This window comes from Zhongshania antarctica (genome assembly GCF_014202945.1).
GTDB lineage: Bacteria > Pseudomonadota > Gammaproteobacteria > Pseudomonadales > Spongiibacteraceae > Spongiibacter > Spongiibacter antarcticus.
This window is the reverse complement of the sequence record NZ_JACHHW010000003.1, coordinates 57,672-459,852: the sequence shown is the minus strand read 5'-3', so window position 1 is coordinate 459,852 and position 402,181 is coordinate 57,672. Positions and strand designations below refer to the sequence as shown.

The following is a 402,181-nucleotide window of genomic DNA, read 5'->3' as shown; positions in this document are numbered from 1 at the left end:
GACCTGATGGCTCTCTTAAGGGGAGACCCATCTAATGACAGGCTACCCGATATCAATCAGTTAAAGCTCATATGAAAGTTAACGGGACAGCAGTGTATTGGAATTTATAATGACAGGCAGAATAAAAGGTCACCATGAAAATGTCTAGTGCCAATAATACACTGCTAGCGGTTCACTCTTTGCTGCGACTTAGCCCGCTATGGCCACACGCTGGCAATCAACCCAAATATCAGACTAATATTAACCGTTCCCACAAGAGGTCAGAAAGCTATGCCCGCCCCCTCACCAGACGTCAATACCCGTAGGCTGTCACTAGAAGGCGCTCCCAACGTACGCGACCTAGGTGGCTACCGAACCCGTGATGGCAGAACAACACGCTGGCGAAAGCTGTTTCGGGGAGGCCGACTCTCAAACTTAAGCGACCTCGATCAACGCTTATTAAATGACTTTGAAATCAAAGTTATCTGCGACTTTCGCAATGCCCATGAATACCAGCTGGACATGACCAAGCTCAGCGCACAGTCAGCAGCAGTAATCCACAATCTCAGCATCAGCCCTGGCAACCAGCACGACATTATCGAAATCAGTAACATTCGCGCCAGTGAAATGGCGACATGGATGATACAGATAAATCGAGAGCTAGCGCTAAATCACTGCCAAATCTATCGCAAAATGTTTGAGCTACTACTCAACATCGATGACGGCGCCTTTATGTTTCACTGCTCCGCAGGCAAAGACCGCACGGGGTTTGCTGCCGCACTCATTCTGTCTGCCTTAGATGTTCCCCGTGATGTCGTTATGGAAGACTATCTTCTCACGAGTCAATACTACCCCCCAGCAGGTGAACTTGAGTACCTCTCCAACAAATACGCCGCTGACAAGCCCAATGTAGACCCAGACCTTTTCGCAACGCTTACCTCCACGCGGCCCGAATTTCTCGAGGCCGCGTTCGCCGCCATTGATGAAAACTACGATTCAATAGATGAATACTTAGAGCAAGCAATTGGCTTAAGCGCCGAGCTACGTGAACGTTTAAAGCGGCAATATGTAGAATAGACCCCCACAGCGAATATTCACCCACCGCAAAACTAGCCAAATGGCGCGCCACACCGTCCACGGCGGGCTCAAACCCTACGGCACCAGCCCTAGAGCGCAGCCGCGCAAGCGCTGGTAATGCGCCATATTGATTATGCACTCACTCAGCTGTAAAGAGTAAAATGCGTCAATTTGAAGACAGCCCCCTAGCATGCTATAGGTATTTTAAATGTCATTTCGCTTTTGTCATTTCAATATATAGACTGTATGGGCTATGTCGGTCACACTTTCCCCTATACTTTAAACGGAAAATATAAGGATGAATCAAATGAGCTCCTCTGTTGTCATTAGCGGGGTCGGCCTATGGACTCCAACACATAGCATTAGCAATGAGGAGCTCGTAAGCAGTTACAACGCCTGGGCGGAACACTTCAATCTGGAAAATCAGACCGCTATTGAATCAGGAGATCTAGAAGCAAAGCCGCTTTCTAGCGCCGACTTTATTGAAAAAGTGTCTGGTATTAAAAGTCGCTACATATATTCAAAAGAAGGGACTTTAGATATATCACGCATGCGCCCGATACTTGAGGCACGCAGTGACGAGCAAGTCTCCCACCAAGCAGAAATGGCCATCGCTGCAGCTACAGCAGCACTGAAGGCCGCAAATAAAACCGCCGCCGACATTGACATGGTTATAGTGTCTTGCGCCTATACACAGCGTTCCTACCCCGCTATCGCGATTGAAGTGCAAGCGGCCTTAGGCATCCAAGGCTTTGGATTCGATATGCTAGTCGCTTGCTCGGCGGCGACCTTTGGCTTAGAACGCGCCGCTGATGCAATAAAAGCAGGCAGCTCTAAAGGTGTTCTGGTAATCAACCCTGAACTCACCTCTCCCCAAGTCAACTATATGGACAGGGACTCCCACTTTATCTTTGGCGATGTAGCGACCGCTGTCGTAGTAGAAAGCAGTGCAACTTGTCAGTCTGCGCACGCCTTTGACGTGCTCGGGACCAAAAGTGTCACGTCATACTCAAATAATATTCGCTCTAACTTCGGCTATGTTACCCGCACGACAGATGAAGACCCTTATTCAGCGGACAAGCTGTTTCATCAAAACGGCCGCAAAGTGTTTAAAGAAGTTTGCCCCATGGCCGCTGAACACATTGAAAGCCATTTGCAGAGTCACGGCATTCAGGTTTCGGAGTTGAAACGTTGGTGGCTGCACCAAGCCAATATCAACATGAACCTACTGATCAGCAGGCGCTTACTCGGCCGCGACGCCACACTTGAAGAAGCGCCGATTGTCCTTGATGAATATGCGAATACCGCCTCGGCAGGGTCTATTATTGCGTTTGCCAAGCATCACGAAGATTTAACCGCGGGTGATATTGGCGTGATTTGCTCCTTTGGCGCCGGTTACTCTATTGGTAGCTTAATTCTTCGTAAACGTTAAGCCCCTTTACCGCCCGACTAAGGCAGTTGCACTGCCTTAGTCGATGTCATTAATTCAATTGCGAAAACGACTAACATTAAGTTCAAGACTTAAGAGCGCTCAATAATAACTCGACCTCCTCCACCACCTCGCCCTGCACATTGTGAATTTGAAATTGTAAAACCGCATCGTCACCATCGCGCTCTATTTGGATGCTACCAAAATTATCACTCAACACATTTTTCGCTGAGGTGCGCAACGCATTAGGCTCTTTGGCCGCCGGGCTATTGGCCCCAAGAGCAGAATTCAAACCACTGGCAGTAATTTCATAGAGCGGGTAGCCCAGCGCGCCCTCTAATTTTGATATTTCCGCCAAATGTCGGTCGCCACTGATGATCACCACACCGCTAACCGCACTGCCTTTTATCAGATCGAAAAGCCGCTGCCGCTCATTGGGAAAATTAGCCCATTTCTCAAAACAATGCTCAGTAGGCAAGACCTGAATACTACTGGCTATAATGCGCAGATCTGCAGGCTTTTTGAACTGGCCAGCCAACCACCGCCATTGCTCGTCACCTAAAATCGTAGAGCCGTCATCAGTGTTCGATATGATTCCGGTCGGGCTACAAGCGGATTCCAGATCGCCTTTCTTCAAAGGACTACGGTAACTGCGGGTATCGAGCATTAAAAATTGAACGCTAAGCCCACCAATATCACGATACCGAGAGTGGTAAACACCGCGCTGATCCAAATCGCCAATGCCATCTAGCTCCATGCCAAAGAAATCGGCAAAATACGCCCGAGACTCTGTTTGATAAGTAAATTCAGCGCCGCCATCGTTAAGCCCGTAATCATGGTCATCCCATGTTGCGAACACATCAATGTTCTTTTCTATACCAAACCGGCGCAGCTCCTCGACCTTAGCTAAGTCCTTATAAGCTTGATTGATACGGTCTGGTAGCGGCTCATTAAGATAAGCGCCAACATCGCTATACACATTGTCACCAAGAAACACAAAAGCTTGCGGCTTAAGGGCAATCACTGACTGCCAAACAGGCTGGGGTTGCCATTGTTGAAGACAGGAGCCAAAGGCAATGCTGCCTTGTTTAAGAGTATTTGTCAGTGAGTAAGCCAACACCTGAGACGGAGCGGCAAGCACCACAACCAGAAGAATAAACTTTCGTAAAAACACCGTCATATCGGCTCCCGAAACAATTAACGTTAACAACAAAAAAATAGAACCAAGGAATGATGAAAACTCACTTAGCACTTAATGAGATTATTCTGATGGCTATGTTAAAAGCATTTGCCGTCATACAAATAAAGTATGCATAAATTGCACCGACTACGACGCAATCTAGACCTTTTCGGTAAAGCGGCAATAATGTTTGGGCAAGCTAGCCTATTAAGGTAGCACCAAGATATTGCGTGACGATGAAACACGATTTAGCGTCGATGTTACTGCGAGGTTTTGCGCTTATTTAAGGAGGGTTTCATGACTGCCAATAAAAAAGGCCACTCGCTTGAGTGGCCTTTTTTATTAAATTGGTCGGAACGGCAGGATTCGAACCTGCGACCCCCACACCCCCAGTGTGGTGCGCTACCAGACTGCGCTACGCCCCGATTTGAGGGGTGGCATGATACCCCAACATATTGATTTAGTGAACTATCTTTTCAGAAGTTTTGCGACTTCTTCCAATTCACCGAGCATTTGCCGAATAACTTGCCGAGCTTGAGAGGATTCTTCTTTCGCAACTTCACCAGACATGCGCTGTCGTGCGCCACCAATGGTGTAGCCTTCTTCGTATAAAAAGCTACGAATCTGCCGAATCATCAACACGTCTTGATGCTGATAATAGCGGCGGTTGCCGCGCCGTTTTACCGGTGTTAGCTGGGGAAATTCTTGTTCCCAATACCGAAGAACATGAGGCTTTACGCAGCACAGCTCGCTGACTTCACCAATAGTGAAATAGCGTTTACCCGGTATGGGCGGTAATTCGTCGTTATGACTTGGTTCCAGCATAGTCCTCTACCCTGGATTTTAATTTTTGGCCGGGCCTAAATGTCACCACGCGACGAGCAGAGATTGGAATCTCCTCTCCCGTTTTGGGGTTACGCCCGGGGCGCTGACTTTTGTCACGGAGGTCAAAATTACCGAAACCGGAAATCTTCACCTGCTCGTTATTCTCCAAACAGAGGCGAATCTGCTCAAAAAACAACTCCACGAGCTCCTTCGCCTCACGCTTATTAAAGCCTAGCTCTTCGTATAACCGTTCGGCCATTTCTGCTTTAGTGAGGGACGTCATCACACTAGTTCCTTAAACTTGCGCCAAATGCCTCCTGCAAGGTTTGCACAACTGCCGCAACAGATTGATTAACCTCTTCCTCATTCAGAGTGCGTGATGAATGCCTGAACGTCAAGCCCACAGCCAAACTTTTTCTTTCAGGATCAATGCCTTTACCTTGATAGAGGTCAAACAGCTTCAAGTCACTGAGGCAATCCCCTGCCGCGCCTCGAATTGCCTGCAACACGTCGGCTGCGGGTAATTCGCGAGCAACGATCAAGGCCAGATCACGTCGCACCTCAGGGAATTTAGACAATTCACTGAATTTAGGTACGTCGCGAGCCAATACTGGCTTCTGATCAATTTCAAACAAATACACCGGATTAACCATATCCCACTGGGCTTGCAAGCTGGGATGCAAAGCGCCAATACGGCCAATTAGCACTTTATCGCAAAACACATCGGCGCACTGGCCTGGGTGCAAGGCCGCATAGCTGCCTGGAGCAAAAGTGATTTCACCTGCAGCAACTGACAGCAAGCTCTCCAGATCACCCTTAAGATCATAAAAATCGACTAATTCGCCGCTTTCATTCCAGCTTTCAGCAGTGCGCCGACCAGTAATGAGTGCCGCTAGCGTTGGAATTTGCTGCAAACCGCCATCGCCCTTAACAAAGCGCTGACCTGCTTCAAAGATGCGAATACGCGGCTGCTGGCGTTTGGCATTGTGCATGGCGGTTTTTATCAAACCGGGTAACAAGCTGGTACGCATGACCGACATATCGGCGGAGATCGGGTTGAGTAACTCAACGCCTTCTATGCCTTCCGCCATCGCCTTGTGCATTGCGGGATCAATAAAACTGTAAGTCACCGCCTCTTGGTAGCCACGGGCAACCAATTGCTGGCGAAGCGCGCTCAGGCTGCGCTTGCTTTCCGTCGCTGGGCGAATAGTCAGCGCGTCTTGAATCGGCCGCACCGGTAGGCGGTTATAGCCGTATATACGCGCCAGCTCTTCGAGTAAATCGACTTCAATGCTGATATCAAAACGCCAGCTCGGCGCAATCACTTCCCAGCCACCCTCAACACGCGTTACCGTCAAACCTAAGCCCGCGAGAATAGATTCTACGTCGCTGGCAGCCATGTCCATGCCCAGCACTTTGGCAATGCGCCTTTCACGTAGCAGAATCGCCTTGCGCTCAGGCATGGGCGCTGAGTCGACAACCGATACCGGCCCTGGCTCACCGCCACATATCGCAACTATCAGCGCCGTGGCGCGCTCTATGGCCCGTGCAGGCAGCTCAAAGTCGACGCCGCGCTCAAAGCGATGCGAGGAATCGGTATGTAAGCCGTAAGACCGCGCTCTTCCCGCCAATAAATCAGGGGTAAAGAAGGCCGCTTCTAAAAATAAATTCTGAGTTGCAGAGCACACGGAAGACGCTTCGCCACCCATAATACCCGCCAGTGCAAGGGGCTGCTGTTCATCGGCAATCAACAAGCTGCCTTCACGCAGGGTCAGCGTTTGGCCGTCGAGCAATTCCAAAGACTCATCAGCCTTTGAGTGCCGCACTACTAGGCCGCCACTGAGCTTATCTAAGTCAAAGGCGTGCATGGGCTGGCCCAATTCCACCAGAATAAAGTTGGTGACATCGACCACCGCGTCAATACTGCGCAAACCGCAGCGGCGAAGCTTTTCTTGCAGCCACAGTGGGCTGGGTTTCGACACATCGACATTGCGGATAACACGGCCCGCATAGCGTGGGCAATCTGCGCCCGCCTCAACCCGAATGGGTAATTTGCTGTCGTTGACGGCTGCAACGACTGCGACATCTAAATCAGTGAACGCCATGTCATTGAGCACTGCCGCTTCCCGAGCGATACCGCGCACACTCAAACAATCAGCGCGGTTTGGCGTTAAACCCAATTCGATAATCGAATCGTCTAAGCCAAGAAATACGCGAATATCCTCGCCAACGGGCGCGTCTAGAGGCAACTCCATCAGGCCATCGGACTTCTCCGCCAAACCCAGCTCCTCTTCAGCACAGAGCATGCCGAAGGACTCTACGCCCCGTAGCTTGGCTTTTTTGATTTTGAAATCACCGGGCAATACCGCGCCCAAGGTCGCCAGCGGCACTTTTATGCCGGGTCGAGCGTTGGCAGCGCCGCAGACTATCTGCACTTCTTCGCTGCCGGCATTCACGCGGCAAATCTGTAATTTTTCGGCGTCAGGGTGCGGCGCGGTTGCCACAATCTCAGCCACCACAACGCCAGAGAACACACCGGCTACTGGATCAATGGCGTCCACTTCTAGACCGGCCATGGTAATTTGCGCTGCTAACTCGTCGGTGCCAACGGTGGGGTTAACCCACTCGCGCAACCACTGTTCACTAAATTTCATATGCTATCCGTTTTGAATATTGTCGCTGGGGCCGAATTATCTGAATTGACCAAGGAAACGTAGGTCATTCTCAAAAAACAGACGCAAATCGTTAACGCCGTAACGCAACATCGCTAAGCGCTCAACGCCCATACCAAAGGCAAAACCGGTAAAGCGCTCAGTGTCGATATTTACATGCTCGAACACCTGAGGGTGGACCATGCCGCAGCCCATAATTTCCAGCCAGCCGGTTTGACTGCACACTCGGCAGCCCTCGCCGTTACACATCACGCACTCAATATCCACTTCCGCCGACGGCTCGGTAAAAGGGAAGTAAGACGGACGGAAACGCACATTCAATTCTTTTTCAAAGAAGCTACGTAAAAAGGCTTCGACCAAGCCTTTAAGATCGGCAAAGCTGGACTCTTCGCTGATCAACAGTCCTTCGACTTGGTGAAACATTGGGGTGTGGGTCAAATCAGAGTCGCAGCGGTATACGCGACCTGGGCAGATGACTTTTAACGGCGGCTCGCTACTTTCCATTACCCGCACCTGTACCGGCGAGGTGTGGGTACGCAAAACGGTGGATTCGTCGACGTAGAAGGTATCGTGCATCGCCCGCGCAGGATGGTGGGCAGGGATATTTAAGGCTTCAAAATTGTGATAGTCGTCTTCAATCTCGGGGCCTTCAACCACCTCAAAGCCGATGCTTTCGAAAAAGGCACTGATGCGCTCAATAGTGCGAGTTACCGGGTGCAATCCACCGGCTTGCTGACCGCGCCCAGAGAGGGTCACGTCAATTTTTTCAGCTTCAAGCCGTGCATTCACCGCCGCCAGATCCAGCAGCTGTTTGGCATCGGCAATCTGCGTTGACAGCGCTTCTTTCACGCGGTTGATCTCAGCGCCCGCAGCTGGACGCTCTTCAGCAGACAGCTTGCCAAGGCCCTTTAGCAGGGCCGTGATATGGCCTTTCTTGCCAAGATACTCAACCCGCACCTGATCTAAGGTTGGCGCGTCTGTGGCGGCACTAATTTTTGCCGCAGCTTCAGCCGCCAGCCCTTCTAGATTATCCATGCTGCGCTCCCAATCTCCGCGCTAACGCCCCGCCGCATTGCAGCGTGGCTAAATTTACTGTGTCAGAAACAAAATAGGGAAAGGGCACAAGCCCTTTCCCTATAGTAAAACAAAGCTATATGGCCGCTACGCAACGGCCTATCGCTTTTTAAGCTAAGGCTGTTTTCGCGCGTTCTACGATGACAGCAAAGGCTTCTTTGTCATGTACGGCCAAATCGGCCAATACGCGACGGTCTAAAGCGATATCTGCTTTCTTCAAACCAGCGATCAAACGGCTATAGCTCAGGCCATTAGCACGTGATCCAGCGTTAATACGCGTGATCCACAAAGCGCGGAAAACACGTTTCTTGGCACGACGGTCACGGTAAGCGTATTGACCCGCTTTAATTACCGCTTGTTTTGCAACACGGTAAATACGTGAACGGGCACCATAGTAACCCTTGGCTTGTTTCAGAATCTTTTTATGACGACGGTGTGCGGTCACACCACGTTTTACGCGGGGCATAGAATATTCCTCTTAATCTTGATGACGTTAATCAGATGGCGCGCAACATGCGGTCAACCAGAACTTTGTCCGACTTATGGACTGCACTGGTGCCACGTAGCTGACGCTTACGTTTGGTGGTCATCTTGGTCAAGATGTGGCTTTTATGAGCGCTTTTGCGCTTATAACCGCTACCGGTTTTCTTGAAGCGTTTTGCCGCCCCGCTGTGTACTTTCTGTTTTGGCATCGTTAGATACTCCGCATTCTTAATGTAAATTAAATCAAGTAGGCCCTAAGAGCTCACTACTTTTTCTTTTTCGGAGCAATGACCATGGTCAATTGACGACCTTCCATTTTCGGAAATTGTTCTACAGAACCGAATTCAGCAAGGTCTTCTTCAACCCGCTTCAACAGCTGCATACCCAATTCCTGGTGGGCCATCTCACGACCGCGGTAACGCAGGGTTACCTTGGCTTTATCTCCGTGTTCCAAGAAACGTGTCAGGTTGCGCAGTTTTACCTGATAGTCCCCATCTTCCGTACCCGGGCGGAATTTTACTTCCTTAACCTGAGTTCGAACTTGGTTTTTCCGAGCCGCAGCTTGCTGCTTTTTGGCCTCGAAAACATGCTTGCCGTAGTCCATGATCTTACAGACAATTGGGTCTGAATCAGTGATCTGAACTAAGTCCAATGTCGCTTCTTGCGCGGCTTTCAATGCTTCTGAAAGCGGGACAACGCCAACCTGGTTGCCCTCAGCGTCGATTAAGCGAACTTCATTGGCTTCAATTTCTTCGTTTATCGGCGCTCTTTTGCTGCGCCCTTTTGCGTTATCGCGTTTAATTGCTAGTTCTCCGAATTTGCGCGGCTGCGTTTAGCTACGCTGTCTGCGAGGAGTTTACTGAGGTCATTAATGGACACTGACCCCAAATCTTCGCCACTACGTGCACGTACCGAAACAGTCTGGGTTTCTACCTCTTTGTCACCAACGACAAAAAGGAAGGGGACCTTCTGAATTGTGTGCTCGCGGATTTTAAAGCCGATCTTCTCATTTCTCAAGTCCGCATCGACTCTAAAGCCACAATCTCTCAATAAATCTTGCACATTTGTCACATATTCGGCCTGATTGTCCGTAATATTACAAACCACAGCCTGAACTGGTGCCAGCCAGACCGGAAATGCGCCTTCGTAGTGTTCGATCAAAATACCAATAAATCGTTCAAAAGAACCCAAAATCGCTCGGTGTAACATCACGGGCGTTTGGCGCTGACCCGCCTCATCAACATATTGCGCGCCGAGACGGCCGGGCATCGAGAAATCGACCTGAATCGTACCCAACTGCCAAACCCGACCAATGCAATCTTTTAATGAAAATTCAATTTTAGGACCATAAAAAGCGCCTTCACCAGGCAACAGCTCCCAAGGCAGACCTTTACTGTCGAGCGCTAAAGCCAAGGCCTTTTCGGCGCGATCCCAATCCTCTTCACTACCAACCCGCTGCTCAGGACGCGTTGACAGGCGGTAAATCACCTCGGTAAAGCCAAAGTCCGCATAAACTTCGTGAAGAAAATCGATGAACGAGGCAACTTCCGGCTGAATTTGATTTTCAGTACAGAAAATATGCGCATCATCTTGGGTAAAGCCCCGCACCCGCATAATACCGTGCAACGAACCCGATGGTTCGTTGCGATGGCAGGAACCAAACTCAGCCAAGCGCAATGGCAAATCGCGGTAGCTGCGCAAGCCCTGATTAAACACTTGTACATGGCAGGGGCAGTTCATGGGCTTGACCGCAAACGTGCGCTCATCGGCACTCAAGGTGAACATACCATCGCTAAATTTATCAGCGTGACCCGACTTCTCCCACAGCGAGATATCCACCACTTGCGGTGTACGAATTTCCTGGTAATCATTTTTGCGCTGTTTGTCGCGCATATACTGCTCGATCGCCTGATATACGCTCCAGCCCTTAGGGTGCCAAAACACCATGCCCGGCGCCTCTTCCTGCATATGGAAGAGGTCGAGCTTTTTCGCCACTTTACGGTGATCACGCTTTTCCGCTTCAGCAATGCGGTTTAAATAGGCTTTCAGCGCTTTCTTATTGCCCCAGGCGGTGCCGTAAATACGCTGCAACATGGCATTGGCCTGATCACCACGCCAGTAGGCGCCAGCAACCTTGGTCAATTTAAAGGCATTTAATTTGCCAGTACTGGGTACGTGAGGACCACGACACAAGTCCATCCAGTCACCCTGCTGGTAAACAGAGATATCTTCATTGCCCGGCAGGTCTTTAATGATTTCGACTTTGTACTCTTCACCCAAATCGCTAAACGCCTTGACCGCCTCTTCGCGACTCATCACCTTGCGCGACACGGCCAAATCTGCAGAGGACAGCTCGGTCATCCGCGCTTCAATTTTCTCTAGGTCTTCTGGGGTGAAAGCGCGCTCGTAGGCAAAATCGTAATAGAAACCGTCTTCAATCACAGGACCAATAGTGACCTGCGCACCGGGAAACAGATCCTGTACCGCCATCGCCAGCAAATGCGCGGTGGAGTGGCGGATAATATCAACACCCTCTTCATCCCGCTCAGTAATAATACCCAGTTCGGCGTCGTCAGAAATCAAATAACTGGTGTCGACCAAGGTGCCGTTCACCCGACCAGCAAGCGCCGCCTTGGCGAGACCCGCGCCAATATCCATAGCAACATCGGCAACAGAAACAGGGTGTTCGAAAACGCGTTGACTCGCGTCGGGAAGGGTAATAACAGGCATAAGACTATCCTTTCAGTGGTGGCCCCTACCAAAGGTCACGTGACGTAAAAATACAGCGTAAAACTGCAGAGGGTTTAAGGCCGCTATTATGGCCATAGCGCCACCGCTTCGCAAGCCAAAAACCGCCGCAAATCAAGGACTCCCGAGTGCCGCCATTGAACTTAACAGGCCAACAGCTGACTTACAGTCGCTGCAGTGAGTGGCGAGACGCTGAACATGCATCTAAGCTAACTATCAATCTAAGCAGACCCACTTCGATTCAAGCGAGAACGATCAATGAAAAAAACACTATGTATCGCCGTATTTTGCGCATTTAGCCTGCAAGCCAACGCTGGCTTCTGGGACAGCCTAACAAGTATCTTTAGCCCACCAGAGCCAGCACCAACAGAAGAAAGTAAGCCAGCTAAGGCATCGCCCGCCGAGAAAACCGGCAGCATTACTACAACCACCACAAGCACAACGACAAGCAACGCATCGAGCAGCGAAGTAAGTATAAGCAGCAGCGTATCCCTTGACGCCAACACCGCCGCAGCGGCCAATCAAACCGCTACCAGCAGCATGATTCAAACAGGCATTCAACTACTGCCATTACTAAGCCAAACACTCGGCGTAAGCACATCACAAGCTACCGGCGGTATGGGCGCCTTGCTGCAGACCGCACAAAGCTTATTATCTGGAAATGACTTTAACGTAATCGCCAACGCCATTCCCGGTGCGAACGACCTTCTCAGCGCGGCCCCTGCGGTGAATGCCGTTATAAATGGCGGTATGCTTGATGGCGCAATGAAAATGGTCACCGACTCGAACCCATCCTTAAAAGCAGGCGCACAGCTCGTGTCCCAGTTTAAATCGCTAGGCATGGGCGCCGAGATGATTCCTAAGTTTTCTGATGTGGGCAGCAATTACCTGAAACAGAATGGCAATGCCGAGGCGAGTATTTTATTGGATGCGGCGATTTCTGGGGCGTTGTGATCGAGAGAGACTTGACGAGAGATGGGAGACGCTAAGGGCGAAAAAAACGTAAGCTCCATGATTCGTCGCTTTTGCGTTTTCCGTCTCCCGTCTAGCGTTTTGCTGTATCAGCTTGGCAGGGGCTAAAAAGAAATGTGCTTCGCCGGAAAGCTGGATTACTTTAAAAAAGCCTAAGGGCTTTTTTAAACCCCTACGGGGCTGCGCCGTTGGCTTGGTGTAAATCGCTCTCGCAATGAGTGATCAAAACTGGCTAGGGCCACTTTTGACCCTGCGGGCGACCTAAAGGTCGTCCAAATTGCTGGCGCAATTTGTCGAAGGGGTTCCTTCCGCACATAACCTACCAAACACAAAAAAGGCCCACTATTTAGCGGGCCTTTTTTATGTTTGGTAGGACTACCCAGATTCGAACTGGGGACCTCTACCATGTCAAGGTAGCGCTCTAACCAACTGAGCTATAGTCCTATAAAGGACGCGCATTATAGTCACGGTGTTTGTGTAGTTCAATAGTTAATACGGATTTCCTAGGTGGTAAAAAACCGTTGTTTAATTTCTGATAATTTATCGCGCACATTGGCTGCCGCTTCAAACTCGAGATTTTTAGCATGTTTTTGCATATCTTGCTCGAGCTTTTTAAGAAGCTTAGCCAACTCTGCTGTCGACATCACCGCTGCATCCTGCAAGTAATCTCCCGAGGGTTCAGCTACTTTACGATTGTCTTGGCGGTTGTGCTTCTTGCCTTTTGAACCAGGTATCGCGCCAGCGTCGAGAATATCCTCTACTGACTTTTTAACACCAACAGGGGTGATACCGTGCTTTAAGTTGTGGGCGATCTGTTTCTCGCGGCGACGATCGGTTTCGCCGATGGCCCGCTCCATTGAGCCGGTAATGCGGTCGCCATAGAGAATCGCCTTGCCATTAAGATTACGCGCTGCGCGACCAATGGTCTGGATTAGCGAGCGCTCGGAGCGCAAAAAGCCTTCTTTGTCAGCATCCAAAATCGCCACCAACGAGACCTCAGGCATATCCAAACCTTCACGCAACAGGTTAATACCTACCAGCACATCGAACTTACCCAAGCGCAGATCACGAATAATCTCCACCCGTTCCACGGTATCTATATCAGAATGCAAATAACGCACTCGAATACCGTGCTCATCTAAATACTCCGCCAAATCCTCTGCCATACGCTTGGTGAGCGTAGTTACCAATACCCGTTCACCGACGTCGGTGCGCTTAGTGATTTCAGAGAGCAAGTCATCGACCTGCGTTGTGGCAGGTCGCACTTCAATTTGCGGATCGATCAAACCGGTTGGCCGCACCACCTGCTCGACTGTACGCGCAGAGTGCTCTGCTTCGTAATTGCCCGGCGTGGCCGACACCATAATCATTTGCGGCACCAAGCGCTCCCACTCCTCAAAGCGCATGGGGCGATTATCCAGTGCCGATGGCAGGCGAAAACCGTATTGCACCAAGGTCTCTTTGCGTGAGCGGTCGCCCTTGTACATGGCCCCGATCTGAGGAATAGTCACATGAGACTCATCCACCACAACCAAGGCATCTTTAGGCAAGTAGTCAAACAAGGTCGGCGGCGCTGCGCCAGGCTCACGACCAGAAAGATAGCGCGAGTAGTTTTCTATACCATTGCAATAGCCCAGCTCGCGAATCATTTCAATATCATAGCGAGTGCGCTGCTCAAGACGCTGAGCTTCTACCAACAAATCATTCTCGCGAAGATGCTTCAGTCGCTCAAGCATTTCCTCTTCTATAAAATCCACCGCTTTAAGCAGAGTATCCCGAGGGGTCACATAATGGCTTTTGGGGTAAATCGTGACGCGTGGAAATTTCCCAAAAGACTCCCCTGTTAAGGGATCGAAACCAGTGATGGAATCAATTTCGTCATCAAACAACTCCACCCGCACCGCGTCTTTTTCGCTGTCGGCGGGAAAAATATCGATCACGTCGCCACGAACACGGTAGGTACCACGCTGAAAGGCAATATCATTGCGCGTGTATTGCAGCTCAGCCAAACGACGCAGCAACTGACGCTGGTCGATTCGCTCGCCCCGCACCAAATGCAAAATCATTTTGAAATACAGCTCGGGGTCACCCAAACCGTATATCGCCGACACCGAGGCAACAATAATCGCATCAGAGCGCTCCATCAGCGCCTTAGTCGCCGATAAGCGCATTTGCTCAATATGGTCGTTAATCGAAGCATCTTTTTCGATAAACGTGTCTGAAGCCGCAACATAGGCCTCCGGCTGATAGTAATCGTAATAAGACACGAAGTACTCAACCGCGTTATTGGGGAAGAATTCTTTAAACTCACCGTAGAGCTGGGCCGCCAAGGTCTTATTCGGCGCCATAACGATAGTCGGCCGCTGCAGCGACTCAATCACATTGGCAATGGTGAAGGTTTTACCTGAGCCCGTCACCCCGAGTAGGGTCTGGGCATGGAGCCCCGCGTTCACGCCCTCTATCAAGCCGGCAATCGCCGCAGGCTGATCGCCCGCTGGGGCGAATTTAGACACTACTTGAAAAGGTTTAGACATCCACCGGGCACTCGCTGCAGAAAACCACCCATAGTACCCCTCTACCTCCCCGCCCGCAAAGATGCTGCAAACTAGTCGTCACTTCGCGCTAAGCGGCGGAATTTGTTCAGAAAACCACCAATACAACTTTTTCTTCGACAAAGGGTTGACGCACTTAGGAAACCTCCTTAATATGCGCGTCCTCAGCTGTTGAAGCTGATCCGCCTTAGCTCAGTTGGTAGAGCAAATGACTGTTAATCATTGGGTCGCTGGTTCGAGCCCAGCAGGCGGAGCCAAACAAATAAAGGGCTTACCGAAAGGTAGGCCCTTTTTTGCTTCTGGATTGCCCACTATTAATATCCTCGTATCATCAACAATAAATACCTCACAGCCCCGCCCTATAAAAATGTCGCCGCGATAGAGCACACTCCGTAATTGCTACTTGTGAGCAAAATCAGCTCGGTGCACACTGAGTGATTAGTGACAAAGGAGAATGCCGTGGACGCCATTCTTACATGGATAAGTGACAACCCCAGCTACAGCCACTATTTGGTGCTTAGCCTCGCCTGCTTTGAGGCCGCGGTTGGGATAGGTCTATTTATACCCGGCGCAGTGCTACTAAGCGTCGCAGTGTTTCTTTACACACAGCAGCTTATTCGCATCGAAGAGTTACTCCCGCTCGCGTTTGCCGGTGCGGCTTTTGGCGACCAAAGTGGCTATTGGACTGGGCGCTGGATCGGCCCAGCATTCCACACAACCGCTTTTGCAGGACGAAATCGACAACACATTAATCGCACTGAAGCCTTAATTCGTCGTTACGGCTGGGGCGCTATTTTAATTGGGCGAATAATTCCCGCAATCCGGAGCATTGTTCCACTCATAACCGGCATCAGTGGCTACAGCGCTCTAAAATACATTCTTTTTGACTTGCTGGCCGTTGGCATCTGGACCTTATTACTGGGCTTGGCCGTGGTCGGCACTAGCGGCTTGTTTGCTAGCTGAACATTGCTAGCAGGCGACGAGATATATCGCGGGGCGCAAGCATAAATCATCAATACGGCGCCCGTGAATTTAAATCCTTATCTCCAGCATGTAGACACCGACCGAACCGGCCTACCCTTTCCCTACCAGTGGTAATTTGCTTGCAAGGCAATGCTCCGTGGCGCCTCTAAAAAGGCATAATGCCCTTTTGAGCCGAAGATCGTGTAGGAGGTAGGCGTGTCATTCGCGTAGGTGATAATGGTTTCGTTTGTCAGATTCTTACCGACTAAGGCAACATCCCAACGCTTATCCAAAGCGCCAATGCCAATACGGCCGTTCCACTTCACATAGCCATCTTGATCAACCACTGGGTCAAGGTTCTGCGAGGGATTGTAATCATCAGTAAAAATGGCATCCAGGCTAATACCTATACCAAGTGTATCGGTGAGCGGCGCTCGCCACGCCAACAACACATTTCCCGCCCAGTCAGCAACATACTGATTGGTTTTTCCAGAGTAATCACAATTGACGCCATCGGCCGCAGTCGGCGGCTGACCCGCAAGACACTGGCCATTTTGGTAGTCTTCGAACTCGAAATCCAACAAAGCCAGCGCACCCGCTAACATCAGCGACTCAGTGATTTGCCAGCGGCCATCCAACTCCACGCCCTGGGTAATAGCGCTTGCCGCATTACCCACATTAAACCCCAAGGTTCCATCAAAAACGCTAACCTGAAGGTTATCGTAACGCGTATTGAATAGCGCAACGTTCAGTTCAGCCGCGCCGTCGAACAGTGACATTTTTGCGCCCAGCTCTATACTTTCAGCCTCCTCTTCCTCGTATTCGAAAGTACCAATCAACACCGGCCTAGGATTCATATCAGCCGGCGCATTGGGATTTTGCGGCACCGGATCAGCACTCGGCGAGGCGTTGGAGCGCGCATCAAAACCACCGGACTTAAACCCCCTACTCCAAGTTAAATAAGTCATAATATCCGGGCTAAAGTCGAACTGCAGATTGATCGACGGTGAAAACTGCGACTCTTGCCGTTCGCCCTTAAGATCGTGACGCTCGGCCGCAAAACTGATAGCTGAAACGGTATCGGTCTCGCCAAAGGGACGCTCGCTGTAGTCTAGGTAGCCAAAACGGAATTTGCGGCTGCCCGTCTTTTTCTCGTAGGAATAGCGACCACCAAACGTCAAGCGCAAATCTTCACGCATATTCCACGTAGCTTGCATAAAGCCCGAGCCCAACATTGAATCGCTGTTAAAATTGCGCGGCGACGTCAAATTGGCGATCGCATTCCCCGCGTCACCAATACCAACGATCTCTTCTGGCGAGGTTGCCAGCGGATTAGGGTCACGATCGCCTCGCGCGCCACCTTCCGTTGCATCAGCCGCATTTAATAACTGCACGATAAGGTCTGAATCAACAATAATGCTATCGAAAAAATACAGCTCATTTTTCTGAAAATAAAGGCCGGCAATGTATTCCCAATCCCGACCAAGCGGCGACATCCAGCGAAACTCCTGGCTGATCTGCTCGTACTCTTCCTTCAGTACCAGCTTAAAGCCTTCCGCCGCGGTAAAATCACAATCACAAAGGTCATCATACTCATAGGCCACGTAGGCCGTGGTCGTCGTAAACAGGTGCTCATCACGTACCCAATCTGCGCTCAGGGTGAAGTTTAAAGTGTCATTGAAACTATAGTCGCCATTGGAGGAACGCTTGAAATCTTGATAGTTATTGCGCACGGAATCATGGCTATCAATAGCCAATACACCGGGCACTTGAGTGTCATCAGTGATCTCGGCATAAGTCCGTCCAGCAAATAGGGGGTTAGAGCTGTTCGACGCGCCGTCATCAATTATTTCTACCTGGCGGCCCAGAACGTCGAATGCCCCGACTTCTCCTTTCACCGTCACTGTTAAATCGTCAGCGGCGTCCCACACCAGCTTCAGGCGCAAGGTTTCTTCTTCGCTATGAGGCTCATTGCGGCCGAGGGTGAGATTCTCAACATAACCGCCAAATTCACGTTTGCGCGCCGAAAAACGTAAACCCACCGTATCGGAAACTGGGCCCGACAACATAAGATCAAAAACCTGTTCATCGTATTCCGGTTCGTATACGGCCGACACCATGCCTTCAAACTCATCACTGGGTCTAGCGGTAATAATACTAATAGCGCCAGCGATGCTGTTCTTACCATAGAGTATATTCTGCGGCCCGCGGAGTACTTCAACACGAGCAAGATCAAGAAAGGGCGCGCGAGCAAGTTGAGCCCGACCGTAGTAGACACCGTCAACATACATGCCAACCGACTGTTCAAAGCCCTGATTAATACCTGAACCAATACCACGAATATAAATAGCTGTACCAATGCCGTTCTCGGACATGGTTAGATTAGGCACATAAGCCTGAAGATCCTGAATCTTATTAAGCCCTGCCTCCATCATCTTCTCGCCCGACATAGCGCTGACCGACACCGGCACATCTTGGAGACTTTGCTCACGCAATTGCGCCGTAACAATAACCTCTTCTAGTACGGCGCCATGTAACGTCGACGGCAGAAAGAGCATAAAGCTACAACAGGCACTACTAAGAAATTTAGAGGTACAGCGCTTAAGCATAAGGACTCGGGATGCACATTTATTTTTATTGTATAGCAAGCAAAGCCAGTATAACGACACAATGCGGCAAATCAATGTATTAGTAGTGATTGTACTGAACCCCGCCCCAGCCAGTGCAGCCAAGTGACACAGTAATTCCATCGCCCGCATGCAGACTGAATCGAAGCCGCTTTATTTGAACAACACCCGACTTACCCACTTTTGGGGAGACTGGGCTATACTCACCGCTGACCACCCTTGTTATTATTGCGAATAAACCAATGCTGAATATACCCATATGGAAACCCAGAAGTGCCAATTTCAGTACAACTATAGGTATTGTGCTACTCAGCAGTGGTCTGACAATTCTACCAGCGCAGGCGGGTTCTGAATTTAGCAATGCCCACAAAAAAATCGAGCGAGCCATTGAAACTGCGGCGAGTAAAAGCCCAGTAGATGCAATGTGGCTTCGACACGACGCCTTATTGATTGCAGTCAACAAAGACAAAACTAAGGCCAAAAGCTACGCTAAAGGCGTTTGTGAATTCTTAGCGGAAAATGGCTTTGGGGCGCAGCACACAACCGTCGTCATTGCCGACCAAGCCATGCTACGTAAGCGCAATCAAGTCATAAAATTAAGCGAGCGACGCTGCGACTAAACCAAGGTTTGAAGTTTCAGCGCCTAAAGACCCCGCCTCAAAATGGCCAGACCAAGGGTACAATCAGAATAGTCGTCACCCCCACCAAAACAGTGAGCGGCACCCCAATTTTGAAGAAATCGCTAAAGCGGTAGTCGCCTGGGCCGTAGACCATAAGATTGGTCTGATAGCCAATAGGCGTCGCAAAGCTCGCTGAGGCCGCCATCATCAAGGTAACCGCAAAAGGCAACATGCTAACCTCAAGCTGCTGACTCGCCGCCAAGGCGATGGGAAATACAATCACCGCCGCAGCCAAATTTGAGATCACTGCTGAAAATAATGTAGTCACGACAAAGATGGCAATCAAGGTGGCCATTGGCGAACCCGCCGCCAGACCAACGATTTGACCTGCAATAACGGATGCCGCCCCGGTAGACTCTAGTGAGCCGCCGAGTGCTATCGACGCCGCAATCACCAGCAATATCTGCCAATCCACACTGCGCGTAGCATCAGCTGCGCGTATACAGCGCGTGGCGATCATCAGGCCCGCAGCAAGAAACGCGGCCTTGAGCATCGACAACCAACCAACTGCAACGACAACAACCATCACAGCCATGATAATACCCGCACGGAAACGATGCTCATGACGCACTGGCCGCGAGTTCTCTATTTCACTAACCAGCAGAAAATCCCGTGAATAGCGCTGGTTTGGCACAAAATCTTCATAGGCCTCCAGTAAGAGAGTATCACCTGGCTCAAGCTCGACGTCGCCGATACGGCCCTTGAGTTGCTCACCATTGCGGGAAATCGCGATAATCGCCGCACCGTAATTGTTCCGAAATTTCATATCCCGAACCATACGTCCCAAGTGAGGAAAGTTCGGTGAGATCACGACTTCGGCTAGGCAGCGCGATAAATTATTTTCCCCCAATTTAAAGGCCTGATCTTCAGCTAAACGCAGTCCGTGGAAATTTTTCAAATCCACCACTGAACGCACATCACCCGCAAAGATCAAGCGATCCCCCGCCATCAGGATTTCTTTGGGCGAGACCACCGTCATTAAGCGCTCGTCACGCACAATCTCAATGAGGAACATGGCGGGCAATTGCCGCAAACCAGCTTCCTCAATCGACTGGCCAATCATAGGGCTACTGTCGTCCACCATCATCTCGACAATATACTGACGGGTATCGCCAAAACGCTCAGCTTTTCCTTTGCTCGAAGGGAGCAAGCGACGGCTTGTTAAAATTGTAAAGCCAATAACCAAAAGAACACAGGGCAAGCCGACCCACGCCAGATCGAACATGCCTAGCGCTTGTTCTGGAAGCGAATGCAGCAACATACCGTTAACGACTAAATTGGTACTGGTGCCAATCAAGGTGCAGGTACCGCCGACAATAGCGGCGTAGCTAAGGGGAATCATCAGCTGAGAAACAGGCAAATTATTGCGCTTAGCCCAGTCCCGCACCGCAGGAATCATCATCGCCACAACGGGAGTGTTATTGAGAATCGTACTAAAGGCCGCCACTGGCGCCATTAGGCGAAGCTGGGCTACCCGCGCCGACTTTGGCCGGCCCAACATGCTGTGCGAAATCCAGCTGACCACACCGGTTTCAGAGAGCGCTTGAGCGACAATAAACAGCACGCCAACCGTGACCATCCCCTCATTCGACATCCCCGCTAAAGCCTCTTTTGGGGATAGCACCCCAAGCAAAAGCAAGACCACAACGCCACCGCATAAGATCATATCCGGCGGGCGACGACTAAATATTAAGGCCACTAAGCAGGCAGAAATCACCCCCAAAACAATCCATGCATCAACGCTGAACATCATTAAATTACATGTTCCCGTAGAAAGACTGGAAGCGATCAATAAAATTAGTGAGACTGGTCATTGGCAAGTCGTTAATACCCGCCGCTGCCGCTCGGCCGCCACCAGTGGCAAATTGCCGACAAAACTCATCAGCGTCGCGCTTATTATTTAAGGGTGCGCGAATACTGACTAGATAATTGCCATTTTGTTTTTCAGTGAGCACGGCGTGAGCACGATCAGGACTATCGTTGGCGAGGTCATTGCTATACACGCCACTCACCCTGCGCGCCCAGCGCTCGTCCGGCAGTATAAATACCGCCGTCGCCCTATCGCTGTGGGCCGCTGGCAATTCGCTAGCAGCGCGCATATCGTTTTTATAGCCTTCTTCAAGCTGAGAAAAAGTCTCCTTCGCCTCTAGAATAAAAGCACGCGGACTCGCGAAGGGAGCAATGCTGCGGTAGAGCGCTTCAGGATCAAAGTGCAAATCTTCAATGCTCGCGCCATAGCCATTATAATTAAGGTAGATTCCCAAATTCTCGAGCAGCTCTAATTCAGCAGCGCTGAGGTCAAGGGGCTTAGCCACTGCCACGGCGCTATTGCGCAAATTATCGCCAAAGGCGCCAACAACGGCCCACTCTGCAAATTGGCCCTTTAACATGCCATTTACCAATAAACTGGTACACACGTCAGACGCGGTATTGATGTGCGCAGTTAACTTAGGGTGCTGAGGAATATCGCCGGCAAAATGGTGATCAACGTAGGTTACCTCGGCGCCCGCCTCCAGCGCCGCCTTTAAACCCACGCGGTTTTTATCAAGCGACACGTCCAGTACCGTGAGCTGATCGCCCTCGCTAACCGTTACCCGATCTAATAAATCGATATCGCGTTTTACGCCGGTTACAAGACGACTCACCACCGGATTTGCATTGCGCAATTGCACCAGCGAACACAAACCGTCGGCATCGCCGTTAAACACATCTATATAGGCCACATTAACTTCCTTATTTTTAACAAGCCATTTAGCCGAATGCACTCTAGCTCAATAGCCCAATGATTGATTAATAGCCTTGAGGGCCGCTAAAGGGTTCGCGCTACGCGTAACCGGCCGCCCAATAACTAAATGACTACTGCCCATCGCCATCGCATCGGCTGGTGTCGCGACCCGTGTCTGGTCACCGAGTTCGCTACCGGCGGGACGTATCCCTGGCGTCACTAGCAGGAACTGATCTGAACTTTGAGCCCGCAATATTGGCGTCTCCTGCGCAGAGCAAACCACACCATCTAAACCACATTCAGCAGTCAGCGCCGCGAGCCGCGACACCTGGGCTGGCGCATCACCCGCCACGCCAATCGCCGCCAATTCATCACTATGCATCGACGTTAACACGGTGACAGCAATCAGCAAGGGCGCGTCTTTACCGTAGGGCAGCAAGGCCGTTTTGGCAGCTGACATCATTTTTGCGCCGCCACTGGCATGCACATTCACCATCCACACGCCGAGTTCGGCGGCAGCGGCCACTGCCGCGGCTGTGGTATTGGGAATATCGTGAAATTTTAAATCGAGAAATACTTCGAAGCCGCGCTGCTGTAGGCTTCTTACTATCTCTGGACCAAATAAGGTAAAAAGCTCTTTACCGACTTTTAGACGACACTGACTTGGATCCAACTGATCGACCAGCGCATCTAGTTCGGCACGCCTTGCAAAATCCAAGGCAATAATGACTGGGGAAAGTGGTGTTTTTGAACTCATAATATTTACTTAATCACCCTGGGTTCCGCGAATGGGCGTTATGGTACCCCACTGCTCACAACTGGGACACAACCAGTGCAACTTTTGACCGGAAAAGCCGCACTGTCGGCAGCGATAGGCCGGGCGCTCTGCCCGCAATTTCAGCAAAACCTCCTGCACCAGCTCCAGTGTTTGACCGCTTCCCGCCGTGGGCTGCTCAAGCACCTTTGTCAATAAGCCAAGGGTAGGACGCTGACGAGCTGCATCCAATAAATATTGAAGCGTTAACTCGCTGCCATCCTTGGCCGCCATCAAGTCAGCCGCCTCAATAATAAAGGCTGAGCTCTCGGTATTTTTAGCAATACCAAGCAAGGCATCTAAATAAGCGTCTCGCCCGCCAAAACGAGCAAAGGCCTCGCGAAACAAAGGCAACATTTCCGAGCTAAACGCCGCCTGCCTATCGATTGCGGTATGCAGTAAGTCCAGCGCCAGCTCGGGCTTGTGTTGTTTGAGTGCAATATTGGCCGACAGCATATAGGCGCGAACATTATCCCGGTCAAACTGCCGGGCGCTTTGCAGGGCCACTATCGCCTCTTTGTAATTGTGCTCGGCCAATAGCAACTGGGCTTTTTCGCAATAAAAATGACTTAAGGCGCGCTCAACTCGGCGATCCGCAGGCCCAGCAACCGGGGCCTTTTTCAACCAACTGCGGGGCGGCAAGCGGCGCAGCGCGACGGCTATAGCGTGATCCCACTCGCGTTCAGTCTGATAAATATGCTGCAAATGCTCTAAGGCATCAGCGCGAAACACCTCTGACTCATCGACCACATCTTTCAATAAGCGCTCAGCGCGATCTAACACACCCGCAGAAATATAATCTCGAGCCAGCTCTAGATGGACTTGGTGAAGTTTTTCTCGGGGTAGACTTGGTCGCGACAACAAATTTTGATGGACACGGATCGCGCCATCAACCTCACCTTTACTGCGCAGTAAATTACCGAGCGCTAAATGGGTAGGAAGTGTTTCAAGATTGACTGGCAAATCATTAATTACCGTCATCACCGCAGCATCGGGCTGTTCGCTGAGCAAGTAATTAAGACCTTTATAATACGAGCTACTGGTATCAGTGTCTTTTTTTTCAAACCGTGGCCGATAGCAATAACCCGCTAACCACCCCGCTGACACCGCGACCACAAAAAACCCAAACTGCAGTAACTCATTGCTCATTTAAACTCAGACACCCGCACCACGACTCTCCACGACCGCTTTACCGGGCTTGGCAGCCAACTGGCGGCGCAGGCTTAACCGGGACGCCTGAAGGCGCAATATGGCAATTGACGCAGCCAATAGACCGCATACGCCCCCAAAGAAGAACGCGAGTATTATCCATGTTGACAGACGTTGTGCAGGAAGCTCCGCAATCAGAACATTCAGCGGCACAAGCGCGTCGTTTTCTAGTGTAAAAAGCAAGCCAATGCCCAGCACCGCAAGCAGTAATACAATCACTAATATCGAACCTATGAGGCGCATCCAGTTTCATCCACACAAAAAAAAACGATATAGCCAAAGACCATACCGTTTCTTAAAAAATAACGCCAGCAGATACCGCAACTAAGCGCCCGATTGAATACTCAGGTTTACCCGCTCTCGCAATTCTTTACCAGGTTTGAAATGAGGAACATATTTACCAGGCAGCTCAACTGTATCACCGGTTTTTGGATTTCGCCCCATGCGAGGCTCCCGATAATGCAGCGAAAAACTGCCAAAGCCGCGTATTTCTATACGATCGCCAGTCGCCAAGACCTGAGACATATGCTCAATCATGGTTTTCACTGCCAACTCAATGTCCTTGTGAGACAGCTGAGGCTGGTGCTCTGCGATTAGTTCTATTAACTCGGATTTGGTCATTGCTTGTTCCCGTTGTCGCCAACATTCAAGCCTAGCTTAGCATTTTTTTGCATATAAGCCAGATAGTTACGCGCACTTATCACAATAAGTGCGCGTCACGCAGACCTTAGTCTTTGTTTTCCATCTGAGCTTTGATCAAGTCACCGATAGTGGTTGCAGGTGCAACGGTCTCAGTGTCCTTCTCACGCAGTGACTTAACTGCTTCTTTCTCGTCGTCAACGTCCTTGGCTTTAATAGACAAGGTCATTGCGCGGTTCTTGCGATCAACACTGATAATCTTAACTTCAACGGTCTCGCCCACTTTAAGGACGTTGCGCGCATCTTCAACTTTATCACGGCTGATTTCTGAGGCTTTCAGTACGCCTTCCACTTCTTCGCTCAACACGATGATAGCGGCTTTAGCGTCAACTTCTTTAACAACACCATTTACAATGGCGCCTTTGTCGTTTTCAGCAACGTAGTTAGAGAACGGGTCGTCTTCAAGCTGCTTAATGCCCAAAGAAATACGCTCGCGCTCAGGATCGATAGACAGGATTACCGTCTCGATCTCGTCGCCTTTCTTGAACTTACGCACGGCTTCTTCGCCAGTTTCGTTCCAAGAAATGTCTGACAAGTGAACCAGACCGTCGATGTTGCCGTCTAGACCGATGAAGATACCGAAGTCAGTGATCGACTTGATAGCGCCCTTGATCTTGTCGCCTTTAGTGAACTGGCCACCGAAAGCATCCCATGGGTTCTGCTGGCACTGTTTGATACCAAGAGAAATACGACGACGCTCTTCGTCGATATCCAGGATCATCACTTCTACTTCGTCGCCAACATTAACCACTTTAGAGGGGTGAATGTTTTTGTTGGTCCAATCCATTTCTGAAACGTGAACCAAACCTTCAACGCCTTCTTCGATTTCAGCGAAGCAGCCGTAGTCAGTCAGATTAGTAACCTTGGCTTTAACGCGTGAATTCTCTGGGTAACGGCCTTTGATAGCCACCCATGGATCTTCGCCAAGCTGTTTCAGACCCAATGATACGCGATTGCGCTCACGGTCGAACTTAAGAATACGAACGTCAATTTCGTCGCCAACATTCACGATCTCGCTTGGGTGCTTAATACGCTTCCAAGCCATATCGGTGATGTGCAACAGGCCGTCAATACCGCCCAGATCTACGAATGCGCCGTAGTCAGTCAGGTTCTTAACAATACCTTTAACAATCATGCCTTCTTGCAGAGATTCGAGTAGCGCTTCGCGCTCTTCGCTGTTTACGCTCTCAAGAACGGCGCGACGAGAAACAACAACGTTGTTGCGCTTCTGGTCCAGCTTAATGACTTTGAATTCGAGTTCTTTGCCTTCGAGGTGCGCAGTATCGCGAACCGGACGAACGTCAACCAATGAACCGGGCAGAAACGCGCGGATGCTGTTGATGTCGACAGTAAAACCACCTTTAACCTTGCCATTGATGATACCGATAACGGTTTCTTCAGCTTCATAGGCAGCTTCAAGAGTAGTCCATGCTTCAGCACGCTTGGCTTTTTCACGTGACAGTTTAGTTTCGCCGAAGCCGTCTTCTACCGACTCTAGAGCAACTTGAACTTCGTCACCAATTGCCAGAATGAACTCACCGCTTTCGCTAAGGAACTGCTCGCGAGGAATAACACCCTCAGATTTCAGTCCGGCGTGAACGGTAACCCAATCACTGTCAATATCGATAACAACACCGGTCACGATTGAACCGGGTTTCATATCAATGGTTTTTAAACTTTCTTCAAATAGATCAGCAAAGCTCTCGCTCATTAGTCATTACCTGAGTATTAATAGTGGCATCGCCACCGTATCGCCGCGTATCCAGCTTACACGGGTCAATTCATATTGCCCCAAAACAACGCCAGCTGGTATTTGCGCTGTCTGTGACGGTTTTTTGCCCGCTTTTACAAACTAGGCAGTCGAATCTTGGCTTCTGCCAACACCCGTTCGAACACTTCTTCTATTCCCAAACCACTGCTATCAAGCTGTATCGCGTCAGCAGCGGGCTTTAATGGAGCCAGTTCGCGCTCAGAATCTCGCTTATCTCGAGCCTGAATCTCCATTAAAAGGGTCGCGAGATTAACATTATCACCCTTTGATTTCAACTGCTTATAGCGGCGCTCGGCGCGTTCCTCGGCGCTGGCGGTTAAAAATATCTTGAGCGGCGCATCGGTAAACACCACTGTACCCATGTCGCGGCCGTCAGCCACAAGGCCAGGTAACTGCGCAAAATCGCGCTGGCGCTGCAACAAGGCATCCCGCACCGCTCCCAGAACAGCGACTTTTGAGGCGAGCAAACCCGTTTTCTCAGTGCGCAACTCACCACTCACGTCATCGCCTTCCAGCAACACCAAAGTCGGCTCGCCATCAGCGCCGGGCACAAACTGCACATCTAAATTTTTGGCCAGCTCTGCAACGGCCAGCTCGTCGTTTAGTGCTATACCGTGACGATCAGCTGCCATACCCGTTAAACGGTATAAAGCGCCACTGTCTAATAAGTGCCAGCCAAAATGACGCGCCAAGGTCTGACACAAAGTACCTTTGCCGGAACCGCTGGGGCCGTCGATGGCAATAATGGGAACATTACTCATGAGGCACTCTCAGCATCTACTTGCTCGATCTGCATCCCCAAGCTCGCCGCCAATTCAACGAAGTTCGGGAAGGAGGTCGCGACATTATCACAATCCTGTATCCGAATTGTTTTAGTCGCGCGCAGCGAGGCCACCGCAAAGGACATGGCAATACGGTGATCGTGATGGCTATTAACTGTTGCGCCGGTAATTTGACCGCCCTCGATGACAATACCATCTTCAGTCGGTACAGCCGAAATACCCATGGCCTGCAGACCATCGGCCATGACTTGAATACGGTCGCTCTCTTTAACACGTAACTCTTCGGCGCCGGTCAATACCGTGCGGCCTTCGGCGCAGGCTGCTGCGACGAAAAGTACTGGGAATTCATCTATCGCCAAAGGCACCTGATCTTCCGGGATATTAATACCCTTAAGCTTGGCATGGCGAATACGAATATCTGCCACTGGCTCGCCACCCACTTCGCGTTCGTTAAAGACAGTGATATCACCACCCATAGCGCGAAGAATATTGATGACGCCAACGCGGGTGGGGTTAATACCAACGTGCTCAAGGGTTAAATCGGCATTGGGGCAAATACTCGCCGCCACCATAAAGAAAGCTGCAGAGGAGATATCTGCAGGCACATCGATATGCACCGCTGACAAACGGCCGCCGCCCTGCAATGTGGCCACAGGGCCAGCGACGTGAACATCGTAGCCGAAACCGCGCAGCATGCGCTCGCTGTGATCTCGAGTGGGCGCTGGCTCCGTGGTGCGGGTTTGACCTTCCGCGTATAAGCCCGCCAGTAGCACACAGGATTTCACCTGGGCACTAGCCATGGGTAGCACGTAATCAATACCCTGTAATTTACTACCACCGCGCAGGGTTAACGGTGGACGTCCACCCTCACCCGTTTCGACCACCGCGCCCATTGCGCGCAACGGCGCAGCCACGCGCTCCATGGGTCGTTTACTCAGCGATACGTCACCAGTCATAGTGACATCAAAATTTTGACCAGCCAGTAAACCCGCCAGCAGGCGCATTGAGGTGCCGGAATTACCCACATACAAATCGCCAGCAGGCGCCTTTAAACCATCGCGTCCGACACCGTGAATCACCACGCGACCGTTTTCTGGCCCCTCAATTTGCACGCCCATGGCCTGAAACGCTTTAAGCGTAGACAGCGCATCTTCACCTTCAAGAAAACCGTCTACGGTGGTGATGCCGTCTGCAATAGCACCAAGCATAATAGAGCGGTGGGAAATAGATTTATCGCCGGGAACACGGGCTGTACCGCGCATCTGACCACCGGGCTGCAATAGGAATTCCACGATTAGAGTCTCTTTAATAAGCGAATTAAGATGAGGGCGATTTCTTTTGCCGACTGAGATACTGCCCTAGAAAGTGTTCGTCGCGAGCGCGCTTGGCGCGGTCAAAGGTCGCGTAAAGGGTGTCGCCATCGCCGCTGGCAATCGCCGCGCGGACCTTGTCTAAATGGGCACTAAAATCGTCTATGCCTTGCAATATCGCCTCTTTATTTGCTAAAGCAATATCGTGCCACATGGTCGGGTCACTGGAGGCAATACGGGTGAAATCGCGAAAACCACCTGCGGCAAAACGAAAAATATCCGCCGCCGAACCATTTTGAGCAAGCGCGTCCACAAGGGTATAGGCCAGCACATGAGGCAAATGACTGGTCGCCGCCAGCACCGCGTCGTGCTCGGCCACGTCCATGCACACTACTTCGGCGCCGCAAGCCTCCCACATCGCCTGTATCAGTGCGATGGCTGGCTCAGCGGTCGTCGACAAAGGCGTTAGAATTACACGGTGGTCTAAAAATAAATCGACGGTGGCCGCCTCCACGCCGCTCTGCTCAGACCCAGCAATGGGGTGCCCCATCACAAAATTAGCGGGCACCTCGCCAAATACGCGCTCAGCGGCGCGCTGCATATTGCCCTTAACACTGGCAACATCGGTGACGATCATCGACGGCGTCATTAACGGTGCCAGCTCAGCCAGTACTTTTTCAGCAATCAAAGTCGGCGTGGCAATAACCACCACATCGGCATTGGCGACGGCCTCTTTCATATCAAGAGTCCATGCGTCGATCACCCCAAGCGCCAAACCTTTTTCTAAGGAGGCTGCGCGGCGTCCCGTCGCGACCACCTCACCCACCGAGCCCTGCGCTTTCAGCGCACGGGCCAGTGAACCGCCCATCAGTCCAAGACCGACAATGGCGAGTTTATTGATATAAAACTTAGACACTCAACACCTTTTTCAGCGCAGCAAGAAAGCGCTGATTCTCGTGTTCAAGACCAATCGACACCCGCAAGTGTTTGGGCATTTGATACACACCAACAGGCCGTACAATGACGCCCTCGCGCAATAGCGCCTGATAAACCGGCATGGCGTCACCCGCCAACTCAATAGCGACAAAATTACCCAACGAGGGAATATACGCTAAACCTAGCGAATCCAAACCCTGACATAGCTGCTGCATACCATCCCGATTGACCTGCTGACTACGCTGCAAATAATCGTCGTCGTCGAGCACCGCTACCGCGGCAGCTAAGGCGGGAACACTGACATTAAAAGGCGCTCGCACACGATTCAGTAAATCGGCGGTTTCAGCGCTGCTTATGCCATAGCCAATGCGCAAACCCGCTAGGCCATAGGCTTTAGAAAAGGTACGAGTGACAATAATATTGGCATAAGTTTTTAAAAAATCGAGGCCATCAGGAAAGTCATCAGCACCGGCAAATTCAATATAGGCCTCATCAAGCACCACCATCACATGGTCTGGCACTTTGGCGAGAAACGCCGACAGTTCTTCGCGATTTAAGTAATTGCCAGTGGGGTTATTAGGGTTGGCAATAAACACCACACGAGTATCAGCTTCAATTGCCGCCGCCATGGCATCAAGGTCGTGACCCCAGTTTTTAGCAGGGGTAACAATCGCGCGAGCGCCCACGGCCTGCACGGCAATGGGGTAAACAATAAAGGCGTGCTGGGAAAAGACGGCTGAGCGGCCTGGCCCAAGAAAGGTCCTGGCAATGAGATCAAGTACATCATTAGAGCCATTACCAAGGGTGAACTGCTGCTCGCTCACACCCAATTTTGCCGCTAACTTTTTCTTGAGTTCAAAGCCACTCGCGTCAGGGTATAAATGCAACTGCTTTAACGCGTGCTGAGCCGCGGCCAAGGCCAGTGGCGACGGGCCTAGCGGATTTTCATTACTCGCTAGTTTGACCACATCACTCAGGCCTAGCTCGCGCTGCAATTCCTCAATCGGCTTGCCCGGCTGGTAGGGCTGTAAACCACGCACACCGGCATTCGCCAGCGCAAATACATCGCAACTCACTATTCAGTTACCTTCCGCATTAGGGCTAGGGGCAAACACATAACTAAAGCGCCGCCTTGGGGTAAGAACCCAAGACTTTAAACATAATGGAATGCTGCTCAATGGTATTGAGAATATCGATAATTTTCGGGTCTTCACGGTGACCTTCAAACTCAATAAAGAACACATAGGTCCAAGTTTCGCTGCGCGAGGGCCGCGTATCAATACGAGTCAGCATAACATCGGCTTTTTGAAAGGGCTCAAGTAACTTAAACAAGGCACCGGGCCGATTGCGAGCAGAGACCACCAAAGAGGTTTTGTCACGACCACTGGGCGACACATTCTCGCGGCCAATAATAAGAAAGCGGGTGGTATTGTCGGGCTGATCTTCGATGTTGCCTGCCAAGCGCTGCAAGCCGTATTGGCTTTCCGCTAAATCCCCCGCTATCGCAGCGACGCCCTCCTCCTCTGCCGCCATTCTCGCGGCTTCGCCATTACTGCTTACTGCAGCGCGCTCAATACCGGGGAAATTCGCATCCAACCAACGGCGGCTTTGCGCCAAAGCCTGTTGGTGAGCACAGATACGCTTTATTTCTTTGCCAGAGGTTTGACTGCTTACCAAGAGGTGCAGGCGAATTCGCAGTTCAACTTCACCGCAAATCTTTAGTGGCGAATTAATAAAGGCATCCAAGGTATGGGAAACCATACCCTCGGTAGAGTTCTCTACTGGCACCACACCGTAGTGACACTGCCCAGATTCTACCTTAGCAAACACGCCATCAATGGACGCCTGAGGCAAACTGATCACCGCGTGCCCAAAGTGCTTTAGTGCGGCCGCTTGGGTAAAGGTGCCGCCGGGGCCGAGGTAAGCTACTTCCATCGGCTTTTCCAGTGCCAAACATGCCGACATAATTTCGCGAAAGATAAACGCCACGGTATCGTCAGCCAGCGGGCCATTATTCGCCGCCTTTACTCGCTCTAAAACCTGGGCCTCGCGCTCGGGCCGATAAAATAATAACTGTTGCGAGCTATTACTGTCGCCACTGGACTCAAACTGCTGGGCCGCCGTGAATTCTGCCAATTTAACCTCAGCCACTTGCTGGGCACAGCGGGCGCGTCTATTCAATAATTCGTGTATCTGGGTATCGATGCTATCGATATCCTGACGCAGGGTATTGAGATCTACTGGCGACGTTTTGCTTTCACTCATAGTAATTAGCTATTCTGTTCGGCGAAGGTTTTCATGTAGGCGATTAAGGCATCTACGGCTTCTTCTGGTACCGCATTGTAAACACTGGCGCGCATGCCACCCACAGAACGGTGACCTTTCAAATTTAGCAGCCCCGCTTCTTCAGCGCCGGCAAGGAAAGCTTTGTCCAAGCTTGCGTCAGCCAAAACAAAGGGAATATTCATCAGCGAGCGGCTCGCCACTTCAACAGGGTTGCTGTAAAAACCACTGGCATCAATATAAGCGTAGAGTTTTTCCGCTTTACGGCGGTTAATCACTTCCATCGCTTCCAGACCACCCTGGGCCTTCAGCCATTTAAATACCAAGCCCGCCAAGTACCACGCCAAGGTTGGTGGCGTGTTGTACATAGAGTCATTATCGGCAGCCGTTTTGTAATCCATCATCGTTGGCGTAATCGCGTTAGCTTTACCCAGCAGGTCTTTACGCACAATAACGATGGTTAAACCGGCAGGGCCGATGTTTTTCTGGGCGCCGGCGTAGATCAAGCCAAATTTATTCACATCTACCGGACGCGACAAAATAGTCGACGACATATCGGCGACTAAGGGCACCTTACTTTCTGGTGTCCAGAAAAACTCCAAACCACCAATCGTCTCATTCGGTGTGTAATGCAAATACGCCGCATCTTCGCTCAGCTTCCAGCTATCAAAAGCAGGAATTGTAGTGAAGTTAGTGTCTTCCGAGCTGGCAACCACATTCACTTTGGCATAGCGTTTGGCTTCTTTAATGGCTTTTTTAGACCACTCACCGGTATTCACATAATCAACAACCTTGCCTTCACCCATCAGATTTAAGGGCACGGCAGAGAATTGACTGCTGGCGCCGCCCTGCAAGAACAGCACGGCGTAGTCGTCGGAAATACCCATCAACTCGCGCAGATCAGCCTCAGCCTCATTGGCGATACCAACCATTTCATCGGAGCGGTGGCTCATCTCCATTACTGACAAACCGCGTCCCTGCCAATCCAGCATTTGCTCGGCGGCTTCAGTTAATACGGCTTCAGGAATAGAAGCAGGGCCTGCACAAAAATTAAAACGACGCGCCATTTACGTTGCCACTCCAAAGATTAAAATTTAACAGTGGCGGAGACTAGCTCCACCACCCTTACTTAGTTTAAAGCGTTCTCCCTAGCGGAGACTTATTCGTCAACCGCAGGCGCATCGTCACCGGCGCTATCGTCTGGCTCAGCGGCAATCACATCCGCTTCGCTTGCGACAATGGGCTCGCCGTCTTCATCCAATGGCAACGCTTCGTCTTCTTCGTCTACCCGCTGCACGCCAACCAAATGCTCGTCTTCTTTAAGACGAATAACCCGAACACCTTGGGTATTACGACTCAGAATCGACACTTCATCGGTGCGGGTACGCACCAATGTGCCCTGATCACTGATCAGCATTAGATCGTCGCCTTCAAACACCTGTACGGCACCAACCAGTGGGCCGTTACGCTCGCTCATGGCCATGGCGATAACACCGCGGTTACCACGCCCTTTAGCAGGAAAATCTTCAACCAAGGTACGTTTGCCGTAGCCATTTTCAGACACGGTCAACACGCAACCGGCCTCTTGGGGAATAATCATCGCGATAGCGCGCTGACCTTCATCCATACGGATACCACGTACACCACGTGCAGTACGCCCCATAGCGCGCACGTCTTTTTCAGCAAAACGCGCCGCTTTACCCGCACTGGTCAGCAGCAGGATATCGTTTTCACCGTTAGTGATTGCGGTGCCAATGAGCACGTCGCCTTCATCAAGCTCGATCGCCCGCAAACCCACACTGCGCTGGCGCGAAAAGGCCTCTAGCGGGGTCTTTTTCACGGTACCCAGACCGGTGGCCATAAAGATGAAATAGCCTTCGGTGTACTCATTAACCGGCAATATTGACGTAATACGTTCGTCTTCACCCAGTGGCAATAAATTCACCATTGGTCGGCCCCGCGAGTTGCGGCCTGCGACTGGAATTTGGTAAACCTTCAGCCAGTAAACCTTACCAATATTACTGAAACACAAAATGGTAGTATGGGTGTTCACCACCAGCAAATGCTCTACAAAATCTTCATCTTTAACCGAAGTCGCCGACTTGCCCATGCCACCGCGACGCTGAGCTTGGTAGGTGTCTAAGGGCTGAGACTTGGCGTAACCGCCATTGGAGATAGTCACAACGCGGTCTTCTTCAGGAATCAGGTCTTCGTGGTTCAAGTCCAGATGCGAGGCAACGATCTCACTGCGACGCTCGTCACCGTAGTCAGCCACAACCTGCTCAAGCTCACCGCGAATCACCGCAATCAATACATCGGGGTTCGCCAGAATATTCAGGTATTCGGCAATTTCCAGCAAGCGCTCCTGATACTCGGCCAGTAGTTTCTCGTGCTCAAGACCAGTCAGTTTTTGCAGACGCAGATCCAGAATCGCCTGCACCTGCACTGGCGACAAGTAATACTGGCCGTCGCGCATGCCGTACATGTCTTCCAAATCGTCTGGGCGGCAGGCATTTTCGCCAGCGCGCTCCAGCATGCCAGCCACATCACCCAATTTCCACGGACGAGAAATTAAGGCATCTTTCGCCTCTTGAGTGGTTGCCGAGGCTTTAATAGTGGTAATAATTTCATCAATATTGGAAATCGCAATCGCGAGACCTTCCAACACATGACCACGCTCCCGCGCCTTGCGCAGCAAGTACACAGTACGACGAGTAACGACTTCGCGGCGGTGACGAATAAAGTATTCAATGAGCTGCTTTAAATTCAGAATGCGCGGCTGCTTGTCGACCAAGGCGACAATATTAATACCAAATACATTCTGCAGCTGGGTCTGGGCATAAAGGTTGTTTAAGACAACTTCGCCGCTTTCGCCGCGTTTCATTTCAATAACCACGCGCAAACCGTCTTTATCAGACTCATCGCGCAGCTCAGAAATGCCCTCTATTTTCTTCTCTTTAACCAGTTCGGCGATTTTTTCAATCAAACGCGCTTTGTTTACCTGGTAAGGCAGCTCGTGGACGATAATCGTTTCGCGGTGGGTTTTTTCATCAATAATCACTTCGGCGCGGGCGCGGATGTAAATACGACCACGGCCGGTTTTATACGCCTCGACGATGCCAGCGCGGCCGTTGATGATTGCCGCCGTTGGAAAATCGGGGCCTGGAATGTGCTCCATCAATTCTTCAACGGTGATATCGGGGTTATCGAGGGTTGCCAAGCAACCGTTAATCACTTCGGTGAGGTTATGGGGCGGAATATTGGTCGCCATACCTACCGCGATACCTGAGGAGCCGTTAATTAGCAGCGCAGGAATCTTTGTTGGCATGACTTCTGGAATTTGCTCAGTGCCGTCGTAGTTAGGCACCCAATCCACGGTCTCTTTATCAAGATCGGCAAGGATTTCATGGGCAATTTTGCGCATCCGAATTTCGGTATAACGCATGGCCGCCGCGTTATCACCGTCGATAGAACCAAAGTTACCTTGGCCGTCAACCAGCATATAGCGCAGCGAAAACGGCTGCGCCATGCGAACGATGGTGTCATACACCGCGGAATCGCCGTGGGGATGGTATTTACCAATAACATCACCAACAACACGGGCCGACTTTTTATAGCCCTTATTCCAGTCGTTATTGAGTTCGCTCATGGCGAACAACACCCGGCGGTGAACCGGTTTCAAACCATCCCGGACGTCGGGCAATGCCCGACCCACAATAACGCTCATTGCATAATCGAGGTAGGACTGCTTTAGCTCATCCTCAATATTGACCGGCAAAATCTCTTTAGCTATATCAGCCATGAACGGGGTAATTCCTTATTATGGATACGCGCTTCGCAGCATTGTCGCTGAGAAATCGGCCGCATCCGGTATTTAAGCCAGTACTGACACCATCACCGCAAACGACGCAACAGCTCGAAGCAGAAAATAAAGGGGCGATGATAGCATATTTTCAACGGCCTAAGACAGTTCAAAATCGCCGCAAATCAATGTGCTATCGCGACAAATCAGCCCACAGCAGCTCTGTTTGCGGGTATACTTGCGACTTTGCTCAACAGGATCCGGACAGCCCTATGCCCGCCCCAACAATCAATAGCGCCGACACCCTGATTTTTGCCCGCTGGATAATACCGGTCACCCCAGCTAGCGCGCCGCTTAGCCATTACGCCATCGCCATTAATGACGGCGTAATCAGCGCCATATTACCGGCTACCGAAGCCCAAGCCATCACCGCCAAGGAGATCCTTCACCTCGACCACCATGCCGTGATGCCAGGCCTAATCAACGCCCACGGCCATGCCGCCATGAGCCTGTTTCGCGGCATGGCCGACGACAAATCTCTACATACGTGGCTTAACGACCATATCTGGCCCGCCGAAGGGCAATGGGTAAATGCTGATTTTGTGCGCGATGGCAGCGAACTCGCCATTGCCGAAATGCTGCGCAGTGGTACCACCACGTTTAGTGACATGTACTTTTTCCCCGAAGTTACCGCCCAAGTCGCGCGCAAAGCCGGTATTCGCGCTCAGCTCAGCTTTCCTATATTCGATTTCCCAAGCGCCTGGGGCAGCGGCCCTAACGATTACTTCCGCAAAGGCCTCGCCCTGCTCGACGAGCACAAATACAGCGAGCTTATTAATATTGCCTTTGGCCCCCACGCCCCCTATACCGTGGGCGACGAGGCCATGCAGCGCATTGTGACCTTTGCCGCCGAACTAGACGTGCCGATTCAAATCCACCTGCATGAAACCCAACAGGAAGTGGATGACGCCGTGGCGCAATCGGGCAAGCGACCGATCGCACGTCTCGCCGAGCTGGGTTTGCTCGGCCCCAAAACCCAGTGCGTGCACTTAACCGCCCTCAACGACGAGGATATTGCCACACTCGCCAGCCATGGCTGCCACGCGGTGCACTGCCCAGAATCTAATTTAAAGCTGGCCAGTGGTTTTTCACCCATCGAGAAAATGCGCAAGGCGGGTATTAATGTCGCTATTGGCACCGACGGCGCTGCCAGCAACAACGACCTCGATCTATTTGGCGAAATGCGCACCGCCGCCCTGCTGGGCAAAGCCGTGGCAGAAGACGCCAGCGCCCTGCCTGACAGTTACGCCCTAGAAATGGCCACAATCAACGGCGCTAAAGCGCTAAACATCGATCACTTGGTGGGCAGCCTTGAAGTCGGCAAACAGGCAGACATCATTGCCATAGACCTCTCGGCACTGGAACAACAGCCCATTTACAACCCTGTTTCCCAAATTGCGTACACCAATATCAGCCACCGGGTTCGCTATAGCTGGATCATGGGCCGCAAGGTACTGGATAATGGCGAACTGACCACGTTAGACAGCAGGGACATCATTGCCCGTGCCGAGCTCTGGCGCAAAAAAATTAGCGGAGAATAAAATGCAACAGCCTCATTCAAGCAGCGCAACTAGCAATGTCGACCCCGCAGAAATCGCCAAGTTTGAAGAACTCGCCCACCGCTGGTGGGATCGCAACAGCGAATTCAAACCCCTGCACGACATCAACCCGCTGCGGGTTAACTATATTGACGAGCGCTCGCCCTTAGCCGAGCGCAAGGTTGTCGATATCGGCTGCGGCGGCGGCATACTGTCTGAATCCATGGCCCAGCGCGGCGCCACGGTCAAAGGCATCGACATGGGCGAAACCCCACTCAGCGTCGCCCGCATGCATCAGCTAGAGTCCGGCACCAAGGTTGAGTATGTACAAATTACCGCCGAAGAACTCGCCGAAGCAGAGGCGGGCAGCTACGACGTGGTCACCTGTCTAGAAATGCTCGAACACGTCCCCGACCCATCGTCAGTCATTCGCGCCTGCGCCAAACTCTGCAAACCCGGTGGCGATATTTATTTTTCAACCATCAACCGCAACCCCAAGGCCTTTATGTTCGCCATTGTTGGCGCCGAGTATTTATTAAAAATGCTGCCCCGCGGCACCCACGACTTCAGCCGCTTTATTCGCCCTGCCGAGCTGGCCAACTGGGTCCGTCAAGCCGACTTACAACTGCAGCATATGACGGGCTTGACCTACAACCCCATACTGCGCACTTATCGTCTTAACGATAAAGATGTCGACGTTAATTACATGATTCACGTCAAGAAGCCACTGCAATGTTAAAAGCCGTATTATTTGATTTGGATGGCACCCTGCTTGATACCGCAGTGGATTTCACCGCGGTCTTGAACGCCATGCTCGGCGAGCGCCAACTGCCCCCACAGAGCTATGATGAGGTGCGCAAACGGGTGTCCGATGGCGCCCGCGCGGTAGTCAGTCTCGGCTTTCAACAGCAAGAAGGCGAGGCCGGCTTCCAAGCCCTGCTTGATGAGTTTCTCGAGCGCTACCTGGCCCAGCTCGCGGTCAGCACTACACTATTTCCCGGCATGAGCGAGGTCTTAGCACATATCGAGGCACTCGACTTGAAGTGGGGCATTGTCACCAATAAGCCCGCCCGCTTCACTGAGCCACTGCTCGCGGCAATGGGCCTAGACCAGCGCTGCGCCACCGCCATTTGCCCAGACCATGTAACAAACCGCAAGCCACACCCAGAACCCATTTATTTGGCCTGCAAGGAAATCGATTGCCTGCCCGCTCACACCATTTACGTGGGTGACCACCGTCGCGATATCGACGCCGGCCGCAATGCCAGCATGCGCACGGTAGCCTGCGCTTACGGCTATGTTTCAGCCGGAGACAGCGCCGAAAGCTGGGCAGCCGATTACCTCGTCGCCCAAGCGCTAGATTTAATTCCCTTAATTAACCAACTGCATACGTCTTAAGCCGAGGATAATCCGTGCCCCTAAGCCTCCCCAGTGATTTCAGTGCCGCCCCCGAATGCTTGGCGGGTAAAATTATTTTAGTCACCGGTGCCGGCGACGGTATTGGCCGCGCTGCCGCGCTGAGTTTTGCCAAGCACGGCGCCACCGTTATTTTACTGGGCCGCACCGTTGAAAAACTGGAAGCGGTCTACGATGAGATAGAAGCTGCGGGCTACCCCCAAGCTGCCATCTACCCCGTGCATTTACGCGGCGCAGTAATGAAAGATTACGAAGAACTGGCCAATACCATTGAGCGAGAGTTTGGTCGCCTCGACGGCCTGCTTCACAATGCAGGCATACTCGGCCAGCGCCGTACCTTGACGCAAACCACGGTCGACAGCTGGGACGACGTATTGCACGTCAATATCACCGCCGCCTTTATGATGACCCAAGCACTGCTTCCAATGTTAGCCGCCGCCAACTCAGCCTCTATTGTGTTGACCTCGTCCAGTGTCGGCCGCAAAGGTCGGGCGTTTTGGGGCGCCTATGCGGTGTCTAAATTCGCCACCGAAGGTTTTATGCAGGTCTTGGCCGACGAAGAGTTTGAGCTAAACAACACGCGGGTTAACACCATCAACCCCGGCGCCACCCAAACCGTTATGCGCCGCACCGCCTACCCAGGCGAAAACCCGCAGGACAATCCGCTACCCGACGTCATTATGCCGCTGTATTTGTATTTAATGAGTGACGCTAGCGCGAAGGTAAACGGCCAGCAATTTGACGCCCAGCCAAAAGACTAAACTTATCAAGAAGCAATTATTGAACGACGCCTTTCGGAAAGAAATACAGCAGCGTGAGACGCGCTGCTCATCAAATTAATGAGTACGCACCGCAATGAGATCACCTCAATCGCGGAGCATTCCCTGCATCAATTCAATTTGCTGCTGATAGGCCTCATCGCCCTCACCCGGTGTTACCGGCAAACCGAGTCGCGCAAATGCGGTCACGTCAGCCCAATCAACTTCCGCCAAGAGGTGCTGCGTACCGACATACGTTTGCAATCTTGCTACGGTGACAATATCGGCATAATCCGCTTTTTCAATATCACGACTAAAATCGGCGCAGCCTTCAGGAACAACAATTAACTCCTGGGCAAAACCCCAAACCTCTAGAATTCGGCGCCCCACTTCTGGACTCAGTTCTAGCAAAGTCTGGTCTAGCAACTCGGGATGGTCCCGTAAAAAACCTCGACCAACCGCATAAGACAATATTGGCAAAGCGCCAATCTGGTGAATAATTCCCGCGAGTGTGGCCAGCTCTGGTTTGAGATGAAGCTGAGATTTCGCCAAGGTATAAGAAATCGCCGCAACGTCGGTACTCTGCACCCAAATGCTGCGCATGCGCTGATTTAAAGACTCTTTGGTCGACAGAAAGATTTGCTGCATCGCCAAGGTCGTCACCAAGGTACTGGTATAACCCAGACCGATACGACCGATAGCACCTTTTACGTCGTTAATCGGTTGTAAACCACGCAGTAGAGAGCTATTGGCAACCCGTAAAATTCTCGCCGCTATTGAGCTGTCGTTTTCAATAATGGTGGCCAGCATTGCAATATTGACGTCTGGGTCGCTGGCTGCCTCGCGGATCTCCAAGGCCACTTCTGGCAAGGTCGGCAGTACAACGGCATCATTTTCAATCGCCTGCAGCAAATCCGCGCGGATTTGCTCAATCAAAGGGGTACTTGAACTCACGTCGACACACTCATCATTTAAGGTAGCGGGAACTGCGATACCTAAAGATTAGCAGATAAATTGCCGCTGCAATGATTTCTGCAGCGACTAAATTTACGCTAATACGGCATCGGCAGCGGCAAGTGCGACGCTCGCGTCACACTCGTAGCCTTGCGCCAACATCGCAGCGGCCAATGCCGACAACAGCAAACGAATATTTTCAGGCTTGGCGCTATAGCCCATCAAACCAATACGCCAGACTTTACCGGCAAGATCGCCCAGACCAGCGCCAATTTCTAAATCGTGCTTGGCCAACAAGTATTGGCGGGTCGTTGCATCGTCTACGCCAGCAGGAATATAAACACTATTAAGCTGGGGCAGACGCTGCTCCGCTGCCACGACAAACTCCACACCCAGGCATTCTAAGCCCGCAGCTAAGGCGCTATGCATGGTGGCGTGACGCTGCCACGCATTCTCTAAACCCTCTTCTTGCAGCATAACCAACGACTCATGTAAGCCGTACAAGGCGTTGACCGGCGCTGTGTGGTGGTAGGCCCGTTTACCGCCTTCCCCCCAATAGCCCAAGATCAGATTCATATCTAAAAACCAGCTCTGCACTGGATGCTTACGGGCTTTAATGGCTGCCACTGCCGCGGGGCTAAACGTCACCGGCGACAAGCCCGGTGTGCACGACAGACACTTCTGGCTACCCGAGTAAACGGCATCAGCCTGCCACTTATCAACCAATAGCGGCACGCCGCCCATTGAGGTCACCGCATCAACAATGCTCAAACAACCGTATTGCTTAGCCAAACCGCACAGGGCTTCAGCGTCGCTCAAGGCGCCGGTAGACGTTTCAGCGTGAACAAAAGCCAACACCTTAATATCGCCATGTTCTTTCAAAGCTGCCTCAACAGCGGCGGGCTCAACAGCCGTACCCCAAGCAAAATCGAGGCGAATCGCAGTGGCGCCACAGCGCGTCACATTCTCAATCATCCGATTGCCGAATACGCCGTTCACGCACACCAGCGCTTTATCACCCGGCTCGAGCAAATTAACAAAACAGGCTTCCATGCCGGCTGAACCCGGCGCAGAAATGGGTAAGGTCAATTCATTGCTGGTTTGAAACGCATATTTCAACAGCTCTTTGGTTTCATCCATCATGCCCACAAACAAGGGGTCGAGATGGCCCAGTGTTGGCCGACCCAGCGCTTCAAGAATACGCGGATGCACATCAGAAGGACCGGGACCCATCAAAGTGCGAAGAGGAGGATGAAACGAAGAAATGGCCATAAGAAAATCTCACTGATCTGCTGCCGCGCAACGAGTGCAAGCAGCTGTATTAAATAGAACGACTATGTTGGCGGCGATTATACCTGATTAGCGCGCAAGGGTAGAGACCGAGTTTACGCCGTGTATTCATCACCTATGGTCGCAGTAAATTGTGACAATGGCTGCCACTTTAAATTATGCTGAAAGGCACGCAATAAGCGGTAATGCTCATAGCGAAACTCTTGGGTTTGCTCACATATACGCCGCGCCGCAGCCAAGTCTAGCGGTTCAGCTGAGCCGCTTAATTCAAGTAACTGCCCACGTTCAGCGTTCCAGCGAAAACTGCCGAAATGCCGCCAGTCATACACTAAATGGCATTCGCTAAAGCCTGCGCCATTATCCTCATGAATCAACACTGGCTCGGCAAAAGGCCACGGCGTATACAAATATCCGGCAAACGCCGCTTTCACTCGTGCAGCAAAGTCAGCCGCCGACGCTACTGCTGACTCACCTGCCCCCTCAGCAGTTAAAGCGCAAGCACCACACTCACATAACTCCCCCTCAACAAGCACCGCCAAACGTCGCAGACAAAGCTGATGTTCTTTCGCCAACTCTCTAATACGGGTTTTCGCGTGTTTACGTTCGCGAAATAGCCCAACCAACTCACCGGTCTGCGCTATGTTGGCGGGTAAACCAGAACGTAATCGCAGTTGTAGCTCGCCACTGTCTTCAGTGATAAAGCGCACGCAACAGGGCTTACCCAAGGCTTTAGCACGACGCTGTAGCAAGGGCTTTTCGTGACGAAGGGCGGCACTTAAATGCAGGCCAGCAGATAACTCACCTGCCAGTATCTGCCACTGAACGGCATCTACTCGGCGCGCCAGTTTTGCCGCTTTACTGTCGCCAGTGGCGTTTTCAAAATGAGAGAGCACCTGCTCCTGCAGAGACCGAGCGCCGCCCAGATACAGCAACTCCCCCGCCTCGCCCAATAGGCGATAAATACCTGGCTCACAGGGAATCGCATCAATATCAGCCTGACGAATAGACGGCGGCAGCACCGGCAAGTCCAACAGCAAACCGACTTCAAAATTAAAAACGGCTTCGCCTTTATCGGCGCGGGCGTAGTCGAGAAAAGCTTTCATCGCATCTACGTCGGCCATCGCTCGGTGATGTACCTCTGAGTAAAAACCAATCCGCGCACAGATTGCCTCCAAACCGTGCTTTGGCCAATCGGGGTACAAGGTACGCGCCAATTTCAGCGTACATAAAACACGAGGCCGGTAGTCGCGGCCATAACGCGCAAAATTAGCGCGCAAAAACCCCGCATCAAAGCGGGCATTGTGGGCAACTAAAATGGCGCCATCTAAATACGACCACAGGGTTTCCTGCACGTCAGAAAATCGTGGTTTGCCCCGCAACATACTATTACTGATGCCGGTAAGACCTTGAATAAAGGAAGGCACCGAACAAAGAGGATCAATTAAAGACTGCCACTCCAGATCCACATCGCCGCCAATAACGCGAACCGCCGCTTCCATGATGTGATCTTGACTGGCTTGCCCACCCGTGGTCTCAAGATCGACTAAGGCAAAGCGGTGATGGCCTAACACTGACCACCCCTGAGTGGCATCGCGATGAATCTAGGCGCGGAGCAAAAAGACAATCTCATGTAAACCAACCTAAAACGAAAACGTATCCTGCATGATAAACCACCCAAAGGTGATCGACATAAAATAGATACCTCATCACCAACAAATACAAGAAGCACCAAAACTATAGAGCTGCCAATTTTCACCATCTTATCCAGCATTGACATTTCCACCACATAATATACTGTATATACATACAGCAAATGTCTGCTAATGTATTTTGTGCGGCGCTATGAAAAATCACTCTCTCAATCAATTACTCGATGAGCGCAAACTCTGGCGAGGCCAACAACTCCGCAGTTCGGTGGCAGTTAGCGATCGCCGTTGCACTGGCTTTAGCGCACTAGATAGTGCCCTGTACATCGGCGGCTGGCCCCGCAGCGGCTCCACTGAGTTACTGGGCGAGTATGGTATTGGTGAGTTGTGGCTTTTGCTTCCAGCCCTCCGCGAACATCTCACAGATCGACCAATGGCGTGGTTAAACCCACCTTATTTACCCTATACCCCGGCCTTGGCCACGCAAGGCTTGGCGGTGGACAAGCAACTGTTGGTCAGACCAAAAACCTTAGCCGATCAGCTTTGGGCAGCAGAAGAGTTGCTGCGCAGCGGCGCGTATAGCGCAGTATTAAGCTGGTTTAGTGAACCGAACCTGAATGATAGGCAGCTACGTCGCCTGCACATTGCCGCCCTAGAGGGCCAGTGCTGGCATCTGCATTTTCGCCCCGCGAGCTTGGCCCAGCAGATATCCCCCGCCCCCCTGCGCTTAAATTTGCGCGCCGCACAGCAAGCCCTACAGATTAATATCATTAAGCAGCAAGGCGGCCATGCCGGGCAGCAACTGCAATTAGCCCGGCCCGCCGCCCTGTATTTACAGCAAAGTGCCGCAGTGACATGGCCGGTCTATAACAGCCTACCTGTCGCAAAAACACAGACTCAGCTCCAAGGCCTGCGCAAAATCAATTTACTCGCCAATACCGCTATATTCGCAAAGGCAACGCAGCAAGACAGCGCTGTTAGAATCAGCAAGACTGGCAGCAACGAGCCGTCTCACTAATGCTGTGGTTATGCCTGCGGCTGCCTGCGCTGCCACTCGACGCCCTCGGCGCCAAGTCCTCAGCTGGCATGCTGGCACTACGCCATAACAATATTATCGTTATGGCGAATGATGCAGCTCAACAAGCGGGAATCGCTGCTGGCATGTCGGCGTCGAGCGCAATGAGTTTATGTAGCGCCCTCGAACTTCGTCCTCGCGACTTACAGGCCGAGCAACAGTGTTTAGAGAATATTGCGCTCTGGGCTTACCGCTTCAGTGGCGATGTCTGCCTTTGCCCGCCCAATGCCGTGTTGCTAGAGTTGAGTGCATCTTTGCGTTTGTTTAAAAACCTGGCGCGACTCTATCGCAAATTCATTAGCGCCTTTCGGCGGCGTGGTCTTCGCGTACAACTAGGGATTGCCCACACCCCACTGGCGGCAGAATTGCTCAGCCACCAAAATATCAGCCCCGCCAAGTTAGTGAATGCCGCAGGCCTGCTTCATCAAGACGAATTAAATAAAGCTCTACAAGCACTATCCATCAGCCTTTTACCGCTCGCGCCCAAGACCCTGAATACTTTGCGAGAAATGGGCATGCGCACGCTCGGCAATATCCAAGACCTACCCCGCGCCGAACTTGAGCGCCGCTTTGGTAAAGACATCGCCACTGCGCTGGCTAAATTACAGGGCGAGCAGACTGACATTCGGCCCAAGTTTGCGCCCCCCGACACGTTTAATGGCCAGCGCCATTTTGATGGCGGCCTGCACAGCAAGCAGCAGCTGCGTTTTCCTATTTCGGCTCTACTCAGTGAGCTGGAACACTATCTGCGTCTGCGCCAGTGTCTAAATCGCGATTTGCAATGGGAGTTCCACTATTTAGACGGGAGCAAAGAGGCCTGGTCTTTGAACCTGAGTCAGCGCCATTTTGATCGTCGCAGCCTCATTGAACTGGTCATGCTACGCTTAGAACCCCTCAGTTTGCAGGGCGCGGTAGAAACGCTAAGCCTGCGCTGCGAGCAATTTATTGGTAACGAGCAACACAGCGAGCAATTATTCGATACCGCAAATAGCAGCAAACAACAGGAAAAAACGGCGCAAGTATTAGACAAACTACGACTGAGACTAGGCTCCCAGCGCTGCCATCAATTTTCCTTACAGGACGCCCACCTCCCGGAATTAAACTGGATACTTCACGACGCTCACACGGCAAGCCAAACACCTAGCAAGCACAAACTAAAGCCTCCAGCGATGCAAGCGACAGCGCCTAACTCCGCGGATTTACTTCGACCAAATTGGCTCTGCCATCCCCCAGAGGCCATCAGCGAAACTGCCGACGGCTTATTTTGGCAAGGCAAGCTGCATTTATTACAAGGTCCAGAACGTTTCGACGGCCAGTGGTGGCAGCAGCGTCAAACCCGCGACTACTATATTGCCCGCCACCAACACGGCGCGCTGTGCTGGGTGTTTAAAGACTGCCTGAACCGGCGCTGGTTTTTACACGGTTTTTTCGGCTAGTCATATGCCTAATATAACGCCTGCACCCGCGTCTTACGCCGAGCTTCACTGTCTGAGCAATTTCAGTTTTTTGCGGGGCGCCTCCCATCCTCAAGAGCTAGTCGCTACCGCCGCTGAACTGGGCTATAGCGCGATTGCGATTACCGACGAATGCTCACTGTCTGGCATAGTGCGGGCTTACCGCGCCAGTAAAGAACACAATATTAAATTAATTTGTGGCGCCGAATTCATTCTCGATGAAGGTATTCATCTGGTCATGCTCGCACCAACACGGCAGGCCTATACCGAGCTGTGTTCCCTGATCAGCCGTGCCCGCCTGCACAGCAGCAAAGGCAACTACCAATTAAACTTAGGCGATGTACGCCGCTATAGTCAGCACTGTTTAGCGATTTGGATTAATCCCGATGAAACGGAGAGCCACGCTAGCGAGTTGAAAAAATATTTCAAAGATCGGCTCTGGCTCGGCGTTAGCTTTCACGGCCAGCAGCAATCTGAACCCTACTATTTTAAACGCTACCAAATTGCTCGCCACCACGACATTAATATGGTCGCCTGTGGCAATGTGCATATGCACTGCCGCCAGCGTAAGCCCTTACAAGACATACTCAGTGCGATTCGCCTTAATACCTCGGTGCAAGCCCTTGGTAGCCAAGTACAGGCCAATAGCGAACGCTACCTTAAACCACTGCCACTGCTGCAGCGCGACTACCCCGCCGACTTACTCAAAGAAAGCGTCGCCGTTGCCGAGCGCTGCACATTTAGCCTGGCAGAGCTGCGCTATCAGTATCCTAATGAAGTGGTGCCCATGCACAAAAACGCAGGTGAATTTCTGCGGGAAATCACCTTGCACGGCGCCCAGCGGCGCTGGCCAACAGGCATACCGGAACTGGTTAAAAGCCTACTCGAAAAGGAGCTAGGCTTAATTGCCGAGCTAAAGTACGAGCATTATTTTTTAACGGTTTACGACATTGTCCAGTTTGCCCGCAACCAAGGTATTCTCTGCCAGGGCCGAGGTTCCGCCGCCAATTCAGCGGTGTGTTACTGCCTGTTTATTACCGAGGTAGACCCCTCGCGAGGACAATTATTATTTGAGCGATTTATTTCCCGAGAACGCGATGAGCCGCCCGATATTGATGTCGATTTTGAACACGAGCGCCGCGAAGAAGTTATTCAATACATTTATAAAAAATACGGTCGCCAGCACGCCGCCCTCGCCGCCACCATTATCAGCTACCGGCGGCGCAGTGCTGTGCGAGATGTGGGCAAAGCCATGGGTTTAGACGACTACCTGCTGCAGAAGCTGTCTGGCAACATGGCGTGGTGGGACGATAAAAACACGTTTATTCAGCGCTTAGAAGAAAGTCAATTCGACACTGCCAGCCTGCCAGTCCAGCAATTTATGAGTTTACTCAATGAGATCTTGGGCTTCCCTCGGCATTTATCCCAGCACGTTGGCGGCTTTGTCATTACCCGCGACCCCATCGCCAGTTTGGTACCCATTGAAAATGCGGCCATGCCCGAGCGCACCATTATTCAGTGGGATAAAGAAGACTTAGAAGCGCTAGGTATGATGAAAATTGATGTGCTCGCGCTTGGTATGCTCAGCGCCCTGCGTAAAAGCCTTAGCTATATCAGCTCCGCTGGCGGCAGTGTTCACCAACTCAGCGATATACCCGCTGAAGACCCCGCCACCTATCAAATGCTCTGCATCGCCGACAGCGTCGGGGTCTTTCAAATTGAATCCCGCGCGCAGATGACCATGCTACCAAGACTACAACCCCGCACCTTTTACGATCTCGTCATTCAGATTGCCATTGTCAGGCCCGGCCCTATTCAAGGCGGTATGGTGCATCCGTTTTTACAGCGACGGCAGGGCTTAGAAAAAGCCGAATATGAAAATGACGCCATCGCACGGGTATTAAAACGCACCCTCGGCGTACCGGTTTTTCAAGAACAGGTTATTCAACTGGCGATGGTCGCCGCCGGTTTCAGTGGTGGTGAAGCCGACCAGCTACGCAGGGCTATGGCGAGCTGGGGCAAAAACGGCGATTTAGGAAAATTCCGCAGCAAGCTAGTCAACGGTATGCGCGAGCGCGGCTATAGCGAAGACTTCGCCGAGCGACTATTCAGTCAAATGAAAGGCTTTGGCGCCTACGGTTTCCCCGAATCCCACTCCGCCAGTTTTGCTCTGCTCGCCTACGCCTCTGCTTGGCTTAAATGCCACTACCCAGCAGCGTTCTATTGCGGTCTATTGAATAGTCAGCCCATGGGCTTTTATTCGCCCTCGCAATTAATACAAGACGCCAGCCGTCACGGCATTGAAGTAAGGCCTATTTGCATTAACCACAGCGACTGGGACCATCGTCTCGAAGACGAGCCTTCTGCCCCAGCCCTACGCCTCGGCTTACGCCTCATTAAAGGCTTACCCAAACGCAGCGCTGAGCACCTTTGCCAGGTACGCCGTGCAGCCTTATTCCACAGTATTGACGATTTTTGCACCCGGTTTACTATCGCCAAGCAATACTGGCAACAACTGGTGCAGGCCGACGCCTTCCACTGTTTTAATTTGCACCGCTATCAAAGCCTGTGGGAAATCAGTGCATGGCAGGCCGCTGCGCCCCTAGGCAATTTACACCCCGCGCAAAATGACACTATTCAACTTAGCGCCCCCGTGGAAACCGAGGAAGTGCTCAGCGACTATCGCCATACCGGCCTCAGCCTGCGACGGCATCCACTGGCCTTGCTACGCAGCCACAAACTGTTTGCAAATTGCGCCCGTGCGGAAGATTTAAAACATATCGATAACGGCCGGTTTATTCGTATTGGCGGGCTAGTTAATTGTCGACAGCGACCGAGCAGCGCTTCAGGGGTGATGTTTGTAACGCTAGAAGATGAAACCGGCAACAGCAATATTATTGTGTGGCCAGCGGTACAAGAACACTATCAAAAAGCCCTATTGCAAGGCCAAGTGCTCATTGTGAAAGGCTGCGTACAAAAAGCCGCAGTGGGTCATGCAACACCCGTAATTCATGTCGTGGCGTTCAGTATTGAACGCCACGATCATCTTATGCGGGTTGACGCTGCGTCACATGATTTTCATTAACACAGCGCCAAGAACAGCCCTCAGATCTAGACGACTTCAAATAAACCTGCTGCACCCATACCACCACCAACACACATGCTGACGACAACGTACTTCACACCGCGACGCTTGCCTTCAATCAGGGCGTGCATGACCATACGCGCACCGCTCATACCATAAGGGTGACCGATAGAGATCGCGCCGCCATTCACGTTCAAGCGGTCGTTAGGAATCCCCAATTTGTCGCGGCAATAGATAACCTGCACAGCAAATGCTTCGTTGAGTTCCCACAGACCGATGTCGTCCATTTTCAAACCCGCGCGCTTTAACAGCTTGGGAATAGCGAATACGGGGCCAATCCCCATTTCATCGGGTTCGCAGCCTGCAACCGCCATGCCGCGGTATATACCCATGGGCTCAATATTACGCTGGGATGCCAAGGTGCCGTCCATCATCACTACCGCGGCAGCACCGTCAGATAGCTGTGAGGCATTACCGCCAGTAATGAAACCACCCTCACGTACCGTCTTTAAGCCAGACAAACCTTCTAAGTTGGTCGACGGACGATTGCCCTCGTCTTTATTCAGGGTCACGCTCTCTTCAGAGGTTTCGCCGGTTTCCTTATTCATCACTAACTTAGAAGCAGTAACAGGCACAATCTCATCGTCAAACTTGCCCGCCTGCTGCGCCGCTGCCGTGCGCTGCTGCGATTGCAGCGCGTACTCGTCTTGGGCCTCGCGCGAAATATTGTAACGCTTGGCGACAATCTCGGCGGTATCGAGCATGGGCATATAAATATTTGGCGAGTGCGCAATGGCCGCAGGGTCAACCAGCTTGTGCATATTCATATGTTCATTTTGGACTAGCGATATAGACTCGCAACCGCCCGCAATCAGCATGGGCGCACCATCCATCACAATCTGCTTAGCACCCGTAGCAATCGCGACTAAGCCGGATGCGCACTGACGGTCGATTGTCATGCCCGACACTGACGCAGGCAAGCCTGCAGCCATCGCGGCGATACGACCAAAATTCATGGTCTGGGTGCCCTGCTGCATTGCCGCGCCCATAATACAGTCATCGATCTCATTGGGATCTATACCTGCGCGCTGAACCGCCGCCTTAATGGCGAAGGCCGTTAACGACGGCGACTCTAAGTTATTAAACGCGCCTCGATAAGCTTTACCTATCGGCGTACGTGCTGCTGAAACGATTACTGCATCTTTCATGACAATTCCTCAATTAGAAATATTATTTAGCACCTTGCACAAAAGCTTGGGCCTTGAGAAGAAATTTTTCAGATTGCTTGAAGCCCGACTCTAACTCAGCCTGATTACTGGTATTACAAATATCATCCCACTGGCCAGCAACCGCTTCTGGGCTACGCTCCTCAGGACTAAGGTAAATACCATCAGTTTCGAAGATACTTGATTTTGCATAACCACCGCCACCTGCGCAGAGAATGAAGCGGCTTGGCGCGTTATCATGGCAAAGTGTTAAAGCACCCGCGGTTACCGCTTCCGGCACCAGCATGCCCAGTATTTCGGCGGGCATAATGTCTTCGGTCATCCGAGTTGCCGCTGTCGGCGCCAAAGAATTCACATGAATATTGTATTTTGCGCCTTCGATGGCAAGGGTATTCATCAGGCCCACTACTGCCATTTTAGCCGCGCCGTAATTGGCTTGCCCAAAGTTGCCGTACAAACCACTAGAGGACGTAGTCATAACAATACGACCATAACCCTGCTGCTTCATGATTTCCCAAACGGCCTTGGTGCAATTTACCGATCCCATAACGTGAACATCCATCACCAATTTAAAATCATCGATGGACATTTTGGAGAAAGACTTATCGCGCAAAATACCGGCATTATTAATTAGAATATCAACCCGGCCCCATTTCGCCATGGCCTGCGCCACCATGTCTTCGACTTCGCTAAAAATCGCGACATTGGCACCGTGCGCAAATGCTTCACCGCCAGCAGCCTGGATTTCAGCGACTACGCCATCCGCTGCAGCGGAGGAAGCGCCAACGCCATCGCGGGCGCCGCCCAAATCATTGATTACGACTTTGGCGCCACGGGCAGCCAGCTCTAAGGCGTGACTGCGGCCAAGGCCATTGCCTGCACCAGTAACAATGGCAACTTTACCGTCAAAACGAATACTCATTTACTTCTCCAAATACACAGAGGCTTAAAGCCCAATACTGTCAATTTACCAAATAGTGGAACCCAAAATTCAGGCCACCATTTGAATGCTGATCCATTCCGCGACCAAGGCGGGCTTCTCTTCACCTTCGATCTCTAAAGTGACTTCTGTACTCACCCGAAAACTTCCCGGCTTGGTTTCGTCAATACTTAAAACCTTTGCCTTGGCGCGAATACGGCTATTCACTTTTACCGGCGCTAAAAAGCGTACCTTATCAAAGCCGGAATTAATTCCCATGTAGAAACCCTTGATAATCACACTGTACTGCTCAGCAAAGTGAGACAACAAGGACAAGCTAAGAAAGCCATGGGCAATCGTCGTACCAAAAGGCGTCTCTTTCGCGCGCTCTGGATCAACATGGATAAACTGTTGATCCAGCGTGCAATCGGCAAACTGATTAATACGCTCTTGGCTAATGCTCAGCCACTCGGTTGGCTCTGTTTCAAAACCAACATAGTCTTGAACTTCTTGCTTATCAATAAGTGTAGTCACAACATTCTCTCCCGTTAAAACCAGTTATTATTCATTTCGTAAAACGTTGCATCGAGGTCGAGTAGGTTTTTCGACCAAACCTCAATCAGCGGCAATTCAAAATTAAAGAAATATTTCATTGCCTGTAACTTACCCGCGTAAAACTGCTGGTCTGTTTCGTGGGGTTTTGCCGCCATTCCCTTTTGCGCGACGAGTCCCTGACGCAACCACAACCAAGCAATAACAACATGACCGAAGACCTCGAGGTATTTCACCGAGTTCGCCATCACCAAATCGATCGGCTTCGCCATCATTGCACCTAATAGATGCTCAGTGGTCGTCTCTAAGGTGGCAACCGCAGCCGCAAGGCGCTCAGCGGTTGCTGACAATTCACCTGTTTTTGCCTCGTCAATCGTGCCTCGCACAAGTGCCAAGAAGGCGCGATAGCCCGCCATATTGTTCATTGGCAATTTACGACCAAGTAAATCCAATGACTGAATACCCGTGGTGCCCTCATGAATAGGGTTCAAACGGTTGTCACGATAAAACATTTCAACCGGATGCTCATTGATATAGCCGTGGCCACCCAACACCTGAATAGCGAGATCATTGGCTTTTGGGCCATATTCCGAGGGCCAGGTTTTAATAATGGGGGTAAGGAAATCAAGCAAAGTATGCGCAGTGTGGCGCGCTTCTTCGGTCTGCTCGGTGTCCTTATCATCGGCCAATTGTGCGCCAAACATACACAGCGCAAAAGCGCCCTCGGCATAGGCTTTCTGGGCCAACAACATGCGCCTCACATCGGCGTGTTCGATAATACTCACCGGCGCCGAGCTAGGGTCTTTGCAAGAAGGTAAACGCCCCTGAGGCCGCTCGCGAGCATAATCCAGCGAATACTGGTAGCCGGTCAGGGCTAAGCAAGCCGCCCCAGTTCCCACCATGACTCGCGCCTCATTCATCATGTGGAACATATACGTTAAACCACAATTTTCTTCACCGACCAAATAACCCACTGCGCCGTCATTCTCGCCGAAGCTCAAGGCAGTCGAGGTTTGGCCGCGGCCACCCATTTTGTGAAACAGGCCCGCCAGCGCAACATCATTGAGTTCGCCAAGAGAGCCGTCGGCATTCACTAGGATCTTAGGCACAATAAATAGAGATATTCCCTTCACCCCCGCTGGCGCGCCTTTAATACGGGCCAACACCAAATGCACGATATTCTCATTCAGCTCATGCTCACCGCCGGATATAAATATTTTACTGCCGCGAATTCGATAAGTGCCATCTTCAGCGGGGGCCGCCGTTGTCGTTAAATCGGCAAGACCCGAACCCGAGCCCGGCTCGGTCATTGCCATGGTACCGGCAAAACGACCAACGCGAATCGGCTTTACCCAGGTTTCAATTTGCTCAGCACTGCCGTGGTTTGCAATTAAGTTAGCATTGGCATTACTCAAAGCCAGATAACCCGTAGTAGTACTCGCCGCAGCGGTCAAATAGGCATTGGCGACACTGGCAACCATCGGCGGCAATTGCATGCCACCCAGTTCAAAGTCTGCGGTCGACGACACAAATCCCGCCTTAGTAGCGGCATCCACTGCGACTTTAATCTCCGGTATCATGTATACGTTCTTGCCATCAAATGTCGGCGGCTGCTCGTCCACTTTCTTGCGTATCGGCACAAAATACTTCTCAGCAATCGACTGCGCAGTATCTATTGCGGCATTAAAGGTCTCTACTGAGTGATCCGCGTAGCGGGGGCGCTGGATTAAAGATTCTGCGTCGAATAGCTCATAGAGCATAAACTGAAGATCGCGTGCGCAAAGAATGGGAGCAGCCATATCGCCTTACCTTGTTTATTAAACAAAACACTATTGTGGTGCCAAGCCGACGCAATGACCATGACATGGGATGTCTACATGATATAGCCCCTAAATAAACACCGTACAGCACATCAGATAGGGCTTAAGTGATAATACTCAAATTATAAAATGTGATTTAATGCCGCTAAGCATGCGAATACACGCGACTCAACAAAATAACAGCCACAAGGTACGTAAATTCAATGAAACAAACAATCAAACCCTTTAGCGTTGCCATACCGCAAACACAGCTCGACGACCTCAACGCAAGACTGGCCAACACGCGATGGCCTAACGCAGAAACCGTCGATGACTGGAGCCAAGGTGCGCCTTTAGCCGCGGTAAAATCACTGTGTGAATACTGGCAGCACAGCTACGACTGGCGCCGCTGCGAACGCGAATTAAACCAATACCCACAATTCACCACTGAAATCGACGGTTTGGACATCCACTTTTTGCACATTCGCTCACCTCACGAAAATGCGTTACCCATGATCATGACTCACGGCTGGCCAGGTTCAATACTTGAATTCATGAAGGTCATTGGGCCCCTCACCAACCCCACTGCTCACGGCGGCAGCGCCGACGATGCCTTCCATTTAGTTATTCCCTCACTACCCGGCTACGGTTTCTCGGGCAAGCCAACAGGCACCGGCTGGGGGCTTGAACGCATCGCCAAGGCGTGGATCAACCTCATGGCCCGCCTTGAGTATTCAGAATTTGTCGCCCAAGGAGGTGACTGGGGCTCGTTTGTCACCAGCGCGATTGGCCAAATACACCCACCGCAATGCCGTGCTATCCACATCAATATGGCCCTAGCACAGCCAACTGAAGAAGATATGGCGTCACTCAGTGAACGCGATCAAAAAGCATTAGCCGACATGAAATATTATTTTGACTCCGATTCGGGCTACGCCATGATTCAAAAATCGCGGCCACAGTCAATCGGCTATGGCTTGGCCGACTCCCCCGCCGCGCAAGCGGCGTGGATATACGAAAAATTCCATCGCTGGACCGACAATAATGGCCACCCAGAAGACGCCCTAAGCGTCGAGCAAATGTTAGACGACATCAGTATTTACTGGCTAACGAACAGTGCCGCTTCGTCAGCACGCTTATACTGGGAGAGCTTCGAAAGTATTTTTTCAGAACCAGTGAGCATGCCCTGCGGCGTATCGATTTTCCCCAAAGAACTCTTCAGACCTGCGCGAAAATGGGCAGAACGCATTTACCAAAACCTAATTCACTGGAACGAACTGGATAAAGGCGGTCACTTTGCCGCGTTTGAACAGCCGGAAATTTTTGTAAATGAAGTGCGAAGCTGCTTTGCTAAAGTTCGATAGTGCCACAGCAAGATTGAGTTTCACTGTTGCCTTGGCGATATTGAAGGGCCCTCACCACTGTATTATTCAGATTAGCCTAGGCATAGCACTATTCACCATCAGCGCCTGCGCTGACAACAATCAGCTTAGCTCGCAATGGCAAGACTACCAAAGCCGCCTAGAGCGAGTGCTTCAACGCCAAGCTGCGCCGCATGACAATATAGCCTTTCCCCACTTACCCAAGCCCAGAGAGCTCAGTCTTGAGTTTAGCGACAGCGGTATCGATTTGCTGGATTTTTTAAGGATGCGGCGCTGCGCCCTGCGCGACACGATTGCCCAGCGCAATAGTATTCTTGGTCGCCATGGCGACGCCGCCGCCCGCCTGATTTTTGATTTACGTTTTATCAATCAGGCCACTGTTTGCCAAAAAATATTGGTGGAAGACGGCTTAATGGCGCTTGCCGCGCAATTACAGGCAGCAACCCGCGTTAAACAACGGGAGTTACCGGCGCGTATATTTGCTGCCAGTTTAATTGGCCCAGAGTTTCGCCAGTTTTGGCAAATCCCAGTTGATCTCAGCGCTTACCCACTCAGCGGCAAAGACCCCAGCCTCGCTGCGCTCGCCCGCTGGCAGCAATGGCAAACCGAGTGGCTTAGTCAGCCGGGCAGCATGGCAGACTGGTCATCGCTGGCATGGCAACAATTTAGTGAAGACGTACTCAATACCCTTGGCCAGATTCGCTTGGGCGCAGGCGGCAGTATGCTTGCCGCGCAGCGGGTGAATTTGGCGGGGCTAACAACCGCTAGCAGCATTATTACCCAGCGCGTTAATGGTCGGCCATTGTGCCTCAAGCCTCAGCCAACACCGGCTGCAACGCACTTCCAGGGGACTTTACGCAGCGTGTTCATTCAGCAGTTGCAAAAGCAGGCCAGCGCAATCAACCAACATCAATTTAATGTTATGGCCATTATGGCTGAGATCGAAAATGAGCTGCTCGCGCTCATGGCTGCCAATCAATTAACGATCCCTAGCGCCTATATTAATTGGCAAAAGCAGCGCGATGATTTACTGCTCGCAACCGACCAGGCCCAGCGCCAGCACGTTGCGCTGGCCGGTGAGCTGCTCAAACAGTGCGGCTTGCAGTCTGGCAATTAACGTCGACGTTTTTCCATACGGCGCAGAAACACGTCCATAACTGAGTCGTATAAGCCATCGCCTAAGAACAAATCTTCAACCCCAGCGTCGATACTCGGGTTGTCGTTGACTTCAATCACCACCACCCGATTGTCGGATTGTTTTACGTCTACGCCATAGAAGCCATCGCCAATTAATTTACAGGCTTTCACCGCGACATCGATCACTTTTTTAGGTGCTTCATAGGTGGGCATGGTGTCGAAGCCGCCAGACTGACTTTTGCTACTACTGTGCTTATAGATTTGCCAGTGGTTGCGCACCATATAATAACGGCAGGCAAACAGGGGCTTGCCGTCTAATACACCAATGCGCCAGTCGTAATCGGTATACATAAACTCTTGGGCTAATAACAAGGCCGATTTATCAAGTAAACGCTTGCTCTCACTTTCCAACGTCTCCCAGTCCTCCACCTTGACCACGCCGCGCGAAAAAGCGCCATCGGGTACTTTTAATACAATGGGGTAGCCTAGGGTATCGGCAATACGGCGCAACTCTTCGGTATTGTCCCGTCGTAAAATTTCAGTGCGCGGGGTGGGCACTTTGTGGCTAGTGAGTAAGTCAGCCAAGTAAATTTTATTGGTGCAGCGCAAAATGGAGGTTGGGTCGTCCATCACCACCAAGCCCTCTGCTGCAGCCTTTTTGGCAAAGCGGTAAGTGTGGTGGTCTACCGAGGTCGTCTCGCGAATAAACAGACCGTCGTATTCCGGTAAGCGTAAATAATCCTTCTTGGTAATTAGCTCAGCAGAAATACCTAAATTAGCGGCGGCCTTGGTAAATTTGCGCAGCGCCCCCTTATCGCTGGGCGGCAGCTTTTCTTCCGGATCAACCAGAATTGCCAAATCGTAGCGGAAGGTTTTTCTGGCCTTGGGCTTACGCCACATTTTGCTGCTGAAACGCTCAAATGTTGAGGCAAAGGCCTCTTGCTCACCACCCGCTTTTAATGATTTTAAGGCGACCAGTTGCAACTTTTTAATCTGCCAGCGGGTCTTGCCAAATTCAAGCGTAACCTCAATTAAGGGCGACGGAAATCGCTCAAACACCGCTTTGGCAATTGCGCTATATTCCGGCGCTAGGCACTCACCAAACCAGCTGCGAAAACTAATACTATCGCCTGTCTTGGCTGTCGGTAATTTAGCGAGTAAAGGCTCCACCCCTTCAAGCAAGATATCTGAAAGGGATTTACGCGCCAGCTCACTGAGCGTGTTCACCGAGGGTAAAACATTGTGGCTGCGCGCCTCCGCCAGCAAGGAGCAATAATATCCGGTGCCGAGATAGCGATAACTTCTCGCCAAATTAATGACCCTTACCCGTTCGCCACTGCTTTGCCCAATACGCTCTAGGTAGTCATCAAAAGTGATGACATCTTGGCTAGGGTAATAGGGCGACCAATCCTTTAGGTCATCGACAACGACAAAAAAGCGTGACATCAGTTATCTCTCATTAGGGCAAACAATTAGCCGCATTCTGCGACCAATTTCTCGCATTAACAATCATCGCAACAAGTAAATATTGCGCTATTGGCATCGCCGTTAGGTGTAGACCATTTATCGGCCAAATGACGCCACTAAGTGTCGGCAACAACAGCGATTTCTATTGGCTTTTCCCGCGCGAGCAGCCCACAATTCACTATGGCAACTCCGCCGTTAACAGGTTTATACGATGAGTCTTATCCGCCCCGCCACCGAGAGCGACTTGGACACCTTAGTAGCATTGGAAAATCGTTGTTTTGACGGTGACAAACTGTCGCGCCGCAGCTTTAAAAGCTTGATCAAACCCGGCGCGCACTTGGCCTCGGTCATACTCGTCAACAACGTTATTGCCGGGTACAGTATAGTGCTGTTTCGCACCGGCACCAGCTTGGCCAGACTCTACTCAATTGCACTTGACCCAAACTATCGCGGCCAGGGTCTCGCCCAGGCCCTACTCGCCGACGCCGAAAGCGAGGCATTGGCCCGCCACTGCCTGTTTATCCGGCTGGAAGTACGTAACGACAACCCCAACGCTATTGCCTTATACCAAAAGCTGGATTACCACGTTTTTGACGATATCGAGGATTACTACGAAGACGGCTGTACTGCACTGCGCTTTGAGAAGCGCCTGCACCCAGAAACCAGCCAAGTTATCCAGAAGGCCCCCGCATATTACCGGCAAACCACCGAGTTCAGCTGTGGCCCCGCGGCATTAATGATGGCCATGACGAATATTCAGCCCGAGTACGTTATGAGTCGCCGCGAAGAGCTGCAATTGTGGCGAGAGGCAACCACCATTTTCATGACCACCGGCCACGGCGGCTGCTCTCCCCACGGTTTAGCCTTGGCGGCACTACGTCGAAATTTCGGTGTGAGTCTGTATATCAATAGCAGTGGCGTACCGTTTATAGACAGTGTTCGCAGCAGTGAAAAACGCGATGTTATTGAGCTTGTGCATGAGGATTTTATTGAGCAACTCACGCACTTCCCCGCTACTATTGAAATTAACCCTTTAGGACGTGGTCAATTCCGTGAGATTCTGGAACGCCACGACAATGTGCTGGCGCTGATTAGTACCTGGGCACTCAATCGCAATCGCGCGCCCCACTGGGTCTATGTGAGCAAGACAGATGAACACTTTGTGTATATTAGCGATCCCGACACCAACGACAGTCGCTGGCAGAGTGAAACCGACTTTATGCACGTGCCAATTAGCATTGATGCCTTCACCGCCATGGCGAGCTTTGGCCGCAGTCGACTGCGCTGCCTAATCGCGATTCACCCATCAAGTAAGGAGCAGCCACCAGCGCATGTCTAGCCAATCACTGAGTACAGCCGACCGCCACTACTGCGAATCGCTTAAACGGCTATCAGAGTCGCTTATCGCCATCCAGAAACCCATATTGATTCTCGACGCAATTAAATGGCCCCAGAGCATTGAAACCCAATTCTTTGCCGATAAGGCCAGTAAACTGCCTAAGGTTGATCGCGATTACTATTTACGCAATGCCCTGAATTTTGACTCTGAAAGTAAAATCAGCGAGCTAAAAAACCTACGCAGCCAAGTACACAAAGAGCTGGGCAAAGCGGACCCACTGGGTAAAATTTTAGGCGAGACCATAGAACAGTATTTAATCGTAATTGATATGGTTGAAAGTCGTGGCACACCACGATTCATGGCGGCCAGTCGCGAGCTCTATGGCTCTGCGCGCGATCACCTGCGAGGCGACAAACTCAGCTTAATTGAGATGGGGCAGCGGCTCTGCCATATTTTTTCGCTGCCCGCCGCCAAACACCTCGCGGCCGCCTACCCTAAAAACCTCAATGCAGAGGAAGCGGTACGCCAATTAGCGCAACGCCTTACACCCTATTTCTCCGACAGTATTTTTTCCGTAAAAGAAACCGACGGCATCGTCTCTGACGCCTCTGCGGGGGGAGACTGCATTAAGGTCAACACCCACTCGTCCTTCTCCAGCCTCGACATCCAGGTACTTGAGGTACATGAGGGCTGGGTACATGTTGGCACCACGCTCAACGGCCGCAACCAACCCTGGGCAACGTGGCTAAGCGTTGGCTCGCCGCGTATTACTGCGCTGCAAGAAGGTTTGGCGGTCTTGATTGAAACGCTGACCTTTAGCTCGTTTCCGGCACGCGCCCGCCGTATTAGCGACCGCGTTGTCGCCATTGATATGGCTGAAAATGGTGCCGACTTCCTTGAGGTCTACCGCCACTTTGTCAGCCAAGGCCTTAGCCAACACGACAGTTATAAAATTGCTCAGCGGGTGTTTCGCGGCGGCATGGTCGAAGGCGGCAGCTGCTTTACCAAAGACTTGTCGTACGTGAAGGGCTTCGTGGAAACCGTAAACTTTATACGCAGCGCCATTTTGTCGGATAAGCCAGAAATGCTCCCTATGCTGTTTGTGGGTAAAGTTGCTTTAGATGATGTGCCTGTTCTGCATCATTATCAGCAGGCGGGCTTTATCGAGGCGCCACGCTATTTGCCACCCATGTTCAGGGATCTCAATGGTCTGTATGTGTGGTTTGGCTTTTCCAGCGGTATGTCGCTATTGGATTTGGCGCGTATTCAGGAGCACTTCAAAACCTTGTTTGAACAAACTATTGATGTGCACTCGCATTTAAAATAGTCGGAATCCTTCAGCCCATCATTTTCGAGCAGGATGAGTTGAACAGCGTATTTTGCTTTAAAAAAAAGCACAAATACTGAGCTTAGTTGCTCAGTATTTGTGCAATTTAAGACTGCTCGCTTAGCAAAAATGGCCTTAAATCAGTGCATCGCCGTCTTGTAAACCTGCCTAAACACCAATCCTCAGAGCCGAAAAATCGATTAACCGCCGTAGGGTACCCGCGTTTGGGTGGCCTTATACGACGAGGTCGTTTGGCCGCCATAGGCGGGCGACTCGGTAGTGACATACTCCGTCACCGACGGCTTAACCACAATTTTACCGTTAACATCTTTATGAACACTGCAGCGGTAATTATAGGTGCCGGCCTGGTCAAATTTCAGGCTGTAAGAATTGCCTAACCATGGGCTCGTCCAGATACGCGAACCCATCACCCCATCAAAGCTAATATCGTGAGAGATTTCGTCGTAGTTTACCCAGGTCACCTCAGTGCCAACCGGCACTTCCAATTGCTGAGGTTTGGCGTGGAAGGTCGAGATATAAACCTTCGTCGGTTTGGCTGGGGCCAAGACCAAGGTACCCACCAATTCAAGCTCTACTCGGCGATTTAAGGCCCGGCCATCAGCGGTAGCGTTATCGGCAATAGGCTGTGTAAAACCATAGCCTTTAGGCTCTAATTGATCTGGGTTAACACCAACCGACACCAGATAAAATCTGGCAGCGTTAGCGCGATTCTGTGACAGGTTCATATTGTAATCATAGGAGGCATTATTATCGGTATGCCCCTCAATCGCGACTTTTATGGTTGGGTTTTGTTTTAACTCCCTTGCGACTTGATCTAAAAATATTTTTGACTCCGGCCGCAATTTGGCCGAGTCGTTGTCAAAATGAACCTCTCTTAATATGAGGGAATCCCCGGCTTTACAGCCATCTAACTCCAGCGGCATACCTGGCGCAGGAGATTTACAAGCGCCCTCTTCAGCGCTAACCAATGGCGACATCGCCAATATCGCTAATGTTAAAGCTATCCCTATTCGTGCATTTTTCATGTAACCCCCGTTACGTGATTGCTACAAACCTTGCTGATGATGTATCTCAGTTCGGTCACTCTAATCGGTTAAACAACCCTTATGGGTCGCTGATAAATTGGCGTTCCGTGCCAGCACCGCTAGCCGGTCTGCGGATATTACGAAGCAAAATATGCGCCTACTTTCACAATATATAAATTTTGTGTCACGGCGGCGCCTGCAAGGGGGCGAGATCAAAGAATTAGGGTGTAACAGTCAATTTTTGAGCATAAAAAAAGGGTGTTCAAAAACACCCTTTTCAAATCAGTCGCGAGCGAAAGATATTAGCCGTATATACACAGATAGGCAGTATTAACCGCTACCTTCAAGTCGAAGTGGTTATTGCCAGGTACATCGAAACCCTGACCGTCGGCGAAGGTTTGCCATTCAGTCTGACCTGGCAGCAATACCGTCAACGCCCCGCTGATCACTTCCATACGTTCAGCCGCTTCGGTACCAAAACGATATTCACCGGGCGCCATAACACCCACTGAAGCAGGCTTGTCTGCTGTATCAAAGCCCAGCGACTGAACATTATTGTCGAAATAGCTATTGTGCTTAATCATGGTGATCCCCAGATGCGTAAAAAACCGCGCAATCATACGCGGCTAATCCCTCATACGCCAGAGTGAAGCTCATCGGCTATCATCCGGTTAGACTTCCCAAGCACCTGATGATCTCGGCCTATGTACATATACATGGCGGGCACCACAAACAAGGTAAACAATGTGCCAATGGTCATACCTGAGCTAATCACCATACCCAGTGAGAAGCGCGATGCAGCGCCGGGGCCAGTTGCCAATAACAAAGGCACCATGGCCACAACTAATGCCGCAGTCGTCATTAATATTGGCCTCAAGCGAATAGAACTGGCCTCTTCAATTGCTTCGCGCTTGGACATGCCCTGCTCCTGAAGGCGATTGGCAAAGTCCACAATGAGAATACCGTGCTTTGAAATAACGCCAATCAAGGTCACCATACCGACCTGAGTATATATATTCAGACTCATCCCAGAAAAATTAGTTAATTGCATACCATTGGTCATGGCAAAAATGTTCAGGGTTAATAATGCCCCACAAATCGACATTGGCACCGTGACCAAAATTATCAATGGATCCCGGTAGGACTCAAACTGTGCGGCCAACACTAGGTAAATAATAATTAAGGCAAAGCCAAACGTCGCAAGCAAAGCAGATCCTTCTTGCTTAAACTGACGCGAAGAACCCGCATAATCAATTTGGAATCCAGCTGGCATCTCTTCCTTGGCGATGGTCTCAAGTAAAGCCAAGGCATCACCTTGCGAAATATCAGGCCGTGGCACGGCAACAATGGTGTTCGACAAGAGCTGCTGCGCATGGGGAATAAAACGCGGTACAACGCGATCACGCAACGTAACAATGGTCGACAACGGAATTAATTCACCACTCCCTGTTCTCGTATAAAACCCTGCTAATTGAGCAGGATTTAACCGTGACTCACGCTCTACTTGGACCATAACTTTGTAGGCTCGCCCCTGATAGGCGAATTTATTCACCTCACCACCTGCCATCATTGCCGCCAAGTCAGCGCTCAGCGCGCTCATATCAACACCTAACAGCGCAGCTTTTTCGCGGTTAACATCCAATACCGTTTCCGGTCGATCAATATTTAATTCAGCAGCCACATAAAAGAAGCGATTACTCTTAATCGCTCTCGCCACAACCGCATCACCGACATCCGCCATGGTTTGCGGATCGGCAATAGACTTGAGCACAAATTCAACGGGATAGCCCTGCCCTGGCGTAGGTAAAGCTGGGGGTTGAAATATGGCGGTACGTACCCCCGCCGAAGCGCCAACTTTGACATTCACATCATTTGCAATCTGGGTCATCGTCTGGTCACGCTCGTCCCAAGGCGTTGCAATCATACCGAAAAATGCAGAATTAGTGCCGCCGCCATTATTGGTGCTAAAGGCAAACAAATGCCCAACATGTTCATTCGCCAGCGCAATTTTTTGGTTTTCCATAAAGTATTTTTCTAAATACTCTTTTGATGCATAGCCATCCGCCTCATTTAGCGCACCGGCAAAACCAAAATCCTCGGCAGGCGCAAGTTCAGCAGGGCTTGATGCATATAAAAAATAACATGACACCAAGACAATCAGCCCAAAAATACCAATAACGTGACGCTGATCCAAGGCGCTGTGTAAGCGGGCTCGATAAGCGATTTGCCATAAATTAAATTTTTCATCCAAATATTTTACAAGACGACTGCCGCTTTCAGCGCCGCTGTGTGAGGGCTTTAAAAGCTTCGCACACATCATAGGCGTCAAAGTCAGGGCTATTACTCCAGAGATCAACACGGCACCGGCTAAAGTAAAGGCAAACTCAGTAAATAGTTTGCCAGTGATTCCCGTCAAGAAACCGATGGGGGCGTACACCGCAACGAGGGTAATCGTCATTGAAATAACCGGCCCCACCAGCTCTCGGGCGCCAATAATTGACGCCTTGCGGGGTTCTAGGCCTTCTTCAATATGTCGATGAATGTTTTCTAATACAATAATCGCATCATCAACCACCATACCAATGGCTAAGACCATTGCCAGCAGGGTTAAAAGGTTGATTGAAAAGCCCATCAAAAACATCAAAAATAGGGCCCCCACAAGTGACAGGGGAACCGTCACAGCGGGTATCAGTGAACTGCGCATTGAGCCTAAGAACAAGAAAATAACCACAACCACAATCAAAACGGCTTCCACCAAAGTAGCGCGGACGTCCTTAATTGCGCTATTTACGTAGATGGTAGAGTCAAATGCCATCACACCGTTCAAGCCTTCAGGTAAGGCTTTAAAAATATCAGGTAAATGATCATGTACCTTCGCAATTACGTCGAGCAAATTGGCATCAGGCCGCACGGTCATACTCACAAAAATACCAGGTTCGCCATCCCAAAAGGCGCTTTGATCGTAGTCGTCAGCGCCCAGCACAACGTTGGCAACGTCCTCCAATCGCACCAAGGTATTGTCGTCAGAGCGCAATACCATTTTGCGAAACTCTTCAACTTGATGTAAATCCGTCCCCGCCGAAAGCCCTACTTTCACATAGTTGCCGTTAGTCTGGCCCACCGCTGAAAGTACATTTTGCTTACGGATCTCTGCCACCACCTCACTGGCGCTAAAGTTAAATGCCACTAATTTCTCAGGGTTTAGCCATACACGCATCGCGTAGTTTTTGGCGCCCATCACATTCACTTTTTCAATGCCGGCAATAGCGGAAAGTTCTGGCTCAATTACCCGGGAAATATAATCGGTGATTTGACTGTCAGTGAGCACGTCAGAGGAAAAGGCGAGATACATAGCGTCAGTGCCACTGCCTTCCGCTAACTGGATAATTGGGTCCTCTGAGCCCTCTGGCAACTGATTTCGGAGTTTCGAAATTTTTGCTGAAATTTCCGTTAGCGCCTCATTAGGGTCTTTGTCTAAACGTAAATTAGCGGTAATTCTAGCGCTTCCCTGCACCGAACTGGAGGTCAGGAAATCAATCCCATCGGCTGAGGCTATCTCGCGCTCCAGCGGAGTTGTTACAAACCCTTCGACCAAGGCGGGTTCCGCGCCGGGATACACAACCATGATAGAAATTTGCGCATTCTGCAGCTCTGGATATTCACGCACGGTTAAATCAAGACCAGCGCGCATCCCTAGCAACAAAATGATTAAGCTAACTACTACCGCCAATACTGGGCGTTTTATAAATATATCGGTGAAATTCATCGCTACTCTCAGCTTATCGCCAGTAATCCTTTACACCAGCAGCGCTGGCGCCCAAAACAGCTTAGCCAGCTGGTGGCGCTGGATCCAATTCCGGCATTGGCGCATTACTGTTGTCAATAATGACGGGTTGTTTATTGCGTAATTTAAGCAGGCCCGTACTAGCGACTTCAGTCCCGACCTCCAATCCTGTCGTTACCGCAATATAATCACCCCGTGCTTCACCCAGTGTAATAAAGCGCTGAACCACTTCTAAACCGGCCTCGGCCATGCCCTCTTGCTCATCGACAGGTACTGTATCGCCACTTTTCTGAACAACGAAAACTGAGTCGCCATAAGAGGTGTAATTTACCGCCGAGCGAGGAATCACCGTCAGCACATTCTCGCCAGGTAAGGTAATCGTCACGGTAGCAAACAAGCCTGGCTTAAGCTGTAAGTCTGTATTGGCCAAGCGTGCGCGCACATCAAAATTGCGCGTATTAGGATTTACTTTGGGCTCAATCGCTAAGATTTTGCCTTGGAATATTTCGTCTGGGTACGCGTCAACGCCTACCGACACCGCCAAGCCTGTCGTTAAATTGCCAAGATAGTGCTCAGGCAGTGAAAAATCGACGTTAATAGGATCTAATTTTTGTAGGGTAACGATTGGTGCGCCCATACCAAGATATTGGCCGACATTAACTCGACGAATACCTAATTTTCCGTCGAAAGGCGCTGTGACAATTTTTTGTGCCAAACGGCCTTTCTGCGCTTCGACTGCGGCAAGCGCAACATTCGTTTCAGCGATAGCAGTATCCAGCTCGGCCTTAGAGATTGATTTACCGTTATACAATTGCGCTTTACGCGCTCGGTTCAACTCGGCTAATTCCGCTTGCGCTTGCAGGCGTTTAAGCTCGCCCTGCTCACTTGCCGCCGACAAGGTCAGTAGCAAATCACCGCGTTTAACTATATCGCCAGATTCAAAATGAATGGCCGATACAACGCCATCAACCTCAGCAGTCAAATCAGCACCATTTACCGCGACTAAACTTCCCACTGCGGCGAGACGATTCGGCCAAGACATGCTCTCTGCCTTGCTACTTGCCACCGTCACCGCTGGGGTAGGCATATTGTTCATATAATCATTCATGGCTTTATTGCCAAACCACTTCATACCAAACACGCCGCCGAATACCACGGTGCTCAGTACTAGCATGATTATCATCCGCCTAGTCATATCACTTCCCTATTAATTGAACGCTGAATTTGAACAATGCCTAAATTCCATTGAACACTTCCATAAGCAACATAGCAGCGTGGAAGCAAAGGCGAAAAAGTAGCACTGTCTACCGTAAAGGTCGAGTTACGACGTGCAACATTACACGAGCGTAATCGTTATAGCTCAGTACCTTAGCAACCCGAACCTAGTCTTGGGTGCGCTTTCAACGTTGAACATGAAATTGATTAGCGGCGGCAATTTTTTGGTACACAGATGGCACACTAAAACATTCAGACGAAAAAAAACCTGCTAAATCAGCAGGTTCTTTTCAATAATGGCGGAGAGGGAGGGGTTCGAACCCTCGATGAGGCTATAAACCCCATACTCCCTTAGCAGGGGAGCGCCTTCAGCCACTCGGCCACCTCTCCGGAAATTTCCCACTTAAACAAGCTAGGCTTGAAAAAGTAGAGCGTTAATCAGCACATAGCGCTGTTCAACGAATCGGGCGGCATAATACCACACTCAGGAAATAAGCAAAGGCCTAAACGGCTTTTTTCGCTTTATTCCTTGTTTCCATTGCTCTCATTTTGAATACGATCGTAAATTTCTTCACGGTGTACCGCAATGTCTTTAGGCGCATTAACACCTAAGCGAACCTGATTTCCCTTTACACCTAAAACAGTCACTGTGACTTCATCACCAACCATCAAGGTCTCACCAATACGACGAGTTAAAATTAACATTATGGCATCTCCTTGTAAGAGCCCAACGCAAACCCCCTGGTGCGAATCCTTGTGCAACACAGCGAAAATAGCGTAAATAAATTAAATACTGGGCTCCGAATCCAGTTCGAAAGCTGCATGTAGCGACCGAACGGCTAGCTCCAAATATTTCTCATCAATAACCACTGAAATTTTTATTTCCGAGGTTGTGATCAGCTGAATATTAATTGACTCTTCTGCCAAAGTTTTAAACATCTTGCTCGCAATACCGGCGTGAGAACGCATTCCCACACCAACCAGCGACACTTTGGCAATTTTGTCATCCGTTTTGACCTCTCGCGCACCTGTTTGTTTCACCAGCTTGCGCACAATGGCTTCGGCCTTTGCCATATCTCCACGACTAACCGTAAAAGTCAGATCGGTCGTATTATCTTCGGCGACGTTTTGAACTATAACGTCGACTTCAATATTCGCATCGCTTACCGGGCCCAAGATTTGGTACGCCAATCCTGGGGTATCCGGTACGCCTAATACAGTAATCTTTGCTTCATCACGGGTGAACGCAATGCCCGAAATTGCCGGGTTTTCCATATCCGAGTCTTCCTCTAAGCTAATCAGTGTCCCAGGTCCATCTTGGAAAGCATGCAATACCCGTAAAGGCACATTGTACTTACCAGCAAACTCAACTGAGCGGATCTGTAGTACTTTAGAACCCAAGCTGGCCATTTCCAGCATTTCTTCAAAAGTAATACGATTCAAGCGGCGGGCATTACTCACCACCCTCGGGTCCGTGGTATAGACCCCATCCACATCAGTATAAATTTGGCATTCATCGGCTTTTAGCGCCGCAGCTAAGGCCACCCCCGTGGTATCTGAACCGCCGCGGCCTAGAGTGGTTATATTGCCGTTTTCATCAACGCCCTGAAAACCAGCGACAACAACCACATTACCCTCAGCAAGATCTGCGCGGATCTTAGCATCATCGATGTCCCGAATGCGCGCCTTGGTATGCGCTTCATCCGTTAATATCCGCACCTGGGTACCCGTATAGGATTTCGCACCCTGCCCCAGCTCATGCAGCGCCATGCACAATAGCGAGATAGTCACCTGTTCGCCGGTGGACACTAATACATCTAGCTCACGCGGCGTGGGCTCCGCTTGCATCGCTTTTGCCAACTCGATTAAGCGGTTAGTTTCACCACTCATCGCCGACACAACAACGATAATGTCGTGGCCCCGCTCACGAAAACCAGCAACCTTTTGGGCTACCGCTTTAATCCGCTCAACAGTGCCTACCGAAGTACCACCAAATTTTTGAACTATTAGACTCATGATTCGCTTCTGCTAATAAACGCCCATACCAAAGGGCGCTCATTAAACACCAGATCAAATTTAAAGGAAATGACCCACTGGCCGCTATACGTGATTTACGTAGTTTTTGCGCCCAGCGGAGTCAGCCGAGGGCCTATTTTGCCGCGCAGTAGTCCCGCACTACTTGCAATGCTGCGGGAATGGCAGCGACATCGACACCACCACCCTGGGCCATATCGGGTCGACCACCGCCTTTACCGCCAACTGCCTCTGCCGCCAGTTTCATAATTTCACCGGCCTTAAAGCGAGCCGTTAGGTCTTTGGTCACCCCCGCCGCCAATGCCACTTTGCCGCCATCGTCCGCCGCGAGCAGTATCACACCAGAACCTAGCTTGTTTTTAAGCTGATCGAGGGTGTCTCTTAGGGTTTTTGCGTCAGCGCCGTCTAATTTGGTCGCCAACACCTTAATACCCGCAATGTCTTCTAGCTGGTTAAGTAAATCGTCACCCGTGGAACTCGCTAATTTACCCTTCAGTGCCGACAATTCTTTTTCGAGCTGCTTTTGCTGAACAAGCAACTGCTGAATCTTATCGCCGAGTTTGTCACGGCCGGTCTTAAGCAAACCTGCCAATTGACCCAATTCACTTTCGGCTTGCTCAAAAGCGGCGAGCGCCGTGGCGCCAGTCACCGCCTCTATGCGGCGCACACCGGCCGCAATGCCCGACTCAGCAACAATACGCATCAGACCAATATCGCCAGTACGCTGCACATGCGTGCCGCCACAGAGTTCGACAGAGAAATCGCCGCCCATGCTAAGCACCCGAACTTCGTCGCCGTATTTCTCGCCAAACAGCATCATGGCGCCGCGCTTAGCCGCGCCATCCATATCCATAATTTCGGTCTGCACAGCGCTGTTTTCACGAATTTGCTGATTCACCAAGGCCTCAATGTCAGCGAGCTGTTCTTTGCTCACGCCTTCAAAATGCGAGAAGTCAAAACGCAGACGCTGGGCATCCACCAACGAGCCTTTCTGGCCAACGTGCTCACCCAAAACTTGGCGCAATGCCGCGTGCAGCAAATGCGTTGCTGAGTGATTCAATGCCGTGGCTTGGCGAATATTATTGTCGACTTCGGCGTGTAAACGGTCGCCTTCGTTAATTGCGCCGCTAACAACCACACCGTGATGTAAGTGATGACCAGCCGACTTATGGGTGTCACGCACTTCAAAGCGCACGCCATTGGCGCTAAGCACACCGGCATCGCCGGCCTGTCCGCCAGATTCCCCGTAAAACGGGGTTTGATCCAGAATGATGACGCCAGCGTCACCCTCTTTTAAGGACGTTACCCGCTGACCATTTTGCAGTAAGGCAACAACTGCGCCCTCGTCAACTAGGCTCTGATAGCCACAGAATGCCGTTTCGCCGTCAATATTAAGCTCTGAACTCAAGTCGACTTTAAAATTAGAGGCTGAACGCGCGCGCTCGCGCTGGGCATTCATCGCTTGCTCGAAACCGTCCATATCCAGACTCAAACCCTGCTCGCGAGCGATGTCTGCCGTGAGGTCAACGGGGAAGCCATAGGTGTCGTAGAGCCGGAATACGGTGTCACCGGGAATCTGCTTGCCGCTTAAATCCTGCAAATCTTGCTCAAGAATTTTCATCCCCTGATCGAGGGTTTTGGCAAACTGTTCTTCTTCCTGCAGCAAAACTTTTTCAATTTGCGCCTGACGAGTCACAAGCTCTGGATAGGCTTCGCCCATCTCCAGCGCCAAGGGTGCCACCAACTTATGGAAGAAGGCTTTCTCGGCGCCCAGTTTATTACCGTGACGGGCAGCGCGGCGAATAATCCGCCGCAATACATAGCCACGACCTTCGTTTGAAGGAATAACGCCATCAGAAACCAAAAAGGCGCAAGAGCGAATATGATCGGCAATCACGCGCAGTGAAGTGTGTTCGATATCACTCACATTAAGCACGGCGGCGGTGGCTTTGATTAAGTTCTGGAACAGGTCAATTTCGTAATTGCTGTGCACGCCCTGCATTACCGCAGAGATACGTTCCAAGCCCATGCCGGTATCCACCGAGGGCGCTGGCAATGGCGTCATAGTGCCATCGGCGTCGCGGTTAAACTGCATGAACACGTTGTTCCAAATTTCGATATAGCGGTCGCCGTCTTCATCCGGACTGCCCGGCGGGCCACCCGCGACGTCGGCGCCGTGATCGTAAAAAATCTCGGTGCAGGGGCCGCAGGGACCGGTATCGCCCATCGACCAAAAGTTATCAGAGGCGTATTTACCGCCTTTATTGTCGCCGATGCGCACCATGCGCTCGGCGGGCACACCCATCTGTTCATTCCAGATTTGGTAGGCTTCGTTGTCGTCCGCGTAAACGGTAACCCAGAGCTTTTCGGCGGGAATTCCCATCCACTCGGGCGAGGTCAAAAACTCCCAAGCAAACTTAATGGCATCGTGTTTAAAGTAATCGCCAAAGCTAAAATTGCCCAACATCTCAAAAAAGGTGTGGTGGCGAGCGGTGTAGCCGACGTTTTCCAAATCGTTGTGCTTGCCGCCCGCGCGCACACAGCGCTGCGAGCTCACCGCGCGAACATAGCCGCGTTTTTCTCTGCCCAGAAAGGCGTCTTTAAACTGCACCATACCGGCATTGGTAAACAGCAGCGTTGGGTCATTACCCGGCACCAGCGAACTGCTGGCCACGTGGGTGTGAGCCTTGTTTTCAAAATAACGAATAAAGGCTTCGCGAATGGCGGCGCTTTTCATGGGAACTCTCTCACTCCGTGGGCAACAACGGCTTTTACCGCCACACCCACTGCTTATGTAAGCACGGCGTAAACGGCGGTAAAAAAACGGCAAGTATAACGAAATTAGTGGGGCGTGTATTCAGACTTACAAGCCCGAAAATGACACCGCATTTCAACCTACAGGCTTGTTTAGCCTAGTTTCTCATCGGTAGTCAAAGCCCGCGCTTCTGATTCCAGCATTACCGGAATACCATCGCGAATGGGGTAGGCTAAACCACTGGCCTTGCAGACTAGCTCATTGCGTTTCTGGTCATACTCCAGCGGCGCCTTACTGACTGGGCACACCAATATTTCTAGCAATTTCTTATCAATCATCTTCTACCGCTCTCAATGTATGTCTGTCTTTTGTTTGCCCACTAATGGTGGTGTTTACTATTTAGCTGGGGGGCATCGGCCCCATAAGCAGCGCCGGATCTAAGCGCTGCCCAGCCCAATTCATTCGCCAATCGAGATGAGGACCCGTGGCTCGCCCTGTGGCGCCAACTTCGGCAATAGCATCGCCCTGTTTCACCTGCTGTCCGACCTCAACCAATACCCGACTTAAATGGATAAAGGTCGATGAAACCCCCATACCATGATCGATAATTAAGGTACCGCCCGAATAAAACATATCGGGATGAGCCAAGGTGACGACACCATCAATAGGCGCGGATACCTTGCTACCCGTGGGCGCGGCGATGTCCAAGCCATAGTGCGGGCGACCGGGGCTGCCATTATAGACACGCTGGGAGCCGAATACACCCGTGATGGGGCCAAGCACTGGCCATTTAAAGGTTTGAGTGAAATCTTGGCGGGCAAAATCCTGCTGCCGAGCCCTAACAACCAAAGCGGTTTCTTTGCGAATGCGTTCAAGCACTGATGCTGGCGGCGTGACCGTTTCTTGAGGCACCCCGGTGATACGCTGAATATCATATTGACGCTGAGCAATGTTCAAGGTCTGCTTTTCGCACATGGCCTCAGCACGGCAAACCTCCAAGTGGGATACGGGCTTGGCGTCGCGGTCAAAACCAAAGACGAAAATACCGTTGTCTGCAATTTTCAAGGATTTACCATCGAGCTTTACTGAGCTGGCCCCAGCCACCTCGCCCCACAACAAACCACCTTGGCTTAATTGGCCGTGCAGCGCCACGTCTGCCTGTGCACTGAGACTCGTCGTCACCATCATCGCTAGGGCAAATTGCACCATCGCCACACATTTATTCATTACCCGCTATCCTCTGTCAGTGTTCGCTGCGCTACCATAGCGCGTTATTATTCGCTAAAACAGCAGGCAAGTACCCCCTATGTCACGTTACCGCCCTCCTCGCGCCAAAGGCTCGTGCTACATTACCCCGGAAGGAGAGCGCCGCTTGCGCGATGAAGTTCGTCAATTGTGGAAAATTGAACGCCCCCAGGTCACGGCCAGTGTTCATGAGGCTGCGAAAAATGGCGATCGTTCCGAGAACGGCGACTATATTTACGGTAAACGACGCCTGCGGGAAATCGACAGCCGCGTGCGGTTTTTAACGAAGCGCCTAGAAGAACTGACTGTCGTCGCTGAAATGCCCAGCAATCGAGATAAAGTGTATTTTGGTGCCTGGGTAAGCTTAGAGGACGACGACGGCAAGGAATTTGAATATCGCATTGTTGGCCCCGATGAATTCGACCTCAGCCAAAACACCCTATCCATGGACTCGCCGCTCGCCAAAGCCATGCTAGGCAAATCACTGGACGACGAAGTAAAAGTAGTCACACCAAAAGGCGAAACGCTGTACTACATCACCGCCATTCGCTATCAAAAGTAGCCATGCTTAAACGGGCTTATTTTGCCACCCGCTAGAGATCATCATACGCATAGCCTATGATGGCGACGACTTTCACGGAGAGCTTTAATCATGTTTTTACTATCCTTAATATGGGCTTGGACGGCATGGAACATCTATCGCCCCTACCGACGCAACCCTGAGCTATTGGGCGTAATCAGTTTTATTTTTGGCGTCATTGTTGGCGAGTTCGGCCTTCACGTCATTGCCGTAGAAGTCGCATTAACCGTGCTCATTATACTATTTGGCGAACTCAGCGGCCTCGGTGATGCCTTCGGACTAACCATTGCACTCGGCAGCTGGCTGGCGATTGGTGTATTCTATTTCCGTGCCCAGCGCGCCGAGCCCATCATGGCGCAAGCCGTGCGAGATGCCCTCGGTCTAAACCCAGATCAGCCACTCAACACCTCAGATTCACTGCAAATCAGCCCCGACTTCAAGCGTTTACTCAAGCCTTTCGCCTACCGCTTACCCGGCGTAACCCGACACAAAAACATTGAATACTGCACGGTAAATGGTCGCTCGCTAAAACTCGACATTTACCATCGCGACGACCTACCAGAGAATGCCCCCGTGCTCTACCAAATGCATGGTGGCGCGTGGTTAGAAAACTGCGGCAGTAAAAATGAGCAAGCCCTACCCCTAATGAACCAATTGGCCGCCAATGGCTGGGTATGCGTTGCAATTGAATACCGCCTCAGTCCGGGCTCAACGTTTCCAGAACATATTATTGACTGCAAGCGCGGACTTAGCTGGGTAAAAGACTATATTGCCGACTACGGCGGCAACCCAGATTTCGTTATTGCCACCGGCGGCTCTGCTGGCGGCCACCTGTCTACTTTGCTCGCACTCAGCGCCAATGCCCCTGAGTTTCAGCCCGGTTTTGAAGACGCCAATACCGAGGTACAAGGCTGCGTACCGTTCTATGGTGTATACGACTTTTTAAATAGCCAAAACCAGCGCAGTGCCGGTGAATCCTTAAGCCAATGGATTTCAGCCAAAGTGTTAAAACAAACTCGCGCGGAAAAGCCCGAACTCTGGCGTCAGGCCTCCCCGTTATATTGGGTACACAAAGACGCGCCGCCCTTTTTAATTATTCATGGCGAGGCCGACACGCTCGTACCGGTCGCGGAATCTCAGGAACTCTATAAAGCCTTGCAGGCGATCTCGGAGCAGGCTGTTGCCTATGCGGAACTGCCCGACGCCCAGCACGCCTTTGAAATTGGTATTTCGCTGCGCACGCAAATTGTGGTTAATCAATTGTGCGTGTATTTAGACGAGCTTTATCGTCGCCATCTGCAGGCATTATCGGTGCAGGCAACAGCGGATGGAGCTGACGTTGATAAGGCCATAATTGATGACGTCGCGGAACGTAACGCAGACGTAGAAGCCCAGACCTAAAAACCCTGTCGTAGGCAAAAATCCGAAGGCGCGTGAAATTTCAGCGCCTTCGGTTCATCTCCTTAAAACGGCAGCCACGACTTTTTACGGGTGTAATGCACATAACCGACACTGGCACCGGCACGCAAACCAACACCGGTCCTGATCGGCGCCAAAATCATCTCGCCACTCTGCTGGTAGTTAACGCCCACCCCCGCCACCACGTAAAAACTGCCGTCCACACCGGGGAAGCGCTGCATAAGATCCTCTGTCGATTTCAAATGGTAAACAAGGGTAAAGACCTTGGCCGCATTAGCCCCCATATCAAACCCCAGCGATGGCCCCTGCCAAAATATTGGTTCTGGCGCACGGCCCGCCAATTCGACCTCACCCTGACCATAGCGAACGCCAATACCGATGGCCGCCGACACTTCTTCACCATAAATAACCGCATTGGGACTACCCTGTTCGGCAAACAGCTTTTCTATGGCTTTGGCCAAGCCCGCAGTAGTTTCGCCAAAAAAGCCATCGGCCTTGGCCAAAACCTGCTCCTTAGTGAAACCAACGCTCGCGCTCGCGCTGGCATCCGCAGACGCAGCCAATGCAGCCGGCGCGCTAAGCAGTAGTGCGAGACCAGCACCGAGAAAAACCCGGTAGGCATTACTCAATAAATGATTATTCTTCATTGCAAACTCCCTTGATTAACATCCCCTGCTCGTCGATTCACCCGCCAGCGCATTCGCCATTGCGAATTAGGAGACAGTAGGCATCGACGCAAAAAAATCCTTGGTAACACCGTTAAATTGACTGAGTAATATATGTGTTTTTAGCAGTGCAGCAACACTAATAGCATCTGTTATACGCCCATCTAGGGCCATTGCAACAGCCTCAGTGAGCGGTAGCCGCGCCACTTGAATATCTTCTGTCGCCTCTAGGCACTGCTCACCCTGACTCAAACCCGCCGCAATAAAAACCTCAGCGCATTCGTCGGTAACCGAGTTTGAGGTGTGCAAATTTTGCAGCGCAAACCACTGCACCGCCGACAAACCAGTTTCTTCCCGCAGTTCGCGGCGCGCCGCGTCAAGGGGGTTACCGGCCAATGGGCAACCGCCCTCTGGAATTTCCCAGCTGTCTTGCGCTAGCGGGTAGCGGTATTGTTTCACTAAATAGGTATAGCCCTCGTCATCAATAGCCACGATTCCAACAGCAATATTTTTAAAGCATATCTTGCCGTAAATCCCGGCTGTATTGGCTGGTGTTTTCACCTCGTGATGTTCGAGGCGCAACCAGGGGTTCTCATACACTTGCTGACAATTAAGCTGCTGCCAAGGGCCCAAGACTTTACTCATTTGTTCTCCAGAATACGGTGTACTCGCGCCCGTAATCGCGGCACGACCTCGCCATCAAACCATGGATTGCGCTTTAACCACAGCTGATTGCGCGGCGAGGGATGGGGTAGCGGGAAAAAACGATGGTTTGGCGGATGTTGAGCAACCCGCTCAGTCAATGTGGAGAAGTTATCACGCAAATAATAGGCTTGAGCATATTGGCCAATAAGCAGCACCAGCTCCACCTTGGGCATGTGGGCCAATAGACGCTCATGCCACAGCGGCGCGCACTCTTTGCGCGGCGCTAAATCACCCGACTTAGCTTTGCCGGGATAACAAAAGCCCATGGGCATAATGGCAAGACGCGGATCAGCATAAAATTGTTCGCGGTCCATTCCCAGCCATTGCCGCAGACGGTCACCAGAGGGGTCATTCCAAGGAATGCCAGTTTGATGCACCCGAGTACCAGGCGCTTGACCAATAAGCAAAATTTTTGCAGCAAAATCGGCGACAACCACAGGCCGTGGACCGAGTGGCAAATACTCAGCGCACGCTGTGCACGCGCGAATATCGGCGAGCAAATCACATAGAGATTCCATGCCCCATTGTGCGCCGCATAAAATCAACTGGGCAAGTATCACCGGCCAATTTTATTCGGCGGTGCATTTTAATAGTACTCTACTGGGCCGCCAACCATGATATTCCTAGGGCATCGATCACTTCTACCGATAAACGACCGGTCGCTAAACCCTGGGACTTTTGGTAATCATGAATTGCTGCCAAGGTATATTTACCCAACACCCCGTCGAGTCCACCCGTGTCGTAACCCTTAGCGCGCAGCGCACGCTGAAGGCTATAGACCAAATCTTTGCTCACCTCGCGCTCACAGGGAATCATCCGCCAATCCAAGCGCGCATCAGCAACTTTCTCGCGATAACTAAAGCTTTTATAGATTGGCGCAATGGGGTGGCGCACTTCTTTTTCTGGCGCTATTTCACGCTGCACGGTAACCGTCTTGTACTTGGCAGGCACCACTTCCTCAATGGTGTGCTCGGGAACATCAACCACGCGCTTGCGTAAAGTCTCATACACCGGCGGCGTCACTTCCTTGCGATACTGGGCTGGCGCAACTAAAACCTGCTTACTTATTTTCTTGTATGTTGCCGGAATTCGCCGCTGATGAACTATTTCACCGGTCTCTTCGTCAATTTTTTCAAGCTCGCCCCGGCCTCGCTGCCAAACCAACTCCTCCGGAGAGACGATCACGTCTTCCAGTACGGTTTTGTACTCCGCCGCGTTAACCAGCACTTGCTCACTCCGCGCCGGCAGCACCTCAGTGTGCTCTTCTAGCCATTTATACGTCGCTGGCACTACCGTTAAACGTATATGCTCTTCGCTGACTAACACCTGCTCATTAAACATGGCATACGTCGCCGGCACGGTCTCAATGCGTTCACTGGCCTCCTTCACTACCCGTTGTTCAACGCGACTCACATAAGCCGGTGGCAGCAGCATACGAGCATAGCAGCGCCCCGTTTCCGCATTTGGCGGAATGGCCGGCAACTCATCGCCACTGCTCACAGTGCGAGCCTTCATTTTTTCAATTTGGATCATTGCGTCGGCTAACGCTGACTCTAACGAGGAAATTCGGCCTTCTTCGGGGCTGTATTCTGGCGGCACTTGGCCACCCATAGGGACCGCTACCGGCATGCAGGCACTGAGCAGTATCGTCACTCCCAATGCACTGAGCCTTGCCTTAACGCCACACCTTTCTTCAAAGCCCACTACCACAGCACCGCCCTCGCCCCAAACACCGATAAGCGACTATCTTATAACGCCTACACTCAGGGATTCGAGGCTATCACCACGCCAAAACACGGTAAATTGCGTTAAATAAGGCGCCTGCGACACACCCCTGCCAGATGATGTAACTAAAATTGCGAACACACTCAATTTACGTCGAGCCAATGGATAAAAACCAAACAACCGGTTCCTCAGAAAAATGCCGTAATTCGCGCAATGAATAAACGACGATCTTCGCGTATAAAGCCTGCCGAACAGGGAAAATTGCCAAGGAAACCCACGCCCCTTTATGGTTTAATGACCGCCGCAAATTAGACGACGCAGGCAGCCCTTCGCATGACCCACAATCTTAACGCCCTCTCCCAAAGCAGTGACTTCTTGAGACGTCATATTGGTCCAGACGACGAGCAAACCAATGCGATGCTGAGCGCGCTTGGCGTAAGTTCTTTAGACGAGTTAATTAAGCAAACGGTTCCTGCCGCCATCCTGCGCGGCGACATGCCGCTACCTGCGCCGCAAAGCGAAACTGCGACACTGAATCGTCTGCGCGAGATCGCCAGCAAAAACCAAATTGCCCGATCTTTTATTGGCATGGGCTACTACGACACCATTACCCCGCCGGTCATTCTGCGCAATGTATTAGAAAATCCAGGCTGGTATACCGCCTACACGCCCTATCAGCCAGAAATTGCCCAGGGCCGCCTTGAAGCCCTGCTCAATTTCCAGCAAATGATTATCGACCTCACCGGCCTCGAACTCGCCAATGCCTCGCTGCTTGATGAAGCCACCGCTGCCGCCGAAGCCATGGCAATGAGCAAACGCGCCGTGCGCAAGAACAAGAGCAATGTGTTTTTTGTGGATCGCAGCTGCCATCCTCAAACCCTCGCTGTACTGCAAACCCGCGCCCTGCCACTGGGTTTAGAAATACATATTGGCGATGCTGAAAGCGAGCTAGCCAGCACCTCCTGTTTTGGCGTGTTGATTCAAAATCCCGCCAGCAATGGCGAGATCCGCGATCTACGTCCCATTACCGCTGCGGCCAAAGCCCAAGACGCATTAACGGTAGTCGCCACCGACATTATGAGCCTGCTACTGGTCACACCACCCGGCGAGCAAGGCGCCGACATTGTGGTCGGCAATACTCAGCGCTTTGGTGTACCCATGGGCTTTGGCGGCCCCCACGCCGCGTTCTTTGCCACCAGCGACAGCTATAAGCGCTCTATTCCCGGCCGCATCATTGGCGTTTCGGTAGACAGCCGTGGCAACCAAGCCCTGCGCATGGCCATGCAAACTCGGGAACAACATATTCGTCGAGAAAAAGCGACATCCAATATTTGTACATCCCAAGCCCTGCTCGCGATCATGGCGGTGTTCTACGCTATTTATCACGGCCCCGATGGCCTTAAAACCATCGCGCTGCGCATCAACCGCATGGCCGGTATTTTTGCCGAGGGCCTCAAGCAATTAGGCTTTGCCAGCAATACCAACTTCTTCGACACCCTCACCGTGCAGTGCGGTGATAAAGCTGCCCAGCTAGCAAACAAGGCTGAAAGCGAACTGCTTAATTTGCGCCGCGGCGCAACCGAACTCGGCATTAGCTTTGACGAGACCACCACCGCTGCCGACATTGAAAAACTGTGGGCGGTCTTCGCCGGCGACAAAGCGCTACCATCGGTAGCCGCAATCGACGAAGGCCTCTCAGCATTACCGGGCATCCCAAGTGAGCTTCAGCGCCACAGCAGCTATTTAACGCACCCGGTGTTTAATCAGTACCACTCCGAAACCGAAATGCTGCGCTACATGAATCGCCTTGAGCGCAAAGACATCGCCCTCAATCATTCCATGATTGCACTGGGCTCGTGCACCATGAAGCTCAATGCCACCACCGAAATGCTGCCCGTAACGTGGCCGGAGTTCGGCCGCATCCACCCCTTTGCACCCAGCAGCCAAGTTGCCGGTTATTTGCAACTGGTCGACGAACTCGAGCAGCAGCTGATTGCCTGCACCGGCTACGACAAATTTTCCATGCAGCCCAATGCGGGCTCGCAAGGTGAATACGCCGGCCTGCTCGCCATTAAGCGCTACCACGAAAGCCGCGGCGACTTTAATCGCGACATCTGCTTAATTCCCAGCTCAGCCCACGGCACCAACCCTGCCTCTGCCGCCATGGCGGGTATGCGCGTGGTGATTGTTGGCTGCGACGCGCTAGGCAATGTCGATATCGATGACCTGCGTGCCAAAGCCGAACGCCACAGCGAACAACTGTCGGCACTAATGGTGACCTACCCCTCAACCCACGGGGTATTTGAAGAAGGCATTCGCGAAATTTGCGACATCACCCACCAGCACGGCGGTCAGGTCTATGTCGATGGCGCCAATATGAACGCCCTTGTCGGCTTGGCTGCGCCAGGTGAATTCGGCGCCGATGTTTCGCACCTAAACCTGCACAAAACCTTCTGTATTCCCCACGGCGGCGGCGGCCCCGGCATGGGCCCGATTGGCGTTAAAGCGCATCTTGCGCCGTTCCTGCCAAGCCACCCGGTATTTCCGGTAGAAGGCCTAGCAATCACCAACGACACAGTTTCTGCCGCCACCTACGGCAGCGCGGGCATACTGCCAATATCGTGGACATACATTGCCTTAATGGGCGCCGAGGGCCTAAAGAAAGCAACGCAAGTGGCGATAATGAGCGCCAACTACGTGGCCACTCGCCTCAATGACCACTACCCCGTGCTTTACACCGGCCGCAATGGCCGTGTCGCCCACGAGTGCATTATTGACCTGCGCCCCTTAAAGGAAAGCACTGGCATTAGCGAAGAAGACATTGCCAAGCGCCTAATGGATTACGGCTTCCACGCGCCAACCATGTCCTTCCCTGTACCGGGCACATTGATGATTGAGCCAACAGAAAGCGAATCCAAACGCGAGCTCGATCGCTTCTGCGACGCCATGATTCATATCCGTCGCGAAGTAGGCCGTGTCGAAAGCGGACAACTCCCCACTGACAACAATCCGCTGGTCAATGCCCCCCACACCTTAGCGGATATCATTGCCGCAGACTGGGATCGTCCTTACTCAAGAGAAGAGGCTGGATTTCCGGTTGCGAGCCTACGTGACAATAAGTACTGGCCAACCGTAAACCGTATCGACAATGTGTTCGGTGATCGCAATTTAATCTGCTCCTGCCCACCAATTGAAAGCTATCTTTAGCTTCAAATCCCTCCCGTTGTCTCCATGGATTAAAGATTGTATAAATTGGAATAAGTTTGTATAAATTGAGCGTCTTAATTGGATTAAAGATTGTAGTTTTTACGACTGCAACTCTTTGATTCAATTAAGAATCTGCACTAAACCTCAAGGTTTATGATTGCGGAGCACTTTGCGATATACCTGTTAATCGCTAAGCCGGGCACCTCAGGAACACGGTTGAACGCGAAATGTGTCTAATCTACCTCGCCCAAAGCGGGTCGCTGCGCGACCTTTTTAGCGACTTCCTCTAGATCAAAGCATTTTAGTGACCAAGAACTAATACTGAGTCCGCACCCATATAATTTTGCCTGCGGTTGGTAGGTACGAACTTCCTCTATTAGCTTCAAGGCCTTTTCAGGGTTTTAAAACTCTGAACGAACACCGATGTATATCTAACAATCGACGTGGCTCTAGCGACTTCATCGCCGATTCTGTCGAGCATCATGCGTTCGACACCGGGCATGGGCGAATCGCCCCAGCGGTAGTCTCCTGGAGGACAATACGCTGTTTGAAATCAGCGTGAATGTAAGCGGTCATGGACAAGCCTCACAGAAACAAAAAGATCATTAAAGATGTGTCGCTGGGTATCAGACACCCACGATATCCAGTAACAAATGTGTACGCCGTCATGCCGTCAGACTTAATCGTTCGCTACAAAACTGGCGAAATCATTGCCATCGCTGTCAAGCCAGAGAATCAATTAAGCAAAAAGCGGGTTAAGGAGAAGCTCGCCATTGAGAAAGCATTTTGGGAGGTAAATAACACTAAATGGTCTGTATTAACCGATACAAAGTTGCGTATACAGCCTGTAAAGACACTACATAAGCTTCACTCGTTCTGGAAGCTAGACGAAGCATTAATTCCGATTGCGCATCTTTGGGTACGCGCCTTCTGCGCTCTTCTTATTGAGAATCCACAAGTTCGTGCGTCATCACTAATACGCGAAGCCGCGAAAATGACCGGAATTGAGGAGAATCAGGGAGATCGCATATTCCGCTACTCGCTTTGGCATAAACATTTATTGATGGATTGGAATCAGCCCCTGCTGCTGAACAAGTCTGCTGCTACGCTTGGATTGAAATCAAATGTTGTCGGTTAATTCTGTGCTTGTCCCGGCGGAAGCCAATGTCGAAGTAACTTTCACAAGTAATATGCTCGTCGTGTACATCGACCGTCATAGCAAACAAGTCTGCTTACTCCCCTTAGATGAAAAACGGCAACGAAAGCCAAAGCCGTATCCTTTTAAGGTGATTGCTGGGTTAGTGGAGGCGGAAGCAGTCATTAAGGCGCAACTCGACATTCCAACGTACCACCTGCTTGAAGACAGCAGCTTTACAACATCAAGAATAGTGAAGCGTAATGAACGCTACCAGATTATTTCGCCAATAATTAGTGAGATTCATAGGTATATGTTCCCGCGCTACGGCCGGAGCATCGTTGCGCAGGTAGCACAAAAAACAGGCATGCAACCCACCGCTATCGTAAGACTCATGAATATGTGGTTTTACGGCGGCCAAACAATCAATGCTCTTTTGGGTGACTATAGCCAAGTAGGTATTACCTCTCCTGGCAAGAATGCACGTAAAGTCGGTGCCAAACGTAAAAACAGCCCATTCGTCGGGCGCGCAATAACTGAACAGGACATAGCAAAAATTCGACGATTTCTTAATAAATATGTACTTACCAGGAAAATCGAGGAGCAAATGACCTTACAAGGAGCATACGATGAAATGCTCGATTTGGAATACTCTACATTATTAGTTGCGGCGAATGGACGAAAAAAAGTGGTCGCCTGGTCAGATGATGATATTCCTAGTTACAGCCAGTTTTACTATCACGCACGGAAATATTTCGACGAACAAAAGAAGTATCCGAGACAATTCCAAGTAACAGCAGCTGCTTACCAAAAAGACCACGCTGGCCGCACTGCCACCATAGAAAGAATCAACCGACCTGGTGAACTATTCCAAATTGACGAAACCCCATTCGATGTAGTGCTTGTCGCTAACCGCTTTTCAATAACCGGCCTCTGCGTGGGAAGTCCTACGCTGTACTTGGTTTACGACGTACATTCCAATTTAGTTGTAGGTATCCACTTAACACTAAATCCACCTAGTTGGGAAGGTATGAGACAGGCACTGCTGAACGCCTTCTTGCCTAAGGTGAGTTTTGTCAGCGGTATGGAATAAACATCAATGAAGAAGACTGGCCATATGGCGTACCCGATGAACTACTAGGTGATAACGCTGAACTGAGGGCAGAAATGTCGGAACTCCTAGAACAACAGTTTAACTGCAGTGTTCGATTCACTCGTGCGCGGCGTGGCGACGACAAAGGCCTCGTGGAAGGTGGATTTCCAGCCTTCCACAGAGCCTTGAAAGGTAAACTTCCTGGTTTTCAGCATTCGAAGCAAAATGACAAGGGGCTCACGGAATCGCGGTTTCGTGCAATCCTAACTATTGATGATCTTTATAAAATACTAATTAATCTAGCGCTCTTCCGAAATAAAAACATTGAGTTATCGTATGACAAACTTGACCGTGACATGCGCGAAGATGGTGTGATTCCGAAACCTCTCGCACTTTGGCGCTGGGGCTGTCGTGAACGCGGGGGGCCTAAAACATATCCACGAGACTATATCGAATCACGTCTAAAGAGTAAGGGCATGGCAACTATCAAGAAAGAAGGCGTAAAGTTCAAAGGCCTTTGGTACAACTGTGACTGGACGTTACAAAATGGACTTCAGGATCGCAAGCCCGCTGGAAATAAATCGCCTAAAGTCGTTTGCCTCTTCGATAAGAACACTACCGATACCATAACACTAGTCATAGACAAAAAATTCTATACTGCATATTTACAAGAGAGGTCACGTCGTTTTATCGGAGTAACTTTCGACGAAGTGGAGCTAGAATTTAAAGCAGAAACATACGCGATAAAAAAACGAGCGCAAGAGCTTCGAAGCGCGAAAGCTACATTGAATACTGAGATCAGGGATATCGTCACGTCAGCTAAGGAAAAGATACCGAAAATAGTTAAAGCCGAACGTCGCGGCCAAAACATACGCAAAAACCGGAAAACGGAAGCCTCGATAGAAACGGCTATCCTAGGCAAAGCTGCCAACAAATCCAACAAAAAACCAGGCCCAACCGAACAAATCACCGCTAAAAATCGCTCGGCGGCGCATGACGTCGCGCCGAACAAATCTCAGAAAAACATCAGCCAAGCACTGGATTCGCTAATTAGCGGGGACGACGATGATTAAAATTGCAAATGCACTATATACACCCTCGGTTTTAGCCGAGCTAAGCAACAACCCTGTAGCAGAAGCGCTGCCAAGATTACTCGAGTCAGAAGAGTTTACAAGAGGTGTCTCGCACCTCCCACTAATTAAATCAAAAGAGCGAGAACTGCCTGACCACGAAAGGATGATCGCGAGTAGCCGCTTAGGTCGATGCGTTGTCGCCACCGCCGAGTTCTATACTGTCTATCAGCGAGTCTATACATTGATTAAATCTGGCTATATTGACAAAAACCCCTTAACGCCAAAAACAACGAAATGGACGTACGACATTGCGAAGAACAGCGCTGTTTCGGAAAAAACGACCGCAGACACATTGATGATCACGGGAATATCCGGCGGCGGAAAAACCACTATTCGTAATGGATTTCTAAAAGGATTTCCGCAGGTCATCGACCATACCGAGTATCAGGGTAAACCCTTTATCTTTAGGCAGCTCGTTTATATCTGTGTTGATATGCCACACGACGCATTAAGGTCTGCGCTGTGCTTAGAAATATTTCGCCAATTTGATGACCTGCTCGAAACCAACTACGCCCAGCAATATGGCAGAAAAGGCGTGAAGATTGACGATATGCAGCAAGCAATCGCGACGATATCCGCGAACCATATGCTAGGCGCAATCATTATTGATGAGTTCCAGAACCTAAATATTGGCAAGTCAGGCGGTAAAGAAGCCATCCTCAATTTTTTTGATTACCTCGCGAATATCGTAAAGGTACCCATCATTAAAATAGGAACTCCAGCGGCATTGCGTATATTCAGTGGTCAATTCCGATCCAGCCGACGCGCGGGCACTTCAGGACTCATCGAAATCCAACAGCACAGCCAAGATTCTGAAGCTTGGGAATACCTTATGAAAGCCGCTTGGCGCTACCAGTGGGTAAAAGATCCACTTAAGTTATCGGCATCATTACAAAATACGCTGTACCAGCTTTCACTTGGTATTCCATTTTGTTTGTTTCGGCTAATGGAGCTGGCTAACCAACATGCCATTACCACTGGGCATGAGGTGATCGACGAAGCTTTGCTAAAGCGCGTTTATAAACAAGAGTTCGGTCTGATCCGACAAGCACTTTCAGCACTAAGAACGGGAGACACGGCTGGCTACGAAGACTTAATGCGGTGCGATGAGCTACTGAGGGATAAGAACTCAAGCAGAAATATTGAAGAACTGTTATCTGTGGTACGCAGCCAAAAATTCAAAGGTGCTGCAGCTACGCATCTCAGTAATCATATCGAAAATGGGATCGCTGAAACGGAATTGAGTGACCGCGACCGGAAAATGGTTCTAGAACTGAAGGACAAGCTCCAGTCTGGCGCCGAGGACTGGCTAGGCAGTGTATTGATCGAGGGCGAACAGATTCCATGACTCACTTCCGCCAGGTCACATTTTTACCGAACGAACACCTATACAGCCGTATTGCTCGCTATCACCGGCTTTCCGCTAATCTCAATCCGCAGAATACGCGATCTATACTCGGCATTCCTTTGGGCACCTTCAAGGCACAGGATATATTCAATGAAACATTTGAGCTCAGCATTGCCGCTGCCATACAGCACGGTGACGACGCATTGTCACGACTGCTATCTGAGCATTCCCTATTTGGCTATTACCGCTTAGCAACCCCAAAAACGCTGATAGAGTCGAGGCTGGCGCGATGGTCAGCAGGCCGCTCCACTAGCGAAATTCAAAAACACGTTCAGAATGACCGTATCGTTGTACTCGATAAAGCATGGCAGAGCTGCCCTGATTGCGTTGTGAGCGATATCAAACAATTTGGCACCGCCTACTGGCATACCGAGCATCAGATTCCGGCCCTAGCGTTTTGCTCCACCCACCGCATACCACTATGGAGTGGATGCGAAGCCTGCGGGACAGTCTATTCCACACTAAATGATTTGCCGTTGCCGGCTGCTCCATGCGAGTGCGTGAAGGGGATTACTGCCACCACCTCTCCCACGGCTTTTCAAAGCTGGCTGTTAAGCAACGTACCAAAGCTTTTACACACTGAACACAGCCATCTAGAAACAACGATTGCGGATTTGCGCAGTGCTTTAAGTATTCCGATGAAGCAAACACCGCACTCAGTCGCGGAGATTAATAAGCTCCTTCAATCTGTTGAACACTTAGTGGGGGAAGCAACCTTAGCCCGTACATTTCTATACTACCGCGGCGGTGACACCCAGTTTCGGGGCTCTCCTAGGCCCAATTTCATCAAGGCCATTTTTTACGGCAGTTCTAGCCGTGTTCGCCATCCCATTTACTACCTGTTGCTGATGTTCGCCGCAGAGTCTTTTTCTGATTCCGCCTTATGCGAAAAAACCGCATAAACATCCCGCAGCTCTTACCAAACGAGTCCGTTGCAGGCTTCGTAGAGCGGTACCATTGGCTTAGCTGCAATACGTCCAAGCGCGCGACCCTGAGAACCCTATTTGACGCCCCTATTCGCACAGTTCACCCATTCACGCCGTTTAGAATCGCTCAATTTGGCCGCTATATCGGCGTTTCTAAGGCGGAGCTACTTCATAACCACACTGCCTATCCATTGTTCGCTTACTTTACCGATGGGGATACAAGAAAACGCATGGAACAAAGGCTACTGAATTCACCCAGAGCTAACTCGACTGCAGTGGGTGGTTTAATCCATACCCCTGAGATCGCTGCCAAACCGTTTTATTGCGGCCAATGTATAAGCAACGACATTTCAAAGTACGGTATTAACCGGCGCTTGGTAATCCACCAATTGCCCGGATTTACGGCTTGCGCCGAGCACGCATTACAACTTCAGCATTTAGATGACAAGCAGGAACACCCAAGCCCAGGACTTACGAGCGATATTACAATTTCAAAATTAGCAGAAGACCTTATTCGCATAACGCGAGCCCGTGGCTGGTTGGATGATGTACAGCAACGATACTGGTGGAAGCTTCAGACGATGCAAATGGCAACGTCTGGCCAACATATCAGGTACCACGCGATTGAAGAGGCTTTCTATCACTACTGGAGGCAGGAGAAATCCTCGGAACTAGTAGGCCTGCTGTCTGAAACATTACGATTACTGCCGCAGATTTTACATGGATCAACGTCACGCCTTCGCCACCCGATAAAACACCTGTTGATTAGCGGCTGGCTGTTTGACGGAGACTTAGAGGCTATTTACGAGATTTCGCCACCAGCGGCTAGAAAACGGCCTAAGCGGTCAAAGTCCGACAACCTAGACTCAACTGCAACGGCGCTTAGAATGCTGAGTAGTGGCTTATCTCGGCGCCGTATAGCGCATGCTACTCAGCTATCGCCCGCAATGATTATTAAAATTGCCAATGAGCACGGACTCCCCGTATCGAGAAGGCCAAAATTCCTCACCGCCACCGATCGCAAGAACATACTCAGCCTTGCCCAAAAAAATGACTCACTAGAGGAGATAAGCGCAAAGCTTGGGCTTCACGAAGCAACGATCTGCAAAATCATCGAGGAGACACCGCAACTCGTTGCCAACAGAAAGGCTGCGAGATTCGCGGCTAGGCAGCTACACCACCGCACAGCGCTTTCAAACTATTTTGGCGTATACCCGCAGGGCACTAAAACCGAGGTACGGGCGGCGTGCTATCGTTCATGGATGTGGCTTTATCGCCACGATAAGAAATGGCTAGAAAGCACATTACCTAAGTCCAAGAAAAAAGGACGAACGCGCAGAGACCGCAGTAATCGAGATGAACAGCTGACCCTCACCATCGACGCAATCCTCGCCAAAGTGAAACGTCCTCTCACATTGACGGATCTCCGGCGCCAAGCCGAATTACACGACCGTATTTACGACGAACTCAACGAGCTCCCTCAAACCCGAGCGAGGCTTAAAAAGGCAATAGACGATGGCGAGATTGATATGACCCGCTTAAAGGCACCCTCAAAATGGCTGAAAAACATTCAGACCCGGTAACTAAGAAAGCTATGCGAACGTAAAACTGCCGACCCAAGGGGCTAGTAACATGACAAAAGTACACGTACGTAGTGATGATCACCACGAATTTTACAGAGGTAAACGCGGTTGGCACCCTATCCCAGAAAACGCGGAAATGATCATTTTAGCGGGTGACATCGACATAGGTCTTGCAGGTATTACATGGGCAGCAACACTGGGAAAGCCAGTGCTGTACGTACCTGGTAATCACGAGTACTACACCCACAACATAAGCACGCTTGAGCACGAAATGCGTACCCTCGCAAAGGAAACCCGCAATGTGGTTTTTCTACAAAACGACGTATACATAATCGATGATACGCGCTTTCTGGGCACCACACTCTGGACTGACTACAACGTTTTTGGCCAACCCAAAATCGCAAAGGGTTATGCAGAGTATGGCTTGTCCGATCATCGCCTGATTACGCATGGCTATCAGTCGCCGTATAAATTTTTCGCACCTGAGGATGCTCAGAAGGTACACAATCGTTCCAAGTACTGGCTCGTGAGCGAACTTTCAAAACCATGGAGTGGTAAGACCGTTGTGATAACGCACCACGCGCCACACAGGAACTCAATTCACCCCAAATTTGCCAGAGACCACTTAACGCCGGCATTTGCATCCGATCTAACTGACATCATATCCAACTTCGATATTGAGCTTTGGATACACGGCCATATGCACGATGCTGCCGATTATTCTGTTTATGGCACGCGAGTGCTATGCAATCCTATGGGCTACCCGGGGACATCGGAGCCAGATGACTTCAACCCAGACTTGATCGTGGAAATCTGAATAGCATGACTTCTGTACCCCATAAATCATGCAAAGAGGCAGCAGCTGTATACAGCGGGTTGAGCTATTCACTGTGGGATTGGGTAGGAGCGGATTAGTAGCGATCGTCGAAAGAGCACAGGCAAGTAGATTAAGACCGGCATCCAACTTTTCAGATCCAAATATTCTTGTCCATAACCCAGTGATCATCGAAATCGCCTTTTTCGACATAATTAAATATCCATTAGGAATTCGCAGCAATTATCTTTACTTTTTGATAAAAAAATTGTATTTACAATTTTCACAAATCTTAATATCAGATAATATAGTGATGCATCTTGAATGAAATACATGGAAGTTATTTATGGAAATTATTTTTTTCCCACTGGTAGCGATATTTTTGACCTATATCCTAATAACTCGTAGTCGCATTAACTCTAAATGGAAAAAAGCGCCCATTCTCAGCGACTATATGCTCAAGCACCCGGACTGCAAGACCAGCAATGGATTGAAATGTGCGCAATGCGGATCAATAAGCATTAAAAACTGGGGTCTACTCGCCCACAACGACAAAAGACGCATTCTCTCTTTCAACCACTGCGGAACAGAGCTTTACAGAAGCCAATAGTTGATTAGCAGCATAGAAATCAGTATCTCTGCAACATGAAAAACTGGTGCAGAGTATTCTGAATACCATTTCAGATCGTACCTCTATTAAAACCAATCGCTAACGGGCGTTTCATTGGCCTCATAAACACCAATAAATTTCAAATTCATTAACTGTTGGCAGGAATAATTGCCCGTAGCCTTTACTGCTAAAACACGCTCAAATGCTTGATCAATCACGCCTACAGAGAGCCCGAGGAAGTCCACGCATCACTTAAAACCAAGTATAAGCCACCGAAGAAATTGTTAAGACAATGCCGCCGAGAAGCCCTTAAATTGTTTAAAAAATAATCATATTAAGAAAATAATCTATAAAAAAGCGATATAACATGCAGAAATACTTTTGATTATATCTAAATACTTTACAATCCAGCGCGATGCCAAATTCACCTCCGTGGCGCCAGTCAGGCGGCATTGGAAACGGTCTCAAAATCAGTGTGCTAGGTGTCTATAGTAGCCAAGGAAGTCCAACACAGCTTGCAAATATTAGGAACAGCTAAAAACATGAAAAAAACACTATTATTTTTGGGGGTATTAACCTCTCTTACTACATCAGCTGGTGATTTCATCAGTGCTGAATCACTTGCAAAAACGCATTCTATCGATCAGGTCTCGCTGGTTGCAGATCGCCTTGGTGTGCAAATTTATGATGGGCCTTATGACGGAGAAATTCCTACGAAGTCCTGCGAGGTTTCAAATGTCATGGGATGCGTCTCATATAATGCGTTGATTCCTGGTGTGAGCCTGTATGAAATCCCTGCATACGATGCGAGCCAAGATGTCGAAGATTATATTTACTATAGTGCATACAGAAATGTGATGGCTGGCTATTACACCGCCAAACCTCGCCAGGTTTATAAGACGCTGGTGTCGACACTTGGTCTGTCTCGAATGATTGAAGCGGAGATCTTCTTAATGAAATCAGGCCAGAAAGCTTATGGGCTGTTTACTGGATCAGAAAGATACAAAGACCTAGTCAACTCCGTGAAAGAGGTATATTAATCATGATTCGTATTTTATCTAAACTGTTAACCGGATCAGCATTATTTCTGCTTGTTGCTTGCGGGGGTGACGATTCAGGTCGTAAACTTTGGGATCCTGATCCAACTTGGGACAATGTCGGCGATGCTGTACGTGCAACTGACATTAGCATGACAACTAATTATGCGAAAGTTAAATCAGAAACGTTTGGAGCAGTAACCGACAGGGTGAAGCGATGGGATGTAGACCCTGCATCAAATAAATTTATCCCGGTGCAAATAAATGGTGTCTCTTTTGTAGAGGAGGCTCTCGATATTATTGAGGAGAAGTTAGGTCGCCAGCTTTTCGATAGAGAAAGCTTAGTTGGGGTAGATCCTGCAAGCATTAATTACGGTCTAATTTTCCGTGAGGGTACTGCACGAGGGCCTGGTGATGAAGCGGACGGGATCAACTGCGGGCATGTTGGAGCAAAAGATAGCAGTGTAAGCTATGAGCCTGACTGGTATGATGAAACAGGTGCGCCTCAGGTTGCTCTTAGCGTTAATATTGGCTCTCCAACTGTGGAAGGGCGTAGCTGTACAGTCAGTCTTGGTTTGGTTATCCATGAAATTTTTCATGCACTTGGAAAGAACCTACACTATGAAGGGTTTGGTGAATCACCAAGAGGGGTACCTTTGAACCACCAAAATCGGATTGCATATACAACGCTCTACAATATTTATTTCCATGACCTATTGACCCATAAAGACGATATTGTCTTACAGTTCCCCTTTGGACAGGAAGCGGCTGACGCTGAAATTGAAGGGAGAGTGGGTATTGGCTACAATCCATAAATAAACGAAGGCAAATGTATGGCTACCAATTGATAGCCATACATTTATTTAGCAGCACAACTAGTAACGATAGAGCCGCTTATACAGTATAAGCGGTGCCCGGCACTTTGAGTGCAATCCGGACACCTACCACTCACTGCCCTCCTAATAAATCGCGTTTTATACGTTGGTACTCCCCCATTCCCGTATGGCTAAATGACAGATCAAAGTGATCCGTGGTCTTATTATTTGCACCCATACCGGTCGCAACCACACAAATTGACAAGCTTTTATTTTCAACAACCAGGTAAGGAATATGATTTGACGACAAATATATTTCGCCTTCAGTAGTCTTTGCATACGTGCCATCTGGCAGCAGCTCAGTCCAAACCACATCTTCTGACAATTCAATTTTGATAAACACCATGATATAGCCTCCTATTTACATGCCGTTGGGACACGACACGCGCATTCGCTCGGAGCATGGCATGCATGATCATCACCACAGCGCATCGGATTTTTCTCCGCTGGATATGGCCCGAAATGGCTTTCATAGAGAGCCACCGTTTCATTAAAGGCAGTGTTTAAGGCGCGAGAGTCGTCGTCACCGTAAATTCCAAAATAGGGATAATGATCAATGAAACGCCCGAAAACAGCATTACAGTCATCACGATATGCACGGGTATCGAGAATATGCGCATGCCAAATTTGATCCACCTGCTTGCTCGGCACTAACGAAACGCCTGGGTAGAGCTGTTTTAACGTCAAAAAACGACGGTACTCTTTTTCCGCCAAGTCCCACGCCTCCTCCGAAATTTCACTTTCAGCGGTTTGCGTCATTTTGTGCTTTAGGCGTTCAAAATTCAGGCACTGAACCTCGAAACTTAGCAATGTATTTTCGCCAAGCATCACGGCATTAGCGGGTAGTACTTCTACACGATTTAAAGTCATCATTTCGATATTCCCTATAGGTTGGATTTAAATGCACTCTGTAATAGAGTGCTCACCTTCGCTTGATGACATGCTCAAAGTTCTGGCGAGATACTAGACAATACGGCTGCAGCAATGCGCCATATTTCCGGTAAAGGAGTCGCCAGTCACGACCGATTTTGAACCGAATAATATCGGGGGTCTGTTTAACTCGGCAGCCACCTAAGTTAGCAGCAGGAGTTCCATCCATAAGCTGACGATGCAGCTTTTGAGCGCGTTCAAGATGCCGCGTTGGCACCTCATGAGGGCAGTTTTTGAGTATATGGTGTATTGACGGCATTCTTTTATCTCCATTTCGTGGCGTTGGAGACAGTCTGCCGAGGTGCATTGCACTAAAAAGCGCTTATTCTAAAAAATCCAATAAATTCTCAAACTCGCAAGCATTACGGTACTCCCGCTGGATATGGTTAGTTAGTTGCTGCAAATACGGGTTTGAACTACTAATTTTCGCAGACGCATCGACAGCCTCTTGCAGATCGCCATTCAGGTAATGGGCCATCATGGCATCGCCGCTCTCTTGACTTACATTTTGCGCGAGCACTGTTTGAAGTAGGTCGACGGAAGTACCAAATATTATCTGCGGCAAAGTTTCGAAGGGGTTGGCCAGTTTCTCTTCACGGAGGTTACAATCGCTAGATAAAGCATCTAAAAAACGCAGCACCTCAGGCTTTATCAAGGATATGCCAACTATTGAACGACGCTCCAAGAGCAGGCCATTAAATACCCCTGCAATCTCATGGCGGTATTTATCGTCGTCAAATACTTGTTTAACTTTTTTGGGGTCAGTTAATAAAGCTTGGATAAGCACCGCATTATGTAAGGTAGTGTATTGATCGTGATACACGCGGTTAGAGCTTCGATCAACCACTAATTGGGCCTTATAATCGACTAACCCGTTTCGCATAAGGGAACTAACTTTATCTTTTAGCCCTCGGTGCTTTGACAGCTTGATACCAAAGAGCATGTCGATCGCTTGGCCCGCGGTGATTCCTCGGTCAAGATCGATCATAACAAGCGTCATCTAGCAGTCGTTCGCTACTTACAGCAACGTCATCCGCATTTTGATTTACAATAAAAGTGGCTTGCTCATACCACTGTTCATCACAGAGGCTGCGGCCACCGAAACGACGGCTATGTCCTGCATGCTCTTCCAGCATCCCTCTGCAAAGGCCAGCCCTCATAGCCTCCGCAGTCGATGTAGCTATCCCAGCCAAAAAACGTCGCTCCCCCCGTCGGTCATAAATTGCGACGTACTCTTTGCAAGCCGCAATCAATGTCGCGCCATCAACGGCGGCTGACGCACTATTCATGAGCGGTACGACTAACAACAACACAATGATACTTTTCCGAATCACGACGTCTTTTCCTCTGGTTCCAAGGGTATAGTGCCCTGATCGGATGCTAATCGCGGCGTCGCAGTATAGATATTAAACAATATTAACCCGAAACCAAAAAGCTGCCCCATAACCGCTTCAGCATTAACTTCACGCCTTCCCATAAAAATGATCCAAAATGGCAACAGGTATCCGCAGTTACTCAGTGGCAAATATAAGATACGGTGCCATTTGAGACCCACGATCATCGAGTTTTTGCAGTGGCGATATACAAAAAAGCACAGGACTGCACTGAAAAGCAGCTCTAAAATGGATAACTCAGTGATACTTGCCGTGCCTTCGAACATACCTACAAGCATGAAAGACAATATGCACGCACCAGATACGGCCAGCAGACTTTTACCTAAGAACAGGAGTGATAATCGCAAAACTTTCAAATAATCCATTTAATGTCGCTTCAATATCCATTTGGCGTATTTCATCAGGCAGGGAATCTGAATCAGACTAATTAATATATTACATCGCACCTTTAAAATCCTAATAAAATTACGTTTCAGAACCTAATTTCATACGGTTCCAACCACTCCAGCTTGCTTGACCTGCTTGACCGAAACCGACTACCTCTGCTCCATAAAGTGACCTTGCAAAAGTGATTAACCGAACTATTGCACGCCGCTATGCACCCGCGTTGAACTACAACTCTAACGTTCCGATTATTACGGCGCAGCTAAGTGAGTATATTTAATTTTCGAAATAATAAGTATTTTTGCTTTAAAATCAATAAGTTAGTTTATTTAAAATCCAATTTAAGCTAAGGTTATTTCATCTCAAATTGCATATAAAGAGAGATTACTATGCGGGATGAAGCCTCACACGAGCCAAAAATCGTTTACGTTGATATGGATGACGTGCTCTGCAACTTCGCTCAGATGTACAACGAGTCAAAAGAGAGACATCCGGAGATTGAATACCCTCATAGCGTCCCAGAGACATTTCTAAATCTAGCGCCAATGGATGGCGCAATCGAAGGGTTCCATACACTGTCGGCAAACCCCAAGCTCGATGTTTACATTCTTTCGGCTCCCTCGGTATTTAACCCGCACAGCTACACTGAAAAACGACTTTGGGTCGAGCGGCATTTAGGGCTCGACGCCGCCCATCGACTGATACTTAGTCCTCACAAGCATTTAAGCCATGGTGACTTTTTAGTAGATGACCAACTGGATGGCAGAGGACAGGAGAGGTTTTCCGGTGAACTACTGCACTTTGGAAGCCAGCAATTTCCAAATTGGCCCTCAATCGTCGATCACATTGAAATGCGCACCATCGATTTAGAGGACTACATTATTGATGTTGGCCCCGGCTGGGAGAATTCAGTAACTCAGCTTGCACATGACCTGATTGAAATGGGCTTCTCTCCATCAAGCATACGATCTCGAGATGGCGAATTAGAAATAGCTGGCAAGGGAAACATAACTTCAAAGATCGCTAATGCTATCTCAGAAAGAGCCGCAAAGCTTTCGAAGATGTGTGAGTTTTGCTTGCTTAGCGGCACCTCAATATCGGCACCTGGACGGTGTAAAAAGCACGAAAAATGACGTTATGAACACCCAGAAAATTTGTCACACAGCCAACACCAACCTTCGACCTCAGAAACAACCTAACCAATTGAAATAAAAGGACTTTATGAAAATATACATTCTTTAATCCAATTGATCATTTTTCGACCACCGTAAAATCAAAAACTTAGCGCTCACAAAACTACAATCTTTAATCCACGGAGACACCCGTAAGGGAGGGATTTTCCAGTCTTTTTCATTAAAACCCCTCCTTGCACCACACTTGATCACCTCATTTACGACTGATTCACAGAAATTTTCACATTTTTCGCGCTAACATCAAAACCTAGCTGCGCATAGTGTTGTTTTTAACAATCACATCCGTGACACTACGTAGATCTAAAATTTGATCGTTCGCAATCGTGTATTAAGCAGGGTTCTCCCGGAGGGGAATAAATGAATACGAAACTACTAAGCATATCGTTAGCACTTGTAACGAGCGTGCTCGTTGCCTGTGGTGGTGGCGGTGACGCCCGCAGCCCGGATCGTCCTAGCCCATCGCTTGATCCAGTCTCGCTGCGTGTCGATTTACCCTTTGGTGATGAATTAGCCGGTTTAGGCACAAACAAAGTGGCCGACGGTATTTCCGCTCGCATGGTTGGCCTGCAAACCGACGGTGTAGAGAGTGATCTCGGTCCCGAGCTCAACGTTACCGAAGGCACTACCTGGACAATTACCGGTCCTATTGGCAACCCTGCCATTGCAGGCTTAGCCGCCTCCGTGCGCAACATCAACGGCTTGGGCAACGTAAAAGACATCCTCAGCACCGAGTTTCTTGCCGAACCGGCAGGTAAAAAAACCCTCAGACTAACAGGCACTTACCGTTATAAAGGCGTCACTTATAGTCGCTTCGCTGACTTTATCGTAGTGCCACCAACACGTGTCGGCCCTCCGTTTATAGATGGCCCCGAGATCATTCCTTTTGACCCACTGCAAGACTCAAATGCAACCGAAGAAGCAAGCTATGAGCTTTCGCAGAAACTAAAAGATATCGTTAAGCCCGAAAACCGTACCGGCGAAGCGAAATTTTGTGCAAACAAGGCATTCTTTACATTTGCAGACTACGCTGAGGGCCAGACATCGGCTTTGGCGACCATTAGCAACCCTTTTAATAGCAGCAATAGCCAAGAATCCATTACCGTTATCATTAGTGCGATATCACCTAACGATGAATGCGAAACACTTTACGATGACGTCACTGACAATAACGCCCCAACATTTGCAGTTAAAACCGTAAAAATAGTGCCCGCAACAGTTAAAAGCGTTGATGTGTGCGTAATCACCAACCCTCCTGCTTTAACATGTAAAAGCAATGGTGAATTGGACCAAGACATCGTGGCGACAACCAGCTGCAATGGCTTAGATAGCGCCACTACCGTCGTAACCGAAGCAACCGTACCGGCTGGTGAAATGCTGCAAATGGTTGCGAAAATACAGTATAAAACAGAAAGTGTTAACGCGAATTTTAGTCGCTACCAGTGCAGTGGCGCTGGCGTTTTGAGCTGGTCAGCGAATCCGGCCGCAATCTATAGCAACAGCAGCTTTAGTACTACCGCTGGCACCGCCACCCTAATCGGACAAGCCGCATACAACCAGCTGCGCAATGACACAAGCAACAACAATAGCTTGGTGACCGGCAGCTATAAAAATAGCAGTACCGGCACCGTCACCGGCAACCTAAGGTTGATGCTGAGCGACGCAGAAGTGGAGTCCATCACCATTAGACCGGTAGATAACAATGGCACTGTCGGCATCCCAAGCGCCGATAAAAAATATCAAATCAATTACAGCCTACTTCAAAAGGACCAGAGCTTCGTTGCCTTTTGTAAATACGCTGACCCTGCCATCCCTGAAGCCCGCTGCGGCGACAGCACCATAAAATGGACGGTAGGCTCACCGACCATCCTGAAAGTAGCCCCCGTACAAGACGTCATGACCAAGGCTAGCCCCGCCACACCGAACGCTATCGTCAATGGAGAGTCGACCTTAACCGCAACCTATAAAAACTCAACGCTGAAATCTGACCAAGTCACGGTAAAAGTCATTGATGACAGCCTGGTTGCCCTGTACCTGCTGCAGCAACAAGACGACCCTGCTCAGCCGGCGGTTGTCGACCAGTTCTCTTGCCTGGGTAGCGGCAACTACAGCATTAGCGCAAGCCAAGAAAACGGTTTTGACTTTAGCATGGTACCCGGCAGTCGCCAGTTCAAAGCCCACGCCCTGCTGAAAAGCGCGGTGGATGCCGGCACAAACCCTGACACCGTCAACCCCGCGGACCTCAGCATCCTGAAAGACGTGACGGATTTGCCCTCCGTTATTTTCACCGCCGATGTTGGCTACTATGACAGCGCCAACAAAACCTGCGTGGTTGCGCCGATTACTGAGCCACTGCCAATACCCTCAAGCAAGCCAGCTGAATTCAGTGGCGAAACAAACGGCTTGCTGGTTACCCAAGGTGATGCGCGCTTGGGAACAATGTGTATTCGGGTTTATGTCGACGCAGATGACAACCAGGCCTATACACCAGCTAAACCCGCCGAAGGTGGTGCCCCCGCAGTTGAGGCTGACCCACTGTCTAAAAACGGCGCAAGTGTACTAATTCAGCCCGCTGGCACTATTGCACTGCAAGGTCAGGCCGGCTCTGCCTGCCAGATTTTTGATCCACTGCTGTCGGCTAATGATGACCTGTCTAACCAGCTGTTGCTGCCAGCCTTGTTTAATCTCGGCTACTTAGGCGACCCAGCAATATCTGCGCTACCGGTTGGTGACTTAGTCAACCAGATCCCTGTTGATGCATTGCTTGATGCAATTCTGACCGGCGATTTCAGTGCCATTCCTGGCGCCGATCAACTGCCAGTGCCAATTCCAAGCGACTTGGATGGTGTTCAGGCAATCGTCGAGGGTCTGATTGCAACCCTGACCGGCGGTGGTGGCGAAGGCTTGCCGACAGATGACGCGATTGCCGCAATTACCAGTATTGTTAGCGGGCTACCCGGTGGCGATCAGCTTGACCCTGCTGCACTACAAGAAGCCTTAGCGGGTCTTGACCCGCAAGCGCTAGCAACTGTACTCGCAGATTCCATTGCTGCCGCCGCTGAGGGAATAATTGCAGACCCAGCTACGACCCCTACCGCACTTGAGAACTTGCTCAGTGGTCTAGGCGGCTTGCTCGGCCTCTAACTAAAACGAAGATAAAAAACGCGACCAACTGGTCGCGTTTTTATAACATGAAGCTATGGAGAAATTATCAATGAGTAAACTGCGTAATATAACGCTTGCTCTTGCTGTGGGGTGCAGTGCATTTTCAGCTTACGCCGCAGACGAGGAGGAAAAATCCTTCGATAATCGCTGGCGCGTGCACGGTTTAATCGGTACTTCGGTAGCCGATCAGGCCGATTTCGACAATGGCGGTGAATTTAAGCTTGGTCTCGGTAAGCCAATCAGCCCCTATGTGATGCTTGATTCTCACATTAACTACGGCGAACTAAAAACCAGTAAAAATGATACCTATGAGCGCACTGCAGCGGGTTTTGATTTCATGTATTTCCCGTTTGGCGCCTTCCATCTCGACGCCGCGTCGCTGCAGCCATTTATGGGTGCCGGCCTGACTTACCACGAAATTAACTTTATCGGTGAAAATCAGTCTGACTACGGCACCGATGTTTTTGCCGGTTTCACCTACGAGCTTGAAAAAGTCTCCTTGCGCGGAGAAATTCGCTACCAAGTAGACAAAATCAAAGAGCAAAACGTACTCGTTGATGACAACTTCTACACTTACGCGGCATTAATCGGTATTTCCGTACCCTTTGGCGAAAAACCCCTGCCCTACAACTACGACTCCGACGGCGACGGCGTACCAGACCGCTTGGACAAATGCCCCAACACCCCCCGTGGCACCCCAGTTGACGCGACTGGCTGCCCACTGGATAGCGACGGTGACGGTATTCCTAACTTCCGTGATCAGTGCCCCAACACGCCTCCTGGCGCTATGGTAAACGTGCACGGCTGTTCAATTGATGACGACCGCGACGGCGTGCCCAATGACATCGACCAGTGTCCAAACACACCCTATGGCGTACCGGTTAATGCCCAAGGCTGCCCACTGGATAGCGATGGCGACGGCGTACCCGACAAAATTGACCAATGCCCAGGCACCCTGCCCGGCCTGAAAGTCAACTCTCGTGGCTGTGTACTCTCTCAAACAGTTGCCTTAAGTGGTGTGCATTTTGAGTTTAACAAAGCCCGACTGATGCTTGACTCCCAGACCGTGCTCGATAAGGTCGCAGAGTCACTGAGCAATGAGCCAGATGTTAATATCATCATCATGGGCCACACCGACTCAGTTGGCAGCGATGCTTACAACCTGAAGCTGTCTCAATCACGCGCTGAGTCTGTGGTGCGTTACTTGACCGGCAAAGGCATTAGCGAGTCTCGTCAAAAAGCCACCGGTTATGGCGAAAGCAAACCGGTTGCCGACAACAATACTGACGAAGGCCGTGAGCGCAATCGTCGTGTTGAGCTGCAGGTTATTAGCCCGAACAAATAAAGGCTAATAATGCAAAAAGGGAGGCCGCGTAAGCGTCCTCCCTTTTTTATTGCCTGTTAAAACGCTTAACGGGAGACCGGAGACGCGATATCGCAAGCTTACGCTTTCGACGAAAGGTCATACTAGACAAATAGCCATGCCTGCGGACACGAGCAATCGGGAAGCCGCAGTTTTTAGAACTGCGTTATATGCCGGGATCAAACAATTCGAGCTGATATTCAGCGCGGCGCTCTGCCACGCCCTCGTTTTGTTTGCGGCCAAAACGAACGCCGACCCCAATTAACCGCAAAGACGATTCCATTCGCAGCCACGCTTCACTCAGTAAGGTTTCAAACAAATCCAATTCAAGAAAACCGTCACAGCGACGCTCAATAGTCGTTTGTCTGAAGTCAGCCGCTTTTAATTTAACAAATACGCCAGTAAACGTTTCGCCGCTATGCTTGGCTAGTCGCCGCTTGAGCTCTTCAAGCAAAGCGGGCAACGCCGCAAGCGCAAGCTCCACGCCGTCAATGTCTTCGGCGTAGGTATTCTCGACACTTAAAGATTTACGCTGACGATGGGTTTTGACATCACGATGATCAATACCCCGCGCGTAATCGTAGAGTTGCTGGCCAAATTTGCCAAAATGGCGCTGCAACTCCGCCATGCTGCGCTGGCGCAGATCCGCGCAGGTATAAATATCCAACGCCGCCATGCGCTGCGCCATTACCTTACCTACCCCATGAATTTTCCCCACGGGCAAGCTTAAGACGAAGTCGTCAACCTGAGCGGGTGTTATCACGGTAAGGCCATCAGGCTTATTCCAGTCGCTGGCCACCTTCGCCAAAAATTTATTCGGGGCCACGCCCGCAGAAATGGTAATACCAAGTTCAGAACTCACCTGTTGCCGTATAGCTTGCGCAATTCGCGTTGCACTACCTTGGAATGCCGTGCTACCACTCACATCTAAGTAGGCTTCATCCAAAGACAGTGGCTCTATTATTTCAGAAAACTGGGCAAATATGCTGCGAATATGCAGTGCAACTTCGCGGTATTTATCCATATTCGGCGCGACTACCACTAAATCTGGGCAACGCCGCAATGCCGTCGCCGTCGCCATAGCTGAATGAACACCAAAGGCCCGCGCCTCATAATTGCAGGTCGCGATGACGCCGCGCCGCGCCGCGTCGCCACCGACCGCTAGCGGGCGCCCGCGCAAAGCGGGATTGTCACGCGCTTCTACCGACGCGTAAAAACAATCACAATCGCAATGTATTATTTTGCGCAAACGCTGCTTCTCACCGCACGCCACTCACAACTGGATAAATAGCCAGTAAAATAGCAAATCACTAGGCACAAGTCACCCGTGATTGTGCGTTATACTAGGGCCTTAGCCCCATAATCGGTAAGTAGGTATAGGTAAACATGGCGATTGGCAGCTGGACCCCGGAAAAAGAGAAAGACACCCTCAGTATTGACACGCAGTGGCTGCAGCAATGCATTGCTCTGAGCCGCAGTGATAAACTCGAATTACTTCCCGCCCCCTTTAGTGAGCAGGAGCAGCAGAAATACGCGGTCTTTATGCGCGTTGCGCCGGAGCAATGGCAAGCCGCCGTCGCCGACTTCAGTAACGACGAGCTTGTCGACTTAATCCGCTTTTTTACCCGCGCCGAAAAACTCATCAGCGGTTGGGATGCGGGCAAAGAGTCCCCCGCCATTTGGATAAATAAAGCCCTGCGCAAACGCGGTGAAAAATTGTCCCGCGACATGCTGCTGTGGATCCGCGCTAATACTGACAATCGCTTTATCCCTAACGGCGGGCTTTAACGCGGCGTCTAGTCACTTTTTTTAGCAAAGCCAGCCAGTTGTTCGGGGCTGGCTTCAGCCTGAAACTCAGCTTTCCACTGCGCGTAGGGCATGCCGTACACCCGCTCCCGCGCCGCCTCATAATCAATACTCTCGCCTTCTTGTTCCGCCGCGGCAACATACCACTTAGACAAACAGTTACGACAGAAGCCAGCTAAATTCATTAAATCGATATTTTGCACATCTTTGCGACTGTCGAGATGGACCAATAAGCGCCTAAATGCAGCCGCCTCAATAGCATCAGATTTCATTTTATCCATTTTTTTCACCTAGTATTTCAAGATTCACTGTCCATTATCGCAAAGTTTGCTATGTTAGTGCTGTTACAGATTTTTATTTAACAAGAAAAATCGACCCCAGAGGCTCACTGACATGGCAAATAAGAAAATGGACCCCGTCGCATTAATCCGCAAAGAGATCGAATCTTTAGAACACAAAGTTGAACAGCTGCGAGACCGCTTAATGGCTGATGCCCACAAAGCGATGGACAAAGCAAAAGCGCAAACTGAGCGTGCGCGTAAAAAACTAAAAGAAGAACAGACCAGGCTGGGCGAACTACAGAAAAAAGCCAAAGCCAGCATGGACGCTAAAGTCCACAAGCAGCTAGACCGCGCTCACGGCGCAGTAGATGCGGCAAAGGAATTAGAGCTAGATGCCAAAGCCTTAATGATTATGGCCAAAGACCAAATTACTGAGCTAAAGGGTGATTATCAGCGCGCTAAGGCACTGGCAAAAGCGGCCCAAGACGCCGCCAAGAACTTTGACAAAACAGCTAAGCCAGCCGCAAAAAAAGCACCTGTAAAAAAGGCAGCGGTAAAGAAAGCACCGGCGAAAAAGGCGCCAGCTAAAGCGGCTACAGCAAAAAAAGCGCCGGCCAAAAAAGCGGCCGCTAAAAAGGCCCCTGCTAAAGCCAAAGCGGCAAGCAAAACCCCACCAGCCAGCTAATTCCATTTAGCTAAAGTACTGGGCTGACTATTTAGCCCAGTACATTTTAAACAGGCCCGCGCCACAATTAATGCGGCAAATACTCCCCGCCATTTACATCTAATGCAGCGCCAGTAATCGCGCAGGCATAATCACAACCGAGAAAGATTGCCGCTTTGGCACAATCCGCATCATCAGGAATATCACCCAGCGGAATATTCTTTGCTACCGCCGCGCGCTGATCTGCCACACTCGGGCCGCCAGCGTCGGTGTTCATTTGCAAATAGCCTTCAACCGACGGCCCCCACATCCAACCCATATAAGCTGAGTTAACGCGGATATTGTACTGCCCCAACTCCAGCGCCAAATGGGAGGTCGCGCTGGCCAACGCGGCCTTCGATGCACCGTAGCCACCCTGGGTCTGCAAAGGTTTACGGGTAACCATGGTATTGATCATGACAATCGCTCCACCACCTTGGGCCTTCATGTGTGGCACAACCTCAAGGGTCAAAGCCATGGTGCCAAACAAGTTTACGTCCATTGCCGCACGCCAACTATCCAGATTGGCGACTTCAATCGGTTCAAAGCTACCGGGGTTATAGGCGCTATTAAACAGCACATCAATGCGCCCGAAGCGCGCGATGGTTTGCGCAACCAGCGCCTTGCACTGCTCGCGGTCACTAATATCCGTTGCCACCTTCAATATCGGTGTATCCAAACCTAGAGCGAGAATTTCTCGCTCTGCCTCGTCGAGTTTTGCCGGGGTGCGGGCGCACATTGCTACCGCCGCACCCTGCCTAGCCGCTTCTACTGCAAGCTCCTGCCCTAAACCTGGGCCAATGCCCGACACAATCACTACCTTGCCCTGTAAAAGCATATATTCGTCCTGTTATTTGTTTTATGACAATCGTAGCTCAGCTTAGCGGAGCACCCATAAGCGCACATCATCCATACAGAGGGGATTAACGCCTGTCTATTGACATTAGCGAAGGTCGAGGCCAATATTAAACACCTGTTTAATATTGGCCTTCTCGATGAGCATAGCAACACCAACACGGCGACGTGGACGCCCGCGCAACGATGAGGCTGCGACACCTTCTATTGATCATCTACTGGAGGCATCTGCCGCCATCTTTGCCCGCGACGGCTACGACGGCGTATCACTGCGTAAACTGCAAAGCGAGCTCAAGGTTAGCTATACATTTTTCCACCACTATTTCGACTCTAAAGAAGCGCTGTGGAAAGCAGTGGTCGACAAGCTGGCCGGTACGACTACCGCCAAAGTGGTCAATGCCTTAAACCACATTAACGACAATCACACTGAGCTAGACGCTCTCAAAGCCGCCATTGCAGTCTACATTCGCAGTGCCTTTGAACATCCCGCGATTTATCTGATTTACCAGCAAGAATCTCAATGCCAAGGCCCGCGCTTGGATTATATTTATCAGTCTTATTTTGAATCCCCATGGCAATACATTCGCGAACTTGTCAATAAAGTGAATCAACATGGCGGGCTAAAATCGATACCAATTGAAACCTTGTTTTTTGTCGTGCAATCGGCAACCGCACCGGTCGTGCAATACCCCTTTTTTCAAAAACTCACGGGCAGCCCCCAGCTAAGCCCGGAACAAATTGAAAATCACATTCAACAATCTATCGATCTACTGTTTAACGGCTGGCATCTTTAAATAAGGAAATAAACATGAAAACGTCTACTGATTATCCCGAATTGCCGCGTAAAGCTAACCGCCAAATAGACCATATTCCCGGCGACAATGGCGCACTGCCTATCCTTGGTGACACCGTTGAGTTTTTAAAGGACTACCACGGCTTAACTAACCGAAAATACAAGCTTTATGGGCCGGTATTTCGTAACAATGCGCTATTGCAGCGTAATATCGCCCTGCTTGGGCCAGAAGCCAATGAGATAGTGCTCAAAGACAGCGACAAGATCTTTTCGAGCAAGAAAGCCTGGGACCCACTACTCGACAAGCTCTTCCCCAACGGCCTCATGCTGCGCGATTTTGAGATACATCGCTTCCACAGAAAAGTATTGCAGGCAGCCTTTAAAAAGGAATCTTTGCAAGCCTATTTAGAAACCATGAACCCGAGAATGCACCAAGGTGTTATCGACTTCCCAAAAGACATCGAATTTGGTTTTAAAGACAGCATAAAAAGTTTGCTACTGAATGTGGCTGCGCAAGTCTTTATGGGCGTAGAAATGGGCAAAGAGGCCGACAAAATCAACAAGGGCTTCCTCCATGCCATGGAAGCCTCATTGGCGGTAGTAAAACTGCCGATACCCGGCACAACCTGGTACAAGGGAATCAAAGGCCGACAAGCCCTAGAGCAGTTTATTCAAAAACATATCACCGCCAAACGCGCCACGGAAAGCAGCGACTTCTTCTCTCAGTTTTGCCATGCCAAGGACGAAGACGGCAATGAGCTCAGTGACGAAGCCGTGCGCGACCACATTATTTTCTTATTATTTGCCGCCCACGACACCACCACAAGCACGCTGTGTTCCATTATCTACGCAATCGCCAAAAACCCAGAATGGCAAGACATACTACACAGCGAATATCAGCAAATCACGAGTGATGACTTGCAGTACGACGACTTACCAAAGCTAGAGAAAACTGGTCTGGTAATGAAAGAGGCCTTGCGGATGTACCCCCCCGTCCCCGTAATCCCGCGTCGCACCATTAAAGAAACCGAAATTATGGGCTACCGTATTCCGGCCAATACCGGCATCGGCGTCTCTCCCCTCTTCACCCACTACATGGAAGAGTGGTGGACTGAACCCCATAAATTTGACCCCGAACGTTTTTCCGCTGAACGCGCCGAGCATAAAAGACACTTCTACCAGTGGATTCCGTTTGGCGGCGGTCACCACAAATGCATTGGTCTCAATTTTGCTGAAATGCAGGTAAAACTTTTTCTGTTCCACTTGCTTCGCAACCACACCATTAGCGTAAAGCCTGGCTATAACATGCAATTTAATGTTGTGCCAATCGTATTCCCAACGGACGGGCTGCCGATACAGATCAATAAACGCAAAGCGTAAATTCAAACAGACGATAGCGTGACGATAAGTCATCGAGTATATAATTGTGCTGGCGCATCCTTTTCATGCAACATTGCGCCGGTGCTTTACTGCGCCACCCAAATAGACTTGGGGCGCGGAAAACGATTATTGTTATCAGGACAGCAATAACAATTATATACAACATAGAGGTATGATTTTGTCTCCGCCTATCCGTCGCCTAGCACTCATGCTCGTGGTGCCAATCCTGCTATTTAGCGCCGCCAGTGCATACTATTACGCCAACTTGGGCGTTACCTCCACCGACAATGCCTATATCAGGCAGGACAAAATTTCGATTAGCGCGGAAGTCGGCGGCATTATTGTTGACGTCGCCGTGCGCGAAAACCAACGGGTAGAAGCCGGTGACTTATTATTCCGCATTGATCCAAAACCCTTTGAGCTCGCGGTATTAGAGGCCAAAGCGGCAATGGCAAGTGCCGTCGCACGGTATGAGCAACTGCAAACCAGCTATTCAATCTCACATATCGACATTGAAAGTGCACAGGAGGAAGTCGCCTATTTCGAACGCGAATACCAACGCCAGCGAGACCTCGACAAAACCAGCGTCACAAGCCAATCAGCACTTCGCGCAGCTGAGCACGCTTTATTCCAAGCAAGGTCACGCCTAGCGTCCGCAAAAGCTGACGCCGAAGAAGCAAGAGTCGCCCTCTCCAGCGGCAATTCAGATTCAGGGGAATACCCAGCGCTACAGTCCGCAAAAGTCCAATTGGAAAAAGCTCAGTTAAACCTCTCCCGCACCGAGGTTCGATCTCCCGTCAGCGGCATTATCAGCCAAATGGATCGCCTCCAAATCGGCCAGCTTATGATGCAAAGCCTGCCTTCAGTCAGTATCGTTAATACCGATCACAGCTGGGTAGAGGCTAATTTCAAAGAAACCGATCTCAATCAACTTCGTGTTGGCCAAGCCGCCATCATGGAACTGGACACCTACCCAGACATGAAACTGCGCGGCAAAATAGAAAGCATCGGCGCGGGCACTGGATCAGAGTTTTCAATATTACCTGCACAAAACGCCAACGGTAATTGGGTTAAGGTTACCCAGCGTGTGCCGGTGCGTATTAGCATTGAAAGCAAGCCTGCGCGGCCATTGATTGCGGGGCTATCGGTCGATGTCCGAATTAGCACTGGGGATTAGCACACTCCGCGACGAGCCAGCGCTAGCAAGTCGTCATCAGGGCCTATTAATGGCGGCCGTGATGATGGTGACCCTCATGCAGATCCTCGACATGACGATTGCCAATGTCGCTCTGCCCCACATGCAATCCAGCCTCGGCGCCACGATGGACACCGTGAGTTGGATACTAACCAGTTATATCATTGCCACCGTCATGACAATACCGCTGGTTGGTTGGGTCTCCGACAAATTCGGCTCACGACGCACTTTTCTCTACGCCGTTGCTGGCTTTTTAATCGCTTCTGCGCTCTGTGGCGCGGCGACGTCGTTGACACAAATGGTGCTTTTCCGCGTACTACAGGGCGTCTGTGCAGCCTTTATTGGGCCGATGTCACAAACCATTCTGTTCGACATTAATCGGCCTAGCAAACAAGCCTCCGCGATGTCGATGATGGGCATGGTCGTCATGATTGCGCCAATTACAGGGCCAATGCTCGGCGGCATACTCACCGACACCCTAAGCTGGCGCTGGGTGTTTTATGTGAATTTACCAATAGGTATACCAACGCTCATTATATTGGCTTGGCTATTACCATCACGCCCAATTGTCCCACGTAGACTCGACCGCTTTGGCTTTCTTATTTTGGCAATTGCCCTTGTGTCTTTGCAGCTTATGTTAGATCGCGGGCAGCATAAAGATTGGTTCGACTCATGGGAAATCATTATCGAATTAATCATTGCCCTGTCCGCCGTGTGGATATTTTTTATCCATTCACGCTCAACAACAACACCGTTATTTCCCGCCGGCCTGCTAAAAGATAAGAATTTTCTTGGCGGCTTAGCCATCATGTTAATTTTGGGTTTAGCAAATGTTGCTATTGCCGCAGTCTTGCCAACCATGTTTCAAAATTTATTTGGCTACAGCGCTATCGACACCGGCTTACTCCTCATGCCACGGGGTCTCGGTGTAATGATTAGCATGTTCCTTACCCGACGATTAATGCAACGTATGGACTTGCGCTACTTAATGAGTGCCGGCTACCTAATTTGCGCAGCCGCGCTAGGTATGATGGCAACATGGTCCTTAGAAATGAATTCTGGGCCAATATTATCGTCCGGTTTCATACAGGGCCTGGGCTTAGGTATGCTGTTTACCCCGGCAACCATGGCGGCGTTTTCGACCCTGCCGCAGCAATTGCGCCCGGACGGTGCCAGTCTGCTAAATTTAGTGCGCAATATCGGGGGCAGCTTTGGCATCTCCGCTATCTTCACTTTAATTTCCCGCAATAGCCAAATAAGCCACGCCGACTTGAGTGGCCACATCACCCAGTTTAGCCTGCCAGGAATCGATCCCCTGGCCGCCGCATACCGCCTTGGCGACACCGGGCTTGCCGCCTTACAACTACTGGATATGGAAATTCAGCGGCAAGCGGCAATGATCGCCTATTTAGATAATTTCTACGCCATGACTATTTTCATCTTCGGCGTTGCATTACTGCCGCTATTACTTAAACCCATATTCCTCAATAATGGCGATTTAGAAGGCCAAGATGACAACTAACGCGCTTTACACCGATCTGTCTGGCTATTACGACTTAATGTGCGCAGATATCGATTACCAAGCCCAAAGCAACTGTGTGCGCAGACTACATCAGATCTTCGGCAACAATGGCAAAAAACATCTAGACCTAGCCTGCGGCACCGGCCCTCACGTTCAGCATTTCATCGACTTTGGCTATCTGAGCAGTGGTCTAGATATTAATCAGCCGATGATCGATCTCGCCCAGCAGCGCTGCCCAACTGGCCACTTCAGCTTGCAGGACATGTGCAATTTTCAGGTAGATGACCCCCTTGATTTAATTACCTGCTTTTTATACTCCATACACTACAGCAGCGATATTACTCAGCTGAAATCCTGTATTGCTAGCACCCATCGCGCGCTAGCATCTGGCGGTGTCTTTTGTTTTAACACGGTCGATAAAAACAAAATTGATTCCAGCGCCTTTGTTCGCCATACCGCCGAGCACCATGGCAGCCACTTTGCTTTCAGCTCGGGTTGGCGATACGGCGGTCACGGCAATCAGCAGTCCCTGCGCCTTAAAATTGAAAAAACCACGGGCCTGCATACCGAAACATGGCAGGACGAACATCCCATGGTGGCCGTAACATTTGACGAATTACAACAGCTACTGCAGCCCTATTTTGAAGTGCATGTCTTCGAACATGACTATGAAAAAATCACCCCTGGTGATGGCGCTTCCGGCAATGCTATTTTTTGCTGCGTTAAAATATAAACCATTGCCAGCGCTAGTGCGCACATCCTAACCGAGCCATTCCCGCTAAACGGGATTTCTGCTATTATCCCTCGGCAAAACCTAAGGGGTGGCTACGGCCTGAGATGCTATTGGAACCAGCAATGCAAACCCTTGAACCTGATCCGGTTAATACCGGCGTAGGAATAGGTCAGTCATCCTCTTCACGTCGCACACCGGGTCTCTTTCAAACCAGTTTCACCCGAGAGAGAACCATGAACCCCCTATTTGCAAAAATACCCCTACGTTACGCTATTGGCCTTGTGGCCTGCCTTAGTAGCGGACTCACTAGCGCGGCAGACGCATCAAAATTAGAAGAAGTGATTGTTAGCAGTCAGTTTCGCGACACCAGTTTGCTAGACCTTGCCAGTAGCGTCAGCGTATTTGACCAAAGCACTATCGAAGCACGCGGTGCGAGCAATATCGAACAGCTGCTAAATATGGCGCCAAATGTGAATTACTCGGCGGGGGCATCTAGGGGGCGTTACTTTCAAATTCGCGGCATTGGTGAACGCAGCCAGTTCATCGACCCAGTAAGCCCCTCGGTCGGGCTTATTATCGATGGTATCGATTTTAGCGGCCTAGGCCTGGCAGCCAGCACCTTAGACATTGGCCAAATAGAGATACTGCGCGGCCCTCAAGGGACTGAATATGGTGCGAGTGCCCTGGCCGGGCTCATTAGCATGCATAGCAGCGCACCCTCGGCAGCGCCGATGGCAAAAATTTCAGTAGAAGCCGCCCAATACAATAGCCACAAGCTCGGCCTCGTCACCAGCGGTCCCGTAAACGAAAAAGTAAGTTATCGCATTGCCGCTCAAAACCAGCAGTCTGATGGCTACATTAAAAACCGATACCTAGATCGCGACGACGTCAACAACATCAATGAATCAATCTTGCGCGGCAAATTGCGCTACCAAGCAAGCGACGATTTACAGCTGGATTTCTCGCTGCTCTACCTCGATGCCGACAATGGCTACGACGCCTTTTCGCTGAGTAATACTCGCAACACTTTGTCTGACCAACCCGGTCACGACCGCCAAGAAACCGTGGCTGGCTCGGTTGTCGCCCACTGGTCCGCAAACCCCCTGTTTAGCCTTGAGTCCACACTGAGTGCCGCCAACTCAAATACCGAATACGGCTACGACGAAGACTGGACCTATATTGGTTACCACCCTGCCGAATACAGCTCCACTGACAACTACCAGCGCAACAAAGACAATATTAGTGCAGATTTTCGCTTTATCTCGACCGAGCACGCCAAACTACTGAACGACAGCAGTAGCTGGGTGCTTGGCGCCTATCTGCGTAAAGATAGCGAAGACCTAAGTCGCAACGGCAGTTTCACCAGCGAGTTCAACACGGAAAACTTCGCACTCTACGGCCAACTTCGCAGTAGCCTCAGCGACACCCTTGAACTCGTCAGCGGACTTAGGATTGAGCAGCGCAATGCCGACTATGACGACTCACTCGCCGTTACATCGAGTAACGATGAAGAGTTGTGGGGGGGCAACCTCACCCTTGAATACCACTACCATAACGACAGCCTGCTCTACGGCACGATCTCCCGAGGCTATAAAGCGGGGGGCATTAATGGCCGAATCATTTCCGCATCGACGGCAAATTCAGAAATCACAGCCGATATGTATGAATTTGACACCGAGCACATGCTGAATTACGAATTGGGTTTCAAGGGCAGCTGGCTCGACAATCGCCTGCAGGCCCAAGTCGCGGCATTTTACCAAGATCGCAGTGACGTGCAGGCCAAGCAATCGATATTTGACCCCAATAACTTTTCCTTTGACGACTATCTGAGCAATGCTGCCAAAGGCAAAACGACGGGACTAGAGGTAGAGATGAATTATCTCGCCAATGACGCCGTTCGCTTTTTTGCAGCAGCTGGCTGGTTAAACGCCGAGTTTAAAGATTTCATCAGCATCACCCACGTTGACGCTAAAGATGATAATACTGGTGCAGCGTTACCGCCTGTCAATATGGATGGCCGTGAAGTTGCCCACGCCCCCCATTATCAATTCTTTATTGGCACCGAAATCACCCTTATCAGTAATCTAAGTTTACGCATAGAAATTGAGGGCAAGGACGAATTCTATTTTTCTAATAGTCACAATGAGAAATCGATACGCTATGAAATGCTCAATGCGCGCCTAAGCTACCAAGGCAGCAACTGGGACGTGTCTCTATGGGGACGCAACCTAAGCGACGAAGACGTCCAGACTCGTGGCTTTTACTTCAGTAATGCCTATGGTAACGACCCGGCCAAAGGCTACGCACCAGAGACCTACTACCAGTTAGGTGAACCACGGATTGCAGGTATCTCGGCTAACTACCGCTTTTAAATCTTCTCGGGCGACAGACCGTCGCCCTGTTCACCGTATACGAACATGAGAAAATAGTATGAAACTCTCTGTTGAAATCAGCATGTACCCACTGAAAGACACCTACATTCCGGCGATTCAAGACTTTATCGACCGCCTAAACAGCCACGCCAATTTACAGGTACTCACCAATACCATGAGCACCCAAATATTTGGTGACTACGAAGTGGTGATGGATGTCATAAAGCAAGAAATGCGCAAGTCTTACGAACAATTTGGTCGCGCAATTTTTGTCTGTAAATTTATTGACGGTGACTTAAGCCCGGCCGCACATCATGCTTAATGCTGAGACAATTACAGCCATTAAGGACGCAGCCCATAGTATGTCGCCATGGGAGATAGTCGCGGTTATATTAGCGCTGGCGTATTTAGTGCTCGCCATGAAAGAAAAGAATAGCTGCTGGTATGCGGCCTTTATTAGCACAGCAATATACCTATTTTTATTCTGGGACGTAAGTTTACTAATGGAGTCAGCATTACAGGTATTTTACCTCGTTATGGCGGTGTATGGCTGGTGGCAGTGGCGACATCACGCCGACAAACAACAAAACCTCACCATCCATTGCTGGCCACTCAAAACTCATCTACTGGTGATTGCTTCGGTTGGACTATTAACATTAATTTTTGGCTACGGACTTGCGCAAAAAACCCACGCGGCGCTGCCCTACCTAGACTCCTTTACCACGTGGGGCGCAGTCATTACCACCTATATGGTGACCCGCAAAGTATTAGAGAATTGGATTTACTGGATTGTAATCGACGCGGCCTCAGTCTATTTATATATCGACCGAGGCCTCTACCTCACCGCGCTGCTATTCATGCTCTATGTGGTACTCGTGATCATCGGCTTCTATCAGTGGAATACGCTCTATAAACAAGAGCGGCATGAACATGTCAACCACTAATATTATTCCCAGCGATTGGTGGCGCTGGAGTGACAGCCAGCCGGTCATTATTAAGCCCTTGCTCGGCGGCTTAACCAACCTAAACTATTTAATCAGCGTAAATCATGAGCTGTTCGTTCTACGTAAAAACTCAGCTATAAGTGAAGCGCTCAACTTAAATCGCAGCGCTGAAGCCAAAGCACTGAGCCGCGCCGATGAAGCCGGGCTCTGCGCGCCATTAATATATTACGATGACCAACACCAGTATATGGTCAGCCGCTATCTGGGCGATAAAACCTGGTCAGTCAGTATTGATCATAATTTATCTTTACTCGCCGAATTACTTCGCGGCATTCACCAATTACCTGGTATCGATGCAGACTTAAATGTAGAAAATAAAATAAGCTGCTACTGGCAAGCAATAGACGCCCAAGCCGCATTTACTCGCGAATTAAAATCACTCGACTCGGCTGTTCGCACTCATATCACCAGTGCAAAAGCGCTGAATAGCGGCCTGGTGCTCTGCCACAACGACTTGTTAGCCTCTAACCTTATCATTAACAATAAAGACAAGTTATACGCCATAGACTGGGAATACGCCGCCATGAGCGACCCTTTTTATGAGCTTGCCGTAATTATTGAAGGCAATGCACTCAATGCCAAACAACAACAATCGCTACTAACACGCTATCTGAGGCAGCCTATCAGCGCCTTAGATTGGCAACGCTTGTACCACTGGCAGATTATTTACGGCTATTTATGTGTGCTTTGGTATGCAGTTCAGTATTCCAATGGCACCATGCCCAACATCGTCAGCGAGATACACAGACAAATTTTGGCGATTAAGGCCCTCGCAGCAAAAGACGCATAAGATCGAAGACCGCACTAAGCCTCTATCTCCTCATATATTACTAGCGGCAAACCATCTGGATCACAAAAAAAAGTAAAGGCTCGGCCAGTGTACTCATCCACCCTGATTGGCTCTACCACTACGCCCAGGGAATTCAAATAGGCCGCCGTCGTTGCCACAGAATCTACGCTAAAAGCCAAATGCCGCAAGCCCTGTGCCTCAGGGTAACTTGGTCTGACTGGCGCACCAGGAAGGAAAAACAACTCGATCTGCGCACCGCTGGGCAAACGCAGATCTAATTTATAGGATGCTCGCTCGGCACGATAATTCTCAGCGACAATCTCCAAGCCTAATATAGACGTATAAAAATGCTTAGACACCGCGTAATCAGAGCAGATGATCGCAACATGATGAATCGACTTAAACATATAAACGCCCTCGTATCTAAGGGGTCTATATAAGCAAAAATCAACACTGAAGGCGACACTCCGCTAACGACTCTTCGTCGAGATACGTAATAGTCGCGCTATTAAAATTGAGATCAACAAACAAATGACAGTAAAACTCACCGTGGCGCCACGCCATGGCCACACTGGAATCATTAGAGTAGCCAAGTTCAAAATGGCCATCAAAGGCAGGGTAATTACTCCTAAAACGCATTAACGCCAAGAGCCGTTTAACCACCGGCTGCGCCACCGCCTCATCAATCTCAGGCATACTGTAGAAATGCCGATTAATGTCACGCAACTCGCCAGTTTCTTCCATTAGTTCATTGTCATTGCAGCCGGCCAGCAAGCCTACGTAGTACACTTGAGGAATCCCCGGCGTAAAGAATTGAATTGCCCTCGCCGCCAAATACGCGTCGTCATTGCGCATTAAGGCATCGTAAAAAGTACAGGTTAACTGGTAGATAGCGCCAACGCTGTGAATATTGGCAGCAGAACGGCGCAGTATAGGGTCAGCACTGCGACTGGAGATATTGTCAATTAAGGCGCGAATTTTATCATCAGGCAAAACGCCTTCAACATCGGGAATACAGATACCGTCGTGAGTATCGAGCACCGTAACCATATTGCGCGGGCACATTCGCAGCCAGTTTTTTAAGTACACGCTATTTGCATCCAGCAAGGAAAATAGCAGCAGTGGCGGTAAGGCAAAGCCATAGGGATGCATATTGCGGCGGCTTATGGCGTATTGATAGCTACTGTGGTCATGTACTTCAGGCAAGACCTCAGCACCGTGTAACTGGGCAACACCATTAATCCAGTCGAGGTTACGATAGACATCGGGCTCAACCAAAAAGCAACTGGTACCAATGCGCTTGGTGGTATAACCAAAGGCATCGAGGCGAAACAACTTCACGCCACGCTGGGCCAAAAAGCCAATATAGTTTTCCATTAACTGGTAGGTAAGCTCAGAGTCGTAGTTTAAATCGACCTGATGCTCGGTAAAAGTACACCACACGCGACCAGTACCACCGTCGGCGAAGTCTACGCGGCGGAAGGGTTCCTTCTCTTTACGAATATGGATTTTTGCTAAATCATCGGGGCTAATTTCACCTAATTTATCAACGTGTACAAAGAGGTCGGCGTATTCCGAGTCATAGCCATTGGCGATAAAATCCTTGAACTCAACCGATTCGTCGGAAATATGGTTTACGGTCACGTCGCAACAGAGATCGTATTTTGCCGATATTCGTTCAATATCTTCCCAATCGCCGTAGTCAGGATCGACTTCCTTATGGGTTAATGGCGAGAATCCAGCGTCTGCGTTTGAGGGAAAAAACGGCAGAATATGCACGCCGCCAATAGCATTGGAAAAATGACGTTCAATGACGGTGTATAAATCACTTAGATTATTGCCCAGACGATTCGGATAGCAAATCATCTGCACTGCATTGCGTAATGCCATACTAGGGCTCCAGCCTGGAATTAAGATCAATAAGCAGCGCGTGCCCACTGCAAAACTGCTCTCGGTGACAACACCAAAGTTTTAAATAATAATATTTAACGCTAAATAACATCGGCCACCAGCGCCCTTAGGGCGGTGTCGCCGGCAGGCTTACGACAGGCGTTCACTGAGGTCATAAACTCATTCCCCCAAATCTTTATGTCATTGTGGCGAACAATGTCGTAGGCCTCGCGCATTCTACTGCGAGCTTCGTCGCGGTTAAGATTTAGCGCAAAGTAGCAGGTTTGCACGAGTTCATTACGGTCATGGGGGTTAGCCAAAATTGGGCCGCGCAACTCTGCCGCCGCCCCCGCAAATTCAGATAAAACCACGACCCCGGCACCGTCGGTCATGCCTTGGGTGGCAATATATTCTTTGGCAACTAGATTAAGACCATCGCGCAAAGGCGTAATCCACATCACATCGGCCATACTGTAATAGGCCACCAACTCGGCAAAGGGCAGGCTGCGAAAGAAAAATTGCAGCGGCGTCCAGCCCACTTTGGCAAAGCGACCATTTATACGGCCTACCGCCTGCTCTATTTGTTGCTGCAAATCCCGATAAATTGTCATTTCACTGGCGGCGGGCACACACACCATCATCAAAGTCACTTTATCGTGGAGATCTGGATGTTCTTCCAGCAAGCCTTCGTAAGCCTCAAGCTGCTCTAATATGCCCTTGGTGTAATCGAGTCGGCCTACCGACAAAATCATGCGGGTACCGTGCAACTCCTCCCTGAGTTCAACCATTCGTCGTTGTACCTTTGCATTGCTTAGCGCGTCTTCCACCCGTTTTAGATCCAAGCCGACTGGATGCGCCCCCAAACAAATACGACGATCATTGACTTGAATCTCAGTACTCATTTCATCTAAACCCACCGCACAGCCATAGCTCAAAAAGCGCGGCGCGCAGCTCATTCTCTCCGTTACTATCAAAGGCGTTACACCACGGGCGACATCAACAAAGTTCTCACTCTGACGAGGAATATGAAAGCCGATATAATCGCACTGCAATAAGCTGCCAATAATATCTCGGCGCCAAGGAATAACATTGAACACGTCCGCTGACGGAAAATAGGTGTGGTGAAAAAAAGCGATAATCACATCTGGGCGAATCTCGCGTAAAAATGCCGGAACCATCCATAAATTGTAATCGTGTATCCACACCGTTGCGCCTTCAGCGGCCTCGCTGGCGGCCACCTCAGCAAAGCGTTTATTCACATTAAGGAAAACCTGCCAATGATCCTCTCTAAAGGTCGCGCGTTCCCAGAAGGTATGCAGGGTTGGCCAGAAAGCTTCTTTAGAGAACTTTTTATAAAAAATATCCATTTCGTGTGTTGTTAAGGCCACTCGTGCGGCAAGTAAATTGGGGTAGCGCGCGGCATCTACTTCGGTGTGAGTTTCAAAATTAGCGTCACCTTCTTCATGAATTGACCAAGCAACCCAAGAACCCGCGCGACCGTCGGCAAAAAAGCTCATCAAGGTCGGAATAATGCCATTGGGTGAGCTTGGCCTGCGCCGGATAGTCTCACCATTTTCGCGAGATTCTTCGTAGGGAAGCCGGTGATAAACAATCACCAAGTCAGACTTTCCCGGCACCAAGACATCGCGCTGTTCTGCGGCCATACCCGCCGCACCTAAAAAGCCAAAATGTTCTATCGCTTGTAAAATACCGCCACAACCGGCCTCCTCGGCGTGGTAGACCCGCGCCTGATTTTCGGTCGCGCGTAATAAGGCGGGTTCAGACTCGCCAACACAAACACCAATAAAGCCGTGCTCGTACATCGACAAATCATTCAGGGTGTCACCCGCAACCAAGACATCTTCATCGTCTATGCCCAGTTGCTCGACCAGGCCCCGCAAAGTAGAACCCTTATTCACGCCCTTGGGCAAAATATCCAAATACAAGCCAGCCGAATACAGGAGATCACAGTCTAGGTCACTAACGGCTTCCTCAAGCTCGCTGCTAATCGCTTCTGCATTGCAAAAGAAGGAGTAACGCCGCTCCTGAGGAACATCCTGACGCTGTAAATTGGCAATATGGCTTACCGCTGATTCAACCACATGGTCACCGGGCCAACGTATATCAATATCACCCTGCAACGGTTGAATGGCTTGCTGAGTGTGGCCATCAACCACCGTACAGCCCACGTCACAAATAATATAATCCGGCTCGGGGATCATCGGATCAGAGAGCAGTGGCAATACCGACTCCAGCCCGCGACCAGTCACAAAGGCCAGTTTAATCTCCGGGTGCGCCGCTATTAACCAATAAAGTTTAAGACGCTGGTCGTTATCGCCAGCCAGAAAAGTACCGTCTAAATCCGTAGCTAAAAGCATTAAAATTACCTGCGTTTGAACGCAGAGCCCAGCTCCCACCAGACTCCGGGTGCTGTTATAAAATTTCATAACACCAACAGACGGCACTAGCGCTGCACTGAATGTTTGCTAGTGCCGTTTACTTTGCAGTTCAGTAAGTATGCAGATTCTGTGCCGCCAAAAAGCAAGCTCATTTAACCAAAATCGCCAATAACGCCGATACACAGGCTTGTTAAGGGATTTCTTAAATTTCATGGAAAAATTATTTTTTTCAAAACCTTATACCATCCAGCACCACAAACTGCGCAGCTGCACCAATGTGGCCCACCCCAACGCCATTAAAAAATTTCAAATGAAGATTTGCCCCAACGCAAAAGCTATGCCACAGTAAAAACGTGATGTCTAAATACTGGTTGAACACAATCGCCGCCGCACAGACCTTGCGCCGCGACTTACACGCCCACCCCGAGCCGAGCTGGCAAGAGGTTCGCACTGCTGAAACAGTGCAAAACACCCTTAGTCAACTTGGCATTGCATGGCGAAAATGTGCAGGAACCGGCACCATCGCCACGCTACAAGCCAACAGCAAACTGGCTAAACCCAACAGCAAACATATCGCCCTGCGCGGCGACATCGACGCCCTACCAATTGTTGAGCAAACCGGTCGCGACTGGTCGTCGACCCAATCTGGTTGTATGCACGCCTGTGGCCACGACGGCCACACTGCCACACTACTCGCCACCGCGCGCTGGTTAAAACACAATGAACAAAGCTTAACTGGCCCTGTCACATTACTATTCCAACCAGCAGAAGAAGGCGGACACGGCGCAAGAGAAATGATTAATGAAGGCGCACTAGACGGCATTGACGAAATATACGGCTGGCACAACTGGCCGGCAATTCCCTTTGGGAAACTAGTGTGTCCCGACGATATTGTTATGTGTGGCAACGGCACCTTTACCATAACGGTAACAGGCAAGGGCGGCCATGCCAGTCAACCGGAACTATGCCGAGACCCAGTGCTCGCCGCCAGCGCTATTACTCTAGCGCTGCAGCAAATTGTCAGTCGCCGCCTAGCCCCGCAGCAGGCAGCCGTCGTTAGCGTAACCTCCTTCATGGCCGACAGTGGGGCAACCATTATTCCCCAGCAGGCGATCCTAGGCGGCAGTATTCGCATGCCAGATCAAGCGAGTCGCGATCAAATCAATGCCCTAATCACCGAGATTAGCCAGCACACAGCGCACAGCTACGGTGTGGCGTGCGAGGTTGAAATAACACCGCGCTACAACGCCACCATCAATCATCCAAAACAGGCGCAGCATGTTCGTCAGCTATGGCAAGAGAGCAACGGCGGCGACTCACTGCACTTAAATATCCGCACGCCGATCATGGCGTCGGAAGATTTTAGTTATTATCTGCGGGAAATTCCCGGCGCCTTTGCACTCATTGGTGCCGACGACGGCGACGCGCATCATCAAGTGCCCTGCCATAGCCCCCACTACGATTTTAATGACCGATTAATTCCTCTGGTTACCAATTTGTTTTCTCGCCTCTGCGGCGTGACAACGCCCGAAAAACCTGCACAAACCATCTGAAAATATAGCACCCCGTCAGCGTCACGACGGACATTATTTACAAGAAGGAGTACGCATGAGTATTTTTGAGCAACGTGAATCAAACATCCGCGCCTATTGCCGAGTGTACCCGGTGGTATTCGACAAGGCCGTGAACGCCCGCCAAACCGACGAGAGCGGTAAACAGTACATCGACTTTTTTGCCGGTGCTGGGGTCTTGAACTTCGGCCACAATAATCCGCGTATGAAAAAGGCCATGATTAATTACCTTGAATCCGACGGTGTTACCCACAGTCTGGACATGCACACCACTGCCAAGCGGGCATTTATGGAGCGCTTTGTTAAAACCATACTCGAACCCCGGAATATGGACCATAAAATGCAGTTTATGGGGCCAACCGGCACCAACTCGGTTGAGGCGGCCCTAAAAATTGCTCGGCGCGCCACTGGCCGCCAAGAAATAGCGGCCTTTACCCACGGTTTTCACGGCATGACTTTAGGCGCCTTAGCCTGCACCGCCAATGCCTATTTTCGCGGCGCGGCAGGTGTACCACTGAATCATGTATCGCATCACAAATTTGGCTGTACGGAGCACCTTAAACAGTTAGCGACTTACTATGCCGACGCCTCTAGCGGCTTCTCGCCACCTGCCGCATTTTTAGTTGAAACCATACAGGCGGAAGGCGGTGTAAACGTTGCCAGTAAAGAATGGTTACAAGCGCTGGCCAAGCTCGCCAAAGACGTCGGCGCCCTATTAATTATTGACGACATTCAGGTCGGTTGTGGCCGCACTGGCAGTTACTTTAGCTTTGACGATATGGGTCTCGACCCCGATATTGTCTGCCTCGCCAAAGGTGTTGGCGGTATGGGCACGCCCATGGCCCTCAACCTCGTGAAACCAGAGATCGACAAGCACTGGTCCCCCGGCGAACACACCGGCACGTTTCGCGGCCAGTCTCTGTCGTTTGTCGCAGGCAGCGAGGCACTCGGCTATTTTGAAGACAGTGAACTCATGACTGAGGTCGCCCATAAAGCCGCACTTATGGCTGGCGCACTAACACCACTCGAAAAGAACTTTAAGGCGGTTGCGGTGCGTGGCAAAGGCATGATTCTCGGCTTAGATGTTGGCAGCGGTGAACAAGCCAAAGCGATTGTAGACACGTGCTTTGCCGACGGCCTACTCATTGCCAGCTGCGGCACCGGCGGCCGTGTGGTTAAATTGATCCCGCCGCTCACCATTCCCCACGACGACCTCCAACAAGGACTCGACATCCTGGTGCGCAATACCAGCAAAGTGATGGAGGCCACCGCATGATCCAACGCGACGATATGACCTTTCCCTTTGAGGAATACCAGAGCCGACTCGCGGCGCTGCGGCTGCGCATTGCCGACCGGCGCCTAGATGCCGTGGTGATTTCTGATCCAGAAAACATCATGTACCTCACCGACTACCAAACCACGGGTTACTCCTTCTTCCAGGCCTTAGTCGTGCCGCTAGAAGACGAGCCCTTCATGATTACTCGCGCCATGGAGGAGTCGAATATTATCGCTCGCACCTGGGTCGAGCGCACTCGACCCTACCCGGACACAGGCGATGCGATACAAATGTTGGTAGATGCCCTGCGCGAATTTGGCCTCGCCAAAAAACGCATCGGCTACGAGCGCAATAGCTATTTTTTTCCGGCTTATCAACAAGATCGAATTCACACCACGCTGACCGAGGCCAAATTGCTAGACTGTTTCGGCATTGTTGAGCAGGGCCGTATCTGCAAATCGCCCGCAGAAATTCAGCTCATGCGCAAAGCCGCGGCGGCCACTGAAGCTGGGATGCAAGCAGGTATCGACGCCTGCCAAGCGGGTGTCACTGAAAATGAAATTGGCGCAGCCATCAGTTCTGCCATGTTTAGGGCCGGCGGCGAACCACCAGCGGTAATGCCCTACGTGACGTCTGGGCCCCGCACCATGATTGGCCATGCCACCTGGGAGGGCCGCACCGTGCTGCCCAATGAGCATGTCTTTTTAGAGGTCGGCGGCTGCTATCGCCGCTATCACACCGCCATGATGCGCACCGTGATTCTGGGCAAGCTCAGCGACTCGATGCACCACGCCCAAGAGCGCATGAAACTGGCACTGCACGCAGTGCACGACAAAGTGCAACCGGGCATGACCGTCTCTGACGCCGACAACTTAGTGCGCAATATTATTTCAGAAAATGACTGTGGCGCCAGGCTTATCACCCGCTCCGGCTATTCCATTGGTATCGCGTTTCCGCCCAGCTGGGATGAAGGCTATATCGTCAGCCTCAAACAGGGTGAATCAACCGTGTTACAGCCCGGTATGACCTTTCACATCATTCCTTGGATGTGGGGCGTAGACGGCGACAAAACCTGCGGAATTTCGGATTCAATTTACATTACCGACACCGGTTGCGAATCCTTTTTCACTATGGACCGCGATTTCACCGTAAAACCCGAGCAGCCTGAACCCGCTCTGCTAGAATTTGATGAAGCACGTAAAAACAAACGGGAAAAAGCCGAAGCCAGCTCCAGCGGCGACAAGGCTAAAGCGAAAAGCGGCGAGTAATCATTCACAACGAGGTAGCCATGCTAACAGCGACAAACCCCTGCACCGGACAAGTCATAGCCGAATACCCCACCCTAAACAGCAGCGAGCTCCACGAAAAAATTGGCGACGCCTACCGCGCCGCCGACCAATGGCAGGCCACCAGTATTGAAGAGCGCGGCAAAGTATTACGTGCGGTAGCGGCTGAGCTCCGGGTGCAAAAAGACGCCCTAGCAAAGCTCATGGCCTTAGAAATGGGTAAACCAATTCGCGAAGGCGGCCCAGAGGTCGAAAAAGCGGCGGGCTGCGCCGAATACTACGCCGAGCACGCCGCCGAGTACTTGGCGCCGCAAACCCTGCCCTCAGACGCCAGCATCAGCTATATATGCCATCCCCCACTGGGCACCCTACTCGGCATACTGCCGTGGAATGCACCGCTATGGTTGGCCTTTCGCTACCTTGCGCCCGCGCTCATGGCAGGCAATACCTGCGTCATGAAGCACGACCCCAATGTGCCCGCCTGCGCCGCCGCCATCGCAAAAGTCTTTACGGATGCCGGTGCCCCAGAAAATATTGTGGTTAACGTCGCTATCGACAATAGCACCATAGAAACCGCCATCCGCGACCCCCGCATCGCCGCCGTGTCGTTTACGGGCTCAGGCAATGCCGGTCGCATTGTTGCCGCCATCGCTGGCTCCGAAATCAAACCAACCGTGCTTGAACTCGGCGGTTCCGACCCCTGTATTGTTCTTGCCAACGCCGATTTAGATGCCGCGGCAGACGTTGCCACCCTGTCGCGCATGATTAATGCGGGGCAATCTTGCATTGCGGCTAAGCGCATTATTGTCGAAGACACCGTATACGATACCTTTGTCGAAAAACTGCACACCCGAATGGCGAAATTCAAAACCGGCGACCCGCTGCTAGCAGATACCCAAGTCGGCCCTATTGCCAGAGAAGACCTGCGCCAAAACCTGCATCGCCAAGTAACCGACACCATTAGCGCTGGCGCCAAATGTCTACTCGGCGGGGAACTCAGCGACGGCCCGGGTTTCTTTTACCCGCCGACGCTCTTAGTCGATGTAACAGAGGGTATGTGCGCGTTTAAAGAAGAAACCTTCGGCCCCATCATGGTCGTGATCCGCGCCGCAGATGTTGAAGAAGCCGTGCAACTCGCCAACGAAACCCCCTACGGCCTTGGCGCGGCGGTATGGACCAACGACGCCAAACTCGCCACCAACATAGCCAACCGCCTAGAAGCCGGCCAAGTCGCAATAAACGGTATTGTTAAAACCGACTCCCGACTGCCTAGCGGCGGGATAAAAGGCTCTGGCTATGGCCGCGAATTAGGCCCCCACGGTATTCGGGAGTTTGTGAATACGAAGCAAATTTGGGTGAAGTAAACCTAGGACATCGCCCCCTATGAGGTAAATGGGGGCGAATCGATTTCCACAGTAAAAAACCAAGGCAGTCTTGAAACTCATTTACATTATTTCCGCGACATAAATTGCATTAAAATACAGAATGCCACGCTTAACAAAAATATTAACATCACGCCCGGCACTGCAGCTTGAAACACTTGATATTAAGTAACTTCCTGAGCTTGTTTTAATTGTGGCATGTGAATAAGCTTCGGCGCTTTTCCCACCAAGAACAGCACATTTTTCAATAACGCCTGTCATTACTTTTAAGGTTTCTCCGTTACCTGTGATGCACATAGCAACATAGGCGCCAAGAATTACCATTGTAGCGAATACAATCTTGGCTAAACTCCTAATATTATTTTTCATCATCTCTACTTTCATTAATTATGGCGCCGCTAGGCCCGTAAAATATTGCACTTAGGCGCGTATTTATACAGTTCAACACGACATTCTCACCAAATACGAGTAACGCTAGGGCGTCAGTGTGACTTATAAAATGATTTCGCCAGCGCCTTGGTCAACAACTGCGCCGAAATTTCTTTGCAGCCACTCACATTCTGTCCAGCCCACAAGGGCGAGAAATCGCCACTGCCCAAACTTTCTGCCCCAGCCCGCAAAGACGCAATGGCTGTTGCCGCCAGCGGAAATTTTGGAGCGAGGCCATTTATCGGCCCAAGCTCGCGGATTAAGCGGTTTACAATGCCACGCGCCGCACCACCGCTGAACAAATTAGTGAGCGCGGTAATTTTAGCGGCGTCACTTTGCAGGGCTGCGCGATGAATTGGGCTGGTGTTAGCCTCGGGACAAAGTAAATAGGCGGTGCCAATTTGAGCCGCTATCGCGCCGAATTTAACAGCCGCATCAACGCCGGCACTGTCGGCGATTCCGCCCGCCGCAATCACAGGAATATTTACCGCGCTGGCAATTTGCGGCAGCAGGGCAAAGGTGCCAACTTGGGTATTGAGATCCGTCGACAAAAAGAATCCGCGATGCCCGCCCGCCTCTAATCCTTGGGCGATGACCGCATCTGCACCGCGCGCCTCGAGCCAGCGCGCTTCATCGACGGTGGTGGCGCTTGAAATTATCTTTCCGCCCCAAGCGCGTATTTTCGCCATTAATTCCGGTGCTGGCAGGCCAAAATGAAAACTCACTACTGGCGGTTTAAATTCCCCCAAGACCTCTGCTGTTTCAGCGCTAAAAGGCCTGCGCCCTGCTCCCTCGGGTATGGCATTTACATCTATACCCAGCTCAGCAAAATACGGCGCCAGCGCCTGGCGCCAGTTTCGCTCTCGCTCCGCGTCCGGTTCTGGTGGCACATGGCAGAAAAAATTAAGATTATACGGTTCACTCGTCTTCGTCGTCAGTGCGCTTAATTCCGTATGCAAGGCATCTGAACTGAGCATGGCACAGGGCAGCGAACCCAAGCCGCCGGCATTGGATACAGCAACAGCAAGTTCGTGGTTTTGCACCCCCGCCATCGGCGCTTGAATAATAGGTAGCTCGACGCCGAGAAGTTCTTTTATATTCATTGCGTATCCCATTCAAAAGTAAACACGGCTATTTGAGTCGCGAGAATGAAGCTTTACCCCTGCCCTCGCGTATTAAGCCTAACGCGGCCGGTGAAACCCAGTTAACTCCTGCACAATAGCAGTACCTAGATTTACGCCAAACTGGCCCACCGCCCAATCCCCGGTTTTATCGCCATAATAACGCAAGTTTTGGGAGGCATTGGGCGTGTGCAGCCAAGCAAGCAGGCCAATGTTTAATAAAAACGTCACGGCAAACACCACACGGAAGCGGACTTTTTGGGTTTTATGCCTAAGTCGTTGCTGAGCGATAAGTGCGCCCGGCCACCCACCCAGTAAAGCAGTCAAATGCAGAGTATTCTCCTGCACTCGCCAAGCGCCACGTTTTGCCGCCTTTTTGTCTTTGGCATAGAGCGCATATGAAACGACACTGCTCATAAAATAAAGCAAGCCCACCAATGCGGGCGTATAGCCAAACCAATAGGAGTACAGAAGGCCTGCAATTAATAAAATAATTGGGTAGTAATAAATTTTCATCAGGTGCTCGCTTATTGCGGCTTACGGCGCAGCGGCGCTAAGGCGCTTTGCAAACGCTGACAGAACTGTTCTGGATAAACTTTTGTCAACGACACTGCATCACAGTTTTGGAACTGACAGAATTGGCTCACGGCGGCTACAAAAGCGGAAATGAGCATTTCCTCGTCGTTATTGTGCACATCAAAGTGCAGAAATTTAATTTCCAAATGGCGTTCCTTGCGATGAGCTTTGCAATCCATACGCCCAATAAATTCATCGCCGTAAAGTAGTGGCAGACTAAAGTAGCCGTACTTGCGCTTGGCTTCGGGGACATAGCATTCTATTTGATAATCAAACTGAAACAAGGCTTTAAGGCGGTCACGCTGAATAACACTATTATCAAATGGCGAGAGAATCATGAGACGTTTGTTCAGCCTCGGTAGCGGCCGCGCTAGCGCACCCGCGTGTACAATAAACACTTCGCCATTGCTCGCCTGCACTTGCTCCAAATTACCCATCGCCAAGCGCTCAGCCACTTGTGCCTTTACTGCTTTGCGCAGCTCAGTGTCGCGCCGCAGGTAGGTGAAGCCCTTTAATGCGACTAATCCGTGGCAGCGCAGCTGCTGATCTATTATATGCGCAGCGAATTCATCCACACTGGGCATGAATGTGTTTATATTGCCCAGCAGCACCCGCTCGGTGAGATCATAGGTTTTTTGGAAGCCCTCGCGCTTGCTCACCATGAGGTCACCCTGCATATACAACTGTTCCAAAGCTTTTTTGGCGGGTTTCCAATCCCACCAACCCGCGCGCTGCTTAGTATTGGCTTCGAGGTCACGAGATCGCAGCGGGCCATCGATACGAATACGGGCTAACAATTCCCTCATCAACTTTTTATCTGGCGTTTTAAACCAGTGGGTACGGCCGCACTTAATTGCATGCTTATACGGTAAAGAGAAACGAAAATCTTCAATGGGAATAAGCGCCGCAGCGTGCGTCCAATACTCAAAAATGTCGCCATTCAACAACATCTGATTCGTCATCGTCGGTTGGAAATTAGGCACCCGCGAATACAAAACATGATGATGCGCCCGCTCTACCACCGAGATGGTATCGATTTGCACATAAGCCAAGTGCCGAATTGCCTTACGCGCACCCTCTATTCCGCGCCCATAAGGCTGCGCTTGCAATAGGCCCTGTGCAGATAGCGCCATACGCCGCAAACGCGCCAGCATTTCCGGCTGGCCAGCATCAACGACTGTCATCATGGTATACGCGTCATGTTAAAAGTAGCTTATGCTCTGGCAGCCAGACAACGACACTGTCTTGAGCATGCCCTGCGCCCAGATAAAAAACGTCTATGTGCGCCTTTACCGGCCAAAAATTATTTGTATTGAAGGTGTTTGCCGCTAGGGGTTTGCCAGCATTCTGCAATATTTTATTGTTTCGAGCTGGGGTGTAAGTGGCTATGGCCTTGGCATTAAGGTATTCAATACCCGCCGTGCGGTCTTCATGGAAATGCGTTGAAACCACGCCTTTCAGTGTAAATCCCTGGGGTTTAACCCACTGCGGCACTGTTTCGGTATCTTGCGCCGACCATGGTGTGTCGACAATATAGGCCTCGCTGCCAATAAGGACGACGTGACCATTTGAATCAACCAGGCCAAAGCCATCAACGACTTTATGGGAGATGTGCAGATAAACACTGTAGGTGAGTTGCTTATTTTTTGAGGTGGGCAGTTCTTCACTCGCCCAGATTTGGGATGGACTCATCACGGCGAGGGCCAGTAACAGCGCGACGAATATATGCCTCATCGAACATACTTATCAATAGACCTTAGGCTGCGCCTGTGGCGCCCTATGGCGAGGTTTAAACCTCGCCAGCGAACACCGACCACACTAAAGCCAAACGTAAACCGGGGCAACATCCGTGTATAAATGCCCCGATTCTACTGGCTACTGAGCATCACCTCAAAGGCTATTTGAGGTCACGGTAATAGGTGCTCATTACACCGCTGGATACTTCTCTGCCATCATTACCCGAATATCTTTTTTCAACACCTTGCCCGTAGGATTACGGGGCAAGGCAGCAATGTATTCCAGCTTGCGCGGAATCTTGTAACCGGCCAGTTTTTCGCGACAGAATTCAGTCAGTTCCTCCGCGCTCAACTCTGGCTGACCACCCGAAACCAGCACAGCTAGAGGCACTTCACCCCACTTGGCATCGGGCACACCGATAACCGAGGCGTCTTGAATTTGCGGGTGCGACACAAGATGGTTTTCAATTTCTGCAGGGTAGATATTCTCACCGCCAGAAATAATCATGTCTTTGACACGGTCTTGAATGTAGATATAGCCATCTTCATCCATACGACCGGCATCGCCGGTATGCAGCCAACCATCGATCACTGTCTTGGCAGTAGCCTCAGGGTTTTTCCAGTAGCCCTGCATAATCTGCGGGCCCTTGGCGACGATTTCACCGATTTCGCCCACGGCGAGTTCTTGGCCGTCGTTGCCAACAATTTTAATCTCTGAGCCAAACACCGCGCGACCACATGAGCGCAGCAATTCTGGCTGACCAGCCAGGGCCTTGCGATGGTCCGAGGCGGTGAGGAAGGTCAGCGCCATGGTCGCTTCGGTTTGGCCGTAGCCCTGTACAAAATCGCAACCAAAGGCGTCAATGCATTCTTTTAACAAGGTTTCTGAAATCGGTGAGGCACCATAATTAATGGTGTGCAGCTCCGAGAAATCGTAGTCCTTAATATTCGGCACCATCGCCAATGAGAATTGCAGCATCACTGGAATAACGGCAACTGAATTAATGTGCTCTTTGGCCAAGGTTTCAACCATGCCCACCGGATCGTAGTCGCGATGAATAATAAGGGAACAACCGTAGATCACCCCAAGCAAAGCACCAACCAAACCAACAGCGTGAAATGAAGGTGCGATCACAAGCGCGCGATCCCCTTCTCTAAAGCCAATACCGGTGCTCAGCGGCGCCTGGTAAGAGTTAGCCAGCACATTGCCGTGGCTGATCAATACACCCTTTGGCAAACCGGTCGTACCACTGGTGTACATTTGAAACAGAATATCGTCGCCATTGACCTCGACCTCAGTCAAGCTCGCTGGCGTTGCCAGCCACTCGGCTAAAATCGGCGCATTTTCGTCGCTATCAAGGCATACGCTATTAATACTATTGAGGTAATCGCCACGCAGGCTATTAAACTCTTGGTCCATAAACAGGAATTTTGCCCCAGCATTGCTGGAAATAAAATCAAGTTCAGAGAGCGTCAGGCGATAATTAAGCCCGACTGCAACTGCGCCAATGCGCGCGCATGCAAGGAAGATGCAGATATTGTCGACGGAGTTTTTAGCCAGAATTGCGACTCTGTCGCCCTTGCTAATGCCCTCTGCCTGTATATGGGCGGCGATCGCATTGATATGATCCCACGCCTCTGCGTAACTCAAAGTCTTAATATTATCGCTGACCATCATCACCTCACCACGCCGCTTGGCGTGGTAGGACGTGTGGTCATTGATGTTGTTAAACATCTTCATGACGCTCTCCAAATTATTGTTATTGTTGCCCGCACTGCATTCGCATCAAGCGTAGCTTAATTCGCAAAAGTTGCGACGCTGCGTTGCTGCATTTCCAAAATAGCTGTCGATCATCATCAATCGTTTCAGATAATGACCAATGGGCATTTCATTACTCACGCCCATACCGCCATGCAACTGTACAGCTTCTTCGGCCACCTTACGACCGTATTTCCCGACCATTGATTTAAGCGCCGCGATGTCTTTCTGACGATCACTGCTGTCGTCCAATACCGAGCACTGCGCGCGAATTAGCAGCGACCGGCACAGTTCGGTGGCCATAAACATATCGACCATACGGTGCTGAAGCGCCTGAAACTTACCAATTGCCGTACCAAATTGCTTACGGGTATTGGCGTATTCCGCGGTGGCCTTATACAAGTATTCCATCGCGCCCACTGCCTCGGCGCAAAGTGCGATCAGCGCTTCTTCGACGACATCGGCAATCAGCGAATAGGCCTCGCCTTCTGCTGTTAACATGTCGCTGGCAGGCACGCGCAGATCATTAAAGCGGATATTTACCGCGCGCTGGCCATCCATCAAGGCCACTTCTTCACGCACTAGCGCTGGATGCCGCGCATCAATCTTAAACAAACTAATACCTTGTTCGCTATTTACACTACCGCTGCTGCGAGCGGGCAATAGAATAAAATCAGCGGCGGCGTTTAATACCAGCTGTTTTTCACCATTCAGAATGAAGTCGTCACCGTCTTGTTGGGCAGTGGAACTCACGTGGCTTAAATTGAACTCGCCCTGGGCTTCTAACCACGCAAAGCTAGCTTGGGATTCACCCGCCATTATTGCAGGCAATAAGGCTTGGCTCAGTTCAGCATTGCTGCTCCGGGCCAGTAACTGCCCCGCCAATACAATACTCGACCAGTAGGGTTCTACCACCAATACCTTGCCAAATTCTTCCATCAACACACAGGTATCAACAATATTGCCGCCAAAGCCGCCCGCCGCTTCGGAAAACGGCACCGTGAGCCAACCGAGTTCAGCAAAGCTCGCCCAATGGCCAGCACCATCTGCCTTTTTGATAATCTCGCCGCGCTGTTCAGGGCTGTAATTAGCGGCCATAAATTTTGTCACGCTGTCTTTAAGCATGAGCTGTTCTTCACTTAACGAAAAATCCATTACTTACTCTCCTGCGTGAGCTTATAAACCCAATGCGAATTTGGCGATAATATTGCGCTGCACTTCATTGCTGCCGCCGTATATAGTGCTCGCGCGGCCGAACATATAGCTGCGTCGCGCCATATTGCCGCTGCTTTGCCAAAGGGCTTCAGCGCCGTGTTCAGCGGGTAGCACACCGCCAAAACTCGCGGCCACGTCCCATTGCAGACTCTGCACAGCTTGCTGCATTTCCGTGCCCTTCAGTTTTAAGAGCGACGATTCCATACCCGGTGCCGAGCCGCTATCTATCGCGCTCAGTACTCGCAGCTCTAAGAATTCCAGCGCCATAACGTCCATTTCAACATCGGCTAAGCGCGCCTGAAAATCCGGCGAACTAAGCAGCGAAGGCGCTTGATTATGACTCTGCGCCGCCATTTCGCGAATGGTGGCCAGCGTGCGTTTACAGTAGCCAACACCAGACAGTGCGGTGCGTTCATAGGTCAGCAAAGCCTTGGCGTAGGTCCAACCTTGATTCTCTTCGCCAATGCGATTGCTCACAGGAACACGCACATTGTCGAAACTCACCTCGTTGAGGTGATGCTCGTCATCAATTGAGATAATAGGCGACACTGTCACCCCGGGGCTTTTCATGTCGATCAACAGGAAGCTAATACCCTGCTGCGGCTTGCCTTCATTGCTGGTGCGTACCAAGCAGAATATCCAGTCGGCATACTGGGCATAGGTTGTCCAAATTTTGGTACCGGTCACCAAATAGTCATCACCGTCGCGCACGGCCTTAGTTTGCAAGGCGGCCAAATCTGAACCGGCACCGGGTTCTGAATAGCCCTGACACCACCAAATATCAGACGCCTTAGTAGGCGGCAAAAAACGTTGTTTTTGTTCGTCTGAGGCATAGCTGTAAAGCACGGGCGCCACCATTTTTATGCCCATAGGCACAACATCTGGGGCACCAGCAGCAGCCAGTTCAGTGCTATAAATATACTTCTGCGTTGCGGTCCAAGCCTGGCCGCCGTGCTCTACTGGCCAGCCGTGTGCAGCCCAACCTTGGCGATCTAAGCATTTTTGCCATTCAATACTGGCTTCTTTAAACGTGTCTGGGTGATTAATGCGCGCATCGAGTTCCGGGGTGTAGTTGTCCCGCATAAAGCTGCGCACTTCACTTTGAAAGGCCAGTTCGGCGTCACTAAATTTAGCGTACATAGTGTGTGTGTCTCTTAGCAGTTATTAATATTGTTGGGCGGTAAAACCAAACAATTACTCAAAAAACGACGTAAATTTATCAGAGTACAAATCACGACCAATAATCAGTTTCATGATCTCTGAACTACCAGCAAAGATGCGGGTGATACGCGCATCGGTGTACATGCGGCTAATAGGGTATTCATCCATATAGCCGGCGCCGCCGTGCAGTTGAACGCCTTCATCAACCATTTTGCACAAAAGTTCACTGGTAAATAGCTTGGCCTTCGCCGCGTCTTCAGACGTTAAGGCGCCCTGATTATGGGCCGCTACGCACTGATCAACATAAGCCTGCGCCACATCAAGTTCAGTACGCAGATCGGCCATTTTAAATTCGGTGTTTTGCATTTTAGACAGCGGCTTGCCAAACACTTTGCGCTGCTGAGTAAATTCTCTGGTCACTTCAAACGCTTTATGCGCACCCGACAAAAATCCGCAAGCGCCAATCAAACGCTCTTCAGCAAGGCCCTGCATAAGATAAATAAAACCGTGGCCTGGATCTCCCAGCACGTTTTCTTTAGGCACGCGCACATCGGTGAAAAATAGCTCCGCGGTGTCCTGAGCCTTCATGCCCATTTTTTTCAAATTACGTCCGCGCTCAAAACCTTCCATGCCCCGCTCTACCAAGAACAAACCAACGGCGTGGGGATTGTTCTCTGGATCAGTTTTAGCAGCGACAATCACCACATCAGAATTGATACCGTTGGTAATATAAGTTTTGGTACCGTTGAGCAACCAATGATCGCCCTTATCTTTGGCACTGGCGCGCATTCCCGCCAAGTCAGAACCTGCATCAGGCTCGGTCATGGCAATGGCCAGTATGGTCTCGCCACTCACGCACTTCGGCAAAAACCGTGCTTTCTGCTCGTCGTTGCCAAAGCGGTCGATATACGGACCAACCAAACGGCTATGCAAGGTATTAGCCCAATCCCCCGCATAGATGCGACTGGTCTCTTCAATAATAATTTGCTCAAAACGAAAATCACGATCGCCCATACCGCCGTATTGTTCATCGGGCCAAATCATCAAAAAGCCTTGTTTACCGGCGCGTTGAAACGCTTCGCGATCGACAATACCTTGCTCCCGCCAGTCCTCGATATGAGGTGCAATTTCCTGCTCAAGAAATTTGCGGTAAGCGGTGCGAAACATGACCTGCTCTTCAGTAAAATTACGCGGCAACATGATTTTGAACTCCATTTAAATAGCGTGTTATTTTTGCTGGCAAATATCACTGTCCGCGTCAAAAATAATGACGGCGATTGGTAACAAAGCCCTCTAGCGCACCGGTTTTATATTAACGTTTGGTGCAAACTGAATTCATAGGATTCAGGACTGGCAAATTTTGAGTGTAGAGAGTCGCTTTAATTGCCGGGGTAGGCAATGACAAGCAATGACATCTAATAGACATTATGTTACAAACTGAATCTAATCTCGGCGAACCGCCTGTCAGCCTCAAAATTGCACGTGTATACCGCCCAAGCCAAACTAAATAGCGAAAACCCATGGAAAACCGGACCATCTCCATCGCCTTCATCCGTAATATGCTAACGGGCTGCGGCCTCTCGAGCAGTTATTGCGAAAACCTGCTGCGCCGTGCCGGTGTGGACCCCAAAGCCATCAACAGCACCCAAGCACGGGTGAGCCCTACCCAGCTTTCGCAGCTCAACAAATGGATAACTGAGGCCACCGGCGACGAGGCCATGGGGCATTATCTGCGCCCGCAAAAGTACGGCACCTTCAACATTCTTGCGCGCTATATGCAAACCGCAAGCAATGTACAGGAAGCGCTGGAGCGCAATGTCAGCTTTTATAATTTATTCGACTACGGCTTTAGACTCACCCTGTTGCGCCGAGGCGACAGCGTTCACTATCGGATAGAAGCCGAGTACGGCGTGGTGCTTAACAACTGGGTATATGAGCAACTGCTAATGGTGAATCACCGATTTTTATGCTGGCTAACCGGTAGCCCAATCCCGCTAACACGCGTGAACTTAAACTACCAAACCCCCGCACATAGCGGCGAGTACCACTATCTTTTCTTTAGCGATACGCGTTTTGAGCAAGCCCACTGCGAAATAATTTTTGATGAGAAACTGCTGAAACTGCCCGTGCTACGTTCCAACCAAGAGCTTGAAGAATACCTAGCAAAAGTGCCCTATGAGTTTTTGCGCAGCAACACCCGCGCGAGCAGCTACACCGAACAGATACGGCTCATTATCAAGAAGTCACTCCCCCTATTGCCCAGCTACGAGGAACTGGCTGACACTTTGGGCCTTGCCCCACAAACCCTGCGCCGCCGACTCCGGCAAGAGGGTTGCGACTACCGTTTGATTAAAAATGAACTGATTCGCGACACCGCAATTGGCTATTTATTACACGACAACAAAGAAGTTAAGACCATTTCCTATGTACTGGGATTTTCGGAACCGAGTGCATTTATTCGCTCATTTAAAAAGTGGACGGGAATGACACCTAAGCAATATCGCGACAAACACAGCGATGAAGTAACTGAAGTTACTTCATAAAACCGGCTATTGCCCTAAGCACCAAACCAATTAGGTCTTAGTTTTTTACCCGCTTTACATAATTTGAATAACGCGGGTTATCAATTGCCATTTTGCCAAGCGTGATACCTTCCAACATATCCAGCAAGCCCGCCGACTCGGCGGCAATATCAGCATTCGCGATATGCTCGCTCAGTCGGGTATTTAAACTTTCGGCACTGCCGCCCTCGGCTGCTCCAACCCCAAGGTAGGCCGACAATGAACACTGCTCAAGCGTCGCCAAAGCCGCCCCTTGCTGGGATTCTCTGGCAATAATACTGAGCATATTGAGCGCAATTTTTAATTTGTATTGCAGTTCACTGCTGGCGATCTGCGGTTTAATTTCATCGGTAAGAAACTCACCTAGGGTTTGGCACATTTCCGCCACGTCGGGACTGCTTAACGGCATGATGAACCCTCACTTTGTAAAAGATCTAAGATGTCTAATTCACACTCAGAAACACGTCGCCCAATTGCCGCGCGCTCCAGAGAGCGCTCGCGCCCACTAAGGTGAATTTCGCATTGATACAGGCAAATTACTCCCCATTTCAACACGCCAAATACCTCCCAGAATTTAACAGCAGACTCATCAACTTGACGACCACTCGCATCAGCATAGGCCGCGTACAAGTCCTTCCGCTCACCAAAGCCGCCTACTGGTTTATCGATATTGCCAAAGCGCCAAGAGTTCACGCACAGCCACGCAAGATCCTCCATAGGATCGCCGATGTGGGCCAGTTCCCAATCCAACACGGCGCGCACACCCTCTTCGCCAATCATTAAATTGCCATTGCGAAAATCGCCGTGCACCAGTCGCTCGCCCACGGTTTGCGGGCAGTGCTCAGCTAGCCAGCGAAAGGCGTAGTCAAACACGGGCAAGACTTGCTGATAGGATTTATAGGTGTGGCGATAGAATTTGATTTGCTCAGTGGCAGATTCCCGGCGCAGGCCTGCAACAGATTCTACTGGCACCGCATGGATGGTGGCCAAAATCTCGCCGCACTGCGCTGCCATTCGCGCTCTGGCATCTGCATAACGCGGGTCTCTAAGTATTTTAGTGGGCAGCGTTTCGCCGTGAATACGCTGCATAATAAAGCCTTCCCCGAGCCCATCCGCTTTTGCCAGTTCTACCACCACCGCTGGCGCGGGCACGCCCGCCGCAACCGCCGCGCGAATTACCGCGGCCTCTGCGGTTTTACTTAGCGCACCGCCAAATTGATTAGCATCTTGGCCGCGCCGTAGTATTAACTCGGTATTACCGCGCTCAGATGACGCCTCAAGTGCCCAGGTCTGCGCCGCTGCGCCAGCCGTTATTCGCCGCAAGCTATGCACGACTACCTGCTCGCCGTAGGTTTTGGTCATTAGGGTTTGCAGCGGGGCAATAAGCGTTTCTGCACTATTTATTGCGAATAGCGAGTCTGCTGATGCACTCATTACTTACCCGCCCACTCGGCATCGCGCTCGCCGAAATCCCAACCGGGACCGTCATTGCGATAGCGTTTTAAAACCTGGCGCGCCACAGATTGAATGTGAACTTCGTCTGGGCCGTCGTAAATTCGCGCTTCACGCGCATGGCGATACATGCGGCTTAATGGGGTATCGTCGGTAAGTCCCTCCGCACCATAAACCTGAATGGCGCGATCAACCACATTGTGAAGCATGCGTGCACCCACCACTTTAATCGCGCCAATTTCCACCCGCGCAGTGTCGCCGCTGTCGATGCAGCGCGCGGCATGCAGGGTGAGCTGGCGGCAAGCTTGAATTTCAGCGAGACTGTCAAACACATGTTGTTGCAGCAGCTGCTTATCCGCCAGCGACGAGCCAAACGCGCTGCGCGCATGCAAACGATCACACATTAAATCAAAGGCGCGCTGGGCTTGACCCAGCCAACGCATGCAGTGAAAAATACGCCCCGGCCCCAATCGCCGCTGGGCAATTAAAAAACCCTCGCCGCGGCCACCTAGAATATTGCTTTCGGGCACCCGAATATCATTGTATTTAACTTCAAAATGCCCGCTATTTATGCCAAGTAATGGCGTGTCCCGCAGAATATCGTAGCCCTCGGTATCCGTTGGCACCAAAATCATACTAAACGCGCTGTGGTCGGGGGCATCAAATTCTGTGCGACACATAATCGTAGTATAGGTTGCGATATCGGCGCCCGTGGTAAACCATTTATGGCCGTTAATTCGCCAGTGGTTACCCTCGAGTACCGCACTGGTCTGCAGCTGAGTGGGATCTGAACTAGACAGTGCAGGCTCTGTCATCGCAAAGCTCGGCAATACATCACCCGCCACGAGCGGCTTTAAATACTGTTCACGCTGCTGCACTGACGCGTACTTATTCAACATAATTGAATCTTGCAGCGAGTAGGTACCAAACACGCGCTGGGCGTATTCAGAGCGGCCAATTACCTCGTTAATATAAACATACTCAAGGAATGGCATGCCATGCCCGCCGATTTCAACAGGATGGCCCAGCGCCCACAAGCCCTCAGCTTTGGCTTCGTCGATCAAACGCGTCAGTTGACGCTCAGCGGCGGATTTATCTTCACCTTGCAGCACCGCCTCAGCGGGATAAATACGCTCTTCCAGAAACGCTTTAAGGCGTTGCCGCACTTCAAACCAATCTCTACCTGCACTCACAACACTCTCCTTTAATTATTATTTTTATCACTATGGGCAATACAAACAAGATCGCTTTTTATTGTCAAGTTAATTGACTTTATATATGATGCAAAGTATCGCTATCCCAGCATCCCACTGCTGTGATCATAAAGACAATAAAATAAGGTAGCCCAACCATCATGAAACCGTCACTGAAAGCATTGCAAAATATTCATCACGCCGCCTACCGTTGTCGCGATGCTGAGCAAACTCGTTGGTTTTACGAAGATATTCTCGGATTAAAACTCGCCGCCGCCTTTGAAGAAGACATCGACTTTGGCGAAGGGCTTGGCCGCAATCGCAATTTTTTGCATATATTTTTCGAAATGGGCGACGGCAACTATCTCGCCTTCTTTGATGAACCAGGCATATCCAAGGCAGAGGACTTCAAACGCAAAGACAGCTTCGATATGCACATCGCCCTAGAAACAGACACCATGGAAGATTTATTGGCGTGGCATAAGCACATCAATGACGCGGGCAAGACCTGCCTCGGCCCCATCGACCACGGTTTTGTTCACTCAATGTATATGTATGACCCCAATGGCATTCAAGTAGAAATTACTTGCCGCGCCAGCGATCCAAAGCTAATGGAACATCAAAACGACACGGCGCGCAGCTCACTGGCCACATGGACGAAAAAGACAAGAGAGATAAAAGAGAAAACCTTTGGCGCGGATACGCTAGACAAACGCGCGCGTTAATTTACTACGCCAGCGCTTTACGCTGGCGGAACCACAACAACCGGCCCCCAACCTTTATGTAAGGTTTGCTTAAGCTGTTTTAATTGCGGCCTGCCAATTCGACTGGCCAGTTCCGTTTCAATTCCGATAATCGCTTTTTCCGCATCCTCACGAATCTTATCGGCGCTGGCACTAAATTGAACAATCTTAGCGCGGCGATCAGCTGGATCAGGCACAAGCTCCAATAAGCCATCGTCGCGCATACCCTGCAATAACTGATGAATCGCCTGGCGACTCACGCCAAGATTCCGCGCTAAATGCGCTGGACGATTAATACCTACCGTGACACTAATCATAATCATCGACTTGGTTCGGTTCATGCGCTCCCAACCGGCGGCTTCCAAGCTTGCTTGCAAACTCTCGTCCATCCAAAACAAGGCATACGCTAAGGTACCGATCAGGAAATCTTGGTGTTCTGCTATTTTTTTCATTCAATCGCCCATGTAAATACTCAGTATCACCGAGGGTGTAATGTCATTTCATAAACCGAACACCGCGCGGCAAGTGATCGTTTAAACCCTAGTAACAACCGCCGGCCAACAGAGTGTATTGTAGGTGCAATTAGCAGAAATCACCTGCCTAACAGCCCATAAAATAGTAAAGATAATTGACATATTATAAGCGAATTGCTCTACTAGTCCTAGTTTTCATTATCGTAAAATAGTGAGTATTGCCATGACCAATAAAAATAAAGCTTACGAGCGCATTCCGTACCTTATCTTTTACCAAGACAAAAGCCCGTTTAAAGAAACCTACGGCGGGCCAATGGATTTCGGTGCGCTAAAATCGCATTTACTGCGCCCAGCAGAGCCAAAAACCAATAATGTCATTGTGTTTATGCACCCGGTTGGCGGCGGCGAATACCTGCCAATGATTACGACGCTGGCCAAGGCCGGTTACCCAGTAATTTATTGCCAGAGCCGCTACCCCGGCAACGACACCGCCCTGATCATGGAAAAAGTCGCCATTGATCTTGGCAATTGCATACGTCACGCCAAAGAAAAATTTGGCTTCGAAAAAGTCATTCTAGCGGGCTGGAGCGGCGGTGGTTCGCTGTCGATGTTTTACCAAAGCCAAGCAGAAAAGCCGACCATTACCCACACCCCCGCGGGTGACGTGGTCGACTTAACAGTGCAAGACTTAATCCCCGCTGACGGTATTATGCTATTGGCCGCGCACATTAGCCGCAGCCACACCCTCACTGAGTGGATTGACGCGTCAATACTCGACGAACAAAACCCAAACCTGCGCGACCCAGAACTAGATTTATATAATCCAAGCAATCCCAACCAAGCACCGTATAGCGAAGATTTTTTAACACGTTACCGCGCAGCGCAAATTGCCCGCAACCGTAAAATCACCCAATGGGTCAAAAACAAGCTTGCCGAGCTAAAAACCGGCGGCCGCCCCAATGACGAATTTGCCTTTGTGGTACACGGCACCATGGCCGACCCGCGCTGGCTAGACCCCGCCATTGACGCCAACGACCGTAAACCGCGGTGGTGCTATTTAGGCGACCCCGAGGTTGTGAACAACGGCCCTGTGGGCCTCGCCCGCTTCTGCACGCTGCGAAGCTGGCTGTCTCAGTGGAGCTACGACGACACCAATGCCGACGGCCTAAAGTGCGCTGAAACGATCACCGTACCAGCCCTTGTCATTGGCAATAGCGCAGATGACGCCTGCACCCCAAGTCATACTTGGCGTTTATTTAATGCTATTGGCCATCAAGATAAAGAGATTCACGAAATAAAAGGCGCAACCCACTATTACTTTGGTCAAGCGGAACAGCTCGATGAAGCGATAAACCTCTGTGCCGACTGGCTTAAACGCAAGGGTCTAGTGTAAGCAGCCCACACTCCTGAACGCTCACCGCAAATAGCATTGCGGTGAGCGCCTTCCTCCTGCCTACCAAGCCAGTGACAAAGCCCCAAAGACCTTACGCCCAGACTTCTGCCGCGCATTGTAAGTACCGGGAAAAAACACGGTATCCAAAACCTGATTTAACACCCGCTCATCCGTTAAGTTACTCACCCCCAAGCTTAGCGCCCAACTTTGATCCGGCGCACCAAGGCTAATCCGCGCCGACACCTGAGTGAACCCCGGCAGGTAACTGTTGGGGTCAAGATCACCGTCGGTATATTGATCACCCTGGTATAGCAAATCGACGCTGGTCTGCACGGCCAAACCAAATACCGGAAAAATTAGCGTTGGCGTAATACTGGCGCTTTGCTCTGGCGCAAAGGCAATACGTTTACCACTGAGATCCTGGTTGCTGTTTACACCAGCAGAAACCGGCGCTGGTGCATTAGGGTAGCTGTCGTATCGCGCGTCAAGTAGACCTAAAGAACCCATCACACTGAGCGGCTCAAACGGTGTCAGCCAGACAAAGTCCATTTCAAGCCCACGGGAAATGGCCGACGCTGCGTTGGTCACATCAAAAAATGCGCCATTAAAGGCGAGCACCTGCAAATTGTCGAACTGGGTTTGATATACAGCCGCATTCAAACGCAGCGTATTGTCAAAAAACTCGCCCTTGAAACCCGCCTCAAGGGTGGCCGCTTCCTCTGGTTCGAATGCCAGGTCTTCCCCACCAAACGACGAGGCATTAAAGCCACCGCTTTTAAATCCGCGTGCATAGGTTAAGAAAACATTGCTGTCGGTATTAAGGTAATACTGTAGAGATAGTTTGGGGGACACATCATCTTCGCTGCGTTTTAAACCCCGCTCCTCGTAATCTTCGGCGCTTAGCGCTGATTCCATAAGACAAGGCGTACCCAGCGCCGCGGTTTGGCACACACCGGCGCCGCTGGCATCCGCCACTTTATTCTCTCGGTTAAAACGTATTCCCGGCGTTACCACAAATTTTTCACTTAGCGACCAGCTCATTTGCGCAAAAATCGCCTGGGCATCAACATTCAGTAGATAGTCTAAACGCACGTAGTCGTCGCCTATGGCCGCCGCAGTAAGATCACTAATTAAACCGATACCCGCTAAATTCAAACCACCTAAAACACCGCTGCCCGGCGGCGCGCTGCCGGCAATCAATTGAAAGGCATCTTCAGTAGTGAGATAGGCGCCAAAATCCTCACCCACCGCGATCTCTACATTCTGGCGAAAGCGGGAGTCAAACACATAGGCACCTACCACAAATTCAACGCCAGTGCCGATGCCAAATAAACTATCTGCCATGCCGGTAAAGCGCCACTCTAAAGATTGCTGCTCATAGTCTGACACCACGTTTAAAATAGCGAGGTCGGCTGGCGAGGCATCGAGATCGACCATGCTATCGATGGTCAGCTCGGTATCCCCTATGACGACGGCCATGCTTAAATTAGAGAGAGACCCAACAGGGCCAATATTCCATTCAGTTTTTAAACCAAGGGTATCGGAAGTTTTCCCAATAAATCCGGGCTGGTTATAAGAACTCGTGAAATTATAAGGATCGTCTTCGATATTGGCATCGTAGTTTTCGAGAAAAGACCGCGTGCCATCATCTAACTTGGCAAGCTGTAATCCCCAGTAATTCGCCGTGGTTTCAGAGCGCACGCCCATTAGCTCAATCGACAACTGTTCAATCGGCGTGAACAAAAGCTTTATTCGCTGGCCGTTTTGATCATGTTTGTCGTCTTGGCGATTTAAGAATTGGTTTTCTAACTGACCATCGCGACTGACATCTGAGGCAGCAATACGTATTCCCAGCCAATCGGTGATTGGCCCCCCTACTCCTAGCTCGACACTTTCCTCTGTCGGGTCTGTGCGTTTAAAACGAACATCACCCGAGAACTCCTCGCTCGGCCCCTTGGTTGTTACGTTAAAAACGCCAGCAATAGTGTTTTTGCCAAACAATGTTCCCTGCGGGCCACGAAGCACTTCAACTCGAGCAATATCAAACATCGCCTCGTTGTAATACGACGGCCGATTAAAAAATATATCGTCCTGAACAAAACCCACCGAACTATCAAAGGCAGAGTTAAGGGGATTAGAACCAAAGCCACGAATATTAATCTGGGCAAGCGCCGGATCGGTGTCAGATGAAAAACGCACATTGGGGATATACGGCGCAATATCTTGCAAGCCCGTCGCGCCAATCTCTCGCATAAAGTCGCCACTGACGGTGGTTAAGGAAATAGGCACATCTTGCGACGACTGATCGACTTTTTGAGCGCTAACCACCACCTCCTCCAAGATGCGGCGTTCGACCTTCAGCTCTTGGTATTCGGTAACATCTTCTGCCAAGGCTAAATTTGGCGAGGCCAAAACTATGACCGAACTCAAACCAAACCCCAAACCCACTACCCGCGAGCTTTTCCGTCTAAGCATGATATGCACCTAACTTATTATTATGTTGAAATAACGCACTTATATATGCGATCGCTTACAGCATCACATTGTCAATATAGTTTACATTAATACCCGCTCAATTCGCCGTCGTCAAGTGCTCATTAATTTCTGATAAAAATCCACGTACTATAAATTTCACTGGACAGATCAACAACACAAATGTCAATATAATTGACATATAATAAGAAGGATCTCCACATGATAGACCTGCATACCGTACCAACCCCCAATGGCCACAAGATCTCTATTGCCTTAGAAGAGCTCGGTCTAGAATACCGTGTGATTCCTTACGACATTAGTGTCGGCGATCAATTCAAACCAGAGCTGCTTGCCTTAAATCCCAACAATAAATTACCGGTGCTGGTCGACCATGACGTTCTCGACAGCAACAATCAAGCTATCAGCATTTTTGAAACCGGCGCCATTCTAATTTACCTAGCTGAAAAATGCGGTCAATTACTCGCCAAGGAACCCGTGCTGCGCTACCAGCAATTGCAATGGCTTATGTTCCAAGTTGCCGGTGTCGGCCCTATGCAAGGTCAGGCACACCATTTTGTTCGCTATGCCCGAGTTCAGCAGGACTACGCCCGCGAACGCTATCTCAACGAAAGCCTGCGCCAGTGTCGCGTCTTAGAGGGGCATTTGCAGAACCGAGAGTATCTCGCGGGGGATTACTCCATAGCCGATATCGCTTGCTGGCCATGGATACGTTGTTTACCACTGATTGATATCCATCTAGAAAATAATTATCCGAATTTATTCAATTGGTTTAAGCGCATCGAACAGCGCCCCGCCGTCGAGCGCGGCAAAGACCTTATTCACGGCTGGGTATACAAACTGCCGCCGAATTACAAAATGGAATTAGACGAAAAAACCTGGTCTTACTCTTTTGGCGAAGAACAATTTCGACCACGTTAAACCAATCTCACCACGTCACGCACAGGGGTAACACTATGCAGGACCTATTTTCTATTGCAGGCAAAGTCGCCTTAGTTACAGGCGGCTCCCGCGGAATCGGTGCAATGATTGCGGAAGGATTTTTACGCGCTGGCGCCAAAGTTTACATCACAGCCCGCAAACAGCAGGAGCTGGACGCCACCTGCGCTCGCTTGTCTGAATTTGGCAAGTGTATAGCCATCGTCGCAGACCTCGCCGAACTTGACGGTGTTAAGCAATGCGCCGCCGAGATCGCCAAACATGAAACCAGCCTCGACATTCTCGTTAATAATGCCGGTGCTACATGGGGTGCACCCATTGATGAATTCCCCGAGCATGGCTGGGACAAAGTAATGGATCTGAACGTTAAATCAGTATTTTTCCTCAGCCAGCAATTATTGCCATTACTACGCGCAGCAGCAAGCTCCGGCGACCCTGCCCGCATTATTAACTTGTCTTCGGTTTACGCCCTACGGTACTCCCATCAAGACACCTTTTCATACTCGGCAAGCAAAGCCGCCGTGCTTCAGCTAACCCAACAATTAGCGGCGAGCCTGGTTAAAGACAATATAAACGTCAACGCCATTGCCCCCGGCTTCTTCCCCAGCAATATGACCGCCTTCCTAATGGAAGACGAAGAAGCACTCAATAGCAGCATTCCCATGGGGCGCGTCGGTGCACTTGAAGATGCCGCAGGCACCGCTATTTATTTATGCTCCCGAGCGGCAGCGTATATGACCGGCGGGCTATTAGTGATCGACGGTGGCTCAGTCATCAGTGCCGGTTAATCGCGGTCACTCTATAAGCGCAGCCCCCTTGTTTTAATCATATGGAGCAACTTATGAACAAGCCGCTCGCAGGCATACGTATCCTCGATTTAACGCATATGCTGTCAGGCCCCTTTTGCACTATGACACTAGCGGATCTTGGTGCCGATATGATTAAGGTCGAACCGTTGACCGGCGAAGCGACTCGACAACTTTTGGCAAATGACCCCAAGCACGCCATAGACGGCATGGGCGCGTATTTCATCACTCTAAATCGAAATAAGCGCAGTATGGCCATCAACCTAAAGAGTGATGAGGGACTAAAAATATTCTACGAACTCGTCACCACCGCTGACGTTGTTATCAATAATTTTGCCGCCGGTGTGCCCGCAAAATTAAAAATTGACTACGCCCATTTGTCCGCAGTTAACCCACAAATTATTACCTGCTCTATTACCGGCTTTGGCGAACATGGACCCGGCGCTATGCGCCCCGCTTTCGACCAAGTCGCGCAAGCTTACGGCGGCGGCATGTCAATCACAGGCACTGATGCAAGTCAGCCTATGCGCGCGGGGATTCCCATTGGCGATTTGGGCGGCGGCATGTTCGGCGTAATGGGGGTGCTTTCTGCCATTATCGAGCGTCACCAATCTGGGCGAGGTCAGCATATCGACATTTCAATGCTCGACGTGCAAATTTCTCTATTAAATTATATGGCCACGATGCACTGCATGTCGGGCGAAAACCCAGAGCCGATTGGCAACAGTCATTTTGTCCATGTACCGTATAATTGCTACCCAACCGCTGACGGCCATATCGTCATTTGTGTGCTCACCGACGCTTTCTGGCAAAGCTTAAAGGCCCTGCTGCAACACCCCGAATTTGAAAATTCAGAATTCGATAGGCAAGGTGGGCGATTAAATAATAAAGAAATAATCGATACCCACCTAAGTGACATATTTCGGCAGAATACGACCGCCCACTGGCTGGCTGCACTCAATGCCGCCCGTATCCCTGTGGCACCAGTAAACAACTTTTCCAGCGCGCTCAGTGACCCCCAAGTCAAACATCGAAACATGGTGGTTGAGCTTAAGCATCCCTCGGGAAAAAGTACCCGAGGCCCCGGCTGCCCTATTAAATTATCGCGAAGTAATGAAGAAAGTTTTTCGGCCGCGCCGCTGCTAGGACAAAATACCGATCAGCTAATGGCAGAGCTCAACAATTACACTGCCAGCGATACCGCTAAACTGAAGGCAGCCAACATCATTGCTTAACGCACTTAGTGGCTTAGGAGAACGGACTATGACCATAGCCGAAAAAATTATTATTAATGATGTCGGCCCCCGCGACGGCCTGCAAAATCAAGCGAAAACTCTTGAGCCGCAACAGCGTTTAGCCTTAATTCAAGCGCTTCTCAACGCGGGGGTAAAGCACATTGAAGTCGGCTCTTTCGTTTCCCCCATAGCGGTACCGGCCATGCGCGGTACCGCAGACATTGTTGCCCAGCTACCGACTGGCGACTTTCATTTCTCAGCCTTAATCCCAAATTTTAAAGGTTACGAATTGGCAAAAGTGGCAGGGATGAACACGGTAAGTTTGGTCATAGCCGCCAGTAATTCAATGAATAAAAAAAATATTAATATGAGCAATGCAGAGGTTTTGAGTTTTGCCACTGAAGTGCTCGGGAGAAGTCGATCAGATAGCATGAACACCCTCGCGTGCATCGCCACGGCGTGGGAATGTCCATTTGAAGGCCTAGTAGCAGAACAAACAGTTATCGACTTGTGTACGACACTTTTTGCAGCTGGCGCACCTGAGGTGGTGCTTGCTGATACGATTGGCGCGGCGTCGCCGGCACAAGTTAAATCCTTAATGTCGAAACTAGTCGCCCAGTTCGGGGCCAAGCGACTGTCCTGCCACTTTCACGACACCCGAGGTATGGGCTTGGCCAATGTCTATGCTGCCGTTGAGTGCGGGATTCGCAAATTCGACGCTGCCATTGGCGGTTTAGGTGGCTGCCCCTTCGCACCCGGCGCATCCGGCAACGTCGCCACCGAAGATGTGGTGCTGATGCTAAATCAGATGGGCTATGACACCGGCATCAATCTCGCAAATTTAATTCAAGCAGCCGATTTAGTGGCCGCTCAAACAGGCAGCCTCACTAACGCAGGCTCGACAAAGTGGATAAAACGCCAAATTGAAAAGGGTGTTTTTAAATTAAACGCATCTTCTTAGCGAATTAATCAGTGGTCGTGTAATAACTCACTGTCGTGATCTTTGAAGTAAATACGAAACGGCCAGTCTTTGTTCTTGCCGATATAAATATACAGACCATAGCGGTCGGCACTGTAATCATTAACAAATTCGTAGCGGGTCGGCGCCGGTTTATCTTCTAAGTCAGGCGCAATGCTTGGCGCACTAACCAGCACTTCTTCGATCTCCATGGCCGCTGATTCGCCCTTGCCAGGAATAGAAATTAAAACCCGATATTCACCCGATTGCTCACCGCGCTCAATGGCCTCCACTTTAGCGCCGGTACTTTCGTCGATAAAACCGACACGGTTTTCAATGTCACCACTCTCAATAGCATACGAACTTGTTATAAAGCCCATTAATACAGCAAACAGCCCAGCTTTTTTACGCACGGTAGTGCACTTCATTATTATTGCCTCGTTATTTTAGCGTATACGTCGATGCTAACACTGTGATTAATGAATAACATCTTCGATTCTAGACCATAAGATTACGCTGCGTAGCCCAGCTGGGCACTTTACTAAGGCAGAATGCAAAAACCGCCACAAAAGCGGCGGTTTTTATAGGGTTCAAGCAGCGCAGGACAAGCCTAGCGACAAAAAGCCTCACCAGCGGCGATACGCTTACCAAGACTGGCCAAATTCTTGGCGGAGCTGCCCAAACTTATTTCGTTGTAACGCAACCACGTGCAATAACGCCACAGCGGGTAGTCACGATCAATACCGGTGCCACCATGTAAATGCTGCGCGGCATAACTAACCCGATGACCAACATCACCCGCCCAAATCTTGGCGATTTGGACTTCATTGCTGGCATCCAGACCACCATCTAAGCGGCTGACTGCTTGGTAGGTGTTCAAACGCAAGCATTCCACATCAATAAAGCAATTGGCAGCGCGGTGGCCAACGGCTTGAAACGTGGAAATTAACACGCCGAACTGTTTGCGCTCAGCAGTGTACGAGGCGGTCATGCGCATGGCTTTGTCGCTGGCTCCCAATTGATGGGCACACAGTGCGACGGAAGTTCGCTCTGTTAGCCACTGCATTACTTCACGGCCGCGGTCTGCGCTGGCCAAAATATCTTCTGCAGCGATGCTGACATTGTCCAAGCTCAGGGCAAACTGAGGCTCATAGGTGGTCACCTGCATTGGCGTCATGCTCAGGCCCGCTGCCTTTGGGTCGAGCAATACCACAACAACACCGTCACCCATTTTGGCCGACAGCACGATTCGGTCGGCAAGGTGGGCAAACGGCACTGCCGTTTTATCACCGCTAATCCGAAGGCCAGTGCCGTCAGCAGTGGCGGTCGTTAGAATTGGCTGGGCGGGGTCTTCGTTATAGGGCTCAGTAAGTGCGGCGCTCAACATTATTTGGCCGCTGGCCACGCCCGGCAAATAGCGCTGTTTCTGCGCTGCGCTGCCAAATTGCTGAATAGGCAGCGCCGCCGACACCAAATGTGCGCTTAGTGGCACTGGCGCAATGCTGCGGCCCGCTTCTTCAATAAGAAGAGCCAGCTCAAAAAAGCCAAAACCCATACCGCCGTACTCTTCGGCAACGGCTAAACCGAGTAACCCAGCCTCGGCCAGTTTGTCCCACAAGGCCTTGTCAAAGCGATCTGCTTTATAGCCGTCGTACTGCGCCAAACTTTCTGGGCTCACATTGTCACCCAGAATCTGGCGCGCTAGGTTTTGTACGTCGCGCTGCTGTTCAGAAAATCCAAAATCCATGATTAACTCCTATTATTGGGCTAGCGCGTCGCGCGGGGCATCCACAAACCGGCGGCAGAAATAATGTCGCGCTGAATTTCGTTGGTGCCACCGCCAAAGGTGATGATGGAGGCGGTGCGGTACAAACGCTCAATTCGCGAAGCCATTGCATTGGCGCCCTCGGTCTTGCGGTTAATCAAACTTGCTTGACCTATAATTTCGCCCAATAGGCGATAAACTTCGATAAAAAATTCTGAGCCATAGACCTTGGCCGCTGAAGCATCGGCCATTTCCAACGTACCTTCGCTCATTGCCCAAGCCTGCTTGTAGCACACCAGTTTTAGCGCTTCGACACCGGCACGCACCTTGGCTAAGTTAATCTGCACCCAGGGCTCGTCAATCAGTTTGCCGCCCGCGGGCATTTCCATTTGCTGTGCCCAGCGCACCACGTTATTGAACATTTCCGCAGTGGGGCCAAAATTCACAAGACTGAGACGTTCGCGGTTAAGCTGACTCGTGATTAACTTCCAGCCGCCGTTGAGCTCGCCCACCATGGCATCGGCCGGCACTCTAATATTGTCGTAAAAAGTTGCGTTAGTGCGCACCCCACCCAAGGTTACCACTGGGCTGCAACTCCAACCGGGATCACTGGTAGGCACCATGAACATAGAAATGCCCTTATGGGGCTTGGCCGCATCGGGGTCAGTGCGACAGGCCAGCCACACGTAGTCGCAGAAATGGGCCAGACTCGTCCACATTTTTTGGCCGTTAATCACCCACTCATCGCCGTCTTTAACCGCGCTTGTTTTCAAACTGGCCAAGTCGGTACCCGCACCTGGCTCGGAGTAACCAATAGCGATAAGGCACTCACCGGCCAGTATTTTGGGGACGATATCGCGCTTTTGGCTTTCGTTGCCAAACTCAGCCAGTTGCGGCCCCACCGACTCCGTGGTTAAAAACGGAAAGGGGTAGCCCGCGCGCATTACCTCTTCAACAAAGATAAACTGCTCAATAGGACTCATTCCCCGCCCGCCCAGCTCTTTAGGCCAACCCACGCCAATCCAGCCGTCTTTACCCATTTGGCGCAGGGCTTCTCGCCACAGCGGGCCGCCGCCCTCGCCCATTGCCTCGTCGCACTCGGCACTTAACTCTGGGGTCATTAATTGCTCAAAATAGCTGCGCAACTCTTTGCGCAGGGCATCCTGCGCTGCGGTAAATTCAACTTTCATTACTGGCCCCTTAATTCGCCGCTTGTGGTTTTCATTGTTATTCTTCAATCATAAGCTTTAGCAAGACCCCGACAATTGCAAAACCACTCACCGCAGTGACAATTGCAGTCATAAGCTTTTAGTCCTGCACCACATTGCAACGCCCTACTCTCAGCCATTTAGACGATAGCCCCAGCAGAGTGAACTTGCGATGATTCCAGCGTTAAATTGAGATCGCTTTACACGGGAATCTATTAAGGCCCCTCTGAACAGCTCAGAGATCCCCTAACCGTGTCATTAATTGTCCACCCAGTGGAGACAAACCATGAGTAACAAACCGGTGCAGGCCGCTATTGACGGCTGGTTTACCCTTAACACGGACACCCCCCATTTAATTGGCGCCTGCTGTGACCATTGCGGCACCTACTACTTCCCTAAGACCCTGAATTTTTGCAAGAACCCAGCCTGCGACAGCACAGAGTTTAGCGAGGTTGAATTGAGCCGCACCGGCAAAATTTGGTCTTACACCAATGCCTGCTACAAGCCGCCAGAGCCATTTGTGGCCGAAGACCCCTATGTACCGTATGCCATTGCCGCCGTGGAGCTCGAAAAAGAGAAAATGATTATTCTCGGCCAAGTAATAAAAGGCGTTGATGTGGATCAGTTAAAAGTGGGCCAGTCTGCAGAGCTGGTACTCGAAACCCTGCACGAAGACGACGACGCCATTAAAGTCACCTGGAAATGGCAGCCAGTGCGCTAAGCGCGCCCAAGGAGAAGCACAGAATGAATCAAGATATTGCAGTATTGGGCGTTGGTATGCACCCCTGGGGTAAATGGGGCAAGAATTTTAGCGAATACGGTGTATACGCCGCTCGCGCCGCCCTTAAAGATGCCGGTATTCCCTGGCAAGATGTGGGCTTTGTGTCCGGCGCAGCAACTATGCGCTGCGGCTACCCCGGCTATGTTGCCGGCGCCACCATCGCTCAGGCCCTAGGCTGGCAAGGCGCCCAAGTAAACACCTCTTACGCGGCCTGCGCCTCAGGCTCCCAGGCCCTCGCCGCCGCCCGCGCCAAGATACTGGCCGGTGAATGTGAAGTTGCCCTGGTGGTTGGCGCCGACACCACCCCCAAAGGCTTTTTGGCCCCCGCCAAAGGCTACCGCCCAGAAGACCCAGATTGGCTGCGCTTTTACCTAGGCATTACTAATCCTACCTATTTTGCCCTGTACGCCCGTCGTCGCATGGATTTATACGGCGACACCGAAGAAGATTTTGGTTTAGTCAAAATCAAAAACAGCGAGCATGGCTTTACCAACCCCAATGCCCGCTACAAGAAAAAATTTACCATGGAAGAAATACTCAATTCTGCCATGGTCGCCGACCCACTGCGGCTATTGCAGATCTGCGCCACCTCTGACGGCGGCGCGGCCATGATTGTAACCAGCATGGATTACGCAAAACGCATGGGCAAAGCCGACGCGGTGAAAGTAGCTGCGGTATCTACCGTTACCCCGACCTTCGCCAGCGCAGTGGTAGAGATGCCCGATATTGCCACCGACTCTGCGGCCGCCGCCGGTGTTGAAGCCCACAGTTTTCGTGCAGCCCTGCCCAAACAGGCCTACGAACAGGCAGGTATCGGCCCAGAAGACATCAGCTTGGCTGAAGTCTACGACCTGTCCTCGGCGCTGGAATTAGATTGGTATGAAGACTTGCTGCTTTGCCCCCGAGGCGAAGCCGCGCAAATGGTGCGCGAAGGTGTTACCAAAATCGGTGGTCGTCTGCCGGTAAACGCCTCTGGCGGTCTAGCCTGTTTCGGCGAGGCAGTGCCAGCGCAAGCCCTAGCGCAAGTGTGTGAGTTAACCTGGCAGCTGCGCGGTCAGGCTGGTGAACGCCAAGTCGCCAATGCCAAAGTCGGCATTACCGCAAACCAAGGTTTGTTTGGCCACGGTTCCTCCGTCATACTGAAAAAATAAAGCCCGACGGGCGCCGCAGCGGCGCCCGCTATCAACTGATGGCGCGCGGCTCAAAACCAACGACGGAGCCCTATGACTACTTTGCTCAGCATACTCGCGATTTTGGCTTTTGCCCTGATCGTTCTCATTCCACTAATTGAACGCTTTGCCCCCAAGGCCAACCCAGAGCAGCAGGCAAAGCTCAGCCGCTGGATTTTACCCTTAGTCGGTATTTCGCTGGCACTGGCGCTGTTTAAATCATTTACATCCTAAGCGAGCTTCACCACTCAGCTTAATTGGCACGTTATAAGCGTAAATAAAAAATCTACCCAGGCTCGCCCTGGGCTAACGTAAAAAGTTGATAACAAGCAACAATACTATCAGCCACTGAATTTTGGAGATTTCTGCGTGAAATACACTTTCCCCTCGTATTTGCTTGCCAGCGTACTTTGCTCAATGCTCGCGTCTTGCGGTAATAGCGGCTCCTCCTCGGCCCCCGCAGGGTCTGGCGGCAATACCACGCCACCGCCGCCAAGCGAGCTAAGTGGTTATTTCATCGACGGCCCCATTGGCGGTGCCCACTACAGCATCCAGGGCAAAAGCAGTACTTTACTCACCGGCGGCAATGGCGAGTTTAAGTACTTTAGCGGTGATATTGTTAAATTTGCCATCGGTGGTATTAACCTAGGCCAAGCCACCGCCGCTGAATTCATTACCCCCAGACAAATTCAAGCCAACGAGCAAGCGGCGATCAATCTGTCGCGCTTCCTGCTCACCTTAGATGAAGACAAAAACGCAGACAACGGCATTCAAATCTCGGCAACCGTGCGCGACGCGGCAGCCAACCTGACCGTCCCGGCCAGCGCCTTCGACCTTAACGACGGCGAGTTTGACGCCTCGCAACTGGCCGATTTTGCCCGCACCGCCAACGGCGACACCCGCGCCCTTATTCCACGCCGCATCGCTGAAATTGAACTGGCCTGCAGCAGCCAAGACATTAGCGACGGCCGCTATGATGGCGACTGCGATATTTGGTATATCGCCGACAACAACAACCCTGCCCCAGCGCCAAACGAAGATCAAACCCAAGAGCAGGTCGATACCCTCACGGCCTTATTTGCCGCAAAAGCCGGCGACACCATCGAATTTAGCGACGGAGTTTTTGAGTTCACCACCACCTTAGACATGGCGCATAAACAAGGAATTACCATTAAAGGCCAGGGCATGGCCAAAACCATTTTTGACTTTGCCCAGTCAAAATCCCCCGAAGGCATCTCCATGAGCCACATGACGGGGATCACCATAGAAGACCTTACCGTGCTCGACACGCCGGGCTTCTCGGTAAAGGTTTCTCATTCTGACTTTGTTACCTTGCGTAATTTACGCGCCATGTGGTCTAGCGGCGGCGACAATCGCGGCGGCATGGACCCCAAGGTGCCCGCAAGCTTAGAAGTGACCTGTGAACACCCTTGGCCAGACAGCTTTGCGCGCCCAGCCAATGTGCCCGCTCCGCGCCTGAATGGCTTACCCATCGCCTTCCCGCTTGCCACCGGCCTGTACACCGACGCCAGCGGCCAAACCCGCAACTACACCATAGACAGTTCCAATGGCGGCTACGCCATTTACCCGGTGCTGTCGAATAATGTCTTGCTCGACAATGTGGTGTCGCTGGGCGCCTCCGACGCCGGTATCTATGTTGGACAATCCAACGACATCATCGTCAAAAACAGCGAAGCCCTGTTTAACGTAGCCGGTTACGAGATTGAAAACAGCGACCGCGCCGATATGCACGACAACGTTGCCCACTGTAATACCGCCGGTTTCTTGGTTTTTGATTTACCCGGTCTCAACCAATACGGCGAACAGACTCGAATTTTTAATAACTACGCGGGCTACAACAACCTCGCCAACTTTGCCCCCGGTGGCGTGGTCAGCGCCGTGCCCCAGGGCACAGGCTTGCTGCAGCTGGGTTATGACAAAGTTGAATTCTTTAATAATGTCGTCGAATTCAACCGCACCTTGGGCTATGTCGGCGCCAGCCATGAGCTGTTAGACGGCAACACCAATAACTCAGACAAACGTATGGACCTCTACCCTGAAGGCATCCATATCCACAGCAATATTTTCACCACCAACGGTACCCTGCCGCAATTACCCGAAGAAGGTGTGCTCATTTGCCAAGACGGCACCGGCGGCAACACCGGCCTGCCCTGTATTCCCGTGGGCATAGATGACGGTCACGACTCCCTGCTGCCAGTACTCGTGCAGCTTCGCAGTTTGCAAGCGCAAGACCCCTACGTCGCCCAGGGCGCCCATATTGTTTGGGATGGCTACTACGACAAAACCGTCAACAGCAAAGATGGCGTGCAGTGCAACGACGTCGACGGCGCGCCACTCGATGCCGATGGCAAACCCGATTACAACGGCCAGAGCCAGCCCAGCTGCCGTTACAATCGCTACAAATTTGCCGAGCCAGACAATGCCAGCGACCCCAAGCGTAAACATCCCGATTACTGGCTGTGTATTGACCAAAGTGACGAGTTCGGCAACACCTTTTCCCAAGACAGCCGCACCTTCATGAACTTTGACGGCATGGAGCTGGACACCGCGCCCAAAACCGATTTGGCCGACCACGACTGCCCAACAAAGTTTGGCAGGCAATTAGCGCGCTTAAACCCCGCTGTTGTGCAGCCCTATATTCCCGGCAGCAGCGCCGAACAACCGCCCTCAGCCGCAGAAATTGCCGCCATTTGTGAAAGCGCATCCGGCAGCGAGATTAACCGCGAGGCACTGGCTTACAACTGCAGTAAATTGTCGCACTACAATCTATTCGCCGATCAAACGGATCCCCGCAGCGGCTTTAACGAAGACGGTGTACTTTACGACTTGGTCACGCCCTTGTTCTCAGACTACGCGGTGAAATACCGGGTACTATTTTTGCCACCGGGCGAATCCGTCTCATGGGTAGAAGGTAATATCAGCTCGCCAAACGCGACGCTAGACTTCCCCGTGGGCACCGTTATCGCCAAAACCTTTGCCTTTCGCGACCGCAACGCCGCTGACGAAAACGTGGTAGAAACACGCCTACTCATTCACCGTGCCGGTCAAGGCGGCAGTTCATTCTGGGAAGGCATGGCCTATGTTTGGCGGGCAGATGGCAGTGACGCTGACATTGCCCTAGCCGGTGGCTCCAAAGCCGTAAGCTGGGACTTCGACGACGCCGACCCCGATGTGAGCGCCACCTACAAGGGCAGCACCAATCGCTATGCCATTCCCACCCCAAACCAATGTGGCAACTGCCACAACAATGAAGACCGCCAAGCCGGTGATGCGCCAATCGGCCCCAAAGTCCGCAATATGAACCGCGCCTTTGACTACGGCAACGGCCCAGAAAACCAATTGCAGCACCTCATTGATATGGGCAAGCTCAGCGGCGCCCCAAATCTAACGCTAGACAATAAACAGGTCGCGACCAATGTCAGTCGTCTGCCCCGCTTTAACGTGCCCGGCGACAGTTACAAAATCACCACCGCTGAGCCTGATCGCGTTGCCGCCAGCAGCGACGCCAATCTTGAGTATCGCGCCCGCGCTTGGCTAGAAACCAACTGCGCCCACTGCCACAACCGCAAAGGTTTAGCTCAAAGCACCGGCTTGTATTTTGACGTGTTCCGTAAGGTCAACCTCAGCCACGGTGTATGTAAGGAACCAATCACCGCAGGTAGCTCCGGCGGCGGACGCGACTACGACATACTGCCCGGCCTCGCCGGTGGCGCGAACGGCTCTGAGGGCTCAATTCTCTCTTACCGCCTGCACTCGGTAGACACCTCAGTGCAAATGCCACCCATCGCCCGCAGCGTAAAACACGGAGAGGCCGTAGATGTCATCGATGCCTGGATAAATACGGTGATTGATAGCCGTTATGAAAACGCCAATTGTGCCGACGGTGGGGGTGGCAGCCCGCTGCCATTCTAGGAGAAATACCGTCAATCCATAAGAAAAACGCCCCTTGAGCAAGGGCTTAGATGGCAGCGGGTAAATATGTTCTACGCCCGCTGTAGCAAGTCTGGAATAGCAGTCCTGCCTACATCGCAGGGTCGCCATCGGGTAAACGTGATCGCGCTGAACCAACGTAGATATCAGCTCGCCTCTTGACGGCACGGCGACTTAAATACCCCGTCATGCAGAGCTTAATCCTACACCTGCGGGGATGATCGTGAACTCTTGTCTGTGATATTGGGTGCTGAACCATATTCCGAACCACACCCGAAGGCACGGTCAAAACAGCGGTGACTATTGATCCACACTAGCGATAGCCCCTGCTTTTTTAAGCTCTCAGTAGAACAAGAGCCTTTTTCATTCAAACACGTCGTATTTACGCCTCTTTATCCAGCTTCCACGTACACGCGGAAGCGTGACTGTAGGCCTCCTTCGGAACGGCCCCCTCTTGCGCCACCTCTAATTTCCGACGAACATTTTCTGCAGTGCGAAATACCCCTACTGTAAAACAGATGCCACCCAATACCAGCAAGTGCCCTAGCCATACGTAGTGAAAATAGAATATGGACAAGAAACTCAGTGAAAACACCATGCTCCACATCCAAGCGAGAACCTGCATTGCATAGTGTTGTGACGCGAGATCGAGATGGCGAAGTGGGTTTTTACTGCTATCCATCACCAACTCGTAACTTTCAACAATAAATTTTTTCATACCAGCACTCCTAGGATTTCAAGATGTATCAGTTCTTACGAACAATCCTAGAGCCTAGATCAGGCAACTGCGGCCAAATACTGGCGCGGCTAATATGGGAGCCCACTTTCACTCCCAGAGTAACAAGCCTAAGCAAATGTGAGGGTTTGCGCTTATCCCTTACAGCGTTGAATCAGGCCTGCGGCCAAATACCAACAGTAGCAATACCATTAGCAAAAACAGCGGTGAAAATGAGCCGCCACCAGAACTGGATTTTGCGACCGGCTTCGGCGTTGCGGCGGGCGCATCCGCCGTTGCAGGCGCAGCAACCCGAAAGCCCGTAAAGCTAAACTCACCTGATGCCGCCCACTGATCTCGCCATGACGACGCGAGTGAGTCTGGCCCAGTAACATCGTAGCCTCCGCCCCGCATAACAGGAAGCACGCCAGCGACCAGTCCGACACTCCACTCCCAGACATTACCACCTTGATCAAACGTGCCGTAGGGGCCAATGGATTCAGGGTAACTACCTTTGTCCGCGACATCGCCTACCGCCTGAGCGCAATTGGCGTGATTTTCACCACCCGGCGGTGGACTGCAACTTGAGACTTCATCGCTACGAAATGGGTATAGAAAATAATCTGTTTCTTTCAGGCCTTTGGCGTTGTGGTAGGCCGATTTATACCACTCATCTTCTGTTGGCAAAAACACCCGTGCGTCGGCATTGCGCTGAACGGTTTCAGCATTAAATGGAACCGCCAAACCGCCCTCTAAGGTATAGGCACCGGTTTCGGTATCGCCTTCGCCTTGGCCATTGTGCATCCAATTTGTAAAGCGAAGCACGTCATAGTACGACACCCAGTTGACCGGCTTATTTTCGCGGCCAGGCATAGCGCTATAGCTATAACTGCCAGGTACGCCTGAACGTGTTATTCCGCCTACTCCCGCACTCATAGTGACACTGTACAAATTGAGCGTGTCAGACACCGCTTTGGCGTTTAAGAACTGTGCATATTGGGCGTTGGTCACTTCATATTTAGCAATTAGAAATGTGTGGTCAACGGCGCCATAACCACTGGAAATATCGGCCGCATTACCGGGGTTGCCAACCAATAACCATTCAAACTCAACGCGCCCAGAAGATGTTACTGAAGCGGCCCTTGGATTGGCAGCCATAAAGTCTAATGACTGGGTATTCAAGGGCTCATCGTAATGGCTGGTCGATGCCGCGCGGCTCAAAACAAGGGGGGTAGCCGTTGCGCCCTCTTCCACAGCGCCAACGGGGTCTAGACAATGCCCATAGTCCCCTACCGAATCAGACTCGGAAAATGTCATTGCCGCAAAGATATCGGCAGCGTCGCAGGCCAGACGCGCGATCATAGCGCCACCACCGACGTATGCTGCGCTATATATTCGGCGTTTATCAATACAGTGATTAGACTCGACATCGGCAACCACGGCTCTGATGTAGTCGACGTCGGCTGTATTATCTCCGGTATCCCAAGCCTCATGACGTTGCGGATACGCAATAATATACTTTCGCGCCTCTGCTGCATTTTCAAGATGCACTGCATCTGAAGCACTTAGCGCAGAGACGCCATCATCGACAATTACAAGCAAGGGAGCTGCCCCAGACGGAAGCTCGGTGGGAATATAGAGCTGGTAATAGCCATTCTTAGGCTGCGCGTCAGCACCCTCAGTGACGGTGAGTGAGCGCGCTTCAAAGCCCTGGGTTGGGCTAGTATTACATGGTGAATCCAAAGCGACAGATAACTGACTGACACTTGCAAACATAAAGAACATTGCGGTGAGCCAAATACGAGAAAGCATGGTAGTTCTCCAATCATCGTTAATGACAGAACAATATCTGTCGATTTCTTATTATTACTATGTGCTCGAAACGATCTATTTAGTAAACATGGTGTAGCGCACACGCACTAAGCTAGAATTTTATTCGTAGGGCCACATCCAGTTGTCGCGAGGCAATCGCCCGACCAAAATGCGCACCCGACAAGGTTGGGATATCGCCACCGCCGTCTAAGGCAAACTCGTCTGTGGCATTGCGGACAAATGCCTGCAATGACCAGCGTTCATTGTCGTCCTCTAATCGTAAACGCAGGTTCAGGGTTGCAAACTCACCCTGCACATCAATCGGGTCTTGATCCGATTGCAGCAGTTTGTCGTCTTCGTATAACACGTCAAAACCAAACAAGAGATTAACCGGTGCAGACCACAAGTCGTGGAAGTAATTCATACTGAAGGTGGCTTTCCACAGCGGTGCGAAAGCCAGTGGTTTACCGGTTAAATCACAGGGGGTATCTTCACCCGCGGGACAAGGGCCGTTGGCGTAGTCGGTAAAGGTGGCGTCCAAATACGCCATCGAAAAATTACCCGATACGTCCCAGGGGGTTACAAATGCGGCATCAAGTTCCGCGCCTTTAGAGATTGCACCCGCAGCATTTGAGATACGGCTGACATTGCCCTCAAAGATGGTTAACTGCAAATCTTCAAACTCGGTGTAAAAGGTCGCGGCATTGAGCGTTGCAGCGCCGCCAAACAAGCGTGTTTTGGCTCCCGCCTCGTAGGTCGTTGACGACTCAGGCTCGACCTCGGCAATTTCTGCACGTACAGCAGAACCACTATAGCCACCGCTTTTAAAGCCTTGCGCAGCGCTCAGGTAAAACGTTAGATCGTCATCAGGCAGCCAATTTAACGACAGCTTAGGACTGACATCGCGGTCTACCCGTTTGTCGAGCAGGCGATATTCTTGCGCAGTCACCAGCTGGGTAAATACTGGGCCATCGACATCCGTACCCGCTGTAAATAATTGCAGGGTTTGATCCACTTCCTTGGTTTCGGTAGAGACACGCACACCGCCGGTTAAGCTTAATTCGTCGTTAAAGTGCCAACTTGCTTGTGCGTAAACAGCCGAGCTAACACTCTCTTGATAGCCATCAATTAATAAGCGCTCGCCCGGTTCATTGCCAGTGGCAGCGCCCAACAAGCCATCCAGCACACCTAGACCGCCACCGGTCACAGCCAGACCCGAGGCTAAGGTTGAAGGCGTTGGCGCGGCATCGATAATGACCTTAATGGTGGTTTCACTCAGCGCGACATAGCCGCCAGCAACGTAATCTAATTTTCCACCGAACATGCCTAATGGCGAAACAATACGCAATTCACTACTGAGCTGTTCGTAGTCTTCACCATTAAGAAAAAACAAAAGCGGAATAGGTGAAAAATCTAAGTCTGTTAACGACTCCTCGGTGATTGAACTCAACGCGTTAATCCAGCTGAACTCATGCCCCCACAGCGACGCGTTAAAACGAACATCAAATTTATTGCCATTTTGGTAGGTCATCGCCGGATAATCTTGGGCGCTTTGATTATTACTGGTGTCTTTTTCAACTTGCGGATCATAAAACTGCATCAGTGCAAACTGGTCGTCAGTAGTCGTGCGGACCTGAAAACTACCAAGCCTGAACTCCTGATTGGTATCTGCCGCCGCCACCGTGACATCTAGCCAGTCGGCAATATCCCAGCGCAATTGCACCCGCCCTACCCGCGAGTCAACACCGCCCTCGTCGCGATCTAGCGTAGTGTTGTAAACGGTGCCGTCGCGCTTATTTACCAGCGCAGACGCGCGCAATGCCACGGTATCACTCAAGGGCACATTGCCGGTGAGGGTATATTTAGCAAGGTCTTCATCACCGGTCACCCCTTCTGCTAATAACTCGGGTTCTTGAGAGGGTTGCACCGAACGAATACTAATGGCGCCGGAGATGGTGTTTTTGCCAAACAGTGTTCCCTGCGGACCACGAAGCACCTCTACCGAGGCAACATCTAAAAAGGCCGCGTCTAAAAAGGCCAAGCGGCCAAGATACACGCCGTCTAAAAACAGGCCCGCAGACTGTTCAAAGCCCTTATCAAAAGGTGAACCTAAGCCGCGAATGCGCAAGCTGGTCAGCGGTGGATGACTAAACACACTCAAATTGGGCGTAAAATTGGCAATATCAGCCATATCGTCAATATTGGCGTCCTGCATCGCCTGGGCGCTAATTGCCACCAATGAAATCGGCACATCTTGCAGACTTTCTTCGCGCTTTTGCGCGGTAATAATGACCTCTTCTAGCACTGGCGTGCCCCGCGCAAATACATCTTGCGCCGCCAACATCAGGGCAAAAATACCTAGTCGCTTTATCATAAAAACCTCATTGTACTTATTTTAGTATGGGCTAGCGCTACATGCCGCGCGGCTTAAACACCGCGCTTTGGGGGTAGCGGAATCAAAACAGAGGTCTCAGTTTTATAACGCTCATAATCTGCATTACCACCCCATTTTTCATCAGAACGTTTTTCCAGCAAGGGCACGCCACTCACGCGGGTAAGCAAGAAAATCACAAACACGGGAGAGATCAAACTCAGCCACTGCCAGCCCTGTAATACCGGTACGGCAATGAGGGCAATGCCGCACCACAACACAATTTCACCAAAATAATTGGGGTGCCGAGACCAGCGCCACAAACCAATATTAATAAATTTACCGGCATTTTCTGGCTGTTTGTTGAAGGCCGACTTCTGGGCATCGGCAACAACTTCAAGGGCAAAGCCGAGCAACCAAACAAGTGCGCCGAAAACAGCGACTATTCCCAATGGTTCCCGGTGTTGGCTTGTCATGGCCGTAAGCGCCGCCACCAGCGTCACAAACACCCATAGGCCCTGTAGTGTCCAGGTTAGTAAAAACCGCGGAATCGACACTTTAATCAAATCGAAACGACCGTCTTTACCGGCTTGTTTTACTCGTCTGAACAAAAATGGCCCAAGACGTGCGGCCCAAATCACCACAAGCGCAGTAAGCAATAGGGCGCGATCATCAAGCCCCTGCCCTAAACCCGAGCTAAGATACAGCGCCAACAAGACAATAATCACATAGGTGCTACTGCCAATGAGGTCGTAATAATGCTCGGTTTGAAAAACGTAGGCAGGTATGAACGCCAGCCACTGAACACTAAAGGCAATAACAGCGCAAACCAGCAATGCCGGATAAGGCCCATAATTTAAACCGCCCTGCCCCCCCGCATAGGCTAAGCCGGTGGCAATTGCTATACAGAGCACAATTAGCGCTGTGCAAATCATGACTTTTTTCATTTGCTTCCCCTCTCGTTTCGGCTGCCTATACGCATATTTATAAGGCATAGTTCATTTTTATTTGTCGTGCTACTCAAGCCTAAGCAAATTGCTTTGCGTATAGCTGTTTATACTCGCCAGTACTGCCTTTTATTTTTCATTATCACGCGGTGGGACATATTCAATATCCTGACGACCCACGATCTCACCGCAACCGCCACATTTAACCTTGATGCTGAGCAACGCGTCGCAGCCACTGTGCACAAGACCAGCCACCGCATTTGCGTCGGCCTCCCACTCTACCGCCCATTGCCGCATGGCAATGACGATAGGAAAAAGCGACAAACCCTTGGCGGTAAGCTTGTACTCATCGCGCGGCGGAGATTCTTGGTAGCTGTGACGCTGCAAAACCGCGTTGTCTACCAGCAAATTTAAACGGGAACTCAGAATATTTGATGCAATATTCAGTTGTTTGGCAAAGGCCTCATAACGCTTGGCACCGAAAAATGCCGAGATCAAGATGAGCAAGGTCCAGCGATCACCGATCAAATCACTTATACCGGCCAAACGTAAATCTGCGTGTTCAGAAATGTGTGGCGACCTCACGCGGCGCTGGCCGCTTAAGGATTTAATTTCTTCAATGTGCTGAATACTCTGCACGGCCACCGCCGAAAGCCGAATCTCGTCAAGCGAAAAAGCCTGCTCACACTCACCACACACCGCCTGTGGCGCGATTGGTAACTGGCAGCAGCGATGAATAAGTTCATTGGGTAAACTGTTTGAAACGTCACCCAACCATTCATGCTCCCAGCGCCACGCCAGCAGGGAAACCGGAAACAAACCCGCGCCCTTCGCACTTAAACAATACTCTTGCCGCGTTGACGATGGCGAGGTACTGCGCTTTACCATAAGCCCCTGTTCAATCAAGGCCGATAAACGTCGTGTCAGGGTTGCTTTGCTGGCGCCGGTATAGCGCCGGAACTCTTCAAACCGGCGGCGTCCCATAAAGGCATCGCGCAAAATCAATAGCGACCAGCGATCACCAATCACGTCTAAGCCCTGGGCAATGGCGCTATTTACGACCAGATGATTGCTACTCATATCCCTCTACCGACATTTCAATATTGACAAAATATATATTAGTCTCATAATGCAAGCAACTAATAATTACTGACGATCAATATCTTTCTAGGACACGATCATGCCAATTACCTACAAAAAAATCGTTAAATCCAGCCTTAAGCCCAACCACCACCCCTATCTAAATGGCGCCTGGACACCAAATTTCACTGAGTACACCGCTACCGAAATGGAAGTTATTGGCCAAATTCCCGATGACATCGACGGCGTTTACATCCGCAATACCGAAAACCCCGTGCAAGAACCCATTGGCCACTACCACCCCTTTGATGGTGACGGCATGATTCACAGCATGTCCTTTAAAGATGGCAAAGCGGAGTACCGCAATCGGTTTGTGCGCACCAAGGGCTTTAATGCTGAACAAGAGGCCGGCGAAGCGCTGTGGGCAGGTATTGCCAACAAACCCAGCATGTCGCTTAGACCCGGCTGGGGTGCACAAGGCGGCGTGAAGGACGCATCCTCTACCGACGTGGTCGTTCATGCAGGTGAAGTTGTCTCCACTTTTTGGCAATGCGGCGATGGCTACCGCCTCGATCCTTATACCCTTGAGCAATTAGGAACGGAGAGCTGGACGCCCATCGACGGCATCTCAGCACACCCGAAAGTCGATGAACGCACCGGCGAAATGCTGTTCTTTAATTATTCAACTCACCCCCCCTACCAGCACTACGGGGTAGTAGACAGTAATAATAAACTCGTGCATTACACGCCCGTACCGTTGCCGGGGCCAAGATTACCCCACGACATGGCGTTCTCAGAAAACTATTCCATACTCGCCGATTTGCCGATGTTCTGGGATCCAGAGCAATTAAAAGAAGGGCGCTATCACGCAGGCTACCACCCCGAAATGCCAACGCGATTTGCCATTCTTCCACGTTACGGCAACACCGAAGACATACAATGGTTTGAAGCCTCAGCCACCTTTGTATTGCACTGGATGAACGCCTACGAGGAAGGTGATGAGATCGTCTTAGATGGCTACTTTCAAGACGATCCGGATCCAGAGCCACTGGCCGGCCTACCCAAAGCCGCAGGCAAAATGATGGCGAATATCGACATTCATTCCTTTCAGTCTAAGCTGCATCGCTGGCGTTTTAACTTAAAAACCGGCGCAGTAGAAGAGCAGCGCCTAGATGACCGCGCGCTGGAATTTGGCACCATTAATCAGCAATACGCCGGCCGCAAACACCGCTATATATACTCAGTGTGGGGCGAACCTAATTGGTTTCTGTTTTCCGGCATGGTCAAGCACGATTTGGACACCGGCGAGTCGTGGAGCCTCGCCTTTGGTGAGCAGCGCTTTGGCAGCGAAGCGCCCTTTGCCCCGCGTATTAATGCCAAAGACGAAGACGACGGCTACTTGGTGAGTTTCATTACTGACATGAAGGAAAATCGCTCGGAGTGCGTACTCATCGATGCCAAGAATATTGAAGCAGGCCCGGTGTGCCGCATTATTCTTCCGCATCGGATTTGCAGTGGTACACATGCGACTTGGGCGAGTGGCGAGAGTATCCGCCGCTACCAGAAATAATTATAAAAAGGAAAACCCATGACCAGTGCCATGATAGTCGATGCCGTCAGAATACCCCGCGCCAGCATCCGCGGCGACGCGGCTTACGCCGCTCTCAAACCGGTTGACTTGTTGCGGCCGTTGTTCACAGCCATTGCTGAGCGCAATCAGCTCGACAGTGCCGAGGTTGAAGATGTGCTGCTAGGCTGTTCTACGCAGAGTGGCGACCAAGGTGCGAACATCGCCAAAATCGCCGCACTCTACGCGGGCTGGTCTGACCGCGTTTCCGGCGTAACCTTGAATCGTTTCTGCTGCTCTGGACTAGATGCCATTAATCTAGCCGCCAGCAAAATTATGTCGGGGATGGAATCCGTATTAGTTGCTGGCGGTATTGAGCAACTCAGTGCGGTGCCAATGTTTGCCGATCGCGGCCCTTGGTATAGCGATCCAAAGGTAATGAAAGCCACGCGTTTTATGCACATGGGTTTGTCCGCAGACTTGATTGCCAGCCAACAGGGCTTTAGCCGCGAACAACTCGACGCCTGTGCGCTGCAATCCCATCAGCGCGCCGCTAAGGCCGCAGAAAATGCTTTTTTTACGCGTTCACTGATTCCCGTCCTCGATCAAAATAATCTCCCTCTGCTGGCTGGCGACAATGCCCTACGCCCGCAATTAAGTCACGATCAGTTAACTGCTCTCCCCAGCAGCTTCACCGACTTTGTTGAACAAGGTCAGCGTCTTGTCGATAGGGTTTACCCAGATACCCGCCTAGTACCGCTGCACACTGCGGGCAATTCGCCCGCTCTGGTTGACGGCGCATCACTGCTGTTACTGGCCAGCGAAGACGCCTGTAAACGTCTGTCGCTGACACCCCGCGCGCGCATCAGCCATTACGCCAATGCCAGCGATGAACCCGTTAGAATGCTTACCGGCCACTTGCGCGCTACCGAAAAACTCTTCGCGGCAACGGGGCTAAAGACTGACGACATTGATCTGTGGGAGGTCAATGAATCCTTCGCCGCCAGCGTTTTGTATTTTCAACAACATTTCAATATTGCCAATGAGCAATTCAATGTGAATGGCGGCGCCATTGCACTTGGCCACCCGTTAGGCGCGACCGGCGGCAACCTTATGGGAACTCTGCTTGACGAAATGGAAAGGCAAAACCTAAAACGCGGCATTGTGGCAATTTGCGGCGGCGCCGGAGTGGGTGTCGCCACCCTGATTGAACGCCTATAAAGGCGTTACTGTTATTGCTGACTAAAAATAAAACCAGGAAAAATCATGAGCCCACAAAAAATTTATATACTCGGCGGCCATCAAAGCGACTTCGCCCAAAATGCCGCCCGCGCGGATCAAAGTGTTGCCGAGTTGTTTATCGACACCGTGCGCTCAGGTCTAACGGCGTGCAAACTCGACGCCGCCGAAATTGAGGTCGGCCACGTTGGCAATTTCGTTTCGTCGCTCTTCTCTGGTCAGGCGCAGCTAGGCGGTTTTTTCGGTCACGTCGATCCGGCCATGCGCTATATGCCCGCCTCTTCCCACGAGGCGGCCTGCGCCTCGGGCTCAATGGCTATTCTTGCCGCCATGGCCGACCTTGAGGCCGGTCGCTACGAAACAGCCTGCGTGCTCGGTATTGAAATTATGCGCAATGTCAGTGGCGATAAGGCCGCCGCCAATCTGCGCCCCGCCGCTTGGGCGAGCCAAGAGTGGACCGAAACTGATTTTGTTTGGCCCTGCGCATTCAACAATATGCTCTCACTGTATGAAGAACGCTATTCACTCAACAAAGACCACCTCTACGCAATTTCTCAGCAAAACTTTGCCAGCGCGCGTCGCAATCCCAATGCGCAAACTCGGCAGTGGCAATTCAATGAACACAGCTTTAGCAACGACGACAGCGCCAACCCTGTCGTCAGCGGCAATATCCGCAAACAAGATTGCGGCCAGATTACCGACGGCGCAGCGGTCGTCTTTCTGGCAACAGAGAGCAAAGCCGTCGAGTACGCTGCCCGTCACAACATCAGTTTAAACTCAATTCCCACCATTAAAGGCTGGGGCCATATTAACGCGCCGATCTCCTTCAAAGAAAAGTTGCAACTGAGCGAGCCCGAAGGCTATCTCTTTCCCCATATAAACACCCTGTTTCAACAGACATTAAAGCGCGCGGGTATGAATGGTCTAAGCGCCATTGACGGTTTAGAAGTTCACGACTGTTTCAACATTACCGAGTACATGATTTTGGATCACAGCGGTCTCTACGCCCCCGGCGACGCATGGAAGGCCATTGAAAATGGTGACATTAGCAAGACGGGGAAACTCCCCATTAATATGAGTGGCGGCCTTATAGGATTAGGGCATCCGGTTGGCGCTACTGGCGTGAGAATGCTGCTCGACAGCTACAAGCAAATTGCTGGCGCCGCCGGAAATTATCAAATCGACAACGCTAAAAATGTGATGACATTTAATTTGGGGGGCAGCGCGACCACCTGTGCGAGTTTTATTGTTGGCAAGACAAACGCCTAAGCTTGCTAGGCATTGGCGACCATGCTTCCCGCATCATCCAGTAATCGCCGTGGCGGCTGGTCCCATTTCCCCCAGGCCTTGTCGTGAAAGTAAAATACCACGGTGTTTATCGCGGGCTCGACAAGCGCCATCGCGCCGCCGACCAAGACGCTACCGGTAAACGCGTACGCCACCGAAAAGGCCACACCAAAGTGTATAGCAGCAAAACTTAGTGTCTTTCTCATTGCAGCCTCCCAAGCTACCGAATCACCAACACAGCTTCTTCACTGCGCACTCTATTACCAATAGCGTCATCATAGCCGCAGCCACATCATAATCAAAACAAATTAATATCATTAACATGATAGCTAAATACTATGTGTGCGCAAGCACCATATACACGCATCACGGCGCACCATATACATGCCACAGTGCATGCTTCGCACCAAAATTACGCCACAGCGCATCGTTATAACCATCCCGTCTCAGCGCAGCCCCGCTATTCAGTAAAAAATCGGAACGACACTCCGCCGAAATAAAATGGCATAGCTGTTGCAATAACGCTTACGACGGGCTGTGCCAACTCTGTGCGCTGCCACCTTAAAAAATAAGGCTACCCATGAAAAAAATGCACTATCTTTTTGCATTAATCATGCTCGTGTTCTCTTCTTTCTGTTTTGCCGATGAGGCTAGCCCAGCAAGCAATATGGTGTGGTTGGTCACCGCCAGCGCCCTGGTATTTTTAATGCAAGCGGGCTTTGCCTTGCTGGAGTGCGGCATGTCGCGCAGCAAAAACGCGCTCAACGTCGTTATGAAAAATTACATGGATGTCTGCTTTGGCACATTAATTTTCTGGGCTATTGGCTATGGTCTAATGTTCGGCAACAACCCCAGTGGTTTTATGGGGACTGATTTATTTTTTATGAATGACAGCGACCCAGCCAGCTATGGTGTGTTGTTATTTCAAACCATGTTTGCCGCCACGGCGGTCACCATAGCCAGTGGCGCGATGGCTGAACGCACACGTTTTGACGGCTATTTAGTGGGCGCCTTATTCATCACCGCCGTGATCTACCCCATTTTTGGTAGCTGGGTATGGAACGCCGACGGCTGGTTAGCGCAAATGGGCTTTATTGATTTTGCCGGGTCAACGGTTGTTCACTCAGTTGGGGCGTGGACAGCCTTGGCGGGCATTATTATTTTGGGCCCTCGTTTAGGCCGTTTCGACAAACACGGCAAGGCACGAGAATTGCGCGGCCACAATCTTAGCTATGTGGCATTGGGCGGCTTTATTTTGTGGTTTGGCTGGTTCGGCTTTAATGGCGGATCAACCCTTAGCGCCACGGTGGATATTGGCCTGATTAATTTAAACACCCAGCTCGCCGCTGCGGCTGGCGCCGCGGCGAGCATGTTGCTTGCTGTGGCAATGCGCCGCCCCATACTGCTCACTGAAACCGTCAACGGCAGTATTGCCGGGCTGGTTGCGATTACCGCAGGCTGCGCCACAATGCTTCCGGCCTACGCTGTACTAACGGGCGCCATTGGCGGAATTGTCTGTGTGTTAGGCAGTCAACTTTTATTGCGTATGCAACTCGACGACGTTGTTGGCGCAGTGTCTGCCCACGGTTTTGCCGGCGCATGGGGAACCTTGGCAGCAGGTATGTTTTACAATGGCAATCTCTTCGACACCCATCTTATTACAGTGCAATTGATTGGCATTGCCGCCTGCTTCATCTGGACCTTTTGCTGCGCCTTAATCATGTACTTCGCCATTGATCTTGTGATGGGTTTGCGCGCACCGAGCCAACACGAGCAGCGCGGTTTAGATTTAAGCGAGCACGCTGAAATAGGCTATCCAGAATTCAATTCTGGCAACATCGCCTATACCGCCGACCGCGCCACAAATATGGAGCTGCGCTCATGAATAAGCGCAGCCTCAGTGATCGCCGCCGCGCTATTTACACTGGTCTAAAACCGTTTTTTGACGATGCGAGTTTAATGCAAGCCGTGACCCACTGGGAAAATCGCTACGCCGACCAACCCAGTCTGGCCCTGCAGCGTTATGTAGCCGACATATGCCAAAATACCGCGTTAAAAGACAAGCGCGCCACTATCCTGCGCAGTTTATTACACGCCATGGCACAAGATAGCAGCGAGTTGCTCGCCGATCCTCGCGGCCCTGAGGCGGGCACCCCAAACACCGCAGAAACCGCATCGGCGAGCAGCGCTTATGGCGTGTTAATGTTAGCGATGATGAGTCAAATTGATGAATCACTGCAGCACAAACTGCGTATAGAACTGTTTGCGGCGCTGCGTCAGCGTCAACTGCCATTAGCTATTCTTGAAGCACTCCAAAATTGGCTGGGAACACGGCAGCCTTTAAAACTCAATAATGCGCCGCCGGCGCTTCTGCAAAAACTACTCAACCAGTATTATGTCTTGCTGTGCGAAAACTTAGGGCCTGTGCGTGCCGATAATATTTTGGCCCGTGGCGTTGCCCAAGTGCAGCACCAACATCCGGAGTTAGATCCATTTATCGATAGGCTGCTCTAATTCGCCGAAACCACTGGCGATAAGTGCCAGCCAAAATCGGAGAGCGTCTTTGCAACAATCAATTTTTTATTGGCGCGTCGTTTTGCCAAAGCTCGCATCAGCACTGACGGTAGCTGCTGTATTCTTCGCAACTGGCTGCAGCGACGACAGCACCAGTAAAACAGTATTAACCACACCCCAACAACAGGGCCTTGATGCCGCCAAGCAAATGGAGCATCAACTCCAACAAGATCTTGAGCGCCGAGAGCAGAATATGCGCAGCGAGGGGATTTAAGCATGGCAACATTTTGCTGGCTGTTACTATTTAGCAGCACACTGATTTGGTCTGGCATCAACCCCAAAGATACCTTTACTTGGTCCTTAGAAGTTGCCCCCGCCGTTATCGCCCTCATTATATTGGCACTTAGCCGCCGGCGTTTCCCATTAACGCCGCTGCTCTACGGCTTAATTCTGGCGCACAGCGTTATTCTTATGATTGGCGGCCATTACACTTACGCCGAAGTGCCGGCCTTTGATTGGTTGGCAGAACAGTTTGACTGGCAGCGCAATCACTACGACAAACTCGGCCACTTTGCCCAGGGATTTATCCCGGCGATGCTGGCACGCGAATTACTGCTCCGACACCAGGTCATCAACAAAACCTCCTGGCTAAGCAGTATTATTGTGCTTATTTGTCTTGGTATTAGTGCGCTCTACGAGCTCATTGAATGGTGGGTGGCAGAACTCAGCGGCGAGGATGCTGAGGCGTTCTTGGGCACCCAAGGCTATGTATGGGACACCCAATCCGATATGGCCATGGCCATGATAGGGGCAGTCGTGGCGCTCATGAGCTTAGGGCGGCTCCACCAGCGCCAACTTAAATTAATTCATCCAGGGGATTCACAGCCCACGGCGACTTAAACATAGCATCTACCTCCAGCTCTGGCACCTCGTCAATGCTGCGGTAACACCAATGGGGATCGCGATCGCGGTCGATTAATCGCGCCCGAACCCCTTCTGCAAACTCTGGGTCGCGCACCCGGTTTGCCGACATCACCAACTCCATGCGAAATATCTCCAGCAAGCCCAAATTACGCCCGGTTTCTAATTGCCTAAATATGAGCTTAGCGGTGCTCGCCGCGCCGCGCGCATGGCCTTGCGCGGCATTGCATAACCAGCGATTTGCGCCACGATACTGACGTAGTTTATTACTAATACTGCCAATCCCCGCCTGACTGCACACATCATCAATCCAGCCACGACAATCTTTTAACGAGGCCGCGCCAAGCTCGGCGCCCTGCTCAGCCTCGATATCGGTTAAACACTCGGTCAAGCACTGGGCGTTCCATTGAGGATCATCGCACCATTCTAATAAGAGTAATTTACGCAGTACCTGATTTTTACTGCTGTCAGTAAGACAGTAATCGGCCAGTCCGGCATAAAGCGCATCGGCGGCTGACAACTCCACCCCTGTTAAGGCCGAAAATAAACCACAGCGCCCCGGCATCTGCCCTAAAAACCAGCTCGCGCCAACATTGGGGAATAATCCAATGCTAATTTCTGGCATTGCCAGACGACTTGCGTCAGTCACAATACGATGACTCGCCCCCACCATTAAGCCCAAACCCGCGCCCATCACAATGCCGCTGCCCCAACAAATTACCGGCTTTGGAAAGGTGTGAATAAGGTAGGCCACCGCGTACTCATGGGCAAAAAATGCCTCGGCTTCTACTGCGGCACCGCCGGGATTAGCCAGCGCCGAGGCGCGCATGCGCAAAGCATCGGCACCCACACAAAAACCGCGACTGCCAGCACCGTCAAGAAAGACCGCCACCGCCTCGGTATCGTCACGTAACTCCACCAGCAGACGACGAAGCAGAGTCACAATTTCTAAGGTTAAGGCGTTCATTCGCGCAGGCGCGTTAAGAGTGAGTTGAGCCAGATAGCCCCCCGCCGGTAATGGGTGGCGCTCAAGACAAACAGCGTATTCAACTTGCATTATTACGTCTCCACACAAACCTTGGGGCTTACGCCAAGGGCCAGAGTATGTAATGTAGCAGTATCCCCCTAGACTTGCGCAGGCTCAAGACCTTGGCCACCCTGCCAACCCCATAAGGCCAAACACTGCCCTATACGGGTAATTACCTAGACAAGTCCCTAGCCACCGCGCGCTAGCCCGCAAGCCGCCAAATTGACCGCAGCGTCACTCACCCTGCTGAAAGCGGCCAATTGCCCGCCTGCTCGCTTCCGTTATGCTCCTTCGCGTTGACATACCCCCCGTATCCTGGGAATAAGTACAGAGGCTCCATATGACCACATTTAAAGCGCCAGTTAGAGACATCGACTTCGTCCTTAATGAAGTCTTAGACTACCAGGCCCACTACAAAACGATTGCCGCTGGCGCAGAAGCTACGCCGGACATGGTTGAAGCTATCACTGCAGAAGCGGCAAAATTCGCTGAAGAAGTGCTCTCGCCACTGAATAAAGTAGGCGATGAAGAAGGCTGCACCTGGAATGACAGCGAAGTAACCACCCCCACCGGTTTCAAAGAAGCCTACCAAATGTGGATTGACGGCGGCTGGCAGGGTTTGTCTCACCCCACAGAATACGGCGGCCAAGGCCTGCCAATGTCTTTGGGACTGATTAAATCAGAACTCATTGGCACCGCTAACTGGTCTTGGGGCATGTACCCCGGCCTGAGTTTAGGTGCAATGAACACGCTTATCGTTCACGGTACCGAAGAGCAAAAAGCCCAATATATGCCCAAGCTCTGCGAAGGCACTTGGACTGGTACCATGTGCTTAACCGAAGCCCACTGCGGTTCTGACCTTGGCCAAATGAAAAGCAAGGCCGAGCTACAGGAAGACGGCAGCTACAAACTCACTGGCAGCAAAATCTTTATCTCTGCCGGCGAGCACGACCTGACCGAAAATATTATCCACATTGTATTGGCCCGTACCCCAGGCGCCCCAGAAGGCACCAAAGGTATTTCCTTATTTATTGTGCCTAAAGTGAAGGTTAACGACGACGGTAGTTTAGGCGAGCGCAATAGCGTTAAGTGCGGCAGTATTGAGCACAAAATGGGTATTCACGGTAACTCTACTTGCGTCATCAATTTTGACGACGCGACCGGCTATTTGCTGGGCAAGGAAAATGAAGGTCTGAACGCAATGTTCACCTTTATGAACACCGCCCGTATCGGTACCGCAATACAAGGTTTGGCTGCCTCAGAATTGGCTTACCAAAACGCTCTGCCCTACGCTATGGATCGCTACTCCATGCGTTCATTGTCTGGCACTAAAAACCCAGACAAACCAGGTGATGCGATTATTCATCACCCAGACGTGCGCCGTATGCTGCTCACCGCCAAAGCCTTTGCTGAAGGTGGCCGCGCAATGATTTATGACGCCGCCAAATATTCAGACCACATGGTGCAGGCTGAAACTCAAGCTGAGCGCGATGCGGCTGAGAACGAACTGGGCTTTTTAACGCCAATTTTGAAAGCGTTCTTGACTGAAACCGGTCTTGAATCTGCCAGCAATGCCATGCAGGTCTTTGGTGGTCACGGCTATATTAAAGAACACGGTATGGAACAGATTTATCGCGATGCCCGTATTGCCACTTTGTACGAAGGCACTACCGGTATTCAAGCCATGGACCTGATCGGCCGTAAAGTCGTACTGGACGGTTTCAAGCTCTACGGTGGTTTCTGTAAGAAGCTGTATAAATTTGGCTTTAAAAGCCTGATTGGTGGCAAGCGCCGTGGCTACTCCGCCAAATTGATCGGCTACACCTTAGCGTGGAACTGGCACACCGTTAAGATGGTTGCCCGCGCCTCTAAAAACCGCGATGCGGTTGGTGCGGCATCTTACGACTTCCTGATGTACAGCGGCTATTTGTCAATGGCTTACTACTGGGCAAGAATGGCCGAAGTAGCTGCCACTAAACTGGCTAGCGGCGAAGGCGATACGGCTTTCTACCAAGCTAAACTAGAAACTGCCGAATTCTACTTCTCTCGTTTACTGCCGCGCGCCAAAGCACACGGTGGCTCAATGGGTAGCAGTACTGAAAGTGTCATGGGTATGGATTTAGAGCGCTTTACCGTTCGCTAATCTGACTCACGTCAAATACGCAGTAAGCATAAAAAAATCCCCGCAGCTCACACTGCGGGGATTTTGCGTTTTAGCACTGCTCACACGCAGTTCAGTCGCCTAAATCAGTTAAAAACTGACCTGTGAAACTTGATAAGCACTATTACTATGAATGTCACAGGGGTTTGCCACTTCTTCGCTCTGGCCCGGGTCAACGCTAAATGACTGCACGCTCATCACCGACTTTTTAGCGATATCATCTTTGTAGTAGCTGAATACGCCACTGATTTTAGTACTGCAACTATTTCTAACCACAAAGCGCGTAGATACCTTATCGTGATTAAAATAGGCGCAGCTCGATTGTTCTGAACTTGCAGGGAAGCTCTGCACATCCCAATCTAAGCAATTTTCCGGCTCGGCATTTACCGCCAACACCGTGGTAGATAAAAAACAGGATAAAAGGCTAGGAAGTAAAATTTTATTCATGATTTGCTCGCTTCTATGTTTACCTTACTACCGTTTGGCTATGTGCTCCCTACAACAGTAGTAGTGATCCTAAGATGTACAATAGTTAATAATTGCGGCAATTGGCAGTGCGTATTTCCGCTTAGGATCGCCAAATAACAATTAGAATACCTTGTGAAATCATCGCCTTAGTGAAATTTCAAAGACTGCTAGGGCCACTATAAATGCGCCAGATTTGTGACTTACATCGCAAATAAACTTACTCGTTAGATGACTAAAGTGTGGATTCACGCTTTACAACGGCTGAAATAAGCCGCTGCAACAGCCTATCCTTTAGCCCCGAAACCGTATTCAAGCCCAAACTGAGCAATACGTTACGCGCCGCGGCACTGCGGTGCTCTGGTTTAAGTGTCAGCAGTACAGTTTGCCACCATGGTAGGCTTGCGAGGGTTTTCAGTGCCTTTGCTGCACGTAATTCATCGTCACTAAAATCACAGCCGAATGGGTAACTTGGCATCATCTTGCGACTTTGCGCCCACGCGACATCACGGCGAATCCGCGCAGCTGAGTTTTCGCGATAAGCAGCCGGTATTTGGTAATCGGCAGCAAGCTTGCCCGCCGCCTTTGCACTGCGCAGTAGGTCCGACTGAAATCGCGAGTCGGCAATATTAATCAGCGCTTTAACCACCTCTTCGTCGGTTTTAGAACGCAAATCAGCAATGCCGTATTCCGTAATAACAATGTCCCGCAAATGGCGGGGAATAGTGCAGCTGGCAAAATTGTCGACGATATTCGAGCGCGCCTTGCCCTTCTCCATTCGCGTCGAACGAATCATCAATATTGAACGGCCATCGCTCAGTTGATGGGCCATCGCTACAAAATTGTATTGACCACCCACGCCAGATACGACCTGACCAGACTCAAGGGTATCGGAGGCGACAGCGCCCTGCAGACTGACATTTAAACCGGTATTAATAAAACGCGCGCGGCGACGCTGCGCCTGATATAAACGTGGATTAAAATCCAGCTGATTGATTTTTTCGACGCCGCACATCGCCAGCTTGCCACGCGCCTCGGCCTTGAGTTCGCGCAAACCTCGATAAAACGCCTCACTGCCCAGAAAAAAGCCGCCATGAAGAACCTTGCCATTGCGCAGCGACGTGCCCAAACATTTTTCAGCCATAAAGCGCTGACTAACAGGGTTGGCCATATTCGCCGCGACCGACTCACCGTCGGCGGCAATAATATAGCCATCGCAATACTGGCATCGCTCGTTAAAATAACCGTGGTATTGCAACACCGCAAAGTCTTTGCCACGCAACTCCCGAACACCGAGATCGGCCATCGCTGTAATCGTATCGGCACTAATTGCCTGTGGCTGGCAAACTCCTTCATTTACCAATAGCTGCAATGCCCAAAAATCATAGACCTCGCGTTTTAAAATGCCGCTGCCAAAAAGTTGCCAAAAGCCCTCTACAAACATTTCGGTAGCGCCGTACAAGCCCTCAACAAAGGGATCACAACCGCCGTACGCCGCAATTAAGTCACGCCAGCGACTATCGATCTTAAAGCGGCTCAGCAAGGCCTGATAGTCGTCATTCCGGCTGTGACGGAGCTGGACACCATGTACGATGGCATCGCTCATTGCGCCAATGCCGAGTTGCAGTGTGCCGCCATCGGCAATTAGGCAGCTGGCGTGCAAGCCAATGGCATAGTCGCTAGGCGATACCGGCGGCAATTTAGGCATCACAAATAAGCCGTGTTCACTCGCATTGGTGTCCAGCACGAAGTCGTATTGATCGGCACTGACTTCCGCATCGCCAACCATATACGGCAAATCCGGATGCACCACCGCCACACTCACAAAGTCTCGACCAAGCGCAACGAGACGCTGTACAACGTCGGCAGAGGTATCTGGGTTACAGCTCATACTCAGACGCTGAGCGTCTTGTGGGTCTTGTGACACCAGCTGCATCACCACATTGCAACCCTGGGCCACGACATCTCGCGCAGCATGGGTGTAATTAGAGCTAATATAATTCTGCTGGGCACCGGCATTACCCAGTCGGCTGCCCGGTTTAAAATAAAATTCGCGAACCGCAATATTGGCCGGCAAGGTATTTTCTCTAACCGCTTGTGCGTAGCTCGGTTCGGTATAATTGGCATAGAGGCGATCAAATACCGGATTTAACAACCGCCCTCTAATGGGGTGCGTTTCGCGCGGCCGCTCCAAGGTGAGCGCCGTTAAAATCGTTAACGTAATACTCGTGTCTTGGCAGGCACGCGCATAAATAGCGTTAACCAGTTCGATGGGTTTACCCAAGCCCAGTGGCAAAGCGAGCACAAGGTTTTTTCCTACGCGCGCAATAATGGCGTCTATACAAGCCGCGTAGCGCGCTTGAAGTAATTCGACATCGCTGCCTTCAGGCCTTTGCATAAATCTCCACGTCAAAACCGTTTAATTTCACCTTACCAAAGCATAGTTTAGGCGCCCAACCGCCGGTGCGGGCCACCGACCAGAGAAAATAGAATACGCTAATTCAATGCCACCTAGCTTAAATGTAAAAATAGCGGCGCCATGAATAAATAATGGCGCAGTAAGTCAATAATAGTGCCCAGACCCTATGTAGGGTATCGCGATAATACGACAAAGAATAGCGCGTCAGTAGCGCGAAATTGAACCCAAAACGACCGTAGGATCAACCCAAACTATGCCGGCACTCAACGACCCGCTCGAATTACCCTGTGGAGTGATACTCCCAAATCGCTTATTAAAATCGGCCATGACCGAGGGCCTGGCGAATAGTAAAGATCAAGCTACACCGCGGCTCGCAGCCTTGTACAAACGGTGGGCTGAAGGCGGTACCGGCACACTTATCACCGGTAATGTCATGGTTGACCATCGCTTTCTTGAGCGCCCGGGCAATGTGGTTATCGACGGCAACGGTGGCGAGACTGCCCTGCAGGACTGGGCTGTAGCCGGGACGTCGGCAAACAATCAGCTGTGGATGCAAATCAATCATCCGGGACGCCAATGTCAACGCCAAGTGTCCGCTCAGCCGCTCGCGCCGTCGGACGTTGGCATCGATCTCATTGGTATGTTTGGCCGCCCCAAACCCATGACCGAAACCGATATTCGCGACACCATTCAGCGCTACGCGAATGTAGCCGCTAGCGCAAAAACCGCTGGCTTTACCGGGGTTCAAATACACGCAGCGCACGGCTACCTAATCAGTCAATTCCTATCGCCTCTCGCCAATACCCGAGACGACCAGTGGGGTGGTTCACTTGAAAACCGCGCCCGTTTTCTCCTTGAAACCGTTGCTGCGGTGCGCGCGGCAGTTGGTCCGCGCTTTGCCATTTCCGTTAAACTGAACTCCGCCGATTTTTCCAAAGGCGGATTTAGCCACGAAGACAGCTTACGCGTCGCCCAATGGCTATCAGAGGCGCGCATTGATTTATTAGAGGTATCCGGTGGGACTTACGAGAAGCTAGCGCTAATGGGAGATCAAGGCGATGAAGACACACCAGACACCAGCCGTCATCGCGAGGCCTATTTTTTAAAGTATGCCCAGGGAATTCGCAATGTTACCAAGATTCCCCTCGCCATTACGGGTGGCTTTCGTAGCAGAGATGCCATGCAACAAGCACTAGACAGCGGCTCACTCGACGTTATCGGCGTAGGTCGGCCACTGTGTTCCCAAGCAGACATCAAGCCACTGCTGGCGGGCGAACAAAGCAGTCTGCCAAACTGGGAGGCTGTACTGCAGCTTGGCGCCGGTTGGCTTGGCCCTAAAAGTAGTAACCAGAAAATTCGCACGCTCAACTTTGGCGCCGCCACCCAATGGTACTACCGTCAAATTATTGATTTAGCGGAGGGTCGCGAGCCTACAACCCACAAGGGTTTGCTGCGAGTCATGATGAAACACATGTATTCAGAAAGAAGAATGGCCACGAGACGGGCAAAATTACTGCGGGAATAATGGTAAACGGCTGCGACTCTTCAAATCTATATTGAAAAGTCGCAGCCGTGCCTGACCTTAGGGTTTGCTCAATGGAGTTTAAGCCGAGGCCGCAATAAGCGATTAAATCGACCGGCCAATAATAACATCAAGGTGCGCACCCAACCGTATATTGCCGCTTGGTGCAGGCGATACAAACTGATATACATCATCCGCGCCAACCAACCCTCAATAAAGAAGTTACCACCGCGCACGCCCCCCATTAAATTTCCCAGCGCAGAATATTTCGACAGCGACACCAGCGAACCGTGATCGCGATACTTAAATGCCTGCAAGGGCTGGCCGGCCAATGTGCGTTTTAGGTTCGCGGCCATGTGCATTGCCATTTGTTGCGCTGACTGTGCTCGCGGTGGAATATTTTTCCCTTCCACCAGCTCGCAGGCGCAGCAGTCCCCTATCGCAAATATCGATGGGTCAGCGGTTTGCAATTCACCGTTGACCTCTAGTTGATTTATACGATTAGTGGCAAGACCTAAACTGCTAAGCACATCCGGCGCTTTAATGCCCGCAGCCCACACCAAAATTTCGGCATCGATACGGCTGTCATCACTGGTAATAAATCCGCTGGCATCTGCCGCCTTCACCTTGGTATTGGTATGAACTTTCACCCCCATTTTTTCCAGCTCAGATTGCGCGGCTATGGCAATCTCTTCTTTGAGTGCGGGCAATATCCGCGGCCCTGCTTCAATAACGTGCACTTGTAAGCGACTGCGATCCAATTGTTCATGACCGTAAAGCTTCAACAACGCCACTGCATGGTGAATTTCGGCTGCCAGTTCAACGCCAGTCGCCCCGCCACCGACAATGGCGATAGACAAAGCACTATTATTAAAATTTGCGGTCATGCAATGATTTAAAAACCGCTCGTGAAAACGATCGGCTTGAACGCGAGTATCTAAGAACAAACAATGTTCTCGCACCCCAAGAGTATTAAAGTCGTTCCCTAGGCTCCCTACCGCGATCACCAAGTAATCGTAGCTTATGCGCCGTTCAGGCAGCACCTCACGACCACTCGGCCCGACTATTTCATCCAAAATCAACTCTTTGTGCTCTCGATCAAGACCAATAACCCGCCCCATCGCGAAGTGATAATGGTTTTGATAGGCGTGGGCGCGATAATCCACCGCATCGAGATCAGAGTCTATTGCACCGGTGGCAACCTCATGAAAGCGCGGCTTCCATATATGACTCGCGCCGCTGTCGACCAGGGTAATTTCGGCTTTGCCACGTTTACCCAAACTGCGGCCTAATTTTGTGACCAGCGGCAAGCCGCCTGCACCACCGCCAACAACCACTATTTTTGCTACCACGTTTACCTCCAAAAGATATTTTAAAACCCTGTCGACTGGCCGCCATTTAGCTAGGTTGCGGGCCAATCAAATTCCATCTGTTTTGCGGTTTGCCGCGCCAGGTCGAGGCTGCGCAATCGCGCCACCAGGTGTAAGCTCATGTCGATTCCCGCAGAAATGCCCGCCGAACTTACCACCGCGCCACAATCTACCCAGCGCACACCTTCACACACCTGCAAGGCGGGAAACTGCATTCTTAAATCGGCAATATCTTGCCAGTGAGTAGTCACTCGTTGGTCAGTGACCACCCCCGCACCCGCCAATAAAAATACCCCAGTGCAAACCGAGGCTGTAATTTTGCTACTCGCCGACTGGGCAGCAATCCACGCCAACACCGGCGCCTTGCTCATCTCCTCATCGTGAACACCACCCACAACAAGCAAAACATCAATAACGGGATGATCGGCAAAACTGTAATGGGGAGTAATCTGCAAGCCACCTCTTGCAAGTAATGGGCCCGGCTTTTCACTGACCAAAAAGACATTAACCGCGTCTTTGCGTTCAGCCAGTCGATTGGCCGTTGAAAACACTTCAAAGGGACCGGCAAAATCCAATACTTCGGCATTCGGGTATACATAGATACCGATATTCATCAGATTGCTCGCACACATTTAGATCAAAGATGGGGCTTTAAAACCGAGCTTACAAAAGCGATTACGCCGCAGCACCATAATAGTGCTGGGCCAAGTTGTCGCAGTAGCGCTGCAAATTAGGGTAACCACGCGCGATGGTATTAAAGCGGTTATCGACATCAGCCAAAATAAACTGCGCGAGCATCCCGAATACAGTGGCGTCGAGCTCACAGACTTGCTCGCCCATTATATAACGCTTATTGCCTAAGAGGGTCGATAAGCTTGCAAGTGAACGATTAAAAATATGTTCAATTTCTGCCGCGCTGTGCCTACCCATACCCTGCTTATAAAGCGCTGAACGCGTTGCCCTGCGCACCGCAAATGGCACAAGCGAGCTGAGTGGAAAGGGCAAATCGCCAAAAAACACTTGCCGTGTCTTCGGCCAATTGTCATCACAGATCCAGCGGGAATACAGCAAGCACCAATAGAGGTTTTCGTCTAGTGATTTGCCAATGAAGTAGGCTTGTGCGCGCTGCTCAGCACTAAGCCAGTCATTCAGTGTCACTTCGGGCTTTTGATTTAAGTAGTCGAAGATAAAACTCGAATCCCCAACTTTTGCATCACCGTCTTCAATAAAGGGCAACTTACCTTTGGGCGATTTGCGCAGATACGCCACTGATGATGTCAGCTTATAGGGCAATTGCGCCATTCTTAAAAAGGCGTCTACCTTAAGCACAAAAGGGCTCGCATCGACTAGGCCAAACGCCTGCTTAAATCCATATAATGTAATCACCGCGATTGTCCTCGCTAAAACACGATGGCGTATTGCGCCTTACGGCCCGTTTAGCATAATTCGTGTTGCCAACTGAATTTCGCGCAAAAATCCGGTTAACGCGAATATCAAAAATACCATGGCAAACACAAATAGCGCCGCAACAACCAAGCTGCTATTCCACTCCATTACCGCGCTAATAAATAACATTGCAATGACCACACAAACCAACAAAGCACTGGTGGTACTAAAGCCAATAGAGCGATGTACCACACGGGCGCGCCGTGTCAGCATGGCCAATTCTTCCTTCACCGCCACACCGCGCTCAGCGCTAAGTGACTCTAAGCGATGATGCAAAGAACGGCTGCGATCAATAATCCGCGCCAAACGATTAGTGAGTACATTGAGTATACCGCCGATACCCGCGAGTAAAAAAACCGGGGCAACCGATTGTTGAATCGCATGGGCGATGGTGACAACTTCAATTTCTACTGCCATGAAGGACCTTAATTACACGCTTAAAGAAATTCACACATTCACAAAAACTTGCTCGCCTTCGCACTCTACTTTAAAGGTATTGAGGGCTTTCGGGGCTTTACCCAGGGCGATTAACTTATGCGTCCAGCCGGGCATAGGCACGCCGATAAAGGCATTTGTCCAGTCGATATTGTCGCCGGTCAATAAATTAAAGCTGGAGCCATGAAACGGACAGGTTACCGCGCCATCGCAAATTTTACCTTTGCCCAGTGGCAAGCCAAGGTGTGGACAGCGATTTTCGACCGCACAGATCTGACCATTCACTTTGGTCAACAATACTTTGGCGCCACCTAGGGTTTTGTTTAAAAAGGCACCCTCTTCGATTTCATCAAGATTTGCTGCAAAAATTCGTTCCATTTCTGTGCTCCTTAGAATCAATCAAACAGTATGTTCAACCCCAGTGCCGCCTTATATAGCCAGCAAACGGGCCCCAGGCGGAGTTAATCGCCATTACAGCAAGGGTAAGGCAGTATTACTCACTGGCGACTTCATAACAAAACTGGAGTGTACGCCGGTGACACCATCAATTCGAGTAATCTTATTTAATAGCAAGGCCTGAAAGCCATCCATATCGGCCACAATGACTTTGAGCAGGTAATCGGCCGCTTGGCCGGTGATTAAATGGCACTCTAAAACCTCGGCACACGCGGCCACATGGCGCTCAAAATTTTCAAACCGTTCAGGGGTGTGCCTATCCATGCTGATGTGAATAAACGCCATGAGATTCAGACCGAGCGCACGCGCATTGAGCAGTGCTCGATAGCCAGCCAGCACGCCGCTCTCTTCTAGCCTACGCACCCGTCGCAAACAGGGCGATGGCGACAAGCCAATGCGATCTGCTAGCTCTTGATTACTGAGTCGGCCATCGGCCTGTAGGGCTTCTAAAATCCGCTTATCATACGCATCTAACTTCACAATAAATTCACCACATCCGTATTTATAAGCATAATATGCCAATAAAAATAAAAACTCAGCAATTATTAAAACATTAAACGTCTTTTTAACACTAAGTTCGCAATCCCCTGCTGCGCCGCTATCTCTATACTGGGAACCGTGGAGTTACCCCTTCACAGTCATCGCCAGCCAGCTTGCAACACCCCGCAAACTGAACACGCGACCAAGCTCTTACACCACAAGAGTGAATGAAAACGCCCGGCCTCGCCGGGCTTCAATACCAAAACATTCGCAGCCAAATCTTCGCACTCGCTTACTCAAAGGAATAGAGATCCATCATGGCCGACTTTAACCACCGCAAATACCGCGCGACACCGGCAATTGTCATGACTGACCGCCAGTGGCCCAACAACACCATCAGCCAAGCGCCCCAGTGGTGTTCTGTGGACCTTCGTGACGGTAACCAGGCCTTGGTTGAGCCCATGACGGTACAGCAAAAATTGCGGATGTGGGATTTGCTGGTCAAGCTCGGCTTCACCCAAATTGAAGTGGGCTTTCCCGCTGCCTCTCAGCCCGATTTTGACTTTGTTCGCGCCCTAATCGACGGTGATCGCATTCCGGACAATGTCACGGTTCAAGTGCTAACCCAGGCAAGGGAAGAATTAATCGCCCGCAGCTACGAGGCTCTCAAAGGTGCAAAGCAAGCCATTATCCACGTTTACAATTCCACCAGCCCGGTGCAGCGCGAGCGCGTATTTGGCTTAGAACGCGACGGGATAACGGCGATTGCCGTACAAGGCGCGCGCTGGGTAAAAGAATATGCGGCGCGCAATCCAGAAACAAAGTGGTCGTTTCAATATTCGCCAGAAAGCTTCAGCAGCACCGAAGTCGATTTTGCGGTTGAAATCAGTGACGCTGTTATTGCCGAATGGCGAGACACCGGCGCGCCGATCATTATCAATCTGCCCGCCACTGTCGAGTGCGCCAGCCCCAACGTATTTGCCGACCAAGTGGAATGGTTTTGCCGCCACACGCAGTATCGCAAAGACATTACCGTGTCGGTTCACACCCACAATGATCGCGGCTGTGGCGTTGCTGCCGGCGAGCTTGCGGTCATGGCCGGTGCCGACCGAGTTGAAGGCACCCTACTGGGTAATGGCGAGCGCACCGGCAATATGGATATTGTCACCATGGCCATGAACCTTTACAGCCAAGGCGTAGACCCAAAACTGAACTTAGCCGACATGGACGAGATCATTGCCGTTGTTGAGCACTGTACAACGATTCCCCTGCACCCTCGCCACCCCTATGCCGGTGAGCTGGTATTTACTGCGTTTTCAGGTAGCCATCAAGATGCCATTCGCAAGTGCCTAGGCAAGCAGAGCGAGAACGAACACTGGCAAGTCGCGTATTTACCAATAGACCCCGCTGACCTTGGGCGCAGCTACGAAGCCGTGATTCGCATTAACAGTCAATCAGGTAAAGGCGGCGTGAGCTGGGTACTGGAAAACGACTATGGATTACAACTGCCACGTTGGCTGCAAATCGACGCCAGTCGTGCGGTACAGGCTAAGGCCGAGGAAATTGCCGGTGAAGTTAGCGCCAAGCAAATATGGGAACTGTTTGACGAACATTATCTGCAAACAGCACGTGACACCGAATTAAGTCATTTCGCCATAAGCCAAAACAATGCCGAAAATCACGGCCAAGATCAATTGAGCCTGAGTTTTCAATACCAAGGCCAAGAAATCGCACTGCAAGGTTACGGCGACGGCGCCATCAGCGCGCTGGTCAACGCCTGGCAGCAGGAATTTGGCGACAAAGTAGAAGTGCTCGACTACCGCGAACACGCACTGGACACCGGCACCGCCTCTCAGGCAGTAGCCTATGTGCATCTGTCGATTAATAATCAGCGCTACATTGGCGTTGCCATGCACCGCGATGTGGTTACCGCGTCATTGCAGGCAGTGCTAAGTGCAGCGAGTCAGGCAGTGGAGCAAGCAAAAGCCGCTTAAAAGCGGGTCGGATGTCCGGCGTCTGACGTCGGACGAAAGTCAACAAATTGAAGGATGATGAAAGTGAATTGCCTTTTTAGCGTCAGACTTCCGACGCCAGACGTCCGACTCACAAACTCAATGCGCCGTCTGATACAGCATCGTAATCAAATCCGCTTCTGACGCAGAAATACCGCAGCGCTGAGCAAGTTCTTGGGCGCTAAGGCCTTTATCCGCAAGGCCAATGGCCTGCTGGTAAAAGCGCACATCCTTTTTGTCAGCATCTTGGCGCTGCTGACGAGAACCGATCATTTCCAGGTATTCCTCTAGCGCGGTAACGCGCTCACCCAATAGGCTCATAGCTGAGTTCTGAAACTCAATTTTTTTCTCAAGCTGGGCAATTTTATCATCGGCCGTCGGCGCTTGCGGGCCGTCTTGGACGCTTGGCCGCCGAGCTTTCAGTGCGAATAACAATAAGCCCACACCGACGACACTCAGCAGCAAACCAAGCAGCGACGCCTCGCCCAAACTATTAAACCAATTACCAATTAAGGCGGAAAACTGATGATTCGTGTCCATAATATTTACTCCGCAAGGCTAGCTTGCCGTCCAATCGGTAAGCCGACTTTTTAAGCGCACTATCGCTTGGCTATGAATCTGGCATACCCGTGACTCGCTAACGTCCATGACCTCACCGACTTCTTTGAGGTTTAAACCGCTGTCGTAATACAGTGCCATGACCAACTTTTCTCGCTCGGGCAGGCTATTAATATGGGTCGCTAGCGCCTGTTGAAAATCATCTTCCAGCACATTTTCTAGCGGGGCGTAGCGATCGTCACCGCCGCCGATGTCGGCTGGCTCCTGCTCGCCCTCACCCACTTGCTCCAAACTGAATAGGCGTACGGAGCTGGTATCGCGTAATAGCTCATGGTATTCATTGAGGGAAACCCCCATTTCTGCAGCAATATCTACGCTGCCCGCTTCGCGCCCTAGACGAGCCTCGGTACGGCGCACCGCCTCGGTCATCTCGCGCAACTGGCGAGTTACCGAGCGCGGCGCCCAGCCGCTCTGGCGCATTTGGTCAATCATGGCACCGCGAATACGAATACTGGCGTAGGTTTCAAAACTCGCGCCTTTATCAGCCTGATAGTGGCTACCCGCCTCAAGTAAACCGATCATGCCAGCCTGAATTAAATCGTCTACCTCGACACTGGCGGGCAGGCGACTAACCAAATGATAGGCAATCCGCTTTACCAAAGGCGCATGTCGGCTGACGAGTTCTTCCCGACTGCCATTTTGAACATCGAGGTAAGCGGCGTGACCGTTCACATTGGCACTCCCGCAGTAGCGTCTGCAACACTCTCGGCATCAAACATACGGTCGACAAAAAATTCAATATTGCCACTCGGTCCAGCTGGCCCGTCCCACTTATCAACGGTCTCGGCTAACTTGCGAAAAGCGAGCGAAGATTCCGCACCAGGATACAAGTCACTCACGGCCTGTTGCCGTGAATCGGCCTTAATTAAATAGGGGTCGCGAGGGATAAACCCGGCAAACTCTAGACTAACGTCCAAAAAACGCCGCGCCACTTCGTTAAGGCGTTCAAAGCCATCGCGGGCCTGATCGTGGCTGTCCACCATATTGCGCAATACTTTAAAACGCCGAATACCCGCGTCACGATTCATGACTTTAATTAGCGCGTAGGCGTCGGCCATGGACGTTAGCTCATCAGTGACGACCACCATGACATATTGGCTGGCGCGACAAAAAGTCACTACGCTATCGGAAATGCCAGCGGCGGTATCGACGATCAACACGTCGTAGTCGTCCTTCAATTCACTGAGTGAGCGGACAATGGCGGCGTGTTGATCTGTGCCTAAATCTGCCATTTTCTTGACTCCCGACGCGGCCGGAATAATCGTAATACCCACCGGCCCTGGAAGGAGAATATCTTGAATCACGCACTTGCCATCCAGGACATGGGACAAATTCCATTTCGGCCGCAAACCCAGCATGATGTCGACGTTAGCCAAACCTAGATCAGCGTCCATCAGCAGTACACGGCGGCCACGACGCGCTAATTGACAGGCCAGATTAACCGAAACATTGGTTTTCCCCACCCCACCCTTACCACTGCTTACCGCTATTACTTTTACTGCGCTCATCTAATTATCATTCCCCCGTAAACAACATCGCAGCTTATTTTAGGCCCACACCGGCAAAAATACTCTACGCATAAGTCCGCACTAAACCTGAATCCCTAAGCATTTCCATCTGGCGGTTTTACACCCGTAAACTCAAACCACCCCCCGCAACCCTTGGCGCGACATTAACGCTGTGCGGAGCAGCCTCTGCAAACGCAGGCTGTTGTTCAATTTCTGGCCCGCGCTTTAGCTCAAAAGCTCGCGCCATACGCACCGCCATGTTCACCAGTTTAGCGCCATCTGCCGCAGACAAGTTTTGTGGAACTTTGGGGCCATTGGCACACCACGCCACCGGCAGGCGATGTTGGATCAAATTAGAAATCACGCCACCCAAGCGCATCGCCTCGTCGATGCGTGTCACAATTGCGCCCAGTGGCGCCAATGGCGCATAGGCATCAATTATCTCGCTTTGCACATAGGCCTCCGCGTCGGCGGGCACGGTGACAAACACCTGCACATCTTGCATAGCCGCCGTCAATTGCTGCAATTCATTTATACCTCGGCTGTCGCGAAAGGACATGCCGGCGGTATCGATCAAAACCAGTTTTTTCTTGCGCAGAATGCGATAGGTCTTTACCGCTTCCTCTAGATCAACCGCCGTGTGCACTGGAATTTGCAAAATACGACCATAGGCTCGAAGTTGCTCCTGAGCACCCACTCTAGCGACATCCGTCGTCAATATCGCAATGCCGTCACGACCGTGAGTTAACACGTACTGGGCGGCGATTTTAGCTATGGTGGTGGTTTTACCTGCGCCTTGCGGGCCGACAAGGCACACCGCACCGGCCCTAGGTGGCGCCATAGTTGGGAGCTGTTTGATTAACAACATTTTGAGAATTTCACGCTGTAGCGCATCGCTCTCGTCCCCCGGTATCTCTGCGCACAGGCGGCGCCCTAAGCTGGGGTCTAAATCCAAACTGGCCAAATAAGTGTTCAACTCACGCTGCTCTGGCGCCTTATAACTGGCTTGCTGCCAATTGTGGCCTTTGAGCTGATCCATAAGCATGGATTTCATCGACGACAGTTCTTGTTTAAGGGTAAGTAATTCATCTTTTTGCGACCACGCCAGCTGTGGACTTTGACTCGCTGCCGGGGCAGCGGTCTCACGCTGTACATGTTGCGCTGCACTTGCGCCAAGATTTTGGCGTTCAGCCATGGGCAGCTCTGACGTCGCTGCCGCCTTCTTTTGACGATCAACTAAGGCGTCAAGCGCCGTGCGCTCGCGGCGTGGCGCTGGGGCCTGTGCCGGTGCAAACTGCTGGGTAATTTGTCTGGCCATCTGCTGCGCGGCGGTTTCAGTTAGCGCATTTTGCGACGGCGCCGCCATAGAATCGCTGCTGTCATCAAGGCTTACAACCACCTCAACCCCGCCATCTATAGTATGAAAATCCAGAATAACCGCATCTGGGCCGTGGGCAGCTCGCACTAAGCGCATGGCTTGCTGGCTGTCGGCAGCACGATATTTCTTTACTTGCATACTCATTCTCCTACAACCCGCGCTTTACGCTAATCGCGCCTGTTGTCCAATGGTAGATAACAAACGCACCTGCTTGCTATCTGGTACCTCGTTATACGACAACACCGATAGGCCAGGAACACTGCGCCGGGTAAAGCGCGACAACCAAGCTCTTATCGACGGTGACACCAGCACTACCGCAGGCTGGCCTGATAACTCCTGACGATGACTGAAATCGGCCAATTCATTTTGTAATCGTTCCGCAATGCCGGGCTCCAAACCAACCGCCCCGGAACTGCCTCTGAGCATATCTTGCAACAACTGTTCCAGATCAGCATCTAACGCAGAAACCGGCAATTCATCATCTAAGCCGTTGATTTCTTGAACAATCATTCGCCCCAAAGCCACTCGAACACCTTCCAATAATTCGTCAGGATTCTTGCTGCGCGGCGCCTGCTCCGCCAAACTTTCGGCGATCATTCGAATACTGCGTATCGAAACCCCTTCTTTAAGCAAGTTCTGCAGAACCCTAACTACAATACTGAGCGGCAATTGTTTGGGCACTACATTCTCTACCAAACGCGGATCAGTTTTGGCTAATCTATCTAAAAGCTGCTGAACTTCCTCATGCCCTAATAACTCATGTGCGTGCTGTTTAATCACTTGGCTGAGGTGAGTAGCGATGACCGTACAGGGATCAACCACTGTATAACCCATGGTTTGCGCCTGATCTCGCTGGCTAGAGTCAATCCAAATTGCCTCCATACCAAAGGCCGGGTCTTTCGTGGTCGCACCCCGTAAGCCGGGCTGGGCGCCGCCTGGATTAATCGCCAAATCTTTGCCAACCTGAATATCGCCCTGGGCAATGGTGTCGCCCAATAATTGAATACGGTAACTTCCTGGTGACAGTTCCAAATTATCGCGGATATGGACCGGCTGAATTAGAAAGCCCAAATCCTTAGAGAGCTTCTTGCGTACCCCAGTAATGCGACCGATTAGCTCCCCGCCTTGATTACGGTCTACCAAGGGGATTAGGCGATAGCCCACTTCTAAGCTCACCACGTCCATGTGCGTCACTTCATCCCAGCTCAATTCACTGGGTTCGCGGGGCGCCGTTGCTAAGTCTTCACTCGACGCCTCTTCGGCAACAAATTCCTGGGCATTTTTTTTCTTATTCTGTAGCCACCAGCCGCTGCCACCACAAGCCGCAGCGAGCATTAAAAACACCAAATTGGGCATGCCGGGAATAACGCCAATTAAACCCATTAGGGTCGCCGACAAATACAAGACATTGGGATTGGCAAACATCTGGCTAGCCATCTGCTCGCCCATATTCTGGGGACGCGAAATACGAGTAACAATAATTGCCACCGCGGTCGACAGCAGCAAGGACGGTAGCTGCGCCACCAAACCGTCACCAATCGTCAGCAAGGTATAATTGTGCATGGCCTGATCAAAGCTCAGGCCATGCTGGCTCATGCCCACACCCAGGCCACCAATAACATTAATGAACAGAATCATAATGCCAGCAACAGCGTCGCCGCGCACAAACTTGCTGGCACCGTCCATAGAGCCGTAGAAATCTGCTTCAGTGCGCACTTCTTCACGGCGTCGACTGGCCTCTTCCTGATTTAACAGCCCCGCATTTAAATCGGAGTCGATTGCCATTTGCTTACCCGGCATCGCGTCTAGGGTAAATCTGGCGGTGACTTCCGACACACGGCCCGCGCCCTTGGTGACCACCACAAAATTAATAACAACCAAGATAATGAACACAACAATACCGACAACATAATTGCCGCCAATAACAAATTCACCAAAGGACTCAATCACTTTACCCGCCGCGCCGGGACCAGTGTGCCCTTCGAGCAATACCACCCGGGTTGAGGCGACATTCAGTGACAAACGCAATAAGGTCGCAAGCAGCAATACCGTAGGGAAAACTGAGAAATCGATAGGCCGCTCAACGTATATAACGGCCAGTATAATGATCAGCGACAGGGCAATATTGAAGGTAAACAATAAATCGAGCAGAAACGGAGGCATCGGAATAACCAGCATTCCCAGGCACGCAATAAGCATGACCAGCACGCCAACGCCACTACCGGCAACTTTCTCCAGCCAGCCATTGCTTGCAATAGTTTGTGTTACTGCTGCCATACCCACTCTCTTTTAAGATAGATTTTTCAGCGCGCACAAGCGCCAAAATTTCGTCGTTATTCAGAGTGTTTGCAACAACAAGGCCAACTTACGATATAGGAGGAAAAGCGTTACTAAGCAGTATATTCAAGCAACAGCGTGAAAGCCGCGCCCACACAGCCACAACGAAACACGTCACCCTGCAAAAGCTGGGGCCCAGCCAAGTAACAGAGTGAAGGTCACGCCCATTGCGACGAATTCTCGCCTAGGCAGCCACAACGAAACCGGTCACCCCTGCGAAGGCAGGGATCCATGTGAGCAGGGGCAGACCTGTCACTTACGCATTAATGCTAGCGAACGCAGATGTAAGTTCAAAAGCAGTATTGCGCCAGATCCTGCTTAGCGTCACCCATCAAACAGCTCGGGCATAGATGCTGACCGTTAGCCTTTACAGGTAATTAAACAAGGACAAGCCCTGAACCTTACTAAAAGCTTGCTGGGCGGCCTGCAATGCCGCTTGCTGCTGGCTGAAGCGTGAAATAGCTTCGGCATAGTCCAAGTCATTCACTAAGCTTAGATTCTCGGCGATTTGCAGGCTGGCGCCAGCATTAATATCGGTTTGCCGCTCGAGTGACTGCAGGCGCGAGCCGATGCCGGTTTGCTTGTTAATCAAGTGATCCATCGCCTGATCGATATTGCTAATCGCAGTATTAATTTCACTGTTTTGCAAGGCGCGGCCACTATTGCTATTGCGCGGTGTTTCTAGGGAAACTGCCAGCGCCTCGACCATGGAAAACAAATCTTGGCGCTGGGCGGGCGCGATGATGAATTCGTCACCGGCAGCCGCAGGTCCTTTAATTTTAACCGACATCCCGCCTACGCTAATATCGCCACCATCTTGGTAGGCCGCACTGCTGACCAGGGCGCCGCCAGCATTAAGCACCTCGTATTGACTTGAGCTGGTAAAACGAACGGTAAAGGTTTCGCGATTAAACTGCCCCAGGTCGGTGACGCTACCAGCGTCAATCACTGCGCTCCCTGTATTGGCAGGATTACTTCCGGTTTGAAATTTGCCATTGCCATTAAGGATATTCATAAACACTTCTGAGCCGGGGTCGCCATCTGGCAGACTGCGCGCGGGGCCAACTTGCAATTGACGCTGGCCATCGTCGCCGTTATACACATAACCTCCCGCCGTTTTGGAAAAGGGTGAACTACCCTCTTGGTAGCCGGCGAAGATAAAATGACCGCTGCTGTCTTTAGTGTTGGCATAGCTGAGTAAATTATCGAGCTGTTGACGCAGTTCAAAGGCAATAGACTGGCGCGACTCATTGCTCTGAGTGGCGTTATTGGCTTGCACCGACAACTCCCGCACCCGCTGCAAAACGTCGACGCTATTGCTCACAATACTCTCTTCTAAACGCAGCCGACTGTCGAGTAGGTTACCATTACGCTCGTATTGTTCGGTTTTTTCTTTGGCGCGGGTCAGCTCAAGACTGCGCACGCTACCAACGGGGTCGTCTGAGGGCGTGAGAATTTTTTGGCCGGTGGCAACTTGCAACTGGGTTTTAGACAGTTTGGCCTGCTGGCTCAACATGCTATTAACCCCATTGGCGTAAAGCTGACTGGTGGAAATTCTCATACGTCTACTCTCTGTGTCATATCCGCTGTACTGCGTCTGGCCGCATTTAGTAAGGCATTAGCACCTTATTAACGAAACGCACTCATCAGGTTCTGAAATAAATCATTGGCAATGCTGGTGGCCTGAGCTGCGGCTTGATAGGCCTGCTGAAATTTAAGGAGGTTGGCGGCCTCTTCGTCTAAATTCACCCCAGACACACTCTCGTAGCGCGCACGGGTTTGGCTTAGCAAGTTTTCTTGGGATTGCTTATTAATCTGCGCACTACGCGTAGCCACTGCGATATCGCCAACCAAGCCATTAACCGCATCTTGCACACTTACCGTGCCGCCATTAAGGAGTTTAAGGTTTTCAGCACCCGCCAGTTTTAGAATATTGCGGTTGTCACCCACGGCATTGGTATTGGCACCGATAAAAAATTGGTCGCCCGCAACGGGGCTGCCGTTAAGCACAAATTGATTGCCATTAATATTCAACTCAGCGCCCGGCGTATAACTAAAGCTACCGCTGCCATTGATTTGATACGTGGTGGCCGTCAAAAATTCAATATCAACATTATCCAATAAATTGGGATTGCCACTGTCAACGACATTGGTCTGGCTAATACTGCCTGAACCAATATTATTGCTGCTGCTTAAACTGCGGGTGGCAGCCGCCGCCGCGATGGCAGCAGGGTCTGTTAGCGCCAGTTTTAATCCGGCAGCAGCGCCCTCAGTTGGCCGCAATACAAATTGGTCACCGGCCGCCGCGGGGCCATTTAAACTAAATTGCACGCCATTGTATTCAAATGGGTCGGCGACACTGCCAGTGCCCGTTACGCCGCTAAGCTGCGCGCCATTGGCCTCATCAAAAAACGACCAGTTTGTGCCGTTAAAACGCATTAATACATTGTTGCCAGTCACCTGCGACAAATCGGAGATTTGCGCCGTCATTTGCGTGGCGCTGGTATTGTTTAGGCTGCGATGTACGACCGGATCCGGCACCGAGAACAGATCGCCGCCCTGATTACCCCGTAAATCAATACCGGCGCGGTTTTGCTCGTTCATGGAGCTGGCTACTGCCAAGCTAATACGACCCAGTTCATTGCGAGTTTCATTCAGCAGGCCGTCACGGAAGTTCAAACTGCCTCCCAAGCTGCCGCCACTGAGACTGCTGCTAATCACCGCCTGACCACCGCCCATGTCCATGGCGACTTCAATTCGGCCGGGTTCAAAGACATTCGACACCGCATTCATTTTTATGGTGCGCTCACCTAGTACCAGTGCTTCGCCATTGCCAACAAACACACTTACCGTGCCGTCGTTTTGCTCAACCGATTTAATGCCAATTAATTCATTGAGTGACAACAGCGCCTGATCCCGCTGGTCTAACAAATCATTTGGGGTAGTGCCGAACTTGCCTCTGGATTCGCTGATGAGCAAATTAATATCGGCAATTTGAGTGGCCAAATCATTGATATCGCTTACCGAGGTACTAATACGCACATTCACTTCGCGACCAAGACTGTCGAGCTGGGCCGACAAATCGGCGAAGCGGTCGCCGAGGCCCTGGGCCTCGGCCAACATCAGTTGCCGAGACGAGATCGAGGATGGGTCGTCGGCCACACCTTGAATACTGTTGTAGTAGCGCGACAAGGACGCGCCCAATCCCAAATTGGGATCGGCCAAGGCGTTATCTAATTGCGAGGCCAGCTGATAGCTATTATTCACCGCCGAGAACGCCGCCTGCGCACTGCGTAACTGGCCTGCGGTGAAATTATCGTATACCCGGCTTACCGAGGACACTTTTACCCCAGAACCAATCGTGGTGTTGCCCAGCTGCTGGGGTACCCGCGTGGCAAAATCGACCCGCTGACGGCTATAACCCTCAGTGTCGGCATTGGCAATATTGTGACTGGTGGTGGCCAGCGCGCGCTGATACGACACCAGTGCCGACAGGGCATTACCTAGCATGTCACCCATGTGTTACCCCTTAATTCATTTACAGTTTATCGGCAGACAAACTAAAATCTTGAATACTGCTGTTGTGGCTTTGCTTGCTAAGCTGTTGCAGCTTGCTGCGCAAGGCTGCGCCCTCGCCACTCATACCCGCCGCGCCACTATCTGCGCTCGTAGCGTTAGTAGCGGCAGTCGGCCCCCGTAACTGCGCCGAAATTGAGTCGGCCATGCCAATCCCGCCCTGCTCAGCAAGGGTGACCGACAACTGGCTGTCGAGCATTTCTTCATACATTTTAGTGCTTTCATCAGAGAACAAGCCGCCCTCGGGCACACCAGCGCGCATGCTCTTTAACATCATTTGCAAAAACAGCGCTTCAAATTGCTTGGCAACAGGGGCAATCGCCTCTTCGGCATTTTCGTTGGCGTCTTTACGCAAGGAGGCCAAACCTGAAAAGTCGTGGTAATTGCTACTGGCTTTAACGTCCACTGCCGCGCTTCCTTTAGATCACTAACAGCTCGGCGCGCAAGGCACCGGCTTGGTCTAGGGCTTCAAGAATGGCCACCAAGTCACTGGGCGCCGCACCCACTTTATTAATGGCTTTAACAATTTCTTCTAGGGTCACCCCAGCATCCAGTAAAAACATCCGCGATCCGGTTTCCTGCACGTCGATACTCGACTCTTGCGCCGCTACGGTTTGACCGCCACTAAAGGCGCCGGGCTGGCTAATATCAACCCGCTCGGTAATCGACACGGTTAACGATCCGTGAGTAACAGCTGCAGGCATAACCCGCACATTGCCGCCAATAACAATGGTGCCCGTGCGGGAGTTAACCACCACCCTCGCAATCGCCTCCGCGGGCGTAATTTCCAAAGTCTCCAACATCGAAATAAAGGTAACACTGCGGTCGGCATTGCTTGGGCCGAGTACTTTAACGGTGGCGGAATCCATGGCACTGGCGGTGCCGGCGCCAAATTTAGCGTTAATCTCTTCGACCAAGCGGTGAGCAGTGGTGAAATCAGCTTTCTTTAAATTCAGCATAATCTCACCGTTAGATGACATCGCACTCGGCGCCGCGCGCTCTATAATTGCACCGTTCGGTATGCGGCCTGCACTGGGAATATTCACCGTGACTCTAGAGCCATCGCTGCCCGACACACCTAAACCGCCAACCAGTAAACTGCCTTGTGCCACTGCGTACACTTGGCCGTCTGCGCCCATCATCGGCGCCATCAACAAGCTACCACCGCGCAGACTGGCGGAGTTACCAATGGATGAAACGGTAACATCCAAAGTTTGGCCCGGTTTGGCAAATGCCGGCAAGCTGGCGTGCACGGTAACCGCCGCCACGTTCTTAAGCTGGGGATTAACATTATCGGGAATACGCACGCCAAAACCGGTGAGCATATTGCGAATGCTTTGAATGGTGAATTGCGCCTGACTGGTTTGGTCACCCGTGCCACTCAGGCCAACCACCAAGCCATAGCCTACTAATTGGTTTTCGCGCACGCCAGCGACATTAACAAGGTCCTTTACACGCTCAGCTTGGGCCAGCGGTGCGATAGCGCACAGCGCAATACTGCAAACAGCGGCGATTTTGCGCAAGTATGAAACTGATATAAACACTGACATTGCAGCCGTCCTCAAAAGGGTGACAACACAGACTGAAATAAACGTCCCAGCCAACCCATGGAATTGGCGTCGGCCAACGCACCTTTGCCGCTATAGGTAATGCGCGCATCGGCGACCTTGTAAGACGGTATGGCATTGTCTGCGCCGATGTCTTCGGGACGGATAATGCCTTTTATGCGAATAAACTCTTCACCTTGATTGATGGTGACCCACTTCTCGCCCCGCACCCGCAAACTGCCGTTGCGCAGTACTTCTGACACGGTGACGGTAATACTGCCGGTTAAGCTATTGCTCTGAGTACTACTGCCCTTGCCTGAAAAGTCCTGATCCGACGACACCCCGGTGGTTAATATCGGCACGCCATCACTCGTTACGCCACGACCAAACAAGGTCACGGTTGGCACTGAGATATTGCTCTCTTTGCCGGTGGCAGTGCTGGATGACTTACTGGCGTCGGTTTTCTCTTCTAAGGTGACGGTAATAATATCGCCAACCTGGCGCGCGCGACGGTCGACAAATAACGTCATGCCGTAACCTGAGCGGTAAATAGAACCCAAATTTTGGTCATCGTCTGGCGCCACCGAGGGCGCTGCCGATTCGTAATCAGCAGAGGTGTCTTTGGCAGGCGCCGATGAACACGCCGACAGCAATGCCACCATCAATACCGCAATGGCAGTACCCAAACGATGACGACCTTGTGTCTGTTGAATATTCATAAGCACTATCCTGCTCTAAATCGTGAATTAAAGATTATTATTCACGTACTGCATCATTTGATCGCTGGTGGCGATGGCCTTGGAGTTCATCTCGTAGGCGCGCTGGGTTTCGATCATATTCACCAGTTCTTCCACTACGTTGACGTTTGAACCTTCAAGGGCGCCTTGCTGAATACTGCCCAGACCACTCAAGCCTGGTGTACCGGTTTGTGGTGAGCCGCTAGAGGCAGATTCCATATACAAGTTTTCGCCGCGCGCTTGTAAACCCGACGGGTTCACAAAGTCAGCGAGCTGAAAACTACCCACCTGCACTGGCGCCGCGCCACCGGCCAATACCGCACTCACCACCCCGTCGGAGCCAATGGTAATACTCAAAGTGCCCTGGGGTACGGTCATACCCGGATCAACCACGTTACCGGTATTGGTCACAATCTGACCTTGATCGTCGAGCTGAAAAGAACCGTCGCGGGTGTAGGCAATACTGCCGTCAGGCATTTGTACTTGGAAAAACCCCTTACCTTCAATGGCAACATCCAATGAGTTATTGGTCTGATTCAACGTGCCCTGCTGGTGAATTTTTTCGGTAGACACCACCCGCACCCCAGTACCAATATGCATACCGCTTGGTGAGCGAGTTTGCTGAGAAGTCTGGCCGCCCACTTGACGCATATTTTGGTAGAGCAAGTCTTCAAAAGACGCTCGATCCCGCTTAAATCCGGTAGTATTGGCGTTCGCCAAGTTGTTACTGGTTACTTGCATCCGGGTTTGTTGGGCATCGAGACCCGTTTTAGCGACCCATAATGATGAATTCATAAATAACCCCTTGTTTATTCCATACGCATTAAGCGGCTGCCGGTTTCAGCAACCGTTTCTGCGGTGCTCATGGCCTTGACCTGCATTTCAAATTGCCGCGCCAGTGAAATCATATTCACCATGGCGTCGACGCTATTCACGTTTGATGCTTCTAAATTGCCCGAACTGATGCGGATATCTGCCGAGGTTGGCGCGCTGCCACCATCGCGCATGCGCATCAAACCGTCCTCGCCTTTCTGCAACTGATTTGGCGCTGCATCGACGAGGCGAATTCGGTCTACCGTCGACAGCGATTCCGAGCCTTGACCCAACGGTACAATCGATACCGTGCCGTCTTCGCCAATCATCAAGCTTTCATGTTCGGGAATCGCCACCGGACCGCCGTCACCCATAACAGGTTGACCTGCGCCGTTCAGTAGCATGCCGTCGCTGGTAATATGAAAATCACCACGGCGGCTATAGGCTTCGCTGCCGTCGGGGGCCGTAACCACAAACCAGCCCTTGTCGCCGCGAATAGCAACATCCAGCTGACGGCCAGTAGCCATAATGGAGCCCACTGAAAAGTCTGAGGTTTCGCCCTGATACACCGAATTAAAGCGGGTGGCCATACCCGGGCCGTCAACCTGCTGAGACAGAACATTCTGAAAATCGCCACGAAAACCCGCCGTGCTCACGTTCGCCAAATTATTGGCGTTAGTGGTTTGGGCCAGCTGCGTATTCTTTGCCGCTGTCATGCCGATATACAGTAATCTGTCCATATAAACTCCCGATTAATGGCGGCCAAGGCCGCCCTCAATTAACGGATATTAATGATCGCTTGGGTTACCGCATCGGCGGTAGAGATCATCTGGGTGTTGGCTTGGAAGTTACGCTGCGCAGTAATCATCTCAACCAATTGCTCGGTCAAATCTACGTTCGAGCTCTCTAGGGCGCCGGATTGCAGCAAACCAAAGTTGGAGGTGCCCGCTTCGCCAACCCGTGGGCTGCCCGAGGAAAACGTCTCTGCCCAAGAGGTGTCGCCCTGCTGCTGTAAGCCATTGGGGTTGGTGAAACTGGCCATGGCAATTTTACCTAGCTGGGTAGACTGACCGTTGGTGTAACGGGCCGATACAACGCCGGTAGAAGCCACTTCAATACCGGTTAAGCGACCAGTGGTGAAACCGTCTTGCTGAAGATTGTTAACGCCAAACTCTTGGCCGTACTGGGTACTGGCATTAAAGTTAAACGACAAGTTCATGTCGGCCGAGCCCGTGCCGGGATCGTAAGCTGGGTAAGTCACCAAGCCATTGGCGGGCACCTGTAAAACGCCAGCATTACTAAATGTTAGGGTATTAGCGCCGCCCACCGGATTATTGTCGACATAGAGTTGCTGGTTCCACGAATTAGCCGCCGCATCGCGCACAAAATACAGGGTCGCGGTGTGCTGTGTACCCAGTGAGTCATACACGGTCATGGATGTTGCGTGGTTGTAGCTACCGGGCAGGGTCGGGTCAAAGGGCGTAACCGAAGGCACTGGCGCGTTAGCGGGCAGGTTTACGCCAATGTCACCGCGAGCGGTTTGCTTAGGTGCATTTTCATTCACCTCTAATTGCAGGTCGCTTAGAGAACCCGTTGAGAAACCACCGTTGCCTGTAGGTGGAAACACCTGCAAGCGCTCAAGATTATTGTTCACCACGAAACCGTCGCGATCAACGCTAAAGGCGCCCGCGCGGGTGTAGGTCACCCCGCCGGAACCCTTCATGGTAAAGAAGCCTTCGCCACTCACCGCAAGGTCTAAGTTATTGTCGGTAAAGTCGACATTACCCTGGGAGAACTGCTGGGTAATGGTGGCCAAACGCGCACCGGCGCCAGGCGTAGTTTTGGTCACGTCATTATTGGCCGTGGCGTACACGTCGGCAAAGGCCGCTCGCGAACCCTTAAAGCCGGTTGTATTAACGTTAGCAATATTGTGCGCGGTCACATCCAAATGCGATTGCGCTGCGTTTAAACCACTGAGTGCGATACGAAAGCTCATTTTGTAACTCCTGCTAAGGATGTAGTGTTGTCATTGTCTGAATAGCGCAATCGCAACTCAGCTAATCTCTTTTATTTGTGACAGGCTGACCGTACCCAGTCCTTGGATTTGCACCTGGGGACTGCCACCGCCTGCGGGCACACTGACGCTAATGACCGCACTGCGCATTTCGGTGGTCAGTGCTTCAACTTTGTTGCCGTTTAAATAATTGGCCCGAATTTGGTAATTTCCCGGCGGCATACGCTCGCCATTTAAGCCAATGCCGTTCCATTCAAAGCGGCTGGTACCGGCCGCTTGCGGGCCCATTGGCACCTTGCCAATAACCTCGCCACTGGGCGCCAAAATTTCGATATCTAAAGCCGTGGTGCTGGTAGGTAATTCAACTTGACCACGCACACTGCCGCCGCTGGGTAACGCGGCAACGCCCGACTCAACCAATACGTCTTTACCAATCAATGACGAAGAATCGAGGAGCTGAGCGGAATAGAGCGAGCCGGTCAGTGCGCTGAGATTTTCGTTCATTTCACTGATGCCACTCACCGAGGTCAGCTGGGCCATTTGGCTAATAAATTCGGTATTGTCGGTGGGTTTAAAGGGGTCCTGACTTTTTAACTGCTGCAGCATTAATTTCATAAAATCGTTCTGGTCCAAGGACGACGCATCTTTCTTGGCCTTACTTGTGGCGTTCTGCATTTGCAGCTGTTCTAGGGTACGCACTTCCATTACTCAGACTCCTACTGCTGGCCAAGCTGCAAGGTGCGCAGCATCAGGGTTTTAGTGGTAGAAAAAACTTCGGCGTTATTTTGAAAAGAGCGCGACGCCGACATCATATTGGCCATCTCTTCCATGGTATTAACGTTGGAGGCGTACACATAACCATCGACGTCTGCCTGTGGATGACCTGGCTCATAACGTTTCATTACTGGCGCACTACTTTCAACGACGCCAGTCACGGCCACCCCCGCCACTTCCCGCTGTTGATCTAGCACTGTGGCAAATACCGTTTGCCGTGAACGATAGGCATCAGCCTCGCTGCCCGCCACTGAATCGGCATTGGCCATATTGCTGGCCACGGTATTGAGGCGCATCATTTGCGCATTCATTGCTGACGCGGCAATATCAAGTGGATTAGCCATGGTTTATCGGCCTCCCTGAAGTATGGATTTAAGCCCGCTAAGACGGTTGCCCAGAAACTGTAAGGTGGCCTGATAGCGCATGGCGTTATCAGCAAATTCGGCTTGTTCAATATGGGTCTCGACGGTATTACCATCGAGCGACGGCTGATAAGGCTGGCGATACTTCAACGACGCTGCCAACGCATCGGCACTGCCATCAGCGCGATGCTGGTGAGCTGCATTAGTCACCTTAAGCGACAGCATTGGCTGATCCCCAGCAGCGGCGGAATTCGATAAGGCCGTGCGAAAATCAATATCTTGAGCCTTGTAGCCAGGAGTATCGGCATTGGCAATATTCGCGGCCAAGACTTCATTGCGTTTATTCCGCAATAACAGGGCTTGTTCGTGAATGCCTAAGGCTTTGTCAAAATTAATCGCCATTTTCTTACCATTTCGCTAAAGTTATGCGGCGTGTTGCCGTTAATCGGTTAACGCCATAATTTTTGCTGTGTACCGTGTTTGCAATGGATCAAGGCAAAGGCCGTGCCATATAATTTAGCCTTTATTTTTCAATAGCTTAAAAACCCTCCCCCGCACAATCGCCAAAATAACGGCAAAGCTTTGCCGCTAATCGGCAAAAATCCGGCACGGGCTATTCGCCTTTATCTTGGCATTGCGCCCTACTACATTTTAGAAATTTACGCTGGCAGACTGGCACAAGCATTGCAGTCATTACGCTACCGACAAATCTTTGACGTGAGTGATGGCTATGCGCGGATCGACAGCCTTAAGCAAAATTCTGCTACTGAGCACGGCACTGTGCCTGTTCAGCGGCACCAGCACTGCCGCGTCTGCCGAAAGCCACAGCCGCATTGCGGCCACCGCCAAAGCCTATATCGCCGCCCGCCACCCATGGCAGCAACTCAGTACGACGATTACTGTTCAAAAACTCGACCCCCGCACGAAGCTCAGCAGCTGCCCGGGTAAGCTCGAGGCTTTTTTATCTAACGGCGCCAAAATAAAACGCCGAACAACTGTTGGCGTTCGTTGTGCCGCAGGCGCCAAACCCTGGAAGATTTATCTGCCCGTCACGGTAGAGGCCTATGCCAAGGTGATGGTGGCGCGCCACCCCATTGCCCCGGGCAGCATTATTAGCGCTGGCGATGTAAGCTGGGGGAAGCGCGACATCACCAGTCTCGGCTATGGCTATTTGCAGTCTTTAGGCGATAACGGCGGTTATCAAAGCCGCCAAAGTATTGCCCAGGGCGCAGTGCTCACGCCCAATATGGTCACCGCCAGCAGTATTATTAGTAAGGGCCAGCGCGTTCAGCTTAATAGCAATGATGGCCCCGTTAGCGTGAGCATGATGGGCATCGCCCTGCAAAATGGCGCCTTGGGCAAGCGAATTCTGGTTAAAAACCTTAATTCCGGCAAACAGCTAGAGGGGGTCGTCGCGTCCGAAAACAGTGTTGTGCTCAATTGAGCGCCGGCGCGACCAGCATGAGATAAGCCCCTATGCTCAGCACAGTAAAATTCGTGCTAAAGTTTTAGTTAATAGTGTCGATATATCAGGCGAAAGCTATTTAAAGAGGATTTAACAATGGTTGACCGTATCGATGGCTCATCGCTGAGTCAGGCGCGCAAGCTAGACAGCGGCCGTACCGGTGCCAGCAAATCAGACAGCACGGTCACGAGCCCAGCTGCTGCCGACACGACAAAAACAGCGCAGGTAGAAACCCCGCTATTGGAGCGCACCCGTGCCCAGGTAAATAGTAGCGATGGCATTGACCGGCAAAAGGTTGAAGCAATCAAAACCGCTATTCGCAATGGCGAGTTTACTATCGACGCCAATAAAGTGGCGGCTGCACTGGTTAATATGGAAGCCCTAAGCGGCAGCTAAATATGAGCGATGAACTAAGTGAAGTACTGCACACGATCCACATCCAAGCTCAACGCTTAGAAGCGCTGCTGGGCGAAGAGGCGCTGATTTTAAAATCAGCGAGGGATGCTGATCAATTGGAGGCGGTGGTTCAACAGAAAATGGACTTGGTTCAGCATCTCGAGCTCCTCGAAATACGCCGTCGCCAATTGACCAGCGCGACGAATAAGGACGACGACGCTCTGTGGCAGGCAAGCCTCACTATTCTCAGTCGCTGCCAAGCCCTGAATGCTCAAGCGGGCGCCGACATTAGCACCCAGGCGCGCTACGGCAAACGCGCATTAGAAATTCTTGGTGCAAGTAATAATGACACACCGATTTACAGCGCCGGTGGCGAAACCCTAGGCCCGCTAGGTGGTCAGCAGTTGGGCAAAGCTTAAGCTACCCTCTACCCCCCCTCCACCGTCTATTACTGCGCAGCCGCTGGTAACGTCATTTCCATATAGAGGTGGTGATCTAAAACACCGTTATAGCTTTTATTGCGTTTGACGACCTTAAAGCCCAGCTGCTGATACAAGCGCAAGGCGCCAATATTTAATTCTGCTACATCTAAACTCAAGATTGAATAGCCAAGTTCCTGGGCGCGAGCTGCCATAAAATTGATGAGCTGCGCCGCAATACCCTTGCCTCGCCACTCGGGGGCAACCGCAATATGACAGAGGTAATAGCAGCCTTTGCGCGGTGGCTTCACTAGGCGCAACTCAAAGAACAAGCCTTTTACAATTCCCCGCCAACCGTACTGAGTGAAAATGGCCTTGGCATTGCCCATAAACGTCGCGTCGTGGCTGGTTTTGTCAAAACCACCTATGGTGGCAATAAGCTGGCCATCTTGCTCGCAAACAAAATGATGGCGGTGGCTAAACATGGTCCCCGATTCAGCAAACTCAAGCGCTAAAAAGTCACGTATATCGGGCCCGTGAGCGGAATTAAAAATATACTCAAAGGCCACCGGCCCCGACAAAAACACTAAGCCTGCGGCAAGCCGACTGTCTTCACTTTGTGCGGGTCTAATCACCGTCGATTCCCTCTATAAATACACAATACTGTACCCCATTCGTTTTTTTATACCATACTTCAACTGTGTACAGCGGTATGTATGCATAGGCATTGAAAAGTTCTATGCTAAAAACCGGCGAGCCACCAACAATGTAATAGCTGATGAGTGTAGCGATGACCCAAAGCCAGACCACACAACTTGTTATCTTCGGCGGTACCGGCGACCTTGCCCTGCGCAAGCTGCAACCCGCTCTTTACAAATTGCAGCGCGAAGGCTTTTTAGAAAATGTGTGCGCCATCATTGCCCTAGGCCGCGCCCACAGCAGCGATGAAGATTATCGACAGATTGTTAAAACCAAAATGCAGGAGTTTTTACCTGCGCATTTTTGGGACGAACAACACTGGCAGGCCTTTGCACAAAAGCTCCACTTTGTCAGTTTAGACGTCAATTCACTCAAGGATTACCACCGCCTCAGCGATGCTGTGCATCATCACAGTTCAGCCACAACCGTCTTTTATCTGGCCACCCACTCCACGCTGTACACCAGTATTTGCCGAAACTTAAACAGTATTGGCGTCGTCAATGCCCAGTCGCGGGTAGTCCTTGAGAAACCCCTTGGCCATGACTTAGCTAGTTGCACCGAGATAAACCACGAAGTGTTACAGGTGTTCCCCGAAAAAAACATCTTTCGCATTGACCACTACCTCGGCAAAGAAACCGTTCAGAATTTATTGGTATTACGTTTTGGCAACGCCCTGTTCGGCCCGCTGTGGAATAGTCAGTATATTGATAATATTCAGATCACCGTGGCCGAAGATATTGGCGTCGAAGGTCGCGGTGACTTCTACGCCAAAACCGGCGCCCTGCGCGACATGGTGCAGAACCACCTTTTACAGCTGTTGTGCTTGGTCGCAATGGAGCCCCCCGCCAACCTCCGCGCCGATACCATTCGCGACGAAAAGGTAAAGGTCCTGCAGGCCCTACGGCCAATTACCGCCACCAATGTCAAAGCCAAAACGGTGCGCGGCCAATATATTGCTGGCGCCGTCAAATCGGCAGCCGTTGCCGCATTTCTTGACGAAACCGGCTTTGAAGACAGCGAAAACACCGAAACCTTTGTCGCCCTGCAAGCCGATGTACACAATTGGCGCTGGGAGGGCACACCCTTTTACTTGCGCACCGGAAAACGCCTGAGCAGACGCTTTTCAGAAATTATTGTTGAGCTAAAAAAACACCCCTTCAGTCTATTTGAAGGCGACCCCAATGATCTACCCAACAAACTGGTGATTCGGCTGCAGCCCGAGGAAAACATTACCCTGTATAAGGTCAATAAAAAACCCGGCCTGAGTAGGCAGCTAAAATTAGAGCAAGTCGAATTAAATCTTGATGCCGATTTACACGACGAATTACAGGCCCATGAAGCCTACGAGCGACTATTATTAGATGTACTGGAAGGTGACCAAACCCTATTTATGCGCCGCGACGAAGTCGAGGCCTGCTGGGCGTGGGTAGACGGCATTATCAGTGCCTGGCAGGAAGCGGGCATTAAGCCCAAAACCTATGCGGCCGGCTCCATGGGGCCAAACGCCGCCCTGGCCCTGCCAGAAAAAACCGGGAGAAGCTGGCATGAATAACAAACCAACGCTTATATTATTACCCAACCGCGACGAGTTAAACGCGGTATTGAGCGAGGATATTGCCAAATATTTAAATACCGCACTAAATAAATACCGCGCGGCAAGTCTGGCGGTGTCTGGCGGGGCAACCCCCGCCGATATGCTGACCCTCCTCGGCAAGAAGAAACTGGACTGGCCCAGCATTCAAACCCTGCTGGTTGATGATCGCTGGGTGGCGGCAGATCATCAGGACAGCAATCAAGCCATGCTCAATAAAACCCTATTCAGTGGCCTTGCCGCCAACAGCCGCTACCTGCCCTTAAAAAATGACGCCAGCAATGTCAATGATGGCCAACACGCCTGCGAAGAACAGTTGGCGGAGTTAACTTGGCCGCTGAGTGTTGTTCATCTGGGCATGGGGAATGACGGCCACACCGCGTCGTGGTTTCACGACGCGCCGGAATACCCCATGCTAATGGCAGCTCACGAACAGCACTGCACTGCCGTGCACCCTAGCGCTGCGCCCTACTCACGCATATCACTCACCCCCACCGCAGTGTTAAATAGCGAGCGAATTGTGATCCAGGTATTCGGCAAAGCCAAGCGCGATGTACTGGAGCGCGCGCTGGCCAAAGACGCCGACTATCCAATTTCGCTGGTACTGCACCAACAGCGCGTAGCCGTCGATATTTATTGGGCGCCTTAGTTAGCCGCCTATAGAAGAGGTCTTGTGTTTAGCATTTAAGGAATGGATTCAAGCAGCTCACTGGTATAGGTCTTTTAACATGGTTACATAGCCTTCCCGATCTTTCGCCAAAGCTTCTTCACTGGGCACAATCCAGCTACCACCGACGCAATGCACATTGGGCAGCGCCAAATAGTCGTGGTAATTCGCCTGGCTTATGCCACCCGTCGGACAAAACACAGCGTCGGCAAAGGGCCCCGACATTGCTTTTAACAGCGCAACACCACCGATAGCCGTGGCCGGATACATTTTAAATACGCTGTGCTCTTCTGCCATTGCGGCCATTATTTCCGTGGCCGTTGCCACGCCGGGAATATAGGTAGAGAGGGTTTTGTGCGCCAGCATCGAGAGCTCCCGTGAAAAGCCCGGACTAACTGCAAAGTCCGCCTCGTCAACAGCCCGCAACATTTGCCGGCGATTGAGCACGGTGCCAACACCGATTAAGGCATTGGGCACGAGATCTTTAAACATTTTAACCATTTGCCATGCATCGGCGTGACGCAGCGTAATTTCCACCGCGGGCACGCCAGCTTCAGCGAATAATTCAGCACAAGCTCGGGCGTGATCTAAGGATTTGAACTGTGCGACCGGCATCACCGGCGCAGTTTTCTTGACTAGCGTTAGTGCGTCATTCATTTCTCGCATCCTCTTTTAACTGCGTAACACCTACTCTACACGCCAGCAACACGAGGGTCGATACGCCAAGATCGTACTCAATGTCGAACCCGTGAGTATTATGCCCCGCACCACAGGTACACAGAATACGAGGAAACGTAGCTTAGATCGGCACTAATCGGCCGGAATTAAACAATAGTAAGAAAACAGTTCATATTAAATTCAGCGTGGCTATATGTGCTAGTCAGCGTAAAATTGCGATCTTCAGCATGAGCTAAGAGACATCGGAAACAATGGCGCAAAAACCCGACCCAAGACTACTTCAGGCAGAAACCTATCCCTTTACCCTGAATATTGACACTCAATTTGGCGATATGGACGCCTATGCACATCTTAACAATTTAGCCATCGCTGGCTTTTACGAGAGTGCCCGCGCCAGAATGCAACTCCACATTAGCGGGCGCAATGATTTTTTTAAAGCCGACTCCGCAGACAAAATACTCTTAATAGAAGTCCGCCTCCAGTACCTCGCCGAGGGCCACTATCCTGAACCAGTGGAAGTCCGCACCGGCATCGGCCATATCGGCAATAGCTCATACCGACTGCATCAAGCACTGTTTCAGCAAGACCGCTGCATTGGTCTATGCGAAGCAGTGATGATTTACACCTTACATGGCAAGCCCACCACCATTCCACACGATATACGCCAACAGCTGGAAAGCCAGCGTATTGTTAATTTTGAAAGCAATCCCATGGTCAGCGATTAAGCCGCGATGACTAAACGACAACATTGCCCACACTGCGATCGCCCTCAACGCACCTGCCTCTGCGATGTGACGGTTCTGCGCGACTGTGCGTACCGCCTGATTATTTTGCAAGACCCCAAAGAAGCAAAACATGCGCTGTCTTCTGCCCCGCTACTCGCCAAGTCGATTCGCGGCAGTCAGCTCCTTGTTGGCGAGATTTTTTCTCCCGAAGAAATTCTTGGCGACCACTGGCAACGCGACAGCGTGTTAATTTTCCCCGGCGACAACAGCGTCAGCGCGGCCGATATACAACACCGCGCCATTAAAAATCTTATATTGCTCGATGGCACCTGGCGCAAAGTTGCCCGGATAATGCATTTAAACCCATGGCTAAACACACTAACGCACTTCACTATTGCCGCGAACAATAATAGTCAATACCGGATAAGGCGCTCGCCCCGCGCTGACGGCCTGTCAACGATAGAAGCGGGAGTCTGCGCACTTAACGAACTCCATGCGCCACAAGATTTCTCAAACGTTTTATTGGCCTTTAATAAAATGATCGATATGCAAATTGCCGCGATGGGCCCAGAAACCTTCGACAAAAACTATATAAAACGCTAACAAGCCGACCCAACACAGATAACAAGCACATACTGAAAATAATCTAACTACTGTATTAATTTGCGCTAATCTCACCTATATTGCCCGCCCTAGCGCACCACTAAATGTCGGTGCACAGTTTATATAAGGGCTTTTTGTGCTTAGAGTTACTCTTGTTATACTGCTATTTGCTTGCCACTTCCCCAGCTTCGCCACTACTAACACCCCACCTAAGAGCTTCTCTTCGGCAAAAAAAAGTTTAATCCAGCTCTACTATAACGAGGACGCTGAACAGAGTTTTTACTGTAATTGCAGCTATTCTAAACAAACGTTAAACGGCAAGAAAAAGCTGCTCGTCAACCACCAAAGCTGCGCCTACACCCCCAGAAAAAGCCCCACGCGTGCCGCAAGAATTGAATGGGAGCATGTGGTTTCGGCGTGGGAATTCGGCCATCAGCTGCAATGCTGGCAAACTGGCGGGCGCAAGTCTTGCAGAAAAGACCTCACTTTTAAGGCGATGGAGGCCGATGTCTTTAACTTGGTACCCGCTATTGGTGAAGTTAACGGTGACCGTTCCAATTTTCGCTTCGGGATGATTAGCGGCGAAGCGCGTGCCTATGGCGCCTGCGATATTGAAATCGCCTTTAAAGAACGCCGCGCTGAACCCCGGCCAGATATCCGCGGCGACATTGCCCGCAGCTATTTTTATATGGAAAAACAATACGGTTTAAAAATTAGCAAAAAGAATCGTCAGCTTTATGACGTCTGGGCAAGACAAGACCCCGTTTCAGAGCAGGAGCTACGCCTAGCGCGAGCCAAAGCTAAGCTCATGGGCTGGAGCAATCCGTTTATTGAGCTGCCGACCACCGTAGCCAGAAACCCGCCGCTAAAATGAAGAGCCTTGTTGACCGCGGGTGGTAGCACCAAATTTCAAACGGTATGCCCGAGGGCTTAAGCCCGTTTTACGCTGAAATAGTCGGTTAAAGGAGCTGGTGTCGGCGTAGCCGATCCGCAACATCACCGCGTCGGTAGGCAGGCTGGTGGCCTCAAAGAGCTTCTTAGCGGCCTCTATACGCAGGTTTTGCAGATAACTATTCGGGGTATCGCCAACAGCCTCTTTAAAACGCCGCATGAGGGTTCGCGAACTAATATGAAAACTTGCCGCCAAACGCGCCAAGGAAAACGCTTCGCTCAGGTTTTTTTCCAAGTAATCTTGAATTTCCAGAATAAGTGAATCGCTATGCTGCTTTTGCCGAGGCAGAATGAGGTACGGTGCCTGCTGCGTTAAATTGGTATCTACCAATAGGGTGCGCTCACACTGTGAAGCAACTACCCTACCCATATAGCGCTCGACCATAATAAGCGCAGCCAACATTTCCGCCCCATTGGCGCCACCTGTCAGCAGTCGACCGCCATCAACCACAAGCTGGTCCGCCTTTAAGCTTATATCGGGATAGCGCTGACGAAACTGCTCGGCTAGCCACCAACTGGTGGTCGCGCTGAGACCATTTAGCAAACCCGTTTCAGCGAGAATAAAACTGCCAGTACAGTGGCTACAGATAATGCAATTATTCTCGTACTGCCTAACCAGCCAGTGGATAAGCTCACGTAGCGATTTAAGCTTTTTATTAAACTCCTTACCGCCGGGGTAAGCCATTGCTGGCACCACGATAATACTACCGGCCTCAAGGTCAATAAACGGGCTGTCGACAACGATCCGAAGACGAGATGCCGTGGTAACGGGTGCACCGTCTTGCGACAGCGTTTGCCATTCAAACTCGCCCTCCCGTCCCTGATACTGATCGCGCCAGTGAGCGTTGGCGACCATATACAAGTCCTGAGGGTTAGACAGACTACCGGCATAACAGCCCTCATAGGCAATGACGTAAACTTTGACCACCGTACCCCCACCGTCACAAAAGCTGCAAGTGTCACTATCAACACTTTTAATGTCAATACTGACACTACCCCCACACGTAAATAAACCCTACAGTAGATGCTCGATTTTGCTGATAAGAGTGTTTAGCACTATGAGTCTTCCCAAGCTACTGGAAAACCGCCTTCGTCTACCCGCCGTAGTCGCACCCATGTTTTTGGCCTCTGGGCCGGAGTTAGTCATAGAAACCTGCAAGGCTGGTATGGTTGGCTCGTTTCCCGCACTGAACCAGCGCAGCAGCGAAGGCTTTGAAGAGTGGTTAGTTAGCATTAATACTGCCCTGCAAGCCCATGAGCAAGAGACTGGCGAAAAGCCCGCGCCCTTCGCAGTGAATCTGATTGTGCACAAAACCAACCCCCGTCTCAGCGCCGATTTAGCGCTGTGCGTTAAACATCAAGTACCCATTGTTATCACCTCCTTAGGCGCGGCTAAGGAAGTCATTGAATCCATTCACAGCTACGGCGGACTAGTGTTCCACGACGTAATCAATGCCCGTCACGCCCGCAAAGCAGCTGGTGCTGGTGTCGATGGTTTAATCGCCGTTAGCGCCGGTGCGGGTGGCCATGCAGGCAGCACCAACCCCTTCGCCTTAGTCGCAGAAATTCGGGAATTTTTTGATAAGACTCTATTACTGGCCGGTGCCATTTCGCGGGGTAATGATATCGCCGCCGCCAAAGCCATGGGCGCCGACCTCGCTTATATGGGCACCCGTTTCATTAATACCAAAGAGAGCTTGGTACAGCCGGAATACAAGCAGATGATTGTCGACAGCGGCTCTAGCGACATTGTTTACACACCAAATATATCAGGTGTTTTCGCCAACTTTTTGATGCCCAGTATCGTCAAGGCAGGACTCGATCCGAATAAGCTAGAAGCGCCAAGCCACATCGATTTTGGTGAAGAGTTAACCACTGATGCCGACAATAAAAGCGGTGAAAAAACCGGTGGAGCGTGGAAAGATATTTGGTCTGCGGGCCAGGGCGTGGGTGCCATTCACGACATCCCGTCAACCAAAGACCTAATTCAAAAACTGGAAGAGGAATACCGCGCCGCTACCGCGCAGTTCCGCTAAGCAAGTAAAAGCTAAGAATCGCCGCCGCGCTAAATCAGGCGGCGGCGATTTTTACTGGCGCAAGAAATCGCTCTTCGGCAAGTAATTCTGCCACCCGCGCAGTCGTCTCGCCAGTGTGTTCGGCACGGCGAAAAATTCGCTGTAAGGTGTCGGCAATCGTTTCAACGTGTGCCGCCGACTTTTCAGACGAGCCTTCTGCCCGCTGGTAGTAAACATCAATAATGCCACCCGCGTTAATCACAAAGTCTGGCGCATACAAAATACCCCGCTGACGCAACTGTTCGCCCTGTATTACTTGAGCCAACTGGTTATTGGCAGCACCAGCAACAATACCCGCCTTAATCACGCCCACGGTTTGCTCGTCGATCACTGCTCCCATTGCACAAGGTGCCAACACATCGGCATCCATACTCAGCACATCAGCAACGGCAACTGTTTTTGCACCTAATGCCTGTGCCAATGCTAAATTTGCGGCGTTAATATCGGCAATAAACACCTCAGCGCCCGCCGCGACTAACAGCGCCGTTAAGTGACGACCCACCGAGCCCGCACCTTGAATAGCCACTCGCACCCCCTTTAAGGAATTCGCTTTATGGCGAAACGCGCAGGCTGCCTTAATACCGCAAAACACACCCTGCGCCGTATAGGGTGAGGGGTCACCGCCAAAGCGGCTGCCGTCCATTACGCCCGAGACATAAGTCGTGCGCTCACCAATGACTTTCATATCCGCTACGCCGGTGCCGGAATCTTCCGCAGTGATGTATTGACCGTTCAGGCCCTCAATAAACTCGCCCATCGCCAATAATAGCTGCCGACTCTTTTGGCTGGCGGGGTCACCAATGATTACCGCCTTGCCACCGCCCAAAGGCAGGCCCGCCAAGGCCGATTTATAGCTCATGCCCCGTGACAGACGCAGGACGTCTTCTAGCGCTTGTTCATCACTGCCGTAGGGATAGAACCGGCAACCACCTAAGGCTGGCCCCAAAGCGGTATTGTGCACCGCAATAATCGCGCGCAAGCCGCTGCGGGCATCCTCTTTAAACGCCACCAGTTCGTGGCTGTCAAAGGACGGCGAATTAAACACTGTCATTGCATTCTCCTTGTACTACTAAAGTCATTAGGCGGCATTGCCCACATCGACTAATTGCACAACATCGCCCCGCAGCCGCCCCAGCAATTGCTGGCGGCGCACGCGGTATTGCGCAATGGCTTGATCTTTGACGTGACCGAAACCGCGAACCTCGTCAACCAAGCTGATAATTTCAGTAATGAGCGCCAGATTATCGGCATTGAGCTGGCTAATAAGTTCGCCTAGGTCTTGCTGAAACTCAGCGAGCAAAGCCCGTTCCGCCTTGCGCTCAGCGCTGTAGCCAAAAATATCCCAAGCACTGCCGCGCAAGCCTTTCAGCTTTGCCAAGTAGCTAAACGCCGTGAACATCCACGCTGAAAAAACCCGTTTTTTGGGCAGGCCATCGCTGCCTCGCTTAGAAAAAATGGGCGGTGCCAAATGGAATTGCAGCTTAAAATCACCATCAAAACTGGCTTTGAGTTTTTTCATAAACTCACCGTCGCTATATAGACGCGCCACTTCGTATTCGTCTTTATAACTCATCAGCTTATGCAGCGCGCGCGCGACCGCCTCTGTTAAGTCGCCGGCTGCGCCACTTATTTCAACTTCTTTCGCGCGCACTTGCTCGACCCTACCGCGATAGTCTTGAGCGTAGGCGAGATCTTGGTATTTTATTAAATGCTGATAGCGAAATTCGATAATGTCATCGAGAGTTTCGAGGGGCTGCCATTGCTCTACCGCGACACCCGCGGCGGCCATTACTGCGGCCATATTGTCGACCGCGCGACGCCCCCACAAAAAGGCTTGCTGATTAAACTCTACCGCGACGCCATTGAGCTTTATGGCGTGTTCAATCGCTTCGGAGCTGATGGGCACATAGCCTTTCTGAAAGGCGTAACCCAGCATGAAAAAGTTAGTCGCCAAACTGTCGCCCAATAAATGGCTGGCGATTTCTGAGGCCTGAATAAAATCGACCTTGCCCTCACCCACTTCGGTGACGATGAGCTGCTTCATGGCATCGGCTGGAAATTGCGCATCGCGGTGATAGACAAAATCGGCGGTGGTCATCTCGGTATCGTTAATCACGGCAAAACTGCGCTCAACATTGACCTTGGCGATAGCCTCGTCGGAACTCGACACCACCAAATCGCAGCCTAGCAACAGATCGGCATCACCCGCCGGTATGCGCACTGCATTGATGTCTTCCTGATTATTGGCAACCCGTAAATGGCTCACCACTGGGCCGAATTTTTGCGCGAGGCCGGTTTGATTCATGGTCGCGCAGCCCTTGCCTTCAACATGGGCGGCCATCGCCAACACGGCGGTAATGGTAAGCACACCGGTGCCGCCAACACCCGTTACCACTAAATTCCACGGGGTATTTAAGCTGGGCAAGGTCGGCTCGCCCAATACCGCAAAACCATCGGCACTGGCGGTATTCGCACTTTGCTTTTTAAGCCCGCCGCCAATCACCGACACAAAGCTCGGGCAAAAGCCGTTAACGCAGGAGTAGTCTTTATTGCAGGCGCTTTGGTCTATTTGGCGTTTACGGCCCAGCTCGGTTTCTTTTGGCAATACCGACAAACAATTGGATTTTTTACCGCAGTCGCCACAGCCTTCGCACACCGCGTCGTTGATAAAAATACGGCGATCGGGATCAACCATAGTGCCTTTTTTGCGGCGCCGACGTTTTTCTGCGGCGCAGGTTTGCTCGTAAATTAGCACCGACACGCCTTCGATCTCGCGCAGCTCTTCTTCAATACTGAGCAAATCGTCGCGATGATTAACGGTTAATCCCGCTTCGCTGGGCGTGTCGTATTGTTCTGGGTGGTCAGACACCAGCGCAATGCGTTTTATGCCCTCGCCGCGCAATTGCAAAATGAGTTGAGCCACCGACAGGCTGCCATCAATAGGTTGGCCGCCGGTCATGGCAACAGCGTCGTTATACAAAATTTTGTAGGTGATATTGACCCCAGCGGCAACGGACTGGCGAATCGCCAAGCTGCCGGAGTGAAAGTAAGTGCCGTCGCCGAGATTTTGAAAAACGTGTTTATTCTCGGTAAAAGCCGCCTGCCCTACCCAGGTCACCCCTTCGCCGCCCATTTGAGTAAAGGTGATTGCTGGCCGCGAGGGCATCCACGTACTCATATAATGGCAGCCAATGCCGCCAAGGGCGATGCTGCCCTCGGGCACTTGGGTCGAGGTATTGTGAGGACACCCCGAACAGTAATGAGGCGTGCGATTAATAACGCCCTGCTTATTGGCAATCGACTGCTCTTTTTGATTGTAAAAATTAAGGCGCTTTTCGATCTCTTCGCTTTTGTAAAAACGGCGAATTCGCGAGGCAATCGCGCGCGCCACCATCGCTGGGGTTAGCTCGCTGAGGTTGGGCAGCAAGTCGGCGCCGTGCTCGTCAAACTCGCCAATCACACGGGGGCGATCTTCCACTGGCCAGTTATACAGCTGGCCGGTAATTTGGTCTTCAATAATCGAGCGTTTTTCCTCAACCACCAGAATTTCTTCCAGCCCCCGCGCAAACTCGTGGGTGGTTTCTGGCTCCAGCGGCCAGGGCATAGCCACTTTATACACCCGCAGACCGATGGCGACGGCCTGTTGCTGGTCGATACCCAAATCTTCAAGCGCCTGTAAAACATCGAGGTAGGCCTTGCCACTAGTCACGATCCCGAGGCGCGCTTTGGGGCTGTCGATCACGATACGATTAAGATTATTAGCCCGCGCGAAGGCCCGCGCCGCATAGATCTTGTATTTATTAAGGCGTTTTTCCTGCGCCAGTGGTGAATCTGGCCAGCGCGCGTGTACGCCGTCATCTGGCATCACAAAGTCTTCAGGTAAAACTATGTTCACCCTATGGGCATCTATCACCGCCGATATCGCCGAATCCATATTCTCGGTGATGGCCTTAAAGCCCACCCAGCAGCCCGCATAGCGCGACAGCTCCCAGCCGAAAATACCGAGGTCTAACACCTCCTGCACATTGGCGGGCGCCAAGACTGGAATAGAGGCCCCCATAAACATATGTTCTGACTGGTGCGGTAATGTCGATGACTTAGCGGCGTGGTCGTCCCCCGCCACCGCCAATACCCCGCCATAGCGCGAGGTGCCCACTGCATTGGCGTGTTTGATCACATCCATACTGCGGTCTACGCCTGGGCCCTTGCCGTACCACATGCCAAATACACCATCGTATTTGGCGCCGGGGAATAAGCCCACCTCCTGACTTCCGCGCACTGCCGTCGCCGCCATGTCTTCATTGACGCCGGGCACAAACTGAATATGGTGTTTATCGAGATAGGGCTTGGCCTGCCACAGCGCCTGATCGAGATTGCCCAGTGGCGAGCCGCGATAGCCAGAGATAAAGCCCGCCGTATTTAAACCGCGCTCTAAGTCCCGCTGATGCTGCAGCATGGGCAGCCTAACCAAGGCCTCGATACCCGTCATATAGGCGCGGGTGCTATCGAGGCGGTATTTATCTTCTAAAGAAATACGTAATGCAGATTTAGACAGGGCCATGGTCGATGCATCCTATTATTGACAGCGTAATGTCTTTAATAAGAGTCTAGACGCAAGATAAGGAAGAATTTATCTTAAACACAGCTCACGACAAAATATATGGACTAAATAATTCGAAAAATTAGAAGTATTGGTCTAAATAATGACTATCGAGACCAGTAAAACCCCAACTTAGACACTTAGCGGTATGACACCGCGTTTATTAGCCAGAAAACACAGAAGGGATTTAGTGAGCGCAAATCAAAACACCCGCAACGAGCTAATCGACGCGGGTGTGGTTTACACAATGATGTCTAACGTCGCGGAAGGCCAGCCTTACGGCTAGCCCCGAACCTGCTGACGAGGAAAATTAGGCTCGCGCTTTTCAATAAAGGCCTTAAGCGCTTCACGGTGTTCGTCACTATTACGGCAGCGCTGGAAATTCTTAATTTCTTCCGCAATATAGTTTTCACAGCTCATTTCTTGCGCATTCTTAAGATTAGCCTTAATACAGGCCAAGGCATTGGTAGGACCTTCTGCTAAGCGCGTTGCCAACCTTTCCACGTCAGCCTCTAATTCTGAGTCCTCGCACACCTTACTGAGCAAACCGCTGGCGAAGGCTTCTTGCGCACCATAAACAGGGTTTAATAGGCAAAACTCGCGAGCTTTACCGGCTCCCATCCATTTACTTAAGAAATAGGCCGCCGCAAAATCCCCTGAAAGGGCAATTTTGGTATGCGCATAGCTTAAGCTGGCGGTGCTATCGGCAACGCGAAAATCGCAGGCTAGCGCCAGCGACAAGCCACCGCCCATTGCCGGACCGCGAATCATCGCTATGGTTGGTTTGGGCATTTCATGCAGCAACATCGCCGCTTCGGCGCCAACACGCAATAACACCTCAGTGGAGTATTTACGGGTATGTTCCGCCCCCAAGGCTAAATTTTTAATATCAGCGCCCGCACAAAAGGCGTCGCCAGAACCTTCTAGCACAACCGCTCCAACACTATCATCTTGGGCGGCTTCGCGAAGATTACGATAAAGTGTCGTAACCATGTCCTCATTTATCGCATTTTTTAGCGCAGGCCGACTCAGGGTTATGTATAAAACCCGTCCGAGCCTACGAACACCGACAGGAGCACTTTCCTTACTCATTATTTTTATCCCGTAATTTGGCGATTAAACGAACTATAACGCGGAAGTAATACTACCACTATCAGCCTTTTAACGTCCCTCTTCAACACCCCGCAGCAGAAAGCGTTAATAAGCCTAAGCGCTTAACCGCATTAGGTAAACCCAGCATCATAAACGGCTGCCATTCCGAGTGGCGATTACCGCAGCGGTACCACGAAATAGCATAAGCCAGCACTACGCCCACGTGCAGCAGTATTAATACGCATGGGCGCTGACAAACACCGAGGCTCAATCACCGTATAGCTACCGGCCAAACTCAACACCCAATGTTCAGACGCCACCCATTTTATATCTGTGTCTGCGCCCTCAACAATCGCAAGCTCCCCGGTGTGAAACTGCACTACCCCGCGGGAGAGCAGTGATACGAATTGTGATTACATGTCCTCGCTTTCGGTTCCAAATATTGCGGCGTTCACTTGCACCCGACGGTCCAGCACCGATATTTTAATGCCGCGTTCAGCTGATGCGACGATTTCCGGGCGTATAAATGCAGGCGATTGACAATATTGTAACTGCGCTGTTAAACGCCTTTTGCCAAGACGCGTAGATCATGATGTCATCGCCCCATGGTCGTAGGGCAATATTTAACCTGAATGAAAAATTGTCCTATTTAAATCCTTCACTGGGGTAAGAGAACAATGTGCTATTTATCGACTGCCCAGGCATGACGAAATTCTCGGGCGTGATGGGATACGACTAAATCGTCACCCCTGCGAAGGCAGGGGTCCATCGGAGCAACGGAGTGACCGTCTGAAGCAATTATTGATAAACGACAGTTTGGCGTCAGCTCTCATGGATAACTACCTACGCAGGTATGACGAGTTTGCGAATACTACCAGCACAGATATGACGACTTTATGGATATAGGCCTGCGTAGTGATGGCAAATTTAAAGCGTGGGCAATACACATTACATGTTTGGGTATCACACGCTTATGTGTAGCCAGCACAAATTGAATGTGCGGGCATCTAAAAAAATAAAACGCCGCAACGAGATGATCACACGCAAAAAAATAAACCGTAATTATTTGGCAAACGCCTTGAGCGGATAAATATCGAAACGCACCGCTTTGCCCGTCACCGAGAGCTGGGGTTTGCGCTCAGCTAAATACGGCGCCTTGGGTGGGCGCTTAACAACGACTCTGTGCCGCGCTCTTTGCAGTGCAATATCCAGCAAGGCAGCACTGTCTTCATCTAAACCTACCAGCGAGTGGAAGAGACGCATTTCTTTTTTAACCAATGCTGATTTGCCGGACACTGGGAACATGGGATCGAGGTAGACCACGTCCGGGCAATCTATCGCACTAAGCTGTTCCAAATAGTCTGCGGCGCCTGACTTCACTAAGCTCATTCTGGCCGCGATATCCATAGTGTCGATGCTGATATTGGCGCGCATTAAGCCGTCTTCTAGTAGTGCGGCAACCACTGGCATGCGCTCGCACATGGTCACAGTGCAGCCGTTAGTGGCCATCACAAAGCTGTCGCGACCGAGACCGGCAGTCGCGTCAACTACCGTTGGCCGCTTGCCACCTAACGCTTTGATTAATAATTCTTTGCCGGGGTGGCGGTGCTGCAGAGCGTGAACAAAATCCACGGCGACGGGATTCTCGCGCTGCGTAGGCGCTAAGCCAATGCCGAGACGGCCTTGTTCAAAAAAAACATAAAGTTGTTCTGAGTTTGGCAGCCATTTTTTTACAAGGTCCAAACCCAAGCGCGCCGCCATGGCATCGCAGGCGGCGCTGGTTTTATAAAATACCGGTGCTGGTGAGCTACTCAAGACTTGGGCTTGGCCGCGGCAAAGTCCAGCATCCGGGTGAGCGGCTTCATGGCTTGCACCCCGAGAGCGGGGTCGACGTGTACTTCGTTGCCGCCGTGTTCTAACACATAGGCGAGATTATCCAAGGCGTTCATGGCCATCCACGGGCAATTTGCACAGCTACGGCACGTCGCGCCACTACCAGCGGTCGGCGCTATGATGAACTCTTTATCTGGCACCAACTGCTGCAGCTTGTAGAAAATACCTTGATCAGTGGCGATGATCATTTGCTTATTCGGTAGGTCACGCGCCGCGTTAATGATTTGGGTGGTTGAACCGACCATGTCCGCAATTGCCACGACGCTCGCTGGCGATTCTGGATGCACCAGTACCGCGGCGTCTGGGTAGACCTTTTTAAGATCGAGAATGCCTTGGGCTTTAAACTCTTCGTGAACAATACAGGCGCCATCCCACAGCAATACATCGGCACCGGTTTCGCGGCGGACATAATCGCCGAGGTGTTTGTCTGGCGCCCACAGAATTTTTTGGCCTTCGCTGTCGAGATGGTCAACAACGTCTAGCGCAATACTTGAGGTCACTACCCAGTCGGCTCGCGCCTTTACAGCAGCAGACGTATTCGCATACACCACCACGGTGCGATCAGGATGCTGGTCGCAAAATGCCGAAAACTCTTCAATCGGGCAGCCGATGTCTAAAGAGCAGGTTGCCTCCAAGGTCGGCATAAACACCTGCTTCTCTGGCGACAAAATTTTTGCGGTTTCGCCCATAAACTTCACCCCGGCCACGACCAAGGTCGACGCGGGGTGGTCACGGCCAAAACGGGCCATTTCCAGCGAGTCAGAAACGCAGCCGCCAGTTTCTTCGGCCAAGGCCTGAATTTCTGGGTCGGTGTAGTAATGGGCAACCAGCACCGCATTGCGCTCTTTCAGCAAGCGTTTGATTTTATCTCGCAGTTCAACGCGTTCGGCGGCGGGCACCTGAGGCTGCTCGTGAATCTTGGCCAAATGATCGCGAACCACCTGCTGGGCAGAAGCTTGTTCCGTCATATTCAATCTCGTTCTAGGCGGATACTGGGGGGCGAAGTTTAACAGAATAGTTATTGCCAATCCCAGCCGCACGCGTTGATGGCCGGCAAAGCGTCGCGATTGTGGCTGCAAAGCTATTGGTAAAAATCAGCAAAATTAAAAACTTTACAGGTGTAAATATCAATAAAATCAGATGACAACTTAATAATTTCAATGACTTAGAACAAAAATACTCCAGAAAGGCAAATGGAAATACATGTAAATTTTTTGTAAACACCCGTTGACTTAAGGCTTTTGCGCGCATAAAGTGCACACATGTTCACAAACACATTTAATTATCACTATCCACTACACGGAGAAAGCAATGAAGCTCAGCACGAATCCATCGCGTAGTACCTGGCGTCGAATTGCCGACTCTCGGCTGATTAATGCCCTCGCGGCCCCAAACGGAATGGGCCGCTATTTAGAAGTGCTGAATCCGATGTGGTCGCTGGATCAGAATCGAATTCCGGCCTATATCACGGCAATTCACCGGGAAACCGACGAGTCGGTGACCTTGGTGTTAGCGCCAAATGGCGAGTGGCCCGGCTTTCGCCCCGGTCAGTTTTGCCAGGTGTATATCGAAATTGATGGTCGCCTACACAGCCGCAGTTACTCCTTAAACCGTCGCGCCGGACGCATTGCAATTACCGTAAAGGCGCAGGCAGACGGCCTTGTTTCCACGCAAATTAATCGTCAGTTAAAGGTTGGCGATTTAATTCGCCTTTCACCGCCAATGGGCGAATTTGTGCTGCCGCCACAATTGCCCGGCGCATTGTTGATGGTCGCAGCAGGTAGCGGCATCACACCGATCATGGCCATGCTGGAATCCGTCTTAAAGCAAGGCTACAAGGGTGGTATTACCCTGTTGTATTACAACCGCGATGAAGCGAATACCCTTTTCCATTCGCGCTTGCAGGCACTTGCTAGTACCCACGCCAACTTCTCGCTATTACCGGTGTTCAGCGATGGAACTGGTGAATTGAGCGGGCATTTTAGCCAACGGCATTTACTCGCCGCCCTGAGCTTTAAAAATACGCTTAGCGGCCACACCGGTGCGCTGAGCTTGCCCGAGTGCTTTGTTTGCGGCCCCGAAGCCTTAATTCAGGCCGTTAGCGAGGAGTACCAGCTGCTCGGACACGGCGAGAAATTTCACGCTGAGCGTTTCAAAGCGGTCAGCAGTGTCTCCGGCAATACCGAGGTCGTTGGCACACTGGCCTTTAAACATAGCCACTGTGAAGTCAGCAGCGACAGCCGAAATCTGCTGGAGCAAGCTGAAGCCGCCGGTCTGCAGCCTCAAGCAGGTTGCCGCATGGGGATATGCCATAGCTGTAGCTGCCTTAAAACCGAAGGCAGCGTGCGCAATATGAACAGCGGTGAAATCAGTCACGGTGAAGAATATATTCGCCTGTGTATTTCCCAGCCACTTGGCGATGTCAGCCTCGCCCTATAGCGATCGACATTACTGGAGAAGAAATAAAATGAATACCAACACCACCGCGATGAACCCAGCGCTACTCGACGCTTTCGGCGCTGAAATCGAAGCAGTAAAGCAGCGCGCCCTCGCCGATCGCGGCGAGCGGGACGCCCGCTACATCAAAAAATTGGTTAAGATTCACCATCTGCTCACCATTGGCGCGCGTCTGAGTATTTTTGCATCGCTGTTGTTTTTACCAGCCTCACTCTTCGGTTTCAGCATAGCCTTAAGCATTGCCAGCTGGCCGCTGTTTTGGCTGCTATTCAGTGCTGGCAGTATTGGCCTGGGTATCGCCAAAATTCTCGATAATATGGAGATTGGCCACAATATTATTCACGGCCAATACGACTGGATGGGCGACCCGCGCTTTCACTCCCGTCATTACGATTGGGACACCAACTGCCCCGGCGACCAATGGGCTTACTCCCACAATTACGAGCACCACACCTACACCAATATTCTCGATAAAGACCGCGACATCGGCTATGGCATATTGCGTATGGACCCCGCGCAAAAATGGCACCCTGCCTATCTCGCTAACCCGATATTTGCCACCCTGCTCATGCTGTTTTTCGATATGGGCGTCGCCCTGCACGGTGTAGAGATCGACAGTCTTCGTTCCGGTCGAAAAACCTTTAAAGACGTTTGGCCAGAGCTCAAATTGTCACTGCGTAAAACCGCACAAATCTGGGGTAAGGACTTCATCCTTTATCCACTACTCGCTGGCCCCTTATTTCCGGTCGTTCTCGCCGCCAATGTCAGCGCCAGCGTCATTCGCAATATATGGAGTTTTTCGATTATATTTTGCGGACATTTCCCCGATGGCGTACACAGCTTTACCGAAGCGTCCTGCGAAAACGAAAGCCGTGGCCGCTGGTATTACCGCCAACTGCTTGGCTCTGCCAACCTTACTGGCGGCAAGCTCTTCCATGTAATGAGTGGCAACCTCTCTCACCAAATTGAGCACCACTTGTTTCCCGATGTGCCCGCCCACCGCTACGCTGAAATGTCGGTTGAGGTTCGCCAAATCTGTGAGAAATACGGTCTGCCTTACAATACTGGACCGCTGTACAGCCAGTACGCCACGGTGTGGGTAAAAATATTCAAGCTCGCGTTACCACCACGTAACACCCCCGCACCACAGGCCGCTTAATCGACTGGGCGCAGTACAAGTCGTAGCCTCGACCGGCTGGGGCTTGTACACTTAACGGTATTGCCCTAGCAAAAATGAGTAGCCAGCCCCAATGAGTCGCCCGCAAAAACGCCACCGCAGCCACAGTGACACTGTAATCAATACCCGACAGGCCTTGCTGGAAGCAGTACTGGAACTCATTAGTCGCGATAAAAGTTTCGACGCTATCAGCCTTCGCGAAGTTACCCGCGAAGTTGGTATTACTCCTGGCGCCTTTTACCGGCATTTTCCCGACATGAACACCCTCGGCCTTGAGCTGGTAACCACCTCGTTCAGCACCCTGCGCGCCATGCTCATCACGGTGCGCGCTAACCCGATACCGGAAGAACTGATTATTCGCCGCTCGGTCGAGACGTTTATTACCTATGTTCGCGCCCATCGCCGTCAGTTTCAGTTTATTGCCAGAGAGAGTTTTGGAGGCGTTGCCTGCATCCGCGAGGCAATCAACGATGAATTCAAGCAATTAGAAAGTGAGCTGGCCCGCGATTTAAGTCGCTTGGTGACTCACGATAATTGGAGTGAGTCGGACTTGCGGATGCTCGCCAACCTAATGATCCGTTCCATGATACAAATCGTGAACCAACAATTGATGGCCAGACCCCGAGGCGAAGACGATGACGAACTCATCGTCCTCGCAGAAAAGCAGCTTCGCCTCATCGCACTTGGCGCAAACTCATGGCAGAGCAATCAAAATAAAGCACTGAGCGACGATACCAGCAAGACTGGGAAGCCGTAATGGATCTCGAGCAAAACCCGCAACAGCTGATCGATGCAGTCAACCAAGTCATGCCCTTTGGTAAATACAAGGGCCGAAAATTACTAGAACTGCCGGAGCCCTATTTAGTGTGGTTTCACAAACAGGGTTTTCCGGCAGGTAAACTTGGCGAGCAATTGGGCTTGATGTATGAAATCAAACTCAATGGTTTAGAGGGCATGTTGCGGCCTTTGCTGCGTTAATTGCCCTTTTCAGTTACTGACAATATGCCCAGCTTGCGGCCGCAGTACAATATCTTCTACCACCACATTGCGGTCGAGTTTATATATCGCTAAGAATGCGCGCGCCACATCTTCGGCGGGCATCAACTGCTCTTTGGCCACACCACTGTCCTGCCACGAAGGAGAATGAGTCGGCCCTGGTGACACGCAACACACCCGCACGCCTTTACCCCGCACTTCTTCGCGCAGCGCCTTAGTAAACCCACTCACCCCGTGTTTGGCAGCGCAATAAGCCGAGACCCCAGCGTAGCCCTCGAAACCCGCCGTTGAAGACATATTAAAAATATCCCCAGCCCCCTTTGCAATCATTGCAGGTAAAACCATTTTCGAAAGCAAAAACGTACTGCGCAAATTAGCGGCGACAATCCGGTCAAAATCGGCTACCGCCATATCCACAATACTGCTGCCCAGCCAACTTCCGGCGTTATTGATGAGCACGTCAACCTCGCCCATCTCTGACTTGAGTGTCTGGGCGAAATCAGCCACCTGCTCCGCGTCGCTCACATCAACGGTGTATATCTTTACCGAGTTCGCCTTGGCGCACTCCGCCGCGACGTCCATCAGCCCGCTGCGGGTGCGAGCAAGCAGTGCAAGGCGCACCGGAAAATCGGCGTTGGCAAAGCACTTTGCGATCGCCGCGCCAATGCCCTGCGAGGCCCCAGTGATAAGCACCAATGGTGCGTAATGTTGAACTGACATAGAAACTCGCTTCGCTCTAATCATCTAGTGTGCATAAATCGCTTTACCGCACAAAACTGTCGACCAAGGTCGATTAATGTAAAATGCCTTGATCCGCCATATTACCGCATTTCGGCGTCAGTATTCCCGCTCCGCAATTTCGCCATTAGGATACGCCCATGATTAGCAATACCCTTAATAATAAGGCCACCCGCTTATTTATTCTTCTGGGCGGCTTTTTTGTGGCCAATGCCTTAATCGCGGAATTGATTGGCGTAAAAATATTTTCCCTCGAGCATACCCTCGGTATACCGCCACTTGACCTCAATATTTTTGGTATTGAACACCTTTCTTTCAATCTCACGGTCGGGGTTTTACTGTGGCCCTTTGTTTTTGTACTTACCGACATTATTAACGAATACTACGGCAAGCGCGGTGTGCAGTTATTGTCTTACCTCACCGCGGGCTTAATTGTGTACGCCTTTGCCATGTTTTTTATTGGCATTCATTTAGTGCCAGCGGATTTTTGGCCGCAATCCCATATTAGCCCAGCACTCCCACAGAGTGAGCAGGATAATTTACGGACGCTGGTCAGCGATTACGATGCGGCATTTAAATTGGTGTTTGGTCAGGGTTTGTGGATTATTCTTGGCTCCCTAGTCGCCTTTTTACTTGGTCAGATTATTGATGTAAAAGTGTTTCACCGAGTGAAAGAAATCACTGGGGAGCGCTGGATATGGCTGCGCGCCACCGGCTCTACATTGGTCAGCCAGTTTATCGACAGTTTTGTTGTGCTGTTCATCGCCTTTTATATTGGCGCCGACTGGAGTTTACAATTGGTTTTTGCGATTGGCGTAGTGAACTATATCTACAAGTTTATGATGGCCGTGGTCATGACGCCGGTGCTGTATGGCGTGCACTATATAATTGAAAAATACTTGGGCGATGAACTGGCCAGCACCTTAAAACAACAGGCACTGGCCAGTTCGCACTAGCACTAAAGCGGACTAATCAACTAAATACACTGCGTGAAATAATCATGCGCTGAATTTCGCTGGTGCCTTCATAAATACTGGTAATCCGCACATCTCTGGCCAGGCGCTCCAGGGGGTACTCACGGTTATAGCCATTGCCGCCCAGAATTTGCAGACCGGTATAACACGCTCGGTTGGCGGCTTCCGAGGCAAATAATTTAGCCATAGAGGCCTGTTTGCCAAAATCGCCGCCACTCTCTTTGGTGAACGCCGCTTGCATTAATAGCAAACGCGCCGCTTCCATTTCGGTGTAAGCGTCAGCCAACATCCATTGCAAACCCTGAAAATTAGCGATGGACTGACCGAATTGCTGGCGCTCTTTGGCGTAGTCTCTGGCGTAGTCGAGTGCAGCTTCACCCAAACCCAACGCTAAAGACCCAATGCCAATACGACCACCGGCCAACTCACCCAAAGCCACTTGATAGCCACGGTTTAAGGTGCCCATTAGCGCGCTGGCAGGAATACGGCAATCATCAAAATACACCGGATTGGTTGCCGAACCTTTCTGGCCCATTTTCTCTTCAGCCGGCCCCACAGTAAGACCAGCCACTTCGCGCTCAACCAAAAAGCAGGAAATGCCCTTACCGCGCGGCGCATCTTTGTCGGTTACCGCCCACACGACAAACACCCCAGCGTACTCGGCACTGGTGATATAGGCTTTGGAGCCATTTAGAACCCAGCTGTCGCCATCGCGCAATGCGGTGGTTTTCATCCCCGAGGGGTCTGAGCCGGCACCCGACTCGGTTAGGCAAAAGCCCGCCGCCAAATATTCACCGGAGCAAATTTTGGGCAGGTAATTTTGCTTCTGCTCAGCACTCGCCACCGACTGAATCACTTCGGCCACCATATTGGTAACCGACACGGTCACTGCAGTAGAGGCGCAACCTCGGGCAATACTGCTAATTGCCAAACTAAACGCCACGGTCCCCGCTTCGGTGCCGCCGTATTCGGCATCGACATTCAGCCCCATAAAACCTAAATCAGCGAGCTTTTTAAGATTCGCTAAAAATTCGTCTTGGCCCTGACCTGCATCCAGCGTGGCAGCGTTGCCGACAAGTTCCTTCTCGGCAAAATCCCGTGCAGTTTGCTGAATAAATTGCTGCTCTTCTGAGAGGTTTAAATTCATGCTTGCTATCCGCCTGTATTACATACGCTCAATTATAATCGCCGGCGCCATGCCGCCCGCCGTACACATGGTAATGAGCCCGCGCTTAAGTTTGCGGCGCTCTAACTCATCTAGCACCGTGCCAATAAGAATCGAACCGGTCGCGCCAATCGGATGCCCCAGCGCCATAGAGCCGCCGTTAACATTGATCTTGTCGCGGTCTATATTGAGTTTACGGATAAAGCGCTCCAAAACCACGGCAAATGCTTCATTCACTTCGAACAGATCAATATCGTCGATGGTGAGTCCCGCTTTTTTCAATACTTTTTCAGCGGCAGCAACGGGTGCATTTAGCATTAATGTTGGGCAGTCGCCCATATTTGCCATCGCCAGCACTTTGGCTCTTGGCTTCCAGCCCTGCTTAGTTGCATAGGCCGGAGAGGCCAACAAAATTGCCGCCGCACCATCGACCACACCGGATGAGTTACCCGCATGATGAACGTGATTAATTTGAATATCGGGGTATTTTGCCTGCATTAATGAGCGGTAAGTCGTACCCTCTTCGTCTAGCGGCTGATCGGCCAAGGCCGGGAAAGACGGCTTTAATTGCGATAAGGATTCCATGGTGGTGCTCGGCCGTGGAAACTCTTCGCGATCCAGCGCCAGGCGACCATCTTCGTGGTATACCGGCACCAAGGACTTGTCGAAATAGCCGTTTTCAATCGCGTGAGCAGCGCGCTGCTGGCTTACCACCGCAAGCTTGTCCAGTGCCTCGCGATCTATACCTTCCAGGGTCGCAATCGTATCAGCACACACCCCTTGATTAGTTTGCGGGTGGCGGGCGCGCAGACGCATATTGCCGCTGTCCATCACTACCGGCAGGCCATTGTCGTGACCATAGCTCGACATCATCTCAGCGCCGCCCGCAATGACGACATCTTCCATGCCCGACATAATTGAGGCGGCCGCAATATTCACACTGGTAATACCCGAGCCGCAAAAGCGATCTAAGGTCACACCGCTAGAGCGGATATCAAAGCCAGCATCGAGCGCCGACATACGACCCATATCACCACCGTGACGGCCTTTTTGGCAGCTGGTGCCCCACACTACGTCATCGACATCGGCAGTATTTAAGGTATTTCGGTCTACCAGTGCTTTAAGCACGCAAGCCCCCAATTGTTGGGGATGAATATCGGCCAAAGCCCCTCTACCCAATTTACCAATACCACGGGGGGTGCGGCAGGCGTCGATAATCCACGCTTCAGTCATCATTAGCTCCACTCAATTTTCAAGGAGGCCCGGAAGCCCTCCTTTGCGGTATTTATCAGAATTTATCGTGTAATTATTTAGGCTGCATGCGCAAACCGGCGTCCATACGAATACATTCACCGTTGATATAGTCATTCTCAATAACACTGGTCACCATGTGCGCTATTTCAGCGGCGCGGCCAAGACGCTTAGGGAACAGCGGCGTGCTGCTCAATGCTTCATACACCGGCGCGGGCAGTGATTCAAACATGGGGGTATTGATCAAGCCGGGGGCAATACAGTTAACACGAATACCAATCGTTGACAGGTCGCGGGCAATCGGCAGTGTCATACCGACAATTCCGCCTTTACTGGCGCTGTACGCTGCTTGACCAACCTGACCTTCAAAGGCGGCCACCGACGCGGTATTAATAATTGCGCCACAAACACCGTCGGCATTCTCAGGCGTATTTTTTGCCATTTGCTCAGCGCACAAACGCAGTACATTGAAGGTACCGGTCAAGTTTACGGCCAAGGTTTTGTTCCACAAATCCAGTGGGAACGGGCCGTTTTTACCAAGGGTTTTGCTGCCAGTGGCAATACCTGCGCAGTTAACACAAATATGGATCGCGCCGAAGGCCGCCATGGTCTGCTCAATACCGGCCTTAATGGAATCTTCGCTGGTAACGTTAACCTCGGCAAAAACCACCGACTCACCCAGCTCTGCGACGGCCGCCGCGCCAGCTGTAGCATTTAAATCAAATATTGCCGCCTTGCCGCCGAGACTAACCAAGCGCCGCACAATTTCTAAGCCCATGCCTGATGCGCCACCACTAACTACCGCTACCTTGCCTTGAATGTTCATATCGACTCCCAGCACCCGAGTGCGTGATTAATATAACGGGGCGGAAACTGCCCCAATAAGCTTATTTTGTGCGGCCACCGCACCACAAATTAATTAGAGCGCATTTTGCGCCGGTGACAAGCGCCAAAACAATGACATTGAGCTAGTTAAAAATAGACATATTGTTATAATTTGAGGCCAGTCAAATTGGGCTACTCGATATGCGATCACCCACTATCGCCATTTATTTTGTGCAGAAATGCCTGCAGAACTTGCAACAGCAACCCGACTTACAACTTAAGCTACTGAATCAAAACCACATTAGCCCCAGCTTGCTCAAGCAAGCCAATGCCCGAATCCCAGCAGAAAATTACGCCAATCTCTGCCGCGACACCATGCAAGCTATGGGCGACGAATTGATGGGATTTGGCGCCCAAGCGCAAAAGCTCGGCTGCTGGACGACCATGACCGAACTCGCGGCCAATGCCCCCAGCCTAGGCGAGGCCTTAAAACGCCTCACGCGCTTTTACCGCCTAATCCCCTGGGGCTTAAATACGAATTTAGAAATACATAATGACATCGCGAGTATCTCGCTCACGCCTAATACCGCAAATTCAGAGTTTGCCCCCTATCTGTATGAGTCATTCCTCTTTTACATACACCGCACCGCCAACTGGCTGATTGGCAGACAAATTCCCCTGCACCGAGTTGATTTCAGTTTTAGCAAGCAGCCGCATGCGGCGGAATACTGGAACCTCTTTCTCACTAAAAATATTCACTATCAGCAAAACCACGCGCAAATTCAATTTTCGGCCTCTTTGCTTGAGCAAAATGTAAATATTTCAGCCCAAGCTTTAGAGAAGTTTTTAAACCACGTAAATTTGGCAATGATTACCCAGCGCTATACCTCGAAAAGCTGGCATTACAAAGTAAGTTCACTGGTCGAAGCAACGCTGCAAAATAAACCCAGCTTTACCGATCTTGCTAAGGTCCTGAATATACACCCCCACACCCTCCGCAATTACTTGCGCCAGGAGGGTTTCCAATATCAAGAAATTAAAGATCGGGTACGCTGCGACACAGCCATATTTCACTTGAGTAGTATGGGCTGCAGTGTAGAAGAAACCGCATTTTTAATTGGCTTTTCAGAACCGAGTGCCTTTATTCGCTCCTTCAAAAAATGGACGGGAACAAAACCGATGGCGTACAAAAAACGCGGATAAACAGATCACACTAAAGCCGATTTGCCATCGAGCCTTAACGCTTAAAAATTCAGTTTAAACTTTAGGTAGCCGCCCCGCTCAACCTCAACCCGAGGCGTGCCCACCACCTTATCGACGTATTCCTCATGGCTACTGTCGAGCAAATTTTGGCCGACGAAGGAAATCGTCATTGCCTCGCCAATTCGCTTGCTGACATGAACATCGAGCTCGGTGTATTCATCGATACGCTGACCATCCAGGTCATCAACATAGCGCAGTGTTGTATCGACTCCCCAGCCCTCACTCAAACTCCAGCTAGAACGAAATGTCAGGCGATGCTGCGGGCTTTCACCTTCCGCGCTTGTTGCCGTCGGGTCCCCGCTGTTATCGGCTTGAACGTCGATTTGCACATTGCTGTATTGCACCTCTGTGCGCCAGTTAGGGCTCAGTACTGCGCTCAATACCAGTTCGCCTCCCCATGAGCGCGCATCGGCACCATTGCTAGCGATGATCGGTATTATAGCCGCTGGCGGGGGCGCCGAATTAGCCTCGAGTGCCCCGGGCTCTAGTGTGCGTAAACCCTCGTATTCATTAAAAAATAACGCAACATCCAAACTCACCGCAGGGCTAAATTGCTGCCGCCAACCCAGCTCGTAGGCTCGCAGTGTTTCGGATCGAAAAGATTCTCTACCTTGGATCTGCAATTGCACTTGCGGCGCGACGTAATCAAAATCGACACGACCGTCATGTTCGGTGCGACTTGGCGTGCGATTGGCCTGAGAAACAGCTAACCACGCAGAACCCTGCGCACTGTAACGCCAAATAGCACGGGCATTCGGCTGAACTTCGCTACCACTAAAATCGTTTTCTTCTACTTTACTGCCAGCAATTAAACGCCAATTTTTAATGGGCGCGAACTCATACTGCAAGAAACCACTCGCCACGTCGTAGTGCCGCTGCTCACGGGTAAAACGAATATACTGGTCAGGTAGCTTGTCGTCGGTGTAGCGATAAGCTAAGCCCCAAACCAAGCGCTGTCGATCATCAATACGGTAGCTGTGTTGAAAATCAGCGTCGTAACTGTCAACCGTGAGATTAAACAGCAGGTCGGTTCGCTCAGAGTGGTCGGCGTAGAATTTGAGACTATAATGCGATCGCTCATTTTTCTGATACTGCCAATCCGTCATAAAATTAATGCCCGAAAATTCCGCTCGAGTGTAGAACAAGCTTTGTAAATTTAGGGCGTTTTGATCGGGAAGCACGAGTTCCTCCCCCTCCGCACCTTCATAGGCATTGAGCTGTAGGCTAAAGGCACCTAACTCAGGGCTGCCTTGATCGTATCGGAGTCCAGCCTGTACCGAATTCCATCCATCACGATTTTCAAGGCCGTCGGGTCTAACAGCATCGTCACGCTCAAAGGCCTTAATGTGAGCGCGCAGGTATTTTTGCTCTCCTAGCTGCACCCCAAAGCGATAGCCCGTAAACCATTTTTCCTCGTTGCCAGCGCCCACTTCCAGCATGCCACCCTGGGTATCGGCGCTGTGCCGGGTCACAATATTAATAACGCCATTAAAGGCATTAGAACCCCATAGCGATGCGCCTGGGCCACGCACCACTTCAATGCGTTCAATATCATTAATGAGGGTATCGAGGGTATCCCAAAACATGCCAACCTTGGCGGGAGAAAACATACTTCGCCCGTCGACCAGAATAAGCAGGCGATTGGTAAATATGCCGCCATTAAACCCCCGAATACCGACACCCCATTTGGCAGAGCCAAACCGGGTAACCTCAACACCGGGCACAAGCCGCAATAATTCAGGAATAGTTGTCGCGCCAGACCGCTGAATAGAATCCCGATTCAACACATACACTGCCGCAGACGACTCCCTATGCGACTCGCCTCGACGCACACCCAGCGACACATCAATATCCAACAGTTCTTCTAGGCTCAACGACGCGAGATCTTCAGCACGATAATCCCTGGCATGAAGCTCACTGGCTGCCAAGCCTATGCACAGGCAAAACGCCGTTGCACGCACGTCATATAATCTACCGCAATCGAACATAGCCGGTGTTTCCCCTAACGGTCATCGTCGCAGCACCCCTTCGGCGCAATGTAGTCAGCGCCCGTGTACAAGCATTAAGCCCTACATACCACGCGTCACTATTCAGCACTTTCCGGTAAAAGCCTAAACTGAGTCTGTCGCGACCTAGGAACGTTTATAAAACGAGCGTAAAGCAGCTCCCCACTAGCTCAAAAAGTATAGAACAATACGAGTAAACAGCGAGTTTGTTGGAGAAACTTCTGAAAATCATGAAGTATCGCCGCAAACTGTCGACAGATACCGAAACACACAGAGAATGAAGATACTGCATCTTATAAAAGCTCAGCGAGTTAAGCTCAGTTACACTGGCACTAAAAGCGCAGATAAATTTTGGCCTCGCCAGATGAAACAGTAAATATGCCAGCCGCTGAACGTGCGCGCCGCGCTGGCAATGGTGTCACCTAAGCGCAAAGTTGATCGGGTGGAATGATAAAATGACTTCTCCGCAGCCGCCCTATAGAAGACGCTGCAAGCCAATATTAATATTGGCTATAAGGAAGTATTCGAGGGGGGAGGTACGACGCTTTACATCAATTTCAAAAAAAAACAGGAAATGCCCTTTAAACGGAATGATTACCGGGTCCAGCACAGGAGCAGATAATATTGATGTGTTCTGTCGCTTTTTTGACTGCCACTTAAAAGACCTGTTAGTGCACACCCCGAAACCAGTGCCCAACGTAGACTAACTGGTCATTTTGGCCGTTTTTTTACATCTAAATATTTTGGCTGTGGTCACAGGATGGGCACGATTTGGTCACAAGGTGGTCACAGAGGAAAGTCCAGACGAAAAAAAAGCGCTGCATGTATGCAACGCTTTGAATTCTTTAGAGAAAATGGTGGGCCGTGATGGATTCGAACCATCGACCAATTGGTTAAAAGCCAACTGCTCTACCACTGAGCTAACGGCCCATATTCTCTTGCTATGCTACCCGCGAGTTCCAGGGGCCGCATTGTAAAGCTATCTTACGAATGAATCCAGTATTATTTACTAGACCTAAATCACTGATTAATCGCCAAAATTGCGTCTTTTCAGTGACCTCGAAAGAGGCGCCTATAATACGGATTTCAAAAGAAAAAACAACCGCAACACACTAAAAAAAGCAGTTTTATTACAGTTTGTGATATCGAGTGGGGTCAGCGACGCCAGCTTGCAGAAAACCTTCGCGACGAAGATGACAGCTGTCGCATCGCCCACAGGCTTCGCCATCGGTATTCGCCCGATAACAGGACACGGTTTGTCCGTAATCAACACCTAAGCCAGTACCTAGCTTGACGATATCCGCCTTACTGAGCGCCATTAAGGGGGTGTGGATGCGCATACCGTGCCCTTCCACTCCAGCCTTGGTCGCGACATTCGCTAGGGTCTCGAAAGCCTCTATAAATGCTGGGCGACAATCTGGGTAGCCCGAGTAGTCCACTGCGTTCACACCGATAAAAATGTCATCGGCGTCGAGGACTTCAGCCCAGCCAAGCGCAATCGACAAAAATACGGTATTACGAGCCGGCACATAAGTCACAGGGATCCCGAGGGCTCCCGCGTCTGGCACGGCGATATTCATATCGGTCAAGGCCGAGCCGCCGATGCTACTCAAATCCAGGGTGATAATCTTAAACGCTTTGGCACCACCGGTTTCAGCCACGCGCTTTGCGGCAACCAATTCGGCGCGGTGACGCTGGCCGTAATCAAACGCCAGGGCATAACACTCATACCCCGCTTCTATTGCCTGGGCCAATACCGTAGCGCTGTCTAAGCCACCGGAAACCAGTACGACTGCTTTCTTTTGCAAAACACGTCCTCGTTGCTAATGCCCTGCGGCGTCATTCCACAATATTTTATGCAATTGCATTTGAAAACGCACAGGGAGGTTATCTGCCACAATCCAGTTCGCCAAATCGGTGGCACTAAGCTGACCAAAGCTAGGCGAAAACAACACCTCGCCAGCGCGCTTATTCAACTGGTAGCTGTCGAGTTGAAATCGTGCCCAGTCGTAATCTTCACGATTACACAGCACGAACTTAACTTGGTCGTGGTCGGTAAGAAAGGGGATATTATCCATAAGATTGCGGTGCATTTCACCTGACGCGGGTGTTTTTAAGTCCATTACCCGTGAAACCCGCGCATCAACCTTTTCTATTGGTAGGGCGCCGCTAGTTTCTAATGACACCTCATAGCCTGCATCACAGAGCGCCGTGAGCAAGCTTAGGCATTCGGGCTGCGCTAGCGGTTCACCACCGGTAACGCATATGTAGCGGGGAGAATACTGCGCCACTTCAGCGAGAATATCGTTAAGTTCGCGACGTTCACCACCGTGAAAGGCATACTCAGTATCGCAGTAAACACAGCGCAGAGGGCAACCTGTAAGGCGCACAAATACGGTGGGTAAGCCCAAAGTACGAGACTCGCCTTGCAGAGAGTAAAATATTTCAGTAATACGAAGGGTGTTCGCTTTCATTAGCACTGGCTACCGGATACTGGATTGCTTCCGGAGACCAGCCGCGCAAGCTTTGCTCCGCGAAGAATCAGAAATTCTTACGGAGAAATTCCCGTGATTTGTTCACTGCAGAGTTACCGGTACTGCCGTAACGGTCAATGACATGGGTCAGTAATTCTTGGGATTTTTGCTTATTGCCATTCAAAAAGTAAACCGTGCCCAGTTTGTACATGGCCGCGGGGACTTTATCGTGATCGGGGTATTTGCTCAGCAAATACTGAAAGGCGTCGGTTGAAGCCTTTAAATTCTGGGGTTTAACAGCGACGTAGAGCTCACCTAGCCAATACCACGCATTAGGCGTGTAGCGACCTGAGGGGTAACGCTCAACATACGCCAAAAAAGACGTGATGGCTTGATCGTAATTACCACTTCTCACCAAAGCGTAAGCGTCGGTGTAATCAGATGATTCATTACCGTTACTTGCCACGGCGGGGACAGCACTAACTGCTGGCGGATTAACAACATCTGCGCCCGTTACTGCGGCAACAGCTGCCTCACCAGTAATACCAGCGTCACTTCCAGCATCTACAGCGGCATTAGCTACCGTAGAAGAGCTGCCAACCACCGCGCCAGCGGCGCCAGTGGTTAGCGAACCCAAACGGCGGTCTAGATCAATATAGCGATCTAGGCCCTGCTGTTTTAGCTGGCTGATCTGATGCTCTTGCTCCTCCACTATTCCTCGCAACGTCATCATTTCTTGACGAAGCTGCTGTAACTGCTGGTAGATCTCCCCTTGCATACTACGATTGGATTCAGCACCCGCTCGCGGAGAGTTCATATCAACAACTGGGGCCTGAGCCCAAAGTTGCGCCGACAGACAAGCTGCCGACAACAGTAAGAACAGTGGTTTTGTAAACTGCATCAGTACGCCTTTAAATTACTTCAGTTCAACGCGACGGTTCTGAGAGTAAGTTGATTCAGACTGGCCGAATGCAACTGGACGCTCTTCGCCGTAGCTAACAGACTCAATACGGTAGCGTGGAATGCCGTTAATTGCCATGTAATCTGCAACAGCATTGGCACGACGCTCACCTAAAGCGATGTTGTATTCACGGGTACCGCGTTCGTCAGCATGACCTTCCAGACGCACAGGACCAGTCGTTTTCTTCAGACGAACAATTTGTGCGTCCAGAGCTTTACGAGCCTTAGCAGTCAAAGTGGCTTGGTCGAATTCGAAATGGAAAACCGTTTCGAGATTCATCATGTCCTGGGCATCGTACGCAGAAGCATTCGCATCAGCAGACTCAGTGTAAGTGCTAACGGTATCAGCACCTTCTTGACCACTGCTATCGGTATCAGTTGATGCACAACCAGCCAACAGCACGCTGAAGAAAGCTACACCCAAAAACATATTTTTTGCTTGGTATTTCATGGCATTTTCCCGTCAAATTTTGATTACACACTTCCGGACACACAATTCATTTTGTATGCCCGGTCTTTCTTTCCCGGCTACTACATCATTGAAGAAAAGGCGACCAAGCCGGTTCGCGCACATCCCCGAATCGAGACGGCAAGCGATATTTCACTCCACCGTCTATCGATACTGCCGCCAACACACCTTTACCATCGTACTGTGTTGCATACAATAGCATACTGGCGTTTGGCGCTACACTAGGTGACTCATCCAAATTAGTGGTAGTGAGAATTTCAACACGGTTACGTTTCAAATCCTGAACTGCAATATGAAAATTACCGCTATTTCTATGCACTAACACCAAACCCAGACCGTCGGGCAACACTCTTGCCCGCGCATTATAGTCACCTATAAATGTCATTCTATCTACCGCACCGCTGCCCAGTTGGACCTTGTAAATCTGCGGTTTACCGCCTCGGTCGGACGTGAATATTAACGATTTCCCGTCAGGCATCCAGGCCGGCTCAGTATCAATAGCAAAATGGTTGGTTACCTGCTGCAAACTGCCGCTGGCCAAATCCATCACATATATGTCGGGACTGCCGTCCTTCGACAATACCATTGCCATTTGTGTTCCATCCGGTGAAAACACCGGAGAACTATTCAAACCTCTAAACGAGGTCAACTGCTTACGCACCCCAGTCAGCAGGTTCTGCGTATAGATTGCAGGCCTGCTAGTTTCAAAAGATACATAGGCGATTGTCTTGCCGTCGGGAGCCCAAGTCGGCGCCATAATTGGCTCTCGACTGTCAAAAAGTACCGATTCATTGGCTCCATCGATGTCGCTTTTCAGCAACCGGAAGCGGGTTCGATTGCCCCCTTCGCGAACAGCGGAAACATAAAGCAGTTGCGTCCTAAATGCACCGCGAATATTTGTGAGTTTTTCATATATTTTGTCGCTAACTGTGTGCGCGAGGTAACGCGGCTTGTCCACACTCACCGATTCGGTACCCGTTAGGATCACACGCTGAGTATTAACGTCTAAAAGCTCATAATTCGCGGTCAGGGCATTGGGCCCGTCCTGAGTCAATGAACCCACTACCACATAGTCGACACCCAAGCTCTTCCAGTCGCGATAATAGACTTCGCTGGCATTGCGCGGCCGCCCCAGCATGTCGCCACGACTCAAGGGCGCAAACTGGCCACTGCGATGCAAATCCATCTCGATGATAGACGCGACATCCTCCGCCACTGCCACGCCGGGCTGCCAGCCAAAGGGCACAATGGCAATCGGTACCGGATCATCCTTGCCCTTATTAATCTCAATAGTGAGATCAGCCATTGCGAAATTGCCGGCAAGCACTAGTGCTAACACTGTAACAATCTGTTTAAACATTACCGCCTCAAATCTTGGGGTGAGAAATTAATGGTAAATCGCCGGAAATTCTTCTCGTACGCCGACGGATCTTTGCGGGCCAGCTCCGCCAGCTCTTCTATTTTGCCTAAACGGGTGACCGCTCGGGTTACCGATAAATCAAAAGCACTATCACCACTGCCTCTGGTAATCGTATGCCCAACAATTTCGCCGGTGGGCGTCGTCATAATTTGGATCGTGGTCTGCATGCCGTTTCGGGCAGACAGAGGCCGCGTCCAATTATTTGAAATCAAGGTCGTAATCAAATCGGCATAAGTCGACGCCAATTCACCGTCTTCGACCAAGTCATCTTCTGATGCTAGCGCGTCAGCCAATTCTTTTTGCTGCTCGCGGCGAATTTCTTCTTCCAGTGCACGCTGCTTAGCGGCTTCCCGCACCTTTTCCTGCTCTTTTTGCTTACGAATTTCCTCTGGCGTCGGCCCTTTCGGCTCCGGCTTTTTCACTTGCGGCACCGGCTTTGGCGGTGGCGGTGGCGGCGTTGGCTTTGGCTCGGGCTTTTTGACCGGTTCAGGCTTTGGTGCCGGTTTGACCACGGGCTTCGGCGTTGGTTTCGCCACAGGCTTCGCCGGTGCCGGCCGACTCACTGGCTTCTCTATAACCAACTTCGCCTGTATTGCCAGCGGCCGTGCCTCCAAGGGCTTCGTATCCTGCATGGTCGGTATACCGAACAGCAATAACACTATTATTCCAGTGTGCAGGCTGACGGTGACCGCTGCGGGAAGCAGTTTAATATCTGTCATCGCGCTTACTTCGCTCCACTGCGCGATTGAGGTTCCTCGGTAATCAAACCTATCGATGTTGCGCCAGCACCCTGCAAAACCGCCATCGCCGCAACTACCGCCGAATAATCAACCGCGCCGTCACCCTTCACCATCACAGGCGTTTTGGGCTTATTACGCAATATCTTACTGATTTTGTCACCAATATCCGCCAACTCCGCTGGCTCGCCCTGCTTACTCGGATCGCCAAGGGTCACGTAGTATTTACCCTGTTTATCTACCGAAACGACAATAGGGTCGTCGTCAGTCGGTGGCACCGGCTCGGTAGACGCCTGCGGCAATTCAACTTGCACACCTTGCACCAGCATCGGCGCCGTCACCATGAATACAATTAATAGCACCAACATAACATCAATGTAGGGAACCACATTGATATCGGACATTGGCTTACGCTTATTTCGCCGCGACATAGCCGTTTCCCTTAATCCCGCGAGTGAATCTGGCGGTGTAAAATACTGGAGAACTCTTCCGAGAAGGTATCGTACTTACCCGCGAGCGAATCGACCTTGGAAGAAAAACGGTTGTAACACACCACCGCGGGTATTGCGGCAATCAAACCCATCGCAGTAGCCACTAGCGCTTCAGAAATGCCGGGGGCAACGGTTGCCAGCGTCGCTTGTTGCACCTGACCTAAGCCGTGGAACGAACCCATAATTCCCCAAACTGTGCCGAGCAAGCCAACATAAGGGCTAGTCGACCCCACGGTAGCCAAGAATGGCAGGCTATGCTCCATCGCTTCTTCTTCCCGCGACAGCGCCACGCGCATTGAACGCTGACAAGCATCCATCATGGCATCGGAGTCCAGACGTTTTTTGGCAAGGCGCGTAAATTCTTTGTAGCCAGCTCGAAATACACTCTCCATCCCGAAGACGGCGTGTTTTTCTTCCCCCTCCTTATATAAGGTATGCAAATCGGTGCCAGACCAAAAACGCGATTCAAAACGCTTCATCTCGTTCTCGGCTTGATTGAAATACATGACCCGGTTGGCAATTTGATACCAGGACACCACCGATGCAAGTAACAGCACCATCATTATCAGCTGCACAAACAGACTGGCCTGACTCACTAAGTGCCAAATGGAAAGCTCTTGTCCCACAGTTAACTCCTGATATTTTTTGTATTAATGCTGTAGCGCCGCCAATAGCGTCGCCGGTATTCGTTTTGGTTTTAATGTCGCGCTGTCGACGCAGGCGACTGTTACTTCTGCGTCGCAAATCAATTCTTCACCACGATAAACTCGCTGTTCAAAGCGCAAGCTAACTCGAGCCGCCGCTATGACTCTGGCGGTAACAATAAGTTGCTCATCTAATCGTGCTGGACGTAAATATTTTGTCTGCAGTGCGCTAACCACAAACATTAGCGCGTCATTCATGATTTCTGTTTTAGAAAACCCCAGTGCCCGCATGTATTCTGTGCGTGCACGCTCCATGAATTTCAGGTAGTTCACGTAAAAAACGATGCCACCCGCATCAGTGTCCTCGATATAGACTCGCAGCGGTAGCCTGAATTCCATTAGGGCGCACCACCGTTTTCGGTAATATCCCCACTTTTGGGCATTTCAAGACCAAAGTGGCGGTAAGCCATATTGGTTACCACCCGGCCACGCGGTGTACGCATGATATAACCTTGCTGGATCAAGTAAGGCTCAAGTACATCTTCAATGGTACCTCGCTCTTCACTAATCGCGGCGGCAAGGCTGTCTACCCCTACTGGGCCGCCATCAAAACGCTCAATCATAGCCAACAATAAGCGCCGATCCTGATGATCAAATCCACTGCTGTCGACGTTAAGCATATTTAGTGCCTGATCGGCGATCTCCGCACTCACAAAACCATCGGCCTTCACTTCCGCATAATCTCGCACGCGCCGCAATAGCCGATTGGCAATACGCGGCGTGCCTCTGGAGCGCAGTGCAATTTCATGGGCACCGGCGTCATCTAGCCGCATACCAAGAATACCCGCGCTGCGGCTAACAATGGTGGTGAGATCCTTCACTCCATAAAATTCCAAGCGCTGGACAATACCGAAGCGGTCCCGCAGCGGTGACGTTAACAAGCCCGCCCGAGTGGTGGCACCAACCAGGGTGAACGGCGGTAAATCTAATTTAATGGAGCGTGCGGCCGGTCCTTCGCCAATCATTATATCCAGCTGATAATCTTCCATCGCCGGATACAAAATTTCTTCAATATTGGGACTCAGACGGTGAATCTCGTCTATAAACAGCACATCGCCGGCATCGAGGTTGGTCAATAGAGCAGCAAGGTCACCGGCTTTTTCCAATACCGGCCCCGAGGTCGTTTTGAGTGACACCCCCATTTCATTGGCCAAGATATTTGCCAAGGTGGTTTTGCCCAAGCCTGGCGGGCCAAAAATCAGGGTGTGATCCAGTGGCTCATTGCGCATCCGCGCCGCACTAACAAATATTCCCATTTGCTCACGCACCGCTGGCTGACCAATATAATCGGCCAAACTTTTGGGTCGTATCGCGCGGTCATAGCGCTCTTCGGCAGGCTCGCCGAGTTCCGGCGCCACGAGGCGGTCTATTTCAATCACTGAGTTTTGCTCATCACTTAATCATGTTTTTTAAGGCAGCGCGGATTAATTCCTCGCTACTCGCATCGTCCAATTTCAAGGCGCTAATTGCCTTGCTCGCCTCTTGGGGCTTATAGCCCAGCGCCACCAGGGCGGCCTCGGCTTCGGCGATATTCGCCCGGCCCAGCGCCTGGGGCGTTGGCATACTTACACTGCCAGACTCCGGCGCCCAGTCTTTGAGACGATCACGCATCTCAATGACCAAACGCTCAGCGGTCTTCTTGCCCACCCCCGGCAAGCGCACCAGCGCAGCAGTATTGCCATCTTGCACGCAGCGCACAAACTCATCGCTGTCGATGCCCGACATAATCGCCAAGGCCATTTTAGGGCCAACACCGTTTACCTTAATCAAATCCCGAAACAAGCGCCGCGCACGAACATCGCTAAAACCGAACAACTGCTGGGCATCTTCGCGAACTATAAACTGGGTGTAAAGCGCCACTTCCTCGCCCAGCGGGGGCAAATTATACAAAGTGGTCATGGGCACTAACACCTCGTAGCCCACGCCCTGCACATCAATCACAATTTCCGGCGCCTGCTTTTCAATCAGCACGCCGCGCAAACGTCCTATCATTACTACTCCAAATTTACGTTAGACGCCCACGCCGCATTCGCGTTGCGGTGGTCGACGCCGACATTGTTAATAATCCCTGACGGGAGTTTGCGTGGCAAATTGCCGCTGCCAGTGCATCCGCAGCATCCTCTTGGGGGACTGCCGGTAATTTCAGCAGAATTTTCACCATATGCTGGATCTGTTCTTTATCCGCTGCACCGGTTCCCACTACGGCCTTTTTAATCTGCCGCGCCGTGTACTCCGCCACAATTAAATCATGACTAACGCAGGCCACCACCGCCGCGCCCCGCGCCTGGCCCAACTTCAGCGCCGAGCCAGCGCTCTTGGCCATGAAAACCTCCTCCACAGCCGCTTCTACCGGAGAATACTCAGCAATGATGGTGCTTAAGCTCTTGAAAATAATATCCAGACGCGCAGGCAGCGCGCCGGTAGGTAGACGAATCACCCCGCTAGTAATATAGCGATGGCGATTGCCAATCACCTCTATCACCCCAAAGCCGGTTTTTTGTGAGCCGGGGTCCACACCCAAAATAATCGTCATCGCAGCCGCTGTATTGTTCTTGATATGAGCGCAGATAGTCCGAACCGGACGCTTAGCACCGTGTTGTTGCCATCGCACCAATTTCCGCGCAGTGAGCGCCGACCAAGATATTATTATGCACAGGTTTGCACCGAGATTAACATGCTCAAGGCACGCAGATTGCGCCCATCACCATCATGAAGAGAGCTGGTCGAGCACCGCTTGCGAGATTTGCGCGTTGGTATGGACATGCTGAACATCGTCAAGGTCTTCGAGCATATCGACCAAGCCCAACAGCGCCTCAGCCCCCGCCGCATCTAATTCAATACTAAGCGACGCAATCATCACCGTATCTGCGCTTTCGCAGCGAAAACCCGCCGCCAGCATGGCATCTTTAACAGCCAAAAAATTGCTAAATTCAGTCAGCACCTCGGTGGAACCATCCTCGTGGTTCACCACGTCTTCGGCGCCCGCTTCAAGCGCCGCCTCCATTAAGGCGTTTTCATCAATACCCGGTGCAAAAACCAGCTGGCCCTTACGGCTGAATAAATAGGCAACAGAGCCATCAGTGCCTAGGTTACCACCGCGCTTATTAAAGGCGTGGCGCACATCCGCCACCGTGCGATTGCGATTATCGGTCATGCATTCCACCAACACCGCCACCCCAGCTGCGCTATACCCCTCGTAGCTGACTTCGTCGTAATTATCGCTATCGGCATTGCCGGCGCCACGGGTAATCGCCTTATCGATGGTGTCGCGCTTCATATTGGCGGTGAGCGCCTTGTCCACCACCGCGCGCAAGCGCGGGTTATCTTCAGGTGTGGGACCACCCGCTTTGGCAGCGACAACAATCTCGCGAATCAATTTAGTGAAAATTTTGCCGCGCTTGGCGTCTTGCCCAGCTTTGCGATGCTTAATATTAGCCCACTTGCTGTGACCCGCCATGCAACCTCCTGATAGCAGTGAGCCCCGCATTGCGAGGCTCACTCAGATCAAATAATCGAACGCCGCAGCGTCTTTTACTGGATTATTATTTCTCTTCTAACTTGCGCAGCCGAATATTCAGCTCGGTTAATTGCTTAACTTCAACTGTACCCGGTGCGTCAGTCATCACACAGGCCGCACTCTGGGTTTTGGGGAAGGCAATAACGTCGCGAATAGACTTTGCACCGGTCATTAACATGACCAAACGATCCAGACCAAAGGCCAGACCACCGTGCGGTGGCGCGCCATACTTAAGCGCGTCCAGCAAGAAGCCGAATTTCTCGTCGGCTTCTTCTGGGCCAATACCCAACACGCGGAAAACCGCCTGCTGCATGTCTGAGCGATGTATACGAACCGAACCGCCGCCAAGCTCGGTGCCGTTCAGCACCATATCGTAGGCAATAGACAGGGCTTCACCCGGTGCTTTTTCAAGCTCTTCTGGGCTGCACGATGGCGCAGTGAAGGGGTGGTGAAGTGAAGTCCAGTTGCCGCTGCCGTCTTTCTCAAACATCGGGAAGTCAACAACCCACAGCGGTGCCCACTCGCAGGTGTATAACTTAAGATCTTCACCGAGTTTGCAGCGCAGCGCGCCCAGAGCTTCGTTAACAACCTTGGCACTGTCGGCGCCAAAGAAGATCAAATCGCCGTTTTCAGCCGCTAAGCGATCCAGAATCGCTGCACGCACAGGCTCAGGCAAGAATTTAACAATGGGCGACTGTAAACCATTTTCCAGATCGCTCTTGTCGTTGACCTTGATATACGCCAGACCTTTGGCACCGTATATACCAACAAACTTGGTGTACTCGTCAATCTGCTTGCGAGTCAGGGCTTCATTACCACCGGGAACTTTCAGCGCAGCAACACGACCATCTGGGCTTTTAGCTGGACCAGAGAAGACTTTGAACTCCACGTCTTGCATCAAATCGCCAACGTCTACCATCTCTAACGGAATACGCATATCAGGCTTGTCGCTACCAAAACGCGACATGGCCTCGGCATACTTCATGGTTGGAAAACTGCCAAGGTCAATATTCATCACTTCTTTAAACAGATCGCTAATCATGCCCTCGGTAACGGCCATGATCTGCTTGTCGTCCATAAACGACGTTTCAATATCGATCTGGGTAAATTCTGGCTGACGATCTGCGCGCAGGTCTTCATCGCGGAAGCACTTCGCGATTTGATAATAGCGGTCAAAACCAGACACCATCAGCAGCTGCTTAAACAACTGGGGCGACTGGGGCAGCGCAAAGAACTTACCGGCATGAGTGCGGCTGGGCACCAAATAGTCCCGGGCACCTTCCGGCGTGGCGCGGGTCAAAATGGGCGTTTCAATATCCAAGAAGTTTTGGCTATCGAGGTAACGGCGCAGCACCGAGGTAATCCGCGCGCGCAGGCGCAGCTTGTCGGCAATTTGTGGGCGACGCAGGTCTAGGTAGCGGTAGCGCAAACGCACATCTTCGCCAACATTGGTGTGGTCATCCAACTGGAACGGTGGCGTCTCTGATTCATTCAGAATTTCCAGTTCTTTGCCCAGCACTTCGATCTCGCCGGTTTTCATATTGGCGTTAACGGTCGCACCGGCGCGGGCACGAACGCGGCCGCGAATACGCAAGACATATTCACCGCGCACCCGGTCAGCTGTGCGGAAGTGCTCTTCGGTGTCTGGGTCAAACACCACCTGAACAATCCCCTCGCGGTCGCGCATATCGAGGAAGATAACCCCACCATGATCTCGGCGGCGATCTACCCAACCACACAAGGTCACTTCTTGATCTATGTTCTCACTACTCAAGCTGCCGCAATAATGACTGCGCATGAATTCTGTCCCGCTATATCGAGTTTATAAAGTCACAATCCGAGTTTTAATCGGAGGAGGAAGATGTGGCCGGGGCGCTAGTGGCACCGCCATCGCCAGCCAAATTTTTCTTTTTGTCGCCAGATTTAAAATCGGTTTCATACCAACCACCGCCTTTTAGGCGAAATCCCGCCGCTGAAACCTTTTTCACCAGCTCTGCCGCCTTACACTCTGGGCAATCGCGCAGCGCCGGATCACTCATTTTGTGCAATGCTTCAAACTCATGTTCACAAGCCCGGCACGCATATTCGTAAATAGGCATATCAATCTCCCCAAACAAAACACATAAATGACATCATTAAGGGCCAAGCGGCTCAAAAGGAGCGAGATTATAACGCAAAGCATCGCCTGCAATAAATGCAAGAGCCTACTTGAGGGGGAAATAAACTGTAAAGCGGGGAGGTTTGGCCCCCAAAGTGGCTAAAAGACCACTTTGGGGTGTAATACTGGTGCTTAAACTGCGAAATCTTTGAGCTTTTTCAACGGACGAACCTTCACCGCTACACTCGCAGGCTTGGCTTTGAACATGGTTTCTTCGCCAGTGAAAGGGTTAATGCCCTTGCGCGCCTTAGTCGCAGGCTTCTTCACGGTGGTGATTTTCATCAAACCGGGAATAGTGAACTCACCTAGCGCACGCTTTTTAATACTGCGCTCAATCAAGATTTCCAATTCAGCCATAACATCACCAACCTGCTTACGGCTCAAATTGGTGTTTTCAGCAATTTCAGTCAGAATTTGAGTTTTGGTCATTTTCTCACTGATTGCTGTTGTTTTACGCTTAGGTGCCGCGCTTGCTGGTGCGCTAATTTTTGCCTTAGCGGCAGCTTTTTTTGGAGCAGCTTTTTTTATCGCCATTGTGATTATTCCTGTATCTCACGTTGAATAGTACTTGCCCATTTGAATCTTTAGCACCCCAAGCCAATACCTCAGCATTCACCACTAAAAAGTGCATGCGACTACCTATAGTCGATTGTTTTATGCAATACAAGATACAAGGGACTTTTTTGATCGAAAACACTGTAAAAAAGGCATTTTCTTACAAAAACTACCTCGTTTATCACCTTATTCAGCGGCGCCCGCATTCTTCAAATGACAGTGTAAAACACGCTAAAACACCCTGTCTAAACCTAAAAATCTAAGGCAGAGCGGCTTTGAATCACCTGTCGTAATTGCGCAACTACGCCCTGCAATTCTTCCTCTGAATACGCCTTCGCGGGCAGCTGCCCCCACACCGGTTTCGGCCAAGCCGGATCTGAGCTAAATCTCGCAATATGATGGACATGCAGTTGCGGCACCATATTGCCTAAGGCGGCAATATTTAACTTTTCGGCGCCAAACTCACTTCGCAAAATCGCACTGCAAAGATTGGATTCCTGCAGATATTGCAGCTGATCGTCGTTGCTCAAATCACAAATTTCACGCATTTCTGGGCGACGCGGCACCAAAATCAGCCACGGATACTGTTTATCGTTCATTAATAGCAGCCGACATAGGGCTAAATCACCCACAAAAGCGCAATCTCGGGCCAAAGCCTCATGTAATTCGAACATCACTACTCCTTGCGGCTGTACCGCGCTGCCGATCAATCGTAAAATGCGCACACTCTGATAAACAAGGCCAGAATTACATCATGCGCGCTAGCCAATTCCTAATTGCCACCATAAAAGAAACTCCTGCCGATGCTGAAGTCATCAGCCACCAACTGATGTTGCGTGCTGGCATGATACGCAAGCTCGCCACCGGCCTCTACACCTGGCTGCCCATGGGCCTGCGAGTACTGCGCAAAGTCGAAGCCATTATTCGCGAAGAAATGGACAATAGCGGCGCCATGGAAGTGCTCATGCCTGTCGCCCAACCTGCCGAATTATGGCAGGAATCTGGCCGCTGGGAACAATATGGCGCCGAGCTATTGCGTTTTAATGACCGTCACGGCCGTGATTTCTGCCTTGGCCCCACCCACGAAGAAGTTATTACCGACCTCATTCGCAACGAAATCAAAAGCTACAAACAGCTGCCCGCCACCTTTTATCAGGTACAAACCAAATTTCGTGACGAGATTCGCCCGCGCTTTGGCGTAATGCGCTCGCGGGAATTCATTATGAAAGATGCCTACTCTTTTCATAACGACCAAGAATCCCTACAAGCGACCTACGACGTAATGCATGCTGCTTACTCGCGCATTTTCACGCGTTTAGGCTTGGATTTCCGCCCCGTTATTGCCGACACCGGCTCTATTGGCGGTAGCGGCTCCCACGAATTTCACGTATTGGCGTCTTCTGGTGAAGACGATATCGCCTTCTCTGACACGTCAGACTATGCCGCGAATGTGGAAATGGCCGAAGCTATTGCCCCAGCCGGTGAACGCCCAACGCCCAACCAAACGATGGCAAGAGTTGCCACACCTAATACCCACACCATCGGCGAGGTCAGCGCTCTACTCAAATTGAACGCTGAACAAATTTTAAAAACCCTCATCGTGTACGGCGAAGAAGACGAAAACGGCAAACAAGACTTAATCGCACTCGTCGTGCGTGGTGATCACCAGCTCAACGAGATTAAAGCTGAGAAAATAGCCGGTGTGGCCTCGCCACTCACCTTCGCATCGGAAGAAGACATTGTCGCGACGCTAGGCTGCAAGCCTGGCTCAATTGGCCCAGCCGGTTTAAACATTCGCGTTATTGCCGACCGCAGCGCAGCCCATAGCAGCGACTTTGTCTGCGGAGCCAACGAAGATGGCTTCCATCTTACTGGCAGCAATTGGGATCGCGACGCCGCATTTACTGAAACCGCTGACATCCGCAATGTTGTCGAAGGCGACCCCAGCCCAGACGGCCAAGGCAGCCTGCTGATTAAGCGCGGCATTGAAGTTGGTCATATTTTCCAGCTCGGCACCAAATACTCAGAAGCACTTAACGCCAGCGTGCTAAATGAAAACGGCAAAGACCAAGTTATGACCATGGGCTGCTACGGAATTGGCGTTACCCGCGTCGTTGCCTCGGCCATTGAGCAAAACAACGACGACAAAGGCATACTCTGGCCCGCCAGCATCGCGCCCTTTGAAATCGCCATTGTGCCTCTGAATATGCAAAAGTCAGAGCGGGTTCGCGAGCACGCCGAAAACCTCTACGACACCCTGCGCGGCTTGGGCTACGACGTGCTACTCGACGACCGCAACGAACGTCCCGGCGTTAAATTTGCCGACATGGAGCTGATCGGAATTCCCCACCGCATCGTGATCGGCGACCGCGGGCTGGACAATGGCATGCTCGAGTATAAAAATCGCCGCGCCGCTGACAATGAAGACATTGCCATTGACGATGTCGTCGACTTTATTCAGCAGCAGCTGCCTCGTTAAGATGATGTGGCGCGGCCTCCAATCCGTCTTATTCGCGCTTTGCCTGCTCGCTGTCCCCAGTTGGGCGGCAACGGGCAAGGACGTTCAAGACCGCGACGAGCTGCGTCAATACCTGCAACTGGCGATTGCCGAAGCCGACAGTTTTGAAGACCGCTTTGACGCCGAAGTCTGGCTATTCGATATGTCTAGCCGCATGAGTCGTTTTATAAAAGACCCTGAGGAACGCCTTACCTTTTTACGTAGCGTTCACCGCGAGGCGAGCGCCGCTGACCTAAGTCCCGAACTCGTCCTCGCGCTAATTGAAGTAGAAAGCTATTTTGATCGCTACGCCGTGTCCCGAGTAGGCGCCCAAGGCCTGATGCAAGTAATGCCCTTCTGGAAAAAAGAAATTGGCCGCCCCGAAGACAACCTTACCCAGCCCGACACCAATCTGCGCTACGGCTGCCATATATTAAAATTCTACTTAGATAAAGAAAAAGGCAATCTTCACCGCGCCCTGGCTCGCTACAACGGCAGCTTAGGTAAGCATTGGTATCCAGAGCGGGTTTTTACGCGTTGGCGTAAAAATTGGTATAACGGAGAATTAAGTTTTAATTAAGCAGGCAGAACCAATGATACGAAAAGGAGAAGGTCTCGACTTTAGTCAAATCGCAACATTTGATAATTTCGCTGGCTGCCGAAGAACTGAGATTAGTGAAGATCGACTTACCGTCTTCGACAAAGACGGCGACGTTGTGGGATTTGTAGTGGAATCTCGCAAGGGCTTGCTCGGACGCCCGTATATCGAATATCTAGCGGTCGAAAATCGTTATCGCAGACAAGGACTGGCGGCGAAGCTCATTCAGGCTATTGAATCAAAGCACGCCGGCAAGCGCTTGTTTATTTCAAGCGAGGCGACAAACACAGCCATGTTGAATCTGCTTAAAAACGAAGGTTATATAATGGCTGGGCGAATAGCGAATGCCAATCTTAGCGGTGCAGACGAGCTGTATTTTTTCAAGCATATAAACTAAACACAGACGCTTTGAAAATTTGCACCTTTGCTACCCGCAATTATTCCCTCTCCAAAAAGGTAAAATTCATTGCCAGAACTAAAAACCATCGGCCTTTTTGTCATCACCGCACTCACTGAAATTATTGGCTGCTACCTGCCCTATCTTTGGCTGCGCGAAGGAAAATCGATTCTCCTGCTTATACCCGCCGCATTGAGTTTGGCGATGTTTGCCTGGCTGCTTTCATTGCACCCCTCTGCGGCCGCCGCTGGCCGAGTCTATGCGGCCTATGGCGGCGTGTATATTGGTATGGCGATTTTATGGCTGTGGGCAGTAGAAGGTATTCGCCCAACACCATGGGACCTTATTGGCTCTAGCGTGGCCCTGTTAGGCATGGCGATTATTATGTTTGCACCGCGCGCGGCATAACAAAAAAAGATCTGCAACCCATACGTTACGCTAGCGATTACTCGTCTCAAAGCCGGTAATAAATTCATAGGCTTGCGCGGCATCGTCCTGAAATGAATACAACGTAAGATTTTCTTTTATATAGTATTTATAATTTGGCAGATCGGCTATTTTGTCCATATTTTGAAAGCCCATAGACCAATCTTTAAAATTCCGCGCTTTAGGGCTACCGGTAATAATAGTCAGTACATTGTGATGTCGTGGGTCTTTTCTAATGGCGGCGTAAAGCTCCCGTACGGTTTTCTCTTCACCTTCGAGCATCTGCATAAAATTGCCGCCTTTGTATAACAGCATGCCCGTAATACCGAGATTCACATTTTTGGCCTGCGACTGCCGCAAAAGTAACAATAGCTCCTCGTCAGTCAGCAAATTCACGGCAGAACTGACGTAGATCAGATAAAAGATCATTTTCCCCTCCAATGGGTAAACTCCATTCTTTCAAGCCTGGGTCTCGCACCCAAAACGTAATATAAGAGTAGCGAACGCAGCCAGTCGACTTCTCCTACGGAATCAATTTCGTACCGGTCGTTTATGTCGGTATTAGCGTTAAAAGGCCCAATATGCTTTTAGATGAGCTCAATATCAAATTGGCTCAACAATCGAGCCAATATCTCCGGCCTTAGCCAGTGCTAAAAAAGCCTCGCCCAGCTCTAGGCTACGTGTCGCCGAATCCCGCCATAGGCGTTTTCGCATAATATCGTCGCCCTGCATACGCAGGAAGTCTCGCCGATCCGGAATTCGGCCTAATTCAGTCGATGCTAAGAACGACTCTGACGGACTGATTAACACCACTTTATCTAACAACGCTTTTGGGGTTTTCCGCCAAAAAAAGTATTTATCAAACCAACCGGAAGTAACTTCCGAATAAAAATGCGGGTAAAGCACGAGGCCTTCGCCCTGCCAAAGATTTCCGGGCACGGGATGATAATCAAGCAAGCCGCCATCCCGGTGCATACCTGCTGGCGCGCCAAGCACGTCGCTGACACCGTGCATCACTACCGGAATAGAACCCGATGCCATGACCGCTGAACGTAAATTGTCGCGGTTTAAAGCAACCCGATGGCTTACATAAGCATCGCGGCCACCGAGTGCACCATCGGCTCGGTCATCAGCAAATATCACGCGCTGCATGCTTTTTTTATGGATATTGCGACCAAAGCCATTGAGCGCAAAGGCCAGGGCCATAGCATATTTCTGCTGCGTCACCGAGGCTCCAGCCAGTAAACCCTTCGCCAATACCGTGCCGCAGTGATACCGAAATACCGGATGGGCAAGAATTTCATCTACACCTGCCTGATCAACAACGGCATTTAATAATTTTTGAGTCTCAACATCGATGAGATCCGCGCTAAAGCCATTGGGGTAGGATTGCTCAATATACGCATAGGCTAAGTCATCCAAGGCTTTGGCCGGGTCTTGCCGACACGCCCCGGCCAATTTAAAGGCACCGACCGAAGTGCCAAATAAATTGATTGGATGGCTAGCCCCAGCCAACCACTGAGAAAAAATAGCGCGATCCAAACCGTAGATAGCCAACCACTTCGCCGCACCGGAGGCGCCGAATACCGTGCTTATATCTGACGGACTCAGCCCATGTTTCTGAATATGCTCAAGTGCAGATTGACCTGCACGAATCCTTAATAAACCCATTACATCCTTTAAAAAATATTCTGGCCGTTAGTATTTGCCATTTTATAACACGTAGCGCACAAACAGATAAACACTACCGCACGTTAGCCGCGCTGGGCACTGAGTCTCAATATTCGATTCCCCCTCGGGGCTTCCGCTGTCAATAGTAGCGCTCGTCACCACAACCCTCCTCTACCCGCCTTTCACTTGCTGCATATTTGGGTAAGATGAGAGATTCAGCGCCGAAGGATCGGCGTATTCATGGGCTTAATCAAGGAGTGATTAGCTATGCAGCGTAAACTCATCCTAGTCATTTTCGGCTTACTCGCCTTATGCAGCGTCAGTCTAATTCATGCAGATACGCCCCTCCTGGCGCAAACACCGCTAAAACCTGCACTTATGCTGGCAAAACCCTACCGCAGCGACATTGAGCTTAGGCACTACTGGATCAGCGAAAAGCTCGATGGCGTCAGAGCTTACTGGGACGGCACTCAGCTTCTTTCTCGGCAAGGCAACCGCTTTTCAACGCCAGACTGGTTTACCCAAGGCTTCCCTAAACAGGCATTAGATGGCGAACTGTGGATGGGGCGCAATCGTTTTGCGGAGGTCTCCGGCGCGGTGAGGCGGCACATTCCCGACCCATCCCAATGGCAAAAAATACGCTTTATGGTGTTTGACTCTCCCAATGAAGCAGGTGACTTCGATCATCGACTGCAAGGGCTAAGGGTCTTGTTTAGTAAACTTAAGACTCCATCAATCGCCTTGATAGAGCAATATAAAATCGATGACGAAGCGGCACTGATGAAAGCGCTCGACCACGTTATTGTCAACGGCGGTGAAGGCCTAATGCTGCATTTAGGCAGCGCACCCTACCGTGGTATTCGCAGTGATGATTTATTAAAGCTCAAGCGCTTTAGCGACGCCGAAGCGGTCGTTATTGCCCACATTCCGGGCAAGGGAAAATTCAGCGGGATGCTCGGCGCCGTAGTAGTAAAAATGCCGAATGGCAGAGAATTTAAAATAGGTTCTGGCTTTAGTGATGAGGAGCGTCGTCACCCGCCCGCGATTGGCAGCACCATCAGCTATAAATACCAAGGTACTACGGCGAGCGGCTTACCGCGCTTTGCGAGCTTTTTTCGGCCGCGTAATGATTTCTAATGCGAGTCTAGCGATGCTCACTCGCTTTCAGTACGGCTATTCTGGGCGGCCTTCTTTTGCTGGCGATATTCAATGGGGGTTAACTCGGTCCAGCGTTTGAAGGCGCGATAAAAGGTGCTGGGCTCAGAAAAGCCGGTTAAATAAACTACATCGGCAATACTTTCATCGGTTCTTGCCAACAAGCGCTTGGCCAGAACACAGCGATAATCTGCCAGTACCTGATTAAAGCTCGTGCCGGCTTCCGTTAATCTGGCCCGCAGGACCCGCTCATTCATGTCTAGTCGCGCCGCCACACTCTCTAAACTGGGCTGCCCCAGCTCGAGCATTTCGGCGATAATCTGACGTACATCCCCAACCACGTCTTGGCGAGACAGGCGTTCTAATTGCTTGCTGGCCAATTTCTCATGCAGTCGCAGTAAATCCGGTTCGGCATGAGTAGAGGGTGTGGCCAGTATAGTGGTGGCAAAAACCAATGAGGCTTCCTGCTGTTTAAAATGCACCGGGCAGCCCATGACCTTACTGTATTCGGCAGCATCACCCACCGCATCGTGCAGTAAATTCACTTCATCGGCAGCAAACGCGCCATCGGTAACAGCCTGAAAATAACGGATTAAAAACCGCGCAAAACACTCATTGCGATGACGGAAAATAAGCGCGTCATCGTCGTCATCACCCGCAAACGCCAATACTAATTTGGATTGAGTTTGGCCAATATGCAGTTCAAATTGCATGGCATCGGTCACCAGACGCTGATAATTCTGGGCGCGTTTGAGGCCTTCGCCAAAATTCGGACTACTCAAAAACAAGTACTCCAGGACCTGCCCGCGATACACCTGTACCGCATCGGCAAGATGCAAGCCGATATGATGATCGCCACTGACGTCCTCTAATACCCGCCAGAACTGCTGTTGCGCCGCATGGGGGAAACGCGAACTGCGGTCTTGCAGCAAGGTGGTGGATATTCGACACTCACTAACGATGCGTTCAACGTCCAGCCCCATTGCCTGCATAGCCGGATACACCAGCTGAATCAGAAAACTGGAATCGCTTAAATCAGAAAGGTTTTTCGAACTTGTTTCAATCATTCAACACGGTTTCTGCTGGATACTAAGTGAGCGGGACTAAATCAGCGGCTATTGGCCGAGCTGCCAAAAAATAGGGCATGGTCGGGCTAATTATAGACGAGCAGTTTTTCATTATACTGCACAGTCACACACCACTGGAATTGTCCCAGTATGGAGATAGAGTTGTATGACCGCAAGTGATGAGTTAAGACTGAAACGCCTGCCAAGCACCCTGCCAATGCTACTAAAAGCAGCTATTACCCGAAAAAAGCCTAATTCAGCGCCTAGCTTCCCCAGTTACACATTAACGGTTGCGAAAGTCATCAGCTCTAACAGCCAATTACAACGCTACCGCAAGGCCTGTGGATTTACCGCTAACAGCGAGAAATTGCCGATCACATTCTTACATGTTCAGGCATTTCGTCTGCATATGAAAATGATGCTAGACCCGCAGTTTCCAGTATCCCCAATGGGCTGCGTGCATTTGAGCAATAGTATCACCCAGTTTCGGGCTATTGATGCCCAAACCCCCTTACGCCTGCAATGCCGGGTCTCTGACTACCAGGTTACCGATAAGGGCATAGAGTTCAGTTTTCATTGCGCAGCCTTTATCGACCAAGAAAAAGTCTGGGAAGACACTAGCCGCTACCTTTCGCGCTGTAAAACTGGTGTTGCAGCAAGTCCAAAAGCAGCTCGCGGCGCAGCTCGTGTATATAGTCAACAGCAAACCTTGGCCATTGGCCGTCAAGATGCCCGCAGTTATGCCCGCGCCTCGGGTGATTTCAATCCAATTCATCTCCACGACCTCAGCGCCAAAGTCTTGGGCTTCAAGCGCATGGTCATTCATGGCATGTGGAGCAAAGCAGCCTGCCTAGCGGCCTTGAGCAAAGAGATTAACAGCGAAAGTTACTGCTGCGAAATTGACTTTAAAACCCCCATTTTTCTGCCAACACAAGTGCAGCTACTCTTTGATACTGAAAACGAAGGGCTCGATTTTGAGCTCCGCGATAAGGCGGGCACTAAACCCCACCTTATCGGCACAATTCGTCTCATCAGCGGCTAAGAAGTCACTAATCCAGCTCCGGCGCGACTACTTTTTTAGGAGCAAGTCCGGAGCCATATTGCGCACCATTTCTCTAATACCCTGGCGCCAGTCAACCCGAGTTTCGCCAATCAGTGCGTGCATGGTGCCAGTATCAATCGACAAACTTCCGAACGCCTTTGAGTTATTCTGAAACCGCGGGGTGAACCCCGTTAACTCAGCCAAGTAGTCACACCACTCTTCAATGCTCACCGCCTGAGAACCGCCAAAATTGGTGGTGGTTACCTCGGGCGTCGCCGCCGCAAGTAGATAAGGTATTTTTGCCACATAGTCATCTGAGTGCAGCAGATTGTAGTTATTCGGCGCGTCGGGGTGTAAATCTATGGCCATATTTTCTTTCATCATTAGCAGGTGGAAATAGGGCCAACCACCGTTATTGCCGTAGGGCACACTTAATCGAGCAATAGTCGTTGGTATTTTAAATTGGTGGGCAGCAAAGCGGCACACCGTTTCTGCCGCAATTTTAGCAATGCTATAGGTCGGAAACATCGCCCGGTGGTTATCGCCCAAAGCATCGTTTTCACAGCGCGGTGAGTGCCCCGCATATTGGTAAACCGCCGTAGATGACAAATGTAAAAACGCTTTGACGTTGCGACAATGGGCCATTAAATTGCCTACGCCCTCGCCATTAGCTGCCAAGTCGTAATCAAAAAGACCCGTTTTCACGACGGCAAAATTCAACACATAGTCAAAATCTTGTGGGCATGCGGCTAAGCTGTCCATATCAGCAAGATCGGCGCGAACGGTGTGAATACCGCGTTTTTCTAAATCCAGTCGCGCCGCTTTGTCGCTAAATCGAGCGAGCGCCGTCAATTCCGCCACGTCGCATAATGCGTCGAGTACGGGCGCCGCAACCTGGCCTGTTGGCCCGGTGACCAGAATTTTCGCCCCTTTTAAATCAACTGGAGTTACCGCCATAAACACGCCTCATCACAAGTATCTATCTTATGAGAAGAGTGTATAGGGGCTAGTGGAGGTCGGGCACCGTCCAAACGGATGGCACCCAGATATTGAGAGGATTACAGCGCGCGTTACAGATAACTCTCTAATTCACGCAGCCAATCTTGGAGTTTTTTCATATTTTCTGGCCCCAAGCGCCACATCCATTTACTGAGGGGATCGGCATTTTCAAGGACTGGATCAACGTATTGATACATGACCTTGGGGCGTTTCATCGCCGCATTTTCCGGAATAGGCTCAACAATGAGCAGGTGCTCAATCATGGTCCGCAGCTGATTATCAAAGGACTGGGGGTTGCCTAACTCGTTGTAGGTGCCTTCTAAAAAAGGTGACCATTTTTTATAAAATATGGCCAAGCTCTTAGGGTTCGCCGCCGTCACGGTAGAAATCATATTATCCCAACGAGTGTAATTGCCCGGATCATTGATTAAGCCGTCTTCCGTTTTAATCACTAAAAACGGTTCTTTGCTATACACAAAAGGCAAGTGCTTGGTTGGCAGGCGGTAGTTGGCTAATTGGTCTACTGCAGAAACCCATTTACGAACCTGCTCAGCAGGTTGCAACCAAGTCGCCAAGGGTGCAGACAATTTAGCAGCGGCAGCCCTAATTTGCTCGTCACTGCCGTTTACCGCAGCGGGCGGTTCTGGCACTTCGGCCGCTTTTTCGCTGTAATCTTCTTCAGACTCTACTGCGAGCGTTTGCTTCACCGTTTTTTCTAGCTTGCTCGTTTCATCAATAAGTGCCGATGTCGGCTCGTCATTAAATTCACTCGTCGCCGAGCGATCTAATACAAACCACACAAAAGCGGCAATTCCGACGATCACAACAACCGCAGATAATGCTTTCCAGTTCATCACAAAATCCTATTGTTAAATAAGGCAAATTTATTGTTGTGCCACATATCCCTACCAGACACAGAGATCTACCGTAACGCCCTCAGCGATAGCATGCAAATAAGGCGCCGTCGGGCATGATGGTATTACTGCGGCTAAGAATCAGCAACTGGGCATCGCTATACTAAGCGGATATAAGTGAAAAACGCCACTTATAGTGGCGTTTATGTGGGTGAACTCCGTGCTCGAGCTAGCGATTCGGGTAAAACACGAGCTACAGGTCAAAATCGTCCAGTAGATCCAGCTCATCCATTAGGCGTTTACGCTCTAGGCGCTCTTCAATTTTTCGGCGGATGCTACTGTCGCGCCCACCCATATCACGCCGCTCATCAAAATCGGCGCTCGAATCATCTTCTACAAGATCATCGATATCGTCATCAGCTAGGTCACTTGCCATTGCTTGCCCACTCCAGTACTACGCATATACAGAATGAACACCTCGGCTTGCCGTGGTGGTTCAGGGCACTATTTATGATGAACACGCGACCCTGTCAATAAAAATTTTTTATTATTTCACTGATGCGATTTAAGTCCGTCAATAATGCCCGAGTTGTTCAATTATTTTCCTCTATATTTGCTGGCTAACTACCGCTAGCAAGCACTAACTTTTAAGGAAATAGGGTAGGTATATGCCACACCGCCGAACATCATTTACCAAGCCGGTTAAGACCATTCAACGCAGCGGTACGATAAGCTTCCGCCATAGTCGGATAATTAAAGGTTGTGGTCACAAAATAGCGTAGCGTATTGCCCCCATTTTGCTGTTTCATAATCGCCTGGCCAATGTGAATAATTTCGGCCGCCTCGGCACCAAAACAATGGATGCCAAGTATCTCCAGCGTGTCCACATGAAACAGCAGTTTGAGCATCCCCACAGTTTCACCACTAATCTGCCCCCTGGCAGTATCTTTAAAGAACGCCCGCCCTACTTCATAAGGCACTTTGCCTTCCGTTAATTCCCGCTCAGTTTGGCCAACCGAGCTGATCTCGGGCAAGGTATAGATCCCGGTCGGGACATCGTCAACAAAACGACAGTGCTCTTTGCCGCGCGCTGACGCCGCCGCCGACCGCCCTTGGTCATAGGCCGCGCTGGCCAAACTGGGCCAACCAATCACATCTCCCGCCGCAAATATCGTCGGCACCGCTGTTTGGTAATGTTCGTCTACCACCAGCTGACCACGGTGATCGGTTTCTAAGCCAACGGTGTCCAAACCAAGGCCATCGGTATTACCACTGCGGCCATTACACCAAAGCAAGGCATCGGCGTGAAGGCGCTTTCCCGATTCCAAGTGCAAGACTATTTCTTTGTCGCTTAGCTCGACTGACTGATAGACCTCCCGATGACGAATCATGACGCCGGTGTTGCGCAGCTGGTAACTTAAGGCATCTGAAATTTCATCATCTAAAAACTCCAACAACCGATCTCGGCTATTGATTAACTCTATCTTCATGCCAATGCCGGCGAAAATCGACGCATATTCACAGCCGATAACCCCCGCCCCATAAACAATAATTTTATTGGGGGTATTGCTCATTTTAAGAATGCTATCGCTGTCATAAACCCGCGGATGACTAAAGTCTATATTGGCTGGCTGATAAGGCCGTGACCCGGTCGCGATCACCACACTGGCGGCAGTGATGATTTCGCTCTGACCATCCTCACACTTTACCGAAATAGTATGCGGGTCAACAAAGCGACCTTCACCGTGAATAAGGCGAATCTGATTGCGGTGATAAAACCGACTGCGCATGGCGACCTGACGCGCAATCACTTCGTTGGCATGACTCAACAAGCGCGGATAAGTCAGCGTACGGGGGTCACCAATATCGCGGAATATTGGTGTTTGATTAAAACGAATGGCCTGCCGAACCATATGGCGTAATGCTTTAGACGGTAATGTTCCCTGATGCGTACAGGCGCCACCTACCGTACCTTGCGCCTCAACAACCACAACGTTGCGGCCGTGTTTGGCCGCATTTAATGCCGCGCTTTCGCCGGCCGGGCCGCTACCCAATACCAGCATGTCGTAATCAAACTTCTTTACCACTGTGACTCCCTCGTCGTCATATAGGCCCATCGCTAGCTTATGCCACCAACGGCCCAATCGGAATTAGACCTTCTGCTAATAAAAACTCGCGCACCACAATGGCAAACCCTAAAATAACCCTATTATTCAGCGCGCAACCGGAGAAAAATCGTGTCTGACCTCAAACCCCATAGCCGAGAGTATTTCGGCGTAACCAGCCTGCTTGCCGCCCACCCAGATATGCGCAGACTAAAACGCAGTACCTCAGCCACCCACCTCCACGGCAATAAACTGTGGGGCAGCGCCTACATCCTCATGGACTATTTACAAGAGCACCCACTGGAACCCAGCAGCCGCGTACTCGAACTGGGCTGCGGCTGGGGTTTAGCCAGCATTTATTGCGCCAAGTATCTGGGGGCAGATGTTACCGCCTTAGACGCAGACCCCGCCGTTTTCCCTTATCTCGAACTATTAGCAGACCATAATCAGACGACGATCAACACCTTGAGTGGCGATTTTACCGCGCTCAGCGTCGCGGAACTCGCCGAATACGACATCATTATCGCCAGCGACATCTGCTTTTGGGATGAAATGAGTGAGGCGCTATATGAACTCATTGCGCGAGCCGTCGATGCGGGGGTGAAACAAATTCTCATTGCCGACCCCCACCGCCCGCCATTTCTCAATGTCGCTGAAGCTTGCATCGACGATTTCTTTGCCGAACTGCTGCCCCGCGAGGTCAGTACAAGTCGCCGCCATCGCGGCAGCATACTGGTAATTGAAAATGCCTAAGCCCAAAAGACTGTCTTAAAAGTGACTTAATTTCGTCATACAACTGCAAACAGCCCAGCGTATGGTCTCAGGTGTGAGGATCATACTATGCGTTTAATACAGTCGATTAATCAGTTCGATGTAAGAATGTTTCTGGCCTGCGTCAATACTCGCCACCAGCAACACTTATCTCGTATTGCCCGCAGTGTATCAAAAACTGGAGATGGCTACGCCCAACTCGGCCTCCCCGTTCTGGTGTATGCCGCAGGGATTCAACAGGGCCTAGCCTATTTTAGCGCGGTGCTAATCAGTTTTGCCGCTTGGCTGCCCGCCTACTGGGTTCTGAAAAACACCTGCCGAAGACGGCGCCCCCCTGCGGCCATACCCGCTTTTAACGCGTCGATCATCGCCTCTGATGAGTTCAGTTTTCCATCTGGTCATACCGCTGCCGCCTTTCTTTTAGCCACAATGACAGTACTGTTCTTCGGTGTCATTGGCACCCCCTTGTTTATCTGGGCCGCAGCAGTAGCCGCCTCGCGGGTGATCTTAGGAGTTCACTTCCCTACCGATACCTTGGCCGGCGCGAGCCTGGGCATTGGCATTGCACACCTGGGTCACAGTATTGCCATCGCCTGAACTCGCACCTGCACCTACCTTGTCAGGACAAAACCCTTTATGAAATTACTTTACGGTGTACAGGGCACAGGAAATGGCCATATTGCCCGCGCGCGAATGATGGCCCACCACTTTGCCAAACGCGACATTGAGGTTCAGTATTTATTTAGTGGCAGACCACCTGAGCAATATTTCGACATGGCCGCCTTCGGTGACTACTGGCATTACGCCGGACTCACCTTTGCCACTGAGCAAGGTCGCATTAGCAATATAAAAACCCTGCGCCAACTGCGTCCAGTGCAATTTATTCGCGATCTGCGCAACATCGACTTAAGCCCTTTCGACGCCGTTATCACCGATTTCGAACCCCTTACCGCGTGGGCTGGTCGCCTGCAAAACAAAGCGGTAATTGGTATTGGCCATCAATACGCGTTTGGCAACGCGGCGGTTCCCGAAAGCGGCGCAGACTTACGCAACCGCCTCATAATGCGCTATTTCGCACCAACAAGGTTTCGCTTAGGACTGCACTGGAATCATTTTAATGCGGCTATCGCGCCGCCGATCATCAACCCCGAGGAACGCCGCGCGGTCGTTGCCGAACATATCTTGGTCTATCTACCTTTTGAAGACCAGCAACGCGTATGCACCGCGCTACAAAACATTCCCCATCACCAATTCATTCAATACGCCCCGCAGCTCAGCGACACAAGTATTGGCAATGTCGCGCAGCGTAAAACCAGTCTCCACGGTTTTAAGCAGGATCTTTGCTCCGCCCGCGCGGTCATTTGCAACGCTGGATTTGAGCTCATCAGTGAATGCCTACACATGGGTATTCCGGCACTCGCCAAACCAGTTTCCGGCCAAGCCGAACAACTCGGCAACGCCGCTGCGCTCAAGCAACTTAACTTAGCCAGTGTCATGGACGAATTTAGCCAGCACACCATTGAGCAATGGCTCTTAAATATTCCAGCGCAAACGCCACAGCACTACCCCGATGTCGCTGAAGCAATTTGCGACTGGGTATTAAAAGGGCAATGGCACGACAATGAGGCACTGGTTAATCAGCTCTGGCAAGAAACCGACATCCAAACGGCAATGCCACTATTGACGCCATAATGCCCCAAACCGACTCAGGCATTAATACGCCGCCGCTCGAAAATGAATGCCATGAGCACATCGGCCCCCAGTTGCCCGACTTCACCACAGTCATGGATGCCTGTCGCGGGCGCCTGCACAAACGCCTGTCGGAATTACTGTCACTAGAGCAGCTCTGCCGCCAAGCAGGTTCACTGATACAGAGCAGAACCGAAGCCCTAATTGACGTCGACGAGTTTACCCTGCCGCTAGTGTCACTGGTCATTGGCAATCCAGATACCGCCAAACATTGCCTATTCGTCACTGCGGGCATTCACGGCGTAGAACGCATTGGCACCCAAGTTTTACTCGCATGGCTAGAAAGCGTGGTAGAACGTTGTCGCTGGGACAGTCACTGGCGCCAACAATTTGAAAGTGAAATTTGTATTGTTGCCGTACCCATTGTGAATCCCGGCGGCATGCTCAGGGACTCGCGCTGCAACCCCAATGGTATTGACCTTAACCGCCACGCGCCTATCGATGCCGAAGACAAAGTTCCCTTTCTCGTCGGCGGTCAACGTCTATGGCGCAAAATACCCTGGTATCGCGGTCGCCGCGACGACGACTTTGAACCCGAATTCATCGCCCTCCAAAATATTATCGGACGACACTGTAAAGTTGGCCGACCAAGCATCGTAGTAGACTTCCACTCCGGTTTTGGCTTCCAAGACCACCTGTGGATACCCTACGCTTATCGCCGTCTTCCCATCGCCGATATTGGTAGCTACGTCGCCCTAAAATTATTGTGGGAACGCAATTTCCCCCACCACAACTATGTCTTTGGCCCCCAGGCCATGCACTACCTTAGTCACGGCGATATATGGGATTACTTCTATCAGCACTGTCGGGCACAAGGCATCACCCTGCTACCCCTCACCTTAGAAATGGGTTCGTGGTTATGGGTAAAAAAGCACCCCCAGCAATTATTTAGTTTTGCGGGTTTGTTCAACCCCACGGTGCCCCATCGCCACGCGAGGGTGTTACGTGGCCATTTACTACTGATCGACTTTTTACTCGCCGCCGCGCGCAATATGGAGCACTGGCAACCCAAGGGCGAGCAAGAGCGAGAAATGCAGCAAATGGCCCAGAGTCTCTGGTATCGGCAGCTATAAAATATGAACATCAAACACTGGCTCTTTTTGCGTGGCCTTGGTCGAGAACAAGGACATTGGGGCGACTTTATACAGCGCTGCGAAGTCCAGCTCGGCTGGCATTGCCACTGCCTCGACCTCCCCGGCTTTGGCAGTGAACACCAGCGGCCATCACCAACACGAATCAGCGAAATTCGCCACGACCTACAGCAGCGACTCCCCGAGCCATTAAAAACCAACACCCCTTTTGGTGTGGTTGCGCTGTCTCTCGGCGGTATGGTCGCCCTGGACTGGCTGGCCACAACGCCAGAGCAAATAGCCAAAATTATTTTTATTAATACCAGTACCGGCGACTGCCCACTATTTCAGCGCTTAAGATTTACAGCACTCCCAACCGCTCTCAGCGCATTACTTGCCCCCCATGAACACCAGCGAGAACGGGCTGCCTTAAAAATGGTCAGCAATCATCACGCAAATGACCCCGCGCTATTACAATCCTGGTATCAAATCAGTAATGCCCAAGCAATAAAGAAAATAAATATCCTACGACAATTATTCGCCGCCGCCCGCTATCGCGCGCCGCCCAACTTACCCGGCGCCTCACAACTCCTTATCAGCAGCCGCGCCGACCGCATGGTTTCATACCAATGCAGTGAATACTTAGCGGCAAAATATCGCTGGCCACTTGTATTGCATAACAGCGCTGGCCACGACCTGCCGATTGATGATCCGGCATGGTTGATTGAGGTGTTTAAGAGGAATGCTTAATGCTGGACGGGAGATGGGAGACGCTTAAATGCACGCCGGATGTCGGACGTCGGGTGCCGGGTGTCGGGTGTCGGGTGTCGGAAGCCTGACGTCAACGCTCGTAGCTGACATCGGACGTGGCTCGAGTTTGCCATAACATTTAAAAATATTTACTTTAGCAGTAATCCGCACACAACGATCCTCCCGGTGGTTTTACCCCACGTCAGACATCCGACGTCCGACACCCTGCATCGCCCCCCAAATACCGCTTGCGCCGCGCCGCTTTCATTTTGCTAAGATCCACCAGCACCAAGCCATCAATACAATCGGCAAAGTCTGGGTCAACATTAAATGCGGCGAAGCTAACACCGCCCGGTTCGCAGAGCTCGGTATACTGTTTATAAAGCGTCGGCACTGCGCAGGAAAGATCGGCAAGTTCTTGCTTTAGCTGGGTAAATTCAGCGCGATAATCGTCACCGCAAAATCGCAAGATGCTCGTTTCCGCGCGGTAGGGGCTTTTCGCACTGGCCCAGGCTTGAGTGGTCGGGAAATAAGTTTGATAAAAAGGGATTAACAAATCCTTCGCCGCGCGAGGTAGGCTATCACTCAGACTCACTGGGCCAAATAAATAGCGCACCTCTGGATAGCGCTGCAAATACGTACCCAACCCCTGCCAAAGATAATCTAGACCATTGCGCCCCCAGTAACGGGGTTGCACAAAACTGCGGCCAAGCTCCGCGCCGCATTCAAAATATTCTTCGGCATAGGGAATTTGGTAGTCAAACAAGGATTCGCTGTACAGGGTCTGACCGTCGTCTAAACTCGCGATGCGCTTTAAACGGTAGGCGCCTACGAGTTCTAACTGGTTCTCATCCCACAATACAATATGGTCGTAATAAGCATCAAAGCGATCCACATCACGACGACGCCCCGTGCCTTCACCAACCGCGCGAAAACTCACCTCTCGCAGTCGACCAATCTCCCGCATTACAGTGCAATCGCCGCTGTATTGATAACAGTAAATTTCCATACCGTCACGGGTATTACCCAAGTGATCACATTGACGAATAGCGGCTCGCAGTTCCTGACGGTCTTCCGGATGCGCAACTGCTTGGGCAACCGGCATAAAGCAGGGTTCACCCGCACGTTTACGTCGCCCCAGTTTATAAAGATGCTTTTTAAACAGACGCGCTTTCGCTGGCGCGGTAAGCGGCAGACTATCATAAACATCAAATTCTACGGCCGAACCAATGGTCACTCGTACCGTACGATTATTTTGCTTAAACATTTCCCGAATCAACCACAGGGTAGATAATGGCTTTGCCAGTAAAGACAGTGCGTAGAAGAACACCGAATTTCGCGCATTTATGTGAACCGGTAATATTGGCGCTTTAGCCTTGACGGCAAACTTAATAAAGCCATTGCGCCAGCGGCCATCACGAATACCTGCCGGACTAAACCGGGAAACTTCGCCCGCCGGAAAAATAATGACGGCACCTTCACTATTCAAATGTCCGTGGATTGCCTGTAAGTTTTCCTTGCGATTGCGTTTACCGCTCATATTGTCAACAGGCAGCAACAAACTCCTCAGTGGTTTTATCGCATAGAGCAGTTCATTCGCTACCACTTTGACGTCCGAGCGCACCTCTGACACCAGCTTCAATAGTGCCAAGCCGTCCAAACTGCCAATGGGGTGATTAGAAATAATAACGACTCGACCGGTGACCGGTATACGTTCTTTGTCTAGCGCACTGACCGCGTAGCCAAAATCAAAATACTCCAGACCCTTTTCAACAAAATCTAGGCCCTGCAGGTAAGGGTATTCACGCTCAAACTGTTTGAACTCCGCTTCGTGAAATAAGTATTTAAGTAGCGCCGACAAGGTTTTTTTAACTCGTGGGCTGCCCTTAGATATCCGGGGAAACTGCTCATCAATGACTGAATCAACCGATATCATATGTAACTCCTATTGATTAACCGACGCGACGCAAAGGCAAAACATCGGCTTTTACCCGGTCGCCATTACCGGTCATGCTTTGCAGCAGCGTTTGATGTTCTGTCCACTGTACAAGCTCTAAATTGCCCTCAAAGGTCTCCCCTAACAGGGTGCAGTTCTCAATCCAATCGCCGTCATTGCAGTACAGTAAACCCTTTACTTTCTTAAGCGCTGGTTGATGAATATGACCGCACACCACGCCATCCAAACCTCGGCGAGATGCCTCCCGAATCGCGGCCTCTTCAAACACACTAATGACCTGGCGAGCGTTGGGAATGCGCTGCTTTATATAGGTGGCTAGGGACCAATAATTGCGACCGAAACGTCGACGAACAAAATTGGCCCAGCGATTAAGAAATAGCAAAAGGTCGTAGGCTGCATCGCCAACCAAGCCCTCCCACTTACTCAGACGCATATGTTCGTCCAAGCAATCACCGTGAAACATCAGCAATCGCTTACCGGTCACCGTGGTGTGAATGGCTTCACGCTTTATTTCAATGGGGCCGAGAATGTGGCCGACGTAATCGCGCAGAGGCTCGTCATGATTACCGGGAATGTAAACCACGCGCGTGCCAGTACTGGCCTTTTTGAATAAACTGCGCACTACGTCGTAGTGACTTGCGGGCCAATAAAGACTGCGCTTTAGCGCCCAAAGGTCGACAACATCGCCAACCAAATACAGGGTTTCACACTCGGTCTTTGCCAAAAAATCGAGAAGATAATCAGCTCGGCAATCTTTAAAGCCGAGGTGGATGTCAGATAACCAAACGGTTTTATAACGCTGTCTTAGCTCCACCCGTGTGTATCCTCTTTGCCCATTTGGGCCAAGATTAGGGCTTTAGTATGACAATAGCAGGACTAAACAAGGACAGTTTTATGACAAAGACAGGATTTAAAGGAGTGCAAACACGATTCGAGTGAACGTGAAAAAAGGCGACTTAGCGCCGCAAGGCCTCAGGGTAATTCTCGGCGAGAACGTCGTCTAAACGACCCTCAGTAAGTGGCTTACTCGAAAAATGTTTAACCGCCTCTTTACTTTGGGCTAAGGACGCATCATCAGGGTTAAGCGACGTAGTTAGCATTACCACAACCACACCAGCCTGCTGCGCCTCAGGTACGTCAGCGTATTTTTCCAAAAACTGCCAGCCATTCATTACTGGCATATTGATGTCCAAAAAAACCAGCTCTGGCTTGGGGTAGCGACCATTTACTTCGGTGGTTAAGTAATCCAAGGCTTGGCGGCCATTATTCACTTCTACAACCGTCTCGGCGCAGCCGTATTTCTCAATCACCAACCGATGGATGTAATTTGTAGCCTTGCAGTCATCTATAAGCAAGACCCGTTTAAGCATGTTCATCACGATTATCCCTGAGCGAAAAATAAAACACCGTGCCCACATTAAGCTGAGATTCTACCCAAATTTCACCGCCGTGTAACTCTACCACCTTTTTACAGTGGGCCAAACCAATGCCACTTCCCTCAAATTCATCACGCCCATGTAAGCGCTGAAAGATCATAAAAATGTGCTGAAAATGTTCGGGGGCAATACCAATACCGTTATCACTGACGCTAAACTGCCAGCAGTCAAGGCCTCGCTCCGCCGCAATAATAATTTCCGGCGACACATCGGGACGTCGAAATTTAAGTCCGTTGCTGATTAAATTTTGAAATAATAAGCGCAATTCCGTTTTCTTACCGGTAATTACTGGCAGATCTTTATATTCGACACTGCCGCCCACTTCGTCCAGACGTAAACTAAGATCCACGCATACCGCGTTCACCAATTCTTGACAATCCACCTCAGTGAGCTCTGACTCGCCCCCTAAGCGGCCATAATCCAGTAGACCACGGATCAAGGCCGTCATCCGCATAGTCGATTCTTTAATAAACCCGAGAAAGGTTTTCGCTTGTTCATCCATCTCAGAACCGTAGTTCTCTTCAAACATTTCAACTAAGCTTTGCACCGTGCGCAGTGGTTCCTGCAAATCGTGTGACGCAATATAAGTAAACTGCTCCAACTCTTTGTATGCCGCTTTCAGCTTTTGGTTATTCACGCGCAGCTCAAGCTCAGCACCTTTGCGCTCAGTAATCTCTGCGGCCAACAAGGTCTGCTTGCGCGACAGTTCCTGTAGTAGATTGTCAAAAGCCCGCGCCAACTCACCCAATTCACCTCCATCATGAATCGGCAAGTCCTCACTTTGGGTTGCCAAGCCATCGCGGTTAAGGGTGTTACGCATAGATATAATAGGCCCGGCGATACGCCGCGACACGTAGATTGCCAATATCCCGGACATCAACAGCACAAAAATTAAAAACAGATAAATTTTACTAAGCATGCGATCTTTGATGGCGAGGGCATCTTGAAAATCGTGACTGGTAGCTAAAATCAGGCGGTCGGTGCTGTCTTCCGGGTTGTAAGTAATACTGCGCAAGGAGTAAACCAATGCCTTGCCGTTAGTATTACCTTTGCCATTTAGCACCTCGAGCTGAGGCTCGTCCAATAGCCGCTGAGCGATAGGAAAGTCTTCGGTAATCTTACTGCTGCGACCATATTCAAAGGCAAAGCGACGCTCAGCATCAGGGTGCGCTAAATACTCACCCCGACCATTGGCTATAACAAACTGATGGTCTACCCCTGCTATCGATTTCAAGGCATCAAAGGTGGTTTGCAAATTGTGATTAATAATCACAATACCAAACAGTTCGCGATCGGCAGTATATACTGGCGTTGCCGCGCGAATAACCGGCTGCAAAGGCTGCACAATTTCACCAAATTCGCGATTTAGCTCAATATCAGAAAGATAGACGTGGCCGGTATCTAAACGTAGGGTTTCCGATAAATATTTACTCGCACTTTTATCTTGTAATTCATTTTGCGAAATGCGCTGGATAGTGCCACTAGGCCCGTAGCGATCAACCCTAATTAACTCTAGACCGTTAGCGCGAATAAAACGAATTTGCACGTTCTGCGGCTTTGCCTTAAGCATTTCGCTAAAGATCAGCCCAAGCCGAGCTACCCATTCGGCTTCACTAGAACCATCTGATGGGTCGGCACCACCATTGCGCTCCGCCCGAATCAGCCCCTGAATTGGCGGCGTTCCCGTCACAAATCGCAGATCTCTAATCAATTCGGCCATATTGGCGCGAAACTGCACCGCTTGTAGCTCCGACTCATTAATTAAATCTTGCTCAGTGGCGTCGAGCAATTGCTGGTCTAATTGCCCCATAATAATGGACAAAACCACCAAATTGCTGAGCACAATAAGTGCCACCAATGGAAATAGGATCCGCTGAGTAATACTTTTCCGCTTGCCAAGTATCGGCATATGCTCGGAAGCAGGCATATAAAAGCTCGTAATGTAAGGTTACCTACCAAGGTAATTGACGACAGGGGGTCGTAGCCGAGGCTGAATATTCACTCAACAATCCCTGAGTTTCACTATAGGCAATAAGAAAGCCTATGGCTATTAATCCGAGCCTAAATTAAATAGGTAGTTATCGCTATAAAGACGCAATTATACCCCGACAATCAATGCGAATTGCCGAGGCATACCTGCTTAAAATTGGTAGGTTAGGGTCACTCTATAGGTGCGCGGCTCCATTGGGTGCGAGTGGCGGTCTAGCTGGGGTTCAATACCGGCGTTGCGCTCGGATAAAGTCCGTGAGGCATAGTAATAAGTGATATCGTCATCACGTTCATCCAAGGCATTGATGATCTCAAGCCCCAGCGCTATACCATTGCTAAAGCGGTAGCCAATATTGGCATTGACGCTCTGCGATGACGCCGATTCAACATCACCGCCTTCGGTAAGCTTGCGGGGGCCGAAATAGCGCACTCGAAGACCCGCGTACACGCCATTGTCTAATTCAATACTCGCACCCATGGCAAAAACCTGCTCCACGCTGTCGGGCACATACTTACCCAACGCCTGTCCGTTGTCGAATTGCACTTGCCTAAATTCAGTTTCCGACGAGGCAAAATCCATGTCCAGCACAAACCAATCCACCGGCTGGTAAAATACACTCACCTCAAGACCTTGACGACGACTGGCATCGCGGGGCTCGGTGGTAGATTCATCGCCAACAAACACCAACTCTGAATCCAAGTCTAAGCGAAACGCCACTACCGACAGCTGAATATCATTGGCCAGCAAGCTGCGCATACCCAGTTCATAACCCACCGACTCCGACATCAGTGGCACTGCCGCGCTGTTTCTCACTACGCCACGGGCATCATTGCTGTGAAAGCCCTCTCCGTAGTTAAAAAAGAACTCCGTTGTGGAAAAAGGCCCAATACGTAGCGATAATTTGGGCGACAATAAGGCCTCGCGATCGCTGCCACCGGCGGTAGGGTCAAGTTTATCGCTTACCGCCACATCAATAGTTTGGTAGCGCAAACCCGCCACAGAGGCAAACCACGTCGTCCACTGGCTATGCACGCTACCGTACACGCTCAGTGCCTGCTCTTCCACCGCTGCGCTGGCAAACAGATCGTATATCAAGCCCCGCTGGCTAAAGCCCACACCCACACCACTTATGTCATCTAGTCGCACTTCGCCGCCGTAGCGCAATTCATGTACCTTGTTCAGGGTCTGGATGAAATCCAGCTGGCCGCCGAGCGTCAGGCGGTTATCGAATTGGGTAAATTGATCACCGCGCACATCGGGATCGTCACTGTTATCGCGGGAATAATAGCTCGCGTTAGAACTTAAACGCAGCGCGTAATCCACCACATAGAACTGGCTTTGCAGGTCTAATCCATCGTTCAGCGCCGTCCAGAATTCAGCGGATACGCTATAGCGATGAGTGTCGCCACCTGTGCTGTCGTCTAGGGAGCCGTAACGATCTACGCTGCCGTCAGACACTAGGCGTTGAGGAACCTGATCGGTCGACGTCCAATCGGCTTCATAGGCCATCGCCGTCAGGGAATAAGCATTGTCGCCATCACCACGGCTGTACTTCAAAACACCATTGGCTTTATCAAAACCCTCTGGCACCTGCCAAGGGCCGTCGTTTTGCTGGGACTCAAGGGCGTAAACCAGCTGGCCATCTGCCGCCGCCACTCCGCCAAAGGCTAAGAGACGCGCATAATCGTTTTCGCCCACGGTAAGTTTCACCGTCTGATTTACCAAAGCCCGCACATAGGATGTCCTCGCCGTGCCCGCTGAGGAGAAATCTCCCGCCTCGGCATAATAAGGACCCTTGCGATAAACAATGTGATCGACCAATTCAGGAATTAAAAAATTAAGATCGGTATATCCCTGGCCGTGACCATGACTCACCATATTAATCGGCATGCCATCAACATAATTAGCAAAGTCACTGCCGTGATCCAGATTAAAGCCCCGCAAAAAATACTGATTCGCCTTGCCGTCACCGCTGTGTTGGGTCACCACCATACCCGGTATGGTTTCTAATAACTCGGCGGGACGCAGCGCTGGGCGGCGCGCTATTTGCGCTGCCAGAACCGTACCTACCGAAGCAGCCTCAGCGTCGGCTAGGCCCGTATTGGCAAGTGCGCTACCTGTAACCTGCACCTCTTCAAGCTGACCAACGCTGCGCTCGCTTACACCACTAAAACCAGCCGCGTATGCTGGGCATGTAACGACAAAACAACTTATTACTAGCGGATTAAATATCAAATTTGTCAAAGGAATCGCCTCTCGATTTCAAAAATCTCAATGGCGGCGGGAAATTAACGAGGAAATAGCAGAAGCCACAAACGTGACACCGAATATACTCGCCTGATTGCACACCCCGACCATCAGGTAAATGCATATCAGGCAGGTCTACTGGCTCACGACTTCATTCTGAGCGTTTAAGAAAACGCCAGAAAATGCGCTAATCGCCTTCCCAAGTTAAGTGACAACACCTTCCTCAGTGGCCTTGATTAGCGCTCATCGCATACAGTTGCGGGGACAGCTTCAATTAATCGCGAAAAATCTAAAAAGTAATTTTACGCGCCGAATTCCCTATTAATCGCTACGGTGAAATATCACCTTGGAACCTGAAAATGCGCAGCAACTTTAACGCAATTAAACACAAAATTCATCACAATTAAAAATTGTTTAAAAAAACACTTTAAGCCGCCAAAAATAAATGAAACAATATATATCTAAACTTTAAAAAATCTCTAAATGACTGTAAATAAACACTATTTCAACCAAAAAACGCAATACGCAACAACCACAAAATCATCAACATAAAAATTAAAGACGACATAAATTCCTCCGACAACATAGAGTTATTTAAAAACCATCACATTAAAAATTTATTTTATTTATGCGTCACTAAAAAAACAAACCCTAAATTTTAATAATTCACATCAACCATTCCACCTTAATCACTTAAACGCAATGGACACTCGCATGACGAACTTAGAAAACTTGCCCAATAATTGCGGCTTACTTATCTGCGGTCACGGCAGCCGCGCCAAGATTGCCGAACAGGAATTCAGCCTACTCGCTAAAAACCTGCGCCAGCGCTACCCCAAACTCATAATCGAATACGGCTTTTTGGAGTATTCCGCGCCCAATATTCACATGGCGCTTGATGCCCTTCGCGAACAAGGTGTAAAAACCATTTACGCCGTTCCCGGCATGCTGTTTGCCGCCACCCACGCCCAGAACGATATTCCCTCGGTTCTCACCAGCTACCAGCAAAAGCACCCAGATCTGCATATTCATTACGGCCGTGAACTGGGCCTGCACAGCAATATGATTGCTGCCTTTCAGCAACGTATTCTCAATTCCCTTGGCTACACCGACATTCCCGCGCCCGGCGCACTCTACGACACAATGCTGGTAGTCGTCGGTCGCGGCACCTCCGTCGTTAATGCCAATGCCGACGCCGCCAAGCTCTGTCGTATCGCCGCCGAGAACCTTGGCTTCGGCTGGTCCGAGACGGTCTACTCTGGCGTTACCTTTCCCTCGGTTGGCCGCGGTTTAGAAATGGCCTGCAAGCTCGGCTTTAAGAAAATTGTTGTCGCTCCTTACTTCTTGTTTGGCGGCCGGCTTATCGACCGCATTCACAGCTATATTGATAAAGTCGCCGCAGAACAGCCCGAGGTGCAGTTCATCAAAGCTGACTATCTCCGCGACCATCCCAAAGTCATCGACACCTTCGTGGCCCGCTTTGCCGAAACCATGACTGGCAGCCAACAACAGACTGGTCTACTCGCCGACTTTAGCGCTCGACTCGCCCGGGGCGAAGTTGACTTACATCACCACCACGCCGAATACCAAGAACCCAATGCAGCGCATCAGCACAGTCACGGCCATGATCACCCCCACAGTCATTCTCATGAGCAAGCGCATTCCCATGAACATGAAAAGCAACATGATCATGGCCATAGCCATGCCCGCTACCAACACATCGCCCATCCCCACGGCCCTCGCACCATGATTAACGACAATGTCTGCTGCTGTTTTATGAGCCAATTCCCAGCAGAGCTCATTGCCGAAGAGCAGGCGCGCAAGCCCGCGTTAGACGGTATACCTGCCTGCAAGAAGCGCTCTGCTTAATACCTATTCGGTCCATTCCAAGCTTAAAGCACCGGCTGTTTTAAGCTTGGATGGGCGGCACTGCTATTCACATCGCGCAGACGAGCCGACTTAACTTTGGGACGATACACATGCGCCTTGTCGTGGTCGTATAAATACGAGTCGCTAAAGTCTTCACTGGCCAAAACCCATCCCACCAAAATCAAACTGGTGCGGGTAAATTTCTTGTCGCGCACCTTGGCAACAATATCGTTTAAGGTGCCAACAACCTTGTCTTGATCCGGCCACGAGGTACGGTAGCAAACTGCCACAGGGCAATCGGCGCCGTAGTGGGGAATAAGTTCTTCCACAATTTTATGAATGCGGGTAACCCCCAAATGGATCGCCAAGGTCGCGCCGCTGGCGGCCAAGGCTGGCAGTCGCTCGCGCTCGGGAAATGGCGTTTTACCCTCGTAGCGGGTGTGAATAATGGTTTGCGACACCCCAGACAGGGTTAACTCTCTGCCGAGCCACGCCGCCGATGCCGAGGTTGCGGTCACGCCGGGAATAATTTCATAATCGATATTTAAGGTCTGCAAACGGCGGATTTGCTCGCCGATGGCGCCGTATACCGAGGGGTCGCCGGAGTGAATACGCGCCACATCATGGCCCTGCTCACTGGCCCAAGAAATATGCGCCATGATTTCATCGAGGTCTAAAGACGCGGTATCGACAATCCTCAGGGCATCGCCTTGGCGTCCAGCAAAAATTTCGGTGGGCACCAATGAGCCCGCGTAAAGAAGCACCGGACAGGCACTAATTAAGCGCTGGCCTTTTACCGTGATTAACTCTGGGTCGCCTGGGCCGGCACCAATAAAAAATACTTTCACAGCGTTTCCTTTTTGAACATCTTTAAGCAAGCCATCTTTAAAATTTACGCCTTACTGGCATAACCTCGGGGCGTGTAAATCCATTCCTTACTGCCGTTAACAATATGGCGGGTTTCGCGATTGCCCACCGACACCAAGGTGAACATATCAACATCGTTTGCCTTAAGATCGCCCAAGCGTGTAAAGCGAATATCTTCGTCACTGCGAGTAAGCTGGCGACCGATCACCACGGGGGTATTTGCAGGTCGGTACTGCAATAAAATGTCGCGGGCGCTATTCAGCTGCCAATCCCGTTTTTTGGATACCGGATTATAAAAAGACACCACAAAATCACCGCTGCCAGCGCCGTGTAAACGCTGCTCTATCACCGGCCAGGGAGTGAGCAAGTCAGAGAGGGAGATAGTGCAAAAATCGTGGCCTAGCATCGCGCCAACGCGGCTCGCCGCCGCCTGCATCGCCGAGATACCTGGCACCACTTCAATATCGACCGCCAGCCATTCGGGGTGATTCTCTGCGCCGTTAAGCTGCTGATCTAATAGCTCAAACACCAAGGTGGCCATGGCGTAAATACCAATGTCGCCACTGGACACCAACGCCGTGGCCTTGCCACTGGCGGCGAGGTCTAGCGCCAAACGCGCCCGGCCAATCTCCTCGCCCAAGGGCAAATCATGGCAGTGTTTACCCGTGGTCATGTCTGCCAACAAATCCAAATACAGGCCGTAGGCCACCACGTCGCTGCACTGGGCTATAACAGCGCTAGCCAGCGGCGTAATCAAGCGCTCGTCGCCTGGGCCCATACCTACTAAATATAATTTACTCACAATCGCTCACTGTCCTTTTTGTGCTTCTATCGAATTTGTATTGGGATAGGCCCGCGCTATTGCGCAGGTCGCCTTGGCATTTTTCTGTTTGCTGAGCAGTAACTCTGGACTGTCACCAGCACAATCTTGGGCTGCGTACAAAGCGGCTGATTCGGCCACGCCGTATACACCCACCGTTGCAAACACATAATCTGATCGCTGGCTAAGCAGGCCCTCAACTGTCGCGAGTTGCGGCACCGACCAAGTTTGAAACGCCAGGCTGTGCTTTGCGGCCAAACTGATTAAACCCATTTCATCGGCCTTAATATCGATGCTGTTCACGCTGTGAATATCGGCCATCGACAAGCCCGCTTGCTGCAGGCAGTCCGCCAGCAAGTTTGCCAAGGCATCCTCGGGACAATGGCGCTCACAGCCCATGCCGACGGTATAAATAGGCTTTAGATAGGGCTTGGCGGTGGTTTGCACGCATTGCGCACCAAGCAGCTGCGCCACCGCAAAGCCCCAGTCATTGGCGCCACCCTCGTGACCGGATAATAGCGGAATCACAAACTCGCCCTGCTCATCCAACACCAATACAGCGGGGTCTTGATGTTTACTCACCAACACCGGCGCCAAGCAGCGCACCGCAATACCGGTCGCACAAATTAGGATTAAACGCTCACCGCGCAAAAAGGCATGCTGCACAGTGCTAGCGAAATTATCGGGACGATAGCTAAGTGACGACGATGGCTGCAGCAACAGTAAGCGCTCAGCTAAACGCTTCCCCGCTGGCGTTAAGGCAAAAATTCGAATCATGCCCTCGCCCCACTACGACTCACCAAAAACAGCGAGAAGTACGGCCCCGGCCCTGCCTCCAATTGCCTAACATCCTCAACAATCCGCTCATTAGGACGGCCCACAAATTCAAGATAGCGGGCATCGGCTTGCCGCCCCGCCTCGCCCAGCGCGGCGAGAATTTGCGGCCGCGCCTGCCCCGCTTTTAAAATAACCACCGTGTCGTGGCGCTCAAGGGCCGTGAGCAATTCCGCTGGGGCGTGGCGACCGCTGAGCACCGCAAACGACTCAGCAAGCATAGCGAGTGGCGTTTTACTGCGAGCAGCAGCGGCGTTAATCGAGCTAATGCCAGGCACCACTTCGCAGTGAAAGCGATCAGCCAAACGCGCCATTAAATACGCAAACGAGCCAAAGAACAGCGGATCACCTTCACACAAAAACACCACATCGCGGCCCGCGCTTAGCTGCTCGCTAATCCGCTGCGCGGCCTCGTCGTAGGCAGCATTTGCCAGCGCGCGGTCGCGGTTCATTGGCATATAAATAGGCATGTAGATAGGCAATCGCAAGCCTGCACCCGTCTGAATAGACGCCGCCGCTATGTCAGCAGCCTGCGAGTGGCCGTCGGCATTTTCCAAAAAAGCAACCACATCGGCGTGGGCAATTAAGCGATGGGCTTTTAAGGTCAGTAGCTCTGGGTCGCCAGGCCCCACCCCCACCCCGTAAAAAATACCCGCTGCAGGGGTTGGTATTGGGATTTGCGATATCGCCAAAGGATCAGACATTGTCGATAACCTCGCTGCGCGCCGCTGTTTTTTCAAAACGGTATAAATACACCGGCAATAGCGGCCTAAAGCAGGGTTCACCGGCCAATTCACCACGACGACTCACCGCAATTTGCAGGGCTTCGCTGCAATATTGGCCTGCCACTAACTGCTGTTCAAAACTGCGCAACAACTGCTGACTGGTCTCGGTTACCGCACTTACCACCACGCAGCCACCAACAGGAATACGCGACCACACATACTGCAATATCTGAGTAAGCTCACCACCACTGCCGCCGATAAATACCTTATTCGCTGACGGCAATTCGGCCAAGGCCGCAGGCGCGCGCCCTGCTATAATATGCAGGCGATCTGGCACGCCAAAATAACCCCGATTTTGCTGCAAACACACTAAACGCTGCGCATGGGACTCCACTGCATACACCTGCGCCCCGCCGCCCCAGCGCGCCAACTCCACCGCCACACCGCCGCAGCCTGCGCCTATATCCCAAACCACATCGCTGGCCTGAACTTGCATTAATGACAATATATTCAAGCGCACTTCGCGCTTAGTGAGCATGCCCTGACCACTGGCGCCGTCGGTAAAAAACTGCGCGTCGGCAATACCAGGGAATACCGGTAAGACGCCACCGCCCACACCCGCGTGAATCACCGACACATGGAGCGCGGCAAACTCGCGATTCTGTTTGCCCCCCTCGACCAGCAATTCGGACACAGTCCAATGGCTGATCACTTCTTGCGGGTAACCCAAGTTCTCGCACACACTGATTCGCGCTTGGCTAAAACCGCACTCCACACAGAGCTGAGCCAGCTGGCGGGGATGACTGTGTTTATCAGTCAAAATCATTAAGCTCGCGCCAGCGCGCAAATAGCGCCGCAGCACAGATACCGAACGACCATGTAAACTCAATACGTCCAAGTTTTGCAGTGACAAAGCCAAGCGATGGCACGCCGCCTGAATACTGGATATCCCAGCGTGGAAGCGCAGCGCATCAACGCCGAAGTGTGCGATCAAGCAACGACCAATGCCGTAGTACAGCGGATCGCCCGAGGCGAGAACCACCACCCGCTTGTCTGGCATGCCCTCAAGCTGGGCGAGTAATTCTGGAATTTTCGGTAGCAGACGCGCTCGCTGCTCAGGCAGCCACGGCGCGACCAATGCCAATTGCCGCGCACTGCCGATAACCCAATCTGCAGCGCCCAGTGCCGCTTGCGCGGCGGCGGCTAAATGCAATTCCTCTCCAGCCGAATTGCCCACGCCCAAACCAATGACATCCACGGGGAAAAGACGCGCTTGGCTTAACTGAGGCATCGCATTATCTAGCGACATCAATACAGCTCCCCGCGATTACAGCGCAGCAGGGCATTGCACACCGAGGCAGCAATGGCGCTGCCACCTTGGCGGCCCAATAGGGTAATACACTCTAGTCCGAGTGTTTGATGGCAATCCCACAGCGCCTGTTTGGATTCCGCCGCACCAACAAAGCCAACCGGAATACCAATCACCAGTGCTGGCCTGCCCAAACTTGGATCACCCGCCAGCATTTCTAACAAGCGAAATAAGGCGGTGGGGGCGTTGCCAATAATCACCACGCTACCCGCTAAGTGCGGCCGCCAAAACTCCAATGCCGCCATGCTGCGGGTTTCCCCCCGCGCTTGGGCTATAGCACTCACGCCATCGGCATTTAAAAAGCACTGGGCTGGGCGCGCCAACATGCGCTTGGTCAGACCCTGCTTAAGCATTTCTACATCGCAGAGTATTGGCGCCTGCGCGGCCAAGGCCCGCCGCCCCGCATCGCAGGCGCACGCGCTAAACCGCAGCTGCGCTGCCAATGCGGGATCACCCGCGCTATGAATTACCCGCATTGCGACTTGTGCTTGTCCAGCATCAAAGGCCGACAAATCAGCCAGTTCGCGAATCATCGCAAAGCTATTGCGCTCTATTGCGTGGGGGTCTATTTCGTAATCGAATTCCATTTTAAAACCACGTCCAAAAACTATTCATTAAGGCTACTCGTCAAGTACTTTTGCGTAACCGCATACACTAAGGCCTGTGCTGTACTAAATTCTGTGCACCACCTTCCATCACCTTGCGCAAGCACATGCCGCCGCTGCATATACACCGGCAGGGATAATTGCCGCGCCGCGTCCAATTTTGCCGCCACCGCCTCGCCACCACTGTTCTTGCAAACGATGGCGTCAATGGCGTAGTTGCGCAGCAACTCAAGTTCGCCCGCCACGGCAAACGGCCCCACCGCCTGCACCCAAACACCGCTACTTGGAAGAGTGCACTGCAGCGGAATGGCGCTGCGAACGAGCAGTAACTGATGATCTTTAAACAGCGCCAACTCACGACTATCAAGCTTGCCTACGCTCATAAAAATACGCTGTGGGCTTGCCTGAGCGCTGGCTTTAAAAAAGCTCGACAGCTCTGCTAGGTGATTAAACTCATGCCAGTTATCATTCGGTCCCGCCTGCCACAAAGGGCGAGTAAAGCGCCAACAGGGAATACCTAACTCAATACTCACGGCGCTCACACTGGCGCTTATTCTGCTGGCAAAGGGGTGGGTGGCATCGACAATGCCTTGCACACCCCGTCGCCGACACCAAGCGGCCAAGCCACCGTATTGGCTAAAACCACCACTAATGACCTCGCAGGACAAGACTGGCTGGCGCACCATGCCAGCAATGCTGTAAATCAGCGGTCGGCCAATATTGGCTAGCTGCTGGCAAATGGCCTTGGCCTCGCTGGTGCCCCCCAGTATTAAAATCGTCATTGCACTAGCGCCGTATTTTTAGCCACGAAATCACCGGCATGGCCGACAACTTCACCACGACGATTAATGGCCCAAACTTCTAATTCGGTGGTGTGAGGCACAATGCGCCGCGCTTGGATTAGAGCTTGATTGCAAACAACGGCAGCGAGATCCAGACCCGCAGCGTCGCAGAGGTTTAACGCTTCTATGCTGGTGTTAGCATTTTTTACTTGGCTGCAAAGTGCATCATTGGCCCCTGCTTGCGCGGCCCAGTCAGCCAATTGCATAAAGTCGATGTTGGAGGCACGGCTGTGTAAATCTAAATGCCCCGCCGCCAATTTACTAATTTTGCCGAAGCCGCCGCAAATACTTAATTTGGCGATTGACTTGCGGCGCAAGTACTTTAAAACCGCGCCAACAAAGTCGCCCATTTCGATAAGCGCCATATCGTCTAGCTGATAATGGCCGCGAATAAAATCTTCACTTTGGTTGCCGGTACTGGCGGCGATATGCCCGTAGCCATTGCTCGCCGCCACATCAATACCTTGGTGAATAGAGGCAATATAGGCGCTACAAGAGAACGGCCGCACAATTCCGCTGGTGCCCAACACCGACAGACCGCCAAGAATTCCCAAACGCGGATTCATGGTTTTTAAGGCGAGGACTTCGCCGTTTTCAATGCCAATACCAATATCAAAACCGCCGTGGTAATCCGCACCCGCAGCAATACCTTGCAGATGCTGGCTAATCATTTGCCTTGGCACTGGATTAATCGCTGGTTCCCCCACCGCCAAGGCCAAGCCACTGCGGGTAACCGTGCCCACGCCGCGCTCGGCACGAAAATGCATGCCGCTGTTGGCGCTTAAAGCGAGATGAACAAACACCGTGGCGCCGTGGGTAACGTCGGGATCATCACCTGCATCTTTGATGGTTTTGGCCAGTACCCCTGCACCTGCGGGGGCCAGATACACAATGGGCAAGTCCACTATTTTACCCTTGGGCAAGATAATGCTGGCGCAGCTAATCGATTCATCGAATAGCAGTTTTCTTGCCGCCGCTACCGCACAGGCCGTGGCGCAGCTACCCGTTGTTAAGCCGCTGCGCAGCGGCGTAACTGTGTTGGCCGTTTGCTTGGCATCTGCGCTCTCTGGCCACATGGTTTATAGGGCCTGCACAAACCACACCGCACCAAACACCACCGTGGCCGCGCCTAAGACCTGCCGGAACAAATCAAATAAATTACTGTGGCGCTGAGCTAAATACGACTGCACACTGCCAAGGCCCAATCCAAATACCACCATGCCCAATAACACCGAACAGGAAAAAACCAAGACATAAAGCAGCGCCGACAATAACGCCATATCATTAATCACCGGCACCAATGCCAAGGCGGGTGCGCTGCCAGCCAAGCCGTGCAGAGCGCCAACCATAACTGGCGCATGGGCTTTGGCAGCAGGCATTGCGCTATGCTTCAGTGTTTGCTTAGTAGGGTTTGAGGAATCGGCACAGGCATCATTCACTGTACTGCTTTTTACTAAGTGAACATGCACCAGCTCGCCATGTTCATGCTGGTGCTTATGACGCAACATCACCACCCGCTCCCGTCGTAATTGCCACAACAGCGAGCCCCCTATGGCAATCAGCACCACGCCCACCGCAAGCTCGGCAAAATGACCTAGGTTTGTAGGCAGACTCAGCCCCAACCCAAACACCACGCCTGCACTCAGCAGCAGTACCGCGCCATGGCCCAATGCCCAGTGACTACAATGCCGTAAGGTCAGCGCCAAATTTGCCGCTATGCCGCGCTTCTTCCCATTATCGTGATGGCGATTGCTCAAAGCCGACACCGCCATAACATGATCTGCATCCATGGCGTGAACAAAGCCCAGCGAGAAACCCAAGGCGAGAATTGAAATACTAGTCCCTGACACGATCTGCATCCTTTATTTGCGTATGCGGCAAAAACACCTTTGCGATTACCTCGGGTGCCGAGGGAAAGAACAAGTGCAAATACGAGGCGGTTAAACCCCGCTGCCGATATATAGACTCACCCGGCGCGGGGTGCTTGGGCCGCCTGCCGTAGCCAATAGGCTCTGGGGTATTTTCTGATTGAGAGCGATGATGGGCATGGGCGCGCAGCTCGCCTTCCGGCAACACCGCGCTCTGCATACCTTGGCAACCGCCACGGCCACGCATGGACGCTTGGCCAGCAAGCAACGCCAGCATGGTATGGCGAGTGCCCGCCAAATCCTTGAGGCTTTCTAGGCAATACATAAAGCCGCCACACTCAGCCAAAATCCCTTTGCCACTTTGATAAAACTGCTGAATTTCTCCGTGCATTGCGGTGTTTGCAGCCAGCGCGTCTGCGTGTAACTCCGGGTAGCCGCCGGGCAACCAGAGGGCGTCGGCCGCAGGCAATTTAGTGTCGTGAATTGGCGAGAAAAATTGCAGATCGGCGCCCATCGCGGTTAACAACTGGGTGTTAGCTGGGTAAATAAAACTAAAGGCCTCATCCTGTGCAATCGCAATTTTTACCCCAGCCAATAAGCGCGGTGGCGGCGCAATTGACTGGGCAGAAAAACGCACTGGTGGCGGTAAGCTCGCCAAGCTACTGGCGCCAACCAGCTCGGCGGCGGCGTTAAAGCAGGTTTCTAATTCCTCGCGCACTTCACAGGCTTGCACCAAACCAAGATGACGTTCCGGTAGGCGAATAGTCGGCGTATTGGCAAAGCTCGCCAGTAAGGGCAAGCTTGCTGGCAGGGCGTCGGAAATCAGCTGGCGATGGCGTTCAGAGGCGCAGTGATTGGCAATTAGGCCCGTCACCTCAACGTCGTCGCGGTAATTGGCTAGACCACAGGCCAAGGCCGCTGCGGTTTGCGCCATGCCCTTCACGTCCATAATCAGCACAATGGGAATGCCAAAGGTGCGCGCCAAATCCGCGCTCGATGGATCGCCATCGAACATACCCATGGCGCCCTCCACCAAAATCAAATCGGCGGTTTGCGCGGCGCGGTAAAACTGATCTCGGCAATAGGCCTCGCCCGCCATCCACAGATCGAGCTGCGCTACTGGGTGGCCAGAGGCCTGCTCAAGAATTTGCGGGTCTAAATAATCGGGGCCCATTTTAAAAATGCGCACCTCGCGGCCCTGCAAACGGTGGTAGCGGGCAATAGCCGCAGTAATTGTAGTTTTACCCTGGCCCGAAGCGGGCGCGGCCAAAAACACCGCCGGACATAAAATATCACCAGGCATACGTGACCCCTCCCTTTGTTAAACGAGAACGAGCAGTAGCCAACTTTTGAATGTGCAAACGCAGTGTCATTCCCTACTCCTTTAGAAATTCTGAACGTACTTATATCGCCGTTAAATTAACGACGACGCGATACAATAAAACTCAGAATAAGCTAGGGATGTAGAATAAGGCCGGTATGCGGAATAGCTTAGTAACGCGAACTACACGCGTTATGAAAAACGAGGAAATAAGCGGAATAGCAGCAATAAAGCCGTATTCCAGCGCTGGAAATTGCGCAGAAAACCGAGAGTACATGAAATCTCCTCGCACCCGCCGTGCGATGTTCTGTGAATGAAACCAATGGCCGGTCTTCGGGCTCATAAGCGGATCTCTCCTCGGTTCACCCCTTCCCATGCCACAGCACAGTGGTTATGGCGAACCTAGCTTAATTACCGATGCGGGGGCAGCGCTGGATTCAAATACACACCAGACTTCCCGATTATCTCTTTACAGAGCACCTTTGGTGTGGCGATTGTAGCGACTTTAGGTTGGGAGGCAAAGGACTAAATGGCGACTAAGGCTCGCGGCATCAAGATTTAGCTAGGGCTTGCAGCTTGGCTAAATCCGTCAATATTCTAAGTTTGCCCCTCCACTCATGGCAGAGATATTTGTGGTGAGACTATCAAATAGTTTGCAATGCGCATTACTGTGCGCATAATAATAGTTATGCGCTCTGTTAGAGGACCAAATCATGCAGCCCTTATTTGACCTAGAAGCCCCCAAAAAACCTACAAACCTTAGCTTAAACAGTGACTTACTAAGAAAATGCAAAGACTTAAAAATCAATCTCTCAGCCACTCTTGAGCAAGCCCTTAGCGACAAATTAGCAAAGTTAAACTCCGAGAAATGGGCTAATGAGAACAAAAACGCCATACAGGCCTACAATCATTTTGTAGATGAACACGGCTGTTTTGGTGACGAATTTAGGGAGTTTTGATGGCACAGTTTGATGTTTACCAAAATCCGAGTAAAAACACTCGGAATGCATTTCCATACTTGCTTGATATCCAAAATCCAGTTATTTCCGACATTGCAACCAGAATCGTTATTCCACTGGGTCGGCTACAAAGCTTCAATAATAAAAGTATGCATAATTTAACGCCGGAAATTGAATACAATGGAGAAAAATATTTATTACTCACACCTCAAATAGCATCAATCCCATCTAAAATTTTAAAAGCCCCCATTGGGTCTTTAAATCATTTTCGTAATGAAATTATTGCAGCGATAGACTTTGCGATTACAGGCATTTAACGCCGCAATGTCAGCTGCCGAAACGTAGGTCAGGTAGTCCTACACCATTACCTTGTTAAAAGATGTTTTGATTTGCAAGATTAATTGCCATTGCGCGAACAAGAATGTCATCACTACCGCCCTCCTTGTAAGTGTAGAAATTGGCACCTCGACAATTACAAAGCGCCATTGGGTCTCTATCGTGTATCAATGCCTGATTTGTGAACTCACAAAACACACCCAAGGTATTTTTATGCTCTTTAGTGCGTAAAGCCTTCTCGTTTTCTTCCATAAAGCCATTCAACTGTTCCGAATTTAGGCGCTGCAGGTTATCAACTGAGTCAATCATAAGCATGTCATTCGAAGGATTCAGGACATCGCTTGTGTTAATTGCAATGAGCCCTCTAGACCTGCTGGATTTATCTATTGAAAGTCTAACTTTAATTTGCTCGTTAGCTTTCTTAATGTTTGCAGAAAGTTTTTTTAAAGACCGTAGTCTTTTACACTCAACGTATACTTTTACTCCTTCAACTACCGCGACAATATCCGCCTCATGGTTGAGGTCAACCGTGAAACCACCGTTTATAAACCGCGCAGCCATACTGAGCTCGAAAGAGAAATTTCTAGACTGGTCTTTCTCTGATTCAGTGCGAAATGCCGATCCTGCCACCACCTTCTTTAGCCTACTAAAATACAATTCAAAATCAGCCCCCACCATTACTCCTTTAAGCCTGATTAACTCAGTAGCTTCAGAATAAGCGTTCAAGAATTCGTGGAACACAGATTCCAATTCACCTTCAGCAGGACCATAGTTTATTGACGAATAAAAATTGTCTATAGATTTTTTGTACTGCCTAAAGCGTGTTTTTTTATAGTTGAATCCCATTTCATCAAGCCAGTCACAAGCCTCAACATATTGTGCCAATACCGACTCGCCGTCTCGGACATAATTCTCGTAAGGTATATTTTGAAATTTCAATCGCCCCCCTTTTGGATCACTACCTCAATCATAGATCCGCTTTTAACTACTTAGCGTTTATCGGTTTCGCTGCACGACATATAAACCCTAAGTAGTTAATGAGAATGACACAACTGTTCACACCCTTTTCGACTCAGCCATACCAGGCTTAATCCAACATCTAGAGGAGTGGCCGTGAAGCGCCTCGGTGGCCTTAGACTCTGAATCAAGCTCAGAATGACGAAGCTAGAGGTAATTGCAGTAACACGCCTCCAGCGTATGGCATGAACCCAGTCAGACGTTACCTCGCTAATTGCGGGCTGTTGGCTAATGAGCTTATCAACAGCATTCACACCAAGCTCACCCTAAGCAGTCTGTGCCAGTTTCGCCGTAAGGTGCTGTTTAACTCCCGGCCATTCATTACTGATAATGGTGAACACCACGGAGTCTCGAATTCGGCCGTCGGCCATTACCATGTGGTTGCGCAGGATGCCTTCTTGCTTGGCGCCTAAACGCAAAATGGCGTTGCGGGAGTTTTGGTTGAGGAAGTCGGTGACGAACTCGACGCGATTTACTTTTAGGTTTTCGAAGGCGTGTTTAAGCATCAAAAGTTTGGCTTCGGTATTGATGTGGGTTTTTTGGTGGGATTTGGCAATGAAGCTAAAGCCGATTTCTACGCGTTTATTTGGTGGGCTGGCGCGCATATAGCGACTGGAGCCAACTACCTTGCCACTGCGTTTATCGATAATGGCGAAAACCAGGCCGTCGCCCTCTTCTAGCGCATAGTAGGCGTTGCCGATAAATTCGTCGAGGTCATCAGGGTGAGGGACTTTGGTAACGAAGATTCGCCACAATTCGCCGTCGTCGATGGCTTCGGCTAGACCCTGCTTATGGCTAATCGACAGCGGCTCTAGTCGCACGCTGGGGCCGTCTAATACTATCTTGTCGAATACCATAACACCTCCATGTCTATAGCCAATTTAACTACAGTTGGAAATGCAAAGCGAATGCCAACAGCAGCGTCATGAACAAATCGTTGCCGCTGCTGGCATTGGTGTTGTAGCCGTAATTAGAAGCTCAGGCGAACATCCATGCCATAGCTTTTGGGCTCACCAAAATATCCCGCTTGGTAGGCACCTAGGCTAATACTGTGCACTTTGTATTCCTCATCATCGAGGTTGCGACCCCACAGTGCGACTTCTAGGCCAAGACGACCAAGCCTGATATCCGACAGCGCGAGCCGCGCGTTTACTAGGCCGTAATCGTCGAGGAAAAAGCCGCTCATATCGTCATTAAAAGCCGTGCCGTAGCGCTCGTCGGTCCATTGATAGTCGATACTCGCATTCAGCATCATGGGACTAGATGCACTGCCCACCGCGCGTTCATAATCTAAACCAAGGGTATAATTGTGTTCTGGAGCGTAGGGCATTTCGGCCTGATTGGCGACGTTTTCGCCCTGGGTTGGGCTAGCGCCGCGCTGGTCGATATACTCGATGAAATCGGCATCGGTATAGCCGTAAGACAGCTGCATGGTTAGGCCGCGCATTAACACCGCCATGACATCAACTTCAAAGCCGTCGATCTGAGCCTCACCTACGTTGAATACGTCGGTGAGGAAGATGGTGGCGTTATTGGTGATCTGCTGCAATTGCATGTCTTCGTATTCAGCGCGAAACACCGAGGCGTTGACGCTGACGCGATTATTAAGCCAGCTCGACTTGACCCCTAACTCGTAGGACACCATATGCTCTTCGTCAAAAGGCGGGGTAAAGCCGTCTTCGGTACTGCGCACATTGTAACCACCCGACTTATAGGCGGTGACCACTTTAGCAAAAGTACTCAGCTCGTCGGTCCAGTTATAATCTAGGGTGAGGCTGGGGTTAAAGTTGCTCCAGGTCTCGCTGTCTGACTGTTCGCCGCCAGTAAAATACACTGCGCTGTCTTTGCGCGCCTCGCGCTTGTCGACGGTGTAGCGTCCGCCCAAAGTCACATCTAAACGATGCGCAAGCATCGCCGGAGACCAGGTCAGCTGGCCGTAGGCAGCGTAGGCCTCGGAGGTGGAATAGATTTGCCGATCTTCAAGCGTCACCGTGAGCAAGGTGGGCGGCAACAGCGGATTGGGATTGGCTATTACCACCGGCACGGTGTCGGTTTCTAGTTCGCTGCCGTGTTCTTTAAAGTAATACAGCCCCGCGACATAGCGCCAGTTTTCACCGCTTTCACCGACAAACTGAAACTCTTGCGAGAGCTGATCTTGTTCAATGTCGACACCAATTTTAAAGCCGGGAAGACCTCCACCGTAGTTCTGCACAATATCTTCGGCCAGCTCTCGGTAGCCGCTAATGGACTTTAGCTCGCCCCAGCCGGTATCGATGCTAACAATAAAGCTGTGGCCGCTAATTTCGGTGTGGCTTGGTGTTACGCCGCCATCCCAACTGCCAGTGTCACTGCGCTGTTCATTCGCCGGAATGGCATTGCCGGTAGAGGACGTGGTTTGGTAATAATGCTGGGGGCCGTCAATTTCAGAGAAATCGTAAGCGTAATCAATACTCACCTTCTCGTTGAGGTCCCAGCGCACGGCCGCGCGGCCAGCTTGTTTTTCTTCTTCGCCGAAGTTTTTACCTTCGCCGGTATTCTCAACCCAGCCGTCGTGGCCAGACTCTAAATAACTTAGCTTGGCCGAAAAGCCGCCCACTTTTCCGCTTTCAATTTTGCTTAATGAGCGCCAGTAATCGCGATTACCCGCGCTGAACTGCTGGCTAATGGCAAATTCTTCGCCGGGCTTGGCGGTAATTAAATTGATGGCGCCGCCGGTGGTATTGCGACCGTATAAGGTGCCTTGCGGACCCCGCAGTACCTCAATGCGCTCGAGATCGGCCACATCACTGGTTAAGCCAATACTGCGCGCGACGTAAACGCCGTCTAAATAAATGCCCACTGCGGGATCTTGAGTTGACTGGCTGTCGTTATTGCCAACGCCGCGCATAAATACCACAAGGGAGCTGCGACTATTGGGGAACGGTGTAATGGTGACATTGGGCGCCAAGCCCGCAATGTCGCCAAGATCGCTAATACCGAAGCGCTCGAGCCGCTCACTTGAAAATGCCAGAATTGAGATTGGGGTGTCCTGCAAAGAACTTTCCCGCTTTTCGGCGGTAACCAAAATTTCTTCTAGCGCCAAATCGTTTGCAGCCAGCGCGCCACTCGAATTGAGCGCAATCGCCATCGCGAGAGCCGATACTCGGTAAACAAAATTGCTCATAACCGTCTCACTTGTCATTTTTATTATTGCGGAATCAAAACCGCACCATTTAACAAGAGATAGTCGCAGCTCCCGCTATTGGCGAGCTATCGTCTGTATGGATTATCGAGTGAGTAGGTAAACTGGGAAGGGACTTTTACGATGAAAGTAGCGCATATTAAACCTCGAGTGACACGGCGGTATCGCGCCACTCGAGGCCAGTAAACTCAGCTAGCTAACGCGGCTATTACACTGCCATAGAGGCCACCAAGTACTAATACCAGTGTTGCCAAACCACCAATACCAAAGCCTAGACTGCGTTTTTCTGCCGCCATTAGGTAGCCCCGGCAATACAGCGCGCGACCAAGAACAAACAAGGCACCTAAGCCTGCAGCTACCGGCGCACTAATATAGCTAGCAAATAACCACATCGCGGGAATCACCACCACCATTTGCTCTAGGGTATTTAGCTGCACACGAATCATTCTTTCCAGCTTTGGGTCTCCGGTCATGGCCGGGGCCTGAATACCGGTTTTACCGCGGGTCATTCCAACCATCATCACAAACACAATGTATTCGAGTAAAATTACACCCATTACAACGCTAACTAATGCCATTTTCTTATTCCTATTTTATAAATACACTGAGAAGCTAAGTTTTGCGTCTCAATTGCCATTGATTGTTTGCTTGCGTATTAACTGCTGCATACTTTGTTGCACATCGGGCCCTAACAAAGCCACCCAGCGCTGCGACAAAGACTCCAGACGTTTATCTACCCGGAGCAACTCCTCGTCGCTCCCCTCTTCAAGCACTAACAGACCCTGCTTTATGAGGGTGTCCATATAAACACGAAACAAGTTTTTATCGAAATATTCCGGCGCCTCGCGGCCACTTAATATCGCCAAACGCTGCGCCATTTCAATAGTGTGTTGTTCAATGTCTTTGCGAGGCGCTGGGGTGTCAGAAATTTCCTGCACCAATAGCAAACTCGTTACGGTGTAGCGTTCAAAGGTTTCCCGCAGAATACGACCAAGCCCGGTCAATACGGCGTAGGTTTCGGTGCCGACATTGGCGCGGCTCAAAGTGCCGTCTACCTCGTTGCGACTCAGCAAATTGAGGTCGACCAAATTATTTATTTGCTCGGCAACCGCCTCGGCACAATCGGCAATACTCACGCGCAAAAACAATTCCTGTTTCACAAAGGGGTAAAGTAACACGCAGGCCTGAATTAACTCGGCCTCGTTAACGGTCTGACTGTGGCGGAAAAAGCGCGCAATCAAACTCGGCAAGGCGAGCACATGCATCACCGAATTCCGATAATAGGTTAGCATTACCGCTTCTTTTCCGGTCGCAGTAATAATCGGCCCCCAGGGATGTTCGATGCGCGAAAGCCCCGCCGTGCGAGCTGCCTGCTCAAATATATGTTTGGCACTGCCCTCGGGCAAAGTGACATCTGGGCTATAGGGCAAACGCTTTAATAGCGCTATGAAATGATCAATCTGCAGGAGCAATTCATCTTCCGCCATCGCCCGCTGGGGGCTAGACAATAAGATCATCGACACTAGGCCAATGGGGTTCACCACTGCCGCCGCATTGATCCGCTCCATATTTTCTTGGGCAATATAGTCAACCACGGCGGGCACAAAACTTTGGTCGCCCTGCTGGTTCAACTTACGCCAATTAGGCTCAACATGACTAAAACATTCATCCAGACTTAGCGGCTCACCAAAGGCGATATGGGGGCTGCCGTAGGACGATTTAAAGATTTTACGCGCCTTTAACAAGCCGCCTGCCGACTCACTTTGTTTGGCGGCGCCACGCAGCTCTTTAACATAGGAGGCGCTTTCCACCAGTTTGTCGTAGCAAATGTAAATAGGAACTAAAGCCACCGAGCGGCCAGGCTGCTGAATAAAGCTGTCTACCGTCATTCGCAACATGCCCTTTTTGGGCGGCAATAATCGTCCGGTGCGGCTTCGGCCACCCTCGGGAAAAAACTCCACGGGGTAGCCCCGGCTCAAAATTACATCTAAATAGGATTTAAATACCGCAGTATAGAGGGGCTGCCCAGTAAAGCTGCGGCGAATATAAAACGCACCCGCCCGACGCAACATGCCACCCACCGGCCAAAAATTTAAATTCACGCCAGCGGCAATATGCGGTGCCAACAAGCCTTGCACATAAAGCGTGTAAGAGATGAGCAAATAATCGAAATGGCTGCGATGAGAGGGCATGTATATCAGCTGCTGACTATTGGCTGTCTCGCGCAAGCGTTCAACATGATGAATATTTAAGCCCGAAAAAATCTTGCGAAACACCCAGCTCAGAATCAATTCTAGCGCGCGGATCATCCGGTCGTTGTAATTGGCCGCAACTTCTTCGGCCATTTTCCGCGCCTTCTTTTTAAGGGCGCTCACATCGTCTTCTGGGCCTGTGAGTTCAGCGGCTATTGCGTCTTTCACTGTTTGACGACGTAGCACAACGTCAATAATTTGCTGGCGTGACAGTGAGCGCGGCCCGAGGCTCGCGGTTGCCCGGCGCGAAAAGTAAAACGACATCATGCGGGCCAGCATGGCCGCTGCGGCCTCTGGGTCTTTTTTGCGCGCCACAAATTTATCAAAGGTTAAGGGCTGGGCGACATGCACGAGTACATTGCGACGCTGGGCAATAATAATCAGCAATTTACGCAGCGCACCGGCCCGCTCGCCGTCGCCGAGCAGTAATTTAAAGAACGAGGTTTCACTGCCGGGGTTGCGACCCCAAAAAATTGATACTGGCACAATCTGCAGGGGATATTCGCCTTGCGCGGCCTGCTCGATTAAGCCCGCCATGGTTTTCTGACCACGAGAGCCGCCACGCTGCCCCGCTAACACGGGCAAATATAAACAGCTGGCGTGGCCGGCATCAGGTAATTTGCCGGGTGAGGTGCGCAACAATGGCAGATCATGGGCTTTAAAGATGCGCTCTAGCAAAAAACGATCGGTCCAGCTGTGCAAACGCAGTACGTAGCAAACCGGCTTACCGCGAAGCTCATCGTACAGCGCTTCATCAAATTGAATTAGCTTTGGTTTTACGCCAGCAAGAAAAGGCGCCGACAAAATTCGACACAACACAAAATACAAACGGGTAAACCACGGCATGATGCTCAAATCCTTAGTCAATTCTGCGCCCACTCAATTATATTTGTCGTTTTTACGCCGAGTAAGCGCCTAGATTAGGGCCATTGTGGCCGCTGGCGGCAATTTTACTTGGTCTGCACGCTCCCGTCGCGTTTTTCGCTAAAGGCCAAACTTTCGGCCGCTAAAAAGCCGTCTTAGGGATAACAGGTAAGTCCTCGCTATTGGAGGTACAATTCCCTCAATAGCATTAAACCTTAGTCTAAACCCGTTGTTTTACCGTTTTTATACAGGTCGATACCATGAGCGAATCCCGCAGCCCCGTGTTTGACAATAGTTTCGCCCGCCTTTCTGGGCCATTCTATACCGCGCAAGCGCCAAGTTCGGTGCCAAACCCCGGCCTCATTCGTATTAACGCCGCGTTAGCAGAGCAATTGAATATTTCCCCAGACTGGCTTGCCTCCGCAGAGGGCATCGCCACCATGGCGGGAAACCACGTTCCGGACGGCGCCCAAAGCCTTGCTGCAGTCTATGCAGGCCATCAGTTTGGCGGTTGGAACCCCCAGCTCGGCGATGGCCGCGCAGTTTTACTTGGCGAGTTAATCGGCACAGACGGTGTGCGTTATGACTGGCAGCTTAAAGGTTCAGGGCGCACGCCCTATTCGCGCGGCGGCGACGGTAAATCGCCGCTGGGGCCGGTACTTCGTGAATATATTCTGTGTGAAGCCATGGCGGCTTTGGGTGTACCTACCACGCGAGCCTTAGGCGCCGTCACCAGTGGCGAAATGGTGTTTCGCGACCAGGGCTTACCCGGCGCAGTTTTCAGCCGTGTGGCGCAAAGCCATATTCGGGTGGGCACCATGCAATTTTTTGCTGCGCGCCGAGACAACGAAGCCCTGCAAACCCTCAGCGACTACCTTATCCAACGTCATTTTCCTGACGCCGCCAAGGCTGAAAACCCAGTACTGGCAATGCTCAATGACATTATTAGCCGCCAAGCCAGTTTAATTGCTAAATGGCAGAGTATTGGCTTTATTCACGGGGTGATGAACACCGACAATATGCTGTTGTGCGGTGAGACTATTGACTACGGCCCCTGCGCGTTTATGGACAGCTACGACTCGGCGACGGTATTTAGCTCTATTGATCAAAACGGCCGCTATGCTTATGGCAACCAGCCCAGCATCGCGCACTGGAACCTAATACAATTGGCCCAAGCGCTGCTGCCGATTCTCGACAATAGCCCCACGGCAAACGACGACAGCGCCGTGGCCATTGCTCAAGAAGCCATTAATGCCTTCCCTGCGCAATTTCTAACAGCCTATCAAACTATTATTAAAGACAAGCTCGGCCTGAGTGAATTTAAAGACAGTGACGACGCCTTATTTCAAACGCTGCTCAGTATTATGGAAGCGCAAAAATCAGACTTTACGCTGTGTTTTAGACGCCTAGCGGAGTTAAGTAACGAGACCGCCTGCATTAATAGCAGCGTTCGCGAGTTGTTTGAATTTAACGAAGCCTTTACTCCGTGTTTACAACAATGGCGCCAGCGTATCAGCGAAGACCCACAAAGCCCTGCCCAGCGCCAAGCGCAGATGTTTACCGCCAATCCAGTGTTTATTCCCCGCAACCATCTCGTACAAGAAGCGATTGCCGCCGCAGAACAAAATGGCGATTTCAGCTTTTTTAATCAGCTAATCGATGTATTAGCAAAACCCTGCGAATTTGACCCTACAAAGTCGCGCTACGCTATGCCCGCGAAACCTGAGCAGCAAGTGCACCAAACTTTTTGCGGCACCTAAGAATGACCATCCAACAAACCCTACTCAAAGCGGTAACCATAAAACCGTGAACCAAGCCGCCAGCGACATCACACTAAAATATTTACAGGGCTATTCAGAGCACCTGCAAAATCAGGTGCGCCAACTCATTAACGAGCGGCGCCTAGCCGCCTATATTGAGCAGCGCTACGGGCAGCAACACCCCATTCAAAGTGACAAAGCCCTATACAAATATATTAATGCCTTAAAACAAAACCACCTTCGCAATGCCCCGCAAATAGACAAAGTTTTATACGACAATCGTCTCGACCTTACCCACCGCGCCCTAGGCCTGCACACTGCTGTGTCCCGCGTGCAGGGCGGAAAATTAAAAGCCAAAAAAGAAATCCGAATTGCCTCGCTGTTTAAACATGCGCCGCCGGAGTTCTTAGAAATGATTGCGGTCCACGAGCTGGCCCACTTAAAGGAAGCTGACCACAACAAAGCCTTTTACAAACTTTGTGAATACATGCTGCCCAATTACCACCAACTGGAATTTGATTTACGGATTTACCTCACCGCCCGCGAGCTTGTAAGCGAGTAAGAGCGCAAGTTCTCCGCATGAATACGTTCTAGCCCAGCCTGTATTAAATTACCGTAATTTGATCAAATATTCGCCAACAACATTTGCCGTTAGCCTATTGATTACTATCACTTTCCGCCAATTCGGCGACATTAGCAGCCAAGTCTCGCTTCTTATTCGTGTTGTCACAAGCTAGCCAGAATGTATACTACTGGCAATATATGCACCGATAACACCGAATAGTACGCAGCCCCATGCCGTACCCGACGTGAAGTGCTAACAATAAAAATGACTATCCTTAACTCGCCCCAGCCCGCCCTTGGCCGTCCGTGGTGACAAAACCGTTCCTTTTGCACTCAGCCCGAGGTGTATGCATGAAGCACACGATTAAACCGCTCACATTCCTTATTTCTAGTCTGATTTTATCGGCTTGTGGTGGGGGCGGAGGCAGTAATGCGACCACCGAACGCCCTACGTCACCTCAAACTAGCCTGACCGGCTACGTGATTGATGGACCGGTAAAAGGCCTACAATACACCCGTAATAATCTCTTCCCATCGATTACCCCTACTGACGGCAGTTTTCGATTTAACGCGGGCGAAACCCTCCGTTTCACTTTGGGAAAAATTCCCCTCGGCGCGGTGCTGACGTCGGGTGACACAGTGTTTATTACCCCCAAACAGTTGGCCAATAACAACGAGACGATTCGTATTAACATCGGTCGTTTTCTTATTACCTTAGATTCCGATAAAGATCCACGCAACGGTATCAACATTAGCGCTGTCACACAGCAGGCCGCTGAACGATTTAGTGGCACCGTCGATTTTCTGAACTTTGACGACAGCGCCTTAGCGGAGTTTGCCCGCAGTGCAAATAACGACGGCAACCGCGAGCTGGTAAGCAAAGAAACCGCAAAGGCTCACCTGGATACCAGCGAAGCTGATATTAGCGATGGCCAATACGACTATGACAGCAACACTGACAGCGGCACCGACAGCGATGGCGACGGTGTAAATAACGCCGACGATCAATGCCCAAATACCCCGACTGGCGCCACCGTGAATGCCAATGGCTGCGTTGATCAAGTCGACGAGGCGCAAGACAGCGATAATGACGGCGTTGTGAATAGTGAAGACAACTGTCCCGATACCGCAAACCCTGACCAGCTCAATCTTGATGGCGACGAGCGCGGCGATGCTTGCGACGCCGACGCCGATGGCGACGGTATTCTTGATGAAGACGAAACCGATACCGACCCGCGCCTAGCGGATACCGACGGTGATGGTATTAAAGACGGCGCTGATAATTGCCCGATCATTGGCAACGCCCAGCAAAGCGATACTGACAACGATGGGATTGGCGATGCCTGCGATGACGACATCGACAATGACGGCATAGCAAACGATAGCGATGCGTTCCCTTACGACTCGAGTGAAAGCAAAGACAATGATCTTGACGGCATTGGCGACAATGCTGACGACGACGATGACAATGACGGCGTTAAAGACGAAGACGATGCATTCCCCTACGACCCGAACGAAAGCAAAGACAATGATCTGGACAGCATTGGCGACAATGCTGACGACGACGATGACAACGACGGCGTTAAAGATGAAGACGACGCCTTCCCTTTTGACCCCAGCGAACACACCGACACCGACGGCGACGGCATTGGCGACAATACTGATGACGATGATGACGGCGACGGGGTTAAAGATGGCGAAGACGCATTCCCTTATGATGCAAATGAGAGCAAAGACAGCGACGGCGATGGCGTTGGTGACAAAAGCGACGATTGTAGCAATACCCCAACCGGTGAGCCCGCAAACTCCAAGGGCTGCAGTGCAAGTCAAATAGTCGTGGCGTCCTGCGAACTTGACAGTAATCTCAACGCAGGCAATAGCCTCGAAATTGCCCTTAAAACTTACGACGATAAGGTCGTCACTTTTCAGGTTTTAGAGCCAAGCGCCATTAATTGCAACGAACTCCACCGCGCCGCGCACCCATTAATGATGCACGGTCCGGGATACAGTTTACCCCGCGCCACCACCGGCTTTGACGACTACCGGGACGCGGGCTACACCGTTATATCTTGGGATCCACGCGGTTTTGGCGGCTCCAGCGGCACGGTACGCGCAATGGACCCTGATTTTGAAGGCCAGTACTTAAACCAAATTCTGGACTGGGCAGAAAAAAATCTCGACTATTTAGCTTGGCGCAACGAAGCGACCGGCGAATTCGCCCCGCGTCCTGCTGATAGCACTAGCGTGGCTGACGGCGTTAACCTCCTCGTTGGCGCACAAGGCTCGAGCTACGGGGGTGGTTTTCAATTAGCACTGTTGGCAACAGATGCTAAAAAACGTCTTGACGCCATTGCACCAGACATTACTTGGCACGACCTTCGTAATTCATTAAACCCCGGTGATGTGGTTAAAAGTGCCTGGGGATTAGTTCTGTCTGGGGCCGGTGAAGCGCAGGGCAATGCCGCAGGTCTGCAAGCCTTACAGACTGAGCAGCGCAACCTTTCGCCACTGGAGTTCAGCCAAGACCCGTTTACCAAAGAAACCGTCGCCCGTGCCCTCGCAACGAATGAGTGGCCACGCCGTTCGCTTGACTGGTTCCACTACCGTGGGCTTGGTTACTGGTGCGCCGCGAATGGCCTGCCGAGCATGCCGTATCCGGCTTACAGTCAGGCCGACGATCGCATTCCGATGATCGATCAAAGCAGTAGCTACAATGTTCCCGACCAGCAAGAGAATGGCCGCCCCGGTCTCGGCAATTTCTTAGTCGGCGCGACCTCACCCAGCAGCTACTTCGACGGTTTAGACGTGCTATTGACCCACGGCATGATCGACACCTTATTCGATTTCAATGAAGTGTGGTGGAACCAGCAGTGCCTTACTGCTGCCGGCGCACAGGTCAGCATTAAGACCCATCATGGCGCGCTACTAGGGCACGTGCTTCCGGTTGTGCAATCCCCCGACAAAACCTCGTCTGGCACAGGAACGTGCGAATTCGACACCAAAGCATGGTTTGAGCAAAAACTTCGCAATATGGAAACCGACGACGTCGACAGCGTGTGTTTTGCCCTAGGCACCGACGGTGACTCAGTCACCCTGCCCGCCAATAAGGTTTTAGCACCGCAAGCTGATCCGGCCAATGCCTCTACTAAAGCGCTGTTTACGACGCGCGAATTCGCGCCAGTTACTCCAGTACCCAACGGTCTAATCGGCGTTGCCAATGTCAGCGGCAACCTGCCGGTGTACGCGACTTTAGGTACCGCGACCGAGGAGTTAATTCTCGCCGGTATGCCCCATATCGAGGTCACCGTTAGCAGCCTTAGCGGTATCAATGAGATGGCCTGCGACAACGGCCGCAATCCACTCGGTAGCCGCGACGGCTGCGACAGTATTACCTTTGTTGGCCTTGGCAAGAAAAGCGGCTTTGCGCCCAATTTTGGATTGATCGACGACCAGCTCACCCCTATTCGGGGCCTCGGCACCCACGACATTGACTTGACCGGGGTTGCCGAACGGTTATTGCCGGGCGATGAGCTTGCGCTGCTATTTTATGCAGTACATCCGCAATTTGCCGCGGCCGCCTCGCGGGATGCAAGTATCCCTGCAGTCATGATCTCAGGGACCGTGCAGCTACCTTTGTATACCACTGACGCTGACGGTGAGCCCCTCACCAACATTAGCGCAACGGACTCACTTAGCAGCGGCGCGCCCGCCACTGGCGCCGAATCGCCACTGGCCGGTTGCTATGCCGACGCCCGTGCAGAGAACTGCGCACTGTCGCCACTGGTAGGGCTACTCAGTGCCCCCAAAAAAGAAATCTGCCTAAACGGTGGGCTCAGCTCACCAGAATGTCCACTAAGCGACATTGTCAATCCGCTTGAGAACAGTGACCCCACGGGTACCATGTCAGCACTCGCTGGCATCGCTGCCGATGTAAGTAGGTGCTTGGTTAACGCCGACTTGCCGCTGTGTCAATTTGCCGCAAGCGAATGTGAACAAGACCCCAGCGGAGTAGCTTGCGGTGTTGTCGGTGTTCTAGACGTTGTCCACAATCTCAGCGACACACTGGGTTTACCCCTAAGCGGAACCGCCCCCGGCCAAAGTTATTGCGACTCGCCCGCCGGCAATCCAGACCCAGCGACTGACGCCAATGCATGGCAGCAACGCGACTTTTTGAACGTAATGTGCTCCCTGCAGCGCCTCACTGACATGGCTCTGCACCCGGCCTTCAGTGTTGCGCTAGCCGAAGGCACCGCACGGACCTTTAGCTACAACCTCATTGAGCAATTAGCAGACCCCACTCGCCCAAGGGGGACCTTGGCGCAATGGACCCCAGGCGGTCGCACCACTGACCCCTACCGAATTGAACAAGACTGGGAAGACGCCGGCCGTGGCCGCGTTGACTACATCAGCTTTGTCGCGGAGAGCGGCTCCCGCTTAGTTGGCCGGGTATTCCGGCCGCCGGTTAACGTGCCAGGCCCCTACCCCTCGATTGTTATTACTACAGGCTCAATTCAAGGCTACCAAGAAATGTACAACTGGGCCGGAGAAGGCCTAGCTGAAGCCGGTTATCTGGTCCTGATGTACGACGTACAAGGCCAGGGCCGTTCCGAAACACTCCCGCATTCACCGGATGGCAATTATGCCTGTGATAGTAATGGCTGTGACGGCGTACCTTTCCAACAAGCCTACAACTTCTTACAAGGCGCCCGCGACGCACATCGCTGGCTGCTATCTAGTGAAAGCAGTCTTTACATTGAAGACACCGGCAACAGCGCTGGCAGCAATTTATTCAATCCGTTTGCCGCTGACGTAGACCGCAGCCGCATCGGCCATGCGGGGCACTCTCTAGGCGCCTCGGCTATTTCGGTGGTTGGTCAGGAACTCGCCTGCGACCCAGCAACCCCCCGCGCCCAGCGCGATGGCTGTATTAGCGCCATTGTCGGCTGGGATTCCCTGTCCAGCGTGAGCGATACAGATACCCTACCAATCAAAGCGCCGGGCTTAAGCCTGACCGCTGAGTACTTTTTCAATCCAACGCCAGCAAACCCAGACAGCCCGCCAAACCCAGAGACAAAACTGGGTGCTTACAAGCAAATGGTGGCGGCCAATGTCGACAGCATGCGTATCGGTCTCCGCTCAAGCACGCACTTAGAATGGACGTACGTACCGCTGATTTTACCGGCCAGCCGCTATGGCGAGCGGGTTTCAATGTATTACACCCAAGCCTGGTTTGATCGCTACGTTCGCGACGACCTAAGTGCCGTTGATCGCCTAAAAGCGCAGCAGTTTGATAATAGCGCAGACCTAAGCAGTATTGGCGCAGGCACCTTCGATCCATTAACTGGCGCCAATATTCCCTACAAAATTTCCGGCGATTGCACGGCAAACCGCCTCTCTATCTACCAGCGTTCGGCTTTCCGCCTGACAGATCCGCGTCACAATAGCGTGCTCAACGCCGAAGACATGCGCGGCCGCGGTTGTGCTGCAGATAGCGATGGCGATGGCGTGCCCGATAGCGAAGACGCCTTCCCCAATGACCCAACAGAAAGCAGAGATAACGATCTCGACGGTATCGGTGACAACGCTGACAATGACGATGACAACGATGGCGTAAACGATGCCGACGATGCCTTCCCATTCGACCCCAATGAGAGTTACGACAGCGACGGTGACGGCATTGGCGACAATAGCGATGCCTTCCCTGATGATTCAAGCGAGAGCAATGACAGCGACGACGATGGCGTTGGCGATAACAGCGACAGCTGTGCTAACACACCGGCAAACGATGGCCAGATTATTCGCGGCTGTTCAGATTCCCAGCGGCCTACTATCTCGGCCGCCAATACTAACGCCAGCGAAAATGACGCCACTGTTCAAATTCAGGTAGCTATTAGCGCAGCCCAAGATTTCGACATTTCATTTAGCTTTCATACCATTGACGGCAGCGCACAGGCCGGCATGGACTATAGCGAGAGCACTGGCAGCGCGGTGATTGCAGCGGGAAATACCACTGCGAGTGTCACGATCAATGTGATTGACGACAACGAGCTTGAAGGTACCGAAACCTTTGAGCTGAACGTCGACTCCTCTGATTTTGCTGTTATTGGCGAATCCGCAACGGCAACAATTACGCTCTATGACAACGACACCACGCAGAGCACACTGCGCGTTGGCGCGAGTAAACAACGCGTCAATCCAAACGCCAGCCAGATTAGCGGCGAAACGGAGCAGCGCTTAGGCGCTGCCCCGCGCACCCAAAAATTCAATCTTGGCGGCTTTGGCCTAAACCCCCTGCAAAATTTCTCTGACCCGTTCAACATGGCTGGCGACCAGCTTACACAAGCCGCCGAGCAGCCCTGTTTACTGCAAGACCAAAGCAGCTACGATCCTGCCAGTTTTACCGAAAGTCAGTGTTTAGAAAGCACCTGGATTCGCGCGTTGGTTATCGAACAGCCCGACCCAGAAAATATCGCCAATAATCAGGAAGTGGTGTTTTTAGTCTTAGACGCTATTGGCGCCGGTAATGTTATTCAAAATAATGTTCGCGCAGCGATTGTTGCTGCCACCGGCATTCCATCGACAAATATTGTTTTTGGCCAAACCCACAGTCACGCGGGTGCCGACCTTCAAGGTTTGTGGGGCGGTGTACCGCAAAGCTGGCTTAGCAATGTCTTATACCCACAAGCAGTCGCGGCGGTGGTCGAAGCCCGTTCGCGTAAACAAGATGTTGAACTGACAGTGCGCAGTGGCGCCCTGCCGGAGTTTAATAACTACCGACGTCCGCGCCAAACCGACCCCAATATTGACTCAGATGTTGTCGGCACGCTGATGCAGGCAATATCGCTCAGCAGTGGCGAGCCCGTTGCGCATTTTATGCAATTTAGTGGTCACCCTACCTCTATCAACGAGTCGCCACGTATTCCCCACCCCGACTACCCCCTCGGTGTTACCGATTACCTAGAAACGCTTGGCGGCGTTGCACTTTACTTTAATGGCCCCATTGCCGACGCCTCGTCGTCGGGACGTCGCGAAGGCTGCGTAAACGATCCTAAATACGACAATGTCTCTGCCGATTACGGCAACCAGCACTGCAAGGGTGAAGGCATCGCCGACGGCGGACTTGGTTTTCCTATAGAGCGCCGCATTAGCTACGGTCTTAGCATTCGCAACGAGGAAGTGGTGCTGCCAGTAACAAACCCGCTGTTTGTTGGCGCAGGCCTGCTTGGTGCCTTTAACCAGTATTACGACTTTACCGGCACTAATGGTCAATTGCCCGAGGAAGCCCGCGCGCAGGCCCAGTACTTACCCCAAGCCACCCCGTATACCACCACAAACGTTACGCGCATAACCTTAGGTGATGCTGAAACCGGACTGGAAATTGTCACCATTCCCGGTGAGGCGACCGGCACGTTTGGCAAGTGGATTCGCTCGCTGGCGAACCCTAACGCCCACACCATGCTGCTCGGGCTAACCCAAAACAGCTTTGGTTATATTATTCCCGAAGAAGAATTCAGCGCACTTGATGCCTCCGGTGACGGCGGGCTGGCCGGTGTGCCATTTACTGGCTACGAAGAGTTTGTCTCCTTAGGGCCCTTAACTGCACCGCTGCTGAGAACCCAAGGTTATATTCCGCTGTTTGAGCTGGAAGAAGAGGCACAAGCCTATTTACCACCGTATCTGGCGGCCTGTCAGACTGACCCCGCGAGTAACGAATGCCTGTTTAGTATGGCGGGATTCCGCGTTGACTATGTGCAGCGCGAATACGCTGACCGCTGCCATGAGTTTGGCGGCGACGAGGCGACGATGTTCTGCGAGCTAGTAAACCCCAACACCCCGCTCGCCAGCCAGTGCCTTGCCGCCGGATTTCCCGACGGCATGTGTTCGGTATTTGGTGATATTGGTGATCAGACCGACTTAACAATATGTACTCCCGATGGCAGTAGCTGCATCCCCATAAGTCCCGAACTAGACTCCCAGCTAGAGGCGGCCGCAGACCAAATCTACGCAGAAATCGTAAATAGCGGGGCGCCATTGCCAGCCAATCGCGAAGTTATTTTGCACGCAGCGCAAGCTCAGGTGCAGGGCTGCGATATGCTCGACCCGGCACATTGCCTATTCCCCTTCCCGAGCGATCAATACACCACTCAGGCCGATGCCGGCACGCCGCAATCGGCCGACATGGGCGGCACCGGCCGCCGGGTAAACTTTAATCCCTTAGCGATGCCGCGCAATGTTGCAGGGAAGCCAATTGACCCTACTGAGTGGAACCGCAACGACGGCTTCTCTCCCGGTCAAATGATCCTGACCTATGTTCCGGATATTGCTACTGTCAAAGACCAAAGCGGCAAACCCATCGGCCCCATTGAAGGCGCAGTGCCAATTACTCGTTTGGCCGATTACACCGCCAGCGACGCGCCAATAGTGGTCATTAATACAGCGACGGGCGAGCGCCATCCGATCTGGGCAGAAATTGATTTGAACGCAGGCATTTTTGTTCAGGGCAAGATACCCGAAACCGATCAACCTATACCGTCACCGCCGACCAAAGGCGAAACACGGCCTGCGCTGATTATTCGCCCCGCGCAAAACTTTGAAGAGAGCACTCGTTATATTGTTGCGCTGCGCAAATTAAAAAATAATAGCGGCGAAACCATTGCGGCTGGCCCGGCTTTTCGTATGTGTCGCGACGGGGACACCACTCTACTTCCGCAACTCAACGACCGCTGCGCGCAATTAGAAACCCAAGTCTTTGACTATTTGCCTCAGGATATTCATCGCGACGAACTCTACCTCGCCTGGGATTTCACCGTTGCCAGCGAGCGCAGCCTCGCTGGCCGCTTATTGCATATTCGTGATGACGCCTTTGCGACACTAGGCGAAACCGTGAATATATTACCGGGGCAAGCCGGCTACGAAATGGGACAGGCGCCGACCATTACCGTCGACAGTAACACTAACCCCTCCAACCCGCGCATCGCGCGTCGTATAGAAGGCACGATTACCGTGCCTAGCTATATAATGCCGAGCGACCCCTCGCCACTTGAAGGCGGAGAATTCAACGAACTATTTAATCAGCTGCGCGACAATTACCCAGACGCACTTGCAGAACTTCGCAGCCAATGTCGTGACTTAGCGCCAACGAGTGAGGTGTGCTTGCCGTTTGATCCCGACGCGCCGGAGTTCGGCCGCGCCGTGAGTGCGCCGCCAAATCGCTTTTTCTATAATCCCACCGATGCACCGGACTCGCGATCCGTGTTTGGCGATGGCTTGCCCGATAGAGCTAGCCCGCAAGCCACCATGACCCGCAAGTATATTTGTAATATTCCGAACTCGGCCTTTATTAGCCCGGCACGGCCTTCACTCTACGGGCACGGTTTACTCGGCAGTCGTGGCGAAGTTAACTCGGGGCATGTTGCCGACATGGCAGACGCCCATAATATGATGTTCTGCGCGGTCGATTGGTTTGGCTTTTCCGAGGGGGATATCGCAAGCATCGTCGCAATATTGCTGGATGTTTCTAATCTACCCTCACTTACCGACAGCTCTCAGCAGGGCATGCTGAACATGATGTTCTTGGCCCGTGCCATGAAACACCCCGAGGGTTTTGCCGCGCAGCCAGCATTCCAAGATGGCGATGGCAAAGCATTATTTACCACTAATGAAGTGTACTACGACGGCAACAGCCAGGGCGGCATTATGGGCGGCGCAGTTGTCGCGGTATCTCGCGACGTAAACCGCGGGGTACTCGGTGTGCCGGGTATGAATTACTCAACCCTGCTCAGACGCAGCGTGGATTTTGACATTTACGCCACTCCCTTAAATCTCGCGTATCACGATGACCTTGATCGCAGTTTGGTGTTCTCTTTAATGGAGATGCTCTGGGAGCGCGCTGAAAACAACGGCTACGCCCACCATATGGGTACCGCCAGTTCAAGCAATACGCCCTACCCCAATACACCTGACAACGAACTTTTATTGCAAGTTGGCTTCTCTGATCATCAGGTCACTATGTGGAGCGCCGATGTAATGGCACGTACTATTCATGCGGGTGTTGACCGTCAAGATTTAGCGTTTCCCAACCGTCACCCCGACGAGCAGGAATACGCGCTACTTGACGACCTCACCGTTGCCAGCGGTGCGCAGTACATTGACAAGCAGTACGTCGGTTCTGCGCTGGCCATTTTCGATGCCTCGTGGGATGCCGCGCCCGATGGCCGCTGCGCCGCCGACAGCACCTTGCCGGCACCTATCGGCAACGTTCCACCCCGTGACCCTGAAGCAATGCCGGCCGGACAAAGAAACGATGATCCCCACGAATGTCCACGTCGCGAGCCCTCAGCAAAATGTCAAAAGTCGCACTTTTTATACCCAATAAGTGCGGTACTAAACGTTAACGGCGTGACTCGTGATGATCTCTGCCCGCAACTGCCAGCAATACCATAAAGGACACCGATCACAACTAGAGCAAATAGGACGAAAGCACTGCAATAGTTAATAGGCGCAAATTAAAAGGCCAATACCCATTCCGGTATTGGCCTTTTTTATTACTTAGTCGGCCGCAACATCACAATTCCAAACCCCAACAAAATATACCTTAGTGTAATTGAGAGCGAAAAAAGTGTGGCTAGGTTCACCCCAAGAAATCATACGGTAGACAAACACTACAAACCTCTGCCAGAATCTGCGCTACAAAAGTTTATGCGTTTACGCAAATAAAAATGCATTATGTATGAAGTGCAGCAAGTAAATTAATTGCTGCAACAAGCAACATGGCAGTACAGGAAGTAGCCTGCCATAACAAACTCAGATCGCTGTATTTAGATTTAACGACGTATCCACACTGCAAATGGAATTTGCTATGCCGACACGCCAACGCTCAAATGGCTTTAGTTTAATAGAAGTTTTAATCGCTCTTCTGATTACAGCCCTCGGCGTCATGGGCACCGTCGCCACTCATATCAATACCATTAAATTTAATCAGACATCTGATGTGCGCTCTCACGCCACTATGCTGGCGTATGAAATCGCTGACCGCATGCGGGCCAATCGCACGGCGGCATTATCGGGCCATTACGATATTGCCCTTAGCGCTAACGCACCCAACGGCACTCCCAGCACCATTGCTGAAACTGATCTACATGACTGGTTTAATGCGCTGACGTCCTATTTAAGCGAGGGCGATGGCAGCGTCGCCCGAAACGGCAACATTGTTACCATCATCGTACAGTGGGACGAAAGCCGTATTAGCAGTAGCAGGCAGGCCGACGCCAATGGCACCCACCTCCAGTCATTTGTGTTTACAACTGAGCTATGAGGGCAAGTCTATGACGCGACCTGCACAGGCCGGTTTCGGCATTGTTGAACTGATGATCGCCATGACCTTGGGGCTATTTTTAAGCGCCGCTGTCATTCAAGTCACCCTTGCCAGCCAGCGCAGTCAGCGCATCTTAGAAGCGGCAGGACAACTCCAAGAGAGTGGCCGTATTGCTATCAGTTTTCTTACCCGAGATCTCCGCATGGCGGGCTATATGGGCTGCCCAAACCTAGAGCGCATTCCCGTCAATATCATTGCCAAAAACCTGCCGAGCGACTTTAACTTCTCAGCTGCCGGTGTTTTGGTCGGGCAGGACAATGTCAGTGCCAGCAATGATTACGATGCGGTTGAAAACAGCGACGTCGTTATTATTCAACGCGCCGCCTCACCCGCCGTTAATTTAGTGGGCAACGTCGACCAAGATAATGCCAATATTCAAATTAGCGCCAACCCAGCAGGTATTGGTGCTAATGACCTCGTGTTTGTTACAGACTGCATCACCGCCGATCTTTTTAGAGCGACAAACGTATCCAACGGCAATGGCAATGGCAATGGCAATGGCAATGGCAATGGCAACAATAATAGTAAGGTGACCATCGCCCACGCGAGCAACAACAATACGCCAAATCGATTAAGCAAGATCTACAGCACCGATGCCGAAGTCATGGGCTTTCAATCACTGGCCTATTTTATTCGCGACACCAATCGCACCACAGCAGCGGGCAATCCCATTCACTCGCTATGGGTTCAGGCCCGCAGCCTCGGCAGCGGTGCGGCCCCGGCAGCCACCGAGCTTGTCGAAGGCGTTGAAAACATGCAAATCAGCTACGGTGAAGACACCAATGATGACCGCAATATTGATGTTTATCGCAGCGCCGCCGACGTGAGCAACTGGGCGGCCGTACTAAGTATTCGCATCGAATTACTCATGCACAGTCTCGATGACAATATCGTTGGCTCCTCCGGCGAGTTTGTGCAAAACAATCTGGAATTCAATGGCGCCGCCGTTGCCAGTGACCAACGCCTGCGGCAGGTATATCGCACCGCGGTCGCGATTCGCAATCGCCTGCCATGAGAGTCGCCGCTATGGGACAAAGGGACAAGCGCATGAACCAAATTAATCCCTCATCGCAACGGGGTGCCGCGCTGCTTATCAGCCTCGTTTTTATGCTGATTCTCACTATTATTTGCGCCAGCGCGCTGCAGTCCACCACCTTACAAGAGCGTATGGCCGGTAATGCAAGAGACACCAACTCCGCATTCCAAGCTGCTGAAGCCGCACTGCGCGAAGGCGAAAAAGTTTTGCAGGCCACGGCAGTTGGTCCCTTTAACGGCAGCAACGGTTTATACAAGCAATGCAGCGGTAACGGCGTTGAATGCACACCACCCGACTGGAATGATATTGCCTCCACCGGCTGGCGAACTGCCAGCGGTATAAGTGGAGTCTCCAGCGCACCGCAATTTTACCTTGAAGAACTTACACAGCTTGATGACCCCCTTGCTGCGCTCGACGCTGGCAAGCCCGTAAAAGTCATTACCAATTACCGCATCACCGCACGCGGTTTTGGCGTCAGTGACAGATCGATAGTGGTACTGCGCACAATTTATCGCCGCGAATAAAAAATGAGAATCAAACATGATCGCTAAAGCTGGCTTACGCTGTTTACTGCTTATTATTGCGCCAATACTGCTCACCGCTGTCTCACCTAAGGGCTTAGCTGCACTCAATATTGCAAACACCCCGCTATCGTTTGCCACTGGTGTAAGTCCGAATATCATCATGGCGATTGACGACTCGGGCAGTATGGACGCGGAACTCCTTATGCCCACCAACGATGGCGCGCTGTGGTGGCATACCGGGAGCAAGAGTTTTGTCGGCCGAGATAAGGACGATGTCATCACTGCTGGCGTGCTTAACTTTAATAAGGTAGGTGGCGCCAACGGCACCTGGAAGAAATACACTTATCTTTTTCCCAACGGTACCGGCAGCGGTAATCGCGTCTACGGCGACGCTGATAACGACCACTACGCCGTACCGCCAACCGCGCAATTTGCCTTTGCCCGCTCACCGGATTACAACAAAGCCTATTTTAATCCAGAGGACATTTACGTACCCTGGCCGAGTATTGGCAGTACTACTTTTAGCAATATTATCGCAACGAGCGCGCCCAGCGACCCAACGCAGGGCTCATCCAGGTTCGACCTTACGCAAAATATAAACAACAGCAATCACAATCATAAATTCAGATTTCAGCCGGGAATGCGTTTACCCAATGGCGATACCGCAACGAACTCCACCAACGAAACCCTGAGCTACTACCCCGCTACTTTTTATTTAACGGAACCGCTGCCCAGCCGCTTTGCTTACACCAGCGCGCCACTAAGCGGCTATGCTCCCGACGGCGCAACAGTGCTGTATGGTTACGAAATTAAATCGGCGAATTTTTCGTCAACCGCAAACTACAATGCCATGATGCAGAACTTCGCTAATTGGTTTTCCTATTACCGCAAACGCCATTTAGCAACCCGCGCCGGTGTGGCCTTGTCTTTTTTCGACGTAAATAATGCCCGAGTCGGCGAATTTACCATTAACAATCGCAACAACATCAGCATGAACGCATTAGCGGATAGCAACGACCGCATCAGCTTTTATGACACCATTTACTCCCGCGGTGGGAATAGCGGTGGCACGCCCAATCGCGAAGCACTTAATCACGCTGGCCAGCAATTTCAGCGTTCTAATAATGACGCTCCCATCACCCACGCCTGCCAAGCCAATGCCGCCATCCTCTTTACCGACGGCTACAGCAATGTAAGCAGCATTAGTGGCGTCGGCAATGAAGACGGCGGTAAAGGCGCGCCCTACCAAGATTCCGCGAGTTCTACCATGGCCGATATCGCCATGAAATATTACGACAATCACTTGCGCTCGGACCTCGCCACCGGCCAAGTGCCCGTGGCGGCGGCCTGTAACCGACAAAACCGGCCACCCGCTTTAGACTGCAAAACCAATTTACATATGCTCACTTATGCCGTCACCTTGGGTACCGGTGGCATTTTGTACGACCCAGATAATCCGGCAGACCCATATGCAAATCCGCCTAACTGGCACACCACATTTGAAAACCGCAGCCCAACCGCAATCGACGACCTGTGGCACGCCACAATTAATGGTCGTGGCGCGCTCCTTATTGCCAGTAAGCCAGTAGAAATTGCCACAAAATTAAAATCGGCAATCACCCGTATTCTCCAGTCAATTGGCTCGTCATCCGCTATTGCCAGCAACTCTACTCGTTTAGATTCCGACACCTTAATATTTCAAGCGCGCTATGACAGCCGCGACTGGTCCGGACAAATATTGGCCTATGAAGTCGCTAGCGATGGCGCCTTAGCCGACGTAAAGTGGGACAGTAACACCAGCAATGGCATTGCCTCTCACGCAAACCGCAATATTCTCACGTGGTCCGACAGTGCCGTTAATTTCACCTGGGCGAACCTTGGCACGGCTGAGAGATTAGCGCTTACGGTAGACCTGACGTCAGCTAACGCGTTGATAGAGGGGCCGCAACGAGTTAATTGGCTACGTGGCGACCGGAGCTTAGAAGGCACTAATCCCAACTATCGCATTCGCTCACAATTGCTTGGTGATATTGTCCACTCCAACCCTTATTTCCACTGGGACCAGAACTACGGATTTTCGCGTTTGTCCGGAGGGGAAGGCAGTAGTTACGCCGCCTATCTTTCGGCAAAAAAGGCCAAACCGGCGATGCTATTTGTTGGCGCCAACGACGGTATGCTACATGGCTTTAATGCCAATACCGGCGCCGAAGAATTTGCCTATATTCCCAAGCGCGCGTACAGCGCCTTATACACCTTGACCAAACCCGACTACGAGCACAAATACTTTGTAGACGGCTCCCCCCTTGTCATTGATGCCTATTGGGACGGTGCATGGCGTTCTGTATTGGTCGGTGCTAGCGGCGCCGGCGGCGGATCGGTCTTTGCTATTGACGTTAGCGACCCCGCCAATATCGACACCACCGATATTCTTTGGGATTTTCATACTGCGGCGGCCGCCACCAACAAACTGGGCTTCAGTATGAGTAATCCAGTACTCACTCGCCTCGCCACTGGCGACTGGGTAGCGATTTTTGGCAACGGCTATAATAGCGGCGACACCGTAAAATTGTTTGTGGTGAATCTTAAAACCGGCACCTTGATTAAAGCACTAGACACCAAAGTTCCTGGCGCCGACAACGGCCTCGGCGACATCTTGGCTGTAGACACCGACAGCGACCGCATTACCGACTATGTCTATGCTGGCGACCTCAGCGGAAATGTTTGGAAATTTGATCTACGCGCCACCAACAGCAGCCAGTGGGATTCCGCGTTTAAAACCGGCAGTAACCCAGCACCATTATTCGTTGCGAAAGATGTTGATGGTAGTAGGCAGGCCATCACGGCAGCCATGACATCTGGCCGCCACCCCGACGGCGGTATTATGATTTACTTCGGCACCGGCAAATATTTTGAACAGGGCGATTCAGTGGTCAGTAACTCGCCACAATTGCAAAGCTTTTACGGTATTCGAGACAACGGCAGCCGAATCAGCGCACGTAGCGATTTGCAGCTGCAAAGTATTATTTACGAGGCTACCCCCACACTGCGCGGCGGCACCGCCGAGTTTCCTGTGCGGGTAGTGTCGGACACTCCCGTAAACTACAGCGCTAAAAAAGGTTGGGTTCTCGACCTAAAAAACCCCAACGCTACCAATGGCGCTGGCGAGCGGGTCACCGATCAGGCCGTATTGCGCAATGGCCGCGTTATTTTCACCACGCTGATTCCGTCAGCAGACCCCTGCAACTTTGGTGGCACCAGCCACCTAATGGAAATCGACACCATCACTGGTGGTCGCCTCCCCAATACCGTGCTCGACATCAATGGCGACGGCTTAATCAATGACGATGATATGGTCAATATTAATGGAGCTTTCTTCCCACCGAGTGGCAAAAAATTTGACCAATTAATCACGCCTCCCGGCATTATTGGCGCCGGCGAAAAGGAATATAAATACACCTCGGGCTCCCGCGGAAGTATTGGTCTTACTCTCGAGCGCGGAACCGGCAAAGAATTGGGGCGGCAATCGTGGTGGCAGCTGCGATGAATCAAACACCAATTACCCGCTGCGCCGTATTCAATGTGCAAAAGCACACCTTCGGTTTTAGCTTAATAGAACTCTTAATTGTTATTGCCATAGTCGGCATATTAGCCAGCATTGCCTATCCGTCTTATCAAGAATCAGTCGCCAAAGCCCGTCGCAATGACGCCGCAGGAGCCTTACAAGAGGCAGCCCAAGCCCTAGAGCGCTATTACAGCGTCAACGGCCGCTATATTAATAGCAGCGGCAGCCTACCGGCGATATACCCGACTCGCGTTCCCAGCAATGGTGCAAGCTATTACACTATTGCCGTCACCGGCACGCCCTCCGCTAATACCTACACATTGAGAGCAAGCCGCACCGGGAGCATGGCGGGTGATCATTGCGGAAACTTTCAGATTAATCAGTCTGGAACGCTCACCTTAGACTCGGCCGCCTCTGCTTATACCGTCGCCAAGTGCTGGCGACGGTAAGCGTAAGGACTACACTACGCTGGTCTTGCCGCCGCAGGCCCAGCAATCGCCATCGCCTTAATATACGCCGGGCGCTGAGAAATTCGATCCACATAGGCTTTAACGTGTTCAAGGTCATCAATACCGCGACCGCCAAATAGCGGCAACGCCGTTAAATTAAACATCACCATAATATCGGCGCAGCTGAACTCTGGCCCAGCCAAGTAGGCCGACTCCGCCAGTCTGTCATTTAAATAATGGTAGTACGCATCTTCGCGGCGCTTGGTCATGGCTTTAATAATATCTACCGCGCCGCCACCCTCACCCATGCCCAGTTTGGTGAAAAACAGTTGCTGTAAATTATTATTGAATTGCATCCAGTACAGATAATCTGGGTAGCATTCATGGTCTGGGGTAATACTCAGTTTCCCTTGGCCGTAACGCTGGCTAATATACTCAACAATTGCCGCCGACTCCGCCATAACTCGCTCGCCATCGCGAATAATTGGCGAGGTACCTACTGGGTGTAATGCCCGATACTCTGGCGGCGCCAGCATATCTGCGCCGCGATCAAACCATTCTAATTTATAAGGTAGATTCAGCTCTTCCATCAGCCACACAATCCGATCCGATTGCGATGCACCGAGGTGGTAAATTGTGATCATTATAATTTTCCTTTCCGTTTAAATTGCATTTACTAATTTACGCGTAGAACCTACGTTAGCAGGCTAAATTCAGATCTGCATTATTTACTCACCGAATTTTTATTACGGCAATCAGCGGACATAAAAAAACCGCTGCAGCTTGCGCCACAGCGGTTCCCCTTTCCTGCCTTTTAGGCTTTTTATAATATCTTACAGTACTTCAAATAAACCCGCCGCGCCCATGCCGCCACCAATGCACATGGTAACAACCACGTATTTCACACCGCGACGCTTACCTTCTAACAAAGCGTGACCGACCATGCGCGCACCGCTCATACCGAAGGGATGGCCAATTGCGATAGCGCCGCCATTCACATTAAGTTTGTCATTGTCGATGCCCAGTTGGTCGCGGCAGTAGATTACCTGCGCCGCAAAAGCTTCGTTCAATTCCCACAAACCGATATCGCTGACTTTTAAACCCGCGCGCTTTAATAGCTTAGGTACAGCGAAGACTGGGCCAATGCCCATCTCGTCCGCCTTGCAACCGGCAACAGCCAAACCACGATATAAGCCTAAGGGCGCCAAACCTTGTTGTTCAGCTAATTTACGATCCATGACTACGCACGCTGAAGCGCCATCAGAGAGCTGTGAGGCATTACCAGCAGTGATAAAGCGACCTTGTTTTACCCATTGGCCGTCTTTCCATACCGGCTCCAATGCTGACAAGCTTTCAAGCGTGGTAGTAGGACGATTACACTCGTCCTTCTCCAACAGTACATCTTTGAATGTGGTCTCTTTAGTTTCTTTATTGAACACCGACATGCTGGCCTTAAAGGGCACGATTTCGTCAGCAAATAGGCCCGCTTGCTGCGCTGCCGCAACCCGCTGCTGGCTTTGCAGAGAGTACAGGTCCTGAGCTTCACGGCTAACGCCATAACGCTCAGCAACGATTTCAGCCGTCTCAATCATCGGGATGTAGGCTGTCGGGTCAATATCCAATACTGTCTGTGAAACATTGCGATGTGAATTTTTATGTTTAGTCTGAACAAGTGAAATAGATTCTAAACCGCCAGCAACGGCAATATCCATTTCATTACACATAATCGATTTTGCTGCCCAGGCGATTGACATTAAACCTGATGAGCACTGACGCTCTATAGCCATGCCCGGAACACTGTCTGGCAGACCGCCAGCAACAGCGCACAAGCGTCCGAGGTTATAAGCTTGAGTACCCTGCTGGGCAGCAGCGCCAAAGATCACATCTTCAACGGACGCCGGATCAATACCCGCGCGCTCAACCGCTGCGCGCACGGCATGGCCGCCCATAGCCGGTGCTTCGGTATTGTTTAAGGCGCCGCGAAATGATTTGCCCATACCCGTGCGGGCAGTTGAAACGATGACAGCTTCTCTCATGGTTTTTGTATCCTTTTTGAAATTTGATTTTGCGTTTTAATTCGCAATATTTAATCAGGCGCTGAATCGTCAGACGTCCGACGTCGGGCGTCTGACGAACATTACGCTCGCTGTGACGAGCAACTTACAATTTCGCCGGTCATATAACTGGAATAATCCGAGGCGAGGAACATCATAATATTGGCCACTTCCCATACTTCGGCGCCGCGACCATAGGCTTCGCGCGCTTCGAGTTCGGCCAACAATGCTTCCGGCGCTGATTTTTTAAGCATGGCGTGAACGGCCAAGGATGGCGCTACGGCATTTATCCGTACGCCGAAGTCAGCCGCTTCTAAGGCGGCGCAACGGGTAAGCGCCATTACACCCGCTTTAGCGGCAGCATAATGCGCCTGTTCTTTTTGGGCGCGCCAACCGAGTACAGAGGCGTTATTAACAATGACGCCCTCACCGCGGGTTTTCATGACCTTCATCATATAGCGGGTCATGCGCATAGTGCCATTGAGCGTAACGTCGATCACCTTGTTCCACTCGGGATCTTCCATTTCAATCAGCAGTTTGGTGGTCCCCAAACCCGCGTTATTAATCAGTACATCTACACCACCCAATAACTCTTCAGCGGTGTTAATCAGCGCTTGCACATCCTCTTCAACAGCAACGTTGCAGACTTTGCCGTAGACCTGCTCGCCGCCGGTTTCTGTTTTTAGCTTTTCTACCGAGGCATTCAATCGCCCCTCGTGGATATCAGAAATAACGATACCCCGGCAACCTTCCTCAATGGCTCGCTGCGCCGCCGAAAAACCAATACCGGCGCCCGCCGCTGCGGTAATGAGTACCGACTTACCTTTTAATAAGCCGTGGCCTTTTACGTATTCTGGGACTTTGATGTTCATTGTTAACTCCATTGCTCGTCGGAAGTCAGATGTCTGACGTCAAACGTTAAAATAAAATTTCACAGCTCTCACTTACCGTCAGACCTCCGACGCCAGACACCCGACTTAAACAGGCCTCAATTCCTTCGGCATTCCCAAACCCCGCTCGGCAATAATATTGCGCTGAATCTGATTGGTACCGCCGTAGATGGTGTCTGAGCGTGTAAACAGAAATAAGGACTGCAAACGATTTAACTCATACGGGGCGTTGACCATAATATCGGCTTCGGGGCCGAGTATATCCACGGCGAGTTCACCGAGGTCGCGGTGCCAAGTGGCCCAGTACAATTTATAAATCAGCGCTTCTTTTTGTAGGCTACCGTCGCTGCCGCCAGAGAGCATACGCAGGCTGTTATAGCGCATTATCTTTAGGCCAATATGGGCGTCGGCAATGCGTTGGCGGATTAGCGGATCTTTAGCCGCGCCATTGTCTTTGGCGAGTTTAACAACTTCATTCAATTCATTTTGAAAGGCCATTTGCTGGCCCAAGGTAGACACGCCGCGCTCAAAGCCCAGCAGGCCCATGGCCACTTTCCAACCGTCGCCAGGCTGGCCGACAATATCCTCGGCCGCGCACTCTGCATCATCAAAAAACACTTCGTTAAATTCGGAGGTGCCGGTAATTTGCTCAATTGGCCGCACGGTTACGCCAGGCTGATCCATTTTTATCAGGAAAAAACCCAAGCCTTTATGCGCTTTGGATTCAGGATCAGTACGGGCAATCACAAAGCAGTATTCAGACTCATGGGCCAATGAGGTCCAGACCTTCTGGCCATTGATTTGCCACTTGCCACTGGCTTCGTCGAAGCGCGCCTTGGTTTTAACATTGGCTAAATCTGAACCGGCGCTTGGCTCCGAGTATCCCTGGCACCAGAACTCAGTGCCGGACAAAATACCGGGCAAATATTTGCTTTTTTGTTCTTCGCTACCAAAGGCAATCAGCGTTGGCCCCGCTAAGCCCTCGCCGATATGACCCATACGGCCCGGCGCACCAGCCCGTGCGTATTCCTCAAAAAAGATGACCTGCTGTTCAATTGATAAACCGCGACCGCCGACTTCTTTTGGCCAGCCTACGCAAGTCCAGCCGCCTTCCGCTAGCTTGCGCTCCCACGCCTTACGCTCCTCAGGAAACATATGCTCATCACCCGGGCCGCCACGGAATTTTAGCTGGGCAAACTCACCAACTAAGTTGTCCGCTAACCAGCCCGCGATCTCGGCGCGGAATTGCTCGTCTTCAGGACTGAATTGTAATTTCATAATGTCATGCTCAAATTAGTTTACAACCGCATCGGACGTCGGGTGTCTGACGTCGGAAGATAAAGCACCGCTAATGGCTTTCCTCCGACATCCGACTTCAGACGTCCGACTAATCAAGTAGCATCTTCGCTACGCGCTCGCGGTGATAGCCACTACCACCAAGGAAGTGTTCACTCGCTTTGGCGCGCTTGAAGTAGAGGTGCACGTCGTATTCCCAGGTAAAGCCCACGCCACCGTGAATCTGTAGCGCTTCACCGGCATTTTTAAAATAGGCTTCTGAGCAGTGAGATTTAGCGATACTGGCGGCTTCGCTTAATTCATTGGCGAGGGGGCCGTCGTTCAGGGCTTCGTCGGCAATACACGCGGCGTAATAAACCGCCGAACGGGCAACTTCGCCGCGTAGCATCATATCGGCGGCCTTGTGTTTTATCGCTTGGAATCCCGCAATCGTGCGACCAAATTGGCTGCGGCTTTTACTGTATTCCACCGACATATCCAGCACTTCCTGCATGCCGCCGGCTTGTTCGGCGGCCAGAGCGATGGTGGCTAGATCTAATATTTTATTTAAATGCTTATCCGCCTTACCGACATCGCCCATGACAGTACTTTCGTCTAGGCGCAGATTGGTGACCGTAATAGTCGCCTGGCGGCGAGTTTGATCCATAGTGGGTAAAGCAGCACGTTCAATACCATTTAGATCCGTAGGACAGACAAAAAGGCTAATGCCATTTTCGCCAACACTGCCCTCGTCTCTTGCCGCAAATACCATAACGTCGGCGTTATCGCCATCTAGCACGTAACGGTAGTTGCCATTGAGAATAAAATCATTGCCGTCGCGGCGATAGGTCACCGATACCGCGCATGCATCCCAGTCGCGACTTGCCGAGTTAAACGCGAGACTGGCGATTTTGCCTTCGATTATTTGCGGTAAATACAGCGCTTTTTGCGCGTCTGTGCCCGCCACTAACAGGGCGTTAGTCGCCATAGCGACGCTTGACATATACGGCGCGCAAAGTAGGTAGCGACCCATTTGCTCCAGCACGGCCACGAGTTCAACATAGCCTAGCCCCATACCACCGTATTGCTCAGGGATATGCAGTGCCTGCCAATACATATCGGCACAAATGCTTTGCCACAGCGCGGGATCGAAACCTTTGTCACTGACCATCGCAGCGCGCACTGCCGCACTGGACGACGAGGCTTTTAAAAACGCCGCCGCCGTGTCGCGTATCATTTGCTGTTCTTCAGTAAATGCGAAATCCATACTGTCTCCGAAACACGACGGCGGCTTTCACGGCAGTGATGTAATAGCGCTTATCGCTCAAGCAATAAGCGCGATAGCATTACAAACGCAGCTGCAAACGCACAAAGGCGCCGTCTTCAAATTCAAATCTTTTGCCAATATCGGCATCAAAATCCATGCTGCCGTAACCAACTTGAATAGCCGAATTTTGGAACAAACTAAATTCGGCACTCACCGACCACTCGTCGTAACCTTCAATATCTCCGAAACTGGAGGCCTCTGGCGCGTAATATAAACCCGCCCGCAGGCGTACGATTTCGTTTAATGGCAGGCTCAAATCGCCGCCAAAGGCCACTGCACCACCGTTTATATCAGTGTCGTCGCCGTCCAAAGCAATTGCCTTTGCACCGACGCGGCCAGTAAGCGCACCGCGCTGACCGTTGGCGTATAAGCCCAGCGCAACCATGTCGGCATCGTCTTCATGGTGAAACCAATCCAGTTGCGCACTACTCTCTGGGCTCATATCACCGGCAAGCGATACGCCGAAGGTATCCGCGCCAAAACGAAACGCGACGCCGCCGGCCAGTGCCGAACTGCTCGCCGTTGCCAAGAGTAAAGCTGCAATAAAGGGGGCTTTCATGGTAGTGATTCTCCTGCTTATAAAGATCTAGGGATAAAATCAGCTACCATACACTTTCTGAGCCGGAACTGCCTGTTCTAGCAAGGTTTTTACTGCACCACCCACTTCACTGGGCGCCCAACGATCACCTTTATCCACCTCTGGGCCTTTGCGCCAACCGTCCGCTAGGGATATTTTCCCGCCCTCGGCTTCAAACACACAGCCAGTGACATGGGCTGACTCGCTACTACCCAACCAAACCAACAGCGAAGACACATTCTCTGGGGCAAAAAAATCAAAGCTACCGTCTTCGGGCTTGGCCATACGTGTGGCCATGGCTTCAACAGAGGTCGTCATATTAGTTCTTGCCGCTGGCGCAACCGCATTGGCGGTAATTCCGTAACGGGCTAACTCCACGCCCTGATTCAAGGTCAGCGCGGCAATGCCCGCCTTCGCTGCAGCGTAATTCGACTGGCCAACGGAACCTTGCAGGCCAGCGCCGGAGGTCGTATTGATAATACGGGCGTCGACCGCCACGCCTTCTTTCGACTTACCGCGCCAGTAGTGCACTGCGTGAGAAGTAATACAGAAGTGACCTTTCAAGTGCACCGCCATAATGGTGTCCCACTCCGCTTCCGTCATTGACGCAAACATACGGTCGCGATTCACACCGGCGTTATTCAAGACAATATGCAGATCACCGTAGGTATCAATGGCCTGCTTTACTGCATTGAGACTGTCATCGTAATTCGTAATATCAGAGGTATTCACCACCGCCTTACCACCGGCCGCAACAATTTCCTCAACAACCTTTTGCGCAGCCGCTTCATTGATGTCATTCACAATAACCGAGGCGCCCTCGGCGGCAAAAACTTTGGCATGTGCCGCACCAAGGCCGCCACCTGCACCGGTGATAATCACCACTCTGTTGTCACAAATACCCATAATTCCGAATCCTTAAAGTTATTGCTGGGTCTGGTGTCGGGAGTCTGACGCCAGACGCTAAACTTATTCGTCCGACATCCGACTGCTGACGTCCGACTAAAGCCTTTCTATTATTGTTACATTCGCCTGACCGCCGCCTTCGCACATGGTCTGCAAGCCGTAGCGGCCGCCGGTGCGCTCGAGCTCGTGCAGCAGCGTGGTCATAAGTTTGGTGCCGGTGGCACCCAAGGGATGACCTAAGGCAATGGCGCCGCCGTTAACATTGGTTTTAGCGTGGTCGTAACCTGTCTCTTTTAACCACGCCATTGAGACCGACGCGAAAGCTTCATTGATTTCGACAAGGTCAATATCTTGCATCGACATGCCGGCTTTCTTTAAGGCGTAAGCGGTAGCCGCAATCGGTGCGGTGAGCATCCAAATCGGGTCGTCGGCACGCACACTGATGTGATGAATACGAGCGCGTGGGGTTAAGTTATAGCGCTTTAACGCGTCCTCGCTGACCAATAACATTGCACTAGACGCATCACAGGTCTGGCTCGATACGGCGGCGGTCACTTTGTCGCAACCGAACAGGAAATCCAGTTCAGCCATTTTCTCTAGACTTGAATTACGCGGCGTCTCATCCATTTTGACGTCGCCAAAGGGAATGATCTCACGATCAAAACGGCCTTCAGCAATGGCGCGCAAGGCCCGCTGGTGAGACTCAAAGGAATACTCTTCAAGATCCCGACGGGAGAAGCCCCATTTCTCAGCAATCATTTGCGCTGATTTAAACTGGGTTGGTGGCTCTGCGCCATAACGCGCTACCCAGCCAGTTGAACCGGAGAAGGGATCGCTAAAACCCATTGGGATCGCCGCGGTCATTGCCGAAGAGATCGGAATCTGGGTCATGGTCTGTACGCCACCCGCGACCACCACGTCCATGGTGCCGGACATAATGGCCTGCGCCGCAAAATGCACAGACTGCTGCGAGGAACCGCACTGGCGATCAATCGTGGTGCCCGGCACCTCGTCAGACAAGCCTGCGGCCAACCATGCACTGCGCGCAATATCACCAGCCAATGGACCAATGGCGTCGACACAACCAAAGATCACATCGTCATATTCATTGTCGGGAATGCCATTGCGCTCAACGATCGCTTTTAAAACGTGAGCACCCAAATCGGCGCCGTGCACATGGGCAAGGCCACCTTTACGGCGTCCAGTGGGACTGCGTACTGCATCAACGATATAGGCTTCAGCCATGATGGTTCCTCTTTGTTAGTCGGACGTCGGACGTCGGAGGTCTGATGTCTGACGTGTAATTACCAGTTTATTTAGGGCTCGACGTGCGCCCGACGTCAGACGCCAGACACCCGACCAAGCAACTCACGCTGCAAAGGTATTCCCCGCACCCAACAGCGCATCATCACTAAACACATACGCCGCTAAACGCTGTTTATGAAATCCCGCAGTGCCGTAGCTACTGTTTAGTGCCCAGGCGCGTTTCATAAAAATATGCAGATCCATTTCCCAGGTGTAACCCATGGCGCCGTGCACTTGAATGCTGTTTTTAGCGGCTAAATCGGCGACTTCGCAGGCAACAATTTTGGCGTGGCTAACATTTCGCTCGGCACTACTAAGGCCATTAGCCAGTGCATAAGCGGCGCGGTAAACCGGGGTTTTGGCGTATTCAAGCTTATATGCGACATTAGCCATGTGGTGTTTTACAGCTTGGAAGGTACCGATCGCCACACCGAACTGTTTGCGCTCAGACGTATACTGTACGGAGATATCAATCATACGCTGGGTTGCACCAAGTGCCTGCGCCGCAGCAGCGAGGGCGCCGCGATTGAGCGCGCCAGCAATAATATTCTGAGCGAATTCGCCGCCAGCGAGTTTGGTCGCGACAGACTGATCAAACTCGACCGAAAACAATTTACGGCCAAGATCAATCGACTCGTTATAGCGAAGCGTCGCCTGATCCTGCGTCACGGCATACACGGCATCGCCGCTTTCCAGAATCATTAAGTCCGCGATATGCGCATCTTCCACTAGGCCATTGATGGCCAAGCCCACCACTACCTTGGCTTCACCGGCTGCAATTTTTGGCAGCCACTGCGCCGAAAATTCACTGTTATCTAATTGCAAAATCGTCGGCACTGCGACCAGCGCGCTGTGCACCAATGGCTCCGACAAAGCGACATAACCCGCTTCTTGCGCCAGCAGCACAAAATCTAACTCGTTCATGCCCAAGCCACCAAACGCCTCTGGCACAGTAATCCCCGTTAAACCAAGTTCAACAAACTGCTGCCAAAGGCCGTCACTACGACCGGTATCCGTCTGCCAAGCGGCGCGAATTGTTTCTGGCGTCACTTCATTCATCAGAAAATCTTTTACCGATTCCTGAAATAACAACTGGTCTTCGCTAAATGTAAAATCCATTCCGTCACCTATTCTATTTACTTTCGCTCTTCACCAATTACCAAACCAAGCAGCGCAGATTTTTGTGCGCTGGCAAGGCAAAAATACGCGCAGGACGAGAGCGTATATTTAATACGTGACCAACCGAGCATATTTTTAACGCAGCCAGCGTGCAAAAAGATCGCTGCGTTACTTCCGCGGCATTCCCAGCAATCTTTCGGCAATAATATTCCGCTGAATCTCGTTGGTACCTGCGTATATCGGCCCCGACTGCGCAAACAACCAACCGTCTAACCAACTACCCACATCACCGGCATCTGGCGCATGGGGCAGCAGTTCAGCGCGAGCACCTAATATTTTCAAACCCAAGCCATGCATCTGTTGATCTAGCTCAGACCAAAATATTTTATTGGTCGATGCCTCTGCGCCAATTTTGCCGCCCTGTATTAAGCGACAAGCGGTTTGATAGGTCGTTAAAGCGTAGGCTTCGGCATCCATATAAGCGCGTAAAACCGCATCGCGCACGGCGGGGTCCTGATCAGCAGATTCCTGATTGGCTTTGTATAAATTCACTAGACGCTTAGCGGTTTCTTGGAAACGCGCTGGCGAACGCAGCATTAAGCCGCGTTCAAATCCGGCGGTGGCCATCGCCACATTCCATCCCTCGCCTTCACCACCTAAGCGGCAGTCGACGGGTACTTTGACGTTGTCAAAAAAGATTTCGGCAAACCCCGGCAAGCCATCTAATTGGGGTATTGGCCGCACGGTGATGCCTTCGGTTTCCAGCGGCACCAGAATAAAGGTCAGGCCTTTATGGCGCTCTGAGGCTGGATCAGTACGGAACATACCAAAGCACCAATCCGCCCACACCGCGCGGGTAGACCAGGTTTTTTGGCCGTTAATAATGTAATGGCTACCGTCTTCGCTTAATGTCGCCATAGAGCGAATCGCTGCCATATCGGAACCGGCATTGGGCTCAGACCAGCCCTGACACCAGATATCTTTACCGGTCGCCATGCCATTTAGAAATCGCTTTTTCTGCTCCTCAGTGCCGTATTCCATTAAGGTGGGGCCAAGCAGAAATATACCGTTTTGGTTTACCCGCAGCGGTGCGCGCGCAGCGTAATACTCTTCTTCAAAGATCAACCACTGTAATAAATCGGCGCCGCGGCCACCCATTTCTTCGGGCCAGGTAATCATGCCCCAGCGACCTTCGTAGAGCTTGGCCTCCCACTCGCGGTGCTGCTGAAAACCAAGCTCGGTGTCGAAGCTCTGTAGCGGCTCTGTAGGCACGTTAGCCGCCAGCCACGCGCGGACCTCTTTGCGGAAGGCGTTTTGTTGTTCGGTGTATTCGAGTTGCATGTTGATTTCCAAAATTTCTGAGTATCGCGCGGTTTTGTCGGACGTCAGACGTCTGACGCGCCCGTCAAAACTTTGCGTCGCGTTTCTCTACAAACGCATCTTTAGCTTCTTGGGAGTCTGGATCTGCATAAGCTTCTTGCGTAAAGCCTTGCTCCCAGCGGTATTTATCTTCCAAATTGCCGTCTTCGATACCGTTCAGTGCTTCTTTGGCCAGCTGCACCATGCGCGGTGATTTAGCCGCAATTTTGCGGGCAATATCTCTGGCCGTATCGAGCAGCCGGTCGCGGGGTACGACTTTTTCAACAGCACCTAAACGATAAGCCTCTTGGGCATCGATAGGCTCGCCGGTGAAGTACATATAGCGAACTTTTTGTACTGGGAACATGCGCTGTAAGTGCGCACCGCCCCCCATGGCGCCGCGATCTACTTCAGGCACGGCAAAGGTCGCGCACTCGGAGGCGACGAGGACATCTGCGGCGCCGCTAATACCAATACCGCCACCCAAAACAAAGCCATGAACCGCTACAACTACCGGCTTAGGGTTGCGGTGAATCGCTTTAAAAGTGTCGTAATTACCTTTGTTCACCTTGGTAATCATGGCGCTATTGGCAGCCAGTTCTTTAATATCGACGCCAGCGCAAAAACCACGGCCTTCAGCGGCAATAATAATGGCGCGCACGTCAGGGTTTTCACCCAAAGCATTTAGCTCAGCGGCGATTGCCAACCAACCGGCACTGTTAAACGCATTTACAGGTGGATGATTAAAAATAACTTCGGCAATCCCGCTATCAATACGGGTAGAAAATGGCAGACTCATTGGCTTGTCCCCTGCGTACACAGACGCTGTAATTGGGCCTCGGCTTCTGCCACTAGGCCGCTAATTAATTCTTCACAACTCAGAATTTGGTCAATAACGCCAGCAACCTGACCAGACGGCAAAACCCCGTCATCAGGCCGTCCATCAACCATGGCCTTTTGGATAATCATTGGTGCGTTGGCCGACATAATGGCTTGCGCTGGCGTAAGGTCACCGTCTTTACTCATTGCCAGCGCTGATTTCAGCAAGCCGAAAATACTGGCGCCGGTGAATTTACGAAATGCCAAACCATTGCGCAGTGCGATCACTAATTTTTTGAGGTTGCCAGCGCGCTCTAACTCACCTAAAAACCGGTTGAGAATCATGCGCTGCTGAATACCGTCGAGCGCTTGAGAAACGATAATTTCTGCTGGGTTTTTGCAATCGAGATAGCGCTGCTTGGTCGCATCCGGAACCGGACTTTCTTTGGTCAATAAAAAGCGGGTGCCCATGGCAATGCCATCGGCCCCGAAAGCCATAGCCGCAACTAAGCCGCGACCATCTTTAAATCCGCCCGCGCCGAGCACCGGCACTTGTGCGCCCACCGCATCGACCACTTGCGGCAATAATAATGTTGTGGGTACTGAGCCGGTGTGACCACCACCCTCTCCGCCCTGAACCGTGACCGCATCTGCGCCCATTTCCACGGCTTTAATCGCGTGTTTAGGCAAACCGACGGTTGGCATGCACACCACACCGGCATCTTTTAATTTTGCAACCATGTCCTTACCCGGCGAGCGCGAGTAACTCACTGCCTTAACCTTGTGTTTAATCACAAGGTCGACAATCTCCGCCGCGTTCGGCTGATACATATGAAAGTTCACCCCAAAGTTCGCGTCGGTAAGCGACTTCACCTTTAGGATATCTGCCTCCATTTGCGCAGGCGGGATAGTCGCGCCAGCCAGAAACCCGAAGCCACCGGCATTGCCAGTACCGGCCACCAGATTAGGATCTGCCACCCAGCCCATCGCTGTTTGAATAACGGGGTAGCGACAGCCGAGGAGTCCGGTGATGCGGGTGTTAAGTAAATTTGACATAGTGTATTCAGCCTAAGGTGATAAGGTCTGACGACTGAGGTCGGATGTCGGACGTAAAACCATCGTCAGACTTCTGACGTCCGACGCCCGACTCACAAGCGCACGCCCGGCGGATTATCCTTCAGCTGCTTGCTGCGCAGATTATGAGGATCCAACTGCCGAATAACCGCTAACTGCTCCTCAGTCGGTGCTTTAGTAACGGCTATCGTTGCCGGCACGTGCACGTCGAAGCCGGTGTTCTCGATCACTTCTTCTACGCTAACACCAGGGTGGAGGCTAACAATCTGCATCTGCCGATTTGGGCCATTGAAATCGAACACACCCAAGTTGGTGTAGACGCAGCGCAAATCGATTTCGTCAAAGCTATAGCCTTTGGGCAGGCGCTCGGGGTTGAAGCCGATGGTGCAAACCACGTCGCACTCACCTTCAATAAATACGCGCTTACCGTGAGCAGGCACCATATAACTATTGGCGTGGCAGATAGAGTTGCCGGGGAAACCCCGCACACCCAGCATTTGTACCTTCGGCTTTTGGTAGTCGCCACCCATGGCAGAAATATTCGCCTGGCCATACCGATCAATCTGGGTTGGGCCGCCAGTAAGGTGACGGCGACCACTCCACACATTGTCAAATATACGACTGAAACCCATCCAGTTTTCATTCATTTGCACGAAATCTGCAGGTCTTTTACCTACTGGATTTGGCACAGATAGAATCCACGCCTCTGAATCGGTCATCATGATGCCCGGGTTGGTGGTCAGCATTGCTAGGCTTGCTGCAAGACGCTGTAAAACGCCAATACCAGTAACCAATACTTCACCGTCGTTTACGTAAGCTTCAGCATTTGCGCAAATCATCAATTCCGCCAAACTGTAATCGCTTGCAGGTGTACTCATTTCAATTCTCTCCTGTTAGCCAATTAGTAGACGGGCTTGGGCAGTTTACGAATAGCATCTAAGCCACCAACTTTGGCCTGATATTCTTCTTCGCTTGTATCTTTAATGTACTTATCAAAGTAGGCGGTAAAACCACCCTCTTTGGCCGAGGCGTTGTATTCCTGAAAATGCGGAATATCAAAACCATAGTCGGGGCTGCAGGACGATGGATGCGCTCCGCCAGGTACCAGCGCAACTCCGCTAGTATAATTCCGCTCCCAGAAAACCAAGCGCGCAGCGGCGGGCTCGACAAAGGCGTCAGCCTCAACAATTTCTTCGCAGGTCACGTAAGTTTTGTCGGCCGCACGAACAAACCACTCGTCGAGATGATGATCTGGCGCTGTAATCTGACAAACACCGCGCACATCCGCACGATTGACATGCACAAGAGCTGCATCAAGCTTAAGTGCCGGCATAGCGACCCACTCTTTGTCGTCGTAGGGGCTATCGATGACTTTTATATCTGGGTTAAATTTAATGACGTCGGTGCCTAAGCCCACTTTGGTCGGAATAAACGGGCAACCCCAGGCCGCTGCGCGTAAACCCAGCAACATCATGCCCTCGTCGATTTCCATAACGTCCAAATCACCGCCCTGACGAGCAGCGCGGAAGTAAGGCTCTAGAGGAATAAAGTCCAGCGACACAAAGGCAAATACCAGCTTGCGCACCTTGCCCGCCGCACACAGCATGCCGACGTCAGCGCCGCCGTAAGCAACAATAGTGAGATCTTTGAGATCAGATTTAAGAATCTCGCGAATCAGGGCCATCGGCTTGCGACGCGGCCCCCAGCCACCAATACCGATGGTCATGCCATCCTGCAGCTGAGCAACGATTTCCTGCAGACTCATTTGTTTATTCACGAGCACTCCTTTTGTTCACCGAAAACGGAAAGAACCTAATAGCGGCACGACACCCTACCCAATGAAAACTCAAATAGCAGGACACCAAAATTACGATATACGTAAATATAACACCAATTAAATGCGCAAAACATTAATTCTTGCAATATTTAACTCGAGATTAAGGATTATAGGCATCGCGAATAGCAATACCCGACAAGGAGACTTGTTTCGCGACAGGGGTTTTCATTGAAAAGAGATAACAGAGGAACTAGTAGATGGAGAGAAATCGGCCATTTGCTGCGGGTATTGCAATGGCCGTGCGACCTTTGCAGCTGAAATCGCAGACAGAACTGAGGAACATTGCCAGCCGATCACGCACTGAAGATTGAGCACAGTCGCGGGCGCCAACGCTGCGCCACGACTTTTGGGGTATCGAAGAGTTTGAGCGCTAGCTCAGCGCGCTCGGGCTGCAATACGGCGATACTCACGGTATTGCGGGGTCCAAAAATTACGCTCAATATCGCCACGCAGCTCGTCGTCGCTGCGCTCATTCGCCAAGCCTTCGGCCTGAGCAACCTTAGCTACCGCAAAGGCGATCGCTTTACTCAGTTCGGCCAGCGCGGTCAGTGGCGGCAAAACCACATTGCGACGCTCATGGTGGGCGCTCGATGCTTCGGCAAGACAGCGACTGGCTGCCATTAGCATGCCATCACTCACGCGGCGAGCCTTACTGGCAACCACCCCCAAACCTATACCAGGGAAAATATAGCTGTTGTTGCACTGGGAAATCTCGTAGCGCTCGCCGTTATATTCCACTGGCGCAAACGGGCTGCCGGTGGCGACAATCGCCTGGCCATCGGTCCACTGCAAAATTTGCTCAGGACGCGCTTCAACATGACGTGACGGATTACTTAACGGTAGCACGATGGGTTGGGCGCAGCGGCGATGTAGCTGACGAATAACCTCTTCAGTAAACAATCCTGGCTTACCGGACACGCCAATCAACACCCCCACATCAACATTGCTGACCACATCCAGCAGGCTAGGGTAGCCAAGCCCACTGCATTGCCAATCTGACTTGGTCGGCTGCGCGAGCGCCTCCTGAAAATCCAGCAAACCATCCATGCCCTGACTGACGAGGCCGAAGCGGTCTACCATATAGAGTTGCGAGCGCGCCTCAGCGTCAGTTAGACCCTCTTCCATCATGGCGCGAATCAACTGCTCCGCGATACCGCAGCCCGCCGAACCAGCACCGACAAACACAATTCTTTGATCGCGCAAGCGCTCGCCTTTGCGTTTACAGGCCGACAACACAGTACCCAAGGTTACCGCTGCGGTACCTTGAATATCGTCATTAAAACAGCAAACACTGCCTTTGTGGCGCTGCAAAATGGGCATGGCATTGGGCTGGGCAAAATCTTCAAACTGAATAAGTACGCCAGGCCAGCGCTGTTGCGCCGCCGCAATAAACTGATCGACAAATTCGTCGTATTCTTCGCGACCAATACGCGGATGGCGCATGCCCATGTACATCGGATCGTCGAGCAGGCTTTGGTTGTTAGTACCCACATCGAGCACAACTGGCAGGGTGTAGGCTGGACTAATACCCCCGCACGCGGTGTATAGCGACAACTTGCCAATGGGGATACCCATGCCACCGACACCTTGGTCACCGAGGCCCAGCACGCGCTCACCGTCGGTTACTACCAATACTTTAACGCGATCCTTACTGACGCTGTGCAGAATATCGTCCATATAACCACGATCTTCATAAGACACAAATATGCCCCGCGCACTGCGATAAATGTCTGAAAAATGCTCACACGCCTCCCCCACCGTCGGCGTATAGATAATCGGCAATATTTCTTCGAGGTGGTCGTTGAGCAAACGATAAAACAGAGTTTCGTTATTGTCCTGCACTGCACGCAGGTAGATATGCTTGTTAATCGGCTCCTCGAAACTGCAGTATTGCAGATAAGCGCGCTCAACTTGCTCGTCAATATTTTCGTAGCGCGGCGGCAACAGCCCCATCAAATTGAAACTGCGGCGCTCCTTTTCAGTAAACGCCGACCCCTTATTTAGCAGCGGCGTCTCCAATAGCAGAGGACCAGCGTAGGCAATATATAAGGGCTTATCGGAATTCATGAAACACTCGTCTCTGGGTTATACGGGAATAGACCACACACTCTATATATGAATAGCGGCGCGGGAGCGCATATTAACAAAATTTAGCCCTTACTAGCAGCATCAACTAAATCGCAAAGCGCAACGCCACGCAAATTGCCAGCCGCCGCGCAAAATAATAATACAAACCTTATATATCAATAACTTAAAATAGGCACGAAGCTTGCTGGTAGAACAGCTGTGATCATCAGTAGGGATGGGTTATACCAATATGAGAGACAGCGGAATGCAAGCCAGCCCAATAGTGTCAGCAAGAGTTATGATTATTGACGACACGCCCAGCGAGCTATATCGCCTAGAAATCATACTTACGAGTTTTGGCTTTACCACCATCTGCTGCGACAAGCCCAGTGACGCCCTACAAATTCTATTGGTAAAACATATGGACATCGTCATCTGTGACTGGCAAATGCCGAGCATAAGTGGTCTAGCGGTTTGTGAGAGTGTCAGTCAGAGCCCAGCGATGGGAGATCCCTATTTTATTATGCTGACCGGCCGTTGCGACCGGTCAGACATGATTGAGGCAATAGATGCGGGTGCGGATGATTTCATCTGTAAACCGGCAGCACCAGATGAGTTACGCGCACGACTGCAAGCCGGTCTGCGCCGCCTTGATCGTGAGCGGGCGCTAAGCAATCACCTGCGCTTAGCCTAACCATGCACAGCCCAATTATTAGCTGCGCCGAGCTTACCAATACGAGCCGACGCCTTTGCTTGATTTTAATTCGCTGCAGTAAAAGCCGCTCGCCCTGACTGACAGAATTAACCTTGAAATTGAACCGGTTCTTTTACCTTATCGCTAATTACAACAGTACTGGCAAGCTTGTCGTGCCAACCCTGTTTACGCCGATCAAACCCAACCCAAATAAAACCTAACATAAACACAAAGGCCGAAACATAGTAGCCAATATAGCGAATCAGCCATTGCCCAGTAGTGGGTTTACCGCCCGTTTTGGCGTCGACGATTCGAATTTTCAGCAGCAGTTTACCCGGCGTTGCAGACTTATACATCCAGAAAATAATGACAACGATGGCGGGTAGAATGTAGTTAAGCAGCACACTTACGCCGCCGCTCATACCCATGCTTTGAAAACTCATGGTCGAGGCGTGCATGCCATCGCGCTCGATACTCGACCACTGAGCATCCCCCATTGTTAACGCGAAAACAGGCATCAGCAAGAGACCAAAAAGCACAGTATCAATAATGGACGCCCACACTCGCACCCAGAATCCGGCGTAGTCTAACTGCGTCTCTTCAGGGCTTTGCTGTGTCTCGTTCATTGTGGCTCCGTTCTGTGATTTTACTATTCCCACCAGAAATCATGCATCAAGTAGACAACGGCAGTCTCGCTTTGTTGCGGCAGCCAGCAGCGCTTATGCAACAGGGTTCAGCCGTCGACAATACGACTCATACGATAGTCATGCTTAACAAAATTCACCCCTAACGAGCATTCAGTACGACGCACGCCGGGCAAACCAGTGATTTTACTGTGTAAGAAATGCGCCAATTCGGCATTATCTCGCACGAGGGTAATCGCCAAAATATCCGAGCGGCCTAGCATTTTTCCGACAAAACCAATCTCAGGCACGGCCGCAAGTTGCTCGGCGACATCATCGCACTGCGCGCTGCGCTCAACCTCTACCCAAATATAAGCAAGGGTCGGATTGCGCAAGCGAGCGATATTAGTCATGGCGGTGATCCGCACCTGCCCCTCACTCTCCATGCGCTTGATGCGGCTGCGCACGGTGCCTTCGGTAATGCCTAAATCTGCGGCAATTTTGCGATTGCTAATCCGGGCGTCTTGGGCCAAACCATCAAGAATTTTACGGTCGAGTTCGTCTAACTGCTTTTTAGCCACGGTCACCGCCCTAAACACCGTGCCCAAAGGGCACCCAGTTCGATTGATTTTTTAACACATCCAGCGCCACCGACGGCTGCAATTTGCGCACGCCCGGCACCGCGCCTAAACGCACCAGTAACTCGGTGAGACTCTCCTGATCTTTGGCCACCGCCAAGGTCTCAATGTCCAAGGTGCCCACCACCTGGCACACCGAAAACACCTCAGGGAAGGCTGCCAAATCATTTGCAACAGCATCAGCGGGACGCCCTTCGACTTGTATTCCCACCGCCAGCATCATGGAATAACCAACCGCCTCGTAGTCCGTCACCGCCACAACCCGCAAGCTATCCCCCTCTTCAAGGCGACGCACTCGCGAGCGCACCGTGGCCTCGGTCAAGCTCAGCTCAGCAGCCAAGGCCTTAAAAGCCATGCGACCGTCTCGGCGCAAATGGGCAACAATACGATGATCCACCTCATCCATATGCTGAGATGGCGCGGGGCGTAAATGATCGTCGCCTTCGAGTTCTGTCATCATTAATTACCTTAGCTATTCTGCTTTTTACCACCCAGCAGGCCTACCGCCAGGGCTTTTAATTCCGTTTTCAACACTTTGCCCGAGGCGTTTAGCGGTAAAGCCTCAACAAACTCGACATAAAAGGGACACTTATACCGGGCCAATTGCTGACCGCAATATTCGCTTACGGCTTGCGCACTTAAATCGCTAGCTGTCTTTTTCACCACAAAGGCCATACCCACTTCGCCCTGCGGTGCCTTGGCTACACCAATGACCGCGACCTGTGCTACCCCAGGCAAGCCGTACAAGACTTTTTCAACTTCGGCGGGGTATACATTCTCGCCGTTCATGATGTACATGTCTTTCAAACGATCGGTAATACGCAAATAGCCGCGCTCGTCCATTACGCCAATATCGCCGGTCTTCAACCAGCCGTCGGCAGTAATGGCTTCGGCGGTGGCTTCAGGCATATCAAAATAGCCCTGCATCACGTTATAGCCCCGCAGCCAAACCTCGCCCTCGCTACCGCGAGGTACTTCTTCGCCAGTGTTGGGGTTGGCGCAGATCAACTCGACGCCCTCTATCGCGCGCCCCGAAGTGCTGGCAATAGTTTCTGGCTCATCCTCTGGGCGGCAAATACTGACCACGCCAGTGGACTCAGTCAAGCCATAGGCGGTAACCACGGTTTCAAATCCGAGAATATCTCGCATATCCCGCACCAGCTGCACCGGCACAGACGCGGCTCCCGTGACGCCCAGGCGCAGGCTCGACAAGTCGTAGTCGCCACGCTCTGGTGCATTCAAGAGCATTTCATACAGCGAGGGCGCGCCCGGCAACATCGTCACTTTGTCGCGTTCAATTGTCTCCAACACGCTGCGCTTATCGAACTTCGCCACCGGCAAAATAGTGGCGCCACTGATAATGGCCGCCAACCACCCTGCTTTATAACCAAAAGAGTGGAAAAAAGGATTCACAATTAAATAATTGTCGTCGCTGCGCAGCCCGACCGTCGCACTCCAACTCTGGAATACCCGAATGTTCTGCTCATGGCTGCACAAGACGCCCTTGGCCTTGCCAGTGGTACCTGACGTGAACAGCATATCGGCGCTGTCAAAAGGATTTACGGCCCGCTCGGCGGCAATGAACTTGGCGTCATCTAGCGGCGAAGCGCTTGCCAAAAAATCTGCCCAGCTTATTGCTCTAGCAACACTGCCTGCGGCAGTAGAAGGCAGCAAAATTCGCTGCTGTAAATTCGGCAGAGCTTGGTCCGCCAGCATTGCCAGCGGCTCACCCTTTTCTAGCTCCGTTACAGTAAGCAGCAAAGTTACGCCCGCGCGAGCCAATATATCGGCGGCCTCGCTGCCCTGCAAACGGGTATTCAGTGGCACGAGAATAGCGCCTACTGACTGAGCGCCCGCCGCAGCCACAATCCACTCGGCACTATTTGGCGCCCAAATGGCCACACGGTCACCATGACCAACCCCCATCGCCATAAAGGCACGGCCAGCACACCGGCGTAAATCATTGAGAGCGGTATAAGAGATGTCGCGACCCGCTTCGCGAATGGCAACTTTAGCGCCAAATTGCTGCGCGGCCCACCCGAAAAGCCTCGGTAGAGTCAGCGGCATAGTGGTATTTTGCGGTGAGTTTTCCAGCAACATAGGCGAAGACTGTCCTGTTTAGTTGTCAAACAGAGCCAAGTCTAGGGCGATGCACGGCGCACGACAAGAGAAATGCGTAATTTACAGCAATATAAATTACGCATTATGGAAAACAAGTAATAAAGACTACCTAGCAAGGAGCGCACTTATAGCAATGAACGTGGAGCCATATAGTGTAGAGCTGGGCTTTTGGGCCACGTTAGTTAAGAGCCTAATCGCTTTAACTAATCCCCAAACCCTAACCCATAGAAGTAACCACCCAATCAACGCAACTCAGTACCTTTAACAACAATCTGACCATTAGAAAGCGCAATGCAGGTATAAAAATCAAGGTAATCATCCTTGCGAAGCTGCTCTTCAGATAAATCGATAGGGACTGATAAGCCTTGGCTGGTCAAATGACGCAGTTTAATAGCCTTCAGCCTGCCATTGGCATAACCACGAAAGTCATCAGCCAAAGATTCATTAGCGACAAGCTCGACCGCTCAAGGGAATACCGGCTCCACATTTGTCGGTCTTGATCGGCACATTTTAATCATTCACGCGCTTATACATGTTTCAATTGTCGCACAAAATAGGCCAGCACCGTATCCAATGCCTCCCGTGTTGGATGCCCAGCTTCATCCACAAAATCAAGCGTAAGTACCGAATGCCCCCTGCCCGGCAGTGTTTGCAGATCGATACGTTGCTGGCCATCATTAAACTGCCTATCGATACTGTTGAATTTCTTCGCCGTACACATCGGATCGCCAGCAAATCTAAAAGCCAACATAGCGCCGGTAGAATCAATTCTTTGTCGCGTGGAGGCGATTTCGTCCGCGCTCATATGCAGCGCATCCTGACTATGGAATGGCATGGATGGTTGCGAGGCCACAGCTGCCAACACACTATCGTCGCCCATCAACGAAATGGCGAAGTTACCGGTCAGGCACATACCAATTACGCCAACGCCGGCGGCCTGAGTATCATCGCGAACTTTGCGGCACAATGCGCGTAACCAGTCGACAATAGGACTACTTTTACCCGAGCTGAATACACTGAATTCCCGGCGAAGACACAGAACCCGCGTCATGTTTCCGACCATGGATGTCTTGCCAATAGGGCCGAATAAATGGGGTAGGTAAACGGAGAAACCGGCATCAATAAATTTGTCCGCCAGCCGCAGGGTCTCCTGCCCTATGCCGGGCAGCTCCTGTATCAAGACGATCGGCGCGCCTTCCCCCCGATAGTAGACGTCGTGCAAAATTTGATGGCTGCCAGAGACGGCGCTAAAGCTGTATCGCTGGTATGCATCGATCTGTGTTGCTGACATATCCGTTATGCCCTATATGGCCAGAGAGAATAAATAGTCCTTGCTTCAAAATCCCGCATATCGCTCAGCCTACCCCTGTCGGTTTTTCTTAACTTTAGCACCAAGTGCTTCGACTGCACTGGATACTGAACTATGAGCAGAATAACGGTATGCAAAACATAGGGCGATAACGGTCATTGTCAGCAAAAACGCTCGCGACATAGTTTATTCGCCAATGACCTTGCCTGCCGTACGCGCCGCCTCATGGACCAATATCGCCTGTTTTCGCTCCACACCCCAGCGATACTGACTGAATTCGCCAGTACTGCGTATCACCCTATGGCAGGGGATAAGATAGGCAATATTATTCCTAGCAATAGCGCTGGCGACTGCCCGAACCGATGACGCAAGCCCCATTGCACCCGCTAGCTGTTGATATGAGCAAACCTCGCCCTGCGGTATCGCCAATAGCGCTTCCCACACCTTTAACTGAAATTCACTGCCCTTTAATACCACGCGCAATGGCGCCGTACCGTGCATGCCCCCGCTGAATATTCTTGCAAACACTGGGTCAACTGCTTGCTGGTCACGCAGCAACGCTGCCGCTGGCCACTCCTTTTGTAGCTCTTGTAACACTGCCGCTTCTTGGCCAGGTAAATCAAAAAAAGTGATTTTACAGACTCCCCGCGCAGTCTGGGCAATTAAGCAAAAACCAAAGGGCGACGACCTCACCCCATACGCGACCTGTAAACCCGCCCCTAGACTCCGGTATTCACCTGGGGTCATACACTCGGTTTTAATCATTAAATCGTGAAGACGACTGCTCCCGCTGAGACCGCAATCGAGTGCCGCGTCCAGCACGCTATTACTACGCAATTGCTGTTTGGCGCGCTCTTTGGTCAAGAATTGCAGGAACTGCTTTGGCGAAATACCCGCCCACTCAGCAAACATCCGCTGCATATGAAACTCGCTCAAACCCACATAACTTGCGAGATCAGCCAAACTTGGCTGATCGAGCTGCCGTTCAGCAAGGTAGTTAATCGCTTTGGCGACGCGCTGATAGTTGATATGTTGTTCGCTCATTGGCGCTTGCACCGTCGTATTTTATTGTTTATCAGTGTGCCCGTGACGCCAACATCCTTCCACCCAGTTCTTGCGTAATGAGTTTAGCTAAAATGAATGGCACAAGCGTTGCCTTAATTTGACTATACTGAGTCAAAGTAAGCTACATACATAGAACTTATCAGGACTAGCCGGACAAATGGTTTCAACACCAACGTCTAGCTAGCGACCACGCCAAACCGAACAACACGGAGAGATGTATGCCCAGCGCATTAAAATACACCCTTATCGGATTGCTAAGTGTGGTGATATTAGCGGGCAGCGCCCTCGCCGCGCTCGTATTCTTGATCGACCCCAACATCTTTAAAGGCGAAATTGAAAAATTGGCCGCCGATCAAGGTCTGGTTCTTCGTTTAGACGGTGATTTGTCGTGGCAGGTATTCCCCAACATTCAGATTGCCGTCGGTGAGGCCAGCCTTGCCACTCCAGCGTCATCAGATGCTGCCAGCGCCGAGATTGTGCGCTTTACGCAAGCCCAGCTCGCGGTAGCGCTCAAACCACTATTGCAAAAGCAGCTCGTTATTCAAGGCGTAAAGCTCAGTGGCCTCAATGCCAATTTAATGGTCGATAAAAACGGGGTGGGCAACTGGAGTAAAATCGGCAATCAAACACAGACGGCCGAGGCAACACCGAGTGAAAAAAACAGCGCCACGCAAGACCTTGGCATTCAAAAACTGCAGCTCGACAACAGCACTGTGCATTATGTTAACGCGCAAACCGGACAGGATATTCTTCTTGAGAATCTCGCCCTAAGTGGCGAGAACATCCAATTGAATAACACTGAATTTCCACTTCGGCTCAGTAGTGAAATTCATTTTAAAGATGCCCAGCAAAATCTCGCCGCCGACATTGAGCTCAATACCAAGCTACAGATCAATGACACCCTCGATAATTTCATGGTAAATGATGGCGATATTCGGCTAAGCGCTGAACACAGCAATACACAAGCCAAGCTCTCGGCGAAAACTCGCCTTAAACTCACCGCCACCGCAAATATGAAAGATGCGCTCGTCTGGTCGCTAAGCAATCTCGATGTGCAAGACACCAGCCTGCAATACAGCGCCAAAGACGGCACCGAGCTAAGGCTAAAATCCCTGGATTTGACCGGCACACTTCAACCGGGTGGCGAGCCGGGCCTGCTCCGCCTGCAATCTGAGCTGAGCTATAGCGCACCCAAGCAGCCCGCCATCAACACCCAAGTCACCCTAGCCTCTACCCTGAGCATCGATTCCGCCTTAAATCAGATCAATAGCACTGGCACCGTTTTTACAACGACCATTGGCGACGAAACAATTAGCATCAAAGGCGATGCCAAGGCCACTATTGAACCCTTATCGTATCAGGCAAGCGTTCTGCTCAGCCCCGCCAATTTCCGTAAAATCGCCAACACACTCGCGATTAGCTTACCGGAGATGGCCGAGGCCAATAGCTTGAGCAAGGTTGGCGTCAACGCGACAATTAACGGCGATGACAAACTCATCGCCATTTCTGGCCTCAATGCCACCCTCGACACCAGCACGATTAGCGGTGATATCAGCCTACCCCTAGGTGAGGGCAAACTCACCAAACTCGCACTGAATATAGACAAAATCAATGTTGATCATTATCTGCCGCTACCGGCAAAAGAGACCGCACCAGCCAACAGTAAAGGCAAGACCAGCGCACCAACGCCATCGCCCAGCAGCGACGAAATAGCCTTACCGAGAGACATGCTGAACAGCTTAAATATTGACGCTAATATCGGCGCTGGCGAACTTATTATCAGCCAACTGCCCTTCAAGAACCTGAAGCTAAAATTGTCGGCCAAGCAAGGCATTACTCAGCTTAGCCCCGTTAGCGGCCTAGTCTATGACAGTCCGTTTAAGATTGCCGCCGAGATCGATACCCGCGCGACTGCCGCCAAATTTCAATTTAAAGCCGACAGCAAGCAATTACCTATTGGCAAAGTCCTGACGGCCCTAGAAATTAGTCAGGAGCTGTCTGGTCTGAGCGACGTTGACCTTAATTTAAGTACTAGCGGAGCAACTATTAGCGGCCTTAAAAAGAACCTCGACGGCAATATTGTGCTCGCCGCCCAACAGCTGCGTTTAAATAATATGAATATTGAACGCGCATTCTGCCAACTCGTTAACCGCCTTCAGCAAGAAACCTTCGACCCCAATAATTGGCCGCTGTACACCGACCTAAAAGACACAACCACAAAAATTGTTATTACCAAAGGCATCGCCAAAATCGAACAACTCAATGCTGGGGTGACTAAACTCGCTCTTCGCGGTGACGGCAAAGTCGATTTAACCAGCGACAGTTTTGATGTGGTCTTAAACACGCGCCTTGCCCAGGCCGACCAAGACGCCATGGTCTGCAAAATAAATAACGAAAAATTACTTAACCGCGACATTCCTATTCGCTGCAAAGCGAGCTTCGACAGTGTCGGCGCCACCAGCTGCTTACCCGATTTTCGGGTAATAGAAGACATTGCTAAAGAAAAGGCCAAGAATAAAGTTGAAGAAAAAGCGCAAGAATTGATAGACCGTAAAATGGGTGGCGAGAATGGTGAAGCCGCCAAACAATTGTTCAATCAGTTTTTCAAAAAATAGGCTCACGCGCTTAGACAAGCGATTCCCAGCGGCAGAATGCTCGCTGCTGGGCTCCGGCCACCGCTGCGCAGCTTAAATGACCATTTGCCACACTCAGACCATTGGCTAAATTTGGGTGCCCAATAAGCACTTGTTTTAATGGCTGTGCTGCTAGCGCCAATACAAAAGGTAATGTCGACAAACTCAATGCCTGCGTGGCAGTGCGCGCTACTGCGCTAGGAATATTCGCCACGCAGTAATGCACTATTCCAGATTCCACAAAACTTGGCGCCAAGTGGGTTGTCGGACGCGTTGTTTCAAAGCAACCGCCCTGATCGACCGCAACATCGACTAACACCGAGCCCGGCGCCAGCCATTTAATATCTTCTGCCGACAGCAGTTTAGGCGCAGCCGCACCAGGCACCAGTGCGGCGCCGATGACCATATCAACGTCGGCCAATAAGCGCGGCAAATCGAGAGTTTCACCACCCAGCACCGTAAAGCGATCGTGAGTAAATTGCGCGCGCAGACTGTTCTGTCGCGGGGAAAACGGCTCAATCAACGTGACTTTAGCCCCCATTCCCAAGGCCACGTCAGCCGCATTGCTACCGACCACACCCCCACCAAAAATCAACACATGTCCCGGCTCCAAGCCTGCCACCGACCCCAGTAGTACTCCCGAGCCCCCTTGCGCTTTTTCTAAACAGTGGGCACCCGCCTGCGTGGCTAAACGCCCAGCAATTTCACTCATGGGTTTGAGCAGAGGCAGACGGCCCTGATCGTCGGTGATGGTCTCGTAGGCAATGCAGTGGGCGCCGCTGGCAATAAGCGCATCGGTCAAGGACCGATTAGGGGCGAGGTGTAAATAGCAAAACAATATTTGGCCTGGACGCAGCCGAGCAACCTCTTCAGGCTGGGGCTCTTTTACTTTTACAATGAGTTCTGCCAGGGAGTATAAATCCACAACCGAGGCGATGATGCGCGCGCCGCAAGCGAGGTATTCGGCATTGCTATAGCCCGACCCCATACCGGCATCTGCTTCCAAAAGAACTTCATGCCCCTGTTCAGTGAGTCTGGCAACCGCGGGCGGGTTTAAACCAACACGGTATTCCTGAGCTTTGATTTCTTTGGGTATACCGATCCGCATACGACTCCCGGTTAAATCAATTTGCTAGACCTGATAAATCTGTAGACCTTACTTTGCCTAAATTAGCTCCCACTGACCTTGATTTTGAGTAGCCCGAGACTCCTTCTCTAATTTAAGCAGATGCGCTGATAAAGACAATTTAGCAATCGGATGAATACTCACGTCGACATCGCGATAGGCCACTGCCACTAAATCATCAAGATCGCCTTTAGGTACCTCGTTTAACGCTGCAACAATCTTAGCCTCCCGCCCTTGGCGATGGGCAACCAGCCCCTCAACCTCAGCGTGCGGCGTGTCAATTAAGCTGCCGTGGCCCGGCGCGAGATATCGCATGGGATAGTCGAGTAACAGCCTGAGCGAGTCTACATAGTCCGCCATATCACCGGCAGGCGGAATAATCACCACGGTTGAACCTTGCATAATATGGTCGCCGGTAAAAACACAGCCACTGGACTCTTCGATAAAACAATAGTGGTTGGCAACATGACCGGGTGTATGAATTGCCCTTAGTATGCGACCCTCAACGTCAAAGCAGTCATCATGCGCTAAGCCTGATGTTGGCGCAAAACGCGGATCTTGGTGGCCATCGTCAGCAATGCTGGCGCCAATTACCGCCACACCGGGAAAGCGCAATTGCAATTCAGCCGCCCCGGGCGAATGATCTGGATGGGTGTGAGTGGTGACAACACGTTCGATCTCACCACCCAAGCCTTCTATAGCAGCAACAATGGCCTCTATGTGTTCAGGAATATCTGGGCCCGGGTCTAACACCGTGATCGATTTATTCCCCAGCAAATAGGTATTGGTACCCGGCCCTGTTAACACACTCGGGTTGGGCGCCACCAAACGATGAATACCCGGAAGAATCGTTTCCAACACGCCTGCTTGCATCATAAAAGCTATCTCACACAAAAAATCCGCCACTCGCGTGGCCATAAACTGTCACAGGCCAGATTAAGAGGGTCACTAGCTGATAGCAAGCCAGAAGATTAAAGCGCCGGTCAACGTCCAAATATTGAGCAAAAAACACCCAGCTATTACTCATTTATGATACAGTGTGTAAATAGTCCAAAGGATGACCAGAATAAGCCCAGCCCCTCTGTTATTACTGGCCAATAGAAAAGTACAGTAGGATATTTGTGAAACGGCTATTTGCGATTTTACTCAACGCCGAAATCCCCGAAATCGGCGAACGCTACCGCCGGGTAGCCAATGGTCTTGTCATTGTCTTTGCGCTTGCCTATAGCATCGGCTTTTTACAACTCCTGCATCTCGGCGCCTACCTCGGCCCCGGCCTTGGCGACACCGTAAGTTTTCAACCCCTAATAGACAGCCTAACTCGCCTGTATGAAGACCAGCCTTTATTTTGCTATGCAGCCCTCGGCTTATTGGCATTTACCACCGTTTTTCGTTTGATCGCGATGCTGGCAGGCTACTTTTGGTATGAGCGGGAACAGGGGCAGCGTTACCCCATTCAATGGTTAGTGGTGTTTTTACTGTGCAATATGCTCGCGACAGCAGCGATTCCTGTGATGCTTTTTGCGATTGCCATTTTAGCGAGTTTAACGGGTCTCGATTTTAGCGTTGGCTGGCAGTGGATCGAACTGAATGTCGCCTTTGCCCACCAGCTGGTGATGAATAATATACCGACCATTATCCACGCACCCGCGCCCTTGGCCGTGGTGTGTATCGCCGTGCTTGCCGGCTTTTTTCATTATTGGTTTCACCGACTCGGCCATAGCAGTCGCTTACTTTGGCTGCTTTTTCACCGCCCGCACCACATGACGCCAGGCCTAGTACAATCGACTACCCTTGCGGTGTTTAGCGCCCTGCCACTGTTTGTATTTTTGGTGCTACCCTACAATTTAGTGCTCGGTGCCTGCACCAAACTATTCAGCAGTGAGCCGCTTTACACCGAAGTTATTATTTACAACGCGCTTATCCTGATTCCAGAAATTTTCGGCCACCAAACGGCGCTCTACCGCAGGGCGTCGCGCAGCCGAATTATTCGCTTGGCCAGCTTCGTGTCCGGCGGTGGCGTGTATCATTATATGCACCACTCCTCTGAGCCGGAGCACTGCGGACGCAGCGGCGCGGTAAACTTGGTTAATCTCGGCGGCGGACCAATGTTTATTTGGGATATTATTTTTGGCACCTACTGCCCGCTAAGTGCCACCACGCCCCGCGCGGGCCTCAGCGGCCAACCCAGCCTGCACATGAATCCACTGCGCTTAACTCTCGCTGGCATTATGCAACTAGCGAAGGAGCTAATGATTAATCCGAGCTGGGCAATAAAATGGCGGATCGTCACTGGCCGCTCCGCTTATCAGCCACCCTTAAGTCAGGATTACGCCATTCGCAATAGCAGCACTGTAACCACACCCAGCCCACAGACTGTAGATGCTGGAATTTATAATCGGCCTAATGCAGGGGCTGGCTTAATCGCCAGCGTAAGCGCAGGCCAAGCAATAGAGCCGCAAAGCTAAGTCCCGCAAATATACCTAACCAAAAGCCACTCGGCCCCATAGCTGGCACCAGAATATTGGTCATTGCCAAGGTATAACCCAAAGGTAAGCCGACACCCCAATATGCAAATAAGGTCAATAACATCGGAATTGTCGTGTCTTCAAAACCTCGTAAACAGCCGTTTGCGGTGACCTGAATAGCATCAGAAATTTGATACAGTGCGGCGAATAACAACAAGTAGCTCGCTAGGGCGATAACCTCTGCGTTATCTGTATAAATTAAGGGTATCCAGTTTCGCAGCAGCACCAGCACCACAATTGCTGAACATCCGATACACAGCGTGATTTTGAACGACACCTTCACCGCTCGCAGCAAGCCCTCGGGGTCTCCCGCGCCCCTGGCCAAACCTACCCGCGTGGTTGCCGCCAAGGCAAAGCTCAAGGGCAGCATAAACACAAGGGAGGTAAAATTCAGGGTGAGCTGATGGCCAGCAACAATCTCTGCACCCGCCTGGCTAATAAACAAGGCAATAATACAAAACACACTGACTTCAAAAAAGATGGTCATGCCAACCGGGAGGCCCAACTTAAGCAGGTACGCAATCGTTTTCGGCTCCCAATGCCATGGCGAAATGCTTAAACGCACATTTCGGTAAACCCGATGCCGATGCACATAGACCAGCATCATCGCCGCCATCAACCACATCACGATCGCCGTAGCCCAACCGCAGCCCACTCCCCCCATTGCAGGAATGCCTAACTTGCCGTAGATCAACACATAGTTAATTGGAATATTAACCAGCAAGCCAATTACGCTAATCCATAATACCGGGCGAGTATGACTTAACGCTTCGGTATAGCTACGCAACGCCAGCACCAGGGCGACGCCAGGCATACCCCAGCTGAGACCGATTAAGTAATCCACCACCAGCGGCCGCATTGCCGGATCAACATCCATAAACTCAAGTAAGGGACCGGTATTACAAAGCAGTATCGCGGCAAGGATACCTGCAACCACCGCAATAGTGACAACCTGATGCACCAAGGGGTTTATACGCTCCAATTGCTTCGCGCCGACATGACGCGCCAGCACCGAGGTTGCGCTCATCAGCATACCGGTCATAAACAGATACACCGGCACCCAAATACTTGCACCCACAGCCACGGCGGCCAAATCAAGGGCCGATACTCGGCCCGCCATTACCGTATCGACGAAGCCGTTTGCCGACTGAGCCAGCTGACCGCCAAAGATCGGCAGCGCCAGTTTTAACTGGGCACTTAACTCCAGGCGGGATAATTGACGAGGAACTGAAGACATGGGAATTCCGAAGCAAAAAGCCGCCACACTCTAGCTCAGCAAGGGCCTTGCCGCAAACAATTGAGCCATAAAAAAAGGAAGCCGAAGCTTCCTTTTTACGCAACAAACAGCGCTATCAGACCATATTATTTATCACAACCACTGGATCAACCTCGGCATCATAATCAACGCCATCAATTTCAAAGCCGAACAAGCGCAAAAACTCCCGTTTATATCCGACAAAATCAGTGGTTTCAAGAAGGTTTTCAGTTGTTACCGCCTCCCACATTTTAGCAACAGCGTCTTGAATTTCCGGTCGCATTTCCAAACCATCCGCGCGCAATCTTCCCTCGTCGTCACAAATCGGTTCAGCGCCGTACAAACTATTCTTAAATAAGCCATAAACCTGCTCAATACAGCCCTCATGGCTACCGTCACTCTTCATGACTTTAAACAGCAACGCCAAATACAAGGGCATAACAGGGATCGCCGAGCTCGCCTGGGTTACTACCGCCTTCAATACCGACACGCGCGCATCGCCACCTTTGGCCGCAAGACGTTCACGGATATTTATCACCCGCTTATCAAGATCCTTTTTAGCGGCGCCAATAGTGCCATGCCAGTAAATATCCCACGTCAGGCGATCACCCAAATAGGTGTACGCTGTGGTTTTGGCGCCATCGGCCAATACACCAGCGTCATCTAGGGCGTCAATCCACATCTGCCAGTCTTCACCACCCATGACGGCGACTGTGTTATTGATGTCTTCATCACTCGCCGCCGTCAAGGTGAAGTTTTCAATGGTTTCTTTATCGGTATTCACGCCGCGCTGGGTGACATCTTTACCAATCGGCTTAAGTGTAGAGTTATACACCACACCGGTTTTCGGGTGCTGACGGCGAGGTGACGCCAAGCTGTAGACCACCAGATCTATCTGGCCCAGATCCGCCTTTATCTGGGCGATAGTCTTTTCTTTAATTTCGTCCGAAAAGGCGTCGCCGTTAATGCTTTTAGCGTACAGTCCCTCAGCTTCAGCAAACTTGTGGAATGCTGCGGAGTTATACCAGCCTGCAGTGCCGGGCTTCCGGTCAATGCCTTCTTTCTCAAAGAAAATCCCGAGCGTAGCGGCACCGGCGCCAAACGCGGCGGTGATACGCGAGGCTAGACCGTAGCCGGTCGATGCGCCAATAACCAATACGCGCTTGGGGCCATCGGTGATCGCGCCCTGAGTCTTAACGTAGTCAATTTGCTGACTAACGTTGGCCTCACAACCCTTGGGGTGAGTGGTTACACACATAAAACCGCGCACACGAGGCTTGATGATCATAAGGTCCCTGCTCCAAATTATAGAAAAAATATTTCAGCGAGGGGCATTATAACCAGCCTTATCGACTCGCACTAATACTCACCGTCAACATAGAAAGGCGCTTAACTGCGTAAAACCACTAACCCAACAATGCTTTGGCAGTATCACTGAACAAAATCTGAAAAAAATCTCGTGTATTTCACGCCAAGCAACAACTAGCTATGGTAAGATCGCAAAGTAACAACACTGTAACCTAAAGCACATATAACTATTTATGCGTAATATAATATATATATAATTACGAATTAATAAATATAATCACGACTAAATTAAATTAATGCATTCATACGGAAGAGGCAGTCATGAATAAAAAAAGGCTTAAATCCATAGCAGTAATCAGCGGCATTAGCTTGTCAGCTATCGGCCCCCACGCCCTAGCACAAGAGAAGTTTGCCCTCGAAGAGGTGATTGTGACGGCCCAAAAGAAGGCTGAATCACTGCAGGATACGCCCATTTCACTGACTGCCTTTGGCAGTGAACGCCTTGAAATTGAAGGTATTAGTAGTTTAGGCGACATCGGCTCTAAGGTTCCCAGTCTCACTATTGAGCCATTTCCAATCAATAACGCCACGTTGCGGATATTCATTCGCGGCATTGGTATTTCTGATGCCCAAATAACCCAAGACCCACCAGTAGGCATATACGTAGACGGCGTTTACATTGCCCGCTCTACCGGCACGGCCTTGGATGTTGCAGATTTGGAGCGTATCGAAATATTGCGCGGCCCTCAGGGCACGCTCTATGGTCGTAACACGACCGGCGGCGCTATTAACCTGATCACCAAAAAACCAACCACTGACACCTTTGAATTTAAGCAAAAGCTGACCTTCGGCAATCGCGACCTCTTTACCTCGAAGACCATGGTCAACATTCCCCTGACGGACACTTTGGCCGTTAAACTCGCGGCGCTGCAAACAATGCAGGATGGCCATGTTGCCAACGACGGTCCCGGTGGCGATTTTGGCGACCGCAATGTCGGCGGCTTCCGCTTTGATTTACGCTGGGATATTAGCGACACCCTCGCGCTAGACTACGCCTACGACAAATCTGATTTTGACTACTACAACAGCCAGTATCAGCATGTTCGAAAGCGCACCCCGATCTCGGGGAGCCAAGCCGATTTGGTAGACGCCAGCGCCTACAGTAGCTACTCACCGAGCCGTCAACAAAGCGTCTCGACTATCGCAAATTTTGAACAGTCATCAACTGATATAGAAGGTCATGCCTTTACCCTCACAAAGGAATTTGATCACGTTCAATTGAAATATATTGGCGCCTTCCGTGAGCTTTACGACCAATCCTACGCCGACCTCGGCGGTGGCAAAGGCCTAGAGCCCGGCCAGGATCCCCATGGCAATGGCAGCACCAGCAAAAAAGTCTTCCGTTTAGATTCCAACGAATATTGCGGCCAAGCAGCAGAGTTTGTGCTTGGTGCTGGTCAATGCACCCCACTGGTCTACCCCAAGGTTTCTCAAGAGCAGTTTTCCCATGAGCTGCAATTGAGCGGCGACGCCTTCGAAGGCAGCGTGGACTATATTGTGGGCGCGTATTATTTTGAAGAAACCGCGCAGGAAGATAACACGCCCCTGCACCACCAGCTGAGCGGCCCTATAAACCTCGGCCTCCCCTCGCTGTCAGCCATTCCCGGTATTGGCGCCTTACTAGGCGGCATTACTGATCCACTAACGACTTTCCGCGCTGTCAATATGCTCAGCCAGAAATACGACATCGACAATAGTGCGGCCGCTATTTTTGGGCAGTTTACGTGGACACCCAAAATACTGGATGAACGCCTTCACCTCACCTTTGGCGCTCGGCATTCTGAAGACGAACGTAAAACGGTTAAGTTCCAGCGGGATATGACGATCGCCGAAACTGCCCTGACCGCAATTGACGTGTCCTTTGTGCAGTGTGGCAGTAACCCACTCAACGCCGATTGCCGTAACTTTGACAGCATTCCCGCGTCGCAAGACTTCAGTAATGACTCGTTCAGTTTTGTGGCAGAATATGACATTACCGACGACATCAATATTTACGGCAAGCGCGTTGAGGCCTATAAATCCGGCGGTTTTAATACCCGCGACCCACAAAAAGACGGCAATCAAGGCCCCGCAACCGACGGCAATGATTACGGCTTTGGCTATGCAGACGGCTTTGACGCCGAATACGTCACCTCCTATGAGCTTGGCCTCAAGAGTGAACTGATGGATCGCCGTCTACGGATCAATGCCAACGTCTTCTTTAGCCAATACGAAGATATGCAGCTAAACTTCATCCTGACTGGCACCGTCGCCGACACCAAGGTCACCAACGCCGGTGAAGCAGAAATGTACGGTTTTGAAACCGATATTACTTTTATGCTGACCCGCGATCTTCTGCTGATGGCCAACTACGCTTACCTTAATACCGAGGTAACCAAAGCGACAGACATAAATGGCAACGATGCCTCAGATAAGTTTGTGTTCTTCTCTGCACCGGAGAACTCCTTCACTCTGTCTGCTGATTACACTTTGTTCCAAGCCGATTGGGGCACCGGTAGTGCGAATATCAGCGTGAACTATATGGACGAGCGCAACGGTGGCTCCCGCGCTGAAAATGTAAAGAATACGCATTTGCGCCAGTACGAGTTAGTGAATGCGCGGCTTAGCTTAAGCGACATCGCCTTTGCCGACGGACGCCTCGGTGCAGGCATATGGGCGAAGAATCTGCTCGACACGGAATACGAATTAACCGCCGTCGACAATCTACCCCAAGCTGACCGCTCAGTGATCTGGGGCGAACCGCGCACCTTCGGGCTTGATGTGTTTTACGAGTATTAATCAACACTAATAAAAAAGGCTGCTTCGGCAGCCATTTTTATGTACTGCAAACAGATCATTTACCGTGTAATGGCTGCCACGCACAATTTGCACTCGGTAAAGCATCGGCACACGTGCACGTAGACAATAAGATGAATAGGTAGCCCCATGACGACAACAGCAAAAACCACCGCCAGCAAGCCCCGTAACAGCGGCGATATTCAGCACTGGGACATCGACACCGACGTTGCCATTATTGGTTTCGGCGGCGCCGGCGCTGCCGCCGCGATAGAAGCCGCCGACGCCGGCGCCAAAGTCACTATTTTTGAATTAGCCAGTGCCAGCGGTGGCTCCACGGCCCTGTCTAGCGCTGAAATCTATATGGGCGGCAATGGCGGCACCCCCGTCCAAAAAGCATGCGGTTATCACGACGATACCGAGAATATGGTGAACTACCTGAAAGCCTGTTTTGGCAATCAGGCCGACGACAATAAAATTCGCGACTACTGCGAAAACAGTCTCAATCATTATCAGTGGCTCACCGGTCTTGGTGTGCCCTTTAAAATGAGTGAGTTAAAGGAGCGGGCGATTATGGCCTTAACCGACGACTGCCTGCTGTTCACTGGCAATGAAAAAGCCTACCCCTTTACCGAGCACGCCACGCCGGTGCCCCGTGGCCACAACCTCGAAGTAGAGGGCGACAACGGCGGCCCCCTGCTAATGAAGATTCTCACTGAGGCGGTACAAAGTCGCCACGTAGAGGTCCACTACGATAGCCGCGCACTGACTTTAATTAGCAATGACAAGGGTGAAGTTGAAGGCATCGTAGTGCGCATCGATCAACAGGAAAAAACCGTGCGTGCCCGCAAAGGCGTCATATTATGCGCAGGTGGCTTCTGCATGAACGAAGCCATGGTGCGTAAATACGCGCCCACCTTTGACCGTGGTCTAATCCCCATCGGCAATCCGGGCGATACCGGCAGCGGCATTCTCATGGGCATGGGTGTTGGTGCGGGCACCACCAATATGCACGAATGCTTTGTCAGCCTGCCGTATTACCCGCCAGCCTCACTTACCTTCGGTATTTTAATCAACGACAAGGCCCAACGCTTTATTAATGAAGACTGCTATCACGGCCGTGTGGGCTACAACGCATTAATGGCCCAGCGCAATGCCCAGCGTATTTACTTTATTACCGATGTTGAAGGCTATGGCGACTACGAGAAAATGAGTTATCTCGGCGCACAGGTGGCTGGAACCGGCGACAGCGTAGTCGAGTTAGAGCAAGAGTTGGAATTACCCGTAGGCAGCCTGCAACACACCGTGAGCGAATATAATGCTGGCGCCAGCGAAGGCAAAGACCCCTTGTTTCACAAAGCGGCGGCATGGCTCCGGCCACTCACACCTCCTTATGTCGCATTGGATTGCACCTTAGGTCGCGGCCCCTTCTATCCGTTTTTTACCCTCGGCGGTCTAGATACCCTAGCCAGCGGCGAAGTGCTTAATCCTGACGGCGACGTTATTCCCGGACTTTATGCTGCGGGTCGAACCACCGCTGGAATACCACGCACTGCCGCTGGCTACGCCAGCGGCATGTCAGTAGGTGACGTCACCTACTTCGGTCGTCGCGCAGGCATTAGCGCCGCACAAAAGTAATTAGCCACTCTCACCTACTGCGTCGCTCTCTGGAGCGGCGCAGTCACTCCGCAAAATGTTGCCTCTCCCGAGCAGCAGCGTCGTTATTCGTTACCTATACAGTCGAGAATTCTGACGAAACGGTATTGTTCCTATATAGTTCAAGTACTTGAAGTGGACTTTTGTCACGACAACGGCAAATTACCGCGGTGCACCAAGCATGTTGATATTTGCAATTTTGCCAACAACTGATTGTTAGCTTACTTTATGACCAATAGCCACAACCAAGAAACCGATCAAGTCGCGATACGCACGGAACAGCAAGCACTCCAAAAAGCGGGTGGCCTGCACTGGTTTCACTGGCTTGTGGTTTGCTTGTCACTTCTGTTAACGCTTGGTGTCTGGCAATACTCCCGTTTACAGGTACAAGACAAAATAGAAAACCGTTTTGAGCGCGAGGCAGACCAAGTTATTACCCTTATATCCGAGCGCCTACAAAAGTACGAAGACGCACTCTGGGCTGGAGTCGCGACCATCAGCTCTCACAAAGGCAGCATAGACAATCAGCAGTGGCAGGCATTTGCCACCGAGCTGCATTTACCCGCTAAGTACAAAGGCATCAATGGCATTGGCGTCATCCACAATGTGCAAGCCGACAAGCTCGACAGCTACCTGCAACAGCAACGTCAACTCCGCCCCAATTACGCCATACACCCCCAGCACAATAACGACTATTTACTCCCCATAACGTATATCGAACCCGCTAAAGACAATTTAGCGGCGGTCGGCTTAGACGTCGCCCACGAAGCTAACCGCCTAAATGCCGCCTTAAAAGCCAGAGATAGTGGCCAAGCGCAAATTACTGGCCCCATTATCTTGGTACAAGACGCCGAAAAAACACCGGGCTTCTTATTCTATGCGCCCTTTTACACAGACTTGCAAAACGACGACTTAACCGCGAGACGCAACAATTTTGCCGGCATGGTCTATGCGCCGTTTGTTGTCCACAAACTCATGCGCGGCACATTAGAAAAAAGCCGTCGCCAAGTCGGCATTAGCATTAGTGATGATGGTGACTACCTCTACGACGAAAACACCGCCAATGAAACAGACTTCGACCCCGAGCCACTCTTCACCAAAACCTATCCAATCGATGTTTACGGCCGCCAGTGGCAAGTAAATGTGTGGTCAACCAAAGCATTCCGCACGGAAACCCAAAACGCGCAGCCGACCCTGATACTCATTGGCGGTATTTTTATCGACACAATGCTGCTCAGCTTATTTCTACTACTCTCACGGGCAAATCGACGCGCCCTGCTGTTTGCCGAGCGCATGTCTGAGAGCTATCAATACAAAGCGCAAGAGCTGCAAAAATCGGTAGTACGTCTTGAGGCCTCCAATGAGGAATTAGCCCAGTTTGCCTTTGCCGCCTCCCACGATCTTCAGGAGCCACTCCGTACCTTGAGCAATTTCAGCGAGCTTCTGGAAGAGGAACTCGCTGGCAAGGAACAAAGCGAACGGGTCTTGCTGTCCGTTAAATTTATTAGTGAAGCGGCCGAGCGCATGCGCAACTTGGTCTTTGGCCTAATGTCTTACAGCCGCATAGGTCGCGAGCCGACACTCACGCAAGTAAATTGCAACAATCTAGTGGCAGACGTCATTGCCGACTTAGACGCCGCTATCGACCACAGCAATACCAATATCAGTATTGCCAAGCTACCCACCATTAGCGGCTTTGAAACCGAGCTGCGCATGCTATTCCTAAACCTCATTAGCAATGCCCTTAAATTCAAAAAAGCCGACACTAATTTGCAAATAGATATTGTCTGCGTTGATAAAGGCAAGGACTGGTGCTTTACTGTCAGCGATAACGGCATTGGCATAGAGGCCGAATATCTCGACCAAATTTTTATGATATTTAAGCGACTCCACAGCCAAGACGTCTACCCTGGCAGTGGCATTGGCCTCGCCAACTGCAAAAAAGTAATCAATTTACACGGCGGGAAAATCTGGGTGGACTCAAGTTTGAACAAGGGCAGCACCTTCAGCTTTACCATACCCAAGGTGATTACACTATGACGAACAAGCTTGAGAAAATCATATTAATTGACGATAGTGGTGCCGACAATTATTACCATCAGATGATCGTCGAGAAAGCCAAGGTTTGTAAAATGGTCACTGCCTACGACCATGCAGGTGATGCCCTAAACATGCTTGGCGACGCAGTCAAAAAAAATCAGCGCCTACCCGACTTAATATTTTTAGATATTAACATGCCCGTTATTGACGGCTGGGAATTCCTCAATCGCTACGAAGGCATTGTTCCTCAAGACCTCCGTCACCCAGTGATTATCATATTGTCAACCTCGGTAAACCCCAGCGATCATGAGCGCGCGGAGTCTCACCCCTCTGTCACCGCGTATTGCAATAAGCCGCTGTCGGCAGACAAACTACGAGACATTGTCGATCAGTATTTTTCTTAGTCCTTGGGGCTCGAATAATGAGATTTGTCATTTCGCTTGCATAGGCATGGAAACATTGTCACCACGTGACCCACCATCTTCAAATATTTTTTCTACCAAGTAGATACCAGCCGCCACCAAAAAAACTAGCGCTCCGGCCGCAACAGCGCCCGTTGTCTTAAGAAAGCTAAAATGTTTCTCTGCAACTTCGTCTACTTCAGAAAACAAATGGCTATGCCCTGCTTTATCACTAAAGCAATTTTCATTTACCGCCGCAATGACCAGGGCCTCATGTTTACCATTAACAAAGGAAACTTGATATGACTTGCCAGGCACTAGCGGTGGCGGACTGTTCACTGTTGGTTGGTAAGCTCGGGTAGTTGTACAAGCGCTTATATTAAGCGCCATGACCAAAACAATGACTCTAGATAATAGAGGCCTTGTGATTCGCATATAAAATCCCTTTTGTTGCCGCATACATCCATTCCTACTTAATATAGGAGGAGCTACACCCGCGCAACAAAGAAAATTAATGCGTCAAAATTACAAACCTCCGGTCGAAGAAGCGCTATAATCGCCACCACCTTAGCACCCCAAGCTCAAAAGCAAAAAGCCCGCACAACGGCGGGCTTTAGCTGTAGGTCGAGCTGGGTTTTAGAATAACTTACCCAAATTCATTAATCGGGTTTCACCGTTGCTGTCATCAACGCCATCGTTATCGTTCACCATCAGTAAATCGCCATTGGCTAACAAGGCCAAACCTTCGATTTTCTCGGTAACAAGACCACCGGTGGCTTTCATATCCGGCAATACGTCGCGAACCAAGGTTTTACTTACCATGGCATCCTCGGCGAGGCCAGTCGTGTCGAACTTGTACAAACGTTTAATTACCGCGTCTGGCCCGCCCTGATTGTCCCGTTCGATCACCACGAACTCGCCACCGCCTAAGGCCGTAATTTCCGATAAGCCGACCCAGCCACCATGTTGAGATTCCGGCGCATCAAGTGGGTAAAATAAGAAGCTCCAGCTTTCAGCGGCAATATCATAGATACCAATCCGCACCGCATCTTCATTTTGCCAAGCGCGCTGGAAGGCGACATACAATTTGCCCTCGTACTCAGCTACCCCCTCAAAACCATTTTTCCGCTGAAGCAAATTCACCGCTGCTGGCAAAGTCACCGCCTTTTGAATAACACCATCGGCGCCGGTGTTAATTAGCACATTCCTACTCGCAACAGGCCCATCAATCTGGTTGCCCTTGCCCTCTGATGCAATCCAGAAATCGCCATCAGCCAGTTTAACGATGCCTTCGGGGTCGATATTAACCGTCTTATCATCGTTCACCGCACCGCCAGGCAAGGTACCCAATGGCAAATTAGCCAGCACATCATTGCTGTCAACAATATAGGTTTCGGCGGCAATCACCCCAGGCTGGAGGCTAACATCCAAGGTGAAAATGCGATTTTTCTTGTAGTAGCTGTCATCCACGGCATAGACCAGGGTGCTATCCGAAGGGTCGGCAGACAATCCTGACAAAGCGCCCCACGATATTGGCGAGCCATCGTCTCGGTCCTTGGACACGATTGTAGGGTAGCTGGCCGCTGCCGTACCGTACTGATATATATTCAAGCCGGAACGGATTGCAGCGCCGCGGTCGTCTTCTTCACTGGCGGCAATGAGTAAATTGCGCGCGGGAATGGCCAAGGCGCCCTCAGGACCAACGCCAGCGGGAAGCACTTGCTTGAATACCGGCTTGGTAAAATCAGCCACGTCGTAAACAAACACCACACTGGCCCGCTCAGAATTAACAAACAGTAGCTTATCTTCGCCAAACACGCCGAATTCTGCATTTTCTGGCTCATTCCCTTTCTTGCCCGAACGCGACTCAGGGTAGTGACCAATGCGCGCGGTAAGTTGGTCTAAGGTATTGCCAGCCTCGTAAACCACTTCGCCAGCTGTATTGAAAATGCTAAAGCTGCGGCTGCCACCGTCAAGATCGCCTTCATTGGCAGTAACAAAGTAATCAGTAGACAACCAGCTCACACCATCAGGCTCACGCAGCACGGCATCGAGACTGGCATTTTGATTAATCATGCCGTCTTTGCTGGTATCAATACCGCTTAACTCAACGCTACCGGCGCTAAATTCCGTCACAATGCTGCCATCGGCTAAATTAACTAAAACGATATGATTGTTTTCCTGCATTGAGACAACGGCAATATTATTGGCGTTGATATCAACAAATTCTGGTTCTGGATCTGTGGGGTATAAATCAGCCAGCCCTGTGAGACCCACGGTGCTGCTGGCCCAGTCAGCGGGCGCTCCGCTTAAGTTTACCACCACCAACTTGCCCGCTGGCATTTGCGGCAAAGCGCCATCATTAAGATCTTCGTCACGCTCGTTTTCGATCACCACGGCGGCATAGCTGCCGTCTGGACTCACCGCCACCGAGTCTGGCTGACCGCCAACATCAATTGAGTGAACAATGCTGCGAGTGGCAATATCCACGACAACTAGCAAACCAGAAACACTCACAAAATCGCTGCTGGTATTAACCCCCACCAGCGCATAATCACCTTTAACGGCTACCGAAGTCGGTTCGCCGACGAGCGGTAATACCCCCAAGCCCGTTGGCGCAGCGGGATTGGTAATATCGACAAAGCCCAGCTGCGCTTTAGGGCTGTCGGTATAAACAAGGGTCATGCCGTCAGTGCTGGCAGCGACAATTTCAGCCGCCGTAGCGTCATCGCTATTGCAGGTCGCGTCGGTTTGCATGCATACCGGGTACACTGCGATGCGATTAAAGTTTTTTTCAGCGCTGGCTTGCGACGCAGGCGTTTTATTGTTGTCACCGCCACAAGCAGCCAGAAACAGAGGCGTTGCCAGTGCAATCCCCCACGATAATGCTGTTTTTTTAAATTGCATGAATCCTCCGAAAATGCGAAAAATTAGAATCGCTAAAGATTACGGAGGAATTGCGACAAAACGCTGACAGTTTTATGTCAAGAAGATGGCCTTTATATGACGCTGACCGCGCCTACTGATCTGGCTGCCAGCGTCATTTGGCTAAGCGCGGCTAGTCCTTAAAGCCGCTAAGGTGTTTGGCTGCTTGATACGCAAAGGTCATCGCCGGTCCCAAGGTTGAACCCGGGCCAGGGTAAGTTGGGAGTACTGCAGCACTGCAATTTCCCACTGCGTACAAACCCGCAATAGCACTGCCATCGTCTTTAAGCACTTGGGCATCCGGGTTAGTCGCCAAGCCGCCCTGGGTACCAAAATCGCCAGCCTCCAATCGCATAGCGTAAAACGGTGCCTCGTCGATTGCGCCAAGGCAGGGATTTGGCTCAAAGCGCGGATCGCCGTAGTAGCGGTCGTAAGCCGAATCGCCACGTTGAAAATCGAGGTCTTTACCGGTTTTAGCAAAGCCGTTCATTTTGCCTACCGTTGTCTCTAAATTGTCAGCGTCGATGCCCAATTGTTCAGCAAGTTCGCGCACGGTATTCGCCTTGCCCACCAACTTCGTTTCAAACCATTCTTTGGGTATGGTCCAATCGGGTTTCAATGAGGCCGTCATCAGCGGGCCAACGATATAGTCGCGGCGAAAACGAGCATCAAATATTTGATACATTGGCGAGCAGGGGGCAGCCTCGGTGTGCTTTTTGTAGAGGTCTTTCTGAAACGCCATATAATTTTGCGACTCGTTGGCAAAGCGCTCACCACGCAAATTGACAATACACGAGCCGGGGTAGGACTTTTCCATCACACTTAGGCGAGGCGCTGGTTCACCGGGCACCGACACGGTCGTACACCACCAGGCGCCATCCATTAATCGGGTTGCCGCGCCCAGCTTCAGGCCAGCCTGAATGGCATCACCCGTATTGCCCTCGACGCCGCCACTCCAATCGCTACTCGTGGGCGCGGGCAGGTACTGCTCACGCATCTGCTGGTTGCGCTCAAAGCCGCCAGCAGCGAGAATCACGCCCTTGCGCGCCTGCACGCGCATAAGCTTGCCGTCACGCTTGATGATCGCGCCGACCACGCGGCCATTCTCTTCAATTAGCTCCTGCATCGGCGTGCTAGCCCAAAGTGGTATATTGCGTTTTTTAACCGAATACCAAAGTCTCGCCACGCCCGCCGCACCGGTACAAACATCGCGCCCTAGGCCGTTGCCTTTGATTAACCACGCAAAATCCAACGCCCAGCTGGCAATTAACTTCATGGTTAATTTAATCCAGCCAGGTCCTTGCAGGGTCAGCAACGCCGCTTCTACTTGAGTGAAATAAATGCGACTAAACAAGCGCATCATATGATGTGAGGGGCGTAGACGTTTAACGTCGTCGCCCAGCAATGATGAGTCAAACCGCGCGGGCTCCATTGATCTATGGCCGGTACGCGAGCCCTCAACATTGGTGTAATAGTCTGGGTAATGCTCTAGAGTTTCATAGCGAACATCACTGCGCTCGTGTAAGAAATCGATCATTTTTGGGCCATTACGTAAATAGCTGTCGACCATCTCCTCTGGCACCGCCCCCGGCGGAGTGGTGTTTAACAGATAGGCTTTGGCATCGTCAAAGCTGTCGTTGGCCCCCGCGGCTTTGGCGTAGCGGTTACAGGGAATCCACACCCCTCCACCTGAGGTCGCGCTAGTACCGCCGATCTCCGCTGACTTTTCAACAATCAGTACGTCGGTCACGCCCATCTCGTAGCTGCTCAAGGCGGCGGTGAACGCGCCGTTGCCGCTGCCAACAATTAATACATCTACGCTGTGATCCCAGCTTGTCTCAGTCATTATTATTTCCTGCGTTCAATCTAAAATCGCGATGGCATTTTCGGTGGTATACGCACCGACCAGCTTGATTAAGGTATGTCATTGCCGTATCGGCGATATAAAGCCTGTCATTGCACTATCATAAACGTCTATGGGGCAATAGCTCTATCATCCGTCTGCAGTACGCGACAACACCCATGACGACTCGCCACACATCGGGTAGGCTAAGCAGAATTTGACGACGACAGCCCCGTATCAAGGGATCCCATATTATGACAACACTGTATAACACCTTTCTGGAGCGAGCGCTGGCTCAACACGGCTCCTTAGCCGCCATTGAAGATCAGCTGCCTCGCGTCCTCAGCGAGAAAGAGCTGGGCGCAATTCCGGACAAGCAGTTTTTAGCCGAAATGGCCGCGTGCGTGTTTCGAGCGGGTTTTGTCTGGCGGGTAATTTCACTGAAATGGCCAGGGTTTGAAGAGGTGTTTAATGGCTTTTTACCAATTTGGGTAGCGTCAAGATCGCCAGAAGAAATTGAGGCCATGGCTAGCGACAAACGTATTGTGCGTAATTTAACCAAGGTTAAATCGGTTCAGGACAACGCCTTGTTTATCCTCGACATCCAGCGCGAACACGGCAGTTTTGGCAAATTTTTAGCCAGCTGGCCAAGTGACGATATCACCGGATTGTGGGCATATATGAAAAAACACGGCAGCCGCCTTGGCGGTAATTCTGGCCAGTATTTTCTGCGCTTTAGTGGCAAGGATACCTTTATTTTAAGCCGCGACGTCTGCACCGCGCTGCTAAGCGTCGGCATCATCGACAAGACCCAAGTCACCGCGCAACGCGATCTAAAAAAGGTGCAAATAGCGTTTAATGAAATGCAGCAAGAAAGTGGCCGCACGCTGGCCGAATTAAGTATGATTTTAGCCCTATCAATTGGGCCTCGCTAATCGCGCAATAGCGCAGTAAAGATAGCGAAGACTCGGCCTTCGCTATCTTTGGTCTAACTAATTAATGCGCGTGCGCCACAACACCAACCTGCGGCATATTCGCCAAACCAATATCCCGAGCATGCTCTTCGAAATCTTTGTTCTTCCAAAAGAATGCCCCCGGCATGGTGGTAGGCACAACTAAAACATAGAACAGGCAGCGACCAATCAGTGCCGTCGCCATGATCGAACCACACAATAATGCGCTAGCCACCAACGTCACAACACCAAGTTCAGCACTGCTTAAAAGCGCTGCGGCAAGAACCAGATTAGCGAGCGTCAGTAGATTGCGCAGCATATAACTCTTACCAAACAAGGTGCATTGAATATAATGAGACACGCTGCCTTCGTTATTCGCCTTGTCCATTGCCAGACCGTGACGCCACAAACCAACACCTTCTAAAGCAGCACCAATAACAATACTCACCAGGCTCAGCTTCAGTATCGCCAAGCCATCGCCACCAATTAGCATGAGTGTTGGCACACCAATGACACCCAGCACAACACCGCCCAAAGTAAGCGCCGTACCCAAGAAGGCACTGCCGGTCTGCCAGTGATTCCAGAAGGGCCGCGCAGGAATACGGTAGCAGCGATACATATAGTATAGGCCAACAGCGCCTGCAATCAGCGCCAAATAACCCGTTGTCGCTGCCACGGTGGGAAAGCTATCCCACTCACCCAACAAAGCAGTAAACACGCTGTTCTCCGGCAGCATCGCGAGTAAATGCACGCCGGCAAAGACCATATACAGAAGCATACCCAAGCCTTCACGGCATACAGGCGAATGACGCAAATTATTAAAGCCACGATAAAAACGCCATGGTTTACCAAGGTGCGTCGCCGACATCAACATCCCCAGACCAGCAAGCCCGACTGTTACGGCCATGAACGGGATATACATTACGGAATCCCGAAGGGCAATAATGCTTTCAATACCCAGCTGCGCGCCAAGGAAGCTCAATAAAAACGCACCTAGCGAGGTTTGGCTAACAAGGGTAAAGATGACCAAGGGATTCTCACGTGAGCTAAGTTTGCCCAGACTCCACTTTTTCTCCACGCCTTTCTTCTGATCCACCACCGGACGATATTGACCGTCGTCACCCTTGTGATATTTCACCTCCATACCATCTGGGCGCGTGACCTCATCAGGCATGTTTTTAATTTGTTGAAAGCGAATATTGGGGTGAGTAATTTCTGGGTCAGGGAAGCCAGGAATACTCGTTTTACCCTGTTCGCGATTTTCTGGAAGGTCATCGACAACGCCAAAATTCAGGGCATTGCCCAGGCACGCCGACACGCAGGCCGGTTTTAAATTCACTTCCAAGCGGTCTACACACATATTGCACTTAGAGACCTGACCTTTTATGGGGTCCAGCTGAGGCGCGTTATAGGGACAAACCCACGTGCAATAGCCACAGCCAAAACAGGTTTCTGGGTCTTGTAGCACCGCGCCGTATTCCACGTGTTTGGTATAAGCGCGTGTGGGGCAGCCTTTTAAGCACACCGGATCATCACAGTGATTACAGGCCATGGAAATATTCATGCGCTTAAAATCAGGGTAGGTGCCACCCTCAACATAGCCAACCGAGCGAAAGCTGATGTGCGCCGGGTTGTCATTTTTCTCGCTGCACGCCGCTTCGCAGGCATGGCAGCCAATGCAGTTATCCGCTGTAAAATGAAAAGCGTGCTGCTTATTACGATTGGGGTTATTACCCACCCCCGGTTCTTCATTGATAAACATTTCCCGACCAGCGGGCAACGCGCCGCCGGTACGGGCGATGAGATCGATGGGTGCCTCGTAGTAATTTACCTCCGGTGCTGTTGGCTCCTTAAGAAAGGCATAACTGGGTTCATCGTCTCTAACTTTCCACATATTTAAGACCCTTTGTCGAACGCCTCGCACTGCTGGTACTAGGCTGCTCTAAAAACAATATGACAAACTACAAAGTGTTCTGCGCGACTATACGCCGCGCTAATTAATACGCTCGGCGCTCAACATTGAGCCGCCCCGCTTCTTTCTGATCGATCTGCTCAATGCGCACAGCACACTGCTTAAACGCCGGCTGGCGGGAATAAGGGTCCAGTAAGCCCAAGGACAAACGATTCACGCAGTCGTGATAATGCATCGGGATAAACACCATGTTATGGGGCACCCGCTGGGTTAGCTGAACCATTACCACGGCATCACCGCGCTTAGACACCAGGCGCACATAGCTTTGATGTTTAACGCCCTGCTCCCGCGCCGAATCTGGGTTCATTTCCATATACGGTGTTGGGCTAAACTTATTTAAATTACCGATTTTCCCGGTCTTGGTGCGGGTGTGAAAATGTTCAATTACCCGCCCACTGTTTAACCAGAACGGATAGCTGTCATCGGGTACTTCGTTATCTTCGATATAATCCATGGCGAGCAAATTGGCTTTGCCATTCGGTGACGGAAAAACGCCATCGCTATACAAGCGGGGATTACCGGTGTCGTCGCCTTCCCGCATCGGCCACTGGATCCCACGCTGACTTTCAATCAGGTCATGGCTCATCCCCGATATATCGAGGTTGCGCGTCGCTCCCTTAGAAAGCAGCTTCATCTCATCAAAAATATCTGAGGTACTGTCAGGGAAGCTCATCGCCTGGCCGCGCTCAAAACGCTTCGCCAATTCATTAAAAATCCAGTGATCAGCCTTGGCATTGCCCGGTGGCTCAACGAATTTACGCACTAAATTCACTCGCCGCTCGGTATTGGTAAGCACACCCTCCTTTTCGCCCCACACCGCAGCAGGAAAATACACATGGGCAAAATTAACGGTTTCACAGTCTTTATAGCCGTCTTGCACCACCATGAATTCCAGCTTTTCTAAGGCCTTTTTAATCCGAGGCTGGTTGGGCATGGACGTTAAGGGGTTGGTGGCGACAATCCACAAGGCTTTGATCTCGCCAGACTCAATCGCTGGAAAAATATCAGTTTGCTGGAGGCCCCGCTTGGCAGGGAAGAAGCTTTCGTCGATACCCCAAAATTTAGCCACCTCGTCGCGGTGCTCTTGCTTCTCAAGGGCGCGGTAGCCGGGCAAACCCGAGCATGAGGACCACTCCCGCGTACCCATGGCATTGCACTGGCCGGTAATAGACAGGCTAGTGCCACCGGGAATACCAATATTGCCGGTAATCAAATTTAGGTTGTTAATACCGCATACACCGTCAGTACCATGAGTACTCTGGTTAATCCCCATAGTCCAGATGCTCATCGCCGACGGCGCCTTGGCATAAATTCGGGCTACGTTTTTAATCATATCGGCATCGATACCGCAGATTCGCGAGGCCGTCACCGGATCGTATTTGGCAACGGTTGCTTTCAACTCATCAAAACCATTGCAGTGGGCTTCAATATACGCCTCATCTTGTAGACCTTCGGCCAAAATAACGTGAGCAAGCGCATTCAATAGAACAAGGTCCGTACCGGGTGTAATCGGCAAATGAATATCGGCAAACTGAGCGAACATGGTGACCCTCGGGTCCACCACAATCAGCGGGAATTTGCGTTTTTCCAGCGCCTCTTTCAAGCGCCAATAAATAATAGGATGTTGCTCAGGCAAATTGGAGCCAAAGGCCATTAAACAGTGGGTGCTTTCAAAATCGTCGTAGCACCCTGGCGGGCCGTCTGCACCAAAGGAGCGCTTATAGCCCGAAACTGCAGAGGCCATGCACAAGGTCGTATTGCCGTCGTAGTTATTGGTGCCGATCACACCCCGCACCAATTTACCTAGCGTGTAAAATTCCTCGGTCAACAATTGCCCAGTAGACACTACGGCCACGCTGTCGCGGCCGTATTTTTCCTGTATGCGCATAAATTCGGCGGCAGTTTTATCCAGTGCGGTGTCCCAGCTAGTGGGCTGAAAAGCATCGTATATTTTATTGCGAATCAACGGCTCTACGCCGCGCCCAGCGCTATCACTCAGCTCGTGCTCAAAAATGCCTTTTATGCACAGTTTGCCCTGATTGACGGGCGCATTTCCCTTGCCACGACTGGTCACTGGTTTGCCTTCGGCATTTAAACCAACCTCAATTGAGCAGCCGGTGGAGCAATATCCGCATACGGCGTATTTCCACTCGACAACTTTCTTATCAGTGATTGTGATTGGTTTTCTATTCTTACGCCCAAAGATCATCTACATCGTCCTCCCTCACCGCAGCACTAAATTAGAGCACGCGGACAATTACAAGCCGCCGCCAAGCGCACCATTATGGTGATTTACGGGCTATTTACGGCGCTATCTAACTAATATCTACAAGAACCGTGCCAGTTAACTAAAGGCCTACAAAAGAGCAGCGCCGCGGCACAAATCGTTGGTAATATTTAGTCAAACACGGGTGTTTGAGCGCAAAAGGACAAGTGCAGACCGAGCTACTACGGTAGTGATTGGCGTAAGGAGTGACTCATTTTACGAATAAACTGACAGCTGGGACGGGTATTTACTGCGAGGTGTATTTGGGTCTCGGCGCTACCGAGCTATCATTTGGGCATAAAAAAAGGGGCCGAAGCCCCTTTTCCTTGAGATTACCGAAGCTTATTCAGTAACTTCTGCCTGCATTACTGCAACAACACGGCGGTTAGCACGACGGCCATCCGCAGTTCTGTTATCAGCAATCGGACGCTCTTCACCATAACCAACTGCACTCAGACGATTTTCCGCAATATTGTAATCGCGAATCAGCGCGTTGCGTACAGAGTCTGCACGACGCTGTGACAGCTGCTTGTTATAAGCGGCGGCACCATTGCTGTCGGCATGACCTTCAACAACTGCTTTCACACCAGTAAACTTAGTCATGAACGCAGCGACCTTTTTCAGCTCTACGGCATAGGCAACTGGAATGGCGTCAGAGTTGTTCGGGAAGTTGATTTCCAACTTGATGCTTTCGGAGTGTTTGATCACAAACTTGCAACCGAATTTATCAACTTGGCGACCCGCCGGGGTATTTGGACACTTGTCACGGTAGTTTGGCACGCCGTCACCGTCTTTATCCAAAGCACAACCCTTCGCGTCTACAGCAACACCCGCTGGTGTACCTGGGCACTGGTCAACGCCATCTTCAACGCCATCGGCATCAGAGTCAGACATCATTGGTTTTGGCGCTGGCTTGGCAACAGTTGAACCACCAAACGCGTAGCTCAAACCAATTGAGGCATTGCCGTCACGGGTTTCGTGGTCAGTACCGTAAACCATGCGCGTATCACCGCGGACGGACCATTTTTCATCAATTGTATAACGTACACCACCACCCACGTTTAGCTGGGTCTGGCTGTCATAGCGGCCACTTTCATAATCTGCTTCAATAACACCCATACCGCCTGCTAGGTAAGGAGTGAACTTACTGTCATTGCTAAAGTAGCGCAGCATATCGACGCTACTACCAAGAATCTTTTGATCCAACGCACGAATATTGCGATCACTTGCCGCAACACTGTACAAACCACGCAATTCAATGCCCCAGTCTTTACTGAGAACATATTCAGCACCAAACAAGGCCACTTCGGTGCTGCTTAAGTCACGCGAACCATCAAATACTTGGTAGCCGATTGCAGGGTTCAAATACCATGTGCCTTCTTCAGCTGCAGACGCTATCGTTGGCAACATGCAACTTGCAACAGCTGCACCCAATATAAATTTACGCATAACACTCCCCTTCATTTTTTTAGAAACTTCCTTTGCTATGCCGTGAAAGCACGCCATTAACTCAGAATAACACGGGCATTGACGCTTGCACGTCTGATTTTGTGTAATTTTACCACGCCACCCAACGGACAATGCATCCCTAAAAATCAGCACTCCGAACACTTATTAGCAGGCAAGTTCCCATGCACATGCTAAAAATAGCCGTATTTTGCGCTATTACCAAATTTTCAGATAAAAAATAATCACCATTCCATCACTTTTTTTATAAATGGGATGGTCAGTTTTCTCTGTTCTACTAAGCTGACTTGGTCAAGAGTATTCAATATCCCAAACAAACTCGCAAGGTCTCGCTGACAACGCATATAAATATATTCAGCAACAGCGTCCGAAATACTAATACCCCGCAGTCTAGCCCGAAACTGAAATGCTGCAAGTCGCGTCGCCTCATCGGAATCGCGAAGCAGGTAAACACTAAAGCTTTGCAACCGTGAATGCAGGTCGGCTAGAGCGATACCCTGCTGCGCTATTGGCTTTGCCGAGGCAACTAACATCCGCGCCCCAGTTGTCAGCATCTGGTTGTAGCAATTGAACAGTGCCCGCTCCCAATTTGGCCGCCCCGCGACCACATCTAGATCGTCTAAACAGAGTAAATCTAAATATTCTGAGCCCTCTAGGAGGGCCTCGGGTTCATAGTCCACAACGTCGGCAAGCGGAATATAGCGAGCATACAGGCCATTGGCGTCAGCCAAATGACAGCAAGCCTGTAAAAGGTGGCTGCGCCCTGCTCCGCCGCTGAGATAAATCCATTTCTCCCCCTGCGCCATTGCCTGCTGGCGAAGCTGATTAAGCAATAGCCGGTGCTCATCAGCAATATAGAAATTATCAAAAGTAGCATCGTTGTCGAGTTTGAGCGCTAATGGCAGTTGCTGACTAGCCATCAATCACCCAGCTCCCGCTCTTCGGCGGAGGCGGGAACGGCACCGTAAAATCCACTTTGCTTATAATATTCGTGCAAATGGTTAATCATCACCTTTATTACGGCCGCAAAAGGCAGGGCCAGCAAGATACCGACAAAGCCAAACAGCTGACCGCCCGCCAAAATAGCAAAAATAACCATTACAGGGTGTAGGCCAATTTTATCGCCAACTAAGAGTGGCGTTAACAGCATCGACTCCAATAACTGACCAAAGCCAAATACCGCCGCGACTCCCGCCAGCGGCCAAAGACCATCAAACTGAAAAAACGCCGCCGTACCGGCTGCACCAATACCGACGATAACCCCAAGATACGGCACGATACTCGCCAAACCCGCAGCCAAGCCCAAGAGCAACGCCAAATCGAGACCCACTATCCACAGCCCTACCGTATACACTACAGCCAAGGCCAACATAACAAGTAGCTGGCCACGGGCAAAAGCACCCAGTATTTCGTCACACTCTTTAGCAATAAGCACGGTGCGTATTTCAATCGAGCGCGGCAATAAATTGCGAATTGCCATCATCAAAACGTCCCAGTCCCTAAGCAAGTAAAACGTCACCACTGGCACCAAGGTCATATTGGCCAACCACGCAATCAAGGCCAGACTGGAGCCGCTGACCTTATTCCACAGATAAAAAAGTATGCCGCCAGCACTCGCCCAATGTTCACTGATTGCTTCCCGAGCGCTCGCCATAGGCTGAGTTTGCTCTGGCAGGTCCAAATATTCACGTAGTTTAGGCAAGCCTGTAGACTGCACCCAGCGCAGGCCGTCGTATAAACGCTCCATTAATAACTGCAACTGCTCAATCAGAAGCGGCAGGGTAACAAGTAAAATTAGCACACCACCAAGACTAAGGGTGGCAAACACCGTTACTACTGCCCACGTCCGCCCCATACCCCTTGCCTCCAGCCTGTCGGCAAGAGGGTCACCCATATAAGCCAATACTGCTGCCAGTAAAAACGGCATTAATATTGGCGCCAACAAATGGATCACCAGTGCAATTAGCCCAAGGCCAACAATCACCCACAGGGGCTTTGGCAGCGCATTCATAGGCGCTTACCAGACCAGCGATAGAAGCCTCGCACAGATAGCGCTGCACTGCTCATTGCCATCGCACCGGCGGATTCTTCTGTCAAACGGCCATCGAGACTCAGGAAGCGCTTAACTTTTTCCATATCGTCATTTAATACCAGCTCCAATATCAATTCGTTATCCGAGAGCCACACCGTATTAGCGTGCTGAACCACAGCCAAGCCTTCTAAATAAGTAATCATATCGGCGTAAGCAGCAAAGTTCGCGATACCACTAACGTGTATCAAGCTATTAGCGCTATTAACGCCCCCGCTGGCCACCACCGAGTATTTTGACGCCTGAAGGTCAGCGAGCGCATCCACTGGTCTCGCTAACAAATCTCGTCCATCTAAGCCCTCGCTCTCAAGGCGGATCACTTCATCGCCCTGCAAAACCATCCAGCTTGCAATCCACTGCCCAGTAGAAAACTGAGACGCGCGCCCCATCAACACAAATGGCGCGGAATAACGCGCCGATGCTCGGCGCACATCGTCTACCGACATCTGCCAGAGCTGATCGCTCGTTAAATTCGTCGAATCCGCCAGGTCAAATAATGGCAGCTGCACATCCAAACCCCGGCGCTGCGCCACTTCTTTTAAATCCTTAAGAAGCTCAGCCTGACTGTCTGTACCCACAAACTGGCGTCCCTCAGCGGTATCTGCCAACAGCCAAACCAACACAGCGGGACGATTCGCCGACCACACGGGTAAACCCGCTGACTGTAGCTCTGAATTGACTTGCCGGGGAGAAAAGCTGAGGCTGAGCTGCAGTATATCCTCACCGCTTTCATCCTTGCTGCGCTGGTAGCGATACTGCGTAATCAAGGGCTCAGGTCTGGTCAATAGCCCGGCAACGGCAGCATTGCTCGCAATATCACCACGACCAGAGACCCGCACCAAGACTCGTTCCAACGCCTCAGCGGCGGCCTTTTTGAGGCTTTCAGGTGACTGGGACTCTACCACCAGCTGCTCATCGTATAAATTAGCCACAGTACCGGCCACCACTGCACTCATCCCAGCTACGACAAATAGCCAAAGAACAACCGACACCCTAATAATTTGCTTCACTTGTTTTAAGCCCTTTTACCCGTCGCGAGGCGCCATTGTAGCAAGCAACCGCGACATCGTCGTGAGTAGTGGCAAAAAGTCGCGTTTTTGCTGCTGAATTAAACTCACAATCAAGCTAGAATGGCGCCCTCTTAGAGGACAGCCAACGACTATGACTGACACCAGTAAGCCAAGCTTAAGCTATAAAGATGCCGGCGTTGATATCGATGCCGGTGATGCGCTAGTAGAACGCATTAAAGATGTTGCCAAACGCACCCGTCGCCCAGAGGTCATGAGTGGCCTTGGCGGTTTCGGAGCCCTGTGCCAAATCCCAACCGGTTATAAAGAGCCGGTACTGGTTTCCGGCACCGACGGCGTCGGCACCAAACTCAAACTCGCGATGGATGTGGGCATTCACGACACCATCGGTATCGATTTGGTCGCCATGTGCGTCAATGACCTGCTGGTAACCGGTGCTGAACCGCTCTTCTTTCTCGACTACTACGCCACTGGCGCCCTAAATGTCGATATTGCCGCCAGCGTTGTTAGCGGCATCGGCACCGGCTGCGAGCAGGCGGGCTGTGCACTGGTCGGCGGCGAAACCGCCGAAATGCCCGGCATGTACGAAGGCGATGACTACGATCTCGCGGGTTTCTGTGTTGGCGTGGTCGAAAAGGCCGACATCATTGACGGCAGCTCGGTCAAAATCGGCGACAAGTTGATAGGCATCAACTCGTCAGGCCCGCATTCCAATGGTTATTCGCTAGTGCGCAAAATCATTGAGCACAGCGGCGCCACATTGGATCAAGCTTTTGGCGATAGCACCTTAGGGGAAACCCTGCTGGTGCCAACGCGGATCTACATCAAACCTGTACTGCGGGTTATCAAACAGTATCGGGTCAACGCCCTTGCCCACATTACCGGCGGCGGCTTACTGGATAACATCCCCCGCGTCCTGCCCCGCAATACTAAGGCCGTTATTGACAGCAGCACTTGGCAGCGCCCAGCCATCTTTGACTGGCTGCAAGAGCAGGGCAATGTCGAGCCACGGGAAATGTATCGCACCTTTAACTGCGGTATTGGCATGGTGATGGCCGTTGCCGCCGATGACGCCGAAGCCGTTATCGACATGCTTACCCAACAGGGTGAAGTGGCACAAGAGATCGGCAGCATTGAAGCCGCAGGGGAAGACGAGCCACAAGTCACTATTGCAGGCATGTAATTCATGCCCTGTAAACTTGTCATACTGCTCTCGGGTAGCGGCTCCAATCTTCAGGCATTTATCGATGCCAGCAGAGACGGCCTACTACCCGACGTCGAAATCTGCGCGGTGATCAGCAACAAGGCGCAAGCCTATGGTCTTGAGCGAGCCAAGCAAGCTGGCATCGCTACCGTTTGCATCGACCACACGCAATTCGCCAGTCGCGAAGCCTTCGATGCCGAACTGCAAGTCTGCATCGATAGCTATCACGCCGACTTGGTGGTGCTCGCTGGTTTTATGCGCATTCTTACCCCCCGCTTTGTTCGCCACTACTTAGGGCGGCTTATTAATATCCATCCTTCCTTACTGCCTAAATACCCTGGCCTGCACACCCACCAACGCGCGCTCGATGCGGGTGACTGTGAAGCGGGTGCCACTGTTCACTTCGTCACCGAAGAGTTAGACGGCGGCCCCGCGATAGTTCAGGCAAAAATACCGGTATTTCCTGGCGACGATGCTGCAGCACTTGCGACTCGGGTACTGTCCAAAGAGCATACAATCTACCCCTTGGCGGCGCGATGGTTTGCTGAGGGACGCTTAGTATTACAGGACTCAAAGGCGGTATTCGATGAGCAAGTCTTACCCGAAAATGGCATTCTTTTTCAGCAAGAATAACCTGCTCGTATTGCTATTTTGCAGCTTAGCAAGCCAAGTATTTGCAAGCGGCGGCGGCATGAGCGCTATTCCCAATACTGGACCAAAAATGCTGGTTCCCGTCCCGCCCACTAAAACCTCGCCAATTAACGCCGAGCCCACTAAAGTGGAGTCCGTTAAGACCCCAGCGGCCCAAACAAGCAAAATTCTACCTTACGAAGCTGAATACAAAATTAGCAGTAATAGCTTAACCACCACGGCGACTCGCAGCTTAAGCAAGCAGGGCAATAATTGGCAGCTATCCCAACGCGCCAAACTGATGTTTATCAAAGTCAGTGAAGAAAGCATCATTGAAGACGGCGCCATGGGCCTACGGCCCCTGCGTTATGAATACAGCAATAGTTTCAGCAGCAAACACGACCAAAAAATTAATTTTGATTGGCCTCGCGCCCTCGCCAGCGATAAAAAATACCGAAAACCGTGGTCAGCTCCGCTAACGGCGGGCACCTTTGACCAACTCAGCGCACAACTACAAATGCGCCAAGCGCTAATTTCTGGTCGCTTCGATACCACCATGGTGCAAACCGTCGTCAACCGCGGCAAGCATAAAACCTATCGGGTTGAAAAAATGGGTGAAGAAGTCATCGACAGCCCGGTCGGCAAATTAAATACCGTGAAGCTGCGCCGCAGCCGTGAAGACAGCGACAGCGAAACCATCGTGTGGCTGGCGAAAGACTGGAATTATTTGATCGTTCGGCTTGAACAAACCGACGAAGATGACACCTACTCGCTGGAGTTACTCAGCGCTACCCTCAACGCTAAAAAAGTTAAGGGCTAGTCGCTGAAGTGTTAACTATGTGACCGGTTTGTACCTGTAATTACAGGAAATCTATTTAATCGTCGCTCCTGCGTAGGCAGGAGCCCATCCTAGCAACGGAGCACAGACCTAGATTTGCACGCGATACCTAGCTACGCAGGTATGACTCGGTGTGCCTATCGACGGACTAAACAGCACAGTTTCCCTTACCCATGCATAACTGGCTTTAGCGTATACCGTCTCCCATCAAGCGTTTAGCGGCCTTGCTCAAGTCTTCGGCAGAGTTACACCGGTTTGCCCCTGATACTTACCACCGCGATCTTTATAACTCACTTCGCAAATTTCGTCTGATTCAAAAAACAGCATCTGCGCCACACCTTCATTTGCGTAAATTTTCGCGGGCAAGGTGGTAGTATTAGAAAATTCCAAGGTCACGTGGCCTTCCCACTCGGGCTCCAGCGGGGTGACGTTAACAATAATGCCGCAACGCGCATAGGTCGACTTACCCAAACACATGGTCAGCACGCTGCGGGGAATTCGAAAATATTCCACGGTGCGGGCCAATGCAAACGAGTTAGGGGGAATAATGCAGTAGTCAGCCGTGATATCGACAAAGCTCTTCTCATCAAAGGCTTTGGGGTCGACGGTTGCCGAGTAAATATTGGTAAAAACCTTAAACTCATTCGCGCAACGCACATCGTAGCCATAGCTAGAAGTGCCATAAGAAATAATCTTAGAGCCACTCTGATCCCGCACTTGGCTCGGCTCAAAGGGTTCAATCATGCCCTCGTTTTCGGCCATGCGGCGAATCCATTTATCCGACTTGATACTCATTGCGTCCCCTTACCCTTATAAGCCGCTGCTTAATAAAAATGAATTAATCGTCACTGATAGAAATATTTGGAAAAGCGTTGCTTTGTACGCGCTGACGTTTAGCTAACTCAGCGGTCATACCAATGGCCACACTGCGATATAAGGCCGCGGCATCACCAGCTGGGTCCGCCACCATCACCGGCTTACCACAGTCGGCCTGACTGCGAATTTGCATAGATAAAGGCAGTGAGCCCAGCATGGGCACCTGATAATTACTCGCCATTCGCCCGCCGCCACCCTCGCCAAACACATGTTCGTGATGGCCGCACTCACTACAGATATGCACCGCCATATTCTCGACGATGCCCAGCACGGGAACCGACACCTTGCGAAACATCTCAATGCCTTTTTTGGCGTCGAGCAGGGCAATATCTTGGGGCGTGGTAACGACGACCGCGCCGGAGACCGGCACCTTTTGCGATAAAGTCAGCTGAATATCGCCGGTGCCCGGCGGCATATCAATAATGAGGTAATCCAAATCCTGCCAATAGGTTTGATTTAATAGCTGCTGCAATGCGCCAGTTGCCATTGGCCCGCGCCATACCATCGGCGTATCTTCGGTAACCAAATAGCCCATCGACATCGACTGCACACCGTGCGCCTCAATCGGCAACAAATAATGCGTACCGTAGGGTTTGGGCCGCACGCCGTCGGCCACGCCCAGCATCATCTGCACACTAGGACCATAAATGTCGGCATCCAACAAACCAACTCGGGCGCCTTCCGCCACCAGCGCCAAGGCCAAATTCACAGCAGTGGTCGACTTACCCACCCCGCCTTTACCGGAGGCTACCGCAATAATATTACGGACATTTTCCATGCTTTTAATATTTTGCTGCGCGGCGTAGGCTGCAATTTTCCAGGTCACCCGCACGGCTGCGTCGGCAACGCCGTCGAGTGCCTCCACCGCATTGCTGAGCACTTGCTCATACGATTGCTGCGCGCTCCGCGCGGCAAAGCCCAGTTCCACAACCGCATCGACGCGACCACCCTTCACAGCAAGAGAATGAATATCGGCAAATTGTGCTAGCGGCGCGGATAAGCCCGGCAAAACCACGGCCATTAATGCCTCGCGAACTTGAGATTCCAATTCTGTCGCCATTTCCTGCCTCTACTCAAATAAACCTTTTAATCAGCGGGCGAGTATACGCGGCGGACAAGCATCGAACAACGCCATAGCAGATGCACGAGTGGCCCAAAAACGCTATAGTATGGCGCCTCGGAATCCACCCGCGCCGCCAGCCACACAGCTGCCGCCGCCATGTTTACAACAAGGACACTCATGTCGCGCCAGATCCTCGTTACCAGCGCTCTGCCCTACGCCAATGGCCCGCTCCACCTCGGCCACTTACTGGAATCTATCCAGACCGATATTTGGGTGCGTTTTCAAAAACAGCGCGGCAACGACTGCATCTATTTATGCGCCGACGATGCCCACGGCACCGCCATTATGCTCACCGCTGAAAAACTCGGCATTACGCCGGAGGAGCAAATTGCTCGGGTAAAAGCCGAGCACGAGCGGGATTTGGCCGGATTTTTAATCCGCTTCGACAACTACCACTCCACCCACTCCCCTGAGTGCAAACATTACTCTGAAGAAATCTATCGCCGCCTCGATGCCAATGGCCATATTGAGCGCAAAGACGTCACCCAGCTATTTGATCCCGAGAAGCAGTTGTTTCTCGCCGACCGCTACATCAAGGGCACCTGCCCCAAGTGCAAAGCCGATGACCAATACGGCGACAACTGCGAAGCCTGTGGCGCCACCTACACCCCAGCAGAACTGATCAATCCCCGCTCGGCAATCTCCGGCGCCACGCCAATTGAAAAAAGCTCTACCCACTTTTTCTTCAAGCTTGGCGACTTTGAAAATCTGCTACGCCAGTGGACCAGCAGCGACGCCCTACAACCGCAAATCGCCAATAAACTGCGCGAATGGTTGGATGCCGGCCTGCATAGCTGGGACATCTCCCGCGATGCGCCGTATTTTGGCTTCGAAATCCCCGGCGCACCCGGCAAGTTCTTCTATGTTTGGCTAGACGCCCCCATTGGCTATATGGCCAGTTGCGCCAACTGGTGCGAGGCCAATGGCCGCGACTTTAATGAATTTTGGGGTGTCGATTCCAAAGCCGAGCTCTACCACTTCATCGGCAAAGATATTATCAACTTCCACGGCTTGTTCTGGCCGGCAATGCTCGACTCAGCTGGTTTCCGCCAGCCCACTGCTATTTATGCCCACGGTTTTTTAACCGTTAACGGCAAGAAAATGTCGAAGTCTCGTGGCACCTATATTAAGGCCGAAACTTATCTTGAGCATCTGCCCGCCGAATACCTGCGCTATTACTTTGCGGCTAAATTGTCCGGTGCGGTAGACGACATCGACTTAAACCTCGAAGATTTTATCAACCGTGTTAATTCCGACCTCGTTGGTAAACTGGTTAATATCGCCAGTCGCAGTGCTAAATTCGTGCACAAAGGCAATGCAGGTAAACTCGCTAGCCAGCAGCACAACATCGAACTGTGGAAGCGTGTCACTGGCGCCAGCGATGCCATTGCCGAACTCTACGAACAGCGCGAATACAGCAAAGCCGTGCGCGAAATCATGGCGCTGGCCGATGCCACCAACGAATACTTTGATTCCTGCGAACCGTGGAAACTGGCAAAAAGCGAAGACACCGCGGGCCAAGCCGCCGACGTTGCCTCCCAGTGCATCGATATATTCCGCGTGCTAATGACCTATCTCACACCAGTACTCCCAGAACTTGCCGTACAAGCCGAAGCTTTCTTAAACTGCAAGCTGACATGGCAGGGCGAATTCAGCCCACTGCAAGACCACGCCATTGAGCCCTTCAAGGCGATGATGAACCGCGTTGACGCCGACAAAGTGGCGGCAATGGTCGCTGCCAGCAGCGACAGCAGCACTGCCACGGCACCAGCAGCGCCAGTAAAAACCAAAGTGAAAAAGGCAGCGAAAGACAAAGACACGGGTATCGCAGACACAATAGCCTACCCCGATTTTGCTAAAATCGACCTGCGAGTGGCCGAGATCATCGATGCTGAGGCAGTCGAGGGCGCCGACAAATTACTGCGACTCACCTTAAGCCTTGGCGAATACGGCGAGCGCCAAGTCTTTGCGGGCATTAAAACCGCTTACACTGCCGAGCAATTGGTGGGTAAACTCACGGTGATGGTGGCCAACCTCGAAGCCCGTAAAATGCGCTTTGGTCTATCCGAAGGCATGGTATTGGCCGCAGGCCCTGGCGATCAGGAAATTTGGCTGCTCAGCCCCGACAGTGGCGCCAAAGCCGGCATGAAAATCCAGTAAATTCAAGCTGCTGCGCGCGGCCAACCGTGCGCTAGGGTTACAGTATTTTAAATTGAACGCTTGATCGAAATAAACTAAGATCCGAGCCATGAGTGTCTAGCCAGCTTATTTTGCTGGTCACTGCGCGCCAATACTCAGCGCGGTGTCAACACAGAACTAAACGAGGCTACAATTGTGTTAGCAGACTATTCAATATTGTTAATCGGCGCCATTCTGGTTAACAACTTTGTACTGGTGCAGTTTCTGGGCCTATGTCCGTTTATGGGGGTTTCCAATAAATTGGAGACCGCCATTGGCATGTCCAGTGCGACGACCTTTGTACTGACCCTCGCCTCGATTTGCAGCTGGCTTACCTATGAGTGGCTGCTGGTTCCTCTCGGTCTCGAATACCTACGCACCATTACCTTCATCTTGGTGATTGCCGTTGTCGTGCAGTTCACCGAAATGGTCGTGCGTAAATCCAGCCCCATGCTATATAAAGTACTTGGTGTATTCCTGCCGCTGATCACCACCAACTGCGCAGTACTCGGTGTTGCCCTACTCAATATAAACAAAGACCACAGCTTTGTTGAATCGGCTCTTTATGGCTTTGGCGCTGCTGCGGGCTTTTCTATGGTCTTGGTACTGTTTGCTGCCATGCGCGAGCGCATCACCGCCGCCGATGTGCCCCAGCCATTTAAAGGCCCAGCGGTTGGCATGATCACTGCCGGACTCATGTCACTGGCCTTTATGGGCTTTGCCGGTTTGGTATAACGATGATTGAATTAATTGCCCAAAACCCCTTTATCGCGTCCCTAGTCGCACTGGTCGGACTCGGCGTGGTGTTTGGCGCCCTCCTCGGTTTTGCTGCGGTAAAATTTAAAACCGAAGGCGACCCAATCGCCGATCAAGTTGAGGCGCTGCTGCCCCAAACCCAGTGTGGACAGTGTGGCTACCCCGGCTGCCGCCCCTACGCCCAAGCGATTGCCGACGGCGACGACATCAACAAATGCCCACCCGGCGGTGAAGCCACCATTGCCGCACTTGCCGATTTACTAGGCGTAGAAGCCAAACCCCTCGACGCCGTGGAAGAGTCCGTGCCCTCGGTGGCCTATATTCGCGAAGACGAATGCATCGGCTGCACCAAGTGTATTCAAGCCTGCCCCGTCGACGCCATTTTAGGCTCGGCTAAACACATGCACACCGTCATCGCCAGTGAATGCACCGGCTGCGATCTTTGCGTTGAACCCTGCCCTGTTGACTGTATAGAAATGCGCCCCATCGAAACCAGCTTGCAAACCTGGGCCTGGGACAAACCCAAGCCGCCAGAAGATCTCATCGCCAGCGACCGCAGTGGGGCCAGCGCATGAGTCAGCTCATAAGAAAGGTGTGGGATATTCACGGCGGTATTCACCCCGCCGAAAACAAACAGCAGTCACTGCAGTCCCCTATTCAAGCTGCCGGTATTCCACCGCAACTAATACTGCCGCTGGCTCAGCACATTGGCGCCCCTGCCAGCCCAATCATTAGCGTCGGCGACCGTGTTTTAAAAGGCCAAATGATTGCCGAAGCCAAGGGCTTTGTCAGCGCGTCGGTGCACGCACCGACCTCCGGTACTGTCTCTGCCATTGAGTCGCGTTTAATCCCCCACCCTTCAGGCATGAGCGGTGCCTGTATCGTGATAGACACCGACGGCCAAGACGAGTGGCTTAAGCATAGCGGCGTCGAAGATTTTCGCAGCTTAAGTAAAATGGAGTTAATCGATCGCGTCCGTCAAGCCGGCATTGCCGGCATGGGCGGCGCGGGCTTTCCCTCAGCGGTCAAACTCAGCACCCGCGACGACAAACCTATTGAGACCTTAATTCTCAACGGCACCGAGTGCGAACCCTATATCACCGCCGACGACATTCTGATGCGCGAACGCGCCGCCGAAATTATTGCCGGCGCCGAAATTCTTCGCCACTTAATCAAGCCCAGCAAAGAAACATTAATCGGCGTAGAAGACAATAAACCCGAGGGCATTGCCGCACTGCAAAAAGCCGCCGAAGGCACGGGCATCGAAATTGTACCCTTCCCCACCAAATACCCCTCTGGTGGCGAAAAACAATTGATTCAAATATTAACGGGTAAAGAAGTACCCGCTGGCGGCCTGCCCGCTGATATTGGCATTGTCTGCCAAAACATCGGCACCGCCACCGCGATCTACCGCGCCATATGCTTTGGTGAGCCGCTGATCTCACGTATTACCACCATTACCGGTGAAGCCTGCAGCCAGCCCCGCAATTACGAAGTATTACTCGGCACGCCAGTGCAATTTCTGCTGGACCAAAGCGGCTTTAAAAAAGACGACTGCATTCGCTTGGTGATGGGCGGCCCCATGATGGGCTATACCCTGCAAGACACCGCAGTGCCCATCGTTAAAACCAGTAACTGCGTACTCGCACCCAGTGTGGCCGAACTGCCGCCACCACCGCCAGCACAGGCTTGCATTCGCTGCGGCATGTGCGCCGAGGCCTGCCCTGTGTCGCTGTTGCCCCAGCAAATGTACTGGTTTGCCCGCGCCCAAGAACACGAAAAGCTCGAAGACCACCAACTTTTCGACTGCATAGAGTGCGGCGCCTGCTCGTATGTGTGCCCCAGCAATATTCCGCTGGTGCAGTACTACCGCGCCTCAAAAGCCGAGATTCGCCAAGCCCAGCAAGACAAAATTAAAGCAGAACGTTCCAAAGAGCGCTTTGAAGCACGCACCGCCAGACTCGAGCAAGAAGAGGCCGAAAAAGAAGCCAAGCGCGCGGCGCGGCTGCAAGCAGCAAAAGACAAAGCCGCTGCGGCGGTGAGCAATCCCGACAGCAGCAAAACTGATCTTATTCAAGCGGCCATTGAGCGCAGCAAGGCTAAAAAGGCGGACGCCGCCGATCCCGCGCACGACGCGATTGCTCGCGCGCAGGCCAAACGCGACGGCAAAGTTGAAGAGGAAACCCCCGCAGCTAAAACTGAGCGCCTGCAATTACTCATTGCCAGCGCGGAGCGCAGACTCACCAGCGCCCGCGAAAAGCTCGCCCTAGCCAAAGAACAGGGCGGGGAAAGCGTCGAGGCCTTTGCCACTGCGGTTATCAAAACCGAAGACAAACTTATCGCCCTACAAAAGGAACTTGCAGAACACCAAGCCAGTTCGACGAGTGCGCCCGCAGACACTGACGCCGCAGATCCCGCGCAAGCCGCCATCGCCCGCGCAATGGCCAAACGCGCCGGTGCCAGCGCCGACGAAAGCGACGAAGACAAAACTCAACGCTTGCAGAATCTGGTCGCCACCACCGAAAAACGCCTCGCCGCCGCCCAGCAAAAGCAGAGTATCGCCCAAGAGCAAAACGACGCCAATGTCGCCGCCTTTGCCACTGGCGTTGAAAAAACCCAAAGCAAGCTCGATAACGCGAAACAAGAATTGGCAGAACACCTTGCCCAGATTTCGACAAAGGCCATCACCACAGAAGCCGCATCAGCAGAGCAAGCGAGCAGCGACGACCCTGTGCAAGCCGCAATAGAGCGCGCCAAAGCCGCGCGCGCCGCCCAGACTGATATGAGCGAGGACGACAAACTCAAGCAAAGCATTGCATCTTTAGAAAACCGCATCGCTCGCACGCAAGAGAAACTAAGCGCCGCCCAAGAAAGCGGCGACGACAAGGCCGAGATTCTCGCCGACTCAATCGCGAAGCTACAAGACAAACTGGCCAGCGCTAAACAGCAGTTGGGCTAAACTTTTAAACAGAGCACAAAGCAGACTATGGGATTTTTAAAAGTCAGTTCACCCCACGCTCACGGGCCGATGAGCACCGCCAGCGTCATGCGCCTTGTGCTTATGGCAACTCTGCCCGGTATGCTGGCACTGACCTGGTTCTTTGGTTTTGGCACCATCGTCAACGTACTGTGGGCCAGTATTACCGCCTTAGCGTTTGAAGCCTTGGCGCTGCGGTGGCGCAAGCGCCCCATAGGCTTTTATCTCAATGATTACAGCGCCCTTGTCACCGCTTTTTTGCTCGGCATTGCCCTGCCACCCGCCGCGCCATTTTGGCTAATTATGATCGGCACTGGCTTCGCTATTTTAATCTGCAAACAACTCTATGGCGGCATGGGCTACAACCCGTTCAATCCCGCCATGGCCGCCTACGTCATGCTGCTGATTTCCTTCCCCGTGGAAATGACCACGTGGATGGCGCCCAAGGGCAGTTTTGCCGGTGACCTACTCGGCCCCATTGAGGCCCTGCGTTACTGCTTTGATTTTGGTCGTGAAGCTATTGACGCGATTACCATGGCCACGCCGCTGGATGTGCTCAAACAAAATAACGCATTACTGGTCGACGATCTCTGGTCCCAATCAGCCCAATTCGGCCAAATTGCGGGTAAAGGTTGGGAATGGGCAAACGCCGGTTTTTTACTGGGCGGCGCCTACTTAATATACCGCCGTATTTTTACGTGGCACGCGCCGCTGAGCATGCTCGCCGTATTAACGCTAATGTCACTGCTTTTCTATGACGGCGGCAGCTCTGCCTCTGGCGGCTCGCCGTTCTTTCACTTGTTCAGCGGCGCTACCATGCTCGGTGCCTTCTTTATTGTTACTGACCCCGTCACCTCGGCGGTGTCCAATCGCGGCCGCCTAATTTACGGCGCCTTGATCGGCTTATTAATTTATATTATCCGGGTCTGGGGCAATTACCCCGACGCAGTGGCCTTCTCCGTGCTATTAATGAATTTTGCGGCGCCCTTTATTGACCACTTCACTCAGCCTCGCACTTATGGGCACAGCACCGGAGCCGAAAAATGAATGTTCTCGGCCAATCCATTAGTAAAAACAGCTTACTGCTCGGCCTGTTTGCGGTGCTCACCACGGGTGTTATTGCGGGCACTTACCTGTCGACGCGAGGCTTGATTCAAGAAAATATCCGTCACGCCGAAGAGCGCGCCTTACTGCAAATTATTCCTAAATCCCGGCACGACAACTCGATGCTCGACGATGTCGACACCGTCGCCGACAGCGAACTATTGGGCCTGCGTGAAACCAAGAAATTTTATCGCGCCACCCAAAACGGCGAGTTTGTAGGCGCTATTTTGCCCGCTACCGCCCGTGACGGTTATACCGGCGATATCGATATGATCGTTGGCATTAATAACGATGGCAGCATTGCTGGCGTACGGGTTTTATCCCACCGGGAAACCCCTGGCCTTGGCGATCAGGTAGACTATAAGAAAAGCCACTGGGTAGACGGCTTCATCGGCAAGAGCCTAAACAACCCAGACGAAAGCAAATGGGCCGTGAAAAAAGACAAGGGCGTGTTTGACCAATTTACTGGTGCCACCATCACACCTCGCGCCGTGACTGCCGCCGTACACCGCGCGCTACTTTATTTTGATGCCAACCGCACGGCGATTACGGGCAAAAAGTCCAATCAGGAGCACAGCCATGAGTGACATTAGCTATCGTGACATTTCCCTGAATGGCCTGTGGAAAAATAACCCCGCCATCGTTCAGTTACTCGGATTATGCCCTCTGCTCGCCGTGACCGGCTCTGTGATAAACGCACTGGGCATGGGTTTGGCGACTATGCTGGTGCTCACGATATCCAATACCTGTGTGTCAATGATTCGCAGCTTTGCCTCAGACGCCATTCGCCTACCCGCCTTTGTTATGATTATTGCGGCGGCCGTAACCTGCATCGAATTATTAATGCAGGCCTTCGCCTATGAGCTATTTCAAATTCTGGGTATTTTTCTGCCGCTGATTACCACCAACTGCGTAATTCTTGGCCGTGCCGACGCCTTTGCCTGTAAGAACAAAGTGCTACCCGCCATGTACGACGGCTTTATTATGGGCGTCGGCTTTGGCGTAATATTGATGTTGCTCGGCGCGGTACGCGAAGTGATTGGTACCGGCGCGATATTCGCCAATATGGACTTACTCTTTGGCGAGGGCGCCAAAGCATGGAAGATTGTCTTGGTTGATGATTACACTGCTGTACTGGTGGCCATTCTACCGCCCGGCGCGTTTATCTTTACGGGCATGATTATCGCCCTGAAAAACATCATTGACGATGGCATTAAAAAGCGCGAAGCCGCAAAATCCGTGAATGCGACACCCACCAGCCGTCGAGTTCGGGTGACGGGCAATATTAGCTAAGCCTTAGGGGTGGCGCGATAACAGCGCCACCCGATACCACAAAGCTATTCTACTTCGGCATCAAATTCCGCTTCCATCGCCGCATCGTTGCGATATTGAAGCTGCAATCCCTTTAAGAAATTACGCAAAATTTGATCCTTACAATCGCGATAATGCTTATGATCGGTTTTGCGGAAAAACGCACTCAGCTCATGCTTGCTGATAATCACGTCCGCTAACGCCAAGATTGCCATTACATCCTCGGCCTTGAGGTTAAGGGCAATTTTCAGCTTCATAAAAATCATATTATTGCTTAAACGCTTTTCGTTCTCTGGCTTTGGACCTTCGCGCTTACCACGTTTATCGCTAATCAAACCGTTGAGAAATGCCGCAAGATGCAGATCACTGAGGGGCTGATAAGTCGGATCGCCTTCGCGCTTCAACCAATCACTCACCTCTTCTCGACTCACCAAATGATCTGCCAAACCAAAAACCGATATCATTTTTGCGTCATTAAAATCGAAGATGTAGCGCACTCGGCGCAGAACATCATTATTATCCATGCTTACTTCCCAATTGATTAAACGCTAAGGCATATTGCCTTATTTACTCTAAACGCCTTTCTGCTCAAAACTTAAGGCCTGCAAGGCCACAAATTTATAGCTCGCGGGCTATTATGCCATACTTGCCCCACCAAGAGGCTGCGAACCCATTAAAGCACAGCACTGCGCCCAAAATCTTAGAGCACACTCGACCTCAACATATCGAAACCGTCCAATATTCGCGCGACTAAATGGTCTTTTGGCCGAAAGCTACCCTGACTATTCGCATTAAAATCTTGCTGCAGGTGATTTAACATTTTCAATAATCGGCGACGATGCATGCCCATCATCGCTTGCAAAGGATCGGTGACCACCCCAGAAAACGCAGCAAATGACGCCAAGGCAGCCAAGACACCCGCAAACATGCCCAGACTTAGCGCCATACTTGGCTCCGGCGGAAACAGACTGTAATACCACTGCCCAAGGGTGTCACCTAGCCAAAATTGCTGGATTGCCAACTCCCTTGCCGCCAGCGATGCCAGCAGCGCCGCAACACCAATACCACCTGGGGTAAACTTTTGAAAAGCGAAAGCACCAAGCACCGTGCAAGACAAGCTATTGGCAATATCGGCCGAGGCCGTGCGGGTATATTGATATTGCTGCAAGGCATCAGTCAAAAGAGGTTCAATCAGCTGGCTAAACCCTTGCTCCGCTAAGGGCTGCTGATTATGCTGGCGGTAGACATCATGTAGGGCGGCCAGTATATGCGCTTCTAAGGCATTATCGTGGCCTTCACGATTCAGCAATTCACGCTTAATTAAATCGCTAATCTGGGTTTGCACCTTGGTATTAAGGCCCGCTGGAATCGCGTCGAGCACCCGGCACAAACCGCTTAGGCTATTTGACTTCACCAAGCTGTATTTTAACAAGGCAAGCACGCTGTATAACGGCGCCCAAAACAAATTCAGCGGTGCTCGCAGCATATCCCAGCCTAGCGCAACACGGTTTAAGGCTATGGCGCTGGGGTAGTGAAAATGGCGATCAATGAAAGCCGGTACCGCTGCCCGACATTCGTCAAAATAGCGCGCCGCAGCGGCATTAATTGCGCGTTCAACATCAGACTTAAGCTCTGCATTTACATCGTCCGCAATACGCAACGCACTATCAAACTCAGAAAATTCGCTCATGGCACACGTTCTTCATAACACATCACCAAGTGTTCGCCCCAAATAGGGCCAAGCACTCCGTCAATCCACTCCTCCCCAAAGCAAGCAACTACTTAGATTTGCGCGATTTCGTCGGCTTCGTCGCTTTTGGTGGACGAGAACCACGGGGCGCCCGTTTTGCGTTATTCGCCTCTTGCTCGGCTAACTCACTCTCGCTGGGGTTGCGTGAACCCTGTTTAAAGCGTCGCTTGCGCTCCGCGGCGTCTGCCGCCTTTTTCGCTTGCGCTTCGGCAATAATAATTTCCTCAGCCACCACCATATCTGGCGTTTCTAAGCTAATTCGGCCCACCGTACCCGCACGCAGCTCATTGATCAGCAATTCACAAATTTTATGCAGATTAATACGGCCGCCCGCGCTTAAAGCACCCCGCCGCAAGGCCGCCACTTCCAAAAAGGCCAACTCGGTGTCGGGAATACTCTCAAGCTGAAAGCGCTCTTTAAGCAGTTCTGGGTAGGCCTTAATCAAATAATCCGCCGCGTAAAAACCCACGTCGTCGTATTCCATGGCAGTGCTTTTAATCGCACCGGTCACGGCAAGGCGGTAGCTACTATTGGGGTTTTCAATTTTTGGCCAAAGAATTCCGGGGGTATCAAAAAGCACGATACCACTGCCCAAATTTATGCGCTGCTGGCTTTTAGTGACCGCCGGTTCATTGCCCGTCTTGGCAATAACCCGGTCTGCCAGCGTATTAATAATGGTGGATTTACCCACATTGGGAATACCAACAATCATCGCGTTAATCGTTTTAACACCGGCATCTTTCGCGGGAAACATTTGCCGACACAGCGCTAACAACTGCTTAATTTTAGCCGGCTCATCGGTAGTGGTCGCAAAGGTTTTCACCCCTCGCTGCAGCTCCAAATGCGCCTGCCACGCGGCAGTAACCAAGGGGTCAGCTAAGTCGGATTTACTCAGTATTTTAATACAGGGCTTATCACCGCGAATTTTGGCAATAGAAGGGTTTTCACTGGAATAAGGAATACGGGCATCCAATACCTCGATCAGCAGATCGACCTGGGGCAAAAGCTCCCTGATGTCCTTCTGGGCCTTATGCATATGCCCCGGATACCACTGAATTGCCATGTAATACGCCTTGCTTTTAGATAAAGGCAGTATTGTACGTTATGGCGGGGTAATTTAGCCAAACTCGCCTGGGCAGTATTGCGGCTTGGGCAATACAGCGATACCTCAACACACAAAATTCCACGTGTAGCGTATCAATTGCCAGTACCCAGACGCGCAAGCAATTAGCATCCTGCGGTGACTGAGCCCCAAAATTGCTTAACCGACACCACCACCCCAGCTAGCTTCGACTCCGCCCACGTGGCTCATCGCCCTCATAGAGCACAATATCAGAATGCAGGAACTCTGCTGCCTCTGCGGACCCTTCTACTTTGATCGCACTGCGCGCCAACATTTCTGTTTCAAACTCAGTTAACACACACGCCCTCAGGCCAACGTCGCGCCATTGAGATGACGACCAGCAGCCTTTTGAAATTGCCCGCGCCAGCGCCAAGGCATCCAGTAGAGCTTGATTTGCGCCCTGACCCTTGAAGGGGCTCATGGGGTGAGCCGCATCGCCAATCAGAGTTACTTTTGCACCTTTTTCCAAGTCTTCCGCTGCGAGTAATTCTCGGTCATACACTGGGTAACCAGACACCCGCGCGAGCGGCGTCGCCGCTAAAATTTGAGGAATGGGGTCGTGCCATGGGGTTCGTCGACAAGCTTCATCTTTAAGTGCTTGTGCGCCCTTAGCACTTAACGCCTTGGCATCGTTTTCTGCCATCGGAAAGCTCAGCTGCCACATTACCGAATCTGCCGCATAAGGCATAATATAGATTCGCTCATTACCATTGGCAGTTTGAAACACCGTGGCCGAGTCCAATAGATCGCTCTGTATGCCGTCAAGATCCGCCAAGGCACAAATACCCAAGATCACAACACAACCAAGGTAGCGTAAAGGGCTTTCATCACCTATCAGTATGCTACGCACGGTACTGCGAATACCGTCAGCCCCCACCACAAGATCGGCCTTGGCCTGCTTTATTTCCCCGTTTACCTGAAAGCTCAGGTCAACGCCCTCACCCTCGCACGCTTTAAAATCGACTAACTGATGCCCCCACGCCACCGCATTGACGCCACCGAGCTGTTCAAGCAGTGCTAAACGCAAAGACTGCCGTGCAATATGCACGTTGGTGCGCTTGGGTGATTTTTTGGTACCGGAATGCATCCATTTGCGCATTCCCCATTCGCCAACCACCTTACCTGCAGTGGTATGAACCACATGCCTTGTTGAAATTACTCCGGCCTCTAAGCCAAAAATGCCGAAGCCTTCTATAGCCTTACTCGCTTGCTGCAGAGTGAGTCCATAACCCTGCGAGCGGACATCAAAACCGCTGTCTCGTTCATAGAGTGTAAAAGGAATGCCACGATGCAAACAGGCCACAGCTAGGGCAACCCCGCCGATGCCGCCGCCAATAATCGCTATGTGGGGGTAGTTTTCATGGTCCGCGACAGTGCGCGCAGCGGCTGGAATCAAACCGGAGCCAAGGCAATTCAGGCACAGTTCAAGGTGGGCCGTCGGCCGAACGGGGCTCGGCCCCTCGCCTTTCATTTTTTCAAATTCGCCCAACTGCCGCTGATAAAGTAAGCGCACTTTCTTGCGAATTCTCCGGCCTCGTTTTCCGCGCCCCTGACAATTGGAACAAATGGCCCAATGACCGCTTTCATTTTTCACTGTTTGACTTCGTATTTATTGATGCTGATTTACCACCTCGACTCGAAAGGCAATAGTAGCCTATACCGCGAATAGAAACGTAGCAGAAAAACGTGAGGATGACGGCTTCGCGGCAAAGCACCACTGGCCAGGCGCGACCTACCAGAACAGCTTAGCCAGCAAGCCGCCGCTCAATCGACTGAGCCAACGCGGAAACCGACTGCCCCATCATATAATCCAGCCACAGGTTACTTCCTGAGCCGTCGAGCACCCTGCCGTCGCCGGCCAGCAATATCTCTCGACCATCGCGAACAAACAGAAAACCGCCCAGATGCTCTGGCATGGAAGCCTTGGCATCGAGTTCGTTCAGCTTAGCGTTAACACGAAAAGGATGATTCCAGATCGCAAGGCTCCTGCCTTCATATTGCATTGCCAGATAAGCCGCGACCTCAAAGCAAAGTACGTAGGAATCGCCCCAGCGCTTATGACGACAGGAAATGTGTGACGTTAATGGTATTGGTGGCAGCTCAAAATACGCCACCGCAGCATGGACGAGCGCTGCAGTCTCTGCACCTCGAAGGCATTCATCCATAAGATTCAAACCGTGATCTCCCGGACCACCTCGACGCCAATTCTCCACATTACCACCGGCCGTAAAGCGTCCCAGCGGTTCCAACGCACCGGAGTGCACCCCGCAGCGAACGTGGTTTATTTCAATGCCGTAGTAGCCAAGCCCCCCGCGCTCAATAACCCAAGGAACGAGACCATGTGATGAATAAAACCGCCTGCACAACTCAGCCGCAAGGAACCAAGCCAAGCCCCAAGAATTAGTAGGCTGATTCAATACTCGCCAGCATTCAAAGCTCGACGACAGCGTCATTCACCGCTAGCCCCACTTGTTGCCACAAGCCTTTCACAGCAGGTCTGCCACGCGAAGTTAAGTAACCGTGGCATTAATCCAATCACTCGCGGCATTATATTTACCGGCTGCAGGAACATGAGCGACGACCTTTGCCAAGCCAAATTTTGGTATATTATTGTACACACACGCATACATGCCTTTTCTGGAAATATAGGTTTCATGCCAAATGCCAACATCACCATTGCTGCCCACTTTTTTGTTAAACGCTGACCACGTAGGCAAATGTAATGACGACTTACTTTTTGCATAGCGTTCAAGCTGCTCGAAGGAACGCCAGTACTGCATCATAACTATCGCTCGACCAAACCACGCCTCGTGACTAATAAGCCCCGAGCCTGGATTCCGATAAAGCTCTTCAATCATTTTCGGTATAGCCCTAGCAATAGGCAACCATTTATGAATTTTCAGGGTTTATTAATTCTCAAGCCAATTAAAAAACTCGCAGCTGGAGATCAATAATCTATTGTGCAATCATCAGGCTGATTGCTCAATAATTGTCCGACCGCTTGGCATTGAGCCCTGTTTCGACACCTTAATGCACTTCTCTGAACATATGCGCATGGTCGACAGTTGGCGGGTTAACGGCAAGCACTACTCCAAGACCCTCGAAGCGTGGCTAGATAAGCTGGATGCCAACAAAGCCCAAGCCTTAAATATTCTAAAAGATGCACCCAATCCAAAAATTCAGTTTCAGCGCTGGCGGATGTTTATGCTCGCTTGCTCCGAGCTATTTGCCTATCCGGATGGCCAGGAGTGGTTTGTGGGGCACTACCTCTTAACGCTGGGGCAGTTAGCTGATTAATGAAGACGGTTAAAAAGTGCTTTTAACGCTGTATTTTAAAGGCCCAATCGTGTTAAAGGATTACCTTAATGCTGTTATATATCAATATCTTGGCGATTTTTTGAACAAAAATAGCTAATTACGAATTTATTTCACGAAGTCGTTGACAGAGGGGGGCGACATCCATATAGTACGCAGCCTGAAGCGCCCGTAGCTCAGCTGGATAGAGTACCTGGCTACGAACCAGGCGGTCGCACGTTCGAATCGTGCCGGGCGCACCAAACATAAGTCTTTGACTTATATAAAAAAACCTAGACCTTTGGTCTGGGTTTTTTTATGCCTGAAATTTCAAACAGGCCAGTGAATGGCTCTACCCCATTAACGGGGGATGGCACTCATCAAACCCTGTTTATAATCCCGCCCCACCCGCAGTGGACCAGCACTCGTAATCGATAATTTTCAAAGTTCCTAAAACCATACGCTCGCCTTGAGATCATTTCCATCTTGCTGTGAAAGCCTTCAGTAATACCGTTACTTTTTCTAAATCGCCACATTGGACCTACCCGACTAACATAGACACTTAGCGTCCTGTGCAGGATAGAGCCGAGTTGTATACGTTACTCGATGAAGTCAACTTTAGGCTATGGTCAAGGTATAATCCAATTTCACGCCAAATTACGTTGATACGCTATTCTCAACATATTTCTTAAAGCGTCCAAGCATCCAGCGGTTGGCCATACTCATAATAGGTCTTGTCAGCGCGTCCACCCAGCTTGAACCACCACGATTTTCCATGGCCATATACCAGACCACCCTGCAACTTCCATCGCCAAGATCAGTTACGCGATAATCTTCAATAAATTTTTCCGGATCTTTTTTGCTGCAACGTACGAATGTAAAGGCCATACGTTTGCCACGCTCCCACGCGACAAACTCCTCGTATCCAACGATACCGCCAACCATAGATACCGTACGAGTAGTGCCAACACCAAAGGGCTTGGGTGACGTCCACTCAACGTTCTGTATTGGAAGGGCCCAGACCGTCCAAGACTCGGCATCTTCAAACACATCGAAAATTTGTTCCGGTGTCGCCCGAACCACCTGTTCCGCTCTAAAAACATTTCTGGCTGTATCCAAAAAAGTTAGTCCCACAGGAGTACACTCGAAATTATCCGTCATTATTCTGCCCGTTAAGTAAGAAGTAAAAATACACCTACGACTTTAGCGCCTTCGCTAAAGTCGTAGCCCTTAGTAATCCACCTATTCCAACACCCAAAGACCATCGCCCGTGTAGCGTTCAGTAACGAGTATGCTTGCCTCGTCAAACAAAGGTGGGCCCGCTATGGTCACACTGGAAGGCTGAGCAAAGAGATTACTCGCTGTTTCCTGACGCAGGCCTCCAGCTAAATCTATTTGGAACAAGCCGCCGTTTTGCCAGTCCGTTACGATCAGACTGTCACCGACGACGGTCAGATCGTCCATGATACCTCTGGGTGCGATATTCTCTGGTTCCCCTGGCGTGCCGTCTGGGTTGATAGCTAGCCGCGTAACTTGCCCGCCGAAACCGGGCCGGTAGAAGGTGACGTAGAGCACGCCCTCGTGGTGTGCCAAGCCGTTGGGATAGTCCGGCAGGGTTGACAGCCAGGTATCCTGCGCCAAAACACGCGTCGGATCTGCGGGATCGATCGTTAAGTGGACGATCTTAGGCTCGATAGCCACAGGACCATCTGTTACATACAAGCCGCTCGGGGTTGCAACCATGCCATTGGGCAAACTCATGCCCGTTAGGCTATAGCTAAAAACCGGGGTTGCGAGCGGGTCGTCAAGTGACATTGTGTACAAACCGGAAAAGTCTGTAGGCCCTCCGCTCCCTGAACATAGCGCATAGAGAACACCCTTGTCTTCAGACATGCCACTGCAACCACTGCCGTCAGGCAAAAGCGCATCGGCTCGATATTCTTGACCGTCGCGCTGAATCTCGTAAAGATTAAATTGGCCACTGACGAATAGCCGACCACCTGAGGTAAATAAGCTATTTTCCAATTGAGGCAAGCTAACAATCTTACGCGGTGAGCCGCAATCTAGACATACATCATCGGCCGCGAGGTTTCCCGCTTCATAGGGACTACCGTTGTTTTTACAGGCAGTCAAAAAGACGACGCTAGAGAATATTAAGACAGCTAAACCGTAGTTCATTGTAAAACCATTTTTGGTATTTCGATCCTAACGCGGATCGAATAAATTTTAATCAGCCACGCCGTGGGACTTATATTATTAAAGGCGTCGCATACGAGGGAAATCCGCTATTTTCAGCATACGCTCAAAGTAGACGTTAAGCTGAGAATGATCCTAGCTTTCCGTTGCCACCCAATAAGAAAATTCATTGCGGTAAGGCCAAGCGCCGGTATCTGAATTTTCTCCAGCGTGGACTGAATTCCACACCTCAGGTCGCCTCTATTCCTAGCAAGTAAATTCAGCAGCATCAGCGGACAGAAGGTCTATCATCATTACATTTCCTGCCACGCTATGCCAATTCAACTGCCGATACTGCTAAAAAATTTCCCTGCAAATATCATTGACCAAAACATCTACCCTGTAGCTAGGGCCAAGAATGAAATTAGCTCTTTAACTCTTTAATTATTTTAGCCCACATTTTATCCGGCGCAGCGTAAGGTGCGTAAATTGCGAGTCTATCAGCATAGCTCCCGTATTGCTTTTTCAGTTTCCCGGCAATTTCATCGGGCTTACCGCGAACGCAGAAAGCGTCGAGAAAATCGTCATTAATGTAGTTTCCTAACTGCTCCCATTTACCTTCTTTTGAAAGCGTATTAAGTTTGGGTTGCAAGTCGCCCAAGCCCACAGCATCCATTGGCGGCCGGTAAGCTGGGGTGGTGGAATAGAAACCCAACAAGCCTTTCACACTTTTTTCAGCAGCCTGATATTCAGCGTCTGTTTCACCTGTTATAACAATGGCGTTCACCTGAATAATAAAGTCAGCTTCACTACGACCGGACTTCTCGAGGCCTTTCCGAACGGCCGGAAGCGCATTATTCTGCACAAAAGGCACACTATTAAATGGATGAATTATCAAGCCATCGGCAACTTCACCAGCAACTTGGGTCATCAGCGGACCAAGTGCCCCAAGCAGTATGGGTGGCACGCCATAGGGATTTGGACCGGGATTGAACATAGGCGTCATTAAGGTATGCCTATAATATTCGCCCTGAAAATCCAATTTACTGCCGTTCTGCCAACAATCAAAAAACGCTTTGACCGCCAATATATACTCACGCATGCGCGCTGCTGGCGGATTGAATGGCAATCCAAATCGCTTCTCGATATGTGTTTTTATCTGGGAACCAATCCCAAGCATAAACTTACCCTGGGAAAATTTCTGCAAATCCCAAGCCTGATAGGCGATGTGCGATGGATTTCTTGGGAAAGCAACCGCAATCCCCGTTGCAATGTCCAACTCAGGCGCATGTTCAGAAGCAAGCGCGAGTGGCAAGAAAGGGTCCCAACTACCTTCAAGAGTATAAACTCCGTCATAGCCAATCGCCGCAAGCCGCTTGGCTTCAGCAGCGGAACCGGCCATATCGGCATAAAATGGTCCGTCAATTTTCATAGGTGATACCTTAGATACTTGCTAAAAATTATTGATTAACTGGGTTCGGGCGATTGTATTCCAGCCATCCTATGCTCTCTTCACCACTATCAAAATAGCAGCGAATTAACGTTCGACGATACTCGGTGCGTTTTGGCGGAGTAAACGCATGGGTAATGTCTATTTCACTGCCAGCGATCGATTCAATTCGTCCAGCAATCAATCGCCCGCCTTCACAAAGTAAAGAAAAACTTCCGCGAACGGCGGCAAATGGCTGATTACTTATAAACTCCAGTTCAAAATTGGTTTTTGACAAATTTTCCATGTCATTCCCAAGCTCATGAAAGTAGCCCATTTGAATCAATGGCCATTCAGGGATCTCAACCTGTGTCGCTTGCAGGCTAAATTTTTCATTGTTCACCACAAAGAATTGCCAGTTCATATCCCAGGGTCTTGGGCCCCAGGAATGATCGCGCTCACCACGCACAATAAGGTCGGTGAGATTACCTTCAATTGCCATTGTTCCAACCGCCTGAATGGGTTGTTCATAGCGATTAGTATTAAAGCCTTGGGCACTATGGCCTTCAACGCTGCCGCCACCGCGAGAGTAGGCTGAGCCCAGCGCAGTAATTTCCAGCACGAGGCTTACCGGCAACATCATTCCCTGCCGTGGGCCATAAGCGACTCGAGCAAAACCCTCAACTTTTAGACGGCCAGCCTGCAGTGGCGACAGGCAATCGTAACTAAAGTGGAGCCCCCACTGCTCGTAACAGAATACACTCTGACCGCCTAATGTAAGCGCCGAGAACGGCAGTCGATTCTCCTCCACAATTAGCCAATCCTCCCCGTTCCAAATGTGTAGCCAGAACAAGATTCTCTGCTGAACAGGATGCCAACCAACACGACAATGGCCTGCCGCGCTGCCATCCTCGGTATACCAATCAAAAAAATACGACTCATTCCAATCATCATGAGACTGACTAAATGGATGACTAAACTCATCTTTTAACTCAACACCAAATTGCGTTAATTCTTGTTCGGAAAGCATACTTACCCCTTATGTTGAGTTTTTCTGTGGACTTACTCACGGCCGCCTAATTCAAAACAGTGAGCCGAAGCTACAAGATGGTGACCACACCGGTATCTGCGTTAAGTCGAATCATATCGCCCGTTTTTATTTGCTTGGTGCCGTAACGAGTATTCACTATGGCTGGCAATCCATATTCCCTTGCGATAACGGCGCCATGAGACACCGCGCTGCCAACGTCGGTAACTAAGCCTGCAATCATGCTGAAATATGGAGTCCAGCCAACATCTGTTATTGGTGCAACTAAAATCTCACCCGGCTGAATGGCCGCCGCCTCGGTAACACTAAACGCTACCCGCGCCCTTGCCTCGACAATACCCCTAGACACTGGGCGCCCGACTAATTGCCCCTCAATATCGAGGCTACGATTTCGGACATCGATAGGCTGCGGGGCACCAACACATATCTCTTCAAACTCGAGTCGATTCTGAAAATCCAGAGCTCGCCGACGCATTTTAGTGTGCTGATTCCAATATCGATTAAACTCGTGGGAGCTGGAGTTTCGAACAAACGCCATTAATTCATCGTGCAAAAAGAAAAAGACCAAATCTGCATCATCGAGCTTATTTTCAGCCACAAGCTGATTTCCCAATGCGCGATAGCCACGCTTAAGTCTATTCGTAATATCAACCAACAATGACTTTGTAGCCTCTCTGCGCCTTACTGCATTGTGCGCCTTAGGCACAATCCAACGTAGTCCACGACTTAATCCAGAAACATCTGCCACGTCTGGACGCACGCTACTTAGCGGCCTCGTTAAACGTGCAGCGACGGACGCCTGCATGGTTGCCACCAATGTTTCTGGGGCATCTGACCAGCACACTTCTCGAACACAAAGCTCTCGATAAGCCCGATGACCGTGACGATCCAAAAAATCCGCAAACTTATGACCGACAGGTGATCCATTGCCGCGCAACCAAGCTAAAGCCACTCGAGGTGTCGTGTCGACAAAGCAAGCTTGCGCATCGTGGTGACGCGAAATTTCTTCGACAATTTCATCAAGCTGGTCAACGAGCACGGCAGATTCAACGTCCCGCGCACCGGCCATCAACCTGCCGGCCTCGGCCTCCTCTTCGGGGCTACTTTCCTGCCCGCCGGAAATCATCGCCTGCAGTACATTACTCGCAAACCCTGAGGTAGTTGATGATTGCAAATGAACCGCAAATGCTTCGTAGAAAAACGCCTTGCTTTCATCTAAGGCCTTAGCGAGTTCGGCACTGCTACCCTTTACAGGAATCTGAAAAGCCTTAGCGCGTTGCTTAAATTCTTCGATCACTGCATCAGCCCGATGCAAATACCACAGCATTTTAATCATGCCGAACAAGCGAACAAAAATGGCTCGCTTAGGCGGTGGCTTTAACTCATCAACAATACGCCCACACAAACTCAAGCCCATCGACTTCACATCGATGCCAAGCACAGTAGCGCCAGCTGCAGCAGACCCAGTCATATTGAGAAACATTTTACCGCTGCACATTGCCACCTGCGTCCAGGTATCGGTGATCGCAGGTCTGCCAGCATAGCTTACGTGCATATGCTGCATCCCATGTTCAATAGCTCGCCCCGTAGTCGAAAAAGTGAGAGGGCAACTTGCGCCGGGCATCATCTCGCCGATATTACACCGCGTCAGAACATCACCTGGGTTAATGGGCGTGTCTAATTCATTCAGGTCTGAACCTACCGTGGTCACTGGTCGAGCCTGCAACCAAAATAGCTCCCCCTCTTTATTAAATGCCCATTCCATATCCAGAGGTTCATTGGCAGCAACCACCGCCTGACGCGCCTGCCGAACAAGCAACAATCGCTGCTCGGCCGTCAGGGTCGCGACGTCACCAACGAGCTCTTGGTAACAGAGCATATTGTCTAAATCGTATTCATAATGGTCTGGTGTCTCATCCCCACTCACCAGCGCCTCGCCTAAGCCGGGTACGGCGTCAATCACCAAACGGTCATGCCTTCCAGATACGGGATCCACACTAAACAGCACGCCAGCCGCTTCCGCATCCACCATTCTTTGCACCACCACAGACATAGAGCACTCATGGGCACCGTGTTGGTGACGGTACTCGCGTGCGCGCTGGCTATTCAGTGAGTCGACACACTGAAGCACAGCATCGACGAGCTTATCTTCACCCTCAACATCGAGTATGGATTCATAAAGCCCGGCAAAAGAGTGATCATTGCCATCCTCACCCAGCGCCGACGAACGCACCGCGACCTTCCCGCCGCCCATGGCGCGGTAATACCTTGCTAAAGTAGCGGTATCCAAGGTTTTTCTAGCATCGACAATGACAAAGCCGGTAGGTATTGCTAACCCCCACCCAATAAGCTTACGCAGCCCTGCAGCCTTACCTCCGACCTCTCCTACTTGAGGGTCGATATCCTGTATCCACTCGAAGTGCGTTCCCATCTATATCACAGCCGTAATCTTATAATTATTTAATCAACAGACTATACGATCGTATTTTTTTATGCAAAAGTCAATCATCAAAATAAATTACTGCGTTAATAACGCTATAATCCGATAAACGTCGCAACATCACCGGTACAGCCTTAAACATGAGAACAGTTGATCGCAATGCCCCCGCCACAACGACCGAAGACGACGCATTATCTAGACGCAGCAGAATACTTGCTGCTGCCGCAGACATTTTCGCCCAGCAAGGGTTTGACGGCACCTCCCTCGGAACCGTCGCTAATGCCGCCAACGTAAAAAAATCTCTCGTGCAGTATCACTTCAAGAGCAAGGAGAACCTTTGGCAAGAAAGCATCCACTGGGTATGGAAACAGCGTGATCACGCCCTCCCGAAATACTTACTAAAACTGCCCTCAGCCGATTCCAATGATAATTCTCAGATGGTTCGCGACCTGTGCAGGCAAATACTGACCTTCACCTTCGACCAACCTCAATGGGTAAAGCTAATGTTTCAAGAAGCTTCGAAACCCGGCCCACGATTGGATTGGATGGTAGATACATTTTTCAAAAAGGATTTTTCTGACGGCAAGGCCATGATCGAGGTAGCACAGCAACAGGGCTTACTGCCGCACGTAAATGCTATGGATTTACTGCACATTCTGTCCGGGGCACTAATCTACTTAGTGAACGTTGCCCCGATTAGCGAACGGGTGCTAGGCGAAAAACCCAATAGCACACAGTACATCGACAGACACATCAATACCCTCATGCATTTATTACAAAATGCCCGATAAACAGATAACAACCACCGCATTGAAATCTACTGCTCTGGAGCAACGCAAATGACGCACTCTTGCCTGACGGAAGCATTAAAATATCTAATTCGTCAGCATCCAACTATCAATAAATATCCGTCAATTTAGTTATGAACACTGGCTGCAGCTGGTAGCATTTACGTTATTGTCACAAATAGTGACACTTTGTTAAAAAGCAACCATTTTACACGCCTTATTGCGCCACCCTGCCATTGTATGCAGCTATTCCTATAATCTCGCTCGAAATTTATATGGATATTAATGAGGGGGTTACTGATCATGAGTATTTCAAAAAAATTACCTACTGAAGTTCACACAGAGGAATATTTTGGGTGTGAGATTAAAGTATGGCGACCTGAAACAAACCAATACACAAGCTTTCCGTGGCGATATGAAATTTCTTTTAACGGGAAAAATTACCAGTATCCTGGCATTTCAAACAATATGAAGAGCAAGAAAGAAGCCCTGACCAGAGCCCACTGGAAAGCGAAATGTTTGGCTTTGGCTTGCAAGCCAGTAAACACAACATCAGGCCTTTTAATGGCCCGAGCAGGTTAATCTCAAAAAAGCATTCGCGGCTTATGCTCTATTTTCACGGGAAAGCAGCTGCGCCACCGAGCTATTTCCGGTCATTTTCTAACTAACTTTAGAAATGCTCACATTTACTTTATTCCAGATTTAACTCTCCTGAATTTCGTTAAAATTCAGCGACTTTTCGACGTATCAAAACTGATTAATTTACATGAAAATTTTGAAATTAGTAAAAGGCGGGGGCCATAAAATAGCACGAAAATTTCAGTATAAAGGCACATCAAATTCTATTTCTCAACCAACTTCACCCCGAAAATAAAAAGGGCCACAAGGGCCCTTGAAACATTGCCTGACGCCGACTTAGCTTAACACTCCATTAGCGCGCAAAGCCGCTATGGTCGCCTCGTCATAGCCGGCAACGCTATTCAATACCGACTCGGTATCGCCACCTCGGCGCGGAGCACCTTTGGTGACTTCTGGCGCAGTACGGCTAAATTTAGGCGCAGGGCCTGGCTGAATGTGTCCATCGACTTCGATAAAAGATTTACGCGCAATATTATGGGGATGCTGCGGTGCTTCGGTCATCGACAAGATCGGCGCCACACAGGCGTCGGTGCCATCGAATATTTCACACCATTCGTCGCGGGTTTTCGTCAGAAAGACTTCGGTCATTCTGTCTTTTAGCGCTGGCCAACGCGCCATATCGAACTGGGGTTCAAACTCGGCGTCGTCTAATTCCATTTTTTCTTTTAGCAAGTGGTAAAACTGGGGTTCGATCGGGCCTACCGACATGTATTTGCCGTCGCGAGTCTCGTAGGTATCGTAAAAATGAGCACCCGTATCCAGTAGGTTTACACCGCGCTCGTCTTGCCAATCAAACATGCCGGTGTTCAAGCTACCGTACATCATGTGCATCAGCGATGCTGAACCCTCTACCATCGAGGTATCAACAACCTGCCCTTTGCCGCTGCGCGTTGCCTCAAGCAGGGCTGATACCACGCCAAAGGCGAGATACATGCCACCTCCGCCAAAATCACCAACCAAATTAAGCGGCGGCACTGGCTTTTCCCCAGCGCGGCCAATGCCATGGAGCGCACCAGACAGGGAGATGTAATTTATGTCGTGACCGGCCATTTGCGACATCGGCCCGGTTTGACCCCACCCCGTCATCCGCCCATAAACCAGCTTGGGGTTTCTTGCCATACATTCCTCAGGACCTATTCCTAAGCGCTCAGTAACACCGGGGCGGAACCCTTCGATCAAGGCATCTGCGGACTCGCACAGTTTCAACACAGCTTCTATGGCGCGGGGATCTTTTAAATTTAAGGCGATGGATTTTTTGCCACGCTCGCTAATACTATTCTCTACTTTAGCGTCTGCAGACGCTGATTTACGCGTAATAGAGATTACCTCCGCCCCCATATCCGCCAGCATCATTCCCGCAAAAGGTGCGGGACCTAGGCCCTCAAGTTCAATAATCCGCAATCCGCTAAGTGGTCCCATAATGTATTCCTGTCTTTATAATCGAGTTTATATTTATCTAATTTAAAGTGACGCCCGATGTTGCTTCACGATATATATTCCGCAATTAGCCTGCTATTTTGCCCTGCGCCGCCGCTCAGGCAAAGTCCGGAAAAGCCAAAGTCTGTCCGCGAATAACATTATCTAACCCACCGAATAAGACGAAAACGAGCAAACTTGAAAAATTCGCCCATACTGACACACTAAAACCGCAGCTTATAATCCTAACAGCGAGTATGTCATGAGTTCAGTAGCACCAGTGCAAGTCGAACGTCGCCCGCCACTTTATTGGGTCACGATAAACCGGCCTTTAGCCCGCAACGCGGTCAATGGCGAAACTGCACGCGCCCTCGCCGAAGCATTCCAAGATTTTGAAAACGACCCAGCGCTCTCCGTAGCCATACTCAGTGGCGCCGAAGATCACTTTTGTGCTGGCGCGGATTTAAAAGCAGTAGCCAGCGACGACCCCGAGCGGCGCAATCCACTTAATACTGAAGGCATTGGCCCCATGGGCCCTAGCAGAATGCAGCTGAGCAAACCGGTTATTGCCGCCATCGACGGTTATTGCGTGGCTGGCGGTCTAGAATTAGCCCTGTGGTGCGATATGCGAATTGCCACAGAGCGCGCCATTTTCGGGGTGTTTTGTCGTCGCTTTGGGGTGCCCCTCATCGATGGTGGCACCGTGCGTCTGCCACGCCTAATTGGCATGAGCCGCGCCATGGACATGATTCTCACCGGCCGCGCCGTTGATGCCGCAGAAGCCCAAGAAATTGGCCTAGCCAACCGGGTAGTGAGTGTTCACAATCTTCGTGATAGCGCCGAGCAACTCGCCATGCAAATTGCGGCTTTACCACAGCAGTGCCTACGCAACGATCGCCTCAGTGCCTACCAACAATGGGGAATGGATGAACAGCAGGCTATTCGCAATGAATTCACCCTAGGTATGGCCACGCTATCATCGGGCGAGACGGTTGCCGGCGCTCAGCGCTTTGAGCAGGGTAAAGGCCGTCACGGCAAGGCCGAAACCTAATTCCGCTCAGCCAGCTATGCGCGCGGCCGCGGCCGTATCCCCGGGCTCAAACTCGGGGCCAAAAGGCTTGGTAAGCAATAATAAGGCTGGCATAAACAGCATATCGGCCAAGAGCGCCACGCTAATCGCCAAGCACAACAAGACGCCAAAGCTAGATATAATTGCCATATTCGACAGCAAGTAGCAGGAAAATGCGCCAAACAATATAACGGTGGTTATTAACAGCGCGGGCCCAACATCACGCATAGAATCTTCCAAGGCGCGGCGGTAATTGCCCGAGTGTAAAAAGCAGCGCCGGAAGCGAATAACTAAGTGCAAGGTATCGTCTACGGCAATCCCGATGGCAATGGTCGCCAGCAAAAGCTTCATATAGTCCAGATGAATACCCAGCCACCCCATTACGCCTAACACCACAACAACCGGCGCGAGATTAGGAATCATTGCCAGCATACCGACTTTTACCGAACCAAACGCTAAGCACAAAAAACCCGCGACCATTATAAACAGCAAGCTATAACCATAGAGCTGAGTATCCGCAATATACTCACCCATTTTTACCCACATAAGCCCGATACCAGTTTTGCGGATCTGCGCATCGGGGATTGGGTTTGCAGCAATATATTGGTCGATCGTATTTAGCAGCTCTGTGATAGCCGCCGAGCCGGTCATCTCAACCCGCAGCTCCATCACCGTGCGGCTGTAGTCCTGCGACACAAATTCCTGTAATTCTTCACCGCCGGAGATTTCGTAAACCAAGAAATACTGCGCAATTAAATCTCGCTCTTCTGGCAGGCGATACCACGCCGGATCGTCACCATGAAAACTGCGATTCAAATCCTTCTGCACATCTACCACCGAATAGGCCTTCTTCACCAAGGCCTGCGATTCAGCAAACTGCTGGATTCCCTCAATCGCCTTTAATACATCTGGGCGCTTAACGCCCTCACTGTCATTGGTATCAACTATGTACGTAACATTGAGAATACCGCCCATCACGCTTTCGGCGAGTTCGGTGTCTTGGCGCCACTCAATGTGCGGTTTAAAGTCTTCTAAGAAGTTGAAATCCACTTTAATCTGAGTCAAACCAACGAGCGACACCAACAGCACTCCGGCTCCCAACACCACCAGCGTAAGCGGTCGCTTGAGATTTGCTGTAATACAGACCTCTACAATACGCATAACTATTGGCAATACGGTGGATTTTGCAGGGTTTTGCTTAGCGGCTCTCGCCTCGCCTGAACTAGGCGAAGACTTACCAAAGGACAAGACCACCACCAGCAAAGTCATAGACAGCACAAAGGTAAATACCACGCCCGACGCAGCGTACAGCGCCATTTCGCTCAGGACTTTGAGTTGCGATACTGCCATCACCAAAAATCCGACTGCAGTGGTGATCGACGCTAATAAACACGCGCCACCCACTTTCGCGATAGCCGCTTTCACCGATGCCTGACGATCACCCGTTTCAGCATGGGCGCGCTGAAATTCCAGCAGAATATGAACGGACTGGGCCACACCTACCGCGCATATCAAGGTCGGGACAATGCCAAAGAACAGACCTAACACCCAGCCGAATGCGCCCATCATCCCCATGACCATAATAATACTCAGCACCACCACTGCCAATGGTCCTAGTAACGCTAGCAAACTCGCGCGAAACAAAATTGACGACAGAATGGCCAATACCAACAGGGTCACGGCGGTGCCAATAGCGGCATCTTCCATAAACACGTGGTTATAGGCCGAGTTCATTGGCACATCCCCGGTCACAAAGAATTCAATCCCTGAATATTCCGATCGCGCAAGAATCTCGCGAATTTTATTGTCACTTACCTGCGGGTAGAGGTTTTCTAACTGATTACCCAGCGCTTCGTCGAAAATAATGTCTTCTAGCGGGTCGACGCTGCTACGTTCCATTTCCAGAATAATAGCGGCGTAATCGGCCTTGGCATTAATCAAATAATTTACATATAACGGCCGACTTAAGACTTCCTCGCGCAGCGCGAGCAGCTCCGCCTGCGTCTCAGGAAACTCGACCATCAACTCATCAACAGTAATGGAGTCACCGTCGGCGCGAATAAACTCGACGGTGGGCAAACTGACCACGTCCCGCACATAGGGCACTTCGTCGGCGAAGGCCTGACTAAGCTGGGCAATTTGACTCATCGCCTCAATATTAAAGGGGCCATGCTCGCGATTAGGCACCCGATACACAATGTAGGTCACTTCGTCCGACAGGAACTCATCAAGGTATTCGCTATAGGCAATATACGCCGGATCACTTTTATCAAAATACGCATCAAGGCTATTGTCGCTTTTTACCATGCTAGCAAAATACAAACCGAGACCAAGCATTAGTAGCGACAGCACTAAAACCACGACACGGTGATGCACAGCCCATTCTGCAATATGCCCAAATAACTGATCGACTCTGTCGACAAATTTATTATTTTGAATGCCCATACCCTTCGATAGCTCCCCAGCTAATTATTATCCCTTACCGAACAGGAACACGATGGCCACGCCACAGCAAAGAACGTGCGCCTATAAACTATTCATATTTGATTTATGACCCGATTATGCTTTAAGTTCACAAGCACATTCAAATGTATAATCGGCGACAATAATTCACTGCCTGCCTGGAGCTCCCCAGCGTGACAATAACAACACAACTAATCCGCACAATATTCATTGCCCTTTGCGCGAGCATATCGCATGCCGCAGCAGCCCAAGATCCGAGCAGCGAAGCCATCAGCGCAACAGAGAAAGGCCTTAGCATAGCCAAAGAAATGAAAGCGCGAGACCGTGGCTGGATCGACAATAGCGCTGAAATGGAAATGATCTTACACAATGGCAAGCGCGAAAGTCGCCGCGAAATGCGGGTATTGTCCCTTGAAGTCGACGACGACGGCGATAAGTCGATGACAATTTTCGACAGCCCGAACGATGTAAAAGGCACGGCCTTTCTCAGTTTCACCCACACTAACGCCATGGATGACCAATGGCTTTATTTGCCAGCCTTAAAACGTGTTAAGCGCATTGCATCCAAAAACAAGTCCGGCCCGTTTATGGGCAGTGAATTTGCCTACGAGGACTTAAATTCCTTTGAAGTAGCGCAATACGATTACCGCTGGCTACGCGACGAACAGCTCGATGGTCAAGATTGCTTTGTTATTGAGTCCATCCCTCGGGATCAATACTCTGGCTACAGTAAGCAAGTGGCGTGGATTGATAAGGTCCACTACCGCGCCTTAAAGATCGATTTTTATGATCGTAAGAACACCCTACTAAAAACCCTCACCTTGTCGGACTACCAATTGCACCTCGACAAATTTTGGCGGCCAACCAAGCAGAGCATGATCAATCACAAAAATCAGCGCCATACCGAAGTGTTCTTGCGCAACTACCAATTTAGCACGGGCCTAGACGCCAGCGACTTTACCGAAAACAGCTTGAAACGGGCGCGTTGAGCTAAGTCCATGAAATCACAGCACTACAATACCAAACCCTTATGTGGCGCAGCTTGCTTAATGCTGTTGTCGCTCTCTACCCACAGCGAGTTCCTCGGCTATGTCGGCCTGCAGACTCGGGCTTACCCAATGACAGCAGCAGCGCCGGAACAGGGCTCCGAAACGGTATCTGTGGTAGTCGCGCCCGAGTGGTTTAGCCAATGGAACGACGGCGACGACAGTTTTAATATAAAAGCATTTTACCGATACGACTCGCTAGACGACGAACGCAGTCATGCCGACCTGCGTGAATTTTATTGGCAGCGTGTTGGCAGCAGCTGGGAACTGAGCGTGGGGATTAATACCGTGTTTTGGGGTGTCACCGAGTCCCAGCATTTGGTCGACATCATTAATCAAACCGATTTTCTTGAGTCCGCCGACGGTGAAGACAAACTCGGCCAGCCAATGATTCATTTTGCCAGTATTCAGAACTGGGGAGTGATCGATGTATTTGTGCTGCCACAATTTAGACCCAGGGATTTTGCTGGCAATGAAGGACGCCTGCGCTCCATCCCCGCCACCGTCAACTCACAAGAAAGCTACCAGAGCAGCAAGGACGACAAGCATATTGACTACGCCCTGCGCTGGAGCCATTACCTAGGCGATTGGAACCTTGGCTTGTCTTGGTTTCAAGGCACGTCTCGCGAGCCTCTCTACCAAGCAATCATCCAAGACGGTGCGGTCGCCTTAGCAGCCTATTATCCCCTTATTGAGCAAAGCGGCATTGATGCCCAGTACATTAGCGGCGACTGGCTATGGAAGTTAGAGGCCATCCATCGCCGGGGGCTGGGCCATTCTATTGCAGAGGATATGAGTGCCAGCACCGCAGGCTTCGAATACACCTTCACCGGAATTAACAGCCAATTCTGGGATCTAGGCATATTATTGGAATACTCCTACGATAGTCGCAGCAACGCGCAAGTCGGCGCATTTCAAAATGATCTATTTAGCGGCGGCCGCCTGAGCCTCAACGACATAGCGTCCACCGAAATTTTATTTGGCATTAGCCAAGATTTAGATGACAGCGACAGCCGGTCGGCCATTATCGAAGCCAGCACTCGTCTTGGCGACACAATGCGTTTGATTGCTGAGCTGTATCACTTTCGCAGCAAAAGAACTGATGACCCACTGTACTCGATTCGCAGAGACAGCTACGTGGAATTAGGACTGGAGTATTATTTCTAGCCCGTAGGCCGAGGCAATTCGCGCTATAATCGGCCCTGAACCAAAAAAGACATTTGAAGGCACCAATGCTAAAGCAAAAAATAATCCGGCTCAGTATATTATTCGCGACCGCAGCGGGAATAATTAGCCTGATTTATTACGGTTACGCGCCATCGGTGGCGCCGCCAACAAACCACGCAACACTGCAAGAAATCACCCTTCAAGTCGGCGAGCGGCAGCGCAATTACAGTTTATATATCCCCAAACAACTCGCTGAGCACACCCCGGTTGTTTTTATGCTCCATGGCTCAATGCAGTCGGTTGCCGACATTAGGGAGTTCAGCGGCTACCAATTTGAACAATTGGCCGAGCAACACGGCTTTGTCCTTGTTTACCCCAGCGGCTACGGAAATCACTGGAACGACTGTCGCAAAATCGCAAGCTATACTGCCCGCACCGAAAATATAGACGACCTCGGTTTTATTGACGCTATTCGCCAACAACTGCATACCCGCCTAGGTACTGATCTCAATAAAACTTTTATTGCCGGATACTCCAACGGTGGCCAACTCGCTTTTCGCTTTGCGCTAGAGCGCCCTAACAGCGTTGCCGCTATTGCCGCTATTGCCGCCAACTTGCCCAGCACCAGCAACCTCGACTGCATTGAGTCTGGGGTAGCGGTGCCGGTGTTAATGATGAATGGCAGCGAAGACCCCGTTAACCCCTACTACGGTGGCCAAGCAAGCCTATTTGGCTTTGGCGCACGCGGTGACGTTAAATCGGCGGTCACGAGCGCCGAATACTTTGCCAATTTAGCGGGTTACAGAGGCAGCCCGAGCGAGATCAAACACTTCAAAAACACCCAAGCAAACGACCCCACCAGCAGTAAGTATTATGCGTGGCGCGACCGCAGTCGGCCGGAAGTCATTTTGTATACCATTACCGATGGCGGTCACGTGATTCCGCAGCCAATATATCGGCCCCCGCGTTTACTCGGTCTCACTAGCCTAGAAATAAACGGCCCAGAAGAGATATGGGCATTTTTTGCTCGGCAACTGGCCAAGCAACAGTAATCTAAATAGCGATCAAAATGCCCTCAACACAGGCTCATTTGACGATCTTGGTATGTTCCGGGAGGCAAATACACCACTGCGTCACCACATTGAATTTTTCCAGACTCAATAATATTGGCGCACATACCGCCATAGCCCAACATCGCCGCTAGGCCGCCTTCACCGAGTGTCGAGTCCATACGCGAACAGGGGTGACACTTGGCCGTGAGCTGAAATACCGCCTCACCAATTTGAATATGCTGGTAGCGCAAAGCATTGAGGTTAAACCCAGACACCACCAGATTGCGGCGCAGTAAATCTGGTGAAATAAACTCGCGCCCCAGATTTACCGCGATCGACCGGATAAACTCGTCGCTGATAATGGTGATCTGCCGCGCGGCCCCCTTACTCCCCAGCATACGTCGGTCACCCTGCAGTCCGCGATCAGCAATCGCCAAGGCTTGCTTAACAGCCCGCATTGGCGCTTTGCGCTCAGGCCGCAGACCGATCCACTCTAACCGCCCAGTTTGAATATTACCGAGATAACGGGACATCAGAGGCCTCCACCGATCATCTAGCCTCACATCCAATGGCGCGGGTATTCATAACCAGCCCTTAGGTAAATGCAACAAATCAGCGGCCTCATCAATATCATGGACTTTTGCCTGCTCGGCTAAACTCATGCCACATTCTGCTATACGCTGCCGAGTCACGCTTGCCACCGTATCAGTACTCCACGCAATATCCGCAAACAAGTGCGGCGAAAAGCAGCGCAGGCCGAGTAAAGCATAACCACCATCAAAGGTCGGAATCATGCAGCTATCATGACTAAGCAAGGCCTTGGCCGCCCATTGCAAACTTACTGCAGTAATCGCAGGACAATCACTGCCAAGTAAAACAATGCCATCAGCGCGTTGTAAGCCTTGCTCAGCAGCAGTGGCCATGCGTGCGCCTAAGTCGCCGACAGGCTGACTTAACGGGTGAATCGAGCTCGGCAGTTGAATAGCTGCCCACGCAGGCGCAGCGATGTCTGGCGCCGCCCACAATTCAACGGCAAGCCGGTAGTCATCGTTCACCTGAACCAATGTTCGCTGACATTCCGCCAAGGTATTTTCCAGCATGCGCTTGGCGAGTGCCGCTGCACCCGCCGCACCCAAAGCAGGGATCAAACGGGTTTTGGCAAATCCTGCCCGCGGTGCCTTGGCAAATAATTGGAGTATTATTCGAGGTTTTGTAGCGGTCATAGTGACAAAAAACTATTCATATCGACTAGCCAACTGCTCAGCAGGTACGCCCCGCCAATAGAGGTAACGCAGCCGCCACATCAATAAAATAGTGCGCCACACACCGCGCTCCTGCCAGCGCCGTCCCGAGGTTTCTACTTTGTTGCGCAAACACACCGGCGCCTCGCGCTCGCGCAGCAAGCTCGACAGCGCAATATCTTCCATTAGCGGCTGATCAGGAAAACCACCCACTTCAATGAATGCGGCTTCTCTTACAAAAATGGCTTGATCACCGGTAGCGATACCACTGAGCCGAGACCGCCAGTTCATAAACCAGGAAATCACTTTAAACATCTGCGCCTTACCGCGAATACGCACATCAAAACGCCCCCACAGCCCAGACTCCAGAACGCAAATAACACGGTCAAAAGCGTGCTTTGGCAGCTGGGTGTCGGCATGTAAAAACAAAAGGTAATTCCCCGACGCCAGCGACGCGCCGACATTCATTTGCCGAGCGCGTCCTCGCGGCCCCGCGACTAGTCGAAATCCACTTGCCGCTATCAATGCTGTCGACGCATCGCTGCTCCCGCCATCAACAAAAATGATCTCGACTGCATCCGGACATTGGCCACATTGCTCGGTCAACTCGGTCAATAAGGTCGGCAAACCCACCGCCTCATTGAGTACTGGAATAATGACCGACAGCACCGCATCCGAGTCGCACAAACTCATGGTTATTTACCTTATTTATTACCAAGGTCATTCAGGGCCCAATTGTAATCACTGTAATCTATGGCAAGCTTTCCGGAAATAAGTTGCGCCTTTTCGGCGTCGCTCAAGCCCAGCGCCTTGGCATACATGGCGAGGTATTCACGCAGGGAATGTGCACCTTGCCAGCCTTTGCTGAAATCTTGTACATACCACTTAAAAATTGGTGATACGCGCAACACCCCTTTCCTCACGCCATTGCGCTGCCTATCACTCAAAAAATTGCGGGTAACTGCGTCTAACTGAGCGTCCAAGGTCTCGGCTTTATACGCCCTATTTAATAAAGCCGGGCAACCTATACTGGCGCAATTCACCGCAAAATGAATACGGGGTTCCCCGTAACGGCCTGTCCCACGAATTAATTTGTGCTCTATGTCGTCGAGGCTGCGGGTTTCACCCAACAAAGGAATAAAGTTTTTTTGCCACGGCGAAGACCATAAAAACCCAATATCTTTTATCGAATCGAGTTTCGGGTAGCGCGACAAAATCAACTTTACCGTCCAAGCATTGTAGGCATTGATTAAAAATGCGAGCTGACTGTCATCAGACCAACTATCAAACACCCTTTTCTCCACCTTGGCTAACCGCGCCAAATACCCATCTAATATCACTTCATTGCGCTGTATCGCCGCGTAATCGACCTGACTATGCTGACCATTTGGTGCCATTTGCACATGATCTTGAAGCAATTGATGCCACTGACCATGGGAAACGTCGGCGGCATAAAGTGGCGAGCACAACAGCAATAAGATTAAGCCGAGCTGCGTTAGTCTATGCATATTAATCTCCCCAATTAACCCCTGCGCCAACGATGAAACGCCACTAAATATTTATACGCCCATTCCGGCGCATGGGATTTTTGCCACTCCCCCGCCACGTATTTATTGGCTTCGGCCATACTTGGGTAGCTGTGAATCGTGCCCAAGATTTTTTTCAGACCTAAACCGTGCTTCATCGCCAACACATACTCAGCAAGTAATTCACCGGCCTGGGCACCCATAATACATACACCCAAGATCGTATCTTTGCCCGGCACCGTCAGCACTTTGATGAAACCCACGGCGTGACTGTCACAAATTGCGCGGTCTAAATCGTCTATTCCATAGCGGCTCACTTCATAAGCAATACCCTGCTCGGTCGCCTCGGCCTCACTCAAACCCACGCGCGCGACTTCCGGGTCGACATAAGTCACCCATGGGATCACCGAGTAATCTGCCTTAAACTTTTTAAAGCCACCAAATAAGCCATTCACTGCTGCGTACCACGCTTGATGTGCGGCGACATGGGTAAACTGGTACGGCCCGGCAACATCTCCCGCAGCGAGAATATTGGGGTAAATTGTTTCTAAATAGTCATTGGTTTTAACCGTACGCGCAGTATCAATACCGAGGGTCTCGAGACCATAGCCAGTAAGTCGCGCACTGCGACCAACTGCGCAAATCAAGGTATCAAAAACGATTGCCTCTTCCTCACCGTGGGCGTTGAGAACAATCAGCTGCTTTAGCCCGCCGGTTTGTTCACAGCGCAACGCCTTTGTATTCGTCAGCACTGTGACGCCATCGGCGGTAAGTGACTCAGTGACTGCCGCCGCAACCTCTTCATCCTCGCGCATCATCACCCTAGGCAACATCTCGACTTGGGTCACCGCAGAACCCAGCCGCGCGAAGGCCTGGGCCAATTCGCAGCCAATTGGCCCACCGCCTAGCACCACAAGGCGTTTTGGTGGTTCTGACTGATCAGCCAACGCATCCCACAGGGTATCGCTAGTTAAATAATCAACATCATCCAAACCCGGTAATGGCGGCACGGCAGGCTGAGCACCAGCGGCAATGATGATTGCACGCGCGGTGAGGCGCTGGCTGCCGCCATTGTTCAAGGTGATTTCTACCGTCCACGGGTCTAGCAGTTTGGCATAGCCCTCAATAACCTCGACACCTAAATCGGTGTAGCGCGCAATACTGTCATGAGGCTCAATATGTGCAATAACCGCCTTGATCCGCGCCATGACCACTCTGAAATCAAAACTAGGGATTTCACCCGGTAAACCATAGGCTTTACCGTGGCGCTGCTGATTAATCACTTTGGCCGTTTTTATTAGTGCCTTGCTCGGTACGCAGCCATAATTCAGGCAGTCACCCCCCATTTTATGTGACTCAATCAAGGTCACCTTAGCTTTAACGGCAGCGCCGATATAGGAGCTCACCAAACCTGCCGCACCAGCGCCAATCACAATCAAGTTGCGGTCAAATTTCGCGGGCCGCTGCCATGCGGCGTATATCCTACGCGCCTTAATCACCGCCAACAGCCACTTGGCAATAAAAGGGAACACGCCTAATAGCGCGAATGACGCCAGCAACATCGGCGACAATATTCCTGACAGACTGTTTAACTCACTTAGCTGACTACCCGCGTTTACAAAAATCACCGTTCCCGGCAGCATCCCCAGCTGGCTCACCCAATAAAATTGACGGGTTTTGATCGGTGTAAGCCCCATCAGCATATTGATCAAAAAGAATGGAAAAACCGGCACCAACCGCAAGCTGAACAGATAAAACATACCGTCACGCTCAACGCCGTCGTTAACAGTCTGTAAGCGCTCGCCAAAGCGCGCCTGCACGCTATCGCGAAGAATATAGCGCGTCATTAAAAAGGCCAGTGTTGCGCCAAGACTCGAAGCGAAGGACACAATCAACAGCCCCCACCCCAAGCCAAAGCTGGCGCCCACCAATAGCGTCATCACCGCTGCGCCGGGTAGCGACAGCGCGGCAATCGCGACATAGACAACAAACATTATCGCTGCCAACAGCAATGGCTGCTCAGTTCGCCACACCAGCACCTCCCCCTGGAGTGCACGCGCGCCCGCCAAAGAGAAATAGTGGTCGAGATCGGCGATAAAAAAACCGGCAATGGCAATTACCACGACCACAAGTAATAGTAATTTTGTTTTCATTGTATTGCTGTCCCATAATTTTTCGGTTTGAGCCGTTGGCTATGACGCAGATCATCTTTAATACTAGCCGTTTCTTCTTATCGAGGCCCTTGCCAATGCCTCTGCCCAGCCATCTTACGCTCAAATGACTAAATCATCTGTATACGCAGCCCCCAGCCGCTAGATCAGCTCCATGTTGTAGTAAGTTAAGGCTAATCACATCAGCCACAAACCTAAGACGTCGAACTTGAAATTCAAAGCAGAACTCAAGCTAGGCCGCAGTGCACTCCCGGCCCAGGTAGGGCAGGGGACAACATAGGGCAACTAAGAATTCACGGGCTTTCGTCAAAACCGGCCACCCCAATGGACTAAACTCCTAGGCTATGATCTGCGGGCACAAATCTATACTATTATGCTTAGCAGCCCAAATGTACGCCGCAGACACATAATAATATCAGCGCGACGACACCATCATCGTCGATCACAATGGATTGTAATACATGGAAGTATTAGCGCGACTAACAAAACCTATTATTCAATTGTGGCTGCCAAATGCACCTGAACAGTCTGATTACCAAAAATCGTCTAACCGATTTGTTATTAGCGTCTTGCTCAGTACCTTTACATACACCTGCGCACTCATCGTCAGCAGCCACTTATTCTTGCCGCTCGATCCACTAGGAAAGGCGCTGATCATCCGCTTTTCAAGCATTCTCGGTAGCGGCATATTACTCGCGCTATTCACCATTCGCTTTAGCGGCCAACGAATTGCCGCGCTCAATATATTCATTGCCACCCTTAGCGCAGGATTAGCTTTAGTTAGCGTGCAAACTGGCGGTGTTCAGTCACCAGTCAACCCCTGCGTTATTGCCATACCGGCCCTAGCAACCCTTAGTATTGGCGCCGTAGCCGGTGCTATTTGGAGCCTTATCGTAGTCGCTGCAGCCTCGCTTTTATTCATTGCTGCAAATTACGGCTATGTTTTCACCAATATAATTTCGCCGCAAAATATGGCAGTAGCCGAGTTTTCGAGTTTGTTAACCGCCGCTTCATTAACGCTATTTATTATTATCTATTTTGAAATATCATCTAAGAAACTACACGAGTTATTTAACGCCGAACACCTTCAATTTGTTCAACTAGCACATCGCGACAGCCTAACTGGTTTAGCCAACCGCCGTTATTTTATAAATGAAATAGAAGCGGTAATCGCCAAGGCCCGAATTGATAAAAGCAGATTCTGTATTTTGTATTTTGATTTGAACAATTTCAAAAAGATTAACGACAATCTCGGCCATCACAGCGGCGACCAAGTATTGCTAGAATTTGCATTGCGACTAAGCAAGCTCAATCGCAGCAGTGACCTAATTGCCCGTCTCGGCGGAGATGAATTCTGTATTATCCTACCCGGCCTCACTGACGCGGAAGCAATTAAACAAAAAATACATAACTACTCGCAAGTGCTCGACGCGCCCTTGCTCTTAGAAAACACACCCTATCAAATATCGGCAAGTATTGGCTATGCGGCCTATCCCGAGCATGGCACTGACTATGAAACGCTACTTCAGGTCGCTGACCAAAAAATGTATCAGGTCAAGCGCGGTCAAAACACCAACATGAGAAGCACACTGCACCGTAAAGCCTAATATTCGCATAGTAAAATCATCTACAAGTCCAAGGTAGCGACAACGATAATTTTTGATTATGATGGCCGATCGCTACGTAACACTAAGATTTTTTGGTGTAGTGATCAATGGAATGTCCACTATACGTATCTACCTTGAGAAAACTCGAGATGCAAAAAATCCTAGGCCTTTTTCGCGGTTCCCTTATTGAACCATGGCTACCGCAGACTCCTGATATAAGTAATTACCAACGGCACCGCAACCGCTTTGTCGTTTGCGTGCTATGGGGGACACTTCTATACATTGCCGCCGTTGTTCTTATCAGTCAGCTTGGCTTTGATATTGAAATAGAAAGCCGCCGGCTACTCACGGTTTTTTCGCTAACATCCATATTCGGTATCGTCGTCGCCCTGCTCACTCTTCGCTTTACTGGCCGCCAAATTTTGGCCTTAAACCTTTTTATTACCACCCTTAGCTTAGGCTTATTGCATATAGTGCTAAATACCGGCGGCATCTATTCACCAATGGTCCCCTGCGCCATCATTATGCCCGCGCTCGCCACCCTCAGCATTAGCACACGTGCAGGTATAATCTGGAGTGTTATCATCTTGGTTTTTAGCACTGCTTTCTACATTGCAGCCAAGGCTGGGATAGTTTTTGCAAATGCAATCGCCCCAGAGACTGCAATTTTGGCCGAATTTGTCGG

At 51.2% G+C, this 402,181-nt stretch carries 350 protein-coding genes, 6 tRNA genes and 3 riboswitches (1 of these 359 running past the window's edge); of the genes, 133 read left to right on the top strand and 223 right to left on the bottom strand.

Annotation, left to right across the window (positions count from 1 at the left end):
- Positions 1 to 270: 270 nt before the first annotated feature.
- Both HNQ57_RS07145 and HNQ57_RS07140 read left to right on the top strand, forming a co-directional pair.
- Positions 271 to 1,056: a tyrosine-protein phosphatase gene (locus tag HNQ57_RS07145; RefSeq protein WP_184461928.1), complete on the top strand. Its 786-nt coding sequence runs from the start codon at positions 271 to 273 to the stop codon at positions 1,054 to 1,056.
- A gap of 307 nt (positions 1,057 to 1,363) precedes the next feature.
- A complete protein-coding gene (locus HNQ57_RS07140; RefSeq protein WP_184461926.1) occupies positions 1,364 to 2,488 on the top strand; it encodes a beta-ketoacyl-ACP synthase III in 1,125 nt (374 codons plus the stop codon).
- A gap of 82 nt (positions 2,489 to 2,570) precedes the next feature.
- Here HNQ57_RS07140 and HNQ57_RS07135 read toward each other — a convergent pair whose 3' ends face one another.
- From HNQ57_RS07135 to thrS, 10 genes are all read right to left on the bottom strand, one after another.
- On the bottom strand, positions 2,571 to 3,665 hold the full coding sequence (locus tag HNQ57_RS07135) for an alkaline phosphatase D family protein (RefSeq protein ID WP_184461924.1): 1,095 nt from the start codon (positions 3,663 to 3,665) through the stop codon (positions 2,571 to 2,573).
- 348 nt (positions 3,666 to 4,013) lie between these two features.
- Positions 4,014 to 4,090 (bottom strand) — tRNA-Pro (locus HNQ57_RS07130).
- A 43-nt stretch (positions 4,091 to 4,133) separates the two neighbouring features.
- Positions 4,134 to 4,490: a MerR family transcriptional regulator gene (locus HNQ57_RS07125; RefSeq protein ID WP_008247201.1), complete on the bottom strand. Its 357-nt coding sequence runs from the start codon at positions 4,488 to 4,490 to the stop codon at positions 4,134 to 4,136.
- A complete protein-coding gene (ihfA, locus tag HNQ57_RS07120; RefSeq protein ID WP_008247199.1) occupies positions 4,471 to 4,773 on the bottom strand; it encodes an integration host factor subunit alpha in 303 nt (100 codons plus the stop codon). The genes HNQ57_RS07125 and ihfA overlap by 20 nt, the downstream gene beginning before the upstream one ends.
- 4 nt (positions 4,774 to 4,777) lie before the next feature.
- A complete protein-coding gene (gene pheT, locus HNQ57_RS07115) occupies positions 4,778 to 7,144 on the bottom strand; it encodes a phenylalanine--tRNA ligase subunit beta (RefSeq protein WP_184461922.1) in 2,367 nt (788 codons plus the stop codon).
- A gap of 36 nt (positions 7,145 to 7,180) precedes the next feature.
- Positions 7,181 to 8,197, bottom strand: coding sequence for a phenylalanine--tRNA ligase subunit alpha (pheS, locus tag HNQ57_RS07110; protein WP_184461920.1), 1,017 nt, complete (start codon positions 8,195 to 8,197; stop codon positions 7,181 to 7,183).
- 148 nt (positions 8,198 to 8,345) lie between these two features.
- On the bottom strand, positions 8,346 to 8,702 hold the full coding sequence (rplT, locus tag HNQ57_RS07105) for a 50S ribosomal protein L20 (RefSeq protein WP_008247192.1): 357 nt from the start codon (positions 8,700 to 8,702) through the stop codon (positions 8,346 to 8,348).
- Positions 8,703 to 8,733: 31 nt separating this feature from the next.
- Positions 8,734 to 8,928, bottom strand: coding sequence for a 50S ribosomal protein L35 (gene rpmI / locus HNQ57_RS07100; protein ID WP_008247190.1), 195 nt, complete (start codon positions 8,926 to 8,928; stop codon positions 8,734 to 8,736).
- 56 nt (positions 8,929 to 8,984) lie between these two features.
- Entirely contained in the window at positions 8,985 to 9,521 is a 537-nt protein-coding gene (infC, locus tag HNQ57_RS07095; RefSeq protein WP_184461958.1) for a translation initiation factor IF-3, read from the bottom strand.
- A 2-nt stretch (positions 9,522 to 9,523) separates the two neighbouring features.
- A complete protein-coding gene (gene thrS / locus HNQ57_RS07090; RefSeq protein ID WP_184461919.1) occupies positions 9,524 to 11,449 on the bottom strand; it encodes a threonine--tRNA ligase in 1,926 nt (641 codons plus the stop codon).
- A gap of 276 nt (positions 11,450 to 11,725) precedes the next feature.
- On the opposite strand from thrS, the gene HNQ57_RS07085 reads away from it, so the two are divergent.
- Complete coding sequence (locus tag HNQ57_RS07085) at positions 11,726 to 12,421, top strand: DUF2780 domain-containing protein (RefSeq protein ID WP_184461917.1); 696 nt, start codon at positions 11,726 to 11,728, stop codon at positions 12,419 to 12,421.
- Positions 12,422 to 12,806: 385 nt separating this feature from the next.
- Here HNQ57_RS07085 and HNQ57_RS07080 read toward each other — a convergent pair.
- Both HNQ57_RS07080 and uvrB read right to left on the bottom strand, forming a co-directional pair.
- Positions 12,807 to 12,883, bottom strand: a tRNA-Val gene (locus HNQ57_RS07080).
- 59 nt (positions 12,884 to 12,942) lie between these two features.
- A complete protein-coding gene (uvrB, locus tag HNQ57_RS07075) occupies positions 12,943 to 14,973 on the bottom strand; it encodes an excinuclease ABC subunit UvrB (protein WP_184461916.1) in 2,031 nt (676 codons plus the stop codon).
- 199 nt (positions 14,974 to 15,172) lie between these two features.
- Between uvrB and HNQ57_RS07070 the strand changes: the two genes are divergently transcribed.
- Positions 15,173 to 15,248 (top strand) — tRNA-Asn (locus tag HNQ57_RS07070).
- Positions 15,249 to 15,450: 202 nt separating this feature from the next.
- The gene (locus HNQ57_RS07065) at positions 15,451 to 15,954 is read left to right on the top strand and encodes a DedA family protein (RefSeq protein ID WP_184461913.1); all 504 of its coding nucleotides are present in this window, start codon (positions 15,451 to 15,453) and stop codon (positions 15,952 to 15,954) included.
- Positions 15,955 to 16,076: 122 nt separating this feature from the next.
- On the opposite strand, the gene HNQ57_RS07060 is transcribed toward HNQ57_RS07065, so the two are convergent.
- Entirely contained in the window at positions 16,077 to 18,563 is a 2,487-nt protein-coding gene (locus HNQ57_RS07060; RefSeq protein ID WP_184461911.1) for a TonB-dependent receptor, read from the bottom strand.
- Between the two features lie 260 nt (positions 18,564 to 18,823).
- On the opposite strand from HNQ57_RS07060, the gene HNQ57_RS07055 reads away from it, so the two are divergent.
- On the top strand, positions 18,824 to 19,201 hold the full coding sequence (locus tag HNQ57_RS07055; protein ID WP_184461909.1) for a hypothetical protein: 378 nt from the start codon (positions 18,824 to 18,826) through the stop codon (positions 19,199 to 19,201).
- 37 nt (positions 19,202 to 19,238) lie between these two features.
- Here the strand turns inward: HNQ57_RS07055 and HNQ57_RS07050 are convergent, their stop codons facing one another.
- The 14 genes from HNQ57_RS07050 to gyrA form a co-directional block, all read right to left on the bottom strand.
- Entirely contained in the window at positions 19,239 to 21,014 is a 1,776-nt protein-coding gene (locus HNQ57_RS07050) for an SLC13 family permease (protein WP_184461908.1), read from the bottom strand.
- A 4-nt stretch (positions 21,015 to 21,018) separates the two neighbouring features.
- Complete coding sequence (locus tag HNQ57_RS07045; protein ID WP_184461906.1) at positions 21,019 to 21,984, bottom strand: DHH family phosphoesterase; 966 nt, start codon at positions 21,982 to 21,984, stop codon at positions 21,019 to 21,021.
- 48 nt (positions 21,985 to 22,032) lie between these two features.
- The gene (gene pyrF / locus HNQ57_RS07040) at positions 22,033 to 22,743 is read right to left on the bottom strand and encodes an orotidine-5'-phosphate decarboxylase (RefSeq protein ID WP_184461904.1); all 711 of its coding nucleotides are present in this window, start codon (positions 22,741 to 22,743) and stop codon (positions 22,033 to 22,035) included.
- A gap of 9 nt (positions 22,744 to 22,752) precedes the next feature.
- Complete coding sequence (locus HNQ57_RS07035; protein ID WP_184461902.1) at positions 22,753 to 23,949, bottom strand: tetratricopeptide repeat protein; 1,197 nt, start codon at positions 23,947 to 23,949, stop codon at positions 22,753 to 22,755.
- Positions 23,950 to 23,955: 6 nt separating this feature from the next.
- Positions 23,956 to 24,252: a LapA family protein gene (locus tag HNQ57_RS07030; protein ID WP_184461900.1), complete on the bottom strand. Its 297-nt coding sequence runs from the start codon at positions 24,250 to 24,252 to the stop codon at positions 23,956 to 23,958.
- A gap of 81 nt (positions 24,253 to 24,333) precedes the next feature.
- The gene (gene ihfB, locus HNQ57_RS07025) at positions 24,334 to 24,630 is read right to left on the bottom strand and encodes an integration host factor subunit beta (protein ID WP_008247153.1); all 297 of its coding nucleotides are present in this window, start codon (positions 24,628 to 24,630) and stop codon (positions 24,334 to 24,336) included.
- Between the two features lie 106 nt (positions 24,631 to 24,736).
- Positions 24,737 to 26,419: a 30S ribosomal protein S1 gene (rpsA, locus tag HNQ57_RS07020; protein ID WP_008247152.1), complete on the bottom strand. Its 1,683-nt coding sequence runs from the start codon at positions 26,417 to 26,419 to the stop codon at positions 24,737 to 24,739.
- Between the two features lie 134 nt (positions 26,420 to 26,553).
- Positions 26,554 to 27,240 (bottom strand): (d)CMP kinase, encoded by a 687-nt coding sequence (cmk, locus tag HNQ57_RS07015; protein WP_184461898.1) that lies wholly within the window; start codon positions 27,238 to 27,240, stop codon positions 26,554 to 26,556.
- Positions 27,237 to 28,553, bottom strand: coding sequence for a 3-phosphoshikimate 1-carboxyvinyltransferase (gene aroA / locus HNQ57_RS17855; protein ID WP_226968203.1), 1,317 nt, complete (start codon positions 28,551 to 28,553; stop codon positions 27,237 to 27,239). Before aroA ends, cmk begins: the two co-directional genes overlap by 4 nt.
- Positions 28,554 to 28,578: 25 nt before the next feature.
- On the bottom strand, positions 28,579 to 29,487 hold the full coding sequence (locus HNQ57_RS17850; protein ID WP_226968204.1) for a prephenate dehydrogenase/arogenate dehydrogenase family protein: 909 nt from the start codon (positions 29,485 to 29,487) through the stop codon (positions 28,579 to 28,581).
- The gene (gene hisC / locus HNQ57_RS07005; RefSeq protein WP_184461896.1) at positions 29,480 to 30,583 is read right to left on the bottom strand and encodes a histidinol-phosphate transaminase; all 1,104 of its coding nucleotides are present in this window, start codon (positions 30,581 to 30,583) and stop codon (positions 29,480 to 29,482) included. Before hisC ends, HNQ57_RS17850 begins: the two co-directional genes overlap by 8 nt.
- 43 nt (positions 30,584 to 30,626) lie before the next feature.
- Positions 30,627 to 31,772: a prephenate dehydratase gene (pheA, locus tag HNQ57_RS07000; RefSeq protein ID WP_184461894.1), complete on the bottom strand. Its 1,146-nt coding sequence runs from the start codon at positions 31,770 to 31,772 to the stop codon at positions 30,627 to 30,629.
- Between the two features lie 5 nt (positions 31,773 to 31,777).
- A complete protein-coding gene (gene serC / locus HNQ57_RS06995; protein ID WP_184461892.1) occupies positions 31,778 to 32,857 on the bottom strand; it encodes a 3-phosphoserine/phosphohydroxythreonine transaminase in 1,080 nt (359 codons plus the stop codon).
- 92 nt (positions 32,858 to 32,949) lie between these two features.
- Positions 32,950 to 35,592 carry a DNA gyrase subunit A gene (gyrA, locus tag HNQ57_RS06990; RefSeq protein ID WP_184461890.1) on the bottom strand — a complete coding sequence of 881 codons (2,643 nt, stop codon included), beginning with the start codon at positions 35,590 to 35,592 and terminating at the stop codon, positions 32,950 to 32,952.
- A 272-nt stretch (positions 35,593 to 35,864) separates the two neighbouring features.
- On the opposite strand from gyrA, the gene HNQ57_RS06985 reads away from it, so the two are divergent.
- Genes HNQ57_RS06985 through HNQ57_RS06970 form a run of 4 tightly spaced genes read left to right on the top strand, consistent with a single transcriptional unit; the run spans position 35,865 to position 39,367 of the window.
- Complete coding sequence (locus tag HNQ57_RS06985; RefSeq protein WP_184461888.1) at positions 35,865 to 37,193, top strand: TRZ/ATZ family hydrolase; 1,329 nt, start codon at positions 35,865 to 35,867, stop codon at positions 37,191 to 37,193.
- A gap of 1 nt (position 37,194) precedes the next feature.
- Positions 37,195 to 37,929 (top strand): bifunctional 2-polyprenyl-6-hydroxyphenol methylase/3-demethylubiquinol 3-O-methyltransferase UbiG, encoded by a 735-nt coding sequence (ubiG, locus tag HNQ57_RS06980; protein ID WP_184461886.1) that lies wholly within the window; start codon positions 37,195 to 37,197, stop codon positions 37,927 to 37,929.
- Complete coding sequence (locus HNQ57_RS06975; RefSeq protein ID WP_184461885.1) at positions 37,923 to 38,588, top strand: HAD-IA family hydrolase; 666 nt, start codon at positions 37,923 to 37,925, stop codon at positions 38,586 to 38,588. Before ubiG ends, HNQ57_RS06975 begins: the two co-directional genes overlap by 7 nt.
- A gap of 14 nt (positions 38,589 to 38,602) precedes the next feature.
- Positions 38,603 to 39,367: a YciK family oxidoreductase gene (locus HNQ57_RS06970; protein WP_184461884.1), complete on the top strand. Its 765-nt coding sequence runs from the start codon at positions 38,603 to 38,605 to the stop codon at positions 39,365 to 39,367.
- A gap of 105 nt (positions 39,368 to 39,472) precedes the next feature.
- On the opposite strand, the gene HNQ57_RS06965 is transcribed toward HNQ57_RS06970, so the two are convergent.
- The 3 genes from HNQ57_RS06965 to HNQ57_RS06955 form a co-directional block, all read right to left on the bottom strand.
- Complete coding sequence (locus tag HNQ57_RS06965) at positions 39,473 to 40,318, bottom strand: HDOD domain-containing protein (protein ID WP_184461882.1); 846 nt, start codon at positions 40,316 to 40,318, stop codon at positions 39,473 to 39,475.
- 93 nt (positions 40,319 to 40,411) lie between these two features.
- Entirely contained in the window at positions 40,412 to 41,590 is a 1,179-nt protein-coding gene (locus HNQ57_RS06960; RefSeq protein WP_184461880.1) for a pyridoxal-phosphate-dependent aminotransferase family protein, read from the bottom strand.
- A 113-nt stretch (positions 41,591 to 41,703) separates the two neighbouring features.
- Positions 41,704 to 43,179, bottom strand: coding sequence for an exonuclease domain-containing protein (locus tag HNQ57_RS06955; RefSeq protein WP_184461878.1), 1,476 nt, complete (start codon positions 43,177 to 43,179; stop codon positions 41,704 to 41,706).
- 271 nt (positions 43,180 to 43,450) lie between these two features.
- On the opposite strand from HNQ57_RS06955, the gene imuA reads away from it, so the two are divergent.
- The 3 genes from imuA to HNQ57_RS06940 are packed head-to-tail and all read left to right on the top strand — an operon-like array spanning position 43,451 to position 48,868.
- Entirely contained in the window at positions 43,451 to 44,272 is an 822-nt protein-coding gene (gene imuA, locus HNQ57_RS06950; protein ID WP_184461876.1) for a translesion DNA synthesis-associated protein ImuA, read from the top strand.
- Positions 44,272 to 45,765, top strand: coding sequence for a Y-family DNA polymerase (locus HNQ57_RS06945; protein ID WP_184461874.1), 1,494 nt, complete (start codon positions 44,272 to 44,274; stop codon positions 45,763 to 45,765). Before imuA ends, HNQ57_RS06945 begins: the two co-directional genes overlap by 1 nt.
- 4 nt (positions 45,766 to 45,769) lie before the next feature.
- Complete coding sequence (locus HNQ57_RS06940) at positions 45,770 to 48,868, top strand: error-prone DNA polymerase (RefSeq protein WP_184461872.1); 3,099 nt, start codon at positions 45,770 to 45,772, stop codon at positions 48,866 to 48,868.
- 26 nt (positions 48,869 to 48,894) lie between these two features.
- Here HNQ57_RS06940 and HNQ57_RS06935 read toward each other — a convergent pair whose 3' ends face one another.
- From HNQ57_RS06935 to HNQ57_RS06920, 4 genes are all read right to left on the bottom strand, one after another.
- Positions 48,895 to 50,076, bottom strand: coding sequence for an acetyl-CoA C-acyltransferase (locus HNQ57_RS06935; RefSeq protein WP_184461870.1), 1,182 nt, complete (start codon positions 50,074 to 50,076; stop codon positions 48,895 to 48,897).
- A gap of 22 nt (positions 50,077 to 50,098) precedes the next feature.
- A complete protein-coding gene (locus HNQ57_RS06930) occupies positions 50,099 to 51,016 on the bottom strand; it encodes an SDR family NAD(P)-dependent oxidoreductase (protein WP_184461868.1) in 918 nt (305 codons plus the stop codon).
- Positions 51,017 to 51,085: 69 nt separating this feature from the next.
- A complete protein-coding gene (locus HNQ57_RS06925) occupies positions 51,086 to 51,547 on the bottom strand; it encodes a MaoC family dehydratase (protein WP_184461865.1) in 462 nt (153 codons plus the stop codon).
- A gap of 14 nt (positions 51,548 to 51,561) precedes the next feature.
- Positions 51,562 to 53,364 carry an acyl-CoA dehydrogenase gene (locus tag HNQ57_RS06920; protein WP_184461863.1) on the bottom strand — a complete coding sequence of 601 codons (1,803 nt, stop codon included), beginning with the start codon at positions 53,362 to 53,364 and terminating at the stop codon, positions 51,562 to 51,564.
- A 224-nt stretch (positions 53,365 to 53,588) separates the two neighbouring features.
- Between HNQ57_RS06920 and HNQ57_RS06915 the strand changes: the two genes are divergently transcribed.
- Both HNQ57_RS06915 and HNQ57_RS06910 read left to right on the top strand, forming a co-directional pair.
- Entirely contained in the window at positions 53,589 to 54,728 is a 1,140-nt protein-coding gene (locus tag HNQ57_RS06915) for an epoxide hydrolase family protein (RefSeq protein WP_184461861.1), read from the top strand.
- Positions 54,694 to 55,863, top strand: coding sequence for a DUF3080 family protein (locus HNQ57_RS06910; protein WP_184461859.1), 1,170 nt, complete (start codon positions 54,694 to 54,696; stop codon positions 55,861 to 55,863). Before HNQ57_RS06915 ends, HNQ57_RS06910 begins: the two co-directional genes overlap by 35 nt.
- Here the strand turns inward: HNQ57_RS06910 and HNQ57_RS06905 are convergent.
- Complete coding sequence (locus HNQ57_RS06905) at positions 55,860 to 57,329, bottom strand: RimK family protein (protein ID WP_184461858.1); 1,470 nt, start codon at positions 57,327 to 57,329, stop codon at positions 55,860 to 55,862. The genes HNQ57_RS06910 and HNQ57_RS06905 overlap by 4 nt on opposite strands.
- Positions 57,330 to 57,561: 232 nt before the next feature.
- On the opposite strand from HNQ57_RS06905, the gene HNQ57_RS06900 reads away from it, so the two are divergent.
- Together HNQ57_RS06900 and HNQ57_RS06895 are read left to right on the top strand one after the other, a co-directional pair.
- A complete protein-coding gene (locus HNQ57_RS06900) occupies positions 57,562 to 58,689 on the top strand; it encodes a GNAT family N-acetyltransferase/peptidase C39 family protein (RefSeq protein WP_184461856.1) in 1,128 nt (375 codons plus the stop codon).
- On the top strand, positions 58,682 to 60,016 hold the full coding sequence (locus tag HNQ57_RS06895) for a flavohemoglobin expression-modulating QEGLA motif protein (protein WP_184461854.1): 1,335 nt from the start codon (positions 58,682 to 58,684) through the stop codon (positions 60,014 to 60,016). Before HNQ57_RS06900 ends, HNQ57_RS06895 begins: the two co-directional genes overlap by 8 nt.
- A 200-nt stretch (positions 60,017 to 60,216) precedes the next feature.
- On the opposite strand, the gene HNQ57_RS06890 is transcribed toward HNQ57_RS06895, so the two are convergent.
- The 10 genes from HNQ57_RS06890 to HNQ57_RS06845 all read right to left on the bottom strand — a co-directional run bounded on the left by HNQ57_RS06890 (position 60,217) and on the right by HNQ57_RS06845 (position 72,077).
- Positions 60,217 to 61,062, bottom strand: a complete 846-nt coding sequence (locus tag HNQ57_RS06890; protein WP_184461852.1) for an OmpA family protein — start codon at positions 61,060 to 61,062, stop codon at positions 60,217 to 60,219.
- A gap of 302 nt (positions 61,063 to 61,364) precedes the next feature.
- A complete protein-coding gene (gene ppnP, locus HNQ57_RS06885; protein WP_184461850.1) occupies positions 61,365 to 61,646 on the bottom strand; it encodes a pyrimidine/purine nucleoside phosphorylase in 282 nt (93 codons plus the stop codon).
- Positions 61,647 to 61,696: 50 nt separating this feature from the next.
- Positions 61,697 to 64,828 carry an efflux RND transporter permease subunit gene (locus HNQ57_RS06880; protein WP_184461849.1) on the bottom strand — a complete coding sequence of 1,044 codons (3,132 nt, stop codon included), beginning with the start codon at positions 64,826 to 64,828 and terminating at the stop codon, positions 61,697 to 61,699.
- Positions 64,829 to 64,889: 61 nt separating this feature from the next.
- Positions 64,890 to 66,020 (bottom strand): efflux RND transporter periplasmic adaptor subunit, encoded by a 1,131-nt coding sequence (locus HNQ57_RS06875; protein WP_184461848.1) that lies wholly within the window; start codon positions 66,018 to 66,020, stop codon positions 64,890 to 64,892.
- 338 nt (positions 66,021 to 66,358) lie between these two features.
- A tRNA-Ser gene (locus HNQ57_RS06870) sits at positions 66,359 to 66,451 on the bottom strand.
- A gap of 132 nt (positions 66,452 to 66,583) precedes the next feature.
- Positions 66,584 to 66,766, bottom strand: coding sequence for a carbon storage regulator CsrA (gene csrA / locus HNQ57_RS06865; RefSeq protein ID WP_008247082.1), 183 nt, complete (start codon positions 66,764 to 66,766; stop codon positions 66,584 to 66,586).
- 81 nt (positions 66,767 to 66,847) lie between these two features.
- A complete protein-coding gene (locus tag HNQ57_RS06860) occupies positions 66,848 to 68,077 on the bottom strand; it encodes an aspartate kinase (RefSeq protein ID WP_184461847.1) in 1,230 nt (409 codons plus the stop codon).
- Between the two features lie 133 nt (positions 68,078 to 68,210).
- Positions 68,211 to 70,832 carry an alanine--tRNA ligase gene (gene alaS, locus HNQ57_RS06855; protein ID WP_184461846.1) on the bottom strand — a complete coding sequence of 874 codons (2,622 nt, stop codon included), beginning with the start codon at positions 70,830 to 70,832 and terminating at the stop codon, positions 68,211 to 68,213.
- A 170-nt stretch (positions 70,833 to 71,002) separates the two neighbouring features.
- Entirely contained in the window at positions 71,003 to 71,188 is a 186-nt protein-coding gene (locus HNQ57_RS06850) for a Trm112 family protein (protein WP_184461845.1), read from the bottom strand.
- Positions 71,189 to 71,249: 61 nt separating this feature from the next.
- Positions 71,250 to 72,077, bottom strand: a complete 828-nt coding sequence (locus HNQ57_RS06845) for a M23 family metallopeptidase (RefSeq protein ID WP_184461844.1) — start codon at positions 72,075 to 72,077, stop codon at positions 71,250 to 71,252.
- Between the two features lie 79 nt (positions 72,078 to 72,156).
- Here HNQ57_RS06845 and greB point away from each other — a divergent pair, with 79 nt between their 5' ends.
- Positions 72,157 to 72,657 carry a transcription elongation factor GreB gene (greB, locus tag HNQ57_RS06840; protein ID WP_184461843.1) on the top strand — a complete coding sequence of 167 codons (501 nt, stop codon included), beginning with the start codon at positions 72,157 to 72,159 and terminating at the stop codon, positions 72,655 to 72,657.
- 90 nt (positions 72,658 to 72,747) lie between these two features.
- Positions 72,748 to 74,076, top strand: coding sequence for an alpha/beta hydrolase (locus HNQ57_RS06835; RefSeq protein WP_184461842.1), 1,329 nt, complete (start codon positions 72,748 to 72,750; stop codon positions 74,074 to 74,076).
- A gap of 62 nt (positions 74,077 to 74,138) precedes the next feature.
- Here HNQ57_RS06835 and HNQ57_RS06830 read toward each other — a convergent pair whose 3' ends face one another.
- The 4 genes from HNQ57_RS06830 to HNQ57_RS18170 form a co-directional block, all read right to left on the bottom strand.
- Positions 74,139 to 74,741, bottom strand: coding sequence for a DUF1134 domain-containing protein (locus HNQ57_RS06830; protein WP_184461841.1), 603 nt, complete (start codon positions 74,739 to 74,741; stop codon positions 74,139 to 74,141).
- Positions 74,742 to 74,807: 66 nt separating this feature from the next.
- Positions 74,808 to 75,404, bottom strand: coding sequence for an NUDIX domain-containing protein (locus HNQ57_RS06825; RefSeq protein WP_184461840.1), 597 nt, complete (start codon positions 75,402 to 75,404; stop codon positions 74,808 to 74,810).
- Complete coding sequence (locus HNQ57_RS06820; protein ID WP_184461839.1) at positions 75,401 to 75,982, bottom strand: uracil-DNA glycosylase family protein; 582 nt, start codon at positions 75,980 to 75,982, stop codon at positions 75,401 to 75,403. Before HNQ57_RS06820 ends, HNQ57_RS06825 begins: the two co-directional genes overlap by 4 nt.
- Positions 75,983 to 76,061: 79 nt before the next feature.
- Positions 76,062 to 77,168 carry a peptidoglycan-binding domain-containing protein gene (locus tag HNQ57_RS18170; protein ID WP_184461838.1) on the bottom strand — a complete coding sequence of 369 codons (1,107 nt, stop codon included), beginning with the start codon at positions 77,166 to 77,168 and terminating at the stop codon, positions 76,062 to 76,064.
- 354 nt (positions 77,169 to 77,522) lie between these two features.
- On the opposite strand from HNQ57_RS18170, the gene gcvP reads away from it, so the two are divergent.
- The 10 genes from gcvP (at position 77,523) to HNQ57_RS06760 (ending at position 90,950) form a co-directional block, all read left to right on the top strand.
- Positions 77,523 to 80,396: an aminomethyl-transferring glycine dehydrogenase gene (gene gcvP, locus HNQ57_RS06810; RefSeq protein WP_184461837.1), complete on the top strand. Its 2,874-nt coding sequence runs from the start codon at positions 77,523 to 77,525 to the stop codon at positions 80,394 to 80,396.
- 574 nt (positions 80,397 to 80,970) lie between these two features.
- Positions 80,971 to 81,534, top strand: a complete 564-nt coding sequence (locus HNQ57_RS06800) for a TnsA endonuclease N-terminal domain-containing protein (protein ID WP_184461836.1) — start codon at positions 80,971 to 80,973, stop codon at positions 81,532 to 81,534.
- Positions 81,521 to 82,624 (top strand): hypothetical protein, encoded by a 1,104-nt coding sequence (locus HNQ57_RS06795; RefSeq protein ID WP_184461835.1) that lies wholly within the window; start codon positions 81,521 to 81,523, stop codon positions 82,622 to 82,624. Before HNQ57_RS06800 ends, HNQ57_RS06795 begins: the two co-directional genes overlap by 14 nt.
- A 74-nt stretch (positions 82,625 to 82,698) precedes the next feature.
- Positions 82,699 to 83,697, top strand: a complete 999-nt coding sequence (locus tag HNQ57_RS06790) for a type I-E CRISPR-associated protein Cse2/CasB (protein WP_184461834.1) — start codon at positions 82,699 to 82,701, stop codon at positions 83,695 to 83,697.
- Positions 83,690 to 85,105: an ATP-binding protein gene (locus HNQ57_RS06785; protein WP_184461833.1), complete on the top strand. Its 1,416-nt coding sequence runs from the start codon at positions 83,690 to 83,692 to the stop codon at positions 85,103 to 85,105. Before HNQ57_RS06790 ends, HNQ57_RS06785 begins: the two co-directional genes overlap by 8 nt.
- Positions 85,102 to 86,067: a TniQ family protein gene (locus HNQ57_RS06780; RefSeq protein WP_184461832.1), complete on the top strand. Its 966-nt coding sequence runs from the start codon at positions 85,102 to 85,104 to the stop codon at positions 86,065 to 86,067. The genes HNQ57_RS06785 and HNQ57_RS06780 overlap by 4 nt, the downstream gene beginning before the upstream one ends.
- The gene (locus HNQ57_RS06775; protein WP_184461831.1) at positions 86,049 to 87,674 is read left to right on the top strand and encodes a TnsD family Tn7-like transposition protein; all 1,626 of its coding nucleotides are present in this window, start codon (positions 86,049 to 86,051) and stop codon (positions 87,672 to 87,674) included. The genes HNQ57_RS06780 and HNQ57_RS06775 overlap by 19 nt, the downstream gene beginning before the upstream one ends.
- A gap of 49 nt (positions 87,675 to 87,723) precedes the next feature.
- Positions 87,724 to 88,491, top strand: coding sequence for a metallophosphoesterase (locus HNQ57_RS06770; protein ID WP_184461830.1), 768 nt, complete (start codon positions 87,724 to 87,726; stop codon positions 88,489 to 88,491).
- 1,149 nt (positions 88,492 to 89,640) lie between these two features.
- Positions 89,641 to 90,138, top strand: coding sequence for a hypothetical protein (locus tag HNQ57_RS06765; protein WP_184461829.1), 498 nt, complete (start codon positions 89,641 to 89,643; stop codon positions 90,136 to 90,138).
- A gap of 2 nt (positions 90,139 to 90,140) precedes the next feature.
- Positions 90,141 to 90,950, top strand: coding sequence for a hypothetical protein (locus HNQ57_RS06760; RefSeq protein WP_184461828.1), 810 nt, complete (start codon positions 90,141 to 90,143; stop codon positions 90,948 to 90,950).
- 133 nt (positions 90,951 to 91,083) lie between these two features.
- Here HNQ57_RS06760 and HNQ57_RS06755 read toward each other — a convergent pair whose 3' ends face one another.
- The 6 genes from HNQ57_RS06755 to HNQ57_RS06735 all read right to left on the bottom strand — a co-directional run bounded on the left by HNQ57_RS06755 (position 91,084) and on the right by HNQ57_RS06735 (position 93,699).
- Positions 91,084 to 91,356, bottom strand: a complete 273-nt coding sequence (locus tag HNQ57_RS06755) for a hypothetical protein (protein WP_184461827.1) — start codon at positions 91,354 to 91,356, stop codon at positions 91,084 to 91,086.
- A gap of 11 nt (positions 91,357 to 91,367) precedes the next feature.
- The gene (locus HNQ57_RS06750; protein WP_221301605.1) at positions 91,368 to 91,883 is read right to left on the bottom strand and encodes a glycine-rich domain-containing protein; all 516 of its coding nucleotides are present in this window, start codon (positions 91,881 to 91,883) and stop codon (positions 91,368 to 91,370) included.
- Between the two features lie 49 nt (positions 91,884 to 91,932).
- A complete protein-coding gene (locus tag HNQ57_RS18225; RefSeq protein WP_420825304.1) occupies positions 91,933 to 92,199 on the bottom strand; it encodes a ParE family toxin-like protein in 267 nt (88 codons plus the stop codon).
- 63 nt (positions 92,200 to 92,262) lie between these two features.
- Positions 92,263 to 92,928, bottom strand: a complete 666-nt coding sequence (locus tag HNQ57_RS06745; protein ID WP_184461826.1) for a hypothetical protein — start codon at positions 92,926 to 92,928, stop codon at positions 92,263 to 92,265.
- On the bottom strand, positions 92,915 to 93,274 hold the full coding sequence (locus tag HNQ57_RS06740; RefSeq protein WP_184461825.1) for a hypothetical protein: 360 nt from the start codon (positions 93,272 to 93,274) through the stop codon (positions 92,915 to 92,917). Before HNQ57_RS06740 ends, HNQ57_RS06745 begins: the two co-directional genes overlap by 14 nt.
- Positions 93,271 to 93,699 (bottom strand): hypothetical protein, encoded by a 429-nt coding sequence (locus HNQ57_RS06735; RefSeq protein WP_184461824.1) that lies wholly within the window; start codon positions 93,697 to 93,699, stop codon positions 93,271 to 93,273. Before HNQ57_RS06735 ends, HNQ57_RS06740 begins: the two co-directional genes overlap by 4 nt.
- A gap of 408 nt (positions 93,700 to 94,107) precedes the next feature.
- Here HNQ57_RS06735 and HNQ57_RS06730 point away from each other — a divergent pair, with 408 nt between their 5' ends.
- From HNQ57_RS06730 to HNQ57_RS06720, 3 genes are all read left to right on the top strand, one after another.
- A complete protein-coding gene (locus HNQ57_RS06730; RefSeq protein ID WP_184461823.1) occupies positions 94,108 to 94,851 on the top strand; it encodes a 5' nucleotidase, NT5C type in 744 nt (247 codons plus the stop codon).
- Between the two features lie 417 nt (positions 94,852 to 95,268).
- Positions 95,269 to 98,052, top strand: coding sequence for a hypothetical protein (locus tag HNQ57_RS06725; RefSeq protein ID WP_184461822.1), 2,784 nt, complete (start codon positions 95,269 to 95,271; stop codon positions 98,050 to 98,052).
- A 70-nt stretch (positions 98,053 to 98,122) separates the two neighbouring features.
- Complete coding sequence (locus tag HNQ57_RS06720; RefSeq protein WP_221301604.1) at positions 98,123 to 99,418, top strand: OmpA family protein; 1,296 nt, start codon at positions 98,123 to 98,125, stop codon at positions 99,416 to 99,418.
- Positions 99,419 to 99,602: 184 nt separating this feature from the next.
- Here the strand turns inward: HNQ57_RS06720 and dinB are convergent, their stop codons facing one another.
- The gene (gene dinB / locus HNQ57_RS06715; protein ID WP_184461821.1) at positions 99,603 to 100,685 is read right to left on the bottom strand and encodes a DNA polymerase IV; all 1,083 of its coding nucleotides are present in this window, start codon (positions 100,683 to 100,685) and stop codon (positions 99,603 to 99,605) included.
- Positions 100,686 to 100,822: 137 nt separating this feature from the next.
- Here dinB and HNQ57_RS06710 point away from each other — a divergent pair, with 137 nt between their 5' ends.
- Positions 100,823 to 101,224, top strand: coding sequence for a hypothetical protein (locus HNQ57_RS06710; RefSeq protein WP_184461820.1), 402 nt, complete (start codon positions 100,823 to 100,825; stop codon positions 101,222 to 101,224).
- Positions 101,225 to 101,232: 8 nt separating this feature from the next.
- On the opposite strand, the gene HNQ57_RS06705 is transcribed toward HNQ57_RS06710, so the two are convergent.
- Positions 101,233 to 101,523 (bottom strand): DUF1244 domain-containing protein, encoded by a 291-nt coding sequence (locus tag HNQ57_RS06705; protein WP_184461819.1) that lies wholly within the window; start codon positions 101,521 to 101,523, stop codon positions 101,233 to 101,235.
- A gap of 112 nt (positions 101,524 to 101,635) precedes the next feature.
- Between HNQ57_RS06705 and HNQ57_RS06700 the strand changes: the two genes are divergently transcribed.
- Positions 101,636 to 102,208, top strand: coding sequence for a hypothetical protein (locus HNQ57_RS06700; protein WP_184461818.1), 573 nt, complete (start codon positions 101,636 to 101,638; stop codon positions 102,206 to 102,208).
- A gap of 67 nt (positions 102,209 to 102,275) precedes the next feature.
- Here the strand turns inward: HNQ57_RS06700 and HNQ57_RS06695 are convergent, their stop codons facing one another.
- Positions 102,276 to 103,064, bottom strand: a complete 789-nt coding sequence (locus HNQ57_RS06695) for an SDR family NAD(P)-dependent oxidoreductase (protein ID WP_184461817.1) — start codon at positions 103,062 to 103,064, stop codon at positions 102,276 to 102,278.
- 157 nt (positions 103,065 to 103,221) lie between these two features.
- Here HNQ57_RS06695 and HNQ57_RS06690 point away from each other — a divergent pair, with 157 nt between their 5' ends.
- The 9 genes from HNQ57_RS06690 to HNQ57_RS06650 all read left to right on the top strand — a co-directional run bounded on the left by HNQ57_RS06690 (position 103,222) and on the right by HNQ57_RS06650 (position 112,870).
- Complete coding sequence (locus tag HNQ57_RS06690; protein WP_184461816.1) at positions 103,222 to 103,875, top strand: TetR/AcrR family transcriptional regulator; 654 nt, start codon at positions 103,222 to 103,224, stop codon at positions 103,873 to 103,875.
- Between the two features lie 14 nt (positions 103,876 to 103,889).
- Complete coding sequence (locus tag HNQ57_RS06685; protein WP_184461815.1) at positions 103,890 to 105,254, top strand: cytochrome P450; 1,365 nt, start codon at positions 103,890 to 103,892, stop codon at positions 105,252 to 105,254.
- A 172-nt stretch (positions 105,255 to 105,426) separates the two neighbouring features.
- Positions 105,427 to 106,431, top strand: a complete 1,005-nt coding sequence (locus tag HNQ57_RS06680) for an HlyD family secretion protein (RefSeq protein ID WP_184461814.1) — start codon at positions 105,427 to 105,429, stop codon at positions 106,429 to 106,431.
- The gene (locus HNQ57_RS06675) at positions 106,406 to 107,971 is read left to right on the top strand and encodes a DHA2 family efflux MFS transporter permease subunit (protein WP_184461813.1); all 1,566 of its coding nucleotides are present in this window, start codon (positions 106,406 to 106,408) and stop codon (positions 107,969 to 107,971) included. Before HNQ57_RS06680 ends, HNQ57_RS06675 begins: the two co-directional genes overlap by 26 nt.
- Positions 107,961 to 108,704: a class I SAM-dependent DNA methyltransferase gene (locus HNQ57_RS06670; RefSeq protein ID WP_184461812.1), complete on the top strand. Its 744-nt coding sequence runs from the start codon at positions 107,961 to 107,963 to the stop codon at positions 108,702 to 108,704. Before HNQ57_RS06675 ends, HNQ57_RS06670 begins: the two co-directional genes overlap by 11 nt.
- Before the next feature lie 74 nt (positions 108,705 to 108,778).
- Positions 108,779 to 108,886: riboswitch (TPP riboswitch) on the top strand.
- A 51-nt stretch (positions 108,887 to 108,937) separates the two neighbouring features.
- The gene (locus tag HNQ57_RS06665; protein WP_184461811.1) at positions 108,938 to 111,076 is read left to right on the top strand and encodes a TonB-dependent receptor; all 2,139 of its coding nucleotides are present in this window, start codon (positions 108,938 to 108,940) and stop codon (positions 111,074 to 111,076) included.
- A gap of 58 nt (positions 111,077 to 111,134) precedes the next feature.
- The gene (locus HNQ57_RS06660) at positions 111,135 to 111,398 is read left to right on the top strand and encodes a YkoF family thiamine/hydroxymethylpyrimidine-binding protein (RefSeq protein ID WP_008247041.1); all 264 of its coding nucleotides are present in this window, start codon (positions 111,135 to 111,137) and stop codon (positions 111,396 to 111,398) included.
- 40 nt (positions 111,399 to 111,438) lie between these two features.
- The gene (gene pnuC, locus HNQ57_RS06655; protein ID WP_226968282.1) at positions 111,439 to 112,020 is read left to right on the top strand and encodes a nicotinamide riboside transporter PnuC; all 582 of its coding nucleotides are present in this window, start codon (positions 111,439 to 111,441) and stop codon (positions 112,018 to 112,020) included.
- Positions 112,007 to 112,870, top strand: coding sequence for a choline kinase family protein (locus HNQ57_RS06650; RefSeq protein ID WP_184461809.1), 864 nt, complete (start codon positions 112,007 to 112,009; stop codon positions 112,868 to 112,870). The genes pnuC and HNQ57_RS06650 overlap by 14 nt, the downstream gene beginning before the upstream one ends.
- A gap of 14 nt (positions 112,871 to 112,884) precedes the next feature.
- Here the strand turns inward: HNQ57_RS06650 and gloA2 are convergent, their stop codons facing one another.
- From gloA2 to ggpS, 3 genes are all read right to left on the bottom strand, one after another.
- Complete coding sequence (gene gloA2, locus HNQ57_RS06645; RefSeq protein WP_184461808.1) at positions 112,885 to 113,277, bottom strand: SMU1112c/YaeR family gloxylase I-like metalloprotein; 393 nt, start codon at positions 113,275 to 113,277, stop codon at positions 112,885 to 112,887.
- Between the two features lie 40 nt (positions 113,278 to 113,317).
- Positions 113,318 to 114,760: a sucrose phosphorylase gene (gene gtfA, locus HNQ57_RS06640; RefSeq protein ID WP_184461807.1), complete on the bottom strand. Its 1,443-nt coding sequence runs from the start codon at positions 114,758 to 114,760 to the stop codon at positions 113,318 to 113,320.
- A 101-nt stretch (positions 114,761 to 114,861) separates the two neighbouring features.
- Complete coding sequence (gene ggpS, locus HNQ57_RS06635; protein ID WP_184461806.1) at positions 114,862 to 117,138, bottom strand: glucosylglycerol-phosphate synthase; 2,277 nt, start codon at positions 117,136 to 117,138, stop codon at positions 114,862 to 114,864.
- A gap of 377 nt (positions 117,139 to 117,515) precedes the next feature.
- On the opposite strand from ggpS, the gene doeB2 reads away from it, so the two are divergent.
- From doeB2 to HNQ57_RS06615, 4 genes are read left to right on the top strand one after another with little or no spacing between them, the layout of a single operon-like run.
- Positions 117,516 to 118,712 carry a N(2)-acetyl-L-2,4-diaminobutanoate deacetylase DoeB2 gene (doeB2, locus tag HNQ57_RS06630; protein ID WP_184461805.1) on the top strand — a complete coding sequence of 399 codons (1,197 nt, stop codon included), beginning with the start codon at positions 117,516 to 117,518 and terminating at the stop codon, positions 118,710 to 118,712.
- A 55-nt stretch (positions 118,713 to 118,767) separates the two neighbouring features.
- Positions 118,768 to 120,006 carry an aspartate aminotransferase family protein gene (locus HNQ57_RS06625; RefSeq protein WP_184461804.1) on the top strand — a complete coding sequence of 413 codons (1,239 nt, stop codon included), beginning with the start codon at positions 118,768 to 118,770 and terminating at the stop codon, positions 120,004 to 120,006.
- Positions 120,003 to 121,274 carry an ectoine hydrolase gene (gene doeA, locus HNQ57_RS06620; RefSeq protein WP_184461803.1) on the top strand — a complete coding sequence of 424 codons (1,272 nt, stop codon included), beginning with the start codon at positions 120,003 to 120,005 and terminating at the stop codon, positions 121,272 to 121,274. Before HNQ57_RS06625 ends, doeA begins: the two co-directional genes overlap by 4 nt.
- Before the next feature lie 20 nt (positions 121,275 to 121,294).
- Entirely contained in the window at positions 121,295 to 122,656 is a 1,362-nt protein-coding gene (locus tag HNQ57_RS06615; protein ID WP_184461802.1) for an NAD-dependent succinate-semialdehyde dehydrogenase, read from the top strand.
- Between the two features lie 81 nt (positions 122,657 to 122,737).
- On the opposite strand, the gene HNQ57_RS06610 is transcribed toward HNQ57_RS06615, so the two are convergent.
- The 9 genes from HNQ57_RS06610 to HNQ57_RS06570 all read right to left on the bottom strand — a co-directional run bounded on the left by HNQ57_RS06610 (position 122,738) and on the right by HNQ57_RS06570 (position 131,871).
- Positions 122,738 to 123,058, bottom strand: coding sequence for a hypothetical protein (locus HNQ57_RS06610; protein WP_184461801.1), 321 nt, complete (start codon positions 123,056 to 123,058; stop codon positions 122,738 to 122,740).
- Between the two features lie 98 nt (positions 123,059 to 123,156).
- Positions 123,157 to 124,206: an NAD(P)H-dependent flavin oxidoreductase gene (locus HNQ57_RS06605; RefSeq protein WP_184461800.1), complete on the bottom strand. Its 1,050-nt coding sequence runs from the start codon at positions 124,204 to 124,206 to the stop codon at positions 123,157 to 123,159.
- 78 nt (positions 124,207 to 124,284) lie between these two features.
- On the bottom strand, positions 124,285 to 124,740 hold the full coding sequence (locus HNQ57_RS06600; RefSeq protein ID WP_184461799.1) for a DUF1294 domain-containing protein: 456 nt from the start codon (positions 124,738 to 124,740) through the stop codon (positions 124,285 to 124,287).
- A gap of 11 nt (positions 124,741 to 124,751) precedes the next feature.
- Positions 124,752 to 125,987, bottom strand: a complete 1,236-nt coding sequence (locus tag HNQ57_RS06595; RefSeq protein ID WP_226968283.1) for a winged helix-turn-helix domain-containing protein — start codon at positions 125,985 to 125,987, stop codon at positions 124,752 to 124,754.
- 10 nt (positions 125,988 to 125,997) lie between these two features.
- A complete protein-coding gene (gene bla, locus HNQ57_RS06590) occupies positions 125,998 to 126,534 on the bottom strand; it encodes a metallo-beta-lactamase (RefSeq protein ID WP_184461798.1) in 537 nt (178 codons plus the stop codon).
- Positions 126,535 to 126,726: 192 nt separating this feature from the next.
- A complete protein-coding gene (locus HNQ57_RS06585) occupies positions 126,727 to 128,277 on the bottom strand; it encodes a long-chain-fatty-acid--CoA ligase (RefSeq protein ID WP_184461797.1) in 1,551 nt (516 codons plus the stop codon).
- A 45-nt stretch (positions 128,278 to 128,322) separates the two neighbouring features.
- A complete protein-coding gene (locus tag HNQ57_RS06580) occupies positions 128,323 to 129,450 on the bottom strand; it encodes an acyl-CoA dehydrogenase family protein (protein WP_184461796.1) in 1,128 nt (375 codons plus the stop codon).
- Between the two features lie 21 nt (positions 129,451 to 129,471).
- The gene (locus HNQ57_RS06575; protein WP_184461795.1) at positions 129,472 to 130,650 is read right to left on the bottom strand and encodes an acyl-CoA dehydrogenase family protein; all 1,179 of its coding nucleotides are present in this window, start codon (positions 130,648 to 130,650) and stop codon (positions 129,472 to 129,474) included.
- Positions 130,651 to 130,704: 54 nt separating this feature from the next.
- On the bottom strand, positions 130,705 to 131,871 hold the full coding sequence (locus HNQ57_RS06570) for an acyl-CoA dehydrogenase family protein (RefSeq protein WP_184461794.1): 1,167 nt from the start codon (positions 131,869 to 131,871) through the stop codon (positions 130,705 to 130,707).
- Between the two features lie 320 nt (positions 131,872 to 132,191).
- On the opposite strand from HNQ57_RS06570, the gene HNQ57_RS06565 reads away from it, so the two are divergent.
- A complete protein-coding gene (locus tag HNQ57_RS06565; protein WP_184461793.1) occupies positions 132,192 to 133,214 on the top strand; it encodes an AraC family transcriptional regulator in 1,023 nt (340 codons plus the stop codon).
- A 37-nt stretch (positions 133,215 to 133,251) separates the two neighbouring features.
- Here the strand turns inward: HNQ57_RS06565 and HNQ57_RS06560 are convergent, their stop codons facing one another.
- From HNQ57_RS06560 to HNQ57_RS06550, 3 genes are read right to left on the bottom strand one after another with little or no spacing between them, the layout of a single operon-like run.
- Positions 133,252 to 133,641, bottom strand: coding sequence for a DUF6285 domain-containing protein (locus HNQ57_RS06560; protein ID WP_184461792.1), 390 nt, complete (start codon positions 133,639 to 133,641; stop codon positions 133,252 to 133,254).
- A complete protein-coding gene (locus HNQ57_RS06555) occupies positions 133,632 to 134,666 on the bottom strand; it encodes a phosphotransferase family protein (RefSeq protein WP_221301603.1) in 1,035 nt (344 codons plus the stop codon). The genes HNQ57_RS06560 and HNQ57_RS06555 overlap by 10 nt, the downstream gene beginning before the upstream one ends.
- The gene (locus tag HNQ57_RS06550) at positions 134,666 to 135,877 is read right to left on the bottom strand and encodes an acyl-CoA dehydrogenase family protein (protein WP_184461791.1); all 1,212 of its coding nucleotides are present in this window, start codon (positions 135,875 to 135,877) and stop codon (positions 134,666 to 134,668) included. Before HNQ57_RS06550 ends, HNQ57_RS06555 begins: the two co-directional genes overlap by 1 nt.
- A 161-nt stretch (positions 135,878 to 136,038) precedes the next feature.
- Between HNQ57_RS06550 and HNQ57_RS06545 the strand changes: the two genes are divergently transcribed.
- Entirely contained in the window at positions 136,039 to 136,602 is a 564-nt protein-coding gene (locus HNQ57_RS06545; protein WP_221301602.1) for a VOC family protein, read from the top strand.
- 17 nt (positions 136,603 to 136,619) lie between these two features.
- Here HNQ57_RS06545 and HNQ57_RS06540 read toward each other — a convergent pair whose 3' ends face one another.
- The gene (locus HNQ57_RS06540) at positions 136,620 to 137,072 is read right to left on the bottom strand and encodes a MarR family winged helix-turn-helix transcriptional regulator (RefSeq protein WP_184461790.1); all 453 of its coding nucleotides are present in this window, start codon (positions 137,070 to 137,072) and stop codon (positions 136,620 to 136,622) included.
- Between the two features lie 244 nt (positions 137,073 to 137,316).
- On the opposite strand from HNQ57_RS06540, the gene HNQ57_RS06535 reads away from it, so the two are divergent.
- A complete protein-coding gene (locus HNQ57_RS06535; protein WP_184461789.1) occupies positions 137,317 to 138,486 on the top strand; it encodes an alpha/beta hydrolase in 1,170 nt (389 codons plus the stop codon).
- Positions 138,487 to 138,546: 60 nt separating this feature from the next.
- Here the strand turns inward: HNQ57_RS06535 and HNQ57_RS06530 are convergent, their stop codons facing one another.
- Complete coding sequence (locus HNQ57_RS06530) at positions 138,547 to 140,961, bottom strand: TonB-dependent receptor (protein WP_184461788.1); 2,415 nt, start codon at positions 140,959 to 140,961, stop codon at positions 138,547 to 138,549.
- Between the two features lie 219 nt (positions 140,962 to 141,180).
- Between HNQ57_RS06530 and HNQ57_RS06525 the strand changes: the two genes are divergently transcribed.
- Genes HNQ57_RS06525 through HNQ57_RS06510 form a run of 4 tightly spaced genes read left to right on the top strand, consistent with a single transcriptional unit; the run spans position 141,181 to position 144,920 of the window.
- Positions 141,181 to 141,900, top strand: coding sequence for a glutathione S-transferase family protein (locus HNQ57_RS06525; RefSeq protein WP_184461787.1), 720 nt, complete (start codon positions 141,181 to 141,183; stop codon positions 141,898 to 141,900).
- Between the two features lie 35 nt (positions 141,901 to 141,935).
- Positions 141,936 to 142,706 (top strand): SDR family oxidoreductase, encoded by a 771-nt coding sequence (locus tag HNQ57_RS06520; protein WP_184461786.1) that lies wholly within the window; start codon positions 141,936 to 141,938, stop codon positions 142,704 to 142,706.
- Positions 142,707 to 142,759: 53 nt separating this feature from the next.
- Positions 142,760 to 143,959, top strand: a complete 1,200-nt coding sequence (locus HNQ57_RS06515; RefSeq protein ID WP_184461785.1) for a CaiB/BaiF CoA transferase family protein — start codon at positions 142,760 to 142,762, stop codon at positions 143,957 to 143,959.
- A 28-nt stretch (positions 143,960 to 143,987) separates the two neighbouring features.
- Positions 143,988 to 144,920: a hydroxymethylglutaryl-CoA lyase gene (locus HNQ57_RS06510; RefSeq protein ID WP_184461784.1), complete on the top strand. Its 933-nt coding sequence runs from the start codon at positions 143,988 to 143,990 to the stop codon at positions 144,918 to 144,920.
- Positions 144,921 to 144,928: 8 nt separating this feature from the next.
- On the opposite strand, the gene HNQ57_RS06505 is transcribed toward HNQ57_RS06510, so the two are convergent.
- The 3 genes from HNQ57_RS06505 to HNQ57_RS06495 form a co-directional block, all read right to left on the bottom strand.
- Positions 144,929 to 145,345, bottom strand: a complete 417-nt coding sequence (locus HNQ57_RS06505) for a hypothetical protein (protein ID WP_184461783.1) — start codon at positions 145,343 to 145,345, stop codon at positions 144,929 to 144,931.
- A gap of 182 nt (positions 145,346 to 145,527) precedes the next feature.
- Positions 145,528 to 146,664 carry an acyl-CoA dehydrogenase family protein gene (locus HNQ57_RS06500; protein ID WP_184461782.1) on the bottom strand — a complete coding sequence of 379 codons (1,137 nt, stop codon included), beginning with the start codon at positions 146,662 to 146,664 and terminating at the stop codon, positions 145,528 to 145,530.
- Positions 146,665 to 146,684: 20 nt separating this feature from the next.
- Positions 146,685 to 147,872 (bottom strand): acyl-CoA dehydrogenase family protein, encoded by a 1,188-nt coding sequence (locus tag HNQ57_RS06495; protein ID WP_184461781.1) that lies wholly within the window; start codon positions 147,870 to 147,872, stop codon positions 146,685 to 146,687.
- Between the two features lie 304 nt (positions 147,873 to 148,176).
- Here HNQ57_RS06495 and HNQ57_RS06490 point away from each other — a divergent pair, with 304 nt between their 5' ends.
- The 4 genes from HNQ57_RS06490 to HNQ57_RS06475 all read left to right on the top strand — a co-directional run bounded on the left by HNQ57_RS06490 (position 148,177) and on the right by HNQ57_RS06475 (position 153,773).
- The gene (locus tag HNQ57_RS06490) at positions 148,177 to 148,611 is read left to right on the top strand and encodes a Zn-ribbon domain-containing OB-fold protein (RefSeq protein ID WP_008246997.1); all 435 of its coding nucleotides are present in this window, start codon (positions 148,177 to 148,179) and stop codon (positions 148,609 to 148,611) included.
- 23 nt (positions 148,612 to 148,634) lie between these two features.
- On the top strand, positions 148,635 to 149,822 hold the full coding sequence (locus HNQ57_RS06485; RefSeq protein ID WP_184461780.1) for a lipid-transfer protein: 1,188 nt from the start codon (positions 148,635 to 148,637) through the stop codon (positions 149,820 to 149,822).
- A 72-nt stretch (positions 149,823 to 149,894) separates the two neighbouring features.
- Entirely contained in the window at positions 149,895 to 150,074 is a 180-nt protein-coding gene (locus HNQ57_RS06480; protein WP_184461779.1) for a hypothetical protein, read from the top strand.
- A 135-nt stretch (positions 150,075 to 150,209) separates the two neighbouring features.
- Positions 150,210 to 153,773 (top strand): parallel beta-helix domain-containing protein, encoded by a 3,564-nt coding sequence (locus HNQ57_RS06475; protein ID WP_184461778.1) that lies wholly within the window; start codon positions 150,210 to 150,212, stop codon positions 153,771 to 153,773.
- Between the two features lie 400 nt (positions 153,774 to 154,173).
- Here HNQ57_RS06475 and HNQ57_RS06470 read toward each other — a convergent pair whose 3' ends face one another.
- The 5 genes from HNQ57_RS06470 to HNQ57_RS06450 all read right to left on the bottom strand — a co-directional run bounded on the left by HNQ57_RS06470 (position 154,174) and on the right by HNQ57_RS06450 (position 160,716).
- A complete protein-coding gene (locus HNQ57_RS06470; protein WP_184461777.1) occupies positions 154,174 to 154,509 on the bottom strand; it encodes a hypothetical protein in 336 nt (111 codons plus the stop codon).
- A gap of 159 nt (positions 154,510 to 154,668) precedes the next feature.
- Complete coding sequence (locus tag HNQ57_RS06465) at positions 154,669 to 156,318, bottom strand: SUMF1/EgtB/PvdO family nonheme iron enzyme (protein WP_184461776.1); 1,650 nt, start codon at positions 156,316 to 156,318, stop codon at positions 154,669 to 154,671.
- A 112-nt stretch (positions 156,319 to 156,430) separates the two neighbouring features.
- Complete coding sequence (locus HNQ57_RS06460; RefSeq protein ID WP_184461775.1) at positions 156,431 to 158,692, bottom strand: TonB-dependent receptor; 2,262 nt, start codon at positions 158,690 to 158,692, stop codon at positions 156,431 to 156,433.
- Positions 158,693 to 158,745: 53 nt separating this feature from the next.
- Complete coding sequence (locus HNQ57_RS06455; RefSeq protein ID WP_184461774.1) at positions 158,746 to 159,636, bottom strand: DUF1295 domain-containing protein; 891 nt, start codon at positions 159,634 to 159,636, stop codon at positions 158,746 to 158,748.
- Positions 159,637 to 159,765: 129 nt separating this feature from the next.
- Entirely contained in the window at positions 159,766 to 160,716 is a 951-nt protein-coding gene (locus tag HNQ57_RS06450) for a winged helix-turn-helix transcriptional regulator (RefSeq protein ID WP_008246985.1), read from the bottom strand.
- Between the two features lie 100 nt (positions 160,717 to 160,816).
- On the opposite strand from HNQ57_RS06450, the gene HNQ57_RS06445 reads away from it, so the two are divergent.
- Genes HNQ57_RS06445 through HNQ57_RS06435 form a run of 3 tightly spaced genes read left to right on the top strand, consistent with a single transcriptional unit; the run spans position 160,817 to position 164,791 of the window.
- Complete coding sequence (locus HNQ57_RS06445; protein WP_184461773.1) at positions 160,817 to 162,286, top strand: carotenoid oxygenase family protein; 1,470 nt, start codon at positions 160,817 to 160,819, stop codon at positions 162,284 to 162,286.
- A gap of 18 nt (positions 162,287 to 162,304) precedes the next feature.
- On the top strand, positions 162,305 to 163,504 hold the full coding sequence (locus HNQ57_RS06440) for an acetyl-CoA C-acyltransferase (RefSeq protein WP_184461772.1): 1,200 nt from the start codon (positions 162,305 to 162,307) through the stop codon (positions 163,502 to 163,504).
- A 45-nt stretch (positions 163,505 to 163,549) separates the two neighbouring features.
- Entirely contained in the window at positions 163,550 to 164,791 is a 1,242-nt protein-coding gene (locus tag HNQ57_RS06435) for an acetyl-CoA acetyltransferase (protein WP_184461771.1), read from the top strand.
- Between the two features lie 5 nt (positions 164,792 to 164,796).
- On the opposite strand, the gene HNQ57_RS06430 is transcribed toward HNQ57_RS06435, so the two are convergent.
- On the bottom strand, positions 164,797 to 165,015 hold the full coding sequence (locus HNQ57_RS06430; RefSeq protein ID WP_184461770.1) for a DUF2061 domain-containing protein: 219 nt from the start codon (positions 165,013 to 165,015) through the stop codon (positions 164,797 to 164,799).
- A 374-nt stretch (positions 165,016 to 165,389) separates the two neighbouring features.
- Between HNQ57_RS06430 and HNQ57_RS06425 the strand changes: the two genes are divergently transcribed.
- From HNQ57_RS06425 to HNQ57_RS06410, 4 genes are read left to right on the top strand one after another with little or no spacing between them, the layout of a single operon-like run.
- On the top strand, positions 165,390 to 166,694 hold the full coding sequence (locus tag HNQ57_RS06425; protein ID WP_184461769.1) for an ammonium transporter: 1,305 nt from the start codon (positions 165,390 to 165,392) through the stop codon (positions 166,692 to 166,694).
- Positions 166,691 to 167,323: a hypothetical protein gene (locus tag HNQ57_RS06420; RefSeq protein WP_184461768.1), complete on the top strand. Its 633-nt coding sequence runs from the start codon at positions 166,691 to 166,693 to the stop codon at positions 167,321 to 167,323. The genes HNQ57_RS06425 and HNQ57_RS06420 overlap by 4 nt, the downstream gene beginning before the upstream one ends.
- 49 nt (positions 167,324 to 167,372) lie before the next feature.
- On the top strand, positions 167,373 to 167,597 hold the full coding sequence (locus HNQ57_RS06415) for a hypothetical protein (RefSeq protein ID WP_184461767.1): 225 nt from the start codon (positions 167,373 to 167,375) through the stop codon (positions 167,595 to 167,597).
- A gap of 2 nt (positions 167,598 to 167,599) precedes the next feature.
- Entirely contained in the window at positions 167,600 to 168,223 is a 624-nt protein-coding gene (locus tag HNQ57_RS06410) for a DUF2238 domain-containing protein (RefSeq protein ID WP_184461766.1), read from the top strand.
- On the opposite strand, the gene HNQ57_RS06405 is transcribed toward HNQ57_RS06410, so the two are convergent.
- Entirely contained in the window at positions 168,180 to 169,301 is a 1,122-nt protein-coding gene (locus HNQ57_RS06405) for an enoyl-CoA hydratase/isomerase family protein (RefSeq protein WP_184461765.1), read from the bottom strand. The genes HNQ57_RS06410 and HNQ57_RS06405 overlap by 44 nt on opposite strands.
- Before the next feature lie 310 nt (positions 169,302 to 169,611).
- On the opposite strand from HNQ57_RS06405, the gene HNQ57_RS06400 reads away from it, so the two are divergent.
- A complete protein-coding gene (locus tag HNQ57_RS06400; RefSeq protein ID WP_184461764.1) occupies positions 169,612 to 171,414 on the top strand; it encodes an acyl-CoA dehydrogenase C-terminal domain-containing protein in 1,803 nt (600 codons plus the stop codon).
- 108 nt (positions 171,415 to 171,522) lie between these two features.
- On the opposite strand, the gene HNQ57_RS06395 is transcribed toward HNQ57_RS06400, so the two are convergent.
- Both HNQ57_RS06395 and HNQ57_RS06390 read right to left on the bottom strand, forming a co-directional pair.
- Positions 171,523 to 171,879, bottom strand: a complete 357-nt coding sequence (locus HNQ57_RS06395; RefSeq protein ID WP_184461763.1) for a hypothetical protein — start codon at positions 171,877 to 171,879, stop codon at positions 171,523 to 171,525.
- Positions 171,880 to 172,132: 253 nt separating this feature from the next.
- Entirely contained in the window at positions 172,133 to 174,295 is a 2,163-nt protein-coding gene (locus tag HNQ57_RS06390) for an acetyl-CoA hydrolase/transferase C-terminal domain-containing protein (RefSeq protein ID WP_184461762.1), read from the bottom strand.
- Between the two features lie 274 nt (positions 174,296 to 174,569).
- On the opposite strand from HNQ57_RS06390, the gene HNQ57_RS06385 reads away from it, so the two are divergent.
- Positions 174,570 to 175,841: an NADH:flavin oxidoreductase/NADH oxidase family protein gene (locus tag HNQ57_RS06385; RefSeq protein ID WP_184461761.1), complete on the top strand. Its 1,272-nt coding sequence runs from the start codon at positions 174,570 to 174,572 to the stop codon at positions 175,839 to 175,841.
- A gap of 68 nt (positions 175,842 to 175,909) precedes the next feature.
- On the opposite strand, the gene HNQ57_RS06380 is transcribed toward HNQ57_RS06385, so the two are convergent.
- The 6 genes from HNQ57_RS06380 to HNQ57_RS06355 form a co-directional block, all read right to left on the bottom strand.
- Positions 175,910 to 177,190 (bottom strand): NAD(P)/FAD-dependent oxidoreductase, encoded by a 1,281-nt coding sequence (locus HNQ57_RS06380; RefSeq protein ID WP_226968284.1) that lies wholly within the window; start codon positions 177,188 to 177,190, stop codon positions 175,910 to 175,912.
- Positions 177,191 to 177,240: 50 nt separating this feature from the next.
- Entirely contained in the window at positions 177,241 to 177,822 is a 582-nt protein-coding gene (locus tag HNQ57_RS06375; RefSeq protein ID WP_184461760.1) for a DJ-1/PfpI family protein, read from the bottom strand.
- 61 nt (positions 177,823 to 177,883) lie between these two features.
- Positions 177,884 to 178,594, bottom strand: coding sequence for a glutathione S-transferase family protein (locus HNQ57_RS18160; RefSeq protein ID WP_184461759.1), 711 nt, complete (start codon positions 178,592 to 178,594; stop codon positions 177,884 to 177,886).
- A gap of 39 nt (positions 178,595 to 178,633) precedes the next feature.
- Entirely contained in the window at positions 178,634 to 179,071 is a 438-nt protein-coding gene (locus HNQ57_RS06365) for a DUF2721 domain-containing protein (RefSeq protein ID WP_184461758.1), read from the bottom strand.
- Positions 179,072 to 179,101: 30 nt separating this feature from the next.
- Positions 179,102 to 179,467, bottom strand: coding sequence for a Rieske (2Fe-2S) protein (locus tag HNQ57_RS06360; RefSeq protein WP_184461757.1), 366 nt, complete (start codon positions 179,465 to 179,467; stop codon positions 179,102 to 179,104).
- 93 nt (positions 179,468 to 179,560) lie between these two features.
- A complete protein-coding gene (locus tag HNQ57_RS06355) occupies positions 179,561 to 180,025 on the bottom strand; it encodes an Lrp/AsnC family transcriptional regulator (protein WP_184461756.1) in 465 nt (154 codons plus the stop codon).
- Positions 180,026 to 180,342: 317 nt separating this feature from the next.
- On the opposite strand from HNQ57_RS06355, the gene leuA reads away from it, so the two are divergent.
- Positions 180,343 to 182,019, top strand: coding sequence for a 2-isopropylmalate synthase (gene leuA, locus HNQ57_RS06350; RefSeq protein WP_184461755.1), 1,677 nt, complete (start codon positions 180,343 to 180,345; stop codon positions 182,017 to 182,019).
- Between the two features lie 117 nt (positions 182,020 to 182,136).
- On the opposite strand, the gene HNQ57_RS06345 is transcribed toward leuA, so the two are convergent.
- From HNQ57_RS06345 to flgB, 16 genes are all read right to left on the bottom strand, one after another.
- Positions 182,137 to 182,577 carry a DUF2802 domain-containing protein gene (locus HNQ57_RS06345; protein ID WP_184461754.1) on the bottom strand — a complete coding sequence of 147 codons (441 nt, stop codon included), beginning with the start codon at positions 182,575 to 182,577 and terminating at the stop codon, positions 182,137 to 182,139.
- Between the two features lie 18 nt (positions 182,578 to 182,595).
- Positions 182,596 to 183,327 carry an RNA polymerase sigma factor FliA gene (locus tag HNQ57_RS06340; protein ID WP_184461753.1) on the bottom strand — a complete coding sequence of 244 codons (732 nt, stop codon included), beginning with the start codon at positions 183,325 to 183,327 and terminating at the stop codon, positions 182,596 to 182,598.
- Positions 183,324 to 184,163 (bottom strand): MinD/ParA family protein, encoded by an 840-nt coding sequence (locus HNQ57_RS06335; protein ID WP_184461752.1) that lies wholly within the window; start codon positions 184,161 to 184,163, stop codon positions 183,324 to 183,326. Before HNQ57_RS06335 ends, HNQ57_RS06340 begins: the two co-directional genes overlap by 4 nt.
- A 118-nt stretch (positions 184,164 to 184,281) precedes the next feature.
- A complete protein-coding gene (gene flhF, locus HNQ57_RS06330; protein ID WP_184461751.1) occupies positions 184,282 to 185,679 on the bottom strand; it encodes a flagellar biosynthesis GTPase FlhF in 1,398 nt (465 codons plus the stop codon).
- Positions 185,680 to 185,703: 24 nt separating this feature from the next.
- Positions 185,704 to 187,818 (bottom strand): flagellar biosynthesis protein FlhA, encoded by a 2,115-nt coding sequence (flhA, locus tag HNQ57_RS06325; RefSeq protein ID WP_184461750.1) that lies wholly within the window; start codon positions 187,816 to 187,818, stop codon positions 185,704 to 185,706.
- A gap of 427 nt (positions 187,819 to 188,245) precedes the next feature.
- Complete coding sequence (flgL, locus tag HNQ57_RS06320; RefSeq protein WP_184461749.1) at positions 188,246 to 189,439, bottom strand: flagellar hook-associated protein FlgL; 1,194 nt, start codon at positions 189,437 to 189,439, stop codon at positions 188,246 to 188,248.
- A 68-nt stretch (positions 189,440 to 189,507) separates the two neighbouring features.
- Positions 189,508 to 191,397 carry a flagellar hook-associated protein FlgK gene (gene flgK / locus HNQ57_RS06315; protein WP_184461748.1) on the bottom strand — a complete coding sequence of 630 codons (1,890 nt, stop codon included), beginning with the start codon at positions 191,395 to 191,397 and terminating at the stop codon, positions 189,508 to 189,510.
- A 19-nt stretch (positions 191,398 to 191,416) separates the two neighbouring features.
- Entirely contained in the window at positions 191,417 to 191,860 is a 444-nt protein-coding gene (locus tag HNQ57_RS17835; RefSeq protein ID WP_184461747.1) for a rod-binding protein, read from the bottom strand.
- A gap of 13 nt (positions 191,861 to 191,873) precedes the next feature.
- A complete protein-coding gene (locus HNQ57_RS06305; RefSeq protein ID WP_184461746.1) occupies positions 191,874 to 193,004 on the bottom strand; it encodes a flagellar basal body P-ring protein FlgI in 1,131 nt (376 codons plus the stop codon).
- 11 nt (positions 193,005 to 193,015) lie between these two features.
- The gene (flgH, locus tag HNQ57_RS06300) at positions 193,016 to 193,720 is read right to left on the bottom strand and encodes a flagellar basal body L-ring protein FlgH (protein ID WP_184461745.1); all 705 of its coding nucleotides are present in this window, start codon (positions 193,718 to 193,720) and stop codon (positions 193,016 to 193,018) included.
- Between the two features lie 27 nt (positions 193,721 to 193,747).
- Positions 193,748 to 194,533, bottom strand: coding sequence for a flagellar basal-body rod protein FlgG (flgG, locus tag HNQ57_RS06295; RefSeq protein ID WP_008246907.1), 786 nt, complete (start codon positions 194,531 to 194,533; stop codon positions 193,748 to 193,750).
- Between the two features lie 14 nt (positions 194,534 to 194,547).
- A complete protein-coding gene (locus HNQ57_RS06290) occupies positions 194,548 to 195,291 on the bottom strand; it encodes a flagellar basal body rod protein FlgF (RefSeq protein ID WP_184461744.1) in 744 nt (247 codons plus the stop codon).
- Between the two features lie 38 nt (positions 195,292 to 195,329).
- Positions 195,330 to 196,547: a flagellar hook protein FlgE gene (flgE, locus tag HNQ57_RS06285; protein ID WP_184461743.1), complete on the bottom strand. Its 1,218-nt coding sequence runs from the start codon at positions 196,545 to 196,547 to the stop codon at positions 195,330 to 195,332.
- A gap of 57 nt (positions 196,548 to 196,604) precedes the next feature.
- The gene (locus tag HNQ57_RS06280) at positions 196,605 to 197,270 is read right to left on the bottom strand and encodes a flagellar hook assembly protein FlgD (RefSeq protein ID WP_184461742.1); all 666 of its coding nucleotides are present in this window, start codon (positions 197,268 to 197,270) and stop codon (positions 196,605 to 196,607) included.
- Between the two features lie 11 nt (positions 197,271 to 197,281).
- Positions 197,282 to 197,683 (bottom strand): flagellar basal body rod protein FlgC, encoded by a 402-nt coding sequence (flgC, locus tag HNQ57_RS06275; RefSeq protein WP_184461741.1) that lies wholly within the window; start codon positions 197,681 to 197,683, stop codon positions 197,282 to 197,284.
- Between the two features lie 3 nt (positions 197,684 to 197,686).
- Positions 197,687 to 198,103, bottom strand: a complete 417-nt coding sequence (gene flgB, locus HNQ57_RS06270) for a flagellar basal body rod protein FlgB (RefSeq protein ID WP_184461740.1) — start codon at positions 198,101 to 198,103, stop codon at positions 197,687 to 197,689.
- A gap of 328 nt (positions 198,104 to 198,431) precedes the next feature.
- Here flgB and flgA point away from each other — a divergent pair, with 328 nt between their 5' ends.
- From flgA to HNQ57_RS06255, 3 genes are all read left to right on the top strand, one after another.
- Positions 198,432 to 199,145: a flagellar basal body P-ring formation chaperone FlgA gene (gene flgA / locus HNQ57_RS06265; RefSeq protein ID WP_184461739.1), complete on the top strand. Its 714-nt coding sequence runs from the start codon at positions 198,432 to 198,434 to the stop codon at positions 199,143 to 199,145.
- Positions 199,146 to 199,262: 117 nt separating this feature from the next.
- Positions 199,263 to 199,562 (top strand): flagellar biosynthesis anti-sigma factor FlgM, encoded by a 300-nt coding sequence (flgM, locus tag HNQ57_RS06260; protein WP_184461738.1) that lies wholly within the window; start codon positions 199,263 to 199,265, stop codon positions 199,560 to 199,562.
- Between the two features lie 2 nt (positions 199,563 to 199,564).
- Complete coding sequence (locus HNQ57_RS06255) at positions 199,565 to 199,981, top strand: flagella synthesis protein FlgN (protein WP_184461737.1); 417 nt, start codon at positions 199,565 to 199,567, stop codon at positions 199,979 to 199,981.
- Between the two features lie 29 nt (positions 199,982 to 200,010).
- Here HNQ57_RS06255 and HNQ57_RS06250 read toward each other — a convergent pair whose 3' ends face one another.
- Positions 200,011 to 200,616: a GNAT family N-acetyltransferase gene (locus HNQ57_RS06250; RefSeq protein WP_184461736.1), complete on the bottom strand. Its 606-nt coding sequence runs from the start codon at positions 200,614 to 200,616 to the stop codon at positions 200,011 to 200,013.
- A 155-nt stretch (positions 200,617 to 200,771) separates the two neighbouring features.
- On the opposite strand from HNQ57_RS06250, the gene zwf reads away from it, so the two are divergent.
- Together zwf and pgl are read left to right on the top strand one after the other, a co-directional pair.
- Complete coding sequence (zwf, locus tag HNQ57_RS06245; RefSeq protein ID WP_184461735.1) at positions 200,772 to 202,232, top strand: glucose-6-phosphate dehydrogenase; 1,461 nt, start codon at positions 200,772 to 200,774, stop codon at positions 202,230 to 202,232.
- Positions 202,225 to 202,920, top strand: a complete 696-nt coding sequence (gene pgl / locus HNQ57_RS06240; protein WP_184461734.1) for a 6-phosphogluconolactonase — start codon at positions 202,225 to 202,227, stop codon at positions 202,918 to 202,920. Before zwf ends, pgl begins: the two co-directional genes overlap by 8 nt.
- A gap of 57 nt (positions 202,921 to 202,977) precedes the next feature.
- On the opposite strand, the gene eda is transcribed toward pgl, so the two are convergent.
- Positions 202,978 to 203,595 (bottom strand): bifunctional 4-hydroxy-2-oxoglutarate aldolase/2-dehydro-3-deoxy-phosphogluconate aldolase, encoded by a 618-nt coding sequence (gene eda, locus HNQ57_RS06235; protein WP_184461733.1) that lies wholly within the window; start codon positions 203,593 to 203,595, stop codon positions 202,978 to 202,980.
- Positions 203,596 to 203,867: 272 nt separating this feature from the next.
- Here eda and HNQ57_RS06230 point away from each other — a divergent pair, with 272 nt between their 5' ends.
- The 3 genes from HNQ57_RS06230 to HNQ57_RS06220 all read left to right on the top strand — a co-directional run bounded on the left by HNQ57_RS06230 (position 203,868) and on the right by HNQ57_RS06220 (position 205,818).
- Positions 203,868 to 204,341 carry an acyl-CoA thioesterase gene (locus tag HNQ57_RS06230; protein ID WP_184461732.1) on the top strand — a complete coding sequence of 158 codons (474 nt, stop codon included), beginning with the start codon at positions 203,868 to 203,870 and terminating at the stop codon, positions 204,339 to 204,341.
- Positions 204,342 to 204,347: 6 nt separating this feature from the next.
- Positions 204,348 to 204,944 carry a tRNA-uridine aminocarboxypropyltransferase gene (locus HNQ57_RS06225; protein ID WP_184461731.1) on the top strand — a complete coding sequence of 199 codons (597 nt, stop codon included), beginning with the start codon at positions 204,348 to 204,350 and terminating at the stop codon, positions 204,942 to 204,944.
- Between the two features lie 136 nt (positions 204,945 to 205,080).
- Complete coding sequence (locus HNQ57_RS06220) at positions 205,081 to 205,818, top strand: endonuclease (RefSeq protein WP_184461730.1); 738 nt, start codon at positions 205,081 to 205,083, stop codon at positions 205,816 to 205,818.
- Here the strand turns inward: HNQ57_RS06220 and HNQ57_RS06215 are convergent.
- Entirely contained in the window at positions 205,810 to 206,823 is a 1,014-nt protein-coding gene (locus HNQ57_RS06215) for a GlxA family transcriptional regulator (protein ID WP_184461729.1), read from the bottom strand. The two genes, HNQ57_RS06220 and HNQ57_RS06215, sit on opposite strands and share 9 nt — an antisense overlap.
- 130 nt (positions 206,824 to 206,953) lie before the next feature.
- Between HNQ57_RS06215 and HNQ57_RS06210 the strand changes: the two genes are divergently transcribed.
- The gene (locus HNQ57_RS06210; protein WP_184461728.1) at positions 206,954 to 207,931 is read left to right on the top strand and encodes an NAD(P)H-dependent flavin oxidoreductase; all 978 of its coding nucleotides are present in this window, start codon (positions 206,954 to 206,956) and stop codon (positions 207,929 to 207,931) included.
- A gap of 34 nt (positions 207,932 to 207,965) precedes the next feature.
- Here the strand turns inward: HNQ57_RS06210 and HNQ57_RS06205 are convergent, their stop codons facing one another.
- The 5 genes from HNQ57_RS06205 to nadA form a co-directional block, all read right to left on the bottom strand.
- The gene (locus HNQ57_RS06205) at positions 207,966 to 209,021 is read right to left on the bottom strand and encodes a Glu/Leu/Phe/Val family dehydrogenase (protein WP_184461727.1); all 1,056 of its coding nucleotides are present in this window, start codon (positions 209,019 to 209,021) and stop codon (positions 207,966 to 207,968) included.
- Between the two features lie 27 nt (positions 209,022 to 209,048).
- Positions 209,049 to 212,531, bottom strand: coding sequence for an indolepyruvate ferredoxin oxidoreductase family protein (locus HNQ57_RS06200; RefSeq protein ID WP_184461726.1), 3,483 nt, complete (start codon positions 212,529 to 212,531; stop codon positions 209,049 to 209,051).
- Positions 212,532 to 212,852: 321 nt separating this feature from the next.
- On the bottom strand, positions 212,853 to 213,662 hold the full coding sequence (locus HNQ57_RS06195; RefSeq protein WP_040802643.1) for an enoyl-CoA hydratase-related protein: 810 nt from the start codon (positions 213,660 to 213,662) through the stop codon (positions 212,853 to 212,855).
- Positions 213,663 to 214,724: 1,062 nt separating this feature from the next.
- A complete protein-coding gene (locus HNQ57_RS06190) occupies positions 214,725 to 215,477 on the bottom strand; it encodes a class I SAM-dependent methyltransferase (protein WP_008246870.1) in 753 nt (250 codons plus the stop codon).
- Complete coding sequence (gene nadA, locus HNQ57_RS06185; protein ID WP_008246868.1) at positions 215,474 to 216,523, bottom strand: quinolinate synthase NadA; 1,050 nt, start codon at positions 216,521 to 216,523, stop codon at positions 215,474 to 215,476. The genes HNQ57_RS06190 and nadA overlap by 4 nt, the downstream gene beginning before the upstream one ends.
- Positions 216,524 to 216,866: 343 nt before the next feature.
- Here nadA and HNQ57_RS06180 point away from each other — a divergent pair, with 343 nt between their 5' ends.
- The 4 genes from HNQ57_RS06180 to HNQ57_RS06165 all read left to right on the top strand — a co-directional run bounded on the left by HNQ57_RS06180 (position 216,867) and on the right by HNQ57_RS06165 (position 220,167).
- On the top strand, positions 216,867 to 217,994 hold the full coding sequence (locus HNQ57_RS06180; protein WP_008246862.1) for a ferredoxin reductase: 1,128 nt from the start codon (positions 216,867 to 216,869) through the stop codon (positions 217,992 to 217,994).
- Positions 217,995 to 218,022: 28 nt separating this feature from the next.
- The gene (locus HNQ57_RS06175; RefSeq protein ID WP_184461725.1) at positions 218,023 to 219,171 is read left to right on the top strand and encodes a fatty acid desaturase family protein; all 1,149 of its coding nucleotides are present in this window, start codon (positions 218,023 to 218,025) and stop codon (positions 219,169 to 219,171) included.
- Between the two features lie 91 nt (positions 219,172 to 219,262).
- Complete coding sequence (locus HNQ57_RS06170) at positions 219,263 to 219,946, top strand: TetR family transcriptional regulator (protein ID WP_184461724.1); 684 nt, start codon at positions 219,263 to 219,265, stop codon at positions 219,944 to 219,946.
- Entirely contained in the window at positions 219,946 to 220,167 is a 222-nt protein-coding gene (locus HNQ57_RS06165; protein ID WP_008246857.1) for a DUF3820 family protein, read from the top strand. Before HNQ57_RS06170 ends, HNQ57_RS06165 begins: the two co-directional genes overlap by 1 nt.
- Positions 220,168 to 220,176: 9 nt before the next feature.
- Here HNQ57_RS06165 and HNQ57_RS06160 read toward each other — a convergent pair whose 3' ends face one another.
- Positions 220,177 to 220,905 carry an SDR family oxidoreductase gene (locus tag HNQ57_RS06160; RefSeq protein ID WP_221301600.1) on the bottom strand — a complete coding sequence of 243 codons (729 nt, stop codon included), beginning with the start codon at positions 220,903 to 220,905 and terminating at the stop codon, positions 220,177 to 220,179.
- 158 nt (positions 220,906 to 221,063) lie between these two features.
- On the opposite strand from HNQ57_RS06160, the gene HNQ57_RS06155 reads away from it, so the two are divergent.
- Positions 221,064 to 221,879, top strand: a complete 816-nt coding sequence (locus HNQ57_RS06155; RefSeq protein WP_184461722.1) for a queuosine precursor transporter — start codon at positions 221,064 to 221,066, stop codon at positions 221,877 to 221,879.
- A 16-nt stretch (positions 221,880 to 221,895) separates the two neighbouring features.
- Here HNQ57_RS06155 and HNQ57_RS06150 read toward each other — a convergent pair whose 3' ends face one another.
- The 3 genes from HNQ57_RS06150 to HNQ57_RS06140 all read right to left on the bottom strand — a co-directional run bounded on the left by HNQ57_RS06150 (position 221,896) and on the right by HNQ57_RS06140 (position 225,139).
- Entirely contained in the window at positions 221,896 to 223,044 is a 1,149-nt protein-coding gene (locus HNQ57_RS06150; RefSeq protein WP_184461721.1) for an acyl-CoA dehydrogenase family protein, read from the bottom strand.
- 18 nt (positions 223,045 to 223,062) lie between these two features.
- Entirely contained in the window at positions 223,063 to 224,295 is a 1,233-nt protein-coding gene (locus tag HNQ57_RS06145; protein WP_184461946.1) for an acetyl-CoA C-acetyltransferase, read from the bottom strand.
- Positions 224,296 to 224,368: 73 nt separating this feature from the next.
- Positions 224,369 to 225,139 carry an SDR family NAD(P)-dependent oxidoreductase gene (locus HNQ57_RS06140; protein ID WP_184461720.1) on the bottom strand — a complete coding sequence of 257 codons (771 nt, stop codon included), beginning with the start codon at positions 225,137 to 225,139 and terminating at the stop codon, positions 224,369 to 224,371.
- Between the two features lie 200 nt (positions 225,140 to 225,339).
- Here HNQ57_RS06140 and HNQ57_RS06135 point away from each other — a divergent pair, with 200 nt between their 5' ends.
- Positions 225,340 to 226,341 (top strand): AraC family transcriptional regulator, encoded by a 1,002-nt coding sequence (locus HNQ57_RS06135; RefSeq protein WP_184461719.1) that lies wholly within the window; start codon positions 225,340 to 225,342, stop codon positions 226,339 to 226,341.
- A gap of 41 nt (positions 226,342 to 226,382) precedes the next feature.
- Here HNQ57_RS06135 and HNQ57_RS06130 read toward each other — a convergent pair whose 3' ends face one another.
- The 19 genes from HNQ57_RS06130 to HNQ57_RS06035 form a co-directional block, all read right to left on the bottom strand.
- Positions 226,383 to 228,389, bottom strand: a complete 2,007-nt coding sequence (locus HNQ57_RS06130; protein ID WP_184461718.1) for a TonB-dependent receptor plug domain-containing protein — start codon at positions 228,387 to 228,389, stop codon at positions 226,383 to 226,385.
- Between the two features lie 873 nt (positions 228,390 to 229,262).
- Positions 229,263 to 229,337, bottom strand: a tRNA-Lys gene (locus HNQ57_RS06120).
- A gap of 200 nt (positions 229,338 to 229,537) precedes the next feature.
- Positions 229,538 to 230,215: a 7-cyano-7-deazaguanine synthase QueC gene (queC, locus tag HNQ57_RS06115; RefSeq protein WP_184461716.1), complete on the bottom strand. Its 678-nt coding sequence runs from the start codon at positions 230,213 to 230,215 to the stop codon at positions 229,538 to 229,540.
- A 15-nt stretch (positions 230,216 to 230,230) separates the two neighbouring features.
- Complete coding sequence (gene queE, locus HNQ57_RS06110; RefSeq protein ID WP_184461715.1) at positions 230,231 to 230,881, bottom strand: 7-carboxy-7-deazaguanine synthase QueE; 651 nt, start codon at positions 230,879 to 230,881, stop codon at positions 230,231 to 230,233.
- A gap of 67 nt (positions 230,882 to 230,948) precedes the next feature.
- Entirely contained in the window at positions 230,949 to 231,782 is an 834-nt protein-coding gene (ybgF, locus tag HNQ57_RS06105; protein WP_184461714.1) for a tol-pal system protein YbgF, read from the bottom strand.
- 15 nt (positions 231,783 to 231,797) lie between these two features.
- Positions 231,798 to 232,292: an OmpA family protein gene (locus tag HNQ57_RS06100; RefSeq protein WP_184461713.1), complete on the bottom strand. Its 495-nt coding sequence runs from the start codon at positions 232,290 to 232,292 to the stop codon at positions 231,798 to 231,800.
- Between the two features lie 85 nt (positions 232,293 to 232,377).
- Positions 232,378 to 233,670 carry a Tol-Pal system beta propeller repeat protein TolB gene (gene tolB, locus HNQ57_RS06095; RefSeq protein ID WP_184461712.1) on the bottom strand — a complete coding sequence of 431 codons (1,293 nt, stop codon included), beginning with the start codon at positions 233,668 to 233,670 and terminating at the stop codon, positions 232,378 to 232,380.
- Positions 233,670 to 234,449, bottom strand: a complete 780-nt coding sequence (locus tag HNQ57_RS06090; protein WP_184461711.1) for an energy transducer TonB — start codon at positions 234,447 to 234,449, stop codon at positions 233,670 to 233,672. The genes tolB and HNQ57_RS06090 overlap by 1 nt, the downstream gene beginning before the upstream one ends.
- A gap of 5 nt (positions 234,450 to 234,454) precedes the next feature.
- A complete protein-coding gene (tolR, locus tag HNQ57_RS06085; protein WP_008246653.1) occupies positions 234,455 to 234,898 on the bottom strand; it encodes a protein TolR in 444 nt (147 codons plus the stop codon).
- 11 nt (positions 234,899 to 234,909) lie between these two features.
- A complete protein-coding gene (gene tolQ / locus HNQ57_RS06080; RefSeq protein ID WP_184461710.1) occupies positions 234,910 to 235,584 on the bottom strand; it encodes a protein TolQ in 675 nt (224 codons plus the stop codon).
- 24 nt (positions 235,585 to 235,608) lie between these two features.
- Positions 235,609 to 236,001, bottom strand: a complete 393-nt coding sequence (ybgC, locus tag HNQ57_RS06075) for a tol-pal system-associated acyl-CoA thioesterase (RefSeq protein ID WP_008246651.1) — start codon at positions 235,999 to 236,001, stop codon at positions 235,609 to 235,611.
- Complete coding sequence (gene ruvB / locus HNQ57_RS06070) at positions 236,001 to 237,041, bottom strand: Holliday junction branch migration DNA helicase RuvB (protein ID WP_008246650.1); 1,041 nt, start codon at positions 237,039 to 237,041, stop codon at positions 236,001 to 236,003. The genes ybgC and ruvB overlap by 1 nt, the downstream gene beginning before the upstream one ends.
- A 13-nt stretch (positions 237,042 to 237,054) precedes the next feature.
- A complete protein-coding gene (gene ruvA, locus HNQ57_RS06065; protein ID WP_184461709.1) occupies positions 237,055 to 237,654 on the bottom strand; it encodes a Holliday junction branch migration protein RuvA in 600 nt (199 codons plus the stop codon).
- A gap of 13 nt (positions 237,655 to 237,667) precedes the next feature.
- The gene (gene ruvC, locus HNQ57_RS06060; RefSeq protein ID WP_184461708.1) at positions 237,668 to 238,195 is read right to left on the bottom strand and encodes a crossover junction endodeoxyribonuclease RuvC; all 528 of its coding nucleotides are present in this window, start codon (positions 238,193 to 238,195) and stop codon (positions 237,668 to 237,670) included.
- A gap of 174 nt (positions 238,196 to 238,369) precedes the next feature.
- A complete protein-coding gene (locus HNQ57_RS06055) occupies positions 238,370 to 239,119 on the bottom strand; it encodes a YebC/PmpR family DNA-binding transcriptional regulator (RefSeq protein ID WP_184461707.1) in 750 nt (249 codons plus the stop codon).
- A gap of 85 nt (positions 239,120 to 239,204) precedes the next feature.
- Positions 239,205 to 240,977: an aspartate--tRNA ligase gene (gene aspS / locus HNQ57_RS06050; protein ID WP_184461706.1), complete on the bottom strand. Its 1,773-nt coding sequence runs from the start codon at positions 240,975 to 240,977 to the stop codon at positions 239,205 to 239,207.
- A 46-nt stretch (positions 240,978 to 241,023) separates the two neighbouring features.
- A complete protein-coding gene (locus tag HNQ57_RS06045) occupies positions 241,024 to 241,278 on the bottom strand; it encodes an FmdB family zinc ribbon protein (protein WP_008246645.1) in 255 nt (84 codons plus the stop codon).
- 191 nt (positions 241,279 to 241,469) lie between these two features.
- Complete coding sequence (locus HNQ57_RS06040) at positions 241,470 to 241,871, bottom strand: HU family DNA-binding protein (RefSeq protein ID WP_184461705.1); 402 nt, start codon at positions 241,869 to 241,871, stop codon at positions 241,470 to 241,472.
- A 272-nt stretch (positions 241,872 to 242,143) separates the two neighbouring features.
- The gene (locus HNQ57_RS06035) at positions 242,144 to 242,566 is read right to left on the bottom strand and encodes an HIT domain-containing protein (protein ID WP_184461704.1); all 423 of its coding nucleotides are present in this window, start codon (positions 242,564 to 242,566) and stop codon (positions 242,144 to 242,146) included.
- A gap of 80 nt (positions 242,567 to 242,646) precedes the next feature.
- Here HNQ57_RS06035 and HNQ57_RS06030 point away from each other — a divergent pair, with 80 nt between their 5' ends.
- The 4 genes from HNQ57_RS06030 (at position 242,647) to HNQ57_RS06015 (ending at position 245,792) form a co-directional block, all read left to right on the top strand.
- A complete protein-coding gene (locus HNQ57_RS06030) occupies positions 242,647 to 244,371 on the top strand; it encodes a proline--tRNA ligase (RefSeq protein WP_184461703.1) in 1,725 nt (574 codons plus the stop codon).
- A 1-nt stretch (position 244,372) separates the two neighbouring features.
- A complete protein-coding gene (locus HNQ57_RS06025; protein ID WP_184461944.1) occupies positions 244,373 to 244,969 on the top strand; it encodes a lytic transglycosylase domain-containing protein in 597 nt (198 codons plus the stop codon).
- Positions 244,970 to 244,982: 13 nt separating this feature from the next.
- Positions 244,983 to 245,384 (top strand): GNAT family N-acetyltransferase, encoded by a 402-nt coding sequence (locus HNQ57_RS06020; RefSeq protein WP_184461702.1) that lies wholly within the window; start codon positions 244,983 to 244,985, stop codon positions 245,382 to 245,384.
- Positions 245,385 to 245,453: 69 nt separating this feature from the next.
- Positions 245,454 to 245,792, top strand: a complete 339-nt coding sequence (locus HNQ57_RS06015) for a YnfA family protein (RefSeq protein WP_184461701.1) — start codon at positions 245,454 to 245,456, stop codon at positions 245,790 to 245,792.
- A 30-nt stretch (positions 245,793 to 245,822) separates the two neighbouring features.
- Here the strand turns inward: HNQ57_RS06015 and HNQ57_RS06010 are convergent, their stop codons facing one another.
- On the bottom strand, positions 245,823 to 246,239 hold the full coding sequence (locus HNQ57_RS06010; RefSeq protein WP_184461700.1) for a BLUF domain-containing protein: 417 nt from the start codon (positions 246,237 to 246,239) through the stop codon (positions 245,823 to 245,825).
- 174 nt (positions 246,240 to 246,413) lie between these two features.
- Positions 246,414 to 247,481, bottom strand: a complete 1,068-nt coding sequence (locus HNQ57_RS06005) for a patatin-like phospholipase family protein (RefSeq protein WP_184461699.1) — start codon at positions 247,479 to 247,481, stop codon at positions 246,414 to 246,416.
- Positions 247,482 to 247,748: 267 nt separating this feature from the next.
- On the opposite strand from HNQ57_RS06005, the gene HNQ57_RS06000 reads away from it, so the two are divergent.
- Positions 247,749 to 248,618, top strand: a complete 870-nt coding sequence (locus tag HNQ57_RS06000; RefSeq protein ID WP_184461698.1) for a DNA ligase — start codon at positions 247,749 to 247,751, stop codon at positions 248,616 to 248,618.
- Positions 248,619 to 248,635: 17 nt separating this feature from the next.
- Here the strand turns inward: HNQ57_RS06000 and HNQ57_RS05995 are convergent, their stop codons facing one another.
- Complete coding sequence (locus tag HNQ57_RS05995; protein WP_184461697.1) at positions 248,636 to 249,703, bottom strand: AraC family transcriptional regulator; 1,068 nt, start codon at positions 249,701 to 249,703, stop codon at positions 248,636 to 248,638.
- 166 nt (positions 249,704 to 249,869) lie between these two features.
- Between HNQ57_RS05995 and HNQ57_RS05990 the strand changes: the two genes are divergently transcribed.
- The gene (locus HNQ57_RS05990; protein WP_184461696.1) at positions 249,870 to 250,745 is read left to right on the top strand and encodes a MaoC family dehydratase; all 876 of its coding nucleotides are present in this window, start codon (positions 249,870 to 249,872) and stop codon (positions 250,743 to 250,745) included.
- Between the two features lie 27 nt (positions 250,746 to 250,772).
- Here the strand turns inward: HNQ57_RS05990 and HNQ57_RS05985 are convergent, their stop codons facing one another.
- The 4 genes from HNQ57_RS05985 to sthA form a co-directional block, all read right to left on the bottom strand.
- Positions 250,773 to 251,702, bottom strand: coding sequence for an NAD-dependent epimerase/dehydratase family protein (locus tag HNQ57_RS05985; protein ID WP_184461695.1), 930 nt, complete (start codon positions 251,700 to 251,702; stop codon positions 250,773 to 250,775).
- A gap of 113 nt (positions 251,703 to 251,815) precedes the next feature.
- A complete protein-coding gene (locus tag HNQ57_RS05980) occupies positions 251,816 to 252,598 on the bottom strand; it encodes a DUF3014 domain-containing protein (protein WP_184461694.1) in 783 nt (260 codons plus the stop codon).
- Between the two features lie 253 nt (positions 252,599 to 252,851).
- A complete protein-coding gene (locus tag HNQ57_RS05975) occupies positions 252,852 to 253,034 on the bottom strand; it encodes a PA3496 family putative envelope integrity protein (RefSeq protein WP_008246612.1) in 183 nt (60 codons plus the stop codon).
- Positions 253,035 to 253,284: 250 nt separating this feature from the next.
- Positions 253,285 to 254,685: a Si-specific NAD(P)(+) transhydrogenase gene (gene sthA / locus HNQ57_RS05970; protein ID WP_226968285.1), complete on the bottom strand. Its 1,401-nt coding sequence runs from the start codon at positions 254,683 to 254,685 to the stop codon at positions 253,285 to 253,287.
- A gap of 150 nt (positions 254,686 to 254,835) precedes the next feature.
- On the opposite strand from sthA, the gene HNQ57_RS05965 reads away from it, so the two are divergent.
- The 5 genes from HNQ57_RS05965 to HNQ57_RS05945 all read left to right on the top strand — a co-directional run bounded on the left by HNQ57_RS05965 (position 254,836) and on the right by HNQ57_RS05945 (position 259,043).
- On the top strand, positions 254,836 to 255,456 hold the full coding sequence (locus HNQ57_RS05965; protein ID WP_184461692.1) for a class I SAM-dependent methyltransferase: 621 nt from the start codon (positions 254,836 to 254,838) through the stop codon (positions 255,454 to 255,456).
- Between the two features lie 87 nt (positions 255,457 to 255,543).
- A complete protein-coding gene (locus tag HNQ57_RS05960; protein ID WP_221301599.1) occupies positions 255,544 to 256,071 on the top strand; it encodes a phosphatase PAP2 family protein in 528 nt (175 codons plus the stop codon).
- Between the two features lie 39 nt (positions 256,072 to 256,110).
- Positions 256,111 to 257,166, top strand: coding sequence for an MJ1255/VC2487 family glycosyltransferase (locus HNQ57_RS05955; RefSeq protein WP_184461691.1), 1,056 nt, complete (start codon positions 256,111 to 256,113; stop codon positions 257,164 to 257,166).
- Positions 257,166 to 258,296, top strand: a complete 1,131-nt coding sequence (locus tag HNQ57_RS05950; protein ID WP_184461690.1) for a DUF2817 domain-containing protein — start codon at positions 257,166 to 257,168, stop codon at positions 258,294 to 258,296. Before HNQ57_RS05955 ends, HNQ57_RS05950 begins: the two co-directional genes overlap by 1 nt.
- A gap of 3 nt (positions 258,297 to 258,299) precedes the next feature.
- On the top strand, positions 258,300 to 259,043 hold the full coding sequence (locus HNQ57_RS05945; RefSeq protein ID WP_184461689.1) for an alpha/beta fold hydrolase: 744 nt from the start codon (positions 258,300 to 258,302) through the stop codon (positions 259,041 to 259,043).
- Positions 259,044 to 259,245: 202 nt separating this feature from the next.
- On the opposite strand, the gene olsF is transcribed toward HNQ57_RS05945, so the two are convergent.
- The 5 genes from olsF to HNQ57_RS05920 all read right to left on the bottom strand — a co-directional run bounded on the left by olsF (position 259,246) and on the right by HNQ57_RS05920 (position 266,670).
- Positions 259,246 to 260,979 carry a bifunctional ornithine lipid synthase OlsF gene (olsF, locus tag HNQ57_RS05940; protein WP_184461688.1) on the bottom strand — a complete coding sequence of 578 codons (1,734 nt, stop codon included), beginning with the start codon at positions 260,977 to 260,979 and terminating at the stop codon, positions 259,246 to 259,248.
- Positions 260,980 to 260,995: 16 nt separating this feature from the next.
- Positions 260,996 to 261,814, bottom strand: a complete 819-nt coding sequence (locus tag HNQ57_RS05935) for a UDP-2,3-diacylglucosamine diphosphatase (protein ID WP_184461687.1) — start codon at positions 261,812 to 261,814, stop codon at positions 260,996 to 260,998.
- Positions 261,815 to 261,956: 142 nt separating this feature from the next.
- Positions 261,957 to 262,376 (bottom strand): response regulator, encoded by a 420-nt coding sequence (locus tag HNQ57_RS05930; RefSeq protein WP_184461686.1) that lies wholly within the window; start codon positions 262,374 to 262,376, stop codon positions 261,957 to 261,959.
- Positions 262,363 to 264,363 (bottom strand): sensor histidine kinase, encoded by a 2,001-nt coding sequence (locus HNQ57_RS05925; RefSeq protein WP_184461685.1) that lies wholly within the window; start codon positions 264,361 to 264,363, stop codon positions 262,363 to 262,365. Before HNQ57_RS05925 ends, HNQ57_RS05930 begins: the two co-directional genes overlap by 14 nt.
- Positions 264,364 to 264,576: 213 nt before the next feature.
- Positions 264,577 to 266,670, bottom strand: coding sequence for a TonB-dependent receptor (locus tag HNQ57_RS05920; protein ID WP_184461684.1), 2,094 nt, complete (start codon positions 266,668 to 266,670; stop codon positions 264,577 to 264,579).
- A gap of 115 nt (positions 266,671 to 266,785) precedes the next feature.
- Positions 266,786 to 267,045, bottom strand: a riboswitch (cobalamin riboswitch).
- A 342-nt stretch (positions 267,046 to 267,387) separates the two neighbouring features.
- Between HNQ57_RS05920 and HNQ57_RS05915 the strand changes: the two genes are divergently transcribed.
- Positions 267,388 to 268,542 (top strand): sirohydrochlorin chelatase, encoded by a 1,155-nt coding sequence (locus HNQ57_RS05915; protein WP_184461683.1) that lies wholly within the window; start codon positions 267,388 to 267,390, stop codon positions 268,540 to 268,542.
- Positions 268,543 to 268,565: 23 nt separating this feature from the next.
- Here HNQ57_RS05915 and cobM read toward each other — a convergent pair whose 3' ends face one another.
- From cobM to HNQ57_RS05865, 10 genes are read right to left on the bottom strand one after another with little or no spacing between them, the layout of a single operon-like run.
- Positions 268,566 to 269,390, bottom strand: coding sequence for a precorrin-4 C(11)-methyltransferase (gene cobM / locus HNQ57_RS05910; RefSeq protein WP_184461682.1), 825 nt, complete (start codon positions 269,388 to 269,390; stop codon positions 268,566 to 268,568).
- Positions 269,391 to 269,434: 44 nt separating this feature from the next.
- Positions 269,435 to 270,211, bottom strand: a complete 777-nt coding sequence (gene cobJ / locus HNQ57_RS05905) for a precorrin-3B C(17)-methyltransferase (RefSeq protein WP_184461681.1) — start codon at positions 270,209 to 270,211, stop codon at positions 269,435 to 269,437.
- A gap of 6 nt (positions 270,212 to 270,217) precedes the next feature.
- Positions 270,218 to 271,006 carry a cobalamin biosynthesis protein gene (locus tag HNQ57_RS05900; RefSeq protein WP_184461680.1) on the bottom strand — a complete coding sequence of 263 codons (789 nt, stop codon included), beginning with the start codon at positions 271,004 to 271,006 and terminating at the stop codon, positions 270,218 to 270,220.
- Positions 271,003 to 271,767 (bottom strand): precorrin-2 C(20)-methyltransferase, encoded by a 765-nt coding sequence (gene cobI, locus HNQ57_RS05895; protein ID WP_184461679.1) that lies wholly within the window; start codon positions 271,765 to 271,767, stop codon positions 271,003 to 271,005. The genes HNQ57_RS05900 and cobI overlap by 4 nt, the downstream gene beginning before the upstream one ends.
- Positions 271,760 to 273,097, bottom strand: coding sequence for a precorrin-6y C5,15-methyltransferase (decarboxylating) subunit CbiE (gene cbiE / locus HNQ57_RS05890; RefSeq protein ID WP_184461678.1), 1,338 nt, complete (start codon positions 273,095 to 273,097; stop codon positions 271,760 to 271,762). Before cbiE ends, cobI begins: the two co-directional genes overlap by 8 nt.
- Positions 273,097 to 273,744 carry a precorrin-8X methylmutase gene (locus HNQ57_RS05885; RefSeq protein WP_184461677.1) on the bottom strand — a complete coding sequence of 216 codons (648 nt, stop codon included), beginning with the start codon at positions 273,742 to 273,744 and terminating at the stop codon, positions 273,097 to 273,099. The genes cbiE and HNQ57_RS05885 overlap by 1 nt, the downstream gene beginning before the upstream one ends.
- Positions 273,745 to 273,764: 20 nt before the next feature.
- Positions 273,765 to 274,544: a precorrin-6A/cobalt-precorrin-6A reductase gene (locus HNQ57_RS05880; RefSeq protein WP_184461676.1), complete on the bottom strand. Its 780-nt coding sequence runs from the start codon at positions 274,542 to 274,544 to the stop codon at positions 273,765 to 273,767.
- Positions 274,541 to 275,680, bottom strand: coding sequence for a cobalt-precorrin-5B (C(1))-methyltransferase (locus HNQ57_RS05875; protein ID WP_184461675.1), 1,140 nt, complete (start codon positions 275,678 to 275,680; stop codon positions 274,541 to 274,543). The genes HNQ57_RS05880 and HNQ57_RS05875 overlap by 4 nt, the downstream gene beginning before the upstream one ends.
- 3 nt (positions 275,681 to 275,683) lie before the next feature.
- Positions 275,684 to 276,454: an urease accessory protein gene (locus HNQ57_RS05870; protein WP_184461674.1), complete on the bottom strand. Its 771-nt coding sequence runs from the start codon at positions 276,452 to 276,454 to the stop codon at positions 275,684 to 275,686.
- A complete protein-coding gene (locus HNQ57_RS05865; RefSeq protein WP_184461673.1) occupies positions 276,441 to 277,775 on the bottom strand; it encodes a cobyrinic acid a,c-diamide synthase CobB in 1,335 nt (444 codons plus the stop codon). The genes HNQ57_RS05870 and HNQ57_RS05865 overlap by 14 nt, the downstream gene beginning before the upstream one ends.
- A 325-nt stretch (positions 277,776 to 278,100) precedes the next feature.
- Positions 278,101 to 278,292: riboswitch (cobalamin riboswitch) on the bottom strand.
- A gap of 214 nt (positions 278,293 to 278,506) precedes the next feature.
- Here HNQ57_RS05865 and HNQ57_RS05860 point away from each other — a divergent pair.
- Positions 278,507 to 278,752, top strand: a complete 246-nt coding sequence (locus HNQ57_RS05860) for a type II toxin-antitoxin system CcdA family antitoxin (protein ID WP_184461672.1) — start codon at positions 278,507 to 278,509, stop codon at positions 278,750 to 278,752.
- Positions 278,752 to 279,069: a CcdB family protein gene (locus tag HNQ57_RS05855; RefSeq protein ID WP_184461671.1), complete on the top strand. Its 318-nt coding sequence runs from the start codon at positions 278,752 to 278,754 to the stop codon at positions 279,067 to 279,069. The genes HNQ57_RS05860 and HNQ57_RS05855 overlap by 1 nt, the downstream gene beginning before the upstream one ends.
- A gap of 55 nt (positions 279,070 to 279,124) precedes the next feature.
- On the opposite strand, the gene HNQ57_RS05850 is transcribed toward HNQ57_RS05855, so the two are convergent.
- The 5 genes from HNQ57_RS05850 to plsB form a co-directional block, all read right to left on the bottom strand.
- Positions 279,125 to 280,027 (bottom strand): hypothetical protein, encoded by a 903-nt coding sequence (locus HNQ57_RS05850; protein WP_184461670.1) that lies wholly within the window; start codon positions 280,025 to 280,027, stop codon positions 279,125 to 279,127.
- Positions 280,028 to 280,371: 344 nt separating this feature from the next.
- On the bottom strand, positions 280,372 to 280,962 hold the full coding sequence (locus HNQ57_RS05845) for a GNAT family N-acetyltransferase (RefSeq protein WP_184461669.1): 591 nt from the start codon (positions 280,960 to 280,962) through the stop codon (positions 280,372 to 280,374).
- Between the two features lie 113 nt (positions 280,963 to 281,075).
- Entirely contained in the window at positions 281,076 to 283,268 is a 2,193-nt protein-coding gene (locus HNQ57_RS05840; protein ID WP_184461668.1) for a TonB-dependent receptor, read from the bottom strand.
- A 206-nt stretch (positions 283,269 to 283,474) separates the two neighbouring features.
- The gene (locus HNQ57_RS05835; protein WP_184461667.1) at positions 283,475 to 283,864 is read right to left on the bottom strand and encodes an MAPEG family protein; all 390 of its coding nucleotides are present in this window, start codon (positions 283,862 to 283,864) and stop codon (positions 283,475 to 283,477) included.
- Between the two features lie 48 nt (positions 283,865 to 283,912).
- Positions 283,913 to 286,384 (bottom strand): glycerol-3-phosphate 1-O-acyltransferase PlsB, encoded by a 2,472-nt coding sequence (gene plsB, locus HNQ57_RS05830; protein ID WP_184461666.1) that lies wholly within the window; start codon positions 286,382 to 286,384, stop codon positions 283,913 to 283,915.
- A 278-nt stretch (positions 286,385 to 286,662) separates the two neighbouring features.
- Between plsB and HNQ57_RS05825 the strand changes: the two genes are divergently transcribed.
- From HNQ57_RS05825 to HNQ57_RS05790, 8 genes are all read left to right on the top strand, one after another.
- Entirely contained in the window at positions 286,663 to 288,162 is a 1,500-nt protein-coding gene (locus HNQ57_RS05825) for a protein adenylyltransferase SelO (protein ID WP_184461665.1), read from the top strand.
- A 46-nt stretch (positions 288,163 to 288,208) separates the two neighbouring features.
- Entirely contained in the window at positions 288,209 to 288,724 is a 516-nt protein-coding gene (locus HNQ57_RS05820; RefSeq protein ID WP_184461664.1) for a YgjP-like metallopeptidase domain-containing protein, read from the top strand.
- 353 nt (positions 288,725 to 289,077) lie between these two features.
- On the top strand, positions 289,078 to 299,169 hold the full coding sequence (locus HNQ57_RS05815; protein ID WP_184461663.1) for a thrombospondin type 3 repeat-containing protein: 10,092 nt from the start codon (positions 289,078 to 289,080) through the stop codon (positions 299,167 to 299,169).
- Between the two features lie 415 nt (positions 299,170 to 299,584).
- Positions 299,585 to 300,040, top strand: a complete 456-nt coding sequence (gene pilV, locus HNQ57_RS05810; protein ID WP_184461662.1) for a type IV pilus modification protein PilV — start codon at positions 299,585 to 299,587, stop codon at positions 300,038 to 300,040.
- 10 nt (positions 300,041 to 300,050) lie between these two features.
- Positions 300,051 to 301,115, top strand: coding sequence for a PilW family protein (locus HNQ57_RS05805; RefSeq protein ID WP_184461940.1), 1,065 nt, complete (start codon positions 300,051 to 300,053; stop codon positions 301,113 to 301,115).
- A gap of 32 nt (positions 301,116 to 301,147) precedes the next feature.
- Complete coding sequence (locus tag HNQ57_RS05800) at positions 301,148 to 301,660, top strand: pilus assembly PilX family protein (RefSeq protein ID WP_184461661.1); 513 nt, start codon at positions 301,148 to 301,150, stop codon at positions 301,658 to 301,660.
- 16 nt (positions 301,661 to 301,676) lie between these two features.
- On the top strand, positions 301,677 to 305,204 hold the full coding sequence (locus HNQ57_RS05795) for a pilus assembly protein (protein WP_184461660.1): 3,528 nt from the start codon (positions 301,677 to 301,679) through the stop codon (positions 305,202 to 305,204).
- Complete coding sequence (locus HNQ57_RS05790) at positions 305,201 to 305,671, top strand: type IV pilin protein (RefSeq protein ID WP_184461659.1); 471 nt, start codon at positions 305,201 to 305,203, stop codon at positions 305,669 to 305,671. Before HNQ57_RS05795 ends, HNQ57_RS05790 begins: the two co-directional genes overlap by 4 nt.
- A 14-nt stretch (positions 305,672 to 305,685) precedes the next feature.
- Here HNQ57_RS05790 and HNQ57_RS05785 read toward each other — a convergent pair whose 3' ends face one another.
- The 15 genes from HNQ57_RS05785 to HNQ57_RS05715 form a co-directional block, all read right to left on the bottom strand.
- Positions 305,686 to 306,315, bottom strand: a complete 630-nt coding sequence (locus HNQ57_RS05785; protein WP_184461658.1) for a glutathione S-transferase family protein — start codon at positions 306,313 to 306,315, stop codon at positions 305,686 to 305,688.
- 189 nt (positions 306,316 to 306,504) lie between these two features.
- Positions 306,505 to 307,707, bottom strand: a complete 1,203-nt coding sequence (locus HNQ57_RS05780; protein WP_184461657.1) for an acetyl-CoA C-acyltransferase — start codon at positions 307,705 to 307,707, stop codon at positions 306,505 to 306,507.
- Between the two features lie 101 nt (positions 307,708 to 307,808).
- Positions 307,809 to 308,597: an SDR family oxidoreductase gene (locus HNQ57_RS05775; RefSeq protein WP_184461656.1), complete on the bottom strand. Its 789-nt coding sequence runs from the start codon at positions 308,595 to 308,597 to the stop codon at positions 307,809 to 307,811.
- A gap of 105 nt (positions 308,598 to 308,702) precedes the next feature.
- Positions 308,703 to 309,893: an acyl-CoA dehydrogenase family protein gene (locus HNQ57_RS05770; protein WP_184461655.1), complete on the bottom strand. Its 1,191-nt coding sequence runs from the start codon at positions 309,891 to 309,893 to the stop codon at positions 308,703 to 308,705.
- 109 nt (positions 309,894 to 310,002) lie between these two features.
- The gene (locus HNQ57_RS05765) at positions 310,003 to 311,157 is read right to left on the bottom strand and encodes an acyl-CoA dehydrogenase family protein (protein WP_184461654.1); all 1,155 of its coding nucleotides are present in this window, start codon (positions 311,155 to 311,157) and stop codon (positions 310,003 to 310,005) included.
- A 79-nt stretch (positions 311,158 to 311,236) separates the two neighbouring features.
- Entirely contained in the window at positions 311,237 to 311,776 is a 540-nt protein-coding gene (locus HNQ57_RS05760; RefSeq protein WP_008246540.1) for a YfaZ family outer membrane protein, read from the bottom strand.
- Between the two features lie 39 nt (positions 311,777 to 311,815).
- A complete protein-coding gene (locus HNQ57_RS05755; RefSeq protein WP_184461653.1) occupies positions 311,816 to 312,700 on the bottom strand; it encodes an SDR family oxidoreductase in 885 nt (294 codons plus the stop codon).
- Between the two features lie 96 nt (positions 312,701 to 312,796).
- Entirely contained in the window at positions 312,797 to 313,945 is a 1,149-nt protein-coding gene (locus HNQ57_RS05750; protein WP_008246536.1) for an acetyl-CoA C-acetyltransferase, read from the bottom strand.
- Between the two features lie 123 nt (positions 313,946 to 314,068).
- Positions 314,069 to 315,124, bottom strand: coding sequence for an acyl-CoA dehydrogenase family protein (locus tag HNQ57_RS05745; protein WP_184461652.1), 1,056 nt, complete (start codon positions 315,122 to 315,124; stop codon positions 314,069 to 314,071).
- A 168-nt stretch (positions 315,125 to 315,292) separates the two neighbouring features.
- The gene (locus HNQ57_RS05740) at positions 315,293 to 316,465 is read right to left on the bottom strand and encodes an acyl-CoA dehydrogenase family protein (RefSeq protein ID WP_184461651.1); all 1,173 of its coding nucleotides are present in this window, start codon (positions 316,463 to 316,465) and stop codon (positions 315,293 to 315,295) included.
- 64 nt (positions 316,466 to 316,529) lie between these two features.
- Entirely contained in the window at positions 316,530 to 317,282 is a 753-nt protein-coding gene (locus HNQ57_RS05735; protein WP_184461650.1) for an enoyl-CoA hydratase family protein, read from the bottom strand.
- Positions 317,279 to 318,358 carry an NAD(P)H-dependent flavin oxidoreductase gene (locus HNQ57_RS05730; protein ID WP_184461649.1) on the bottom strand — a complete coding sequence of 360 codons (1,080 nt, stop codon included), beginning with the start codon at positions 318,356 to 318,358 and terminating at the stop codon, positions 317,279 to 317,281. Before HNQ57_RS05730 ends, HNQ57_RS05735 begins: the two co-directional genes overlap by 4 nt.
- A gap of 92 nt (positions 318,359 to 318,450) precedes the next feature.
- Positions 318,451 to 319,254 (bottom strand): CoA-transferase subunit beta, encoded by an 804-nt coding sequence (locus tag HNQ57_RS05725; protein ID WP_184461648.1) that lies wholly within the window; start codon positions 319,252 to 319,254, stop codon positions 318,451 to 318,453.
- Positions 319,255 to 319,277: 23 nt separating this feature from the next.
- Complete coding sequence (locus HNQ57_RS05720) at positions 319,278 to 320,153, bottom strand: CoA transferase subunit A (RefSeq protein ID WP_184461647.1); 876 nt, start codon at positions 320,151 to 320,153, stop codon at positions 319,278 to 319,280.
- 435 nt (positions 320,154 to 320,588) lie between these two features.
- A complete protein-coding gene (locus HNQ57_RS05715; protein ID WP_184461646.1) occupies positions 320,589 to 322,280 on the bottom strand; it encodes an NAD-dependent malic enzyme in 1,692 nt (563 codons plus the stop codon).
- A gap of 265 nt (positions 322,281 to 322,545) precedes the next feature.
- Between HNQ57_RS05715 and HNQ57_RS05710 the strand changes: the two genes are divergently transcribed.
- The gene (locus tag HNQ57_RS05710; protein WP_184461645.1) at positions 322,546 to 322,974 is read left to right on the top strand and encodes a response regulator; all 429 of its coding nucleotides are present in this window, start codon (positions 322,546 to 322,548) and stop codon (positions 322,972 to 322,974) included.
- A gap of 107 nt (positions 322,975 to 323,081) precedes the next feature.
- Here the strand turns inward: HNQ57_RS05710 and HNQ57_RS05705 are convergent, their stop codons facing one another.
- The 7 genes from HNQ57_RS05705 to HNQ57_RS05675 form a co-directional block, all read right to left on the bottom strand.
- Positions 323,082 to 323,600 carry an RDD family protein gene (locus HNQ57_RS05705; protein ID WP_184461644.1) on the bottom strand — a complete coding sequence of 173 codons (519 nt, stop codon included), beginning with the start codon at positions 323,598 to 323,600 and terminating at the stop codon, positions 323,082 to 323,084.
- Positions 323,601 to 323,707: 107 nt separating this feature from the next.
- Positions 323,708 to 324,178: an Lrp/AsnC family transcriptional regulator gene (locus HNQ57_RS05700; RefSeq protein ID WP_008246526.1), complete on the bottom strand. Its 471-nt coding sequence runs from the start codon at positions 324,176 to 324,178 to the stop codon at positions 323,708 to 323,710.
- Between the two features lie 10 nt (positions 324,179 to 324,188).
- Complete coding sequence (locus tag HNQ57_RS05695; protein ID WP_226968287.1) at positions 324,189 to 324,695, bottom strand: Lrp/AsnC family transcriptional regulator; 507 nt, start codon at positions 324,693 to 324,695, stop codon at positions 324,189 to 324,191.
- 8 nt (positions 324,696 to 324,703) lie between these two features.
- Positions 324,704 to 326,335, bottom strand: a complete 1,632-nt coding sequence (locus tag HNQ57_RS05690) for a FadD3 family acyl-CoA ligase (RefSeq protein WP_184461643.1) — start codon at positions 326,333 to 326,335, stop codon at positions 324,704 to 324,706.
- Positions 326,336 to 326,598: 263 nt separating this feature from the next.
- On the bottom strand, positions 326,599 to 326,793 hold the full coding sequence (locus HNQ57_RS05685; protein WP_184461642.1) for a hypothetical protein: 195 nt from the start codon (positions 326,791 to 326,793) through the stop codon (positions 326,599 to 326,601).
- 89 nt (positions 326,794 to 326,882) lie between these two features.
- Positions 326,883 to 327,647, bottom strand: a complete 765-nt coding sequence (locus tag HNQ57_RS05680; RefSeq protein WP_184461641.1) for a dienelactone hydrolase family protein — start codon at positions 327,645 to 327,647, stop codon at positions 326,883 to 326,885.
- Between the two features lie 204 nt (positions 327,648 to 327,851).
- The gene (locus HNQ57_RS05675) at positions 327,852 to 328,709 is read right to left on the bottom strand and encodes a bifunctional transcriptional activator/DNA repair enzyme AdaA (RefSeq protein ID WP_184461640.1); all 858 of its coding nucleotides are present in this window, start codon (positions 328,707 to 328,709) and stop codon (positions 327,852 to 327,854) included.
- Positions 328,710 to 328,948: 239 nt separating this feature from the next.
- On the opposite strand from HNQ57_RS05675, the gene HNQ57_RS05670 reads away from it, so the two are divergent.
- On the top strand, positions 328,949 to 331,345 hold the full coding sequence (locus tag HNQ57_RS05670) for an AsmA family protein (RefSeq protein WP_184461639.1): 2,397 nt from the start codon (positions 328,949 to 328,951) through the stop codon (positions 331,343 to 331,345).
- A gap of 10 nt (positions 331,346 to 331,355) precedes the next feature.
- Here the strand turns inward: HNQ57_RS05670 and ald are convergent, their stop codons facing one another.
- On the bottom strand, positions 331,356 to 332,471 hold the full coding sequence (gene ald / locus HNQ57_RS05665) for an alanine dehydrogenase (RefSeq protein ID WP_184461638.1): 1,116 nt from the start codon (positions 332,469 to 332,471) through the stop codon (positions 331,356 to 331,358).
- 57 nt (positions 332,472 to 332,528) lie between these two features.
- Entirely contained in the window at positions 332,529 to 333,365 is an 837-nt protein-coding gene (locus HNQ57_RS05660) for an MBL fold metallo-hydrolase (RefSeq protein WP_320838460.1), read from the bottom strand.
- 245 nt (positions 333,366 to 333,610) lie between these two features.
- Here HNQ57_RS05660 and HNQ57_RS18155 point away from each other — a divergent pair, with 245 nt between their 5' ends.
- Positions 333,611 to 334,957: a sterol desaturase family protein gene (locus HNQ57_RS18155; protein WP_184461637.1), complete on the top strand. Its 1,347-nt coding sequence runs from the start codon at positions 333,611 to 333,613 to the stop codon at positions 334,955 to 334,957.
- On the opposite strand, the gene HNQ57_RS05650 is transcribed toward HNQ57_RS18155, so the two are convergent.
- Both HNQ57_RS05650 and fabV read right to left on the bottom strand, forming a co-directional pair.
- Positions 334,893 to 336,254 (bottom strand): MATE family efflux transporter, encoded by a 1,362-nt coding sequence (locus tag HNQ57_RS05650; RefSeq protein ID WP_184461636.1) that lies wholly within the window; start codon positions 336,252 to 336,254, stop codon positions 334,893 to 334,895. The genes HNQ57_RS18155 and HNQ57_RS05650 overlap by 65 nt on opposite strands.
- A gap of 115 nt (positions 336,255 to 336,369) precedes the next feature.
- Positions 336,370 to 337,560 carry an enoyl-ACP reductase FabV gene (fabV, locus tag HNQ57_RS05645; protein WP_184461635.1) on the bottom strand — a complete coding sequence of 397 codons (1,191 nt, stop codon included), beginning with the start codon at positions 337,558 to 337,560 and terminating at the stop codon, positions 336,370 to 336,372.
- Between the two features lie 341 nt (positions 337,561 to 337,901).
- On the opposite strand from fabV, the gene HNQ57_RS05640 reads away from it, so the two are divergent.
- The 4 genes from HNQ57_RS05640 (at position 337,902) to HNQ57_RS05625 (ending at position 344,515) form a co-directional block, all read left to right on the top strand.
- Positions 337,902 to 340,418 carry a TonB-dependent receptor gene (locus HNQ57_RS05640; RefSeq protein WP_184461634.1) on the top strand — a complete coding sequence of 839 codons (2,517 nt, stop codon included), beginning with the start codon at positions 337,902 to 337,904 and terminating at the stop codon, positions 340,416 to 340,418.
- A gap of 147 nt (positions 340,419 to 340,565) precedes the next feature.
- A complete protein-coding gene (locus HNQ57_RS05635; RefSeq protein WP_184461633.1) occupies positions 340,566 to 342,053 on the top strand; it encodes an FAD-dependent oxidoreductase in 1,488 nt (495 codons plus the stop codon).
- 246 nt (positions 342,054 to 342,299) lie between these two features.
- On the top strand, positions 342,300 to 344,111 hold the full coding sequence (locus HNQ57_RS05630; protein WP_184461632.1) for a CHASE domain-containing protein: 1,812 nt from the start codon (positions 342,300 to 342,302) through the stop codon (positions 344,109 to 344,111).
- Positions 344,108 to 344,515 carry a response regulator gene (locus HNQ57_RS05625; protein WP_184461631.1) on the top strand — a complete coding sequence of 136 codons (408 nt, stop codon included), beginning with the start codon at positions 344,108 to 344,110 and terminating at the stop codon, positions 344,513 to 344,515. The genes HNQ57_RS05630 and HNQ57_RS05625 overlap by 4 nt, the downstream gene beginning before the upstream one ends.
- Positions 344,516 to 344,542: 27 nt before the next feature.
- Here HNQ57_RS05625 and HNQ57_RS05620 read toward each other — a convergent pair whose 3' ends face one another.
- From HNQ57_RS05620 to HNQ57_RS05610, 3 genes are all read right to left on the bottom strand, one after another.
- A complete protein-coding gene (locus HNQ57_RS05620; protein ID WP_184461630.1) occupies positions 344,543 to 344,971 on the bottom strand; it encodes a hypothetical protein in 429 nt (142 codons plus the stop codon).
- Between the two features lie 177 nt (positions 344,972 to 345,148).
- A complete protein-coding gene (locus HNQ57_RS05615) occupies positions 345,149 to 347,419 on the bottom strand; it encodes an esterase-like activity of phytase family protein (protein ID WP_184461629.1) in 2,271 nt (756 codons plus the stop codon).
- A gap of 151 nt (positions 347,420 to 347,570) precedes the next feature.
- Positions 347,571 to 349,283 carry an FAD-binding protein gene (locus HNQ57_RS05610; RefSeq protein WP_184461628.1) on the bottom strand — a complete coding sequence of 571 codons (1,713 nt, stop codon included), beginning with the start codon at positions 349,281 to 349,283 and terminating at the stop codon, positions 347,571 to 347,573.
- Positions 349,284 to 349,534: 251 nt separating this feature from the next.
- On the opposite strand from HNQ57_RS05610, the gene HNQ57_RS05605 reads away from it, so the two are divergent.
- Positions 349,535 to 350,215: a DNA-3-methyladenine glycosylase I gene (locus HNQ57_RS05605; RefSeq protein WP_184461627.1), complete on the top strand. Its 681-nt coding sequence runs from the start codon at positions 349,535 to 349,537 to the stop codon at positions 350,213 to 350,215.
- Positions 350,216 to 350,276: 61 nt separating this feature from the next.
- Here the strand turns inward: HNQ57_RS05605 and HNQ57_RS05600 are convergent, their stop codons facing one another.
- From HNQ57_RS05600 to HNQ57_RS05575, 6 genes are all read right to left on the bottom strand, one after another.
- Complete coding sequence (locus tag HNQ57_RS05600; protein ID WP_184461626.1) at positions 350,277 to 352,127, bottom strand: DmsC/YnfH family molybdoenzyme membrane anchor subunit; 1,851 nt, start codon at positions 352,125 to 352,127, stop codon at positions 350,277 to 350,279.
- A gap of 103 nt (positions 352,128 to 352,230) precedes the next feature.
- On the bottom strand, positions 352,231 to 354,414 hold the full coding sequence (locus HNQ57_RS05595; RefSeq protein ID WP_184461625.1) for a molybdopterin oxidoreductase family protein: 2,184 nt from the start codon (positions 354,412 to 354,414) through the stop codon (positions 352,231 to 352,233).
- 399 nt (positions 354,415 to 354,813) lie between these two features.
- On the bottom strand, positions 354,814 to 355,920 hold the full coding sequence (locus HNQ57_RS05590; RefSeq protein ID WP_184461624.1) for an OmpA family protein: 1,107 nt from the start codon (positions 355,918 to 355,920) through the stop codon (positions 354,814 to 354,816).
- Between the two features lie 242 nt (positions 355,921 to 356,162).
- Positions 356,163 to 356,858: a DnaA regulatory inactivator Hda gene (gene hda, locus HNQ57_RS05585; protein WP_184461623.1), complete on the bottom strand. Its 696-nt coding sequence runs from the start codon at positions 356,856 to 356,858 to the stop codon at positions 356,163 to 356,165.
- The gene (locus HNQ57_RS05580; protein WP_184461622.1) at positions 356,858 to 357,949 is read right to left on the bottom strand and encodes an AI-2E family transporter; all 1,092 of its coding nucleotides are present in this window, start codon (positions 357,947 to 357,949) and stop codon (positions 356,858 to 356,860) included. Before HNQ57_RS05580 ends, hda begins: the two co-directional genes overlap by 1 nt.
- Positions 357,946 to 359,037, bottom strand: a complete 1,092-nt coding sequence (locus HNQ57_RS05575) for a DUF2066 domain-containing protein (protein ID WP_184461621.1) — start codon at positions 359,035 to 359,037, stop codon at positions 357,946 to 357,948. Before HNQ57_RS05575 ends, HNQ57_RS05580 begins: the two co-directional genes overlap by 4 nt.
- Before the next feature lie 151 nt (positions 359,038 to 359,188).
- Here HNQ57_RS05575 and purM point away from each other — a divergent pair, with 151 nt between their 5' ends.
- Genes purM through HNQ57_RS05560 form a run of 3 tightly spaced genes read left to right on the top strand, consistent with a single transcriptional unit; the run spans position 359,189 to position 361,709 of the window.
- Positions 359,189 to 360,238, top strand: coding sequence for a phosphoribosylformylglycinamidine cyclo-ligase (gene purM, locus HNQ57_RS05570; RefSeq protein ID WP_184461620.1), 1,050 nt, complete (start codon positions 359,189 to 359,191; stop codon positions 360,236 to 360,238).
- Positions 360,239 to 360,241: 3 nt separating this feature from the next.
- Entirely contained in the window at positions 360,242 to 360,892 is a 651-nt protein-coding gene (gene purN / locus HNQ57_RS05565) for a phosphoribosylglycinamide formyltransferase (RefSeq protein ID WP_184461619.1), read from the top strand.
- The gene (locus tag HNQ57_RS05560; protein ID WP_184461618.1) at positions 360,846 to 361,709 is read left to right on the top strand and encodes a DUF3108 domain-containing protein; all 864 of its coding nucleotides are present in this window, start codon (positions 360,846 to 360,848) and stop codon (positions 361,707 to 361,709) included. The genes purN and HNQ57_RS05560 overlap by 47 nt, the downstream gene beginning before the upstream one ends.
- Positions 361,710 to 361,955: 246 nt before the next feature.
- Here HNQ57_RS05560 and dcd read toward each other — a convergent pair whose 3' ends face one another.
- The gene (dcd, locus tag HNQ57_RS05555; protein WP_184461617.1) at positions 361,956 to 362,522 is read right to left on the bottom strand and encodes a dCTP deaminase; all 567 of its coding nucleotides are present in this window, start codon (positions 362,520 to 362,522) and stop codon (positions 361,956 to 361,958) included.
- A 43-nt stretch (positions 362,523 to 362,565) separates the two neighbouring features.
- The gene (apbC, locus tag HNQ57_RS05550) at positions 362,566 to 363,663 is read right to left on the bottom strand and encodes an iron-sulfur cluster carrier protein ApbC (RefSeq protein ID WP_184461616.1); all 1,098 of its coding nucleotides are present in this window, start codon (positions 363,661 to 363,663) and stop codon (positions 362,566 to 362,568) included.
- A 159-nt stretch (positions 363,664 to 363,822) separates the two neighbouring features.
- On the opposite strand from apbC, the gene metG reads away from it, so the two are divergent.
- The 7 genes from metG (at position 363,823) to HNQ57_RS05515 (ending at position 372,034) form a co-directional block, all read left to right on the top strand.
- Positions 363,823 to 365,886: a methionine--tRNA ligase gene (gene metG / locus HNQ57_RS05545; RefSeq protein WP_420825303.1), complete on the top strand. Its 2,064-nt coding sequence runs from the start codon at positions 363,823 to 363,825 to the stop codon at positions 365,884 to 365,886.
- A 174-nt stretch (positions 365,887 to 366,060) separates the two neighbouring features.
- On the top strand, positions 366,061 to 366,639 hold the full coding sequence (gene rsxA / locus HNQ57_RS05540) for an electron transport complex subunit RsxA (protein ID WP_008246465.1): 579 nt from the start codon (positions 366,061 to 366,063) through the stop codon (positions 366,637 to 366,639).
- Between the two features lie 2 nt (positions 366,640 to 366,641).
- The gene (gene rsxB / locus HNQ57_RS05535; RefSeq protein WP_184461614.1) at positions 366,642 to 367,235 is read left to right on the top strand and encodes an electron transport complex subunit RsxB; all 594 of its coding nucleotides are present in this window, start codon (positions 366,642 to 366,644) and stop codon (positions 367,233 to 367,235) included.
- Positions 367,232 to 369,619, top strand: a complete 2,388-nt coding sequence (gene rsxC / locus HNQ57_RS05530; RefSeq protein WP_184461613.1) for an electron transport complex subunit RsxC — start codon at positions 367,232 to 367,234, stop codon at positions 369,617 to 369,619. Before rsxB ends, rsxC begins: the two co-directional genes overlap by 4 nt.
- 27 nt (positions 369,620 to 369,646) lie before the next feature.
- A complete protein-coding gene (gene rsxD / locus HNQ57_RS05525; protein ID WP_184461612.1) occupies positions 369,647 to 370,684 on the top strand; it encodes an electron transport complex subunit RsxD in 1,038 nt (345 codons plus the stop codon).
- Entirely contained in the window at positions 370,681 to 371,328 is a 648-nt protein-coding gene (gene rsxG, locus HNQ57_RS05520; RefSeq protein WP_184461611.1) for an electron transport complex subunit RsxG, read from the top strand. Before rsxD ends, rsxG begins: the two co-directional genes overlap by 4 nt.
- On the top strand, positions 371,321 to 372,034 hold the full coding sequence (locus HNQ57_RS05515; RefSeq protein ID WP_184461610.1) for an electron transport complex subunit E: 714 nt from the start codon (positions 371,321 to 371,323) through the stop codon (positions 372,032 to 372,034). Before rsxG ends, HNQ57_RS05515 begins: the two co-directional genes overlap by 8 nt.
- Before the next feature lie 44 nt (positions 372,035 to 372,078).
- Here HNQ57_RS05515 and HNQ57_RS05510 read toward each other — a convergent pair whose 3' ends face one another.
- The 6 genes from HNQ57_RS05510 to HNQ57_RS05485 all read right to left on the bottom strand — a co-directional run bounded on the left by HNQ57_RS05510 (position 372,079) and on the right by HNQ57_RS05485 (position 377,783).
- Positions 372,079 to 372,576 carry a YehS family protein gene (locus tag HNQ57_RS05510; protein ID WP_008246459.1) on the bottom strand — a complete coding sequence of 166 codons (498 nt, stop codon included), beginning with the start codon at positions 372,574 to 372,576 and terminating at the stop codon, positions 372,079 to 372,081.
- Between the two features lie 176 nt (positions 372,577 to 372,752).
- Positions 372,753 to 373,742, bottom strand: coding sequence for a DUF6635 family protein (locus HNQ57_RS05505; RefSeq protein ID WP_184461609.1), 990 nt, complete (start codon positions 373,740 to 373,742; stop codon positions 372,753 to 372,755).
- Between the two features lie 88 nt (positions 373,743 to 373,830).
- Entirely contained in the window at positions 373,831 to 374,865 is a 1,035-nt protein-coding gene (gene ylqF, locus HNQ57_RS05500) for a ribosome biogenesis GTPase YlqF (protein ID WP_184461608.1), read from the bottom strand.
- A 220-nt stretch (positions 374,866 to 375,085) separates the two neighbouring features.
- A complete protein-coding gene (locus tag HNQ57_RS05495) occupies positions 375,086 to 376,438 on the bottom strand; it encodes an FAD-dependent oxidoreductase (protein ID WP_276529732.1) in 1,353 nt (450 codons plus the stop codon).
- Between the two features lie 232 nt (positions 376,439 to 376,670).
- Positions 376,671 to 377,378 carry a hypothetical protein gene (locus tag HNQ57_RS05490; RefSeq protein ID WP_184461606.1) on the bottom strand — a complete coding sequence of 236 codons (708 nt, stop codon included), beginning with the start codon at positions 377,376 to 377,378 and terminating at the stop codon, positions 376,671 to 376,673.
- A gap of 57 nt (positions 377,379 to 377,435) precedes the next feature.
- Positions 377,436 to 377,783, bottom strand: a complete 348-nt coding sequence (locus tag HNQ57_RS05485) for a monooxygenase family protein (protein ID WP_244966117.1) — start codon at positions 377,781 to 377,783, stop codon at positions 377,436 to 377,438.
- 172 nt (positions 377,784 to 377,955) lie between these two features.
- Here HNQ57_RS05485 and HNQ57_RS05480 point away from each other — a divergent pair, with 172 nt between their 5' ends.
- Together HNQ57_RS05480 and HNQ57_RS05475 are read left to right on the top strand one after the other, a co-directional pair.
- The gene (locus HNQ57_RS05480; protein WP_226968289.1) at positions 377,956 to 378,222 is read left to right on the top strand and encodes a class I SAM-dependent methyltransferase; all 267 of its coding nucleotides are present in this window, start codon (positions 377,956 to 377,958) and stop codon (positions 378,220 to 378,222) included.
- 183 nt (positions 378,223 to 378,405) lie between these two features.
- A tRNA-Arg gene (locus HNQ57_RS05475) sits at positions 378,406 to 378,482 on the top strand.
- A 117-nt stretch (positions 378,483 to 378,599) separates the two neighbouring features.
- Here the strand turns inward: HNQ57_RS05475 and HNQ57_RS05470 are convergent.
- The 6 genes from HNQ57_RS05470 to HNQ57_RS05445 all read right to left on the bottom strand — a co-directional run bounded on the left by HNQ57_RS05470 (position 378,600) and on the right by HNQ57_RS05445 (position 385,302).
- Positions 378,600 to 378,815 carry a transposase gene (locus HNQ57_RS05470; RefSeq protein WP_264299233.1) on the bottom strand — a complete coding sequence of 72 codons (216 nt, stop codon included), beginning with the start codon at positions 378,813 to 378,815 and terminating at the stop codon, positions 378,600 to 378,602.
- Positions 378,816 to 378,876: 61 nt separating this feature from the next.
- Positions 378,877 to 379,380 (bottom strand): SRPBCC family protein, encoded by a 504-nt coding sequence (locus tag HNQ57_RS05465; RefSeq protein WP_184461605.1) that lies wholly within the window; start codon positions 379,378 to 379,380, stop codon positions 378,877 to 378,879.
- An 81-nt stretch (positions 379,381 to 379,461) separates the two neighbouring features.
- On the bottom strand, positions 379,462 to 380,397 hold the full coding sequence (locus HNQ57_RS05460; RefSeq protein ID WP_184461604.1) for an SMP-30/gluconolactonase/LRE family protein: 936 nt from the start codon (positions 380,395 to 380,397) through the stop codon (positions 379,462 to 379,464).
- Between the two features lie 421 nt (positions 380,398 to 380,818).
- Positions 380,819 to 381,826 carry a TIGR03617 family F420-dependent LLM class oxidoreductase gene (locus tag HNQ57_RS05455; protein WP_184461603.1) on the bottom strand — a complete coding sequence of 336 codons (1,008 nt, stop codon included), beginning with the start codon at positions 381,824 to 381,826 and terminating at the stop codon, positions 380,819 to 380,821.
- 28 nt (positions 381,827 to 381,854) lie between these two features.
- On the bottom strand, positions 381,855 to 382,853 hold the full coding sequence (locus HNQ57_RS05450; RefSeq protein ID WP_184461602.1) for a hypothetical protein: 999 nt from the start codon (positions 382,851 to 382,853) through the stop codon (positions 381,855 to 381,857).
- A 70-nt stretch (positions 382,854 to 382,923) separates the two neighbouring features.
- Positions 382,924 to 385,302 carry a PEP/pyruvate-binding domain-containing protein gene (locus HNQ57_RS05445; RefSeq protein ID WP_184461601.1) on the bottom strand — a complete coding sequence of 793 codons (2,379 nt, stop codon included), beginning with the start codon at positions 385,300 to 385,302 and terminating at the stop codon, positions 382,924 to 382,926.
- A 149-nt stretch (positions 385,303 to 385,451) separates the two neighbouring features.
- On the opposite strand from HNQ57_RS05445, the gene HNQ57_RS05440 reads away from it, so the two are divergent.
- Both HNQ57_RS05440 and HNQ57_RS05435 read left to right on the top strand, forming a co-directional pair.
- On the top strand, positions 385,452 to 386,102 hold the full coding sequence (locus HNQ57_RS05440) for a TetR/AcrR family transcriptional regulator (RefSeq protein ID WP_184461600.1): 651 nt from the start codon (positions 385,452 to 385,454) through the stop codon (positions 386,100 to 386,102).
- Positions 386,103 to 386,402: 300 nt separating this feature from the next.
- On the top strand, positions 386,403 to 386,681 hold the full coding sequence (locus HNQ57_RS05435; protein ID WP_184461599.1) for a hypothetical protein: 279 nt from the start codon (positions 386,403 to 386,405) through the stop codon (positions 386,679 to 386,681).
- A gap of 333 nt (positions 386,682 to 387,014) precedes the next feature.
- Here the strand turns inward: HNQ57_RS05435 and HNQ57_RS05430 are convergent, their stop codons facing one another.
- Positions 387,015 to 388,157 (bottom strand): CaiB/BaiF CoA transferase family protein, encoded by a 1,143-nt coding sequence (locus tag HNQ57_RS05430; protein WP_184461598.1) that lies wholly within the window; start codon positions 388,155 to 388,157, stop codon positions 387,015 to 387,017.
- A gap of 259 nt (positions 388,158 to 388,416) precedes the next feature.
- Between HNQ57_RS05430 and HNQ57_RS05425 the strand changes: the two genes are divergently transcribed.
- Positions 388,417 to 389,205, top strand: a complete 789-nt coding sequence (locus HNQ57_RS05425) for a crotonase/enoyl-CoA hydratase family protein (protein ID WP_184461597.1) — start codon at positions 388,417 to 388,419, stop codon at positions 389,203 to 389,205.
- A gap of 6 nt (positions 389,206 to 389,211) precedes the next feature.
- On the opposite strand, the gene HNQ57_RS05420 is transcribed toward HNQ57_RS05425, so the two are convergent.
- Positions 389,212 to 391,668, bottom strand: a complete 2,457-nt coding sequence (locus HNQ57_RS05420; RefSeq protein WP_184461596.1) for an efflux RND transporter permease subunit — start codon at positions 391,666 to 391,668, stop codon at positions 389,212 to 389,214.
- A 191-nt stretch (positions 391,669 to 391,859) separates the two neighbouring features.
- On the opposite strand from HNQ57_RS05420, the gene HNQ57_RS05415 reads away from it, so the two are divergent.
- The 3 genes from HNQ57_RS05415 (at position 391,860) to HNQ57_RS05405 (ending at position 394,951) form a co-directional block, all read left to right on the top strand.
- A complete protein-coding gene (locus HNQ57_RS05415) occupies positions 391,860 to 392,675 on the top strand; it encodes an outer membrane lipoprotein-sorting protein (RefSeq protein ID WP_226968291.1) in 816 nt (271 codons plus the stop codon).
- 9 nt (positions 392,676 to 392,684) lie between these two features.
- Complete coding sequence (locus HNQ57_RS05410) at positions 392,685 to 393,899, top strand: hypothetical protein (RefSeq protein ID WP_184461595.1); 1,215 nt, start codon at positions 392,685 to 392,687, stop codon at positions 393,897 to 393,899.
- A gap of 65 nt (positions 393,900 to 393,964) precedes the next feature.
- A complete protein-coding gene (locus tag HNQ57_RS05405) occupies positions 393,965 to 394,951 on the top strand; it encodes a CE1 family esterase (protein WP_184461594.1) in 987 nt (328 codons plus the stop codon).
- 23 nt (positions 394,952 to 394,974) lie between these two features.
- On the opposite strand, the gene HNQ57_RS05400 is transcribed toward HNQ57_RS05405, so the two are convergent.
- From HNQ57_RS05400 to HNQ57_RS05380, 5 genes are read right to left on the bottom strand one after another with little or no spacing between them, the layout of a single operon-like run.
- A complete protein-coding gene (locus HNQ57_RS05400) occupies positions 394,975 to 395,484 on the bottom strand; it encodes an MOSC domain-containing protein (protein ID WP_184461593.1) in 510 nt (169 codons plus the stop codon).
- A 48-nt stretch (positions 395,485 to 395,532) separates the two neighbouring features.
- Positions 395,533 to 396,174, bottom strand: a complete 642-nt coding sequence (locus HNQ57_RS05395; RefSeq protein WP_184461592.1) for a TIGR04282 family arsenosugar biosynthesis glycosyltransferase — start codon at positions 396,172 to 396,174, stop codon at positions 395,533 to 395,535.
- A 12-nt stretch (positions 396,175 to 396,186) separates the two neighbouring features.
- Positions 396,187 to 396,885 (bottom strand): TIGR04283 family arsenosugar biosynthesis glycosyltransferase, encoded by a 699-nt coding sequence (locus HNQ57_RS05390; protein WP_184461591.1) that lies wholly within the window; start codon positions 396,883 to 396,885, stop codon positions 396,187 to 396,189.
- Positions 396,886 to 396,896: 11 nt separating this feature from the next.
- Positions 396,897 to 397,700: a DUF547 domain-containing protein gene (locus HNQ57_RS05385; protein ID WP_184461590.1), complete on the bottom strand. Its 804-nt coding sequence runs from the start codon at positions 397,698 to 397,700 to the stop codon at positions 396,897 to 396,899.
- 14 nt (positions 397,701 to 397,714) lie between these two features.
- Positions 397,715 to 399,871 (bottom strand): FAD-dependent oxidoreductase, encoded by a 2,157-nt coding sequence (locus HNQ57_RS05380; RefSeq protein WP_184461589.1) that lies wholly within the window; start codon positions 399,869 to 399,871, stop codon positions 397,715 to 397,717.
- A 479-nt stretch (positions 399,872 to 400,350) separates the two neighbouring features.
- Here HNQ57_RS05380 and HNQ57_RS05375 point away from each other — a divergent pair, with 479 nt between their 5' ends.
- Entirely contained in the window at positions 400,351 to 401,496 is a 1,146-nt protein-coding gene (locus tag HNQ57_RS05375) for a GGDEF domain-containing protein (RefSeq protein WP_184461588.1), read from the top strand.
- A gap of 149 nt (positions 401,497 to 401,645) precedes the next feature.
- On the top strand, positions 401,646 to 402,181 hold the beginning of the coding sequence (locus HNQ57_RS05370; RefSeq protein ID WP_184461587.1) for a diguanylate cyclase. Its footprint extends 601 nt past the window's final position; only the first 536 of its 1,137 coding nucleotides appear in the window; it begins with the start codon at positions 401,646 to 401,648; its stop codon lies beyond the right edge, outside the window.

Coding starts and splice junctions, on each gene's coding strand:
- HNQ57_RS05490 (WP_184461606.1), bottom strand. CDS start 377,378: ATGACGCTGTCGTCGAGCTTTGAATGCTGGCGAGTATTGAATCAGCCT.
- gcvP (WP_184461837.1), top strand. CDS start 77,523: ATGACCCACAATCTTAACGCCCTCTCCCAAAGCAGTGACTTCTTGAGA.
- HNQ57_RS07030 (WP_184461900.1), bottom strand. CDS start 24,252: ATGCGCCTCATAGGTTCGATATTAGTGATTGTATTACTGCTTGCGGTG.
- HNQ57_RS06480 (WP_184461779.1), top strand. CDS start 149,895: ATGACTACTTTGCTCAGCATACTCGCGATTTTGGCTTTTGCCCTGATC.
- rsxC (WP_184461613.1), top strand. CDS start 367,232: ATGAGTCAGCTCATAAGAAAGGTGTGGGATATTCACGGCGGTATTCAC.
- HNQ57_RS06470 (WP_184461777.1), bottom strand. CDS start 154,509: ATGAAAAAATTTATTGTTGAAAGTTACGAGTTGGTGATGGATAGCAGT.
- HNQ57_RS06580 (WP_184461796.1), bottom strand. CDS start 129,450: ATGGATTTTTCGTTAAGTGAAGAACAGCTCATGCTTAAAGACAGCGTG.
- HNQ57_RS06280 (WP_184461742.1), bottom strand. CDS start 197,270: ATGGAAGTGCGTACCCTAGAACAGCTGCAAATGCAGAACGCCACAAGT.
- HNQ57_RS05930 (WP_184461686.1), bottom strand. CDS start 262,376: ATGAACATGCTTAAACGGGTCTTGCTTATAGATGACTGCAAGGCTACA.
- rsxG (WP_184461611.1), top strand. CDS start 370,681: ATGAATGTTCTCGGCCAATCCATTAGTAAAAACAGCTTACTGCTCGGC.
- HNQ57_RS06385 (WP_184461761.1), top strand. CDS start 174,570: ATGCCGGCACTCAACGACCCGCTCGAATTACCCTGTGGAGTGATACTC.
- HNQ57_RS06685 (WP_184461815.1), top strand. CDS start 103,890: ATGAAAACGTCTACTGATTATCCCGAATTGCCGCGTAAAGCTAACCGC.
- HNQ57_RS06090 (WP_184461711.1), bottom strand. CDS start 234,449: ATGACAGATATTAAACTGCTTCCCGCAGCGGTCACCGTCAGCCTGCAC.
- HNQ57_RS05775 (WP_184461656.1), bottom strand. CDS start 308,597: ATGAACATCAAAGTCCCAGAATACGTAAAAGGCCACGGCTTATTAAAA.
- HNQ57_RS06745 (WP_184461826.1), bottom strand. CDS start 92,928: ATGATCGATCTTGACCGAGGAATCACCGCGGGCCAAGCGATCGACATG.
- HNQ57_RS05675 (WP_184461640.1), bottom strand. CDS start 328,709: ATGAGCGAACAACATATCAACTATCAGCGCGTCGCCAAAGCGATTAAC.
- flgB (WP_184461740.1), bottom strand. CDS start 198,103: ATGGCGATTAATTTTGACAAAGCCTTAGGCATTCACGAACAAGCCCTG.
- HNQ57_RS05385 (WP_184461590.1), bottom strand. CDS start 397,700: ATGCATAGACTAACGCAGCTCGGCTTAATCTTATTGCTGTTGTGCTCG.
- HNQ57_RS06595 (WP_226968283.1), bottom strand. CDS start 125,987: ATGATGACAGTCGTTGATGCTGGCCAGCCGGAAATGCTGGCGCGTTTG.
- HNQ57_RS06140 (WP_184461720.1), bottom strand. CDS start 225,139: ATGAACATTCAAGGCAAGGTAGCGGTAGTTAGTGGTGGCGCATCAGGC.
- HNQ57_RS05725 (WP_184461648.1), bottom strand. CDS start 319,254: ATGAGTACACCTGCAAGCGATTACAGTTTGGCGGAATTGATGATTTGC.
- HNQ57_RS06600 (WP_184461799.1), bottom strand. CDS start 124,740: ATGAAAATTTATTACTACCCAATTATTTTATTAATTGCAGGCCTTCTG.
- HNQ57_RS06365 (WP_184461758.1), bottom strand. CDS start 179,071: ATGGCAGTAGAAATTGAAGTTGTCACCATCGCCCATGCGATTCAACAA.
- HNQ57_RS05460 (WP_184461604.1), bottom strand. CDS start 380,397: ATGAACTACGGTTTAGCTGTCTTAATATTCTCTAGCGTCGTCTTTTTG.
- HNQ57_RS05915 (WP_184461683.1), top strand. CDS start 267,388: ATGACGAACTTAGAAAACTTGCCCAATAATTGCGGCTTACTTATCTGC.
- HNQ57_RS05765 (WP_184461654.1), bottom strand. CDS start 311,157: ATGGATTTCGCATTTACTGAAGAACAGCAAATGATACGCGACACGGCG.
- HNQ57_RS06520 (WP_184461786.1), top strand. CDS start 141,936: ATGCAGGACCTATTTTCTATTGCAGGCAAAGTCGCCTTAGTTACAGGC.
- tolB (WP_184461712.1), bottom strand. CDS start 233,670: ATGTTTAAACAGATTGTTACAGTGTTAGCACTAGTGCTTGCCGGCAAT.
- HNQ57_RS06710 (WP_184461820.1), top strand. CDS start 100,823: ATGGCGATTGGCAGCTGGACCCCGGAAAAAGAGAAAGACACCCTCAGT.
- HNQ57_RS06890 (WP_184461852.1), bottom strand. CDS start 61,062: ATGAAAAATGCACGAATAGGGATAGCTTTAACATTAGCGATATTGGCG.
- HNQ57_RS05815 (WP_184461663.1), top strand. CDS start 289,078: ATGAAGCACACGATTAAACCGCTCACATTCCTTATTTCTAGTCTGATT.
- HNQ57_RS05735 (WP_184461650.1), bottom strand. CDS start 317,282: ATGAGTCTGCCATTTTCTACCCGTATTGATAGCGGGATTGCCGAAGTT.
- HNQ57_RS05580 (WP_184461622.1), bottom strand. CDS start 357,949: ATGAATGCGCTGCCAAAGCCCCTGTGGGTGATTGTTGGCCTTGGGCTA.
- HNQ57_RS05785 (WP_184461658.1), bottom strand. CDS start 306,315: ATGATCACAATTTACCACCTCGGTGCATCGCAATCGGATCGGATTGTG.
- HNQ57_RS06935 (WP_184461870.1), bottom strand. CDS start 50,076: ATGAAAGATGCAGTAATCGTTTCAGCAGCACGTACGCCGATAGGTAAA.
- olsF (WP_184461688.1), bottom strand. CDS start 260,979: ATGATATCGGTTGATTCAGTCATTGATGAGCAGTTTCCCCGGATATCT.
- HNQ57_RS06410 (WP_184461766.1), top strand. CDS start 167,600: ATGGCAACATTTTGCTGGCTGTTACTATTTAGCAGCACACTGATTTGG.
- HNQ57_RS06665 (WP_184461811.1), top strand. CDS start 108,938: ATGAACCCCCTATTTGCAAAAATACCCCTACGTTACGCTATTGGCCTT.
- HNQ57_RS06875 (WP_184461848.1), bottom strand. CDS start 66,020: ATGCTAGTACTGAGCACCGTGGTATTCGGCGGCGTGTTTGGTATGAAG.
- HNQ57_RS06305 (WP_184461746.1), bottom strand. CDS start 193,004: ATGTCAGTGTTTATATCAGTTTCATACTTGCGCAAAATCGCCGCTGTT.
- HNQ57_RS05960 (WP_221301599.1), top strand. CDS start 255,544: ATGCGTTTAATACAGTCGATTAATCAGTTCGATGTAAGAATGTTTCTG.
- HNQ57_RS05605 (WP_184461627.1), top strand. CDS start 349,535: ATGACAACACTGTATAACACCTTTCTGGAGCGAGCGCTGGCTCAACAC.
- HNQ57_RS06930 (WP_184461868.1), bottom strand. CDS start 51,016: ATGAGTATTCGTTTTGACGGTAAAGTTGCCATTGTTACTGGTGCAGGC.
- aspS (WP_184461706.1), bottom strand. CDS start 240,977: ATGCGCAGTCATTATTGCGGCAGCTTGAGTAGTGAGAACATAGATCAA.
- flgG (WP_008246907.1), bottom strand. CDS start 194,533: ATGAATTCATCATTATGGGTCGCTAAAACGGGTCTCGATGCCCAACAA.
- hda (WP_184461623.1), bottom strand. CDS start 356,858: ATGGCTAGTCAGCAACTGCCATTAGCGCTCAAACTCGACAACGATGCT.
- HNQ57_RS05465 (WP_184461605.1), bottom strand. CDS start 379,380: ATGACGGATAATTTCGAGTGTACTCCTGTGGGACTAACTTTTTTGGAT.
- HNQ57_RS06795 (WP_184461835.1), top strand. CDS start 81,521: ATGTTGTCGGTTAATTCTGTGCTTGTCCCGGCGGAAGCCAATGTCGAA.
- HNQ57_RS05780 (WP_184461657.1), bottom strand. CDS start 307,707: ATGAGAGAAGCTGTCATCGTTTCAACTGCCCGCACGGGTATGGGCAAA.
- HNQ57_RS06560 (WP_184461792.1), bottom strand. CDS start 133,641: ATGCCGTTAAGCAGTCCCGACGTGGCGGAAATGTGCCAAACCCTAGGT.
- HNQ57_RS06880 (WP_184461849.1), bottom strand. CDS start 64,828: ATGAATTTCACCGATATATTTATAAAACGCCCAGTATTGGCGGTAGTA.
- serC (WP_184461892.1), bottom strand. CDS start 32,857: ATGGCGCGTCGTTTTAATTTTTGTGCAGGCCCTGCTTCTATTCCTGAA.
- HNQ57_RS05755 (WP_184461653.1), bottom strand. CDS start 312,700: ATGGGTATTTGTGACAACAGAGTGGTGATTATCACCGGTGCAGGTGGC.
- HNQ57_RS05690 (WP_184461643.1), bottom strand. CDS start 326,335: ATGTTGCTGGAAAACTCACCGCAAAATACCACTATGCCGCTGACTCTA.
- HNQ57_RS05855 (WP_184461671.1), top strand. CDS start 278,752: ATGGCACAGTTTGATGTTTACCAAAATCCGAGTAAAAACACTCGGAAT.
- HNQ57_RS06785 (WP_184461833.1), top strand. CDS start 83,690: ATGATTAAAATTGCAAATGCACTATATACACCCTCGGTTTTAGCCGAG.
- HNQ57_RS05445 (WP_184461601.1), bottom strand. CDS start 385,302: ATGGGAACGCACTTCGAGTGGATACAGGATATCGACCCTCAAGTAGGA.
- HNQ57_RS05630 (WP_184461632.1), top strand. CDS start 342,300: ATGACCAATAGCCACAACCAAGAAACCGATCAAGTCGCGATACGCACG.
- HNQ57_RS06435 (WP_184461771.1), top strand. CDS start 163,550: ATGAGCCCACAAAAAATTTATATACTCGGCGGCCATCAAAGCGACTTC.
- HNQ57_RS06910 (WP_184461859.1), top strand. CDS start 54,694: ATGAAGTGCGAAGCTGCTTTGCTAAAGTTCGATAGTGCCACAGCAAGA.
- HNQ57_RS06210 (WP_184461728.1), top strand. CDS start 206,954: ATGAGTCTTCCCAAGCTACTGGAAAACCGCCTTCGTCTACCCGCCGTA.
- eda (WP_184461733.1), bottom strand. CDS start 203,595: ATGAATGACGCACTAACGCTAGTCAAGAAAACTGCGCCGGTGATGCCG.
- HNQ57_RS05800 (WP_184461661.1), top strand. CDS start 301,148: ATGAACCAAATTAATCCCTCATCGCAACGGGGTGCCGCGCTGCTTATC.
- HNQ57_RS05435 (WP_184461599.1), top strand. CDS start 386,403: ATGAGTATTTCAAAAAAATTACCTACTGAAGTTCACACAGAGGAATAT.
- HNQ57_RS06680 (WP_184461814.1), top strand. CDS start 105,427: ATGATTTTGTCTCCGCCTATCCGTCGCCTAGCACTCATGCTCGTGGTG.
- HNQ57_RS05625 (WP_184461631.1), top strand. CDS start 344,108: ATGACGAACAAGCTTGAGAAAATCATATTAATTGACGATAGTGGTGCC.
- HNQ57_RS06775 (WP_184461831.1), top strand. CDS start 86,049: ATGCGAAAAAACCGCATAAACATCCCGCAGCTCTTACCAAACGAGTCC.
- HNQ57_RS06570 (WP_184461794.1), bottom strand. CDS start 131,871: ATGTTGCCGCGTAATTTTACTGAAGAGCAGGTCATGTTTCGCACCGCT.
- HNQ57_RS07145 (WP_184461928.1), top strand. CDS start 271: ATGCCCGCCCCCTCACCAGACGTCAATACCCGTAGGCTGTCACTAGAA.
- HNQ57_RS06430 (WP_184461770.1), bottom strand. CDS start 165,015: ATGAGAAAGACACTAAGTTTTGCTGCTATACACTTTGGTGTGGCCTTT.
- HNQ57_RS06605 (WP_184461800.1), bottom strand. CDS start 124,206: ATGAATATAAAAGAACTTCTCGGCGTCGAGCTACCTATTATTCAAGCG.
- HNQ57_RS06535 (WP_184461789.1), top strand. CDS start 137,317: ATGACCAATAAAAATAAAGCTTACGAGCGCATTCCGTACCTTATCTTT.
- imuA (WP_184461876.1), top strand. CDS start 43,451: ATGAAAAATCACTCTCTCAATCAATTACTCGATGAGCGCAAACTCTGG.
- HNQ57_RS07085 (WP_184461917.1), top strand. CDS start 11,726: ATGAAAAAAACACTATGTATCGCCGTATTTTGCGCATTTAGCCTGCAA.
- HNQ57_RS06760 (WP_184461828.1), top strand. CDS start 90,141: ATGATTCGTATTTTATCTAAACTGTTAACCGGATCAGCATTATTTCTG.
- HNQ57_RS06670 (WP_184461812.1), top strand. CDS start 107,961: ATGACAACTAACGCGCTTTACACCGATCTGTCTGGCTATTACGACTTA.
- HNQ57_RS06035 (WP_184461704.1), bottom strand. CDS start 242,566: ATGTTCGAATTACATGAGGCTTTGGCCCGAGATTGCGCTTTTGTGGGT.
- HNQ57_RS06500 (WP_184461782.1), bottom strand. CDS start 146,664: ATGGATTTTGGATTTTCTGAACAGCAGCGCGACGTACAAAACCTAGCG.
- HNQ57_RS05650 (WP_184461636.1), bottom strand. CDS start 336,254: ATGTCTTCAGTTCCTCGTCAATTATCCCGCCTGGAGTTAAGTGCCCAG.
- HNQ57_RS05410 (WP_184461595.1), top strand. CDS start 392,685: ATGAAATCACAGCACTACAATACCAAACCCTTATGTGGCGCAGCTTGC.
- HNQ57_RS06915 (WP_184461861.1), top strand. CDS start 53,589: ATGAAACAAACAATCAAACCCTTTAGCGTTGCCATACCGCAAACACAG.
- HNQ57_RS06135 (WP_184461719.1), top strand. CDS start 225,340: ATGCGATCACCCACTATCGCCATTTATTTTGTGCAGAAATGCCTGCAG.
- HNQ57_RS05515 (WP_184461610.1), top strand. CDS start 371,321: ATGAGTGACATTAGCTATCGTGACATTTCCCTGAATGGCCTGTGGAAA.
- HNQ57_RS07050 (WP_184461908.1), bottom strand. CDS start 21,014: ATGATGTTCAGCGTTGATGCATGGATTGTTTTGGGGGTGATTTCTGCC.
- doeB2 (WP_184461805.1), top strand. CDS start 117,516: ATGTCTAAATACTGGTTGAACACAATCGCCGCCGCACAGACCTTGCGC.
- HNQ57_RS06450 (WP_008246985.1), bottom strand. CDS start 160,716: ATGAGTAGCAATCATCTGGTCGTAAATAGCGCCATTGCCCAGGGCTTA.
- HNQ57_RS06650 (WP_184461809.1), top strand. CDS start 112,007: ATGTCAACCACTAATATTATTCCCAGCGATTGGTGGCGCTGGAGTGAC.
- gloA2 (WP_184461808.1), bottom strand. CDS start 113,277: ATGTTTAAGTCGATTCATCATGTTGCGATCATCTGCTCTGATTACGCG.
- HNQ57_RS06420 (WP_184461768.1), top strand. CDS start 166,691: ATGAATAAGCGCAGCCTCAGTGATCGCCGCCGCGCTATTTACACTGGT.
- HNQ57_RS06540 (WP_184461790.1), bottom strand. CDS start 137,072: ATGAAAAAAATAGCAGAACACCAAGATTTCCTGATCGGTACCTTAGCG.
- HNQ57_RS06530 (WP_184461788.1), bottom strand. CDS start 140,961: ATGCTTAGACGGAAAAGCTCGCGGGTAGTGGGTTTGGGGTTTGGTTTG.
- HNQ57_RS06425 (WP_184461769.1), top strand. CDS start 165,390: ATGAAAAAAATGCACTATCTTTTTGCATTAATCATGCTCGTGTTCTCT.
- gyrA (WP_184461890.1), bottom strand. CDS start 35,592: ATGGCTGATATAGCTAAAGAGATTTTGCCGGTCAATATTGAGGATGAG.
- HNQ57_RS06460 (WP_184461775.1), bottom strand. CDS start 158,692: ATGATAAAGCGACTAGGTATTTTTGCCCTGATGTTGGCGGCGCAAGAT.
- HNQ57_RS05380 (WP_184461589.1), bottom strand. CDS start 399,871: ATGAAAACAAAATTACTATTACTTGTGGTCGTGGTAATTGCCATTGCC.
- HNQ57_RS06985 (WP_184461888.1), top strand. CDS start 35,865: ATGCCCGCCCCAACAATCAATAGCGCCGACACCCTGATTTTTGCCCGC.
- uvrB (WP_184461916.1), bottom strand. CDS start 14,973: ATGTCTAAACCTTTTCAAGTAGTGTCTAAATTCGCCCCAGCGGGCGAT.
- HNQ57_RS06765 (WP_184461829.1), top strand. CDS start 89,641: ATGAAAAAAACACTATTATTTTTGGGGGTATTAACCTCTCTTACTACA.
- fabV (WP_184461635.1), bottom strand. CDS start 337,560: ATGATCATCAAGCCTCGTGTGCGCGGTTTTATGTGTGTAACCACTCAC.
- HNQ57_RS06790 (WP_184461834.1), top strand. CDS start 82,699: ATGTCGGAACTCCTAGAACAACAGTTTAACTGCAGTGTTCGATTCACT.
- ruvA (WP_184461709.1), bottom strand. CDS start 237,654: ATGATAGGACGTTTGCGCGGCGTGCTGATTGAAAAGCAGGCGCCGGAA.
- HNQ57_RS06660 (WP_008247041.1), top strand. CDS start 111,135: ATGAAACTCTCTGTTGAAATCAGCATGTACCCACTGAAAGACACCTAC.
- HNQ57_RS06225 (WP_184461731.1), top strand. CDS start 204,348: ATGACTAAACGACAACATTGCCCACACTGCGATCGCCCTCAACGCACC.
- ald (WP_184461638.1), bottom strand. CDS start 332,471: ATGCGGATCGGTATACCCAAAGAAATCAAAGCTCAGGAATACCGTGTT.
- pgl (WP_184461734.1), top strand. CDS start 202,225: ATGAATAACAAACCAACGCTTATATTATTACCCAACCGCGACGAGTTA.
- HNQ57_RS06400 (WP_184461764.1), top strand. CDS start 169,612: ATGACCACATTTAAAGCGCCAGTTAGAGACATCGACTTCGTCCTTAAT.
- HNQ57_RS06495 (WP_184461781.1), bottom strand. CDS start 147,872: ATGAAAGTTGAATTTACCGCAGCGCAGGATGCCCTGCGCAAAGAGTTG.
- purM (WP_184461620.1), top strand. CDS start 359,189: ATGACTGACACCAGTAAGCCAAGCTTAAGCTATAAAGATGCCGGCGTT.
- HNQ57_RS05695 (WP_226968287.1), bottom strand. CDS start 324,695: ATGATGACAGAACTCGAAGGCGACGATCATTTACGCCCCGCGCCATCT.
- rpmI (WP_008247190.1), bottom strand. CDS start 8,928: ATGCCAAAACAGAAAGTACACAGCGGGGCGGCAAAACGCTTCAAGAAA.
- HNQ57_RS05450 (WP_184461602.1), bottom strand. CDS start 382,853: ATGCTTTCCGAACAAGAATTAACGCAATTTGGTGTTGAGTTAAAAGAT.
- HNQ57_RS06255 (WP_184461737.1), top strand. CDS start 199,565: ATGAGCGATGAACTAAGTGAAGTACTGCACACGATCCACATCCAAGCT.
- HNQ57_RS06465 (WP_184461776.1), bottom strand. CDS start 156,318: ATGCTTTCTCGTATTTGGCTCACCGCAATGTTCTTTATGTTTGCAAGT.
- HNQ57_RS06845 (WP_184461844.1), bottom strand. CDS start 72,077: ATGAATAAATGTGTGGCGATGGTGCAATTTGCCCTAGCGATGATGGTG.
- HNQ57_RS05715 (WP_184461646.1), bottom strand. CDS start 322,280: ATGAATTCCGATAAGCCCTTATATATTGCCTACGCTGGTCCTCTGCTA.
- HNQ57_RS06345 (WP_184461754.1), bottom strand. CDS start 182,577: ATGGACACGAATCATCAGTTTTCCGCCTTAATTGGTAATTGGTTTAAT.
- HNQ57_RS06725 (WP_184461822.1), top strand. CDS start 95,269: ATGAATACGAAACTACTAAGCATATCGTTAGCACTTGTAACGAGCGTG.
- HNQ57_RS06490 (WP_008246997.1), top strand. CDS start 148,177: ATGAGTAACAAACCGGTGCAGGCCGCTATTGACGGCTGGTTTACCCTT.
- flgL (WP_184461749.1), bottom strand. CDS start 189,439: ATGAGAATTTCCACCAGTCAGCTTTACGCCAATGGGGTTAATAGCATG.
- HNQ57_RS05485 (WP_244966117.1), bottom strand. CDS start 377,783: ATGATTGAAGAGCTTTATCGGAATCCAGGCTCGGGGCTTATTAGTCAC.
- HNQ57_RS06690 (WP_184461816.1), top strand. CDS start 103,222: ATGAGCATAGCAACACCAACACGGCGACGTGGACGCCCGCGCAACGAT.
- HNQ57_RS06440 (WP_184461772.1), top strand. CDS start 162,305: ATGACCAGTGCCATGATAGTCGATGCCGTCAGAATACCCCGCGCCAGC.
- HNQ57_RS05635 (WP_184461633.1), top strand. CDS start 340,566: ATGACGACAACAGCAAAAACCACCGCCAGCAAGCCCCGTAACAGCGGC.
- HNQ57_RS05610 (WP_184461628.1), bottom strand. CDS start 349,283: ATGACTGAGACAAGCTGGGATCACAGCGTAGATGTATTAATTGTTGGC.
- HNQ57_RS05995 (WP_184461697.1), bottom strand. CDS start 249,703: ATGATTGAAACAAGTTCGAAAAACCTTTCTGATTTAAGCGATTCCAGT.
- HNQ57_RS05980 (WP_184461694.1), bottom strand. CDS start 252,598: ATGAACTGGAAAGCATTATCTGCGGTTGTTGTGATCGTCGGAATTGCC.
- HNQ57_RS05390 (WP_184461591.1), bottom strand. CDS start 396,885: ATGAGTTTGTGCGACTCGGATGCGGTGCTGTCGGTCATTATTCCAGTA.
- HNQ57_RS06960 (WP_184461880.1), bottom strand. CDS start 41,590: ATGGCCATTTCTTCGTTTCATCCTCCTCTTCGCACTTTGATGGGTCCC.
- HNQ57_RS06755 (WP_184461827.1), bottom strand. CDS start 91,356: ATGGTGTTTATCAAAATTGAATTGTCAGAAGATGTGGTTTGGACTGAG.
- HNQ57_RS05670 (WP_184461639.1), top strand. CDS start 328,949: ATGCCCAGCGCATTAAAATACACCCTTATCGGATTGCTAAGTGTGGTG.
- HNQ57_RS05745 (WP_184461652.1), bottom strand. CDS start 315,124: ATGGATTTTACATTTAGCGAAGACCAGTTGTTATTTCAGGAATCGGTA.
- HNQ57_RS07055 (WP_184461909.1), top strand. CDS start 18,824: ATGCTGAATATACCCATATGGAAACCCAGAAGTGCCAATTTCAGTACA.
- HNQ57_RS07135 (WP_184461924.1), bottom strand. CDS start 3,665: ATGACGGTGTTTTTACGAAAGTTTATTCTTCTGGTTGTGGTGCTTGCC.
- HNQ57_RS06180 (WP_008246862.1), top strand. CDS start 216,867: ATGAAGCTCAGCACGAATCCATCGCGTAGTACCTGGCGTCGAATTGCC.
- HNQ57_RS06195 (WP_040802643.1), bottom strand. CDS start 213,662: ATGAGTAAGGAAAGTGCTCCTGTCGGTGTTCGTAGGCTCGGACGGGTT.
- pilV (WP_184461662.1), top strand. CDS start 299,585: ATGCCGACACGCCAACGCTCAAATGGCTTTAGTTTAATAGAAGTTTTA.
- HNQ57_RS05400 (WP_184461593.1), bottom strand. CDS start 395,484: ATGTCCCGTTATCTCGGTAATATTCAAACTGGGCGGTTAGAGTGGATC.
- HNQ57_RS05900 (WP_184461680.1), bottom strand. CDS start 271,006: ATGATTCGAATTTTTGCCTTAACGCCAGCGGGGAAGCGTTTAGCTGAG.
- HNQ57_RS05825 (WP_184461665.1), top strand. CDS start 286,663: ATGAGCGAATCCCGCAGCCCCGTGTTTGACAATAGTTTCGCCCGCCTT.
- HNQ57_RS06170 (WP_184461724.1), top strand. CDS start 219,263: ATGAGTCGCCCGCAAAAACGCCACCGCAGCCACAGTGACACTGTAATC.
- HNQ57_RS06945 (WP_184461874.1), top strand. CDS start 44,272: ATGCTGTGGTTATGCCTGCGGCTGCCTGCGCTGCCACTCGACGCCCTC.
- HNQ57_RS05375 (WP_184461588.1), top strand. CDS start 400,351: ATGGAAGTATTAGCGCGACTAACAAAACCTATTATTCAATTGTGGCTG.
- HNQ57_RS06455 (WP_184461774.1), bottom strand. CDS start 159,636: ATGAAAAAAGTCATGATTTGCACAGCGCTAATTGTGCTCTGTATAGCA.
- HNQ57_RS05510 (WP_008246459.1), bottom strand. CDS start 372,576: ATGGATAATAATGATGTTCTGCGCCGAGTGCGCTACATCTTCGATTTT.
- HNQ57_RS06615 (WP_184461802.1), top strand. CDS start 121,295: ATGCTAACAGCGACAAACCCCTGCACCGGACAAGTCATAGCCGAATAC.
- HNQ57_RS05600 (WP_184461626.1), bottom strand. CDS start 352,127: ATGTGGAAAGTTAGAGACGATGAACCCAGTTATGCCTTTCTTAAGGAG.
- HNQ57_RS06205 (WP_184461727.1), bottom strand. CDS start 209,021: ATGACAGTGTTTAATTCGCCGTCCTTTGACAGCCACGAACTGGTGGCG.
- flgH (WP_184461745.1), bottom strand. CDS start 193,720: ATGAATATTCAACAGACACAAGGTCGTCATCGTTTGGGTACTGCCATT.
- HNQ57_RS06175 (WP_184461725.1), top strand. CDS start 218,023: ATGAATACCAACACCACCGCGATGAACCCAGCGCTACTCGACGCTTTC.
- HNQ57_RS06905 (WP_184461858.1), bottom strand. CDS start 57,329: ATGTCACGCTTTTTTGTCGTTGTCGATGACCTAAAGGATTGGTCGCCC.
- HNQ57_RS06610 (WP_184461801.1), bottom strand. CDS start 123,058: ATGAAAGTAGAGATGATGAAAAATAATATTAGGAGTTTAGCCAAGATT.
- HNQ57_RS05425 (WP_184461597.1), top strand. CDS start 388,417: ATGAGTTCAGTAGCACCAGTGCAAGTCGAACGTCGCCCGCCACTTTAT.
- HNQ57_RS06200 (WP_184461726.1), bottom strand. CDS start 212,531: ATGGCCCTGTCTAAATCTGCATTACGTATTTCTTTAGAAGATAAATAC.
- gtfA (WP_184461807.1), bottom strand. CDS start 114,760: ATGGCATTACGCAATGCAGTGCAGATGATTTGCTATCCGAATCGTCTG.
- dcd (WP_184461617.1), bottom strand. CDS start 362,522: ATGAGTATCAAGTCGGATAAATGGATTCGCCGCATGGCCGAAAACGAG.
- HNQ57_RS06150 (WP_184461721.1), bottom strand. CDS start 223,044: ATGAATTTAAACCTCTCAGAAGAGCAGCAATTTATTCAGCAAACTGCA.
- HNQ57_RS06780 (WP_184461832.1), top strand. CDS start 85,102: ATGACTCACTTCCGCCAGGTCACATTTTTACCGAACGAACACCTATAC.
- HNQ57_RS06165 (WP_008246857.1), top strand. CDS start 219,946: ATGGATCTCGAGCAAAACCCGCAACAGCTGATCGATGCAGTCAACCAA.
- HNQ57_RS06850 (WP_184461845.1), bottom strand. CDS start 71,188: ATGATTGATAAGAAATTGCTAGAAATATTGGTGTGCCCAGTCAGTAAG.
- HNQ57_RS06160 (WP_221301600.1), bottom strand. CDS start 220,905: ATGTCAGTTCAACATTACGCACCATTGGTGCTTATCACTGGGGCCTCG.
- HNQ57_RS06860 (WP_184461847.1), bottom strand. CDS start 68,077: ATGAGTCTAATAGTTCAAAAATTTGGTGGTACTTCGGTAGGCACTGTT.
- HNQ57_RS07125 (WP_008247201.1), bottom strand. CDS start 4,490: ATGCTGGAACCAAGTCATAACGACGAATTACCGCCCATACCGGGTAAA.
- ihfB (WP_008247153.1), bottom strand. CDS start 24,630: ATGACCAAATCCGAGTTAATAGAACTAATCGCAGAGCACCAGCCTCAG.
- ggpS (WP_184461806.1), bottom strand. CDS start 117,138: ATGCTTTTAGCTACGGATTTAGACGGTACTTTTCTGGCTGGCGATAAC.
- pyrF (WP_184461904.1), bottom strand. CDS start 22,743: ATGAGTTCAAAAACACCACTTTCCCCAGTCATTATTGCCTTGGATTTT.
- HNQ57_RS06030 (WP_184461703.1), top strand. CDS start 242,647: ATGCGCGCTAGCCAATTCCTAATTGCCACCATAAAAGAAACTCCTGCC.
- thrS (WP_184461919.1), bottom strand. CDS start 11,449: ATGCCTGTTATTACCCTTCCCGACGCGAGTCAACGCGTTTTCGAACAC.
- HNQ57_RS06575 (WP_184461795.1), bottom strand. CDS start 130,650: ATGTACGCTAAATTTAGTGACGCCGAACTGGCCTTTCAAAGTGAAGTG.
- ruvC (WP_184461708.1), bottom strand. CDS start 238,195: ATGACGATTATTTTGGGTGTGGACCCCGGCTCACAAAAAACCGGCTTT.
- HNQ57_RS06900 (WP_184461856.1), top strand. CDS start 57,562: ATGAGTCTTATCCGCCCCGCCACCGAGAGCGACTTGGACACCTTAGTA.
- HNQ57_RS06000 (WP_184461698.1), top strand. CDS start 247,749: ATGCAGCGTAAACTCATCCTAGTCATTTTCGGCTTACTCGCCTTATGC.
- ubiG (WP_184461886.1), top strand. CDS start 37,195: ATGCAACAGCCTCATTCAAGCAGCGCAACTAGCAATGTCGACCCCGCA.
- HNQ57_RS05990 (WP_184461696.1), top strand. CDS start 249,870: ATGACCGCAAGTGATGAGTTAAGACTGAAACGCCTGCCAAGCACCCTG.
- HNQ57_RS06485 (WP_184461780.1), top strand. CDS start 148,635: ATGAATCAAGATATTGCAGTATTGGGCGTTGGTATGCACCCCTGGGGT.
- HNQ57_RS06445 (WP_184461773.1), top strand. CDS start 160,817: ATGCCAATTACCTACAAAAAAATCGTTAAATCCAGCCTTAAGCCCAAC.
- HNQ57_RS05880 (WP_184461676.1), bottom strand. CDS start 274,544: ATGACGATTTTAATACTGGGGGGCACCAGCGAGGCCAAGGCCATTTGC.
- alaS (WP_184461846.1), bottom strand. CDS start 70,832: ATGAAAAGCGCCGCCATTCGCGAAGCCTTTATTCGTTATTTTGAAAAC.
- HNQ57_RS06800 (WP_184461836.1), top strand. CDS start 80,971: ATGGACAAGCCTCACAGAAACAAAAAGATCATTAAAGATGTGTCGCTG.
- HNQ57_RS05840 (WP_184461668.1), bottom strand. CDS start 283,268: ATGAGCAATTTTGTTTACCGAGTATCGGCTCTCGCGATGGCGATTGCG.
- flgC (WP_184461741.1), bottom strand. CDS start 197,683: ATGGCTAATCCACTTGATATTGCCGCGTCAGCAATGAATGCGCAAATG.
- HNQ57_RS05770 (WP_184461655.1), bottom strand. CDS start 309,893: ATGAAATTACAATTCAGTCCTGAAGACGAGCAATTCCGCGCCGAGATC.
- queE (WP_184461715.1), bottom strand. CDS start 230,881: ATGAAAGCGAACACCCTTCGTATTACTGAAATATTTTACTCTCTGCAA.
- HNQ57_RS06390 (WP_184461762.1), bottom strand. CDS start 174,295: ATGCAAAGGCCTGAAGGCAGCGATGTCGAATTACTTCAAGCGCGCTAC.
- ihfA (WP_008247199.1), bottom strand. CDS start 4,773: ATGACGTCCCTCACTAAAGCAGAAATGGCCGAACGGTTATACGAAGAG.
- rplT (WP_008247192.1), bottom strand. CDS start 8,702: ATGCCCCGCGTAAAACGTGGTGTGACCGCACACCGTCGTCATAAAAAG.
- HNQ57_RS06515 (WP_184461785.1), top strand. CDS start 142,760: ATGAACAAGCCGCTCGCAGGCATACGTATCCTCGATTTAACGCATATG.
- HNQ57_RS05750 (WP_008246536.1), bottom strand. CDS start 313,945: ATGGCTGAAGCCTATATCGTTGATGCAGTACGCAGTCCCACTGGACGC.
- plsB (WP_184461666.1), bottom strand. CDS start 286,384: ATGCCGTGGTTTACCCGTTTGTATTTTGTGTTGTGTCGAATTTTGTCG.
- HNQ57_RS06975 (WP_184461885.1), top strand. CDS start 37,923: ATGTTAAAAGCCGTATTATTTGATTTGGATGGCACCCTGCTTGATACC.
- HNQ57_RS05730 (WP_184461649.1), bottom strand. CDS start 318,358: ATGTCAAATTTACTTAACACCCGCATCACCGGACTCCTCGGCTGTCGC.
- flgM (WP_184461738.1), top strand. CDS start 199,263: ATGGTTGACCGTATCGATGGCTCATCGCTGAGTCAGGCGCGCAAGCTA.
- HNQ57_RS05560 (WP_184461618.1), top strand. CDS start 360,846: ATGAGCAAGTCTTACCCGAAAATGGCATTCTTTTTCAGCAAGAATAAC.
- HNQ57_RS06025 (WP_184461944.1), top strand. CDS start 244,373: ATGATGTGGCGCGGCCTCCAATCCGTCTTATTCGCGCTTTGCCTGCTC.
- HNQ57_RS05710 (WP_184461645.1), top strand. CDS start 322,546: ATGCAAGCCAGCCCAATAGTGTCAGCAAGAGTTATGATTATTGACGAC.
- HNQ57_RS05455 (WP_184461603.1), bottom strand. CDS start 381,826: ATGAAAATTGACGGACCATTTTATGCCGATATGGCCGGTTCCGCTGCT.
- HNQ57_RS05860 (WP_184461672.1), top strand. CDS start 278,507: ATGCAGCCCTTATTTGACCTAGAAGCCCCCAAAAAACCTACAAACCTT.
- HNQ57_RS05440 (WP_184461600.1), top strand. CDS start 385,452: ATGAGAACAGTTGATCGCAATGCCCCCGCCACAACGACCGAAGACGAC.
- HNQ57_RS07060 (WP_184461911.1), bottom strand. CDS start 18,563: ATGCTTAAGCGCTGTACCTCTAAATTTCTTAGTAGTGCCTGTTGTAGC.
- doeA (WP_184461803.1), top strand. CDS start 120,003: ATGATCCAACGCGACGATATGACCTTTCCCTTTGAGGAATACCAGAGC.
- cbiE (WP_184461678.1), bottom strand. CDS start 273,097: ATGTCGCTAGATAATGCGATGCCTCAGTTAAGCCAAGCGCGTCTTTTC.
- flhA (WP_184461750.1), bottom strand. CDS start 187,818: ATGGCAGCAGTAACACAAACTATTGCAAGCAATGGCTGGCTGGAGAAA.
- HNQ57_RS06675 (WP_184461813.1), top strand. CDS start 106,406: ATGTCCGAATTAGCACTGGGGATTAGCACACTCCGCGACGAGCCAGCG.
- nadA (WP_008246868.1), bottom strand. CDS start 216,523: ATGACGGAACAAGCTTCTGCCCAGCAGGTGGTTCGCGATCATTTGGCC.
- HNQ57_RS06040 (WP_184461705.1), bottom strand. CDS start 241,871: ATGGCGATAAAAAAAGCTGCTCCAAAAAAAGCTGCCGCTAAGGCAAAA.
- HNQ57_RS05925 (WP_184461685.1), bottom strand. CDS start 264,363: ATGCCTGCTTCCGAGCATATGCCGATACTTGGCAAGCGGAAAAGTATT.
- HNQ57_RS06705 (WP_184461819.1), bottom strand. CDS start 101,523: ATGGATAAAATGAAATCTGATGCTATTGAGGCGGCTGCATTTAGGCGC.
- HNQ57_RS06830 (WP_184461841.1), bottom strand. CDS start 74,741: ATGAAGAATAATCATTTATTGAGTAATGCCTACCGGGTTTTTCTCGGT.
- apbC (WP_184461616.1), bottom strand. CDS start 363,663: ATGGCGACAGAATTGGAATCTCAAGTTCGCGAGGCATTAATGGCCGTG.
- HNQ57_RS06940 (WP_184461872.1), top strand. CDS start 45,770: ATGCCTAATATAACGCCTGCACCCGCGTCTTACGCCGAGCTTCACTGT.
- HNQ57_RS05640 (WP_184461634.1), top strand. CDS start 337,902: ATGAATAAAAAAAGGCTTAAATCCATAGCAGTAATCAGCGGCATTAGC.
- HNQ57_RS06750 (WP_221301605.1), bottom strand. CDS start 91,883: ATGATGACTTTAAATCGTGTAGAAGTACTACCCGCTAATGCCGTGATG.
- HNQ57_RS18225 (WP_420825304.1), bottom strand. CDS start 92,199: ATGCCGTCAATACACCATATACTCAAAAACTGCCCTCATGAGGTGCCA.
- HNQ57_RS05660 (WP_320838460.1), bottom strand. CDS start 333,365: ATGATGCAAGCAGGCGTGTTGGAAACGATTCTTCCGGGTATTCATCGT.
- HNQ57_RS06525 (WP_184461787.1), top strand. CDS start 141,181: ATGATAGACCTGCATACCGTACCAACCCCCAATGGCCACAAGATCTCT.
- HNQ57_RS06020 (WP_184461702.1), top strand. CDS start 244,983: ATGATACGAAAAGGAGAAGGTCTCGACTTTAGTCAAATCGCAACATTT.
- HNQ57_RS07140 (WP_184461926.1), top strand. CDS start 1,364: ATGAGCTCCTCTGTTGTCATTAGCGGGGTCGGCCTATGGACTCCAACA.
- HNQ57_RS06335 (WP_184461752.1), bottom strand. CDS start 184,163: ATGAGCGCAGTAAAAGTAATAGCGGTAAGCAGTGGTAAGGGTGGGGTG.
- cmk (WP_184461898.1), bottom strand. CDS start 27,240: ATGAGTAATGTTCCCATTATTGCCATCGACGGCCCCAGCGGTTCCGGC.
- HNQ57_RS06230 (WP_184461732.1), top strand. CDS start 203,868: ATGGCGCAAAAACCCGACCCAAGACTACTTCAGGCAGAAACCTATCCC.
- HNQ57_RS05805 (WP_184461940.1), top strand. CDS start 300,051: ATGACGCGACCTGCACAGGCCGGTTTCGGCATTGTTGAACTGATGATC.
- HNQ57_RS06700 (WP_184461818.1), top strand. CDS start 101,636: ATGGCAAATAAGAAAATGGACCCCGTCGCATTAATCCGCAAAGAGATC.
- HNQ57_RS06045 (WP_008246645.1), bottom strand. CDS start 241,278: ATGCCTATTTACGAATATGCGTGCCGGGCTTGTGAACATGAGTTTGAA.
- purN (WP_184461619.1), top strand. CDS start 360,242: ATGCCCTGTAAACTTGTCATACTGCTCTCGGGTAGCGGCTCCAATCTT.
- pheS (WP_184461920.1), bottom strand. CDS start 8,197: ATGGATAATCTAGAAGGGCTGGCGGCTGAAGCTGCGGCAAAAATTAGT.
- HNQ57_RS05680 (WP_184461641.1), bottom strand. CDS start 327,647: ATGTCAGCAACACAGATCGATGCATACCAGCGATACAGCTTTAGCGCC.
- HNQ57_RS06920 (WP_184461863.1), bottom strand. CDS start 53,364: ATGGCTGCTCCCATTCTTTGCGCACGCGATCTTCAGTTTATGCTCTAT.
- HNQ57_RS06825 (WP_184461840.1), bottom strand. CDS start 75,404: ATGAGTAAAGTCTTGGGCCCTTGGCAGCAGCTTAATTGTCAGCAAGTG.
- flhF (WP_184461751.1), bottom strand. CDS start 185,679: ATGCAAGTAAAGAAATATCGTGCTGCCGACAGCCAGCAAGCCATGCGC.
- HNQ57_RS06145 (WP_184461946.1), bottom strand. CDS start 224,295: ATGACTGAAGCGTGGATTATCGACGCCTGCCGCACCCCCCGTGGTATT.
- pheT (WP_184461922.1), bottom strand. CDS start 7,144: ATGAAATTTAGTGAACAGTGGTTGCGCGAGTGGGTTAACCCCACCGTT.
- HNQ57_RS05740 (WP_184461651.1), bottom strand. CDS start 316,465: ATGCAACTCGAATACACCGAACAACAAAACGCCTTCCGCAAAGAGGTC.
- HNQ57_RS06290 (WP_184461744.1), bottom strand. CDS start 195,291: ATGGACAGATTACTGTATATCGGCATGACAGCGGCAAAGAATACGCAG.
- HNQ57_RS06405 (WP_184461765.1), bottom strand. CDS start 169,301: ATGCAAGTTGAATACGCTGTTTGTCTTGAGCGCCACCCATTACCGGCG.
- cobI (WP_184461679.1), bottom strand. CDS start 271,767: ATGTCTGATCCTTTGGCGATATCGCAAATCCCAATACCAACCCCTGCA.
- greB (WP_184461843.1), top strand. CDS start 72,157: ATGTCACGTTACCGCCCTCCTCGCGCCAAAGGCTCGTGCTACATTACC.
- HNQ57_RS06720 (WP_221301604.1), top strand. CDS start 98,123: ATGAGTAAACTGCGTAATATAACGCTTGCTCTTGCTGTGGGGTGCAGT.
- HNQ57_RS05975 (WP_008246612.1), bottom strand. CDS start 253,034: ATGGCAAGTGACCTAGCTGATGACGATATCGATGATCTTGTAGAAGAT.
- flgK (WP_184461748.1), bottom strand. CDS start 191,397: ATGGGTGACATGCTAGGTAATGCCCTGTCGGCACTGGTGTCGTATCAG.
- HNQ57_RS05760 (WP_008246540.1), bottom strand. CDS start 311,776: ATGAAAGCCCCCTTTATTGCAGCTTTACTCTTGGCAACGGCGAGCAGT.
- HNQ57_RS05950 (WP_184461690.1), top strand. CDS start 257,166: ATGCCCCAAACCGACTCAGGCATTAATACGCCGCCGCTCGAAAATGAA.
- HNQ57_RS05405 (WP_184461594.1), top strand. CDS start 393,965: ATGCTAAAGCAAAAAATAATCCGGCTCAGTATATTATTCGCGACCGCA.
- tolR (WP_008246653.1), bottom strand. CDS start 234,898: ATGTCGCGGCGAAATAAGCGTAAGCCAATGTCCGATATCAATGTGGTT.
- HNQ57_RS05945 (WP_184461689.1), top strand. CDS start 258,300: ATGAACATCAAACACTGGCTCTTTTTGCGTGGCCTTGGTCGAGAACAA.
- HNQ57_RS05615 (WP_184461629.1), bottom strand. CDS start 347,419: ATGCAATTTAAAAAAACAGCATTATCGTGGGGGATTGCACTGGCAACG.
- leuA (WP_184461755.1), top strand. CDS start 180,343: ATGGCCGACTTTAACCACCGCAAATACCGCGCGACACCGGCAATTGTC.
- HNQ57_RS06130 (WP_184461718.1), bottom strand. CDS start 228,389: ATGTTCGATTGCGGTAGATTATATGACGTGCGTGCAACGGCGTTTTGC.
- HNQ57_RS06695 (WP_184461817.1), bottom strand. CDS start 103,064: ATGCTTTTACAGGGCAAGGTAGTGATTGTGTCGGGCATTGGCCCAGGT.
- ybgF (WP_184461714.1), bottom strand. CDS start 231,782: ATGCAGTTTACAAAACCACTGTTCTTACTGTTGTCGGCAGCTTGTCTG.
- HNQ57_RS06820 (WP_184461839.1), bottom strand. CDS start 75,982: ATGGAATCTCTATGTGATTTGCTCGCCGATATTCGCGCGTGCACAGCG.
- metG (WP_420825303.1), top strand. CDS start 363,823: ATGTTTACAACAAGGACACTCATGTCGCGCCAGATCCTCGTTACCAGC.
- HNQ57_RS05955 (WP_184461691.1), top strand. CDS start 256,111: ATGAAATTACTTTACGGTGTACAGGGCACAGGAAATGGCCATATTGCC.
- HNQ57_RS05875 (WP_184461675.1), bottom strand. CDS start 275,680: ATGTGGCCAGAGAGCGCAGATGCCAAGCAAACGGCCAACACAGTTACG.
- bla (WP_184461798.1), bottom strand. CDS start 126,534: ATGAGGCATATATTCGTCGCGCTGTTACTGGCCCTCGCCGTGATGAGT.
- HNQ57_RS07035 (WP_184461902.1), bottom strand. CDS start 23,949: ATGAGCAATGAGTTACTGCAGTTTGGGTTTTTTGTGGTCGCGGTGTCA.
- HNQ57_RS06395 (WP_184461763.1), bottom strand. CDS start 171,879: ATGAATAAAATTTTACTTCCTAGCCTTTTATCCTGTTTTTTATCTACC.
- ybgC (WP_008246651.1), bottom strand. CDS start 236,001: ATGGAATTCAGGCTACCGCTGCGAGTCTATATCGAGGACACTGATGCG.
- HNQ57_RS06510 (WP_184461784.1), top strand. CDS start 143,988: ATGACCATAGCCGAAAAAATTATTATTAATGATGTCGGCCCCCGCGAC.
- HNQ57_RS06360 (WP_184461757.1), bottom strand. CDS start 179,467: ATGGAACGAATTTTTGCAGCAAATCTTGATGAAATCGAAGAGGGTGCC.
- HNQ57_RS06505 (WP_184461783.1), bottom strand. CDS start 145,345: ATGAAGTGCACTACCGTGCGTAAAAAAGCTGGGCTGTTTGCTGTATTA.
- HNQ57_RS05985 (WP_184461695.1), bottom strand. CDS start 251,702: ATGGCGGTAACTCCAGTTGATTTAAAAGGGGCGAAAATTCTGGTCACC.
- flgA (WP_184461739.1), top strand. CDS start 198,432: ATGCGCGGATCGACAGCCTTAAGCAAAATTCTGCTACTGAGCACGGCA.
- HNQ57_RS06100 (WP_184461713.1), bottom strand. CDS start 232,292: ATGAAATACCAAGCAAAAAATATGTTTTTGGGTGTAGCTTTCTTCAGC.
- HNQ57_RS05505 (WP_184461609.1), bottom strand. CDS start 373,742: ATGAGCGAATTTTCTGAGTTTGATAGTGCGTTGCGTATTGCGGACGAT.
- HNQ57_RS05620 (WP_184461630.1), bottom strand. CDS start 344,971: ATGCGGCAACAAAAGGGATTTTATATGCGAATCACAAGGCCTCTATTA.
- HNQ57_RS05835 (WP_184461667.1), bottom strand. CDS start 283,864: ATGGCATTAGTTAGCGTTGTAATGGGTGTAATTTTACTCGAATACATT.
- HNQ57_RS06895 (WP_184461854.1), top strand. CDS start 58,682: ATGTCTAGCCAATCACTGAGTACAGCCGACCGCCACTACTGCGAATCG.
- ylqF (WP_184461608.1), bottom strand. CDS start 374,865: ATGGCAATTCAGTGGTATCCGGGGCATATGCATAAGGCCCAGAAGGAC.
- HNQ57_RS05790 (WP_184461659.1), top strand. CDS start 305,201: ATGAATCAAACACCAATTACCCGCTGCGCCGTATTCAATGTGCAAAAG.
- HNQ57_RS05795 (WP_184461660.1), top strand. CDS start 301,677: ATGATCGCTAAAGCTGGCTTACGCTGTTTACTGCTTATTATTGCGCCA.
- HNQ57_RS06625 (WP_184461804.1), top strand. CDS start 118,768: ATGAGTATTTTTGAGCAACGTGAATCAAACATCCGCGCCTATTGCCGA.
- HNQ57_RS06545 (WP_221301602.1), top strand. CDS start 136,039: ATGAAACCGTCACTGAAAGCATTGCAAAATATTCATCACGCCGCCTAC.
- rsxB (WP_184461614.1), top strand. CDS start 366,642: ATGATTGAATTAATTGCCCAAAACCCCTTTATCGCGTCCCTAGTCGCA.
- HNQ57_RS06155 (WP_184461722.1), top strand. CDS start 221,064: ATGATTAGCAATACCCTTAATAATAAGGCCACCCGCTTATTTATTCTT.
- HNQ57_RS06005 (WP_184461699.1), bottom strand. CDS start 247,481: ATGGGTTTATTAAGGATTCGTGCAGGTCAATCTGCACTTGAGCATATT.
- pheA (WP_184461894.1), bottom strand. CDS start 31,772: ATGAGTGAAAGCAAAACGTCGCCAGTAGATCTCAATACCCTGCGTCAG.
- HNQ57_RS05845 (WP_184461669.1), bottom strand. CDS start 280,962: ATGGTATTCGACAAGATAGTATTAGACGGCCCCAGCGTGCGACTAGAG.
- HNQ57_RS06010 (WP_184461700.1), bottom strand. CDS start 246,239: ATGATCTTTTATCTGATCTACGTCAGTTCTGCCGTGAATTTGCTGACT.
- pnuC (WP_226968282.1), top strand. CDS start 111,439: ATGTCGCCATGGGAGATAGTCGCGGTTATATTAGCGCTGGCGTATTTA.
- ppnP (WP_184461850.1), bottom strand. CDS start 61,646: ATGATTAAGCACAATAGCTATTTCGACAATAATGTTCAGTCGCTGGGC.
- HNQ57_RS05590 (WP_184461624.1), bottom strand. CDS start 355,920: ATGCGTAAATTTATATTGGGTGCAGCTGTTGCAAGTTGCATGTTGCCA.
- HNQ57_RS05430 (WP_184461598.1), bottom strand. CDS start 388,157: ATGGGACCACTTAGCGGATTGCGGATTATTGAACTTGAGGGCCTAGGT.
- HNQ57_RS05885 (WP_184461677.1), bottom strand. CDS start 273,744: ATGGAATTCGATTACGAAATAGACCCCCACGCAATAGAGCGCAATAGC.
- HNQ57_RS05395 (WP_184461592.1), bottom strand. CDS start 396,174: ATGACCGCTACAAAACCTCGAATAATACTCCAATTATTTGCCAAGGCA.
- rpsA (WP_008247152.1), bottom strand. CDS start 26,419: ATGAGCGAGAGCTTTGCTGATCTATTTGAAGAAAGTTTAAAAACCATT.
- flgE (WP_184461743.1), bottom strand. CDS start 196,547: ATGAGCTTTCGTATCGCACTCAGTGGTTTAAACGCAGCGCAATCGCAT.
- zwf (WP_184461735.1), top strand. CDS start 200,772: ATGACCCAAAGCCAGACCACACAACTTGTTATCTTCGGCGGTACCGGC.
- HNQ57_RS06735 (WP_184461824.1), bottom strand. CDS start 93,699: ATGGATTATTTGAAAGTTTTGCGATTATCACTCCTGTTCTTAGGTAAA.
- HNQ57_RS05420 (WP_184461596.1), bottom strand. CDS start 391,668: ATGGGCATTCAAAATAATAAATTTGTCGACAGAGTCGATCAGTTATTT.
- csrA (WP_008247082.1), bottom strand. CDS start 66,766: ATGTTAATTTTAACTCGTCGTATTGGTGAGACCTTGATGGTTGGTGAT.
- HNQ57_RS05865 (WP_184461673.1), bottom strand. CDS start 277,775: ATGCCTGGTGATATTTTATGTCCGGCGGTGTTTTTGGCCGCGCCCGCT.
- HNQ57_RS05595 (WP_184461625.1), bottom strand. CDS start 354,414: ATGATCTTTGGGCGTAAGAATAGAAAACCAATCACAATCACTGATAAG.
- HNQ57_RS06375 (WP_184461760.1), bottom strand. CDS start 177,822: ATGAATATCGGTATCTATGTATACCCGAATGCCGAAGTATTGGATTTT.
- rsxD (WP_184461612.1), top strand. CDS start 369,647: ATGGGATTTTTAAAAGTCAGTTCACCCCACGCTCACGGGCCGATGAGC.
- HNQ57_RS06585 (WP_184461797.1), bottom strand. CDS start 128,277: ATGAAGATGTTTAACAACATCAATGACCACACGTCCTACCACGCCAAG.
- HNQ57_RS06730 (WP_184461823.1), top strand. CDS start 94,108: ATGCGGGATGAAGCCTCACACGAGCCAAAAATCGTTTACGTTGATATG.
- HNQ57_RS05705 (WP_184461644.1), bottom strand. CDS start 323,600: ATGAACGAGACACAGCAAAGCCCTGAAGAGACGCAGTTAGACTACGCC.
- HNQ57_RS06555 (WP_221301603.1), bottom strand. CDS start 134,666: ATGAGTGCATCAGCAGACTCGCTATTCGCAATAAATAGTGCAGAAACG.
- HNQ57_RS06770 (WP_184461830.1), top strand. CDS start 87,724: ATGACAAAAGTACACGTACGTAGTGATGATCACCACGAATTTTACAGA.
- HNQ57_RS06055 (WP_184461707.1), bottom strand. CDS start 239,119: ATGGCGGGTCACAGCAAGTGGGCTAATATTAAGCATCGCAAAGCTGGG.
- HNQ57_RS05480 (WP_226968289.1), top strand. CDS start 377,956: ATGCACTTCTCTGAACATATGCGCATGGTCGACAGTTGGCGGGTTAAC.
- HNQ57_RS06565 (WP_184461793.1), top strand. CDS start 132,192: ATGGAAAACCGGACCATCTCCATCGCCTTCATCCGTAATATGCTAACG.
- HNQ57_RS06835 (WP_184461842.1), top strand. CDS start 72,748: ATGTTTTTACTATCCTTAATATGGGCTTGGACGGCATGGAACATCTAT.